The sequence below is a fragment of the Amycolatopsis sp. NBC_00345 genome (assembly GCF_036116635.1).
In the GTDB taxonomy this organism is placed as follows: Bacteria; Actinomycetota; Actinomycetes; order Mycobacteriales; family Pseudonocardiaceae; genus Amycolatopsis.
In genome coordinates, this window is record NZ_CP107995.1 from 6,460,265 (window position 1) to 6,914,100 (window position 453,836).

421 protein-coding genes, 2 tRNA genes, 7 pseudogenes and 2 riboswitches (2 of these 432 running past the window's edge) are annotated in these 453,836 nt (G+C 70.6%); of the genes and pseudogenes, 197 read left to right on the forward strand and 233 right to left on the reverse strand.

All coding sequences use genetic code 11. The features are described from left to right. Positions 1–1,047, reverse strand: partial view of an acyltransferase family protein gene (locus OG943_RS28875; protein ID WP_328604072.1) — the 5' portion only. It extends 84 nt beyond the left edge of the window; only the first 1,047 of its 1,131 coding nucleotides appear in the window; its start codon is at positions 1,045–1,047; the stop codon falls past the left edge of the window. Positions 1,048–1,554: 507 nt separating this feature from the next. Here OG943_RS28875 and OG943_RS28880 point away from each other — a divergent pair. The 4 genes and pseudogenes from OG943_RS28880 to OG943_RS28895 all read left to right on the forward strand — a co-directional run bounded on the left by OG943_RS28880 (position 1,555) and on the right by OG943_RS28895 (position 7,765). Continuing rightward, positions 1,555–2,380: pseudogene (locus tag OG943_RS28880) on the forward strand (hypothetical protein). After that, positions 2,314–2,895, forward strand: a complete 582-nt coding sequence (locus OG943_RS28885; RefSeq protein ID WP_328604073.1) for a hypothetical protein — start codon at positions 2,314–2,316, stop codon at positions 2,893–2,895. Before OG943_RS28880 ends, OG943_RS28885 begins: the two are co-directional and overlap by 67 nt. 60 nt (positions 2,896–2,955) lie before the next feature. After that, positions 2,956–6,711, forward strand: a complete 3,756-nt coding sequence (locus OG943_RS28890; protein ID WP_442874574.1) for an ABC transporter ATP-binding protein — start codon at positions 2,956–2,958, stop codon at positions 6,709–6,711. 445 nt (positions 6,712–7,156) lie between these two features. Beyond that, positions 7,157–7,765: a DUF4291 domain-containing protein gene (locus OG943_RS28895; protein WP_328604074.1), complete on the forward strand. Its 609-nt coding sequence runs from the start codon at positions 7,157–7,159 to the stop codon at positions 7,763–7,765. Between the two features lie 397 nt (positions 7,766–8,162). On the opposite strand, the gene OG943_RS28900 is transcribed toward OG943_RS28895, so the two are convergent. After that, positions 8,163–8,543 carry a hypothetical protein gene (locus tag OG943_RS28900; RefSeq protein WP_328604075.1) on the reverse strand — a complete coding sequence of 127 codons (381 nt, stop codon included), beginning with the start codon at positions 8,541–8,543 and terminating at the stop codon, positions 8,163–8,165. Positions 8,544–8,754: 211 nt separating this feature from the next. Between OG943_RS28900 and OG943_RS28905 the strand changes: the two genes are divergently transcribed. Further along, entirely contained in the window at positions 8,755–12,483 is a 3,729-nt protein-coding gene (locus OG943_RS28905; protein WP_328604076.1) for a multifunctional oxoglutarate decarboxylase/oxoglutarate dehydrogenase thiamine pyrophosphate-binding subunit/dihydrolipoyllysine-residue succinyltransferase subunit, read from the forward strand. A gap of 160 nt (positions 12,484–12,643) precedes the next feature. On the opposite strand, the gene OG943_RS28910 is transcribed toward OG943_RS28905, so the two are convergent. The 4 genes from OG943_RS28910 to OG943_RS28925 are packed head-to-tail and all read right to left on the reverse strand — an operon-like array spanning position 12,644 to position 16,506. Next, positions 12,644–13,246, reverse strand: a complete 603-nt coding sequence (locus tag OG943_RS28910; RefSeq protein ID WP_328604077.1) for a GTP-binding protein — start codon at positions 13,244–13,246, stop codon at positions 12,644–12,646. After that, positions 13,227–13,598 (reverse strand): DUF742 domain-containing protein, encoded by a 372-nt coding sequence (locus OG943_RS28915; protein ID WP_328604078.1) that lies wholly within the window; start codon positions 13,596–13,598, stop codon positions 13,227–13,229. Before OG943_RS28915 ends, OG943_RS28910 begins: the two co-directional genes overlap by 20 nt. Positions 13,599–13,607: 9 nt before the next feature. Further along, positions 13,608–14,021 carry a roadblock/LC7 domain-containing protein gene (locus tag OG943_RS28920; RefSeq protein WP_328604079.1) on the reverse strand — a complete coding sequence of 138 codons (414 nt, stop codon included), beginning with the start codon at positions 14,019–14,021 and terminating at the stop codon, positions 13,608–13,610. A gap of 52 nt (positions 14,022–14,073) precedes the next feature. Then, entirely contained in the window at positions 14,074–16,506 is a 2,433-nt protein-coding gene (locus tag OG943_RS28925) for a sensor histidine kinase (protein WP_328604080.1), read from the reverse strand. A 334-nt stretch (positions 16,507–16,840) separates the two neighbouring features. Between OG943_RS28925 and OG943_RS28930 the strand changes: the two genes are divergently transcribed. Further along, positions 16,841–18,457, forward strand: a complete 1,617-nt coding sequence (locus OG943_RS28930; protein ID WP_328604081.1) for a GMC family oxidoreductase — start codon at positions 16,841–16,843, stop codon at positions 18,455–18,457. Here the strand turns inward: OG943_RS28930 and OG943_RS28935 are convergent. The 5 genes from OG943_RS28935 to OG943_RS28955 all read right to left on the reverse strand — a co-directional run bounded on the left by OG943_RS28935 (position 18,441) and on the right by OG943_RS28955 (position 24,678). Beyond that, the gene (locus tag OG943_RS28935; protein WP_328604082.1) at positions 18,441–19,646 is read right to left on the reverse strand and encodes a cytochrome P450; all 1,206 of its coding nucleotides are present in this window, start codon (positions 19,644–19,646) and stop codon (positions 18,441–18,443) included. The genes OG943_RS28930 and OG943_RS28935 overlap by 17 nt on opposite strands. After that, positions 19,646–20,584, reverse strand: a complete 939-nt coding sequence (locus tag OG943_RS28940) for a terpene synthase family protein (protein WP_328604083.1) — start codon at positions 20,582–20,584, stop codon at positions 19,646–19,648. Before OG943_RS28940 ends, OG943_RS28935 begins: the two co-directional genes overlap by 1 nt. Beyond that, the gene (locus OG943_RS28945; RefSeq protein WP_328604084.1) at positions 20,581–22,050 is read right to left on the reverse strand and encodes a prenyltransferase/squalene oxidase repeat-containing protein; all 1,470 of its coding nucleotides are present in this window, start codon (positions 22,048–22,050) and stop codon (positions 20,581–20,583) included. The genes OG943_RS28940 and OG943_RS28945 overlap by 4 nt, the downstream gene beginning before the upstream one ends. Before the next feature lie 38 nt (positions 22,051–22,088). Beyond that, positions 22,089–23,150, reverse strand: a complete 1,062-nt coding sequence (locus OG943_RS28950) for a polyprenyl synthetase family protein (protein ID WP_328604085.1) — start codon at positions 23,148–23,150, stop codon at positions 22,089–22,091. A 328-nt stretch (positions 23,151–23,478) separates the two neighbouring features. Further along, positions 23,479–24,678 (reverse strand): HNH endonuclease signature motif containing protein, encoded by a 1,200-nt coding sequence (locus OG943_RS28955; protein WP_328604086.1) that lies wholly within the window; start codon positions 24,676–24,678, stop codon positions 23,479–23,481. A 147-nt stretch (positions 24,679–24,825) separates the two neighbouring features. Here OG943_RS28955 and OG943_RS48465 point away from each other — a divergent pair. Together OG943_RS48465 and OG943_RS28960 are read left to right on the forward strand one after the other, a co-directional pair. Beyond that, positions 24,826–25,116 (forward strand): annotated as a pseudogene (locus OG943_RS48465) (transposase family protein); the annotation flags it as partial. 110 nt (positions 25,117–25,226) lie between these two features. After that, entirely contained in the window at positions 25,227–25,754 is a 528-nt protein-coding gene (locus OG943_RS28960) for a GNAT family N-acetyltransferase (protein ID WP_328604087.1), read from the forward strand. Here the strand turns inward: OG943_RS28960 and OG943_RS28965 are convergent. Beyond that, positions 25,727–27,232, reverse strand: coding sequence for an FAD-dependent monooxygenase (locus OG943_RS28965; RefSeq protein ID WP_328604088.1), 1,506 nt, complete (start codon positions 27,230–27,232; stop codon positions 25,727–25,729). The two genes, OG943_RS28960 and OG943_RS28965, sit on opposite strands and share 28 nt — an antisense overlap. 68 nt (positions 27,233–27,300) lie before the next feature. Between OG943_RS28965 and OG943_RS28970 the strand changes: the two genes are divergently transcribed. After that, a complete protein-coding gene (locus OG943_RS28970; RefSeq protein ID WP_328604089.1) occupies positions 27,301–27,945 on the forward strand; it encodes a TetR/AcrR family transcriptional regulator C-terminal domain-containing protein in 645 nt (214 codons plus the stop codon). A 2-nt stretch (positions 27,946–27,947) separates the two neighbouring features. On the opposite strand, the gene OG943_RS28975 is transcribed toward OG943_RS28970, so the two are convergent. From OG943_RS28975 to OG943_RS28990, 4 genes are read right to left on the reverse strand one after another with little or no spacing between them, the layout of a single operon-like run. Continuing rightward, positions 27,948–28,850, reverse strand: coding sequence for an ABC transporter substrate-binding protein (locus OG943_RS28975; RefSeq protein ID WP_328604090.1), 903 nt, complete (start codon positions 28,848–28,850; stop codon positions 27,948–27,950). Continuing rightward, entirely contained in the window at positions 28,847–29,551 is a 705-nt protein-coding gene (locus OG943_RS28980; protein ID WP_328604091.1) for an ABC transporter permease, read from the reverse strand. Before OG943_RS28980 ends, OG943_RS28975 begins: the two co-directional genes overlap by 4 nt. Next, entirely contained in the window at positions 29,548–30,243 is a 696-nt protein-coding gene (locus OG943_RS28985; RefSeq protein WP_328604092.1) for an ABC transporter permease, read from the reverse strand. Before OG943_RS28985 ends, OG943_RS28980 begins: the two co-directional genes overlap by 4 nt. Then, the gene (locus tag OG943_RS28990; protein ID WP_328604093.1) at positions 30,243–31,331 is read right to left on the reverse strand and encodes an ABC transporter ATP-binding protein; all 1,089 of its coding nucleotides are present in this window, start codon (positions 31,329–31,331) and stop codon (positions 30,243–30,245) included. Before OG943_RS28990 ends, OG943_RS28985 begins: the two co-directional genes overlap by 1 nt. Positions 31,332–31,426: 95 nt before the next feature. Between OG943_RS28990 and OG943_RS28995 the strand changes: the two genes are divergently transcribed. Both OG943_RS28995 and OG943_RS29000 read left to right on the forward strand, forming a co-directional pair. After that, entirely contained in the window at positions 31,427–32,851 is a 1,425-nt protein-coding gene (locus OG943_RS28995; protein WP_328604094.1) for a bis-aminopropyl spermidine synthase family protein, read from the forward strand. A gap of 37 nt (positions 32,852–32,888) precedes the next feature. After that, on the forward strand, positions 32,889–34,250 hold the full coding sequence (locus OG943_RS29000; RefSeq protein ID WP_328604095.1) for an ATP-binding protein: 1,362 nt from the start codon (positions 32,889–32,891) through the stop codon (positions 34,248–34,250). 7 nt (positions 34,251–34,257) lie between these two features. Here OG943_RS29000 and OG943_RS29005 read toward each other — a convergent pair whose 3' ends face one another. Together OG943_RS29005 and OG943_RS29010 are read right to left on the reverse strand one after the other, a co-directional pair. Beyond that, the gene (locus OG943_RS29005) at positions 34,258–35,133 is read right to left on the reverse strand and encodes a TIGR03620 family F420-dependent LLM class oxidoreductase (protein WP_328604096.1); all 876 of its coding nucleotides are present in this window, start codon (positions 35,131–35,133) and stop codon (positions 34,258–34,260) included. Positions 35,134–35,243: 110 nt separating this feature from the next. Then, positions 35,244–36,449, reverse strand: a complete 1,206-nt coding sequence (locus OG943_RS29010) for an NAD(P)-dependent malic enzyme (RefSeq protein WP_328604097.1) — start codon at positions 36,447–36,449, stop codon at positions 35,244–35,246. Between the two features lie 473 nt (positions 36,450–36,922). Here OG943_RS29010 and OG943_RS29015 point away from each other — a divergent pair, with 473 nt between their 5' ends. After that, positions 36,923–37,531, forward strand: coding sequence for a dTDP-4-dehydrorhamnose 3,5-epimerase family protein (locus OG943_RS29015; RefSeq protein ID WP_328604098.1), 609 nt, complete (start codon positions 36,923–36,925; stop codon positions 37,529–37,531). A gap of 3 nt (positions 37,532–37,534) precedes the next feature. Here OG943_RS29015 and OG943_RS29020 read toward each other — a convergent pair whose 3' ends face one another. Together OG943_RS29020 and OG943_RS29025 are read right to left on the reverse strand one after the other, a co-directional pair. Further along, the gene (locus OG943_RS29020; RefSeq protein WP_328604099.1) at positions 37,535–39,154 is read right to left on the reverse strand and encodes a GMC oxidoreductase; all 1,620 of its coding nucleotides are present in this window, start codon (positions 39,152–39,154) and stop codon (positions 37,535–37,537) included. A 202-nt stretch (positions 39,155–39,356) separates the two neighbouring features. Further along, a complete protein-coding gene (locus OG943_RS29025) occupies positions 39,357–39,830 on the reverse strand; it encodes a hotdog fold domain-containing protein (RefSeq protein ID WP_328604100.1) in 474 nt (157 codons plus the stop codon). An 86-nt stretch (positions 39,831–39,916) separates the two neighbouring features. Here OG943_RS29025 and OG943_RS29030 point away from each other — a divergent pair, with 86 nt between their 5' ends. After that, on the forward strand, positions 39,917–40,507 hold the full coding sequence (locus OG943_RS29030; protein ID WP_328604101.1) for an acid phosphatase: 591 nt from the start codon (positions 39,917–39,919) through the stop codon (positions 40,505–40,507). A 4-nt stretch (positions 40,508–40,511) separates the two neighbouring features. Beyond that, on the forward strand, positions 40,512–40,994 hold the full coding sequence (locus tag OG943_RS29035) for a GNAT family N-acetyltransferase (protein ID WP_328604102.1): 483 nt from the start codon (positions 40,512–40,514) through the stop codon (positions 40,992–40,994). A 3-nt stretch (positions 40,995–40,997) separates the two neighbouring features. Here the strand turns inward: OG943_RS29035 and OG943_RS29040 are convergent, their stop codons facing one another. Beyond that, a complete protein-coding gene (locus OG943_RS29040) occupies positions 40,998–41,480 on the reverse strand; it encodes a hypothetical protein (RefSeq protein WP_328604103.1) in 483 nt (160 codons plus the stop codon). 405 nt (positions 41,481–41,885) lie between these two features. Here OG943_RS29040 and OG943_RS29045 point away from each other — a divergent pair, with 405 nt between their 5' ends. Together OG943_RS29045 and OG943_RS29050 are read left to right on the forward strand one after the other, a co-directional pair. Continuing rightward, positions 41,886–42,812, forward strand: a complete 927-nt coding sequence (locus OG943_RS29045) for a diacylglycerol/lipid kinase family protein (RefSeq protein WP_328604104.1) — start codon at positions 41,886–41,888, stop codon at positions 42,810–42,812. Between the two features lie 274 nt (positions 42,813–43,086). Further along, a complete protein-coding gene (locus OG943_RS29050; protein WP_091612873.1) occupies positions 43,087–43,341 on the forward strand; it encodes a WhiB family transcriptional regulator in 255 nt (84 codons plus the stop codon). A gap of 385 nt (positions 43,342–43,726) precedes the next feature. On the opposite strand, the gene OG943_RS29055 is transcribed toward OG943_RS29050, so the two are convergent. After that, positions 43,727–45,247, reverse strand: coding sequence for a sensor histidine kinase (locus OG943_RS29055; protein WP_328604105.1), 1,521 nt, complete (start codon positions 45,245–45,247; stop codon positions 43,727–43,729). 237 nt (positions 45,248–45,484) lie between these two features. Between OG943_RS29055 and OG943_RS48470 the strand changes: the two genes are divergently transcribed. After that, on the forward strand, positions 45,485–45,559 hold the full coding sequence (locus tag OG943_RS48470) for a 50S ribosomal protein bL37 (RefSeq protein WP_098515123.1): 75 nt from the start codon (positions 45,485–45,487) through the stop codon (positions 45,557–45,559). An 80-nt stretch (positions 45,560–45,639) separates the two neighbouring features. Here the strand turns inward: OG943_RS48470 and rsrA are convergent, their stop codons facing one another. Both rsrA and OG943_RS29065 read right to left on the reverse strand, forming a co-directional pair. Continuing rightward, positions 45,640–45,969 (reverse strand): mycothiol system anti-sigma-R factor, encoded by a 330-nt coding sequence (gene rsrA / locus OG943_RS29060; protein ID WP_328604106.1) that lies wholly within the window; start codon positions 45,967–45,969, stop codon positions 45,640–45,642. After that, positions 45,966–46,592 (reverse strand): sigma-70 family RNA polymerase sigma factor, encoded by a 627-nt coding sequence (locus OG943_RS29065; protein WP_328604107.1) that lies wholly within the window; start codon positions 46,590–46,592, stop codon positions 45,966–45,968. Before OG943_RS29065 ends, rsrA begins: the two co-directional genes overlap by 4 nt. A 200-nt stretch (positions 46,593–46,792) precedes the next feature. Here OG943_RS29065 and ybaK point away from each other — a divergent pair, with 200 nt between their 5' ends. Then, positions 46,793–47,269, forward strand: coding sequence for a Cys-tRNA(Pro) deacylase (gene ybaK, locus OG943_RS29070; RefSeq protein WP_328604108.1), 477 nt, complete (start codon positions 46,793–46,795; stop codon positions 47,267–47,269). Positions 47,270–47,282: 13 nt separating this feature from the next. Here the strand turns inward: ybaK and OG943_RS29075 are convergent, their stop codons facing one another. From OG943_RS29075 to OG943_RS29085, 3 genes are all read right to left on the reverse strand, one after another. After that, a complete protein-coding gene (locus OG943_RS29075; RefSeq protein WP_328604109.1) occupies positions 47,283–47,990 on the reverse strand; it encodes a DUF6333 family protein in 708 nt (235 codons plus the stop codon). A gap of 118 nt (positions 47,991–48,108) precedes the next feature. Further along, complete coding sequence (locus tag OG943_RS29080) at positions 48,109–48,717, reverse strand: alpha/beta hydrolase family protein (RefSeq protein ID WP_328604110.1); 609 nt, start codon at positions 48,715–48,717, stop codon at positions 48,109–48,111. After that, a complete protein-coding gene (locus OG943_RS29085) occupies positions 48,714–49,475 on the reverse strand; it encodes an SOS response-associated peptidase (protein ID WP_328604111.1) in 762 nt (253 codons plus the stop codon). Before OG943_RS29085 ends, OG943_RS29080 begins: the two co-directional genes overlap by 4 nt. 115 nt (positions 49,476–49,590) lie before the next feature. Here OG943_RS29085 and rsgA point away from each other — a divergent pair, with 115 nt between their 5' ends. The 3 genes from rsgA (at position 49,591) to OG943_RS29100 (ending at position 52,449) form a co-directional block, all read left to right on the forward strand. Continuing rightward, positions 49,591–50,604, forward strand: a complete 1,014-nt coding sequence (rsgA, locus tag OG943_RS29090; protein WP_328604112.1) for a ribosome small subunit-dependent GTPase A — start codon at positions 49,591–49,593, stop codon at positions 50,602–50,604. A gap of 88 nt (positions 50,605–50,692) precedes the next feature. Then, on the forward strand, positions 50,693–51,571 hold the full coding sequence (locus OG943_RS29095; RefSeq protein ID WP_328604113.1) for a hypothetical protein: 879 nt from the start codon (positions 50,693–50,695) through the stop codon (positions 51,569–51,571). 95 nt (positions 51,572–51,666) lie between these two features. Next, a complete protein-coding gene (locus tag OG943_RS29100; protein WP_328604114.1) occupies positions 51,667–52,449 on the forward strand; it encodes a hypothetical protein in 783 nt (260 codons plus the stop codon). Positions 52,450–52,592: 143 nt separating this feature from the next. Here OG943_RS29100 and OG943_RS29105 read toward each other — a convergent pair whose 3' ends face one another. Together OG943_RS29105 and OG943_RS29110 are read right to left on the reverse strand one after the other, a co-directional pair. After that, positions 52,593–53,084 carry a DUF6912 family protein gene (locus OG943_RS29105; RefSeq protein ID WP_328604115.1) on the reverse strand — a complete coding sequence of 164 codons (492 nt, stop codon included), beginning with the start codon at positions 53,082–53,084 and terminating at the stop codon, positions 52,593–52,595. Next, positions 53,081–54,487 carry a WS/DGAT/MGAT family O-acyltransferase gene (locus tag OG943_RS29110; RefSeq protein ID WP_328604116.1) on the reverse strand — a complete coding sequence of 469 codons (1,407 nt, stop codon included), beginning with the start codon at positions 54,485–54,487 and terminating at the stop codon, positions 53,081–53,083. Before OG943_RS29110 ends, OG943_RS29105 begins: the two co-directional genes overlap by 4 nt. On the opposite strand from OG943_RS29110, the gene OG943_RS29115 reads away from it, so the two are divergent. Beyond that, the gene (locus OG943_RS29115; RefSeq protein WP_442874575.1) at positions 54,486–55,286 is read left to right on the forward strand and encodes a TrmH family RNA methyltransferase; all 801 of its coding nucleotides are present in this window, start codon (positions 54,486–54,488) and stop codon (positions 55,284–55,286) included. The two genes, OG943_RS29110 and OG943_RS29115, sit on opposite strands and share 2 nt — an antisense overlap. Here OG943_RS29115 and OG943_RS29120 read toward each other — a convergent pair. Continuing rightward, positions 55,279–55,662 (reverse strand): HAD-IA family hydrolase, encoded by a 384-nt coding sequence (locus OG943_RS29120; RefSeq protein WP_328604118.1) that lies wholly within the window; start codon positions 55,660–55,662, stop codon positions 55,279–55,281. The two genes, OG943_RS29115 and OG943_RS29120, sit on opposite strands and share 8 nt — an antisense overlap. Positions 55,663–55,816: 154 nt before the next feature. On the opposite strand from OG943_RS29120, the gene OG943_RS29125 reads away from it, so the two are divergent. Next, positions 55,817–56,317, forward strand: a complete 501-nt coding sequence (locus OG943_RS29125; protein ID WP_328604119.1) for an Rv3235 family protein — start codon at positions 55,817–55,819, stop codon at positions 56,315–56,317. A 270-nt stretch (positions 56,318–56,587) separates the two neighbouring features. Here the strand turns inward: OG943_RS29125 and OG943_RS29130 are convergent, their stop codons facing one another. The 8 genes from OG943_RS29130 to OG943_RS29165 form a co-directional block, all read right to left on the reverse strand. After that, a complete protein-coding gene (locus OG943_RS29130; RefSeq protein WP_328604120.1) occupies positions 56,588–57,814 on the reverse strand; it encodes a cytochrome P450 in 1,227 nt (408 codons plus the stop codon). A 72-nt stretch (positions 57,815–57,886) separates the two neighbouring features. Then, complete coding sequence (gene secA, locus OG943_RS29135) at positions 57,887–60,823, reverse strand: preprotein translocase subunit SecA (protein ID WP_328604121.1); 2,937 nt, start codon at positions 60,821–60,823, stop codon at positions 57,887–57,889. Between the two features lie 238 nt (positions 60,824–61,061). Beyond that, complete coding sequence (gene hpf / locus OG943_RS29140; protein WP_328604122.1) at positions 61,062–61,751, reverse strand: ribosome hibernation-promoting factor, HPF/YfiA family; 690 nt, start codon at positions 61,749–61,751, stop codon at positions 61,062–61,064. 539 nt (positions 61,752–62,290) lie between these two features. After that, positions 62,291–63,004 carry a ComF family protein gene (locus tag OG943_RS29145; RefSeq protein WP_328604123.1) on the reverse strand — a complete coding sequence of 238 codons (714 nt, stop codon included), beginning with the start codon at positions 63,002–63,004 and terminating at the stop codon, positions 62,291–62,293. A 105-nt stretch (positions 63,005–63,109) separates the two neighbouring features. Next, positions 63,110–64,867: an LpqB family beta-propeller domain-containing protein gene (locus OG943_RS29150; RefSeq protein WP_328604124.1), complete on the reverse strand. Its 1,758-nt coding sequence runs from the start codon at positions 64,865–64,867 to the stop codon at positions 63,110–63,112. Next, entirely contained in the window at positions 64,864–66,660 is a 1,797-nt protein-coding gene (gene mtrB / locus OG943_RS29155) for an MtrAB system histidine kinase MtrB (RefSeq protein WP_328604125.1), read from the reverse strand. Before mtrB ends, OG943_RS29150 begins: the two co-directional genes overlap by 4 nt. 7 nt (positions 66,661–66,667) lie before the next feature. Beyond that, positions 66,668–67,345, reverse strand: coding sequence for an MtrAB system response regulator MtrA (gene mtrA, locus OG943_RS29160; RefSeq protein WP_005150760.1), 678 nt, complete (start codon positions 67,343–67,345; stop codon positions 66,668–66,670). A 203-nt stretch (positions 67,346–67,548) separates the two neighbouring features. Next, positions 67,549–67,881 (reverse strand): bifunctional 3-phenylpropionate/cinnamic acid dioxygenase ferredoxin subunit, encoded by a 333-nt coding sequence (locus OG943_RS29165; protein WP_328604126.1) that lies wholly within the window; start codon positions 67,879–67,881, stop codon positions 67,549–67,551. Positions 67,882–68,048: 167 nt separating this feature from the next. Here OG943_RS29165 and OG943_RS29170 point away from each other — a divergent pair, with 167 nt between their 5' ends. The 3 genes from OG943_RS29170 to solA all read left to right on the forward strand — a co-directional run bounded on the left by OG943_RS29170 (position 68,049) and on the right by solA (position 72,662). Next, the gene (locus tag OG943_RS29170) at positions 68,049–68,843 is read left to right on the forward strand and encodes an IclR family transcriptional regulator (RefSeq protein WP_328604127.1); all 795 of its coding nucleotides are present in this window, start codon (positions 68,049–68,051) and stop codon (positions 68,841–68,843) included. A gap of 238 nt (positions 68,844–69,081) precedes the next feature. Further along, positions 69,082–71,532, forward strand: a complete 2,451-nt coding sequence (locus OG943_RS29175; protein WP_328604128.1) for a GcvT family protein — start codon at positions 69,082–69,084, stop codon at positions 71,530–71,532. Continuing rightward, the gene (solA, locus tag OG943_RS29180; protein ID WP_328604129.1) at positions 71,529–72,662 is read left to right on the forward strand and encodes an N-methyl-L-tryptophan oxidase; all 1,134 of its coding nucleotides are present in this window, start codon (positions 71,529–71,531) and stop codon (positions 72,660–72,662) included. The genes OG943_RS29175 and solA overlap by 4 nt, the downstream gene beginning before the upstream one ends. Here the strand turns inward: solA and OG943_RS29185 are convergent. Both OG943_RS29185 and OG943_RS29190 read right to left on the reverse strand, forming a co-directional pair. Then, a complete protein-coding gene (locus OG943_RS29185) occupies positions 72,659–73,300 on the reverse strand; it encodes a dTMP kinase (protein ID WP_442874576.1) in 642 nt (213 codons plus the stop codon). The genes solA and OG943_RS29185 overlap by 4 nt on opposite strands. Before the next feature lie 231 nt (positions 73,301–73,531). Next, positions 73,532–73,954: a hypothetical protein gene (locus OG943_RS29190; RefSeq protein WP_328604130.1), complete on the reverse strand. Its 423-nt coding sequence runs from the start codon at positions 73,952–73,954 to the stop codon at positions 73,532–73,534. Positions 73,955–74,365: 411 nt separating this feature from the next. On the opposite strand from OG943_RS29190, the gene OG943_RS29195 reads away from it, so the two are divergent. Continuing rightward, positions 74,366–75,355 carry a hypothetical protein gene (locus OG943_RS29195; RefSeq protein WP_442874577.1) on the forward strand — a complete coding sequence of 330 codons (990 nt, stop codon included), beginning with the start codon at positions 74,366–74,368 and terminating at the stop codon, positions 75,353–75,355. A 125-nt stretch (positions 75,356–75,480) separates the two neighbouring features. Here OG943_RS29195 and OG943_RS29200 read toward each other — a convergent pair whose 3' ends face one another. The 3 genes from OG943_RS29200 to ahcY all read right to left on the reverse strand — a co-directional run bounded on the left by OG943_RS29200 (position 75,481) and on the right by ahcY (position 77,769). Next, the gene (locus OG943_RS29200) at positions 75,481–75,927 is read right to left on the reverse strand and encodes a type II toxin-antitoxin system VapC family toxin (RefSeq protein WP_328604132.1); all 447 of its coding nucleotides are present in this window, start codon (positions 75,925–75,927) and stop codon (positions 75,481–75,483) included. Beyond that, positions 75,921–76,208 carry a FitA-like ribbon-helix-helix domain-containing protein gene (locus tag OG943_RS29205; protein WP_328604133.1) on the reverse strand — a complete coding sequence of 96 codons (288 nt, stop codon included), beginning with the start codon at positions 76,206–76,208 and terminating at the stop codon, positions 75,921–75,923. The genes OG943_RS29200 and OG943_RS29205 overlap by 7 nt, the downstream gene beginning before the upstream one ends. Before the next feature lie 88 nt (positions 76,209–76,296). Further along, positions 76,297–77,769, reverse strand: a complete 1,473-nt coding sequence (gene ahcY / locus OG943_RS29210; protein ID WP_328604134.1) for an adenosylhomocysteinase — start codon at positions 77,767–77,769, stop codon at positions 76,297–76,299. A 98-nt stretch (positions 77,770–77,867) separates the two neighbouring features. Between ahcY and OG943_RS29215 the strand changes: the two genes are divergently transcribed. After that, positions 77,868–80,138 carry a hypothetical protein gene (locus OG943_RS29215; RefSeq protein ID WP_328612173.1) on the forward strand — a complete coding sequence of 757 codons (2,271 nt, stop codon included), beginning with the start codon at positions 77,868–77,870 and terminating at the stop codon, positions 80,136–80,138. A gap of 93 nt (positions 80,139–80,231) precedes the next feature. On the opposite strand, the gene OG943_RS29220 is transcribed toward OG943_RS29215, so the two are convergent. The 3 genes from OG943_RS29220 to OG943_RS29230 all read right to left on the reverse strand — a co-directional run bounded on the left by OG943_RS29220 (position 80,232) and on the right by OG943_RS29230 (position 83,822). After that, positions 80,232–80,918 carry an LPXTG cell wall anchor domain-containing protein gene (locus OG943_RS29220; protein WP_328604135.1) on the reverse strand — a complete coding sequence of 229 codons (687 nt, stop codon included), beginning with the start codon at positions 80,916–80,918 and terminating at the stop codon, positions 80,232–80,234. A 346-nt stretch (positions 80,919–81,264) separates the two neighbouring features. Continuing rightward, a complete protein-coding gene (locus tag OG943_RS29225) occupies positions 81,265–82,824 on the reverse strand; it encodes an amino acid permease (protein WP_328604136.1) in 1,560 nt (519 codons plus the stop codon). 83 nt (positions 82,825–82,907) lie between these two features. After that, positions 82,908–83,822 carry a cation diffusion facilitator family transporter gene (locus OG943_RS29230; RefSeq protein WP_328604137.1) on the reverse strand — a complete coding sequence of 305 codons (915 nt, stop codon included), beginning with the start codon at positions 83,820–83,822 and terminating at the stop codon, positions 82,908–82,910. 115 nt (positions 83,823–83,937) lie between these two features. On the opposite strand from OG943_RS29230, the gene OG943_RS29235 reads away from it, so the two are divergent. Beyond that, positions 83,938–84,222 carry a helix-turn-helix transcriptional regulator gene (locus OG943_RS29235; protein WP_328612174.1) on the forward strand — a complete coding sequence of 95 codons (285 nt, stop codon included), beginning with the start codon at positions 83,938–83,940 and terminating at the stop codon, positions 84,220–84,222. Beyond that, on the forward strand, positions 84,123–84,350 hold the full coding sequence (locus OG943_RS29240; RefSeq protein ID WP_328612175.1) for a nucleotidyl transferase AbiEii/AbiGii toxin family protein: 228 nt from the start codon (positions 84,123–84,125) through the stop codon (positions 84,348–84,350). The genes OG943_RS29235 and OG943_RS29240 overlap by 100 nt, the downstream gene beginning before the upstream one ends. Positions 84,351–84,358: 8 nt before the next feature. Here the strand turns inward: OG943_RS29240 and manA are convergent, their stop codons facing one another. From manA to OG943_RS29265, 5 genes are all read right to left on the reverse strand, one after another. Next, entirely contained in the window at positions 84,359–85,591 is a 1,233-nt protein-coding gene (manA, locus tag OG943_RS29245) for a mannose-6-phosphate isomerase, class I (protein WP_328612176.1), read from the reverse strand. 78 nt (positions 85,592–85,669) lie between these two features. Further along, positions 85,670–86,764, reverse strand: coding sequence for a hypothetical protein (locus OG943_RS29250; RefSeq protein ID WP_328604138.1), 1,095 nt, complete (start codon positions 86,762–86,764; stop codon positions 85,670–85,672). Next, positions 86,748–86,996, reverse strand: a complete 249-nt coding sequence (locus OG943_RS29255) for a Trm112 family protein (RefSeq protein WP_328604139.1) — start codon at positions 86,994–86,996, stop codon at positions 86,748–86,750. Before OG943_RS29255 ends, OG943_RS29250 begins: the two co-directional genes overlap by 17 nt. A gap of 86 nt (positions 86,997–87,082) precedes the next feature. Next, complete coding sequence (locus OG943_RS29260; RefSeq protein WP_328604140.1) at positions 87,083–88,438, reverse strand: phosphomannomutase/phosphoglucomutase; 1,356 nt, start codon at positions 88,436–88,438, stop codon at positions 87,083–87,085. 72 nt (positions 88,439–88,510) lie between these two features. Further along, complete coding sequence (locus OG943_RS29265) at positions 88,511–88,864, reverse strand: DUF3499 domain-containing protein (RefSeq protein WP_328604141.1); 354 nt, start codon at positions 88,862–88,864, stop codon at positions 88,511–88,513. A gap of 79 nt (positions 88,865–88,943) precedes the next feature. On the opposite strand from OG943_RS29265, the gene OG943_RS29270 reads away from it, so the two are divergent. Beyond that, positions 88,944–89,408, forward strand: a complete 465-nt coding sequence (locus OG943_RS29270) for a metallopeptidase family protein (protein ID WP_328604142.1) — start codon at positions 88,944–88,946, stop codon at positions 89,406–89,408. A 12-nt stretch (positions 89,409–89,420) separates the two neighbouring features. On the opposite strand, the gene OG943_RS29275 is transcribed toward OG943_RS29270, so the two are convergent. Then, a complete protein-coding gene (locus OG943_RS29275) occupies positions 89,421–92,777 on the reverse strand; it encodes a glycosyltransferase family 2 protein (RefSeq protein WP_328604143.1) in 3,357 nt (1,118 codons plus the stop codon). Positions 92,778–92,983: 206 nt separating this feature from the next. Next, a complete protein-coding gene (locus OG943_RS29280; RefSeq protein WP_328604144.1) occupies positions 92,984–93,151 on the reverse strand; it encodes a hypothetical protein in 168 nt (55 codons plus the stop codon). 145 nt (positions 93,152–93,296) lie between these two features. Between OG943_RS29280 and OG943_RS29285 the strand changes: the two genes are divergently transcribed. Beyond that, positions 93,297–93,830 (forward strand): hypothetical protein, encoded by a 534-nt coding sequence (locus tag OG943_RS29285; protein WP_328604145.1) that lies wholly within the window; start codon positions 93,297–93,299, stop codon positions 93,828–93,830. Positions 93,831–94,017: 187 nt separating this feature from the next. On the opposite strand, the gene OG943_RS29290 is transcribed toward OG943_RS29285, so the two are convergent. After that, a complete protein-coding gene (locus tag OG943_RS29290; protein ID WP_328612177.1) occupies positions 94,018–94,275 on the reverse strand; it encodes a WhiB family transcriptional regulator in 258 nt (85 codons plus the stop codon). Positions 94,276–94,568: 293 nt separating this feature from the next. On the opposite strand from OG943_RS29290, the gene OG943_RS29295 reads away from it, so the two are divergent. Further along, complete coding sequence (locus tag OG943_RS29295) at positions 94,569–95,330, forward strand: site-2 protease family protein (protein WP_328612178.1); 762 nt, start codon at positions 94,569–94,571, stop codon at positions 95,328–95,330. A gap of 1 nt (position 95,331) precedes the next feature. Here the strand turns inward: OG943_RS29295 and OG943_RS29300 are convergent, their stop codons facing one another. Genes OG943_RS29300 through mshB form a run of 3 tightly spaced genes read right to left on the reverse strand, consistent with a single transcriptional unit; the run spans position 95,332 to position 97,379 of the window. Beyond that, complete coding sequence (locus tag OG943_RS29300; protein ID WP_328604146.1) at positions 95,332–96,135, reverse strand: hypothetical protein; 804 nt, start codon at positions 96,133–96,135, stop codon at positions 95,332–95,334. Then, positions 96,128–96,541: a hypothetical protein gene (locus tag OG943_RS29305; RefSeq protein ID WP_328604147.1), complete on the reverse strand. Its 414-nt coding sequence runs from the start codon at positions 96,539–96,541 to the stop codon at positions 96,128–96,130. The genes OG943_RS29300 and OG943_RS29305 overlap by 8 nt, the downstream gene beginning before the upstream one ends. A gap of 1 nt (position 96,542) precedes the next feature. Further along, entirely contained in the window at positions 96,543–97,379 is an 837-nt protein-coding gene (gene mshB / locus OG943_RS29310) for an N-acetyl-1-D-myo-inositol-2-amino-2-deoxy-alpha-D-glucopyranoside deacetylase (RefSeq protein WP_442874814.1), read from the reverse strand. A 378-nt stretch (positions 97,380–97,757) separates the two neighbouring features. Between mshB and OG943_RS29315 the strand changes: the two genes are divergently transcribed. The 5 genes from OG943_RS29315 (at position 97,758) to OG943_RS29335 (ending at position 103,717) form a co-directional block, all read left to right on the forward strand. Next, positions 97,758–99,503 carry an ABC transporter family substrate-binding protein gene (locus tag OG943_RS29315; RefSeq protein WP_328604149.1) on the forward strand — a complete coding sequence of 582 codons (1,746 nt, stop codon included), beginning with the start codon at positions 97,758–97,760 and terminating at the stop codon, positions 99,501–99,503. A gap of 177 nt (positions 99,504–99,680) precedes the next feature. Beyond that, a complete protein-coding gene (locus OG943_RS29320) occupies positions 99,681–100,661 on the forward strand; it encodes an ABC transporter permease (protein WP_328604150.1) in 981 nt (326 codons plus the stop codon). Continuing rightward, the gene (locus OG943_RS29325) at positions 100,654–101,595 is read left to right on the forward strand and encodes an ABC transporter permease (protein ID WP_328604151.1); all 942 of its coding nucleotides are present in this window, start codon (positions 100,654–100,656) and stop codon (positions 101,593–101,595) included. The genes OG943_RS29320 and OG943_RS29325 overlap by 8 nt, the downstream gene beginning before the upstream one ends. Further along, positions 101,592–102,689: an ABC transporter ATP-binding protein gene (locus OG943_RS29330; RefSeq protein WP_328604152.1), complete on the forward strand. Its 1,098-nt coding sequence runs from the start codon at positions 101,592–101,594 to the stop codon at positions 102,687–102,689. Before OG943_RS29325 ends, OG943_RS29330 begins: the two co-directional genes overlap by 4 nt. After that, on the forward strand, positions 102,686–103,717 hold the full coding sequence (locus OG943_RS29335) for an ABC transporter ATP-binding protein (protein ID WP_328604153.1): 1,032 nt from the start codon (positions 102,686–102,688) through the stop codon (positions 103,715–103,717). Before OG943_RS29330 ends, OG943_RS29335 begins: the two co-directional genes overlap by 4 nt. An 87-nt stretch (positions 103,718–103,804) precedes the next feature. Here OG943_RS29335 and OG943_RS29340 read toward each other — a convergent pair whose 3' ends face one another. Beyond that, positions 103,805–105,529, reverse strand: coding sequence for an ABC transporter family substrate-binding protein (locus OG943_RS29340; RefSeq protein WP_328612179.1), 1,725 nt, complete (start codon positions 105,527–105,529; stop codon positions 103,805–103,807). A gap of 249 nt (positions 105,530–105,778) precedes the next feature. Between OG943_RS29340 and OG943_RS29345 the strand changes: the two genes are divergently transcribed. After that, positions 105,779–107,152, forward strand: a complete 1,374-nt coding sequence (locus OG943_RS29345; protein ID WP_328604154.1) for an MFS transporter — start codon at positions 105,779–105,781, stop codon at positions 107,150–107,152. Positions 107,153–107,221: 69 nt separating this feature from the next. On the opposite strand, the gene typA is transcribed toward OG943_RS29345, so the two are convergent. Then, positions 107,222–109,150, reverse strand: coding sequence for a translational GTPase TypA (gene typA / locus OG943_RS29350; RefSeq protein WP_328604155.1), 1,929 nt, complete (start codon positions 109,148–109,150; stop codon positions 107,222–107,224). Positions 109,151–109,364: 214 nt separating this feature from the next. On the opposite strand from typA, the gene OG943_RS29355 reads away from it, so the two are divergent. Further along, entirely contained in the window at positions 109,365–109,523 is a 159-nt protein-coding gene (locus OG943_RS29355) for a hypothetical protein (protein WP_328604156.1), read from the forward strand. A gap of 98 nt (positions 109,524–109,621) precedes the next feature. Here OG943_RS29355 and OG943_RS29360 read toward each other — a convergent pair whose 3' ends face one another. Continuing rightward, positions 109,622–109,921, reverse strand: a complete 300-nt coding sequence (locus OG943_RS29360; protein ID WP_328604157.1) for a YciI family protein — start codon at positions 109,919–109,921, stop codon at positions 109,622–109,624. Between the two features lie 223 nt (positions 109,922–110,144). Here OG943_RS29360 and trpS point away from each other — a divergent pair, with 223 nt between their 5' ends. Beyond that, positions 110,145–111,137, forward strand: a complete 993-nt coding sequence (trpS, locus tag OG943_RS29365; RefSeq protein WP_328604158.1) for a tryptophan--tRNA ligase — start codon at positions 110,145–110,147, stop codon at positions 111,135–111,137. Between the two features lie 67 nt (positions 111,138–111,204). On the opposite strand, the gene OG943_RS29370 is transcribed toward trpS, so the two are convergent. From OG943_RS29370 to OG943_RS29380, 3 genes are all read right to left on the reverse strand, one after another. Next, on the reverse strand, positions 111,205–111,594 hold the full coding sequence (locus tag OG943_RS29370) for a (deoxy)nucleoside triphosphate pyrophosphohydrolase (protein ID WP_328604159.1): 390 nt from the start codon (positions 111,592–111,594) through the stop codon (positions 111,205–111,207). 133 nt (positions 111,595–111,727) lie between these two features. After that, positions 111,728–113,044, reverse strand: a complete 1,317-nt coding sequence (locus OG943_RS29375) for a sensor histidine kinase (RefSeq protein WP_328604160.1) — start codon at positions 113,042–113,044, stop codon at positions 111,728–111,730. After that, positions 113,041–113,751, reverse strand: a complete 711-nt coding sequence (locus OG943_RS29380; RefSeq protein WP_328604161.1) for a response regulator transcription factor — start codon at positions 113,749–113,751, stop codon at positions 113,041–113,043. The genes OG943_RS29375 and OG943_RS29380 overlap by 4 nt, the downstream gene beginning before the upstream one ends. Before the next feature lie 145 nt (positions 113,752–113,896). On the opposite strand from OG943_RS29380, the gene OG943_RS29385 reads away from it, so the two are divergent. The 3 genes from OG943_RS29385 to OG943_RS29395 are packed head-to-tail and all read left to right on the forward strand — an operon-like array spanning position 113,897 to position 116,897. Next, positions 113,897–114,994, forward strand: coding sequence for a LolA family protein (locus tag OG943_RS29385; protein WP_328604162.1), 1,098 nt, complete (start codon positions 113,897–113,899; stop codon positions 114,992–114,994). Between the two features lie 50 nt (positions 114,995–115,044). Further along, positions 115,045–116,022: an ABC transporter ATP-binding protein gene (locus OG943_RS29390; RefSeq protein WP_328604163.1), complete on the forward strand. Its 978-nt coding sequence runs from the start codon at positions 115,045–115,047 to the stop codon at positions 116,020–116,022. Beyond that, a complete protein-coding gene (locus OG943_RS29395) occupies positions 116,019–116,897 on the forward strand; it encodes an ABC transporter permease (RefSeq protein WP_328604164.1) in 879 nt (292 codons plus the stop codon). The genes OG943_RS29390 and OG943_RS29395 overlap by 4 nt, the downstream gene beginning before the upstream one ends. Positions 116,898–116,964: 67 nt before the next feature. Here the strand turns inward: OG943_RS29395 and OG943_RS29400 are convergent, their stop codons facing one another. From OG943_RS29400 to OG943_RS29410, 3 genes are read right to left on the reverse strand one after another with little or no spacing between them, the layout of a single operon-like run. After that, positions 116,965–117,972 carry an ABC transporter ATP-binding protein gene (locus OG943_RS29400; RefSeq protein WP_328604165.1) on the reverse strand — a complete coding sequence of 336 codons (1,008 nt, stop codon included), beginning with the start codon at positions 117,970–117,972 and terminating at the stop codon, positions 116,965–116,967. After that, complete coding sequence (locus tag OG943_RS29405; RefSeq protein WP_328604166.1) at positions 117,972–119,618, reverse strand: ABC transporter permease; 1,647 nt, start codon at positions 119,616–119,618, stop codon at positions 117,972–117,974. Before OG943_RS29405 ends, OG943_RS29400 begins: the two co-directional genes overlap by 1 nt. Next, positions 119,594–120,649, reverse strand: a complete 1,056-nt coding sequence (locus OG943_RS29410; protein WP_328604167.1) for a thiamine ABC transporter substrate-binding protein — start codon at positions 120,647–120,649, stop codon at positions 119,594–119,596. The genes OG943_RS29405 and OG943_RS29410 overlap by 25 nt, the downstream gene beginning before the upstream one ends. Positions 120,650–120,671: 22 nt before the next feature. Further along, positions 120,672–120,785: riboswitch (TPP riboswitch) on the reverse strand. 33 nt (positions 120,786–120,818) lie between these two features. On the opposite strand from OG943_RS29410, the gene OG943_RS29415 reads away from it, so the two are divergent. Together OG943_RS29415 and OG943_RS29420 are read left to right on the forward strand one after the other, a co-directional pair. Next, the gene (locus OG943_RS29415; RefSeq protein ID WP_328604168.1) at positions 120,819–121,109 is read left to right on the forward strand and encodes a 4a-hydroxytetrahydrobiopterin dehydratase; all 291 of its coding nucleotides are present in this window, start codon (positions 120,819–120,821) and stop codon (positions 121,107–121,109) included. Positions 121,110–121,735: 626 nt separating this feature from the next. Next, positions 121,736–122,152 (forward strand): hypothetical protein, encoded by a 417-nt coding sequence (locus tag OG943_RS29420; RefSeq protein WP_328604169.1) that lies wholly within the window; start codon positions 121,736–121,738, stop codon positions 122,150–122,152. On the opposite strand, the gene OG943_RS29425 is transcribed toward OG943_RS29420, so the two are convergent. Together OG943_RS29425 and OG943_RS29430 are read right to left on the reverse strand one after the other, a co-directional pair. Beyond that, on the reverse strand, positions 122,149–122,547 hold the full coding sequence (locus tag OG943_RS29425; RefSeq protein ID WP_328604170.1) for a type II toxin-antitoxin system death-on-curing family toxin: 399 nt from the start codon (positions 122,545–122,547) through the stop codon (positions 122,149–122,151). The genes OG943_RS29420 and OG943_RS29425 overlap by 4 nt on opposite strands. Continuing rightward, entirely contained in the window at positions 122,544–122,747 is a 204-nt protein-coding gene (locus OG943_RS29430; protein WP_328604171.1) for a type II toxin -antitoxin system TacA 1-like antitoxin, read from the reverse strand. Before OG943_RS29430 ends, OG943_RS29425 begins: the two co-directional genes overlap by 4 nt. Positions 122,748–123,119: 372 nt before the next feature. Here OG943_RS29430 and OG943_RS29435 point away from each other — a divergent pair, with 372 nt between their 5' ends. Both OG943_RS29435 and OG943_RS29440 read left to right on the forward strand, forming a co-directional pair. Next, the gene (locus OG943_RS29435) at positions 123,120–123,530 is read left to right on the forward strand and encodes a hypothetical protein (protein WP_328604172.1); all 411 of its coding nucleotides are present in this window, start codon (positions 123,120–123,122) and stop codon (positions 123,528–123,530) included. A gap of 55 nt (positions 123,531–123,585) precedes the next feature. Then, on the forward strand, positions 123,586–124,317 hold the full coding sequence (locus OG943_RS29440) for a M48 family metallopeptidase (protein WP_328604173.1): 732 nt from the start codon (positions 123,586–123,588) through the stop codon (positions 124,315–124,317). A gap of 145 nt (positions 124,318–124,462) precedes the next feature. Here the strand turns inward: OG943_RS29440 and OG943_RS29445 are convergent, their stop codons facing one another. The 3 genes from OG943_RS29445 to ychF all read right to left on the reverse strand — a co-directional run bounded on the left by OG943_RS29445 (position 124,463) and on the right by ychF (position 127,201). Beyond that, positions 124,463–125,389: a hypothetical protein gene (locus tag OG943_RS29445; protein WP_328604174.1), complete on the reverse strand. Its 927-nt coding sequence runs from the start codon at positions 125,387–125,389 to the stop codon at positions 124,463–124,465. 161 nt (positions 125,390–125,550) lie between these two features. Next, positions 125,551–125,973: an SseB family protein gene (locus OG943_RS29450; protein WP_328604175.1), complete on the reverse strand. Its 423-nt coding sequence runs from the start codon at positions 125,971–125,973 to the stop codon at positions 125,551–125,553. 145 nt (positions 125,974–126,118) lie between these two features. After that, a complete protein-coding gene (gene ychF, locus OG943_RS29455) occupies positions 126,119–127,201 on the reverse strand; it encodes a redox-regulated ATPase YchF (RefSeq protein ID WP_328604176.1) in 1,083 nt (360 codons plus the stop codon). 101 nt (positions 127,202–127,302) lie between these two features. Here ychF and OG943_RS29460 point away from each other — a divergent pair, with 101 nt between their 5' ends. Then, complete coding sequence (locus OG943_RS29460) at positions 127,303–128,784, forward strand: DNA-3-methyladenine glycosylase 2 family protein (RefSeq protein WP_328604177.1); 1,482 nt, start codon at positions 127,303–127,305, stop codon at positions 128,782–128,784. Further along, a complete protein-coding gene (locus OG943_RS29465) occupies positions 128,781–129,284 on the forward strand; it encodes a methylated-DNA--[protein]-cysteine S-methyltransferase (protein ID WP_328604178.1) in 504 nt (167 codons plus the stop codon). The genes OG943_RS29460 and OG943_RS29465 overlap by 4 nt, the downstream gene beginning before the upstream one ends. On the opposite strand, the gene OG943_RS29470 is transcribed toward OG943_RS29465, so the two are convergent. Further along, positions 129,281–132,244: an SMC family ATPase gene (locus OG943_RS29470; RefSeq protein ID WP_328604179.1), complete on the reverse strand. Its 2,964-nt coding sequence runs from the start codon at positions 132,242–132,244 to the stop codon at positions 129,281–129,283. The two genes, OG943_RS29465 and OG943_RS29470, sit on opposite strands and share 4 nt — an antisense overlap. Then, complete coding sequence (locus tag OG943_RS29475) at positions 132,241–133,395, reverse strand: exonuclease SbcCD subunit D (RefSeq protein WP_328604180.1); 1,155 nt, start codon at positions 133,393–133,395, stop codon at positions 132,241–132,243. The genes OG943_RS29470 and OG943_RS29475 overlap by 4 nt, the downstream gene beginning before the upstream one ends. A gap of 266 nt (positions 133,396–133,661) precedes the next feature. Here OG943_RS29475 and rmuC point away from each other — a divergent pair, with 266 nt between their 5' ends. Next, positions 133,662–134,576 carry a DNA recombination protein RmuC gene (rmuC, locus tag OG943_RS29480; RefSeq protein WP_328604181.1) on the forward strand — a complete coding sequence of 305 codons (915 nt, stop codon included), beginning with the start codon at positions 133,662–133,664 and terminating at the stop codon, positions 134,574–134,576. A 640-nt stretch (positions 134,577–135,216) separates the two neighbouring features. Then, positions 135,217–136,113 (forward strand): DUF6542 domain-containing protein, encoded by an 897-nt coding sequence (locus OG943_RS29485; protein WP_328604182.1) that lies wholly within the window; start codon positions 135,217–135,219, stop codon positions 136,111–136,113. A gap of 631 nt (positions 136,114–136,744) precedes the next feature. On the opposite strand, the gene OG943_RS29490 is transcribed toward OG943_RS29485, so the two are convergent. After that, positions 136,745–137,812, reverse strand: a complete 1,068-nt coding sequence (locus tag OG943_RS29490; RefSeq protein WP_328604183.1) for a 4-hydroxy-3-methylbut-2-enyl diphosphate reductase — start codon at positions 137,810–137,812, stop codon at positions 136,745–136,747. A gap of 151 nt (positions 137,813–137,963) precedes the next feature. Between OG943_RS29490 and OG943_RS29495 the strand changes: the two genes are divergently transcribed. The 6 genes from OG943_RS29495 to OG943_RS29520 all read left to right on the forward strand — a co-directional run bounded on the left by OG943_RS29495 (position 137,964) and on the right by OG943_RS29520 (position 142,470). Continuing rightward, positions 137,964–138,662, forward strand: coding sequence for a lipid droplet-associated protein (locus OG943_RS29495; RefSeq protein WP_328604184.1), 699 nt, complete (start codon positions 137,964–137,966; stop codon positions 138,660–138,662). After that, positions 138,659–139,912, forward strand: a complete 1,254-nt coding sequence (xseA, locus tag OG943_RS29500; RefSeq protein WP_328604185.1) for an exodeoxyribonuclease VII large subunit — start codon at positions 138,659–138,661, stop codon at positions 139,910–139,912. The genes OG943_RS29495 and xseA overlap by 4 nt, the downstream gene beginning before the upstream one ends. Further along, positions 139,909–140,316 (forward strand): hypothetical protein, encoded by a 408-nt coding sequence (locus tag OG943_RS29505; RefSeq protein WP_328604186.1) that lies wholly within the window; start codon positions 139,909–139,911, stop codon positions 140,314–140,316. The genes xseA and OG943_RS29505 overlap by 4 nt, the downstream gene beginning before the upstream one ends. Further along, on the forward strand, positions 140,313–140,540 hold the full coding sequence (locus OG943_RS29510; RefSeq protein WP_328604187.1) for an exodeoxyribonuclease VII small subunit: 228 nt from the start codon (positions 140,313–140,315) through the stop codon (positions 140,538–140,540). The genes OG943_RS29505 and OG943_RS29510 overlap by 4 nt, the downstream gene beginning before the upstream one ends. An 88-nt stretch (positions 140,541–140,628) precedes the next feature. Continuing rightward, positions 140,629–141,690: a class II fructose-bisphosphatase gene (glpX, locus tag OG943_RS29515; RefSeq protein ID WP_328604188.1), complete on the forward strand. Its 1,062-nt coding sequence runs from the start codon at positions 140,629–140,631 to the stop codon at positions 141,688–141,690. A gap of 24 nt (positions 141,691–141,714) precedes the next feature. Then, positions 141,715–142,470, forward strand: a complete 756-nt coding sequence (locus tag OG943_RS29520; protein WP_328604189.1) for a S1 family peptidase — start codon at positions 141,715–141,717, stop codon at positions 142,468–142,470. 1 nt (position 142,471) lies between these two features. On the opposite strand, the gene OG943_RS29525 is transcribed toward OG943_RS29520, so the two are convergent. Further along, on the reverse strand, positions 142,472–143,449 hold the full coding sequence (locus OG943_RS29525) for an NAD(P)/FAD-dependent oxidoreductase (RefSeq protein WP_328604190.1): 978 nt from the start codon (positions 143,447–143,449) through the stop codon (positions 142,472–142,474). Between the two features lie 192 nt (positions 143,450–143,641). Between OG943_RS29525 and OG943_RS29530 the strand changes: the two genes are divergently transcribed. The 3 genes from OG943_RS29530 to OG943_RS29540 all read left to right on the forward strand — a co-directional run bounded on the left by OG943_RS29530 (position 143,642) and on the right by OG943_RS29540 (position 148,432). After that, positions 143,642–145,039, forward strand: coding sequence for a class II fumarate hydratase (locus OG943_RS29530; protein WP_328604191.1), 1,398 nt, complete (start codon positions 143,642–143,644; stop codon positions 145,037–145,039). Positions 145,040–145,153: 114 nt separating this feature from the next. Beyond that, positions 145,154–146,848 carry a PstS family phosphate ABC transporter substrate-binding protein gene (locus tag OG943_RS29535; protein WP_328604192.1) on the forward strand — a complete coding sequence of 565 codons (1,695 nt, stop codon included), beginning with the start codon at positions 145,154–145,156 and terminating at the stop codon, positions 146,846–146,848. 51 nt (positions 146,849–146,899) lie between these two features. Further along, positions 146,900–148,432, forward strand: a complete 1,533-nt coding sequence (locus OG943_RS29540) for an ATP-dependent DNA ligase (RefSeq protein ID WP_328604193.1) — start codon at positions 146,900–146,902, stop codon at positions 148,430–148,432. A 728-nt stretch (positions 148,433–149,160) separates the two neighbouring features. Here the strand turns inward: OG943_RS29540 and OG943_RS29545 are convergent. Beyond that, complete coding sequence (locus OG943_RS29545; RefSeq protein ID WP_328604194.1) at positions 149,161–150,381, reverse strand: NADH:flavin oxidoreductase/NADH oxidase family protein; 1,221 nt, start codon at positions 150,379–150,381, stop codon at positions 149,161–149,163. A 105-nt stretch (positions 150,382–150,486) separates the two neighbouring features. Here OG943_RS29545 and OG943_RS29550 point away from each other — a divergent pair, with 105 nt between their 5' ends. Continuing rightward, positions 150,487–151,110, forward strand: a complete 624-nt coding sequence (locus OG943_RS29550; protein WP_328604195.1) for an MBL fold metallo-hydrolase — start codon at positions 150,487–150,489, stop codon at positions 151,108–151,110. Between the two features lie 54 nt (positions 151,111–151,164). Here OG943_RS29550 and OG943_RS29555 read toward each other — a convergent pair whose 3' ends face one another. The 3 genes from OG943_RS29555 to OG943_RS29565 form a co-directional block, all read right to left on the reverse strand. Next, positions 151,165–152,031: a hypothetical protein gene (locus OG943_RS29555; protein ID WP_328604196.1), complete on the reverse strand. Its 867-nt coding sequence runs from the start codon at positions 152,029–152,031 to the stop codon at positions 151,165–151,167. Beyond that, positions 152,028–153,053, reverse strand: coding sequence for a hypothetical protein (locus tag OG943_RS29560; protein ID WP_328604197.1), 1,026 nt, complete (start codon positions 153,051–153,053; stop codon positions 152,028–152,030). Before OG943_RS29560 ends, OG943_RS29555 begins: the two co-directional genes overlap by 4 nt. A gap of 97 nt (positions 153,054–153,150) precedes the next feature. Beyond that, positions 153,151–153,618, reverse strand: a complete 468-nt coding sequence (locus OG943_RS29565) for a DUF309 domain-containing protein (protein WP_328604198.1) — start codon at positions 153,616–153,618, stop codon at positions 153,151–153,153. Between the two features lie 67 nt (positions 153,619–153,685). Between OG943_RS29565 and OG943_RS29570 the strand changes: the two genes are divergently transcribed. Next, positions 153,686–155,125 carry a GuaB1 family IMP dehydrogenase-related protein gene (locus OG943_RS29570; protein ID WP_328604199.1) on the forward strand — a complete coding sequence of 480 codons (1,440 nt, stop codon included), beginning with the start codon at positions 153,686–153,688 and terminating at the stop codon, positions 155,123–155,125. A gap of 72 nt (positions 155,126–155,197) precedes the next feature. Here the strand turns inward: OG943_RS29570 and OG943_RS29575 are convergent, their stop codons facing one another. Then, the gene (locus OG943_RS29575) at positions 155,198–156,589 is read right to left on the reverse strand and encodes a PhoH family protein (RefSeq protein ID WP_442874578.1); all 1,392 of its coding nucleotides are present in this window, start codon (positions 156,587–156,589) and stop codon (positions 155,198–155,200) included. A gap of 629 nt (positions 156,590–157,218) precedes the next feature. On the opposite strand from OG943_RS29575, the gene OG943_RS29580 reads away from it, so the two are divergent. After that, complete coding sequence (locus tag OG943_RS29580; protein WP_328604200.1) at positions 157,219–157,458, forward strand: hypothetical protein; 240 nt, start codon at positions 157,219–157,221, stop codon at positions 157,456–157,458. Positions 157,459–157,526: 68 nt separating this feature from the next. Here the strand turns inward: OG943_RS29580 and OG943_RS29585 are convergent, their stop codons facing one another. Then, entirely contained in the window at positions 157,527–158,285 is a 759-nt protein-coding gene (locus tag OG943_RS29585; RefSeq protein ID WP_328612181.1) for an isoprenyl transferase, read from the reverse strand. A gap of 114 nt (positions 158,286–158,399) precedes the next feature. On the opposite strand from OG943_RS29585, the gene trhA reads away from it, so the two are divergent. Then, positions 158,400–159,074: a PAQR family membrane homeostasis protein TrhA gene (gene trhA, locus OG943_RS29590; protein WP_328604201.1), complete on the forward strand. Its 675-nt coding sequence runs from the start codon at positions 158,400–158,402 to the stop codon at positions 159,072–159,074. Between the two features lie 543 nt (positions 159,075–159,617). Here trhA and OG943_RS29595 read toward each other — a convergent pair. The 5 genes from OG943_RS29595 to mca form a co-directional block, all read right to left on the reverse strand. Continuing rightward, a complete protein-coding gene (locus OG943_RS29595) occupies positions 159,618–161,513 on the reverse strand; it encodes an acyl-CoA dehydrogenase family protein (protein ID WP_328604202.1) in 1,896 nt (631 codons plus the stop codon). 231 nt (positions 161,514–161,744) lie between these two features. Continuing rightward, positions 161,745–162,302 (reverse strand): hypothetical protein, encoded by a 558-nt coding sequence (locus OG943_RS29600; RefSeq protein ID WP_328604203.1) that lies wholly within the window; start codon positions 162,300–162,302, stop codon positions 161,745–161,747. 118 nt (positions 162,303–162,420) lie between these two features. Beyond that, a complete protein-coding gene (locus OG943_RS29605) occupies positions 162,421–164,412 on the reverse strand; it encodes a thioredoxin domain-containing protein (RefSeq protein WP_328604204.1) in 1,992 nt (663 codons plus the stop codon). 54 nt (positions 164,413–164,466) lie between these two features. Next, positions 164,467–164,826, reverse strand: a complete 360-nt coding sequence (locus OG943_RS29610; protein WP_328604205.1) for a hypothetical protein — start codon at positions 164,824–164,826, stop codon at positions 164,467–164,469. After that, a complete protein-coding gene (gene mca, locus OG943_RS29615) occupies positions 164,823–165,734 on the reverse strand; it encodes a mycothiol conjugate amidase Mca (RefSeq protein WP_328604206.1) in 912 nt (303 codons plus the stop codon). Before mca ends, OG943_RS29610 begins: the two co-directional genes overlap by 4 nt. Positions 165,735–165,893: 159 nt before the next feature. Here mca and OG943_RS29620 point away from each other — a divergent pair, with 159 nt between their 5' ends. The 3 genes from OG943_RS29620 (at position 165,894) to OG943_RS29630 (ending at position 167,952) form a co-directional block, all read left to right on the forward strand. After that, positions 165,894–166,349, forward strand: a complete 456-nt coding sequence (locus OG943_RS29620; RefSeq protein WP_442874579.1) for a DUF4307 domain-containing protein — start codon at positions 165,894–165,896, stop codon at positions 166,347–166,349. 200 nt (positions 166,350–166,549) lie between these two features. Next, positions 166,550–167,050 carry a transcription elongation factor GreA gene (gene greA, locus OG943_RS29625; RefSeq protein ID WP_328604208.1) on the forward strand — a complete coding sequence of 167 codons (501 nt, stop codon included), beginning with the start codon at positions 166,550–166,552 and terminating at the stop codon, positions 167,048–167,050. Between the two features lie 89 nt (positions 167,051–167,139). Next, on the forward strand, positions 167,140–167,952 hold the full coding sequence (locus tag OG943_RS29630; protein ID WP_328604209.1) for an MBL fold metallo-hydrolase: 813 nt from the start codon (positions 167,140–167,142) through the stop codon (positions 167,950–167,952). A 41-nt stretch (positions 167,953–167,993) separates the two neighbouring features. Here the strand turns inward: OG943_RS29630 and OG943_RS29635 are convergent, their stop codons facing one another. Then, positions 167,994–168,464, reverse strand: coding sequence for an Lrp/AsnC family transcriptional regulator (locus OG943_RS29635; protein ID WP_328604210.1), 471 nt, complete (start codon positions 168,462–168,464; stop codon positions 167,994–167,996). Positions 168,465–168,585: 121 nt separating this feature from the next. Here OG943_RS29635 and hppD point away from each other — a divergent pair, with 121 nt between their 5' ends. The 6 genes from hppD to OG943_RS29665 all read left to right on the forward strand — a co-directional run bounded on the left by hppD (position 168,586) and on the right by OG943_RS29665 (position 178,594). Continuing rightward, positions 168,586–169,785, forward strand: coding sequence for a 4-hydroxyphenylpyruvate dioxygenase (gene hppD / locus OG943_RS29640; RefSeq protein WP_328604211.1), 1,200 nt, complete (start codon positions 168,586–168,588; stop codon positions 169,783–169,785). A gap of 263 nt (positions 169,786–170,048) precedes the next feature. Then, positions 170,049–170,603 carry a YbaB/EbfC family nucleoid-associated protein gene (locus tag OG943_RS29645; RefSeq protein WP_328604212.1) on the forward strand — a complete coding sequence of 185 codons (555 nt, stop codon included), beginning with the start codon at positions 170,049–170,051 and terminating at the stop codon, positions 170,601–170,603. 42 nt (positions 170,604–170,645) lie between these two features. Continuing rightward, positions 170,646–170,951: a type VII secretion target gene (locus tag OG943_RS29650; RefSeq protein ID WP_328604213.1), complete on the forward strand. Its 306-nt coding sequence runs from the start codon at positions 170,646–170,648 to the stop codon at positions 170,949–170,951. Then, positions 170,951–175,990: a DNA/RNA non-specific endonuclease gene (locus OG943_RS29655; protein ID WP_328604214.1), complete on the forward strand. Its 5,040-nt coding sequence runs from the start codon at positions 170,951–170,953 to the stop codon at positions 175,988–175,990. Before OG943_RS29650 ends, OG943_RS29655 begins: the two co-directional genes overlap by 1 nt. Positions 175,991–176,026: 36 nt before the next feature. Beyond that, a complete protein-coding gene (locus tag OG943_RS29660; RefSeq protein WP_328604215.1) occupies positions 176,027–177,592 on the forward strand; it encodes a TNT domain-containing protein in 1,566 nt (521 codons plus the stop codon). A 9-nt stretch (positions 177,593–177,601) separates the two neighbouring features. Next, a complete protein-coding gene (locus OG943_RS29665) occupies positions 177,602–178,594 on the forward strand; it encodes a ferredoxin (RefSeq protein ID WP_328604216.1) in 993 nt (330 codons plus the stop codon). A 7-nt stretch (positions 178,595–178,601) separates the two neighbouring features. On the opposite strand, the gene ilvA is transcribed toward OG943_RS29665, so the two are convergent. Beyond that, on the reverse strand, positions 178,602–179,804 hold the full coding sequence (gene ilvA, locus OG943_RS29670; protein WP_328604217.1) for a threonine ammonia-lyase: 1,203 nt from the start codon (positions 179,802–179,804) through the stop codon (positions 178,602–178,604). Between the two features lie 95 nt (positions 179,805–179,899). On the opposite strand from ilvA, the gene OG943_RS29675 reads away from it, so the two are divergent. After that, entirely contained in the window at positions 179,900–180,202 is a 303-nt protein-coding gene (locus OG943_RS29675; RefSeq protein ID WP_328604218.1) for a hypothetical protein, read from the forward strand. Between the two features lie 114 nt (positions 180,203–180,316). On the opposite strand, the gene OG943_RS29680 is transcribed toward OG943_RS29675, so the two are convergent. The 7 genes from OG943_RS29680 to OG943_RS29710 form a co-directional block, all read right to left on the reverse strand. After that, the gene (locus tag OG943_RS29680) at positions 180,317–181,474 is read right to left on the reverse strand and encodes a cystathionine gamma-synthase (RefSeq protein ID WP_328604219.1); all 1,158 of its coding nucleotides are present in this window, start codon (positions 181,472–181,474) and stop codon (positions 180,317–180,319) included. A 50-nt stretch (positions 181,475–181,524) separates the two neighbouring features. Continuing rightward, a complete protein-coding gene (locus tag OG943_RS29685) occupies positions 181,525–182,583 on the reverse strand; it encodes a proline-rich domain-containing protein (protein WP_328604220.1) in 1,059 nt (352 codons plus the stop codon). 19 nt (positions 182,584–182,602) lie between these two features. After that, positions 182,603–183,418, reverse strand: coding sequence for a hypothetical protein (locus tag OG943_RS29690; protein ID WP_328604221.1), 816 nt, complete (start codon positions 183,416–183,418; stop codon positions 182,603–182,605). Positions 183,419–183,491: 73 nt separating this feature from the next. Beyond that, positions 183,492–184,043, reverse strand: coding sequence for a hypothetical protein (locus OG943_RS29695; RefSeq protein WP_328604222.1), 552 nt, complete (start codon positions 184,041–184,043; stop codon positions 183,492–183,494). A gap of 263 nt (positions 184,044–184,306) precedes the next feature. Next, positions 184,307–185,734, reverse strand: coding sequence for a hypothetical protein (locus OG943_RS29700; protein ID WP_442874815.1), 1,428 nt, complete (start codon positions 185,732–185,734; stop codon positions 184,307–184,309). Between the two features lie 235 nt (positions 185,735–185,969). Further along, positions 185,970–187,340, reverse strand: a complete 1,371-nt coding sequence (locus OG943_RS29705; protein ID WP_328604224.1) for a cystathionine beta-synthase — start codon at positions 187,338–187,340, stop codon at positions 185,970–185,972. Positions 187,341–187,417: 77 nt separating this feature from the next. Beyond that, entirely contained in the window at positions 187,418–187,780 is a 363-nt protein-coding gene (locus OG943_RS29710; protein WP_442874580.1) for a hypothetical protein, read from the reverse strand. Between the two features lie 165 nt (positions 187,781–187,945). Between OG943_RS29710 and OG943_RS29715 the strand changes: the two genes are divergently transcribed. Then, entirely contained in the window at positions 187,946–189,166 is a 1,221-nt protein-coding gene (locus OG943_RS29715) for an acetyl-CoA C-acetyltransferase (RefSeq protein WP_328604225.1), read from the forward strand. 64 nt (positions 189,167–189,230) lie between these two features. Here the strand turns inward: OG943_RS29715 and OG943_RS29720 are convergent, their stop codons facing one another. The 6 genes from OG943_RS29720 to OG943_RS29745 form a co-directional block, all read right to left on the reverse strand. Continuing rightward, a complete protein-coding gene (locus tag OG943_RS29720; protein ID WP_328604226.1) occupies positions 189,231–191,900 on the reverse strand; it encodes a MinD/ParA family ATP-binding protein in 2,670 nt (889 codons plus the stop codon). 47 nt (positions 191,901–191,947) lie between these two features. Then, positions 191,948–192,352, reverse strand: a complete 405-nt coding sequence (locus OG943_RS29725; RefSeq protein WP_328604227.1) for a hypothetical protein — start codon at positions 192,350–192,352, stop codon at positions 191,948–191,950. 105 nt (positions 192,353–192,457) lie between these two features. Beyond that, the gene (locus OG943_RS29730) at positions 192,458–193,996 is read right to left on the reverse strand and encodes a DHA2 family efflux MFS transporter permease subunit (protein ID WP_328604228.1); all 1,539 of its coding nucleotides are present in this window, start codon (positions 193,994–193,996) and stop codon (positions 192,458–192,460) included. Between the two features lie 199 nt (positions 193,997–194,195). Continuing rightward, positions 194,196–195,470 carry a YeeE/YedE family protein gene (locus tag OG943_RS29735; RefSeq protein ID WP_328604229.1) on the reverse strand — a complete coding sequence of 425 codons (1,275 nt, stop codon included), beginning with the start codon at positions 195,468–195,470 and terminating at the stop codon, positions 194,196–194,198. Positions 195,471–195,729: 259 nt separating this feature from the next. Then, positions 195,730–196,605, reverse strand: coding sequence for an LppU/SCO3897 family protein (locus OG943_RS29740; protein ID WP_328604230.1), 876 nt, complete (start codon positions 196,603–196,605; stop codon positions 195,730–195,732). Between the two features lie 192 nt (positions 196,606–196,797). Further along, positions 196,798–197,661 (reverse strand): Bax inhibitor-1/YccA family protein, encoded by an 864-nt coding sequence (locus tag OG943_RS29745; protein WP_328604231.1) that lies wholly within the window; start codon positions 197,659–197,661, stop codon positions 196,798–196,800. A gap of 323 nt (positions 197,662–197,984) precedes the next feature. On the opposite strand from OG943_RS29745, the gene OG943_RS29750 reads away from it, so the two are divergent. The 4 genes from OG943_RS29750 to OG943_RS48475 all read left to right on the forward strand — a co-directional run bounded on the left by OG943_RS29750 (position 197,985) and on the right by OG943_RS48475 (position 204,334). Continuing rightward, on the forward strand, positions 197,985–199,505 hold the full coding sequence (locus OG943_RS29750) for a hypothetical protein (RefSeq protein WP_328604232.1): 1,521 nt from the start codon (positions 197,985–197,987) through the stop codon (positions 199,503–199,505). A 4-nt stretch (positions 199,506–199,509) separates the two neighbouring features. Beyond that, complete coding sequence (locus OG943_RS29755) at positions 199,510–200,214, forward strand: class F sortase (RefSeq protein ID WP_328604233.1); 705 nt, start codon at positions 199,510–199,512, stop codon at positions 200,212–200,214. A 459-nt stretch (positions 200,215–200,673) separates the two neighbouring features. After that, positions 200,674–202,665: an SDR family oxidoreductase gene (locus OG943_RS29760; protein ID WP_328604234.1), complete on the forward strand. Its 1,992-nt coding sequence runs from the start codon at positions 200,674–200,676 to the stop codon at positions 202,663–202,665. A gap of 121 nt (positions 202,666–202,786) precedes the next feature. Next, positions 202,787–204,334, forward strand: coding sequence for a cell division protein DivIVA (locus OG943_RS48475; protein WP_442874582.1), 1,548 nt, complete (start codon positions 202,787–202,789; stop codon positions 204,332–204,334). Positions 204,335–204,491: 157 nt separating this feature from the next. On the opposite strand, the gene OG943_RS29770 is transcribed toward OG943_RS48475, so the two are convergent. From OG943_RS29770 to OG943_RS29780, 3 genes are all read right to left on the reverse strand, one after another. After that, positions 204,492–205,127 carry a helix-turn-helix transcriptional regulator gene (locus OG943_RS29770; protein ID WP_328604235.1) on the reverse strand — a complete coding sequence of 212 codons (636 nt, stop codon included), beginning with the start codon at positions 205,125–205,127 and terminating at the stop codon, positions 204,492–204,494. A 483-nt stretch (positions 205,128–205,610) separates the two neighbouring features. Continuing rightward, a complete protein-coding gene (locus OG943_RS29775) occupies positions 205,611–205,973 on the reverse strand; it encodes a WXG100 family type VII secretion target (RefSeq protein ID WP_328604236.1) in 363 nt (120 codons plus the stop codon). Between the two features lie 2 nt (positions 205,974–205,975). Beyond that, a complete protein-coding gene (locus OG943_RS29780) occupies positions 205,976–206,239 on the reverse strand; it encodes a WXG100 family type VII secretion target (RefSeq protein WP_328604237.1) in 264 nt (87 codons plus the stop codon). Between the two features lie 338 nt (positions 206,240–206,577). On the opposite strand from OG943_RS29780, the gene OG943_RS29785 reads away from it, so the two are divergent. The 3 genes from OG943_RS29785 (at position 206,578) to OG943_RS29795 (ending at position 214,897) form a co-directional block, all read left to right on the forward strand. Then, positions 206,578–209,847, forward strand: a complete 3,270-nt coding sequence (locus tag OG943_RS29785; protein WP_328604238.1) for a BTAD domain-containing putative transcriptional regulator — start codon at positions 206,578–206,580, stop codon at positions 209,845–209,847. A gap of 196 nt (positions 209,848–210,043) precedes the next feature. Further along, positions 210,044–213,739, forward strand: a complete 3,696-nt coding sequence (locus tag OG943_RS29790) for a BTAD domain-containing putative transcriptional regulator (protein ID WP_328604239.1) — start codon at positions 210,044–210,046, stop codon at positions 213,737–213,739. Between the two features lie 81 nt (positions 213,740–213,820). Then, positions 213,821–214,897 (forward strand): alpha/beta hydrolase family protein, encoded by a 1,077-nt coding sequence (locus tag OG943_RS29795; RefSeq protein WP_328604240.1) that lies wholly within the window; start codon positions 213,821–213,823, stop codon positions 214,895–214,897. Positions 214,898–215,341: 444 nt separating this feature from the next. Here the strand turns inward: OG943_RS29795 and OG943_RS29800 are convergent. The 5 genes and pseudogenes from OG943_RS29800 to OG943_RS29820 all read right to left on the reverse strand — a co-directional run. Beyond that, positions 215,342–216,016 (reverse strand): annotated as a pseudogene (locus tag OG943_RS29800) (DUF222 domain-containing protein); the annotation flags it as partial. Between the two features lie 232 nt (positions 216,017–216,248). Further along, positions 216,249–217,076 (reverse strand): carbohydrate ABC transporter permease, encoded by an 828-nt coding sequence (locus OG943_RS29805; RefSeq protein ID WP_328604241.1) that lies wholly within the window; start codon positions 217,074–217,076, stop codon positions 216,249–216,251. After that, positions 217,073–217,969, reverse strand: coding sequence for a carbohydrate ABC transporter permease (locus OG943_RS29810; RefSeq protein ID WP_328612182.1), 897 nt, complete (start codon positions 217,967–217,969; stop codon positions 217,073–217,075). Before OG943_RS29810 ends, OG943_RS29805 begins: the two co-directional genes overlap by 4 nt. Positions 217,970–218,009: 40 nt before the next feature. Beyond that, entirely contained in the window at positions 218,010–219,278 is a 1,269-nt protein-coding gene (locus OG943_RS29815; RefSeq protein WP_328604242.1) for an extracellular solute-binding protein, read from the reverse strand. A gap of 14 nt (positions 219,279–219,292) precedes the next feature. Next, positions 219,293–219,886: a helix-turn-helix transcriptional regulator gene (locus OG943_RS29820; protein ID WP_328604243.1), complete on the reverse strand. Its 594-nt coding sequence runs from the start codon at positions 219,884–219,886 to the stop codon at positions 219,293–219,295. A 166-nt stretch (positions 219,887–220,052) separates the two neighbouring features. Between OG943_RS29820 and OG943_RS29825 the strand changes: the two genes are divergently transcribed. After that, positions 220,053–221,261, forward strand: a complete 1,209-nt coding sequence (locus tag OG943_RS29825) for a glycoside hydrolase family 3 N-terminal domain-containing protein (RefSeq protein ID WP_328604244.1) — start codon at positions 220,053–220,055, stop codon at positions 221,259–221,261. Positions 221,262–221,356: 95 nt separating this feature from the next. Further along, a complete protein-coding gene (locus OG943_RS29830) occupies positions 221,357–222,277 on the forward strand; it encodes an alpha/beta hydrolase family esterase (protein WP_328604245.1) in 921 nt (306 codons plus the stop codon). 58 nt (positions 222,278–222,335) lie between these two features. Here the strand turns inward: OG943_RS29830 and OG943_RS29835 are convergent, their stop codons facing one another. The 4 genes from OG943_RS29835 to OG943_RS29850 all read right to left on the reverse strand — a co-directional run bounded on the left by OG943_RS29835 (position 222,336) and on the right by OG943_RS29850 (position 228,209). Continuing rightward, complete coding sequence (locus OG943_RS29835; protein ID WP_328604246.1) at positions 222,336–223,271, reverse strand: hypothetical protein; 936 nt, start codon at positions 223,269–223,271, stop codon at positions 222,336–222,338. Between the two features lie 374 nt (positions 223,272–223,645). Next, on the reverse strand, positions 223,646–226,138 hold the full coding sequence (locus OG943_RS29840) for an Hsp70 family protein (RefSeq protein WP_328604247.1): 2,493 nt from the start codon (positions 226,136–226,138) through the stop codon (positions 223,646–223,648). Continuing rightward, the gene (locus tag OG943_RS29845) at positions 226,122–226,676 is read right to left on the reverse strand and encodes a hypothetical protein (protein ID WP_328604248.1); all 555 of its coding nucleotides are present in this window, start codon (positions 226,674–226,676) and stop codon (positions 226,122–226,124) included. The genes OG943_RS29840 and OG943_RS29845 overlap by 17 nt, the downstream gene beginning before the upstream one ends. Positions 226,677–226,679: 3 nt before the next feature. Further along, on the reverse strand, positions 226,680–228,209 hold the full coding sequence (locus OG943_RS29850; protein WP_328604249.1) for a hypothetical protein: 1,530 nt from the start codon (positions 228,207–228,209) through the stop codon (positions 226,680–226,682). Positions 228,210–228,313: 104 nt separating this feature from the next. Here OG943_RS29850 and OG943_RS29855 point away from each other — a divergent pair, with 104 nt between their 5' ends. The 5 genes from OG943_RS29855 to OG943_RS29875 all read left to right on the forward strand — a co-directional run bounded on the left by OG943_RS29855 (position 228,314) and on the right by OG943_RS29875 (position 232,950). Further along, the gene (locus OG943_RS29855; RefSeq protein ID WP_328604250.1) at positions 228,314–229,333 is read left to right on the forward strand and encodes a C40 family peptidase; all 1,020 of its coding nucleotides are present in this window, start codon (positions 228,314–228,316) and stop codon (positions 229,331–229,333) included. 14 nt (positions 229,334–229,347) lie between these two features. Beyond that, positions 229,348–229,863 carry an RNA polymerase sigma factor gene (locus OG943_RS29860; RefSeq protein ID WP_328604251.1) on the forward strand — a complete coding sequence of 172 codons (516 nt, stop codon included), beginning with the start codon at positions 229,348–229,350 and terminating at the stop codon, positions 229,861–229,863. Continuing rightward, positions 229,853–230,734, forward strand: a complete 882-nt coding sequence (locus OG943_RS29865) for a hypothetical protein (RefSeq protein WP_328604252.1) — start codon at positions 229,853–229,855, stop codon at positions 230,732–230,734. Before OG943_RS29860 ends, OG943_RS29865 begins: the two co-directional genes overlap by 11 nt. A 108-nt stretch (positions 230,735–230,842) precedes the next feature. Next, complete coding sequence (locus OG943_RS29870; protein WP_328604253.1) at positions 230,843–231,319, forward strand: MarR family winged helix-turn-helix transcriptional regulator; 477 nt, start codon at positions 230,843–230,845, stop codon at positions 231,317–231,319. Between the two features lie 47 nt (positions 231,320–231,366). After that, entirely contained in the window at positions 231,367–232,950 is a 1,584-nt protein-coding gene (locus OG943_RS29875) for an FAD-dependent oxidoreductase (protein ID WP_328604254.1), read from the forward strand. A gap of 42 nt (positions 232,951–232,992) precedes the next feature. On the opposite strand, the gene OG943_RS29880 is transcribed toward OG943_RS29875, so the two are convergent. After that, the gene (locus OG943_RS29880) at positions 232,993–234,021 is read right to left on the reverse strand and encodes a LacI family DNA-binding transcriptional regulator (protein ID WP_328604255.1); all 1,029 of its coding nucleotides are present in this window, start codon (positions 234,019–234,021) and stop codon (positions 232,993–232,995) included. 248 nt (positions 234,022–234,269) lie between these two features. Here OG943_RS29880 and OG943_RS29885 point away from each other — a divergent pair, with 248 nt between their 5' ends. The 6 genes from OG943_RS29885 to OG943_RS29910 all read left to right on the forward strand — a co-directional run bounded on the left by OG943_RS29885 (position 234,270) and on the right by OG943_RS29910 (position 241,192). Then, positions 234,270–235,532: an ABC transporter substrate-binding protein gene (locus OG943_RS29885; RefSeq protein WP_442874816.1), complete on the forward strand. Its 1,263-nt coding sequence runs from the start codon at positions 234,270–234,272 to the stop codon at positions 235,530–235,532. A gap of 2 nt (positions 235,533–235,534) precedes the next feature. Next, a complete protein-coding gene (locus tag OG943_RS29890; RefSeq protein ID WP_328604257.1) occupies positions 235,535–236,521 on the forward strand; it encodes a carbohydrate ABC transporter permease in 987 nt (328 codons plus the stop codon). After that, entirely contained in the window at positions 236,518–237,375 is an 858-nt protein-coding gene (locus OG943_RS29895) for a carbohydrate ABC transporter permease (protein WP_328604258.1), read from the forward strand. The genes OG943_RS29890 and OG943_RS29895 overlap by 4 nt, the downstream gene beginning before the upstream one ends. A 2-nt stretch (positions 237,376–237,377) precedes the next feature. Further along, positions 237,378–238,760, forward strand: a complete 1,383-nt coding sequence (locus OG943_RS29900) for a GH1 family beta-glucosidase (protein ID WP_328612183.1) — start codon at positions 237,378–237,380, stop codon at positions 238,758–238,760. 119 nt (positions 238,761–238,879) lie between these two features. Next, positions 238,880–239,647, forward strand: a complete 768-nt coding sequence (locus OG943_RS29905; RefSeq protein WP_328604259.1) for a MerR family transcriptional regulator — start codon at positions 238,880–238,882, stop codon at positions 239,645–239,647. Between the two features lie 75 nt (positions 239,648–239,722). Beyond that, on the forward strand, positions 239,723–241,192 hold the full coding sequence (locus tag OG943_RS29910; RefSeq protein WP_328604260.1) for an alpha/beta hydrolase: 1,470 nt from the start codon (positions 239,723–239,725) through the stop codon (positions 241,190–241,192). Between the two features lie 85 nt (positions 241,193–241,277). Here the strand turns inward: OG943_RS29910 and OG943_RS29915 are convergent, their stop codons facing one another. After that, complete coding sequence (locus tag OG943_RS29915; protein WP_328604261.1) at positions 241,278–242,027, reverse strand: SDR family NAD(P)-dependent oxidoreductase; 750 nt, start codon at positions 242,025–242,027, stop codon at positions 241,278–241,280. A 113-nt stretch (positions 242,028–242,140) separates the two neighbouring features. On the opposite strand from OG943_RS29915, the gene OG943_RS29920 reads away from it, so the two are divergent. After that, positions 242,141–242,545 carry a winged helix-turn-helix transcriptional regulator gene (locus OG943_RS29920; RefSeq protein ID WP_328604262.1) on the forward strand — a complete coding sequence of 135 codons (405 nt, stop codon included), beginning with the start codon at positions 242,141–242,143 and terminating at the stop codon, positions 242,543–242,545. 68 nt (positions 242,546–242,613) lie between these two features. Here OG943_RS29920 and OG943_RS29925 read toward each other — a convergent pair whose 3' ends face one another. Further along, on the reverse strand, positions 242,614–243,270 hold the full coding sequence (locus OG943_RS29925; protein ID WP_328604263.1) for an NAD(P)-dependent oxidoreductase: 657 nt from the start codon (positions 243,268–243,270) through the stop codon (positions 242,614–242,616). 89 nt (positions 243,271–243,359) lie between these two features. Here OG943_RS29925 and OG943_RS29930 point away from each other — a divergent pair, with 89 nt between their 5' ends. The 3 genes from OG943_RS29930 (at position 243,360) to OG943_RS29940 (ending at position 245,933) form a co-directional block, all read left to right on the forward strand. After that, a complete protein-coding gene (locus OG943_RS29930) occupies positions 243,360–243,755 on the forward strand; it encodes a winged helix-turn-helix transcriptional regulator (RefSeq protein WP_328604264.1) in 396 nt (131 codons plus the stop codon). Between the two features lie 424 nt (positions 243,756–244,179). Beyond that, on the forward strand, positions 244,180–245,526 hold the full coding sequence (locus tag OG943_RS29935; protein ID WP_328604265.1) for a ricin-type beta-trefoil lectin domain protein: 1,347 nt from the start codon (positions 244,180–244,182) through the stop codon (positions 245,524–245,526). Positions 245,527–245,693: 167 nt separating this feature from the next. After that, positions 245,694–245,933, forward strand: coding sequence for a hypothetical protein (locus OG943_RS29940; RefSeq protein WP_328604266.1), 240 nt, complete (start codon positions 245,694–245,696; stop codon positions 245,931–245,933). Between the two features lie 125 nt (positions 245,934–246,058). Here OG943_RS29940 and OG943_RS29945 read toward each other — a convergent pair whose 3' ends face one another. The 3 genes from OG943_RS29945 to OG943_RS29955 all read right to left on the reverse strand — a co-directional run bounded on the left by OG943_RS29945 (position 246,059) and on the right by OG943_RS29955 (position 247,320). Then, complete coding sequence (locus OG943_RS29945; RefSeq protein ID WP_328604267.1) at positions 246,059–246,295, reverse strand: hypothetical protein; 237 nt, start codon at positions 246,293–246,295, stop codon at positions 246,059–246,061. 179 nt (positions 246,296–246,474) lie between these two features. Further along, entirely contained in the window at positions 246,475–246,600 is a 126-nt protein-coding gene (locus OG943_RS29950) for a hypothetical protein (protein ID WP_328604268.1), read from the reverse strand. Between the two features lie 15 nt (positions 246,601–246,615). After that, positions 246,616–247,320, reverse strand: coding sequence for an ANTAR domain-containing protein (locus OG943_RS29955; protein WP_328612184.1), 705 nt, complete (start codon positions 247,318–247,320; stop codon positions 246,616–246,618). A gap of 259 nt (positions 247,321–247,579) precedes the next feature. Here OG943_RS29955 and OG943_RS29960 point away from each other — a divergent pair, with 259 nt between their 5' ends. After that, positions 247,580–248,557 carry a GlxA family transcriptional regulator gene (locus OG943_RS29960; RefSeq protein WP_328604269.1) on the forward strand — a complete coding sequence of 326 codons (978 nt, stop codon included), beginning with the start codon at positions 247,580–247,582 and terminating at the stop codon, positions 248,555–248,557. Here OG943_RS29960 and OG943_RS29965 read toward each other — a convergent pair. Beyond that, positions 248,554–249,009 (reverse strand): winged helix-turn-helix transcriptional regulator, encoded by a 456-nt coding sequence (locus OG943_RS29965; protein ID WP_328604270.1) that lies wholly within the window; start codon positions 249,007–249,009, stop codon positions 248,554–248,556. The genes OG943_RS29960 and OG943_RS29965 overlap by 4 nt on opposite strands. An 81-nt stretch (positions 249,010–249,090) precedes the next feature. Here OG943_RS29965 and OG943_RS29970 point away from each other — a divergent pair, with 81 nt between their 5' ends. Then, on the forward strand, positions 249,091–250,314 hold the full coding sequence (locus OG943_RS29970; RefSeq protein ID WP_328604271.1) for an MFS transporter: 1,224 nt from the start codon (positions 249,091–249,093) through the stop codon (positions 250,312–250,314). On the opposite strand, the gene OG943_RS29975 is transcribed toward OG943_RS29970, so the two are convergent. Then, positions 250,281–251,174 carry an NADP-dependent oxidoreductase gene (locus tag OG943_RS29975; protein WP_328604272.1) on the reverse strand — a complete coding sequence of 298 codons (894 nt, stop codon included), beginning with the start codon at positions 251,172–251,174 and terminating at the stop codon, positions 250,281–250,283. The genes OG943_RS29970 and OG943_RS29975 overlap by 34 nt on opposite strands. A gap of 53 nt (positions 251,175–251,227) precedes the next feature. Between OG943_RS29975 and OG943_RS29980 the strand changes: the two genes are divergently transcribed. Then, complete coding sequence (locus OG943_RS29980) at positions 251,228–251,824, forward strand: TetR/AcrR family transcriptional regulator (protein ID WP_328604273.1); 597 nt, start codon at positions 251,228–251,230, stop codon at positions 251,822–251,824. A gap of 32 nt (positions 251,825–251,856) precedes the next feature. On the opposite strand, the gene OG943_RS29985 is transcribed toward OG943_RS29980, so the two are convergent. Continuing rightward, on the reverse strand, positions 251,857–252,711 hold the full coding sequence (locus OG943_RS29985) for an ion transporter (protein WP_328604274.1): 855 nt from the start codon (positions 252,709–252,711) through the stop codon (positions 251,857–251,859). Between the two features lie 338 nt (positions 252,712–253,049). On the opposite strand from OG943_RS29985, the gene OG943_RS29990 reads away from it, so the two are divergent. Then, positions 253,050–254,246: a glycosyl hydrolase family 8 gene (locus OG943_RS29990; RefSeq protein ID WP_328604275.1), complete on the forward strand. Its 1,197-nt coding sequence runs from the start codon at positions 253,050–253,052 to the stop codon at positions 254,244–254,246. A 52-nt stretch (positions 254,247–254,298) separates the two neighbouring features. On the opposite strand, the gene OG943_RS29995 is transcribed toward OG943_RS29990, so the two are convergent. The 3 genes from OG943_RS29995 to OG943_RS30005 form a co-directional block, all read right to left on the reverse strand. Beyond that, positions 254,299–254,829: a DUF4232 domain-containing protein gene (locus OG943_RS29995; RefSeq protein ID WP_328604276.1), complete on the reverse strand. Its 531-nt coding sequence runs from the start codon at positions 254,827–254,829 to the stop codon at positions 254,299–254,301. Positions 254,830–255,056: 227 nt separating this feature from the next. After that, complete coding sequence (locus tag OG943_RS30000) at positions 255,057–256,544, reverse strand: alpha/beta fold hydrolase (RefSeq protein ID WP_328604277.1); 1,488 nt, start codon at positions 256,542–256,544, stop codon at positions 255,057–255,059. Positions 256,545–256,768: 224 nt separating this feature from the next. Continuing rightward, entirely contained in the window at positions 256,769–257,335 is a 567-nt protein-coding gene (locus OG943_RS30005) for a M15 family metallopeptidase (RefSeq protein WP_328612185.1), read from the reverse strand. Positions 257,336–257,556: 221 nt separating this feature from the next. Between OG943_RS30005 and OG943_RS30010 the strand changes: the two genes are divergently transcribed. Both OG943_RS30010 and OG943_RS30015 read left to right on the forward strand, forming a co-directional pair. Then, positions 257,557–258,969 (forward strand): FAD-dependent oxidoreductase, encoded by a 1,413-nt coding sequence (locus tag OG943_RS30010; protein ID WP_328604278.1) that lies wholly within the window; start codon positions 257,557–257,559, stop codon positions 258,967–258,969. A 79-nt stretch (positions 258,970–259,048) separates the two neighbouring features. Beyond that, the gene (locus OG943_RS30015; protein ID WP_328604279.1) at positions 259,049–259,657 is read left to right on the forward strand and encodes a hypothetical protein; all 609 of its coding nucleotides are present in this window, start codon (positions 259,049–259,051) and stop codon (positions 259,655–259,657) included. Positions 259,658–259,680: 23 nt separating this feature from the next. Here OG943_RS30015 and OG943_RS30020 read toward each other — a convergent pair whose 3' ends face one another. From OG943_RS30020 to OG943_RS30030, 3 genes are all read right to left on the reverse strand, one after another. Then, positions 259,681–260,478 carry a family 1 encapsulin nanocompartment shell protein gene (locus OG943_RS30020; RefSeq protein WP_328604280.1) on the reverse strand — a complete coding sequence of 266 codons (798 nt, stop codon included), beginning with the start codon at positions 260,476–260,478 and terminating at the stop codon, positions 259,681–259,683. Continuing rightward, positions 260,475–261,509, reverse strand: a complete 1,035-nt coding sequence (locus tag OG943_RS30025; protein ID WP_328604281.1) for a Dyp-type peroxidase — start codon at positions 261,507–261,509, stop codon at positions 260,475–260,477. Before OG943_RS30025 ends, OG943_RS30020 begins: the two co-directional genes overlap by 4 nt. Before the next feature lie 213 nt (positions 261,510–261,722). Continuing rightward, positions 261,723–262,358: a TetR/AcrR family transcriptional regulator gene (locus OG943_RS30030; RefSeq protein ID WP_328604282.1), complete on the reverse strand. Its 636-nt coding sequence runs from the start codon at positions 262,356–262,358 to the stop codon at positions 261,723–261,725. Between the two features lie 167 nt (positions 262,359–262,525). Between OG943_RS30030 and OG943_RS30035 the strand changes: the two genes are divergently transcribed. Genes OG943_RS30035 through OG943_RS30060 form a run of 6 tightly spaced genes read left to right on the forward strand, consistent with a single transcriptional unit; the run spans position 262,526 to position 268,328 of the window. Continuing rightward, positions 262,526–263,329 carry an SDR family NAD(P)-dependent oxidoreductase gene (locus OG943_RS30035; protein WP_328604283.1) on the forward strand — a complete coding sequence of 268 codons (804 nt, stop codon included), beginning with the start codon at positions 262,526–262,528 and terminating at the stop codon, positions 263,327–263,329. A 37-nt stretch (positions 263,330–263,366) separates the two neighbouring features. Further along, positions 263,367–264,494, forward strand: a complete 1,128-nt coding sequence (locus OG943_RS30040; protein WP_328604284.1) for a DUF5938 domain-containing protein — start codon at positions 263,367–263,369, stop codon at positions 264,492–264,494. A 16-nt stretch (positions 264,495–264,510) separates the two neighbouring features. Beyond that, the gene (locus tag OG943_RS30045; protein WP_328604285.1) at positions 264,511–266,049 is read left to right on the forward strand and encodes an acyl-CoA synthetase; all 1,539 of its coding nucleotides are present in this window, start codon (positions 264,511–264,513) and stop codon (positions 266,047–266,049) included. Positions 266,050–266,085: 36 nt separating this feature from the next. Beyond that, positions 266,086–266,457, forward strand: coding sequence for a BlaI/MecI/CopY family transcriptional regulator (locus tag OG943_RS30050; RefSeq protein WP_328604286.1), 372 nt, complete (start codon positions 266,086–266,088; stop codon positions 266,455–266,457). 2 nt (positions 266,458–266,459) lie between these two features. Then, positions 266,460–267,377, forward strand: coding sequence for a M56 family metallopeptidase (locus OG943_RS30055; RefSeq protein ID WP_328604287.1), 918 nt, complete (start codon positions 266,460–266,462; stop codon positions 267,375–267,377). A gap of 9 nt (positions 267,378–267,386) precedes the next feature. Then, a complete protein-coding gene (locus OG943_RS30060; RefSeq protein WP_328604288.1) occupies positions 267,387–268,328 on the forward strand; it encodes an aldo/keto reductase in 942 nt (313 codons plus the stop codon). 75 nt (positions 268,329–268,403) lie between these two features. Here OG943_RS30060 and OG943_RS30065 read toward each other — a convergent pair whose 3' ends face one another. Beyond that, complete coding sequence (locus OG943_RS30065; protein ID WP_328604289.1) at positions 268,404–269,549, reverse strand: thioester domain-containing protein; 1,146 nt, start codon at positions 269,547–269,549, stop codon at positions 268,404–268,406. A gap of 470 nt (positions 269,550–270,019) precedes the next feature. Here OG943_RS30065 and OG943_RS30070 point away from each other — a divergent pair, with 470 nt between their 5' ends. Next, a complete protein-coding gene (locus OG943_RS30070; protein ID WP_328604290.1) occupies positions 270,020–270,415 on the forward strand; it encodes a hypothetical protein in 396 nt (131 codons plus the stop codon). Between the two features lie 10 nt (positions 270,416–270,425). Here OG943_RS30070 and OG943_RS30075 read toward each other — a convergent pair whose 3' ends face one another. Then, positions 270,426–271,400: a GlxA family transcriptional regulator gene (locus tag OG943_RS30075; protein WP_328604291.1), complete on the reverse strand. Its 975-nt coding sequence runs from the start codon at positions 271,398–271,400 to the stop codon at positions 270,426–270,428. Between the two features lie 175 nt (positions 271,401–271,575). Between OG943_RS30075 and OG943_RS30080 the strand changes: the two genes are divergently transcribed. Both OG943_RS30080 and OG943_RS30085 read left to right on the forward strand, forming a co-directional pair. Then, positions 271,576–271,698: a hypothetical protein gene (locus tag OG943_RS30080; RefSeq protein WP_328604292.1), complete on the forward strand. Its 123-nt coding sequence runs from the start codon at positions 271,576–271,578 to the stop codon at positions 271,696–271,698. Positions 271,699–271,733: 35 nt separating this feature from the next. Then, on the forward strand, positions 271,734–272,315 hold the full coding sequence (locus tag OG943_RS30085) for a carbonic anhydrase (protein ID WP_328604293.1): 582 nt from the start codon (positions 271,734–271,736) through the stop codon (positions 272,313–272,315). A gap of 22 nt (positions 272,316–272,337) precedes the next feature. Here OG943_RS30085 and OG943_RS30090 read toward each other — a convergent pair whose 3' ends face one another. Further along, a complete protein-coding gene (locus OG943_RS30090) occupies positions 272,338–272,940 on the reverse strand; it encodes a helix-turn-helix domain-containing protein (protein ID WP_328604294.1) in 603 nt (200 codons plus the stop codon). 95 nt (positions 272,941–273,035) lie between these two features. On the opposite strand from OG943_RS30090, the gene OG943_RS30095 reads away from it, so the two are divergent. The 4 genes from OG943_RS30095 (at position 273,036) to OG943_RS30110 (ending at position 276,444) form a co-directional block, all read left to right on the forward strand. Beyond that, positions 273,036–273,656, forward strand: coding sequence for a class I SAM-dependent methyltransferase (locus OG943_RS30095; protein WP_328604295.1), 621 nt, complete (start codon positions 273,036–273,038; stop codon positions 273,654–273,656). Positions 273,657–273,844: 188 nt separating this feature from the next. Then, positions 273,845–274,012: a hypothetical protein gene (locus OG943_RS30100; RefSeq protein WP_328604296.1), complete on the forward strand. Its 168-nt coding sequence runs from the start codon at positions 273,845–273,847 to the stop codon at positions 274,010–274,012. Then, positions 273,990–275,306 carry an MFS transporter gene (locus OG943_RS30105; RefSeq protein WP_328612186.1) on the forward strand — a complete coding sequence of 439 codons (1,317 nt, stop codon included), beginning with the start codon at positions 273,990–273,992 and terminating at the stop codon, positions 275,304–275,306. Before OG943_RS30100 ends, OG943_RS30105 begins: the two co-directional genes overlap by 23 nt. After that, the gene (locus tag OG943_RS30110; protein ID WP_328604297.1) at positions 275,299–276,444 is read left to right on the forward strand and encodes a DUF1684 domain-containing protein; all 1,146 of its coding nucleotides are present in this window, start codon (positions 275,299–275,301) and stop codon (positions 276,442–276,444) included. The genes OG943_RS30105 and OG943_RS30110 overlap by 8 nt, the downstream gene beginning before the upstream one ends. A gap of 12 nt (positions 276,445–276,456) precedes the next feature. On the opposite strand, the gene OG943_RS30115 is transcribed toward OG943_RS30110, so the two are convergent. Continuing rightward, a complete protein-coding gene (locus tag OG943_RS30115) occupies positions 276,457–276,741 on the reverse strand; it encodes a hypothetical protein (RefSeq protein ID WP_328604298.1) in 285 nt (94 codons plus the stop codon). Positions 276,742–276,830: 89 nt separating this feature from the next. Between OG943_RS30115 and OG943_RS48480 the strand changes: the two are divergent. The 3 genes and pseudogenes from OG943_RS48480 to OG943_RS30130 all read left to right on the forward strand — a co-directional run. Next, positions 276,831–276,878 (forward strand): annotated as a pseudogene (locus OG943_RS48480) (hypothetical protein); the annotation flags it as partial. 106 nt (positions 276,879–276,984) lie between these two features. Further along, entirely contained in the window at positions 276,985–277,335 is a 351-nt protein-coding gene (locus OG943_RS30125; protein WP_328604300.1) for a hypothetical protein, read from the forward strand. A 104-nt stretch (positions 277,336–277,439) separates the two neighbouring features. Continuing rightward, positions 277,440–278,549, forward strand: a complete 1,110-nt coding sequence (locus tag OG943_RS30130) for an FAD-dependent oxidoreductase (protein WP_328604301.1) — start codon at positions 277,440–277,442, stop codon at positions 278,547–278,549. A 15-nt stretch (positions 278,550–278,564) separates the two neighbouring features. Here OG943_RS30130 and OG943_RS30135 read toward each other — a convergent pair whose 3' ends face one another. The 3 genes from OG943_RS30135 to OG943_RS30145 are packed head-to-tail and all read right to left on the reverse strand — an operon-like array spanning position 278,565 to position 281,236. Beyond that, entirely contained in the window at positions 278,565–279,155 is a 591-nt protein-coding gene (locus OG943_RS30135) for a TetR/AcrR family transcriptional regulator C-terminal domain-containing protein (protein WP_328604302.1), read from the reverse strand. A gap of 48 nt (positions 279,156–279,203) precedes the next feature. Further along, the gene (locus tag OG943_RS30140) at positions 279,204–280,016 is read right to left on the reverse strand and encodes an SDR family NAD(P)-dependent oxidoreductase (protein WP_442874583.1); all 813 of its coding nucleotides are present in this window, start codon (positions 280,014–280,016) and stop codon (positions 279,204–279,206) included. A 17-nt stretch (positions 280,017–280,033) separates the two neighbouring features. Continuing rightward, entirely contained in the window at positions 280,034–281,236 is a 1,203-nt protein-coding gene (locus OG943_RS30145) for an FAD-dependent monooxygenase (protein WP_328604303.1), read from the reverse strand. Positions 281,237–281,353: 117 nt separating this feature from the next. On the opposite strand from OG943_RS30145, the gene OG943_RS30150 reads away from it, so the two are divergent. From OG943_RS30150 to OG943_RS30160, 3 genes are read left to right on the forward strand one after another with little or no spacing between them, the layout of a single operon-like run. Further along, entirely contained in the window at positions 281,354–281,914 is a 561-nt protein-coding gene (locus OG943_RS30150; protein WP_328604304.1) for a hypothetical protein, read from the forward strand. A gap of 4 nt (positions 281,915–281,918) precedes the next feature. Next, on the forward strand, positions 281,919–282,830 hold the full coding sequence (locus OG943_RS30155; RefSeq protein ID WP_328604305.1) for a pentapeptide repeat-containing protein: 912 nt from the start codon (positions 281,919–281,921) through the stop codon (positions 282,828–282,830). After that, positions 282,827–285,856, forward strand: coding sequence for a glycosyltransferase (locus tag OG943_RS30160; protein ID WP_328604306.1), 3,030 nt, complete (start codon positions 282,827–282,829; stop codon positions 285,854–285,856). The genes OG943_RS30155 and OG943_RS30160 overlap by 4 nt, the downstream gene beginning before the upstream one ends. Here the strand turns inward: OG943_RS30160 and OG943_RS30165 are convergent. From OG943_RS30165 to OG943_RS30175, 3 genes are all read right to left on the reverse strand, one after another. Further along, on the reverse strand, positions 285,830–287,866 hold the full coding sequence (locus OG943_RS30165; protein ID WP_328604307.1) for an NB-ARC domain-containing protein: 2,037 nt from the start codon (positions 287,864–287,866) through the stop codon (positions 285,830–285,832). The two genes, OG943_RS30160 and OG943_RS30165, sit on opposite strands and share 27 nt — an antisense overlap. 64 nt (positions 287,867–287,930) lie before the next feature. Then, the gene (locus OG943_RS30170) at positions 287,931–288,635 is read right to left on the reverse strand and encodes an SDR family NAD(P)-dependent oxidoreductase (RefSeq protein WP_328604308.1); all 705 of its coding nucleotides are present in this window, start codon (positions 288,633–288,635) and stop codon (positions 287,931–287,933) included. Beyond that, positions 288,632–289,621 carry an amidohydrolase family protein gene (locus OG943_RS30175; RefSeq protein WP_328604309.1) on the reverse strand — a complete coding sequence of 330 codons (990 nt, stop codon included), beginning with the start codon at positions 289,619–289,621 and terminating at the stop codon, positions 288,632–288,634. Before OG943_RS30175 ends, OG943_RS30170 begins: the two co-directional genes overlap by 4 nt. A gap of 69 nt (positions 289,622–289,690) precedes the next feature. Here OG943_RS30175 and OG943_RS30180 point away from each other — a divergent pair, with 69 nt between their 5' ends. Beyond that, positions 289,691–290,236 carry a TetR/AcrR family transcriptional regulator gene (locus OG943_RS30180; protein ID WP_328604310.1) on the forward strand — a complete coding sequence of 182 codons (546 nt, stop codon included), beginning with the start codon at positions 289,691–289,693 and terminating at the stop codon, positions 290,234–290,236. On the opposite strand, the gene OG943_RS30185 is transcribed toward OG943_RS30180, so the two are convergent. Next, positions 290,226–290,948, reverse strand: a complete 723-nt coding sequence (locus OG943_RS30185) for an alpha/beta hydrolase (RefSeq protein ID WP_328604311.1) — start codon at positions 290,946–290,948, stop codon at positions 290,226–290,228. The genes OG943_RS30180 and OG943_RS30185 overlap by 11 nt on opposite strands. A gap of 160 nt (positions 290,949–291,108) precedes the next feature. On the opposite strand from OG943_RS30185, the gene OG943_RS30190 reads away from it, so the two are divergent. Beyond that, complete coding sequence (locus OG943_RS30190; RefSeq protein WP_328604312.1) at positions 291,109–291,492, forward strand: winged helix-turn-helix transcriptional regulator; 384 nt, start codon at positions 291,109–291,111, stop codon at positions 291,490–291,492. Here OG943_RS30190 and OG943_RS30195 read toward each other — a convergent pair. Further along, on the reverse strand, positions 291,489–292,382 hold the full coding sequence (locus OG943_RS30195) for an aldo/keto reductase (protein WP_328604313.1): 894 nt from the start codon (positions 292,380–292,382) through the stop codon (positions 291,489–291,491). The genes OG943_RS30190 and OG943_RS30195 overlap by 4 nt on opposite strands. 155 nt (positions 292,383–292,537) lie before the next feature. Here OG943_RS30195 and OG943_RS30200 point away from each other — a divergent pair, with 155 nt between their 5' ends. Then, positions 292,538–293,125, forward strand: a complete 588-nt coding sequence (locus tag OG943_RS30200; protein ID WP_328604314.1) for a TetR/AcrR family transcriptional regulator — start codon at positions 292,538–292,540, stop codon at positions 293,123–293,125. A 320-nt stretch (positions 293,126–293,445) separates the two neighbouring features. On the opposite strand, the pseudogene OG943_RS48485 reads toward OG943_RS30200, so the two are convergent. After that, positions 293,446–293,781 (reverse strand): annotated as a pseudogene (locus OG943_RS48485) (MFS transporter); the annotation flags it as partial. Between the two features lie 343 nt (positions 293,782–294,124). Further along, complete coding sequence (locus OG943_RS30205) at positions 294,125–295,540, reverse strand: M20 family metallopeptidase (protein ID WP_328604315.1); 1,416 nt, start codon at positions 295,538–295,540, stop codon at positions 294,125–294,127. 34 nt (positions 295,541–295,574) lie between these two features. On the opposite strand from OG943_RS30205, the gene OG943_RS30210 reads away from it, so the two are divergent. Beyond that, complete coding sequence (locus OG943_RS30210) at positions 295,575–296,483, forward strand: LysR substrate-binding domain-containing protein (RefSeq protein WP_328612188.1); 909 nt, start codon at positions 295,575–295,577, stop codon at positions 296,481–296,483. 49 nt (positions 296,484–296,532) lie between these two features. Further along, a complete protein-coding gene (locus tag OG943_RS30215) occupies positions 296,533–297,294 on the forward strand; it encodes an SDR family NAD(P)-dependent oxidoreductase (RefSeq protein WP_328604316.1) in 762 nt (253 codons plus the stop codon). Positions 297,295–297,307: 13 nt separating this feature from the next. On the opposite strand, the gene OG943_RS30220 is transcribed toward OG943_RS30215, so the two are convergent. Continuing rightward, positions 297,308–299,086 carry a glycoside hydrolase family 76 protein gene (locus tag OG943_RS30220; protein ID WP_328604317.1) on the reverse strand — a complete coding sequence of 593 codons (1,779 nt, stop codon included), beginning with the start codon at positions 299,084–299,086 and terminating at the stop codon, positions 297,308–297,310. Positions 299,087–299,185: 99 nt separating this feature from the next. Further along, a complete protein-coding gene (locus OG943_RS30225; protein ID WP_328604318.1) occupies positions 299,186–300,142 on the reverse strand; it encodes an NADP-dependent oxidoreductase in 957 nt (318 codons plus the stop codon). Between the two features lie 146 nt (positions 300,143–300,288). Between OG943_RS30225 and OG943_RS30230 the strand changes: the two genes are divergently transcribed. Then, positions 300,289–301,173, forward strand: a complete 885-nt coding sequence (locus OG943_RS30230) for a LysR family transcriptional regulator (RefSeq protein ID WP_328604319.1) — start codon at positions 300,289–300,291, stop codon at positions 301,171–301,173. Positions 301,174–301,181: 8 nt separating this feature from the next. Here OG943_RS30230 and OG943_RS30235 read toward each other — a convergent pair whose 3' ends face one another. Then, positions 301,182–301,721, reverse strand: a complete 540-nt coding sequence (locus OG943_RS30235; RefSeq protein WP_328604320.1) for a TetR family transcriptional regulator — start codon at positions 301,719–301,721, stop codon at positions 301,182–301,184. A 184-nt stretch (positions 301,722–301,905) separates the two neighbouring features. On the opposite strand from OG943_RS30235, the gene OG943_RS30240 reads away from it, so the two are divergent. After that, on the forward strand, positions 301,906–302,859 hold the full coding sequence (locus tag OG943_RS30240; protein WP_328604321.1) for an SDR family oxidoreductase: 954 nt from the start codon (positions 301,906–301,908) through the stop codon (positions 302,857–302,859). A 27-nt stretch (positions 302,860–302,886) separates the two neighbouring features. Next, a complete protein-coding gene (locus OG943_RS30245) occupies positions 302,887–303,726 on the forward strand; it encodes an enoyl-CoA hydratase/isomerase family protein (RefSeq protein ID WP_328604322.1) in 840 nt (279 codons plus the stop codon). Positions 303,727–303,743: 17 nt separating this feature from the next. On the opposite strand, the gene OG943_RS30250 is transcribed toward OG943_RS30245, so the two are convergent. From OG943_RS30250 to OG943_RS30265, 4 genes are all read right to left on the reverse strand, one after another. Beyond that, entirely contained in the window at positions 303,744–305,063 is a 1,320-nt protein-coding gene (locus OG943_RS30250; RefSeq protein WP_328604323.1) for a Gfo/Idh/MocA family protein, read from the reverse strand. Then, positions 305,060–306,244, reverse strand: coding sequence for an ROK family transcriptional regulator (locus OG943_RS30255; protein ID WP_328604324.1), 1,185 nt, complete (start codon positions 306,242–306,244; stop codon positions 305,060–305,062). Before OG943_RS30255 ends, OG943_RS30250 begins: the two co-directional genes overlap by 4 nt. A 76-nt stretch (positions 306,245–306,320) precedes the next feature. After that, entirely contained in the window at positions 306,321–306,707 is a 387-nt protein-coding gene (locus OG943_RS30260; RefSeq protein ID WP_328604325.1) for a hypothetical protein, read from the reverse strand. Positions 306,708–306,762: 55 nt separating this feature from the next. Continuing rightward, on the reverse strand, positions 306,763–307,632 hold the full coding sequence (locus OG943_RS30265; RefSeq protein WP_328604326.1) for an SDR family oxidoreductase: 870 nt from the start codon (positions 307,630–307,632) through the stop codon (positions 306,763–306,765). Positions 307,633–307,766: 134 nt separating this feature from the next. Between OG943_RS30265 and OG943_RS30270 the strand changes: the two genes are divergently transcribed. Further along, positions 307,767–308,459, forward strand: coding sequence for a TetR/AcrR family transcriptional regulator (locus tag OG943_RS30270; RefSeq protein ID WP_328604327.1), 693 nt, complete (start codon positions 307,767–307,769; stop codon positions 308,457–308,459). On the opposite strand, the gene OG943_RS30275 is transcribed toward OG943_RS30270, so the two are convergent. After that, on the reverse strand, positions 308,428–309,192 hold the full coding sequence (locus OG943_RS30275; protein WP_328604328.1) for a TetR/AcrR family transcriptional regulator: 765 nt from the start codon (positions 309,190–309,192) through the stop codon (positions 308,428–308,430). The two genes, OG943_RS30270 and OG943_RS30275, sit on opposite strands and share 32 nt — an antisense overlap. Between OG943_RS30275 and OG943_RS48490 the strand changes: the two genes are divergently transcribed. After that, complete coding sequence (locus OG943_RS48490) at positions 309,158–309,379, forward strand: NAD-dependent epimerase/dehydratase family protein (RefSeq protein WP_442874584.1); 222 nt, start codon at positions 309,158–309,160, stop codon at positions 309,377–309,379. The two genes, OG943_RS30275 and OG943_RS48490, sit on opposite strands and share 35 nt — an antisense overlap. A gap of 88 nt (positions 309,380–309,467) precedes the next feature. After that, entirely contained in the window at positions 309,468–309,869 is a 402-nt protein-coding gene (locus tag OG943_RS48495; RefSeq protein WP_442874585.1) for a hypothetical protein, read from the forward strand. 9 nt (positions 309,870–309,878) lie between these two features. Here the strand turns inward: OG943_RS48495 and OG943_RS30285 are convergent, their stop codons facing one another. Further along, positions 309,879–311,207, reverse strand: a complete 1,329-nt coding sequence (locus OG943_RS30285; RefSeq protein WP_328604329.1) for a flavin monoamine oxidase family protein — start codon at positions 311,205–311,207, stop codon at positions 309,879–309,881. Positions 311,208–311,336: 129 nt separating this feature from the next. On the opposite strand from OG943_RS30285, the gene OG943_RS30290 reads away from it, so the two are divergent. The 3 genes from OG943_RS30290 (at position 311,337) to OG943_RS30300 (ending at position 313,607) form a co-directional block, all read left to right on the forward strand. Then, complete coding sequence (locus tag OG943_RS30290; protein WP_328604330.1) at positions 311,337–311,873, forward strand: TetR/AcrR family transcriptional regulator; 537 nt, start codon at positions 311,337–311,339, stop codon at positions 311,871–311,873. 141 nt (positions 311,874–312,014) lie between these two features. Next, positions 312,015–312,926 (forward strand): alpha/beta hydrolase, encoded by a 912-nt coding sequence (locus OG943_RS30295; protein WP_328604331.1) that lies wholly within the window; start codon positions 312,015–312,017, stop codon positions 312,924–312,926. 189 nt (positions 312,927–313,115) lie between these two features. Beyond that, a complete protein-coding gene (locus OG943_RS30300) occupies positions 313,116–313,607 on the forward strand; it encodes a DinB family protein (protein WP_328612189.1) in 492 nt (163 codons plus the stop codon). Between the two features lie 8 nt (positions 313,608–313,615). On the opposite strand, the gene OG943_RS30305 is transcribed toward OG943_RS30300, so the two are convergent. The 7 genes and pseudogenes from OG943_RS30305 to OG943_RS30335 all read right to left on the reverse strand — a co-directional run bounded on the left by OG943_RS30305 (position 313,616) and on the right by OG943_RS30335 (position 318,812). After that, on the reverse strand, positions 313,616–314,422 hold the full coding sequence (locus tag OG943_RS30305; RefSeq protein WP_328604332.1) for a bestrophin-like domain: 807 nt from the start codon (positions 314,420–314,422) through the stop codon (positions 313,616–313,618). Positions 314,423–314,544: 122 nt separating this feature from the next. Continuing rightward, positions 314,545–314,937 carry a hypothetical protein gene (locus OG943_RS30310; protein WP_328604333.1) on the reverse strand — a complete coding sequence of 131 codons (393 nt, stop codon included), beginning with the start codon at positions 314,935–314,937 and terminating at the stop codon, positions 314,545–314,547. Between the two features lie 114 nt (positions 314,938–315,051). After that, positions 315,052–315,669 carry a response regulator transcription factor gene (locus OG943_RS30315; RefSeq protein WP_328604334.1) on the reverse strand — a complete coding sequence of 206 codons (618 nt, stop codon included), beginning with the start codon at positions 315,667–315,669 and terminating at the stop codon, positions 315,052–315,054. Next, positions 315,666–316,772: a sensor histidine kinase gene (locus tag OG943_RS30320; protein WP_328604335.1), complete on the reverse strand. Its 1,107-nt coding sequence runs from the start codon at positions 316,770–316,772 to the stop codon at positions 315,666–315,668. Before OG943_RS30320 ends, OG943_RS30315 begins: the two co-directional genes overlap by 4 nt. Before the next feature lie 282 nt (positions 316,773–317,054). Then, complete coding sequence (locus tag OG943_RS30325) at positions 317,055–317,837, reverse strand: S1 family peptidase (RefSeq protein ID WP_328604336.1); 783 nt, start codon at positions 317,835–317,837, stop codon at positions 317,055–317,057. A 158-nt stretch (positions 317,838–317,995) separates the two neighbouring features. Next, positions 317,996–318,118 (reverse strand): annotated as a pseudogene (locus OG943_RS30330) (BBE domain-containing protein); the annotation flags it as partial. 61 nt (positions 318,119–318,179) lie between these two features. Continuing rightward, complete coding sequence (locus OG943_RS30335) at positions 318,180–318,812, reverse strand: hypothetical protein (protein ID WP_328604337.1); 633 nt, start codon at positions 318,810–318,812, stop codon at positions 318,180–318,182. A gap of 1,486 nt (positions 318,813–320,298) precedes the next feature. Between OG943_RS30335 and OG943_RS30340 the strand changes: the two genes are divergently transcribed. Further along, positions 320,299–320,640 carry a hypothetical protein gene (locus OG943_RS30340; RefSeq protein ID WP_328604338.1) on the forward strand — a complete coding sequence of 114 codons (342 nt, stop codon included), beginning with the start codon at positions 320,299–320,301 and terminating at the stop codon, positions 320,638–320,640. Between the two features lie 362 nt (positions 320,641–321,002). Here OG943_RS30340 and OG943_RS30345 read toward each other — a convergent pair whose 3' ends face one another. The 6 genes from OG943_RS30345 to OG943_RS30370 form a co-directional block, all read right to left on the reverse strand. Next, positions 321,003–321,464 (reverse strand): hypothetical protein, encoded by a 462-nt coding sequence (locus tag OG943_RS30345; RefSeq protein ID WP_328604339.1) that lies wholly within the window; start codon positions 321,462–321,464, stop codon positions 321,003–321,005. Between the two features lie 544 nt (positions 321,465–322,008). Next, positions 322,009–322,701 carry a barstar family protein gene (locus tag OG943_RS30350; protein ID WP_328604340.1) on the reverse strand — a complete coding sequence of 231 codons (693 nt, stop codon included), beginning with the start codon at positions 322,699–322,701 and terminating at the stop codon, positions 322,009–322,011. Between the two features lie 43 nt (positions 322,702–322,744). Beyond that, positions 322,745–323,890, reverse strand: a complete 1,146-nt coding sequence (locus OG943_RS30355; protein ID WP_328604341.1) for a hypothetical protein — start codon at positions 323,888–323,890, stop codon at positions 322,745–322,747. A 197-nt stretch (positions 323,891–324,087) separates the two neighbouring features. After that, positions 324,088–324,164: transfer RNA gene (locus tag OG943_RS30360), tRNA-Leu, on the reverse strand. 126 nt (positions 324,165–324,290) lie between these two features. Further along, the gene (locus OG943_RS30365) at positions 324,291–325,619 is read right to left on the reverse strand and encodes an NAD(P)/FAD-dependent oxidoreductase (protein WP_328612190.1); all 1,329 of its coding nucleotides are present in this window, start codon (positions 325,617–325,619) and stop codon (positions 324,291–324,293) included. Between the two features lie 84 nt (positions 325,620–325,703). Further along, positions 325,704–326,390, reverse strand: coding sequence for a uracil-DNA glycosylase (locus tag OG943_RS30370; protein WP_328604342.1), 687 nt, complete (start codon positions 326,388–326,390; stop codon positions 325,704–325,706). A gap of 92 nt (positions 326,391–326,482) precedes the next feature. Here OG943_RS30370 and OG943_RS30375 point away from each other — a divergent pair, with 92 nt between their 5' ends. Then, a complete protein-coding gene (locus OG943_RS30375; protein WP_328604343.1) occupies positions 326,483–327,979 on the forward strand; it encodes a S10 family peptidase in 1,497 nt (498 codons plus the stop codon). A gap of 146 nt (positions 327,980–328,125) precedes the next feature. On the opposite strand, the gene OG943_RS30380 is transcribed toward OG943_RS30375, so the two are convergent. The 9 genes from OG943_RS30380 to OG943_RS30420 form a co-directional block, all read right to left on the reverse strand. Further along, positions 328,126–328,911: a hypothetical protein gene (locus OG943_RS30380; RefSeq protein ID WP_328612191.1), complete on the reverse strand. Its 786-nt coding sequence runs from the start codon at positions 328,909–328,911 to the stop codon at positions 328,126–328,128. A gap of 383 nt (positions 328,912–329,294) precedes the next feature. Then, positions 329,295–331,016, reverse strand: a complete 1,722-nt coding sequence (locus tag OG943_RS30385) for a S8 family serine peptidase (protein WP_328604344.1) — start codon at positions 331,014–331,016, stop codon at positions 329,295–329,297. Between the two features lie 84 nt (positions 331,017–331,100). Beyond that, complete coding sequence (locus OG943_RS30390; RefSeq protein ID WP_328604345.1) at positions 331,101–332,099, reverse strand: ABC transporter ATP-binding protein; 999 nt, start codon at positions 332,097–332,099, stop codon at positions 331,101–331,103. Next, entirely contained in the window at positions 332,092–333,093 is a 1,002-nt protein-coding gene (locus tag OG943_RS30395) for an ABC transporter ATP-binding protein (RefSeq protein ID WP_328604346.1), read from the reverse strand. Before OG943_RS30395 ends, OG943_RS30390 begins: the two co-directional genes overlap by 8 nt. A 6-nt stretch (positions 333,094–333,099) precedes the next feature. Beyond that, the gene (locus tag OG943_RS30400; RefSeq protein ID WP_328604347.1) at positions 333,100–334,053 is read right to left on the reverse strand and encodes an ABC transporter permease; all 954 of its coding nucleotides are present in this window, start codon (positions 334,051–334,053) and stop codon (positions 333,100–333,102) included. Next, positions 334,046–334,972, reverse strand: a complete 927-nt coding sequence (locus tag OG943_RS30405; protein WP_328604348.1) for an ABC transporter permease — start codon at positions 334,970–334,972, stop codon at positions 334,046–334,048. The genes OG943_RS30400 and OG943_RS30405 overlap by 8 nt, the downstream gene beginning before the upstream one ends. A 102-nt stretch (positions 334,973–335,074) precedes the next feature. Further along, entirely contained in the window at positions 335,075–336,709 is a 1,635-nt protein-coding gene (locus OG943_RS30410) for a peptide ABC transporter substrate-binding protein (RefSeq protein WP_442874586.1), read from the reverse strand. Between the two features lie 152 nt (positions 336,710–336,861). Next, positions 336,862–337,815, reverse strand: a complete 954-nt coding sequence (locus OG943_RS30415; protein WP_328604350.1) for a Ppx/GppA phosphatase family protein — start codon at positions 337,813–337,815, stop codon at positions 336,862–336,864. 17 nt (positions 337,816–337,832) lie between these two features. Continuing rightward, positions 337,833–338,978: a lytic transglycosylase domain-containing protein gene (locus OG943_RS30420; protein ID WP_442874588.1), complete on the reverse strand. Its 1,146-nt coding sequence runs from the start codon at positions 338,976–338,978 to the stop codon at positions 337,833–337,835. Positions 338,979–339,014: 36 nt separating this feature from the next. Here OG943_RS30420 and OG943_RS30425 point away from each other — a divergent pair, with 36 nt between their 5' ends. Further along, complete coding sequence (locus OG943_RS30425) at positions 339,015–339,488, forward strand: hypothetical protein (protein ID WP_328604352.1); 474 nt, start codon at positions 339,015–339,017, stop codon at positions 339,486–339,488. Between the two features lie 436 nt (positions 339,489–339,924). Here OG943_RS30425 and OG943_RS30430 read toward each other — a convergent pair whose 3' ends face one another. From OG943_RS30430 to OG943_RS30445, 4 genes are all read right to left on the reverse strand, one after another. Next, positions 339,925–340,446 (reverse strand): DUF501 domain-containing protein, encoded by a 522-nt coding sequence (locus OG943_RS30430; protein WP_328612192.1) that lies wholly within the window; start codon positions 340,444–340,446, stop codon positions 339,925–339,927. A 237-nt stretch (positions 340,447–340,683) separates the two neighbouring features. Beyond that, positions 340,684–341,046 (reverse strand): FtsB family cell division protein, encoded by a 363-nt coding sequence (locus tag OG943_RS30435; protein ID WP_328604353.1) that lies wholly within the window; start codon positions 341,044–341,046, stop codon positions 340,684–340,686. A 192-nt stretch (positions 341,047–341,238) separates the two neighbouring features. Continuing rightward, entirely contained in the window at positions 341,239–342,525 is a 1,287-nt protein-coding gene (eno, locus tag OG943_RS30440; protein ID WP_328604354.1) for a phosphopyruvate hydratase, read from the reverse strand. Positions 342,526–342,626: 101 nt separating this feature from the next. Further along, positions 342,627–343,097 (reverse strand): VOC family protein, encoded by a 471-nt coding sequence (locus tag OG943_RS30445; protein WP_328604355.1) that lies wholly within the window; start codon positions 343,095–343,097, stop codon positions 342,627–342,629. A 72-nt stretch (positions 343,098–343,169) separates the two neighbouring features. On the opposite strand from OG943_RS30445, the gene OG943_RS30450 reads away from it, so the two are divergent. Next, on the forward strand, positions 343,170–343,571 hold the full coding sequence (locus OG943_RS30450; protein WP_328604356.1) for a tetratricopeptide repeat protein: 402 nt from the start codon (positions 343,170–343,172) through the stop codon (positions 343,569–343,571). Positions 343,572–343,754: 183 nt separating this feature from the next. Here OG943_RS30450 and OG943_RS30455 read toward each other — a convergent pair whose 3' ends face one another. Continuing rightward, positions 343,755–344,339 (reverse strand): nuclear transport factor 2 family protein, encoded by a 585-nt coding sequence (locus OG943_RS30455; protein WP_328604357.1) that lies wholly within the window; start codon positions 344,337–344,339, stop codon positions 343,755–343,757. A 52-nt stretch (positions 344,340–344,391) separates the two neighbouring features. Continuing rightward, positions 344,392–345,468, reverse strand: a complete 1,077-nt coding sequence (locus OG943_RS30460) for an amidohydrolase family protein (RefSeq protein ID WP_328604358.1) — start codon at positions 345,466–345,468, stop codon at positions 344,392–344,394. A 95-nt stretch (positions 345,469–345,563) separates the two neighbouring features. Here OG943_RS30460 and OG943_RS30465 point away from each other — a divergent pair, with 95 nt between their 5' ends. Beyond that, positions 345,564–346,232 carry a TetR/AcrR family transcriptional regulator gene (locus OG943_RS30465; RefSeq protein WP_328604359.1) on the forward strand — a complete coding sequence of 223 codons (669 nt, stop codon included), beginning with the start codon at positions 345,564–345,566 and terminating at the stop codon, positions 346,230–346,232. Positions 346,233–346,397: 165 nt separating this feature from the next. Further along, positions 346,398–346,655, forward strand: a complete 258-nt coding sequence (locus OG943_RS30470; RefSeq protein WP_328604360.1) for a hypothetical protein — start codon at positions 346,398–346,400, stop codon at positions 346,653–346,655. Between the two features lie 457 nt (positions 346,656–347,112). Here the strand turns inward: OG943_RS30470 and OG943_RS30475 are convergent, their stop codons facing one another. Together OG943_RS30475 and OG943_RS30480 are read right to left on the reverse strand one after the other, a co-directional pair. Further along, complete coding sequence (locus OG943_RS30475) at positions 347,113–347,769, reverse strand: response regulator transcription factor (protein ID WP_328604361.1); 657 nt, start codon at positions 347,767–347,769, stop codon at positions 347,113–347,115. Then, complete coding sequence (locus OG943_RS30480; protein WP_328604362.1) at positions 347,766–348,917, reverse strand: sensor histidine kinase; 1,152 nt, start codon at positions 348,915–348,917, stop codon at positions 347,766–347,768. The genes OG943_RS30475 and OG943_RS30480 overlap by 4 nt, the downstream gene beginning before the upstream one ends. Before the next feature lie 86 nt (positions 348,918–349,003). On the opposite strand from OG943_RS30480, the gene OG943_RS30485 reads away from it, so the two are divergent. Next, entirely contained in the window at positions 349,004–350,476 is a 1,473-nt protein-coding gene (locus OG943_RS30485; protein ID WP_328604363.1) for a hypothetical protein, read from the forward strand. A gap of 1 nt (position 350,477) precedes the next feature. On the opposite strand, the gene OG943_RS30490 is transcribed toward OG943_RS30485, so the two are convergent. Continuing rightward, a complete protein-coding gene (locus OG943_RS30490; RefSeq protein ID WP_328612193.1) occupies positions 350,478–351,188 on the reverse strand; it encodes a murein transglycosylase in 711 nt (236 codons plus the stop codon). Positions 351,189–351,557: 369 nt separating this feature from the next. On the opposite strand from OG943_RS30490, the gene efeU reads away from it, so the two are divergent. From efeU to OG943_RS30515, 5 genes are all read left to right on the forward strand, one after another. After that, positions 351,558–352,400, forward strand: a complete 843-nt coding sequence (gene efeU / locus OG943_RS30495) for an iron uptake transporter permease EfeU (RefSeq protein WP_328604364.1) — start codon at positions 351,558–351,560, stop codon at positions 352,398–352,400. A gap of 2 nt (positions 352,401–352,402) precedes the next feature. After that, positions 352,403–353,542, forward strand: coding sequence for an iron uptake system protein EfeO (gene efeO, locus OG943_RS30500; RefSeq protein ID WP_442874589.1), 1,140 nt, complete (start codon positions 352,403–352,405; stop codon positions 353,540–353,542). Further along, the gene (gene efeB, locus OG943_RS30505) at positions 353,539–354,813 is read left to right on the forward strand and encodes an iron uptake transporter deferrochelatase/peroxidase subunit (RefSeq protein WP_328604366.1); all 1,275 of its coding nucleotides are present in this window, start codon (positions 353,539–353,541) and stop codon (positions 354,811–354,813) included. The genes efeO and efeB overlap by 4 nt, the downstream gene beginning before the upstream one ends. An 81-nt stretch (positions 354,814–354,894) precedes the next feature. Next, positions 354,895–355,959, forward strand: coding sequence for an LLM class flavin-dependent oxidoreductase (locus tag OG943_RS30510; protein ID WP_328604367.1), 1,065 nt, complete (start codon positions 354,895–354,897; stop codon positions 355,957–355,959). A gap of 34 nt (positions 355,960–355,993) precedes the next feature. Beyond that, positions 355,994–356,404 (forward strand): PPOX class F420-dependent oxidoreductase, encoded by a 411-nt coding sequence (locus OG943_RS30515; RefSeq protein ID WP_328604368.1) that lies wholly within the window; start codon positions 355,994–355,996, stop codon positions 356,402–356,404. Positions 356,405–356,458: 54 nt separating this feature from the next. On the opposite strand, the gene OG943_RS30520 is transcribed toward OG943_RS30515, so the two are convergent. From OG943_RS30520 to OG943_RS30550, 7 genes are all read right to left on the reverse strand, one after another. Continuing rightward, positions 356,459–357,025, reverse strand: a complete 567-nt coding sequence (locus tag OG943_RS30520) for a hypothetical protein (protein WP_328604369.1) — start codon at positions 357,023–357,025, stop codon at positions 356,459–356,461. Then, on the reverse strand, positions 357,022–358,395 hold the full coding sequence (locus OG943_RS30525; protein ID WP_328604370.1) for a hypothetical protein: 1,374 nt from the start codon (positions 358,393–358,395) through the stop codon (positions 357,022–357,024). The genes OG943_RS30520 and OG943_RS30525 overlap by 4 nt, the downstream gene beginning before the upstream one ends. Next, complete coding sequence (locus tag OG943_RS30530) at positions 358,392–359,195, reverse strand: ABC transporter ATP-binding protein (protein WP_328604371.1); 804 nt, start codon at positions 359,193–359,195, stop codon at positions 358,392–358,394. The genes OG943_RS30525 and OG943_RS30530 overlap by 4 nt, the downstream gene beginning before the upstream one ends. Positions 359,196–359,215: 20 nt before the next feature. Continuing rightward, a complete protein-coding gene (locus tag OG943_RS30535) occupies positions 359,216–360,004 on the reverse strand; it encodes a zf-HC2 domain-containing protein (RefSeq protein ID WP_328604372.1) in 789 nt (262 codons plus the stop codon). Then, complete coding sequence (locus tag OG943_RS30540) at positions 360,001–360,555, reverse strand: RNA polymerase sigma factor (protein ID WP_328604373.1); 555 nt, start codon at positions 360,553–360,555, stop codon at positions 360,001–360,003. Before OG943_RS30540 ends, OG943_RS30535 begins: the two co-directional genes overlap by 4 nt. A gap of 61 nt (positions 360,556–360,616) precedes the next feature. Further along, positions 360,617–361,546, reverse strand: coding sequence for a MazG family protein (locus OG943_RS30545; RefSeq protein ID WP_328604374.1), 930 nt, complete (start codon positions 361,544–361,546; stop codon positions 360,617–360,619). Beyond that, the gene (locus tag OG943_RS30550) at positions 361,543–362,550 is read right to left on the reverse strand and encodes a hypothetical protein (RefSeq protein ID WP_328604375.1); all 1,008 of its coding nucleotides are present in this window, start codon (positions 362,548–362,550) and stop codon (positions 361,543–361,545) included. Before OG943_RS30550 ends, OG943_RS30545 begins: the two co-directional genes overlap by 4 nt. Before the next feature lie 85 nt (positions 362,551–362,635). Between OG943_RS30550 and OG943_RS30555 the strand changes: the two genes are divergently transcribed. Then, positions 362,636–363,043 (forward strand): hypothetical protein, encoded by a 408-nt coding sequence (locus tag OG943_RS30555; RefSeq protein ID WP_328604376.1) that lies wholly within the window; start codon positions 362,636–362,638, stop codon positions 363,041–363,043. Positions 363,044–363,068: 25 nt separating this feature from the next. Here the strand turns inward: OG943_RS30555 and mfd are convergent, their stop codons facing one another. Continuing rightward, on the reverse strand, positions 363,069–366,632 hold the full coding sequence (mfd, locus tag OG943_RS30560) for a transcription-repair coupling factor (protein ID WP_328612194.1): 3,564 nt from the start codon (positions 366,630–366,632) through the stop codon (positions 363,069–363,071). 677 nt (positions 366,633–367,309) lie between these two features. On the opposite strand from mfd, the gene OG943_RS30565 reads away from it, so the two are divergent. Together OG943_RS30565 and OG943_RS30570 are read left to right on the forward strand one after the other, a co-directional pair. Beyond that, positions 367,310–368,503, forward strand: coding sequence for a PQQ-dependent sugar dehydrogenase (locus OG943_RS30565; protein ID WP_328604377.1), 1,194 nt, complete (start codon positions 367,310–367,312; stop codon positions 368,501–368,503). Positions 368,504–368,571: 68 nt separating this feature from the next. Continuing rightward, the gene (locus OG943_RS30570) at positions 368,572–368,787 is read left to right on the forward strand and encodes a hypothetical protein (protein WP_328604378.1); all 216 of its coding nucleotides are present in this window, start codon (positions 368,572–368,574) and stop codon (positions 368,785–368,787) included. Between the two features lie 107 nt (positions 368,788–368,894). Here the strand turns inward: OG943_RS30570 and OG943_RS30575 are convergent, their stop codons facing one another. Then, positions 368,895–369,614 (reverse strand): SDR family NAD(P)-dependent oxidoreductase, encoded by a 720-nt coding sequence (locus tag OG943_RS30575; protein ID WP_328604379.1) that lies wholly within the window; start codon positions 369,612–369,614, stop codon positions 368,895–368,897. Positions 369,615–369,645: 31 nt separating this feature from the next. Between OG943_RS30575 and OG943_RS30580 the strand changes: the two genes are divergently transcribed. The 3 genes from OG943_RS30580 to OG943_RS30590 are packed head-to-tail and all read left to right on the forward strand — an operon-like array spanning position 369,646 to position 371,095. After that, a complete protein-coding gene (locus OG943_RS30580; protein ID WP_328604380.1) occupies positions 369,646–370,191 on the forward strand; it encodes a MarR family winged helix-turn-helix transcriptional regulator in 546 nt (181 codons plus the stop codon). After that, positions 370,188–370,706 carry an isochorismatase family protein gene (locus tag OG943_RS30585; protein ID WP_328604381.1) on the forward strand — a complete coding sequence of 173 codons (519 nt, stop codon included), beginning with the start codon at positions 370,188–370,190 and terminating at the stop codon, positions 370,704–370,706. Before OG943_RS30580 ends, OG943_RS30585 begins: the two co-directional genes overlap by 4 nt. Next, the gene (locus OG943_RS30590; RefSeq protein ID WP_328604382.1) at positions 370,703–371,095 is read left to right on the forward strand and encodes an NUDIX hydrolase; all 393 of its coding nucleotides are present in this window, start codon (positions 370,703–370,705) and stop codon (positions 371,093–371,095) included. Before OG943_RS30585 ends, OG943_RS30590 begins: the two co-directional genes overlap by 4 nt. Before the next feature lie 19 nt (positions 371,096–371,114). Here the strand turns inward: OG943_RS30590 and OG943_RS30595 are convergent, their stop codons facing one another. Next, positions 371,115–371,705, reverse strand: coding sequence for a TetR/AcrR family transcriptional regulator (locus tag OG943_RS30595; protein ID WP_328612195.1), 591 nt, complete (start codon positions 371,703–371,705; stop codon positions 371,115–371,117). 105 nt (positions 371,706–371,810) lie between these two features. Further along, on the reverse strand, positions 371,811–372,776 hold the full coding sequence (locus tag OG943_RS30600) for an acyl-CoA desaturase (RefSeq protein ID WP_328604383.1): 966 nt from the start codon (positions 372,774–372,776) through the stop codon (positions 371,811–371,813). A gap of 206 nt (positions 372,777–372,982) precedes the next feature. Between OG943_RS30600 and OG943_RS30605 the strand changes: the two genes are divergently transcribed. The 5 genes from OG943_RS30605 (at position 372,983) to OG943_RS30625 (ending at position 378,419) form a co-directional block, all read left to right on the forward strand. Further along, positions 372,983–373,054, forward strand: a tRNA-Gln gene (locus OG943_RS30605). A gap of 37 nt (positions 373,055–373,091) precedes the next feature. Then, positions 373,092–374,846: a GGDEF domain-containing protein gene (locus OG943_RS30610; RefSeq protein ID WP_328604384.1), complete on the forward strand. Its 1,755-nt coding sequence runs from the start codon at positions 373,092–373,094 to the stop codon at positions 374,844–374,846. Positions 374,847–374,893: 47 nt separating this feature from the next. Continuing rightward, positions 374,894–376,387: a bifunctional UDP-N-acetylglucosamine diphosphorylase/glucosamine-1-phosphate N-acetyltransferase GlmU gene (gene glmU / locus OG943_RS30615; protein ID WP_328604385.1), complete on the forward strand. Its 1,494-nt coding sequence runs from the start codon at positions 374,894–374,896 to the stop codon at positions 376,385–376,387. Next, positions 376,384–377,364 carry a ribose-phosphate diphosphokinase gene (locus OG943_RS30620; RefSeq protein WP_328604386.1) on the forward strand — a complete coding sequence of 327 codons (981 nt, stop codon included), beginning with the start codon at positions 376,384–376,386 and terminating at the stop codon, positions 377,362–377,364. The genes glmU and OG943_RS30620 overlap by 4 nt, the downstream gene beginning before the upstream one ends. 182 nt (positions 377,365–377,546) lie before the next feature. Further along, positions 377,547–378,419, forward strand: a complete 873-nt coding sequence (locus tag OG943_RS30625) for a TIGR03621 family F420-dependent LLM class oxidoreductase (RefSeq protein WP_328604387.1) — start codon at positions 377,547–377,549, stop codon at positions 378,417–378,419. A 5-nt stretch (positions 378,420–378,424) separates the two neighbouring features. Here OG943_RS30625 and OG943_RS30630 read toward each other — a convergent pair whose 3' ends face one another. Beyond that, complete coding sequence (locus tag OG943_RS30630) at positions 378,425–379,078, reverse strand: TetR/AcrR family transcriptional regulator (RefSeq protein WP_328604388.1); 654 nt, start codon at positions 379,076–379,078, stop codon at positions 378,425–378,427. Positions 379,079–379,159: 81 nt separating this feature from the next. Between OG943_RS30630 and OG943_RS30635 the strand changes: the two genes are divergently transcribed. Both OG943_RS30635 and OG943_RS30640 read left to right on the forward strand, forming a co-directional pair. Then, positions 379,160–380,893 (forward strand): AMP-dependent synthetase/ligase, encoded by a 1,734-nt coding sequence (locus tag OG943_RS30635; RefSeq protein ID WP_328604389.1) that lies wholly within the window; start codon positions 379,160–379,162, stop codon positions 380,891–380,893. Positions 380,894–380,940: 47 nt separating this feature from the next. After that, a complete protein-coding gene (locus OG943_RS30640) occupies positions 380,941–381,807 on the forward strand; it encodes an esterase/lipase family protein (protein WP_328604390.1) in 867 nt (288 codons plus the stop codon). A gap of 67 nt (positions 381,808–381,874) precedes the next feature. Here OG943_RS30640 and OG943_RS30645 read toward each other — a convergent pair whose 3' ends face one another. Further along, positions 381,875–382,519 carry an NAD(P)-dependent oxidoreductase gene (locus tag OG943_RS30645; RefSeq protein WP_328604391.1) on the reverse strand — a complete coding sequence of 215 codons (645 nt, stop codon included), beginning with the start codon at positions 382,517–382,519 and terminating at the stop codon, positions 381,875–381,877. 113 nt (positions 382,520–382,632) lie between these two features. Continuing rightward, positions 382,633–383,760, reverse strand: a complete 1,128-nt coding sequence (locus tag OG943_RS30650) for a hypothetical protein (RefSeq protein WP_328604392.1) — start codon at positions 383,758–383,760, stop codon at positions 382,633–382,635. A 335-nt stretch (positions 383,761–384,095) separates the two neighbouring features. On the opposite strand from OG943_RS30650, the gene OG943_RS30655 reads away from it, so the two are divergent. The 3 genes from OG943_RS30655 to OG943_RS30665 all read left to right on the forward strand — a co-directional run bounded on the left by OG943_RS30655 (position 384,096) and on the right by OG943_RS30665 (position 385,844). Then, on the forward strand, positions 384,096–384,695 hold the full coding sequence (locus tag OG943_RS30655; RefSeq protein WP_328604393.1) for a 50S ribosomal protein L25/general stress protein Ctc: 600 nt from the start codon (positions 384,096–384,098) through the stop codon (positions 384,693–384,695). Between the two features lie 11 nt (positions 384,696–384,706). Further along, positions 384,707–385,300 (forward strand): aminoacyl-tRNA hydrolase, encoded by a 594-nt coding sequence (pth, locus tag OG943_RS30660; RefSeq protein ID WP_328604394.1) that lies wholly within the window; start codon positions 384,707–384,709, stop codon positions 385,298–385,300. 181 nt (positions 385,301–385,481) lie between these two features. Further along, the gene (locus OG943_RS30665) at positions 385,482–385,844 is read left to right on the forward strand and encodes a DivIVA domain-containing protein (RefSeq protein ID WP_328604395.1); all 363 of its coding nucleotides are present in this window, start codon (positions 385,482–385,484) and stop codon (positions 385,842–385,844) included. A gap of 349 nt (positions 385,845–386,193) precedes the next feature. On the opposite strand, the gene OG943_RS30670 is transcribed toward OG943_RS30665, so the two are convergent. The 5 genes from OG943_RS30670 to OG943_RS30690 all read right to left on the reverse strand — a co-directional run bounded on the left by OG943_RS30670 (position 386,194) and on the right by OG943_RS30690 (position 392,742). Then, entirely contained in the window at positions 386,194–387,882 is a 1,689-nt protein-coding gene (locus OG943_RS30670; RefSeq protein ID WP_328604396.1) for a fatty acyl-AMP ligase, read from the reverse strand. 91 nt (positions 387,883–387,973) lie between these two features. Further along, complete coding sequence (locus OG943_RS30675) at positions 387,974–389,749, reverse strand: ABC-F family ATP-binding cassette domain-containing protein (RefSeq protein ID WP_328604397.1); 1,776 nt, start codon at positions 389,747–389,749, stop codon at positions 387,974–387,976. A 34-nt stretch (positions 389,750–389,783) separates the two neighbouring features. After that, on the reverse strand, positions 389,784–390,740 hold the full coding sequence (locus OG943_RS30680) for a 4-(cytidine 5'-diphospho)-2-C-methyl-D-erythritol kinase (RefSeq protein ID WP_328612196.1): 957 nt from the start codon (positions 390,738–390,740) through the stop codon (positions 389,784–389,786). Between the two features lie 252 nt (positions 390,741–390,992). Further along, positions 390,993–392,006, reverse strand: a complete 1,014-nt coding sequence (locus OG943_RS30685) for a methionine ABC transporter ATP-binding protein (RefSeq protein ID WP_328604398.1) — start codon at positions 392,004–392,006, stop codon at positions 390,993–390,995. 213 nt (positions 392,007–392,219) lie between these two features. Beyond that, a riboswitch (SAM riboswitch) is annotated at positions 392,220–392,310 on the reverse strand. 189 nt (positions 392,311–392,499) lie between these two features. Continuing rightward, positions 392,500–392,742, reverse strand: coding sequence for a hypothetical protein (locus OG943_RS30690; RefSeq protein WP_328604399.1), 243 nt, complete (start codon positions 392,740–392,742; stop codon positions 392,500–392,502). A gap of 60 nt (positions 392,743–392,802) precedes the next feature. Here OG943_RS30690 and OG943_RS30695 point away from each other — a divergent pair, with 60 nt between their 5' ends. After that, positions 392,803–393,390, forward strand: a complete 588-nt coding sequence (locus OG943_RS30695) for a TetR/AcrR family transcriptional regulator (RefSeq protein ID WP_328604400.1) — start codon at positions 392,803–392,805, stop codon at positions 393,388–393,390. 31 nt (positions 393,391–393,421) lie between these two features. Here the strand turns inward: OG943_RS30695 and rsmA are convergent, their stop codons facing one another. From rsmA to metG, 4 genes are all read right to left on the reverse strand, one after another. Further along, entirely contained in the window at positions 393,422–394,264 is an 843-nt protein-coding gene (gene rsmA, locus OG943_RS30700; RefSeq protein WP_328604401.1) for a 16S rRNA (adenine(1518)-N(6)/adenine(1519)-N(6))-dimethyltransferase RsmA, read from the reverse strand. A gap of 38 nt (positions 394,265–394,302) precedes the next feature. Then, on the reverse strand, positions 394,303–395,688 hold the full coding sequence (locus OG943_RS30705) for a transglycosylase family protein (protein ID WP_328612197.1): 1,386 nt from the start codon (positions 395,686–395,688) through the stop codon (positions 394,303–394,305). A gap of 466 nt (positions 395,689–396,154) precedes the next feature. Continuing rightward, positions 396,155–396,982 (reverse strand): TatD family hydrolase, encoded by an 828-nt coding sequence (locus OG943_RS30710; RefSeq protein ID WP_328604402.1) that lies wholly within the window; start codon positions 396,980–396,982, stop codon positions 396,155–396,157. 59 nt (positions 396,983–397,041) lie between these two features. Then, a complete protein-coding gene (metG, locus tag OG943_RS30715; protein WP_328604403.1) occupies positions 397,042–398,835 on the reverse strand; it encodes a methionine--tRNA ligase in 1,794 nt (597 codons plus the stop codon). A 62-nt stretch (positions 398,836–398,897) separates the two neighbouring features. Here metG and OG943_RS30720 point away from each other — a divergent pair, with 62 nt between their 5' ends. From OG943_RS30720 to OG943_RS30740, 5 genes are all read left to right on the forward strand, one after another. Beyond that, positions 398,898–399,491 carry a PadR family transcriptional regulator gene (locus OG943_RS30720; protein WP_328604404.1) on the forward strand — a complete coding sequence of 198 codons (594 nt, stop codon included), beginning with the start codon at positions 398,898–398,900 and terminating at the stop codon, positions 399,489–399,491. Between the two features lie 90 nt (positions 399,492–399,581). After that, complete coding sequence (locus OG943_RS30725) at positions 399,582–400,577, forward strand: ATP-binding cassette domain-containing protein (protein ID WP_328604405.1); 996 nt, start codon at positions 399,582–399,584, stop codon at positions 400,575–400,577. Next, on the forward strand, positions 400,567–401,331 hold the full coding sequence (locus tag OG943_RS30730) for an ABC transporter permease (RefSeq protein WP_328604406.1): 765 nt from the start codon (positions 400,567–400,569) through the stop codon (positions 401,329–401,331). Before OG943_RS30725 ends, OG943_RS30730 begins: the two co-directional genes overlap by 11 nt. 95 nt (positions 401,332–401,426) lie before the next feature. Then, the gene (locus tag OG943_RS30735; protein ID WP_328604407.1) at positions 401,427–402,041 is read left to right on the forward strand and encodes a GH25 family lysozyme; all 615 of its coding nucleotides are present in this window, start codon (positions 401,427–401,429) and stop codon (positions 402,039–402,041) included. Positions 402,042–402,086: 45 nt separating this feature from the next. Next, complete coding sequence (locus OG943_RS30740) at positions 402,087–403,340, forward strand: aminodeoxychorismate synthase component I (protein ID WP_328604408.1); 1,254 nt, start codon at positions 402,087–402,089, stop codon at positions 403,338–403,340. Between the two features lie 77 nt (positions 403,341–403,417). Here the strand turns inward: OG943_RS30740 and OG943_RS30745 are convergent, their stop codons facing one another. Beyond that, positions 403,418–404,377 (reverse strand): quinone oxidoreductase family protein, encoded by a 960-nt coding sequence (locus OG943_RS30745; protein WP_328604409.1) that lies wholly within the window; start codon positions 404,375–404,377, stop codon positions 403,418–403,420. 166 nt (positions 404,378–404,543) lie between these two features. On the opposite strand from OG943_RS30745, the gene OG943_RS30750 reads away from it, so the two are divergent. Beyond that, positions 404,544–405,035 (forward strand): QsdR family transcriptional regulator, encoded by a 492-nt coding sequence (locus OG943_RS30750; RefSeq protein ID WP_442874818.1) that lies wholly within the window; start codon positions 404,544–404,546, stop codon positions 405,033–405,035. A gap of 6 nt (positions 405,036–405,041) precedes the next feature. Here OG943_RS30750 and rsmI read toward each other — a convergent pair whose 3' ends face one another. Then, entirely contained in the window at positions 405,042–405,881 is an 840-nt protein-coding gene (gene rsmI, locus OG943_RS30755) for a 16S rRNA (cytidine(1402)-2'-O)-methyltransferase (protein WP_328604411.1), read from the reverse strand. Between the two features lie 66 nt (positions 405,882–405,947). Here rsmI and OG943_RS30760 point away from each other — a divergent pair, with 66 nt between their 5' ends. Then, entirely contained in the window at positions 405,948–407,516 is a 1,569-nt protein-coding gene (locus OG943_RS30760) for a dolichyl-phosphate-mannose--protein mannosyltransferase (protein WP_328604412.1), read from the forward strand. Positions 407,517–407,540: 24 nt separating this feature from the next. On the opposite strand, the gene OG943_RS30765 is transcribed toward OG943_RS30760, so the two are convergent. After that, positions 407,541–408,254 carry an AraC family transcriptional regulator gene (locus tag OG943_RS30765; RefSeq protein WP_442874819.1) on the reverse strand — a complete coding sequence of 238 codons (714 nt, stop codon included), beginning with the start codon at positions 408,252–408,254 and terminating at the stop codon, positions 407,541–407,543. Between the two features lie 82 nt (positions 408,255–408,336). On the opposite strand from OG943_RS30765, the gene OG943_RS30770 reads away from it, so the two are divergent. Beyond that, the gene (locus tag OG943_RS30770) at positions 408,337–408,918 is read left to right on the forward strand and encodes a class I SAM-dependent methyltransferase (protein WP_328604414.1); all 582 of its coding nucleotides are present in this window, start codon (positions 408,337–408,339) and stop codon (positions 408,916–408,918) included. 73 nt (positions 408,919–408,991) lie between these two features. On the opposite strand, the gene OG943_RS30775 is transcribed toward OG943_RS30770, so the two are convergent. Beyond that, positions 408,992–410,710, reverse strand: a complete 1,719-nt coding sequence (locus OG943_RS30775) for a serine/threonine-protein kinase (protein ID WP_328604415.1) — start codon at positions 410,708–410,710, stop codon at positions 408,992–408,994. Positions 410,711–410,830: 120 nt separating this feature from the next. On the opposite strand from OG943_RS30775, the gene OG943_RS30780 reads away from it, so the two are divergent. Beyond that, positions 410,831–412,774, forward strand: a complete 1,944-nt coding sequence (locus OG943_RS30780) for a propionyl-CoA synthetase (RefSeq protein ID WP_328604416.1) — start codon at positions 410,831–410,833, stop codon at positions 412,772–412,774. A 23-nt stretch (positions 412,775–412,797) separates the two neighbouring features. Here OG943_RS30780 and OG943_RS30785 read toward each other — a convergent pair whose 3' ends face one another. Then, positions 412,798–413,364, reverse strand: coding sequence for a TetR/AcrR family transcriptional regulator (locus tag OG943_RS30785; protein WP_328604417.1), 567 nt, complete (start codon positions 413,362–413,364; stop codon positions 412,798–412,800). Positions 413,365–413,440: 76 nt separating this feature from the next. Between OG943_RS30785 and OG943_RS30790 the strand changes: the two genes are divergently transcribed. Then, on the forward strand, positions 413,441–414,361 hold the full coding sequence (locus OG943_RS30790) for an NADP-dependent oxidoreductase (RefSeq protein ID WP_328604418.1): 921 nt from the start codon (positions 413,441–413,443) through the stop codon (positions 414,359–414,361). 143 nt (positions 414,362–414,504) lie between these two features. Next, positions 414,505–416,097, forward strand: coding sequence for a beta-N-acetylhexosaminidase (locus OG943_RS30795; protein ID WP_328604419.1), 1,593 nt, complete (start codon positions 414,505–414,507; stop codon positions 416,095–416,097). A 53-nt stretch (positions 416,098–416,150) separates the two neighbouring features. Here the strand turns inward: OG943_RS30795 and OG943_RS30800 are convergent. The 3 genes and pseudogenes from OG943_RS30800 to exaC all read right to left on the reverse strand — a co-directional run. Beyond that, a pseudogene (locus OG943_RS30800) lies at positions 416,151–416,696 on the reverse strand (MOSC domain-containing protein); the annotation flags it as partial. Between the two features lie 95 nt (positions 416,697–416,791). Then, the gene (locus OG943_RS30805) at positions 416,792–417,166 is read right to left on the reverse strand and encodes a DUF779 domain-containing protein (RefSeq protein ID WP_328604420.1); all 375 of its coding nucleotides are present in this window, start codon (positions 417,164–417,166) and stop codon (positions 416,792–416,794) included. After that, on the reverse strand, positions 417,166–418,689 hold the full coding sequence (gene exaC, locus OG943_RS30810) for an acetaldehyde dehydrogenase ExaC (protein ID WP_328604421.1): 1,524 nt from the start codon (positions 418,687–418,689) through the stop codon (positions 417,166–417,168). The genes OG943_RS30805 and exaC overlap by 1 nt, the downstream gene beginning before the upstream one ends. Before the next feature lie 105 nt (positions 418,690–418,794). Between exaC and OG943_RS30815 the strand changes: the two genes are divergently transcribed. Further along, on the forward strand, positions 418,795–420,267 hold the full coding sequence (locus tag OG943_RS30815) for a helix-turn-helix domain-containing protein (RefSeq protein ID WP_328604422.1): 1,473 nt from the start codon (positions 418,795–418,797) through the stop codon (positions 420,265–420,267). A gap of 7 nt (positions 420,268–420,274) precedes the next feature. On the opposite strand, the gene OG943_RS30820 is transcribed toward OG943_RS30815, so the two are convergent. Next, the gene (locus OG943_RS30820) at positions 420,275–421,183 is read right to left on the reverse strand and encodes an NAD-dependent epimerase/dehydratase family protein (RefSeq protein WP_328604423.1); all 909 of its coding nucleotides are present in this window, start codon (positions 421,181–421,183) and stop codon (positions 420,275–420,277) included. Between the two features lie 151 nt (positions 421,184–421,334). Between OG943_RS30820 and OG943_RS30825 the strand changes: the two genes are divergently transcribed. The 7 genes from OG943_RS30825 (at position 421,335) to OG943_RS30855 (ending at position 427,450) form a co-directional block, all read left to right on the forward strand. Beyond that, positions 421,335–422,243 carry a HEAT repeat domain-containing protein gene (locus tag OG943_RS30825; protein ID WP_328604424.1) on the forward strand — a complete coding sequence of 303 codons (909 nt, stop codon included), beginning with the start codon at positions 421,335–421,337 and terminating at the stop codon, positions 422,241–422,243. A gap of 108 nt (positions 422,244–422,351) precedes the next feature. Next, complete coding sequence (locus OG943_RS30830; protein ID WP_328604425.1) at positions 422,352–423,137, forward strand: SGNH/GDSL hydrolase family protein; 786 nt, start codon at positions 422,352–422,354, stop codon at positions 423,135–423,137. Then, positions 423,134–423,697 (forward strand): TetR/AcrR family transcriptional regulator, encoded by a 564-nt coding sequence (locus tag OG943_RS30835; protein WP_328604426.1) that lies wholly within the window; start codon positions 423,134–423,136, stop codon positions 423,695–423,697. Before OG943_RS30830 ends, OG943_RS30835 begins: the two co-directional genes overlap by 4 nt. Positions 423,698–423,950: 253 nt before the next feature. Then, positions 423,951–425,120, forward strand: a complete 1,170-nt coding sequence (locus OG943_RS30840; protein ID WP_328604427.1) for a sensor histidine kinase — start codon at positions 423,951–423,953, stop codon at positions 425,118–425,120. Continuing rightward, positions 425,120–425,785 carry a response regulator transcription factor gene (locus tag OG943_RS30845; RefSeq protein ID WP_328604428.1) on the forward strand — a complete coding sequence of 222 codons (666 nt, stop codon included), beginning with the start codon at positions 425,120–425,122 and terminating at the stop codon, positions 425,783–425,785. The genes OG943_RS30840 and OG943_RS30845 overlap by 1 nt, the downstream gene beginning before the upstream one ends. Positions 425,786–426,077: 292 nt before the next feature. Further along, a complete protein-coding gene (locus OG943_RS30850; RefSeq protein ID WP_328604429.1) occupies positions 426,078–426,650 on the forward strand; it encodes a hypothetical protein in 573 nt (190 codons plus the stop codon). Between the two features lie 59 nt (positions 426,651–426,709). Continuing rightward, positions 426,710–427,450 carry a hypothetical protein gene (locus tag OG943_RS30855; protein WP_328604430.1) on the forward strand — a complete coding sequence of 247 codons (741 nt, stop codon included), beginning with the start codon at positions 426,710–426,712 and terminating at the stop codon, positions 427,448–427,450. Positions 427,451–427,540: 90 nt separating this feature from the next. Here the strand turns inward: OG943_RS30855 and OG943_RS30860 are convergent, their stop codons facing one another. Continuing rightward, complete coding sequence (locus tag OG943_RS30860) at positions 427,541–428,977, reverse strand: phytoene desaturase family protein (RefSeq protein WP_328604431.1); 1,437 nt, start codon at positions 428,975–428,977, stop codon at positions 427,541–427,543. Between the two features lie 176 nt (positions 428,978–429,153). On the opposite strand from OG943_RS30860, the gene OG943_RS30865 reads away from it, so the two are divergent. Both OG943_RS30865 and OG943_RS30870 read left to right on the forward strand, forming a co-directional pair. Next, on the forward strand, positions 429,154–429,888 hold the full coding sequence (locus tag OG943_RS30865) for a DUF2786 domain-containing protein (RefSeq protein ID WP_328604432.1): 735 nt from the start codon (positions 429,154–429,156) through the stop codon (positions 429,886–429,888). 212 nt (positions 429,889–430,100) lie between these two features. Then, on the forward strand, positions 430,101–431,282 hold the full coding sequence (locus OG943_RS30870; protein WP_328604433.1) for an adenosylhomocysteinase: 1,182 nt from the start codon (positions 430,101–430,103) through the stop codon (positions 431,280–431,282). A gap of 6 nt (positions 431,283–431,288) precedes the next feature. Here the strand turns inward: OG943_RS30870 and OG943_RS30875 are convergent, their stop codons facing one another. From OG943_RS30875 to OG943_RS30885, 3 genes are read right to left on the reverse strand one after another with little or no spacing between them, the layout of a single operon-like run. Continuing rightward, on the reverse strand, positions 431,289–431,669 hold the full coding sequence (locus tag OG943_RS30875; RefSeq protein WP_328604434.1) for a VOC family protein: 381 nt from the start codon (positions 431,667–431,669) through the stop codon (positions 431,289–431,291). Further along, the gene (locus OG943_RS30880; RefSeq protein ID WP_328604435.1) at positions 431,666–432,046 is read right to left on the reverse strand and encodes an SgcJ/EcaC family oxidoreductase; all 381 of its coding nucleotides are present in this window, start codon (positions 432,044–432,046) and stop codon (positions 431,666–431,668) included. The genes OG943_RS30875 and OG943_RS30880 overlap by 4 nt, the downstream gene beginning before the upstream one ends. Beyond that, entirely contained in the window at positions 432,043–432,654 is a 612-nt protein-coding gene (locus OG943_RS30885) for a hypothetical protein (protein WP_328604436.1), read from the reverse strand. The genes OG943_RS30880 and OG943_RS30885 overlap by 4 nt, the downstream gene beginning before the upstream one ends. Before the next feature lie 86 nt (positions 432,655–432,740). On the opposite strand from OG943_RS30885, the gene OG943_RS30890 reads away from it, so the two are divergent. Together OG943_RS30890 and OG943_RS30895 are read left to right on the forward strand one after the other, a co-directional pair. Further along, positions 432,741–433,703: a LysR family transcriptional regulator gene (locus OG943_RS30890; protein WP_328604437.1), complete on the forward strand. Its 963-nt coding sequence runs from the start codon at positions 432,741–432,743 to the stop codon at positions 433,701–433,703. A gap of 16 nt (positions 433,704–433,719) precedes the next feature. After that, positions 433,720–434,214: a VOC family protein gene (locus OG943_RS30895; RefSeq protein ID WP_328604438.1), complete on the forward strand. Its 495-nt coding sequence runs from the start codon at positions 433,720–433,722 to the stop codon at positions 434,212–434,214. Here OG943_RS30895 and OG943_RS30900 read toward each other — a convergent pair whose 3' ends face one another. Continuing rightward, complete coding sequence (locus OG943_RS30900; protein ID WP_328604439.1) at positions 434,215–435,096, reverse strand: LysR family transcriptional regulator; 882 nt, start codon at positions 435,094–435,096, stop codon at positions 434,215–434,217. It abuts the gene before it with no gap. Positions 435,097–435,198: 102 nt separating this feature from the next. Between OG943_RS30900 and OG943_RS30905 the strand changes: the two genes are divergently transcribed. Genes OG943_RS30905 through OG943_RS30915 form a run of 3 tightly spaced genes read left to right on the forward strand, consistent with a single transcriptional unit; the run spans position 435,199 to position 438,069 of the window. Further along, positions 435,199–436,068 (forward strand): dioxygenase family protein, encoded by an 870-nt coding sequence (locus OG943_RS30905; protein WP_328604440.1) that lies wholly within the window; start codon positions 435,199–435,201, stop codon positions 436,066–436,068. A 22-nt stretch (positions 436,069–436,090) separates the two neighbouring features. Then, positions 436,091–437,098 carry a quinone oxidoreductase family protein gene (locus OG943_RS30910; protein ID WP_328604441.1) on the forward strand — a complete coding sequence of 336 codons (1,008 nt, stop codon included), beginning with the start codon at positions 436,091–436,093 and terminating at the stop codon, positions 437,096–437,098. After that, complete coding sequence (locus OG943_RS30915) at positions 437,095–438,069, forward strand: MBL fold metallo-hydrolase (RefSeq protein ID WP_328604442.1); 975 nt, start codon at positions 437,095–437,097, stop codon at positions 438,067–438,069. The genes OG943_RS30910 and OG943_RS30915 overlap by 4 nt, the downstream gene beginning before the upstream one ends. On the opposite strand, the gene OG943_RS30920 is transcribed toward OG943_RS30915, so the two are convergent. Further along, a complete protein-coding gene (locus OG943_RS30920; RefSeq protein ID WP_328604443.1) occupies positions 438,070–438,969 on the reverse strand; it encodes an oxidoreductase in 900 nt (299 codons plus the stop codon). A 65-nt stretch (positions 438,970–439,034) separates the two neighbouring features. On the opposite strand from OG943_RS30920, the gene OG943_RS30925 reads away from it, so the two are divergent. After that, entirely contained in the window at positions 439,035–439,649 is a 615-nt protein-coding gene (locus OG943_RS30925; RefSeq protein WP_328604444.1) for a TetR/AcrR family transcriptional regulator, read from the forward strand. Between the two features lie 32 nt (positions 439,650–439,681). Here the strand turns inward: OG943_RS30925 and OG943_RS30930 are convergent, their stop codons facing one another. From OG943_RS30930 to OG943_RS30945, 4 genes are all read right to left on the reverse strand, one after another. Continuing rightward, positions 439,682–441,142 carry an MFS transporter gene (locus tag OG943_RS30930; protein ID WP_328604445.1) on the reverse strand — a complete coding sequence of 487 codons (1,461 nt, stop codon included), beginning with the start codon at positions 441,140–441,142 and terminating at the stop codon, positions 439,682–439,684. A gap of 48 nt (positions 441,143–441,190) precedes the next feature. Next, positions 441,191–441,616: a GlcG/HbpS family heme-binding protein gene (locus tag OG943_RS30935; protein ID WP_328604446.1), complete on the reverse strand. Its 426-nt coding sequence runs from the start codon at positions 441,614–441,616 to the stop codon at positions 441,191–441,193. Next, complete coding sequence (locus OG943_RS30940; protein WP_328604447.1) at positions 441,558–443,072, reverse strand: MDR family MFS transporter; 1,515 nt, start codon at positions 443,070–443,072, stop codon at positions 441,558–441,560. The genes OG943_RS30935 and OG943_RS30940 overlap by 59 nt, the downstream gene beginning before the upstream one ends. Before the next feature lie 83 nt (positions 443,073–443,155). Further along, complete coding sequence (locus tag OG943_RS30945) at positions 443,156–444,031, reverse strand: hypothetical protein (RefSeq protein ID WP_328604448.1); 876 nt, start codon at positions 444,029–444,031, stop codon at positions 443,156–443,158. A gap of 236 nt (positions 444,032–444,267) precedes the next feature. Here OG943_RS30945 and OG943_RS30950 point away from each other — a divergent pair, with 236 nt between their 5' ends. Next, positions 444,268–445,086 carry a FadR/GntR family transcriptional regulator gene (locus tag OG943_RS30950; RefSeq protein ID WP_328604449.1) on the forward strand — a complete coding sequence of 273 codons (819 nt, stop codon included), beginning with the start codon at positions 444,268–444,270 and terminating at the stop codon, positions 445,084–445,086. A gap of 62 nt (positions 445,087–445,148) precedes the next feature. Here OG943_RS30950 and OG943_RS30955 read toward each other — a convergent pair whose 3' ends face one another. The 9 genes from OG943_RS30955 to OG943_RS30995 form a co-directional block, all read right to left on the reverse strand. Further along, complete coding sequence (locus OG943_RS30955) at positions 445,149–445,925, reverse strand: hypothetical protein (protein WP_328604450.1); 777 nt, start codon at positions 445,923–445,925, stop codon at positions 445,149–445,151. 127 nt (positions 445,926–446,052) lie between these two features. Further along, the gene (locus OG943_RS30960; RefSeq protein WP_328604451.1) at positions 446,053–446,754 is read right to left on the reverse strand and encodes a class II aldolase/adducin family protein; all 702 of its coding nucleotides are present in this window, start codon (positions 446,752–446,754) and stop codon (positions 446,053–446,055) included. Positions 446,755–446,775: 21 nt separating this feature from the next. Next, a complete protein-coding gene (locus OG943_RS30965; protein ID WP_328604452.1) occupies positions 446,776–447,033 on the reverse strand; it encodes a hypothetical protein in 258 nt (85 codons plus the stop codon). A gap of 27 nt (positions 447,034–447,060) precedes the next feature. Then, positions 447,061–448,152 carry an alcohol dehydrogenase catalytic domain-containing protein gene (locus OG943_RS30970; protein ID WP_328612198.1) on the reverse strand — a complete coding sequence of 364 codons (1,092 nt, stop codon included), beginning with the start codon at positions 448,150–448,152 and terminating at the stop codon, positions 447,061–447,063. Positions 448,153–448,157: 5 nt separating this feature from the next. Further along, positions 448,158–449,150 carry a cupin domain-containing protein gene (locus OG943_RS30975; RefSeq protein WP_328604453.1) on the reverse strand — a complete coding sequence of 331 codons (993 nt, stop codon included), beginning with the start codon at positions 449,148–449,150 and terminating at the stop codon, positions 448,158–448,160. A gap of 23 nt (positions 449,151–449,173) precedes the next feature. After that, positions 449,174–450,133 (reverse strand): TAXI family TRAP transporter solute-binding subunit, encoded by a 960-nt coding sequence (locus OG943_RS30980; RefSeq protein ID WP_328604454.1) that lies wholly within the window; start codon positions 450,131–450,133, stop codon positions 449,174–449,176. After that, positions 450,130–450,975 (reverse strand): fumarylacetoacetate hydrolase family protein, encoded by an 846-nt coding sequence (locus OG943_RS30985; RefSeq protein WP_328604455.1) that lies wholly within the window; start codon positions 450,973–450,975, stop codon positions 450,130–450,132. The genes OG943_RS30980 and OG943_RS30985 overlap by 4 nt, the downstream gene beginning before the upstream one ends. Positions 450,976–450,978: 3 nt before the next feature. Beyond that, a complete protein-coding gene (locus tag OG943_RS30990; RefSeq protein WP_328604456.1) occupies positions 450,979–451,923 on the reverse strand; it encodes a VOC family protein in 945 nt (314 codons plus the stop codon). Further along, positions 451,916–453,526 carry an FAD-dependent monooxygenase gene (locus OG943_RS30995; protein WP_328604457.1) on the reverse strand — a complete coding sequence of 537 codons (1,611 nt, stop codon included), beginning with the start codon at positions 453,524–453,526 and terminating at the stop codon, positions 451,916–451,918. Before OG943_RS30995 ends, OG943_RS30990 begins: the two co-directional genes overlap by 8 nt. Positions 453,527–453,612: 86 nt before the next feature. Between OG943_RS30995 and OG943_RS31000 the strand changes: the two genes are divergently transcribed. Then, positions 453,613–453,836, forward strand: partial view of an IclR family transcriptional regulator gene (locus OG943_RS31000; protein ID WP_328604458.1) — the beginning only. 565 nt of this gene lie beyond the right edge of the window; the window shows 224 of its 789 coding nt (coding positions 1–224); its start codon is at positions 453,613–453,615; the stop codon falls past the right edge of the window.

Sequence of the window (453,836 nt, forward strand, 5' to 3'; positions counted from 1 at the left end):
GGGCAGCTCGACCCAGCGGCGCAGCAGGCACGCGAAAAGCAGCGCGATCGCCGACGTCGCGACGGCCTTGGCGAGGCCAGACGGCAGCAGCAGGCCGGTCACGCCCGCGGCCGCGGTCTGGGTGAGGTAGAGCGCGTATGACCGGTCCCCGATGAAGGTGAGCGGACGGCTCGCCAGCAGCCGCCGGAGCGGGCCGGCCGAAACCACCGCGACGAGCAGCAGCGCCGACCCGGCCGCGTAGATCGGGATGACGAACTGCCACTGGCCGCCCAGCACGTCGCGCAGCGGCTCGATCGACAGCTGCAGCACGCAGAACCCGAGCGCCACCAGTATCGCCGCGGCCGGGCTGGTCAGCGGCCGGAACACGGCGAACCCCCGCGGGTGGTGCAGCGCCAGCCCCAGCAGGCAGCCGACGACCAGCGAGCAGTAGTGCGCGGTGAGGCTCGCCCAGTGCGCCGAGGGCGCCAGCTGCAGGGTGAACAGGACCACGCCGAGCACCGCGCCGACGCCGATCATCAGGCGCAGCACGGTCTTCGCGCTCTTCGCGAACGACGTCAGCACCAGCAGCGCGGGCCAGACGAGGTAGAACTTCTCCTCCACGCCCAGCGACCACGACGTCGGGTACGGCGTGTTGTAGTCGACGATTTCGTTGAGGAAGGTGAGGTAGTACGGCATCGCGTCGGCGAGCCGGCTGCTGTGGTAAACCCCGGCGAGCGCGACCCCCACCGTCGTCAGCGCAAGCAGCAAGAAGTACACCGGCATGATCCGGAAGACCCGGCGGAGGTAGAAGTTGCGCAAGGAGATCCGGCCGGTGCGGTCCTCTTCCCGCAGCGACAGGGTCGTGATGAGGAAGCCGGACAGCACGAAGAACAGCTGGACGCCGATCCAGCCTTGCAGCCGCTCCGTGACCGGCGCCCCGTAGTGAAAGAACACAACAGCGAGCGCCGCAAGCGCCCGCACCCCAGCCAGCCCGGGAAACCAAGACGACGCGCGGTATTCGGCGTAACTGAGCGGCTGCCACCACTTCCGGTGCGGAGAGACGAGCATGCCCCGCAGCCTCAAGCCTCCACCTGAACCCCCGCTGAACCCCCCTTAAGCCCCCTTCAGCTTCGCCCCGCACCCAGCCGCCGTCCGGACGCCGAAATGGTCACCGACCACACCACGAAACCCAAGACCCCAAACTCACCTGTGCTGGGATGGTCACCGATCGCACCGTGGGGGTCCGGGGGCTCGGCCCCCGGGCGACGCTCTCGCCCCTTCCCGCCAGGGAGCGCGCCAGCGCGAACAGGGAAGGCCAAGGAAGGGGCGACCCGCTCAACCAGCCTGGGGGTCACTGGGAGCGGGCCGCCATGGACAAGCTTAGGTAATAACTTCGGAGTTCGCTCCCCGGGGGTCCCAACTAGTGCCCTTACTTCTCCGCCGGGTGCGCTCGCGGCCGGTGAGCGAGCCCACTCGGAATCGTTAAAGGCGTCGTCAGGGGCTTTCGCGCGCCAGCCGGGTCCGGGGCCTGGCGTGACGAAGGTCGCGTCCGTCCGGCTCGCTCGTTCGGCCCGCATGGCGGACACGGGTGTGGTGCAGAACCTCGGCAAGCGGTTCGGCAGCGTGGTCCGTCACCGACCCCGGCTCGACCACGAAACTGAGGTTCTGCACCGCGATGCTGCTCGGCCTGGTCACGCCGACGACGGGCTCGGCGACGATCAACGGCCGTCCGCACGACCGGCTCGGCACGCCGGCGCGGGCGGTGGGGACGGTGCTGGAGAACGAGGGTTTCCACCCGAGCCGCACGGCGCGCGACCATCTGCGGGTGTACACGGCGGCCATCGGCGTGCCGGACCAGCGGGCAGACACGTTGCTCGGCGACCCGCAGATGCTGGTGCTCGACGAGCCCACCAACGGCCTCGACCCCGAAGGCATCCTGTGGCTGCGCAACTTCCTGCGTGCCTACGCCCGTGAGCGGCGCACCGTGCTCGTGTCGAGCCACCTGCTGAACGAGGTCGAGCAGACAGCTGCGCGCGAGCCGGCATTCGCGGGTGCTCGTGCAGCCCGCGGACCCGGGCGCGCTGGTGAAGACGTTGCAGGAGAAAGGGTTCACGCAGGTTCGCCGACGCCGGACGGCCGGGTGGCGGTGGCGGGCGCGTCGGTGCGGCAGATCGGCGACCTCGCGGCCAAGAACGGTATCGCCGTTTACGGCATGCAGGAGGAGACGGCCGACCTGGAGCGGCTGTTCTTCCAGCTCACCCAGCCCCAGTACGGCGGTCAGCCGCAGCCGGGCCACCCGCAGTACCCGCCGCAGAACCGGGGCGGTGGCTGCGGGTGGGGAACCTGGTCAAGGCGGAGTTCCGCAAGACGCTCTCGCTCAACACCTGGTGGGTGCTGCTGATCCCGCTGGTGGCCGTGTCGTTCGGCCTCACCTACGTCTGGGGGAAGATCACCGACGGCTTCGTCGGCTTCATCGGCTCGGACACCGCCCGCGACCTCGCGCGGCCGCTCGGGCTGAACCCGGACGCGTTCCCCGTCGGCCTGCCGGCGATCGCGCACGGCGTGAACATCGCGCAGCTGGTCACGTTGTCCGGGATCGGGTTCGGCGCGGTGCTGCGCAACGTCACGCTCGCCGTGGTGCTGCTGCTCGTGTGGTTCCTGATCATCGAGAACGTGCTGGTGATCGCCACCTGGAACCTCACCTCGGTGCTCGGCGGCATCGCGGCCGACGCGTTCGGCATCAGCACACTGAACCTGCCGGGCGGCGTCGACCGCTGGTCGCAGCTCGGCCTGCAGCTCGCGGCGGGCGCGCCCGGGGTGTTTTCGTGGTGGGCCTCGGCGCTCGTCTTCTTCGGCTGGACCATGGTGTTCTTCGCGTTCGGCCGGGCGGGGAACCAGCGCCGCGACATCACCTGAGCGGCCGTGGGCGGGGGCTGCCGGGAATAAATTGTCGGTCCCCCTCCCTAAGTTTGTTACGTGACCACCACCCCGACGCTTCCGCGTCAAGACCGTCCAACTGCTGAGACCCCGCCCCGTCCCGAAGGCTGGGTGCGCCGGCTGTCCGCCGCGTGCTGGGAGCACCGCGGCGTCGTCGTGCTGGCCATGACGGCGGCGGTCCTCAGCGTCGGCGTTCAGGCGGCGAGCCCGTTGCTCGTGCGGTCGGCGGTGGACGACGCGGTGGCCGGCCAGACCGCGCAGATCGCCGGCATCGCGGTGGCGCTGGTGGCGCTGCAGGTGGTCGCGTTCGGCTCGGCGTTCCTCCGCCGTTACGTCGGCGGCCGGCTGGCCCTCGACGTGCAGCACGACCTGCGCAACCGCGTGTTCAAGGCGCTCTCCCGGCTCGACGGCGGCAAGCAGGACGCACTGCGCACCGGCCAGGTGGTCTCGCGCGCGATCTCCGATCTGCAGCTGGTCACCGGGCTGCTGATGCAGGTGCCGCTGTCGGCGGGGTCGGTGATCTTCGCGGTGCTCGCGCTCGGCGCGATGCTGTGGATGTCGCCGATGCTCACGCTGATCGCGCTGGTCGTCGCGCCCGCCGTCGGGATTGTGGTGGCACTGAGCCGAAAACGGCTCTTCCCGGCCACCTGGTCGGCGCAGCAGCGCGCGGCCGACGTGGCGCAGCGGGTGGAGGAGACCGTCACCGGCGTGCGCGTGGTGAAGGGCTTCGGCCAGGAGGCGCGTGAGGTCTCGCGGCTCGAGCGCACGGCGCGCAAGCTGTTCGCCGAGCGGCTGCGCGCGGCCCGGCTGTCCGCGCTGCCCACGGCCACCACTTCGGCCCTGCCCGCGGCCGGGCAGGTCGCGGTGCTCGCGGTCGGCGGCATCCTCGCGCTGAAGGGCGAGATCAGCCTCGGCACGTTCCTCGCCTTCGCCACCTACCTCGCCGCGCTGATCGGGCCGGCGCGGATGCTGTCCGGGCTCGTGGTGCAGGCGCAGCTGACCCGCGCGGGCGCCGAGCGGGTGTACGAGCTGATCGACGCGCAGCCGGACGTCACGGAGCGCCCGGACCCGCGGCCGCTGCCCGAGGGCGCGCTCGGTATCGAGCTGGAAGACGTCCGCTTCGGCTACACCCGCACCGACCCGGTCCTCGACGGCCTGTCGCTCACCGCGCGGCCGGGCGAGACGCTGGCGCTGGTGGGCACGGCGGGGTCCGGCAAGTCCACCATTTCGCTGCTGCTGCCACGGTTCTACGACGCGCATTCCGGCTCGGTCCGCCTGGGCGGCACCGACGTGCGCGACGTGGCTTTGAAGGAGCTGCGGCAGTCGATCGGCGTGGTGTTCGAGGAAGCGTTCCTGTTCTCCACGTCGGTGCGCGACAACATCGCCTACGGCCGCCCGGACGCGAGCGACGAAGAAGTCTTCGCCGCGGCGCGCGCGGCGGAGGCCGACGAGTTCATCCGCGCGCTGCCGGACGGCTACGACACGGAAGTCGGCGAGCGCGGCCTCACTCTGTCCGGCGGCCAGCGCCAGCGCCTCGGCCTGGCGCGGGCGCTGATGACCGACCCGCGGGTGCTGATCCTGGACGACGCGACATCGGCGATCGACACCGTCACCGAGGCCGCCATCCATGACACGCTGCGCTCGGTCACGGCCACGCGCACCACGCTGCTGGTCGCGCACCGCCGTTCCACGCTTCAGCTGGCCGACCGGATCGCGGTGCTCGACCAGGGCCGGGTCGTCGACGTCGGCACGGAGGCGGAGCTGCAGGCGCGCTGCCCGCTGTTCCGCGAGCTGGTGTCCGGGCCGGACGACAACGCCGAGCAGCCGCTCCGTCACCGAAACCTGGACCGCGACGAAACCGGCGTCACGCCCGCATTGTGGCCGCGTGACGAGAACCAGGACGAGGTCGCCGCGCTCGCCGAAGCGGCGCAGCAGCGCGGCGGGCAGCTGGGCGGCGGCTCCGGATTCGCCGGCGACGGCCCGGACGTGCCGCCGACGCCGGAGCTGCTGGAGGGCGTCCGCAAGCTGCCGCCCGCCACGGACCGGCCACGACTGTCCGAAGTGGACGTCACGGCGGCGGACCCCGGGTTCCGGCTCAGCCGGCTGCTGCGGCCGGTGCGCTGGCCGCTGGTCGCGGTGATCGCGCTGGTGGCGGCCGACGCGCTGGCGTCGCTGGCGCTGCCCGCGCTGTACCAGCGGGGTGTCGACCACGGGGTGCTGCCGGGCGTCGAGAGCGTGGTGTGGCTGATGTCGGCGATCGGCGTGCTGGTGGTCGCGGCCGACTGGATCGTGGTGCGCGGGCAGACGCGGCTCACCGCGCGCGTCGGCGAGACCGTGCTGTACTCGCTGCGCGTCCGCAGCTACGCCCACCTGCAGCGGCTCGGGCTCGACTACTACGAGCACGAGCTGTCCGGGAAGATCATGACGCGGATGACCACGGACGTCGACGCGCTGTCCACCTTCCTGCAGACCGGGCTCGCCACCGCCGTGGTGAGCGCGCTGACGCTGGTGGGCATCACCGTCGCGCTGCTGGTCACGGACGTGTCGCTGGCGCTGTACGCGCTGGCGATGCTGCCGGTGCTGCTCGTCGCGACCATGGTGTTCCGGCGGCTCGCGTCGCGGGCGTACAGCGAGGCGCGCGAGAAGGTCAGCGTGGTCAACGCGGACCTGCAGGAGAACGTGAGCGGCCTGCGCGTCGCCCAGGCGTACACGCGCGAGGAGCGTTCGGCCGAGGTGTTCGCCTCACGCAGCGACGCCTATCGCCGCTCGCGGCTGCGGGCGCAGCGCTACATCGCCACGTACTTCCCGCTGGTGTCGCTGATGTCGGACCTGGCGACCACCACGGTGCTGGTCGCGGGCGCGCACCGGGTGGCGGCGGGGACGCTGGAAGCCGGTGTGCTGCTGGGTTTCCTGCTGTACCTGCAGCAGTTCTTCTCCCCCATCCAGCAGCTTTCGTCGGTGTTCGACGGCTACCAGCAGGCGCGGGTCGGGCTGAGCCGGATCGGCGACCTGCTGCGCACGCCGACGTCGGTGCCGGCGGCGGAACGGCCGGTCGGGCTGCCGGACCGGCTGACCGGCGAGGTGAGCTTCAAGGACGTCGACTTCTCCTACGCCGGCGCCGAGCGGCCGGCGCTGGAGCACCTGTCGCTGGACGTGGCGCCGGGCGAGACCGTCGCGCTGGTCGGCGCGACCGGCGCGGGCAAGTCCACGGCGGTGAAGCTGGTGGCGCGGTACTACGACGTGACCGGCGGCGTGGTGCGGATCGACGGCACCGACGTCCGCGAGTACGACCTGCCCGGCCTGCGCGCGCGGATGGGCGTGGTGCCGCAGGAGGCGCACCTGTTCACCGGCACGGTCGCCGACAACGTGCGCTACGGCCGCCCCGACGCCTCCGACGCGGAGGTCGAGGCCGCAGTCCGGTCGGTCGGCGCGCTAGACGGCGTGGCCGCACTGCCCGCCGGGTTCCTGCAGCCGGTGGGCGAACGCGGACGTTCGCTGTCGGCCGGCCAACGCCAGCTGGTCGCACTGGCCCGCGCCGAACTGGTCGACCCGGACGTCCTCCTCCTGGACGAGGCGACCGCCGCCCTCGACCCGTCGACGGAAGCGGCAGTCCTGCGCGCGACCGAACACCTCTCCCGCCGCCGGACCACCTTCGTCGTCGCCCACCGCCTGGCCACCGCCGCCAAGGCCGACCGCATCGTGGTCCTCGACCACGGCCGCATCATCGAACAGGGCACCCACGAACACCTCCTGACCGCCGACGGCCACTACGCGAAGCTGTGGTCACTGGGCTGACCCGCACCCGCTGGCCGCTCGCTCGCCGGCCGCACATCCGCTGTCCCCTCATCCGCTGTCCCCTCATCCGCTGTCCCCTCATCCGCTGTCCCCTCATCCGCGGCGGCCGGTCACCCGGCGCCTCGCCCGCGGCGGCTGTGGTCAGTCGCCGCCCCTGAAGGCCACCATGAGGGTCGGATATGCCCTCATGGTGGCCTTCAGGGACTCGGCTCCGGGGCCGCTGCCGCGGGCAGGCCACCGCCGCCGCAGGGCAAGCCACCATCGCCAAGCGGGCCACCGCGAGGCAGAGCGCCGCCGCCAGCGAGCCACCGCCACGGGGCAGACTGCCGTCGCCAGGCAGACCGCCATCGCCAGGGAAGGCCGCTAACGCGAGCAGACCGCCGTCGCGGGCCGCCGCGGGCAAAACCGCTCGCCGTGCTCGTCCGGCGCTGCGAGGATCGCCGGCATGTTCGAGGAAAACCGGGCGCCCGCCCACCAGATCCGCGCCCGTCACGATGACCGGACTGTGCGGGTCTACCAGGCGTACGCGCCGGAGATCGCCGGCCCGGCGTTGGCGGCGGGGACGTTCGTGCCGCCGTTCAAGCGGGAGCGGATGACGTGGATCAAGCCGTCGTTCCGGTGGATGGGCTACCGCTGCGGCTGGGCGGCCAAACCCGGCCAGGAGTGCGTGCTGGCGCTGGACATCACCCGCGAGGGCTTCGAGTGGGCGCTCGCGCACTCCGCGCTGAGCCACTTCGACGCCGACGTCCACGCCGACCACGAAGCCTGGCAGGCAGCGGTCCGGGCCAGCCCGGTCCGGATCCAGTGGGACCCGGAGCGCGACGTCCACCACCGCCCGCTGCAGTACCGCTCGATCCAGATCGGGCTGAGCGGCGAGGCCGTCGGGCTCTACGTGGACGAATGGATCACCGCGATCACCGACGTCACGCCGGTCATGCTCGACATCCGGAGCCACCTCGCCGCCGACCGGCTGCCCGAGGCACTGGCCCTCCTACCGGACGAACCGCCGTACCCGCTGCCCGCCGCACTGGCCGAGGCCATCGACGCGCGGTAGCCGGCACACCAGCCGCCGGGGACTGCCCGGGCAATTCCGCCAGGGCCATCGACGGCCCGTCGGCGCGCCAACCGCCAGGGCACCAATCCGCCAGGGGCTGGCAGGGCACCAGCCGCCAGCGCATCAGCGGGCAGGGCATCAGCGAGCAGGGCCGCCGGGGAAGGGCCGCCGGGGTCGGTCAGACGCCGACCGGCACAGCACCAACCGGCAGGGCCGCCAGCCACCAACCAGGCAGGGCACCATCCGGCAGGGCCGTCAGGGCACCGGCCGTCGGCGCATCAACCGTCAGCACCGTCGGGACAGGGCAGTCGGGGCAGAGCTGTCAAGGCAGGGCCGCCGGGGACAGAGCTGTCAGGGCAGCGCGGTCAGGGCAGCGCCGCCAGGACAGCCAGGGTCTTCAGGGCAGTTCTCGCCAAGTCAGCGAGCCCCAGCCCGCCGACGAGACGTCCGCGGGCTCCGCCCAGCGGAACGTCCCCGGCCGGACATGCGCGCCCGCGCCGATGGACCAGTCCGGCTCGCACGGTTCGACGTGCTCGAACTCCTCGATGTCCGCCGGGGTGTGCCACACGGCGGCGCACGAATCGCACATCAGGACGACCTTGCCGCCCTCCACGACCAGCGGGCGGATGAGGCCCTGGTCCCAGAACGACGGACACTCCACCAGCCACATCGCGTCCACCACCTCGTCTGGCTGCCGCGGCGCCCAAGGGCCGCGTCCGGCCAGGTCAGTGCAGCGCAGGGCGGTGAACGGCCGTGGGCAGCGGGGCAAAGCGGGCATCAACGATGCCCGAAAAGACCGTGCCGTCCACCTCTCGGACCAGTACCAGAAACACCCGTCCGACGGCGATCTTGATCGAGTCAGTGATCGATCCCTTAGTGCGCCACGCCTCACACAGGGCAGTTCCATCACACGGCCGTCACGGAGGGGGTTAGCCTGGTAGGCGCATTAGCACAGACAAGATCGAGACGGATAGAGGCGAGCCCAAGCCGTGTCCAGCAGCAGCCCTGCGTCACAGTTCGGCCCCAATGAGTGGCTGGTCGAGGAAATGTACGACCAGTTCCTCGCGGACCCATCCTCAGTCGATGCCGCATGGCACGACTTCTTCGCGGATTTCAAGCCGACGCAGACGGCCCAGGCGAAGGCTGACACCGCCCGGCAGACCGCCGAGACGCAGACCCCGAGCAGCGGGAACGGCCACGTCAGCGCGCCTTCGGCCAAGGCGGTCCAGAACGCGGCTTCGGCCGCGCAGCAGACCGCCACCCCGGCGAAGGCCGCGCCAGCGCCGGCGAAGAGCGCGGCGCCCAGCGCCCCCGCGAAGCCGGCCCCCAGGCCCGCCGCGAAGGAAGCCACTCCGGTCGCGAAGGACGCGAAAGAAGAGCCGGAGTCGAAGCAGTTGCGCGGTGCCGCGGCCGCGATCGCGAAGAACATGGACGCTTCCCTGTCCGTGCCCACCGCGACCAGCGTGCGCGCCGTGCCGGCGAAGCTGATGGCGGACAACCGCATCGTCATCAACAACCACCTCAAGCGCACGCGTGGCGGCAAGATCTCCTTCACGCACCTCATCGGCTACGCCATGGTGCGGGCGCTGAAGGACTACCCGAACATGAACCGGCACTACCAGGTGATCGACGGCAAGCCGTTCTCGATCACGCCGGAGCACGTGAACTTCGGGCTCGCCATCGACATGAAGGGCAAGGACAACTCCCGCACGCTCGTCGTGGCCTCGGTGAAGGGCACCGAGAACATGACGTTCCTGCAGTTCTGGCAGGCGTACGAGGACATCGTCAAGAAGGCCCGCAACAACAAGCTGACCGCCGACGACTTCGCCGGCACCACCATCTCGCTGACCAACCCCGGCGGCATCGGCACCAACCACTCGGTGCCGCGCCTGCAGGCGGGCCAGGGCGCGATCATCGGCGTCGGCGCCATGCAGTACCCGGCGGCGTTCGAGGGCACCAGCGAGAAGACCCTGGTCGACCTCGGCATCAGCAAGATCATGACGCTGACCTCGACCTACGACCACCGCATCATCCAGGGCGCGGAGTCGGGCGAGTTCCTCAAGCGCATCCACCAGCTGCTGCTGGGCGAGGACGGCTTCTACGACGACGTCTTCACCTCGCTGCGCCTGCCGTACGAGCCGATCCGCTGGGTCGCCGACATCCCGGACGGCCCGGTCGACAAGACCGCGCGCGTGATCGAGCTGATCGACGCCTTCCGCATGCGCGGCCACCTGATGGCCGACACCGACCCGCTGAACTACCGCCAGCGCAGCCACGCCGACCTCGACGTGCTGAGCCACGGCCTGACGCTGTGGGACCTCGAGCGCGAGTTCCCGGTCGGCGGCTTCTCCGGCCAGGAGCGGATGAAGCTGCGTGACGTGCTGGGCGTGCTGCGCAACTCCTACTGCCGCACCGTCGGCATCGAGTACACGCACATCCTCGACCCCGAGGAGCGGCGCTGGATCCAGGAGCGGGTCGAGGTCCCGCACGAGAAGCCGGACCCCGCCGTGCAGAAGTACGTGCTCTCGAAGCTCAACGCCGCCGAGGCGTTCGAGACCTTCCTGCAGACCAAGTACGTCGGCCAGAAGCGGTTCTCGCTCGAAGGCGGCGAGACGGCGATCCCGCTGCTCGACACCCTGCTGGACAAGGCCGCCGAGCACGAGCTGGACGAGGTCGTCATCGGCATGCCGCACCGCGGCCGGCTGAACGTGCTGGCGAACATCGTCGGCAAGCCGATCTCGCAGATCTTCCAGGAGTTCGAGGGCAACCTCGACCCGGGCCAGGCGCACGGCTCCGGCGACGTGAAGTACCACCTCGGCGCCGAGGGCAAGTACTTCCGCATGTTCGGCGACGGTGAGACGAAGGTGTCGCTGACCGCGAACCCGTCGCACCTGGAGACCGTCGACCCGGTGCTCGAGGGCATCGTCCGCGCGAAGCAGGACCTGCTCGACAAGGGCGGCGAGGGCTACACCGTGCTGCCGGTGCTGATGCACGGCGACGCCGCCTTCGCGGGCCAGGGCGTTGTCGCGGAGACGCTGAACCTGGCGCTGCTGCGCGGTTACCGCACCGGCGGCACCGTGCACGTGATCGTCAACAACCAGGTCGGCTTCACCACCGCGCCCGAGCACTCCCGCTCGTCGCAGTACGCCACCGACGTCGCGAAGATGATCGGCTCGCCGATCTTCCACGTGAACGGCGACGACCCCGAGGCCGCGCACTGGGTGGCCAAGCTGGCCGTGGAGTACCGTCAGGCGTTCCACAAGGACGTCGTGATCGACCTGATCTGCTACCGCCGCCGCGGCCACAACGAGGGCGACGACCCTTCGATGACGCAGCCGGCGATGTACGACATCATCGACACGAAGCGCTCGGTGCGGAAGACCTACACCGAGTCGCTGATCGGGCGCGGCGACATCTCCGTCGACGAGGCCGAGGCCGCGCTGCGCGACTTCTCCAGCCAGCTGGAGCACGTCTTCAACGAGGTGCGCGAGCTGGAGAAGCGCCCGGCGAAGGCCAGCCCGTCCGTCGAGGGCGAGCAGCAGATCCCGGCCAAGGTCACCACCGCCGTCTCCACCGAGGTCGTGGAGAAGATCGGCGACGCGTTCCTCTACACCCCCGAGGGCTTCACCCCGCACCCGCGCGTCAAGCCGGTGATGGAGCGGCGCCACAAGATGTCGCGCGAGGGCGACGCCGACTGGGCCTTCGGCGAGCTGCTCGCGTTCGGCTCGCTGGCGCTGGAGGGCCGCCTGGTGCGGCTGTCCGGCCAGGACTCGCGACGCGGCACGTTCACCCAGCGGCACTCGGTGTACATCGACCGCAAGACCGGCCAGGAGTACTCGCCGCTGCAGCATCTGGCCGAGGACCAGGGCCGCGTGATGATCTACGACTCGGCGCTGTCGGAGTACGCGGCCGTCGGCTTCGAGTACGGCTACTCGGTGGCGAACTCCGAGGCGCTGGTCATGTGGGAAGCGCAGTTCGGTGACTTCGTCAACGGCGCGCAGACCGTGATCGACGAGTACATCTCCTCCAGCGAGGCCAAGTGGGGCCAGCGCTCGGACGTCGTGCTGCTGCTGCCGCACGGCCACGAGGGCCAGGGCCCGGACCACACCTCCGGCCGTATCGAGCGGTTCCTCTCGCTGTGCGCGGAGGGCTCGATGACGGTTTCGGTGCCGTCCACCCCGGCGAACTACTTCCACCTGCTGCGCCGGCACGCGCTCGACGGCATCCAGCGCCCGCTGGTCGTCTTCACGCCGAAGTCCATGCTGCGCAACAAGGCCGCGACCTCGGCGGTGGAGGACTTCACCGGCCAGAGCCGCTTCATGTCCGTCATCGACGACACCACGCCGGACCCGGCCAAGGTCCGCAAGGTGCTGCTGACCTCGGGCAAGCTGTACTGGGAGCTGGTCGCCGAGCGCACCAAGCGCGAGGCGGACGACGTCGCGATCGTCCGGATCGAGCAGTACTACCCGCTGCCGAAGCGGAAGCTGCTCGCGGCGCTGGCGCGTTACACCAACTCGACACAGGTCGCGTGGGTCCAGGAGGAGCCGGAGAACCAGGGCGCGTGGCCGTTCTTCGGCCTGAACCTGCCGCGGAAGTTCCCGGAGGCGCTGTCGGGCCTGCAGGTCGTCTCGCGACGCCCGATGGCCGCGCCGTCGGCCGGCTCGTCGAAGGTGCACGAGGTCGAGCAGAAGGCGCTGATCGCGAAGGCGTTCGAGTGAGGCTTGGCCTGGTCTGACTGACCACAATGGAGGCCGCTCCGGGTTCGCCCGGGGCGGCCTCCGTCGTTCCCGGCTGGGCCCCGGCTCCCGGTCCTCCAAAGGCCGTCAAGGACTCCTTACCTACCTTGAGGGTAGGCAAGGAGTCCTTGACGGCGTCCCGTCAGCGGCTGACCGGCGTGGCGGCGACCCTGGCGACCAGGTGCTCCAGCAGCGTGGCCAGCACCGCCTTGCTCGACTCCCGCTGGCGGACGTCGCAGAGCATGATCGGCGTTTCGCTGTCCAGGTCGGTCGCGTCCCGCACCTCCTCCGCGGTGTACAGCTGTTCGCCGAAGAAGTTGTTGACCGCGAGGATGAACGGGATCTGCCGCCGTTCGAAGAAGTCGATCGCGGCGAAGCAGCCGTCCAGCCGGCGGGTGTCGGCGAGTACCACGGCGCCCAGCGCGCCGAGCGACAGCTCGTCCCACAGGAACCAGAACCGCTCCTGCCCCGGGGTGCCGAACAAGTAGAGGATGAGCGACTCGTCGATCGTGATGCGGCCGAAGTCGAGCGCGACCGTGGTGGTGCGCTTCTGCTCCACTCCGGACAGATCGTCCTTGGGCCCGCTGATCTCGCTGATCATCTCTTCCGTGCGCAGCGGCGCGATCTCGCTCACCGAGCCGACCATGGTGGTCTTGCCGACGCCGAAACCGCCCGCGATCAAGATCTTCACCGCGGAGGTGCCGAGCGCGGAGCGCGCGGGTGGTTCAGAGCCTACGAATGCCATCGAGTACCGCCTGCAGTAATTTCAAGTCCGGAGTGGTCGTGCTCAACGGCGATGCCGGGGAGCGGAAGATGAGCAGCCTGCCTTCGATCAGGTCGGCGACCAGGATCTTGACGACGACGAGCGGCAATCCCAGTTTCGCGCTGATCTCGGCGATCGAGAGCGGAGTCCGGCACAGCCGCAGGATCTGGACGTACTCGGGGTCGAGGCTCGTGGTCTCCCGTTCCATGCTGACGACCAGGGTGATGATGTTGAGGTCATCGCGGTCGGGCCTGGTACGGCCGCGCGTCACCGAATAGGGCCGTACCAGCGGTCCGGCTTCCTCGTCGTACCAGGACTCCCGGCCGTGTGTCATGGTCGCGCGTCACACGTGGTCGACAGAGCCCGGCGTGCGCGGAGATACGACGAGATGCGCATCGGTTTTCTTGGCCATCAGGTTCATCTCGTAGGCGACCATGCCGATGTCGGCGTCCTCCGCGGCGATCAACGCGAAACAGGTGCCGTTGCCCGCCTCGGTCACCAGGACGAACAAGCGCTCCAGCTCGACCACGGTCTGCCGGACCCGGCCGCCGTCGAAGTGCCGTCCGGCGCCCCGGGCGAGGCTCTGGAACGCCGACGCCATGGCGGCGAGGTGCTCACCGTCGTCCCGGTTCAGGTTGCGGGAACGGCCGATGCACAGGCCGTCCGTCGACAGCACCACCGCGTGCTGCGCGCCGACCGTCCGCGTGATCAAGTCGTCGAGCAACCAGTTCAGGTCGATCGGCTCGGATTCCTGCATGGCACCCCTGTCCTGCTCCGGTTGACGAAATATCCTCTGCCCCGTGCCCGCGTCACACGGGCGCCCCGCGGCCTCGCCGCGTACCGCTCTGCAGTGCCGACATCCGGTCGCGCACGCGCTCGGCGGCCCCGACGGCGTCCTCGCCGGCCGAATCCGCTTGGTACCGCGGGCTTTCCGCAGGTGCCGCGAGCTGAGGCGCGAGGCTGGCCTGACGTCGCCGGCGTGGCAACGAGGGCCGCGAGTCGCCGGCCGACGGTGCCGGCTTCTCCTCGGCGGCCGGCGCCTTCCGCGCCGTTTCCCGGCCGGGCGCGGCCTGCGTGCTCCGCTGAGCGACGCCGGCCCTGCTGCCGGCGGCCGGTGCCTGGTGGCCGTCGCCGGGCCCGGGCCACACCGGGGCGGCCTCCGGTTCTGTTGCCACCACACGGTTTTCGCGCGGGTGCGCACCCGCGGCCGACTCGGGCCCGGCGGCGATGCGCGACATGACCCGGGTCCGGCGGTTGGGCACGACCGCCTGGTGACGTGGCCCCGAATCCGTCGCGGCCGGCGCCGGTCGCGTGCTCGGGCTGTCCTCCTCCACCGGACGCTCCGCGACGAGCGCGGTCCGGATCAGCACGATGGCACGGATGCCGCCGTACGCGGAGTCCACGAGCGAGACGCTGATGCCGTGCCGGGTGGCGAGCTGCGAGATCACGAACAGGCCGAGCCGCGCCTCCTCGGACAGCGCCATGATCCGGAAGTCCGGCGGGTTCCGCAGCGTCGTGTTGACCCGTTCGCGCTCCTCCGACGCCATGCCGAGACCCTGGTCCTCGACCTCGACGACCACACCCTTGCCGACGATGTTGCCGCGAACCTCCACTCGCGAATCCGGCGGGGAGAACGACGTCGCGTTTTCCACCAGCTCCGCCAGCAAGTGGATCAGGTCGGCCACCGCCGCGCCGGAGATCGACAGCTCGGGCAGTTTCCCGGTCTGCACCCGCCGGTAGTTCTCGGTCTCGCCGATGGCACTGCGCACGATTTCCACCAGTGGCACCGGATTCCGCCACTGCCGCCCGGGACGCTCGCCGCCGAGGATGATCAGGTTCTCCGCGTTGCGGCGCGCGCGGATGGCGAGGTGGTCGAGCTGGAAGAGGACCTCCAGCTGTTCCGGGTCCTCCTGGTCGCGCTCGGCCTTGTCCAGCACCTCGAGCTGGCGGCGCACCACGATCTGGCTGCGGTGCGCGATGTTCAGGAAGACCGACCGCACGCCGTCGCGGGTCTCCGCCTCCTGCGCGGCCGCGGCCACCGCGGTGTGCTGCGCCTTGTTGAACGCCTCGGCGACCTGACCGAGTTCGTCACTGCCGTAGTCGAGCGGCGGTACCTCGGCGTCGACATCGATCTTTTCCCCGTCGCGCAACCGATCCACGATCCCGGGCAGCCGGATCTCGCTGAGTTCCAGCGTCTCGGCCCGGAGCCGCTTGAGCCGCCGGACCACCCTGGTGGACAACCGGGTGGCCACGAACACGGCGATCACCGTGATCAGCAGGACGATCGCGCCCGCGATCAGCGATTCGACGAACGTCGCCTGCCCGGCCTGCGCGGCGAAACCCTCGGCGTAGTGGTGCTGTTCGGAGTACATCGCCAGCAGCCTGGTGTTCACCTTGGCCGCCGAGTCCTGCCACTGCGCGATAGTGACCGGCAGCGGCGGGATCCCCGGCGCGGCGCCGTGCGCCAGCAGCACGTTCTCCACCTGCTGCAGCTGCCGCCACTCGGGGCTGGCTGTCAGCTGCTGGTAGAGGTTCTGCACGGAGGAGCTCAGCACCGGCGCCAGCGAAGCCAAAGACGTCCGGTAGAGACCGGCCTGTGCGGCGAACTCCTGGTACTCGTCGGCGGTCAGGCCGCCCTTGGTGGCCCCGGGAACGGCCAGTGCGCTCGCGCGGGACATGCTGTCCGCGATGTCCAGCATCTGCACCGCGGTGGACTCCTCCACCGCGGTCACCGGATCCGGCGCGGTCTTCGCGACGCCCTGCAGGCCCAGCTTGATCACCTGGGTCAGCTGGTTGTAGTAGCCGTAGACGTCGAGTGTCGCCGCCTGGCCGTTGTCGACCCCCTGCCGGATCGTCACCAGTTTGTCGAGCAGCGCGGCGAACGCGGCATTGCCCTGTTCGAGGGCGGCGGGGTTGATCTTGCTCAGTTCGGCGGCCAGCGATTGCAGGCCGGCCAACGCGGTGTTCAGCTGATCGCGTTGTTTCGGCAATGTGGTGGTGGTACTCGAATCACCCGCCAAATGGAGCAGGCTCAGCCTGCGTTCGGCCTCGACCTGCGCGGTGAACTCGGTTCCCGGAGCCACCGTCGCCTGCATCGTGGTCGCCCAGTTCTGCGCGGTGGCCCCCTGATCGACCAGATAGCCGGCCGCGCCGACACCCAGGATCGCGAGTGTCACGCTGGGGATCAGCACGATCGCGAGCATCTGCAGCCGGATACTGTTCAGCCTGCTGCGCAGCCTCACGACCGGGCCTCCTCGGGGAAAACGAGTAGCGCGGCAGCGCCGCCGACACGCGGCGCGGCTCGGCTCCCCAATTGATCAATGGGGTGCACGCTAGCGGTTGCAGCCGGGAAAACAACCCCCGTGGCAGATATCTGCACATTCACTTCCCGTGCTTGGCCCCAAAAGACCCACACCCGGACCGGTGCGCGTCCTGACCGGTGCCCGAGCCACTGTCGGCGGTTGACGCGTGATCTCGTGGGGAGTATTAAACTCCTCTGCCCGGCGCCGTTCCGGTTGTTCGGTGAGTCATGCGATCGTCCCCACCGCGATTGCCCCTGTATGAACGGGAGTTTCCGTGACGCGATCAGCGGCACAGTTCGACTATGTCATCGTCGGCGCCGGCCCCGCCGGCTGCGTGCTGGCCAACCGGCTCTCCGCGGACCCGGCGACCACGGTCCTGTTGGTGGAGGCGGGTGATCAGGACACCGACCCGATGATCGCCATGCCGCGGGGATTCGCCCAGCTGCTCGGGGATCCCGCCACCGCGTGGCATTACCCGGTCCGCCCGTTCGGCCCGGCACAGCAGGTCGAGCACTGGGTGCGCGGCAAGACGCTCGGCGGTTCCAGCTCGGTCAACGGGATGGTCTACAACCGGGGCAGCGCCGCCGACTACGACGAGCTGGAACAACGGGGAAACCCCGGCTGGGGCTGGGACGAGGTCGGCGCCGCTTTCCGGGCACTGGAGGACAATCCGCTGGGCGCGAACGAATCGCGCGGTGCCGGTGGGCCGCTGAAGCTTTCGACCGCGCAGGAGCAGACCGATCCGTTGCTGGAGGATGTGATCGCCGCCGGCGCCGAACTCGGCTGGCGCCGTATGAGCGACCTGAACGAGGCGGACGGGGAACGGGTCGGCTACGCCATGGCCACCATCCGCGACGGCGTGCGTTCCAGTGCTGCCGGCGCGTTCCTGCATCCCGTCGCCGACCGCGCCAACCTGACCGTCGCCGTGCGGACCGTCGTCGACAAGGTCGTCATCGAGGACGGCAAAGCGACCGGCGTACGCGGAAGGCAGGACGGGCAGCCGTTCGAGGCCGTCGCCACGCGCGAGGTCGTGCTCGCCGCCGGCAGCCTGGCCACGCCGAAGATCCTGCAGCTTTCCGGTGTCGGCCCGGCGGAGGTGCTGCGCGCCGCCGGCGTCGACGTGGTGGTGGACAGCCCGAACGTGGGCGCCAGGATGCGCGAGCACCGGGTGTTCACCCTGCAGTTCCGCCTCGCCGAAGACCTCGGCTACAACCGGCTGCTCGCCACCGAAGCCGGGCAGGCCGCGATCGGCGAGCAGTACCAGGCCGACCGGACCGGCGTGCTGGCCGCGCCGTCGTTCGACATCGTGGGATTCCTCAAGACCCGCCCCGAACTGGACCGCCCGGACGCGCAGATCCAGGTGGCCCCCTTCTCCGTGCTACCACTGGAACCCGGTAAGCCGCTGATGGTCGAGCCGGAGCCCGGCATGATGTGCATCGGCTACCTGCTCCGGCCGGACAGCGAAGGCAGCGTGCGCATCACCTCCGCGGACCCGGACGCGCCGTTGGACATCGACGCCAACTACTTCGCCACCGACCACGACCGGACCACCGCGGTGGCCGTGTTCCGCGCGATGCGCCGTCTGTTCGCCACCGAGCCGCTGGCGAAGCGGGTCGAACGCGAGACCATGCCGGGCCCCGCGACCGAGTCCGACCAGGAGATCCTGGACGCCGGCCTGACCATGGGCGGCTGCGGGTACCACGCCATCGGCACCTGCGCGATGGGCCCGGACGACGCCGATGTCGTCGACTCCCGGCTGCGCGTGCGCGGGGTGGCCGGGCTCCGCGTCGTGGACGCCTCGGTGCTGCCGACCATGGTGTCCGGCAACCTCAACGGCCCGGTCTCGGCGCTGGCCTGGCGAGCGGCCGACTTCCTCATCGAGGAGGGCTGACCGGCCAGGTGAGCGGCAAGTTCTCCAGCGAGCACACGGCACCGCCGTCGGCGAGGAGAACCGACCCCGGCGGCACGGAGTAGTCCTGCACGCGGCGATGCCATTCGCGCAGCGCCGCGTGCAGGCCCTGGGTGGCGATCCGCGCGCCGAGGCAACGGTGCGCGCCGAACCCGAACGCGAAATGCGTCGCCCGGTCGGGGCGGTCGAAATCGGCGGTCGCGGGATCGGGATAGCGTTCCGGGTCGCGCCCGGCGAAGTTCAGCGACAACAGCACCCGCTCGCCGGCCTTGATCCGCACACCGGCCGCGTCGACATCGCGCCGGGCCGTACGGGCGACGCTGACCACCGAATGCAGCCGGAGCAGCTCGTCCGCCGCGCGGCCCGCGACCGCCGGATCGGCCAGAACCCGTTGCAGCTCAGGATGTTCGGCCAGATGGCGGAAGCTGAAGCCGATCGAGTTGGTCAGCGTGTCCAGGCTGGCCATGCCCATCAGGAACGCCAGGTCCAGCGCTTCCTCACGGGACAACGGCCGGCCGCGGACCTCGGCGCGGGCCAGTTCCTCCAGCAGCCCGCTGCCCGTGCCGCGCCGAACCCCGCGCGAGCACTCATCAAGGGCGCGCGCGACGTAGGCCATGAAGTCGCGCACGGCGTCGGCCCGCCGGCCGGGGTCGGAGTCCTGCAGCAGGTCCGCCGCCCAGCGCGCGCACGCGTCCGTCTCCTCCGGCGGCACGCCGAACAAGGCGGCGAACAGCGCGTTCTGCAGGGGCCGGGCGAAGTCCAGCACGAGGTCGCAGCCGCCCGTCGGCGCGAGCTGCTCGACCAGTCGCGCGCACTCCGCCTCGATGGCGGCCGAGATCGCGGCCCCGGCCTCCCCGTTGATGCAGCGGGCCAGCAGGGCGCGGTAATCGCCGTGCTCCGGCGGGTCCAGCTCGACCGGCATCAGCGGCCGGGGCCAGCCCGCCGCCGGGATCGACGTGTGCCGGCTGGAGAAGGCGTCCGTGTCACGCAGCACGGCACCGATGTCGGCGTGCCGGGTGAGCACCCAGAAGCCGTCCAGTTCCGGCGTCCAGAAGGTCCGTTCGCCGCGGAACCGGTCGAACGCGGTCAGCGGGTCGATCCGCACCGCGGGGTCGCGGTGGTGGTCGAACTCCCGCACCGGGGCGTCGAGGTCGCTGGGGGTGGCGTTCATCAGATTCGCTCTCCGCTGGTCGATTCGCTGCTGGTCGATTCGCTGCTGGCTGGATCGGGCTGGGCCGCCACGGCCGCGACCCGCATGTCGTGCCCGGTGTAGATGCCGACGCACCAGTCCGCGAGCCGGACGAGCCCGACGGCGGGCCGGAAGTCCCCGGCCGCCAACGGTTCCAGGCGCGTATGGACGGAGGTCAGCCGCCGGCCGATCTCCGCTTGCACCCAATCGGCCGAGACGCCGTACATCAGCACGTTGTTCTGGCCCGGTTCGGCGCGTTCCCGCTCGAAGGTGCTGAGGTCGTTGGCCAGCCGAGTCGCCACCATGACGTCGGTCAGCGCGGGCAGCAGCACGTCCAGCCGGGACGGCAGCTCGGCGCCGCCGTAAACGATCCAGCGCGGCACGTGCACCTGGCCGACCGCGGAACTGTCCGAGTGCTCGAGGTACGCCGCCACATCGGTCGACGGCGGCTCTCCCCGTTCGCGGGCCCAGCCGACAACCCAGTCGTGACGGTGCCCGCTCAGGCAGGCGTCGAAGGCCTGCCGCCACACCGGCGCCAGGGCCGGGTATCCGGGCAAGCTCGTCAATTCCTGTTGCCAGGCGGAAAGAGCGGACAGCAGCGGGTGGCCGTCGTCCGATGCCCCGGTGTGCACGATCGCGCTGCACCGCGCGAAGAACTCGTCGAGTGCGGCCAGGTCGGTGATCTCGCGTTCCACGTGATCGTCGAGGGCGTAGGCCCACACCGCCATCCGCCCGGTCACCCTCAGCTGCTCCGCAGTGGCCCACGGCCCGACCACCGCCTCCCCGAAGGCGATCGCGGGGAGTGGGAGGTATTCGAAGCCAGGCAACCACTTCGAGGTCCAGCGCAGCAGATCGGCGAGTACCGCGGAGCCCAGCCGCACGATCGGGACGCACTGCCCGGCGTGCGGGAATTCGCTCATTCCCCACTCCGTCCACTGAGTTCGCAGGCGGCCAGCACGGCGGCGCGGACGACCGTCGGCGGAGTGTAGAGCCCCTTGCCGATCCACAGTTCGGCGTGCTCGGTCAGGTCGATCCGCTCACGCAGGTACGCGTGCGCCCTGCGGTAGGTGCCGGCGGGCGCGGGGCCGAACAGCGGGACCAGCGCGTCGATCGCGAGCACGGCGTGCGCGGTCTCCTCCGGCAAACCGCCTGCAGCGCCCCAAGATCCATCGTCGTGCTGGCTTTCCAGCAGCCAGCGCCAGGTGCCGGCGAGCACGTCGTCGCCGACGACACCGGCCAGCCCGGCCGCCGCCTGCGCCGTGGCGTAGTAGGGCGAGAGGTGCCACTTGTCGTACCACCAGGCCCCGTCGATACGCGTGTCCAGCAGGAAGTCGCGGGCCTTGCCGATCTGCGCCGTGAACCGGTGCGGATGCGGGCTGAACGCTTCGAGCACCCGGGCGTTGGCGCTGACCGGGGTGCCCCGCTCGTGGGCGAACCCGACGAAGTGATCGTCGTGCTCGAAGCCGAGCAGTGCCTCCAGCAGCGGCATGGCCGGATAACCGTTGGCCTGCGCGATGTTCGCGACCATCGCGGTGTCATCGGAGTCCGGTGCCGGGAACTCCGCGCTGGCGCCGAGCGGCTCACTGCGGCCGTCCGTCAACCCCGCCAGCCGCTCGATGTGCGGCTTGGCCGAGACGGGCAGCAGCTCGGCGCGGCCGAGCAGGTAGAGGACCCAGGCCGGTTCGAACACGTTGATCGGATAGATCTCCGGCAGGCCGCCGTCCCCCGTGCTGCCGGCCGACTCGCCGAGATAGGCCAGGGTGGACCGGTCCTCGGTCGCCGTCCACAGTGCGGCCGTGGCCGCGGGGTTGTTGGCCATCGACCCGTTCGGCGCGGCGAAGCCCGCCAGCTCGGCCACCGGGACCACCTCGTCGAGCGCTTCCAGGGAGTACAGCAGCGCGGTGGGCTGCCGGGTGAGCACCCCGGCGGGCATCCGGGCGAGCTTGTCCGCGCGCAGCCGTTCCAGCTCGGTCAGTGAGCCCAGCGAAATCGAGTACGCGGTCCGCAGCTGCCCGGCCAGATAGGGCGCGACGACCTCGAACCCGATCGGCTCACCGACCTCGTTCCGCCACGCCGATTCGTTGTCCCGCAAGTAATCCAGCCCCGACCGCACCGCGCTCGCCGCGCGGTCGCCGGGTTCGGCGCGCAACGCGAGGGCCGCGGCCATAGTCGACACCAGCCGGTCGTAGGCATTGGGCACGGCGCCGCCCCACGAGCCGTCCGCGTGCTGGCGCTCCAGCAGCCATCGGCGCGCGCGGGGGAACAGCGGAACGCCGGTGTCGGCGGCCAGGCCGGCGACCCGCGCGGTGGAGTAGGCCATCGAAGCGACCGGGCGCGTGCCCAGCTCGCCGATGAGGAGATCGGCTTGGCCGACCGGGTCGTACATGGGTGCCCTTCCGCTAGCGTGCGAGCAGCTGCGCCGGTTCACCGGTCACGGTGTACGGCGATTCGTGCGAGGTTCTCGAGTTCGTGGCGGGCCGGCGCGGACAACCCGGCATCGACCAGGCAGGCCAGGCCCTGCGTCAAGTGCTGCTGGGCCTGTTCTTCGGCCCACGTGCGACCGCCCGCGGACTCGATGAGCGCGGCCGCGTTCTCCAGCTCCGCCTCGCTGAGGACCGCGCCGCCGCGGTAGAGCTCGCGCAGCCGCTGCCCCTGCGGGGTCCCGGAGTTCAACGCGGCCACCACCGGCGCGGACTTCTTGCGCCGGAGGAGATCGGCGTACACCGGCTTGCCGGTCACCGCCGGATCGCCCCAGATCCCGAGCAGGTCGTCCACGAACTGGAACGCCAGCCCGACGTGCCGCCCGAACCCGCTCAACCGGTCGGCCTGGTCCCGGTTTCCGCCCCCGGCAAGGCATCCCAGCCGGCACGCCCCGCCGATCAGCGCGCCGGTCTTGCCCTCCGCCATCCGCACGCACTCGGCCAGGCCGACCTCGTCCCGCTCCTCGAACGACAGGTCCGCGCTCTGCCCGTCGACCAGCTGGTACAGCACCGAAGAAAGCGCTTGCACGGTACCGCCCGGCCCGCCCGGCTGGCTCGCGCCGGCGAGCACGTCGAAGGCCAGGGTCAGCAACGCGTCGCCGGCCAGGATCGCCGGACCGACGCCGAACACGACCCAGCCGGCCGGCCGGTGCCTGCGGGTGAGGTCACCGTCCATCACGTCGTCGTGCAGCAGGCTGAAGTTGTGCACCAGCTCGATCGCGCAAGCGGCCGGCATCGCCTGCGCCGCCGTGCCACCGGCCGCCTGCGCGGACAGCAGCACCAGCGCGGACCGGAACGCCTTGCCCGCACCGCCCCGGCCCGCCTGGTCTGGACCAGTGTCCGGTTCGCCGTGTTCGTCGTGCCAGCCGAAGTGATAGCCGGTGATACGCCGCGCCGGAGCCGGCAACCGGTCAACCGCACCGCGCAGCGCCGGTTCCACCAGCTCCCGGCTCCAGGCCAGCACCTCGGCCCCGGGCCGGCCGACGTCGATCCTCAGCACTGACAATCGCCGGCACCTTCCGTCTCGTCAGCCTGCCCGCCGCGGAAGCTCGGCCGAGCCGTTGCCGGACCCCTCACCGTTTGCACATAGTGGCCTACTGAACGAGTTCAGCCAAGAGGTCGTCCAGGATTGTTCGACCCGATTTATCGGCCCGAAAAACCATGGACAACGCTGGTGAGATCAGCTAAAGACAGTCGGCACGGGTTGCGCCTCGATGAGGGTTTGCGAAGACCAAGTCCGAGAGTCCAGCGGCCCTACGTGATTTCCTCTGACGCCACGCTTGATGTGGCGTGCGACTTGGCCCCTGTTCGTCGCAGGCGACTATAGGCCGGGATCAGGCGGCCGCCTCGCGCCCGGCCCCACCTGCGGCGCCTGTCACCCGGCTTTCGTGCAGTGGTGGCGGTTTCGTCGCGTACACCCGTCCCGTCGGGGTGGTGATCGTGCCGTCGCCGCCGGGCGCCGTGGTGAGGAACCAGCCTGATTCGTCTTTGAGACGGTGGTGCCGCCGACAGTACGGGGCCAGGTTGTCTTCGGCGGTGTGGCCGCCTTGCGCGAAGTCGTGGGTGTGGTCGATGTCGCTGTACTGCGACGGACGGCGACATCCAGGGTGCCGACACACCCGATCCCGCGCCTGAACCAGGTCAGCGAGCGCGGCCGGTGGCCGATAGCGGGTCCGGCCGACACTGAGCACCTGCCCGGTGTCGGGCTCGGTGATGATCCGCCGCCACACCGAGTTCGAGTCCGCCGCGAGTGCCCGCGCCAGCCACGCCGGAACCGTGCCACAGCCGGAGAGTTCAGCGGGATCCTCGTTCAGTCCAGCCAACGTCAGCAAGTCCACATAGACATAGACAACGGGCTTGATGCCACTGTCACCCGGTGACCGGTTCAGCAGCCGATCAACCAGGACATCCGCACGCAACTGCTCCAACGTCCGGGACTCGCCTCCGCGACGCAGCCTCCGCGCCTCCTGATCGAGGGAGATGTAGATCGCCGAGGCGTGTTCCACGGGCAGATCACACAGCAGAGTGGACATCGTCTCGTCCTGATGAATCAAACACACATTACGGTCGCGCCGTCGCGCCCGGGATCTTCGCTCATATCCCTCGGCATCCACTTTCTGCACCACCCGATTCACCGCCGCCCGTAACGACGACGGATTCTTCCCCGCCAACCGCGTCGCAACAATCGCGTCGACCTGACCGGCCATCTCATCAGACAGGGCAATGGTCGGCTCGAATACCATCCGCGCCTTGAAAGCGTCGATCTCTCCACGCCGGAACGCTGCGAACGTCTCCGGCAACCGGGTAGTCAATGCCTGCGCCAACGCGACATCAGCCCCCGCGCGCCGCTCTGTCACCGACAACTCCAACGCCAGCTCCGCCACCACCGACCGGGCAGACCCACCCGCCGCCGCGAACAACGCGACATCAGCGGCCTGCTCGGCCTCCAACTGCGCCACCCGGACGGCCCGTTCATGAATCCGAGACAAAACATCAGCTGCTCCATTTAAAGCAGCATCTTCATAATTGCTCACTCTTCAATTTTACCGACGCCACCCATCAAAAACGTCACCAAATCGAGTGAACAAAACGTCTCCATATCAAATATCAGGCCCGCCCGGAATTCGGCTAACACTGGCGATGGACCTCATTGAGGTTTTCTCCCAGTAGGGCTGGGCGGGGTGCGTATTGTCGCGGAAGCCCGCGACCTCCACATCGGCGGTGCACTCACCGCCGCCGCGGCTCAGGGCCTGACTACCCTTACCGACAAGGCCTGCCACTCCGCTGGCATCGGGATCCTCACCCCGGTCAAGAAAATCGCAGGCCAACCACCCCGCACCACCGACCAGCCGACCTACAACCTGCTCCACACCCGCCTACGCTGCCTCGGCGAACGCGCCGCCTCACTCCTGAAAATCCGCTGGCACACCCTCCACCACATCACCCGCTGCCCCGAACACATCGGCACCACCGTCCAAGCAGCAACTCCACAAAGGACAGAGGTATCGCAATTTTCCCGGCGCCCCACCATCAGCTGGAAAACGGCTTTCGCTCCGGGCCGGCGCCAGGGAGAATTCCGGTCATGTTCATCCGCCAGGCCACCGACGCCGACACCGCGGCGATCCACGCCGTCCACACCGCCGCGTTCCGCGACCACAACCCCGCGGGCACCGTCGAGATCCCGGAAGCCCGGCTGGTCGGCGAACTACGGGCCGACGGCGACCTGATCCCGGCCCTGTCCCTCGTCGCCGAGCGAGACGGCGAGGTGATCGGCCACGCGTGCTCCAGCCGGGCCCGCGTCGCCGACGACGCCGGGGCCGCCGTCGGCTTCGGCCCGCTGGGCGTGCTCCCGGAGTTCCAGCGCAGCGGCGCCGGCTCGGCCCTCGTCCAGGCGACGCTCGGTGCGGCCAACGCTCTGGGCTTCGCCGCCGTGGTCCTCCTCGGCGACCCGAAGTACTACTCCCGCTTCGGTTTTGTCCTGGCCTCGACGCTGGACATCACGCCACCAGTGCCGGAATGGGCACCGCACTTCCAGGCCCGCACGCTCACCGCGTACACCCCGTCGATCCACGGCCCGTTCCGCTATTCCCCGGCGTTCGACCGGCTCTGAACGGCGTCCCCGCTCAGCTCGGGGCCGAACCAGGTGGTCAACGCGGTGCGCAGTTCGACGGCGGCTTCGGGGAGCCACGCGACGTAACCGTCGGGGCGGACCAGCAGCGCCGCGGAGGCCGGGACCTCGCCGACCGCGGGAATCGCCCAGCGGTCAGTGGGGAGGACGGCTTCGATGTGGTCGACGCGATCGGTCCAGCCTTCGAGCGCGGAGCCGAGACGGGCGTCGAAGTCGAGCAGGATCGGCCGGCCGCGGTGCAGGAGTTCGTAGAGGCGCACGGTGCCGTCGGCGGTTTTCAGGTCGAGGTCGGGCACGCGCCGGCCGAGGAGCGGGTGCTCGTCGCCGATCGGGTATTCCAGGTCCAGAGCGGAAAGCATGGTGCCGACGGTGCTGTTGCCGGCCTCGGTCCCGATCAGCGCGGCGACGGTTTCGCGCAGGGCCTCCACATGCGGGCCGGGGCGGCCGAGGAGGGTTTGCGCGCGGGTGTTCCGCAGTACGCGGTCGGCGACCGGGCGGCGTTCCGTTTCGTAGCTGTCCAGCAGGGTTTCCGGCGCGCGGCCGTCGACGACCAGCGCGAGTTTCCAGCCGAGGTTGACCGCGTCCTGCATACCGGTGTTCATCCCCTGCCCGCCGGCCGGGGAATGGATGTGCGCGGCGTCCCCGGCGAGCAGGACCCGGCCGCTCCGGTACCGGTCGGCGAGCCGGGCGGCGTCGCCGAAGTGGGAGATCCAGCGCGGGCTGTGCATGCCGAAGTCGGTGCCGGCGATGCGGACCATGGCCGCCCGCAGGTCTTCGAAGCCGACCTCGGCCTGCCGGTCCAGGACCCGGTCGTAGTCCGAAACGATCACCCGGTACCAGCCGGGCTCGAAGCCGAGCACCGAGAAATTACCCAGCTCGGCGCGCTTCTGGACAAAGGGCTCAGTCGGCGGCTCGGTCAGTTCGACGTCGCCGAGCAGGGAAGTCATCGTCGCCGCGGTACCGGCGAAGCCGACGCCGGCGAGCTTGCGCACCACGCTGCGGCCACCGTCGCAGCCGACCAGGTAGTCGGCGCGAATCTGCTGCGAGCCGTTGATCTGCACGGTGACGCCGTCGTCATCCTGCTCGAAGCCGGTGATCTCGGACGACCACCGCACCCGCCCGCCCAGCTCGACCAAACGCGCTTCGAGCAGCCGCTCGACCTTCGACTGGAGCAGCGTCAGCGTGTACGGGAACCGCGTGTCGAACCGGCTGAAGTTCAACCCGATCCCGGAGAAGTGCCCGGCCTGGATCGGGCGGCCCTGGGCTTGGAACGGCGCGAGCATTCCGCGCTGGTCAAGCACTTCGAGGGTGCGCGGGTGCATGCCCCCGGCCCGCGATTCGTCGCCGCGCCCGGCCAGCCGGTCGACCACCTGCACGTCGACCCCGGCCAGCCGGAGCTCGCAGGCCAGCATCAGTCCGGTCGGGCCGCCGCCGGCGATCAGCACGCTCGTGGTTTCCATCGAAACTCTCCTTAACGTTGTTCATTGAACGATGTTAAGGATGACCCTAACGATGTTAAGCTGTCAAGGTGAAGCTCAACCGCGAAGTGATCGCCAAGACCGCCCTCGGCCTGCTCAACGACGTCGGCCTCGACGGGCTGACCATGCGCCTGCTCGCCAAGGAGCTCGGCGTCCAGGCGGCGGCGCTGTACTGGCACCTGAAGAACAAGCAGCAGCTGCTCGACGCGATGGCGGCGATCATGTTCAACGAGCTCAGCGACGGGCTGGAAGCGCCGAGGAAGGGCGAGGACTGGGCGGACTGGGTCGGCGAACGGGTCCGCGCCATTCGCCGGATGATGCTGAAGTACCGGGACGGCGCCCGGGTGTTCGCCGGCACCTACATCGCCGAATCCGAGCTGCCACGGTCCCTCGAGCTGACGCTGGCGACCATGGTCGACGCCGGATTCTCAGCCCGCGACGCGGCGCGTGGCTTCCCCGTGCTCTACCACTACGCGGTCGGCTTCACCATCGAGGAGCAGGCACGCAGCGGCGCCGACTACGCCGGCGACAACCCGTACCATGCCAACGAGCTGGCGGAAAACGTTGACGCAGAACGGTTTCCCCTCACCGCGCAGGCGGCAGGCGACCTGTTCGACGCCCGTACCGACGACGGGTTCGAGGACGGGCTGCAGGTGATCATCGCCGGGCTCCGGGCCCGCTACCTGCGCACCTGAGCTCAGCCGGGCGTGGCCGCCTTCAGGTTGTTGCGGGCCAGGAAGTCTTCCGCGATGTCGAGCGGATTGCGTTTCTCGTCGGTGAACTGGACGTTCAGCTCGGTCAGCTGATCGGTCGTCAGCACGGCCGAGACGCGGTTCAACGCGGCCACCTCGCTCGGGGACAGCGTGCCCTTCGCGATGAGCGGCACGATGTTCTGCGCCGGGAACATGTGCTTGTCGTCGTCGAGCGGGACGAAGCCGTTGGACTTGATGGTGGACGAGGTGCTGAACAGGTCCGCCACCTGGACCTCCCCCGACTTCAGCGCGGCCACCGTGACCGGGCCGCCGGTGTCGGTCGTGCGGATCTCCTTGAACGTGCACCCGTAGAGCTGCTTGATCCGGTCCTTCCAGCGGCTGCTCCACTGGCCCGGCCCGCCCATCACCAGGTCCTGGCAGCGCGAGCCCAGCTCGGAGAACGTCTTCACGCCCGAGTCGGCCAGCTGCTTGCCCACCACGAGCAGGTCCTTGTCCTCCGCGGGCGCCTGGTCCAGCACCTCGAACCCGGCGGGCAGCTTCTGCTTCAGCTGCGCGTAGACGTCCTCCGACGTCGTCGCCTGCGTGTCCTTGTCGAAGTACCGCAACAGGTTCCCGCTGTAGTCCGGCACCAGCGAGAGCGATTTGTCCTGCAGCGCCTTGACCACGACCTCGCGGCTGCCGACCGGCGGGCGCACGGTGACGTTCTCCGCGCCCGCGTTGCGCAGCGCACCCGCGTAGATCTGGGCGAGCAGCAGGCTTTCCCCGACATCGGACGCGCCGATGATGATGTTGCCGCTGTCGCCGCCCTCACCGCCGCCGGCCAGCGGGTTGCCACAACCCGCTGCCAGCAGGGCGACGGCGGCCGCGAGCACTGCGAAACGCTTCACGCCACACCTCCGGCGGCCGCGGCCCGGCCGGACGTCGCCTGCGCGGCGAGCCGGACCCCCTTCGGGACCAGCGCCCGCTGGACCGCGGAGAGGACGAGGTCGAACACGATGGCCAGCAACGCGGTCAGGATCGCGCCGGCGACCACCTCGGTGTAGTCGAGGATCGCCAGCCCGTCGAGCAGGAACCGGCCAAGACCGCCGAGCCCGACGTACGCGGCGACGGCGGCCGTCGCGATCAACTGCATCACGGCGTTGCGGATCCCGCCCAGCACCAGCGGCAGGGCGATCGGCAGCTCGACCTGCCACAGCTGCTGCCAGCCGGTCATGCCGATGCCCTCCGCGGCGTCGACCACGTCGTGCTCGGCCGCCAGCAGCCCAGCGTACGTGCCGGCGAGGATCGGCGGGATCGCCAGCACCACCAGCCCGATCACCGCCGCCAGCTTGCTGTCGGTGAACAGCAGGAACAGGAAGGTCACCAGGCCCAGCGTCGGCAGCGCGCGGATCGCGTTGCCCGCGCCGACGAGGACGACGGAGCCGCGGCCGGTGTGCCCCACGTACAGGCCCAGCGGCACGGCGATGACCAGCGCGATCACCAGCGCCAGCAGCACGTAGCCGATGTGCGCGAGAAGCTGGGCGCCGATGCCGTCCGGGCCCTGCCAGTTCGCGGCGGTGGTGAACCAGCCGAAGACGTCGCCGATCATCCGGCCGTCACCTCCACGGCGGGCGCCTTGCCCGCGCGTTCCCAGGGTGTGAGGAGATTTCGCAGCAGCACCAGCAGAACGTCGACGACCAGCGCCAGCAGCAGCGTCAGCACGATGCCCACCACGATCGGCGAGAAGTACGTGCGCTGGAAGCCGTCGGTGAACAGCACGCCGAGGCCGCCGGTGCCGATCAGCGCGCCGACGCTGACCAGGCTGATGTTGCTCACCGACGCCACCCGCACCCCGGCGGCCAGCACCGGCACGGAAAGCGGCAGCTCGACGCCGAGGAACCGGCGCGGCGCGCGGTAGCCGATCGCCGTGGCGGCCGCGATGATGTGCGGCGGCACCGCGTCCAGCGCGTCAAGGACCGGGCGCACCAGCAGCGCCGTGGTGTAGATGGTCAGCGCGACGATGACGTTGATGCTGTCCAGGATCTTCGAGCCGATGATGCCCGGGATCACCACGAACAGCGCGAGCGACGGGATCGTGTACAGCAGGTTCGACAGCACCAGCAGCACGCTGCGCACCGGCTGCCACTGGTGCCCGACCCAGCCGAGCAGGATGGCCAGCACGATGCCGATCACCAGCGGCACCAGCGCGAGGTAGATGTGCTCGCCGAGGTCGCCGAGGATCTCGCCGCGGTTGTTGGCGCTGGCCAGGTACCGGCCCAGCTCGCCGAAGAAGCCGCCCATCAGGACGCCTGCGGGGTGGCCTCGATTATTTCCAGGACCTGGCGCGCCACGACCGTGCCGACCACGCGGTGCTCGTCGTCGACGACCACGCCGAGGCTGGCCGGCGACGAAAGCGCGGCGTCCAGCGCGCCGCGGATGGGCGTGCCCCGCACGTACAGCGAGCCGCCGGCGACTAGGTCGTCCTCGGTCAGCGCACCGTCCACAGTGGAGTTCGGTGGCAGCCAGCCCCGTGGCTGCTTGTCGGCGTTCACCACGAGCTGCCAGCCGGTGCTCGGCCCGGTGAACTCGCCGCCCAGCTCGACCAGCGCGACGTCGGAGACCTCGACCCCGTTGGCGGAGAGGAAGGACAGCCCGCGGTAGCCGCGGTCCTTGCCGACGAACGAGGCGACGAAGTCGTCCACCGGGTGCCGCAGCACGTCCGACGGGGTGCCGTACTGCGCGAGCTTGCCGCCGACGCGCATCACCGCCACCTTGTCGCCCAGCCGCACGGCCTCGTCGATGTCGTGGGTGACGAACACGATCGTCTTGCCCAGCTGCGACTGCAGCCGCAGCAGCTCGTCCTGCAGCCCCTCGCGGACGATCGGGTCGACCGCGGAGAACGGCTCGTCCATCAGCAGCACCGGCGAGTCCGCCGCGAGCGCCCTGGCGACGCCGACGCGCTGCTGCTGGCCGCCCGACAGCTGCGCCGGGTACCGCTTGCCCAGCTCGGTCGGCAGGCCGACGGTCTCCAGCAGCTCGCCCGCGCGGGCGCGGGCCTTGCGCTTGTCCCAGCCGGACAGCAGCGGGACGGTGGCGATGTTGTCCAGCACCGTCCGGTGTGGAAAGAGGCCGGCGTGCTGGATGACGTAGCCGATGCCGCGGCGCAGCAGCGCGGGATCGCCGTCGGCGACGTCCTTGCCGTCGAGCAGCACGGCGCCGGACGTCGGCTCCACCATGCGGTTGATCATCCGCAGTGACGTGGTCTTGCCGCAGCCGGACGGGCCGACGAACACCGTGATGGTGCCGTCCTCGACCGTCAGGGAGAGGCCGTCGACGGCCACCGTGCCATCCGGATACCGTTTGGTCACGTCACGGAATTCGATTGTCACAGACTTCTCCCCACGTCAGATGCAGGAACGACGGTAGCCCACTCGACGGCCCTTGGCAGCCTGTCCCGAAGGCTGGCCGGTTAGGCTCGGCCACCGTGAGCGCTCTCGATGACGTCCTCGCCGCGCACGGTGTCGGCGTCCGCCCGCTGTACCAGGTTATCGACCTGCTGCGCACGGGTCCCCACGAGCTGGCCGACCTGGTGCGGCTCAGTGCCGCGCCCCGGCGCAGCGTGGAGGACCTGCTGGCGGCGATGGCGGCCGACTTGGAGCGTTCCGGCGCCGGTGTCCGGATCGCACCGTCCGCGCTGGCGGCGTACGCGAAATATGTGCTGCCGCGCCACCCCGACCCGCTCGACGACGCCGTGGCCGCGCACGGCGAGCTGCTCACGGAGCTGACCGCGCGGATCGCCGCCGTGCCCGCGCCGCTGGCCGCGCTGGACCACGTGCAGGCGACGCCGGAGACGGTGCTGCGCCGGGCGTTGTGGCTGAACGCGCGGTACGACCTGCGCCGCTCGCGCCTGCTGTTCCTCGGCGACCACGACCTGACGTCGCTCGCCGTCCGGGCGCTGTGTCCCGAGGCCGATCTGTCCGTGGTGGACCTCGACGAGCGGGTTCTGTCCTACTTGGACGAGACGAGCGACCGGACCATCACCACCGCGCACACCGACCTGCGCGTGGGCCTGCCGCCCGCCCTGACCGGGCACGCGGACCTGGTGTTCAGCGACCCGCCGTACACGCCGGAGGGCATGGGCCTGTTCGCCGCGCGCGCGGTGCAGGCGCTGCGCGAGCCGAGCGAGGGCAGGATCCTGCTCGCCTACGGCTACAGCCCGCGGCACCCGGCGCTGGGCGCGCAGGTGCAGCGTTCGCTGGCGATGCTGGGGCTCACGTTCGAGGCGATCCTGCCGGACTTCAACCGCTACTTCGGCGCGCAGGCCATCGGCAGCGCGGCCGACCTGTACGTCTGCCAGCCGACGGCGAAGGCCAAGAAATCCCGCGTAGGCAAGGGAAAACCGGCGATCTACACCCACGGCCCGCAGTCTGTGGAGTCGGCTGGAACGAAGCCCGCGCTCCTGTCGGCCCTGCACGAGATCGCCGCGGCCGGCGGCCTGGCCCTGGAAACCCGCCCCGTCGGCTGGTCCACGTCCGGCCCCGAGGGCGACGCGGTCGCCATGGACCTGTCCGCGGACCCCGGCCCGTGGCTGCTGCGCACCCTGCTCGGCACCAACGCCCGCCGGCTGGCCCTGCTGGTCCCGAACAACCACCCGGACCTGGCCGACGCGGTGTCGCAGGCGGCACTGTCCGGCCTGATCGGCCCGAAGTACCGCCTGCGCTTCCTGCGCAGCACCCCCGACAACCGGCACGCCGTCGTGGTCGCCGACCTGGCCGACAACCCGGACGAGGTGCTGTCCCGCGCCCACGCCCGCCTGGCGAACGTCTCCCTCACCGTCCCGCCCGGCCTGGCGGACCTCCGCCTGGTCGACGTCCCCCGGCACCGGCTCCCGGAACTGCTCGGCTCCTGAAAACCGCGGCCGGATTGCAGGCAACCCGGCGGCCAGATTGCAGGCAACCGAGCGGCTAGATTGCGGACACCCCAGCGGCCAGATTGCAGGCAACCCAGCGGCCAGATTGCATCACAGGCGCTTAAGCAGGCATAATGCAGGCATGTCGACGCCCCATTCGAACCCGCTTCTCACTCGGCGGGCTCAAGCGATCGTCTCAGCGGCGATGGCCGACACTCGGGTGATCTTGGTCAACGGCGCCCGCCAGGCGGGCAAGAGCACGCTGGCCGGGTTGATCGCCGGCCACTCCTCGGTCGAAGTGCGGAATCTCGACCGGCCGCAGGACCTCCAGGCGGCACAGACCGACCCCAGTGGCTTCGTCGATTTCGACCATCTCATGGTGATCGATGAGATCCAGCGCGCGCCGGAGCTGTTCCTGGCGATCAAGGCGACCGTCGACGCCGATCCCCGGCCCGGAAGGTTCCTGCTCACCGGCTCCTCGCAGGTGCTCGCGCTCCGCGGGCTGCCGGACACCCTGCCGGGCCGCAGCGAGACCGTCGAACTCTGGCCGCTCTCGCAGGGCGAGATCGACGGCACGGCCGATGCGTTCGTCGACGCGGCGTTCGCACTCGGTCCCGATCTTCACCACCACTCGGCCATCGCACGGTCCGAGTACGCGGAACGCGCCGTCCGTGGCGGCTTTCCCGAAGCAGTGCACCGGACGGATCCCCGCCGTCGCGCGCGCTTCTTCGAGTCCTATTTGGCCGATCTGATCAACCGGGACATCCGGCAGCTGGGCGAGATCGAACGTCTCGCCCAGCTACGGGCCATGCTCAGACTGATCGCCGCGCGCAACGCGGGGCTGCTGGTACCAGCCTCGCTCAGCAACGACGTCGGCCTCAACTACCACACCGTTCAGCGCTATCTCGGCCTGCTGGAAGAGATCTTCCTGATCAAGCGGATCCCAGCGTGGTCGCGCAACATCAGCGCGCGAGCCGTCGACAACCCGAAAGTCGCCTTCGTGGACACGGGAATCGTGGCGAACCTGCTGCAGGCCGACCCGCAGTCACTCCTTCGTCCCGGCGGCGAGTTCGGCCCGCTGCTCGAAGGATTCGTGACGATGGAGCTGGCCCGGCAGCTGACCTGGTCCGACACGCGCGCCGAGCTGTACCACTACCGCACCAAGGACAAGGTGGAAGTCGATGTGGTGCTCGAAAACGCGCGTGGCCACGTGATCGCTATCGAGGTGAAGGCGGCGACGACGGTGACCGCGAAGGACTTCCGCGGCCTCCGCCATCTGGAGGAGCGACTCGGTGAGGACTTCCTCGCCGGATACGTGCTCCACACCGGGCCGGAAACCCTGCCGTTCGGCCCGAAACTGCGCGCGGTGCCGATCAGCGCGCTGTGGCAGGTCTCCTGACCCCGCGTCAGAACAGCGCCGCAGCCAGTTCCCGGTAAACAGAAACCACCTCGTCGTCGTAAACCTGGAGTTCGACGTCCGGCAGGTCGGGGTGTGCGGCGTGCCGGGTGGTGATGACCTGGATCGCCACGTGGTCGGCGCCGGCGGTTTTGTGTTCGGCGAGCCAGCGGGCGATCGTGGGGGCGTCGCCGTGGGCGACGAGGGCGTCGATCAGGCGGTCGCTGCCGTCGCCGGACAGGTCGTCGTCGGTGAAGCCCAGGCGGCGGAGGTTGTTCGTGTAGTTCGTCAGGCCCAGGTACGGGTGCTTGATCCGCGGCCGGCCCGTCGCGCGCGCCCGCTCCGGGTCGGTGTCCAGCACGACCTTCTGCTCAGGCGCCAGCACCGAGCCGGGTCCCAGCGCGGTGCGCGCGAGCCGGGTGTGCTCCGGCGTCACGAGGTACGGCAACGCGCCGCCCGAGCGTGCGGCCGTCAGCTCCAGCATCTTCGGTCCCAGCGCGGCGATCGCCCGCCCCCCGACGGGCACGCCGCCCGTGTCCAGGACGTCGAGGTACTGCTTCAGCGCCGCCAGCGGCTTCGTGAACTCCGACGTCTGCTCGGGGTGGCCCACCCCGATACCGAGCCAGAACCGGCCCGGGAACCGCTGGGTGATCCGCTGGTACGCGGCCGCGGCGACGGCCGGGTCGCCCTGCCAGATGTTGAGGATGCTGCTGCCGACCACCAGTGAGGACGTCGCCTCGAGGAGTTCGCCGATGCCCGCGAGGTCGACCGGCGGGCCCGCTGCCCACAGGGTGGTGAAGCCGAGAGCCTCGATCTCCACAGCCATGGCCGGGGTGGTCAACGCCGCGGGCTGCCAGATGCCGTACGCGCCGAGTTCAATGGTCATACCGGCCAGCGTGGAGAAGCAGGAATGGACCCGCAAGTCCAGAAATGCGGCAGGGGCCTCCCGCCCGGGCGAACCGGGTGAAAGGCCCCTGCACAACGATCCTCAGGAAATCAGGCAGTGACGCCGTCCGCCTCCGCGGCCTTGGCCACGGCCGCCGCCACCTCGGGTGCGACCCGCGGGTCGAGCGGGCTCGGCACGATCCGGTCCGGGCCGAGGTCGTCCGACGCGACGGCCACGATCGCGTCGGCGGCCGCCAGCTTCATGTTCTCCGTGATCGCCCGCGCGCCGGCGTCCAGCGCCCCGCGGAACACCCCGGGGAACGCCAGCACGTTGTTGATCTGGTTGGGGAAGTCACTGCGCCCGGTGGCGACGATGGCCGCGTACCGCGCGGCGTCGTCCGGGTGCACCTCCGGGTCCGGATTGGACAGTGCGAACACGATCGGGTCAGCCGCCATGGTGGCCAGCAGCTCCGGGTCGATGGTCGCGCAGGACAGGCCGAGGAACACGTCAGCCCCGCGCAGCGCCTCGGCGATGCCGCCGCGCAGCCCGGCCTTGTTCGTGGTCTCCGCCAGCTGCGCCTTGATCGGGTTCAGCCCATCGCGGCCGGAGTGGATGATGCCGCGCGAGTCGAGCACCGTGACGTCGGCGACGCCGGCCGCCTGCAGGATCCGCGCGCAGGCCACACCCGCCGCGCCCGCACCCGAGATGACCACCCGCTCGCTCGAGATGGCGCGGTCCAGCACCAGGTTCGCCCCGCGCAGCGCCGCGAGCGTGACGATCGCGGTGCCGTGCTGGTCGTCGTGCATGACCGGGCAGTCGAGCGCTTCCTTGAGCTTGTCCTCGAGCTCGAAGCAGCGCGGCGCCGAGACGTCCTCGAGGTTCACCGCGCCGAACGACGGGCGCAGCCGCACCAGCGTCTCGACGATCTCGTCGACGTCGGTGGTGTCGAGCACCAGCGGGATCGAGTCGAGGCCGCCGAACGTCTTGAACAGGACCGACTTGCCCTCCATCACCGGCAGCGAGGCGCTCGCGCCGATGTCGCCGAGCCCGAGGACGGCGGTGCCGTCGCTCACGACCACCACCAGCCGGTCGGCCCAGGTGTACCGCTTGGCCTTGGTCGCGTCCTCGGCGATCGCCAGGCTGACCTTCGCCACGCCGGGCGTGTACGCGATCGAGAGGTCACGCGGGTCGGTGATCGGCCGCGTGGCCGCCACGGCGAGCTTGCCGCCCTCGTGCCCGGCGAAGATCTCGGCGTCGGTCACCGGCGGCGCGGCGTCCGGCTTGGTGTCCGACGACGTGCCGGCCTGGTCGCTCATCGAGGTTCCTGTCGTCGCTTCCGGCATTCGCCCTGAGGGAACGACGGAACTCGCGGGATGGGTCTGGGTCACTGGAATACTCCTGGGACTGCGAGCGGGGGACCACCGGTGGCGGGCGAAGGCACACCCGGTACCGGTGGAACTTGTCCTCCGTACGGCAGCCCAGCGCGGTAGCGCCGGCCTGTCGGCGAGGCGTCACAGCGGCCATCCAAGTCCGTGGGGTGTGGTGATGGCCGCGGACGCTGCGGTCCGTCAACTATGACAGGCACCCCGGGCCGGGTGACCCCTCGGTGCGGTTCATGTCACAGATTCAGCGCTTTTCCGCGGGAAAACCCCTATTCCCAAGACGTCCGTCCGGTTTCGTAAGCGATCATCCGCACAACGGAACCGATTCAGTGGTTCTTCCGATGACACCTCGCAGCGACGCCACCCGCCCGGCATTCACCCCATCCGCCACTCGATATGGTGATCCCATGCAATTCCGCTCGCTGAAGGTTCACGACGCCTACGCGTACACCCCGCGCGCGTTTCCCGACGAGCGCGGCCTGTTCGTGGCCCCGCTCCAGGAGGAGGCCGTGCTGAACACCGCGGGGCACCCGATGCGCGTGGCCCAGACGAACCACAGCGTGTCGAAGCGGGGCACCATCCGCGGCGTGCACTTCGCCGACACCCCGCCCGGACAGGCGAAGTACATCTACTGCCCGGCGGGCTCGCTGCTCGACGTGGTCGTGGACCTGCGCACCGGCTCACCGACGTACGGCCAGTGGGACTCCGTGGTGCTCGACGCGGTGGACTTCCGCGCGATGTACGTCGCCGAGGGGCTCGGGCACGCGTTCATGGCGCTCGAGGACAACACGGCGATGGCCTACCTGTGCTCGGAGCCGTACAACCCCTCGGGCGAGCACGGGATCAGCCCGCTCGACCCGGCGCTCGGCCTGCCGTGGCCCGCGGACATCACGCCCATCGTGTCCGAAAAGGACCGCAACGCCCCGACGCTGGCCGAGGCCGAGGCGCAGGGCGTCCTGCCGTCGTACGAGGACTGCACGGCCTACTACGAGAAGCTGCGCTCCGCCCACCGCTGAGCCTCAGCGAACGACGTCCTCCGCCAGCACGCGCTCGATGTTGCGCTCGGCCAGCGCGGTGATCGTCACGAACGGGTTCACGCCGGTGCTGCCCGGGATCAGCGAGCCGTCGGTCACGTACAGGTTCTGGTAGCCCTTCACCCGGCCGTAGTCGTCGGTCGCCTGGCCCAGCACGAGGCCGCCGAGCGGGTGGTAGGTGAAGCGGTTCTCGAACGGCCGGGTGTCGCCGAAGAGGTCGTAGCGGTAGATCGTCGCGTTCGCCGAGTTGATCTTGTCGAAGAGCGACTTCGCGGCGTCGATCGAGGGCTGGCCCTGCGCGGACGTCCACTGCAGCTTCGCCGAGTCCGTCACCGGGTCGTAGGTGAAGTGCCCGCGTTCCGGGTTCTTCGTGATCGCGAGGTACAGGCTGACCCACGTCTCCAGCCCGGCCGGCACCGGCGCGATCTCCGCGAAGACCGGGTGCACCGGGTCGTTCCAGTTGTCGATGCCGAGCGACGGCATGCCGGACTGCAGGCTGCCGGTGGTGTCCCAGATGTGGTTGGCCCGCCCCAGCATCACGTTGCCGTTGGTGCCCCAGCCCTGTCCGACCTCCTCGGCCAGCGCGGGCAGCCGGCCGGTCTCGCGGGCGCGCAGCAGCAGTTCCGTCGAGCCGAGGCTGCCGGCGCCGAGGAACAGGTACTTCGTGCTGATGTGCTTGGTGGACAGCACATTGCCGAGCACGTCGATCTCGCGCACGGCCAGCGTGTACGTGCCGTCGGGCTGGTGGATGATCTCGCGCACCTCGTGCATCGTCTGGATCGTGACGTGCCCGGTGCCGAGCGCGGCGGCGAGGTAGGTCTTGTCGAGCGAGCGCTTGCCGTAGTTGTTGCCGTAGATCACCTCGGACGCGAGCGCGGACCGCGGGACCGTGCCCGCTTCCTCCTGCTTCATGTAGTCGAAGTCGTACACGCTGGGCACGAACGTGGTGCTGAAACCGGCCTTCTGCGCGGCTTTCCGCGAGACGCGCGCGAACTGGTACGACTTGCAGGTCTCGAACCACTGCGGGTCGATCTGGTTCATCCCGAGCCCGGTGTTGGCGCGCGGGAAGTACTTGCCGTACATCTCGTCCGCGTCGACGCGCGGCAGGATCTCCTCGAAGTACGAGCGCTTCGGCGTCACGGCCATGGCGCCGTTCACCAGCGAACCGCCGCCGACGCCGCGGCCGAGGTAGACCGACATGTCACCGAAGTTCACGCGGTCGAGCACCCCGGCGTACGGCTTGATGTCGTGGTTGGCGACGTCGAGCCAGAGGAACGACGCGAGCGGCGCCTGCGTGCGGTTCTTGAACCACATCGAGCGCTGGTCGGGGTTGAGCATCTGGCAGAAGACCTTGCCGTCCGGGCCGGGCTCGTTCCACAGCTGCCCCATCTCGAGCATCAGCGTGGAAACGCCGGCCTCGCCGAGCCGCAACGCCGTGGCGGCGGCCCCGTACCCGGTCCCGATCACGATCGCGGGTGCGTAATCCGGGAGCGGGGCCACGGTCGCGCCCCGCGCGGTGGCCGCGGAGATGCTGGTCAGACCGAAGGCCGCGGCGGTGTTCAGCGCGGCGAGGCCGAGGAATCGGCGGCGCGTCAGGGCTGGCATGCCCTGCATCGTGTCGCCGAGTCCGAGCCCTGAAAAGCCCGAACTGAAGACTATTCGCTTTTGCCCAGTAAACGGTGTTAAGTTCCACCCATTCGGGTCAATTTCCGAGTCGCCCGACAACCGGCGAATACGCGCGGCGCCTCCGCCGAACGGCGGCATCCGTTGCCACGCAAGGAATGCAAGATCGGCAGAACGAACCGCCTTAACGCTTCTTGGGCGTCACCCAGATCGTGATCGTGGCCGTCACCACGGTCCGGCCGCGCGCGTCGATGATCGTCACCGGCACGGGCAGGTCGAAGCCGTCTTCGCCGAACTCCGGGAGCTGCGGCAGTTCGGCGATGGCGCGCAGGCCGGTCTCCGCCTTGGCCAGGTACTCGACGCTCATCCCCTTCGGCAGCCAGCGGTGCGAAGGCGGCACGGTGGCCTCCGCGAGCATGCCCATCGCGATCTCCGCGAGGTTGCAGGCGGCGATCGCGTGGAAGGTGTGAATGTGGTTGTGGACACCCCACCACTTCGGCGCGGTCACCGAACAGTGGCCGGGACGCAGCTCCCGGACGGACGGCAGCACCGTCCCGAAGTAGGGCACGCGGAGGCACATCGCGGCGGAAAACAGCTGCTTACCGCCGGGTTTGGCGACCAGCCGGCGCCACAGCGCGTACGTCGGGCTCGAGCCCATCAAGACCTCCCGGTTAAGCTACTCACGAGTAGGTAAGCACATCGGACAGTCAGCCCGCAAACAGGACCCGGGCTATATTCGGCCACGTGGCACATCGGCTCTTCCTTCTCCGCCACGGCCAGACCGAATGGTCGGCCGACGGGCGGCACACCGGACGCACGGACATCCCGCTCACCGCGGCGGGCGAGGAACAGGCGCGCGCGGCGGGCGGCACCCTGCGCACGCTGCTGGGCGGGGCGCAACTCGTCCTGTCCAGCCCCCGCGACCGCGCGAAGCGGACGGCCGAGCTCGCCGGCCTGCGCGTCGACGAGTTCACCGAAGACCTGGCCGAGTGGGATTACGGCGACTACGAGGGCATCACCACGCCACAGATCCGCGAGACCGATCCCGGCTGGACCGTCTGGACTCACGCGAGCCCCGGCGGCGAGAACGCCGAAGAGGTGGGCGCGCGGGCCGACAAGGTCCTCGACCGCGCCCGCCGCGAGGTCGAGAACGGCGACGTCGTGCTGGTCGGGCACGGGCACTTCAGCCGCGTGCTGGTGGCGCGCTGGGTCGGCCTGCCCGCGCCGTCGGGTGTCCACTTCGGACTCGACCCGGCCGGCATCGCGGTGCTCGGCGACGAGCGCGGCGAGCCGCAGGTCGAGCACCTGAACCTGCTGCCGGCACTGGAGGGCTGACGCCGTGGCCGACCCCCGCCTCCGCCGGATCCGGCCCGAGGACGTCGACGCCGTCGTGGAGCTGGTCTACGCGCTGGCCGAGTACGAGCGCGAGCCCGACGCGTGCCACCTCACCGCCGCGCAGCTGCACGCCGCGCTGTTCGGCGAGGCGCCCGCGCTGTTCGGGCACGTCGCCGAAGTGGACGGCGCCGTCGCCGGCTTCACGCTGTGGTTCCTGAACTTCTCGACCTGGCGCGGCACCCACGGCATCTACCTGGAGGACCTGTACGTCCGCGAGGAGTTGCGCGGGTCCGGGCTGGGCAAGGCGCTGCTCGCGGCGCTGGCCGCCGAGTGCGTCGAGCACGGCTACGAGCGGCTGGAGTGGTCGGTGCTGAACTGGAACCCGGCGGTCGGGTTCTACAAGGCACTGGGCGCGTCGCCGCAGGACGAGTGGACCGTCTACCGGCTGGCCGACGACCCGCTGCGGGCACTCGCCGACGACGCCTGAGCGTCAGTCCTCTTCGTTCTTCTCACGCTCTGCGCGGCGGCCGGCGAGGCCGCCGCGCTCGGCGGCCTCCTCCTCCGTTTCGTCCACGTGCTGCCCCAGCGCCCACGCGCGCGACGGGCGGCGGAACAGCAGCACCAGCGCCGCGACGCCGAACACGGCGATCGGCGCGCCCCAGGCCGGCTGGCCGGACGGGCCGAGCACGTACCAGCCGACGCCGACCAGCAGCAGCGCGACGACCACCCCCGGCGAGCGGGCCCACGTGCGGCCCAGCACCAGCCCGGTGGACGCGGCGAGGAAGGCCAGCGCCAGCACGGCGTACGTGGCGAACTCGGCCCAAATGTTGTTGCCCGGCCGCGGCGGCGACTCCAGGCCGCGCACGAGCACCACGACGCCCAGCGCCAGCAGCCCGAGGCCGGGCAGCGCGGTGAGGACACCCGCCAGCCGGACCTCGGCCGGGGCGGACGGCGGCTTCTCGGTGAGCGACACGGGACGGCCTTCCAGACGCTGGGCGGGAATACGGGCGGGGCGGAACGCGCTGTGCTGAGCAGGCAGGGCGGTGCTTTGCGAGAGCACAGTGGACCCGACCTGCACGAGTCACAATGCGTGAGCAGTTTCGATGGTATGCCACCCGGTCGGCCGTTTTCGCGGGACGCCGGGGACGTGAAAATCGAAGTGTCGTCGATGAGCGGGCGGTCGGCCCGGGTGCACTTGTCACGACGAGCGTGAGGATTCGCCGTCCGCAGAGGAGGACCGCCCGCCACAGCGTCATCGGGTGTTGGGTCATCGGCTGTTGGGCCACCGGCCCGGAAACCCGCCGGAGGGGCTGAGCTTCGCGTCACCATGTGACGTCGAAGGTTCTCGCGGCGGCCGAGGGTCACCTACCCTGCGGTAGTGCGCGCGATCCTCGTCGTGAACCCCCAGGCCACCTCGACCACAGCGGGTGGCCGGGATGTACTGGCGCACGCGCTCGCCAGCCAGGTCAAGCTCGACGTCGTCGAAACCGACTACCGCGGCCACGCGATGGCCGTGGCGCGCTCGGCGGCCCGGGACGGCATCGACCTGGTCGTGGCGCACGGCGGCGACGGCACGGTGAACGAGGTCGTCAACGGTCTCCTCGCGGACTCCGGCAGCGACCCCGCCGACATCGGGCCGGTGCCCGCGCTGGGCGTGGTGCCCGGCGGGTCCGCGAACGTCTTCGCGCGCGCCCTCGGCCTCGCCGTGGACCCCGTGGAGGCGACGCACCAGCTGCTGAACGCGCTGGAGTCGGGCCGCAGCCGCAGCGTCGGGCTCGGGCTCGCCGACGGGCACTGGTTCACCTTCAACGCCGGCCTCGGCTGGGACGCCGACGTCGTCGGCCGCGTCGCGAAGCGCCGGGGCAAGGAGACGAGCGCCGGGCTGTACTTGCGGGCCGCGGTGCGCTCCTACTTCCGGCCGCCGCTGGGGCGCCCGGTCCTCACCGTCCGGGTCCCGGGCGAGGAGCCGGTCGAGGTGGTGACCGCTTTCGTGTCGAACACCGATCCGTGGACCTACCTGGGTGAGCGTCCCGTCCACCTGAACTCGGGCTGCTCGTTCGAGACCGGCTTGGGCCTGTTCGCGTTGAACGGTATGCCGTTGCCGACCGTGTTCAAGCATGTACGCCAAGCTTTGCTCACCAAGAGCAACCAGCGCGGACGGCGTCTCGTGCGTCACGACGACGTGCCATTGATCCGCATCGACGCAGCTGAGCCGGTAAACTTCCAGGTGGACGGCGACCTCGTCGGCCAGCGCACGCGGGTCGAGTTTCACAGCGTCCCCGGCGCACTCTCCGTAATCGTGTGACGACTGGGCCACTGATCGCCTGCGGCAAAGTGCCTGTTGCCGCTCGTCGACGCAGAAGCTCCACTCACCGCATCGGCCTTCCCCCGGGCGGTCTGTTTCGGACAGAAACCGCAGGTCAGAGCCGTCGCCCGGCCGGGTGAGCTGACTCACCGATCTTCAAGAAACCCTTGTCGAAAGCGGTGCTTCGTGAAAGCATTCACAAGCACCCAAAAACACGACCGCCATGACGACTGTGGCGCGGCCCTCCCGCGTCGCTATAAAGGAGCTCACGAACATGGACTGGCGCCACGACGCGGCCTGCCGAGACGAGGACCCCGAGCTGTTCTTCCCGGTGGGAACCAGCGGTCCTGCTCTGCTTCAGGTCTCCGAGGCGAAGGCCGTGTGCCACCGCTGCACCGTCGCATCCGACTGCTTGGCCTGGGCTCTGGCCAGTGGTCAGGACGCCGGCGTGTGGGGCGGCATGAGCGAGGACGAGCGACGCGCGCTCAAGCGCCGCCGTACGCACATCGGCACGCGTACCAACGCCTGAGCTTAGGCTCAGAAAAAGCACCACCAGGAACCGGAACTTCCGCCGGCTGGCAGCTCCATCCCACGCCGTCCGGGGCGATACCCATCCGGTTCTAGTTTAACAACTGAGGTGAAATCACCCATAAGCGGGTGTCGCGCCACCTCACTCAGAACGTTGACAGGGCCGGTCCCGCTTCGGCGGACACCGGCCCTTCAACGTGTCCGGGCTCGGCCGGTTCTCCCGCGCCGAGGGGATGCCGCATGCCGCGCCAGTCCAGTTCGGACGGTGCGATGGTCCCTTTCGGACACTGCCGGATCATTTGACGTTCAACAACTTCCGGGCCAGGAACGGCTGCCGCGCACACGTTGACGGCGAGCGGCCAGGAGCCGGCTGCGAAACCCGGAACCTAGAGCCGCCGGGAAAGCGGAATGCGCAGCGCGGCTTCCGTGCCCGACACGCGGGCCCCCGCCTCGGCGCTGCTGACCTTGCGCAGCGAGAGGGACCCCCGCAGCTCCGACTCCACCAGGGTCCGCACGATCTGCAGGCCGAGGCCGTCGCTGCGTTCCAGGGAGAAGCCCGCGGGCAGGCCCCGGCCGTTGTCGCGGATCACCACGTCCAGCCAGCGGGCCGAGCGCTCCACCACCAGCTCCACCTTGCCCGGCCGGCCCTGTGGGAAGGCGTGCTCGATGGCGTTCTGCACCAACTCCGCCAGCACCATCACCAGCGGCGTCGCGATCTCCGCGATCACGATGCCGAACGAACCCTTCCGGGTGAGCCCGACCTGCGACTCCGCCGTGGCGACCTCGCCGACCATGGGCAGCACGTTGTCGAGCAGCTTGTCGAGGTCCACGCGCTCGTCCACGGAGATGGACAGCGCCTCGTGCACCATCGCGATCGACGAGACGCGGCGCACGGACTCGCCGAGGGCCAGCCGCGCCTCCTCGCTCGACGTGCGGCGCGACTGCAGCCGCAGCAGGGCCGCGACGGTCTGCAGGTTGTTCTTCACCCGATGGTGGATCTCGCGGATCGTCGCGTCCTTGGACAGCAGCGCGCGGTCGCGGCGCTTGACCTCGGTGACGTCGCGGACCAGCACCAGCGCGCCGGCCGCCTGGCCGGCCGGGCGCAGCGGCAGGGCGCGGAACAGCACCACGGCGCCGCGGCGGGAGTCGGCCTCCGTGCGGGTCGAGGGCTTCCCGTCGAGGGCCTCGATGATGCGGTGCGAGACCTCGGTGGCGTCGAACGGGTCGCGGATCAGCGAGCGCGTCAACGGCGCCAGCCGCTGCCCGACCAAATCGGACTCGTGGCCCATCCGGTGGTAGGCGGACAGGCCGTTGGGGCTCGCGAACACAACGGTGCCCGTCGGGTCGAGCCGGATCAGCCCGTCGCCGACGCGGGGGCTGGTGTGGGTGTCGGTCTGGTTGCCGTTGTTGGGCGGGAAGGTGCCGTCCACGATCATCTGGCACAGGTCGCCCGCGCTGCCGAGGTACGCGATCTCCAGCGGGCTCGGCACGCGCGGCGCGGCGAGGTTCGTCTCGCGGCTCATCACGCCGACCACCTCGCCGCCGAAGCTCACCGGCACGGCCTCGCGGCGCATCGGCACGTCGCGGTACCAGTGCGGGTCCTCTTCGCGGCAGATCCGCACCTCGCGCACGGCCTTGGCCAGCTGCGGGTGCTCGTCGACGGTGAACCGCGTGCCGACCACGTCCTCGGGGTGCGCAGTCGGCGCCGTGGTCGGGCGGGCGTGCGCGACGCACACGAAGTCGCCGCCGTCGGGCTGCAGGTCCTTCGCGACGGGCACCCAGAGCAGGAAGTCGGCGAACGAGAGGTCGGCCAGCAGCTGCCACTCCGCGACGACGGTCTGCAGGTGGTCGGCCGCTTCGCCGGTGAGGCCGGTGTTTTCGGCGAGCAGATCGGAAAGGGTCGACACGGCGCTACCCGACCGTCCCGGCCGCGGCACCGACCACGTCGGCCCCGGTCACCAGCCCGGTCTTCCCAGCCATCGACCACTTCATGCTTGTCATCCAACCAGAGCGTTCCCCGATCAGCACGGGCGCCGCGGGTGAGCCCGGGCACGCATGACACACTGGAGCGGTTGACCCGAGCCCGGCAGGTGTGCCCGCACCCCCGAACCCGGGCCATCCAGCTCAAGCACGAGGAGTGAAGCATGTCGAAGCGCGCCCGCAAGCGTCGCGACCGTAAGAAGAACGGCGCGAACCACGGCAAGAAGCCCAACGCCTGATTTCCGGCGTACGGACGCGACACGGCCCCCGCACCAGCTGGTACGGGGGCCGTCGTCGTCTCGGGCGATGATGCGGGGGGCTACTCGCCTATCCGCTGCTCGATGGTGACTTCGGTGCGCTCCACGGTCACCCCGCCGCGGGTGGCGACGGTCTGGCGGATCGAGGCGCGCAGCCGGCTCTTCAGGTCGTCCGGGGCGTGGTCGCCGCCGCACTTGCGGGCCAGCAGGTGCTTGAGCTGCTCGTCGATCCCGTACTCCGCGAGGCACGGCGGGCAGTCGTCGATGTGGCGCCGGAGCTCCGCGTCACGACCGGGGCTGCACTCCTTGTCGAGGAGCAGGAAGATCTCCGAAAGCGCCTCTTCGCACCGGACCTTGTCCTTGGCGTCCTTCGAGCCGTCACCCGCGCTCATCGTTTACCCACCTCCTCGCGGTCACCGCGGATGAAGCCGCGCTCGCGCGCTACGTCGGCGAGCAGGTCGCGCAGCTGGGCGCGGCCACGGTGCAGGCGGGACATCACGGTGCCGATCGGCGTGTCCATGATCTCGGCGATCTCCTTGTAGGCGAAGCCCTCGACATCCGCCAGGTAGACGGCCAGCCGGAACTCCTCGGGCAGCTTCTGCAGCGCGGCCTTCACGTCGATGTCGGGGAGGTTGTCCATCGCCTCGACCTCGGCGGAACGCAGGCCGACCGAGGTGTGGCTCTCCGCCTTGGCGATCTGCCAGTCGGAGATCTCCTCGGTGGGCTGCTGCACCGGCTGCCGCTGCCGCTTGCGGTAGCCGTTGATGTAGGTGTTGGTGAGGATGCGGTACATCCACGCCTTCAGGTTGGTGCCGGCCTTGAACGACGCGAACGCGGCGTAGGCCTTCAGGTATGTCTCCTGGACCAGGTCCTCGGCGTCGGCGGGGTTGCGGGTCATCCGCATCGCGGCCGAGTACAGCTGGTCGAGCAGGGGCATGGCGTCCCGCTCGAAGCGTTCGGCCAGCTCCAGCTCGTCGGTCGCCGTCTCCGGCGCGGAGTTGGGGGTGCTCGGCAAACCGTTCCCTTCCCGATCGGCGTCGATGCGCGGGCGCGCATACGGCAGGATCGAGTTTACGCGGGGTCCGGAGATGGCTGAACCCCCCGGGCTCTCGGGCCGGCGCCTGACTGGGCGAGTGGTGGCGAGCGTGCTGTTCACATGGGCTACAACAGGGCGTGGCGGCGGTCCATTCCCGGCCACTCGTAGACTCGTCTGCCATGGCGGGCAAGGGAACTCCGGCGACGGCGCTGCTCACGAAGCAGAAAGTGGCGCACGTCCTGCACGCGTACAACCACGACCCGCGAGCCGATTCGTACGGCCTGGAGGCCGTCGAGGCGCTGGGCCTGGAGCCGGCCCGGGTGTTCAAGACCCTCGTGGCGGAGGTCGACGGCAAGCTGACCGTGGGCGTGGTGCCGGTCACCGGCCAGCTCGACCTGAAGGCACTGGCCATGGCCGCGGGCGGCAAGAAGGCCAAGATGGCCGACCCGGCCGCCGCCCAGCGGGCGACGGGCTACGTGCTGGGCGGGATCTCGCCGCTGGGCCACCGCACCCGCCTCCCGGTGGTGATCGACGCGACCGCCCCGGCCTTCCCGACGGTGTACTGCTCGGCCGGCCGCCGCGGCCTGGAGGTCGAACTCGCCCCGGCCGACCTGGTGCGGCTGACGAACGCGGTAGTCGCCGGAATCGCGGCTTGACCCGATCCCCCGCTCAGCCGATGGTGGTCAGCCAGATCTCTTCCAAGTGGAGTGCGGCGTCTTCGGTGTGGCGGACGCGGAACTCGGACATCCGGAGGTCGCGGTAACCCCACGGGTCGAGCGGATCCAGCAGCTGACGGCCGAAGTGCTCCCAGGGAATGGTCCACGGTTCTTCGTCGAGGTCGATGTAGGCCGCGGCGAGGGCTTCGGCGCTGACGCCGACGGCCCGCGCGATGGCGTGCGGGTCACCGTCCATGGAGAACTGATCGGGTCCGGGCCAGCCTTCGGTGTACAGCTTCAGTCCGCCGGGCAGGTGGACGGCGGTCTGGCTGTGGTTCTCCCCGCGGTCGATGCTCGCCGAGCCGATGATCCTGGCCCCGGGGTGGCGTTCGGCCAGGACGCTGGTCACGTCCCACAGGGTTTTGTCGAAGCTGTCGCCCGCGAGGGCGGGGTCGGAGATGCCGATGACGCCGCCCCAGCAGCCGACCGTGACAAGGTCCAGGTCCGCTCGCGTCTGCGGAGACGCGGGGGCGGTGTCGGTGAGGGGCAGCTCTTCGAGGACGGCCTCGACGGTGGGAAAGGACTCGGCGAAGGCCCGGGCCCGCGCCGGATCGTGCGGCGCGAAGTTGGCGAGCGAGCTGCGCGAGTGCGGGTGGAACGGAGGGAGGACGACGGCGATGGTGAACTCGCCGTAGCCGTTGACTTCCTGGTCGTCGATCACACCGGCACCGTAGTGAAAACCGGCGCTCAGGACTGCGGGTTTCGCTGATCTCGAAAGCGGCCGCGGCCGAGTTGTCCACAGGGTCGAAATGCTGTGGACAAAGCTGGGGAATCACCGCTCACAGGTGCGGCCGCAGCACCCGCTCCAGCCACTCGGCGGCCGCCCGGGACACCGCGTCCAGATCGGCGGAAAGGTTGTGGTCGCCGGGGATCAGCAGGACCTCGTGGTGGGGGCCGGGCGACGGGCGGCCGAACGGGTCCCGCTCGCCCTGGATGACCAGGGCCGGGACTTCCACCGCGTCCAGTTCGGGCTGGCGCGTCTTCTCCGGCCGGCCCGGCGGGTGCTCCGGGAACGCCAGGCACAGCACCGCCACCGCCTGGCCCGCGGACGCCGTGCGGCACGCCACGCGCGCGCCCGAAGAACGGCCGCCGAACACCAGCGGCAGGTCGTCGAAACGGGCCGACAGTTCGTCGGCCACCGTGAGCCACGCCGAGTCCAGCTGGTTCGCCGGTGCGGGGGCACGGCGGCCCGCGACGCGGTACGGCTGCTCCACCAGCGCGACGTGCACGCCGGCGTCCTTCGCGGCGCGCGCCACCACGACGAGGTCCTTCGCGCCGATGCCACCGCCGGCGCCGTGGCCGAGCATCAGCACCGCGACACCGTCCTTCGCGCAGTGCAGCTCGGCCCGCGCGAGGCCGTGGTCGGTGTCGATCTCCAAGGTGGTCATGGCCGCTCGAACAGGCCGTCGTCCAGTGGCTGGACGGGCGCCTCGACGCGGGCCAGCAGCTCGGGGCCGTTGTTGCGCACGTTGTTGACCAGGCTCGAGACGGGTCGCAGCTCCAGCGACTCCACGATGTCCGGCGGCGTCGGCACCATCAGGCCGTCGACGTCGTCACGGTCCGGGTCCAGCCAGCCGTCCCAGTGGTCGCGCGGCACGATCAGCGGCATCCGGTGGTGCACGTCCGTGAGCTGCCCGGCGGCGTCCGTGGTGATGATCGAGAACGTGATCAGCGGCTCGGCGTCCGAGGAGTCCTTCGGCCGCCAGCTCTCCCAGATCCCGCCGAACGCGATCGACGAACCCGCCGGGTCCGTCATGTAGAACGGCTCCTTCTCCTTGCCCGTGCGCCGCCACTCGAACCAGCCGTCGGCGGGCACCAGGCAGCGCCGCGACGCCAGCGCGCGCTTGAACGCGGGCTTTTCACGCGCCGTTTCCGAGCGGGTGTTGATCATCCGCGAGCCCACCGACGGGTCCTTCGCCCAGAACGGCACCAGGCCCCACCGCATGACCCGCAGCGAGCGCTCGGCCGGCTCGTCTTCGAGCACCAGGCCCTCGGCGTCACGGGGATGGCGCTGGACCACGGTGACGACGTTCTTCGTGGGCGCGACATTGTGGTCCACCCGCGCCCGGCCCTCGGTCAGGTCGACCGCGGCGAACTCCTCGATCAGCGCCGCCGGATCCTTCGTCGCGGCGTAACGGCCGCACATGCCAACCTCCTCCGCACCGGGGCCCCAGGACCAATCGTTACACGCAGGCCGGGCCGGGCGCGAGCGGCATGGGATCATTTCGACCAGGCAGGACGACCGGAAGGACGTGGGCGGTTTGGCGCGAGGCGACTGGAGCAAGCTGGACGAATCCGACGTGCGGGTCCGTCCCGGCAAGGGCACCAGGCCGCGCAGCAAGCGCCGCCCCGAGCACGCCGACGCCGTCACCGCCATGGTGGTCGGCAAGGACCGGGGCCGCTGGACCTGCGCGATCGACGCCGATCCGGACCAGCTCGTGACGGCCATGCGCGCCCGCGAGATGGGCCGTGTCTCCGTGGTCGTCGGCGACATGGTGGGCGTGGTCGGCGACGTCTCGGGCAAACCGGACACGCTCGCCCGCATCATCCGGGTCGACGAACGCACCAGCGTCCTGCGCCGTACGGCCGACGACACCGACCCGTACGAGCGGGTGGTGGTCGCGAACGCGGCGCAGCTGCTCATCGTGACGTCGCTGGCCGACCCGCCGCCGCGGACCGGCTTCATCGACCGCTGCCTCGTCGCCTGTTACGCGGGCGGCGTGGAGCCCGTGCTGTGCCTGACCAAAGCCGACCTGGCGAGCCCGGACGAACTGCTCTCCGGCTACGCGGGCCTCGACGTGCCCGCCATCGTCACGCGGCACGACGAGAAGCCCGAAGGCCTGGCGGAACGGCTGGAAGGCCGCGTGACGGCGCTGGTCGGCCACTCCGGCGTCGGCAAGTCCACCCTGGTCAACCGCCTCGTGCCGGACGCCGCACTGGCGACCGGTGACGTGAGCGCGGTCGGCAAGGGGCGGCACACGTCCGTCGCGGCCGTCGCGCTGCCGCTCCCCCTGGCCGGCGGCGGCTGGGTGGTCGACACCCCGGGCATCCGCTCGTTCGGACTGGCCCACGTGACGAGCGACGACATCGTGAAGGCCTTCGAGGAGTTCGCGGAGGCCGCGGAAGAGTGCCCGACGAACTGCGGCCACCTCGGCCCGCCCGAGGACCCGGACTGCGCGCTGGACGACATCGTCAAGGAAGGCCGCGCGGGCGCCGACCGGCTGGGCTCGCTGCGCCGGCTGCTCACCTCACGCGCGGGCACGCTCGAGACGTGACCTTCGTCGTTTTGTGAGAAAACGGCGTAACTGTTCCCCCTGTCCGGCGATACTGCGGGAGGAAGCGACCTTTCACAGGGGGAGAAGCATGCGCAAGACCACTTTCGTCGTCGCCGCGGGCGCCGCACTGGCACTCGTGCTGACGGGCTGTGGGGCCAAGAGCGATTCCGGCACGGCCTCGGCCGGTGGCGCCAAGCCGGAGCTGGGGCTGGCGGCGCCGTTCGGCAACGTGCTGGAGCTCGCGAGCGCGGCCAAGCAGGGCACGGAGAAGTCGAAGACCGCGAAGATGTCCATGGACATGTCGGCCGGCGGCAAGAGCGAGACCATGCAGGGCGCGATGTCCTTCAACGGCGTCAACTCCGCGTTCACCATGACGATGACGGGCGCCGAAGGCCCGACCGAGATGCGCTACGTCGACAAGACGCTGTACATGAAGGTGCCCGCGAGCGAGGCGGCGCTCGGCAACGGCAAGGCGTGGCTGAAGATCTCGCCGGACGCCACGGACCCGCTTTCGCAGGCGTTCAGCAAGGCGATGTCGCAGGCGTCGGACCAGGGTGACCCGTCGCGGGTGCTGGACCAGGTCGCCAAGACCGGCCGGATCGTCAGCTCCGACCAGACGCAGCTGAACGGCGAGCAGGTCAACCACTACGTGGTGGAGCTGGACGTCGACAAGGCCGTCGACCAGTTCACCGGCCAGCTGCCGGCCGAGGTCAAGGCGAAGATGACCGAGCAGCTCAAGGGCAAGAACATCAAGATCCCGGCCGAGCTGTGGATCAACAAGGACCAGCTGCCCGTGCAGGTCACCATGGACCAGGGCCCGATGATGCAGGCGCTGGGCGCCGGTGCCGCCGGCTCGAGCAAGACGACCGTCAAGTACAGCGACTGGGGCTCCCCGGTCGACGTGACCGCCCCGCCGGCCGACCAGGTCGGGGACTTCAGCGAGATCGCGAAGAAGCTGGGTCACTGACCCAGTCCCAGTGGCAGTGGGTCCCCCGAACGGGTTCGGGGGACCCACTGTGCTTTTGTAGGGTCTCTTTCCGCCGGTCAGGACGGGGTTCCCGGATGCGCAGGACGGCCTTGGCCCTCGGTGCCGTGCTCACCGTGACCCTCACCGGCGCGTGCTCCGATGACACGACCGGCTCGGCGCCGCTGTTCTCCGACGCCCGCTCGCTGGCCGACGCGGCCTCGGCCGCCACCGTCGCCGGGCACTCCGCGAAGTTCACCACCGACGTCGCGGCGGGGACTCTCGTGTCGCACGGGCAGGGCCAGGCGAAGTTCGCGGCGGACGGGACCTCGCTGGTGATGACCACCGACTACATCGGCGAGCCGCTGGAACTGCGGCTGGTGGCGAGGCAGCTGTACGCGAAGGTCCCGGACGGCTCGCGCGACCAGGTCACGGACGGGAAGCCGTGGGTGAAGGTGTCCCCCGACGGCAGCGACCCGTTCTCCCAGGTGCTCGGCGGCAGCCTCGCGCAGCTGGCCGAGCAGAACGACCCGGCGCGCACGCTCGCGCAGGTCCGCACGGCGGGGACCCTCAAGTCCGGCGAGCGGACCCAGCTCGACGGCACCGGCGCCGAGCACTACCGCGTGGACGTCGACCTGGCGAAGCTCGGCTCGGAGCTGCCCGCCGGACTGCCGCCGGGCACGGTGACACCCGGTACGAAAGTCCCCCTCGACCTGTGGCTCGACGCGGCGGACCGGCCGCTGCAGCTGGTGCTGGACCTGTCGCCGATCCTCAGCGGGTCCGACGGCGCCCGGATCACCGCGCGCTACAGCGGCTGGGGCTCACCCGTGGACGTCCAGGCCCCCGCCGCCGATCAGGTAGGCGCGCTCGTCGGCGGCTGACCGAACGCCCCAATGTGGCGTTCGGTGCGTCCAACGCACCCAATGTGGCGTTCGGTGCGTCCAACGCACCCAATGTGGCGTTCGGTGCGTCCAACGCAACCAACGCCACATTGGGGCGTTTCAGGCCGACGCTGGGAACGGGGTTACAGCAGCTCCAGGAAGAACGGCAGCTCCTGCGGCGCGTACCAGGCCAGCTCGTGGTCCTCCGCGTCGCCGAGGGTGAACTCGGCGTCCTCGTCGCCGAGGTCGGCGGCGTCGATCACGTCGGCGGCCGCGGCGACGGCCTCCGCGGCCTCCGGCGCGTCCACGTGGAAGGCAGCGATCTGCGACAGCGGCACCGGGCCGTCGAGGCGCACCACGGGCGCGTCCAGGTCCGAGCGCAGCGTCACGTTGTCGATGTCGGCCGACACGACGACGCGGCGCGGCTCCGACTTCTCCTCCGCCGCAATGAGACGGATCGACGCGCGCGCCGCGTCGAGGAGCGCGGCGTACTCCAGCTCTTCGTCGGAGCCGCTGACGTACGCCTCGCGCAGCGCCGGCGTCAGCGCGAATCCCGTGCCGCTGCGGGCGCGGAACTCGCCGTTCGCTTCGAGGTCACGGAGCATCGCGATCGTCGCGGGGAGATAGACCCTCACCAGTGCGCACCCTTCAGTTCTTCCAGCGCTTCCTCGATCATCCCGCCGAGCAGCCCGACGTCGAACACGGCCTTGCGGTCGCCGTTGAGTCCGAAGTAGACACCGCCGTGGTAGGAGGTGACCCCGATCGCCAGCGCCTGGGTGCGCATCAGCGGCATCACGGGGAACATCTCCACCAGTCTCGCCTCCCCCGCGTACATCGGCACCTGCGGCCCCGGCGAGTTGGTGACCATCACGTTGAAGATGCGCCCGGACAGCGAACCCGCGGCCCGCGCGCCGAGCGAGTGCAGCGTCGCCGGCGCGAACCCGCCGACCTTCAGCAGCCCGCGCGCGGCCACCGAGCGGCCGGACTCCAGGTGCTCGGTGATCGCGTGCCCGATGTGCTGCAGCCGCAGCACGGCGTTGGGCTCGCCCACCGGCAGGTCGATCAGGAAGGCCGCCACCTGGTTGCCGACCAGCGCCGGGGTGGAGAACTCGGCCGTTTCGGCGTCGCGGACGGCCATCGGCACCAGCGCTCGGACGGTGGCCGTCGGAGTCAGGCTCGAACCGCGCGAGAGCAGCCACTCGCGCAGCGCGCCGGTGATGGCGGCGAGGACCACGTCGTTCACCGTGCCGCCGTGCTCGGCGCGGACCTTGCGGAAGTCCTCCAGCCGCGTGCGCACCACGGAGAACAGCCGGCCGCCGGACACGCGCACGTTCAGCGGCCCGGAAGGCGCCGGGCTCACCACCGTGCGCAGCGTCGACGCGACGCCACCGAGGGTTTCGGCCACCTTGCCCAGCGTCGCGACGGCGTCGTCCGCGGCTGATCGCACGTTCTCCACCAGCTCGGTCGGGCGCTGCACGGTCTCGGTGACGGCGTCGAACACCAGCTGCGCCCGGCTCGGCTCGCGCCGTGGCGTCCAGGTGTCCTCGAACGGCTCAGGCGCCGCCGGGCGCGCGTCCAGGATGAGCTGGCCGAGGTCGATGGTGCCGACGCCGTCCACAACGGACTGGTGCGTCTTCGTCACCAGTGCCACGCGGTCGCCGGCCAGCCCCTCGACGAAGTACGCCTCCCACAGCGGCCGCTCGGGCGCCAGCCGTCGCGACATCAGGCGCGCGACCAGGTCGAACAGCTGCTCGTCGGTGCCCGGCTGCGGCAGCGCGGAGCGCCGGACGTGGTAGTTGAGGTCGAAGTCGGTGTCGTCCACCCACACCGGGCGCGCGAGGTGGCCGGGCACCGTCAGCACCCGCTGGCGGTAACGCGGCAGGAACGCCAGGCGCGCGCCGATCAGGTCCAGCAGCTGCCCGTAGTCGAAACCGGTGCGCGGCCGTTCGAAGATCGCCACGCTGCCGACGTGCATCGGGGTCGCGTGGTCCTCGACGTACAGGAAGGAGGCGTCCAGCGCGGACAGGCGGTCGGGCATGAGCCGATCCTTACACAGTGCGAGACTTGCCCGCGTGGGTGATGACGAGGCGGTTTCGCCGAAAGACCGGTTCCTGACCGTGTACGGGCGCAAGCCGGTGCTGGAGGCGCTGGCGGACACCGGTCTCGAAGTGGACAAGGTGATCCTCGCCGACACCGCGCGCGGCCCGGGGGCCACGGAGATCCAGCGGGCCGCGAAGGCGGCCGGGGTGCCGGTCCAGCGCGCGAGCGCGCACCGGGTGAAAGTGCTGGCGGGCAACGGAAAACAGGACCAGGGTGTGCTCGCCGACGTCGTCGCGCCGCGGATGCGCTCACTCGCCGCCGCGCTGGAAGACCGCCGCCCGCCCGCCCGGGTGCTGCTGCTCGACGGCATCACCACCCCCGCGAACGTCGGGATGATCCTCCGCACGGCCACCGCGGCCGGGCTGGAGGGCGTGGTCGTGGCGCGGCGGGGCGTCGCGGCGCTGGACCCGCTGGTGGTCAAGGCTTCGGCGGGCGTCGCGTTCCGCGCTCCGGTGCTGCGTTGCGGCAGTGCGCGCGAGGCGGCCGAGCTGCTGACCGAAGCGGGGTACAGCCTGTACGCGCTGGGCGCGTCCGCGAAGACGACGCTGTACGACGCCGACCTGCCTCAGCGCGCGGCCTTCGTCCTGGGCGCCGAGACCGCGGGCGTCGGCCAGGAGGTCGGCGAACTGGTGACGGAATGGCTGTCCATCCCGATGCCCGGCGACGTCGAGTCCCTGAACGTCTCGGCGGCGGCCGCCGTGCTGTCGTTCGAGCTGGTCCGGCGCGCCGTCAGCTGAACAGGGCGGCCAGTTCGCCGAGGGTGGCGGGCACGCTGACGTGGTGGACGCCGACCAGCCCGGCGTCGGCGGCGCCCTTGACGTTGCGCACGGCGTCGTCCACGAAAACACAGGTCGCGGCGGACAGCCCGAGCCGCTCGGCCGCGATGAGGTAGATCTCGCGGTCCGGCTTGGCGACGCCGACCTCACCGGAGAAGACGATGGCGTCGAAGTACTCGGCCAGCTCTTCCTTCACCCCGGGACCGGCGCCGGGCGCGTTGGACACGAGCGCGGTGCGCGTGCCGCGGGCCCGGGCGGCGCGGAGGTAGTCGTAGAGCAGGTGCGCGTCGGGGTCGGTCAGGACACCCGCGTAGTCGACCAGCAACCCTTTGAGCACCCGGCCCACCCTAGCCTCGGCCCGCGGTAACACAGCCCGCGGACCGGTGGGCGGGCTTCTGCGGTTTTCCCCGGATCAGGCGCAGTCTGTCCCGTTTTCCGGCTCCCCTGGCCACTACTGGCGACGGATCGTCCGAGGTTTCGGGGAGGAACACATGACGATCGACCACCGCATCAGCACCCTGGCGCCGTTCGAGCCGACGCCACGGCCACGCCCGGTCCGCAGCCGGCGCGGGGACCGGCCAGAGCGCGACCTGCCACCATCGGACCGGCAGCTCACGACGTTGCTGGCCCCGCCCGGCGAGCACCACCTGGCACAGCGGCTCAACACGATCCTCGAGGTGCTGGGCGGCCGGCGCTCCGCCGCGCAGATCGAGCAACTGGTCGACCCGGCGCTGTTCGCCCGCCTGATCGCCCATCCCCGCCTGCCCGGCACCCGCCACCGCATCGGCCCCCTCCACGTCTGTCATCCGACGGACACCGCGGTCGAAGCCTGCGCCACCATCCGCAGCGGCCCACGGGTGCTCGCGCTGGCGGCCCGCTTCCAGCGGACGCGGTCGGGCTGGGTGTGCACGCGCTTCCACCTGCTCGCACCACGAACCGGCCCGATGCGGGCGGTCCAGCCCGCCCAACCGGTACGGCGGCTGGCCGCTTGAGCAGGCCAACGGCCCGGCCGGTCGTTCGCCTGCGGCCGGGCGCGGGCGACCGGGCGCCACCAGCAGGACCGCCCGTTGCCGGAGTCGGTGATGGACGCCGAAGTGGTGGCTGGCTTAGTGATGGCTGGCAGAGTGGCGGACGGCAGAGTGCAAAAGCTCGGCCACAACCGAGCCGCGCCACTGCCGGGTCCCGCTCGGGTCCGCGTTCACCACCGCCCCATCCCGCGCTCCGGCTCCGCGGCAATCAGGACAGCCGACCTGAAAGCCCGGTCAGCTGGTCGAAACCGGCAGCGTCGCGAGGCCGCGCAAGGTGGTCATCGGGCCCCAGGACGGGGTGCCGGCGAGGCGCAGCGAGGGGATGCGACGCGCGAGCGTGCGCAAAACGATCCGGCCTTCCAGCCGGGCGAGCGGCGCGCCGAGGCAGAAGTGGATGCCCTGGCCGAACGCGAGGTGCCGGCCGGGCTCGCGGGACGGGTCGAAGCGATCCGGGTCCGCGTGCCCGGCGGGATCGCGGTTGGCCGCGCCGATCAGGACGATCGCCTGTGTGCCCGCAGACACGGCGAAGCCGCCGACAGACGTGTCACGCAAGGCGGTCCGCGAAGTGAGCTGCACCGGGGAGTCGTAGCGCAGCACCTCTTCGACCGCCGGCTCCGCCAGCGCGCCGCCGGGGCCCAGTGTCCCAAGCCCGGCGGGTTCGCGCAGCAGCGCCAGCACGCCGTTGCCGATCAGGTTGGTGGTGGTCTCGTGCCCGGCGACCAGTAGCACCGTCAGCGTGACGAGCAGTTCGCCCTCGCTGAGCTTGTCCCCCGCGTCCGACGCCATGACCAGCTCGGACAACAGGTCCTCGCCCGGAGAGCGCCGGCGCTCGGCCGCCAGCTCGCGGAAGTACGCGATGAACTCGCGGCGGGCGCGCGTTGCCGCCGCCCGGTCTTCCTCCGACAGCAGGAATTCCGGGTCGACCGCCCGCGCCATGTCGTGGGACCAGCCGGCGAAACGCTCGCGGTCGGCCAGCGGGACGCCGAGCATCTCGCTGATCACCTCGACCGGAAGCGGCGCCGCGAGCGCGGGCATCAGGTCGGCCTCGCCCGCGTCGAGCAGATCGGTGACCAGCCGGTCGGTGATCGCCTCGATGCGCGGGGCCAGCTGCTCCACGGTGCGCGGCGTGAACGCCTTCGACACCAGCCGCCGCAGGCGGGTGTGGTCCGGCGGGTTCAGGCCGAGGAACGCCCGGACCACCCGCCCGTTCTCGTCCACCGGCTCGTCGACGTCACGCTCGGCCGGGTCCAGCACCTCCGGCTCGGGATGGCCGAACGCCGGGTCGCGCACCAGCTCGGTGGCCTCGGCCAGGCCGCTCACCACGAGCGAGCCCGGCCCCAGCTCGGTGACCGCCGACCGCTCGCGCCACCGCCCGTACAACGGATAGGGATCCGCCTTGTGCGCGGGCGCGAACATCTCCGTGAAAACCTGCGGATCCGCTTGCACGGGCACGGTGGTCACCGGCGTCCCCTCCTCAACCAGTTCACAGACAACCGCGGACCGTCCGATTCGGACGGTCCGCGGTGCCGAGGGTCAGCGACGCGGACCCTTCTTGCCCTTCTTCGCCTGCGCGCGCTCCGCGGCACGACGCTCGCGGCGGGTGTTGCCACCGGCCGCCGCGTCGTCATCGCTCTCGGCACTGTCCGAATGGGACTCGACGCCGCCGCCCTCGGACGGGCCCGACATCGTCAGTCCGGATTGGATACCGCCGCCGATTCCCTTGCCCCGCAAGGCGGACGGCACCGACTCGGTGTCGGTGGCCGGTGCCTGCGGCGGGGTCGGACGCGCGTGCCGGCCGTCGGCCTGACCGTTGCCATCGCCATTGCCGTTGCCGAACGAGGCCGCGGCCGCGGAAGTCGCGGAGGTGACCCCGGCGGGCAGCGACGCGGCGCTTTCGGCCGCGGGCTCCGGCTCGGCGCGCTCGACCTGGAGGTTGAACAGGAAGCCGACGGCCTCCTCCTTCAGCGAGTCGAGCATCGCGCGGAACATGTCGAAGCCCTCGCGCTGGTACTCGATCAGCGGGTCGCGCTGCGCGAGCGCCCGCATGCCGATGCCCTCCTTGAGATAGTCCATCTCGTAGAGGTGCTCACGCCACTTGCGGTCGAGCACGGTCAGCATCACCTGGCGCTCGAGGCGGCGCATCGCGCCCTCTTCGCCGACCAGCTCGTCGATCTCGGCCTCACGCCGGTCGTAGGCGTTGTGCGCGTCCTCGACCAGGGCCTGGCGCAGGCCGTCGGCGTCGAGGTCGCCGTCTTCCTCCATCAGCTCGTCCCAGTTCAGCGCGACCGGGTAGAGCGTCTTCAGCGCGGTCCACAGCTGCTCGTGGTCCCAGTCCTCGGCGTAACCCGAGGCCGTGGCGCCGTCGACGTAGGCGTTCACGACGTCGACCAGCATGTGCTCGATCTGCTCGCGCAGGTCCTCGCCCTCGAGCACGCGGTGGCGCTCGGCGTAGATCACCTTGCGCTGCTCGTTCATCACCTCGTCGTACTTGAGGACGTTCTTGCGGGTCTCCATGTTGAGCTGCTCGACCTGGGTCTGCGCGCTCCGGATCGCCTTGGAGACCATCTTGTGCTCGATCGGCACCTCGTCCGGCAGGCGCATCGTGGTCATCACGCGCTCCACCATCACGGCGTTGAACCGGCGCATGAGGTCGTCGCCGAGCGAGAGGTAGAACCGCGACTCGCCCGGGTCGCCCTGACGACCGGCGCGACCGCGCAGCTGGTTGTCGATGCGGCGCGACTCGTGCCGCTCGGTGCCCAGCACGTACAGGCCGCCGGCCTCGCGGACCTCGTCGGCCTCGTCCTTCGCCGCTTCCTTGATCTCCTCGAGCACCTTCGGCCACTCGGCCTCGTACTCCTCGGAGTTCTCCACCGGGTCCAGGCCGCGCTCACGCAGCTTCTGGTCGGCGATGATGTCCGGGTTGCCGCCCAGCACGATGTCGGTACCGCGGCCGGCCATGTTGGTGGCGACCGTGATCGCGCCCTTCTTGCCGGCCCTGGCGACGATCAGCGCCTCCCGGTCGTGGTGCTTCGCGTTCAGCACCTCGTGCGGGACCTGCAGCTTCAGCAGCAGCTTCGAGAGAAGCTCGGACTTCTCGACGCTGGTGGTGCCGACCAGCACCGGCTGGCCGTTCTCGTACCGTTCGGCGATGTCCTCGGCGACGGCCTCGAACTTGGCCTCCTCGGTCTTGTAGATCAGGTCGGCGCGGTCGTCACGGACCATCGGCCGGTTGGTCGGGATCGGCACCACACCCAGCTTGTAGGTCTGGTGGAACTCCGCCGCCTCGGTCTCGGCGGTACCGGTCATGCCCGCGAGCTTCCCGTACAGCCGGAAGTAGTTCTGCAGGGTGATCGTGGCGAGCGTCTGGTTCTCGGCCTTGATCTCGACCTTTTCCTTGGCCTCGATCGCCTGGTGCATGCCCTCGTTGTAGCGGCGGCCCACCAGGATGCGGCCGGTGAACTCGTCGACGATCATGACCTCGCCGTCGCGGACGATGTAGTCCTTGTCCTTGTGGTACAGCTCCTGCACCTTGAGGGCGTTGTTCAGGTAGCCGACCAGCGGCGTGTTCGCGGCCTCGTACAGGTTCTCGATGCCCAGCTGGTCCTCGACGAACCGGACGCCGGTCTCCGTGACAGCGACCGTGCGCTTCCGGACGTCGACCTCGTAGTGGTACTTCGAGTTGATGAGGTTGGCTTTTTCGGTCCGCTCACGCGTGCCCATGGTGGTGGTGTCGATGCCCTGCATCAGCGGCGCCAGCCGGGCGAACTCCATGTACCACCGCGACGACTGGTCCGCCGGGCCCGAGATGATCAGCGGCGTCCTGGCCTCGTCGATCAGGATCGAGTCGACCTCGTCCACGATCGCGTAGTTGTGCCCACGCTGCACGCACTCGTCGAGCGACCACGTCATGTTGTCGCGCAGGTAGTCGAAGCCGAACTCGTTGTTCGTGCCGTAGGTGATGTCGGCGTTGTACATGCGGTGGCGCTCCTGCGGCGTCTGCTCCGCCAGGATCACCCCGACCTCGAGGCCAAGGAAGCGGTGGATACGGCCCATCCACTCCGAGTCGCGCTTGGCGAGGTAGTCGTTGGTCGTGACGACATGCACGCCCTTGCCGGAAATCGCGTTCAGGTAGGCCGCCAGGACGCAGGTGAGCGTCTTGCCCTCACCGGTCTTCATCTCGGCGACCTGGCCGAGGTGCAGCGCGGCGGCGCCCATCAGCTGGACGTCGAAGGGCCGCTGGGCGAGGACCCGCTTCGAGGCCTCCCGAGCCACGGCGAACGCCTCGGGCAGCAGCTCGTCGAGCGACTCTCCCTTGCCGTTCCGCTCGCGGAACTCGTCGGTCTTGGCCCGCAGCTCGGCGTCCGACAGATCCTTCACGTCGTCTTCGAGGGTGTTGATGTGATCGGCGATGTTGCGCAGCCGCTTAACCATCTTGCCCTCACCCGCGCGGAGCAGGCGGTTCAGCACCATCCGGTCGACCTCACTAGCTGATCTCGATCGCACCCGAGCCGGTCCCGGGCAATCTGGGCACGGCGGCGCCCGAGTGCGTCGCCGTCGTCTGACCCCATCGTAGGGAACACGGCGCGGTCCGTGCACGCACGTGCTCGCCAAAGGACATGAAAAGGCCCGGTGACACCCTACCTTCGACGTGCGGATGGCCCGCACGCGAGCGCGTGCGGGCCATCCGGGACAGGTATTCGGACCGGGCTCAGCCGAGCCGGATCACGCCGTAGTCGAAGCCCTTTCGCCGGTAGACGACACTCGGCCGGCCGGCCTCGGAGTCGTTGAACAGGTAGAAGTCATGGCCGACCAGCTCCATCTCGTAGAGAGCCTGGTCCACCGTCATCGGGTCCGCGTCGTGCTCCTTTTCGCGGACGACGCGGCCGGGCTGGTAGCCCAGTGCCTCGTCTTCCCAGCGCTTCTGCTGGGGTATCTCCCCGGTGCCCGCGAAGCCGTTCGCCATGGGCTCGGCCACTTCGCTCTCGGGGGCGTCCAGCACCGCCGTACCGGCGGCAGGACGGGCGACGGCGTCGGATCCGCCGGCCATCGCCACGGAGGTCGCCTCGGCGACCGACTCCGGGCGGCTGCGTCCGTAGTGCACGCGCCGCCGGTCGTGTGTCCGCCTCAGCCGGTTCTCCAGCTTGGTGACGGCGGAGTCGAGCGCTCCGTAGAAGTCCGCTGCGCACGCTTCAGCGCGTACGGCTGGGCCGCGGCCCTTTCCGGTGATCTCAACGCGCTGGCAGCTCTTGGCCTGCCGGCGGTTGGGCTCATGGAAGAGCTCGACCTCGTAGCGGATGACCTTCTTGTCGTAGCGCTCGAGCCGGGCCAGCTTCTCGCTGACGAGTGCCCGATAGTGCTCGGGCACCTCCACGTTGCGGCCCTTAACGACGATGTCCATACACGACCTCCCTCGCTCAGATGACTGCGAGCTGTTGTGTTCACACGGCGCCGGTACTGCGGGGACGGAGCCCGGATCTGGCGGGCTGAGAAGAACTCGGGAACCGGTCACGACGTCTCGTGGCGGATGCGCGAGCGCGGACTCAGCAGGCCTCCGGCGCCAGGGACATGGGCTGCATACCTCCCTGCCTGCGGGAATTACTGATAGCGGTGCACGTTAGCTTCATCACGCCGCTTGCAACAGCCCCCGAGCCGGGGGATATCCGTACCCGGGAACCCGTTACGGCGCGCAGCGAAACCCCCGTGCCGAGGGCGAAATCCCGTACCGGACGGCCGAGCGCGCGTCGCTCGATTTCACGCGGACGGCCCAATGGCCCGGGACCTCGGAAGCCGAGGGTGACGGCCCCCTCCGCCACAGCCGCCACCCCGGTGGAGTGCTCAGCTGCCGGAGTGATTTGCCGACGAACCCTCATGCCCCGACAACGGCCCGGGACCGCGTCGCGTTCCCGCTTGACATCACTCATGTAGGTGACCCCCGCGTCACCCGGCGGCGAGCAGCGTGAGCACGGCGGCGACGGCGACACCCGAACTTTTCAACGCGGCCACGCACGCGGCCGCCGTGGCCCCGGTCGTGACGATGTCGTCGAGCACCACGACCCGGCACCCCGGCGGCGGCCGCCCATCCGGGACGAACCGCAGCCGCCCGGCCAAATTGGCGACGCGCTCGGCCCGCCCCAGCCCCACGGCGTCACGGGCGCCCTTGAGCTCCAGCGCCGGGGCGACGAACACCTCGGCCCCGACGGCGGCCATCTGCCGCGCGGCCGCCTCGGCGATCCGCAGCATGTGCGGGCCGCCCCGAACCCGTGACGCCGAACGGCGGCTGGGTGCTGGGACCAGGCACAGCGGAGTTGGTGCGAAAGGCAGGGCGGGCGCGAAAGGCAAGGTCGACGCGGCGAGCGCGGGACTCCCGCGGGCAGGACTGAGGCCACCGCCCGGCAACGCCGGCAGGGCGGCAGCGATCGCCTGGCCGAGGAACGGGGCCAGGTCCCGGCGTCCTCGCTCCTTGTACGCGATCAGCATTCGCCTCGCCGCGCCCCGGTGGCGGGCCAGGGCGTACACCGGGGCAAGGCCCGCGAGCAGGGTGCGGATCACCTCCGTGAGTGACCCCCACACCTGCGAACACACCACACAGCACGGGGCACCACGGACACCACAACCGGCGCAGCGGGCCGGGACGAGCAGGTCGAGAACCATGACCCGCAGTGTGCACCCGGGCACCGACAGTTTCCGACGCGCGAAGTGGGCTCGTGAGTGGCTATGACGGTTCTAACCGTCATAGCCACTCACGAGCCCCCAGCATCACCCCGGGTAAAACGGCTCCGCGTCCGGCATCGAGTGAGGCTGGGGACGCCAGACCTCCCCCAGTTCCGTGGCGTTCCACAGACCGCCGGCGTCCGCGACGACGATCGGGCGGCTCGGGGCCGAGGTGACGGCGCGGACGGGGGCTGTGAGGTTCGAGCTGTTGAACGCGTCCATCCGGCGGCCGTCCACCGAGACGCGCTGGACCGGCTGCGAGGTCGAAGATGTCACCACCACCAGCGAGTCCGCGCTCGAGCCCCAGTCGAGGTCCACGACGTCGGACAGGGCGCCCGGCTGGAGGACCCGCGGCTCGCGCAGGGTGACCGTGTCGCCGCTGCGGACGACGGCCGCCACGACGAGCTGGCCGTTCACGATGGCGGCCACGCGGGCGCCGTCGCGGGAGAGGCGCAGGCCGTCGATCTGGCCCATCTGGCCGAGGGCCAGCACGTCGTTCGCGTTCACGCTCTGGCGCAGCCAGTGGCCGGTCGGGTCGAGGACCATGCGGGCGACCGTCGAGCGGTCCACCACCGTCCAGACCTCGCCCGACGGGCCCCCGCCGGTGGGCGCCGGGCGCCAGGTCGGGCGGCTCAGGTCGCCGCCGGAGAGGTCGACGAGCGGCAGGTCGCGGCCCATCTCGCCGATGCGCAGGCGCACCTGGCCGCCGTCGCGGTCCACCACCGCGAGCCGCTTGCCGTCGATGGACTGGGCGGCGTCGACCACGTTGTACGCGCCGTTGCCCGCGGCCCCCGCGACGGGCGCGCCGTCGCCGAGCGAGCGGACGCGGCCACCGGCCGTCATCAGGCCCGTCAGGTCCGAGCTGGGCGACGAAGCGGCGCTGTACGCGGGCACGTCGCTGCTTCGCCAATACTCGTGGTCGCGCACCAGCGGCGTGCCGTCGGCGAGCAGCCGGATGCGAGTGGACGTGACCGTCTGCATCGACAGGACGATCTGCGCGGCGATCAGCGAACGGGTGTCGGGGCTGGCCCCGCCGAGGCCGCTGAGCTGGACCATCAGCGAGCCGTCGTCGTTGTTCTTGACGTTCGTCTCGAGCGTGACCTGGTCGCCGAGCAGGTTCTTCACCGCGCCGGCGAGCCCGGCCGACGGGCCCTGCAGGATCAGGTCCATCACGCGTCCCGGCAGGCCCGACTGGGGCTTCGCCGCGACGTAACGCAGGTCGGGCACGAAGGTCCCCGAGTCCGGCGAGTAGAAGCTCACCGCGACGCGGTTGTAGTTGGCGTCGAAGTCGTCGTCGGTCACCAGCAGCGCCGACGGCGGGGTGGAGATCCGCCACTGCCCGTCCGCCTGCCTGCGGACCTCGACCTTCTGCTCCGTCGGCCCGGAGCCGGGGATGAACGCGCTGTCCGCGCTCATCGTGCCGAGCACGGACCCGCGCAGCACCACCTCGCGCACGTTCGGGTCCGGCGCGGGCCCGGTGGACGGCGGGGCCGCCTGGGTGTCGAAGTTGGTGCCGAAGATGTTGTCGATGATCGTCATCGCGCGGCTGGGCTTCCAGGCGCTGCGCTGCTGGTCGTCGAGGTACGCCCGGGCGGCCGCGTTGCTCGACCTCGGGTCGCCGCCGGCGAGCACGAAGTTCCGCACCAGCGTCAGCGGGTCGATGTCCTTGGGCGGCTCCGGCGCGTCGTTGCCCTGCGGCACGGGGCGGTCGTCGGAGACGGCGACGGGCTGGGACTCGAGCGGGACATTCGCGCAGCCGGCCACGACCAGCACGCAGAGCAGGGCGAGCAGAGCGCGTTTCACCGGCCGGCCTCCTCACGGTCGGCGCCGGAGTCGGCCAGGATCGCGTCGGGCGCGGGCTGGACCTCCAGCACCGCGGGCAGCACCGGCACGGGCGGCACGTAGTCCGGCGGGGGCAGCGGCAGCGGGCTCTCACTGGCCACGACCGGCACGTCCTGCCGGCGTGGCAGCAGCAGGCGGAAACAGGCGCCCTGGCCGGGTTCGCCCCACGCCTGGAGCTCACCGCCGTGCAGGCGGGCGTCCTCCTGGCTGATCGCCAGGCCGAGCCCGGTGCCGCCAGTGCGCCGGTTGCGTGACGGGTCGGCCCGCCAGAAGCGGTTGAACACCAGGCCGGCCTCGCCGGCGCGCAGGCCGACACCGTGGTCCCGGACAGTGATGGCCACCGCCGTCTCGTTCACCCCGACCGTCAGCACCACCGGCTTCCCCTCGCTGTGGTCGACGGCGTTGGCCAGCAGGTTGCGCAGGATGCGCTCCACCCGCCGCGCGTCGACCTCGGCCGCGGCGTCCTCGTCCTCGGGCAGCACCAGCTCGACCGAGCTGCCCGCCGTGCCCGCGATCACGCGGACCTGCTCGACGGCGCGGGTGGCGATCGGCCGGACGTCGATCAGCTCGGCCGACAGCTCCTCGACCCCGGCGTCGAGGCGGCTGATCTCCAGCAGGTCGCCGAGCAGCGCCTCGAACCGGTCCAGCTCGTCCACCAGCAACTCCGTGGAGCGTGCGAGGCCGGCCGGGAACTGCTCACGCGAGGCGTGCAGCACGTCGGCGGCCATCCGGACGGTGGTCAACGGGGTGCGCAGCTCGTGCGAGACGTCGGAGGTGAACCGGCGCTGCAGGCCGCCGAACTCTTCGAGCTGGCGGATCTGGCGCTGGATGCTCGCGGCCATGCCGTTGTAGGACACGGCGAGCTTCGCCAGGTCGTCCTCGCCGACCGCGGCGAGCCGCTGGTCGAGGTCACCGCCCGCGAACTGCTCGGCCGCCGCGGCGGCCTCCCGGACCGGCCGCACCACCTGCCGGACCACCAGGTTCGTGATGCCGGCGAGCAGGATCAGCAGCACCAGGCCGCCGACAAGCAGTGTGTTCTGCACGGTCGAGACGGTGTTCTGCTCGCTCGTCAGCGGGAACAGCAAGTACAGCTGCAGCGGGCTGGCCACCGAGCTGAGTGGCGTGCCGACGATCAGGTAGGTCGTGCGCCCGCCGTTCGTGGAGACGGTGTGCTCCAGCCGGGCCAGGTGGTTGCCCTCCACGAACTGGCGCAGCCCCACCGGCACGTAGTTGAACGGCCCGGCGTACACCGGGTCCGCGTCGGCCTGGCCGGCGTCGGACTGGTCGCGCCCGACGCTGGCCAGCACCGGCTCGAACGTGCCCGCCGTGGAGCCCGCGGGCGAGGCGGACGTGGTGGAGATCTTCTTGAGCGCGTTCTCCAGCCGCGTGTGCAGCGCGTCGGCCGACTCGCCGCCGACACCCACCAGCTCGCGCGCGGCCGTGTCGGCCAGTGCCTGGGCCTGCTCGACCGCCGCGTGCCGCTTGGTGTCCAGCAGCCGCTCGGTGATCTGGTTCTGCAGCACCATGCCCAGCACGAACACCACGGCCGACGACAGCGCGAGCGTCGAGATCGTGACGCGGAACTGCAGCGAGTGGCGCCACAGGTCGTTGAGCCCCACCGCCCGGCGGCGCACGGAAACCACGACGCGCCGGACCAGGCGTGCCGTGGCGCGGGCGGAGGCACGCAGCCGTCCCGCCTTCGGGGCACGCGGGGTGCCCGGTTCCGGTGGTTCGGCGCCGGCTTCCGCCGTCATCGCCCGATCACGGCGGGCCGGCCTTGTAACCGACGCCGCGCACCGTCAACACCACCTCGGGGTGCTCCGGGTCCTTCTCGACCTTCGACCGCAGGCGCTGGACGTGCACGTTGACCAGCCGGGTGTCGGCCGCGTGCCGGTAGCCCCAGACCTGCTCCAGCAGCACCTCGCGGGTGAACACCTGGCGCGGCTTGCGGGCCAGCGCCACCAGCAGGTCGAACTCCAGCGGCGTGAGCGGGATGGCCTTGCCCTCGCGGGTGACCTCGTGGCCGGGCACGTCGATGGCCAGGTCGCCGATGGTCAGCGACTCGGCCGGCTCGGCCTCGGTGCGGCGCATCCGGGCGCGGACCCGGGCGACCAGCTCCTTCGGCTTGAACGGCTTGACCACGTAGTCGTCGGCGCCGGACTCCAGGCCCAGCACGATGTCCACGGTGTCGCTCTTGGCGGTCAGCATGACGATGGGCACGCCGGACTCCGCGCGGATCGCCTTGCAGACGTCGATGCCGTTCATCCCGGGCAGCATGAGGTCGAGCAGGACGAGGTCCGGCTTCAGCTCCCGCAGCGCCGGAAGAGCCCTTGAACCGTCCGCGACCACCGCGGTGTCGAACCCCTCGCCGCGGAGCACGATGGTGAGCATCTCCGCGAGCGCGGGGTCGTCGTCGACCACCAAGACACGTGCCTTCATGAGCACATGTTCGCACTAGTTCACCTGGGCCCGGGCACGACCCGCGCGTTTGACCACCAGAAAGATCAAGATCGGGGCACCCCGTTGCTCCATCCGGACGCGTGCGGCGCACCGGTGGACGGCCCCTGAAGGCCACCTTCAGGGCATACAGGTCCCTGAAGGTGGCCTTCAGGGACTCGCCAACGGACTTTGCGACGGAAGGTTCAGGCGACGTCCTCGACACCGGCCACGGCGGGCACCGGCGCGTCGACGTAGACCACGCCGTCGGTGACGACCACCGTGTAGGTGCGCACGGGGTTCTTCGCGGGCAGGCAGCTCGGCATGCCCGTGCGGAGGTCGAACAGCGCGGCGTGCAGCGGGCACTCCACGAAGCAGCCTTCGAGCCAGCCGTCGGCCAGCGACGCGTCCTGGTGGGTGCAGGTGTCGTCGATGGCGTAGAAGCCGGCTTCGGTGTGGAAGATCGAGATCGGGACGGGACCGTCGAGGCGGAGCGCTTCGCCTTCGGGCAGGTCGGCGGCGGCGCAGGCGCGGATCATCAGGGGCCTCCGGGAACGGGTCACGGGAACCGAAGACGGTTCGGAACTTTGTTGCGCATTGCGAGACATGACGTGCTGTGCGCAACAATCCTGGTCACGCACCCCCGTCGTCAAGGGATTCGCCCGCTCAGCCGAACAGATCCACACCGAGCGGTTAGTGTTGCGCCATGCGGAACCAGGACTCGGGCAACGCAACGGGAAGCCAGGTAAGTCAAGTTCAGTCGGTCGACCGCGCGATCAACGTGCTGGAACTGCTGGCGCGCAACGGCGAGTCGGGCATCACCGAGATCGCCGGCGAGCTGGGGGTGCACAAGTCGACCGCGTCCCGGCTGCTCAGTGTCCTGGAGTCGCACGGCCTGGTCGAGCAGCTGGGCGAACGCGGCAAGTACGCGATCGGCTTCGGCATCGTCCGCCTGGCGGGCGCGGCCACCGGCCGGATGGACATCGCGAAGCTCGGCCGGCAGACCTGCCAGTCGCTCGCGGAGGAGCTCGGCGAGACGGTGAACATCGCGATCGCCGACGACGGCGTGGCCATCAACATCAGCCAGGCCCGCGGCGCGGCCGCCATCACCACCCAGAACTGGACGGGCCAGCGGACCCCGCTGCACGCGACGTCCAGCGGCAAGGTCCTGCTGGCGTACATGGGCGACCAGGACCGCAAGCGCGTGCTGGACCTCGACCTGGAGCCGTACACCCCGCGCACCACGGTGGACGCCGAGGAGCTGGAGCACGAGCTGGAGCGCGTCGCCGAAGACGGTTACGCGGCCTGCTTCGAGGAGTTCGAACTCGGCATGCACGCGGTCGCGGTGCCGATCCACGGACCCGGCGGCGAGGTCGTCGCGGCGATGAGCGCGTCCGGGCCGTCTTATCGGCTTTCGAAGCAGCGCATACGACAGATTGTCCGGCCGATGTCCGAAGCGGCGCAAGAACTTTCGGCCCAGCTCGGCTACTTCGCGATCTGACACGGCCCCATCGCGTTACCGCCGCATTACGCGCGCCACCAGCCTGAGGGCAAGTGCGAAAACCGCTTCCTCGCGCGGTCTTGACAGCGTGCCCGCGATCCCGCACTTTGTTGCAGAAGACGGAACACTATCCCCCATCCGCAACCTGCCCCGCGCCCGGCGGGTCGTTCGGCATGCCTGTCTCACCCCGAGCCGGCGCGTCCGCCGAGGACGCCCCGGCAGGCAGGAGGTACCCGCGATGGCAGCCCGACCGCGAGTGGTCGTCATCGGCGCCGGCCTCGCCGGCTGCGCGCTGGCCGACGAGCTGACCGAGCGCGGCTGGACCGAGGTCACCGTGCTGGAGCAGGGCAGCCTCTTCACCACCTGCGGGTCCACCTCGCACTCGCCGGGGCTGGTGTTCCAGACCGGTGCGGACCGCACGCTGACGGAGTTCGCCAAGTACACCGTCGCGAAGTACAGCTCGCTCACGCTGGCGGGCAAGTGGTGCTTCCAGCCCGTCGGCGGCCTGGAGGTGGCGGCCACGCCGGAGCGGCTCGCGGACCTGAAGCGGCGGCACGGCTGGGCCACGGCGTCCGGTGTGCGGAGCTACCTGCGCGAACCGGGCGAATGCGCCGAGCTGCACCCGCTGCTCGACCCGGCGAAGGTGCTCGGCGGCCTCCACATCCCCGGCGACGGCCTGGCGAAGCCGCTGCGCGCGGCCGAGGCGCAGGCCCGCCGCGCACGCGACCGCGGGGCGAAGTTCCTTTCCGGCCAACGGGTGACGGGCATCGAGCGCCACGCCGGACGGGTCACCGGCGTGGTCACCGAGACCGATCGCTTCCGCGCCGACGTGGTGGTCTCGTGCGCCGGCTCGTGGGCACCGCTGGTCGGACGGCTGGTGGACCTCGCCGTGCCGCTGGTGCCGATGGCGCACCAGTACGCCCGCACCACGCCGCTGCCCGTGCTGGCCGGCGACAACGACGACTTCACCGAGGCGGGCAAACCGATCCTGCGCCACCAGGACGCCGGCCTGTACTTCCGCGAGCATGTCGACCGCCTCGGCATCGGCGCCTACGGGCACCGGGCGATGCCGGTCGACCCCGCGGACCTCGGGCCGCGCGGCGCCGCGGTGTCGCCGGCGCCCGCCTTCACACCGGCCGACTTCGAGGACTCGTGGGCCGCGGCCGTGGACCTGCTGCCGGTGCTGGGCGAGGCCAAGGTGGAAGACGGCGTTCACGGCCTGTTCCCCGTCACCCCGGACGGTTTGCCGCTGCTCGGCGAGCACCCGGACCTCGACGGCTTCTGGGTGGCCGAAGCCGCGGCGGTCACGCACTCCGCGGGCGTCGCCAGGGAGATGGCGCGCTGGCTCGTCGACGGACAGCCGCAGCTCGACCTGCACGCGAGCGACCTCGCGCGGTTCGAACAGGTGCAGCTGGCGCCGGACCACGTGCACGAGCGCAGCCGCCGCAGCTTCGTGGAGGTCTACGACATCGTCCATCCGCTGCAGCCGGTGAAGGAGCCGCGGCCACTGCGCACGTCGCCGTTCTACGAGCGGCACGCCGGGCTGGGCGCGTACTTCCTGGAGTCCGGCGGCTGGGAGCGGCCGCAGTGGTTCGCCGCGAACGAGAACCTGCCGGAGGTGGCGCAGGTGCCGGCGCGGGACGGCTGGGCCGCCCGGTACTGGTCCCCGGTCGGCGGCGCCGAGGCACTGGTGGCGCGCAAGCGGGTGGCGATGTTCGACCTGACGTCGTTGAAACGGCTGGAGGTGACCGGCCCCGGCGCGTTGCCGTTCCTGCAGGCGATGACCACGAACCAGCTGGACAAGGCGCCCGGCACGGTGACGTACACGCTGCTGCTGGGCGAGCACGGCGGCGTGCGCAGCGACCTCACCGTCGCGCGGCTCGGCGCCGAGCGGTTCCAGGTGGGGGTGAACGGGAACCTCGACGTCGACTGGCTGCGCCGCCACCTGCCCGGCGACGGCGCGGTGCAGGTCCACGAGACCACCGCGGGCACGTGCTGCGTCGGCCTGTGGGGCCCGCTCGCGCGGCAGGTCCTGCAGCCACTGTCCACAACGGACTTCTCGCACGCCGGGATGGGCTACTTCCGGGCCCGGCGCGCGTATGTCGGCAACGTCCCGGTGGTCGCGCTGCGACTGTCCTCTGTGGGCGAACTGGGCTGGGAGCTGTACACCACCGCGGACCTCGGCCGCCGGCTGTGGGACACGCTGTGGGAGGCCGGGGAGCCGCACGGGATCATCGCCGCCGGGCGCGAGGCGGTCTCGAGCATGCGGCTGGAGAAGGGCTACCGCGCGTGGGGCACGGACGTCACCGCCGAACACGACCCGTTCGAGGCCGGGCTGGGCTTCGCGGTGCGGATGGACAAGGGCTACTTCCTCGGCCGTGACGCGCTGCGAGACCGATCCGAGGCGACAGTGAGCCGGAAGCTGACCTGCCTGACCGTCGACGATCCGCACGCCGTGGTGCTGGGCAAGGAACCCGTGTACGCCGAGGGCCGGCCCGCGGGTTACGTCACCAGCGCCGCGTACGGGTACACGGTCGGCAAGAACATCGCGTACGCCTGGCTTCCGGTGGAGTACACGAGGCCCGGGACGCCCGTGGAGATCGAGTACTTCGGCACGAAAGTCCCCGCCGTGGTGGCCGTCGAGCCGCAGTTCGACGTGGGCATGACCCGGTTGAGGAGCGCCTCGTGACGCACTACGACGTGATCGTGGCCGGGCTCGGCGGCATGGGCAGCGCCGCGGCGTACCGGCTGGCGCGACGGGGACAGCGGGTGCTCGGCCTCGACCAGTTCGCCCCCGTGCACAACCTCGGCTCCAGCCACGGCGGCTCGCGGATCACGCGTCAGGCCTACCTCGAAGGCCCGGACTACGTGCCGCTGCTGCTGCGCGCGCACGAGCTGTGGGACGAAATCGAGCGCGACACCGGGCGGGACATCTTCACCCGCTGCGGCGGGCTGATGGTCGGGGCGCCGGACTCGCAGACGGTCGCGGGCAGCCGGCTGTCGGCGGAGAAGTTCGACATCCCGCACGAGTTGCTCGACGCCGCCGACATTCGCCGCCGCTTCCCGACAATGGCCCCGCTCGACGACGAAGTGGCGCTGTACGAGCCGGGCGCCGGCTTCGTCTCGCCCGAAGGCAGCGTCGCGGCGCACTTGCAGCTCGCGGCCCGCTTCGGCGCGGAGCTGCACCACGAAGAGCAGGTGTTCACGTGGAGCACCTCGGAAACCGGTGTACGCGTCGGCACGGAGTCGAGCTATTACACGGCTTCGCGGCTCGTGCTCTGCCCGGGCGCGTGGGCGCCGTCGCTGCTCTCGGGGCTCGGCGTGGAGTTCGAGGTGCAGCGTCAGGTGCAGTACTGGTTCACGCCCTCGGGCGACGCGTCGGCATACGCGCCTTCGCGGCAACCGGTCTACCTCTGGGAGACGGACGAGGACACGCAGTTCTACGGCTTCCCGGCGAGCCCCGGCCAGGGCGTGAAGGTGGCTTCGCACCTGGGCGGGACGCCGTGCACGCCCGAGACGATCGACCGCCGGGTGGACGAAACCGAGGTCCGCCGGATGGCCGACCTCGCCGGCTCCCGCCTCCCGACGCTGCCGGGCGAGTTCCGCCGCGCGGCGACCTGCCTGTACACGAACACGCCCGACGAGCACTTCGTCATCGCCCCGCACCCGGAGCACCCGCGCGCCGTCGTGGCGTGCGGATTCTCGGGCCACGGCTTCAAGTTCACCCCGGTGGTCGGCGAAATCCTGGCCGACCTCGTCCTCGACGGGACGACGGAGCACCCGGTCGCGCTGTTCGACCCGGCGCGGTTCCGGGGTTAGGCGAGCAGGGACTTCGCCAGCGTCGGCAGGTCCACCCCGGCGACGCCGTCGAGGACGTGCCACGGCGCGAGCCAGCCGGCCGCGGCCAGCTCGTCGTACACGGCGGCGCAGCGTTGCTGCAGGGCGTCGTCGGACTCGAAGGCGTCGCGCGCGCGGTCGGCCTCCGTCGCGGCGCGGCGGACCGCGCGTTCGGCGGCGACTTCGGGGGCCACGCGCAGCAGCAGGTGCGCGTCCGGGCGCGGCAGCGCGAACCGGCCGACCTCCAGGTCCCACACCCACTGCACCACTTCGCCGTCCGCAGACTGGCGCAGGCGCGCGGCGGCGTACGCGGCGTTCGAGGCGACGTAACGGTCGAGCAGCACCACGTCGTGCTCCGCCTGCAACGCCCGGATCTCGTCGGCGGCGCCGCTGCGGTCCAGCGCGTAGAGCATGGCCATGCCGTACACCGAGTCGGCGAGGTCGCCGTGGCCTCGATGCAGGGCCTCACGTACGAGGTCGGCGTGGACGCTGCGGCCGTAACGCGGGAAGGCGAGAGTCGCGACGCTCGCCCCGTCCTCGCCAAGGGCAGCGGTGAGCCCGTCCGCCAGGGTGCGCTTGCCCGCACCGTCCAGACCTTCGATCACGACCAGTCGCCCCACACCGTCCAGCCTACTGTGCCGTTCGTTGCTAATCCGACGGCAGCCACGGCGGAAACGGGTTTCGACGAGCAGTTCGGCTGCAGCCCGTGTCCGCCTGCTTTCGGTCGGATTAGCAACGGGACGGGCTTGGCCGGCCGTTCCCGACCGGACCCGACCGGACCCGGCTTGATCCGGAGGTGGTCGACCGGCGGCCCGGCGGGAGGGACGGCACCGCCGGGCCGGCCGGTCCGTCTAGGCGGCCTCTCGGCGCGCGTACAGCAGGTAACCGGCGCCGCTCGCCAGCAGCAGGCCGGCGAGGATGACCAGCGCGATCCACGCGTCGTCGTGGCTGGGGGGAGGCTGGCCGCTGCTGTCTCCGTCGCGGGGCAGGACGTTGCTCACGAGGCTGTAGCTGTCCGCGGCCGAGGTGCCCGTCAGCCTGTCGGCGTCCTGGCCGGAGACCGTGCGCCGATAGTCGGTGAGCGTGGCGCGGCCGGCGCGGGGCCCGCGCATCAGCAGGGCGCCGGACGACAACGCGAGGCCCGCGGCCGCGGTGCGTGCCGCGGCGAGGTCGGCGTTGCTGACGCCGGCGGGCTGCGCCGCGCCCGCGCCCGGTGCCGTCGTCAGCAACGCCAAGCCCGCGAGCACCAGGAGCACCAGGAGGCGGCGGCTCATCGGGCTGTCCCGGTGAGTGTGCGCGTCCAGGTGAAGCCGGGTGCTCTCCGACCGGGGGCGGCCGCGTCCTGATAGGACGTCGGAACGGCCACCGCGGCCGGCCGCGACGTGCCGCGAACAGCACCAGCGAAACGAACCCGCATCGACATCACCGCCACGGACCCCTTTCGCCGCAAGTCACGAACCACCGGCCATCGGTCGTCACAACGGTGAACAGTGCCGTGACCGAGAGCAAGGTGCTCTTCCGGTGATCGGGGTGTTCCGGGGTTGTTGTGGAACACGGAACGGGCACCCTTCCGTGGCCAACCACCCCAAACGGGGGTCGGACCGACTACCGTGCGCTGCTAACGTGAACGTTCCGCGGTGTTCACGCCCAGCGCAGACACTGGTCGGGTGAAGGGACAAGCGGTGGTGAAAGACAGGGAAGGTCCACTGATCATCGAACCTGCCCGGCGGGGCGCGAACGACCTGCCGACCGAGCTGGCCGACGCGCTGCGGACCGGTGAATTCCACCAGGTGCTGCGGCTCGCCATCGGCCACCGCGGCCTGTCACTGGCCCGGCTGCGGGCCCACCTGGCACTACGGGGTGTCCAAATCGGACAGTCGACGCTGAGCTACTGGCAGCGTGGGCTGCGGCAGCCGGAGGTGCCCAAGGCGCTGCCGGCCGTCCGCGCGCTGGAGTCGGTGCTGCAGCTGCCCGCCGACTCGCTCGTGGTGCTGATCGGCCCGCGCTCGGCGCGCCCGCGCGGGCACCAGGCCGCGGTGTCCTTCTACGACCTGCGCTCGGGCGACGTCGGCTCGATCGTCGACAAGCTGCTCACCGACCTGGGCGTGCTGCCGTCGGCCAGCCACTCGAACGCCGACCTCGAACTACTCTCGGTACACGACCGCATCACGCTCGACGCCGAACGGCGGCAGGTGAGCATCCGGACGCGCTTGGTCGTGCGCGCGCGTCGGCACGGACCGGACCGCTACGTGACCGTGTACAGCGGCGATCCGGGCTGCCGCATCGACGACGTCCAGATGATCACGGCGGAGGGCTGCCGCGTCGGCCGGATCCGACGGCAGCCCGGCGGCGAGATCATGGCGACCGAACTGCTCTTCGACCGCAAGCTCGGCGAGGGCGACATCCACGTCTTCTGCTTCGAGATGCGCGACGACTCGGGCGCGGTGTGCCCCGGCTACTACCGCATGCTGCGCGACCAGTGCTCCAGCTACCTGCTGCAGATGCAGTTCGCGGCCGCCGCGCTGCCCGCCCGCTGCACCCGCGAGATCCGCGCCCGTGACGACGCCATCCCCGTCGAAACCGAGGAACTCCCCTGCGACACGGGCGGCGTGACGAGCGGCTACTTCCGCGACCCCGGGCCGGGACTGGCCGGGATCGCCGTGGAGTGGAACTGAGGCGGCTGTCTGCCGCGAAGGTGCGGGCCTGACCCGACGGCGCGCGCGGGATTGGGCGGGCCTGGCCCGGCGCCGAGTCCTGGCTTCACCAGCCGAGGTGCGGCTTCACCGGCTGAGGTGCGGCGTCACAGGAGGTCGAAGCCGTTGGCCTTCGCCGCCTCCGCCTGCCGCTGGTCGCGCGTCACCATCGTGACCGGCTCACCACCGGTCAGCTCGGCGGTCTCGTGCATCGCGACGGCCAGGTGGACGGCGTCCAGCGTGCGCAGCGGGTAGTTCTCCATCACGAGCCGCTTCGCCGCGGGGAAGACCCGGCGCGGCTCGAAGGGGATGAGCCCGATGACCGACCTCTCGCTGTCCTCGTCGAACTGCTGCATGAACTCGCGCGCGTCGGGGATGCGCCCGTTCCGCTTGGCCGCGGTGATCGCGCTCGCGAACTCGATCCGGGTCAGCTCACTGGTCAGGACCAGGTGCTCACCGCCGAGCAGGAGCTGGCGCAGCTCGCCATGATCGAGCTCGTCCGCGAGGTAGAGGCCGACGACCGCGCTGGTGTCCGCGTGGAGAATCGTCACCATTCCCCCCTGGCCCAGTCGAGGGCTTCACTGACCGCCGTGCCCCAGCCGCGCGAGCACCTCTCGAGTTCGTCGTGGCCCGGCGGGTCACCGTCGGGCTTGAAGGACACCAGCTTGCCCTCGGCGAGCAGGCGGGCCTTCCGCTGCCGCGGTGTCTCCGGCCGGCGGACGATGCCCAGCAGCACCTCGACGACCAAGGCGTTCATGCTGCGCCCATCGGCCTTGGCCCGCGCCTTCAACTGCGCGTGCAGGTCGTCGTCGATCCGGGTCGTCAGCCGCTTCATGCCGCCATGATCACTGTCGGCAAACGCAAGCGAAAGGCCGCCCCGGACATCGTCCGAAGCGGCCTTCACCTGCTAAAACGCAAAAAACTCAGTACCGGTAGTGCTCCGACTTGAACGGGCCCTCGACGTCCACGTCGATGTACTCCGCCTGCTCCTTGCTGAGCTTGGTCAGCTCGCCGCCGAGGGCGTCGAGGTGGATGCGGGCGACCTTCTCGTCCAGCTTCTTCGGGAGGCGGAAGACCTCCTTGTCGTACTCCTCGTGCTTGGTGAAGAGCTCGACCTGGGCGATGACCTGGTTGGAGAAGCTGTTCGACATCACGAACGACGGGTGGCCGGTCGCGTTGCCGAGGTTGAGCAGGCGGCCCTCGGACAGCACGATGATCGTGTTGCCGTTCGGGAAGACCCACTCGTCGACCTGCGGCTTGATGTTCACGCGCCGGATGCCCGGGTAGCGCTGCAGGCCGGCCATGTCCAGCTCGTTGTCGAAGTGGCCGATGTTGCCCAGGATCGCCTGGTGCTTCATCCGCGCCATGTCCTCGACCATCACCACGTTCTTGTTGCCGGTGGTGGTGATCAGGATGTCGGCCTCGCCGAGCACGTTCTCCAGCCGCTTGACCTGGTAGCCGTCCATCGCGGCCTGCAGGGCGCAGATCGGGTCGATCTCGGTGATGATCACGCGCGCGCCCTGGCCGCGCAGCGACTCCGCGGCGCCCTTGCCGACGTCGCCGTAGCCACAGACCACGGCGACCTTGCCGCCGATCAGCACGTCGGTGCCGCGGTTGATGCCGTCGATCAGGGAGTGGCGGATGCCGTAGCGGTTGTCGAACTTCGACTTGGTCACCGCGTCGTTGACGTTGATCGCCGGGAAGAGCAGCTCACCCGCGGCCGCGAGCTGGTACAGCCGCAGCACGCCGGTGGTGGTCTCCTCGGTGACCCCGCGGATCCCCGCGCCGATGGTGGTCCACTTCGAGTTGTCGGCGGCGGTGGACGCGCGCAGCACCTCCAGGAAGACCTTGAACTCGTCGGGGTCGTTGTCGTCGGTGGCCGGCACCGCGCCGGCCTTCTCGAACTCCGTGCCCTTGTGCACGAGCATGGTGGCGTCGCCGCCGTCGTCGAGGATCATGTTGGGGCCCTCGCCGTCCCAGGTGAGCATCTTCTCGGTGCACCACCAGTACTCCTCCAGCGACTCGCCCTTCCAGGCGAACACCGGCACGCCCTTGGGCTCCTCGGCGGTGCCGTGCGGGCCGAGGACGACGGCGGCGGCCGCGTGGTCCTGGGTGGAGAAGATGTTGCACGAGGCCCAGCGGACCTCGGCGCCGAGCGCGACGAGCGTCTCGATCAGCACGGCCGTCTGGACGGTCATGTGCAGCGATCCGGAGATCCGCGCGCCCCGCAGCGGGTAGACCTCGGCGTACTCCCGGCGGAACGCCATCAGGCCCGGCATCTCGTGCTCGGCCAGACGGATCTCCTTGCGGCCGAACTCGGCGGCATCGAGGTCGGCGACGGCGAACTCGATGCCGCCCCGGGTGTCGTGCCGCTTGGCAACGCTTTCGGGGGTCATAGTGCGGTTCCTCCAAGGATTGATGGCACCTGAACAGTACCGTTGTCGGCTCGACACCCACTCGATCGGATTAGGAGACCCTTACCGTGCCCGCCCCACTGCCCGGCCCTGACACCCGCATCGTCGAGCTCAGGGTGGCCGGACTCGCGGGCACGCCGGGCGAAACCCTGCTCGACGCGGTCTCCACGGTGGATGTCGCCGGTGACGGGATCGGCCGGGTGGTCCGCCCGGCGGACCGGCTGCGGCGCCCGGCCCCGGGGCCGGTGGTGCCCGCACTGGGCCGGTCCATCCCGCGCACGCTCGAAGGATACCTGTGGAGCCGGATGACCTCCGGGACCGCCGCGAAGGCCACCTGGGCGCTGCTCTTCCCGTTCTCACTGGCCAACGTCGCGTTCTGGATGCTGCCGCCGGCGCAACGCGCCCGGTGGCTCGGCGGCCTGTGCCGCGGGCTGCTGCGCGTGGCGTCCGTGCTGCTCACGATGCTGCTGCTCGGCCAGATCGCGGCGACCGCGCTCGACCTGTTCGCGACGCAGTGCCTGGCGCCGGACACCGGCTGCCTGCCGTGGATCCCTTCAGGGCTGCGGAGTTCGGCGCCGCGGCTGGCCGTCGGCGGGGTGCCGCTGCTCGTGGTCATCTTCGTCCTGCACCGGATCTCGTCGGCGAACTGGCAGGTGCACGCCCCCGAGGCACGCAAACGCTCGTCGCCGATGCAGCTGCACGCGGACCCGGAGGCCCCGGGCATGTCGGCGACGCACACCGTCGCGGCGCTCGCGTGCTTCTCGCTGCTGCTGCTCGGCGGTCCGTTCCGGGTGCCGTCCGGGACGGCCGAGCTGATCGCGTGGATCTGTGTGCTGGCGCTGGTGCTCACGGTGATCGTCGGCGCCGGAGTCGGCAGCGACCCCGGGAAGATCGCGCGGCGCGGCCTGATCGCCTTCGCCACGTTGCTGGTCATCGTGGCCGCGGTGCTGGCCGCGCCGCTCCCGGACCGGGGCGGGCTGCCGGGCACGGACGCGACCGTCGAAGGCCTCGGCGGTGCTCTCCTCGTCGTCACGGTGCTGTTCGCGCTCGCGCTGGTGCCGGCCGCGCTGCTGGCCCGGCCGCTGTGGAAGAAGCGGCCGCGCCGGCTGCGCCCGTGGCTCGGCGGCTGGGCCGCGGCGCCGGTGCTCGCGCTCGCCGGGCTGCTGGGCGGCGGCTTCGGCGCGGGGCTGGCGGTCGCCGTCCGGCGCCTGCTCGGCACCGAAGGGCTGCGGCTGCCCACGACGTACGACCTGATCACGGTCCTCTGGGGCGCCGGGCTCGCGCTGATCGTGGTGCTGGGCGTGGCCGGGTACGCGATCGCGGTGCCGCTGCGGAGGCGACGGCGCGGCATCCCGGCGATCGTCGAGCTGATGGAGCACGACCTCAAGCAGGAGACCGACGCCGCCCGGGCCTGGGCGCGCTCGGCGTGGGAGCGGCGGCACCTGCACCACCTGGCGATGATCGTGGCGCTGGCCCTGTCCGTCGGCGGCGCGGCACTGCTCGTGGTGCGGTTCGGCTTCAACACACGGCCGGACTGGTTCACGCCGGTCGCGGCGGTCGGCGTCTTCGCGCTCGGCGGCCTCGCCGCGGGCCTGGTGCGCGTCGTCTACTCCGCCGCGCGGGCGCCGGAACGCGGCCGCCACCTCGGCACGCTGTCGGACCTCGTCTCGTTCTGGCCGCGCGCCGCTCACCCGACCGTGCCGCCGTGTTACGCGCTGAAGGTCGTGCCGGAGCTGGCCGAACGCGTCAAGGAGCACCTCGCCGAACCGGGCACGCGGGTGGTGCTGGCCGGGCTGAACCTGGGCAGCCTGCTCACCGTGCTCACGGCCGCGCGGCTGATGGCGGAGCTGCCGGAGGACGAGCGCGAGCGCGTCGGGCTGGTGACCGCGGGCTCGCCGCTGCAGTGGGGCTACCAGCGGGCGTTCCCGGCGATGCTGCCGGAGGAGTCGCTGGCCGGGCTGTTCGGCGACCTCGACGGCCGCTGGCGCGCGCTGTGCCGGGGCACGGACATCTTCGGCGGCGGCGTGACCACCTGGCGGCACAAGGTGTCCGGCCGTCACCTGATCGGCGACGGCTACCTGCCGGACGGCGGTTCGGGCCCGCTCGAGACGACGTCGGAGCCGTCCGGTGTGCTCGTGCTGGGCGGCGACCACTGGCTGCCCGACCCCTTACGCCGGCCGGACGGCCGGACCCGCTGGGCGCCGGGCGTGCTCAAGCACGCGGACTACGTCGCCGACGCCGAGTGGGACCACGCCGTCGCGATGGCCGCGGGCCTCGGCCGGCCCGGCGCGCGGGCGTCCCGGCTCGGCGAGCAGGGGTCGCTGTTCGGCGACCTGCCGCGGCCGCGCTGAAACCCTTGTCCCAGAACAGAAAAGACTGAAGGGGACCTCCGCTCGTGGGCAAACGAGCGGAGATCCCCTTCAGCGGGAACCCGAAAACTGACGTCAGTTGGTGCCGCGGCGACGCAGCTTCAGCAGCACCAGCAGGCCGCCACCGGCGATCAGCAGCAGGCCGCCGATCCAGACCAGCCACATGTTGTCGAAACCGGTGTTGGCCAGGCCGCCACCGGTGCCGCTCTCGTTACCGGCAGGCACGGCCGCCGGGGCGGTGCTGCTGCTGGTCGGCGCCGCGGTCTCGGCCGGAGCCGAAGTCGGGGCCGCAGTCGGCGTTTCGGACGGCTTCGACGGCTTGGTCGGCTCGGTCGTCGGCGCCTTCTCGGTGCCACAGGCGAACCAGTGGTCGACCTTCGGCTGGCTGTGGTCGAAGCTGAACGGCGCGATCAGGTCGTTCCAGGGCAGGTCCTTGTTCAGGCCCTTCTTGCCCGGCACGTAGACCGCGTGGCCGTCGTCGCCGCCGACGACGACGATCGCCTCGACCGTCACGCCCTCCTTGACGGCGGTGATGTTGACCGACTTGCTCTTGGGGCCACCGGTGAAGGTGAAGGCACCCTGGTCGAGCGTCTTGCCGCTGACGCCCTTGATGTCGGAGCACTTGGTGACGTCGGTGCCCGGGGTGGGGTTCGCGCGGCCGTCGCCCGACGTGCACGCGAGGGCGGACGTCGCCGACCCGAGCAGGGCGAGACCGGCCACGGCGGCGATCGTCAGGCCGGCACGAATGGGTCGTCTGGACATGGTGGGCATGTAGAACTCTCCTGTACCGAACGGGGGACATCGAGCAAGATCGGTGCACCCTCTGTGGATTCCCCTGCCACTCACCGCGTGAATTACACCGGAGTGATTAACCCGTCAGAGGGAGTCAAGGCTCGGAAGGTATCGCATATGGGTCATACGGTCACCCAGCGTTCGAGATGCGATCCAAAGCGAGACGCGTCAGTGATCTTCCCGTGATAAATCTGCGCTTAGGTCCCAACTCGGCCACATCGGGCAACCTCGCCGCCCCCTGGTGAATCCGCAGGTCAGGACACGAAACGGCCCGCCGCCCCCAGGGGACGACGGGCCGTGACAAGAGTGGTTCCGGTCAGTCTTCGGAAGCCCTCGGAGCCCCCTCGGGCTCACCAGCGTGTGAGGCCGACGGCGGCTCGCCCGCGGCCTGGCGCTTGCCCAGCAGCGAATGCCGGCGGCTGTAGGCGAAGTAGATCACCACGCCCACGATCATCCACACGATGAACCGCAGCCAGGTCAGCACGGTCAGGTTCAGCATCAGCCACAGGCAGGCCACGATCGCCAGTATCGGGATCACCGGCATCCACGGCACCCGGAACGCCCGCGGCAGGTCCGGGCGCGTCCGGCGCAGCACCATCACGCCCGCCGACACCAGGATGAACGCGAACAGCGTGCCGACGTTGACCATCTCTTCCAGCTTGTCGGCCGGGAAGAACGTCGCCGCGAGGGCGACCAGGCCGCCGACCACCAGCGTCGCGCGCTTGGGCGTGCCGGTGCCGCCGGTCTTCGCCATCCCGCGCGGCATCAGGCCGTCACGCGACATCGCGAAGATGATCCGGACCTGGCCGAGCATCAGCACCATGACCACGGTGGTGAGGCCGGCCAGCGCGCCGAAGGAGATGACGTTCGCGGCCCAGTCGACGCCGTTGGCGGAGAACGCCGTGGCGAGGGTCTTGTGGCTGCCGTCGCCCGCCGAGGTCGCCAAGTCTTTGTAGGACACCATTCCCACGACCACGAGCGACACCGCGACGTACAGGATCGTGACGATCGCCAGCGAGCCGAAGATGCCGCGGGGCACGGACTTCTGCGGGTTGCGCGTCTCCTCGGCGGTGGTGGCGACGATGTCGAAGCCGATGAACGCGAAGAACACCAGCGAGGCGCCGGCCAGCAGGCCGAACACACCGAACGAGCTGCTCGCGCCGCCCGCGATGAGCGAGAACAGCGACTGGTCGACGCCGGTCTCGGAGGAGGCGGAGGCGCCCTGGCCGGGCGGGATGAACGGCGTGTAGTTCGCGCCCTTGATGTAGAAGATGCCGAGCACGATCACGAACAGCACCACGGCGACCTTGATGCCGGTGATCACCATCGAGAACCGCGAGGACAGCTTGGTCCCGATCACCAGCAGCGTGGTCAGCACGGCGACGAGGATGAACGCGCCCCAGTCGACGGTCACGCCGCCGAGGTCGAACGTCGTCTTGGCGCCCTTGCCGAAGAGGTAGGAGAGCACCGTCTCGAGGTAGACCGACCAGCCCTTGGCCACCGCGGCGGCGCCGACGGCGAGCTCCAGGATCAGGTCCCAGCCGATGATCCACGCCACGAACTCGCCGAACGTGGCGTAGGAGAACGTGTACGCGCTGCCCGCGACCGGAACGGTGGAGGCGAACTCGGCGTAACACAGCGCGGCGAGCGCGCAGGCGATCGCCGCGAACACGAACGCGAGCGACACCGACGGGCCCGCGTAGTCACCGGCCGTGCGCGCGGTGAGCGTGAAGATGCCCGCGCCGATGACCACCGCGACGCCGAACACGGTCAGGTCCCAGGCGCTCAGGTTTCTTCGGAGTTTGGTGTCCGGTTCATCAGTGTCCGCCATGGACTGCTCGATGGATTTCGTGCGCCACAAACCCGTCCCGGGCAACGTTGACCTCCTGCGGTGACCTGCGTGAATCGGGGTAAATCACCCTATCGCGTCAACCCCGGCGCGGCGCAGGAGAGTCACCGTCATGCCAGGGCGCGGTCGAGGTCCGGCTCCAGGTAGATCAGCGACGCGACGGGCACCTTCGCGCGCACGCGGGCCTCGGCGTCGTCGATGGCCTCGGCGACCTGCCCGGTGTCGAGGCCGGGCACCAGCGCCAGTTTGGCGGCCACGAGCAGCTCGTCCGGGCCGAGGTACTGGGTGCGGATGTGGATGACCCGCTCGACCTTGCCCGCGGCCAGCTCGTCGATGATCGTCGCGAGGTCGGTTTCGGTGGCGCCCTCGCCGATCAGCAGGCTCTTCATCTCGACGATCAGGATCACCGCGATGATGCCGAGCAGCACGCCGATCATCACGGTGCCGATGCCGTCCCACACCGGGTCGCCGGTCAGCACGGACAGGCCGACCCCCAGCAGCGCGAACACCAGGCCGATCAGCGCGCCGCTGTCCTCCAGCAGCACCACCGGCAGCTCCGGCTCCTTGGCCTGGCGGATGAACCGCCACCAGCTCGCGGTGCCCTTGATCTTCCTCGACTCGCCGACCGCGGTGTAGAAGCTGTAGCCCTCCAGCCCGATCGCCACCACGAGGATGATCACCGCGACGATCGGCGAGGCCAGCGGCTCCGGCTCGATGACCTTGTGGATGCCCTCGTACAGCGCGAACGCGGAGCCGAGCGTGAACAGCATCAGCGCGACGATGAACGAGTAGAAGTACCGCTCCCGCCCGAAGCCGAACGGGTGCTCCCGCGTGGCCTGCCGCTTCGACGTCTTCTGCCCGAGCAGCAGCAGGCCCTGGTTCGACGTGTCGGCCAGCGAGTGCACCGACTCCGCCAGCATCGAGGAAGACCCCGTCACCAGGAACCCGGCGAACTTGGCCACCGCGATCCCGGCATTGGCCGCGAGCGCCGCGACGATCGCCTTCGTACCGCCACCAGCTGACACTGTCTGCTCCCTGTTTCCGCGGACGGGTTCCCACCGCGCCGGAATACCACTGCGCCGGATTCCCGAATTGCCCGATCGGAGCCTAGAGGACCAGCCGGTCCGGCCGACGGCGGACTTGGGCGCCGGCCCCCGTGAGCTCCTGATCGAAGCAAGACACGCGGCCGAGCTGAGCCGGCAGGAACTGGCCGCCCGCGCACGGACGTCGCGACCGACGCTGTCCGCCTACGAGCACGGACGGAAGTCTCCGACTCTGGACACGACGGCCCGGCTGCCGGCCGAGACCGGATTCGAGCTGGCGTCCTGGGACCGACCTTCGACCCCGAGGAACTGGCCGGCCGCAAAGTCGTGGCCCTGTTCGATCGGGCCGAAGCACGAGACTTCACGGACGTGTACGCACTGACAACCAGGTACCCGAAGGACGTCCTCCTCGCCAGAGCTGCCGATCTGGACCCGGGCTTCACGTCCGCAGTGTTCAGCGAAATGCTGAACACCCTGAAGCGATTCACCGACACGGAACTGGCCGTCTGAAGCCGCGGCTACTCCTCGCAGGTACCCGCCGTCGCGCGGAACAGCTGGGCCCGAGCCCCGTCCAGGGGGCGGACTTTGACGGCCGGGTCGGCGGCCGGGAGCCAGACCGACTGGCCTCGGCGCAGCTCGATCCGCTCGCCGTCGTCGGCGGTCACCAGGAGGTCGCCGGCGGTGCAGAGCAGGATCTGCGGGCCGGCGGAGTCGACCTCGATCTCCGCGGTGTCGTCGGCGTTCCACTCCACGCGCGAGAGCTCGAACTCCGGGGCGTCCGTGTGATAAACGGCCATCCGGTGGTCCGCGCGCTCGCCGGGCTGCACCGGCATCTCGCCGCCCCCGAAGTCGACCACGCGCAGCAGTTCGGGCACGTCCACGTGCTTCGGCGTGAGGCCGCAGCGCAGGATGTTGTCCGAGTTGGCCAGGATCTCCACGGCGGTGCCGCTGAGGTACAGGTGCAGGTTGCCGGCCGGCAGGTAGATCGCCTCGCCCGCGCGCAGCGTCAAGCGGTTCAGCAGCAGCGCGGCGAGCACGCCGGCGTCACGCGGGTGCGCCTCGCCCAGCCCCAGGATCGTGCGGCACTCAGCAGCGAACTCGCCGTGGTCCTTGACGTGCCGGACACACGCGTCGAGCACCTCCGGCAGCAGCCCGTCCAGCGACGGCTGCGGCAGCGTGATCCACGTGGTGAACAGCGCGCGCAGACCGGACGGGTCCGGCTGCGCCTCGAGCAGGCCGGTGTACTTCCCCAGCCCCGGCGTCTCGATCGCCTTCAGCAGCTTCACGGTGCGGTCCGGGTCGCGGAACCCGGCCAGCGCGTGGAACTCCGTGAGCGCGCAGACCAGCTCCGGCTTCGCCGTCGGGTCCGGGTAGTTGCGGTTCGAGGCGTCCCGCGGGATCCCCAGCCGCTCCTCGCGCGCGTGCCCTTCGGCGGCCTGCGCGGCCGACGGGTGCGCCTGCATCGACAGCGGCTCCTCCGCCGCCAGGATCTTCAGCAGGAACGGCAGCCGGCCGCCCCAGCGTTTCGCGCAGCGTTCGCCGAGCTGGCCGACCGGATCGGCGTCGACCAGCTCCAGCAGGCTCCGTTCGGTACCGTCCGGGCCGATCACGTGGGACGGGTCGCCCGGGTGGGCGCCCATCCACAGCTCGGCCTCGGGGTGCGGCGCGGGCACCGGACGGCCCAGCAGCTCCGGGATCGCGGTCCGCGATCCCCAGGCGTACGGCCGTACGGCGTTGCGCAACAGCTCCACTGTCACCTCAACTCCCAATCCTTCCCATCGGCCGAAGCCGACGTGGTGCGCCGCGGCACCGTCGCGCGCTCGCTCCCGTTACGCCGTGGCCGGCTCGTATCGGCCGGCACCACCGATGCTGCCCGCTGCGAGACCGAGATAAACGGCAGAAAGTTCGAATCTCAGCGCGAGTACGGCCGCGCGGACGATCTCGTCCGACTCGAACTCTTCCGCCGGCGCGATCACGTCCACGCCGGGCAGCAGTTCCTCGGCCTCGAACCGCGCCGCCTCGGCGGCCTGTCCGGTCCGCACCGAGAGCAGCAGCACCCTGGTCGCGGTGCCATCGGATGAGTCGTCCGGATCGGCGAAGATGTCACGCTCCCCGCCGCCCGACTGCGCCCGGATGCGAAGGGCCGGCCGCGCGAGCGCCTGCCGGTAGTCCTCCACGTCGCACACCATCGCCGCGTGGGCCGCGAACGCGTGCGCCGCGTGCTCCCCGACGGCGACCGCCACCGGGTCCAGCCCCCACAGCAGCGGGACCCGGTCCGCGACGCGCAACGCGAGGGCCTTGGCCGGGTTCTCGAACGAGTCCCGCGCCAGATAGTCCTTCCCGGCCTCGAGGTCCAGCTGGTCGGCCAGCGCGTGGACGTCGGCGACGAGCAGCCCCAGCGCGTTCGCCGTGAGCAGCCCGGCGGCGAGCCCGCGCGGGAACGCCAGCTCCGGCGGCACCGGCACACGCGGGGCGAGCACCAGGCCCTTGCCCGCGACCGCGGCGGCGACGGGGCCGTCCGGCGGCGCGGACAGCACCACGGACGCGCCGAACCGGGCCGCCCGCTCCAGCGAAGCGGCCAGCTCGCGGTCGCCCGCGTCGTCGGTGTGCGCGAAGACCACGTCGAGCGCGCCGATCCACGACGGCACGGCCTCGGCCACGACGACCGGCACCGGGCACGACGGCGCGAGCAGCGCCGCCAGCAAGCGGGTCAGCGTCCGGCTGACCCCCGGCCGGTCGATCAGCACGACCGCGCGCGGCCGCCCGAGGTCGAGCCGGTCGCTCAGCCCGACTTCGGCCGCGGCCTCGGCGGCGGCCCGGACCTGCGCGCCCGCCATCGCGGCGGCGCGCAGCAGCCCCGCGCTGTCGGCCTCGGCCAGCCGCGCGGGGTCGTCGAGCAGGGAATCGTCAAGCACTGTCGGCATGGCTGTCATCCGGGTCTCCCGTGGCCTCGGCCTGGCCGGCCGCCGCATCGAGCACTGCCTCGTCGAGCAGCAGGACGGGGATCCCGTCGCGGACCGGGTACACCCGGCCGCACTCGGTGCAGGTCAGTGCTTCGGCATCCGCGTCGGCCGGTGTGCCGGGGCGCAGTGGCGCGTGATCCGGCGACGGGCACGCGAGGATCTCCAGCAGCTGTGCGTCAAGCGTGATGGCCATGGTTCCTCCTTACCACGCGTAGGTGGGTGGTGACGGGCGTTTCCGGGACACGGTTCGGCCCGGCGGACGTCCTCGGCATGGCCGCTTCAGGCCCGGACAATGGACAGCACGTCGTCGGTCAGCGCCTCGACCGCGGCGCGGTCGGCGGCCTCCACGTTCAGCCGCAGCAGCGGCTCGGTGTTGGACGGGCGCAGGTTGAACCACGCGCCGCCCGGCAGCTGCACGGTCAAGCCGTCCAGCTCGTCGATCTCGACGCCGGACTTGCCCGCGTACGCGTCCTTGACCGCGATCATGCGCGCGACCTGGTCGGTGACCGTCGAGTTGATCTCGCCGGACGCGGCGTAGCGGGAGAAGTCCTGGGTGAGCGCGGACAGCGGGCCGTCCTGCTCGCCCAGCGCCGCCAGCACGTGCAGCGCGGCCAGCATGCCGGTGTCGGCGCGCCAGAAGTCGCGGAAGTAGTAGTGCGCGGAGTGCTCGCCGCCGAAGATCGCGCCGGTCCGCGCCATCTCGGCCTTGATGAACGAGTGCCCCACGCGCGTGCGCACCGGCTTGCCGCCGTGCTCGGCGACGATCTCCGGCACGCCCTTCGACGTGATCAGGTTGTGGATGACCGTGCCGCCCGGCTCCTTGACCAGCTCGCGCACGGCCACCAGCGCCGTGATCGCGCTGGGCGAAACCGGCTCGCCGCGCTCGTCGACCACGAAGCAGCGGTCGGCGTCGCCGTCGAAGGCCACACCCGCGTCGGCGCCGACCTCGCGGACCTTGGCCTGCAGGTCGACGATGTTGGCCGGGTCGAGCGGGTTGGCCTCGTGGTTCGGGAAGTTGCCGTCGAGTTCGAAGTACATCGGGACGACCTCGATCGGCAGCCCGTCGAAGACCGTCGGCACGGTGTGCCCGCCCATGCCGTTGCCGGCGTCGACCACGATCTTCAACGGCCGCGAGCCGGACAGGTCGACGAGGTTGCGCAGGTAGGCGGCGTAGTCGTTGAGCACGTCCTGCTCGGAGACGCTGCCGCGCCGGCCCTCGAACGACGGCACGCCCTGCTCGACGGTGTCGCGGATCTCGGCGAGGCCGGTGTCCTGCCCGACCGGGGCGGCGCCGGCGCGGCACATCTTGATGCCGTTGTACTTGGCCGGGTTGTGGCTCGCGGTGAACATCGCGCCGGGCAGGTTCAGCGAGCCGGACGCGAAGTACAGCTCGTCCGTGCTGGCCAGGCCGATCGAGACCACGTCGATGCCCTGCGAGGTCACGCCGTCGGCGAACGCGGCGGACAGCTCCGGCGAGGAGTCGCGCATGTCGTGGCCGATCACCACGGCCGGCGCCTCCGGCTTGATGAGCAGGGCGAACGCGGCACCGAAGTCACGTACGAGGGCCGCGTCGAGCTGCTCGCCGACCACGCCGCGAATGTCGTAGGCCTTCACGATGCCCGAAAGGTCTGGCACGCCGTCTCCCCGCCGATAGTCCGTCCCGGCGCCGGACGCGCCGCGCGGAAAGCCTACCGGCGGGAGCCTGGTTCAGGCGCGCCCGGGGAGCACGCGGAGATGGCCGCGCCTACCGGACGGGCCGTCGGGCTCCGGCGGCGGCGCCGGGCGGTCCGAGCGGCCGGCCTCGCGAACGGCCTCGGCCAGCGCCGTCAGCTCGTCGTTGGAGGGGTCGGGCGCGGCGAACGCGCCTTCGTGGCGCACGACCTCCCAGCCCTTGGGCACGGTCAGCCGCAGTGCGTGCGCTTCGCAGAGGTCGTAGGAGTGCGGTTCGGACGCGGTGGCGAGGGGGCCGACGACAGCGGTCGAATCGCTGTAGGCATACGTGAGCGTGGCGACAGCGGGCTCGGGGCAACCCGTTCGCGAACATTTCCGTACGCTCCGCACGATCGAGAACGATAGCGCGTCGTGGCAAGGGGGCACCGGCGACACGCGCGTGGGGCTGGTGACCGCATAGACTTACCCGGTGGCGACGGCTCGTGATTACCGACAGCGGCGGCGTCTTCGCAGGGACCGGCACGGCCGGGGCCTGCGCGGAACGCTCTATCCGGCGTCCCTGCCCGCGGCCGCGAGCCGGGCGGAACGGTTCGACGCGCTGGTGCTCGACGCGCTCGAGCCGATCGAGGCGCGCTGGCGCCACGAGCTGACCACGCTGGACGTGGCGGTCGACGACGTCCCCGAGGTCAACGCGGACAGCCGCGCGCCGGTCGACGGCGTCCTGCACGACGGCGCCGTGCCGCTGTCCCGCCTGGTCCCGGCGGGGGTCGACCGGGCCGGCCTGCCGACGCGCGCCCGGATCGTGCTCTACCGGCGCCCGCTCGAAGCCCGCGCCAAGGACCCCGGTGAGCTGGCCGACCTCGTGCACGACGTGCTCGTGGAACAGGTCGCGGGCTACCTGGGCGTCGAGCCGGACGTCATCGAAGGCGATTGACACCGCGGCATTTCAGGCCCGCTGGCGACGCCGGGGCGGCACCGCCGTCAGCGCCGTGAACAGCACCGCGGCGAGCTGAACGAGCAGCAGCAGTCCCCGTTCGGTACCCGGGAACGTCACCGAGACCTCCGACGGTGACGGCGGGATCGAGACCGCCACCTGGTGGCCCCAGGCGGGCACGATCGGCACCGCCTTGCCGTTCACCGTCGCCTGCCAGCCCGCCTCCTGCTCGGCGGCGAGGACCAGCAGACGACCGGTCGGGCCGTCCGAGGCGCGGACGCGGACGGCCGGCAGCCGGGCGTCCACCGGTGACACGCCGGGAGCCGCGCCGGGCGCGCCGCCTCCCGTCACGGCCTGCTTGGCCAGCTCCGGGGAGATCAGCTCGACCCCGCCGGACTTCGCCACGAGCTTGAGCACCGGGCGGCCGTCGGACATCGGGGCGGCGGTGGCCACCAGGTCGCCGGCCATGGCGACGAACGCCCGCGGGTCCGTGCCCCGCGGGAGCACCACGTACTGCACGCCGGACGCCGCGGCGGCGGCGAAGACGCGCTTCACCGCGTTCGCGTCGCCCTGCCCGAGGTCCCGGCGCCAGCCGGCGAGCCGGTCCGGAGTGCCGGGAGTCGGCGCGAGCTCGTCGTCGCCGAACAGCGCCAGCCTTCCGCCGGTCTGACGCACCGGCTCCCCCGCCGTGCTCAGGTCGAGCACCGCGCGTCCCGAAGCGGCGACGTCGGCCGCCACCTCCGGCGCGAGCTGTGCCCGCGGCTGCGCGGAAAGCGGACCCTCGTGGCCGGTCACGACGGCGCCCGTGCCGAGCGCGGCCAGCACCACGACCCCGGCTATCCCGGCCGCCTTCGGCAGCCACGCCGCGGGCACGCCGGACGAGCCGCCGCGCTGCCAAGTGGCGAGCACCGCCCACAGCAGCCCGGCGCCGACCACCAGCAGCGGCACGCCGGTGTAGCCGGTCGTGGCCGCACCGCCCTGCAGGGGCGTCACCGGGATCTGCCGCACGAGCACCACGCCGAGCACGCCCAGCACGGCGAGCGCGAGCCCGCCGGCCACCTGCTTCGTCGGCCGGACCACCAGCGCGACGAGCGTCGCCGCCAGCACCACGACGCCGATCGGCCACGCGCCGGGCCCGCCCGGGGTGAGCCCGGCCAGGTCGGTGCCGGACGCGGGCGCGGCCGGTCCGCCGAGGCCGTGCAGCAGCAGTTCGGGGTGCTTCAGCAGCACCGTCGGCCACGGCAGCAGCAGTACCAGCGGCAGGATCACCACGATGCCGACCGACGCCACGCGGCGCGCGAGCCCGGTCGGGGCGGGCAGCACCACGAAGCCGATCAGCAGACCGGCCAGCGCCAGCGCGTGCGCGAGCGGCGAGAACGCGCCGAGCAGCGCGACGCCGAACGCCGACAGCGCCGAGACATGCAGCCACCGGGTGCCCGGCCGCGTCAGCAGGCGCGTGATCCCGGCGACCACCAGCGGCAGCACGAGATGGACCACCACCACGTCGAGCCGGCCCTGCGCGACGGACGCCGTGGCCGCGGGCAGCAGCGCATACGTCGCCGCGACGACCGCGCGCACCCAGCGGCGCACGGGAAGCTTGCGCGTGGCCGCGTACGCGCTTAGCCCGGCCAGCGGGATGTCGCCGATGAGCAGGATCGCCACCAGCGCGGCAGGCCCGCCGATCGGCGTGAAGACGGCGCCGATGGTGCCGAGCACCGGCAGCGTGGCCGGCGCCGGCGCACCCGTGCCGCCCGCGATCGCGTGCCACGGCGAGAGGTAGGCCGACCAGATCTCGCCCAGCCCGCCGACCGGCAGCAGCCCGCCGCCGGACAGGTCGAGCCCGAGCCGTCCGGCGTTGACCGCCAGCGCGAGCGCGGTCAGCACCACGGCGAGGACAAACGGCGGCGCGAAAACCGTCGCGGCGAGCACGCGCCGGCGGTTCACCTCCACGAAGACCAGTTCCGGCTCGGGCGCGGGCGGTGCCGGGCGCGGCACCGGCGACGGCAGGGTGGCGTCCGCCTCCACCGGCTCGGCGCTCGCGGCGTCCTCAGTGTCCGGTGCCTCGTCCCGCGTCGGCGCCTCCGGCAGCGCGACGGCGACAACGGTGCCGGGCCGCCGCAGCCCGGAGCCGCGGGCGCTCAGCCCGCGCAGCGCCCCGGCGGGCAGCGCGTCGGGTCCGACCGGGCTTGAAGCCCTCGACGCGGCGAGCGCCTCCGGCGGGATCCACACCGAGTCCTGTTGGACGCCCTCGGGGACCGTGCCGAGCGCCATGTCGCTCTCCACGCCCTTGCGCACGAGGCCGACCACGCCGGCGCGAACGGCGTTGCGCAGCCGCGTGAACCGTCCGGTGAAGAGCCCGCGCACGGTGCCGGGACGCGGGGTTTTCCGCCGCCGCGCCCGCGCCGCACGCAGGTTTCCGCGGCCACGGCACAGATATCCGAGGGCCGAAAGCTCCGCGCCGGCCTCGGGTGTCCGGCGCAGCACGAAGAACACGAGCGCGCGCAGCACCAGCAGCACCGGCAGCCGGACGAGCCCGAACCAGAACGAAAACGGCGAGCAGTTCACCAGGAACACCCGCAGCCCGTGGGCACGGTTCAGCGCGGCGAGCGACGAGGACACCGCGTCGGGCGAGCGCTGCCCCGTCGTGAGGGCGCGCGCGTGCCGCAGCCGCGCGTCGGGCACGGACAGCACGAGCGACCCGGCGGCGTTGGCGCGCCAGCCGAAGTCGAGATCCTCGCGCAGCAACGGGAACTCCTCGTCGAAGCCGCCGAGGTCCTCCCAGAGTTCCCGCCGCACCAACGATCCCGCGCTGGGGACCGCGAGCACCTCGCTCGGCCCGCCGTCGGCCGCGGCCATCTGCTGGCGGCGCCCGGAAGCGTCCGTGGACAGCCCGGCCTCGACGACGAGCCGCGGGTCGGCCCAGTCGAGCCCGAGCGGGCCGAGCACCTTCGCCGACGGCGTGACCTCCGCGGCGTGCAGCAGTTGTTCCAGGCAGTCGGGCTCCGGCGCGCAGTCGTCGTGCAGGATCCACAGCCACGCGCCCGGGTCGCCCCAGCGCTCGACGGCGTGCTCGACGGCGGCCGCGATCGCCGCAGCGAAGCCGGTTTCACTCGATAGAGTGACGACGCCGGACAGCACCGGCGGCGAGTCGGGACCCGTCGCGACGCCGTGGGGGTCGGCCGCCTCGGCCAGCAGCCGGGCGGTCCGGTCGGTCGACCCGGTGTCGACCGCGAGCACGTGCCGCGGCCGGACGGTGCTGCGGCGCAAGGAAGAAAGCGCCAGCGGCAGCCATTCTTCGCCGTCGTGACAGACCACAATGGCCAGAACGGGCAGCGTCCGCACGGCGGACGGAGCGACGGTGCGGGTCAACAACCACTCCTGGACAGGGGGCGGACGGGTTCGGCCACCCTACGGCCTCACTCCGTCGCCCGGCGTCGAACCCACGCCGTTCACTTGAACCGGTTCCACGACGTGGACCCGGCTTTGTCCGCCGGCCCCACCGCCAAGTCCGGCCGACTGCACCACGGTTGCCCCGCGGAGACGGCCTTCAAACCCCGACTTGATCACACTGACGTCTACGCCACACCCCGGCGCCGACCCACTTCTGCCGGCCGGTCGCCGACCACGCTGCCGGCGACGTAGTCCTTGCGCTCCCACCGGGTTCTGCCGCCGGCGGGGTCGAGCGCGACCGTGACGTGCTCTTCGTCCGAGCGTCCGTAACTCGCGATGACGGCCTTGTGCACTTTCCCCCGCGTGGCAGTTCACGCGAAAGTGTCACTCTTGCCTGGTCAAGGCGCTACGCTCGGCCCGTATTTTGCCGGTTTCGCCGCTCCGCGCGGCCGCTGCTCCCTATGCTTCGGCCGTTCTGACCGACCTGAAAGGTGTCCCATGTCCACTCGCGCGCTCCCCCTGTTCGTCACGGGTTTCGCCCTGCTGGTCGCCGGCTGTTCGGGCGGGGGCGCCACTTCGGCGGCGCCGACGTCCTCGAACAGCGCCCTGCCGCCCCCGGCCACGACGTCCGCCGCGCCGACCTCCACGAAGCCGGTCACGACCACGCAGGCCGCCCCGTCGACGAAGAAGTCGGACGCCGGCGCGGTCGAGCGCTACGAGAGCTTTCTGCACGCGGTGGGCAGCCAAGACGTCACCACGGCCTGCGAAATCGCCGGGCCCGCCGCCAAGAAGGCGCAGGACGAGGGCTTCGGGCCATGCGAGGCGACGCTGCCGGTCACCTTCGCGATGTTCTCCCCTTCGCAGCGGAAAGCCTTGCAGGGCGCCAGCGTGGACCGGGCCCGCATCACCGAGTCCTCGAAGAAGGTCGACATCCCGGCCAAGGCGGTCAAGGCCGACGCCAAGTTCACCGACGGCGACCTGGGCGACGCCGTTCTGGAGCTGCGCAACGGAAAGTGGTACGTCACCGACTAAGTGACCCGCCCACACAAGAGATTTCCTGCCGCGGACCGCACTTCACAGCGCGGGGCGACCACCCCGGGGGGGTCCGGGGGCGCGCCCCCGGGCGGGGTCTGGGGGTTGCACCCCCAGAAGACACGGCCGCGGCGAGAGTGTTCACGCACTCCGTGAACACACCTCACCCCTCGCCGCGCGCACCCCCTCAGATGACGCGTTTCTTCAGCTTTCGCCGCTCTCGCTCGGACAGGCCGCCCCAGATGCCGAAGCGCTCGTCATGCGCGAGTGCGTACTCCAGGCACTCGTCCTTGACCTCGCAGCCCAGGCAGATCCGTTTGGCTTCACGGGTGGAGCCGCCCTTCTCAGGGAAGAACGCCTCCGGGTCCGTCTGCGCGCACAGGGCGCGCTCCTGCCAGTCCTGCTCCTCTTCACCGGCATCGAAGAGGTCGGTCAGATCCCCCAGCTGCTGCTCCGGGTTCTCTCCCCAACCCACGACGTGCCCCCACTCCTTGTTATCCGCTTCCAACCGCACGTCCGCCTCCTCGCTCCTACGCACTCCCCAGGCTGGCGGTGGTGAAACGACACCCGCTGTCCCCTCTCGACAACGAATGACATCTCTGTGATTACACCCGTGTAGTGCGATCTGGTCAAGCGGAGTAGCGAGTTCGGGGGATACCTCTCGCCCGGTGCGCAAGGGGACACGCCGGAGACTTCACACCGGGCATACGGAAGACTGGTGGGGTGCAGAGATCAGCAGTGCGCCCGAGCCCGGTCTTCCTCGGCATCCTCGCCGTGTCCGTCGTGGGTGGCTTCCTGGCCGCCTACGGCAATTCCTCCTCCCTGCTCGGGAGCAAGGACCCGATGTTCATCGCCGGGGTGGTGCTGCTGGTGGCGGGGGGCTGGATCGCGTCGCTGACGCTGCACGAGTTCGGCCACGCCATCGTCGCCTACCGCGGCGGCGACGGCGGCATCGCCGACAAGGGCTACCTCACGCTGGACGTCCGCAAGTACACCGACCCGGTGCTGTCGATCGTGCTGCCGCTGGTCTTCCTGCTGATCGGCGGCATCCCGCTGCCGGGTGGCGCGGTGTGGATCAACCGGGGCGCGCTGCGCACCCGGGCCACGTCGATGTGGGTCTCGCTGGCCGGGCCGCTGAGCAACCTCGGCGTCGGCGCCGCGCTCTGCCTGGTGATCGCGCTGGTGCCGATGGCCCAGGGCCTGTTCTACGGGCTGTCCTACCTCGCGCTGCTGCAGGTGATGACGTTCCTGATCAACATCCTGCCGATCCCGGGCCTGGACGGCTGGGGCGCGATCGAGCCGTACCTCTCGCCGCAGGCGCGGGCGTTCGGCGCGCGGGTGCGGCCGTGGGCGCCGCTGGTGCTGTTCGCGCTGCTGTTCGCCTTCCAGGCGGTGTCGAACCTGCTCTGGGACGTGGCCCGCGCGATCTTCGGCACGCTCGGCGGCAGCGACATCGCCGCGTCGATCGGCCAGATCGCCTTCCTGTTCTGGCGGAACTGACTCACGAGCGGTCCGCCCAGCGCGAGTTGGCCATGAGCCACGCGTGCGCGCGCTTCCACACCTTCTTGAGGCCGTGGCGCTCGCCGAAGTAGTCACCGGCGGCGCCGACGACCGGCAGCAGCCCGAGGGCGCGGTGGTAGAAGCGGCCTCGCGGACGCTTCTCCAGTTCTTCGGTGATGCCCCAGAGCGAACGCCCGAGCCGCCAGAGCGTGCCGGCGACGGCCTTCACCGTCACACGGCCGTGCTCGCGCTTGGAATCCGCCAGCTCCTCGGTGAGCTTCTCCGCCTCACTGTCCTCTGCGGACTTGTCGTGCGCGGCGTGCTTGCCCTCGGCCAGCACCGGGTCGATGTCGCGCTCGAAGAGCACCGCGGCGATCAGCCGGACCCGGCTGCCGACGTCGGTCACGCCGTACTCGCCCGCGATCGCGCACAGCAGCAGCCCCTGCGACGCGGCGCCGAGCGTGTCCTGCACCGGGAGCCGGTCGGCGAGCGCGCCGCCGAGGCCGGGGATCGAGGTGAGCAGCGCGGTGAACCGGCCGACGCGGTTGACCCACCAGCCGGCGCGCTGGTCGATGTCCATCCGCGCCCACGCCGCGGTGCCGGGCACCTTCACCGACGTCAACGCGTCGAGCACCTTCTTCTTGAAGCCCGCGTCGCCGAACTCCTCGTCGTGCCCGGCACTGCGGGCGCGCGCCTGGAGGCCGAACGGGTCGGACTCGCGCAGCGCGTCGAGCATCGGCGCCGACGCCCGGACGAACGGGCGCAGCACGGCGACGACCTGGCTGTCGGAGATCGAGTCAGCCACGGGCCACCGTCCGATCCGGGGCCGCCCGATCCGCGGCGGCCCGGCCGAGGCCGCCGCCCAGCACCAGCGCCGCCGGCAGCGCGCTCGCGCCGAGCAGCAGCAGCGCACGCCAGTCCTGCACCAGCACCAGGTCGCCGCCCGGGCCGAACAGCCCGAGTCCCAGCACCGTCACCACCCAGACGACCAGCGGCACCCAGGAAAGCCCCGGCCGCACGAGCTTGCCGGTGGTCAGCACCAGCCACGGCGTGCTGACCGCGCCGACGAGCACGGTCAGCGGCAACGGCACCACGTCGAGCGGGCCGACGCGCAGCGGGAGGAAGAACAACTCGAGCACGCCCAGCACCACGGCGTCGAGGCAGAGCAGGACCAGCAGCAGCCGCCGGCCACCGGAGAGCGGAGTCGTCATGTCACAGGCCGCCGAACAGGTCGGTCTCGGCGCCCGCCGGGTCCCCGTGCGCGAGCACGAAGTACTCGGCGCGCGGGATCGGCTGGGCGATGTCGTTGGTCAGTGCGAAGTGGACGACGTCGCCGTCGACGACCGTCAGCTGCGTCTCGTGGGCGCGCAGGGCCGCCAGCTTCGCCGGGAGGTGGGCCGAGATGTCGAGCACGGTGCTGACCTTCTCATCCGGCGTGCCGGGAAGCTCATCGCCCGCCGGTACCCGGAAGGGTGACGAGCCGTGCGCGCGCAGTTCCGCCAGCCCGGCGTCGACCGCCGTGCGCGAAGGGACCACGTGGAAGACGCGCTCGACCGACTCCGCCCCGGGCGCCGCGGCCATCGTGACGTCGTGGGCCCGGATGTGGTCGGGGTGGCCGTACCCGCCGAAGGCGTCGTAGGTGACGACGACCTGTGGCCGCAGCTCGTCGATGAGCGCGCGCAGCTGCACGGCCTGCTCGTCGATGAGGCCGCCGGCGAAGGCCCGCGGGTGGCCGGCGGCCGCGGTGCCCGCCATGCCGGAGTCGCGCCAGCGGCCGATGCCGCCGAGGTACTCGTGGCGAGTAAGGCCGAGCGCGGCGCCCGCGGCGGCCAGTTCGCCCGACCGGTACCCGCCGAGCTGGTCGGCGGCGCCGGCGGCCAGCTCGGCCAGCCGCGGCGGGACGATCTCGCCCTCTTCGCCGAGGGTGCAGGTGACCAGGAAGACCTCCGCGCCCTCCGCGGCGTAGCGCGCCATCGCGCCGCCAGTGGTGATGCTCTCGTCATCGGGGTGGGCATGGACCAGCAGCAACTTTCGGATCACACCGATCAGGTTAATTCCTTGTCACTTCGGGTTCCGTCACGGCTGTGTGACTACTCCTTTCGCAGGGTCCACAAATGCGAAGACGTCCGTTATTGTCCCCCGAGCGAATGACCCACCCGAACAGTGGACAAGTCGCCACGTTCATCCGTTTAACCACACGATCGACTACTCAACGTAGTCGATCAACGGCAGAAACCGTGGTGGGGCTAGGCAAGACGAGATTGCTGTTCCATCACAATCTCACTGAGAGTGTCCGGATCGATAGTTTTGACGGCTGTCCACTGCCTAGGTTGCACGACTACGGTGAGCAAACTCGATTACATCGAAGCTTGCGGTCAGGAAGAGGTCGCCTCGCAAACCCGCGACGGCGTCGAGCAAGGAGAATCAATGTTAGTGACGACAAGGTCGCGCGCCGTGAGGCTCGGTGCGTTCGTCGCGGGCGCGGCCCTTCTGCTCTCCGCCTGTGGCGGCGGGGGTGGCAACAGCGCTGTGCAGACCGGGCAGGCATTCGCCGACTGCGACGCGAACGCGAACACCTGCAACTCGGCCGCGGCCGACCAGCTGCAGGACGGCGGCGACGTCACCTACGCCATCGAGAAGAACATCCCGAACTGGAACGTCGTTTCGGCCGAGGGCAACGTCTTCGAGACCGGTGAGGTCACCAAGGGCATCCTGCCCTACACCTTCTACGCGACGCCGGACCTCAAGCCGGCTCTGGCCAAGGACTTCGTCGAGTCCGCGGACGTCACCAGCACCAACCCGCAGGTGGTCACGTACAAGCTGAACCCGAAGGCGGTCTGGTCGGACGGCACGCCGTTCTCGGCCGACGACTTCGTCTACAACTGGAAGACCCAGAACGGCAAGGACTGCGCCGACTGCGCCGCGGCCAGCACCTCGGGCTACGACCAGGTCTCCTCGGTCGTCGGCTCCGACGGCGGCAAGACGGTCACCGCGACCTTCTCCAAGCCGTTCACCGACTGGCGTCAGCTGTGGAGCTCCTCGGGCGCGATGTACCCGGCGCACCTGGCCGCCCAGCACGGTGACACCACCACCCCGGCCGGCCTCGCCGCTTCGTTCAAGTGGTTCGGCACGACTGTCCCGACCTGGTCGGGCGGCCCGTGGAAGATCTCGAAGTTCGTCAACAACCAGTCGGTCACGATGGTCCCGAACGACAAGTTCTGGGGCACCAAGCCGAAGCTGGCCAGCGTGGTCTTCCGCATCATCACCGATGCCACGCAGGAGCCGACCGCGCTGCAGAACAACGAGGTCCAGGCCATCTACCCGCAGCCTCAGGTCGACCTGGTCAACCAGGTCAAGAACATGCCGAACATCTCCTCCTACATCGGCCTCGGCCTGCAGTGGGAGCACTTCGACCTCAACCTGAAGAGCAAAGCGCTCGGCGACAAGGCGCTTCGGCAGGCCCTGTTCACCGCGGTCAACCGCAAGGACATGATCGCCAAGACCGTCGGCCAGTTCACCGACAAGGTCCAGCCGCTCAACAACCACAACTTCATGCCGCAGCAGGCCGGCTACAAGGACGTCATCTCCTCGACCGGCCAGGGCACGGGTGACATCGACAAGGCCAAGAAGATCCTGACCGACGCGGGCTACAAGATCAACGGCACGCAGCTGACGGACCCGTCCGGCGCGGCTGTGGCGCCCCTGCGGATCCGCTACACCGTCGGCAACCAGATCCGCCAGAACGAGTGCGAGCTGTTCGCGCAGGCGGCGGCCCAGCTCGGCGTCAAGGTCAACGTCGCCTCGACCGACGACCTCGGCACCACCACGACGACCGGCGACTACGACATCATCGTCTTCGCGTGGGTCTCCTCGCCGTACGTCTTCGGCGGCGCGGTGCAGAACTGGACCACCAACCAGGGCAACAACTACGGCAAGTACAGCAACCCGCAGGTCGACAACCTGATCGGCGAGGCCAACGCCGAGACCGACCAGACCAAGGCCGCGGACCTGCTCAACCAGGCGGACCAGCTGATGGCGAACGACGCGTACGTGCTTCCGCTCTACCAGAAGCCGACCTTCCTCGCGGTGTCGGACAAGATCGCGAACCTGCGTAACAACTCCACTCTGGACGGCCCCGTCTACAACATGGCGGAGTGGGGCATCCGCAAGTGATCACCACCCGGTAGATTCCCGCAATACCGGTGAGGGGCCGGCACACGCCGGCCCCTCACCGTTTGCCCGTTTCCTACCGTTCCCGAACCGTACGCCCGATGCCCCCGCCACCGCCCCGGCCCTGCCACCACAAGCGGCGGTCGCCGGCAGAACACCGTCCAGAGCAGGAAGACCTCCATGCTTGCCTTCGCATTGCGCCGGCTCTTCGTCTCGGTGCCGATTCTGATCGTTTCGACATTTGTCGTATTCGTAATGGTTTCTCTGTCGGCGAACCCCCTGAGCCCCCTGATCCAGAGAAGCCCACCTCCGCCGCCGCGCACGATCGAGCTGGAGCGCATCCGGCTGCACCTCGACCAGCCGATCCTGGAACGCTACTGGCACTGGATCACCGGTGTGCTGAGCGGTGACTTCGGCCCTTCCGTGCAGTCGAACATGAACATCGGCCACGAGGTGATCAGCCGGTTCGGCGTGACCCTGCGGCTGATCGTGCTGGCGATGGTGGTCGCCCTGATCCTGGCGGTGATCATCGGCGTCGTCAGCGCCGCCCGCCAGTACTCGAAGTTCGACTACACGGCGACCTTCTTCGGCTTCCTGTTCCTTTCGATGCCTTCGTTCTGGTTCGCGATCGTGCTCAAGCAGATCGGCATCTCGATCAACACGAGCGTCGGCGACCAGATCTTCTACACCATCGGCTCCTCGTCGATCATCGTCACCGGCGGCGCCTGGGCCCATTTCACGGACGTCCTCGGCCACCTCGTGCTGCCGACGATTTCGCTGGCCCTGACCAGCTACGCCGCCTGGAGCCGGTTCCAGCGCGCCTCGATGCTCGAAGTGCTCAACAGCGACTACGTCCGGCTCGCCCGCGCGAAGGGCCTGCCCCGCTGGACGGTGACCCGCAAGCACGCGCTGCGCAACGCGCTGATCCCGCTCACCACGGTGACCGCGCTCGACATCGGCTCCATCCTCGGCGGCGCCGTCGTGACCGAGACCGTGTTCCAGTGGCAGGGCGCGGGAACGTTCCTGCTCGACGCGATCAAGGGAAGCGACGTGTACGCGGTCGAAGCCTGGCTGCTCATCGCGGCGACGTTCATCATCCTGCTCAACCTCATCGCCGACCTGCTCTACGGCCTGCTCGACCCGAGGATCCGCTATGCCTGACAACTCCGGTGCCCAGACACCCACCGCACAAGGCGGCTCCCCGCTCCCCCCGGACGGCGCGCCCGAACGCGAGTTCACCGTCGAGGAACGCAGCCAGGCCCAGCTGGTCTTCAAGCGGTTCCTGCAGCACCGGCTGGCGATGATCAGCCTGATCGTGTTCGTGCTGATCGTGCTGTTCGCCTACCTCGGCGCGCTGTTCTGGAAGTACGGCCCCGCCGACATCACCGCGGACAACTCGGCGCCGCCCTCGGGCGAGCACCCGTTCGGGACCGACGCGATCGGCCACGACCAGCTCGCGCAGGTGATGCGCGGGACCCAGATCTCGCTGCAGATCTCGGTGCTGGTCGCCATCTTCGCGACGGTCGTCGGCACCATCTGGGGCGCCGTGGCCGGCTACTACCGCGGCTGGCTCGACACGATCCTGATGCGCATCGCCGACCTGGTGCTCACCCTGCCGCTGCTCGCCGTCGCCGCGGTGCTGGCGCACCAGTCGGGCGGCAGCTGGTGGCTGATCGCCGTGGTCATCGGCGGGCTGTACTGGGCGTACGTCTCGCGTGTCGCCCGCGGTGTGGTGCTTTCGTTGCGGGAGAAGGAGTTCATCGAGGCGTCCAAGGCGCTCGGCGCCAGCGACGCGCGGATCATCTTCCGGCACCTGGTGCCCAACGCGCTCGGCTCGATCATCGTGAACCTGACGATCCTGGTGTCGATCGCGATCCTCCTGGAGACCGCGCTGTCGTTCCTGGGCTTCGGCGTCCAGCTGCCCGACACCTCGCTCGGCCTGCTGGTCAGCACCGCGCAGACCGCGGTCGACACTCGCCCGTGGCTGTTCTACTTCCCGGGCGTTTTCATCATCCTGATCGCGCTGACGATCAACTTCATCGGGGACGGCCTGCGGGACGCGTTCGACCCCCAGCAGACGAAGGTGCGCGCATGACCGAGTACGACTCCCAAGCGGGGAGCGGCGATCCCGTCCTCGTGGTGGAGGACCTGACGGTCCAGTTCCCGACCGGCGAAGGCCTGGTCAAAGCCGTCCGCGGGGTGAACTACCAGCTGCGCCGCGGCGAGGTGCTGGGCATCGTCGGCGAGTCCGGCTCCGGCAAGTCGGTCACCTCGCTGGCCGTGATGGGGCTGCTGCCCCGTACCGCCCAGGTCTCCGGCTCCATCCGCTTCGGCGGCGTCGAGCTGCTGAACTCCAGCGAGAAGGAGCTGAACAAGGTCCGCGGCAAGGGCATCTCGATGGTCTTCCAGGACCCGATGACCTCGCTCAACCCGGTGTACACCGTGGGCGACCAGATCGCCGAGGCGATCACCGCGCACAACAACGTCCGCAAGGACGTGGCGCGCAAGCAGGCGGTCGAGCTGCTCGAGCTGGTGCGCATCCCGAACCCGGCGCAGCGCGCGAACGAGTACCCGCACCAGCTCTCGGGCGGTATGCGCCAGCGCGTGGTGATCGCGATCGCCATGGCCAACAACCCGGACGTGATCATCGCGGACGAGCCGACCACCGCCCTCGACGTCACCGTGCAGGCCCAGATCCTCGAAGCGCTGAAGGCGGCGCAGCAGGAGACGGGCGCGGCGATGGTGCTGATCACCCACGACCTCGGGGTGATCGCGGGCTCGGCCGACCGGGTGCACGTGATGTACGCGGGCAAGGTGGTAGAGTCCGGCACCGTCGACGAGATCTTCTACACGCCGCGGATGCCCTACACCCTTGGCCTGCTGGGCAGCCTGCCCCGCCTCGACGTGAAGACCGAGCGGCTCACCCCGATCACCGGCTCGCCGCCCGCCACCACGAACATGCCGCCGGGCTGCCCGTTCAGCCCGCGCTGCCCGCTGTCGCAGCCGGTCTGCGACGAGGAGGAGCCGCAGCTGGTCGCCGGCCCCGGGGACCAGCACGCGGCCTGCCACTTCACCGACCAGGTGGTCGGCCGGGACCCGGCCGAGCTGTTCAGCGCCACCTCGGCCGACACGGCGGCCGTCCCGGTCGTCGTCGAGGCCACCGCGAGCGACACGGAGACGAACTCATGAGCGAGGCAACGGCGGCCCGGACGCCCGTCCTGTCCGCGAAGAACCTGGTCAAGCACTTCCCGATCCGCGGCGGGGGCCTCCTGCGCCGGGCTTCGGGCGCGGTGCAGGCGGTGTCGGACGTGTCGTTCGACATCTACGACCACGAGACGCTGGCGCTGGTCGGCGAATCCGGTTGCGGCAAGTCGACCACCGCCCGCGTGGCGCTGGCCCTGCAGCCGCTCACCTCGGGCGAGGTGACCTACGAGGGCCGCAGCCTGGGCAAGATGCACAACCGCGAACTGCAGAAGCTGCGGCGCAGCATGCAGATCGTGTTCCAGGACCCGTACGCGTCGGTGGACCCGCGGCTGCCGGTGAACGAGATCATCGCCGAGCCGTTGCGCATCCACGGGATGTACAACGACGGCGGCCGTCAGCAGGTCCGTGACCTGATGAAGACGGTGGGCCTGCGGCCGGAGCACGGCAACCGGTTCCCGCACGAGTTCTCCGGCGGCCAGCGCCAGCGCATCGGCATCGCCCGCGCGCTCGCGCTGAAGCCCAAGGTGCTGGTGCTGGACGAGCCGGTGTCCGCATTGGACGTGTCCATTCAGGCCGGTGTGCTTAACCTGCTGAAGGACCTGCAGGCGGAGTTCGGGCTGTCCTACCTGTTCGTGTCGCACGACCTCTCGGTGGTCCGGCACGTGGCGGACCGCATCGCGGTGATGTACCTCGGCAAGATCGTGGAGACCGCGGCGGCCGAGGACCTGTTCCTCCACCCGACGCACCCGTACACGCAGGCCCTGATCTCGGCGATCCCGGTGCCGGACCCGCGCAAGGAGCGGACCCGCCAGCGCATCGTGATCACCGGCGACGTGCCGAGCCCGGCGAACCCGCCGTCCGGCTGCCGGTTCCGCACCCGCTGCCCGAAGTACGCCAACGAGATCGACGACGCGGGCCGCAAGAAGTGCTCCACGGAGGAGCCCGCCCTCGTCGACCGCGGCCAGGGCCATCCGACGGCGTGCCACTTCGCCGAGAGCCTGCAGCTGATCTGAGTTCTGTTTGTCCGTCAAGGCCTCCTTACCCGCGTCGGACGCGGGTAAGGAGGCCTTGACGGCGTTTCGGCCAGCCAGCGGCGGGGGCTAGTTGCTGCCGCGAGTCCAGTTCACCGCGGAACCGAAGGGGCCCTCCATCGGCGGCCCCGGGGTGAGGCCCGAGATGCCCTTGCCGATGGCGAGGGTGTCGGCCTCCTGGAAGAGCGGGATCACGACGTTGGTGGCCCACAGCGCGGGCTCCAGCGTCTTCAGCGCCTCGGCGACGGTGGTGGAGCCGGTGAGCGCGGAGTCGATCGTGGCCTGGAGGCTTTCGTCGCACAGGCCGGCGGCGTTCGCGGGGACCACGGGCTTGGTCTTGTCCGCCGTGGCCTGCTCCGGGGCGCAGCCGAAGTTCGACGCGAGCACCGACGCCGGGTCGCCGCCCACGGACTGCGGGACCACGGCGATGTCGACGCCGACGTTGCCGTTCGCGTCCGGGCCCGCCTGCTGCTGGCCGTTCACCACCGGCATCGCCAGCAGCGAGGAGAACAGGTCGCGCGGCGGCGGCGTGATGGCGGTGACCTGCACACCGCCCGCGATCAGCTCGGCCGACAGCTCCTTGACGATCGAGGCGTACGGCTCGGCCAGCCCAGGTGACGCGACGACCAGCGACAGCGTCTTGGTGCCCTTGCGCCAGACCCCGGCGTCCTTGGTGTAGCCCGCGGCCTTGAAGTGCTCCTCGGCCTTCGCCGTGTCCGGGGCGGCGGGCGGGCCGGCCGGGATGGTGGCCGCGTAACCCTTGTCCGCCGGCGGCATCACCTGCGCGTCGGCCTTCAGCGTCGCCGACGGGCCGCCCTTGGCGCCCGCGGCGATCAGCTTCGAGCGGTCGAGCAGCGCCGCGACCCCGGCCCGTACGTCGGCATTGGACAGCGCCGCGCTCACCGGCCGCAGCAGCACGCTCGCCTCGGACGGCCGCGCCAGCGTGTGCAGCTGCACCGCCGGCCCGAGCTCGTTGAGCAGCTGCAGCCCGGTGGAATCGGTGCGGGTGACGGAGAACTGGTCGTTGCCGCTGCGCAGCGCGGTCGCGATGCCCGACGGGTCGGAACGGCGCAGCACCAGCGTGTCGACGGCCGCGGGCTTCTCCCAGTAGCGGTCGTTGCGCTGCAGGATCACCTCGCCGCGCGCGGTGTCGATGGACTTGATCGCGAACGGCCCCGCCACGGCCGGGAAGCTGGACGCGAGCGCGGTCGGCCAGCCGCCCGGCGCGTCCTTGAGCAGGTGCTGCGGCAGCAGGCCGTCGAACAGCGTCTGCCAGGCCGGGTACGGCTTGCTGAACGTCACCTCGACGCCCTTGCCGCCGTCGCGCTGGTCGATGTTGGAGATCAGCCGGTAGCCGGCGGGCGCGATCACGCCGGGCTCGGACTTCATCGCGTTGTACAGGTAGATGAAGTCCTCGGTGGCGACCGGCGCGCCGTCGGACCAGGAGGCGTCGGGCCGGATCTCGTACTTCACCGTGAACGGCATCTGGGAGACGACCTCGGCCGAGGTCATCAGCGTCTTGTCCAGCGTGCGGGTGCCGTCGTCGGCGGTGCGGAACACCGAGGGCAGCAGCAGCTGCGAGAGCGCGGACGTGACCGTGGAGGAGTCCGCGAGGTTGTGCGGGTTGTAGCCGCCGACCACGTCGTCGACCCCGACCACGATCTGTGACGGCGTCGGCAGCAGCGGCGTGCTCGACGCGGCGGGCGAGGTCACCACCGGCGGCGGCGGGGTGTTCGAGCACGCGGCGAGGAGCGCTCCCGCGAGCGCCAGCACCGGCGCCGCCTTGCGTCCCATCCGCACGGTTTCAGTCCCTCCGCGTTCCGCTGCCCGAGCCCGACATGCTGCCATGCCAGGCCACCACCCGGCACCGAGATTCCCACATCCGGCACGGCCTCGTGACACCGGAGTGGATACCGCCATCTGGTGGACGGGCGGGAGGGGCCCGGGGTTCCCCTCATCAGGACCCGGACCCGGCCCGGCGCGGGCGGCGGCACAGCCGAAATCGGCTACGGCCCCACGGCCGTCCCCATTAGGGTCCGGGCAGTGAACAAACGCGTCCTGGTGCTGGCCGTGGTCCTGCTTTCGACGGTGACCTTCCCGCTGACGATCACCGGGGCCTCGGTCGCGCTGCCGGACATCCGCGAGCAGCTCGGCGCCGGGATCTCCGCGACGCAGTGGGTGGTGAACGGCTACAACGCCGCGTTCGCCGGGTTCCTCGTGGTCACCGGCTCGCTCGCCGACATCCTCGGCCGCCGGCGGGTGTTCGCGGCCGGGGTGGCGCTGTTCTGCGCGGCCAACGCCGTCAGCGCGCTGGCCGGCGGGATCGTCATGCTGAACGTCGTGCGCGCGCTGGGCGGGATCGGCGCCGCGGCCGCGGTGGCCGGCGGCGGGGCCGTGCTGGCCGAGGCGTTCCCCGGCGCCTCGCGGGCCCGCGCGTTCGGCCTGCTGGGCACCACGCTCGGCGCCGGGCTGGCGTTCGGCCCGACCGTCGGCGGCCTGCTGGTGGACGCGCTGGGCTGGCGCGCGGTGTTCGGCCTGCCCGCGGTCGTGTCGGCACTGGTGCTCATGTGCGCGCCGCTACTGCCCCGCAGCACGCCCACACCCGGGCGGCGCCTCGACGTGCCCGGCGCGGCGGTCTTCACCGGGGCGTTGCTGCTGCTCATCTTCGCGCTGGTGGAGGTGCCCGAGCTGGGCTTCGGCAGCTGGGTGATCATCGCGTCGCTGGTGCTGGTGGTAGTGCTCACGGCGGTGTTCCCGGCCGTCGAACGCCGCAGCGCGGACCCGATGTTCGACCTGGCGGTGCTCGCGAACCGGTGGTTCCTGGCGCTGGCGGTGGCGGCCGGGTCGATCGTGTTCGTGCTGATCCCGCTGCTGGTGTACCTGCCGTCGTACCTGATCTCGGTCGCCGGGCTGAGCCCGGGCGCGGCGGGCACGTGGCTGCTGATGCTCACCGGCCCGGCCGTCCTGCTGCCGACGGCCGGCGCGGCGCTGGCCCGGCGCCTGCCCCCGGTGGTCATGGTGGCCGGCTCGGTCGCGCTGACCGCCGCCGGCGCGTTCTGGCTGACCACCATCGGCCCGGCCAGCACCCCGTGGACGCTGCTCGGCCCGCTGGTGCTCACCGGCGCGGGCATGGGCCTGTCCACCGGCCTGCTCGACGGCCTCGCGATCGGCAGCGTGCGGCCCGACCAGGCGGGCGTGGCCGCGGGGATGTTCAACGCCTCCCGCCTGGCCACGGAGACCGTCGGCATCGCCGTGGTGGGTGCCGTGCTGGCCGCCCTCACCCACGACGCGCTGGCCGGCCCGGACTACACGACGGCGCTGCGCTGGGTCTGTTGTGGACTGGGCGTCTTCGCGACGCTGGCGACGGCCGGTGTCGCGGTGCTGCACCGGCGCGGCAGCGCGGTCCCCGTGGCATAAGAAAAGGCCGTCAAGGACTCCTTACCTACCTTGAAGGTAGGTAAGGAGTCCTTGACGGCCAGCGAAACGTCAGCCCTGGTCGCGGCTCTTGGCCCGCGAACGCTCCTTGGCGCGGGTCGTGATCTCCAGCGTGACCTTGCGGACGCGGACGACCTCCGGCGCGACCTCGACGCACTCGTCGACCGAGCAGAACTCCAGCGCCTCTTCCAGGCCCATCTTGCGCGGGCGGGCCAGCGTCTCCATCACGTCGGCGGAGGACTGACGCATGTTGGTCAGCTTCTTCTCCTTGGTGATGTTGATGTCGAGGTCCTCGAAGCGCGGGTTCTCGCCCACGACCATGCCCTCGTACACGTCGGCGCCCGGCTCCACGAAGAAGGTGCCGCGGTCGGCCAGCTGGATCATCGCGTACGCGGTGACCGGGCCGGTGCGGTCGGCGACCAGCGAGCCGCTGTGACGGGTGCGGATCTCGCCCGCCCACGGGAAGTAGCCCTCGAACACGTGGTTCGCGATGCCGGTGCCGCGGGTCTCGGTGAGGAAGTCGGTGCGGAAGCCGATCAGGCCGCGGGCCGGCAGCACGTAGTCGAGCTTGAGCCGGCCGGAGCCGTGCCCGCCCATGTGCTCCATGCGGCCCTTGCGCGAGGCCAGCAGCTGGGTGATCGCGCCGAGGTGCTCCTCCGGCGAGTCGATCGACAGGCGCTCGAACGGCTCGTGCACCTTGCCGTCGATGATCCGGGTGACCACCTGCGGCTTGCCGACGGTCAGCTCGAAGCCCTCGCGGCGCATCTGCTCGACCAGGATCGCCAGCGCCAGCTCGCCACGGCCCTGGACCTCCCAGGTGTCGGGGCGCTCGGTCGGGATCACCCGGATCGAGACGTTACCGATCAGCTCCTGGTCCAGGCGGGCCTTGACCAGCCGCGCGGTGACCTTGTCGCCGCCGTTGCGCCCGGCCAGCGGCGAGGTGTTGACGCCGATGGTCATCGAGATGGCGGGCTGGTCGACGGTGATCCGGGGCAGCGCCACCGGGTTCTCCAGGTCGGCCAGGGTGTCGCCGATGGTGATGTCCGGGATGCCCGCGATGGCGACGAGCTCGCCCGCGCTGGCCTCGGTCGCCGGGACGCGGGTGAGCGCCTCGGTGACCAGCAGCTCGGAGATGCGCACGTTCTGCACCGTGCCGTCCTCGCGCATCCAGGCCACGGTCTGGCCCTTGCGCAGCTTGCCGGCGTGGATGCGGATCAGCGCGATGCGGCCGAGGAAGTTGGACGCGTCGAGGTTGGTGACCAGCGCCTGCAGCGGCGCGTCGAGGTCCGCGGCGGGCGGCGGGACGTGGCGGAGCAGGGTGTCGAACAGCGGGTCGAGGTTCTCGCTGTCGGGCACCTCGCCGTCGGCGGGCTGCTCCAGCCCGGCCTTGCCGGCGCGCGCGGAGGCGTAGACGACCGGGAGGTCGAGGATCGCGTCGTGATCGGCGTCCTCGATGTCGCTGGCCAGCTCGAGCAGCAGGTCGTGGGTCTCCTCGACGACCTCGGAGATCCGGGCGTCGGGCCGGTCGGTCTTGTTGACCACCAGGATCACCGGCAGGCCGGCCTCGAGGGTCTTGCGCAGCACGAAGCGGGTCTGCGGCAGCGGGCCCTCGCTCGCGTCGACCAGCAGCACGACGCCGTCGACCATGGCCAGGCCGCGCTCGACCTCGCCGCCGAAGTCGGCGTGGCCGGGGGTGTCGATGACGTTGATGGTCACCCGGCCCTCGGGCGTCTGGCGGTGGATCGAGGTGTTCTTGGCGAGGATGGTGATGCCCTTTTCACGTTCGAGCTCACCGGAGTCCATCACGCGGTCGACCATCTCGGCGCGTTCGGCGAACGCGCCGGACTGCCGGAGCATGGCGTCGACCAGGGTGGTCTTGCCATGGTCGACGTGTGCGACGATGGCGACGTTGCGCAGGTCGGGCCGGGTCTTGCCGGACGCGCGGCCGGGTTCGACGGCGGTGGCGCTGGCTGCGGGCACGCGAAGACTCCTGAACTTCAAAGGCGGGTGGGCGGCCGCGTCGCGGGCGGAATCCGTGCATGCGCGCACGTCCCCGAGCAGCATGGCCGGCTTTGGCCACACGCGGACCCCACAATCATACCTCCCGCCGAACTGTGAGTACCCCCACGCCCCTGGATCGGTTAGGCTCACCTAAGCTGAAAACCCGGACGTCACCGGCGACAAGGGAGCCTTTGTGGGCAAGAAACAGCCTGCCGACCCGCGAGCGGTCGTGCGCAAGCTGATGAAGGCCGGCAAGGTCAAGAAGAAGTGCTGCCGGTCGAAGCCGCGCTGCAAGAAGTGCCCGGTGCTGGCGTTGAAAAAAGCCAAGAACGACCTGGCCAAGGCCGCCTGAGCCCCGCTTCCGGCCCCGGAATCCGCCGGTCCGCGCGAGCAGTGGCGGCGGCGACAGTGCGAGCCTGCTCACACCGCCGCTCAAACGGGCCCTGGAGGTCAGTGCGGGACGGCCTCGTTGACCAGCCGCAGCTCCGGCGCCGTCTTCGTCGGGGAGAACTCGATCACCTCGTACTGCGCGAGGTGCTGCACCGAGAACGGGTCGGTCGCCAGGATCGCGTCGAGCTTCCCCCTGGCCATCGGGCGGGTGATGATCACGCCGCCGATCCGCGGGTTCCGCCGGCCCGAGGCGAGGAAGTGCCCGTGTTCGTACTGCTTCGCGAGCCACTCCGCGTGGTCCGGCAGCACGTAGTCGATCTCCTCGACGGGAGCGGTGTAGTTGAGCAGCACGACGAACATGTCCCGACGGTAGACCCGGCACCGGCCGACGGCATCCGGATGTGCCCTAGACTGTGACCCATGCTCGCGCCGAACAACCAGTGGTGGCCGCCCTCGGCGGCCCCCGTGTTCTGCGCTGACGCACCAGTTCCGCGCTGACAACCAGCGAAGGCCGCCCCGGTGGGCGGCCTTCTCGCTTTCTGCGGGTCTCCTCCCGGGGCACATCCAGGGAGAGGAAAGACCCATGGTCCAGCTGTCCGGCATCACCCCGTCCGGCCACGCCCAGCTCGGCAACCACCTCGGCGCGGTGCGCCGCTGGGCGGCCGACGGCGGGCCCGAAGACCTGTACTTCGTCTCGGACCTGCACGCCATGACGACCCCGCACAATCCGGCCAGGCTCCGCTCGCTCGCCACCGAGCAGCTCGCGGTGCTGGTGGCCACGGGCATCTCGCCGGACCGCGTGTTCGTGCAGTCCGACATCGCGAAGGACCTGGGCGCGCTGACCTGGGTGCTCGAGTGCACCTGCGCGTACGGCGAGGCCGCGCGGATGATCCAGTTCAAGGAGAAGTCGGCCCGCGGTGAGGTGGACGGGAAGCCCGGCGGCCAGGCCGGCGTCCGGCTCAGCCTGCTGACCTACCCGGTGCTGATGGCCGCCGACATCCTGCTGCAGGGCGCCGACGAGGTGCCCGTCGGCGAGGACCAGCGCCAGCACGTGGAGCTGGCGCGGACGCTGGCGAAGCGGTTCAACACCACGTACGGCGAGGTGTTCACCGTCCCGACGGCCGTGCTCCCGCTGACGGGCGCGCGGGTGAAGGACTTCGCCGACCCGACGCGGAAGATGTCGAAGTCCGCGCACGACTCGGCGGGGGTGGTGTTCGTCCTCGACGAGCCGGAGCAGGTGCGCCGCAAGATCCGCCGCGCGCGCACCGACGGCGGCTCCGTGCCCGCGTACGCCCCGGAAACCCGGCCGGGGATCGCGAACCTGCTGGAGGTGCTCGCCGCGTGCACCGGCGGTGACCCGGCCGCGCTGGCCGACGAGTACCCGTCCTACGGCGTGCTCAAGGACGCCGTCGCCGACGCCGTGATCGAGGAGCTCCGGCCGATCCGTGAGCGCACGAAGGCGTTGCTCGACGACGTCGCGGAGCTGGAACGGGTGCGCAAAGCGGGCGCCGCGCGGGCGGCCGACCGGGGCGCGCACCGGGTTTCGGCGGCGCTGCGCCTGATCGGCGCCGGCTGAAGGGCCGGCGTCCAACCGGAGGATGACGCTTTCGCCCACGCGGAGCGCGGAAGCGTCATCCCGGGCGTCAGACGAGCAGTGCGCGCAGGTCCGGGATCAGGCCGCGGTCCGCGGGCAGCCATTCGACGTCGTCGAGGTCGTCCGGGCCGACCCAGCGCAGCGCGGTGTGCTCGACGGCGCGCGGCTCCTCCCCCGGCGAGATCAGCGCGGCGGTGTAAACCCGCAGCACCTTGCCGCCGGGCAACGGCACCTCGGTGCCGACGCGCTGCCCGATCGTGACGGTGACGTCCAGCTCTTCCTGGCACTCACGCGCCAGCGCGAACGCCTCGGTCTCGCCCTCTTCGACGCGCCCGCCGGGCAGTTCCCACTGACCCGCGTGGTGCGGCGGCCACGCCCGCTGCTGGGCGAGCAGCTTTCCGTCGCGCACCAGCGCGGCCCCGACGATGACCCCGTCCATCCGCACAGTCTCCCGCACCCGCCGGGCCGGCGGGTGCTCAGCCCTCGTCACGTACCCGTCGTGCCCTGAAGGCCACCATCAGGGACCTATCCGCCCTCAAGGCCACCTTCAGGGCATGCGCCGGCAACCGGGTCTAACGCGCCGGCCGCCAGGACACCTCGAACCGCGCCCCGCCGTCCGGAGACTCCCCGACGCGGACGCGCCCGCCCCGCCGTCGCACGGCTTCGGCGACCATCGCCAGCCCCAGGCCCGTGCCACCGGACGCGCGCGCCCGGTCGTCGGCCACGCGGTAGAAGCGGTCGAAGACCTTGGTCCGGTGTTCGGGCGCGATGCCCGGCCCGTCGTCGTCCACGACCACCCGCACGGCGCTGCGCGAGGCGAGCACCGACACGACGATTTGCCCGGTGGCGTAACGACAAGCGTTACGCAGCAGGTTGTCCAGCACCAGCTGCACCTCCGCGTGCGCCGCCGAAGCCCAGGCCTGCGGAACGGCGGTGCTCACGCGCGTTTCCGGCGCGCCGGCGGGCAGCCGTTCGACGGCCGCGCGAACCTCCGTCACCACCTCGACCGGCTCCGCGGGCGGCGCCTCACCCGCGTCCGAGCGGGCCAGTGACAGCAGACCGTCCAAAAGGGACGACAGCCGTTCGGCTTCGGTGAGGATGTCCGACAGCGTCTCCTGCGCCAGCTCGGGATCCGGGTTCGTGACGGCGACCTCGGCCTGCACCCGGATCGAGGCGACCGGCGAACGCAGCTCGTGCGCGGCGTCGCCGGTGAAGCGGCGCAGCCGGTCGCTCACCTCTTCCTGCCGGACGAGCAGCGCGTTGAACTCCTGCGCCAGCGCGCGCAGTTCGTCGTGCGACGTCGGCAGCGGCAGCCGTGAGCCCGGCGGCAGCGCCCGCACCAGCCCGCGCATCCGCGCCACCGGCCGCAGCGCGAACCGCACCACCAGCCACGTCGCGAGCCCCGCCACCACCGCGCCCACCAGCGCGACGACCACCAGCCAGAGCGCGCCGTACTGCACGGCCGCGCCGAACCCGACCAGCCCGGCGCCCGCGAGCACCAGCCGCTGCGCGCCGTCCGGCACGGTGACGACCTGGCCGCGCCAGCGAGAGCCGCCGGTCTGCACGGGCTGCCCGGCCTTGAGCTGCATGACCTGCCCGGCGTCCAGCGGCGGCGCGGGGCGGCCGTCGACGGGCCCGCCCGCGATGTCCAGCACCCGCACGGCGACCGGGTCCCGCGCGGCCAGTGGCTGCCCGGCCGAGACCTCCGCCGTCGCCGGGCCGAGCGCGGCCGTCAGCTCGTGGTCGACGGAGTCCACCAGCAGCGGCTCCAGCCGGTTCGCCGCCAACGTGGCCAGCCCGAGCAGGCAGGCCAGGGTGATCGTGGTGGCGAGCACCGTGATGCGCACCTGCAGTGAACGGCCGCGCCACCAGGACGGTGAGCCGATCACAAAACCTCGTCCAGCTGCGCGTCGGAAGCCAGATAGCCGTGCCCGCGGACGGTCCGCAGCAGCGAACCCGCGCCCACGGCGTCGAGCTTGCGCCGCACGTAACCGATGTAGACCTCCACCAGGTTGCGCGTCACAGCCTGCTCCTCGCCCCACACCGCGCGCAGCAGCTCGTCCTTCGTCACCACCGTGCCCGCGCGGCCGACCAGCACCTCCAGCAGCGCGAACTCCCGCGGGCTGAGCGGCACCTCGGCGCCGTCCCAGCGCACCTGCCGCAACGCGCGGTCGACCTCCAGCGCACCGAGCTTCAACGCGCCGCGCGAGGCGTCCGGCCCGGCGCGGCGAAGCGTCGCGCGCACCTGCGCGACCAGCACGACAAACGAGAACGGCTTCACCAGGTAGCCGTCGGCGCCGAGGTCGAGGCCGTCGGCCTGGTCGACCTCGCCGTCCTTGGCCGAAACGAGCAGCACGGGTGTGGCCACGTTCTCCGCGCGCAGCCGTTCCAGCACGCGGTACCCGGACAGCCCGGGCAGCATGATGTCGAGCAGCACCACGTCGAACGTGCCGGTGCGCGCGAGCTGCAGCCCGGTCGGCCCGTCGGCGGCTGTGACCACGTCCATGCCCTCCGCGCGCAGCCCGCGCTGAAGCGCCTTCCGCACGCCCGGCTCGTCGTCCACCACCAGCACTCGAGGGTTCACGAGCCTCATCATGGCCGGTTTCCGCTGCTCCTGCGCGAGCTCTCAGCGCGATCTCAGCCGCGACGGCCCAGCATTCAGGGGTATCTCAGCCTCGGGAGGGAAGCCTCTGACCCGGGAGCCGGGCACACTGGGGCCCGGAGACACAGGGAGAGACACCATGGATCCGAAGAAGAAAGCGATCACCGCCGCGGTCGTCGGCACCGCGCTCGGCGTCGGCGGGCTCGTTGTCGTGGCCATGCCGGCCTCGGCGGGCGCCGCGCCGACGCTGCCGCAGGTCAGCGCCGAAAACCTGGTCCAGTCCGTGATGACCGCGAAGCCGGGGGCGTTCGACGGCACGGTGAGTGTCAGCAACAACCTCGGGCTGCCGAGCCTGGGGAACGCGATCCCGGGGGCGAGCGCGCTGAACGTCGACTCCGCGCACGTCTTCAGCGACGGCGCGGGCAAGTCGAAGCTCGCGCTCGCGCAGGGCAGCTCGCAGGAGACGATCATCCACGACGGCGCCACCGTCTGGGACTACAACTCGAAGAACAACACCGTCACGAAGACGACGGTGCCGGCGGACGTCGCCGCGAAGCCCGGTGCGGGCGCCGGCGCGGACAAGATGTCGGACCCGGCGTCGGCGGCCACGGAGCTGCTGGCCAAGGTCCGCGAGAGCAGCACCGTCTCCGTCGACGGCACGGCCACGGTGGCCGACCGGCCGGCCTACGAGCTGGTCCTGACCCCGAAGCCGACCGAGCGCACGCTGCTGCGCGAGATCCGCGTCGCGGTCGACTCGCAGACCCGGATGCCGCTGCGGCTTTCCGTGCTGAGCAACGGAACCACCACTCCGGCGCTCGAGCTGGCGTTCTCCGACATCGAGTTCACGCCGCAGGCGGCGAGCGAGTTCGCCTTCACCCCGCCGCAGGGCGCGAAGGTGACTGAGAAGACTGCCAAGGTCGATGACAAGACCAAGGCGGACGCCGAAAAGGCCCAGCAGGACACCAAGATCGTCGGCGACGGCTGGGACACCGTGATCACGGGCAAGCTGCCGGCCGGCACGCTCGCGCCGAAGCAGGGGTCGTCCGATTCGGCCAAGGGCCAGGGCGTCGACCCGCAGAAGCTGCTCAGCCGCGTGGCCAAGCGCGTGAGCGGCACCTGGGGCAGCGGCTACCTGTTCACCACCAAGGTGGGCGGCGCGGTACTGACCGACGACGGCCGTTTCGCCGCCGGCGCGGTGCCGGAGCAGGTCCTCTACGAAGCGCTGGGCACCAGGTGACGGACACAGCGACCAGCTCGCTTGAAACCGGGGCGGGTACCTCCCAGGAGGTGTCCGCCCCGGCGGTCCCGCTCGCCGCGCGGACCCGGGGCCTGCGCAAGGTCTACCGCGGCACGGTCGCGGTGGACCACGTCGACCTCGACGTGCCCGAAGGCGCGGTGCTCGGCATGCTCGGGCCGAACGGCTCGGGCAAGACCACCACGATCCGGATGCTGCTCGGGCTCGTGCGCCCGACCGAGGGCGAGGTGGAGCTGCTCGGCCGGCCGATGCCGGACGGGGCGGCCCACGCGCTGCCCGACGTCGGCGCGCTGGTCGAGGGGCCGGGCTTCCACCCGTTCCTTTCCGGGCGGGACAACCTGATCCGGTTCGCGGCGGCCGAGCCGCGGCTGGCCTCGGCGGGCATCCCGTCCGCGGTCGACACGGCGCTGGAGCGCGTCGGCCTCACCGACGCCTCGCGGCGCCGGTACAAGGGCTACTCACTCGGCATGAAGCAGCGGCTGGGGCTCGCGGGGGCGTTGCTCGTGCCGCGCAAGATGATCGTGCTCGACGAGCCGACGAACGGCCTCGACCCCGCTGGTACCAGGGAGATCCGCAGGATCGTGGCCGAACTGCACGCGGACGGCGTGACGGTGCTCGTCTCGTCGCACCTGCTCGCCGAAGTCGAGGCGACGTGCACGCATGTCGCGGTGCTGCAGTCCGGCAACGTCGTCGCGCAGGGGGAGCTGTCCGAGCTGCTGGAGTCGGGGAACGCGGCGCTGCTCGTGCGCACGCCCGACGCCGAGCTCGCGGTGGAGACGTTGCGGGAGAACCGGATCGGCGCCCGGCTGACGCCGGACGGGGTCCGCGCCGACCTCACCGCCACGGCCGCACCACGGGTGCTGGAGGTGCTCGTGGGCGCGGGGGTCGCGGTCCACGAGGCCACCCGGGCGCGCACGGGCCTGGAGGACCTGTTCGCCCGGCTCACCGAAGGCGGCCCGGCGGCCGGTTCTTCCGAACCCGCCGAGAGTTTCACCGAGGGGGACGCATGACCACGCAGGCACTCGCGGCTCCCGCGCCGCGCACGGGCCACGACACGGTGCCGTTGCCCAGGCTGGTCACGGCCGAGCTGCGCTGGATCTTCCGGCGGCCGCGCACGCTGGCCGTGCTCGGGCTGCTGGCGCTGGTCCCGATCGTCATCGGCATCGGGCTCACCCTGGTGGGCCAGGGCGATGCCGGCGGCGGCCCGGACAACAGCGGCGGCGCGCTGCTGGGGGCCGCGGTCAACAACGCGCTGGTGCTGCCCATCGCCGCGATGGTGATGACGCTGACGCTGCTCCTGCCGCTGGCCTCGGCCATGGCCGGCGCGGACGCCATCGCGGGCGAAGCGGCCCACGGCACGCTGCGCGGCTGGCTGATCGCCCCGGTCAGCCGGGGCCGGCTGCTGGTGGTCAAGTCCTTCGGCGTCGCGACGGTCTCGCTGGTCGCCGTGCTGTCCATGTGCGTGACCGGCGTGGTCACCGGCTTGATCATCAACGGCACCGGCTCGCTGTTCACCCTGTCCGGCAACACACTGTCCCTTGTGGACGCCCTGGGCCGCATCCTGCTGGCGGCGGCCTGGATCGTGCTGCAGCTGTGGGCGGTGGGCGCGGTGGCGCTGGCCGTGTCCAGCTTCACCGAGCACCCGATGCTCGTCGTGGTGTCGGTGCTGGCCGGGAACATCGTGTTCACCATCCTCGGCTTCCTGACCTCGCTGGACTGGCTGCACCCGTTCCTGCTCACGCAGAACTGGACACTGGCCCCGGCCGAGGTGCTCCAGGATCCGATGACGTCCACGATGCTGGGCGAAGGCGCCCTGCGCGCGGTCTGCTACATCGTGGTGGGCCTCTCCATCGCCTACGCCCGCCTCACCACCCGCGACGGCTGAGTCCCTCGTTGTCCGTTAAGGCCTCCTTACCCGCGTCGGACGCGGGTAAGGAGGCCTTAACGGCGTTTCAGCCGACGATCGCGATCCCGTCCGGGTCCAGTGCGAGCCGGACGGGATCGCCCGCGCGCAGGTCCGCCGTCACCGGCGCGACGGCGTCCACAGTGGACCCACCGGCGGAGACCACCAGCCGCACGTGCTCGCGGCGGTGGACGGAGGCCGTCACCTCACCAGCGAGACCATCTTCCGCGACGCGCAACGCGTGTGGGCGCAGGCCCAGCCGCACCGGGCCGTCCGGGATCGCGGCGAGCGCGACATCGCCGAGCGCCGTGTGCGCCACGCCGCCCGCCGCGACGCCGTCGGCGAACGTGGTCACGCCCAGGAACCGCGCCACACCGTCGTCCACCGGCCGCTGCCACACGGACCGGACCGCGCCCTCCTGGCGGATCTCCCCGGTGTCGAGCACGGCGACGCGGTCGGCGAGCGTGAACGCCTCCTCCTGGTCGTGCGTCACCAGCAGTGCGGTGATCTTGTTGCGCCGCAACAGGTCTGCCAGGTCGATGGCGAGCTGCTCACGCAGTCCCGCGTCCAATCCGGACAGTGGCTCGTCCAGCAGGAGCAGCCGCGGCTCCGGCGCCAGCGCGCGGGCGAGCGCGACGCGCTGGGCCTGGCCGCCGGACAGCTCCGTCACGCGCCGTCGTTCGAAGCCGGTGAGCCCGACGAGTTCCAGCAGCGCCGTCACGCGCGCGGCGTGCTCGCGCCGCGGGACGCCGTGCATCCGCAGCCCGAACGCGATGTTCGCGGCGACGTCTCGGTGCGGGAACAGCTGCCCGTCCTGGAACACCAGGCCGAAGCCGCGGCGGTGCACCGGGACCGGCGCGAGGTCGGTGCCGTCCCAGCTCACCGAGCCCGACGTCGACGGCTCCAGGCCGGTGATCGCGCGCAGCAGCGTGGACTTCCCCGAGCCGGACGGGCCGAGCAGCGCCAGCACCTCGCCGTCGGCGATGTCGAGGCGCGCGTCGCGCACCGCCGTGAATGATCCATAGTGGACGGTCAAGTCCCGTACCGACAGTGCCACTAGAACTCCCCTACCGAGCCGTGCCCGCGGACCGAGCCGAAGCGGTCGATCAGCGCGACGGCCGCCACGGTCACCACCATCAGCAGCGCGCACGCGGCGTACGCCATCTGGTTGTTCAGCTCGCCCGGCCGCCCCATCAGCGTCGCGACGGCCACCGGCAGGGTCGGCGCGTCCGGGCGGGCGAGGAAGCTCGTCGCCCCGAACTCGCCCAGCGCCACGACAAAACCGAACCCCGCCGCCGCTACCAGCGAGCGGGCCGTGAGCGGCAGGTCGATCTCGCGCCACACCCGCGCCGGGCTCGCCCCGAGCGTCGACGCGGCCTGGCGCAGCCGGACGTCCACCGCGCGCAGCACCGGCAGCACCATCCGCACCACCAGCGGGATGATCACCAGCGCCTGCGCGAGCGGCACGAGCATCGGCGACGTCCGCAGGTCGCCGGGCAGTGCGTCGAGCGTCACGAGGTAACCGAAGCCGACCGTCACGGCGGAGACGCCCAGAGGCAGCATCAGCGCGGCGTCCATCGTCTCGCCCATACCACGGGCGAGGCGGCCGGGCGCGCGGCGCAACGCGACCAGGACCACGCTGGCCAGCACGCCGACGGCCATCGCGAGCAGCGTGGCGTCGGTGGCCGCGGCCAGCGAGTTCTTCGCCGCCGTCCAGCCGGAGACCTGCAGCGCGTCGTTCGCACCGGTGCCGGAAAGCGCGCGGTACCCGGCGAGGCTCCAACCGTCCGAGCCGGAGACCGACTCGACCAGCAGCGCGACGATCGGCGTCATCAGCAGCGCGAGCACCACCACGGCGGCGCCGATCGTCCACCACTCCCCGCCGCGCGGACGACGCGCCGTGACCAGCGCGGACCGCAGCCGGACGGCGTTCTCCCGCCGTCGTCGCGCCATCGCGCCGAGCGCCAATGCCGCCAGCACGGCCGCGAACTGGATCAGCGACAGCGCGGCCGCGCCCGAGAGGTCCAGCAGGTCGACGGTGCGCAGGTAGATCTCGGTCTCGAGCGTGCGGTAGTGCCCGCCGCCGAGGATCAGGACCACGCCGAAACTGGTGGCGCAGAACAGGAACACCACCGCGGCCGCGGACGCGACGGCCGGGCCGAGCGCGGGCAGCGTCACCGTGCGGAACGCCCGCCACGGCGACGCGCCCAGGGCACGGGCCGCCTCCGTCGCGCGCGGGTCGAGGTGCGACCACAGCCCGGCGACGGTCCGCGCGACCACGGCGACGTTGAAAAACGCGTTGGCCAGCACCAGCGGCAGCACGCCGCCGTCCGGCCAGATCGCGCGGAACGCGAGGCCGACCACCACCGTCGGCAGCACGAACGGCACCAGCACCAGCGTGCGCGCGAGCCCGACGCCGGGCAGCCGCACGCGCGCGAGCAGGTACGCGACCGGCAGGCCGGCCAGCACCGCGACCACCGTGGACGCCGCCGCGCTGGCCAGCGTGAACCCGGCGAGCCGCCACGTCTGCGGGTCGCCGAGCACGGTGTCGACGCCACCCGCGGAGAAGCCGCGGCCGACGATCGCCACCACCGGCCACGCGAAGAACACCACCAGGAACGCGACGGGCAGCAGCCCGAGCAGAGCGAGCCCGGCGGTGCGGACGGTGCGCGCCGGGGTCAGGCCCCCATGAGCGAGCGCCATGCACCGATCCACTTCTCCCGGCCGGCCTGCACCTGGTCGGCGGGCAGCGTGGCCGGGCTCGTCGGCAGCGGTGCCACCTGCGCCCAGCCCGCGGGCAGGTCGACGCCCTGGCGCGCCGGGTAGACGTACATGTTCGCCGCCACCGTGGTCTGGAACTGCTGCGAGAGCAGGAAGTCGACCACCTTCTGCGCCTCCGGGGCCTGCTTGCTCCCCGTCAGCACCCCCGCGTACTCGACCTGGCGATAACACGTGTCGAGCAGCGCCTTGGTCCGCGGCTTGCCGTCGTCGCCCACCTCGGCGGCGGGCGACGACGCGTACGAGACAACGATCGGCCGCGGTCCCTTGCCCGACGAGCCGGAGAAGTCCTTGGTGTAGGCCTCTTCCCAGCCGCTGTCGACCTTCAGGCCGTTGGCCTTCAGCTTGGTCCAGTACCCCTGCCAGCCCTGCTCGCCGAACTTCGCGATGGTGCCCAGCAGGAAGGCCAGGCCCGGCGACGCGGTGGCCGGGTCCTCGGCCACGGTCAGGTCCTTGTACTTCGGGTCGGCCAGGTCGTCGTACGTCTTCGGCTCCGGGAGGCTCTTGCCGGCGAAGTAGCCGGAGTCGACGTTCACGCAGACGTCGCCGAGGTCCACGGCGGAAAGCCGGTGCTCGGGGTCCACGGCGTAACGCTGCGACCCCCGGTCGGCCTCCGGGCTGGTGTAGGGCTGGAAGACGCCCTCACCGAGCGCGCGGGACGCGAACGTCGAGTCGACGCCGTAAGCCACGTCGCCGATCGGGTTCGCCTTCGTGAGCACCAGCTTGTTGGTCAGCTCGCCGGCGTCGCCGTACTTGACGACCTTCAGCTTGATGCCGGCGCGGCGCTGGAAGGCGTCGAGCACGTCCTGGGGCGCGACGAACGAGTTGTGCGTGACCAGCGTGACCTCGGGGGTCTGCTGGGCGTCGCCGCCCGAGCCACTGGACAACGAGCAGGCACTCGCCAGCACGGCGACCGTGGCCACCGCCAGCGCGGTGCGTGCGGTCCGCGGGTTCATCTGCCCTCCTGCACTGGCCGGTAGCAGGAGAGTCGGGCCTCCCTGCGCCGGCATGATCCGGATTCAGGTGCGAACGGTCGCGGGTCTCGGGCACCCGCCTCTCAGCCCGGCGTACCGGACTCCCGTGGCAACCGTGCAGCGTAGCCGAGAGAGGACCACCATTGGGTACATGGCGAAAATCATGAACGATTCGCAGGCCGACGAAGCCCTGGCCGGACTGACCGACTGGCACCGCTCGGAGGTGACGATCATCCGCACAGCTGAGCTGGAGAGCTTCCCGCAGGCCATCGAGGCGGTGGACCGCGTCGCGGTACTGGCGGAGGCCGCCGACCACCACCCGGACATGGACATCCGCTGGCGGACGCTCACTTTCCGGCTCAGCACCCACTCCGAAGGCGGCCTGACGGCGAAGGACTTCGCACTGGCCCGGCAGATCGACGAGGTGCTCGCAGCCCTCTGACCAGGTGTGATCTCCGATACGACGGCAACACCAACGGCCCTCTCGCGCGTCCTCCCTATGAGGTTTCACCAACGCAGGGAGGACTACGGGATGACTCAGGCAATCGTGGTGGGAGCCATCTCATTCGGCTTGATGGTGGCGGCCGCGGGCGGTGTGCTCTGGCACACCGCGCGTAACCGACGTGATCTCAGCCACAGGCGGTAACACAGTCCATGATCGAGGCGCTAATCCAGCGGAATATCCGGCACTCGCCCCGCTAGGACACGTCATGAACAGCACCTCGATCGCCCTCTCCAGCACTCAGCGCGCGTGGGTCACCACGTTCGCCACGGCCGTCACCCTGCTCGCGGTTCTGGTGCTCGGCCTGATCGGCTGAGCTCCACCGCGTCTTCGTCGGTCCGGCATCCACCGGACCGACGCTCGCGGCGCCACCCCCGATTCACGCAGGGCCTGTTCAGTCCCTGGTGGCGCAAGACGAACGGGCTGATACCGCTATGCCGATAGTTGAAGTGGAACGGCACGGACTCGTCACGATCAGCGAAGGCGACCACCCAGCTGCCTACCAGGCCGCTGGCTGGTTGCGCGCATCCCGCCCGGCCACTCGTGTCCCGTCAAGCGCCGTGCGCATGCACGTCGAAGTCCTGCGACGGCTAAGCAGCATTACTCCGCGCGCACTTCTCGGCGGACAGTTCGTGCCTGGTCCGGGCAGCCAAACCCAGTTCGCTGTCGCCGTGGCGCCCTTCGGATTGTTCGACGCCGACGAAGAGCCGACGTGCCCGAGTGCGCTGTGGAGGCAGCCGTTCACCATCGGCCTGCCTGACCCGTTCGCCCAAACGGTCGCCAATACACTCGCCGAGGGGCCAGATCTCCCCGCAGGGACTCTCACGATCGACCGCGCCGGCTTCGACCTGGTCAACTCGTCCGAAATGATCTTCGGGCAGACCGCGGCCCTACTGAAGACCGCCATCGCCGCCTGGCTTTCAGGCCAAGATGCCGACACCGCAGCCAGATCTCTCGTCAGTACCTGGTGGACCGGGACCTAGACCGGCTTCCGTGGCGAGGTAACCCCAGCACGGGTCCACCCCGAAAGACGCTCGGCGACTTCGCCGTAGTCGGTCGACCCGGTTGCGACCGCGATCACCAACTCGTACGCGTCGTCCTCCGGTGCGTCCAAGTCGACGTCATTAAGACCGTAGAAGACAAAAGTCGCCATCCAGCCCAGCCGCTTGTTGCCGTCGATGAGGGGGTGATTGCGCACAATCGACTCCAAGAGCACAGCCGCTTTCTCGTCAAGAGTCGGATAGGCGTCCTGCCCCATCAGCGAGGACTGCGGCCGGTGCGCCGCCGCGTCAAGCAACCCCAGATCTCGAATCCGGGAAACACCCAGGTCTGCCGCAAGAGCCAGCAAGTCGTCCAGGGTCAGGTATTCAAGGCTCACTGCGCCAGGCGATCAAGCAACGAGGCATAGCGCGTGCGCCCCTCGTCCGACAGAGCACGAACCCGATCGTCGCGCACAGACCGGGCAGCGGCCTCGGTGATCGCCCGCACAACGGCCTCCTGCTTGCTCACGCCCTTGGCCTCGGCGAGCATGGTCAGCGCGCGTTCCTGCTCCTCGCTCAACCTCAACGTCATCGCCATGAGCCAGATGATACCACTTCGGTATCATGATCGATCAGACGTCGCACCGAAACTCGACCACCTCACGACGCACTCACAGTCAAGCGATCGTGCTGTACGACGGGAGTCGCGTGGCGCGGTCGCGACCCGCGCCGCTACGGAACGGGCTGAGACGACCGGCTAGCCGGAGCAGCGAGAGCCCTGCTCCCGAAGGTAGGTTCGGGCCGGCCACCGATCAGCCGCCGTCATAGGCTCCGTTCGGATCGTCCGCAAACCGTTCAGATATCAAGATGGGGCTATCTCTCCGTCCTCTGGGAGGTTGAGAGTGCTCCTCCGCTTTCGAGTGGCCAATCACCGCTCGATTCGTGGTGAGTGCGAGCTGTCGTCGAGCGGATGCGCCAGGACTTCGAGCAGGCCGCGACCGACCTCGCCCGGCCCGTCAGCGACGTCACCGAGAACGTTGAGGACTCCGGGCCAAGCCTCGACCCGTTGACCGAGGCACCGGTGTATCAGGCGCTGCTGCGGGAGTTGGAGCGGCCTGATGCGGTCCCAGCGCTGGGGAAGGTCGACCTGCAGTGGGCGGCGCGCCGAATCGCCGTGGAGACAGCGGACCTCGTGCGGCAGCCGCGCTTTCCCGCACAGGCCGATGCGCGCAACGACGTGCGCAAGGCACTCCGCTTCAAGGTGGAAGAACATCTTCACGTGGAATGGGGCGACACCGCGGACATGGCGGCGGGGCTTCTGGAACTCGCCGTCGAGCGATGCGACGACTTCCTGCGTTATGGAGCGCGGCCGCCTCGATAGGAGGGGCGTGGACGGTGGTGGCCACTTTGCTGGTGCCAGGTGGTACGAATGCCGGGTGAGCCTCACCGTCCAGTCCGCCTTCGCGTCACCTCCCATGCCAAGGGAGTGGACGTGGCAGGTCGTCGTGCGACCACAACGCCAGACACTGGGGATCGATATCCAGGAGGACGGCAGTCTGTTCTTCGCTGTTCCATCGGACGCCGATCCGCAGGCCGTCGCCAAGACTGCACCCTCCCGGCTGCCCCGCCTCGCCGATGAGGTCGAACGCCGCCGACGCGGCGGAGGAGAGCCCGTCAAGGAACTGGTGGGCGGGGCGAGCTTCGCCTACCTTGGGCGTCGTCATCGGTTGAAAGTCGTGCCCGCCGAGGCCGACGGGCGAGTGCGATTGCACCAAGGCTGGCTGGAGCTACCGGACACCGGATCCTCACGGCGGGGTGCTCGGCTGATCGCCGAGTGGTATGCCGCACGAGGCAGCCGATGGGCGGCCGCCCGAGCGGCACCCCTGGCCGAGCGCACCGGCGTTACGCCGGGTGGAGTAACTGTTCGGGATCTCGGGGAGCACTGGGGGGCCTGCGAGCCAGACGGTTCCATCGCTCTGCATTGGGCGTTGATGCAGTTGCCGACGAGCCTGGTGGATCTGGTCCTCGTCCATGAACTGACCCACCTGAAGATCTCCGCTCACAGTGCGGCTTTCCGGCACAGGATGCGCATGGTGCTTGGAGACCTGGAGTCGTTGGAGCGCCGCTTCGCAGCAGCCGAGCCAGAGCTGTGGCGAGGAGCCGTCTGAACTGGCGTTTCACCGAAAAGATCGCGGTGCGCAACGGGACTTGGTTGATGGCGGCCTGAGCCGCCGTCGGCCCTGGACCGCCTCATGGTCATCAGCGGCTGCGTTCTGCTGCCCGCAAACGCGAGCGCAAGGAGCAGATGCGCTGTTACAGGTAGCGGAAGACCGTAACTGGCGCAGAGAGTTGTGGTTCCCGGATCCGCTGAAGTTCGTTGATCGCTTCCGCCTTGGCCTGTTCGGAAAGGTCAACCAAATCAACACCGACGGTCCGGCCCGCTCGACCAGCGGCATCAATCTGCGGGAGCAGCGCGGCCAGCAGCCGAACCGCAAAAGAACGCTGCCTGGACCACAACTGCTCAAATGCCGTCAGCGCGAGGTGACGATCCGTCTGATTGACCAGAAAGTCAGCGATCTTGGCTTCGACACCAGCGAAGTCAGGCTGTCCCTCGCTGGCGAGGACACTCCGCAGATCAATCTCCTCGACGAGCCGGCGCCCGGCCAGCTCGTCGAGGAGCGGACGGGGAAAGTCGACATGGATACCGTGAGCAGTGACGTCCGCGGACTCCTGTCGCACGTCATAGACGACAACTGGCGCCTGCCTGGCACGGGGCGGCTTTGAGCAGAAAGTCACCTGTGGCCCATAGGAACCGTCTCCGTCGAGCACCGCAAAGGTGAATTCTCGATCTGGAAACTGATCCTTCAGCTGTAAGAGCCACAAACGCTCCAACGTCCGAGCCAGCTGAACCAGGTCGTCATCGTGCGCGTCAGCCTCGGAGAACAAGTCCCAGAGAATGAGCAGGTTTCCCTTTTCTTCAACCTTCGACACGTCGCCCGAGAAATGCACGAACCAATCATCGAGCACTTTGTGCCCCTTGTCGCCAAGCCCCCTGGGCAGCTCAGTCCGGAAGACGCCACCACGATACTCGACGAAATCCGGAGCAAAAAGCCACTGGGCAGCAACAACGAAGCTCAGGCCATCCGGACTACTGTCCAAATAGCTCAGCGGCGTATAGTCCTCGCCATTAGCGTCACGCCACTCGTCAAGAAACTCAGGAAACCGCTCAGGTCGTGTCACCGGCTAACCTCACTGTGACCGTAGATCTCTGCCTCGCCGCAAAGACCGCGAAGCTCGAAACCGTCTTGGTCATGAACGATCTGGGCCATGTTCTTGGATGCGGCTTCCAGGAGTTCGATCTCCACATGGAAGCCTGGTCCATCTAGCGGCATGGCACCCCCTCAGCGACCAGGTTCTTCGACGGCGAGCCAACGATGGTTCCGCTCGCGCGCGAATCGATCCCAGGCCACCTCCAGCTCGGCGGCGGAGGCAACCTGAGTCAAAACCGGAATGTGGTGCTCGTCGTCCGGATCGACCATCACTCCCACGCCGGTCGGCACCATCTGCATGAAGTCCGCACCCGTGGTGGACAGGTACTCACATTCACCAGCGTGCGCGGCAAGTCTCTCGATGCTGGAAAACACCTGGGTCCAGCGCCCGTGATCGAGGGTATCGGTTACCAGAATGCCAGGGCGCTCAGGCCGCTCAGCGAAGATTCGTTCGCGGCTGAAAGCATCGAAGAACTCGCCCGGGCGACGATGACCGGCCCACACCTGCCTGGCGACGGAGGCCAGTGGCACGTCTTCAGAGTCGAGCGGCTCCACCGGAGGGACTCTAGCGATCTGGCCGACGAACGAGCAAAGTGAACAAGTCTGACAACATTGTCGCCCTGGCGGGGCCGACCTGAATCGGGTCGCTCGACGCCCTGCCCACTAGGGCAGGAAGCCCGCCCACACACACGGTCAAGTACTAAACGTTGAACCGAAACTCGACCACGTCCCCATCAGCCATCAGATAATCCTTGCCCTCCATACGCACCTTGCCCGCCGCCCGGGCGACGGACATCGAGCCCGCCTCCATCAGGTCGGCGTACGAGACGATCTCCGCCTTGATGAAGCCGCGCTCGAAGTCCGTGTGGATGACGCCCGCGGCCTGGGGGGCGGTGGCGCCGTGGGGGATCGTCCAGGCGCGGGACTCCTTCGGGCCCGCCGTGAGGTAGGTCTGCAGGCCCAGGGTGTGGAAGCCGGCGCGCGCGAGGGCGTGCAGGCCCGGCTCCGGCTGGCCCACGGACTCCAGCAGCTCGCGCACGGACTCCTCGTCGTCCAGTTCCAGCAGCTCCGCCTCGACCTTCGCGTCGAGGAACACCGCGTCGGCCGGGGCGACGAGCTTCGTCAGCTCCTCGCGGCGCGCCTCGTCGGTCAGGATCGCCTCGTCCGCGTTGAAGACGTACAGGAAGGGCTTCGTGGTCAGCAGGCTCAGCTCCCGCAACGCCTCGAAGTCCACCTCCTTCTGCGCCTGGAACAGCGTGCGCCCGGCGTCGAGGATCTCCTTCGCCTTCTGCGCGTTGTCCAGCGCCGGCTTGTTCTCCTTCTTCGTCCGGGCTTCCTTCTCCAGCCGCGGCAGCGCCTTGTCCAGGGTCTGCAGGTCGGCGAGGATCAGCTCGGTGTTGATCGTCTCGATGTCGCTGGACGGGTCGATCCGGCCGTCCACGTGGATCACGTCCGGGTCGTCGAACACCCGGATGACCTGGCAGATCGCGTTGGCCTCACGGATGTTCGCCAGGAACTTGTTGCCCAGCCCGGCCCCCTCGGACGCGCCCTTCACGATGCCCGCGATGTCCACAAAGGACACCACCGCCGGCACCGTCTTCTCCGAGCTGTACAGCTTCGCCAGCTCGTCCAGCCGCGGGTCCGGCAGCGGGACGACGCCGACGTTGGGCTCGATCGTCGCGAACGGGTAGTTCGCCGCGAGCACATCGTTGCGGGTCAGCGCGTTGAACAGGGTGGACTTGCCGACGTTGGGCAGGCCGACGATACCGAGGGTCAGACTCACGACCGGTAAGTCTACGTGCCCGCCCGAGGCCGGGCCGACCCGGTAACGCGCTGTCGGATTTCCGCCAGTCGGGCTCTCGACCTGCTGGCATCATCGACCGCATGGCCACCACGACCGCCGCGATCTGGCGCGACACCGAGCGCTGCTACCGCGCCGTCACCGCCCGCGACCCGCGGTTCGACGGCCAGTTCATCATGGCCGTCCGCACCACCGGCATCTACTGCCGCCCGTCCTGCCCGGCGCTCACGCCGAAGGCCCAGAACGTGCGCTTCTACCCGACATCGGCCGCCGCCCAGGCCAACGGCTACCGCGCGTGCCGCCGCTGCCTGCCGGACGCCGTGCCCGGCTCGCCCGACTGGAACGTCCGCGCCGACCTCGCCGCGCGCGCCATGCGCCTGATCTCCGACGGCCTCGTCGAGCGGGAAGGCGTCCCCGGCCTGGCAAAACGGCTCGGCTACTCGGAACGCCAGCTCGGGCGCGTCCTCACCACCGAACTCGGCGCCGGGCCGCTCGCGCTCGCCCGCGCCCACCGCGCGCACTCCGCGCGGCTGCTGATCGAGATGTCGGGGCTGCCGCTCACCGACGTCGCGTTCGCCGCCGGCTTCTCCAGCGTCCGGCAGTTCAACGAGACGATCCGCGAGGTGTTCGCGACGACGCCTTCGCAGCTTCGCGCCGCGAGCCTGCGTCGCGGACGGCGTAAGGGCGACGAGCCCGGAGGCGCGACACGGCTCAGCCTGCGCCTACCGTTCCGCGCACCGTTCGACGCCCAGGGAGTGCTTCGTTACCACGCCTCGCAGGCGATCCCGGGCGTCGAGGCCCTCACGGAGGATGGCAGCGGCATCACCGGTTACGGCCGCACGCTGCGGCTCCCGCACGGCGGCGGCGCGGCGTGGCTCGCCCCGCGGCCGGACCACGTCCGCTGCGACCTGGGCCTGGCCGACCTGCGGGACCTGAGCAGCGCGGTCACGCGGGTCCGGCGCCTGCTGGACCTCGACGCCGACCCCGAGGCCGTCACCCGGACGCTCGGCGCGGACCCGGCGCTCGCACCGCTGGTCGCCGCGGTGCCCGGCATCCGCGTGCCCGGCGCCGTCGACGGCCCCGAACTGCTGCTGCGGACCCTGCTCGGGCCGGCCGCCGCGGCACTGGCCGCCGAACTGGGCGAGCCGGTGCCGCCGGCCGACCCGCCGCTGGACCCGCTGACCACGCTGTTCCCGACGGCCGCCCAGATCGCCGACGCCGGCCTTACCGACGGCAGCCTTACCAAGGTCACCGTGAAACCGCAGGTCAAGGCCATCGCCGCGGCGATCGCGCACGGCAGCCTCGACCCGCACGTCGGCCGCGACCCCGCCGAGCTGCGGGCCGAGCTGCTCGCGCACAGCGTCGACGCACCGACCGCCGACTACGTGCTGATGCGCGTCCTCGGCGCACCGGACATGCTGTTGACCGCCGACACCGCGGTGCGCCGCGGGGCAACGGCACTGGGCATCGACCTGTCCGAATCGGCTCGCGGCTGGCAGCCGTGGAGTTCGTACGCCGGGATGTACCTGGCGCGCGCTGGAGAGTCTGGAGAGAAACACCCGTGAGCACCGCCTTCTGGTCCACTTCGGACACCAGGATCGGCCCGTTCACCGCCGTGGTGGCGGGTGACGGCGCGGTCCTCGCCTCGGGCTGGACCGGCGACGTGGGCGAGCTGACGCCGTTGATCTCGCCTTCGCTGACCCCGGGCTCGCTGACGCAGCGCCGCGACCTGGGCCCCGTGACCTCCGCCGTCCGCCGCTACCACGCGGGCGAGCTGGACGCGGTCGACGACATCGAGGTCCGCCAACGCTCGGGCGCCTTCCGCGAGAACGCGTGGGACACGCTGCGCAAGGTCCCCGCGGGCCGCCCGGTCAGCTACGCCGAGTACGCCACGCTGTCAGGTAACCCGTCGGCCGTCCGCGCCGCCGCGTCCGCCTGCGCCCGCAACGCCGCGGCGCTGTTCGTCCCGTGCCACCGCGTGGTGCGCACCGGCGGCGCGATCGGCAACTTCCGCTGGGGCACCGATGCCAAGCGCTGGCTGCTCAGCCACGAAGAGGTCCGCTAGGCCGTCCGCATCTCCACCTTCGATCCGGTGCGGGCCTTGCGGACCCGCAGCCGCGTCGGGATCCGCTGGCGAAGCTCCTCGACGTGGGAGACCAGACCGACCACCCGGCCCCCGGCACGCAGCTCGTCCAGGATGTTCATCACGACGTCCAGCGTCTCCGCGTCGAGAGTGCCGAAGCCCTCGTCGACGAACAGTGTGTCGAGCAGCGCGCCGCCGGTCTCGGCCGCGACCACGTCGGCCAGCCCGAGCGCCAGGGACAGCGAAGCTAGGAAGGACTCGCCGCCGGACAGCGTTTTGGCCGGGCGGACCGCCCCCGAGTAGTCGTCCAGCACGTCGAGGCCCAGCCCGCCCCGGGTGCCGCGCGCGCCCGCCGCGTCGGAGTGCACAAACGAGTAGCGGCCCTGGCTCATCGTGCGCAGCCGGGCGGTCGCCGCGAGCGCGACCTCCTCCAGCCGCGCCGCCAGCACGTACGACCGCAGCGACATCTTCCGCGCGTTCTGCCCGCGCCCGTTGACCACTTCGGACAGTGCGCGCAGCTCCGCGTACTCCTCCTCGACCGGCGCGAGCCCGGCCAGCACCTTGCCCATGCGCCCGGCCAGCCGGGTCAGCTCACGGTGCTGCGCGGTGACGGCCTGCAGCGTCGAGAACGCCGCCTCCGCCGTGGCCCGCGCGGACTTCGCAGCCTCGCTGACGGGCCCGACCTCCACGACGTCGTCGGGCGAGATGCCGAACAGCTCGGGCTGGGCCAGCAGCTCCCGCGCGCCCGCGGCCATGGCCTCCGCCTCCGCGAGGCCCTGCTCCAGCTTCGTCACCTGCTCGTCCGACCGCGCGGCGCCGCGCATCTCCTCCAGCGACAGGAATCCCTTGGCGTGCAAGGAGATCTCGACGAGGCCCTGTTGCTCGGAGAGCCGGCTCACCGAGCCCGCGACGGCCGTGCGCGCCTCGGCCACGGCGTCCAGCGCCCCGGCCAACGTGAGCAGATGCCGGCGGCGCGTGGTCACGTCACGGAACTGGCCGCGGCCGGCGACCAGCCGGCGTTCCCGCTCGTCCAGCCGGTCCTGCAACGAGCGGACCTCGGCCGTCGCCTCGGTGGCGGCGGTCTCGGCGAGCCGCCGCTGCTCCCCGAGCTTCTCCGCGTCCTGCTCCAGCGTGACGACCTGCTTCGCCAGCCGGTCCTTCCGCGCGGCCTGCTCGGACAGCGCGCGGACGATCGCCCGCGCCTCGGCCAGCTCGGCCGTCACGGACTCCGCCGTGCGCTCGCCCAGCCGCTCCCGCAACGCCTCCAGCCGGGCCTTCGCCTCCTCCAACGCCGAAACGACGCGCTGCCGCAAGGCCTCCGCCTGTTGCTCGGCCTCCTCCGCCGCGCGTTCCTCCGCCGGATCGACGAGCCGGGCGCCGTGGCTCGCGGGCGCCGGGTGCTCCGCCGATCCACAGACCGGGCACGCCGAGCCGTCCGCCAGGCTCGCGGCCAACTCGGCCGCCATGCCCTCGAGCCGCCGCTCCCGCAGGTCCAGCCGATGCTGCCGGGCGGATTGGTGGCTGTCGACGACCTCACGCAGCTTCGCCTCACCACGCCCGACGCGCTCCGCCGCCGGTGGCAGGTCGGCCGCGGCACGCGCGATCACCGTCAGCTCCTCGACATGTGCCTGCGCACCATCGAGCTTCGCCGCGGCTTCGGCGGCCGAAGCCGCTTCGCCGCGCAACGCCGTCAACCGCTCGGGCAGCTCCCCAAGCCGGGTCGCCAACTTGACGACCTTGTCCTTGGCCGCTTCGGCCGCCGTCTTGCGCTCGTCACGGCGCTTCGTCTCGACCTGCTGCTGCTCGGCCTCGGCGACCAGCTCGGCGAGTGCACCCGCGTCCTCCCGCAGCGAGCCGGCGCGCTCCCGCAGGTCGGCGGGATCCAGCCCAGCCGAGTCGACACCCAGCTCGGCCAGGGCCCGCGTGTGATCGGCCTCGGTGGCGCGCGCCTCGTCCAGCTCGGTGGTCCGCCGTTCGAGCAGCTCGGCCTCGGGCGCCACGGCCTCCGCCCGCCGTGCCGCCGCGATCTCCTCGGTCCATCCCGCGCGCTCGTCGGCCTGCTCGGCGATCTGCGCGAGCCGGGTGTGCGCGGTGCGGACGCGCCGGACCTTCTCCGCGTCCTCCTGCGCCTCGCGCAACGCGGCCTCGGCCTTGGTCGCGACCGAACGTGCTTGCGCCGCTTCGGTTTCCGCGACGCCGACCCGCGCCGCGACGTCCTGGAGCACGGCGTCGACCCACTCCGCCTGGTTGTCCTCCGGCGAGTCCTGCTGCGCCTCCTGGGCGTACCGCGCGACCAGCTCGCGCACGTCCTGCTGACGCTCCTGCAGCGCCCGCCCGCGCTCGGCCCGCAGGTCCGCGAACCAGCGTTCGACGTCGGAGAACCGCTCCGTGCCGAACAGCCGCTCCAGCAGCTCCTCGCGCTCGCGGGTGTCCGCGCGCAGGAACCGGGCGAACTCCCCCTGCGGCAGCAGCACTACCTGGAAGAACTGGTGCGCCGTCATGCCGAGCAGCCGCACCACCGTGCGCGCCACCTCGTCGATCCGGATGACGCCCTCGGGCGGCAGCCCCGCCGGTGGCTTCCCGACCCAGCTCAGCGACACCTTCGCCTGCTGCGTGGTGAACCCGTCGCCGCGCTTCTTCGGGCGCTGGTACTCGGGGCTGCGCACGATCCGCAGCCGCTGGCCCTGCACGGTCAGCTCCAGCACGACCTCGGTGACCTGATCGGGCTCCGCGAGGTCGCAGCGCAGCCGCTTGACCTCACCACGCGCGCCCGGGACCTCGCCGAACAACGCGAAAGCGATGGCGTCGAGCAGCGTTGTCTTGCCCGCGCCGGTGTCGCCGTGCAGCAGGAAGAGGCCGTCGGCGCCGAGGACGTCGAAGTCGACCACCTCGCGGCCCGCGTACGGGCCGAACGCCTGGACCTCCAGCAGGTGCAGCCTCACAGCTTCGCCACCGCCGCCCGGTCGGCCGCCTCGAGCGCGAGGAAGACGAGCCGCTCCTCGCGTTCGGAGGGCGCGGCGCCACGGCAGTCGTCGAGGAAACTGCGGGCGATCTCGATGTCGCTGCGCCCGCGCACGGCCTCGGCGTACTTCAGCTCCGTGCCCGCGAACCCGCCTTCGGGCTGCCAATCCATGTGCACGGCGTGCGGGAAACGGTCGCGCAGCTTGCGCATGGCGTCGACGGGCCGCACGCGGTCGGTGAGCGTGACGGACAGGAAGTGGCCCACCCACTCGTCGTGCTCCGGCGCGGACAGCAGCTCGGCCAGCTCGCCGCGCAGCGTGGCCAGTGGCCGCGGCACGGGCAGCTCGTGCCGCCGGACCTCGGCCAGCCCGGCGGCGTCGAGGTCGAGGAGCCAGACCGATTTCCGTTGCCGCGCCTCGGAAAACGAGTACGCGAGCGGGCTGCCGGAGTAACGCAGGTGCTCGGCGAGGGTCTGCGGGCCGTGCAGATGGCCGAGCGCGACGTAGTCCACGCCGTCGAACACCGAGCCGGGCACCTGCTCGACCCCGCCGACGGCGATCGTGCGCTCGGACTCGCTGGCGTTGCCACCGGTGACAAACGCGTGCGCCAGCACCACGGACCGCGTGCCAGGGCGAGTGGCGAGGTCTTCGCGGACGCGGCGCATGGCCTCGGTGAGGACTCCGGTGTGGCCGCGCGCCTCCGGGACGCCCAGCGCGTGCCGGGACGGCTCCGGCTCCAGATACGGCAGGCCGTAGAACGCGACCTCGCCGTGCTCGTCCGAGAGCAGCACGGGCTCGGCGAGGCCCGCGACCGTGGCGCGCACGTGCAGGCCGCCGGCCGCGGCGAACTCGGCGAAGGCGCCGAGGCGTGGCCCGGAGTCGTGGTTTCCGGGCGTGATGACGAGCTGGGCACCGGCCCTGCGGATGCGGGCGAGCGCGGCCGTGGCGACCCGGACCGCCTCGGCCGAAGGGACCGCGCGGTCGTAGATGTCGCCGGCCACGACGACCACGTCGACCGCCTCGCTGGTGACGAGGTCGGCCAAGTGCCCGAGGACGGCTTCCTGCTCGGCGAGCAGATCGGCGCCGTGGAACGTGCGGCCGATGTGCCAGTCGGAGGTGTGCAGGACTTTCACGGCGACCACGTTAAGAGGGGACCCCGACGAAACGCGGGAGACTCGCCGACGAGCCACTCGAACGTGTGTACGAAGCCTATCAGGGGGCTGTCGGACACGCCGAGGGCCGAACCGGTGAACCCGCTGGTCAGCTACGGAGTGCGACCGGGCGAACCCGTTTTTGTCGGTGCTGTCCGCCATGATGTCCCCGTCGATCCGCACGGCGTCGGGACGGCACCGGAGACGGCATCAGAGGCAGCATCGGCATCGGAGGAGGGGAGGACCGGGTGGAGACAGTGATCACCACGGCGGCCGTCGTGCTCGCGCTGCTCCTGTGCGTCGCGGTCGCGGTCCTGTGGCGGCTCTACAACGACGGCATGCGGCGCGCCGACGCGGCGGCGCGGCTCGTGGCGGCGGAGCGTGCGAAGGGTGACGAGCAGCAGCTCGCGCTGCGCCGGTACGAGGTCGCGTTCGCCTCGATCCACGGCCGCGGCGAGCTGGGCGAGCAGGTGCTGGTGGAGACGGCGCGGGCGCTCGGGCTGCGCGAGGAGCTGCACTTCACGCTGCAGACCGACCTGGCGGGCGGCGGCGCGGCGAAACCGGACATGGTGCTGCGCGTCGGCGGCGGGCGCGCGGTCCCGGTGGACGCCAAGGCGAGCATGGCGATCTGGGCCGAGGCCGTGGAGACCGACGACCCGGAGGAACGGCTCGACGCGTTGCGCGCGCACGTCCGGCAACTGCGCTCGCGCGCCGCGGAGCTGGCCGGCAAGGGCTACCAGCGCTGGGCCGACGCGATCTACGGCACGATCATGTTCGTGCCGTCCGACGCCGCCGTGGTCGCCGCGCTCGACACCGACCCGGAGCTGCTGCGCTGGCTCATCGACCGCCGCGTATTCCTGTGCGGCCCGACGGGCTTCGGCGTCCTGGCCTCCGCGGCCCTGTTCGCGGCCAGCGACCGCGCGCTGGTGGAGGACGTCGAGCAGGTCCGCGCGGGCGCCGCGTCGGCCCACCGCGCGGCGGGCAACGCCGTCGACGCGCTCAACCTCTCCAGCACCCACCTGCAACGGTTCATCTCCGCCCGCCGCCGTGAGCTGGAAGCCCTGGAGAGCTTCCGCGCGACGGTGGCCCCCTTGACGGACGCCTCGGGCAGCCCCGCGCCGGTCCCAGAGGTGAGGAAGGGGGACGAGCTGGCGGCGAGCTGATCGGGCCCTGAGGGGCACCTGCGAGTGGGGCACCTGTGCGTGGAGCGGCAGCGCTGGGAAGGCACGCGCGCGGAAGGCTTCTGTGTCCTGACACCTGAGCTACTCGGCCTTTGCCCGGGCGGTGCCAGAGCTGCCTCGCGGTCGCCGGAGCGCCTCAGACTCACCGGGGTTGCCACTGGGCCCACCGGCTCACTGTTCAGTCGCCGGATCGCCAGACGGTGACCAACCGTGTCTCCTCTGGCCGGGTCGTCGCCCAGCGAGCGCCGTGCTTCATGACCCACAGTGGTCGGCCGATCCGGTGTTGTCATCGCGGCCGTGCAGGTACCAGTCAATGGGACGGCCGTTCCGCGAAGCCGAACGTTCCGGAACAGCCCGCCCTCACGCGGGCAGGTAAAAAGCTCGGAAACGATCCACCGCGGGCACCGGAGTCCTCCCAGCTCGGCGGGCGGGACCGCCACGACCGGATATGGGCTGGTCAGCGGCGGATAACGGCTGGTCGGCGAGGTCCGAAGCTCCTCGTCACCCGGGCAGCACGTGCACCGTCCGCCGGCAACCCGCGTCACGCTGGCGGGTGGCTGGTCAGGGCAGTCTCCGGCCGTGCTGGCAAGATCGTGACAAGTACGGGCTACGGTGTTGCCTCGTGACCGCGATACGCGATCGCCAGAGCGATCCTGATGCCGATGACGCCCCCGTGCCCTGGGACGAGCGTCTTGTCCTCGGCGCGAGGCGCGGGTTGCCCTGGTGGGCGGTCGTCCTCGTGGGCTTCGGCCTTGCCGTGCTCGGCGCCATCATCGATGAAAAGACCAAGGGCAGCCTCGACTTCGTCTTCAAGGCCGGCTACTTCGTCGGGGCCGTGATCGCGGTCGGCGCGGTGCAGAGACGGGCGCTGTTCGGCCCGATGGTGCAGCCGCCGCTGGTGCTGGCCGTCACGGTGCCCGGTGTGGTGCTGCTGACCGGCGGCTCCGGCTCGGGCGGAGACACGCTCTCCAAGCTGCTGGACGTGGGCAGGCCGCTGATCAACGGCTTCCCGACGATGGCGGTCGTCACCGGCGTGACCCTCCTCTTCGGCTTCTTCCGCATCTACCGTGAGCGCGATCCCGATGCCCCGGTGAAGCTGAAGGGCAAGAAGGCGCCCGCCAGGGACGGCGAGCCGTCGGCCGCCCGGCCGCGGACCCGGCCCCCGGGTGCCAACCGCACGGGCCAGACGCCGCTGCCGGCGAGCGGACGCCGGGGTGCGCCGAGGGATCGAGACCTCGATGCCCCGCCGCCGCGACGACCCCGTCCGCCGGCCGACCCGGGCGCCCGCCCGCGCCGCGACCCGGCCGACCCCGGCGCACGCGGCACGCGTAAGCCTCCGCCGGAGGGCCGCCGCCCGCGGCCACCGGAAGCGGACCCCCGCCGTCGCGGCGAGCCCCGTGGCGACACCCCGCCGCCGCGTCGCCGCCCCCGGGCCGACGAGCCGCCACCAGCCGGCCGCCCCCGCCCGCCACGCCGCGAGCCCCCGCGCCGCTCCCGCCCGTGGGACGACGAGTCCTGACAACCCGACAACGTTGACATCCCGCGGGAACGCCCCGCGGAGCCCGAAACCCGAGAAGGGCCGCCGATCCACACAGGATCGGCGGCCCTTCTCTTTTCGTACGGCACAAATGGAACAGGACCGAGAAGGCCGAATCCCCGCGCTGCGGGTCAGGCTCACAGAGCTGCGGGTCAGCCTTCACAGACCGGACAGGTCACTGGACGGGCAACACCGAGCCGAGCCGAGCGGCGACGACGGCCGCCACCGCCCCTGGAGTCAGGAGCCCGGCAAGCGCCGCCGTGACCGGGCACAGGCCTTCGCGACCGCCGAAGTCAGCTCGCACCCCAACCGGCAAGGACAGGCGGACGCACAAGCCCCGCCGCCTCACAAACCGACCTGCACAAACTGACGCCTGGCCCGAAGCCCGAGACCAGCGCGCTCAACCCCGCCTCACCAGGCCGGAAACCAGCGCACAGCCTGGCCCGTCCGGCCTGAAACCAAGCTCGCACAAAGCCCGAACCCAGCGCGCGACCAGCGCCCAGTCCGACCCAAAACCAGCGCCCAGTCCGGCCCAAAGCCAAGCTCAGTCCGGACTCCCACTAAGCCCGAAACCAGCGCGCAGCCCGGTCCCCGTCCGGCCCAAAACCAGTGCTCAGGACTCCGGCTGCGCCACAACCTCCGACTTAGCCGCAGCCGCATCCGCAGCCTCCGACTTAACAGCCTTCCGCAGCTCCTTCGGCAAAGCGAAGGCGATCTTCTCGTTGGCCGTGGTCACCTCGTCGACCTGGCCCCAGCCGCGGTCGGCGAGCCAGGTGAGGAGGTCCATGACCAGGTTGTCCGGCACCGAGGCGCCCGACGTGACGCCGACCGTGGTGACGCCCTCCAGCCAGGACTCGTCGACCTCGCTGGCGAAGTCGATCAGGTGGGAGTCGCGGGCGCCGGCCTTCAGGGCGACCTCCACGAGGCGCTTGGAGTTCGACGAGTTCGTCGAACCGACCACCAGCACCAGGTCGCACTCGGGGGCCATCGCCTTGACCGCGACCTGACGGTTCGTGGTGGCGTAACAGATGTCGTCGCTGGGCGGGTCGGCCAAGCCGGGGAAACGCTCGCGCAGCTGGTCGACGCGCTCCATCGTCTCGTCGACCGACAGCGTGGTCTGGGAGAGCCAGATCACCTTCGACGGGTCGCGCACGTCGACCTTGTCGACGTCCTCCGCCTTGTCCACGAGCTGCACCTTGTCCGGCGCCTCACCCGCGGTGCCCTCCACCTCCTCGTGGCCCTCGTGGCCGATCAGGAGGATGTCGTAGTCGTCCTTGGCGAAGCGGTTGACCTCCTTGTGCACCTTCGTCACGAGGGGGCAGGTCGCGTCGATGGTGCGGAGGTTCCGCTCCTCGGCCTGGGCGTGCACCATCGGCGAGACGCCGTGCGCGGAGAACACCACCAGCGCGCCCTCGGGCACCTCGGAGGTCTCCTCGACGAAGATCGCGCCACGCTCGCGCAGCGTCTCGACGACGTGCCGGTTGTGCACGATCTCCTTGCGCACGTACACCGGGGCGCCATACAGCTCCAGGGCCTTTTCCACGGCGATCACGGCGCGGTCCACGCCCGCGCAGTAGCCACGCGGCTTCGCGAGCAGGACTCGCTTGCCGGTGGCCGGCCCGCCGGAGCCGGCGATCGTCGGAGTGCCGGCGGGGTCGATTCCGGGGCTCGCTGAACTCATGCCCCCAGCGTACGGGCTGCCCCACACCGAACTCGAAGTCCTCTTTAGGATGACCTGACTCCGCCATCCGGGCTGTGCCGGGAGTCACGTCCGGTACCCCAACCCACCCGTTCGGTTGGGCAGGATGGCCCCTATACGGCAGGCTGGACGCATGAAGCCACTCCCGCTCCCCGTCCGGGTCGCCGCGGGCCTCGCCGTCATAACCGCCGAACGGGTTCGCGAGCTCCCCCGGCAGCTCACCGGGCTTCCCGTCACCGTGGTCAGCCAGGTACTGCAGTTCTCCATGCGTGTGCAGCAGCACGTCACCGAGCTGGCCATCAAGGGTGACGACGCCCTATCCGGCCTGCGCCCGGTCGAGGACACCCCCAGCTGGGCGACGTTCGACGAGGACGCCGCGCCCGACCTGGCGCCCTCGCGGCCGACGCTGGTCTCGGTCGACAACATCCCCGAGCCGCGCGCGCAGACCAACGGCCACCGCCCCTCCTTCACCGAGCCCGAATCCGAGATCGAGCCCGAGATCGAGATCCTGCTGGAGCCCCTGCCCGGAAGCGCGGCCGAGGACGAGCCCGGCGACCCGTGGGCCCAGGAGGAGCGCGCGCTGGCCGAGGAGCACGCGGACGGTGAGAACGACAGCGCCGCCGGCCCCGCGAGCCTGCCGAACTACGACGAGCTCACCCTGCCCCAGCTGCGCGCCCGCCTGCGCCGCCTGACCGTGCCTCAGCTCGAAGAGATCCTGGAGTACGAGAAGGCGAACGAGGACCGCGCGTCCTTCGTCGGCATGCTCGCGCGCCGGATCGGCAACGCGCGCAAGGCGGAAGAGGAACAGGACGACAGCGCGGAAGGCAAGTGACCGGCGAACCCGCCACCAGCGCGGAAAACCCCTGGCCGGTCCGCACGGTCACGCGCAAGATCGGCGACTGGGTGCACCGGCTCGGCGCCGTGTGGGTAGAGGGCCAGGTCACGCAGATCAGCGCACGGCCCGGCACGCAGACCGCGTTCCTCACGCTGCGAGACCCGTCGGCGGACGTCTCGATGTCCGTCACCTGCCCGATGTGGCTGGTGCGCGAGCTGGCGACGCCGCTGCGTGAGGGCGACCGCGTGATCGTGCACGCGAAGCCGTCGTTCTTCTTCGGCCGCGGCACGCTCAGCCTGCGCGCCGACGAGATCCGCGCGGTCGGCATCGGCGAGCTGCTGGCCCGGATCGAGCGGCTGCGTAAGCTGCTGGCCGCCGAAGGCCTGTTCTCGCCCGAGCGGAAACGGCCGATTCCCTTTCTGCCGCAAGGCATCGGCCTGATCACCGGACGCGCTTCGGCGGCGGAGCGCGACGTGCTGGTGAACGCGCAGGCGCGCTGGCCGCACGTGCTGTTCAAGGTGCTGAACACCGCCGTGCAGGGCTCGCAGGCCGTGCCGCAGATGCTCCGCGCACTGTCCACACTGGACAAGGACCCCGACGTCGACGTCATCGTGATCGCCCGCGGCGGCGGCAGCGTGGAGGACCTGCTGCCGTTCTCCGACGAGGCGCTGTGCCGGGCCGTCGCGGCGGCGGGCACGCCGGTGGTCAGCGCGATCGGGCACGAGCCGGACACCCCGCTGCTCGACCACGTCGCCGACCTGCGCTGCTCCACGCCCACGGACGCGAGCAAGCGGATCGTGCCGGACGTGCGCGAGGAGTCCGCCCGCGTCCGCCAGATGCGCGACCGCGGCCGTCGCGCGCTGCACGGCTGGGTCGACACCCAGACGCGGCTGCTGACCCAGCTGCGCAGCCGCCCGTCGCTGGCCGACCCGCTCGGCCCCGTCCAGCGCCGTCTCGACGACATCGGGCTGCACCGCGAACGCGGCCGCCGCGCCATGCTCGGCCTGCTCGCGCGTGACCAGGCCGAAGTCGCCAACGCGCGCGGCCGGCTGACCGCGCTGGGCCCGGCCGCCACGATGTCCCGCGGTTATGCCGTCGTGCAGTTCACCGACTCCAAAGGCAACCTCCAGGTACTGCGCTCCGTCTCCCAGATCGAGGACGGTGCACGCCTGCGCGTGCGGGTCGCCGACGGGGCGGTCCACGCCGTCACCGAGCCGACCGAGACCGCGGAAGGAGACGGGCCGTGACTTACCGGGCACCGGCGTTCCTCCCGCTCACTGTGGACGCCGCCGCCCGGCTCGACGCCGGCCCCCTGTTACGCCAGGCGCTCGCCACCGAGCGCGCCGCCGCCGAGTGCTGGACGGCACTGCTCGCGGGCTGCGGCTCGCCCGCCCGCCGCGACCTGGCGCCGCAGCTGCGGCGGCTGTCCGAGGCGACGTCCGTGCACGTCGGCACGCGCTGGTGGTTCGCCGAAGGCGCCGAGCACCGGCGGCGCGTCGCGGGCGCGCAGGAGCACCTCGAAGACGCGGTCGCGGACGGTGACGGGCAGGAGTTCGCCCTCGCGTTCGTCGGCTACGACCACGCGATGGCCAGCGCGGTAGTGTGCGCGCACAGCCCGGTGCATCGGAAGGTCGGAGAACGTCGAGCGTGAGCGAAGCAGCCAGCGAAACCGCCGGACTCGGCTACGAGCAGGCCCGCGACCGGCTCGTCGAGGTGGTCAAGGAGCTTGAAGCGGGCGGCCTGTCCCTGGAGCAGTCGCTCTCGCTGTGGGAAAAGGGCGAGCAGCTCTCGAAGGTCTGCGAGCGGCACCTCGAGGGCGCGCGCGAGCGGATCGAGGCCGCGCTGGCGTCCGTGGAGACCGACGACTCAGAGTGACGTGCACCATGCGCGACTGAATCGGTCAGGTGGACTGGTGGTCTGAGAGACTGGGCACCCGCCGAGTTCAGCGATCCGGGAGGCCCGCATGACTACCGCCAGTGACCCACGACGCCGTGAAGCGCCGGATCGCAACCTCGCCATGGAGCTGGTACGGGTGACCGAGGCCGCCGCGATGGCCGCGGGCCGCTGGGTCGGCAAGGGCGACAAGATCGGCGGCGACGGCGCGGCCGTCGACGCGATGCGCCAGCTCGTCTCCACCGTCTCGATGCGCGGGGTAGTCGTGATCGGCGAGGGCGAGAAGGACGAGGCGCCCATGCTGTTCAACGGCGAAGAGGTGGGCAACGGCGACGGCCCGGACTGCGACGTCGCGGTCGACCCCGTCGACGGCACCACGCTGATGGCCAAGGGCATGCCCAACGCGCTGGCCGTGCTCGCGGTGGCCGAGCGCGGGGCGATGTTCGACCCGTCGGCCGTGTTCTACATGGAGAAGCTCGCCGTCGGCCCCGACGCCGCGGGCAAGGTGGACCTGGCCGCGCCGGTCGCGGAGAACATCCGCCGTGTCGCGAAGGCCAAGAACTCCAGCGTCAGCGACGTGACCGTGTGCATCCTCGACCGGCCGCGGCACGAGCAGATCATCAAGGAGGTCCGCGAGGCGGGCGCCCGCATCCGGTTCATCTCCGACGGCGACGTGGCGGGCGCGATCGCCGCGGCCCGGCCGACCACCGGTGTCGACATGTTGCTCGGGATCGGCGGCACGCCCGAGGGCATCATCGCGGCCTGCGCGATGAAGTGCCTCGGCGGCGAGCTGCAGGGCCGGCTGTGGCCGAAGGACGAGGCCGAGCGGGAGAAGGCGCTGGCCGCGGGCCACGACCTCGACCGCGTGCTCGGCAACGACGACCTGGTGCGCGGCGACAACACCTTCTTCTGCGCCACCGGCGTGACCGACGGCGACCTGCTGCGCGGCGTGCACTACCGGTCGGGCGGCGCCACGACGCAGTCCATCGTGATGCGGTCCAAGTCCGGCACCGTCAGAATGATCGACGGCTACCACCGGCTGAACAAGCTCCGGGCGTATTCGTCCGTGAACTTCGACGGCAACCTGGACACGCCCGAGGACGGCTCCGACGCCGTCCCGCCCCTGCCCTGAATTTCCCGATCAAGGAGTCGCCCGGTGCCCAAGCGGTTGTTCGCGCTGCTGTTGACGATCCTCGCCGGAACGGCGCTCGCCACCGGCAGCGCGACCGCTGGGCCGTCGATCGTCGGCGGCACCGCCGCGGACCAGCCTTACCCGTTCGTGGTGTCGCTGCACTCCTCGTCGGGCAAGGTCTTCTGCGCCGGTTCGCTGATCGCGCCGACGTGGGTCGCCACGGCCGCGCACTGCGTGTACGGAAAGGACCCGGCGACGGTCGCGCTTCGGCTGGGCAGCAACGAAAGCGACCAGGGCGGCGAGACCGCGCAGGCCGCGGAGTTCATCGTGCACCCGCACTTCAACGTCAAAACGCAGACCGGCGACCTCGCCCTCATCCGGCTCGCCGCGGCGGCGCAGACGGCCCCGATCGCCCTCGGCGACACCGCGGCGCCCGGCGCGGCGGCCCGCATCCTCGGCTGGGGCCAGACCTGCCCGGCCCCGAACTGCGGTCCCCTCGCGCCTTCGCTGCAACAGCTCGACACGCACCTGGTCGAGGGCTCGAAATGCACCGCCGCGTTCGACGGCACCGCCGAGCTGTGCACCGACAACCCGGACGGCGAGAACGGCTCCTGCTACGGCGACTCCGGCGGCCCGGAGCTGGCCCGCGACGGCGACCACTGGACGTTGATCGGCCTGACCAGCCGCCCCGGCAACGGCTCCGCGACCTGCGCGACGGCGCCGTCGATCTATACGTCCGTGGTCGCCTACGAACCGTGGATCGCGGAGAAGACCGGCTGAGTCACTCGGCGTTGCTGGAGTGGCCCGGGAACAAGTGCGCGTCCGGATCCAGTGCCACGGCGATGTTGTTCACCGCGGTGGCGGCCTCGCCGAAGCCGGTGGCGATGAGCTTCACCTTCCCCGGATACGCCGCGACGTCGCCGGCCGCGTAGACCCGGGGCCGCGCCGTCGCCATGGTCGAGTCCACCGAGATGGCGCGGTGGTCGATCTCCAGCCCCCAGCTTTCGATCGGCCCGAGGTCGGCCGTGAAGCCCAGCGCGGCGACCACGGCGTTGGCCGGAAGCTGCTCGTCCTCACCGTTCTTCACCGTCACCTCCACCGCCGCGAGTTCGCCGTCCGACGCCTCGACGAAGCGCGTCACCTCGGCGTCGGTGATCATCCGGACGCCCAGGCCACGCACCTCGCGCACGATGGACTCCGCGGCGCGGAACTTCGCGCGGCGGTGCACGAGGGTGACACTCGCGGCGATCGGGTGCAGGGCCAGGCACCAGTCGAACGCCGAGTCGCCGCCGCCGACCACGACCACGTGCTGGCCCGCGTGCGCCTGCAGTGACGGGACGAAGTGGACCATGCCGCGGCCGAGCCAGCCGTCGCCCGCGGGCAGTGGACGCGGGGTGAACTCGCCGATGCCCGCGGTGACCAGCACGGCGCCCGCGCGCAGCACCTCACCGCCGTCGAGGGTCAGCTCGACCCCGCCGTCGACGCTCTCCAGCTTCTCCGCCTTGCGGCCCAGCAGGTACGCCGGCCGCCACGGCTCGACCTGGTCCACCAGGCCCTGCACCAGGTCACGGCCGCGGATCGCGGCGAACCCGCCCACGTCGAAGATCATCTTCTCCGGGTACATGGCGGTGACCTGCCCGCCCGGCTCGGGCAGCGAATCGACCACGGCCATCGACAGGCCGCGGAACCCCGCGTAGTAGGCCGCGAACAGCCCAGTGGGCCCGGCTCCGATGATGACGAGGTCGTACGACGAATCCATGAGGCTCGCTCCAGCCAGTGGTGGGTGGCGGTGATCGAGAACACTTGAAGGATATCCAGTGTGGCTAGCCACTCGGTTGAGGGCGGCGGTGGGGAGGAAGGCGGAGCTAGCCCGACCGACTGGGTGATTTCTGCGAACCGCGTGGGCGACGCCACCCCGCGAACACCGCCGAACAGGGCCAGAATCGGGTGTATGGCTGAACAGGAATACCGGATCGAACACGACACGATGGGTGAGGTCCGCGTCCCGGTCGACGCGCTCTACCGCGCGCAGACGCAGCGTGCCGTGGAGAACTTCCCCATCTCCGGCCGCGGTCTCGAGCGCGCCCAGATCCGCGCGCTGGGCCTGTTGAAGGCGGCCGCCGCGCACGTGAACGCGAAGCTCGGCGTGCTGGAGCCCGACGTCGCGGACGCGATCGCCACCGCCGCCGACGAGGTCGCCGCCGGCCGGCACGACGAGCACTTCCCGATCGACGTCTTCCAGACCGGCTCCGGCACCTCGTCCAACATGAACGCGAACGAGGTCATCGCGACGCTCGCCACCCGCGCGCTGGGCCGCGAAGTGCACCCGAACGACCACGTCAACGCCTCGCAGTCGTCGAACGACACGTTCCCGACGACCATCCACGTCGCCGCCACGGAGGCCGTGCTCACCGACGTCGTCCCGGCGCTGGAGCACCTCGCGGGCGCGATCGAGGCGCGCGCCGCCGAGTGGGCGGACGTCGTGAAGTCCGGCCGCACGCACCTGATGGACGCCGTGCCCATCACGCTCGGCCAGGAGGCGGGCGCGTGGGCCGCGCAGGTCCGCTTCGGCGTCGAACGGCTCCGGTCCGGCCTGCCGCGGCTGGGCGAGCTGCCGATCGGCGGCACCGCCGTGGGCTCCGGGCTGAACGCGCCGGACGGCTTCGGCGCCGCCGTCGCCGCCGAGCTCGCGGAGCTGACCGGCCTGCCGCTGACCGAGGCGCGCAACCACTTCGAGGCGCAGGCGACGCAGGACAGCGTCGTCGAGACCTCGGGCCATCTGCGCACGATCGCGGTGTCGCTGAACAAGATCGCGAACGACCTGCGCTGGCTGGGCTCCGGCCCGCGCACCGGGCTGGGCGAGCTGGCGCTGCCGGACCTGCAGCCGGGCTCGTCGATCATGCCGGGCAAGGTCAACCCGGTGATCCCGGAGGCGACGCTGCAGGTGGTGGCGCAGGTGATCGGCAACGACGCGGCGGTGGCGTTCGCGGGCGCGGCGGGCAACTTCCAGCTCAACGTGAACCTGCCCGTGATCGCGCGCAACGTGCTCGAGTCCGCGCGGCTGCTCGCGGCCGTCTCACGGCTGCTGGCGGACAAGGTGTTCGACGGCGTCACCGCGAACGTCGAGCGGACGCGCCAGTACGCCGAGGGCTCGCCTTCGATCGTCACGCCGCTCAACAAATACATCGGCTACGAAGCGGCGGCAGCGGTCGCGAAGCAGGCGCTCAAGGAGCTGAAGACGATCCGCGAAGTCGTCATCGAACGCGGTTTCGTCAAGGACGGCAAGCTCACCGAGGCCCAGCTCGACGAGGCCCTCGACGTGCTCCGCATGGCCCGCGGCGGCAAGTAGCCGGGCTCCGGGATCCTCCCGCTGAACCGCCGGTGAATTCCTGGTTCACGCGGGAGGGGTCCCAGCGCGTCGCCCTAATGTGGTTGTTCTCGAACAGCCGAGGGGGACAACGCTGTGGGCTTCGGGGAAATCGTGCGATCCGTCGCGGAGGTACTCACCTCCGGCCGCGGCATCGTGCCGATCGCGGTCGTCGCCGGCGCCACGATCGCCGCGCCGGTGATCGACCGCTACGTGATCCGCCGCCGCCGGCTGATCTACCGCGTGCTCTACAACTCGAAGATCGGCCTGAACCCGATCCCCTTGCACGACCGGAAGAACGGCGCCGCGCAGGCCGACCCCGAGCTGGTCCGGACCGTGCGGCTGCTGGAGCCGCTGAGCGTCGTGGTGATCCGCATCCGCAACACCGGCAGCTTCGACATCGGCCCCGGCGACTTCGAGCACCCGCTCCAGTTCACCTTCGGCAGCCGGGTGGTCTGGGACGCCCGGGTTTCCGAAGCGCGCGACGGCCTCCGCGACGTCGTGCGCGACGGGCTCGAGTTCTTCACCCGCGACACCGTCGACCCGCAGCCGGTCGCGGAAACCGCGAAGCTGTCCGGTGTCCGGGCCCTGCTGCCGCAGCGGCTGAGCGGTTTCCTGCGCCAGCCCGGACCCGACGTGGATCCGCGCGCGCCGCAGTGGCACGGCGTCCGCCTCGGGCAGCTTTCCTTGAAGCGACGGGAAAAGTTCAAGCTCGTGGTGGTCCTGCACGAGGCCGACGGGTGGCAGGGCGGGCCGTTGTCGAAGGAACTCGACGTCACCGGGCGGCTCACCGGCGGGCGGATCAAGGACGAGCGCAAACAGCGACGGCTGTCCTGGCCAGTGGTGACCGTGGCGATCGGTGTGCTGCTGACGGGCGCGCTGCTGTCCACGCTGATCGTCGCCGCTTCCCGCACCGCCGCGACGCCCGGCTGCGCGAACGGGACTCTCGCGGTGCACGGCTCAAGCGCGTTCGTGCCGATCATGGCCAGCGTCGCGAAGGAATACCACGCGCTGTGCGGCGACTCGAACATCACGACGCAGGCCAGCGGCAGCGTCGCGGCGGTCCGCGAGTTCGGCCCGCTCGCCACGGCGGGCAAGGACGGCCTCGCCGTGCTGTCGGACGGCAAGGCGGCCGAAGCCGGGCCGGAGCTGGTGCCCCAGGCCGTGGCCGTGCTGATGTACAGCGTGGTGGTGAACAGCTCCGTCGGGCTCGACCGGTTGACCACCGACCAGGTGCGGGGCATCTTCACCGGCCGGTACCGCGACTGGGCGCAGCTGCGGCCGGGCCCGTCGCTGCCTATCCGGATCGCCGGGCGCGGGCAGGAGTCCGGCACCCGCCGGACGTTCGAGCAGAAAGTGCTGGGCACCGTCGAGCCCGGGCTGTCTTCGGACGACTGCCTGAGCCCCGGCCGCGACCCCGGCGCGGCGGTCATCCGCTGCGAACGCGGCACGACGGCCGAGCTGATCCAGGCCGTCGGCGGCACCCTGGGCGCGATCGGCTACGCCGACGTGCCGGCGGCCAAGATCGCGTCCGCGCAGGGCGGCAAGGTGACGGTGGCCCAGCTCGACGGGCACTACCCGGACGTCACGAGCATCGACGCCGGCTACCGGTTCTGGACCGTCGAATACCTGTACACCAAGGGTGTTCCGGCGAACGACTCGCTGCTCAAGGCGTTCATGGACTACCTGCGCAGCGGCACCGCGCGGGCCGAGCTGCAGGACGCGGGCTACACCCCGTGCGTCACGAAAGAGGGACTGCTCGACCGCTATTGCACCAGGCCGGACGCCTGACCGGGCGACGGACGGACGGAAATTGTCGGTGCCGCGGGTCATGATGTCGGGGTGCTGCTGACCGAGATCGTCACCGCGTCCGCCGAGCTGGCGGCCACCCGGTCCAGGAAGGCGAAGACCGCCACCCTGGCCGCGGTGCTGCGCGCCGCCGAGCCCGCCGAGCTGCCCGCCGTGATCGCGTACCTCACGGGGCAGACGGCGCAGGACCGGCTCGGCGCGGGCTGGCGCACGCTCGCGGAGCTGGCCGCCTCCCCCGCGGCGGCGCCTGAGGTGAGTGTCGCCGAAGTGGACGAGGCGCTGACCGAGGTCGCCGCCGCGTCCGGGGCGGGTTCGGTGAAGCGGCGGGCCGACGTGCTCACCGCGTTGTTCAGCCGGCTCACCAAGGCCGAGCAGGAGTTCCTGTTCCGGCTGGTCACCGGCGAGCTGCGGCAGGGCGCGCTGGAGGGCGTGATGGTCGACGCGATCGCGGCGGCGGCCGAGCTGCCGGCGGCGGACGTGCGGCGCGCGTTCATGCTGTCCGGCCGGCTGCCGGTCACCGGCCACGCGGCCCTGACCGGGGGCGCGGCGCGGCTCGCCGAGTTCCGCCTGGCGCTCGGGCGGCCGATCCGGCCGATGCTGGCCTCCCCCGCGGAATCGCTCGACGAGGCGGCGGCCGAGCACGCGCACGCGATCGTCGAGTACAAAATGGACGGTGCGCGGATCCAGGTGCACCGTCAGGGCGACGAGGTGCACGTGTACACCCGCACGCTGCGGGAGATCACCTCGAGCGTGCAGGAGCTGGTCGACCTCGTGCGGGCGCTGCCGTGCGAATCCGTGGTGCTGGACGGCGAAACGCTGGCGCTCGCCGACGACGGCAGGCCACGCCCGTTCCAGGAGACGATGAGCCGCTTCGGCAGCACGCGCGAGGAGCAGGTGCGCGCGCTGCTGCTGCGGCCGTACTTCTTCGACTGCCTGCACCTCGACGGCGCCGACCTGCTGGACGCGCCGCTGTCGGAGCGCAATGCGGCGCTGCGCCGGGTCGCGGGCGAGCACGTGATCCCGGGTGAGGTGGCGCCCGCGGACCCGGCCGCGGTGCTGGAGGCGGCGATGGCCGCGGGCCACGAGGGCGTGATGGTGAAGGACCTCGCCTCGCCGTACGCGGCGGGCCGGCGCGGGCGGGCCTGGCTGAAGGTGAAACCGGTGCACACCATCGACCTGGTGGTGCTCGCGGCGGAGTGGGGCCACGGGCGGCGCACCGGCACGCTGTCCAACCTGCACCTCGGCGCCCGCGACCCGGACGGCGGCCCGCCGATCATGGTGGGCAAGACGTTCAAGGGCATGACCGACGAACTACTGGCCTGGCAAACGAAACGGTTCCAGGAGATCGAAACCCACCGCGACGACTGGACAGTCCACGTGCGACCGGAGGTAGTGGTCGAGATCGAGCTGGACGGCGCGCAGGTCAGTCCCCGCTACCCGGGCGGCCTGGCGCTGCGGTTCGCCCGCGTCGTGCGCTACCGCCCGGACAAGGACCCCGCCGACGCGGACACGATCGACACAGTCCGGGGCCTGCTCCGCGGCGACCGGACGGGACAGGAGGGCTGACTTCTGGGGGTATTTTCCGGTTGAGCGGTGTGGTGCCGCATCGGGTTGCTTCGGGCTGCTTCGACGTCGCCGAGGGAGGGGACACGGTCGACGCCTCGCCTCGGGCACTCGGGGCACTCGGGGCGAGGCCGGGCTGGCGGGCTGGCGGGCTGGCGGGCTGGCGGGCTGGCGGGCTGGCGGGCTGGCGGGCTGGCGGGCTGGCGGGCTGGCGGGCTGGCGGGCTGGCGACCGATTCTCACCCGGGCGAGCCACCGGCCACGGTCACGTCCAGCGTCGGGAACGGCTGGCTCACATCACCGGCGAGGCGGCGCGCCCACCTGCACGCGGAGCATGCCCTACGCCAGTCAACCCCGCCCGGGATCCCGGCGCGCTCCGCGAACAGGAGCCGGACCAGAACAGGAGCCACCATCAGCCTGCCCGGCCACCCGGGCCCCGACTCGCTCACGCAACAGAAGCCAAGCCAGCACCCTGCCCGACCGCCAGGCGCCCAGCCCGCTGCGCAAACAGGGCCCGCGCCATCGGCATGCCCGCCCACCCGGCGTCCCAGCCTGCCCGCGAACAGGAGCCAAGCCAGCACCGCGCCCAGCAGCCCGGCGCCCGGCCCGGCCCGCGAACAGGAGCCAGGCCACCACCGCACCCGGCCGTCCGGCCCACTCACGCGAGCCGGAACCAGCCCACCACCCCGCCCAGCCACCCGACCTCAACCGCGGACGCTCAGCCACCCGGCCTCACCCGCGGACGCGACGAAACGCGTTGAGCGGGTCGTTGATCCCAGCCTGAGCCAACGCCCGCCAGGCGCTCCGGCCACGGGCGACGGGTTTGCCGGCCGCGACGCGGTGGAGTTGCTGGGTGTGCCACTGGACTTCGAGCAGGCTGTCGGCGAGCCGGATGCCGGTGCGCGGGCAGAGCCGCTCCGCGCGGGCGTCCTCGCCGGCGAGCAGGCGTGCGGGCAGGCCCGGGTCGACGGTCAGGGGGCGGCCGAGGCCGATCACGTCGAGGGCGCCCGAGCGCAGGGCCTCGGCCATGCCCTCCGCGGTGGTGAAGCCGCCGGTGACCATGAGGGCGACGTCGGAGACCTCGCGCGCTTTGGCCGCGTAGTCCAGAAAATACGCCTCCCGGCGCGCGGTGCTCTCGCGGCCGGAGCCCATCATCGCGGCCTTCTCGTACGTGCCGCCGGAGATCTCCAGGAGGTCGAGGCCCGCGTCGCCGAGGGCGCGGACGACCTGTAGCGACTCGTCCTCGCCGAAGCCGCCGCGCTGGAAGTCCGCGCTGTTCAGCTTCACCGACACCGGCACCGAATCGCCCACCGCCGCCCGCACGCGGCGGACCACCTCAAGCAGGAAACGGCTGCGGTCGCGGCCCCACTCGTCGTCACGGAGGTTCGTCAGCGGCGAGAGGAACTGCGAGATCAGGTACCCGTGCGCGCCGTGGAGCTGCACCCCGGCGAACCCGGCGTCGACGAACGTCCTCGCCGCCAGCGCGAACCGGTCGACGATCGCCTCGATCTCGTCGCCCGTCAGGGCTCGCGGCGCGGCGAACGCGGTCCGCACGCCGCGATCACCGAACGGCACCGCGGACGGCGCGACCGGCTGCCGCGAAAGGTACCGGGGGCTCTGCCGACCGGGATGGTTGAGCTGCACCCACAGCCGGGCGCCGGTCCCGTCGACGCTGCGCGCCCACGGCCGGAAGACGGCGGGGTCCGGCGCGGCAGGCAGCGCGACGTTGCGCGGCTCGCCGATCGCCGCCGGGTCGACCATCACGTTGCCGGTCACCAGCAGGCCCGCGCCGCCGTGCGCCCAGGTCCGGTACAGCTCGGCCAGCTCCGGCGTCGGCCGGTTGCGGCGGTCGCCGAGCTGCTCGCTCAGCGCCGACTTCGCGAGCCGGTGCGGCAGCACCTCCCCGCAGCGCAGCTTGAGCGGCTCGGCCAGCAGTTCCCGGGTGGCTGTCATCGCGGTCCCGTCGTCGCAGCGAACTTACCGGCAGTAGGCTACCCGAAAGTAGATACCAGCGGTATGTCAACTGGGCGGCACTGCGGGCACTAGGGTCTGCAGACCATGACGGCGATAGTGCAGAACCTGGTCACGTCGGGCGTTTTCGAGCTCGACGGCGGCAGCTGGGACGTGGACAACAACGTCTGGATCGTGGGCGACGACGCCGAGGTCATCGTGATCGACGCGGCGCACGACGCCGCCGCGATCGCCGACGTCGTCGGGGACCGGGAACTGCGCGCGATCGTCTGCACCCACGGCCACAACGACCACGTCAACGCCGCGCCCGCGCTGGCCGAGCGCACCGGCGCGCCGATCCTGCTGCACCCGGACGACCGCGTCGTCTGGGACCTCACGCACCCCGGCCGCGCGCCGGACGGCGAGCTGGCCGACGGCCAGGTCATCACCATCGCCGGCACCGAACTCACCGTGCTCCACACGCCGGGCCACGCGCCGGGCGCCGTCTGCCTCTACGCGGCGGACCTCGGCGTGGTCTTCACCGGCGACACGCTCTTCCACGGCGGCCCCGGCGCCACCGGACGGTCCTATTCGGACTATCCGACCATCGTGAAGTCCATCCACGATCGGCTTTTCGCCCTCCCCGACGCGACGGAAGTCCGCACCGGGCACGGTGAAGGCACCACGATCGCCGAGGAGAAGGCGGGCGCCCCGGAGTGGCCCGAGGCCTGAACACAGCACGAGCGGAACCAGCTGAACACCGGGCCGGCCCCACCACAGAACCCGCTACCGAGGCACCACGCGGCAGGCGGCGGGCTGCGCGACGCAGTCGTAGCGTGCCGGCGCCGCGCCGTCCGCGGTGTTCATGTTGTATTCGACGCGGTGGAAGGCCCACGCGGTCGTCTTGAACGGAGGCGACTCCGGCGGCGGCAACGTCACCGTCCGCCGGTCTCCGCGGTACGAGTACTCGATCCGCACCCGCCACGTACAGAAGCACTTCCGCGTCGAGGCCCGGACGATCAGGTGCTCGGTCTGCCCTTTCTCCAGGAAGAGCACCTTGCCGTCGGAGAGGTACGGCCGGGTGGCCTTGCCGGGGTCCCCCGACTCGTCGGCCACCAGCGCCGGCACCTCCGGTCCCGAGTCGAGGTGGAAGTCGACGATCGGCGCATCGGAGCTCCCCTGCGGATCGGCGATGAACGCGGTGCCGTCGAGCGGTGGCAGCCGCTTCTCGACGACGGCGGTGATGCGCACGAGGTCGATCCGGCCGGACCGGTTGCTGTCCAGCGTGATCTGGTGCCCGGAGACCCCCATCTGCGCGCCGTTGCGCTGGACGGCGTCGAAGCTGTCGCCCGGGGCCGCGACGGTGACCTGGTCGCCGGTTGCCCAGTAGAGCCCGGCGACCACCTCGCGGAAGTTCTCGCTCGAGACCGTGACCGGCTGCTCGCCGTAGACGTCACGCGCCTTGTCGACGACCCAGGGCGCGATGCCGGGCACCGCCGCGGTGAGCAGCAGCGGGGTCAGGGTCACGATGAGCCACTTGGGCCCCTTGCCCAGCGCACGCCACCGCGCACGCCATCGCGGCGACGCGGCGCGCCGGGGCTCCGGTTTCTTCGGCGGGGAAAGACGACCGGCGACGCGCGGCCTCCGGTTCACGGGGTCACCTCGGCCGCGGCGTCAGGTTCGTCCACAGCGGCGGCCTCGGGTTCGTCCGCCGCGGCATCGGCGAGTCCGTGCTCCGGCCCGAGGAACTGCGAGATCAGCGCCACGAGCAGCAGCGGCACCGCGACCAGGGCCGCGAGGTAACCCGATCCGAGCCGGACGGTGCCGAGTTCCATGCCGGCCTGGTCGGCCAGCCCCAGCGGGTCCCACAGCAGCAGCGCGCAGACGACGAGCACGCCCCAATTCCCGTAACAGAGGTAGAGCGCCGCCGAACGGAGGATCCGCCGGAGCCCGTCGGCCGCGACCGCGGCGCCCACCATCAGGGCCAGCACGCCGAACAGGGCGATCCGGTAGACCAGCGTCCAGCTCTCGAACGGCCGAAGCGCGGACTCCCCGACGGTCACCTCGGTTTCGAACCAGGGCAACGAAAGCGACAGGACCACCGGGACCACGGCGAGCACGAGCCCCACCACCACGACTGCCGTCGACCGGCGCCGCGCCGGCCTGCCGTCCCCCTCGGCGCGGAAGGCCAGCGCCGGGCCAGTCGCCCAGCTCGCGAGAACCGGGCCGAACCCGAGCAGCAGCAGGCCCGCGGCGAAGAGCAGCAGCCCCTGCGCGGGCTCGACCGACATACCCTGGGCGTTCTGGCCGAGCACCTCCGCCAAGGCCGCTCGCGGGGGCTGCAGTCCCAGCAGGATCACCGCCACCGCGGGCAGGGGCCCGATTCCCGCGGTGAGGAGCCGGACGCCCGCGGTCGGGCGCCGGCTCGCCGAGAGCAGGATCGCCGAAACCACCACTATGACGACCATCAGCAGCGAGAGCGTCTGTCCCTGTGAGCGCAACGCGCTAAGCGGGATCCCGCCGCTTCGCGCACCAGCGCCGGTTTTGGCGACGATCCACGGCATCGTCAGCCCGACCAGCGCCAGCCCACCGCCGATCCCCGAGAGAACGACCCCGCCGAGCCAGGCCACCGTGACTTCGCGTACCGGCGTCGAAACACACCCAGGTTGTTCCATCCAGCTTCTCCCCCGTCAGCCGCCAGCAGCATAGCGATTACGGCGAATGACCAGGAATGGTTCGCCCGGAATCTTCCGGACACTCCGGCGAGCCGGGCTAAGGCGCCAGCCGGGGTGGCACCGGTTCGACGCGCGCCTTCACCTTGGCCTCGGCCGCAAGCGTTTGCGCCCAGGTCTGGAGGCCCTCGACGTCAACGCCGTGCGGCGGCCGCGCGCGGAACGGCTCGATGTTCACCGCGCCGCGCTCCAGCAGCGAGGCCGCGCCCGCGCCGTTGCCGCGGGCGGCGTGGGTGAGGCCCACCGCGAGCTGCGCCAGGCCCCGCCACAGCTCGCGCTCGGGGCCGTCGGTCGACTTCCACGCGTCCTCGAAGACCTCGTGGGCGTGGAAGGGCTTGCCCTCGTCCAGCAGCCGCTGGGCCAAGGTCAGTGTCTCCTCCGGGGTGCGCACGATGCCCTCGGGCTGACGCTCGACGCCGTCGGCGCCGTAGGGCAGCGGCCGTCCGAGGCCGTCGCGGGGGCGTGCGTTGCGCGCACGCCCGGTGTCGTCGCGGTCACGGCCGTTCATAACGGCATTGTTCCACGGGCCACGCCTGGTTCGCGTCCCGCGCGCGAGCCACGTACCGTGGGAACACGTGCGCTTTCTGGATGGGCATATGCCCGCTCACGACCTGACCTACGACGACGTGTTCCTGCTGCCGAACCGTTCCGACGTGGAGTCCCGCTTCGACGTAGACCTGTCCACTGTGGACGGCAGCGGCGCGACGATCCCCTTGGTGGTGGCCAATATGACCGCCGTCGCCGGGCGCCGGATGGCCGAGACGGTGGCCCGCCGCGGCGGGCTCGTGGTGCTGCCACAGGACGTCGACACCGCCGCGGTCACGGAGATCGTGGCCTGGGTGAAGAGCCGCCACACAGTGTGGGACACCCCGCTCGTGCTGACCGGCGGCGACGCCGTGGCCGACGCGCTGAACCTCGTGCACAAGCGCGCTCACGGCGCCGTGGTGATCGTCGACGGTGACGGCAAGCCCGTCGGCATCGTCGACGAAGCGGCCTGCGCGGGTGTCGACCGCTTCGCGCGCCTCGCCGACGTCGCGCAGCCCGCGGCCGTCGCCGTTCCGCTGGACACGCCGCCGCGTGAGGTCTTCGAGCAGCTGCACGCCCACGGCGCCCGGCTCGCGCTCGGCCTCGACGCCGAAGGCCGCCTCGCGGGCGTGCTGACCAGCGTCGCCGCCCTGCGCGCGGGCATCTACACACCGGCCGCGGACGCCGACGGCAACCTGCGCGTGGCCGCGGCTGTGGGAGTGAACGGCGACGTGGCCGCGAAGGCCCAGGCGGTGCTGGCCGCGGGCGTCGACACGCTGGTGGTCGACACCGCGCACGGGCACCAGGAGAAGATGATCGCCGCGCTCAAGGCGGTCCGCTCGGTGTCGCCGCGGGTGCCGGTGGTGGCCGGCAACGTCGTCACCGCCGAGGGCACGCGCGACCTGATCCACGCGGGCGCGGACATCGTGAAGGTCGGCGTCGGCCCCGGCGCCATGTGCACCACGCGGATGATGACCGGCGTCGGGCGGCCGCAGTTCTCGGCCGTCGCGGAGTGCGCGGCCGCCGCGCGCGAGCTGGGCAAGCACGTGTGGGCCGACGGCGGCGTGCGGCACCCGCGCGACGTCGCGCTGGCCACGGCCGCGGGCGCGTCCGCCGCGATGGTCGGCTCGTGGTTCGCCGGCACCCACGAATCACCCGGCGACCTGCGGTTCGACGAGCAGGGGCGGCCGTACAAGGAGTCGTTCGGCATGGCGTCCAAGCGGGCCGTCGGCGCCCGGACGCGCACGGACAACGTCTTCGACCGCGCCCGCAAGGCCCTGTTCGAGGAGGGCATCTCGTCCTCGCGCATGGCGCTGGACCCGAACCGGCCCGGCGTGGAGGACCTGATCGACTCGATCTGCTCGGGCGTCCGCTCGTCCTGCACGTACGCGGGCGCGCGCACGCTGGAGCAGTTCCACGAGCGCGCGCTGCTGGGCGTGCAGTCCGCCGCCGGCTTCGCCGAGGGCCGCCCGCTCCCGTCCGGCTGGTGAGGACGAAAAGCCGTTAAGGCCTCCTTACCCGCGTCCGACGCGGGTAAGGAGGCCTTAACGGACTTCAGGGGCTCAGCCGTGGTCCTCCAGCATCTCGGTGACCAGCGCGGCGATCGGCGAGCGCTCCGACCGGGTCAGCGTCACGTGCGCGAACAGCGGGTGGCCCTTCAGCTTCTCGATCACCGCCGAGACGCCGTCGTGCCGTCCGACGCGCAGGTTGTCACGCTGGGCGACGTCGTGCGTGAGCACCACCCGCGACGCCGTGCCGAGGCGGGAGAGCACCGTGAGCAGCACGTTGCGTTCCAGTGACTGCGCCTCGTCCACGATCACGAAGGTGTCGTGCAGCGACCGGCCGCGGATGTGGGTCAGCGGGAGCACCTCGAGCATGCCGCGGTCGAACACCTCGTCCAGCACGTCCTGGCTGACCAGCGCGCCGAGGGTGTCGAACACCGCCTGCGCCCACGGCTGCATCTTCTCGCTCTCGGAGCCCGGCAGGTAGCCCAGGTCCTGGCCGCCGACGGCGTAGACCGGGCGGAACACCACGACCTTGCGGTGCTGGCGGCGCTCCATCACCGCCTCGAGCCCGGCGCACAGCGCCAGCGCGGACTTGCCGGTGCCGGCGCGGCCGCCGAGGGAGACGATGCCGACGTCGGAGTCGAGCAGCAGGTCCAGCGCCACGCGCTGCTCGGCCGAGCGGCCGTGCAGCCCGAACGCCTCGCGGTCGCCCCGCACCAGCCGGATCCGCTTGTCCGCGGTGACCCGGCCCAGCGCGCCGGTGCTGCCGGCGAGCAGCCGCAGCCCGGTGTGGCAGGGCAGCTCGCCCACCTCGGCGAGGCCGAACTCCACCGGGTCCACCGAGTTGCCCGCGAACAGGCCGTCGACCAGCTCCTGCGGCACGTCCACGTCGGTCATGCCGGTCCAGCCCGACGGCGTGACCTCCTGCGCGCGGTACTCGTCGGCGGCGAGGCCGACGGCCCCGGCCTTGACCCGCAGCGGGATGTCCTTCGTCACCAGCGTCACCGGCACCTTCTCCACGGCCAGGTTCAGCGCGCAGGCGAGGATGCGGTGGTCGTTGGAGTCGGTCCGGAAGCCGACCGGCAGCACCGAGGGGTCGGTGTGGTTGAGCTCCACCTGCAGGGTGCCGCCGTGGTCCCCGATCGGGATCGGCGCGTCGAGCCTGCCGTACTGCCGGCGCAGGTCGTCGAGCAGCCGGAGCGACTCGCGGGCGAACCAGCCGAGCTCGGGGTGGTGACGCTTCGCCTCCAGTTCACTGATGACGACCAGCGGGAGGACGACCGCGTGTTCGGCGAACCGCGTCACCGCCCACGGGTCGGAAAGCAGGACCGACGTGTCCAGCACGTACGTGGACACTTCGTGGTCGGGCGAGATCGAGGCTTTCTCCGGGCCAGAGGCACCGGTCGAAGAACGGCCAGAGGCCTTGCGGGGTGAACGCTGCGCAGTCACGACGGCATCTCCCTCGAGGGCGTGTGCACCCCACGCCCGCACTCGCTGGGCCGGGCACCTCCCTGGCTGGGTCCGCTCCTCCTGACGCCGGCTGCGTCAGGCGATGCGGCCACGAGGGCCGGGTGCCGGCCCCCTCGTGCATCTCGTGGGCGGCTGAGCCGCCCCCTCGATCAACGCCACGACCAGGGCCTCCCGCGAGGGCCCGCACGGAACGCGTGCCCTCACTTCCGGAAGGTACCTACGTCCGGGCGATCGTGCAGGCAGCCACACAGGTGATTCGCCAATTCGTCATCTCACCGTGGGTCGCCCGACATCAACAGCCTGTGACGTCACGCTGAGTGATCGCCCGGGCATTCGGGGGATCACGCGTCGGCATGATCTTCGAGAAATTGTCACCGAACGAGGTCGAAAGCGCCGGGGAAAAGCTTGTACCACGGGCCTAGTTGAAATGCATTTCGCGTACTGGACACTGACCCGGACCGGGTGAACCCGGCCATTTCCGGCTCACACAATGGGAGTACCGGGCATTCATTACGGGCCGGACGGGGGTAATTTTCTCACTGCGGGACACACCACCAGACCCATCGGTGCCCGAGATCCCAGAATATCCCTACCTAGGAGTGTGCGAAGTGCTGAAGAAGGCTGGAATTGTCGCCGGTGCGGCCGCGGGCCTGATGATGCTCGGCGGTACGGCGTTCGCCGCGCCGGCCCACACCCCGGACCCGACGTTCGGTGACGCCGTCACGATGTTCACCGACGGTGGCGGCGCGCTGGGCTACGGCGCGGCCGCCCTGGTCGCGGGTGCCTACACAGGCATCGCCACCACCCCGGCGCTGGTCCTTCACTCGCTGGAGCACCACGGCCACTGATCGTGGTGCGTGGTAAGGGCCCCGGAGTTCGCTCCGGGGCCCTTACCCATGTCCGGGGTCCCCCGGCGTCAAGAGCCGAAGCGGCGGTGCCGCCAGGCGTAATCGCGAAGTGCGCGAAGGAAGTCGACGCGGCGGAATGCCGGCCAATACGCCTCGGTGAACCAGAATTCCGAATGCGCGGACTGCCAGAGCAGGAATCCGGAAAGCCGCTGCTCACCGGAGGTCCGGATAATGAGGTCCGGATCCGGTTGTCCCGAGGTGTACAGGTGCTCGGAGATGTGGTCGACGTCGAGTATTTTCGCCAGCTCGCGGATCGTGGTGCCCTCGTCGGCGTGCTGGAGCAGCAGCTTGCGCACGGCGTCGGCGATCTCCTGCCGCCCGCCGTAGCCGACGGCGACGTTCACCTCCATGCCCGGCCGGTCCCCGGTGCGGGCCACGGCGGCGGTGAGCTTCTGCGCCACCTCGATCGGCAGCAGGTCCAGCGCCCCGACGATCCGCAGCCGCCACGGCGCCTCGGGGGCCGCGAGCTCGTCGGTGACGTCGGTGATGATCTTCAGCAGCGGGGTGAGCTCGTCCGGGTCGCGGTTGAGGTTGTCGGTGGAGAGCAGCCACATGGTGACCACCTCGACCTCGGCCTCCTGGCACCAGCTGAGGAAGTCGGCGATCTTCTTGGCCCCGGCGCGGTGCCCGTCGGCCACGTCGGTGAAGCCGGCTTCGCGCGCCCACCTGCGGTTGCCGTCGAGCATGATGGCGACGTGCCGCGGATGGCTGTCCGCGGCCTGCTGGATCAGGCGGCGGCCATAGACGCTGTAAACGACGTCGGACATGAAGGACCTGATGCTCACGTCAGCTGAGCGTACGCACCCCTGAGACGGACGTGTGACGCGCCACGAGTGGTGGCGAAAAACCTACGGTCCCGTAACCTTGCTGGGGTGAGCGTGATGACCGAACCACCACCGTCCGGCCCTGCTCCCGTCGACACCCGCCCGCGCCTGCGCGGGCACATCCACTTCTGGTCCTTCTTCGGCGCCGTCGCCGGCGCCGCGGCGCTGATCAGCCTCGCCGCGTCGACCGTTTCCCCGCTCGCGGCACTGGCCACGTCGGTCTACGGGCTGACCGTGCTGGGCCTGTTCGGCGTGAGCGCCCTGTACCACCGCCGGCTCTGGAGCCCGCGCGCGTACAAGTGGATGAAGCGCGCCGACCACTCGATGATCTTCCTCTTCATCGCCGGCACCTACACCCCGTTCGCCCTGCTGGCCATGTCCCAGCCCACGGGCTACATCGTCCTCGCGGTCGTCTGGGGCGGCGCGGTACTGGGCGTGGGCATGAAGATGCTGTGGCCGCACGCCCCCCGCTGGCTCGGCGTCCCGATCTACATCGCGCTGGGCTGGGTGGCGGTCTTCGTGATGCCCGAGCTGGGCCACCACGCCGGCGTCGCCGCCCTCGTCCTGCTCTGCGTCGGCGGCCTCTTCTACACCATGGGCGCGGTCTTCTACGCCGTGAAGTGGCCCAACCACTGGCCGAACACGTTTGGCTACCACGAGTTCTTCCACGCTTGCACGGTGCTGGCCGCGGTTTCGCATTACATCGCGATCTGGTTGGCGATGTACGCCTAGCTGGGGTTTTCGTCGACGTTCGGTAACAGACCAGCCAGCAACCGTCGGCGGCGGCAAGCTCACCGCCGGCTTCCTCACCGCAGGCACGTCGCTGCTCGCGACCGGCGTCCGCTCGGGCAAGGCCACAGTGAGGCACTGGGCCTATCAAGGGCCTGCTCACCGAGCTCGTCCTCGGCCGCCACCCGGAATTCGCCGCGCAAAAATCCCGTCTTCTCGGCATGTAGCGGGATTCCACCCCGCTCTGCACCCCGGCACCGTTTCAGAGTTCGGGGGTGGTCACCGCAGCAGAAGAAGCACCGCCGCACCCACCGTCCCCCTGGTGACGAGCAGCAGGAGTGCGTAGCGGAGTGTCGTCGGCCAGCCTGCGGATGAGGCGGCGAGCAGAGAGTCGTGCGTGGTCCCCCGGGTGACGTTCACAGTCGGACCTTCCGGTGGCGGGCAGAAACGAACCCCCCGGGACGGCAGAAACCCGTCGCCGACAAAGAGGCTAGCGGCGGGGCGCGGTCGGTGTCGAGGGGCCGTTCAGGGGCACCAGTGCCGGGGTCAGCCCCGCAGCATCGGCGCGGCGAGGAACTGCTCCGGGATCGCGAACGCGTCCACCAGCTCACGCGCGTGCGGGCGCAGCTCGGCGCATAGGCCGTTCACCGCGGCCGTCACGGCCTTCGAGCGCGAAGCCGTGAGACGGCCGTGCTCCAGGAACCACGCGCGGTCCTCCTCGATGGCGGACAAGGCGTACAGGTCGCAGACGCGCTCCAGCAAGACCTTCGCCTCCGGGTCCGCGCAGGACTCGGCCGCGCGGGCGAGAGCGTCCAGCACCAGGCTGTCGACGTGCACACGGCCGGCGCGCAGCACGTGGTCCTGCGCCGCGTTGAATACGCCGAACGGGTCGTCCGCCGCCTTGCGCAGCCGGTTCGCGACGCCCTCCAGGACGTGTTGCTCGCGGTCCTCGAACATCTTCTGCTGCCACTCGCGGTCGAACAGCACGTCGCCGTCGTCGGACTCGGTGAGGCGCTCCACCACCTTGCGGGCGGCGGTGCGCTCGATCACCGCGCCCACCAGCTGTTCCGCGACGAAACGCGCCGTCGCCAGCGGGCTGAGGTCCTCGAAGTGCTCCTTGTACTGCGTCAGTAGGCCCTTCGCGACCAGCTGCAGCAACACGGTGTTGTCACCCTCGAACGTGGTGAACACGTCGGTGTCGGCCTTCAGCCCGGCGAGCAGGTTCTCCGACAGGTAACCGGCACCGCCGCAAGCCTCGCGCGCGGCCTGGATCGTCTGCGTCGCGTGCCAGGTGTTGAGGGCCTTCAGCCCCGCGGCGCGCGCCTCCAGCTCACGCTGCTCCTCCTCCGGCGCGTCCGACGCGATGTCGTGCAGCTTGGAGACAAGCTCCTCCTGCGCGAAGTGCAGCGCGTACGTCTTCGCGAGCGCGGGCAGCAGTTTCCTTTGGTGGCCGAGGTAATCGAGGATGACAACCTCGTCGCCGTCCGGGCGCTTGAACTGGCGGCGCTGCTCGCCGTAGCGAATCGCCAGCGCGAGCGCGCGCTTCGTGGCGTTGCCCGCACTGCCGCCGACGCTGACCCGGCCACGGATGAGCGTGCCGAGCATGGTGAAGAAGCGCCGTCCGTCGCTCTCGATCGGGCTGGAGTAGGTGCCGTCTTCCGCGACGTCACCGAAGCGGTTCAGCAGCGCCTCACGCGGGACGCGGACGTGGTCGAAGGCCAACCGTCCATTGTCGACACCGTTGAGGCCCGCCTTGCGGCCGCAGTCCTCGATCGTGACGCCGGGCGCGCGATCGCCGTCGTCGTCGCGGATCGGCACCAGGAAGGCATGCACACCACGGGATTCGCCGCCGGTCACGAGCTGCGCGAAGACGACGGCCAGGTGCCCGTCGCGCGCCGCGTTGCCGATGTACTCCTTGGTGGCGCCCGGATCCGGGCTGTGCACAACGAATTCGCGCGTCGCCGGGTCGTAGGTCGCGGTGGTGTGCAGGTTCTGGACGTCGGAGCCGTGGCCGTGCTCCGTCATCGCGAAGCAGCCGAGGATGTCGAGGTCCATGATGCCGCGCAAGCACTTCTCGTGGTGCCGCTCGGTGCCGAGCAACTGCACCGCGCCGCCGAACAGGCCCCACTGGACACCGGCCTTGACCATCAGCGAGAGGTCGCCGAAGCCGAGCATTTCGAACGACGTCACCGAGCCGCCGACGTCATCCCCGCCGCCGTACGCCGCGTCGAAGCCGAGCGCCGGCCGGTCGGTTCGCGCCAGCCGGCGGAGATTTTCCAGTACCTGCGCGCGATGCGCCTCGATGTCGAGGTCCACCGGGTCCCTGAAGTCCTCGGCCGTCATCTGCGCGCGCACGCCGCGCCGGAGCCCGGCCCAGCGGCCGTCGAGGACGGCGGTCAGCGCGTCCGGGTCCACTTTGGTCGGAACGGCAGGGATGTCCACGGCTCCTCCGATGCGGCTGCGTTGCTACTCAAGAGGAAGACTGCCCCAGCGCGACGGCCCGCGCAGGTCGAGGTGAGAAGGAAGACTCGATCGTTTAGCGGGCGTTCGGCCGGGGAAACCGGCGGCAAAGAAGAGGTCGCGCGGGACCGGCGCGGGCGACTGGCTGCGGACGGCTGCCTGGACGCCGAAAGGGGACCCTCGCCGCGCGCGAGAGTCCCCTTCGATACCGGCTCAGCCCAGGTCGGGCCCCTTCGCCCGCAGGTCGTCGACCTTGGTCATCGCCTCGCGCAGGTCGGCCAGCCAGGTGTCGGCGTGCTGGCCGAGCAGGCGGACGGCCCACACCAGTGCCTCCGAGCGGGATCGGGCGACCCCCGCGTCGACGAGCGTGTCGAGGATCAGCCGCTCCGGCTGCCGCAGCCGGGTCATCACCGGCGCGGACAGAGTCGTGAAGAGGACCTCCGTGCCGCCGAGCTTCGCGCCCCAGGCCACCTTCCGCTGGTAGCGGTGCTCGGCCTGGCGGGCGATCTCGATGCGCTCGTCGCGGGTCTCCTCGCGGAACCGGCTGATCCGCCCGTCCTCGGCGGCCGCGCGGGCCGCGTCGTCGGCGAATTCGCCGGTCAGCGCGGGCAGTTCGCCCACGATGACGATCTCCTCGCGGTCCACCGTGACCTCCGGCGCGCCCGTGAACCATTCGTCCGGGAGCCGCCCGCCCAGCCAGGCGGCCGCGTCGTCGGCCGACGGCACCTCGCCCTGTGACCAGCCGCCGCGGCCCTTCCAGCCTCGTCCCATGTGTCCCACCACCCTGAAGTACGTGTCCATGTTCGCCTCCGCGATTACATGATTACAACGTCACCGACGCTACGCCGGATACAGGCGTGGCAGGGAGGTGTTCACCAGGGGCGGAAACTCAGAGCTGGGCCAGCAGGTCTTCCGCCGAGGTCACCGGGCGGTCGCAGACGTAGCCACGGCAGACGTACGCCGCCGGCTTGCCCGAGACCAGCGGGCGGTCCGCCAGCAGCGGTACTCCCGCCGCGTCCGGCGCGCCGCCGAGCACAACGCCGCCGCCGTGGATGTTGCGCGCGGCGGTGATGACCAGCTCAGGCGCCGAGCCGACGACGGCGACCTGCACCGGGCCCGACTGCGCGGCCTCCGCGACCGAGAGCCAGTGCCCGGCGAATCGCGGCACCCGCGCGGCCAGCAACCCGACGCGGCGCAGCGCCAGCTCGGCGGCGTCCCGGTAGCGAGCGGCCCGCTCGTGGCCGGCCAGCGCGGACGCCGTCAGCAGGGCGCCCGCCAGCGCGGACGCACCCGCGGGGCTCGCGTTGTCCGTGGGGTCGGAGGGACGCTGGACCAGGGATTCGGCGTCGTCCGCGGTGTCGTAGTACGCGCCGGGCGCGGTCTCGGACGCGAAGTGCGTCAGCGCGAGGTCGAGCAGCCGCGTCGCCTCTGTGAGCCACCGCGGCTCGCCCGTGGCCTGGTGCAGCGCTAGCAGGCCGTCGGCGAGGCAGGCGTAGTCCTCCAGCACCCCGGCGGAGCCGCCGACGACGCCGTCACGCGAACTGCGCCGCAGCCGGCCGTCGACCACGTGCACGTCGAGCAGCAGCGAGGCCGCGTCCCGCGCCAGTTCGATCCACTGTGGACGGTCCAGCGCGACGCCAGCCTCGGCCAGCGCCGTGATCGCGAGCCCGTTCCACGCGGCGACGACCTTGTCGTCCCGCCCCGGCTGCGGGCGTGTGGCCCGCTCGGCCAGCAGCGTCCGCCGGACCCGCTCGTAACGCTCGGCGTCGTCGGGGTCGCTGAGCAGGCGCAGCGTGGAGGCGCCCTCCTCGAAGGTGCCGGACTCGGTGACGCCGAACAGCTCGGCCGCCCACGCGCCGTCTTCGTCGCCGAGCACGGACCGCAGCTGCTCCGGCGTCCAGACGTAGGTGAGGCCCTCGACGCCGTCCGTGTCCGCGTCGAGCGAAGCCGCGAACCCGCCCTGCGGCGTACGCAGGTCCGTGGCCAGGAACTCCGCGACCCCCTCGGCGACGCGCTGGGCGAAGGCCGAGCCGCGACGGGCCAGGTGCGCGTAGAGACGCAGCAGCAAAGCGTTGTCGTACAACATCTTCTCGAAGTGCGGCACGATCCACTCGGCGTCCACGGAGTACCGCGCGAAGCCCCCGGCCAGCTGGTCGTGGATGCCGCCGCGGGCCATCGCGTCAGCCGCCGACTCCGCCAGCGAAAGCGCCTCGGCCGAGCCGGTGCGCTCGTGGTGGCGCACCAGGAACTCCAGCACCATCGACGGCGGGAACTTGGGCGCGGTGCCGAAGCCGCCGTTCACCGCGTCGGCCTCCTCGCCGAGCTTCTTCACGGCGGCGGCCAGCACCTCGGCGTCCACCACCGACTCCTGCATCGGGCCGCCCTGCTCGGCGAGGTGCCCGATGATCTGCTTCGCGCTCGTGCGCAGGTCCTCCGGCCGCTCCGTCCACGCCTCGGTGACGGCGACCAGCAGCTGGCTGAACGACGGCATACCGGGCCGCGGGGACGGCGGGTAATAGGTGCCGCAGTGGAACGGCTCGCCCTCGGGCGTGAGGAAACACGTCATCGGCCAGCCGCCCTGGCCGGTCATCGCCTGCGTGGCAGCCATGTAGACGGCGTCGATGTCCGGCCGCTCCTCGCGGTCGACCTTGATGTTCACGAAGTTCGCGTTCATCAGCGCCGCGGTGCCGTCGTGCTCGAACGACTCGTGCGCCATCACGTGACACCAGTGGCAGGCCGCGTAGCCGACCGACAGCAGGATCGGCACGTTCCGCCGGCGCGCCTCGGCCAGCGCTTCGGCACCCCACTGCCACCAGTCCACGGGGTTGTCCGCGTGCTGCAGGAGGTACGGGCTGGTGGCGTCCGCCAGTCGGTTGGGCATGGTGACCAGGGTGTCACCCACGCGGCCCGGCGCCATCGCCGGACCGCGCCAGGGTCAGTCGGACTTCGACGGGCTCGCGCTCGACGTATCGACCGGCTTCGCCTCGGCCTTCTCGGTCTTCTCGCCTTCCGGAGGCTGGCCGGCATCCGGCTCCGCGCCGGCCTCCCCGGCCGCGGTGGCTTCCTTGTCGTCGGCGTCGAAGCTCGCCGGCACCTTCTTCAGGTGCTTGCTCATCGACCGCACCAGGAACACGACGGCGATCAGGAACAGGATCAGCACCAGCAGGCCGACGGGGGACGACTTGCCGAAGTCCTCACCCTGGCCGCCGTTGTCCCCGCTGTCCGGCTGCTGCGCCAGGACCAGGGCCGACGCCGTCAGCGGGAGCACCGCGACGGCCGGCACACCGAAACTCATGTGCTCACCTTCTCCTTGATGCCGGCGAACAGGTCGTCCTCCGGCAGCGTGCTGTCCACCAGGGAGCGGTTCAGCTCGTACTCCTCGGTCGGCCACGTCTCGCGCTGCATCTCGAGCGGGACCGCGAACCAGCGGCTGGTCGGGTCGATCTGCGTGGCGTGCGCCTTCAGCGCCTCGTCCCGCACCTCGAAGTATTCACCGCACTCGACCCGCGTCGTCACCCGCTCCATGATGTCGGGCCGGTCCGGGTCCCAGGACTTCAGCCACTCCTCGTACGGCGAGGGCAGGCCGGCCGCCTTCAGCGCGGTGTCGAAGGCGATCATCCGGGCCCGGGAGAAGCCGTGCCCGTAGTACAGCTTGAGGGGCTGCCACGGCTCGCCGGCCTCGGGGAACTTCTCCGGGTCGCCGGCCGCGTCGAAGGCCGCCATCGACACCTCGTGGGTGCGGATGTGGTCCGGGTGCGGGTAGCCGCCGTTCTCGTCGTACGTGGTGATCACGTGCGGCCGGAACTCGCGGATCACGCGGACCAGCGCCTCGGTGGGCTCCTCCAGCGGGACCACGGCGAACGAGCCCTCGGGCACCGGGGGCAGCGGGTCGCCCTCGGGCAGGCCGGAGTCGATGAAGCCGAGCCAGCGGTGGCTGACCCCGAGGATCTTCGCGGCGCGCGCCATCTCCTCGCGCCGGATCTCCGACATGTTCGCGAGCACCTCCGGCCGGTCCATCGCCGGGTTCAGGATGCTGCCCGCCTCGCCGCCGGTGCAGGTCACCACCATCACCTCGTGGCCCTCGGCCACGTATTTGGCCATGGTGGCGGCGCCCTTGCTCGATTCGTCGTCGGGGTGCGCGTGCACCGCCATGAGACGCAGGTTCCGGTTGCCGTCGTTCGTCAGCTCGTCAGCTCGCACCATGCTCGGAACGACCCCTTCATGTGCCTTTATTCCGTCGTACCCCGCCCCGGCTCCGCGGCGCCGGAGGGGCTCGCGGATACTCGACTGCGGGTGGTGCCCGCGTCGGCTCCGCCCCCCATTGTCCCCGCGGGTACGACAGGAACGACCGGAGGCCCGGATTTGCAGACCGGAGACGTCGTGACGACCGAGGGTGGCGCCCGTCCGGCACCGCCGGCGGACCGGTACGGCTCGGTCGGCCGGACCAGGTCCCGGCGCTGGCGGCGGTGGCTGTTCACCGTCGTCGCGGTGGTCGTGAGCTGCGTGATCGCCTGGGTGGCGTACGTGAACCTCGGTGACGCCCCGATCGACGCCGAGCGCGTCGCGTTCGAGGACCGCCCGGGCAACGCGATGGAGATCACGATCAACGTCACGCGCGACGATCCCGGCAAAGCCGGGGTCTGCGTCGTCCGCGTGCGGGACCGGGCGGGCGCGGAAAGCGGCCGCCGGGAAGTCCTGGTCCCCGCCGGGGCCGGGCACAGCACCGTGAGCACGGTGGTGAAGAGCATCGGGCCACCGGTGACCGCCGACGTGTACGGTTGCTCGTACGAGATACCACGGTATATGTCAACCCCATAAGCGGCCAACGGGGTGATGTACGCGGCGAGCGACCTCGCCACGTGGGAATTGACCGGCGTCGCGCAGTCATGCCGTGATACGCTGATTCACCAGCACGGCCCGAGGCGGGCCGTGTTTTTCCTTTATCTCAGCCGCGCGGGCAATCCTTGTTCGCGCGGTGGCCGGCTTGTACACCCAAGCCTGGCAGGCCCGACGAGGAGATGGTGACCGTGAGCGACACCAAGGTGACCTGGCTGACCCAGGATGCCTACGACAGGCTCAAGCACGAGCTCGACGAAATGATCGAGAATCGTCCGGTCATCGCAACGCGCATCAACGACAGCCGCGAAGAGGGAGACCTCAAGGAAAACGGCGGCTACCACGCGGCGCGCGAGGAGCAGAGTCAAGCCGAGGCGCGCATCCGCTACCTCCAGGAGCTGCTGCGCTCGGCCAAGGTCGGCGAGGCGCCCGCGGACGACGGCACCGCCGGTCCGGGCAAGGTGCTGACCGTGCGTTACGACGGGGACGACGACGAGGAGAACTTCCTGCTCGCCACCCGTGAAGAGGGCGCCGAGGGCGGGATCGACGTGTACTCCCCGGAGTCGCCGCTGGGCAAGGCCCTGCTCGGCGCCAAGGAGGGCGAGGCCCGCCAGTACGAGCTGCCCAACGGCAAGACCCAGAAGGTCACCCTGGTCAAGGCCGTGCCCTACATCAAAGCCTGATCCACCCGGCGCGCGCCCGGCCTTCGCGGCCGGGTGCGCTCGCCGCGGTCTAGCGTGGCTCCCGGTAACAAAACTGGGAGGAAACCACCATGAGCACCGAACCGATGTGCCTCGCCTGCGGCATGCAGTACGCCGGGCCGAGGGACAACTGCCCGGTCTGCGAGGACGAGCGCCAGTACGTCCCGGCCGCCGGCCAGCAGTGGACCGACCTGGCCACGCTGCGTGACGGCGGGACGTACCGCCCGCGGGTCGAGGAGCAGGGGCCGGGCATCGTCGGCGTCGGGTCGGACCCGAAGTTCGCGATCGGCCAGCGCGCCCTGCTCGTGCGCGCGGAGTCCGGCAACTTCCTGTGGGATTGCGCGGCTTACCTCGACGACGCGCTGATCGCGAAGATCACCGAACTCGGCGGCCTCACCGGCATCGCGATCAGCCACCCGCACTACTACACGACGATGGTGGAGTGGGCGCACGCCTTCGACGTGCCGGTCTACCTGCACGAGGACGACCAGCAGTGGATCGGGCGGCCCGACCCGTCGATCAAGCTGTGGTCCGGCACCACCCTCGACCTGGCCGACGACCTGCGGCTGCTCAACCTGGGCGTGCACTTCGACGGCGGCACCGTGCTGCACTGGCCGGCCGGCGAGAACGGGCTCGGCGCGCTGCTCACGGGCGACATCGTGCAGGTCGTGCCGGACCGCACGCACGTCGGCTTCATGTACAGCTACCCGAACCTGATCCCGGAGCGGCCGAGCGTCGTGCGCCGCGCCGCGGAGCTGCTGGAGCCGTACCGCTTCGAGGCGATCTACGGCGCGTGGTGGGACGCGGTCGTGCGCTCCGACGGGCACGAGGTCGTCCAGCGCTCGGCCCGGCGGTACCTCGCCCACGCGCTGGAAGCGTTCTAGGGCTCGTGAGTGTTTATGACGGTTCTAACCGTCATAAACACTCACGAGTCTTTTCGCGCGGTGCGCTCCAGCAGCGGGCGCACGCGCGGCGGCACCGGCGTCGACAGGGCGATCGAGGTCGACGTGCGCAGGACGTCGGTCACGCCGACCACGTCGTCGATCACCCGCTGCAGGTCGTCGTTGTCCCGCGCGACCAGGCGGACGAAGAGGTCGCCCTGCCCGGTCGTCGCGTGCACCTCGCACACCTCGTCGATGGCCGCGAGCGCCTCGGCGACACCGGCGCGCTTGCCCTGCGCGATCTCCAGCACGGCGAACGCGGTGAGGTTGTAGCCCATCGCCGCGAGATCCAGTTCCGGCGGGAAGCCACCGAGGACGCCGCGCTCGGTCAGCCGGTCGAGCCGCGCCTGCACCGTGCCCCTGGCCACGCCGAGCCGGCGCGCGCACTCCAGCACGCCCAGCCGCGGCGAGTCGGTGAGCAGCAACAGAAGCCGGGCGTCGAGCGAGTCCAGCATCGTCATCTCCCTGCGCAGGTTGTCCAGGATGACGTTCGACTATGGAGTCCTACTAGTCAGCCTGTCCAGCATAATCGGTGACCATTGCTCATCTTGCCCTTCACGACGGATGCTTCCTGACATGACCAACACCATGGATCCGCAGAGCGCGCTCGACGACGTCAGCTACGACCAGCTCCGCCAGCTCGTCGGCCTGGTCGACCACGACGCGACCGCCGACCCGTTCCCGGTCAAGTCCCTCGACGCGGTGGTGTTCGTCGCCGGCAACGCGACGCAGACCGCCTGGTTCTACCAAGTCGCGTTCGGGATGCGCCTGGTCGCGTACTCGGGCCCGGAGACGGGGCACTTCGACCGCAAGTCGTTCGTGCTGAAGTCCGGCTCGGCGCGGTTCGTCATCACCGGCGGCGTGCAGCCCGATTCCCCGCTGCTCGACCACCACCGCCGGCACGGCGACGGCGTCACCGACCTGGCGCTGGAGACCACCGACGTCGACAAGTGCGTGGCGCACGCCCGCGCGGAGGGCGCGACGATCCTCGAGGAGCCGCACGACGTCTCCGACGAGCACGGCACCGTGCGGATGGCCGCGATCGCCACGTACGGCGAGACCCGCCACTCGCTGATCGACCGGTCCCGGTACACCGGCGTCTACCTGCCCGGCTACGAGCCGCGCGAGAGCGCCGTCAAGCGTCCCGAGGGCGCGCCGAAGCGGCTGTTCCAGGCCGTGGACCACTGCGTGGGCAACGTCGAACTCGGCAAGATGGACTACTGGGTCGACTGGTACCACCGCGTGATGGGCTTCGTGAACATGGCGGAGTTCATCGGCGACGACATCGCCACCGACTACTCGGCGCTGATGAGCAAGGTGGTGTCGAACGGCAACCACCGCGTCAAGTTCCCGCTCAACGAGCCGGCCGTGGCGAAGAAGAAGTCGCAGATCGACGAGTACCTGGAGTTCTACGAGGGCGCGGGCTGCCAGCACATCGCGCTCGCCACCAACGACATCATCCAGACGATCACCGCCATGCGCGCCGCGGGCGTCGAGTTCCTCGACACGCCGGACTCCTACTACGAGGACCCGGAGCTGCGCGCGCGGATCGGCGAGGTGCGGGTGCCGATCGAAACGCTGAAGGAGCACAAGATCCTCGTCGACCGCGACGAGGACGGCTACCTGCTGCAGATCTTCACCCAGCCGATCGGCGACCGCCCGACGGTGTTCTACGAGCTCATCGAACGGCACGGCTCGCTCGGCTTCGGCAAGGGCAACTTCAAGGCCCTGTTCCAGGCGATCGAACGTGAGCAGGAGCGCCGCGGGAACCTCTGACCCCAGCCTGGGACAGCATCGTCCCGGCCGCCGGGACACGGCTCCCCAGCAGCGAACGGCCCGTTCGTGACGAATTCGTCGCGAGCGGGCCGTTCGCTACTTTGCGCTACTTCCGGCCACCCAAGGTGCACAGTTATGGTCTGTTTGAGCCGATTGACCGAGATGGGAAACTGGACCGATCGGCGCAATTCAGGCTCAAACGGAACCGGCGGCGCGCCGGGGCCGTCACTGTGGGGAAGTCAGCGAATCAGACAGGGGGGCCGATGCCGGACAGCATCGACGCCAGCCAGCAGATGGTGGACGGCTGGACGCGGCAGCTCAAGGAGACCGCCGCGCGCTACCAGGCGATGGCCGAGCGCGTGCAGGGCCAGACCGTCACGGAGCGGTCGAAGGACGGCCTGGTCGAGGTGACCGTGGATGCCAAGGGGCTGCTCAAGAACCTGGTGATCGCGGAGTCCGCGAACGGCAAGCGGATGGCCGAGGTGTCCGCGCAGGTGATGCAGCTCGTGCAGAAGGCGCAGTCGCGGATTCCCGAGCTGCTGCAGCAGGCCGCGGCGGAAACCGTGGGTGACGACGGCACCACGGACGCGTTGGTGGAGAAGGCGAAGAGCTCGTTCCCCGCCCCGCCGGAGGAGCCCTCGACCCCGGAGCCCGACCGCGTACGCCGCTTCCTGCCCGACGACACGGAGCAGCCGCCACCACCGCCTCCGCCCGCGCCGCCTCGGCAGCAGGCCCCGCCGCCTCCGCCGCCACCGCGTCGCCGCCGGGCCCAGCCGGACGACGATGACGACAGCTTCGGCGGACCGATCCTTTCCTGACGTTCGCGGCCACTCAGCGGCCATTCAAGGGGGACGAAACTCATGGCACCGAAGGGATTCGAGGTCGGCACCGACCTCGAGGCGCACGCCCGCCAGCTCGACGCGCTCGGCGACGCGCTGAAGCAGGCCGTCGACGCCGCGAACCAGGTCAGCATGCCCACGGACGCGTACGGCATCCTCTGCCAGCCGTTCCGGATGTTGCTCGACCCGGTGGAGGAGTACGGCATCAACGCGCTGAAGGACACCGTCACCGCGATGGACGCGCAGGCGCAGAAGGTGCGTGACGCGGCGAAGGCCTATCAGACCTACGAAGGTGACGTCGCGGGCTCGATGAAGGCGAGTGACTGATGGCGGACGCGAACCCGCTGGTCGTCCAGCCGGAGCAGGACGGCGACGGCCCCGGCCCGCTGACCGCCGGCAACGGGGACTACGGCTACGCCACGGGCATCGGCGTCGCCGAGTCCGCGATGGACGCGTTCAACGGCATCAAGGACGGCGACTGGGTCTCCGGCGGCCTCGGCGTGCTGAGCCTCGCCGGCGAGATCGCGGGCGCGGCGATCGACCCGTTCGGCTACCTGCTGTCGTCCGTGGCGTCGTTCCTGATGGAGCACGTGCAGCCGCTGAAGGACATGCTCGACTCGGTGGCGGGCGACCCGCCGGTGATCCAGTCGTACTCCGAGAGCTGGGGCAACGTCGCGAAGTCGTTGCAGGAACAGCAAACCGAGCTGACGAACGCCGTGAAGACCGGCACCGCCGAGTGGACCGGCGACGCCGCCGACGCGTACCGCAAGTCCTCCGCGGAGGCAGCCGAGGCGATCGGCGGTGCGGCGACGGTGGCCGGCGCCATCGGCACCGTCACGATGATCATGGGCGAGGTCGTCGCGTTCGTGCGGGAGACCGTGCGGCAGCTGATCGCCGACCTGGTGGGCAAGCTGATCGCGTGGGTGCTGGAGGAGGTCTTCTCCCTCGGCTTCGGCACCCCGGTGGTGATCGCGCAGGCCGTCGCGGCGATCGCCAAGTGGGGCGAGAAGATCAGCGAACTGCTCACCAAGCTGTGCGACACGATGCGCCGGGTGTCGCCGCTGCTGGGCAAGCTCGCGGACGTTTTCACCAAGATCATCAAGATCCTCGGCAAGCTGGCCGGCAAGGTCACCGGGCTGGACGTGATCAGCACCAAGAACATCAAGGCCGGCGGCTTTTTGCAGCGCGGCGGTTCCGGCGGGGGCGGCGGCGGGCACCACGGCGGCGGGGACGGGGATTCGGAGGGTTCCGGGTCCGGGTCTGGTGGGGCCGACGGTGAAGGCTCGGGCTCTGGTTCGGGTGGATCCGACGGTGAAGGTTCCGGCGGCGGCTCTGGCTCCGGCGGCGGCTCGGGTTCGGGTTCGGGCTCTGGCGACGGCTCCGGTTCGGGCGGCTCTGGCTCGGGTTCAGGCTCGGGCGGCTCTAGCGGCTCCGGCTCGGGCGGCTCGGACTCCGGTGGTTCCGGTTCGGGCGGCTCGAACTCCCACCGCTCAGGCTCCGACGGCGATTCCCCTTCCTCGGGCGGCAGTTCCCGCAGCTCGGACGGCGACGGCGGCTCTTCGTCCACAGGGGACAGTTCCTCTTCGGGTGACAGCTCGCCCCGCCGCTCCACGGGAAACGGCACCCACGGCGACAACGGCCCATCGGGTAGCGGCGACAACGGCCCGTCCGGCGGCGGCAACACCCCGTCCCACACCACCGGCGGCGCCTCTTCCCACTCGGCAGGCGGCGACTCCTCCGCCCCGTCCGGAGGCTCCTCTTCTCACGCCGCCAACGGAAACGGCTCCCCGTCACACGGCGGCGGCTCCCCCTCGCACGCCAACAGTGGGGGCTCCTCGGCATCGTCCGGCGGCGGTTCCACACCGCACTCGGGCGGTGGCAGCTCTGCGTTACATTCCGGTGGCGATTCCGCACCGTCCGGCGGGGGTTCCGCGCCGCATTCCGGGGGCGGCTCCGCGCCGTCGGGCGGCGGCTCCGCACCCCACGCAGGCGGCGGCGGTGCGTCATCCCATTCCGGTGGTGGCGGCGGTTCCGCGACCCACGCGAGCGGGGACGGCCCGAGTGGTGCTTCGCGTCCGGGTGACAGCTCGACGTCGGCTAGTGGTTACGCGCCGTCCCGCGCGAACGAGCCCACGACCGGCGCCCCGGCCCCGCCCAGTGGTGACTCACCGGGTGGATCCACGCCACAGCAAGGACAACCGCCGGCCGGAGGCTCGATGCCGCCCGGTGGCGGTACTCCGGGCGGCTCCCCGTCCGGCACTCCTGGCGGCGTTACCCCCAGCGCCCGCCCCGGCTCCGGCGGCGGTTGGACCGGCACGCCCGGCAGCCCCGGCGCGCGCACTCCGCACACCCCGGACTCGTCCACCGGACGCCCGGGTCCCGACCGCTCCGTCCCCAGCCAACGCCGCCCCGGCGACACCGACCCCAACGCCCGCGGACCCCAGCGCCCCAGCGGCCCCGACACCCGCGGACCACAACGCCCCGGCGACCCCAACTCCAGCAACCCTCAGCGCGCGGGAGACCCCGCCGCCAACAACCCGCAACGTCCCGGCACCACTGATCCCCAAGCCGCCGGGCCCCAACGACCCGGTGACACCACCCGCAGTCCCCAGCAGGCGGGCGATGCCAACGGTCCTGGGCCGCGGCGGCCGGGCGACGCGCCGGAACCCGTGGCGCGCGGGTCGCAGGGCACCGCGACCCAGCCGGGCACCCAGCGGCCCGGCACGCATCCCGGCGGTGGCAACGGTCCCGGCAATACCCGTCCTGGGCACTCCGGCCCCGAAGGTCCACATCGGACACCCGATGGTGGCACTCCCCGTCGTGACACCACAGGCACGCCTCACCGTGATGCCGCAACCACCCCACGCCATGACGCCTCGGGCGCGCCACACCGTGACACCCCCGATCACGACAGTCCCCATCACGACACCCCGCGCCAAGACAACCCGCAGCACGACAACCCACCGGCCGACCACCACAACGACCCAAGCCACGACACCCCTAACCACGACAACCCAAACCAAGACACCCCGGCCCACCACAACGACCCCCTGACCCCCGACGAGGTCAACCAGCACCACTCCGAGAGCACCCCCGCCGGCAGCTCCTACCACCGCGGCGACGCGGACATGGGCGACCTGCCCCACCGCGTCCAGCCGGATCCGGACGGGCGGTTCACCGCGGACGTGCACGTGACGCCGGACGGGCACGCGCGCATCGGCGATCGGCTCTACACGCCGGAGGAATTCGCGGACGTCCTGCGCCGCAACGCGGACTACGACGGCAGGCCCATTCGCCTGATCGGGTGCGACGCCGGGTCCAACGACTTCGCCCACCGGCTCTCGCGCGAGCTGGACACCGAGGTGATGGCGCCGAGCAAACCGGCGTGGACCGACTCGAACGGCCGCGTCTTCTCGTCCGACTACGAGATCGGCCCGGACGGACGGATGCGGCCGCGGATCCCGCCGGACGGCGAGTGGTCCGTGCACCGTCCGGACGGCACGTCGCACCACGTCGGCGACGACGGCTTCGCGCCGGAGACCCGCCACGGCGATCAACCCCACAGCGACCCGCACGAGGTCGACGCAGACAGCTCGCGCCACCGCGGCGACGGGACCGACGGGGCCGACAGCGCCGACCGGGCCGACGGGTCGGACGAGCCGTCCGTGGACGCCGACCACGACAGCGCCGACACACAACAGCACCAACCACAACAGCAACAGCACCACTCGGGCGACGACACCCACAACGAGCCGTCTCCCGAAGCCGACCCGGACGATCGCCCCGTCCCGAAGGACAACAACCCCGACTCCCGGCAGCAGGAGGCGGAGCTGCTCGACCCCGTCCGGCAGGCCGAGGTGCGGCAGCACCCGCAGGACGTCACCGACTTCGCCCCGTCCTCGCACGGCAGCCCGACGGACGTGGGCGGCCCGAACCCCCACCCCGACAGCCCCACCCCGCCGCGAGCGGGCGAGCGGTTCCCCGGCGACCAGAAGCTGGAAGCCAACCACGAATACCGCGTGCACGACGCCGACGGGAACCCGCGCGGCAGCTACCACACCGACGAGCACGGCCGGGTGACGCACATCGACACGTCGCACCCGAACGAACCGCCCCGCGTCCGCAACGCGCCGAATCCCGGCTACCACCCGAATCCCGACGTCACCCACCCGCACCCCGACACCACCTACCGGGTGGAGATCGACGGCCACCACCAGACGTTCACCACCGATGCCGACGGCGTGCCGCATCCGTCCGCGGAGTACCACCGCCCGGACTTCGAGGGCGACCCCGTGACCATCGGCCACGACCACCCGCACGCGCCCAAGGCCGGGGACTCCTTCCAGAGCGGTGGCCCGTACGAACCGCACCGGGAGTACGACGTCACCGACGCGGCCGGCGTGCATCGCGGCACGTTCCACACCGACGCCGACGGCAACGTCCGCTGGGCGTCGGTCGAATCGGGCCGCGTCGGGCGCACCAACCCCGACCTGCCCGAGCCCGGCAGCAGCCACCTGCCGCCCGACGTCAAGGTGCACGCGCAGCAGAAGATCAACCCGGACGGCAAAGCGCCGCCCAACGTCGACCATCCGGAGCGCTTCAAGGACGCCCAGCGGCACGATGTCAAGCGGCCCACGAACAAACCGTTCCTCGACGACACCGTGCCGAGGCACCCCGAGGGTCACCCGTACGCGGGTGAGCCGAAGCTCGAGCCGAATTCCAAGTACGTCGTCAGCAGCGATTTCAAGGACGGCGGCAAAACCACCACCCACCCGCGCACGATGGTCTGGACCGACGAGAACGGGCGCATCGCGGCCATCGAGACCTACCGGCCGCACCACCCGGACCTCATCAACCCGGGCCCGAACATGGTCTACGACGTGGACCACGGCCGGTTCACCTACCAGACCGGCGTGACCGAGCACGGCGGCGTGGACACCGTGCAGGGGCGTGCCGACGACCTGACCCGCGCCGACGAGAGCGAACTGTCCCGGCGCGACGGCCCCTCGCAGGACAAGTCCAATTCCCTGGCCACCACCGGCAAGTACGACGGTGGGCACATCGCGGGCAACCAGTTCACCGGCCCGGGTGAACTGGTGAACATGATGACCCAGTGGCGCCCGCAGAACCAGGGCTGGAAGGGCCAGGCCGGCACGGAGGCCCACTGGAAGGCGTTCGAAACCGACCTCGCGAACCACCTCAAGGCGGGCGGCAAGATCCAGGGCATGGACGTGTTCCCGCTGCGCAATCCGGGCGAGCGGGTGCCGCACACCATCCAGGTACGCTGGGTCGAGACCGATCAGGCGGGCAACATCACCGGCGTGCACATGCGCAGCTTCGGCAACGGGCCGGCGGGCCAGTCATGAACCTGGAAAAGCCTGCGGTAGAAGGGAAAAGCTCCGATGGCACGTGACCACGACCAGTGGCGAGACCTCACTCAAGAGGTGGGTTACGCACTCGTCGACGCGGCCCCGGAGGGATGGCGGCGAATCGAGTTGTTCAGCCGCGTCACCGCCGAAGTGCAGGACTTCACGCTCACCGTGCTGATGGCCGACGGCAGCCAGGCCGTCGTCGAGATCCCGGAAGCGGCGACGCGGGCGGTGCTCGGCATCCGCGAGGCCTATTACGTCGAGGGCGAAGGCACCTGGTTCTCGATGCGGTACCTGCTCGACGCGCCGGGCAAGATCCGCTCGCTGTACAACCTGGACTGGGACCCGGACTGGAACCCGGGCATCGACGTCTCCGCCTGGCCGCGCGACCTTGAGCGGTACCCCCGCGACGCGTTCCACATTCCGCCTTGGCTGCGGGAAAAGCTCGCCGAGGCGGGAGCGGAGGTCCCGCCGGCGCCGCCCGAGGTGGTGGAGCTGCCGCTCGGCCCCGAGGCGCAGAACCAGATCTGGATGGACCTCGCGAACCGCGTCGTGATGACCGTGCCGGCCGACTGGCAGCAGGTGCTCCTGACCTACCGCGCCGTCGGGGACCACGTCGAGCTGCCCGTGATGGTGCGGCGGGCCACCGACGGCGGCCTCTACCTGTGGGAGCCGCCCGCCGAGGTCGCCGAGCTGCTGGCGAAGCTGCGCGCCGGGATGTACCGGGAGGGCCGCGGCACCTGGCTGCAAGCCGGCGCGACGATCGACACCGGCTCCCACGCGGAGTTCGCCTACGTGTGGGACTCCGAGCCGTCCTGGGACGCGGCTCCGCCGGCCGCGGCGTTCGCGCGCGAGCTGGAGCTGTTCCCCCGGACGGGCGGGAACCTGCCGGAGTGGTTCGCCGAGCGCGTCGGCGCGGTGGGCGCGGCGACGCTGAGCGGCTCGGCCGACCCGAAAACGGCCGAGACCGAGGCGCTGCGCGCGGCCGAGGACGCGGCCGCGGAGCTGGGACTCGACCCCGCCCGTTACCGGATCGGCGAGGTCGCCGACGGGGCCTGGTGCCTGGTGTCCGAAGAGGACAGCTGGGCGGTCTTCCTCGCAGTGGGCGAGGAACGCTTCGAGGGCGCGGAATTCGCCACCGTGCAGCAGGCGGTGCGGTACTTCGTCGGGCACCTGTACCTGAACCGGTCCGCGTTCCGGGACGAGCTGGCGCCGGACGCCAAGCGGCCCACCGACGCGTGGCCGATCCAGCCGCTCGGCGGCGACGCGGGGCTGCAGATCTACGGCGGCAAGCGGATCGTCACCCTGCCGCCGGGCACCGAGATGGACCGTTACGGCGACCCGGATGGCAACACGCTGTACGCCGCGGGTACCGAGTGGACATACCGTTCGCAGCCGTCGAACGTCCGCGATCGCGAGTACCACGTGTACCGGCTGCGCCGCCCGGTCCGCGGGATCGTCGGCTCGCCGATCGCCTGGTACGACGAGGCGGGCGGCGGCACCGCGTACGTGCTGGAGCGCTCGGTGGCCGACCTGCTCGCCGACGGCTCGCTCGAGCCGGTCGAACGGCCGACCACCAGCCCGCCCGCGCAGGGCTAGGGGGACGGGATGACCACACCACCGGCACCGCTGGGGCCGGAGCAGCAGCAGGCGATCGTCGCCGGGATCGGGCGCGGGCTGGCGGGGCTGGTCCCGCCGGGCTGGCGCCTGCTCCGGGTCGACTATCGCGCCGCGGGCCGCCACGTCGAGTGCGACGTGCACGTCACGACGCCGGACGGCGCGGTGCGGCCGGTGCCGACACCGCCGGAGGTCGTCGCCCGGCTGGGCGAGCTGCGGTCGGGCATGTACCGGCCCGGCACCGGCACCTGGCTCGCCGCGTCGCTGGCCTTCGACCCCGCGCGCGGCGCCCAGGCCGACTTCGTGCTCGACCGCGAGCCGTCCTGGCGGCGCCCGCCCCCGCCGATCGGTTTCCAGGACGAGCTGCGGTTCTTCCCCCGGGCCGACCAGCACGTGCCGGCCTGGCTGCGGGCGCGGGCCGGGCTGCCACCGCTGGGCGCGACGCCTGCGGTTACCGGGGCGGCTCCCCCTGCCGATGGCGGGGCGACGCCGCCGGCTGCTGGAGCGCCCGGAGATGCCGTGCCACCGCCGGCCAGTTCACCGCAGCCGGCGTCAGGAGCCGTGAGCCCGCCCCCGGCAGTGGCGAGCCCACCGGCCGAAACCGCCGCCGGCATCCGGACACCGCGGGTTTACGACGGGCTCGACGAGGCCGGACGGCCCGTGGTCTCGCGCGAGCGCCTTTCGGCCGAGGAGCGCGAACGCGTGCTCGCATACCTGGAGACGGCGCCCGCGGTGCTGGCGTCGCGCAGTTACGGCGCCGACGCGTTCGACCCGTCGCGCGCCGACGTCGTGCCGCTGACCTTCCGGACCGACGGCAGCTGGGCCTGGCCCGGCGCCGTCGCGTATTACCTGCGCGAGCACGAAATCGCGCCGGATCCCGAGCTGCTGACCCACATTCGCGGGCACCGCTTCGCCGTCCCGGAAGTCGGCGAGCCGGCGCGGGAACTGGCGCTGGCCTCGGTCACCGGGCAACCATCCACTTAGGACGAAGTCAGACGATGGTGAACCCCGCGTCCGCGAGGGCGGCTTCCACGTCCTTGCAGTGCTCGGGGCCGCGGGTTTCCAGCGCCAGCGCGACGTCGACCTCACCCAGGGCGAGGCTGCCCGAGATGCGGGAGTGCTCGACGTCGAGCACGTTCGCGCCCATGTCCTTCACACAGCTGAGCACGGAGACGAGCGAGCCCGGCCGGTCCGGCACGCGCAGGTGCAGCTTGAGGTAACGGCCGCCGGCCGTCATGCCGTGCTGGATGATCTGCTGGAGCAGTACGGGGTCGACGTTGCCGCCGGACAGGATCGCGACCACCGGCGGCTCGAAGGCGCCCGGGTGCTGCAGCAGCGCGGCCACCGTCGCGGCGCCGGCCGGCTCGACCACCAGCTTCCGCCGCTCCAGGCACAGCAGCACAGCGCGTGACAGCGACTCCTCGGTGACCGTGACGATGTCGTCCACCAGCGAGGAGACATGCGCGTAGCTGACCGGCCCCGGCTGGCCGACGGCGATCCCGTCGGCCATCGTGTGCAGCTCGCTCAGCCGCACGGGCGCCCCGGCGGCCAGCGACGGCGGGAACGCGGCGGCGTCCTCGGCCTGCACGCCGACCACGCGTACGTCCGGGCGCAGCGCCTTCACCGCGGACGCGACGCCGCCCACCAGGCCGCCACCGCCCGTCGCGACGAGGATCGTCTTCGCGCCGGGCACCTGCTCCAGGATCTCCAGGCCGACGGTGCCCTGCCCGGCGATCACGTCGGCGTGGTCGAACGGATGAATGAACACCGCGCCGGTGCGCTCGGAGAAGGCGATCGCCTCGGCGAGCGTCTCCTCCAGCACGGCGCCGAACAGGTGCACGTCGGCGCCATAACTGCGGGTCGCGGCCAGCTTCGGCAGCGGCGCGCGCAGCGGCATGAAGACCGTCGAGGAGATCCCCAGCAGCGAAGACGCCAGCGCGACGCCCTGGGCGTGGTTGCCGGCGCTGGCCGCGACGACGCCGCGGGCGCGCTCCTCCGCACTCAGGCCGTGAATGCGCGTGTACGCGCCGCGGATCTTGAACGAGCCGGTGCGCTGCAAGTTCTCGCACTTGAGGTACACCGGGCCGCCGTGGAGCCGCCGCAGGTCGCGCGCGTGTTCCATCGGGGTGAGGCGCGTGATGCCCTCCAGGAGCTTGCGGGCCTCCTGGACGCGCTCGAGGCTGACCAGTTCCATGGTCGCGATGATGCCACCCACCTATGGCCGGGGTGCACCAGACGGGGGACCGGTACGCTGATAACAGCAACCACACGTGATCAGGGAGTGCGACTATGGCCGCCGAGAGCGACGCGCCGAACGTCCGGCGTCTGGGCGCGACCCGTTCGGCCAGTCTGCTGCCCCTCGTGATCGGCGTCGTCTCCGCGGTCGCCCTCACCGGCGCGGCCTTCTTCACCGTGGACGCGGCCGGCTGCGGCGGCCCGGCGCAGTACATCCGCCACGACAACCACGTCGAGCTGGTCGGCGGCTGCGTGGACGGCTCCGAGCTGTCCCCGGCCTCACCCGACCAGGAGGCGGCCGCGCACCACTCCTCGGTGCGCAACGCCCACCCGCTGCCCAGCAGCTACCGTCCCTGAGCCCCCTCGTGAGTGTCTAGGACGGTTCTAACCGGCATAGCCACTCACGAGTCCCAGTCAGCAGAAACCCCGCGCCTCCACCGGAGACGCGGGGTTCTTCGTTGGCGGCAGGGCTCAGCCCAGTGCGGCGTTGAGGTCCGCGACCAGGTCGCGGCCGTCCTCGATGCCGACGGAGAGGCGGAGCAGGTCGGCCGGGACCTGGAGGGTGGAGCCGGCCGTGCTGGCGTGGGTCATCCGGCCCGGATGCTCGATCAGCGACTCGATGCCGCCGAGGGACTCGGCCAGGATGAACAGCTTGGTGCGCGACGCGACCTCCAGGGCCGCCTCCTCGCCGTCCGCGTGGCGGAACGACACCATGCCGCCGAAGCGGCGCATCTGCTTGGCCGCCGCCTCGTGGCCCGGGTGCTCGTGCAGGCCCGGGTAGTAGACCTTGGAGACCTTCGGATGCTTCGCGAGCGTCTGCGTGATCAGCTCGGCGTTGTCGCTGTGACGCTCCATCCGCAGGGCGAGCGTCTTGATCCCGCGCAGGGTCAGCCAGGCGTCGAACGGGCCGGGCACCGCGCCGGCCGCGTTGCGCAGGTAGAACAGCTGCTCACGCAGGTCGTCCTCGTTGGTGACGACCGCGCCGCCGACGACGTCGGAGTGGCCGCCCAGGTACTTGGTGGTGGAGTGCACGACGATGTCCGCGCCCAGGGCCAGCGGAGTCTGCAGGTACGGCGTCGCGAACGTGTTGTCGACGACCAGCCGCGCGCCCGCGTCGTGCGCCACGCCGGCCAGCGCCGCGATGTCGGCGACGCCCAGCAGCGGGTTCGTGGGCGACTCGCACCAGATCAGCTTGGTCTCGGGGCGGATCGCGGCGCGCACCTCGTCGACCTTCGACAGGTCGGCCACGGTGTGCTCGATGCCCCACAGGCTCAGCACCTTGTCGATCAGCCGGAACGTGCCGCCGTACGCGTCGTTGCCCAGCACCAGGTGGTCACCCGGGCGCAGCACGGTGCGCAGCACCGCGTCGGACGCCGCCATGCCGGAGGCGAACGCGAGCGTGTGGCGCGCGCCCTCCAGGGCCGCGAGCGCCTGCTCCAGCGCGGTGCGCGTGGGGTTCGCCGTGCGGGAGTACTCGTAGTCGCCCTCACGCGTGCCGCCGACGCCGTCCTGCGCGTAAGTCGAAGTCTGGTAAATCGGCACGATGACCGCGCCGGTGCGCGGATCGGGCTCCTGCCCCGCGTGGATCGCACGTGTTTCGAAGCCCAGAACGGAGTAGTCGTCGACCATGCCACCAGGGTACGGCCCACCCCTGACAATCCCGCCAGGTGGGACTGAACTCACCAGCGGCCGGGAGGTCCGCCCTGGTACGGAGGGGCGGAGGGGTCGCTCTGGTGCGGAAAAGCGGGAGGCGCGCCTTGATACGGAGGGGCGGGCGGTCCGCCTTGGTACGGAGCCGCCGCGGGTCCGCCTTGGTACGGAAGTGCGGGAGGCCCGCCCTGATACGACGGCGGCCCAGCGAAGCCCGGCGACGCCGCGCCCGCGGCCCGCTTCGGCCGCACCAGCAGCCCGCCGACGACGCCGGTGACCAGTGCGGCCGCCAGCTCCGGCCAGACGTCCCAGCCGTGGCCCAGCGCCTCGATCGCCGCGTTCACGAACGCCAGCGTCGCCGCCCCGATCGCCAGCCAGCCGCCGAAGCGCTGCCCGCCGAGCAGCGCCACCCCCGCCCCGGCCACGAACAGCCAGCAGGCGAACTCGACGACCAGCGCGACCATCCCGTTGCCGTCGCGCCAATCGCTCATCGAGAAGAGCGTGATCAGGATCCCGGTGACGCCGAGCGCCACCAGCACCACGGTGGTGAGCAAGCGGTTCAGCGCAGGGTTGGCAGCAATCACCATCCGCAGCCGGGACTGGCGCGGCGCGCGTTGCCCCGCAGCCACGGCCCGGTCGTGTTTGCCGTGGACGGCCCGGACGATCAGCCCCACCACGGCCAGCAACAGCACCAGCGGCGCCAGCGTGAGGCAGCCGACCGTGCCGTACGCGCCGTCGAGGCGGAACTCGAAGGACCGTTCGACGAACCTCCCGAACGGCACCCGGAGCAGTACCGGTTCCAGAAGCCCCAGCGCCACCGCGAGCACTCCGCCGACGATCAGCAGGACCAGCCCGCCCGCCGGCCGGAGGAACGTCGTCACGGCCCCGGCGAGGAATACCAGGCCGGCCAAGGCGAACAGCACGAGCACGGTCACCGCGCCGCCGGGCAGCGCGGCGCCGGACCGGAGCTTCGCGAGCAGCACGATCGGCACCGACACCGCGACCCCGCCCATGCCGAAGCCGAGCAACGCCGTCATGGTCCCGGTCGCGCCCGCGCCACGACGGCGCGGCTGATAGCCGTACGTCAAAGAATCCCCCTCGCAGCGATCACCAGCCCTGCGGGCCGCCTCCCTGCTGCGGAGAGTACCCACCCGGGTACTGCTGGATCCCCTGGTTCGGGCTGCCGAGGCCGACCCACAGCGCGGTCGGCTTCACGATCACCAGGATCAAAGTGGCCACCGGCGGCACGATCGAGAGGATCGAGCCGAACGAGCCGTAGGTCACGGCGACCGTGCCCGAGCTGAAGCCCCTGGTGCCGACCAAGGTGAGGATCAACGAGATCGCGGTGTACGCGATCGCCAGACCACAGCCGATCATCACGCACATCCGGCCGATGGGCTTGTGCATGATCAGCGTGATCGCGCCGAAGAGCAGCAGCCCGGCCAGCGCCAGGTTCACCACCAGCGACACGATGCCGAGGATGAGGAACTGGCCGGAGACGCTGACGATGATCGTGACGGAGGCGATCACGCTGATCAGCGAGACGATGCCGCCGAGGATCGCCAGCACGGCGGCGGTGATGGCGGTGCCGCCGCCCGGCTTGGGCGGCTGGATCGAGCCGGGGCCGCCCGGGTAGGCCGGGAACGGCTGGCCGTAGGGCTGCGGCTGCTGCGCGCCGAACGGCTGGCTCGGCTGGCCGTACGACTGCTGCTGCGGCTGCCCGTACGGTTGCTGCTGCTGCGCGGGGAAAGGCTGACTCGGCTGTCCCGGATACGGCTGCTGTTGCTGCGCAGGGAAAGGCTGGCTCGACTGGCCCGGGTACGGCTGCTGTTGCTGCGCCGGATACGGCTGTCCCGGATACGGCTGCTGCCCCGGGTTCTGGGGTCCAGGGTTCTGCGGTCCTGGGTTCTGGGGGTAGGTCACGGGGAGTCCTCGGGATCCGGCGGGCGGTGTCGGGGATCATCGTGCCAGGTCGGGGCCCGCTTCGGGGCGAAAATCACCACTGTCCCGGCGAGTGCGCCCCGTACGGCCGCGCCACCGGTGTCCGATAACGGAGGTAGGAGAAGGTCGGCGGCAGCGCCGAGAGGACCAGCACGAGCGGCGCGAGCACCACCAGCGCGGCCCGGCCCGTGCCGGCCGCGCCGTGCAGCCCGAACACCGTCCGGAAATAGGCCTCGAACCCGCCGCCACTCACCAGCGACGACTCGACGAGGAGCGCGCCGATCGCGAGCAGTGCGCCGAGGATCAGCAGAACCGCGCCCGCGGTCGCGCGGAAGATCGTCCCAAGCGCGCCGAGCAGGAGGACCAGTCCGGCGCCGAGGTACGCGCCGAGGTCCACGAGTGTCCACATAGGAAGGTCGCCGAGGCTGAAGCCGGACGGGATGCCGATGAACACCGTGACGGGGATGTAGCCGGCGACAGCGGCAGCGGCCAGCCCGAGCAACGCGGCGATGACGGCCGTGGCCCCGGACGGACGGCGGATCGGGCCGTCCGTCGCCGGGTCGCTGGGCTCCGGCGGCTGCGCTGGGTATCCGTACGGGCCACCCACTCCTGCTCCCCCATCAGCTCGCACCGGAACGACGGCGCCCACCATAGCCCGGAAAACGCGCGCATGTACCGGAAATGGAGAAGGAATGAAGAAGCCCTGCCCGTACCTGCCCGCCGCCGGAATGGTTCAAGATCGATATCCCGGAACGTTACCGAAAAACCGCATTTCTCAATTCCTCGCGAATAATGGCTGCGAACGGCGAAGGGCCCCTTCGGCGCGTTATCTGCGCTGAAGGGGCCCTTCGGCCACGGAATGTCAGCCACTCACCACTGCTGCTGCGGCGGCTGGCCGTACCCGCCCGGCTGACCGGGCGGCGGGCCGTAACCCGGCGGCGGCTGCTGTCCCGGGGGCGGACCGTAGCCCGGCGGCGGGCCGTAGCCCGGCGGGGGCTGCTGGCCGTAACCGCCCGGCTGCGGCGGCTGGCCCGGCTGCGGGAACCCGCCGCTGCCCGGCTGGCCGTACCCCGGCGGGGGCTGCTGCGGCTGACCGAAGCCGGGCTGGCCGAAGCCGCCGCTGTTCGGGTTCGGGCCGCCAGGCTGGCCGAACTGACCCGGCTGACCCGGCTGCTGGCCCGGCTGGCCGAAACCCTGCTGACCCGGGTCGCCGAACGCACCGGGCTGGCCGAACTGGCCCGGCTGCGGCTGGCCGAAACCGCCCTGGCCCGGGCCGCCGAAGCCGCCCGGCTGCTGCGGGCCGGCGTCGCCGCCGAGGCCGACGAACTTGGCGGTCACCGGGATGAGGCCGAGCACGCCGACCACGAGGATCACGATGCCGAAGATGAGCGTCGGCAGGCCCGCGGTGCTGGTGGGACCGCTGCTACCGCTCCCGGCCGCCTGCATCTGCTTGAGGTAGGAGCTGCTCACCGTGGTCCCGTTGAGCAGCAGGACCGAGAACACCCCGAGGATCAGACCGCCGGCCGCGACCACGATGGGCACGATCTTCTTGAGGCCGCCGAGCTTGCCCGCGAGGGCGAGGCCGACGCCGCCGACAAGGCCGATGACCGAGGCGACCAGGATCAGGATGACGTAGAGCATCACGGTGCCCGGGCTGGCGAGCCCCGCGGCGTCCAGTGCCTTGTTGACGGTGTCCTGCGGCACGCCGTCGAGGGCCTTCGAGTAGTCGCTGGCGTCGCCGAGGTAGCTGAACGAGATGATCAGCGCCACCAGCGCGAGGACGGCCGTGACCCCGCCGGCGATGTAGCCGAACAGGCCGGCGCCGCCGGCACCGCCCGCCGGGGCACCGCCGAACGCGGGCGGCTGGCCGAAGCCCGGGGGCTGCTGGCCGAACGCACCCTGCGGCGGCTGGCCGAAGCCGCCCGGGGCGCCGAAGCCCTGGGGCTGCTGACCGGGCTGGCCGAACGCACCCTGCGGGTCACCGGGCTGACCCGGCTGACCCGGCTGACCGAACGGCTGGCCAGGCTGGCCGTACCCGCCCGGCTGGCCGTAACCGCCGACCGCGGCGGGGTTGTCGGCCGCGCTCGGCGGCGGGGCGTACGGAATGGCCGGCGGCTGCTGGCTGGGCGCGACCATCTGCGTCGCCTCGGCACCGCCGTCGGCCATGGGGTTGACCATCTGCGTCGCGTTCGCGTCACCCGGCTGGCCACCGCCCGGCTGCACGACCTGGGTCGGCTCCGGCGTCTCGCCGAAAGCACCCCCGCCGTAGGAGGGCTGCGGCTGGCCCGGCTGGACCACCTGCGTCGGCTCCGACGTGCCGAACGGACTGTCCTGCTGAGGTGTGGGACCACTCGGTGGGCCCTGCGGCGGCTGCTGGCCGCCGTCCCAGGGCTGGTTCGGTGGCTGCGGAGCACTCATGTGGGTCTTGAACCCCCTTGACGAGGACGCGAAAAAGTTCTATCGCGACCACGCTATCGGATCGCGGGGCAGGGCGCTCGTAACGCCCCGGCCCGCTCCGCCGATTTACTCCGCTCTACCGTCCGGCGAGGAAGCCCAGCAGGTCGTGCCTGGTGACGACGCCCGCGGGCTTGCCGTCGATCAGCACCAGCGCGCCGTCCGCGGCTTCGAGCGCCTTCATCGCCGAACTGACCTGCTCACCGGCGCCGATGGTGGGCAGCGGGGGCGACATGTGCGTGTCCAGCCGGTCGGCCAGCTGCGCCTTTCCGGTGAACAGGGCGTCGAGCAGGTCGCGCTCGTTCACCGCGCCCACCACCTCGGCCGCCATCACCGGCGGCTCGGCGCTGACCACCGGCATCTGGCTGACGCCGAACTCGGACAGGATCGCGATGGCCTCGGCGACCGTCTCGTTCGGGTGCGTGTGCACGAGGCTGGGCAGCGAGCCGCTCTTCTTCGTCAGCACGTCGCCGACCGTGGCGCCCGAGGAGTCGGGCGGGAGGAAGCCGTAGGACGACATCCAGTCGTCGTTGAAGACCTTGGTGAGGTAGCCGCGGCCGCCGTCGGGCAGCAGGACCACGATCACGTCGTCCTCGGTCAGCCGCTCGGCCAGCTTCAGCGCGGCGGCCACGGCCATGCCGCAGGACCCGCCGACGAGCAGGCCCTCCTCCACCGCGAGGCGGCGGGTGATGTCGAACGAGTGCGCGTCGGAGATCGGGATGATCTCGTCGGCGACGCCGCGGTCGTAGGTCTCCGGCCAGAAGTCCTCGCCGACGCCCTCGACGAGGTACGGCCGTCCGCTGCCGCCGGAGTAGACGGAGCCCTCGGGGTCGGCGCCGACGACCTGGACGCGGCCGTCGCTGGCCTCCTTGAGGAAACGGCCGGTGCCGGAGATGGTGCCGCCGGTGCCGACGCCGGCGACGAAGTGCGTCACCTTGCCGTCGGTCTGGCGCCAGATCTCGGGGCCGGTGGAGTGGTAGTGGCTGGCCGGGTTCTCCGGGTTGGCGTACTGGTTGGGCTTCCAGGCGCCGTCGATCTCGCGGACCAGGCGGTCGGAGACGTTGTAGTAGGAGTCCGGGTGCTCGGGCGCGACCGCGGTGGGGCAGACCACCACGCGGGCGCCGTACGCGCGGAGCACGTTGCGCTTGTCCTCGCTGACCTTGTCCGGGCAGACGAACACGCACTTGTAACCCTTGCGCTGCGCGACCATGGCGAGCCCGACGCCGGTGTTGCCCGAAGTCGGCTCGACGATCGTGCCGCCCGGCCGCAGCTCGCCGGAGCGCTCGGCGGCCTCGATCATGCGCAGCGCGATGCGGTCCTTGACGCTGCCGCCCGGGTTCACGTACTCGACCTTCGCGAGCACCAGCGGCTTCAACCCCTCGGTCAGCGTGTTCAGCTTGACCAGCGGGGTGTTGCCCACCAGATCCACGATGTGCTCGGCGTACTCCACGACTGCGCTCCTGCCCTTCCGCGCCGGATCTCGGCGGTCGCACCCAGCCTAAACGCTTGACCTGCGCGGCTGTCCACTCAGCCGGGTGCGCAGACCCCGGGCGGGAGCACAGCCCCCGCGGCCGCACGCAGGTGCAGGGTCAGGATCCGCTGGGCGGCCTTGCGGACCTGCAGTTCCTCCTCTCCTTCAGTGAACGGCATCCGCAGGTACGCGCACAGCAGGTTGACGATGGTCTGGCGCTGGAGCGGGTGCTCCTGAGCCAGCCGTTCCAGCGCGTAGAGCCCGGCCAGGCGCACCGGCGCCTTGTCGGCACCGAGCTGGTCCGCGGCTTTGCCGTACATGTCGGTGATACGGCGCTGGGTCGCGTCGTGGTCCTTCGGCTCGAGGTCGGGTTCGGCGGACCGCCGGCGGCGCGCGGCGAGCAACAGGGCGGCTCCCACCACAGGATCGTGCCCGTGCGCAGTGCCCGGCTCCGGTTCGTCACGGCGGAGATCCGGCCAGTGCCGGGAGTGGCCCACGTCGCCTTCGGCTTTGCCGACGGCGTGACAGGCGGCACTATGGTGAGCAACCGCTTAGTGCCGCCGACCCGAGGAAGTGTCCAAGCCATGCCCGAAGCCGTCATCGTCTCCACCGCCCGCTCCCCGATCGGCCGCGCCGGCAAGGGTTCGCTGGTCAGCATGCGACCCGACGACCTGGCCGTGCAGATGATCAGGGCGGCACTCGACAAGGTCCCGCAGCTCGACCCGGCCGACATCGACGACCTGCTGCTCGGCTGCGGCCTGCCCGGCGGCGAGTCCGGGTTCAACATGGGCCGCGCGGTCGCCGTCGAACTCGGGTACGACCACCTGCCCGGCTGCACGATCACCCGGTACTGCTCCTCCAGCCTCCAGACCACCCGCATGGCGATGCACGCGATCAAGGCCGGCGAGGGCGACGTCTTCATCTCCGCCGGCGTCGAGACCGTCTCGCGGTTCGGGAAGGGCAGCTCCGACTCCTGGCCGGACACGCACAACCCGCTGTTCGCCGAAGCCGAGGCCCGCACCAAGGCGACCTCCGAGTCGGGCACGGACAGCTGGACCGACCCGCGCGGCGAGGGCAACGTGCCCGACGTCTACATCACGATGGGCGAGACGGCGGAGAACCTCGCGCGGCTGAAGGGCGTCACGCGCGAGGACATGGACGAGTTCGGCGTGCGGTCGCAGAACCTCGCCGAGAAGGCCATCGCCGACGGCTTCTGGGCCAAGGACATCACGCCCGTCACGCTGCCGGACGGCACCGTGGTGTCGAAGGACGACGGCCCGCGCGCGGGTGTCACGATCGAGGGCGTCTCGGGCCTGAAGCCGGTGTTCCGCCCCGACGGCCGCGTGACCGCCGGCAACTGCTGCCCGCTGAACGACGGCGCGGCGGCCGTGGTCGTCATGTCCGACACCAAGGCGAAGCAGCTGGGCCTGACGCCGTTGGCGCGCGTCGTGTCGACGGGCGTCACGGGCCTTTCGCCGGAGATCATGGGCTACGGCCCGGTCGAGGCGTCGAAGCAGGCGCTCTCGCGCGCCGGTCTGTCCATTTCGGACATCGACCTGGTGGAGATCAACGAGGCGTTCGCCGCGCAGGTCATCCCGTCCTACCGCGACCTTGGCATCGACCTGGACCGGCTGAACGTCAACGGCGGCGCGATCGCGGTCGGCCACCCGTTCGGCATGACGGGCGCCCGGATCACCTCGACGCTGATCAACTCCCTGCAGCACCACGACAAGCAGTTCGGCCTCGAGACCATGTGCGTCGGCGGTGGCCAGGGCATGGCGATGGTGCTGGAGCGCCTTTCCTGACAGTCTTCACCGCAGCAAAAGGGGCCGCCCTCGGATTTCGCGAGGGCGGCCCCGTTTGCGTGGATCAGCGAGAATCACTCATCCGTGCAACCCGCTTAGCTATCGCTAGAACGCGCGACTTTCCACGGACAGGCTTGAAACCAAGTCCTATGCGATAGATTTCAGGCATCCAGTACTTGCCCTCGTCTTCGAATATAACTCCATTAGCTTTCAAAAGATCGACATCGGATTGCCCCAGCCCCACTTGCTTACCGTCAAAAGGAACAATTCTTTCGTCGACCGGTATGCTGCGAAGTTTCTGAAATACATCGCCGACTTGGAGATTCTCTTCTTCAATCTCCGATATTTTACTCGAACTACACTTGGGCAGGGCCGCCTTCATCGAATTCGGTGTTAGCAAACGATCCGGCCAACGGCCCGGCTCCCCGCTCGCCAGGCCAGCCGCCTCCGCCACAAAAGTCGCGACATCCCGAGCCTGAATCTGCCCAGCGAAGTCCGTCAACGCCGCTAGGAACCAGGCCTCAGATCGAGGCTCCCTCGACTTCTCTGACCCCAATTGGCGCCCCCACACGGACAGGAGCAACTTGGAGAGCTCGTCCCTCCCAAGCATACTGACGCGATCCGTCCGCAGGCCGAGAATTACACCCGCCCCTGCAACCAGCCATGCCACAAGCCGTAGCACCTCAGTACTGTCCCACTTGAGCTGATATGACTGATAGCGCGCCAGAAACTGGGCCGAATTCTGAGATATAGCCTTGCGCACAAGGTCTCGGCGCACAAATATGACAAGACCCAAAGGCCTGCCACGAAGCGACCTGAACCAGTCCGGGACACTGGTAAGCAAAACACGGAGCGCTTGTTGTTGACGCTCGTCCGTCACGAAGTTTCGGAAAAGGTCCTCGAGGCCATCGATAACAAATACTGCACGCTTGACCCGCGCAATCCGGGCAAGCTCCCCCTCGGCGCTGCCAGGATCAGAAGTCAATCCTGCCGCGCCAGCAAGACAGGAAAGCCAAATTCTACGCCAGTCAGAATCGCTGCGATCTTCAGCCGCAGCGTCAGTAATAATCTCTCGAATTTCCTGGAAGGCCGGCGGCGATCCGGTACCCAGTTCCTCCGCTGCCGCGTTCCGAACATCCACCAGCAATTCAGGGGAAGAAAAATTCTCTGATGACAGAACTGGAATTACCGGAGCGGAGAATTCGACATCGGAGACACCCGCGTCGCGGGCAAATATTGACCAGTCGCGACGACTGCAAATCGCATGATAAGTAAAAGTCTTACCAGATCCTTTCGCACCAATTATCACCTCAATAGGCAAGTCGGTACGATGCGCCGAAACAAGATTCTCAAGCGACTCTGTAGTCAAAAAATCAGGACTATCTTGCGCAGTCTCAGCATACATGAGCCGTTGTGTGTGCTCGTGAAGAACACCACGCACCTCCGAGAAATCTGGCTTCGCTTCCTCTACTTCCTCTGGTTCATCAGAACCACCCGTACGCCGAAGATCGTCAGCCAGTACTTCCAGTAGGTCGCCAAGACCCACAGAACGAACCACTTCAGCAACCTCATCCCAAGAAGATGGGAGGGCAAGAAGTCTGGGATCAAACCCGCTGAGTATCGGCTGAGTTCTAACTTCAAGCGACGTCACATCGGACGATTGACTGGAATCCTCCGGTTGCTCCAGCAACATCGCGTCCGCAATACACTGACTGAACCTGCTTATTGCTTCTTCAACATGGTTCGCATGACGCTTCTCATCAAACTGCGTGACAAGCACCGTACAGAAAGGATCATCAAGACTCCGTCCTGGCGCCCGCCTCGCGACCTCGGTAAGTACCTGGACGGTACCTCGCACCGACTGATCGCTGATCGTCGTGACAAAAACCCTACTCACTCGAGGATCCAGAAGCAACGGTGCATTGAGTTCACTGAATCCGGCACGGAGGTCAACCAAGACGACATCAACACCAATCGCCTTAGCCAGAGCGGCCAAAGATTCAGTCAGAAAATACTGGGATCTTCCAGGGATCAGAAGGTCAACAGGGTCAACTCGAGGAACAAGATTAGCCGCAGGAGAACGGCGAGCAGGCAGGACGAAAACGCCTCCTAGGGATTGATTCAGTAGAAATTTTCGAGCTATAGCAATCGCTTCACTAATATCATCATTCTCACTACCGTGCAGAAGAGACAGGAAATCTTCAAACGAGAAATCAAGCCGCGCACCCTGAGCGGCCGCCATCCACGTTACTCCTGGCGCCTCAAGGTCCGCATCGACCAGCAAGACTCGCCGACCAGATGAAACGAGATTGTGAGCCAACGCCACACAGTGCAACGTTCTCCCAGATCCACCCTTATAAGAGTGAAATGAGCAAATAGAAACACCGCTTACAAAGGCCGCGTTTTGAGGATAAGGAATCGGATCAGCGACAGCAGGAGTGATCCTGCGCTGAGACCACCGCAATTTATGCGAAAAGTATACTTCGCCGCTTTCTCGAATCAAGCGAACATCAAGCATTCTTTCACGGTCGGCTCGCTCAAGGAATATTAAACGCTGTTCGCGGTCGACGGTAATAGGACCAAAAATCTCAGCTAACCAGTCCCAGACGTCGTTCTCAGAAACTTGTTTGTCGACCAGAAGGTCGACCCCGTCCCAGAATGCCCCCGTTTCACGAAGCCAGGAGGGCCACTTTGCCCGACTCGCAAGTTCCGCAAAGTATTCGTCGATATCCATCCACGTGAAGAATCTGAGAGGCACTGACACTATTCGTTCATCCGTCATCAGCCACGCTCCTGATCACACCACGCACCGAGGGCTTGGAGAGCAGCCACGGCCAGTCCCTCTTGTTCGCGGTCGAGATTCGCTCCGTAGCGCCAAGCTTCATGCAGCTCATGGTGGTGAACCTGTCCAGTCTCTCGAGACCGGCATGGTGTCAAACGCCGCGCCAGACCACCGTCGATCTTGAGTTCCCTGGCCAACTTGCGGAGATCATGTGTACGCAACGAAGGGTCCAGATCTGCGGTGCTGCGTCCACTGGTCCTCCGCAGCAAGGCTGCTTTCAACCCGCACTCGATGGCATAGAAGAGCAGCAGGTTGGCCCCTGCGCCATCACCCAATTCCTTCGCCTTGCTCCGATGTAGCTGGAGACTTCGCTCCAAGCTTCGGACTCCGACTTCGACTCCCACCTGCCCAAGCCTAGCCACATGGACTGGACACTATCCATGTGCAATCCTCCGACACGCCGGTTAGACGACCATAAGGCCTGGCCAACGTGCGTAGACCAGGTCAGGTCAGTGCATCGGCACCGGCGGGGCGACCGGCTCGGCCGAGTCCGGCGCGGTCTCCGGGACCGAGCTCTTCTTCGGCAGGAAGAACGCCGGCACCAGGCACAGCGCCAGCAGGATCGACGCCCACAGGAACGTGGTCGCGAACGAGTCGGCGGTCAGCGCGGCCGCGGCGGAGTGCGTGGCCGGGTTCAGCGTGGCGGCGGTGGCCGCGAGCTGGCTCTGGCTCGTCGGGACGCCGAACTTCGACGCCAGCAGCGCCGCCAGGATGATCGACATGACCGCGGAGCCGATGGCGCCGGCGGTCTGCTGCACGATGTTCGTCGCCGTGGACGCCTTGGCCATGTCCTTCGGCTGCAACGTCTTCAGCGCGGCCGAGGTGATCGGCATCATCGTGCAGCCCATGCCGATGCCCATCACGAACAGCGAGGACAGCAGCAGCACGTACGACGTGGTCGCGCCGACCTGCGTGAAGACCACCATGCCGAGCACGATCAGCACCAGGCCGGGCAGCACGATGCGGCGCGCGGCGATCTTGTCGGCCAGCTTGCCGGTGATCGGCATCGCGAGCATCGCGCCGAGGCCCTGCGGCGCCAGCAGCAGCCCGGCGTGCAGCGCGGATTCGCCGCGCACCAGCGTGAAGTACGTCGGCAGCAGCAGCATCGCGCCGAAGAAGCCGACGCAGAACACCGACATCGTGATCATCGCGACGGAGAACGACCGGTTGCGGAACAGCTTCAGGTCGATCAGCGGGTGGTCCACCCGCAGCGCCCGCAGCACGAACGCGACCAGCAGCACCAGCCCGGCCAGCGCGGGCAGCCACACCTCGGCCGCGCCGACGGTGCCGGTGGACGGGATCCGCGAGACGCCGAAGATCAGCGCCGCCAGGCCCGGCGACACCATCAGCATGCCCACGAAGTCGAACCGGCCCGAGGGCTCCGGGTCGTCCTTCGGCAGCAGGCGCAGCGCGAGGATGAAGGCGATCACGCCGATCGGCACGTTGATGTAGAAGATCCAGCGCCAGCTGACCGCGTCGACGAGCCAGCCGCCGAGGATCGGCCCGCAGATCGGGCCCAGCAGCATCGGCACGCCCAGCACCGACATCACGCGGCCGATCCGCTGCGGGCCCGCCGCGCGCGTCAGGATCGTCATGCCCGCCGGCATCAGCATGCCGCCGCCGAGGCCCTGCAGGACGCGGAAGATGATCAGCGACTCGACGTTCCAGGCGAGCCCGGCCAGCATCGAGCCGACCAGGAACGTGCCGATCGCCAGCAGGTACAGCCGTTTCGTGCCGAACCGGTCGGACGCCCAGCCGGTGACCGGGATGACCGTGGCGAGCGCCAGCATGTAACCGGTGGCGACCCACTGGATCGTGTCGAACGAGGTGCTGAACTCGATGGTCAGCTTCTGCAGCGCCACGTTGACGACCGTGGTGTCCAGGATCGCCATGATCGCGCCGAGCACCACCACCGAGGCGACCTTCAGCACGCCCCGGTCGAGCTTGTCCTCGAGCCCGGTGGCAGCTGGACTCCCTTGAGCAGACATGCGGAACCCCATCTTCGATTCAGGAGAGGCGCAAGCCCGATGGCGGTGCCGACCGGTCCCCCTTGCGCGACCCGGCCGAGGGTAGTTGATCCGTGCAAGGAAGTGCCAACGATTTCGCCGAAAGGCGACAGGTAACTCAGCAGGGGATTTTTCACCGTCCTCCGTGGAACGGCGAAAAATCCCCTCGGAGTGGGAAGTTTCAGCAGATGCTGTCGGTGGGCACCGGGTTGCCGAGGCCGAACAACGGCCGCAGCTTGATCCCGATCCAGGTGCCGCCGAGCGCGAAGATCCCCCAGAGCCAGCCGTGCAGGCTGCCGACGGAAATGCCGCCGAGGTACGCGCCGATGTTGCAGCCGCCGGCCAGCCGCGCGCCGATGCCCATCAGGATCCCGCCGAGGATCGCGGCGACCGCGGTGCGCCACGGGATCGAGCTGTGGATCTTCCACGCGCCCGCCGCCGCGGCCGCCACCGCCGCGCCGATCATGATGCCGATGTCGGTGAGGCTGTTCTTGTCCTTCCAGATCGGACCGTTCAGCGAAGTCGCGTTCGCCTTGAGCTGCCAGAACTCCCAGTGCTCCGGGTGCAGCCCGAACACCTGCAGGATCTTCGCGCCCCACAGGCTGAACGCGCTGGTCACGCCCCAGATCCCACCCGAGACCAGGTAAACGGCGCCGGCCAGCACACCGAGCACCACGGCGCCGACGAGCACCGGCCAGGCCCCGCGGTAGACCCGCGCGAAACCGCGGGCGGTGGGCACGACGTCGACCGGCGGCGGCAGGCGCCGCTTCTGCACCGTGCGCGTCACCAGCACGATGGCGGCGAGCACCGCGATCGTGATCGCCCACGAGCCGAACCAGCCGACGTGGTCGGAGAGCAGGAAGCCCGAAACCTGGGGCCAGCCGTCGAACAGCGGGTAACCCCAGGTGTAGAGCACCGAGCCGGTGATGAACCCGCCGAGCGTGAGCACGATCGTCGACTGCCCGGAGCCGACCGCGAACAGCGTGCCGGACGCGCAGGCGCCGCCCAGCTGCATGCCGATCGCGAACAGCGTGGCGCCGACGAAGAGCGCCACCCCGATCGGCCCGACGTTCGCCACCGGCACCGGTTTGCTGCCGAACAGTCCGGCGCCGGTGCCGCAGATCAGCGCGATCAGCGTGGCGGCCGTGCCGAGCAACAGCGTGTGGGCGCGCAGGCCCTGGCCGTTGCCGACGGCGATCAGCTGCCGCCAGGCGGAGGTGAAGCCGAACCGCGAGTGGAACAGGGCCAGCCCGAGCAACAGCCCGAGCACGAGCAGGACGCCGAACTTGGCTCCGTAGCTCGCCCACACGAACCACGTCAGGCCGATCGCGAGCGCGCCGGCGACCACGAGCGGGACGACCCGGACCGGGTCTTCGGGCTGTGGCACGGGCGCGGCGCAGGAGGTGGGGAAATCGAGGAGCTTGTTGTCACCGGCTGGGGATTCAGTGGTCGCCACCAGAACTCCTGGTCTTCTCGGTGGAGCAGGGCGCCACAGGTTAGGGCGGGTGACCGGCCGGTCGCAGCCTGTCCCACAGAGTGCGACGAACGGACGCTGCGCCATTGTTGTCAATCCGACCACAGTCACGGCGAAATCGGCTGTGCCCGAGAAGGTCACCAGTGACTTGTGTTCGCCTACTTTTGGTCGGATTGACAAGGGGCGTCCGGATGGAGTCCGGACGCCCCTTTGTTACAAACCCGTCAGCCGTGACCCCGCGTCAGGACTTGATGCAGAGCGTCAGCTTCGGCTGGGAGTACGACCGGTACTCGGTCGCGTCGGTGCCCTGGCAGACGGCCTCGCCCTCCTGGCCGTCGACGACCTTCACCAGCTCGGCGTCCTTGCCCGGGTCCGAGCACGGCACCTTCTGATAGCCGGCGGTCTGCGACTGGTAGCCCTTCAGGCAGTCGCCCTGCTTGGCGTTGATCACCAGGCAGAGGCGGTAGTCCGAACGGCCGGTGACCTCGTACTCGTCGTACATGCCCTCGGGGCACTTGTCGGAGGCGTTGGCCAGGCGCGCGCCGATCTTGACGTTCGCGGCGGCGTCGTTGCAGTCGACCTTGTCCGGCGTGACGCCGTCGGTGAACTCGGCGACCTTGAGGCAGTCGCCGACACTCGAGCTCTCCGGCGAGCTCGAGTAGCTGACGATGCCGATCACCACGGCCGCCACGACGACGACCAGGACGATGCCGAGCCGCAGGAACCGGAACTTCGACTTCGGCGCCACCGGCGCGGGCGGGAACTGCCCCGGCTGGCCGTACGGCGCGCCGGGCGGCGGACCGTACGGGCCGGGCACCGGCTGGCCGTACTGACCGGGGACTTGCTGGCCGTACTGACCCGGCACGCCGGGTGCCGGCTGGGCGTACTGGCCGGGTGCTTGCTGGGCGTACTGCTGCTCAGCGCCGGGCTGGCCGTAAGGCTGCTGCTGCCCGTACTGCTCGGCCCCAGGCTGGACATTGGGCTGCTGGCCGTAGGGCGCCTGGCCGGGCGGCGGGTACTGACCGGGCTGGCCGGGCTGGAACTGGCTGGGTTGATCGGGCTGGCCGGGCGGCGGGAACCCACCGGACGGCCGGCCGTAGGGATCGGGCGGACCCACCGGCGATTGGCCCCCAGGGGCCGGAGGGGTGACGCTCAACGTCGACCTCACATGTGTGAAGGGAAATCGGACTTCGCCATCCAACACGCAGGGTGATCAACATCGCGCACCGGCACCCTCGATCAGGGGAAAGCGCACAGAAAAGGCGCCCCGTTGGTCACGGAGCGCCTTCTCGGGAGACCTGTACGAGCGTTACTCGCGCAGGTAAGACAGCAGTCGCAGGATCTCCAGGTACAGCCAGACCATCGTGGTCAGCAGGCCGAACGCGGCGTACCAGGCCCACTTGGACGGCATGCCCTCGCGGATCATGCGGTCGGCCTGGTCGAAGTCGAGCAGGAAGCTGAACGCGGCGATGCCGATGACCACCAGGCTGAAGATGATCGCGATCGGGCCGCCGTCGCGCAGCGGGTTGAAGCCGAAGAACATGGCACTCACCAGGTTCACCAGCATCAGGATCGCGGCGCCGGCGACGGCCCCGATGATCCACTTGGTGAGCTTGGGCGTGACCTTGACCGCGCCGGTCTTGTAGACCACCAGCATCGTGATGAACACACCCGCGGTGCCGATCAGCGCCTGCAGCGCGATACCGCGGTACAGCACCTCGAACAGCCCGCTCAGCGCACCGAGGAACACGCCTTCGGCAGCGGCGTAGGCCAGCGTGAGCGGCCCGCTCGGCTTGCGCCGGAAGATGATCACCAGCGAGATGACCAGCCCGACGATCATGCCGCCGACCAGCGCGCCGATCAGCGCGCCGCTGATCCCGGCGACCCGGCCGAGGGAGTCGATGACCAGCTGGGTCTGCGCCCAGAGCGCGGTGATCACGCCGAAGACCAGCGCGACCCCCAGCGAGAGGCCGGTCTTGATGACGACGTCGTCGACCGTCATCGGCCGATCGGCGGCGCCGGTGGACATCCGGCCCGGCCCGTAACCGGGCACGCCGCCCTGGCCCTGCGGGGCGCCGTAAGGCTGGTTGAAGCCGACATTCGGCCCGTACTGCCCGCCCGCGGCCGAGCCGCGCGGCAGGTTGCGGAACGCCGGGTTGCTACTGGAACGCACCTGATCCTCCTGGATCTGCTGGCACCTTGCATCGGGTTCAACGACCGGTCGGGCCGACTGGTTCCCGTCGAGTAAAGAGAACTTTACCCTCTTCCTCGATCGTGGCCGCTCAGCCGAGCCGGGCTACACCGTATGCGACTGAGATCACGACCGTTCACCGCAGGTCACCCGATGGACTCTAGACATCCGGGGTGGCCTGACGGGACTCTTCACTTCGCGTGTTCGAGATGTAACCGAAGGCGTGTCGGGGAGCTATTCGATCGTGTGACCTGCGACGACGTAAAAGGCGTCGTCGGGGAGCGCGAATAAGGAGTCAACACACCATGGGGTGGACCTCACGCCCGCGTGCGGGGATGCGCGCGGTCACCGGCCTGGTCGCCGTGGGCCTGCTTGGCGCACTCTCCGTCACCGCCGTGGGCACCACGCCCGCGCTCGCGGCGACGCAGGAGGGCGTCGGGCACGCTGTCACGCCCGGCCAGCCGATGTCACCGCACACACCGAGCCGCAACTGGCTCGGGTCCTACATCGTCGGCGGCAAGCAGGTCTTCTGCGTCAGCTTCCAGCTGAAGGCGCCGGACACCGACGAGCAGTACAAACCGGGCGACGAGCTGCTGACCAAGTGGGGCGACAAGATCCCCGCCGACCAGGCGGCCAACATCTCCTACCTGCTGCTGCGCTACGGCGACACCAAGGACGCCGACCAGGCCGCCGCGCTGGCGCACCTGCTGCACTCATGGACCTCCGCCCCGCGACCGGACCACGACGACCTGAACCCGAATCTCACCGCGGACAAGATCGGCTACGACGCACCGTTCCACCTGGCGAAGCTGCAGAGCCAGGCGCCGGGTGCGGCGGCGGACGTCGACAAGCTGACCACCGACGCGGAGACCAACCGCGGCCCGTGGACCACGTCCGTCACACCGCCGAAGACCGACCAGCACCTCGGCCAGGCGGCCACCTGGACGATCAGTGTCAAGAACGCCAAGGGCACCGGCATCGCGGACGTCCCGGTGAAGATCACCGCGGCCGACGGCACGCTGGCCACCGGCGACAGCGCCAAAGCATCGGACACCTCCGCCAGCACCGACGCCAAGGGCAGCTCGGCCAGTCAGGGCGCGCCGACCGAGACCACCTTGAACACCGGCGCGGACGGCACGATCTCGGTCAAGGTGACACCGACCGGCGACCAGCCGAAGCTGTCAACCTCGCTCACCGCGCCGGCCGACCGGCCGTACGTGCAGGCACCGACGGTGAACACCGGCGCCCAGAAGGTGGTGTCCACCGGCGGCGAGAAGACGCTGACCGCGACCGGCGCCGTCGCCGTCGCGAAGCCGGGCAAGGTGGCCGTCACCAAGACGGACGCGAACACCGGCAAGGGCATCGGCGGCACCGCGCTGCGGATCACCGGCGCGGACAAGAAGGCCGCGGCCACCGGGCAGGACGGCAAGGCGCTGAACGGGCCCGACGGGCAGCCGGTGGTGGTCACCACCAGCGGTGACACCGGTGCGGTGACCGTCGACAACCTGCTGGCGCCCCAGGACGTCTGTGTGGTCGAGGTGAGCCCGCCGCCGGGTTACGAGAACGCGTTCGACGCGAAGAACCCGCCCTCGGTGTGCGGCTCGCTGAAGCCGGGAGACACACTGGCGCTCACTTTGGTCAATAAGCCGAACGAGGTGCCCCACGCGATCCCGGCCGGTGACAAGCCGGTGGCGATGGCGAAGGGTGCCGTCGAGACGAACTACTCCCTGCCGGGCCTGATCGGCCTCGGGGTGCTCGCGCTCGTCGGCTCGGCACTGGTCGGCTTCGCCGCCCGGCGGGCTTCCGGCGGTAAACGAGAGCGGTAGGGGTATGGCAGCGAAGGGCCGGCTGATCGCCGGTTTCGTCCTCGGCGCGGCGAGTGTCCTGGTGGTGGAACTCGTCACCGTCGTGGTCAGCGCACCCCCGACGGCGGTGGTGGCCGGCAACGCACAGCCGGCCGCCGCCGCCCTCGCACCGCGCGCGGGCTCTCCGGCGCCGCCCGCGGTGCCGTCGCCGAGTTCGGCGCCGCCGTCTTCCGCAGCCGCACCGCCGCCGGCCGCGCCCGCGGAAAACCGGCAGCCCCCGTCACCCGGCCCGCAGAAGCCGGGCACGCTCCGGCTGCCCGGCGGCGGCACGGCGACGATGGTGCGCCAGGGCCTCGGCCCCGGCAACACCCTGCCGGTGCCGTCGAACATCGGCCAGGCCGCCTGGTGGGGCGCCGCGCTGGACGCGGTGAGCGGGTCGAGTGTGTTCGCCGGGCACGTGAACTGGCGCGGGGCGACCGGGCCGTTCGCCGAGCTGTGGAACGAGCGCATCGGCGGCGTGGTGACCATAATGGACAGTGCGGGAAAGACGGCGGAGTACCGGATCTCCCAGCTGGTCACGGTGCACAAGAACGACCTCGCCACCCGTGCCGACGACCTCTTCGGCCAGGCCGGCCCCCACCGCGTCGTCCTGGTCACCTGCGGCGGCCGCTGGGTCGGCGGCAGCGACGGCTACGAAGAGAACCGGGTCGTCATCGCCGATCCGGCTTGATCCTTGGGTTTGATCTCTTCGGCGGCCTCGGGTCGGGGTTGCTTCGCCGGGCGGCTTGATCTTGGCGCTGCCCGAGTTTGCCCCTCGGGCTGGTGCTTTCGGCAACCCCGGGCCGGGCTGCTTCGCCAGGCAGTTGGATCTTCGCGCCGCCCCAGTTTGATCCCCTCACCAGCCCCGCCGCTGCCCGTTCAGGCCCCCGCGGCGGCACCCCCGCGCACACCTACCCCCTCGCCCCGTGCCGCGAGGGGGACTTTCGCACCCTCCCCCGCTGTCGCGAACGGCCCGTTCGTACCGCTCACCGGGACCCGCCGACGCGAAAAAACAGGCCCCGACCTGCAGACCCTCCGTCAAGCCATAAGTTACCCGCGAGTAATATCGCTCGGGCACGCTGTGGTCAGCACGGCGTCCATGCAGCAGAATGCGCAAGGGTCCAGCGGTGCACGGCGGAGGGTGAGACAGATGGCGACGTTCTTGGTGACAGGCGCGACCGGGTTGATCGGCCGCCAGTTCACCCGGCTGCTGCTCGCGCGGCCGGACGCCGAACGCGTCGCGCTCGTCGTGCGCGCGGGGTCCCGGGAGCGGCTCTCCGCGCTCGTCGACGGGTGGCCGCACGCCGAGCGCGTGAGCCTGGTGACCGGCGACCTGTCCGAGCCGATGCTCGGCGTCTCCGAGGCGGACCGCGAAAGCCTGCGCGGGGTCGACCACGTTGTGCACCTGGCCGCGCTCTACGACCTCACCGCCGACGACGACGCCAGCATCAAGGCCAATGTGGACGGTACGCAGCACGTCGTCGACCTGGCCGCGGACCTGCGCGCCGGCTGCCTGCACCACGTTTCGTCGGTCGCTGTCGCCGGTGACCACGCGGGCCTGTTCACCGAGGACATGTTCGACGTCGGGCAGCGGCTGGTCACGCCGTACCACCGCACCAAGTTCGAGGCCGAGAAGCTGGTGCGGGAGCAGCACGAAGTGCCGTGGCGGGTGTACCGGCCCGCCGTGGTCGTCGGCAACTCCGAGACCGGCGAGATGGACAAGATCGACGGCCCGTACTACCTGTTCCCCGCGATCAGCAGGCTCGCCGGGCTGCCGGACGTGCCGATCGTCGGCCCGGACCTCGGCGACACCAACGTCGTGCCGGTCGACTACGTCGCCAAGGCGCTGCTGCAGCTGGTCACCACCGACGGCCTCGACAGGCGCGCCTTCCACCTGGTGAACCCGGAGCCGCAGCCGCTCGTCTCCGTCTACAACGCCTTCGCCAGGTCCGCGGGCGCGCCGACGATCACCGCGCAGCTGGGCGACCGCGTGTCCAAGGGCATCGTCGGGCTGGTGAAGCTCAGCGAGCACATCCCCGGCTTCACCATCGCGCGCGACGCGGTGATGGAGCGCCTCGGCATCCCGCCGGTGCTGCTGGAGACGATGGCCTTCCCGTCGGTGTTCGCGTCGGCCGAGACGCGCAAGGCGCTGGCCGGCACCGGCATCGAGGTGCCGCGGCTCGAGGACTACGCCGCGACGCTGTGGCGGTACTGGCGCGAGCACCTCGACCCGTTCCGCGCACGCAAGCACGGCCCGCGCGGCGAACTCGACGGGCGGCGCGTGATCATCACCGGCGCGTCTTCGGGCATCGGGCGCGCGACGGCGCTGAAGGTCGCGGAGGCGGGCGGTGTGCCGCTGCTCGTGGCGCGGCGGCAGCATGAGCTGGAAGAGGTGCGCGACGAGATCATCGCCGCCGGCGGCACGGCGTCGGTGTACCCGGCGGACCTGACCGACGAGGACTCGGTGCACAAGGCCGTGGACGCGATGCTGGCCGAGCACGGCCGGATCGACATGCTGGTGAACAACGCGGGCCGCTCGATCCGCCGGTCGATCAAGCTGTCGTACGACCGTATGCACGACTACGAGCGCGCGATGGCGATCAACTACTTCGGCGCGGTGCGGCTGATCCTCGCGGTGCTGCCACACATGTCCGAGCGGAAGTTCGGGCACATCGTGAACGTGTCGTCGATCGGCGTGCAGGGCATCGCGCCGCGGTTCTCCGCGTACGCCGCGTCGAAGGCCGCGCTGGACTACTTCTCCCGCATCGCGGCCACCGAGACCCACGGTGACGGGATCACGTTCACCACGATCCACATGCCGCTGGTGCGCACGCCGATGATCCGGCCGACAAAGATCTACGACGCCTTCCCCACGAAGTCGCCGGAGCAGGCGGCCGGCATGGTGATGAAGGCGCTGCTGGAGCGCCCGAAGCACATCGGGACCCCGGCGGGACAGGCGATCGGGCTCGCGTACACGCTCACGCCGGGGCTCACCGACGCGATCGCGTACCAGGGTTTCCGGATCTTCCCGGACTCCACGGCGGCCGGTGGCTCGGGGCAGCTCAAGATCGGCCGTGGCGAGAAACACCTCTCGAAGGCCGCGATGACGCTGGCGCGGCTGTCGCGCGGCTTCCACTGGTAGTCACGGAGTGTCTGCGGGGTGAGGCCGTTCAGGGGACGATCACCAGGTAGGGCCCGACACGTGGCGGTGAATCACCAGTCCTGACGGCGGCGACACAATGTGCGCGGGTACGGTCGGGCGCATGGTTCCCGAGCGAGACAACGGCCTCCTGCCCGTGCGGCGTGAGTACACCGAAGCCTGGCGCGGCTTCGATCGCAACGAGGTGCGTCAGTACCTCGATCATCTGGAGGCGCAGCTGCGCCGGCTGATGAGCGATCGCGACGCGGCGGCGGCGCAGGTAAACACGCTCGCGCGTGAACTGGAGTCCGCCCGCGGCGAGGCGACGAAGCTGCAGGGCCGCGTCGAGGAGCTGATGAAGCCGCCGGAGCGGCTCGAGGACCTGGACGAGCGGATGCAGCGCACCGTCCAGCTCGCGCAGGCGCGCGCGGAAGAGATCACGAAGCGTGCGCAGGTGGCGGCGGAGAAGCATTGGGCTTCGTCCACCGAGGCGTCGACGAAGCTGCGCGAGCGCTACACGCGACTTGTGGCCGAGCTGGACAAGCAGGCCGAGGCGCTGCACTCCGAGCACGAAGAGGCGCTGAAAGAGACGCGCGCGGAGGTGCACCGTCTGACCGTCGAGGCGGCGCAGCGCCGGGAACTGCTCGACAACGAGGCTGAGCGCAAGCGCCGCAAGATCGAGCGCGACTTCGAAAACAAGATCACCGCGGAGCGCAGCGCGCACGAGAAGCTCATCGCCGACCAGCGCACGGCGAGCAAGAACCAGGCCGAGCGCCGGATCACGGAGGCGACGGCCGAGGCCAAGCGCCGCGTCGACGAGGCCACCACAGAGGCCAAGCGCCGGCTGGACGAGGCGACCACGCAGGCCGCGCAGCGCACCACCGCGGCCACGCGCAAGGTCGAACGCCTCGCCGAGATCCGCGAGCAGGCCCGCAAGAACCTCGCGATGGCCGACGAGGTGCTCGGCCGCAGCGAAGGCTTGCTGACCGCGCTGCCGGCGGAGTCCGTGATCCCGTCAGCGTCCAAACTGGTCGGCGGCGACGAGCCCGCCGCGGCCAACGGCACCCCGTCCGGCTCCACCGGCGCCGGTGGCCCTGCCCCGGTCCGCACTTCCCCGGCGGCAGCGCCTTCCGCACCGAAGCCCGGTGCCGCGTCCAACGGCGGTGCTCCGGCTAACCGCGGTGCGGCCAACGGCGGTGCTGCCGCTAACGGCGGCGCTTCGGCCAACCGCGGTGCCGCTAATGGCGGCGGCGCTGCCGGTGCCAACAGCAGTGCCGGTGCCAACAGCGGCGCTTCGGCCAACCGCGGCGCGGCCAGCGGCGGTGCCGCTGCCGGTGCAGCCGCCAATGGCGGTGCCACCAAGGCCAGTGCCCCGGCCGGTGCGGCTGGTTCGGGCACGGCTGTTCCCCCGTCCCCGGCGCCTTCGACGGCACCGAAGCCCAAGCCGGAAACGGGATCGGTCGACTCGCCGACCACACCGGCCGCGGCGGTCGTCAAGCCTGCGGCGGGCAACCCCCTCGTCAAGCCCAGCGGCCCCAAGCCGAAGCCGTCCCCCGGCAACGGCAAGACTTCCGCCACCGGCAACGGCGGCAACTCGGGCACCGAGACCGGCTCCGGCAGTGACAATTCCGGCAAGCCGCTCTCCCCGACCGCGGGCAAGCCCGCGTCCTGATCGCCCGATCAAGCTCAGCGTGAGAATGCGCCGACGGGCCGGGCCCAGCAGGCCACGCCACCAGAGCAACCTGGCGAATGACGCCGCCCGGCGAAGGGGGCGGCGGCTCCGCGCCTGCCGCCGCCCCGGCAGGGAAGACTCGGGCGGACAGGAAGACTCAGATGGCGCCGGCGCGCAGGGCGTACGCCACCGCGTGGGCGCGGTTGTTCAGGCCGCAACGGGTCATCAGGCCGTAGAGCACGTTCTTCACGGTGCGCTCGGAGTAGCAGAGCTTCGAGGCGATCTCCTCGGTGCCGAAACCCTCGGCGACGAGGCGGAGGACGTCGCACTCACGGGCGGCCAGGCCGGACAGCGTGAGGCCGTTGGGCTCCAGCACGTCGCGGCGCATGCGCTGCACCTGGCCGAGCAGGGCGCCCTGCAGCCGCGGCGGCAGGGTGGCGGTGCCGTCGCCCGCGGCGAGCACCGCGGCGACCAGCTCGGCGCCGCCGGTCTCGCGGCGCGGCAGGATCGCCACGATGCCGCACTCGATGGCCGTCATGAGGTCGCTCTCGCGGAAGTGGTCGGCGACGATCACCAGGTCGGGGCCCGCCAGGTGCTCGGACTCGCGGCCGAGCTCCTTCACCCGCGTCAGCACGCGGTCGGTGACGTGCTCCTCCATCACGAGGACGACGTCGGCCTGCGCGGCCGAGTCCTCGGGCAGTACCTGCAGCTCGGTGCGGGTGCCCAGCAGACTCGCGGCGCCGGCCTTGGTGATCGGGTCCGAGGCGAGAACAGCGACTTTGACGAGCTTCACGAGTACTCCTACCACCACTCCACGTTGACGGCAGTCAGTCTCGCGTGCGCGACTTCACGTTTTCTCCCCGCGAATCTCCACGGGCCGTGGAGATAGTGAAGAACGTGGCCGTCGGCCCAGGTCAGCGGACTTCACGAGGACTTCCGGGCAACCTTCACCGGCCCGCCGAGCCACCCGGTGCAGTGCCAGGCCGCCCAACGTCCGGCCGACCAGTGCCCGGCCGCCCGCCACCCGTGGCGCGGCACAGCGCTCGGCCGCCCAGGCTCAGTGTCCGGGCGCGCGCGGTCTCCGGCCCAGTGCCCGGACCCGCTGCAGCATCCGGCCGACCGCGGCCCGGGGACCCAGTCCGGTGTCCGGCCGCCCGGCCCCGTCGCCCGGCCCCGGCGCAGCGCCAGGCCGCCCGTTACCCACGGCCCAGCCCAGTGCCCCGTCGCCCGGCCCCGACATCAGGCCCCGGCCCCGGCCCCGACATCAGGCCACCCGCTACCCGCGGCCCAGACCAGTGTCCGGCCGCCCAGGCTCACCCCCCGACCGCTCAAGACCCGGCGTCCCCGTGCCCGGCTGCCCAGGACCCAACCCAGTGCCCGGCCCCGTCCCGGAGCTGCCCGCGATCTCCTCGAACGCGTCGCGGGCGCGGTCCAGGCACTCCGGCATCCGGGCGAGCGCGGCGGTCCACTCCTGCTTCGCGGCGCGGTAGCGCTCCTGCGCCTCGGGCGGCCAGCCGGCCACGTCTTGCTCCACAGTGGACTCCAGCTCGGCCATCACGGCGCGGAGGCCTCCGGTCGTCTCCCCCATCCGGTCCAGGATGTCGTCGGCGTGGCTGAAATCGGAACCGCCGTCCGTCACGCTCAGATCCCGTTCAGGCCGCCGGTCCAGGACCCCGTCCGGTCCCCGCCGCCCGACCTCGCGCCGCCGGTGGCCGCCATCAGGTCCTCGAGCCGGCGCACGATCACGTCGAACTGCTGTTCCCATTCGTTCATCGCCTGGCCGAACCGGACCGAGGCCTCGCCCCGCCACGACGTCTGCAGGACCGCCATCTCGGTATTGACCTGACGCAAGTGCGCGTTGGCTGATTCGATCGCCCGGGCGAACTGCCCCGCTGTGTCCAGCATGCCTCTCCTCGCCACTTCCCCAGCCCGCGTGCGAGGGGCACGCGGGGCACCACCGAGAGTGATCCAACGACCGGCTCTGGTGGTACTCCGGGCCCAGGTGCTATGCCCGATTTTCGGTGATCCTTGCCTGCCGGGCCCCTGCCTTGCCGCTGCCGTGGTCCAGGGGAGTTTTCCTGCCGTTCGCCGCTAGGCCGGATGGCTGAAACGCGGGGATCGGACAATCGGGAAATCGGGCCGGGCGCGCAACCCTCCCCGAGGCCGCCGCGTCACCGTTTCGGGCGTAAGCTCACCACTGGCATCCGGCGTGTGACGATCCGTCAGCGCGTGAAGGGAGACCCATGTCGGCAGCGGACGGCGCGGGGCCAGGCTTCACCGCGCCGAGGGTCCAGCTGCTCGGTCCGGTCAAGGCCTGGCGCGGGGACACGGAACTCGATCTCGGCTCCGCTCATCGCCGCACGGTCTTCGCCGTGCTGGCCATGTCGCCGAACCGCACGGTGTCGCGCGAGGAGCTGATCGACGCGGTGTGGGGCGACGCTCCCCCGGCCAGCGCCCAGGGCAGCATCTACACCTACATCTCCGGCCTGCGTCGCGTGCTCGAGCCCGGCCGCGCCCGGGGCACCGGGCCGCAGCTGCTCGCGTCCATCGGCTCGGGCTACTCGCTGTGCGTCGAGCCCGAGACCATCGACGTGCACCACTTCGAGGCGCTGCGCGAAAAAGCCCATCGCCACCTCACCGCCGACGAGCTCCGGCCGGCCCGCCAGGTGCTCGACGAGGCACTCGGCCTGTGGCACGGCACCCCGCTGTCCGGGCTGCCCGGCCCGTTCGCGGACGCGCAGCGCGCCCGGCTGGAGGAGCTGCGGCTGGCGACCGTGGAGCGGCGGGCGCTGGCCGTGCTCAACGACGGCGGCCACGGCGAGCTGGTCGCCGGGCTGGCCGCGCTCACCCAGGAGCACCCGTTCCGGGAGACGCTGCGCGGCCTGCTGATGCGGGCGCTGGACGCCGGCGACCGCCGCACCGAGGCGCTCGCCGTCTACACCGACGTGCGGGACCGGCTGATCGAGGCGTCCGGCACCGAGCCCGGCCCGGCGCTGCGCGAGCTGTACGAGCGCATCCTGACCGGCGAGTCCCAGCCCGCGGCCCCGCCGTCCGCGCCCCGGCCGTCGCCGGCGCCCGCCCGCGTGCCGCGGTTCCCGGTGCCCGTGCTGCCGCAGCGCCCGGACGTGTTCCTCGACCGGGCCGACGAGACGCTGCTGGTGCGCGAGGCCGTCGCCGGGCTGGCGAGCGGGCTCGGCCGGTCGGTCTGGGTGGAGGGCGAGCCGGGCATCGGGAAGACCGCGCTGCTGGCCGAAACACTGGCCATGGCCCAGGAAGCCGGCTGCAAGCCGTTGTTCGCCGCGGCCGACGCGCTGGACCAGCGGTTCGCGCTGCGCCCGCTGCTCGACGCGCTGGGCGTGCACCCGCGGGCGTCGGACCTGCGGCGCGCCGAGCTGGCCGTGGCGCTTGCGGAGAACCCGGACCAGGACCCGGCCGACGGCCTGCTCGGGCTGGTCCGCGAGCTGTGCGCGGACGAGCCGCTGGTGCTCGTGCTCGACGACCTGCAGTGGGCCGACGAGACCACGCTGCGCGTCTGGCACTACCTGAGCCGTGAGACGCGACGGCTGCCGCTGCTGCTGATCGGCGCGTGCCGGCCGATCCCGCGGCCCGCCGCACTGGACAACCTGCGCGCGGAGCTGGCGTCCGAGGGCGCCGACGTGCTCGCGCTCGGACCGCTGCCGGAGAGCGCCGTACGCGACCTCTCGGCCGACCTCACCGGCGCCCCGCCCGGCCAGGTGCTGCGGATCCTGATCTCCTACGCCGCGGGAAACCCGCGCTATGCCAAGGAAACCGTCGAGACTCTGCTGTCGAACTCGATGATCCTGCTGGACGGCGCGCACGCCATCGTCGACGGCAACAGCTGCCGCAGCATCCCGTCCCCGCTGGGCTCCCGCATCACGCTCTACCTCAGCTTCCTCTCCAGCGGCACGCGCGACGTGCTGCGCTGGGCGGCGTTGCTGGGCAAGGAGTTCTCGCTCGCCGACATCGCGATCGCCACCGAGCGCCAGGCGACGGCACTGGTCGGCGCCGTCGAAGAGGCGCTCGCGGCCGGGGTGCTCGTCGAGTCCGACGACCGGCTGAAGTTCCGGCATCCGCTGCTGCGCCGGGTGCTCTGCGAGAAGACGCCGGCCGCGATGCGCGTCGCGCTGCACCGCCAGCTGGCCGAGGCGTTCCAGGGCGCGGGCGCGTCGCCGGAGCGGGTGGCCGAGCAGCTCGCGGCGGCGCCCGTGCAGATCGACGCGTGGGTGACCGGCTGGCTGCTGGAGCACATCGGCGCGGTCGCCACCGGCTCGCCGCGGATGGCGGTCGACCTGCTGCGTCACGTCGTCACGCAGGGCACGCTCCCCGCCGACGCGCGTGAGCCGCTCACCGCCACCCTGGCGCGGCTGCTGTTCTGGCTCGGCCGCGAGCCCGAAGCCGAGGCACGGTCCGTGGTGGCGCGCACCGAGGACAGCAGGCAGGCCGCGGAGATGCGCTGGATCCTGGCCTACATCTACTACCGGCGGGGCGAGTTCGCCGAGGCCGCGGAAGAGGTCCGGCGCACGCTGGCCGACCCGAACGTGCCGGAGATGTGGCGCGGCCGCCACGAAACCCTGCGCGTGACGATCGAGCGGCTGGCCGCCGACGAGACGTCCCAGCCGGACCTGTCCGAGCTGGGTGTCCTCGACGGCCTCGACGACGTGGCCGAGCCGCTGAACACCGCCCGCCGGCTCGCCGCGACGCGCGCCGTGCCCGGCGAAATGCACCTGGCCGGCGCCGTGCACTACTACTGGCGCGGGCGCTGGCCCGAAGCACTGGCCGAGCTGGACACGGTGATCAAGGGCGGCGCGGAGACGGCGTCGTACGTGCTGCGCAGCCCGGGCTCGGCGCTGCTGGTGCACGGCGTCGGCGCGCTGATCGCCGGGCACCGCGACGAGCCGGAGGAAGCGCGCGCCCACCTGGACGCGGCTTCCCGGCAGCACTGGCCCAACGACCTGGAGCCCAACGGCGGCGACTACCTGCTGGCAGCCGAGGCACAGCTCGCGGAGCTGGAGGGACAGCCGGAGGCGGCATTGGCGGCGCTCTCGCCGCTGCTGGACCCCGGGTACCCGCCGTCGGCCCGCCAGCAGTGGCTGCCGGACCTGGCCCGGCTGGCCGTGCAGCTCGGCGACCAGCGGGCGCACCAGGCGCTGCGGATGATGGGCACCGGGGACACGGCCGACATGCCGCCCGCGCACGCGGCCGCGGCGGCGCACTGCCGTGGCCTGGTCACGGCGGACCCGGACGCGATCCTCGGGGCGGCCGCGCACTACGAGCTCGCCGGGCGGGTGCTGAAGCACGCGCGGGCGAACGAGGACGCGGCGATCCTGCTCGCCGAGTGCGGCCGGCTGGACGAGGCGCGGACGGCGTTCCGGACGGCGCTGACGAGCTACACGTCGCTGGGCGCGGCGTGGGACGTGCGGCGGGCCGAGGGGCGGATGCTGCCGTTCGGGATCCGCCGGGCCAACCCCGTGCGGCGGGCCGCGGGCGAATAAACCGGCGGGTAAACCGGCCGATTCAATGGGGAAAACCGGCCACTGCACACCAATCCCGCTCATGTGAGCGCCTTGGTCGCCCCTATCGGGAAACTGTCCGCAGGACACAGTGGATCGACGGGGTCGCGCGGTGCCGCAACGTGATCCGCTCCCGGTAGGCTCGCCGAAGTCAGACCGGTACGTCGAATGGAACGACATGCCAGGGGATGGGCACAACGTATTGCGGGTGGACGTGCTCGGCCCTTTGCGGGCGTGGCGCGGTCGAGCCGAAGTGAGGCTCGGGCCCGCTCGTCAGCGTGCCATCTTCGCGATGCTGGCGGTCAACGCCGGGCGTTCCGTGCCGCGCGGGGAACTCATCGCGGGGGTGTGGGGCGACTCGCCGCCGGCGAGCGTCGAAGGCAGCGTGCACACGTACGTCTCCGGGCTTCGGCGCGCGCTGGAGCCGGAGCGGACGCGGTGGGCGGCGGCCAGCGTGCTGGTGTCCGAGGCCGCGGGCTACTCGCTCGACCTCGATCCGCAGGAGCTCGACGCGGCGGTGTTCGAGCAGCACCGCGAACAGGCCCAGCAGTACGCGGCCGACGGCGACCACGAGAAGGCGGCGGCCTCGCTCGACGCCGCTCTCGCGCTCTGGCAAGGGGAAGCGCTCTCCGGCGTCCCCGGCGAATTCGCCGAGCGGCACCGCAAGCACCTCGCCGAGCTGAGGCTGGACACGCTCAAACGCCGGGCCGAAGCCGTTCTCGCGCTGGGCGGGCACCAGGACCTCATCGCGGAGCTGACCGTGCTCGTCGGCGAGCACCCGCTGCACGAGCCGCTGCACGAGTCCCTGATGCTCGCGCTCTACCGCAGCGGGCGGCCCTCCGACGCGCTGGACGTCTTCCGCGAAGCCCGCGCCACGCTGCGCGCCGAGCTGGGCGTCGAGCCGGGCGCCGAGCTGCGTGAGCTGCAGCGGCGGATCCTCGCGCAGGACCCCGCCCTCGAACTGCCCCGCCAGGCCGCGCCGCCGGAGCCGGCGCCGGTGTCCGTGCTGCCGACCCGGATCAGCCGCGCGATGCACGGCGGCGCCGACGGCCCGCTGTTCGGCCGCGAGGTCGAGGCCCGGCGGCTGGCCGAGCTGCTCGACGAGGTCCGCGACGGGCGCGGGCGCGCCGTCTGGATCGAGGGCGAGCCCGGCATCGGCAAGTCCGAGCTGCTCGCCAGCGGGTTCGGCCACGCGGCCGACACCGGCCTGCAGGTCGCCTGGGTGGCCGCGGACGAGCTGAGCATCCGGTTCCCGCTGCAGGTGATGATGGAGTGCCTGGCCATCGACACCTCGTCGCCGGACCCGCGCCGGGCGCGCGTGGCCAAGGAGCTGACCGGCGACCAGCCGGCGCGCCGCACCTGGGGTACCAGCGATCCGGTGCTCGGCGCCGTGGACCGGCTGCTCTCCCTGGTCGACGAGCTGTGCGCGAACGCCCCGCTGGTGCTGATCATCGACGACCTCCAGTGGGCCGACGAGTCGAGTGTGCTGGTGTGGCACCGGCTTTGCGCCGCGACGCGGCAGCTGCCCCTGCTGCTGGTCGCCGCCACCCGGCCCGCCCCCGACCGCGCCGAGCTCGCCCAGCTGCGCCGCGGGGTCGAGCAGCGCGACGGCGTGGTACTGGACCTGGCCCCGCTCGTCACCGACGACGTGGCCCGGCTGATCGAAGAGCTGCTCGGCGCCGACCCCGGCCCCGGGCTGCGCGAGCTGGCCGCGCGTGCTGCCGGAAACCCGTTGTACGTCAAGGAAATGGTGGACGTCCTGGTCCGCGCGGGCGCCGTCGAGGTCGACCACGGGCACGCCGACGTGGACGACCCGGCGGAGTTCGAGACCCCGCGCTCGCTCGTCGCGGCGGTCAACCGGCGGCTCGACTTCCTGCCGGCGGAGACGCAGGACGTGCTGCGCTGGGGCGCGCTGCTGGGCATGGAGTTCGCGGTCGGCGACATCGCCGCCGTGCTCGGCATCCGGCCGTCGGACCTGTTGGGCCCGTTGGAAGAGGGCGTGGCCGCGAACGTGCTGATCGACACCGGCACCCAGCTCGCGTTCCGCCATCCCCTGCTGCGCCAGGCCCTCTACAGCCGGCTGCTCTCGGGCACTCGCGCCGCGCTGCACCGGCAGGCGGCCGAGGCGCTGGCGCGGATCGGCGCGCCGGTGAAGCGGGTCGCGGAGCAGCTGGTGGCCGCGCCGTCCACAGTGGACCCCTGGGTGCTCGACTGGCTGGCGGAGAACCAGTCCGCCGTGTCGAACCGCGCGCCGTTGATCGCCGTCGAGCTGCTCGAACGAGCGCTGGCCGCGTGCGCCCCCGCCGATCCGCGGCGCGAGGTGCTGATCACCGCGCTGGTGAAGGTGCTGTTCCGGCTGGAGCGCAGCCCGGAGACGCTGGCCGAGCAGGCTCTCTTACTGTGCCAGGACCCGGAAAACGTCGCCGAGATGCGACACCTCCTCGCCGCCATCCGGTTCCGGCAGGGCAAAGGGGCGCTCGCCGTCGAGACGCTCGGCCACGCGGCCGAGGACCCGGCGGTGCCGGAGATCTGGCGCGTCCGGCACCGGCACCTGCTGGCCAACTTCCGCCGCGGCGGGCTGGACGACCTCGACGTCGCCGAGTCCAACGCGTACGCCGCCCGCGCCGACGCCCACGGCGACCGCTACCTGACCGCGCACGCGCTGCAAACGCTGTGGCTGGTGGATTCCGTGCGGCGCCACCACGCGAGCGCGCTGGTGCACATCGACGAGGCGATCGCCGCCGTCGGCGACGAGCACGAGCTGGCCGACCAGCACCTGGACCTGCTGGACAACCGCGTGTTCACGCTGCAGAACCTGGACCGGCTCGGCGAGGCCGACCGGACGCTGCGCGCCGCGGGCGAGATCGCGCTGCGGCACTCGATGCCGATCGGGCTGCAGGTCTCGGTCGCCGTCCACCGGTACTGGGAGGGCCGGTGGGACGAGGCGCTGGTGGAGCTGGACACCGTCACCGAGGACGGGCCGGCGATCACCTTCTACGGCCTGCGCGAGCCGGGCGCGGCGGCGCTGCTGCTGCACGGCGTCGCTTCGCTGATCGCGGCGCGCCGTGGTGAGCGGGGCCAGGCCGCGGCGCACCTCGACGCGGCCGAGGAGTACGCGCCGGCGACGGGCGCCGAGCGGGAGAGCTTCGACTTCCTGCTGGTGGCGCACTCCCTCGTGGCACTCCAGCGCGGCGACGTCGAGCAGGCGCTGACGATCCTCGAGCCGATCCTGAACCCGACGTACGCGCAGATGATGCTGCGCCACCAGTGGTTGCCGATGTTCGTGCGGCTTTCACTCGACGCGGGCGACCTCGACCGCGCGCAGCGTGCGCTCGCCGTCTGCGAGGAGGAGTCGGCGAAGGAGCGTGAGCCGGCCCGCGCGGCCGCCGCCACGTTGTGGTGCCGCGGGCTCATCGACGGCGACCCCGGGCCGGTGCTGGAGACCGTTGAGCACTTCCGCACGGTGGGCCGGAAACCGGAGCTGGCGAGCGCGCTGGAAGACGCCGCGGTGCTGCTCGCGCAGACCGGTGACATGGTCGGCGCGCACGCGGCGTTCGACGAGGCGGCCGAGCTGTACACGTCGCTTTCGGCGCGGTGGGACCTGCAGCGGGCGGAGAAGCGCCTGCTGGACCTGGGCGTCCGGCAGGGCTCGCGGTTCTCCGTGGTCCGCCCGGGCTTCGGCTGGGACGCGCTTTCGCCGATCGAGGTCCGCATCGCGACGCTCGTCGCGGCCGGCCGCTCGAACCCGGACATCGCGACGGAGCTGGCCCTGCCGCGTCGCACCGTGCAGGCGCACGTGGCGCGGCTGCTCGGGAAGCTGGAGTCGCCTTCGCGCAGCGGGGTGGCGAACGCCGTGGCGCGCCGCACGAGCTGACCGCGCCCTCGACGAAAGTCGGGGGCGGCCGGTGACCGGCGGCGGAAGCGGCTGGTGTGGGCTGCGCGGCAGAGTCCCGGCATGCGAAAAACACTGACCGCGCTGATGGCGCTGGGCTTGCTGGCCGTCCCTGCCGCGGCTCACGCGACGCCGCGACCGCACGCCCAGGAGACGTTCCGGCTGCCCGCGCCGACCGGTCCGCACGCCATCGGTGAGCGCGACATCCGGCTCGTCGACCCTGTGCGTGACCGGGAGCTGATGATCAGCGTCTGGTACCCGGCGCGGCCCGCCGGGGAGCCGTTGACGCCGTACCTGTCGGAGAAGTCCGCGGCCGTGTTCGACCAGGGCGCGGCCGCGATGGGCGTGCAGCGCGGGCAGGTCGACTGGACCGGTGTCCGCACGCACGCCCACGCGGGGGCGCGGCCCGAGGGCCGTTGGCCGGTGGTGCTTTACTCACCGGGCTGGGGCTCGCTGCGCACTCTCGGAACGTCCACAGTGGAGGATCTGGCCAGCCGCGGCTACGTCGTGGTGACCATGGACCACACCGGCGAGGCCCCGTTCGTCGAGTTCCCCGGCGGCCGGATCGTGCTGGGCCAGTCCGGCGACGACCTCCCCGCCGGACTGCGGACGCGCGTGGCGGACGCGCGGTTCGTGCTCGACCGGCTGCCCACGCTCGCGGGCTTGGCCCCGGCGATGGACCTCTCACGCGTCGGCATGTTCGGCCACTCCTTCGGCGGCGACACGTCCGCGGAGATCACCACCGAGGACCCCAGAGTGGACGCCGCCGCCGACCTGGACGGCTGGCTCGCCTACGACGTCAACGGCCACCAGCCGACCCGCGCCGGCGCCGACGGCGTCACGCGGCCGGTGCTGCTGATGGGCTCCGCGGGCAGCACCAGCGATGGGCAGGCGCGCAGCCACTTGACGTCGGCTTCTTGGGAGTCCTTGTGGGAGCACACTTCTGGTTACAAGCGCGACGTCACGTTGCCGGGTGCGATGCATTACAGCTATACCGACTTGCAGTCGATCGTACCTCAGCTGGATGCGCTGCCGGATGTGCGGAAGCTCCGGATCGGGACTATCGATCCGGCGCGTAGTACGGCGATTCAGCGGGTTGTGATCGCTGGGTTCTTTGATCGGATTCTGAAGTGGCGGTGAGCTGGGTGGGGTGGATGTGAGGTTGCCGGAGCGACTGGAGTGGCTGGACTTCGAGGACAGGCCCCGCCTAGCCGGTTTTGGAGGTTCCGCACTGTTTGCCAGGTCAGGCGGCTGCCTCATGCCCGGCCCCGGTGTCCTTCGCCCGGTTTTCGTGCAGTGGTGGTGGTTTTGTCGCGTACACCCGGCCGGTCGGGGTGGTGATCGTGCCGTCACCGCCGGGCGCCGTGGTGCAGGACCAGCCTGGTTCGTCTTTGAGGCGGTGATGGCGCCGACAGCGCGGGCCAAGGTTGTCTTCAGCGGTCTGGCCGCCCTTTGCGAAGTCGCGGGTGTGGTCGATATCGCTGTACTGCGACGGGCGGTGGCATCCGGGTGCTGGCACACCCGATCCCGCACCTGCACCAGGTCCGCAAGGGAGGCTGGTGGGCGGTAGCGGGTGCGGCCGACGCTGAGGACCTGCCCGGTGTCGGGTTCGGTGATGATCCGCCGCCACACCGAATTCGGGTCGGTGGCGAGTTCCCGCGCCAGCCACGCCGGGACGGTGCCGCAGCCGGATAGTTCGGCGGGGTCTTCGTTCAGTCCGGCCAGCGTCGCCAGGTCCACATACAGGTAGACAACGGATTTGATGCCGCTGTCGCCCGGTGTCCGGTTCAGCAGCCGGTCGACCAGGACATCCGCACGCAACTGGTCCAACGTCCTGGACTCGCCTCCGCGACGCAGCCTTCGTGCTTGGTGGTCGAGGGAAGTGTAGATCGCGGAGGCTTGTTCCACGGGCAGATCACACAGCAACGTGGACATCGTCTCGTCCTGATGAATCAGGCAGACATTACGGTCGCGCCGTCGCGCGCGGGATCTTCGCTCGTATCCTTCGGCATCCACCTTTTGCACCACCCGATTCACCGCGGCCCGCAACGACGACGGATTCTTCCCCGCCAACCGGGTCGCGACAATCGCGTCGACCTGACCGGCCATCTCGTCAGACAGGGCAATGGTCGGCTCGAAAACCATCCGCGCCTTGAAAGCATCGATCTCCCCACGCCGGAAAGCCGCGAACGTCGCCGGTAGCCGGGTTGTCAATGCTTGCGCCAACGCGACATCGGCCCCAGCACGCCGTTCTGTCATCGACAGCTCCAACGCCAGCTCGGCCGTCACCGACCGGGCAGACCCACCCGTCGCCGCGAACAACGCGACATCAGCGGCCTGCTCGGCCTCCAACTGCGCCACCCGGACAGCCCGTTCATGAATCCGAGACAAAACATCGGAAGCAGCATCTCTATAACAACTCACCCCACAATTTTACCGACGCCACCCACCAAAAACGTCACCAAATCGAGTGAACAAAAGCCGGTCGCACTCAGCCGTACACAGTGCCTTTCAAAATCCCCCGAACAACATATCTCCCCAACAATAAAAACAGCACAATAACCGGCAGCACACCCAACGTAGCGCCAGTCAACATCAGCGCGTAGTCCGTGTAATACCCACTAGCCAGCCGAGAAAGCACCACCTGCACAGTAGGCGTCTGGTTCGGATCGAGCACCACGAGCGGCCAGAAGTAGTCGTTCCAGGTGGCCATGAAGGTCAGCATCGCGAGTACCGCCGCCTGTGGCCGCAGCGCCGGGACGGCCACGTGCCAGAACGTCCGCACCACCGAGGCACCGTCCACAGTGGCCGCGTCCACCAGTTCGCGCGTCACCGCGCCCTCGCAGGCCTGGCGCATCCAGAATACGCCGAACGCGCTCACCAGCGCGGGCACGATCACCGCCTCCAGCCGGCCGTACCAGCCGAGGTCGCCGACCACCAGGTACAGCGGGATCACGCCGAGTTGCGCGGGGACCATCGCCGAGCCCACCACGAACAGGAACAGGCTGTTGCGGCCCGGGAACCTCAGCCGCGCGAAGGCGAACCCGGCCAGGCTCGAGAGGACCACATTGGACACCATCACCGTGGTCGACACGATCAGCGAGTTGCCGATGGCCTGCCAGAAGTCGACGGTGTCGAACACCCGCCGCACGTTCTCGAAGAAGTGGCCGCCCGGCAGCATCACCGGCGAGGTGTCGCCGATCGCCGAGTCGTCGCGGGTGGACACCACGAACGACCAGTACAGCGGGAACACCGAGGCGCCGACCACGGCCACCAGCACCACGTAGACCCAGCCGCCCGCCCGGCCGCGGGTCCTCACGACGCGCTCACGAACCGGCGCACCAGCCGGTAGTTGACCACCGCGAACCCCGCGCAGAACACGAACATCACCCAGGACAGCGCGGACGCGTAGCCGGCGTCGAACTTGCCGAAGCCCTGCTCGTACAGGTACATCGTGAGCGTCTGGAACTGCCGGTCGTTACCGCCGGTGCCGGCCGAGCCGGTGGGGTCGAACAGCTGCGGCTCGGCGAACAGCTGCAGGCCGTTCACGGTGCCGGCCACGGCGGTGAACGCGATCGTCGGCCGGATGCCGGGCACGGTGACCGACCAGAACGAGCGCCAGCGCGACGCGCCGTCCAGCTCCGCCGCCTCGTACAGCTCCTGCGGCACCGCCTGCATCGCGGCCAGGTAGATCAGCGCGTTGTACCCGGTCCAGCGCCACATCACCATCGTGGCCACGGCCAGGTGCGAGGACCACTGCCGGGCCTGCCACGAGATCGGGTCGACGCCGAACCAGCCGAGCACCTCGTTGACCACGCCGTAGTCGCGGCTGAACAGCTGCGCGAACACCAGCCCCACGGCCACCACCGACACCACGTTCGGCAGCAGCACCCCGGTGCGCCACCAGGTCGCGCCGCGCAGCGGCCGGTTCAGCAGCGCCGCGATGCCGAGCGCGAGGAAGAACTCCGGGACCGCGGAGAGCAGGAAGATGCTGGTGGTGTTGAAAAGCGCGTTGTAGAAGCGCGAATCGGCGAGCAGCTCGCCGTAGTTGGCCAAGCCGAAGCCGCCCTCGTCGCCCGCGAGCAGGTCCCAGCGGTGCAGCGAGACCCACGCCGTGTAGAGCAGGGGAAACGCGCCGAAAACCACGAAAACGGCGAAAAACGGGGCGATGAACAGGAAGGGCGTGCCCTTCCGATCGAACCTCGCCAGCAGGGCCGACCTCGCCGGCCGGCGTTCACGCAGCACCGTGGGGCTACTTGATCGCCGCGCGGCCCATTCTGACCGCGTCGTCCCAGGCCTGCTGCACGTTCTCGGACTTGTCCTCGATCCGCCCGAGGGCGCGCCCGAACTCGGGGCGCACGTCGGCGTCGTGGAGGCCGCGATAGTTGGGGCGCAGCGTGTCCGCCGAGGAGGCGTAGAGCTGCCCGACCGGCGCGTTCGAGAAGTACGGGTCGGTGTGGGCGACGACCTGCGGGTCCTTGTAGGCCGGCGGTTCACTCGGCAGGATCCCGTCGGACAGGAAGAGCCGTTTCTCCTGCTCCGGCGCGGTCAGCCAGCGCGCGAGGTCGTACGCCTCTTGCGGGTGCGCGCTCTGCTTCGGGATCGTCAGGAACGAGCCGCCCTGGTTGCCGCTGGCACCCGGAACCGTGGTGACGTCCCACTTCCCGGTGTTGCCGTCGCCGCCCGCCTCCTTGATCTGGGTGAGCATCCACGCGGGGCAGGCGATGGTGGCGAACGAGCCCTGCTTGATCGCGACGTTCCACGCCTGCGTGTACGTGGTGGCGGCCGCGGTCTCGCCCTTCTGCGCGATGCCGCCGGCGAGGAAGAAAGCGTTGCGGACGGCGGGGTTCGTGTCCGCGATGTAGGAATCGTCCTTGGCGGAGAAGTAGTTCTGCGGCGACTGGTTGAGCATCGCGGTGTAGACGGTGCCCGCGGAGTCCGCGAACTTCACCTTCGGCAGCTTCTCGGTGAACCGGTCGGCGACGTCGGCGTAGGCCTGCCAGGTCGGCATCAGCTGCGCGACGGCCGCGCGGTCGGTCGGCAGGCCGGCCTGGCCGAACAGGTCACGGCGGTAGCACATGGCGAGGCTGCCCATGTCCGTGCCGAGGCCGATTACGTAGTTCCCGTCCGTGCCCTGGGCCCACTTCCACGGGGACCACTGGTTCTTCAGCTGGTCCGCGCCGTAGTCGGCGAGGTTGACGAACTTGTCCTTCGCCCGGATGTACTGCGGGATGTACTGCTCCTCGACCGCGACGACGTCGGCCGCGCCGCGGCCCGCCGCCAGCTGGGTGGCGAGGGTCTTGAAGTGCGTGTCGAAGTCGGTGACCCGGCTCTGGATCTCGATGTTCGGATGCTGCTTCTGGTACTCCGCGAACAGCGGCCCGTAGCCGAACTCGCCGAACGTGGCGACGGTCAGCTTGATCTTGCCGGCTGTGGCGTCGGAGCCACCACAGGCGGACGCGAGCAGGAGGAGCGCGGTCGTCAGGACAGCGACGGCCGGGCGTCGGGTCAGCGTTCGCACGGGGTGAGCTTCCCTCAGATAACACCTGCGCGCAGGGCGTAGGCGACGGCATGCGGTCGGTTGCGCAGCTTCAGCCTATTGGTCATGCCGTAGATGACGTTCTTCACGGTCCGCTCCGAGTAGCAGAGCTTGCCCGCGATCTCCGCGGTGTCCCAGCCCTCGGCCATCAGCCGCAGCACGTCGACCTCGCGCGGCGACAGCGCGGCGCCGCCCGCGGCGTGCTGCAGGCTCTGTGCCTGTCCCAGCAGGTCGCGCAGCGAACTCTCCCGGCCGGTCGCGGCCGCGACGATGCTTTTGACCAGCTTGTCGCCCGCGATGGCCTCGCGCGGCAGCACTGCGGCGACGTGGCACGCGGCCAGCTCCGGCAGCTCCTCGGCCTCGACGTGGCCGGCCACCAGAACGATGGCGGCGGGCGTCTCGGACGCGGCGGCCCGCAGGGCGGCCTTCACATCGGGCGTCACGCGGCTCGCGGCGAACACCAGCACGGCGGCTTCACCGCGGCGCTGCCCCGGGACCACCTGGACCTCGTCGCACGACCGGAGGTGCTCGATGAGCCCCGCCAGCGCGATCGGGTCCGAAGCCCACGCCGCCACCCTGACCTGATCCATCGTTACCTCCCTGAAGGAACACCTATCCCGTGGCACCAGTGTGCGGAGGGAGCCTTCACGAATTCTCTAGCGGTCGTGAAGCCATTCTTCACGACGCGAAGCCAGGGACGACCTGGGCTTCGGATACCGTCGACAGGCACACCGCAGGCGGACTCGTAAGGAATTCATGAAGGCGCACGCACGGAAGCGGCTACCAGTGGGAATCCTCGCGGCCCTGCTGCTCTCCGGCATTCTGTCCGGGTGTGCATCGCCCACGATATCCGGTACCGCGATGGCGCGGCCCGGCGCGGCCGCGCCCTCCGCCGGCGGCTCCTCGGTGACGTCTCCACCTGCGGCGACTTCGTTACCGCCACCCGCGACGACGTCGTCTCCACCGGCTTCGGCGTGCGCTTCACTGATCTCCTCGATGGACGTGCGCGCGCAGGTCGCCCAGCTCGTCGTGCCGGGGGTCGACGCCGGAAATCCGGCCGCCGCGGTGAGCCTGGTGAAGTCCCAGCAGATCGGCGGAATCTTCGTAGGTGGTAATAACACCACGCTGTTGCAGAATGGGGCTTTGAACGCCGTCCAAGCGGCCGCGAAGATCCCGGTGTCGGTCGCCGTCGACGAAGAGGGCGGACGCGTTCAGCGCATCGACGATCTCGACGGCTCGCTGCCGAGCGCCCGCGAACTCGCCGCCACCAAAACGCCCGACGAGGTGCGCGCGCTCGGCGTCCAGCGCGGGCAGCAGCTGCGCGCCCGCGGGGTCACCGTCGACTACGCGCCCGACGCGGACGTCAGCGACGAACCGGCCGACGCGGTGATCGGCGACCGTTCGTACAGCCCGGACCCGGCGAAGGTGCGGGCGTACGCGATGGCTTTCGCGAACGGGCTGCGCCAGAGCGGCGTCACGCCGGTGCTCAAGCACTTCCCCGGGCACGGCCACGGCTCCGGCGACTCGCACAAGGGCACCGTCACCACGCCGCCGCTGGACCGGCTGCGGCAGGTGGACCTCCAGCCGTACCGCAACATCGCCGAGTACGGGAAGGTCGAGGTGATGGTCGGCCACCTCGACGTGCCGGGCCTGACCGACGGCGTGCCCGCGTCCATCTCCCCCGCGGCGTACCAGCTCCTGCGCGGCGAGTACCACTTCACCGGCCCGGTGATCACCGACGACCTCGGCGGCATGAAGGCGATCACCGACCAGTACTCCCTGCCCGACGCGGTGCTCAAGGCCCTGCAGTCGGGCGCGGACGAGGCCCTGTTCTCCTCGGGCTCGGGCGACGTCGGCCAGGTGCTCGACCGGCTGACGAGGGCGGTCGCCGACGGGGACCTGCCCGCGGACCGCGTGGCCGCCTCGGTGCAGCGGGTGCTGACGTCGAAGGGCGTCTGCGGCTGAGCCCAAACGGGGTGAACTCTATGAACGCAACGCCGCTTTCCTCGGTCTTCGGTGTGATCCTGGTCCCGCTTGCCGGGTCGATCAAGGAGGATCGAGTGTCGTGTAAACGTCTTCTCGCCGGAGCCGCTGTCGCGCTCGGGCTGAGCTGTCTGATCGCCGCTCCGGCCGCCGCGGCCCCGACGGGGATCGTCGACCGCCCGGTGGCCACCACCGGCTGCGGCAAACCGGCGCCGTCCGACGGCACGGGTCATCTGACGTCCGGCGGCATCGCCCGCGAATACCTGATCCACGTGCCGGACGGCTACGACGCGCGGCGGCCGTACCCGCTTGTGCTGTCGTTCCACGGGCACGGGCGCACCTCGGCGTATCAGGAGGAGCTGTCGGGCTTCTCGAAGACGGACGCCATCGCGGTATACCCCCAGGGGGTGACCGGCACGGACGGCGAGTCGGCCTGGACCGGCGCGCCGTACTCCGCCCCGGTGGACGACGTGCTGTTCACCAGCGACCTGCTCACGGCGCTGCAGCGGCAGCTGTGCGTGGACCCGGCCCGGATCTACGCCGCGGGCAAGTCCAACGGCGGCGGTTTCGTCGGGGTGCTCGCCTGCCGGCTCCCGAGCCGGATCGCGGCGTTCGCCCCGGTTTCGGGCGCGTTCTACCCGCAGGGCGGCGCGTGCGAGCCGTCGCGCAAGGCACCGCTGATCGACTTCCACGGCACGGCCGACACCACCATCCCGTACGGCGGCAACCCGGCGAAGGGCCTGCCGTCCATTCCGGACTGGCTGGCCGGCTGGGCCTCCCGCGACGGCTGCTTCCCGCGTCCGCTGGAGTTCTCACCGGTGCGCGACGTCGTGACGCGGTGGTGGCTCGGCTGCTCGCTGGTGCACTTCCAGGTCCAGCACGCCGGGCACGTCTGGCCGAGCACCAAGCCGAACCTGGACTCCGCGACGCCGACGACGATTGACGCCACGCCGGTGATTTGGCAGTTCTTCCGCACGCATCCGCTGCCGGTGCGGTAGCCGGCCGGCTCGTGAGTGTTTATGACGGTTCTAACCGTCATAAACACTCACGAGCAGGTCAGGCGGGGGTGACCAGCAGCGTCACGGTGCGGTTGGCGCCCGGGTCGCCGTCCGGGTGGGCGGAGGTGGACTGGTCGGCGCTGCCCATCGCGAACGCGGTCAGCGGGAGGCCGCTCGCGGTGGCCAGGACGCGGGCCGCGGAGGCCGCCCGCGCGAGGGCGATCGTCGAGCCGCCGGTGGCCGGGCCGCCCGCGACTGTGACACCGTGACCCAGCACTGTCACGCGCACTGACTGTCCTTTGAGGACTTCAGCCCACTGCTGAAGCGCCCGGCGGCCCTCGGTGCTCGGCGACGTCGCGTTCGGGCCGAAGAGGCCGGCGTCGAAAGACACCGAGACGTCCGTTTCGCCGGGTGACGTGTGGACGCCCGGTGCGCCCAGTGCCTTGGCGAGCGCGGCGAGCTGGTCCTGGCGCGCGGCGGCCGCGGCGGCGTCGCGGGACTTAGCGGCGTTCAGCCGGTCCAGCTCGGACTGCAGGCTCGACGCGGCGGCTCCCGCGGGCGCCGCGCCGGCGGCCGACCCCGAGACGACCGCCGGCGCCGCCCCGAACGGCACCGTCAACACCACCACACCTCCCGCCACCACGATCACGGCCGCGCCCGCCGCGAGCGCCCGCCAGGGCAACCGCCGCCGACGGCCCCACGCCGACCGCACCCGCGCCACCCGCCGCCGCCCCGCCACAGCCGACGGCTCGTCCGGCACCAGCTCCAGCAGCCGCGCCCAGGCCGCGTCGGCCGCGTCGAGGTTCCCGGACTGGGCGTGGACCCGGGCTAGCAGGTTCAGTCGCGCCGGTTCGGCACCGCTGGGCCACGGGGTGCCGCCGCTTGGCCAGGGGTTGCTGCCGCCTGACGACGGGTTGCTGCCGCCTGACGACGGGTTGCCGCTATGTGGCCACGGGTTGCCGCCGCCTGGTGCCGCCTCGGCACCGCTGGGCACCGAGGCGGTCGCGCTGTCCCCCTCAGGACCACCGCGACCGCCCCGCCCGGCACCGCCGGAACGGCCCCCCTCCTGGGCACCGCTGCCGCTCTGGCCAGCGCCGCCGGAGCTATCCCCCGCCGAACCGCCAGCGCCACCTCGCCCGGCACCGCCAGAGGAATCCCCCACCGCGCCGCGCCCACCGCGCCCACCGCCACCAGAGTCATCCCCCACCGACCCGCCGCGACCACCCCGCGCCAAGCCACCACCGCCACCACCGCCCCGGCCACCGGCCTGCTCCAGCAGCCGCACCGCCCCCGCGAAATCCCCGCGCCGTGCAGCCTCCGCCGCCTCGGCAAGAGTCAGTTCACCGCCGAGAGTTTCCAGTGACCCGGTCATTTCCGCTCCTGCTGGATGCCGCTGTTCGGCGTTCCGCTGCCGTCGTCCGGCATCAGGGCGCGCAGGCGGCGGTTGAGGCTCGGCAGTGCGGGCCAGTTGCTCGTCGCGATGAGGCGTTCGCCTTCGCGGACCAGCTCGCGGGCCTGGGCCGGTGAGGACATTCGTTCCTGGGACGCGCGGAGGGCGTTGAAGATCTCGACGTCGAGCGAGCCGTCGCGGCGTAGCAGGCGGACCTGGAGGTCCAGTGCCTGCTCGGAAAGCTGCTCGGCGGCCGGCACGTCCGGGGTGTCCTGGAGCGCGGCGTAACCGCGTTCGATGTCCGCCAGTTCCGTGCGGTCCTCCTCGGCGCCGACGCGGTCGACCAAATCCCGGCAGTGCTCGATCTGGTCGCGCACCCGCTCCAGCACCTCCGGGACGCGCAGCTCCTCCTCGATGTCGTCCAGCTCGGCCTGGACGCCGCGGATCCGCGCCTCCGCGGAGACGGCCGCGCTCTCGTCGGTGGTCGCGGAGGCGACCTCCTCGCGGACGGACGGCACCACACCCTGGTCGTCGAGCCGCATCAGCAGGCCGCGGGCGCGGTCCGACCGCGTCACCTCGACCTGGGTGCGCAGCTGCTCGTGCCGCGCCTCCACCTCGTTCATCAGCCGGCGCAGCGTCGGCGGGTCCGGCACGGTCCGGGTGTTCAGGTCGACCACGGCGTCGAACTCCTCGGCCAGCAGCGGCACCTCGGCGACCACCGAGACCAGCCGGGACTCGTTCATCTCGAAGTACATCTGCACCTCGCTGCCCCGCGGCAGGTCCCGGCGCAGGTCCTCGGCCCTGATCTCGATCAGGCCGACGGCGAGGTTGCGCTCACCGCGCTTGCGCTCGCCCTCGACGATCGGGATCCGGATCGCCGCGCCCGTGTCGGTGCGCCGCAACGTGACCGTGGTGTGGAAGGCCTGCCGGGTCTTCGCGGGCAACGCCGTGTTCTTCAGCAGCATCGGGGTGAACGTGCCGTCGGCCTCGGTCAGGCCCACGGAGTTCACCACCGTCTGCCCGGTCATCTCGTTGACCCACTGGGTGATCGTGATCGAGTCCGGGCTGACCGGCACCCGCGCGCCCGACGCGTCCATCAGCTCCACGTCGAACCGGTTGCGCGCCAGGTCGGCCAGCAGCGCGTCGACGGTGAAGGTGCCGTCGGCGGCCAGCGAGACCTCCGCGGTCCGGTACGAGGGCCGCCGGGCCGGGTCGTTCAGCGCGATCCGGAACCGGCTCCAGTCGGCGCCGCCCGGCGTCGAGCACCGGCCGGAGACCGGCACGCAGGTCAGGCTCGTGGTCGGCGGGTACGACAGCTCGAGGGTGAACTGGCCGCGCTTCGGCGCGGCGGCGGTGCGTGGCAGCGCGACCGTGCCGGCGTAGACCGCGGCGCCGCGCGCGACCACCGTGCTCGGGTCCTGGCTGTGGTCCAGCTGGATGCCGAGCCCCTCGGCAGGATCCGCGAGCAGCTCACGCAGGCTCGGCGACAGCGTCGGGCCGCCGACCAGCAGCAGCCGGTCGATGTCCGACGGCCCCAGGTTCGCCTTCGCCAGCGCTTCCCGGCACAGCTCGATCGCCCGCCGGTAGAGCGGCCACGCGAGCCGGTCGACGTCCTCGCGCCGCAGCGTGTACTCGAACAGCTCCTGCTGCCCGTCACCACGCTGGAGGTCCAGCATGATCTGCGTCTGGCCGGACTGCGACAACGCGATCTTGCCCGCCTCCGCGCCGACGCGAAGGAACGCGAAGTTCCGCCGCCAGGCCGGGTTGTCCCGCCGGAAGTCCGCCAGCCCCAGCTCTTTCGCCGCGGCCGGGGCGAGCAGCCGGTCGACGATCGCGGCGTCGATGTTCTTGCCGCCGAGGCTCGTGTCGCCCGCGTGGTCCAGTACCTTCAGCTCGCCGTCGACCGTGCTGACCACGGCCGAGTCGAAGGTGCCGCCGCCGAGGTCGAACACCATCCAGTACGCGCTGCTGGTCACGTTCTGGAAGCCGTAGGCGAAGGCCGCCGCGGTCGGCTCCTGCACCAGCGGGCACGGCGCGGTGAAGCCGGCCAGCTTCGCGGCCTCGCTGGTCGCGTTGGTCTGGTTGAGCAGGAAGGCCGCGGGCACGGTGATCACCGCGGCGGCGGGCGCCTCGCCGAACCGGCGGGCGGCGTCACCGCGCAACGTCTTGAGCACCTCGGCCGAAAGCTCCACCGGGGTCATCGAAAGCCCGGAGCGGGCGAATTCGCGGCGGACGTCCGCGAAGCCCATGGCCTGTTTGAACTCGATCTGCACGTTTTCCGGGTCGCGCTCGAGCCGGTCGCGGGCGGCGGCGCCGACCTGGACCACCCCCGCCTTCGGGATCCAGACCGCCGACGGCGTGTAGTCGCTCTGTGCGTTGTTCTTGACCATCGCGACGCCGCCGTCGTCCAGCACCGCCATGGCGCTGTTCGTCGTGCCGAGGTCGATGCCGAAGTCAATGGTGTCGCGCATTCCTGTCCTCCGTGTTGCCGGGGGCGACCGGGCACCCCACGATGACCTGCCCCATCTGGATCCGGTGGTCGGCCAGGTACACCGACGGCCGCACCGTCTCCACCACCCGCTCGGCGGTGAAGCCGGGCTCGTCCTGGAACACCAGGACCTCAAGCGCGAGGCCGGAGTCGTAAAGCGTCCCGTCGTGGTCCTGGACCGCCACCCCGGCGGCTTCGAGCGCGTCCTGGCTCATCGCGAGCAGCCGGCCGGCCTGGCGCGCGGCCCGGTCGTCCGCGCCGTCGAGCCGCTTGCGCGCCCGCCACAGCGCCGTCGCGGCGGTCGCGAGGTCCGATTCGGACAGTCCGGAACCGTTGTCCTCCAACGCCTCCGCCGGTCGTTGTCCGGCCACCGCGAGCGCGGTCGAGACCTGGGTGACCAGCTCGCGCAGCCGCGTCCGCTCTTCCCCGCCCCACAACGGCTCTTCGATGCGGAATTCCCGGTGCTGCCGGCGTTGCCGGGCTTCGACGCGCCACCGCGCGTACCTCGCTCCGATGGTCACGGGTCAACCCCTCTCTCGTCCGGCCAGCGACACCGGCACCACCACCAACAGGACCACCGCGGTGCACACGGTCAGCCAGCCCGCGATCGCCACCCCGTTCGCGTGCAGCACCCAGAACAAACCGGCCACCACCGCTCCGGTGACCGCCAGCAACGGCATCGAGGCGCGGCCGACGTTCTCACTGCCCGCCGCGCCGAGGCAGCACAGCAGCCCCAGGCCGCCGATCACCAGGCACGGCACCAGCGGCGAGGTCAGCAGCGTCGCCAGGAACACCATTCCGAGCGCGACGTGCAGCAGGCCCAGCAGCACCCGCGACGTGGTGGACGGCGGGGACGGCCGCGCCACCGGCCCGCCCTCCTGCAACTGGCGCATCGTGGCGATCATGCCGCGGGCCTGCTGCTGGTCCCCCGGCCGCCGCGAATGGGCGAGGATCTGCTCCAGCGCCTGCTCGGCCTCGGCGTACCGCCGCTGCCGGATCAGCATGGTGACGCGATTCCACAGGTGGCCGACGTCGAGGGGCGGGACCGGCGCCATGGTCGCGGACTGCTCGTTGCGCCCGATGGTCACGAGCGTCTCGGAGTCGGTGCTCAGCCGGCGCGCGAGCGCGAACACGTCGCGCACCAGCTGGCGCGACGAGGCGGGCACCTCCGAGAGGGCGACGCCGACGTTGTTCACCGCGATCGCGGCGCCCTCGCGCAGCCGCCCGGCGCGCCGGTACTCCTGGTGCGGCATCACTTGTTCGAGCCGGTCCAGCATCGGGGCCAGCTCGTTGAGCGAGCGTTCCGCCGCCTCTCGCGCGCCACGGTTGTCGATGAGCTTTCGCAGCTCCTTCACCAGGTCTTCCACGCGGCTGAAGGTGTCGCCCGCGGCTTCGGTGCGCGCGGCGGACTCGGTGGCCTTGTCCACGCCCCACATCGAGAGGAAGCCGAGCAGCCGCTCGGGCTCCGGCGAGGTGATGGCCAGCGCGACGAGCGGGGCCACCAGCGCGCTCGGCAGCGCGGCCCGCAGACCATCCACTGTGGACTCGTCGAGCCGCCGGTCGCCGATCTTCCCGACGCGGTGGCGCAGGTGCTGCCAGAACGCCTCGCTGCGCTGGGTGAACGCCCAGTTGCGCGCGGCGTCGTTCCACAGCGGCATCGGGTGGTCTTCGGTCCGGTCGGCCTCGGCGTCGAGGGCCGCGGCGTGGGCCGTCACGGCGGCGTCGTGCTTGTCGTGCAGCTGGGGCGGGCAGTCGCAGTCCTCGGGCGCGCCCCAGGGCCCGAACAGCTCGTCGACGAGCCGGTGCTCGGTGTTGCCCAGCGCGTCGAACGCCGAGCGGACCTCGTCCGGCGTCACGTCCTCCGGGACACCCGGCGGACGGGCTCCGACCTCGAGCGCGCCCAGCACCCGCAGCCGCCGTTCGCGGACGGCCCGGCCGGTGGCCGTGGCCGGGAGGCCGGTGATCCGGAACGGGTTGCGGCGGTACAGCTCCGGAGTCGCGACGGCCTTCAGCCGTGTCGCGGCCGTCCGGCTCCGGCCCTCGTTCGCACCCATGCCGCAGAAGTTAAGGCGGGAGGTCCGGGACCGGTCCCACACCGGAGTGACCGGCGTCACTCCGGCCGGGTGGAACCGCGGGCGGCCGAGCGCGTATACCCGGCATGAACAGCAGAAAGCGCGGGATCCGCCGGCACTGGGGGTGGCCGCTGGTACTGGCCGTGGTCGTCGCGGGGGCGGCAGGGACCACGGCGTCGGCGGCGCCGGAGCCGACTCCCTTGGAGAAGTACCGCGACCTCTCGCAGCAGGCCGAGAAGCTCAGCCAGGACCTGCTCGGCGCGCAGGCCGACCTCGACGCGAAACAGGCCGACCTCGGACGCGCTGGGCAAGACCTGGCGGCGGCGAAGGACGCCGGGATTAAGGCCGCGGGTGACCAGCAGCGTTACCAGGTCGACGTGGACCGGTTCGCCGGCGCCGCCTTCACCGGCAATGCCAAGCTGAACCGGCTGTCCGCGCTGTTGAGCGGCGACTCCATCGCCGACTACCTGCGACGCTCGTCCGCGCTGGACCTGGTGGCCGCCGACCAGCAGACGGCGCTCGACACCCTGGCCGACGCCACCCACGCGGCGGACGACGCCACCGCGAAAGCCGCCGACGCCGAGCACCGCGCCCAGACCGCCCGCGACGCCGCGGCCAAGCTGAAGTCCGACATCCAGACCCGGCAGCAATCCCTCGACGACCAGATGCACCGGCTCGAAGCCGCGGCGGGCGACCTGACCTCCGTCGATCGCAAGGCGCAGCACGACAAGGGCGGCGACCCGCCGGCCGTCCACGCCACCGGGGAGGCCGCGCAGACCGCCGTCGACGCGGCGCTGAGCCGGCTGGGCAAGCCGTACGTGACGGCCGCGACCGGGCCGGACTCGTTCGACTGCTCCGGGCTGATGCTCTGGGCCTACGCCAAGGCGGGGGTGTCCCTGCCGCGCACCAGCCGGGCGCAGTCGACGTTCGGCACCGCGGTCCCGCGCGACCAGCTCCAGCCCGGTGACCTGGTGTTCTACTATTCGCCGGTCTCCCACGTCGGGATGTACCTCGGCGACGGCAAGATGGTCCACGCGCCGGACACCGGGGACGTCGTCAAGATCTCCCCGCTGCAGAGCCAGTACGCCGGAGCCCGCCGCCCGTAGCCGAGGAAGCCCCGATGCCCGTTCCCGCCGTCACGGCCGACGAGGTGCTGACGGTGCTGCACGCCCAGTGGACCCCGCTCGTCCGGCTGGCGACGCTGCTGGTCGACGATCAGGAAAGCGCGCGGGACGTCGTCCAGGACTGCTACGAGGCCGTGCTGCGCCTGCGCCCGGAGGTCGACGACGAGGCCCACCTCGTCGCCTACCTCCGGCGGGCGGTGGTCAACCGAGCGCGCTCGGCGCTGCGGCGCCGCGGCACGGTGCTGCGGTACCTGGCGAAGCTCCGCCCGCATTCCGCCCCGCCTGCCGACAGCGACCTGCTAACGGCCGAAGCCCACCGTGAGCTGCTCGGCGCGCTGGACCGTCTGCCACCGCGCCAACGGGAGGTGCTCGTGCTGCGTTACTACAGCGAGCTGGGAGAGGCCGAGATCGCCCGCACCCTCGGCATTCCGCCGGGCACCGTCAAGTCGACGGCTCACCGCGCGCTGGCCGCCCTCCGCCGCCGGATGAAGGACGGCACGCATGAACTCTGAGCACCCCGGCCTGGAAGACGACCTCGCCGACGCCCTGCGCGCACGGGCCGCATCGGTGCCCGACACCCCGTGGCAGCCGCGCGCGGCGCCGAAGCCGTCCTCGACCGGCGCAGCGTCCCCAATCCCTTGGCGGGCCAGGAAACCACGCCGTGCCGGGGCCTTGCTCGTGGCGGCGGCCGCGGCGGCGCTGGCGGTCGTGGTGGTCGTCGTCTCGCACGGGCCCGCCGCGGCGCCGCCCGCAGTGTCCATTTCGGACACTCCGGAACACCTTGCGCCGGGCCACTTCTACTACTCGCTGTCGGTCTCGGCCGACGATTCCGGGGAGCGGGTGCGGAGCGAGACCTGGCAGCCGCAGCCGTCGACGGGGGTGTGGCTGCGCCGCAGCCAGGTCGGGAACGGGGCGCCCGCGACGGCGAGCGGCCGCTGCCTGTCGTTCAACACCCTCTCGGCGGCCGAGGCCTGCACCCTCGCCCCGGGCTGGGCCAACCCGACGCCGGAGTTCCTCGCGCATGCCCCGCGCGACCCGGCCGTGATCGCGGCGCAGCTGGCGGCGGCCGTCCCCGGCGGCGACGGGTCGCACCCGAGCGCGTACGCCACGCTCACCGTCCTCCGCCTCGCCGCACGCGCGAACGGGCTGCCCGCCGACCTCTCGCGCGCACTGCAGCTCACGGCCGCCCGGCTGGTGCCCGCCTCCGCGGCCCGGAACCTCGACGGGGTCCCGGGCACCGCTTACACCGCCCCGGCCACGAACGGCGCCAGCGTGGTCGTGGTCTTCGACGCGGACGGCACGTACATCGGCAGCCCGGCCGAGTCCTTCACCCGCGGCGTCGCGGCCGAAGCCGGGGCCCCGCCCGTGAAACTGTTCCCCTGAGGGATTTACATACAAATATTATGTATATGAGCCGGAGCGTGGGGCAAGAATGCCGCAACCAGCCCACTTCCTCTGGTAAGTTACATAGGCACGTGATATAAATGGTGGATGGGCGAGGTGGAGCACGGCAAGGGGCAGGACGACGTCGCGGAGGCTGTCGACGAGGTCATGCGCCTGGTGATCCGGCACCTGACCGACCACGGGGGCCTGACGTTCGCCGCGATCATGTGCCTGGGCCGGCTCAACCGGGACGGCCCGGTCCGGCTGACGACGCTGGGCGCGGCGGAGGGGGTCAGCCAGCCCTCGATGAGTCAGCTGGTGCAGCGCCTGGAACGGCAGGGATTGGTGGTCCGGATCAAGGATCCCCAAGACGGGAGGGCGTCGCTGATCGCGATCAGCGACGCCGGCCGTGTGCTGGTGGCGGACCGTCTTCGTGATCGCCATGACCGCCTGGCCGAGCTGCTGGCAACGCTCTCACCCGAAGACGACGCGTCGCTGCGGCTGGCGATGCGTGTCGCCGGGCCGATCGTCCGGCGGCTGATCGAGAGCGCCCACCGGCCGGGCACTGATGCCACCGAGTCCTGACAGTTCCCTCACGCTTGCCGCCAGTGTCCAGAAAGGACGGAGCCACGATGACCACACCAGTCGAAACCGCCACCGCTGCGGCCTGCCCGCGACCCCGAGCAGCCGAACGCCCCCTCGATTACGACGTGGTGGTCGCCGGGGGCGGGCCCGCGGGGCTGATGCTGGCCGGTGAACTGCGGGCCGGCGGTGCCTCGGTGATCGTGCTGGAACGGCTGGCCGAGATCGCCCCGATCCTCAAGGCGGGGACCCTGAACCGGCCCAGTGTCGAGGCGCTCTACCGGCGCGGCCTGCTGCCCGCGCTGCGGCAGGCCCAGAACGAGGAGGAGTGGTCCGTCTCGTTCATGTCCGCCCGGCGTCCGGACGGCACCAGTGCGCGGCCCAGGTTCGCCGGCCATTTCGCGGCGATCATGCTCAGCGACGAGATGCTGGACGAGTCCGACCCCGGCCTCGCCGGGCTCCACCCCCCGGACCTGGTCGACCTGGTCCACCAGAGGCAGGTCGAGGCGCTCCTCGCCGAACACGTCGCCGACCTCGGCGTGGAAGTACGCCGCGGGGTGGAGGTGACCGGGTTCGAGGAGGACGCCGAGGGGGTGACGGTCGCGACCGGCCGGGAACCGATCCGGTGCCGGTGGCTCGTCGGCTGCGACGGCGGCCGGAGCACGGTCCGCAAACTCGCCGGGTTCGACTTCCCCGGCACCGACCCGGAAATCACCGCCTACCACGCCGTCGCCGACATAGCCGGCATGGAGGATCTGGACGTCGGCTGGCACGCGACCGCCACCGGTGTCTACGTCAACGACCCGCCGCGCAGGCGGATCACCACCATCGCGTTCGGCGGCGCACCGGGCGACCGCGACACCCCCGCGACCGCCGAGGAGCTACGGGCCTCGATCCGCCACGTGACCGGCACCGACGTCACGATCACCGGGATCACGAGCCTGACCCGGTTCACCGACAACGCCCGTCAGGCCACGACCTACCGGCGAGGCCGGGTGCTGCTGGCGGGCGACGCGGCCCACGTGCATTCGCCGTTCGGCGGACAGGGGCTCAACCTGAGCCTGGGCGACGCGATGAACCTCGGCTGGAAACTCGCCGCCACCGTACGCGGGACAGCACCGGACGGGCTGCTCGACACCTACACCGCCGAGCGGCATCCCCTCGGCGCCTGGGTGCTGGACTGGACGCGGGCCCAGATCGCGCTGATGCGCCCTGACCCCTACGCGCGGGCGCTGCGCGAGGTCGTCGGCGACCTGGCGCGGACCGTCGACGGTGCCACGTACTTCGCGAAGAAGATCTCCGGCCTCTGGCAGCGCTACGACCTCCCCGGCGACCACCGGCTGGTCGGCGCCAGCACCCCCGACTACGAGCTGGCCGACGGATCCCGGCTCGCCGATCACACGCACGACGGGCGGGCACTCCTGCTGGACCCGTCCGGCTCGCTGCGGGACCTCAGTGCCCGATATCGCGATCGCCTGCGCACGGTCACCACGGCCTCGCTCGACGACAACGCTCCAGCGGCCCTCTTCGTACGGCCCGACGGTTACGTCGCCTGGGCCGGCGAACCGGACCAGGACGCGCTGGACCAGGCACTGAGGACCTGGCTCGGCGCACCCCTGTCCCAGGAAGCGTGAGCCCGGATCTCGATGGTCCAGGTTCAGACCGCCGAACCGGAGTCAGCTCGACTCGCGCACCGTCAGTGACACCGGCAGAACCTGGTGGGCCGGCTTGGTTTCCTCGCCCTCCAGCAGCCGCATCAGGGTCACGACCATCGCGTGCACCTGCTCACGCGGGTCCTGGTGGACCGACGTCAGCGGCGGGGTCATGGCCGGCGCCAGGGTGGCGTTGTCGTCGAAGCTGACCACGGCCACGTCGTCCGGGATGCGGCGGCCCGCGGCGGACAGGGTGCGCAGCGCGCCGACCGCCATCATGTCGCTCGCCACGAACACCGAGTCCAGGTCCGGGGCCCGCTCCAGCAGCGCCGACATCGCCTGCGCGCCGCCGGCCAGCGTGAAGTCCGACTCCTCGGCCAGCCCGGCCGGGTCGAGGCCCGCGTCCACGAGGGTCTTGCGCCAGCCCGCGAGCCGGTCGATCGGGGCGCCCTGGTCCTGCGGCCCGGCGATCGTCGCGACGCGGCGGCGGCCCGACTCCACCAGGTGCGAGACGGCCAGGCGCGCGCCGTTCTCGTTGTCGAAGTCGACCACGTGCACCCCACGGCGGAGGTCGGCCGCCTGGCCGCCGAAGACCACCGGGATCCGCAGCAGCCGCAGCGCGCGCGGCAGCGGGTCGGCGCGGTGGGGCGCGAACACCAGCACACCGTCGACGTGCCCGCCCTCGAGGAACCGCACCGTGCGGGTCAGGTCCTCGCGGGTGTCGCTGAAGATCAGCACCATCTGGCAGCCGATGTCGGCCAGCTCGCGGTAGCCGGCGCGCATCACGGCGGTGCGGTACGGGTCGTCGAGCAGCCGCGCCTCTGGCTCGGACAGCACCACGGCGATCGCGCCCGTCCGCCGCGTGACCAGCGACCGCGCGGCCTGGTTCGGCGAGTAGCCCAGGTCCCGCGCGGCGGCCAGCACCTTCTCCCGCGAGCGCGCGCTGACGTACGTGTCGTCGTTCAACGCCCGCGACGCCGTCGACCGGGAAACCCCGGCGAACGCCGCCACGTCTTCCAGCGTCGGCCGCTCGTCTTCTGCTCGAGGCGCCACTGGTCACCACCCTGCCCTGTCGATGGCGCGGCCCTGTAGCTGGCGCTGCCCTGATGATCGCGCCAGCTTAGCGGGACCGTTCCGGGAGCGCTCCCGGACAACAACGCTCTGGTAACCGACCTTGACATGCCCAGTGGCCTGCCACAGACTCGGCTTCCATCTGGGAGCGCTCCCAGAATCCGACCTTCAAGGGGTTGACGACGGTGACAACGTTCCGGAAGGGCCTGGTCCTCGCACTGGGCATCACGATGACGGCGCTGACAGTGGCGGCCTGCGGCGGTGACAGCGGCGGCGACGGGGTCCCCGCGGCCGCCGGGCCGAACGAGCACGTGGACCTGACGCTGGCCACGTTCACGGAGTTCGGCTACGAGGCGCTCATCCCGGAGTACGAACGGCTGCACCCGAACATCACGATCACCCACCGCAAGACCGGCCAGGGCGGCCCGTACGCGCAGGACATGATGACCAAGCTCGCCGCCGGCTCCGGGCTGGCCGACGTGCAGGCCGTGGAAGAGGGCCACCTCTCCGACATCCTCGACAAGTCCTCGAAGTTCAACGACCTCACCAAGATCGGCCCGGCCGACGCGGGCGCGGACCGCTGGCTGCCGTGGAAGTACGACGCGGGCAAGGACAAGAACGGCAAGCTGATCGGCTACGGCACGGACATCGGGCCGGACGCGATGTGCTACCGCAAGGACCTGTTCGCCGCGGCCGGGCTGCCGACCGACCCGGACGCCGTGAAGTCGCTCTTCGCCGGCTGGGACAGCTATTTCGACGCGGGCGCCCAGTACGTCACGAAAACCGGCGGCAAGGCGTGGTTCGACTCCGCGGCGCAGAACTTCAACGCCATCGTCAACCAGCTGCCCGTCGGCTACCTCGACACCGGCGACAAGCTGACCGTCGAGACCAACCAGGGCATCAAGGACGCCTGGACGAAGGTGACCGGCGCCGTCGCGAAGGGCGAGTCGGCGAAGCTCACCGCGTTCAGCAACGAGTGGAACTCCGGGTTCAAGCAGAACGCCTTCGCCACCAAGGTCTGCCCCGCGTGGATGCTCGGCGTGATCAAGGAGCAGGCCGGCCCGGAGAACGCCGGCAAGTGGGCGGTCACCGCGGCGTTCCCCGGTGGCGGCGGCAACTGGGGCGGCTCGTACCTGACCGTGCCGACGCAGAGCAAGCACCCGCGTGAAGCCGCCGAGCTGGCCGCCTGGCTGACCGCGCCCGAGCAGCAGATCAAGGCGTTCGAGGCCAAGGGCAACTTCCCGAGCCAGGTCAAGGCGCTGCAGAGCCCCACGCTGCTGAACTCGACCGACGCCTACTTCGGCGGCGCGAAGGTCGGGGAGCTGTTCGCCGAGCAGGCCAAGAAGGTGACCAAGGCGCAGTACAAGGGCCCGAACGACGGCCAGATCCAGGAGAACGTCGCCGCGCCGGCGCTGCAGGCCGTCGAGCAGGGCACCTCCGCCGCGGACGGCTGGTCGCAGTTCGTGGCCGGCGCGAAGAAGCTCACCCGCTGACGATGACTGTCGCCGGCAAGATCGCTCCGGAACACCCGGCCGAGGTGCGGCGCCCCGCGCCCCGGCCGGGGTTTCGCGACCGCCTGGCCCGGTGGGACGTCAAGGTCTCGCCCTACCTGTACGTGGCGCCGTTCTTCATCGTCTTCGGCATCGTCGGGCTGTTCCCGCTGCTCTACACCGCGTACGTGTCGCTCTTCCACTGGAAGGCCGGGGACGACGACCCGGACTTCATCGGCCTCGACAACTTCAAGGAGCTCTTCGCCGACGCGCAGTTCTGGCACGCGCTGGAGAACACCGTCAGCATCTTCCTGCTCTCCAGCGTCCCGCAGCTGATCATCGCCGTCGGCCTCGCCGCACTGCTCACCACCGGGATCCGCGGCGCCACCGGCTGGCGCGTCGGGGTCCTGCTGCCCTACGCGGCGAGCCTGGTGGCGCTCGGGATCATCTTCGCGAACCTGTTCGGCCCGAAGTACGGCCTGGTCAACGGCCTGCTCCAGACCGTCGGACTGTCCCCTGTGGACTGGCAGGCGAACCGGCTGGCCAGCCACGTGGCCATCGCCATCATGGTGAACTGGCGCTGGACCGGCTACAACGCGTTGATCGTGCTCGCGGCCATGCAGGCGATCCCGAGGGAGCTGCACGAGGCGGCGCTGATCGACGGCGCGGGCCCGGCGCGGCGGTTCCGGCACATCACCCTGCCGCTGCTCAAGCCGACGCTGATCTTCGTCACTATCACCTCGACCATCGGCGGCCTGCAGATCTTCACCGAGCCCAAGCTGTTCGACGCCATGCCCGGCTCGAACAACGGCGGCTCCACCCACCAGTTCCAGACCGTGACGCTGTACCTGTACCAGACCGCGTTCGAGAACTTCGACCTCGGCTACGCGTCCGCGATCGCCTGGCTGCTGTTCCTGATCATCGTGCTGATCGCGCTGGTGAACTACCTGCTCACCGGCCGGCTCGCGCGCACGCCGGGGAGGAAGAAATGACCGCGCTCACCGGAAATCCGCGAGCCCTCGCCGGCCGGCTCGGCAAGCCGCGCAAGGCCACCTACTGGGTGCTGGCCGTGTTCGTGCTCGGCTCGCTGTTCCCGTTCTACTGGTCGTTCCTGGTGGCCAGCCGGGACAACGGGATGCTGACCGAGCGCGTGCCGCCGCTGCTGCCGGGTGGCAACTTCTTCGCCAACGCCGCGCGGGTGTTCGACACCGTGCCGTTCTGGAAGGCGCTGGCCAACAGCGTGATCGTGTCCGGCACGGTCACGCTGACCACGGTGCTGTTCTCGTCGCTGGCCGGGTTCGCCTTCGCCAAACTGCGTTTCCGCGGCCGCAACGGCCTGTTCGTGTTCATCGTGGTGACGCTCGCGGTGCCCACACAGCTGGGCATCATCCCGCTGTTCATCGCGATGTCGAAGCTCGGCTGGGCCGGCGGGCTGCAGGCGGTGATCGTGCCGAACCTGGTCACCGCGTTCGGCGTGTTCTGGATGCGGCAGTACACAGTGGACGCCGTCCCGCACGAGCTGATCGAGGCCGCGCGCGTGGACGGCTGCAGCATGATCCGGATCTTCTGGAACGTGTGCCTGCCCGCGGTCCGCCCGGCCGCGGCGATACTGGCGATGTTCACGTTCATGATGTCCTGGAACGACTTCCTCTGGCCGCTGGTGGTGCTGGACGTCGGGAACCCGACCGTCCAGGTGGCGCTGGAGAAGCTGCAGAGCGGGTACTACGTCGACTACTCGCTGGTGCTCGCGGGCACCACGCTCGCGGCCATCCCGATCCTCATCGTCTTCCTCCTGCTCGGCCGCCAGATCGTGGCCGGGATCATGCAAGGTGCCGTGAAAGGGTGACCATGTCCGCACAGCCGCTGCCGGTACCGGCCTTTCCCCCGGGGTTCGTCTGGGGCGCCGCCACCGCGGCGTTCCAGGTGGAGGGTTCGACCACCGCCGACGGCCGGGAGCCGTCGGTGTGGGACGCCTTCGCCGCGCGGCCCGGCGCGGTGGCCGGCGGCGACACGGGCGAGCCTGCCGCCGACCACTACCGGCGCTCGGGCGAGGACGTCGAGCTGATGCGCTCGCTCGGCCTCGGCGCGTACCGGTTCTCCTTGTCCTGGCCCCGGATCCGGCCCGGCGGGGTGGATAACGAGCGTGGGATCGGGTTCTACGACCGGCTCGTCGACCGGCTGCTGGCGGCCGGGATCCAGCCGTGGGCCACGCTGTACCACTGGGACCTGCCGCAGTCGCTGGAGGACGCCGGTGGCTGGACCTCGCGGGACACGGCGTTCCGTTTCGCGGAGTACGCCGAGACGATCGTGCGCCGGCTGGGTGACCGTGTAGCCGGCTGGGCGACGCTCAACGAGCCGTGGTGCGCCGCGATGCTGGGCTACGCCAAGGGTGTCCACGCGCCGGGCCGCACGTCTCCCGCGGCCGCCGTCGCCGCCACCCACCACCTGCTGCTCGGGCACGGGCTGGCGATGGACGTGCTGCGGCGGCACGCGCCGGGCGTGCCCTCCGGGGTGACGCTGAACCTGTATCCGGTCACGGCGTTTTCGGAGAACGACGCGGACGCCGAGGCCGCGCGGCGGGTGGACGGGCAGCAGAACCGGCTGTTCCTGGACCCGGTGCTGCGCGGGGGCTACCCGGACGATGTGGCGGCGGACCTCGCGCCGTTCGGCTTCGACGCCGTGGTGCGGGACGGCGACACCGCCGTGATCGCCGCGCCCGTCGACTGGCTCGGCGTGAACTACTACCGCGGCTACCGCGTGGCCGGGACGCCACAGCCGGGCAGCACCGCGGCCGGGGCAGAGTGGATCGGCGCGGACGACGTGTTCTTCCTGCCCGACCCGGCCGCCCCGCGGACCGACTCGGGCTGGGAGGTCCAGCCGGCCGGTCTGACCGAGTCGCTGCTGCAGGTCCACCGCGATTACCGCCCGATCCCGCTGTACATCACGGAGAACGGAGCGTCCTATCCGGACATCCTGCGAGACGGTGCGGTGGCGGACGCCGACCGCGTCACGTTCCTCGACGCGCACCTGCGCGCGGCGCACGCGGCGCTGGCCCACGGCGTGGATCTGCGCGGCTACTTCTACTGGTCGCTGCTCGACAACTTCGAGTGGGCCGAGGGCTACGCCAAGCGTTTCGGACTGGTCCACGTCGACTACGCGACCCAGCGCCGTACGCCGAAGCAGAGCGCCCACTGGTACTCCGGCGTGATCAGCCGCAATGCCCTGTCCTGAGCGGCTTCTGACCCCCGGCGGATGAGCCGGGGTCAGACCTCAGGCTGATCTTGCCTCCCCCTTCCGGCGAAAACCGCCGGTTCGGCTTGACCACGACGTAGCGTCAGGGTTTCCACTGGGTGAGCCGGCGCATCCGCGTCGTCGCGAAACCAGGGCAGGGGGACGGCGTGGGGTGGTGGAGCACCAATCAGCTCGCCGAGCTGGCCGGCACGACCGAGCGCGCGATCCGGCATTACCACCACGTGGGCCTGCTCGCCCAGCCCGAGCGCCGGGCCAACGGCTACAAGCGTTACGGCGTGGCCCACCTCGTCCGGGTGCTGCGGATCAAGCGCCTGACCGGGCTCGGGCTCTCGCTGGCGCAGATCGCCGAGCTGGGCGACGCCGACGAACACCCCGAGAAAGCGTTGCGCGCGCTGGACGCCGAGCTGGCCGAGGGCATCGAACGGATGCAACGGGCGCGCGCCGACCTCGCCGTGATCCTGGACCGGTCCGCGCCGACCGACCTCCCGCCCGAGCTAGGACGGGCGCTGGCCGACGCGGGCGCCTCGGCGACCGAGCGCTCGCTGAGCGCCGTGCTGAGCCAGGTGCTCGGCCCGGCGCCGCTCGGCGTCTACACGGAAACGCTGCGGACGTGCGATCCGGACCCGGCCCTCACCGAGTTCGACAATCTGCCCGCCGACGCCGACGAGCAGACCCGCAAGGACTTGGCCGAGCGGATGCTCGAAGCGCCCGCGATCCGGAAGATGCTCACCCGGTTCCCGAGCTTCCGGGAGACGAGCGCCGACTCGCCGCGCGGGGCAGAGTTCGCCATGAACGCGCTCGTCCTGGCCGTGGCCGAGCTGTACAACCCCGCCCAGATCGACGTGCTGGCGCGGATGAACTGCTAGCGGATTCCCTTTTCCCGCAAGCCTTTTAACCGGTAGTCCCGGCGCTTTGCCGCGCCTTCGAGAAGGAAGTCACAGATGCGCAAAACCCTGTCCATAACCCTCGCCGTCGCCGCGATGGCGGCGGCGGTGGTCCCGGCGGCTTCGGCCTCACCGTCGTCGGCGGACTCAATGAACACGGTGCAGTGGGGCCCGTGCCCGGCCGACGTCACCGCACCCGAGCTGCAGTGCTCGACCATCAAGGTCCCGCTGGACTACCGGAAGCCGGACGGGCCGAAGATCGACCTCGCGATCTCCCGCCTGCCGAGCACGAACCCGGCGCACCGCCGCGGCGTGCTGCTGACCAATCCGGGCGGCCCCGGCGGCGAAGGGCTGGACTACCCGCAGATCCTCAGCTGGGTCAAGCTGCCCGCGAGCGTGCGCGACGCGTACGACGTGATCGGGTTCGACCCGCGCGGCGTGGGCCACAGCGCGCCGGTGACGTGCGACCTCACAGCCGCGCAGAAGGCGTTCGGCAACTTCCCGCGGTACGCGAACGACCAGGCCGACATCACGAAGGCGGCCGAGGAGGCGAAGACGCTCGCCAAGCAGTGCGCGACGTCGAAAACGGCGTCGATGCTGCCGTACATCACCACCGCGAACTCCGCCCGCGACATGGACCAGATCCGGGTGGCGCTGGGTGAGCGGAAGCTGTCGTACCTCGGTTATTCGTACGGCACCTACCTCGGCGCGGTGTACACCACGATGTTCCCGCAACGCAGCGACCGGATCGTGCTCGACAGCAACATGGGCCCCGGCGGTTACGACTTCACGGCCATGCGCAACTTCGCCCTCGGCCTCCAGGACCGGTTCCCGGACTTCGCCAAGTTCGCCGCGGCCAACCCCAAGTACGGCCTGGGCAGTACCCCGGAGCAGGTGAGCGCGAAGTTCTACGAACTCGCAGCCCGGCTGAAGAAGACCCCGGTTGACGGAGTCGACGACAACGGGTTCCGCGGGCTCACCTTCGCCAGCCTCTACGGCAGTGATTACGCCTACCTGGCCGGGGCCTGGCACGACCTCGACACGAACCAGCCCGTGCCCCCGCCGTCCGGCGCGCCCGCCAACCCGCCGGACCCGGACAACCTGAGCTCCAGCCGGCTCTACACGATCTGCGGTGACTCGCGCTGGCCGAGGACGATCCCGGCGTACCAGGCCGCGGTGGCGGTCGACCGGGTCCGCTACCCGATGCTGGGCGCGTCCACGGCCAACGTCAGCCCGTGCGCGTACTGGCCGTCCGACCCGGTCGAGCCGCCGGTGCGGATCGGGGACCACGGGCCGTCGAACGTCTTGATGGTGCAGAACCTCCGCGACCCGGGAACGCCGTTGGCCGGCGCGCTGAAGACGCGGCAGGCGTTGGGCGACCGGGCCCGGATGGTGACCGTCGACCAGGGCGGCCACGGGGTCTACCTGGTCACGCACAACCAGTGCGCGAACGACACCGTGACGGCGTTCCTGGCCACCGGCGGGCGTCCGGCGCACGACCTCGCCTGCGCGGCCCAGCCCAGCTGACGCTGTTCCCGAAACCGGCGGCACCACCTCGTGGCCCGGGGTGGTGCCGCCGGTTTTTTGGCTCAGTGCCAAGGAGAAGTGCGGCTCAGCGCAGTCCGCCGGAGGCGTAGAGGACGTCGCCGGTGACCCAGCCGGCGTCCGCGGAGGCGAGGAAGGCGACCACGGGGCCGATGTCGTCGGGCCGGCCGAGGCGTCCGAGCGGGGTGATGGCGGCGACCCGGGCGACGTTGTCGTCGGTGATCAGCCCGAGGCCCCGGGAGCCCTCGGTGTCGGTGGCGCCGGGCGCGACGGCGTTGACCCGGATGCGCTGGGAGCCCAGTTCCTTGGCCAGGCTCCTGGTCAGCGTGGCGACCGCGCCCTTGGTGGAGGTGTAGAGCGCCGAGCCGGGCTGGTTGGCGGTGATGTCGGAGGTGGCGATGGTGATGATCGACCCGCCGGTGCCGGGCGCTTGGGCGACGAAGGCCCGGCAGGCGAGGAACACGCCCAGCACGTTCGTCCGGTAGTGCCGGTCGAACTCCTCGGGGGTGATGTCGGACAGCGGTGCGTAGGCGAACACGGCGGCGTTGTTGACCAGCGTGTCGACGGGTCCGAAGGCGGCGTGGGCCTGGGTGAACAGGTGGTCGATGCCGTCAGGAGCGCCGACGTCGCCGGCCACGGCCACGGCCCGGCCGCCCTTGGCGAGGATGCCGGCGACGGTCTGCTCCGCGCTCGTACGGTCAGTGGCGTAGTTGACCACCACCGCCGCCCCGGCGGCGGCGAGGCAGGCGGAAATGCCTCGGCCGATGCCCTTTCCGCCGCCGGTCACGACCGCGACACGGCCCTGTAGATCCACCACTGGCTGACTCCTTGCTCACGGGCTGGGTGCCGGACCGGGCGACGCTAACCGAGGGGACTCACTGCCGGTAAGTACATACCTGGCGGTAAGTCCCCACCGGTAAGCTCGCCACCATGGGCGAACCGGTCACCGACCCGAGCGACGTCTTCGCCCCCGACTGCCCGGTCCGGCCGATCTACGGCGACATCACCAGCCGGTGGGCCATGCTGGCGCTCGCCGCGCTGGACGAACGGCCGCACCGCTTCTCCCAGCTGGCCGGGCGCGTCGGCGGGGTCAGCGAGAAGATGCTGTCCCAGACTCTGCGGGCACTGACCCGCGACGGCCTCGTCACCCGCATCGTGACCCCCACCGTGCCGATCCAGGTCACCTACGAGCTGACCGCCCTGGGTACCGAGCTGACCCCGCGGCTGCGCAGCCTCGTCACCTGGGTCGCGGACCACACCCCGGTCATCCAGGCGGCCCAGACCGCCTACGACGCCGACCCACCGGTCCCGCCCGCGACGGCCAATCGCCGCTGACCCGTGCGCGCCTCGGCCGGGCATACGGCAGGTGCGGCTCTCCGCGGTCGAGGTTCAGTGGGCGAGATTCAGTGGCTGAGGTTGACCTGTTCCCGGTGGCGCTCGCCCTTTTCGATCAGGTCGACGAACCCGAGGGCGTAGTCCGCGGCGGAGATCGCGCCGCCGTCCTCAGGCGCGACCGAGACGTCGTCGCCGAGCCGGTAGCGGCCGAGTCGTTCGCCGGGCGCATGGGCGCCGAACTTGAGCGGCGGGCTGACGTAGACCCAGTCGAGCGTCGCGGGCGTGGCCGGGAGGTCCTCGACGATGAACGCCGCTCCGTCGCGGATCTCGTCGTGGAGCTCCGCGGGGATGGGGCTGAGGTGGCTGGGGTCGGTGACGAAGCGGCCCGCCCCGGGCGCCGGGCGCAGCGACGAGGCGCCGCCGACGATGAACAGGCGCACGCCCGCGGCATCGGCCAGGCGCGCGATGGTGCGGTGGACTTCGCGGGCGTGGCCGGCCAGCGGGCCGCGCGGGGCGATCGCGTCCGCCACGGCTTCCGCGCCCTCGATGGCTGCCGAAAGTGCTGCTTCGTCGGTGGCGTCGCCTTGGACGTAGGTGACGTTCGGGATCGGCGCGTCGGGCAGCGAGCGGCTCAGTGCGGTGACCTGGTGACCGCGGGCAGCGGCCTCCGTGACGATGGCCGAGCCGGCATAACCGGTGCCGCCGATGACGGTGAAACGAGACACAAGATGCCCTTTCTGGGTGACGGGTGGCGTCGGGCGACGCACTGCGCTTACCGTATGAGTGCAACTCTCTAACGGGAAGAAGGCACTTTGTGGTAACCACTCAGCCCTGGTCGGTGCTCGGCGGCAGCCCCTACCGCGCGGACTGCCCCACCCGCCAGATCCTGGACCGCATCGGCGACCGGTGGACCGTGCTCATCGTGGGCGCCCTCTGGGACGGCAGCGCCCGCTTCTCCGAGTTGCGCCGACGCATCGAGGGCGTCTCACAGAAGATGCTCACCCAGACCCTCCGCGGACTCGAACGGGACGGGCTCGTGCACCGCACCGTCTACCCCGAAGTCCCGATCCGCGTCGAGTACAAGCTCACCGAAGCAGGCCGCACCCTGCGTGAGCCACTGCGCGCACTGGAAGAATGGTCGATCACCCACCTCGGCGGCGTGTCAGCGTCACAGGAAACCTACGACCACGCGAATCAAAATACCCCCTGAATAGGCACGCCCCATTCAGCGGGACACGCCGATTCAGCTTATCGGACAAAGCGGGCACGGCCGGTTGACCAGCGCGAACAAACCTCCTGACGGTGGTCTGGACCAGCAGGGTGAATCCGTTGCCCCGGCCGGGACGAGCGGGTATAACTTTCTTCACAACACAGAATAAGTCGGCAAGATAACTCCCCTCCCCATCGCCCCCGAAATTGCCGGCTCGCTTTTTCGGCCATGCCGTTTTCGATTCGGCCATGGGCGCGATGCCCCACGCGTACGCGACGACGAAGCCGCCACCGCGGGGTTGAACTCCGGCCCCGGGTCTGTTCGGCATGCCCTCGGCTGACCCGGCGGCCGGGCCGCGAACCGGACCCGGCCGCCGCGGCCCGCCGTGCTCTCCCCTCCCCGACTTCCCCTGGAGATCACGGACATGCGTATCTCGAAGCTCAGAGCGCTCGCCGTCGCGGCCCTGCCGGTCGTGGCCGGCGTCGCGCTCACCCTCACCCCCAGCGCGAGCGAGGCCGCGCCCCAGGCCGGCGGCGCCTTCCCCGCCCACTACTCGGCGCCGTACCTGCAGGTCAGCGACTCGGACATCGGTGACATGGCCGCCGACCAGAGCGCCACCGGCACGAAGTTCTACACGCTGGCGTTCCTCACCCCGTCGTCCGGCTGCAACCAGCTGTGGGAGGCGAACGGCACCGGCGTCGGCTCGTTCAAGTCGCAGATCAGCTCACTGCAGGCCGCCGGCGGCAACGTGATCCCGTCGTTCGGCGGCGCGCAGGGCGGCGAGATCGCCCAGACCTGCACGGACACGGGCAGTCTGACCGCCGCGTACGCCAACGTGGTCAACACCTACGGCACGCCGCGGCTGGACTTCGACATCGAAGAGGACACGATCAAGGACACCGCGGCGAACCAGCGCCGCAACTCCGCGCTCGCCGCGCTGCAGCAGCAGAACTCGAGCGTCCAGGTCGACTACACCCTCGCCGTCGCCCCGGACGGCCTGCCAGGCACACAGCTGGACATCCTGCGCGACGCCAAGAACAAGGGTCTCAAGGTCAGCGTCGTCAACCTGATGGTGATGGACTTCTACGACGGCCAGCCGGTGCTCGGCGACGCGCTTTCGGCCGCGCGGGCCACCGCCGGCCAGCTGGCGAGCCTGTACGGGATCTCGACCTCGGCGGCGTACGGGATGATGGGCCTCACGCCGATCGCCGGCAACAACGACGACGGCGCGCCGTTCAGCCAGTCCGACGCCCAGCAGCTGGAGACTTTCGCCGCGCAGAACGGCGTCCAGGAGCTGTCGTTCTGGGAGGTCCAGGACTACGACAAGGCCACCGGCTACGCGTACTCGCGGATCTTCAACGCCATCTCCGGCGGCGGCACCACGCCCCCGCCGACCGGCGGCAAGCAGATCACCGGCTACGGCGGCAAGTGCGTCGACGTCGCGGGCGCGAGCAGCGCGAACAGCACCAAGGTTGACCTCTACACCTGCAACGCCACGAGCGCGCAGTCGTGGACTTCGACCGGCGGCACACTGCAGGCGCTCGGAAAGTGCCTGGACGTCGCCTCGGCCGGCACCGCGAACGGCGCCAAGGTGCAGATCTACGACTGCAACGGCACCGCCGCGCAGCAGTGGACCCACAACGGCAGCAACGAGCTGGTGAACGCCGGCTCCGGCAAGTGCCTCGACGCCACCGGCCCCAGCTCGGCCGACGGCACGCCGTTGCAGATCTGGACCTGCACCGCGGCCTCGAACCAACAGTGGACGTTGTGAGCCGGTAAGTAACCCACCGGAAAGGCTTGATCGGTGGGGAGTTTTTTCCTTGCTCCCCACCGGTTTTTCCTCGTTTTCCCCGTCATGAGCCGCGACGCGGGCCGTCGGACCCAAGTCAGGGCCGGCTTCCCCGGCCCTGCACCCGGCGAGGAGAAGCGAGGAGCGCGATGACCGTCATGAGCCACCACCCTGTGGAGGACACGGTCGGCGAGGTCGGCCTCTGGCTGACCGGCGAGTTTTCCGGACGGCTGCCCGCGTCGGCCGTCGCCGAAGTGGTGCGGGTGACCCGGCGTGATCTCGAAGGCCGGATCGCACCGGAAGACCTCGGCGAGATGCTGCACCGGATGAGCCGCACCCGGCTGCAGCGGATGCTGGCGAACGACGTCCGGATCCCCCGGACCCGCTGAGCCCGGCTTGGCCCCGAGCGCCCCAATGTGGCATTGGTTGCGCCTAACGCACCCAATGTGGCGTTCGGTGCGTCCAACGCACCGAACGCCACATTGGGGCGCAAACCAGCCGGAGACAGAAGGCGCTAGGCCCCGGTGCCGCCCGAGTTCGGCAGCACGCGGCTGCTCAACGGCAGGCTGTGCGGCCGTTCCGGCGGCCACCACACCTGGGCCGGCGGCGGGGGCACGTCGTCGTCGGGGAGTTCGAGGGCGTCGAGGCCGCGTTGCCAGCGGCTCCAGTGCGCGGGGCACAGCCCGCGCCACAACGGCGGCTCCGCGCATTCCAGCCGTCGGCACGGCTGCACCTGCTGCCTGCTGTCCATCACGTTCGCGACTCCCACTGTGACTCGGCTCCCGGCCCTGCCCAGTCTGCCTCGGGAGCGGCCCGGACACCCCGTCCCCGCCGGGAACACAACCCTTGCGCACCAACGGAACGAGGAGGCCAGCCTACTCCTGCCGGATGCCCCCGTGTCGACCTCCCGTCGCCCCGCCGTGCACCCGTTCAGCGGTTGACGGCCGGGACCATCACGGCCACGAGTACGCGGGCCACACTGCCGACCACCAGCCCGCCGTTCGCGGCGCCGGACCCGGCGGCACTCGCGCGGAGCACGGCGAGGACCCGGCCCACGACCGTCCACAATGGCTACCCCGCGGTGAGATCGCGGACGAAGCGGGCCGCGACCTCACGCAGCTTCACGTTCGTGTTCTGCGACTCGGCGATGAGCCGGCGCATGGCCTGCTCCTCGTCGATCCGGTGCACAGCCATCAGAATTCCCTTGGCCTGCTCGATCACGGCGCGGTTGCGCATCGCGGCGTCGAGGCTCTCGGCGAGTTGCTGGGCCCGCTGGTATCGCCGCGCGGTGCGCAGCACGGACACCACGACCACCGTGTACAGCCGGAGCACCTTGGTGTCGAGTTCCTCGAACCCGTGGGCGCCGTAGCCGAACAGGTTGACCGCGCCGGAAAGCTGCTCGTCGACCCACAACGGGGCCGCGAGGTAGCTGCCGACGCCCTTTTCCTTCGCCGACGCGGTGAACGCCGGCCACTGCTCGCTCGCGGTGCTCACGCTCACGCGCACCACCTCGCCGGTCGCCGCGGCGCGCAGGCAGGGGCCGTCACCGGCGGCGTACTGCGCCTGGTCCAGTACGTAGGCCGTGTCGTGGGTCCACGCGGCGGTCTCCGGACCGCTCGCGCGCACCAGGGTGATGCTGGCGAGGTCGGCCCCCTCGATCACCGTGGCCGCCTCACCGCAGATCGCCTCGAACACCTCGGCGTTTTCGGGAGTGGCCTCCAGGGTGCCGGTCAGGTCCGCCATCGCCGCGGTCAGCTCGTCCAGCCGCTCGGCCATGTGGTCTCCGCTCGTCGCCACGCCGATTCCTCCCGCGCCTCTTCCGCGGCACGGTGCCCCGGTCTCACAGGGCCGCTGCTTCGCTCAACGGATCCAGCCGGGATCCTACCGTCCCCCGAGCGCCATCGGAGGTGACGTTTCGACGGTGGACGCCTGGCCCGACTGCCATTCTTCAACGGATTCTCGCCAGCCACTCTGACCAGGTATTTTACGATCTGACTAGCTTGGCGAGAACCCGTTGTGTGGGTAAATTACGGCCATGCACACAGTCGCCGTACTCGCGCTGGACGGGTTCATCGCCTTCGACCTGGCCACCCCGCTGGAGGTGTTCGCCCGCACCCGGCTGCCCGACGGGCGCACGCCGTACCGGGTGCGGGTCTGCGCGGTGACGCCGACCGTCGAGTCCGAGGCGTTCACCCTCACCCCGCGCCACGGCCTGGCCGCGCTCGCCGAGGCGGACACGATCATCCTGCCGGGCTGCGCGGACCCGGCCGCGCCCGTGCCCGGCGAAGTCGTCGACGCCCTGCGCACGGCGGCCGCCCGCGGCACGCGCCTCGCGTCCATCTGCACGGGCGCTTTTGTCTTGGCCGCAACGGGATTGCTCGACGGCAGGCGCGCGACCACCCACTGGCTCGCCGCCCCGGCGCTGGCGGCGGGCCACCCGGAGATCGAGGTCGACCCGGACGTGCTCTACGTCGACAACGGCCAGTTCCTGACTTCGGCGGGCGCCGCGGCCGGGCTGGACCTGTGCCTGCACCTGATCCGGCGCGACCACGGCTCGGCCGTCGCCGCCGACTGCGCGCGCCTTTCGGTGATGCCGCTGGAGCGCGAAGGCGGCCAGGCGCAGTTCATCGTCCACGAGCAGCCGCCGGCCCCGCAGGGTTCGGTGCTGGAGCCGCTGTTGTTGTGGCTGGAGGACAACACCGCGCGTGACCTGACACTGGAGGACATCGCGATGCAGGCCCGGATGTCGACGCGGACGCTGAACCGCCGTTTCCGCGAGCAGGTCGGGACCACGCCGCTGCAGTGGCTGCACCGCGCCCGCGTCCGCCAGGCCCAGTACCTGCTGGAGGCGACGGGCCACTCCGTCGACCGCATCGCCGACCAGGTGGGCTTCGGCTCGGTCACCGCGTTCCGGGAACGGTTCAAACGCGTGGTGGGCACCAGTCCGCAGGCCTACCGGACGGCCTTCCGCAACCCGGAGCACCAGGAACTGGTCCGATCAGGACAGTCCTAAATGGTCGTTGACGGCACGCGCTCGACGTGCGTGGCGGCGCTGTCGAGGGTGGCCCCGTCACGATCGAGCACCCGCACGGCCGGCACGGCCTGACCGGTGGAGTCGTCGATCAGCGTGGAATGAGCCTCGCCGTCGGCGAAGGCGTTGCGCTCGGCCCACTGGCGCAGGCTGACGATGACGCCGAACAGGTCGCGGCCGCGCTCGGTGAGCCGGTACTCGGCCCGGGTGCCGGCCGCGTTGGGCACCGAGGCCAGGATCCCCGAGTCCACCAGGGTCCGGAGCCGGTCGCTGAGGATGTTGCGCGCCATCCCGAGACTGCGCTGGAACTCCGTGAACCGGCGCGCGCCGTCGAAGGCGTCACGCACGATCAGCAGCGACCACCGGTCGCCGATCAGGTCCGCCGCCCTGGCCACGGGGCACTGCGGGTCGGTCCAGTCCCGTCGTTGGCTCACTCACCGCTCCAATCGGTTGCATTTCGAAACCAAATGCCCTAACTTCGGTTTCAATCTACAACCAAGACGAGGGGGACGGCCATGGATCGGTCGCTGAAAGTGCTGCTGGCGACGATGTGCGCGGTCGCGGTGGCCAACGTCTACTACGCCCAGCCCCTGCTCGGTCGGCTGGGCACCGAGCTGTCCATCCCCACCCCCGAGCTCGGCCTCGTGGTCGGCGCCGGGCAAGCCGGTTACCTGCTCGGGCTCGTCGTCCTGCTTCCCTTGGGGGACCTGGTTTCCCGGCGGACGCTGACCGTGAGCCTGCTGACCGCGACCGCGGCCGGGACCGGGCTGGCCGGGTTCTCCGCCAACCGCGCCCTGCTGCTGACCGGACTGCTGGTCGCCGGGTTCTTCTCCGTCGTCGTGCAGGTCGTGGTCGCCTACACCGCCGCCATCAGCGACCCGGCCGAGCGCGGCCGCAACATCGGCGCCGTGACCAGCGGGGTGGTCATCGGGATCATCCTGGCCCGCACCGTCTCGGGGACCGTCGCGGACCTGGCCGGCTGGCGCGCCGTCTACCTCGGCACCGCGGTGCTCTCCCTCGCGCTGGCCGCACTGGCCTTCACCAGGCTCCCGGCCGAGAAGCGAACGGTGGCCGACCCGGCGCGAACCTATGTCACAGCACTGGCTTCGGTCGGCGTGCTCACCCTGACCAACCGGGTCTTCCGGGTCCGCGCGGTGCTGACCCTGTTCCTGTTCGCCTCGTTCGGCGTGCTCTGGAGCGGGATTTCGCTGCCACTGAGCGGATCGCCGTGGCACCTCTCGACCACCCAGATCGGCCTGTTCGGAATCGCGGGCCTCGCCGGAACACTCGGCGCGGCCCGCGCCGGCGCCTGGTCCGACCGTGGCCACGGCGGCGCGGTGACCGCCGTGGCCCTGGTCGTGCTGATCGGATCATGGGCGGCGACCGGGCAGGCGCAGTACTCCCTGGCCCTGCTGGTGTTCGGCGTCGTCCTGCTCGACGCCGCCGTCCAAGCCGTCCACGTCACCAGCCAGAACCAGATCACCGCCACCCAGCCGGCCGCGAGCAGCCGCCTGATCGGCAGCTACATGGTGTTCTACTCGGTCGGCAGCGCACTCGGCGCCATCACCGCGACCACCGTTTACGCCACCGGCGGCTGGGCGGCGGTCAGCATCGCCGGTGGCCTCTACGCGGTGGCCGCGCTCGCTGTCTGGACGATCGACCGCGTCATCCCAACGCCGAACCGTGTAGCCGCAAGGGAAACGGCTCAGACGACGATGACCCGGCGCCCGCGCGTGTGACCGGCGTGACTGTCGACGTGCGCCTGCGCGGCGTCGGCGAGCGTGTACGACTTCTCAACCGGGATGTGGAGCTTTCCCTGTGAGATAAGGACAGCGGCCTCGGCGAGCGCATCCGGCACGCTCCCGGCGACGCCGGAGAATCGGACGCCGAACTCCGGCGCACCGAGGTCGGCGATGGAGATCACCTTCCGCGGATCCCCGGTCAGCTCGACGAGCTCGCGGATCACACCCGAGCCGGCCAGGTCGAGAGCCGCGTCGACCGGCCCGAGCCGGCGCACCCGCTCGACCCAGCCCTCGCCGTACGTCGTGGCGACGGCACCCAGGTCGCGCAGGTAGTCCTGATTCGAGGCCCCGGCCGTGCCGATCACCGTGATGCCGCGGTCGCGGGCGATCTGCAGCACCGCCGAGCCGACGCCCCCGGACGCACCGCTGACCAGCAGCGTCTGCCCGGGCCGCACACCGGCCTCGCGGATGAGGCGCAGCGCGGTCTCCACCACGGAGGGGTACCCGGCCGCCTCTTCGAACGTCAGGCCCTCGGGCATCCGGGCCCAGGCCGTCAGCACGGCGAATTCGGCGTACGTGCTCAGCCCTTCACCGAACACGTGGTCGCCGACCTCGATCCCTTCGACGCCCTCACCGACCTCGTCTGCCACCCCGGCCGCGTCGATTCCGACCCCGGAGGGCAGCACGGTCGGATGGGCGCCAAGGACCTGGCCTTCACGGACCCGCCAGTCGACGGGGTTCACGCCCGCCGCCCGCACGGCGATGCGTACCTGGCCGGGGCCCGCGTGGGGCTCCTCGGCATCGAGCAGTTGCAGGACTTCCGGTCCGCCGAACTCGGCGAAGCTCACTCTCTTCATGCCTTCGAACGTAGCACTAACCGTTAGCGTTTTGCATCTGGTAGTGTCAACGCATGACCACGCCGCCCGGACGCCGTGAGCGCAAGAAGGCCGCGACCCGGCAGAAGATCGCCGACACCGCCCTGCGGCTCTTCGCGGAACGCGGGTACGACGCGGTGGGCATCCGTGACGTGGCCGCCGAGGCCGACGTCGCCGTCACCACGCTCTTCTCCCACTTCGCCTCGAAAGAGGCCCTGGTGTTCGAGCAGGACGAAGACTTCGAGCTGGGCCTCACGCAGGCGGTCACCGACCGAGCGCCGGACGAGCCGCTGATCCCCGCGCTGCGCCGCGAAATCCACGCCCTGGTGCGACATTGCGCGGCGGACGACGCCGACCCGGTGTGGCGCATGATCGACGGGTCACCGGCCCTGCGGAAGTACGAGGAGTCGATGCGGCTGCGTCACGCGGAGTCGCTGGCAGCGGCCATGGCCGCCGACCCCGGCCTGTCACTGACCACCACGGCCGCCCAGACCATCGCCCGGTTCGTGATCGACGCCTATTCACTGGCCCGCGATGCGGCCGACCCGCAGGCCGCGGTGGACGAGATCTTCCGGATGATCGAGGCGGCCTGGGCGGTCGCCTGCCCGGCTCGACCGGCAAAGGTCTCGTGAGTGTTTAGGACGGTTCTAACCGTCCTAAACACTCACGAGTCCTTCTTCGGGTGGTTCACGTCGTACTCGTGGACCGCCGAGCGTTGGGTGCGGGTGCGGAGGAGGGCCTCGTCCGGCTCGTCGTCCACGTCGTTCAGGCCGAGTTCCACCGCGCGGCGGATCTGCTCCCGGTTTTCGCGGACGACCGAAGAGAAGAAGTCGTCGATGCGGGGGTCCAGCAGGACTTCCAGCAGCACCCGGAAGGACGTGTCCACGGCGGCGCGCACGATCTCGTCGTGGAAGGGCAGCCGCTTGAGCCGGCCCAGCTGCGGGTCCTCCGACAGCTTCTCGGTGATGATGGACCGCAGCTCGACCTTGTTCTCGTTCAAGGACTTCGCCAGGTTCTCCGGGTAGTTGCCCGTCTCCAGCACCTTCACGACCTCGTCCAGCACGGCGACGGTGATCGGCTTCTTGATGGCGCGCACGATCGGCTCGGACAGCTTGTCGACAAGCCGGTAAGTGAACTGCTCGCCCACGGCGCGGTCCGCGCCCCGGCCGATCCGGATGAGCAGCAGGACCACCACGAGCACGTGGTGCTGCGCGACGAAGGTCGGGTGCGCGATCGGGATCATCGCGAACACCTCGTACCAGTTGCGCATGATGAACGCGCCCCGCCAGCCGACCTTGCGCCAGCGCCAGAGGAAGTGCAGCAGGAAGATCCCGCACACCACGCAGTCGACGGTGAACAGCCATCGCCCGACGTCCCAGGTCTGCGGGGTGAGCAGCATGTACACCGGCACCCCGACCGAGACGAGGGCGAGCGCGAACATCACCCAGTCGTCCACGTGCACGTTGCCGGGGAGGATCCCGCTGTTGAGCTCGTGCTCCCGCCGGCGGGTGGTGGTCATGCCTTCTCCAGTGATCAACGGGGATCGACGCGGTGCCGGCCCGATCATGGCACGTCACGGTGGCGCCAGCCGCGCGACACGGCGCCCGGCCCGGCCCCGTCACGGCCCTCTCGCGGCCCGGTCGCGGCGCTCTAGCAGCCAGGCCACAGCCCGGTCGCGGCCCTGTCGCCACCCGGCCGCAGCCCTCTCGCAGCCCGGCCGCGGCCCCGAATGTCCGTTAACCGGCGGTCTTCGGGCGCCGCCGCGGGAAACCCGTACTTGACAGCGCAGGGCGACCGGCCACATTCTTTTCGTCACGCCGCCTCGTTAGGAATCTTTACTAACAAGGAGACCACCGCATGCGCTCTCCCCGGAAGGCGGCCCTGCTGGCCGCCACCGCCGTGTCCCTGTCCGTGGTGGCGAGCCCCGCACAGGCCGCCACGCTCGCCCACCCGTTCCCGGCCCACGTCACCTACAAGACCGGCGTGCTGCCGTCCGCGAGCGCGGACAGCCGCGACGCCGCCGTCAAGAAGCAGTACGACTCCTGGAAAAAGGCCTACCTGCGCCAGGCCTGCGGCGGCTATCTGGTCTACGCCACCGACGACGCGCCCAACAAGGGCACCGTCTCCGAGGCACAGGGCTACGGCATGAACATCGTGCCACTGATGGCGGGCTACGACGCCGACGCCAAGGCGGAGTTCGACGGGTTCTGGAAGGTCGTCCAGGACCACCGCGACGGTCAGGGCATGATGCAGTGGAAGATCGACGGCAAGTCCTGCAAGTACGCCGACGGCGGCACCCCGGACTCGGCCACCGACGGCGACCTCGACGTCGGCTACGGCCTCGTACTGGCCGACAAGCAGTGGGGCGGCTACACCGCCGCGGCCAAGGACTGGCTGGCCAAGCTGTACGCCGCCGACATCGCCCCGGACGGCCACCTCAAGTGCGAGGACGACGGCCCGGACACCGACACCCGCCCGTCCGACTTCATGCTCGACCACCTGCGCGCGTTCGCGAAGTACGACACCGCGCACGACTGGGCCAAGGTCCTCACCCGCACCGAAGCCGTGATCACCGAGTTCTCCGCGAAGTACTCGCCGGACGCGAACCTGCTGTCGGACTTCGTGGTGAACGCCGACAAGACCAGCCCCAAGCCCGCGCCCCCGGACTACATGGAGAACCAGCCGGACAACATCGTCGGCTACAACTCCGTGCGCGTGCCGTGGCACATGGGCACCGACGCGCTGGTGTACGGCGGCGCTGTGGCCACGAACGTCGCGAAGAAGGAGTCCGCGAGCTACAAGAGCCACGCGGGCGGCGACCCGGCGAAGATCTACCCGCACACCAAGCTGGACGGCACGCCGACGCAGACCGACGACCAGTCCGAGGTCGCGAACGACCCGGTCGGCGTCGCGGCGATGGCGGCGGGCGACCAGGCCTGGACCGACGCGCTGTGGAACTACCTCGCCAAGAACCCGTACGGCGACACGTATTACGGCGAAACCGTGAAGATGCTGGTGTACGTGGTGATGTCCGGGAACTACTGGACCCCGTGAAACGCGCGTGGGGCCCGCTCGCCCGATCGGCGGCGGGCCCCACGGCCGATCATCAGCGAACGGGAGCGGCGCCCGCCGTCACGGCGCCGACGTCCAGGCTGTGCGTGTCGACGGAGGCGTCGAGCGGGCCCTGGTTCCACGGCAGCGTGATCTGCGGGTCGGAGTCCACGCCACGCGGGTCGGTGGTGCCGGGCGCGGTGACGGTGACGCTCGAGGGCGTCACCTGGTTCTCCGGCGCCTCGATCCCGGTCCAGTGCAACAACATCGTGGCCGACTGGCCCGCGTCGATGGTCACCAGCGGCGCGTCCTCGGTCGAGGGCGTCACGGTGATGGCGTCGGCACCGGCGAGCGTGAGGGGCAGCGCGCCCTGGAAGTTGCAGCTCACCCCGGGCTTGGCGGTGAACTGCACGTACGCGTACCGCTGGCCGGCACCCGGGTCACCGGGCACCAGCGTGGTGTCCACCTGCCCGGCGGTGCAGCGGTAGTCGGTCGGCATCGCGGACGCCGTCCCGGCGCCCGCGAAAACCGCGGTGGCACCGGCGATCGCGGCCACGGCGGCGAGGTGGCGAAGTCCGATGGTCATGGTCAGTGTTCCTCCTGTTCGGCGAGCGGACGATCCGCCCGCCGCGCGACCGGCGGTGATTCTTTCAGCACGCGGCGCGCTCTTCCGTGAATATGCCCCGCCCCTGATCGGATTACCGCCATAAGTGGGATTAGCCCCACGGAAGCAACCCTGAGTGTCCGCGGACGTCTTGATCCTGCAGGGGTCTTTCGGGCACACCGGCACGGGACCGCCTTGACGAACCCGCGTCACGGCACGGGCTTGGGCTCCGGAATCGGTGCGCCGTCACAGCTGTCCGTGATCGGCCGCCCGTTTTCGAAGAACGTGACCAGCTTGCTGGCGCACGGAATCTGGGCCAGCGAGGTATGCACGTCGTCCCCGACCGACAGGACCGAGCCGCCGATCCGCTGCTGCATTTCCAACGCGCCTTCATACGGCGTCACGGATTCGTAGCGGTGCCCGATGATCTGCAACGGGCTGCGGCCGGGCCGGTAGTCGATGTTCTTCCCGGTATACGGCCAGTCCACGCAACTGCCGGCGTAGATCGGCGCGTCGCCGACGGCCAGCGGGTAGCGCGCCTGCAGCGCTTCGAAGTTGCGCCACACCTGGTCCAGATCACGGCTGCTCGTGGTGTCGGCGCAGTTGACCGCGTGCTGGACGTACCGGTTCATCGTGTACGGACGCTTCTCCTCCCAGCCGAGCATGTCCGCGGCCGGCTTCCCGGCCTGCGCCGACGGCGCGGGGTCCTTCCCGGCGTGCACCGCGGCCAGAGCCGAGGCGGCCGCTCCCCAGCCCGGCGAGGTGGACCCCGCCTGGTTCTGCGCCCAGGTCCCGTTCAGCGTGCCCCCGTCGACCACGCGGGGATGGGCCGTCAGCTCGTCGATGATCGCGTGCTCGGTGGCCACCACCTGCTCCTCCGTCGCGCCCAGGTGGAGCACGGCGTCGCGCTGGGCCATCCAGCCGGCGAACCGGTGCGCGTTCGCGTCGAGCGCCTTCGTCTCCTGACCTTCGAACTGATCGAGGTCCATCTCCGGCGGCAGCACCGAATCGATGGCCATCTTGTCCACGTGCTCGTCGAACAGGCTGCGGTAGGCGGCGCCGAGCGCGGTGCCCCAGGAGACGCCGAAGTAGCTGATCTTCGGCTCGCCCAGCGCCTCCCGGATCCGGTCGACGTCCCGCGCCATCGTGACCGCGCCGAGACTGCTGGCGAGCCCCGGGTCCTGCTCCTCGCAGCCGGCGTACTTGGTGGCCCGCCAGTGGATCACCTCGAACGCATAGTCCTTTTCGGACTGACCCGGTCGCTGCTCCGGCTGGCCGCCCAGCGCCTGGCAGTCGACCTGCGCGCTGTACCCGGTGCCGCGCGGGTCGAAGCCGACCAGGTCGTAGTACTTGGCCAGTTCGGCGAGCTTGCTGGTCCGGATCAGCTCGGGCATCCAGACGCCGGTGCCGCCCGGCCCGCCCGGGTTCAGCACCAGCACCCCGCGCCGGTGCGCCGGGTCGGACGCGGGAATCCGGTCCACCGCGATCTGCATGGTCCGCCCGTCCGGCTGGGCGTAGTCGACCGGCACGGTCACCATGGCGCACTCCGCGCTGGTACCGGCTTGTTTGGGCCACGACGCCGCCAGCTGCGTGCACGGAGTCCAGGTCAACGGCGATGCCGCCGCGTCGGCCGGCGTGGCGAGCCCGAGGGCCACCAACGCCACGCTCACCACCGCCGCCACCTTGTGAAGGGACATGCCACACTCCTCGAATGAACCCGCGCGCCGACGACTCGGCCACGGGAAATGGCCTGCGCGCCAACGGATCCCGGGGAAACCCCGCAGCCGGTCCGGCCCGCGGTGTACTCGTCCGGAAAGTCGGCGGGGAACGGCGCCAGGTTCTCGTCCGGTCGACTTGTGACCACGGTCACAGTCGATTCGCGTCGAGTCGGCGGCGGTTTCGCTCTCGGCGCGTAGCCCCGTTAGCCCGCCGCGTCGGGCAGCTTGGCGGGACAGTCGCCACCCGGGGTGGTGAGCAGCTCGAAGTGCCACATCTCGTTGGAATAGACCTGGCAGAGGCCGTAGCGGGCGCCGTGCTGGATCAGCCAGTCATCCGCGCGGGTGGGACCGATGTCCACCGCCTTGCCGGACACATGCTCCGACTTCTCCGGGGTGCTGACGAACCGCCGCGCCTTCTCGAGGCTGCCGTACTTCTCCACGCCCTCGTCGAGCAGGCGCTGCTGGTACGCCTGGCTGCGCCAGCCCGAGCTGATCAGGAATTCGACGCGGTCGCGGGCGTCCGCCGCCGCCTGCTGGACCGCGTGCAGCAGCGCGGGATCCAGCTTCCCGACCGCCGGGTACTGCGTGTCGAACGGCGTCAGCTCACGGCCGTCCGGCGCGCCCCCATCCTCGACGGCGGGGTCACCGGACACTGAGGCAGAGCTGTCGGAGCTGTCGGAGCACCCCGCCAGCGCTACCACGGCGAGCACTCCCGCGAGCCCGGAAAGCACTACCCGGTAACGCTTTCTCGACAACCCCGCGTTGATCATCACCCCGGCCAGAGTGCCGCCGCCGTATCCCCGGACCGTCAGGTGACCGTCCTCGCCTGGTAACAGCTCAAGCGCCGAGCAGCGCCTCGCTCAGTGGCGTCCGAGAGCTGACCGGATCGGGCGGCCGACGGTTACCCTGGAGTGGGAATGTCTTTCACGTTTTGCGCTCGTCTTGACTACCGGTAGGCGAGTGCCGCCTCGACTGGCAAGGGGGTCACGACGTGGCGGGTACCGCGGCACGCAGATTCGTCGAGCTCAGCACCGGAGAACCGCCCGGGCCCGGCCGTGTGTTCATCCGGCAGGCGGTGGTGCTGGGCGGGAGCGTGGCCGGGCTGATGGCTGCGCGGGTGCTGAGCGAGCACGCCGACGAAGTCCTTATCGTGGAGCGCGACGGGGACAGCGCGGACGGCGAGCCACGGCCGGGTGTGCCCCAGGGCGGCCATGTGCACGCCCTGCTGCCGGCCGGGGCGGTGCAGCTGGAGCGGTGGTACCCCGGGTTCACCGCGGAGGCGGTCGCGGGCGGCGCGCTCATCCCGCCGTCCGACGGCTCACTGACCCGGAGGTTCATGAGCGGCGCCGCCCGGCCGCAGGCGCGGGAGCCGCTGTTCCTGCTCAGCACCCGGCCGTTCCTGGAGGAGCAGGTGCGCCGCCGGACGCTCGCCATCAAGAACGTCCGCCAGGTGACCGGCCGCGTGGACGGGCTGGTCTTCGACGGGGACCGGGTGAGCGGCGTGAGCTACCAGCCGGAGGGGACCGGCGAGCCGGTCACGGTGGAGGCCGAGCTCGTGGTCGACGCGATGGGCCGGTCCAGCCGGCTCGGCGACTGGCTGGAAGGCGCCGGCTGGGAGCGCCCGCCGATGCGCCGGATGCCGATCAAACTCAACTACGCCACCGCGTTGTTCCGCTACGACGAGAGCATCACCGACTTCTACAGCGTCACCTCGCAGGCCGGCGCCGACGTCACCCCGGACGGGGCGGCCCGGATCGGCGGCGTCCTGCGGGTGGAGGGCGACCGCTGGATCATGCTGGTGTCCGGCTACGGCGACGACCGCCCGGGCCGCGACCGGCAGGACTTCGTCACCCGGTGCCGCCGGGACTTCCCGCCGGTGTTCGGCGACATCGCCGAGCGCGCGGACATGATCGGCGAAGTGCTGACCTACCACCAGGCCGACAGCCGGCGGCGGGACTTCCACAAGCTGCGCCGGTTCCCCGCGGGCCTGATCGCCACGGGTGACGCGGTCGCCTCGTTCAACCCGGTCTACGGGCAGGGCCTGACCTCGGCCGCCCTGCACGCCTCCTGCCTGTCGGCCTACCTGCGGGCCGAGCCGTCGCTGCGCGAGCCGGCCAAGGCGTACTTCGACCGGGTGCGGATCATCGTCGACGCCGCCTGGCAGATCTCCACCTTCGCCGACCTCGAACTCCCCCACGTGGACGGGCCCTACCCGCCCGGCTACCGGCTCATCCGCTGGCTCACCGGCCGGCTGTTCACGGCGTCGCTGACCGACGCCCGGACCGACGAGCGCCTGAGCCGGGTCATCACCATGCTGGCTCATCCGAACTCACTGGCCCGCCCGGCCACGGTGGCCCGGGCGCTGTGGATCACGTGGACCCGCCGTCCCGAACCCGCGGCATGATCCGGACAGCCGGGGCCGATCCCCGCTCGCGCCGCTTAGGATCCGGGCACACTGACGCCTTCGAATCGGGAGAACGGCCATGCGCGGCAAATCGATGGTCGCCGGATCGTGCCTGGTCACCCTCGCCCTGCTGAGTGGCTGCGGGAGCGGGAGCACGCCGGCGGCGGACGCGCCGTCGACGCCGCCGGTGTCCTCGGTCGCGCCGCCGCAGGTGTCTTCCGTTTCCGCGCCGCCGGTGTCCGCGGCCGAGGCAAGCCCCGACCCGCGTGGCTGGGCCCTCCTGATGTGCCTGACCACCACCTCGATCTCCACGGCCCCGCTGGTCTTCGCCGGCTCGCCGCACGATGACCCCAGCGGGTTCGCCTCGCGGGTGCAGAGTTCGGCACAGCTCGTCCGCAGCGCGGTGACCTCCGTCGACTCGATCCCGCACACCGGCTTGGCCGACGTCGACGACATCGCCACCCGCCTGCGCCAGTCCGTCGACTCGGCCGCGCCGAAGATCACCGCGCTGTTCGACCAGGGCGCGGCGGGCTCGGACGCCGACGTCACCGCCCGCCTCGACCAGGCCAACGCGCTGCTCGCCGGCATCCATCCGGACGGCGGCGAGCTCTACGACGCGGCCCAGTCCTCCGAGACCATCGGCGCGGCGTACCGGAGCGCCACGAGCTGCCCGGTCCAGCGCCCGTAAGCCCCGCTCAGGCGGTCAGACGGTCAGACGGTCAGGCCGACCGCGGCCTCGGCGGTGTTCACCAGGAAGGTGAGCGTCTCGTGGAAGTAAAGCTCCACAGTGGACGAATCGTGGCCGAGGTAGCCGATCGACAGGTCCTGGCCCAGGTGCAGCTCGTAGTCGCCGCCGCGGGTCGAGAGCACACAGGCGCCTTCGATGGCGGGGGTCCAGATGATGTCGCCGTCGATGATCTGCTTCAGGTGGTCGATCACGGGATAACCGTGGCTGGCCGCCTCGATCGCGGCGGTGTAGGCGGCCTTGCTCAGCAGCACCGCGTACGGGCCGACGACGCCCGCCGCACGCAGCTCGGCCAGCGCGTCGCCGATCGCGCGCGGGTACGCGCTCGCCTCGGCGGGCAGGGCGACCGGGCTCAGCGACGAAGCCGGGCGGATGCCGTCGATGCCGGCGTCGGCGAAACCGTCGAACACGACGCGGTCCTCGGCGTACGCGATGTTCTGCGCGGCGTCCTTCACCGGCTGCCAGTCGGCGTCCTTCGCGCCCCACTCCACCGAATCGACGGCGTCGCGGCTGACCGTGAACGGCACCCGCAGGTCGACGATCCGCTGGGCCGTGCGCAGCCGCGCCTGAACCCCCGACAACGGCGACTCGATCTGGTCCAGGTGCCCGGTGCCGACGGCGGACAGCGACAGGTCACCGGCCACCACCACGTCGACGACCCGGCGCGCGGAGGCCAGCTCGCGGAACGTGCGGCGGGCCTCTTCCTCGATCTCCGACCAAGCGGCCGAGGAGACCGGGGCGAGTTCGCGATGCAGGTTGTTCATGACCGGGCACTCCTTCGCAGACTGCCGATGCCGAGTGACGCATCGGTTTCGGATAGCGGCTCGTTTTCGGGCTCCGGCGGGGAAGACGGGGACGGCGGGTCTTCCAGGAACCCGGCGGTCGGCACGTAGAACAGCGCTCCGGTGACGGGCGTCGAGAAGTCGAGGATGCGGTCGTGGTTGCCGGGCGGCGACCCGACGAACATGTTCTCCAGCATCCGCTCGATCACCGCGGGCGACTTGGCGTAGCCGATGAAGTAGGTGCCGAACTCGCCGTACGCCGGGCGCCCGAACGGCATGTTGTCGCGCAGGATGTCCAGCTCGTTGCCGTCCTCGTCGGTGATCACGTTCAGCGCGATGTGCGAGTCGGTGGGCTTCTCCTCGTCCGAAAGCTCCACATCGGACAGTTTGCGCCGCCCGATCACCAGCTCCTGCTGCTCGGTGGACAGCGCGTTCCACGCCGTCATGTCGTGCAGGTACTTCTGGACGACGACGTAGCTGCCGCCGTCGAAGTCCCCGTCGTCATCGACGAGCACGGCCTCGCTCGCGCCGCGGCCGGTCGGGTTCTCCGTGCCGTCGACGAAGCCCAGCACGTCGCGCGCGTCGAAGTAGCGGAAGCCCTGCACCTCGTCGACCACGGTCACCGCGCCGTCGAGGCGCGCCATGATCAGCGTCTCCAGCTCGAAGCACAGGTCCATCCGGTCGGCCCGCAGGTGAAACAGCAGGTCGGCGCGGCTGACCACACTCTCGTGCCGCTCACCCTTGAACACGGGCAGCTCGTGCAGCTCGGCCGGGCGCGGCCCGCCGTAGAGCCGGTCCCACGCCGCGGAGCCGATGCCGGTCACGCAGGACAGGCCGCCGGTCAGCGACCGGAACCCGACGGAGCGCTGCAGCCCGGGCAGGTCCGTCAGCAGGTCCTTGACCGTGTCCTCGGCGCCGTCATTCACCCGCACCACCAGGAAGATCGCCGCCCGGGTGAGCGGCCCGACGACGTCCTGCGGCTCGGGCGGCAGGTCCGCCGACGCCGCGGTCACCGTGAACCCCGCAACGCCGTCACACCGCGCGCCATCAGCCCCACACGCCCCTTCTGTCACCTCAACACTGGATCCGCATCGTACTGCGCCGTCAGTTGCTAATCCGACGGCAGCCACGGCGGAAAGGGTTTCGTCGAGCATGTCGGCTGCGGACCGTATCCGCCTACTTTCGGTCGGATTAGCAACCGGGTACCCGGTTTCGGCCCGGCTCACTCACACGGCCGGGGAACCCGGGCAGACCAGCAGTTCCAGCAGGCGCGACACGCTCTGCTCGAGGTCTTCGGCGACGCCCTCCTGGCCCGCCAGGTGCTGGAGCAGGGCCCGCTGGAACAGGCCGTCGAAGGTGGCGTACGCGACCGGCGGGGCGACTTTCGCGGGCACGCCGGCGAACTCGGCGTAGCGCTCCACCACCCGCCAGACCATGGCCTCGCGCTGCTCGTCGATGTCCAGCACGTCGGCGCGGAAGGACTCCTCGAACAGGCTCTGGTTGCGCAGGTCGTACCAGAGCCGGTGCATCACGGCGTCGGCGCGCAGGGTGCCGGCCATCGCGGCGCCGAAGCCCCGCTTGAGGTCGGCGGCGGAGTGCGAGGCGGCCACGACGTCGTCGTAACGGGTGACGCAGACTTCCTCGAACTGGCGGACCGCGTAGGTCAGCAGCTCGACCTTGTCGGCGAAGTAGTAGTGCAGCACGCCGTGGGAGAAGTCGGACTTCTGCGCGATCTCCCGCAGGCTTGTCCGGGCATAACCCAGCTCGGAGAGCGCCTGGAGCGCCGACTCCGCCAGCTGTGCGCGCCGCTGGGCGAACTTGTCCACGCTGCGGCGCGAGATCCGTTCTCTCGCCTCGGTCACCACGGATTCCTGTCGGCTCGGGGAGTCCACGCACTCCGCGGACCCCTCGCAGTCTAGCGTCGCACAAAATCTTGACGACTGTCCAAGAAAATCTTGACGATCGTCCAAATTTCGCTGATGATGTGAGCCACGCCGCAATCGGGGCCTGTCTCAAGGAGGAGATGTTGATGGTTTCGTACGACCTGACCGGGCGGAAAGCGCTGGTCACCGGTGGAGCGCAGGGCCTCGGGGCCGGAATGGCCGAAGCCCTCGCGGCGGCCGGTGCCGCCGTTGTCATCGGCGACGTGCAGGAAGACCTGGGCCGCGCGACGGCCGACGCGATCAAGCAGACCGGCGCCACCGCGGGCTTCGTCCGGCTCGACGTCACCGACGACGAGAACTGGGAACGGGCCGTCACCGAGGTCGTCGCCGAACTGGGCGGGCTGGACATCGTGGTGAACAACGCCGGCGTCGAGATCACCGGGCTGGTCGCCGACCTCGACCCGGCCGGCGTGCGGAAGATGCTCGAGGTCAACGTGCTCGGCACTTCGCTCGGCGTGAAGCACGCCTTCCGCGCCATGCGCCCGGGCGGCGCGGCGGGGGCCGGCGGCGCGGTGGTGAACATTTCGTCGGTCGCGGCGATCATCGCCTTCCCCGGTATCGCGGGCTATTCCGCCACCAAGTCGGCCGTCGACCGGCTCACCCGGGTGGCCGCGATGGAGTCCGGGAAGCTCGGTTACGGCGTGCGCGTGAACTGCGTCTACCCCGGCCTCGTGCCCACGCAGATGGGCAGCCAGCTGGCGCAGGACGTGGTCGACGTCGGGCTGTTCCCCAGCGTCGAGGACGCGATCGGCGCCGTCGTCTCGCAGACGCCGGCCGGGCGACTGGGCGAGGTCTCCGACATGGCCGACGCGGTGGTGTTCCTCGCCTCCGACGCCGCCCGCTTCATCACCGGCGCCGGCCTGCCGGTCGACGGCGGCATGGGCATGTGACCGGGCTCCTCGAACACCACTACCGAAAGGCCGATTCATGAGCAGCGCCAAGCCCGTTGTCGTCTACGGGGCCTCCGGCTACACCGGCAGGCTGATCTGCGAGTACCTCCGCGAGTACAACGTCCCCTTCATCGCCGCGGGCCGCGACAAGGCCCGGCTGCAGGAAACGCTCGACCACATCCCCGGCCTCGACACCGTGGACCACGAGGTGGTCGAGGTCGCGCACGAAGTCGAGCCGTTGAGCGAGCTGTTCGCCGACGCCAAGGTCGTCTGCAACACCGTGGGCCCGTTCAGCGAGTACGGCCACGAGGTCGTCGAGGCCTGCGCCCGCACCGGCACGCACTACCTCGACACCACCGGCGAGCAGGACTGGCTGATCACCGCCGAGGAGCAGTACGGCGCGCGGATGGCCGAGCAGGGCCTGCTGCTCTCGCCCGGCGTCGCGCAGATGTACACCACCGGCGAGATCGCGGCGAACCTCTGCCTCGAGACGCCCGGACTGGACACTTTGGACATCCTGGTGTTCTGGAAGGGTTACCCCACCGTCGCTTCGACGAGGACGATCCTGGTCAACGCCGCGCTTTCCTCGGCGTACTACCTGGAGCAGAACGAGTACCAGCCGTGGCCCGCGGACGGCGGCCCGCAGGACGTCGTCGTGCCCGGCTATCACGAAGTCGGGCTGGCGCTGCCCTGGGGCGGCACCTCGCACCCGGTGTGGTTCAAGCGCGACCCGCGGGTGGCGAACGTCAAGGCCCTCGGCGGCGTCTTCGACCGCGCGCTGATGCAGGGCGTGCCGCAGATCGTCGCGGCCGTGCTGGAGCAGGTGAAGGACCTGCCCGAGGCGGAGAAGATCAAGGTGCTGCACGAGCAGGCCGCCGCGGTGCGCGACGAGATGCCGCCGCGGGAGAACCAGCGGCTCAACACGTCGCTGGACTCGGTGCACGCGTCCGGTCCGCTGGGCCGCGCGCACTGCGTCATCCACGGCACCTGCAACTACAAGCAGACCGGGCTGATGCAGGCCTACGCCGCGTATTCGCTGCTGCAGCAGCCGCCGAAGCAGGCCGGGTTCGCCTCCGCCTGCCAGGCGTTCGGGCACCGGGAGCTGCTCGGCGTGCTCCGGAGTTTCGGCCTGGTGTCGAACCCGGTCCTGACCGTGCACGCCTGAGGCGGGAGGACGAGCGGTGCGACTGAGCGACTATCTGGACAAGGGCGCCTCCCTGGACCCCGGAGCGCCCTGCCTCACCATGGCCGGCACGTCCTTCAGCTACGGCGACGTGCGGGAGCTGTCCTGGCGGGTCGCGCGGGCGCTGGCGCGCTCGGGTGTCCGGCCGGGCGACAAGGTCGCGATCCTGTCCGGGAACGACCCCGTCTCGTTCGGCTGTGTGTTCGGCATCAGCCGGGCGGGCGCGGTGTGGTGCCCGGTCAACCCGCGCAACGAGGCGGCCGAGAACTCGGAGCTGCTGGACCTGTTCGACTGCACCTGCCTGCTCGTGCAGGAGTCGTTCGCACCGCTCGTCTCCCGGATCCGGCCACTGCTGCCGAAGCTGGCCACGGTGGTCTGCCTCGACGGCTCGATCCCCGGCACCGTCTCGATGCCGGACTGGCTCGACGGGCTCGAAGACGGGCCGTGGGAAGCCGAACCGCCGGACGACGTGGTGATGCTCGTCGGCACCGGCGGTACCACCGGGCGGCCCAAGGGCGTGGTGCTCACCGGGCACAACGTCGAGACGATGTCCGCGCTCACGCTGATGAGCTACCCGTTCTCCGGGCGGCCGCGGTACCTGGCGCTGGCGCCGCTGACACACGCGGCGGGAGTGCTGTGCTTCCCGGTGATGGCGCTGGGCGGCGAGATCGTGGTGATGCCGGCGCCGGACCTCGGCGAGTTCCTCACGCTGGTCGAGCGGCACCGCGTCACGCACAGCTTCCTGCCGCCGACGCTGATCTACCTGCTGCTGGACAAACCGGAGCTGGCGAAGACGGACCTGTCGTCGCTGCAGTGCCTCTGGTACGGCGCCGCGCCGATGTCGGCCACCAAGCTGGAGGAGGCGATCACGCGGATCGGGCCGGTGCTGGGCCAGCTGTTCGGGCAGAGCGAGGCGCCGATGATGATCTCGACCCTGGCGCCGTCCGAGCACTTCCACGCCGACGGCTCGCTCGCCCGCGAGCGGTTCACCTCCGCCGGACGGCCGACGCCGCTGACGCAGGTCGCGATCATGGCCGAGTCCGGCGCGCTGCTGCCGCCCGGCGAACGCGGCGAGATCGTGGTCCGCGGCCCGCTCGTGATGCCGGGTTACTACCGGGATCCCGACGCCACCAAGGCCGTGAGCGAGCACGGCTGGCACCACACGGGCGACATCGGCTACCTGGACGCCGGGCACTACCTGTACATCGTGGACCGGGCGAAGGACATGATCATCACCGGTGGTTTCAACGTCTACTCCGCCGAAGTCGAGCAGGCCCTGATGACTCACCCGGCGGTGCAGGACTGCGCCGTGGTCGGGCTGCCGCACGAGAAGTGGGGCGAGCAGGTGACCGCCGTGGTCAAGCTCCACAGTGGACAGACGGTGTCGCCGGACGAGCTGCGCGCACTGGTGAAGGAGCGGCTGGGCAGCGTCAAGTCGCCGAAGACGGTGCTCGTCTGGCCGGACCTGCCGCGGTCGAAGGTCGGGAAGGTGCTGAAGACGGACGTCAAGGCGCGGCTGCTGGAGCAGTTCCGCTGACCGTCGCCGCCTACGACAGCCGTGTAGATTCGAGGTATGCGTGAAGAGCGGGGCAGTAGGCGGGCACCCGGCGAGCTGGAGGCCGAGGTGCTCGCCGTGCTGTGGGAGGCGGGCGAGCCGGTGTCGGCCACGGACGTGCAGCAGCGCCTCGGCGGCGGGCTGGCTTACACGACCGTGGTGACGATCCTTTCGCGGCTGTTCGAGAAGGGCGTGGCCACCAGGGAGAAGCAGGGGCGCTCGTTCGCCTACCGCCCGGTAGACGACGAGCCCGGCCTCGCCGCGCGGCGGATGACCAAGGTGCTCGACGCGGAGGCCGACCGCACCAGCGTGCTCGCCCGGTTCGTCTCGAACCTCTCCGCCGACGATGAACGGCTCCTGCGCGATCTGCTCGACGCGGAGGGGGCCTGAGGGTGAACTCCGACTTCCTCGTCCCGCTCCTGTTGCCCCTGGCCGCCTGGCCGGTGGCGCGCTGGATGGCGCCGAGGCTGTCGCCGCGGGCCGGGAGCTGGTTGTTGACCGGCGGTGCGCTCGTGCTCGCACTCGGGAGCACGGCGGCGCTCGCCGTGCAGGCTGCGGCCGGGCTCTCACTCATACCCGCGATCGCCGCGCTGGGGCGGTTCTCCCCGGCTGCGTTCCGCGGGTCGGACGAAGTCGACGTGCCGCTCTCCATCGCCTGCGGGCTCGTCCTGACCGGCGTCGCCTTCGCGTTGGTCCGCGCGGCGCTGCGGTACCGGCGCTGGCACCGGCGGGTCCACGCCGAGCTGGACACGCACCGTCGCGGGGCCGGCGTGATCCTGTTGCCCGGCGCGGAGCCCGTGGCGTTCGCCGTCGCGGGCGGCGGCGGGCGGATCGCCGTGTCCAGCGGCATGCTGGCCGCGCTCGAGCCCCGCGAGCGCCGGGCGTTGCTGGCCCACGAACGCGCGCACCTCAGCCTGCGCCACCACTACTTCGCGGCCGCCGTCACCTTCGCCGCGGCGCTCAGCCCGTTGGTCCGCCCACTCGCCACCGCGGCCCGATTCTCCTTGGAGCGATGGGCGGACGAAGCCGCCGCGAACCACGTCGGCGACCGTCGGCTCGTGGCCACCGCCGTCGCCAAAGCGGCGCTGGCGAGCGCCCCGAATTCGTCGTACGCGCTCGCGGCGACGGGCGGCCCGGTGCCGCGGCGCGTGCTCGCCCTGCTGTCCCCGAAGTCCGGCCGGCGGTCACTGGCCGCGCTCGCCGCCGCGGCCGTCCTGGCCGTGTGCGCCTGGTCGGCCGGCACCGCGCTGGACGCGGCCGCCGACTTCCACTCGGGCATCGAGATCGCCCAGCACAGCGACCGACCGTAAGGACAAGACATGACAACCACCGTCCCCGCGCCCGTGGCGTGGTACGGCTGCATGGGCCTCGGCGGCGGCTGGGACACCGAGCCGTACCGGCCCGCCGACGTCGACGCGGCGGAGGCGGCCGTGCAAGCCGCGCTGGACATCGGGATCACCGCGTTCGACCACGCCGACATCTACCGCCACGGCAAGGCGGAGGCGGTGTTCGGCGAGGTGCTGGCGCGCACCCCCGGCCTGCGCGAGCGGATCCTGCTGCAGTCGAAGTGCGGCATCCGGCTGGGCTCGCCCGGCTACTACGACCTGCGCGGGCCAAGCATCGCCGAACGCGTCGAGCAGAGCCTGACACGGCTGCGCACCGACCACCTCGACGTGCTCCTGCTGCACCGCCCCGACCCGCTGGCCGACCCGGCCGGGATCGCGGCCGCCCTGCACCGGCTGCACGAGCAGGGACTGGTGCGGAGCTTCGGCGTGTCCAACATGAGCGGCGCGCAGATCACGAGCCTGCAGGCCGAGCTGGACCAGCCGCTGGTCGCGAACCAGCTGGAGATGAGCCTCGCGCGGCGCAACTGGGTCGAGGCGGGAGTGCTGGTGAACACCCCGGAGGCGGCGGCCGTCGGCTTCCCGCACGGCACGCTCGAGCACTGCCGCGCGCACGGGATCCGGCTGCAGGCCTGGGGCGCGCTCGCGCAGGGCGCTTACACCGGACGGCAGCAAACGCCGGAAGAGGTCGCGACCGCGGAGCTGGTCATCGAGCTGGCGAAGGCGAAGGACACCACGCCGGAAGCCGTTGTGCTGTGGTGGCTGCGCCGTCACCCGGCCGGTATCGCGCCCGTCATCGGCAGCTCCACCCCGTCCCGCATCCAGGCCTGCCACGACGCCGTGGCGCGCGAACCGGAGCTCACCCACGAGGAGTGGTACACCCTCTGGACCACGGCGCGGGGTGCCGCGCTGCCGTAACTTCCCCAGCGTGCAAGCAGAAGCGGGGCCGGTCCACAGTGGACCGGCCCCGCTTCTGGTTCAGCTCAGGTTAAATCACGCGCTGCGACGGCGGCGCACCAGCAGCAGCATCACGCCGCCACCGATGACCAGCGCGGCGCCGATCCCGATGGGCAGCGAGGCGTCGACACCGGTGTTCGCCAGCGGGGCCTGGCCCGAGTTGTTGCCGGCCGGGGTGGTCGGCGCGGTGGTCGGGGCCGTGCCCGCGACGGTCCAGCTGACCGCGGCGTTGGCGCTGACCTGCGTCTTCTCCGACTGGGCCACGATCAGCGACTGCGCCGGGTGCTTGTCGTAGTCCTGGCCGACGAACAGGCGGCCGGTGTCCAGGTGCCCGACGGCCTTCAGCGCGAACTCGCCCGTGCCGGCCTTGGCGTCCTTCGGGATGTCGACGTACAGCTTGGAGCCGTCCTTGACGTCGCCGGTCTTCAGCGCTTCGCCGTTGGCGTCGGTGAGCTTGACGCCCTCGGGCAGCTGGCTCGCGAGGTCGGTGACGTCACCGGTCGAGGTCACGGTGAACGGGCCGATCCGGGTGCCCGCCGCGCCGTCGGCCTTGGCCGGGGTGACGCTCAGGGTCGGCTTCGGCTGCTGCCCGATGCCGGTGTTCGCGCTGCCGGTCAGGTAGTCGTAGAGCGCGAGCACGTCGGCGGTGGTGTCGGCGTCCTCGTAGGGCAGCGGCTTCGTGCGGTCGAGGTCCTTGCCGTCACTGAAGTGCCACACCGCGGCCTGCGTCGCGGTGATGGCCTCGTCCACGGCCAGGCCGTCGTGAAGCGTGACGCCCTTCTTGCCCAGCGTGCTCTGCAGCGCGCTGACCCCGTTGGCCGGGTAGCCCTCGTGCAGCACCCAGTTGAGCTTGTCGTTGTTCTTGGTGAACGGCGACTTCGGGTTGGGGTACTTGTCCCACGGGCGCTCGATCATCGTCTGCGAGTAGCTGAGATCGGTGTCGATCTCCACGCAGTACATCTTGAGCATGCTGCCGTCGGAAAGCTTCAGCCCGAACAGCTCAGTGACGGGCTGCTTGCCGTCGTTGAAGTTGACGCTGAAGCCCCTGGTGCCGGCTTCCTTGACCACCTTGCCCTGAGCCGCACCGTCGTCGGCGTTGGCGGCCGGAGCCGCCACCAGCACCGCCGCGGCCGCGGCGAGCACCGCGATCCCGCCCTTGACCAGCCCTGACCTGCCGTGCATAAGTCTCCTATTCCGAAGCCCTGAACCCACCAGACCGTCACGAGCCGCGTGAGACCACAATCCCCGATCACCCGGCCACCCATTTGGGCGAAGTTCCACCCATTCAAGCGATACGGGAGCATACACGCGCCACACACACGCTCACTCGGGGTATGCCTTTAGCCTTCTCTTCGTCCGTCCGGGCAGGTTGGGACCGTTGCCCGGGGGCTCGAGACGTCCATTCCAGACGGACATTCACCGCCGCGCCACACCGCGTTCACCGGCCTTTTCACGAAGAAAAACGGTGGGGCTGCGGCCATTCAGCCGCGGGAACTGCGCCGGTCGGCGGACGCGTTCACGACAGACTCGCCAGTGGCGGAGATATGTGCGGAAATGTCCGAATCAATGCGGATTCGGCGCCGGGACCCCTCCCACGCTCGCGGCCTTAACCTCGCTGCGGCCCCACACCGCCGACAGTAAGGGGAGACGTGATGAAGTGGTTCGCCGTCCTGCTGCTGAGCGTGGGTGAGCTGCTGATGACCACGACCGGCGGCACCGGGGCCCTGATCGGCCTCGGCGTCTGGGCGTTCGGCGCGTTGGTGGTGCTGGACCTCCTGATCGGCGGCGGGCGGCGGGCGCAGTACCTCTGGGGCGCCGGGACCGGGGCGGCGGTGTGGGTGTCCATGTCCACCGAGCTGCCCCAGGCCGCCGTCGCGCCGGCCGGGCAGGCCGTCATCGGGGTGGTGACCTCCGTGCTGGCCCTGGCTTTACTGGTGCACGCCACGCTGCGCCGCCCGGCGACACCCACTGGCGGCCCAGGACCGAAGCCCGCGGCCGGGCTCACCTCCAAACCACCGGCCGAGCCCCCGGACCGGCCCGGGTGGTGACCCGGCCGCGTCAGGAAGCCGCCTCGTTGCCGGGAAAGGCCTGGGCGCCGGGAAAGAGCTGGCGGTAGCGCATCGGGGAAAGGCTCGTCGCGCGCCGGAAGTGCTGCCGCAGATTGGCCGGGGTGCCGAGCCCGACGCGGGCGGCGATCTCCTCGACGGTCAGGCCCGTGGTCTCCAGCAGCTCCTTGGCCCGGCCGATGCGCTGCTGGTGCAGCCAGGTCAACGGCGTCACCGACGTCCGCTCCAGGAACAGGCGGTGGAAGTGCCGCGGTGACAGGTGCGCCTTCGCCGCCATCCGGGCCACCGTGACGGGTTCGTCCAAATGGGACAGCATCCACTGCTGCGCGGCGGCCAGCGCGTCGTCGCCCGGTGGCACCGGCGGGGTCTCGATGAACTGCGCCTGCTCGCCCTCGCGGTGGGGCGTCGCCAGGATCCGGCGGGCGACGTGGTTGGCGACCGAAGCCCCGAGGTCCTTGCGGAGAATGTGCAACGCCAGGTCCACGCCCGCGGTCACGCCCCCGGAGGTCAGCACGGAACCGTTGTCCACGAACAACGCCGCGGGGTCCACCGTCACGCTCGGGTACTGGCGGGCGAGTTCGTCGCAGAGGGACCAGTGCGTGGTCACCTTCAGGCCGTCGAGCAGGCCCGCCTGCGCGAGGGCGAACGTGCCGGAGCAGATCGACACCATCCGCGCGCCCCGGTCCGCCGCCGCCTTCAGCGCGCCGAGGGTCATCCGGTCCAGTCCACCGGCCGCCGCCCCGCCGTAGCCGGGCACGATCACCGTCTGTGCCTTGCGCAGCAGGTCGAGGCCACCGTCGGGGACCAGGCTGAGCCCACCGGCGACGCCGGCCGGGCCGCCGTCCACCGTCGCGGTCGTGACGTCGTAGAACTCGGGCGCCTCGCGCGCGAAGACGTGCATGGGGATGGCGAAGTCCAGCGGCAGCACCTGCTCCAGCAGCACCACCGCGAGCCGATGGCGGCTCATGCGCCCGCCCCACTGACACCCAGCGTGCCGTCAGAAGGCGCGATGCCGGATGACTCACTCGTCAGCTCACGCATGGCAGCATCCTATCGCCGGTTGTCAGTACCGCCACTGTCCGGCCACGCCCGCTCGCGGCCATGCTCGGGGACAGTCCCTGCTGGCGAAGGAAAACATCTCCGTGCCCGAAAGTCTCCCGACGATCGTGCTCGGCCACGGCGGCCTCACCGACGCCTCCGTCTGGCACGGCGTCACCGCCGGACTCGAGCGGCATGGACACCACGTCCTCGCGGCCGCAGCCTGAAAACCCCGGAAAGGCAGACCTTGTCCAACAACACCGTGTCCACCAACGCTGTCTCCACCAGCGCTGTCTCCACTGACAGCGCGACCAACCTCGACCGGCTCCGCGACCGCAACCGCGCGTTCGCCGCGACCGGCGTCCGGCTCGAAGTGCCCGCGCTCCCGTTCCTCCCGCGGCAGGAGCTGTACCTCATCACGTGCCTCGACTGCCGCGTCGACCCCGCGCAGGTGCTCGGGATCGGGATGGGCGACGCGCTGGTGCAGCGCAACATCGGCGGCCGCGTCACGCCGTCCGTCATCGGCGACATCGCTTACGCCGCTTACCTCGTCGGGGCCAAGGCGCCCGAAGGCCCGTGGTTCGAGGTCGCGATCATCCACCACACCGGCTGTGGCTCGGCCCTGCTCGCCGACGATTCGATCCGCCGCGGTTACGCCGAACGAATGGGCGTCGACGAACAGTCTCTGGTGGACACCGCCGTCCTGGACCCGGCGCACACCGTCGCCACGGACGTCGAGCGCGTGCGGCAGGCGCCGCAGATCCCGGACCAGGTAAGGGTTTCGGGCCACGTGTACGACCTCGAAACCGGCCTCGTCACCACGGTCGTGCCCGCCGGACGCTGACCCCCGCGCGCGCGGCAGGCGGCTACTCGGTCGCGTCCGGCTTCACCGCCGGTGCCGCGCGCACGTGGGCGCGCTCCCCCTGCCGTCCGATCAGGCTGAGGAACTCGACCGGGCCGGAACCGGTGGCGCCGAACCAATGCGGCGTGCGCGTGTCGAACTCCGCGGCCTCGCCCGGTTTGAGGATGAGGTCGTGTTCGCCGAGGACGAGGCGGAGCGTTCCGTTCAGCACGTAGACCCAGTCGTACCCCTCGTGGGTGCGCAGGCTGGGTTCCGCGTCGTCGGTGCCGGTGGGCAGGACGAACTTGTAGGCCTGGATGCCGCCCGGCCGCCGGGTCAGGGGCAGGATCGTCGAGCCGTCCTGACAGGCGACCGGGCGCAGGTTGATGCGGGGGTCACCCGTGGCCGGCGCGTCGACGAGCTCGTCGAGAGTGACCCCGTACGCACGCGCGAGGGGTAACAGCTGCTCCAGCGTGGGGCGCCGCAGGCCCGCCTCGAGCCGGGAGAGGGTGCTGGCCGAAATGCCGGTCTGCTCGGCCAACGCCGTGAGTGTGGTCTCGCCCTGCGTCCGGAGGCGCTTCAGCCTCGGCCCGACTGCGTCCAGTGCCCGATCGATCGTTTCGTCCACGCCGACAGTTTGCCATTTGGCAAGATGCTTTGCCAACATCCCCGACGCCGGTGCACGGTGGTACTCGAACCGCGAGAACCACCAGGAGGACACCGGTGAACGAGCACACCGAGACCCACGACTTCGACCGGCCCTACTGGGAACAGCACTGGCAGCAGGCCCACCGAAGCGAGCCCGGCGCGGCCAAGGCGATGGGCCCGAACCCGCACCTGGTCCGCGAGACCAGCGGCCTGACCCCGGGCACGGCGCTGGACGCCGGATGCGGTGAAGGCGGCGAGGCCCGCTGGCTGGCCTCCCACGGCTGGGACGTCACGGCCGCGGACATCTCTTCCGAAGCCCTCGCCCGAGCCGCCGAGGCCTCGAAGAACGTGAACTGGGTCCAGGCGGACTTGACCACCTGGACGCCCGCCACCGAGTTCGACCTGGTCATGACGCACTACGCCCACCCGTCGATCCCGCAGCTGGCGTTCTACGACCGCATCTCCGAATGGGTCGCGCCCGGCGGCACGCTGCTCATCGTCGGGCACCTCCACGGAGCGGGGCACGGCCATCACCCCGCCGAAGCGTCCGCCACCGCCGCGACCATCACCGCGCGCCTGGACGCCGCGACGTGGGACGTCGTCACCGCCGAAGAGCAGGCCCGCACGCTGACCGCCCCGGACGGCCGGACCGTCCCGCTGCACGACGTCATCGTGCGCGCCACCCGGCACCCCTGACCGCCCCCGCCCAGACCAACGCCGTTAAGGCCTCCTTACCTGCGTCCTACGCGGGTAAGGAGGCCTTAACGGCCAATCCGAGCCCGCGAGAGAGAGTCATGCGCACAGAACACATGCCCATCCAAAGAAAGGGCGCCACCACAACGACAATCGATGACCCACGCCGGCGTCGCGCGATCCTGGTCGCGGTGAACATCGCGCTGATGGCCGTGATCGCGTCCGTCTCCGGGCTCAACGTCGCCCAGCCGGAGATCGCGCTGCAGTTCGGCGCGTCGCAGAGCACCGCCGGAGTGGATCATCAACATCTACACCGTCACCCTGGCCGCGCTGCTCCTGCCGCTCGGCGCGGCCGGTGACCGGTGGGGCCGGAAACCCGTGCTGCTGACCGGTTTGGCCCTCTTCGGAGTGGCGAACGTCGTGGCCGGTCTCGCCCCGTCCGCCGGGATCCTGATGGCAGCGCGGCTGCTGAGCGGGGTGGGCGCCGCGATGATCATGCCGGTCACCCTGGCCGTGATCACCTCGACCTTCCCGGACAGCGAACGGTCCAAGGCGATCGGGGTGTGGACCGCCGTCGCGGGTGGTGGCGGCATCCTCGGGATGTTCCTGTCCGCCGTCCTGGTCGACCTGGCGAGCTGGCGGTGGCTGTTCGTCCTGCCGGTGGTCCTCGTCCTGGCGGCCATCACCGTGACGCTGCGGTCGGTGCCGAACTCCCGCGAGCCGTCACGACACGGCTTCGACGCCGTCGGCTCGCTCTTGTCCATGGTCACCGTGGTCGGGCTCATCTTCGTCCTCCAAGAAGGACCCGAACGCGGGTGGACCGCGCCGGTGACCCTCCTGAGCCTGCTCGCCGGTGTCGTCGGCGGGATCGGTTTTGTCGCTTGGGAACTACGGCAGCAGGCTCCACTGCTCGACGTCCGTCTCTTCCGTACCCGGGGCCTCGCCGGCGGATCCGTGGCCCTGCTGGTCGTCTTCGGTGTCCAAGCGGGAATCTTCGTGGTGCTCTTCCCCTACTTCCAGGCGGTGCTCGGCTGGTCCGGCCTCCACGCCACCCTCGCGCTCATGCCCACCGCGCTGCTGATGATGGCCGCGTCCGGCCTCGCCCCGCGAGTCGCCGCCCGCATCGGAAGCCGCCCGACGATGGTGACCGGGATCGTCGTGGGCACCGCGGGCCTGGCCCTGATGGCCGGCCTCGTCTCCGTCGACGGCGGTTACCTCTCCGTCCTACCCGGAATGCTCGCCATGGGACTGGGCATGGGTTTGACCATGACGCCCTCCACCGAAGCCATCACCAGCTCGCTGCCACGCGATCGTCAAGGCGTGGCCTCCGCGCTCAACGACGTCACCCGCGAACTCGGCACCGCGCTCGGCGTCGCGCTGCTCGGCACCATCCTCGCCGCCGGATACCGCGGCGCCATCAACTCCCGCCTCGCCGGAGTCCCGGCCGACCTCGCCGACACCGTCCGGCAAGGCATCGCCAACGCCGTCGCGGCCGGCACCCGGTCACCGTCGCTGGTCCACGCCGCCAAGCAGTCCTTTGTGGATGGCTGGCAGCAGGCGATGTGGGTCGGGGCCGCCGTGATGGCCGCCGTCGGGGTCTACGTCCTCCTGTGGGGCCCCGAAATCACAACCGAAAGGATTTCTCATGAGTGACACCGTCGAGTACGAAGCCTGGCGCCAGGCCCGGTGGGAAGAAATGGCCGGGCCCGAGGGCAAGGCGAACGTCGTCGCCAGGGGCATGATCTCCGGCCCCTCACTCCAAACCCTGCCGGACATCCCGGGGCAGTGGAGTACCACCGAAGCAGGCGGCCTGACGGTGACGGCCACCGCCTCCGACGGAGTGGTGGTCGAAGGCAAGCCCGTGGACGGCACGGTGGACGTCCTCCCCGGCGGCCGCCTGGAATTCCACTCAGGACGGACAGGCTCGATCGGCGGCGGGGACGGCGCGTACGGCCTCATCGTCATGGACCACACCGCCGTGGCGCGTTCGGGCCTCAGCGACATCCTGGCCTACCCCTACGATCCGGCGTGGGTCCTCGAAGGCGAGTACCGGGCCGCTCCTCCCGAGCGCGCCATCGAGGTCGACCGGCTGACGGTCCCGCGGACCCAGGACACCATCCCGGCGCCCGTGGACCTCGTCGTCACGATCAACGGCGAGGAGCACGTGCTCGCCGTGCTCGAAGACCTGCCCGGTCGCCGTCTGGTGATCTTCACCGACGGCACCAGCGGCAGCAGCACCCCGGAAATCGGCCGTTGGCTCCTGCTGCCGCCGCTCGAACCCGGAAGCACCGTGCCCGTCGAATTCAACCGGACAACCCTTTCCCAGAACCACTTCTCGCCGCCCGTGTACACCTGCCCGCTCTCGCCTCCCGGCAACCACCTGCCGATGCGCATCGAGGCTGGCGAACGCGCGCTGGCCTACCAGTCCACTAAGGACAAGGCGATCCAGTACCTCCGCCATCTGGAGAACCGTGACTTCGCGGGCGCGCGGGCGATGTGCTCCGCCGCGGCCACCGTCTGGCACAACGACGGCAAGGGCGACGAGACGATCGACGAGAACATCAACGGCATGAAGGCCCAGATCCACACCATGGAATCGATGCGCTACGACGTCCTCCGCCAACTCTCCGACGGCGACGAAGTCCTTCAACAGCACGTAGTCCACGTGGCCACGACAAGCGGCATGCGCGGCGAAGTGCATGCGGCGGTGTACTTCCGCTTCGACGGCGGTCTTATCTCCAGGATCGAGGAGTACGCCAACTTCGTGCCCGTCGGGCAGGAAACCAGCTGATGGACGGGACCATCATCGGCTGACCCGGCGCTGGAACCGATGGTCAATCCCCGGGCTGCGGGACCTGGTCCGAGGCCGCCAGCGAAGCCAGCGTCGCCAGTGCCTCGGCCGGCCGGGTTCGGCGTGCAGGAACAGCGCTTCCAGCCCGCCGGGCCCGGCCGCGGTGCCCGGGTCGGTCAACAGCATCCGCAGCCGGTTCACGCCCGGCGCCATGTCCGGTGCCAGTGCGTTGGCGGCCAGCACGTCGCCGTACTGGTCGAACACGAGGGCGAACACGTTGACCGTGTTCAGCAGCATGGCGAGGCCTGGCGCACCTATTCCAGGCGCACGTCAGCGCGACCGAGGAACTCACCGACGAGCAGGTCCAGCACCAGATCACCACCAACCTGCTCGGCTCGATCCAGACCGCCCGGGCCGCGCTGCCCCATCTGCGGGCCCAGGGCGGTGGCCGGCTGATCCAGCTCTCCTCGGTCGCCGGCCTCTCGGCGCACGCGGGCCGCTTCGCTCTGCCACGCGAGCAAGTGGGGCATCGAGCGCTTCATGGAGGCCCTCGCGCAGGAAGTCGCCCCGTTCGGCGTCGAGGTGACGCTGGTCGAGCCGGGCGGCGCGAACACCGCGTTCGCCGGCGGCAGCCTGCAGCTCAGCGCGCCGCTTTCCGCCTACGACGGGACGCCGGCCGCGTTCGTGCGCCAGCTCAAGGACGCGTCCCCTTCGCGGCGACCCGGCGAAGATCGCGGCCCGCATCATCACCAGCGCGACGCAGCGGCCCGCCCCGCTGAGGCTGGTGCTGGGGCAGCGAAGGCGGTCACCGCCGCTTTGCGAGACCGTCTCGCGCAGGTCGAGCCCCAGCCGGCCACCGCCGCCGAGACGGACGCCGATCCCCAGCCGTGAGCTTGAGCCGACACGATGGTTGCCTCCATCGCTAAGTTGACTCATTGCACTTTTTTATCGAGTCTGCTTTCATGGGGACCAACAGCGTCCCGAGAGGAGCAACCATGAACTCACCAGCACCCACCCAAGCCAGAATCACCGTCATCGGCGCCGGGCCCAGCGGCCTGACCTGCGCCCGCATCCTCCAGCAGCACGGCATCGCGGTGACCGTCTACGACCGCGACCCGGGTCCCGACACCCGCAACCAGGGCGGCAGCCTCGACCTGCACGCCGACAACGGCCAGATCGCCCTGCGCGAAGCCGGCCTGCTCGACGAGTTCTTCGAGCTGGCCCGCCCCGAGGGGCAGGAGATGCGCCAGCTCAGCCTGGCCGGCGAGGTCGCCGCCCAGGACCTCCCGGAGGCCGGCGACCTCTTCAAACCGGAGATCGACCGCGGCCAGCTGCGTACCCTGCTGCTCGACTCGCTGCAGCCGGGAACCGTGCGCTGGGGCCAGGGCCTCGACTGGATCAGCGGCCCCGACGACGGTCCGCGCGAGCTGCACTTCACCGACGGCACCACTGCGGAGGCCGATCTGGTCATCGGTGCCGACGGCGCCTTCTCCCGGGTGCGCCCGGCCGTGTCCCCCGCCGTCCCCGGGTACACCGGGCTGAGCTTCACGGAGGCGTGGTTCTCCGACGTCGAGAACCGGCACCCGGAAATCGCCGAGCTGGTCGGCCAGGGCGGCGCCGCCGCGGCCGACGGCGAGCGGGGATTGTTCGCCCAGCGCAACAGCGGAGACCACATCCGCGTCTACCTCATCCGGCGGGTCCCGCTCGACTGGATGAGCGCGAACGGCCTGACCGCCGAGGACACCGACGGCATCCGTGCCCTGCTGCTCGGCGAGTACGCCGGCTGGTCGCCGAGCCTGCACCGGATGATCACCGAAAACGAGGGCGCCTACATCGACCGCCCGATCCTCGCCCTGCCGGTCCCGCACACCTGGGAGCACAGCCCGACGGTGGCCCTGCTCGGCGACGCCGCCCACCTCATGCCGCCGGTCGGCGTCGGCGTCAACCTCGCCATGCTCGACGCCTCGGAACTCGCGCTCGCCCTCGCGAACGCCGCCACCGTCGACGACGCCGTCCGCGTCTACGAGAAGACGATGCTCCCCCGTTCCGTCGAGATGGCCACGGCCCTCGACGGCGCCGCCGAAGGCCTGCTCGAGGCCGACTGAGGCGAATCCCGAGCGTCACGCCAGGTGCAGCAGCCGGTCGATCCCGTACCCGAAACGCGAGTCGAACGAGTCGTGCGCGAGCAGCTGCTCCCCGACCTTCGCCAGGGCCGGGAAACCGCCGGGCTCCAACGCTTCCGCCAGTCCCGGCGCCGCGTCGGCCGGGCTGGTCTGCTGTTCCTGGGTGAGCCCCAGTGCGAAGTAGACGATCGCCCAGCACAACCGGGCCGCCTCCACCTCCGGGAACCCGGCGGCGAGCAGGGCGGCGACGATCACCTCGGCCACGCGCAACGTCTTGCCGCCGCCGGTGAAGGTCCCGGCGACGAGCCGTCCGCCGTCGCGCCGGCCGAGCAGGGCGGCGCGGTAGCGGTGCGCCATCAGCCGCACCCGCGCGATCGGCTCGTCGGGAAGGTCGCCGGTGGGCACCGTGCCGACGATGGCGTCGGCCATGAGGTCGACCAGGCTCTGCTTGCTCTTGACGTACCAGGTCACCGAGTTGAGGTGGGCGCCGAGCCTGCGAGCCACGGCCCGCAGCGACAGCCCCTCCAGCCCTTCTTGTTCCAGGGTGGCGAAAGCGGCGGCGATCACGTCGTCACGAGTCCAGCGCATGCCCGCGAACGGTCCCTTCCCCGGGTGCGGTGTCCCGGCCGGCCCGGCTCACTCGCCGAACGCCGCCCGGGACACTTCGTCCCACTGCTCCCATTCCGCGATCCGGTTCGCGTACTCCTGACGGATCACCGGCAGCGGCCCGTCCCCGAAGAAGATCCGCAGCGGCGGCTCTTCGGCGTCGACCACGGCGAGGATCGCCTCGCGGGTGGCGCGGGGATCGCCTCGACGCGACGACGGGCGCGCGGTGGCGTTGGCCCGGAAATCCTCGTACGCCGGGGATCGCTTGGCGTGCACCGCCGACGGCCCCGCCCAATCGGTCGCGTAACCGGCGGGCTCGACGAGGGTCACGTGGACGCCGAATCCCTTGGCCTCCGCGGCCAGGCTGGAGGTGAAGCCCTCGAGCCCGAACTTGGAGGCGTGATACAGCCCGAGCCCGGGCAACGCGAACACCCCGGCGATCGAGGACACCTGCACGATGTGGCCGGATTTCTGCGCGCGCAGGTGGGGCAGCGCGGCCTGGGTGACCCAGAGCGGGCCGAACAGGTTGACGTCGACCTGCGCCCTGGCCTGTTCCGCGGTGACCTCCTCGACCATGCCGAACAGGCCGTAGCCCGCGTTGTTCACAACCACGTCGAGCGCGCCGAAGTGGTTGTGGGCAAGGTCGACAGCGGCGAACACCGCGTCGCGATCGGTCACGTCGAGCTGCAACGGCAGCACCGCCGCGCCGTACCGTTCCACCAGCCCGCCGAACGCGCCCGAACCCCGGCTCGTGACGGCGACGCGGTCACCACGTCCGAGGGCCGCTTCCGCCCACTCCCGGCCGAATCCCTTGGCGGCACCGGTGATGAACCAAGTCTTCATGATTTCTCCTTTTCGTGTCAGTGGGTTTGCGCGCTCTCGTAACGCGAGTAGTCGGGCAGCACGAATCGGTTGGACATCCGGATCTCGCCGGCGAACAGGCCGCGCGGGAGGAACCGCCGGAGCCGGGAAACGTTGTTGCGGAGCCAAACCCCCAGTGCGGTCTCCGGGGTCATGGCCTTGCCGTTGCCCGCGCCGAACTCCTGGATCTCGTCGATCCACGGCTTCAGCGTGCGCTCGTACGCCGCGAGGCCGGCCTGGTGATCGGCGCCGGCCTTGGCCAGTTCACCGGCGAGCACGTACGCGCCGACCAGCGCGATCGTGGTGCCGTGCCCGGACAGCGGGGAGGCGCAGTACGCCGCGTCGCCGACCAGCCCGACGTTGCCCACCGACCAGCGCGGCAGGCGGACCTGGCTGCAGGAGTCGAAGTAGAAGTCGGGTGCCTGGTCGATCTGCTCGATCAGCCGGTCGCACTCCCAGCCCATCCCGGCCGCCCGCGCGCGGAGCACGGCCTTGAGGCTTTCCAGCTCGCGGTAGTCGTACCGGAATTCGGCGGAGGTGAAGCTCATGAACGCCATCACCGCGCTGTTGCCGTGGATGGTCCGCATGCCCATCGTGCGCCCCGGCTCGGAGTACGCCTCCGTCCAGTCCCGGAGCCCGAGGTGGTTTTCCGCGGTCCAGAAAGACAAGTACGCGCCCAAGTGCCGCAACGGTGGCGCGTCCGGCCCGAAAGCCAGCTTCCGGACTCCCGAGTGGAGGCCGTCCGCCCCGATCACCACGTCGTACGTGCGCGCCGCGGCCTTCTCGAACGTGACCCGCACTCCGCCGGGCCCGTCGGCCAGTCCGGCGATCCGGTCCCCGAAGAGGTATTCGGCCGAGTCCCTGGTCTCCTCGTGGAAGATCTCCGACAACCGGCCGCGCAGGATCTCGGTGTCGGTCACCGGCCCGTCGCCGCCGAAGTCGGCCACGCTCAGCGTGGCCAGCCGGCGGCCGCCCGAATCCACGAACGACAGGCCGTCGGACGCCGTGCACGCCGCGGCCACCGTCTCGGCCAGCCCCGCTCGGGCCAGCACTCCGCGCGCCGAACCCCGGACGTCGACCAGCTGGCCGCCTTTCCGCAGTTCAGCCGCCTGTTCGAGCACGGTGACCTCGGCGCCGTACCGCGCCAGCCAGAAGGCCAGCGACGGGCCGGCGACGCTCGCACCCGCGATGAGCACCTTCATGTTTTCGCCCCTTTCCCTGCCCTTGACGGCCTTGGTCACTGACCAACTACCTCAGTAGACTTGGTCACTGACCAAGTTGTCAACCCGCCGGGACAAGGTGATTCGGAGGCAGGCCCAGTGCAGATCGTCGGCCGCCGCGCGGAGCGTCGCGAGATCGGCAAGTCGACTCTCATCGACGCCGCGGTGGAGGCCCTGGAAGGCTTCACGGTGTTGCGGGCCGCGGGCACAGAGTTCGAGCAGGATCTTCTTTACGCGGCCCGGCACCAGTTGTGCGGCCCGACACTGGACCAGCGCGCCCGGCTTCCGGTGGTGCGGCAGCGCGCGCTGGAGGCGGTGTTCGGCCTCGGCCGGCAGACCTCACCCGATCCGGTGTGCTGCGTGGTGGACGACGCCCAGTGGATCGACGACGCGTCACGTCAGGCGCTGGTCTTCGTGGCGCGCCGGCGGGGACGGCGACGGGCGCCGGGCACGACGGCGAGGTGTTCGACCGGATCGTGGCCGAAGCGCGCGGAAACACCTTGGCGTTACTGGAATTCGCCCACCACAGCGGCCCGTTCGGCGCGCCCGGGGCCGGAGCGGGACCGGGCCAGTGTGGCGGAGGTGCCGGAAGCGGAAGCTGTGCCGGTGACCGCCCGGCGCACCCTCCGTCACCACGTCGACCGGTGCGTAGTGAGATGAGGGGATGACGCGAACCCGGACCCGCCGCCTCACCGTCGGAGGCGTCCTGCTCGGCGCCGTCGTGCTGCTCTGGCTGTTGTTCTGGCCGGTGACGTACTGGCTGGGCGGCGCCGACCTCGATCACCTCGGCGCACAGGACCGGCTGGCCGCGATCAGCACGATCAGGGGGCAGGTCGCCACGGTGCTCAGCGCGGCGTTTGTCGGCGGCGGCCTGTACTACACCGGCCGGAAGTTCTTCCTCGACCGCGACAAGCAGTTCACCGACCGGTTCAACTCCGCCATCGACCACCTCGGGTCGGGCGAGGAAACCGTGCGGGCGGGCGGGGTCCGCGCACTCGACCGGATCCTGCACGACTCCCCCGGCGACCGGAACCGGGTGCTGGAAAGCCTCACCGGCTTCCTGCGCCACCGGACTTCCGGCTCGGGCCGGTCCGGCGATGACGACATCAACGCCGCCGTCGCCGCTCTCCGTGACCGGGGCACGCCGTCGAAGCGGCTCACCGAGAACGCGCTCGACCTGCGCAAGGTACGGCTGTCCGACGCCAATCTCCGCGGGATCTCGTTGCACCGGGCCGATCTCGGCCAAGCCGACCTTGCCGGGGCGGCGCTGGCCGGTGCCGATCTCCACGCGGCGCGGCTGCACCAGGCGACGCTGATCAACACCGACCTGACCGGTGCCGACCTCACCGGGGCCGATCTCCGCAGTGTGCGGTTCGTCCGTGCCGACCTGTCCGGCGCCGTACTCACCGGGGCCGACCTCGCCGAAGCGGACCTCAGCGGCGCGAACCTGACCGGTGCCGACCTCCGCGCCACCGACCTGACCCGCGCCGGCGGCCTGACCGCCGAACAGATCGGGTCCGCCACGACGGACCCGGCGACCATCCTGCCTCCCCACCTCGGGACCACAACGGCATGAAAACCCGGCCGACGATCGCGGTCGCCCTGCACGACGGCTGGTACGGCTGCGGAACCGGAGCCGGGTACGCCAATTACGGGTTCCTCGAAGCACTGGTCGACTCGCTGCCGGAACAGGCGCGGCTGGTCCTGTTACCCGTACGGCTGAGCCCGGAGAGCTGGGAGCACCAAGCGGCGTGGCACGACCGGGCCCGCCTGCTCGTGGAGCGCGTGGACGCGGAGATCCTGCCGGTGGACAACGGCACCGGCGGCCACGATCGCTGGGGCGGGCTGGGCAACTTCGAGCGGCTCTGCGAGCACACCGCCGAACGGATCCGGCGCGAAGTCCTGCCCGGTTCCGGCCCGCTGCTCCTCATCGCCTTCGACGTGCCCTTCTTCGGGCTGCCCGCCCTGCTGCCCCGGCCGGTCCGGGCGCGGACGGTGCTGGTGCCGAGATCAAGCGGGCTGATCCACACCCCGGGTGATGCCGCCCGCATCGCCTGGGAACGAGCCGGCCTGCACGCCGGGCTGGCGGACGGGACCCGGATCGGCGCCATTTCCCGGTACCTGGGCCGGCATTTGCGCGAGGACTACGGGATTCCCCCGTCGAGCCTGATTTCCCTTCGTGACGGACTGTCCCCGTCCGAATGGACGGCCGCCCGGTCCCGGCGCCCGGATTCCGGTATCCCCGGTGAATTCCTGCTCGCCATGGGCCGGGCCCAGCCGTACAAGGGTTTCGACGACCTTCTCGACGCCATGACAATTCTTCGGCGTGGCGGCCGCGACCTTCCCCACCTGGTCTTCGCCGCCACCGGCGAGTCACCGCACCCGAGCCGGTACCAACGGTCCCTGATGGCCCGCGCAGACCGCCTCGGCGTCGAATGCACCACGCTGACCCGGTTCACCCCGCAGGTCGCGGGCCTGCTCACGGACCCCGGCCTGCGTGGCGTGGTCATCCCCTCACGGGCTGAACCGTTCGGGCGGATCCCGATGGAGGCCTTCGCCGCGGGCGCCGCGCCGGTGATCGCGACCACGGCCGGCGGACTGGCCGAGCAGGTCGTCGACGGCCACACCGGCTTCACCTGCCCGCCGAACTCGCCGTCCGCGCTCGCCGAAGCACTGGGCCGCGCGCTGGACACGGACCAGCGCGAACGCGCCAGGATGCGCACGCGGGCCTTCCACCAGGCGTTACGAACCTACGACCAGCTCGGCACCGTGCGGCGCTTCCTCGGCGAAACAGCCCCCTGGCTGGATCTGCCCGGCGCCGATGATCGGCTACGGTGGCTGAGCAGCACCGAACCAGCCGTCCTCGCAGGGAGCCCCGTGTCCGCCGTGCCTCCGGTCAAGGTCCCGATCGGCCGCCAGGCCGGGCACTGGAACACCGTGGTCCCCGAACGGCTGGTCCTCGTCGTCGTGCACCACGCGACCTCACTGGACCGGCTGCTCGACGTGATCACCGTGTTCGACTCCGACCACCGGGTCCAGGTGGTGTTCAGCTTGAACGGCTCCGACCCGTTCCAGCACGGCCTCCAGCCCCTGCTCGACCGCCTGGGTGCGGTCCTCATTCCCTGGCACCAGGCCATCGAAACCGAATTCGACCTGGTCATCGCCGCGAATCACGGCGGGCTCACGGAAATATCCACCCCACTGGTCATTATCCCGCATGGGGCAGGGTACAATAAGAATTCTCCCGGAAACCGGAAACCGGAAACCGGAAACCGGAAACCGGAAACCGGAAACCGGTCCGTGTTCGGGCTCGCGCCGGAATGGCTGCTCTACAACGGCCGGCCGATCGCCGATTCGCTGGTCCTGTCGCACGAAGAGCAGCTGAGCCGGCTGGCCGCGGCCACGCCTGAAGCTCTCGGCACCGCTGTGGTCGCCGGTGATCCCTGTTTCGACCGGATACTCCGCAGCCTCCACCTTCGCGACCAGTACCGCCGCGCGCTCGGCGTCGAGCCCGGGCAGAAACTCGTCACGGTCTCCACGACGTGGTCGAGGCGATCCCTGATGGGCTCCTGGCCGTCGCTGTTCCGGGAACTGCTCGCCTCTCTGCCCGCCGACGACTACCGGGTCGCCGCCTCGATGCACCCCAACATCTGGCACGGCCACGGCCCCTGGCAGGTCCACACCTGGCTCGCGGACTGCGTTCGCGCCGGACTCCTGCTGGCGCCGCCCGAAGAAGGCTGGCAGGCGCTGCTCATCGCCTCCGACGTCGTCGTCGGCGATCACGGGGCCACCACTTGCTATTCCGCGGTTTCAGGCGGCCCAGTGCTGCTGGCCGCGTTCCCGGACGAGGACGTCGCGACCGGGTCCGCCGCCGACCTGCTCGGCACCCTCGCCCCGCGCCTGCATCGGCACACGCCGCTGCGCGACCAGCTCGACGCGGCGATGCGCGACCACAAGACGACCACGTTCGCCCCGATTCGCGACGCGCTCACCTCTTGCCCCGGGGAGTCCGCGGCCCGGCTGCGCACCCTGTTCTACGGCCATCTTGATCTGCCCGAGCCCGCGACGCCCGCGCTTGTCCCCGTCATCACCCTGGACACCACCACGATCCCGCCCCGGCCGAGTGCCCTCGCCGACCACGTTGTCCTTTCGCTGGGCGAAAACGACGCCCCCACGACGATCAGCCGGTATCCCGCCGACGTGTCCACCGGCGAGCGGGACGACAGCCATCTCGACAACGCGTTCCTTGTGGCCCATGAGAATCACCCGCAGCGCGACCTGCTCGACCGGGCCGCGGTCATCCTGGTCGACCCGGCGCCCGATCCGCAGGAGCGCAAAGCCGCGCTCGACGACGCGCTGCGCCGAAACCCCGGAGCAGCACTGGCCGCGGTGGCGGTCGGAGAACTCTCCGTGGTGCAGTCCCGCGAGGGCGTTCTGGTCACACTCAAGGCGCCGGACCCGGTCGTGGCGGCCGCGCTGGTGCACGAGTGGCAGCTCGCGGGACAACCGCTCGACACCCTGCCGCCCGTGACCACCATCGTCGCCGGGCCGCGGCTGGTCACCGCGCAGGTCGTGTCAGTGCTCGCCGAGCCGGTCGCGTAGCGTCTCCGCCCGGCGGTCGTCGAGGATCGTGTACAGCTCGGTGGCCCGCTGCAGCAGCGGAACAGCCTCGGCGGCGCGTCCGGTCCCCTCCAGCAGGTCGGCGAGAACCGTGCTGCTGTGGGCCTCCCAGGATTGCATGCCGAGGTCCGCGAGCAGGCCCACGGCCTCGCGCAGGACCTGTTCCGCCTCGTCCTGGAACCCCGTGCCCGCCAGGGAAAGCGACTCGCCGAGGTTGGCGGTCGCCTTCGCGATGTTGTGCCGTTCCTTCCCGGCCGAGAAGAACGCGACGGCTCGGCGGCCGGCTTCCAGCGCGTCGTCGTGCCGGCCGACCGCGGACAGCATCGGACCACCGTTCAGGTCCAGCAACGCGAGTTCCCGCGCGCGGTCCTTCGCGGGGAACCGGTGATCGTCCACAAGGGAGCGCGCGGCGGTGATGGCCTCGACCGCCTTCGGCCAAGCGCCCATCCGCTGGTCGACAAAGGACTTCCACTGGAACATCTTCGCGCGGGTGAACAGCACCGCGTCGTCGTCCGGGAGCCCTTCCGCGAGCGCGACGGCCGCATCGAACTGCTCGGACGCCAGCTGGTCGTCCCGGAAGGAGAACTGGGCCGTGCCCAGCTCGGTGTGCATCCGCAGCAGCGGGCGCGCGTCACCGGTTTCCCGGTAGACCACGCGGGCGGAGGCCAAGCCGACCGAGTGCACGGCGATGGCGTCGGCGAACAGGTCCCGCTGGAAGTAGAAGGTCACCAGTGCCTCACACAGCTGCCAGGCCAGCGAGTGCAGGCCTTCCTCCGCGGCCGCGCCCACGGCCCGGCGCAGGTTCGCCCGTTCCAGCTCCAGGTCGTCGACCGACTGCTGCCAGGCTTGCTCACCCTGGTAGGCGGGGGCGACCCGGTCATCGAAGTACTCGCCGAACCGCGGCCGATCGCTGATCGACCGCTCCCGCGCGACCGCGAACCGCAGGTACCACTCGACGACCCGCGCCACCGCCGCCTGACAGTCTTCCGCCTTGTCCTTCAACGCGACCAGTCCGGCGGCGTGCTCCTGCACCAGGCTGTGGAATTCGTAACGGTCCACGCCCACCGGGCTCAGAAGATTGGCCGCCACAAGGGCTTCCAGCGAATCCGTCGGCTCCTCCCCGAGCAGTGCCGCCGCCGCGCCGGTGGAAAACCGCCGGCCGGGATGCAGGCTCAGCAGCCGGTACGCGCGCTGCTCCGGGGCGGACAGATCCTGGTACGACACCTCGAACACCGCCGAGACCAGGCGATCGGAGTCCACGGTGAGCTTCTCGATCACCGACCGCGCGCCGCGCAGCTGGCGCACGTAGTCCGCCACCGGACCACGATGACGCGTGCTGAGCTGGGCGCCGGCGATGCTCAACGCCAGCGGCAGCCGGCCGCACAACTCGGCGAGTGCCTCGATTTCGGCGCCCGCCGTGGCGATCCGCGCGGAATCGAGGTCCGCGGAGATCAGCTCGACCGCGCTGGGCACGGTGAAGGGCGCCACGTCGATCACCGGGAAACGCTCGCGGACGAACCCCGCCGAACGCCGGCGGCTGGTGGCCAGCACCGCGCTGCGAGACGAGGACGGCAGCAGCTTCACCAGCTGCGCCGCGGACTCGACGTCGTCGAGGACCAGCAGCAGGGCCTTGTCCGCGGTGACGGTCTGAAAGGCCAGCCGCAGCCCCTGCGAAGTCGCCGGCGGGGACCCCATCCCGAGCTGGGTGAGGAAGAGGAACAGGACGTCGTCGACCGACACCGCTTCGGACGACGTGCCGAGCGTGGCCCACAACCACCCGTCGCGGAACAGGTCCTTGACCTGCTCGGCGCACTGCGCGGCCACCGTCGTCTTCCCGACCCCGGGTAAACCGGTCAGCACCACCACGGTCTGACGGCCCGAGGCCACCCCGTCCGTGATCTCGCGCCCCACCCGCTCGACCTCGTCAGTCCGGTTGATGAACAGGCGCGGGGCCCCGGGCAATGCCTTCGGAATCGGACTAGCTGCCGTCACCCGCGTATCTCCCTCACCACCGCCGTGTGCCCTCGGTCACGAACCTTACCGAGAACTCCTGGCTTCACCAGGCGACGGTCTCGCCGCGGTAGTCGAGGTACTGCAGACCCGCGCGACCGTGCTGAGCATCGATGGTCGTGACGAGGCCAGGAATGCTTTCGCCGATGGTCAGCCGGGCGTTGGGGCCACCGAGGTCGGTCTGGACCCAGCCGGGTGCCATCAGGAGCAGCGTCCGGCTGTCGCCGGCGTGGCGGGCGGCGTGGCGGGCGGCGTAGCTGCGCATCAGTTGGTTGAGGGCGGATTTGCTGGCCCGGTAGATCTCGAAGCCGCCGCGTTCGTTGTTGGCGATGCTGCCCTGGCCCGACGACATGATCGCGACGGTGCCGTGCGGGTCGACGAGTTCGCCGAGCGTTTCGACGACCCGCATCGGGCTCAGCGCGTTGGTGACCATGAGGCGGGCGAAGTCCTCGGTCGAGACGTCCGCGCTGGTCTCCTCCTGAGGATTGGTGATGCCCGCGTTGACGAAGAGCAGGTCGAACCGGCGGGCGTCGAGCCGATCGTGCAGCGCCTGGACCTGCTCGGGCTCGGTGATGTCCACGTGCTCGATCTCCAGCCGCCCGTCGGCGGTGTCCTGCAGCTCGTGCAGGGCGGTGCGCGCGGAACTGCGGACAGTCGCCACGACATGCGCGCCGCGGTCGAGGTACTCCGCGGCGATCGCGTGGCCCAGGCCGCGCGAGGCGCCGATGAGGAGGACGGTTTTGGTGCTCATGCTTTCTCCAGCCGGTAGAGCGATTCGGCGTTGGCGTGGGCGATCTTCTCTTGGTCGTCACGGTCGGGAAGGGTGTGCAGGAAGTCCGTGACGGCCCCGGCTTCCAAGCGGTGGAAGGGATAGTCCCCGGAGAGCAGAATCCGGTCGACGCTGGTGTAGTCCAGCGCGTGACGGAGCAGCCGCGGGGTCAGCATGCCGCTGGTCGCGATGTGGATGTTGGTCGCGAAGTAGTCGGCGACCCGCCGCTCGAGGTGGGTGGCGATATTGGACAGGCTGTCGACCCGGTCGAGCGCGAACAGCAGCATTTCGCCCCAGTGGCCCAGGACGATCTGCAGGTCCGGGTGGCGGTCGAAGGTGCCGCGCACGATCAGGCGGAGCGCCGCGAGCCCGGCCTCGATGTGCCAGCCCCAGCCGAAAGTGGCCAGCGCGAGGTCGAGCGGCGGTTCGAGCCCGCGGTAGGACGCCTCCCGCACCGCGTTCGGGGGAATCTGCGGGTGGACGAACACGGGCCGCCCCAAGCCGGCGGCGGTCGCGAGCAGCTCGTCGTACGCGGGGTCGTCCAGCGGGCGATCCCCGCTGCGGCCGTAGGACATGATCCCGACGTGGCCGGGCAGGTCCGCGGTGCGCAGGAGCTCGGCCACCGCCGCGTCCGGGTCAGGCATCGGCAACGTGGTCATCGCCCTCAGCCGGGCCGGATGACGGCTGACCGCCTCGGCGGCCCGGTCGTTCGCGTCGCGGCTCAGCGCCACCGCCTCGGCGGCCGGGAGCCCGTGCGCCCCCGGCGGGGCGATCGAGAGGATCTGGACGTCGACGCCCGCCGCGTCCATCGCTTCGATCCGCTGGTCGCCGATGTCGAACAGACGCGCCGGGATGTCACCCCGGTCGTTCAGGACCACGCTCGGGTCCCGCACCTGCGCGGGCTGCGCTCGTAGCGCCTGGTCGATTTCCGGGGTGGTCCAGTGCTCTTCGATGGCGACGACTCTCATCAAGCTCCTTTGGCTCATCTTCTGTTGAGTGAATCTACAGGTTCGCTCAACACCTGTAAAGTCAACTGAGTGGATGAACCGAAGACGCGCGCGGCCAAGCGGGCCGCCACCGCGCAACGCATTCTCGAAGCCGCACAAGCCGAATTCGGCGAACACGGCCGCGAGGGGACGACCGTGCGCGCGATCGCGCAGCGCGCCCAGGTCGACCCCTCGCTGGTCATTCAGCACTACGGCACGAAAAACGACCTCTTCGCCATCGCGACCCAGCTGCCCAGCGAAAGCACGGACGACAACGTCGCCGAGCACCTCAGCGACGTCCTCGACGTCCGCCTGAGCGAGCTACCGCCGGAAACCCGCGCGCTCGTGCGGTCGATGCTCACCACGCCGGAAGCAACCCAGGCGATGCGGGACTTCCTCAACGAGCGGGTCACCAATCTCGCCCGCACCAGCAAGCACGACGACGCCGACCTCCAAGCCGCGCTGACCGTCAGCAGCATCCTGGGCCTCACGATCGCGCGGCACTTCCTCAAGCTCGACGCGCTCGCGGAGATCTCCGAGGCACAGCTCGAAACAACCGTCCGGCCCTGGCTGACCCCCCGGCGGCCTACAGCTTGAGCAGCAGCTCGCTGAGCTCGGCCGGCATGGTGATCATGCAGTCGTGGCCGGTCGGCAGCTCCCGCACCTGGGCCGGGGAGCCGTTGGGCTGGATCGCGGGCACGGGCCGTCGGACGACACCCGCCGGCTTCGCGCCGACACAGTGGATGTGCGTGCGCGGGATGGCGTTCGCGGCCGGGTTGTCCAGCCGGACCGGCTGCTGCAGGCAGAGCACCGGCTGATCGGAGAGCATCCCGCGCAGCCAGGCCACGTCCGCCGGGTCGGTCACCCCGAACAGGCCGAACGGCGCCGGCTGCTCCGGCAGCGGCGGAATCCGCCAGCCGGTGCCGGACTCGGCGGAGCGGTCGATCATGATCTGGGACACGGGCTGGACGTCGACCGCGGTCTCGCCGTCCTCCGGGACCATCGCGTCGAGGTACACCAGGTGCGCGATCCGGTCCGGAACCCGGTTGACGACCGAGGAGATGACCAGGCCCGCGTAGCTGTGACCGACGAGGATCACGTCGGTCAGGTCTTCGTCCTCGATCAGCGTGACGACGTCGTCGACGTGGGTGTCGAGCCCCACCTCGGGGCTGAGCAGATGCGCCTTCTCGCCGTAGCCGGTCAGCGACGGCGTGAGCACCCGATGCCCGGTCGACTCCAGCAGCGGCGCCACCCGCTCCCAGGCCCGGCCACTGTGCCAAGCGCCGTGGACCAGCAGAAATGTAGACATGGTTGGCACGATCTTCCTGTTCGAGGCGCGGTAGCGCACGGAAAACTAGCGGTTCCCATTAGAAACTCGGTACTCTTTGGGAACCACAACCATGGTGGCCGCCCGGTGCCGCCTGGGGCAATACGGCACATTCCCGTGCCTCGGTTCCTTGGAGGTAACCATGACCACGCCGCAGGCCGACCAGGGAACCGAGTGCCGGTCACGGGTCGTGCTCGGCATCGTCGGGGACAAGTGGTCGCTACTGGTCGTGCGCACCCTCAGGCTGGGGCCGCGCCGTTTCACCGAGCTGAAGCGCGAAATCGACGGCATCAGCCAGCGCATGCTCACCGTCACGCTGCGCAGCCTGGAACGTGACGGCATCCTGACGCGGACCGTCCACAATGTCATGCCGCCCCACGTCAGCTACGAGCTCACACCCATGGGCAGGACCCTCCGCGAAGCCACCGCGCCCCTGCTGGAATGGAGCATCGCCCACCTGGAACGCATCGACGCCGCCCGCACCGAATACGACGCGCGCGCGGATACCTTGCCCAATAGCCCCTAACCGAGCGGGACTTCGCTGGAACGGGACTCGATAGCGTCGAGCGTGGCCAGAACCGCGTCGTCAAAAGCGATCTCGCCGACGGCCATATTGGCTTCCAGGTGAGTGGCATCGGCGGTGCCGGGAATGAGCAGCACGTTCGGGGCGTGGTGCAGCAGCCAGGCGAGGCCGACCTGGGACGGCGTGACGCCCAGCGACCCGGCCACAGCGTGCACCGCCGGCTCGTCGGTCGCCTTGGGCACTCCCGGGAAACCGCCGCCGAGTGGGAAAAACGGCACCCAGGCGATTTCTTCGGCGACGCACAGCCGCAGCAGTTCCTCGTCGTCGCGGGAGACGATGCTGTAGGCGTTCTGCACGCAGGCGATACCGGCCGGGCGGGCGCGGCGCAGGCCGTCGAGGGTGACGCAGCTCAGCCCGATCGCGCCGATCTTGCCCTCGTCGCGCAGGGCGGTCATCACCGCGAGCTGATCGTCGAGGTCGACCACCTGGTCGCCTTCGGGACGCAGGCCGGGACCGGAGTCGAGGCGGCGGAGGTTCACCACCGGAAGCCGGTCGACGCCGAGGCTGCGCAGGTTGGCCTCGACGCTGGCCCGCAGCTGCTCGGGCCGCTGCGCCACGCGTAACGGCAGCCGTCCGCCCGGGTTGGGGTCGGCGCCGACCTTCGTGACGACCAGAACGTCGTCCTCGGGGCGCAGCGTTTCGCGGATCACCTCGTTGGCGAAGCCAAAACCGTAGAACTCCGCGGTGTCCACGTGATTCACGCCCAGCTCGACCGCGCGGCGCAGCAACGCGACGGCCTCGTCGCGACGGTCGGACAGGCGGCCGAACTGAGCCGCGCCATAACCGACCCGGGACACGGTGCGGCCGGCGAACGAAGCAGTAGCAGTGGTCATGAGGCCAACGTACGGCCATGAACTGACAGATGTCAACTTCTGTCATTCGTACACAGCTGACGGTCTGACAGAGTTTGACATCTGTCATACTGTCGACCTACGTTCGTCCCGAGGGGATCCGGCCTGGTAGCCAGCCGTCCCGAGAAGGAGGCCTCATGCGCCGGGAGCCACTCGACCCGGAGACGATCGTGTCGGCCACCGAGGACGTGCTGCGCCGCCACGGCCCGGAAAAGGCCACGGTGCTCGACGTCGCGCGGGTCCTCGGCGTGAGCCACGGGAGTGTGTACCGGCATTTTCCGTCCAAGGCCGCCCTGCGCGAGGCCGTGATCCAGCGCTGGCTCGACCGGTCGCGAGAGGACTTCGCCGCGCCGGTCCAGGACGCCGAGCTGCCCCCGCCCGACCGGTTGCGCGGCCTGCTCACCACCATGTTCACCACGAAATGGGCCAAGGCGCAGGAAGACCCGGAGCTGTTCGCGACCTTCCAGGTGCTGGCGACGGAGCACAGCGCCGTGTCGTCCGCCCACGTCGGCGCGCTGCTCGCCCGGCTCCGCGCCGTCGTCGTCGACGGCATCAGCAGTGGCGACTTCGCCGACGGCGACCCGGACGTGCTCGCGCGAGCCATTTTTGACGCCACCGGCCGTTTCCACAGTCCGTCGCACGCCGCGGAGTGGCGCTCCCCCGAGATCAAGGCGGAGTCCGAAGCGGTCGTCGCGCTCATCCTCGACGGCCTCCGGGCCCGGTAGTCACCGAAGCTTGAGGCGATCACGATCACGATCAGGCTGGCCACGCTGACCGCCGCCGCGAACATCACCCAGAACGCGGGCGACTTCGGGTCACCGGTGGTGCCGACCAGCCAGGCCGAGGCCAGCGGGGTCAGGCCGCCGAAGATCGCGACGCCGATGTTGTAGCCCAAGGACATCCCGGTAGCGCGTGTTTCCGTGGGGAAGAGGTCACCCATCAACGAAGCCATCGGCCCGTAGTACGCGGCCTTCAGGATGGACAGGAAACCCACCGCGGCAAGCAGAACTCCCAGCGCCGGGGCGACCACGATCGCCGCGAACCCGGTGGAACCCGGCAGTCCCAGGGTTTTGATGGTGTAGGTCGGGATGTAGGTGATGAGGTAGACGATGCAGGTGGAAACGGCGAGGGTGCCCATGGTGAGCACCACCCGGGTCTTCTGCGTTTTCATGATCGTCCGCACCGGTTTGACCACCACGCCGGTCTCCTGCCAGGCGGCGAATTCCGGCGATTCCGGGACGTGGCGCCGGATGTAGAGGCCGGCCGGGCCGATCAGCAGGCCGACGAGGAAGGGAATCCGGAATCCCCAGGAGTCCAGCTGCTGGTCGGTGAGCGTGCTGGTCAACACCGTTCCCACGGCCGCCGCCAGCAGCGTTGACACCGATTGGGTGGTGAACTGCCAGCTCGCCGCGAAACCCCGCCGGTGCGGGAGGTGCCAGCAAACCGATGGACGACGCGGGTGGCATCACCGCGATCAGCAACGTGCCGAAGAACATCAGCCCGATCGACAGCGTGAGCGCGGGCTTGCGGCCGGCCCGGTCCGAGTACGGCCCGATGACCAGGGCGCCGAGCGGGCGTACGAGAAAGGAGACCGCGAAAGTTCCCAAGGGCAGAAGCAAGGAAACACCTGCGTTCCCGGGCTCGTCCGGCGAGGCTCCCCGGTGCCGCTTGATGCGATGACTTGGTGTTCCTCGCTCATGAGTCAAGCCTTCCCGGAGAGCCCGTCAATGGTGGTTCGGTGCCCAGACAGCGCGAGCGTCGGCGAGATCGCTGTACAAACCGGCCATGATCTGCAGGCCCTCCCGCGAAATCGAAAGCAGGGCGTGTTCGTTCGGCGCGTGCTGGGCGCAGGCGGGATAGGAGTGCGGGACCCACACCGTGGGCAGGCCGAGGGTGTCGGCGAAAACGTTGTTCGGGATCGAGCCGCCGAGATTCGGGAGCAGCGCGGGTTTCTTGCCGAGAGTCCGTTCGATGGACCGCAGAACCAGCCCCACCGCCGGGTGATCGGGATCCAGCCGGGTGGCCTGCATGACGTGCTCGACCTCGACGTCGATGAACGGATAACCGAGGCCGGTCAGGTGTTCTCGCACTTTCCCGGCGAAATCGGTGACGTCGGTGCCGACGACGAACCGGAGTTGCAGGTGGGCGACCGCGGTGGCGGGGATGGCGTTGACCGGTGCGGCGGGATCACCGGTTCGCATGGCCAGGACCTCGATCGTGTTCCAGGCGATCAGCCGCTCGATCGGCGTCAGACCGGGCTCGCCCCAGCCCTCGTCGACGGCGGGGCTGTCGGGCCCCTGATCAACGGTGATGTCTTCCAGCGCCGTGCGAACGGCCGCGGGAATCGGGCCGGGCACAAACGCCTCGATCTTGATCCGGCCGGCCCCATCGACCAGCGAGGAAATCGCCGCGGCGAGCACGGTTCCCGGGTTACGCAGCACCCCGCCCCAGTTTCCGGAGTGGTGCGAGGATTCACGGAGATCGACGCGGAGCGTGAAGTTCAGTGTCCCCCGTGAGCCGAGGAAGACCGTCGGGCGCTCGGCGGAGATCCGTGGCCCGTCCGAGCCGAGGAACAGGTCGGCCGCGAGGAGTTCCCGGTTCGCCGCGGCGAATTCGAGCAGTCCGGGGGATCCGGTCTCTTCACCGCTCTCCAGCAGGAATTTGACGTTGTAACCGAGCCGGCCCCGCGCCGCCAGAGTCTGCTCCAGCGCGGTGATGCAGATGCTGTGCTGGCCCTTGTTGTCCGCCGTTCCCCGGCCGTAGATCTTGTCGCCCTCGACCTTGAGGGACCACGGATCCAGCCCGGACCGCCACTGGCCGGGATGGGCGTGCTGGACGTCGCCGTGCCCATAGAGGAGCACTGCCGGCCCGAGCGGGTCTTCGATCCTGGACGCGACGAGGAACGGGTGCATCGGCGAAACGGGGTTCTCCTTCAACTCCACCTCGAATCCCATGTTCGTGAAGACGGGGCCGATCTCGTCCGTGAAATAGCGGACGATGTCACTCGCCCGGTCCGGGTTCTGGCTTTCCGTCGGAATCGCGACGCGGCGGGCCAGCGACTCTAGGTACGCACCACTGTCGAGCTGCTCGACGGCTTTTGTTACCGCCAAGTTACGGATTTCGTCCTGTGTTTCCGACATCGGTTCTCCTTGGTGCTCACACCGGCGAACTCGGCTGTTCCGACGATTCCACGAGCCGCCGGAACCTCACAAGACAGCTCCCCGACTTGGTGCTGCCGCGGCCCGCAGTCTTTTCGTGTCACCATCGGCGGTGAGCCGCCAGGTCGCCCGGCTCGAGAAGGAGGCCGGGGCGACGTTCTTCGAGCGGGCCCACGCGGGCGTGCTGCCCACTCCCGCCGGCACCGCGTTCGCCGGCTACGTGCGCCGGGTGCTCCGCGAAACGGCCGCGTGCCTGGACGCGCTGAGCTCGCTGAAGGGCGAGGTCAAGGTGCTGTCGGTGGCGACCACGAGCGGGCTCATCCACCACCTGGTGCCGAGCGTGTTACGCCGGTTCCGCGCCGGTCATCCGAACGTGAGCTTCCGGATCGAGATGACCGGCCCGCGCCATGCGAGCCAGCGCGTCCGGCAGGGATCGGTGGACGTGGCGGTCACTTTCACCCTGGCCGACGAGCCGGGCGTCGAGGTGAATTTCACGGCACCGGCCGAAACCCGGGCCGTGATGAGTCCCGGGCACCCCTTGGCGGCGCGGTCGTCGGTTTCGATCAGGGAGGTCGCCCGATATCCGCTCGCCCTGCTGCCGCACGGAAATACCAACCGGATTCTGTTCGAGGCATTCTGCCAGCGAAATGAAATACACGTCATGCCGAGCCTCGAATGCGACAGTCCGGCGGGAACGCTCGAATACCTCCAAGACAGCGACACGATAGCGCTGCTTTCGGAGATAGCCGTGCTCAAGGACCTTTCCGCGGGCACGGTGGTGGCCGTCAGCCTGGACGAACCGGATCTCGGCTCCCGGTCCCTGCAGGTCCAGACCCGGCAGGCACACGAGCTCGACCCGGTCACCCGGGAATTCGTCGGCTTCCTGTCCGGTCAGCTCGCTTCTCTGTCCCCCACGGCAAGCTGATCTTGCGGTACAAAGGAGCGGATACCAGCCAGGGAAAGGATCTCCCGCCATGAGCCGTTTTGCCGACCAAGTGGTTGTGGTCACCGGAGGCGGGTCGGGCATCGGCGCCGGGATCGCGCACCGGTTCGCGGCCGAGGGCGCGACCGTGGTCATCGCCGGGCGGACGCAGGAGAAGCTGGACAAGGTCGTGGCGGGCAACCCGGCCATCCGCGCCCACGTCGCCGACCTCACCGTGCCGGACGAGATCAACGCCCTGATCGCCTCCGTCGTCGACGAGCTGGGGCGCCTCGACGTCCTGGTCAACAACGCGGGAGTGCCGTCGCTCGGCACGGTGGAAGCCGTCACCCCCGACCAGTGGCGCGCGGCGATGGCGATCAACCTCGACGCCGTCTACCACACGAGCCGGGCGTCGATGCCGCATCTGCGCGAGCGCAAGGGATGCATCGTCAACATCGGCTCGATGGGCGGCCTTGGCGCCGACTACGGCATGGTCGCCTACAACACGGCCAAGGGCGGGCTGGTGAACCTCACCCGGGCGATGGCGGCGGACCACGCCCCCGATGTCCGGGTCAACGCCGTCCACCCCGGCTTCATCCGCGACACCGGGATAACCGGGGGCGTCACCCCCGACATGCCGATCATGCAGGCCTATGTGCAACGCATCCCGTTCGGCCGCGTCGGCGAAATCGACGAGGTCGCCGGAGTGGTCGCCTTCCTCGCCGGCGAGGACGCGCGTTACCTGACCGGCTTGCAGATCCCGGTCGACGGCGGCCTCGACGCCACGAACGGCCAGCCCCGCCTCTTCTTCTGACCAACGGGCCGGCCTATCCCGCCGCGAGCACGGCTTCGAGGCCGGACGCCTGTGTGCGCCAGTCCGTCACGTTCGGTGTGGTCCCGGCCCAGCGCTGGCCGATGCGGTTCTGCGCGTCCCGATCACCCGCCCAGAGCGTGTCGGCCTGCTTCTGGGCGAAGGCGCGGTAGGTGGCCGAGCCGGTCGCATTCGCCAGATCGCCGAAGTAGCGCATGAAAACACCCTTGAACTGTTTCTGGTTGTCGTCGCAGGAGTTCGTGCCGGTGTCGCAGGATTCGACGAGCACCCCACCGGAGGTGAGCCCGCTCATCGCCGCGTCGCCCAGCCGCCGAGCGGCGTCCAAATAGGACGTTTCGCCGGTGGCGCGCCACAGCTCGACCAGGCCGCCGATGCCGAGCCCCTGGTTGTACGTCCAGACGGTCTGGCCGTTGTTCGCACACGAACCGGTCAGGCCGTCGTTCACCAGGCCCGAAGCGTTGATCAGCCCGCTGTTCAGATACCAGTCCCCGGCGGTCTTCGCGCGCTGCCCCCATACCGTGTCCCCGGCGACCCGCAGGTGCAGGGACGCGGCCAGCCGCAGGTACAGCCCGCTGGAGACGGCGTTTTTGTACGTCCGCTCGCGGTCCCACCACACCCCGCCGCCGCAGGTCCCGGTGTCCCAGAACCCGTAGACGTAGTCCGCGATCGTCGTCGCCTCGGTGAGGTAACGCGCGTCGTGGGTGCGGTCGTAGGCGGCGATCCAGGCCAGGCCCCACCACTCGGTGTCGTCGATCGCGCGGCTGATGAAGTGGCCGTCGATCGGGTCGGAACTCCTTGCCCCGGCGGGGAAAGCGACCCGGTTGACGTCGAAGGTCCGGGCCAGTTCGGCGTCGTGGCCGCCCGCGTCCGCCATCGCCGTGACCGCGACGGCCGAGTTCCACCAGCTCGACGGCCACCACGCGGTGTAGGGCTCGTAGGACCACATCAGCGCGTCGGCCGCGCCGGCCGCCCGGGTTGTCGCCGGACGCGCCCAGGCCGTGCAGCTGCCCTGGTCGTGGGTGGCTTCCCGGCCGCACGCGCGCACGGATCCGCCGTACAGCCGACCGCGTGGGTCCCTCGTGGCGAACGCCGTGGTCTGCGTGCCGGTCGCGCCGGATGGCACACTGGTGCGGCCCAGCGACGAGCCGTCCGGCCAGCTCGCCCCGGCGTCCCAGGACCGGTCGAGCCAGATCTCGTCACCGGCGCCGCCCGCCTCGATCCCGGCCCACGCCAGGCCGCTGCCGTCGAAGTGCAGCCGGACGGTGCGGCCGAAAATGGTCGTCGGCGCCACCGGCTGGCTGTCCCCGGCACCCGGCGCGGTCCCGTCACACGCGGTGTCGCAGACGGCCGGGTAGATCCACGCGGTGCAGTCGACCCCCTGCGCGTCCCCGCAGGCCCGGACCAGGCCGCGGCGGTGGTTCGCCGGATCGGTGAGGTTGTACATCAGTGTGCGGGTGCCGGTCCACGAGCCGGGGACGGTCGCCTTGCCGAGCAGGCCGTCCCAGGTCGCGCCGCCGTCCCACGACCGGTCGAGCCAGACCGCGTCGCCCGGGACGGCGGTGTCGATACTCGCCCACGCCATGTCGTCCGGGTCGGAGGCGTGCAGCCGCAGGACGCGGCCGTTGATCACCTTGTCGGGCAGGGGAAAGCTCTCCCGCGCGGCCTGTGACGGATCAAGCGTGTCGCAGGACGTCACGCACACCGCGGCCGCCGCCGCGGCGGGCATCGGGGTCAGGGAACCGAGGACGAGCAGGAGCACGAGCAATGTCCGCATCGACATCCCTCTCCACGCGCCGGAGTTCCGCTCAGGATAGGAAACCCGCGGCCCGCGTTGAAGGAATCCGCCCGGTTCTGGCTCGTTCCGGACAAGGGTTCACACACTTGCCCCAATTTGCAGCACGGTCTTGCCGCGCAGCCCGGTGACCTCGACCTGGCCGGCGAGGGCTCGTGGCGCCTCTTCGAGCGGGAGCGTCGCGCCGATGACGGGCCGGATCGTGCCCGCCGTGACCAGCTCGGCGAGTTCGGCGAGCAGCTCGGGTTTGCGCTCCAGCTCGTAGTTCGCGGTGCGGATGCGCTCGTCGGCGAGGAGCGGCTCGTCAAGACCGTAGGCGATCGAGAACAGTGCGCCGCCGTCCTTCACCGCACCGGCCACGCTCCGGGTGATGGAGCGGTCGCCAACGGCGTCGAGGACCGCGTCGACGCTCCCGCCCAGCGCGTCGCCAAGGGGTTTCCCGCCACGGACGGCGATCTCGGCGGCACCGAGTTCTCGCACCGGCTCGGCGAGCTGGGCGGACGCCGTCGCGATGACGTGGATCCCGCGGGCCGCGGCGGCCTGCACGGCGAAGGTGCCGACGCCGCCGGTCCCGCCGATGACCAGCAGTGTGCCGCCCTCGGGTACCTGCAGGCGGTCGAGCACGCCGAGCGCGGTCATGCCCGCGGTCGGCAGCGCGGCGGCCAGGTGGCTGGGCACCGCGCCGGGGATGGCCATCAGCGCGCCGAACGCGGGTGCCGCCGCGACGACGCAGACCTCCGCGAAAGTGCCGGACTGCAGCGGCCGTCCCCAGAACTGCCCGAAAACCCGGTCCCCCACCCGGAATTCCGTGACGCCGGCACCGAGCGCGGTCACGGTGCCGGCCCCGTCCATGCCGAGCGTGAGCGGGAACCGGTACTCCCCGACCGCCGCCAGCCCGCCGGCGGCGATGACCACGTCCAGCGGGTTGGTCGACGCCGCGTCGACGGCGATCTGCACCTCGCCGGGACCGGGCTCGGGGACGGGCCGCTCCATCAGCCCCGGGGTATCGCCGAAACGCTCGATGCCGATCGCTCGCATGCTCTTCTCTCCGTTCCGCCGCAGGGTCTTCCGCCCGGCGACCCCACCAGCCTGCGGTCACGGCGTGGCCCGGGGAATGATCAATCCGGCACCGACTAGGAACAAAAAGGCATCAATCACGCTGCCGGACAGGTAATAATGGCGGGATGACAGCGGAGTCCCGGCCCTTGCGCTACTTCGTCGCGGTCGCGGAGGAACGCAGCTTCACGCGCGCCGCGGCCCGGCTCGGTATCGCCGGCCCCGCGCTGTCCCGCGCTATCCGCAACCTCGAGACCGAACTCGGCGTGCGCCTGTTCGAGCGCTCCACGCGCGTGGTGGAGCTGACCGAGCCCGGCACGGTCCTGCTGACTCATGCGCGGCCCGCCCTCGAAGCCCTCGACGCGGCCGCCCGCCGTGCCGTGCGGGCCTCGGCGCCACATCGCAGCCTGCTGCTCGCCGTGAAAGCGGACAACGACGGCGGCCTGCTGGAAGACATCCTCGCCGCGACGGCCGCGGAGCCCGACGCAGAGCCTGTCGCCGTGCGGCTGTGCAGTTGGCGGGAGCACACGCAACTGCTGCGGGCGGGCGAAGCCGATGCCGCGCTGATGTTCGAGCCTTACGACCCGGCCGGCATCGACGCGGACGTCGTCGCCGTCGAGCCGCGCGTGGTGGCGCTGCCCGCCGGTCACGCCCTTGCCGGAGCGTCCCGGGTGCGGCTGGCCGACCTCGGCCTCGCCCCCGAAGACCTCGGCGAACGGGCGGAGCGGGACATCGGCGCGCTGGGCGTGCGCGACCTCGCGCAACTGCTCGCGCTCGTCGGCCTCGGCACGACGACAACCGTGCTGCCGAGGTCGGTCGCGGCCCGGTATCCCCGGGAGGCGGTGGTTTACGTGCCCCTCGAAGACTGCCCGCCCGCCGCGCTGGTCATCGCCTGGCCGGAACGCTCCCGCAGCCGCGGCGTGGCCGCGCTGGTGCGCGCGGCCGCCGCCGTCGCCGAATCGCGGGGCATGAGCGCGGACGTCGAGGCGCCACAACGGATCCCTGGACGGTGACCGCCGGGTCAGCTTTCCGGGAACGCGCCCGTGAGTGCGGGCGCGGAGAGGGCGCGCAGGTCGTCGAAAGCCCGAGCGAGGTACACGTCCAAGGACCGTGAGGGGTCGTCGATCCAGGCTTGGGCGGCTTGGTGGTAGGTGGCCCAGCCGGTGTGGGCGGCCAGGCCGGCCAGCCGATCGGCGACGCCGCGCTGCCGCAGCGCCTCGGCCAGCGCTTCGGCGAGCGACTCGGCCTTGGCCAGATTGCGTTCGCGCAGCGCCGGTGTCGCGGCGATGATGGCCAAGCGCGGCTCGGAAAACGGGCGGTTGCGCTCGAGGATCCGTCCGGCCTGCCGGAAGGCGCGGACCAGCATTTCGAACGGCGGCAAGCCATCCGGAGCTTCGGCCACTGCTTCCGTCATCGTCGTGCGAAGCTCGGCTTCGCTGCCGAAGAGGACTTCGCGCTTGTCCGGGAAGTGCCGGAAGAACGTGCGCTCGTTGACACCGGCCCGTGCGGCGATCTCAGCCGTGGTGGTCTGGTCGAAACCGTGTTCCCGGTACAACTCCATCGCCGCCTCTTGAAGGCGGCGGCGCGCGTCTGCTCCGCTCCGTGGCACCCCCTGACACTACCCGCACGGGCATCGCGTAGTGCCAGTGACTGGCATCACGTTGCGCCAGTCACTGGCGCTACGCGTAGAGTCAGCGACTGGCGCTACTTAGTGCCATTCACTGGCGTTAACGGGGAGAGTTTCCATGCACGTTTTTGTCACCGGTGGTTCCGGCCAGACCGGCCCCGCCATCGTCGCCGGGCTCGTCGCGGCCGGCCACACCGTCACCGGCCTGGCGCGCTCGGACGCCGCCGCCTCCCGGCTGGAGTCGCTGGGCGCCACCCCGCACCGCGGTTCCGTGGAAGACCTCGACAGCCTGCGCCGCGGCGCCGAAGCCGCCGACGGCGTCGTGCACATGGCCTACGGCGGCGACTACGCCGATCCGGACGCGCTCATCCGCCGCGACTGCGCCGCGATCGAGGCAATCGGGCAGGCGCTCGCCGGGTCCGGCAGGCCGTTTGTCGTCACGTCGGGCACGTTGGTGACGAGGGCGGGCCGGGTCAGCACCGAGCAGGACGCGCCGGATTCCGATTCGGTCGCCGCCTTCCGGATCCGGAGCGAGCAGGTCTGTCTCGGCTTGGCCGATCGGGGGATCCGATCCAGCGTCGTGCGGCTCGCGCCGACCGTGCACGGCCCGGGCGACTACGGGTTCGTCCCGGCGCTCATCGCCGGCGCGCGCCGGGCGGGCGTCTCGGCCTACATCGGTGACGGCGCCAATCGCTGGCCCGCCATCCACCGCTTCGACGCCGCCAGCCTTTTCCGGCTGGCACTGGAGAAGGCTCCCGCCGGGAGCGTGCTGCACGGCGCCGGGGAGGGCGCCGTCACGATCAAGAGCGTCGCGGAGCAGATCGGGCGGATCCTCGATCTCCCCACCGTTTCGCTGACCCTCGAGCAGGCCGCCGAGCATCTCGGAAACCCGTTCCTGGCCAAGTACTTCTCCCTCGACGTGCCTGTCTCCAGCGAGCACACCCAGTCGCTGCTGGGCTGGACGCCGGAGCACGCGACGTTGCTGGAGGACCTCAGGACCGGCGACTACTTCACCCCGGAGGCCAGCCGCCGCGCCGAGGAGATCTGGTTGCGGCCGCACACCCAGAGCTGACGCGCACACCCGAAAGAAAGGTCAGTCATGCCCATCAACCTGCGCCCGGCCATCGACTGGGACAAGTACCGGACCCTCACCCTCGAACGGCGCGACAACGGGGTCTTGCTGATCACGATCGCCGAGCCCGACGGAGCCCCGGCCCCCACCCTCACCCGCCGCCACACCGAAATCAGCCATATCTGGCGCGATTTCGCGGACGACCCCGATCTGCGGGTCGCGGTCATCACCGGCCGCGGCGACAAGTTCTGGACGGTCGAGGGAACCGACGGCATCGACGAGATGCTGGCGAACCCCGGCAACTACGACAACACCGTCAACCTCATCCGGGAAGGCCTGACCAACGCGCACGGCATCGTCGATTGCGACAAGCCGATCGTCTCCGCCATCAACGGGGAGGCCATGGGATCGGGACTCGCGACCGCCCTGCTCGCGGACATCAGCGTCGCCTCGACCGAGGCGCGCCTGATCGACGGGCATCTCCGGCAGGGGATCGCCGCGGGCGACCACTCGGTGCTGATCTGGCCCCTGCTGTGCGGGCTGGCCAAGGCCAAGCTGTACCTGCTCGCCTCGGAAGAACTCACGGGTGAAACCGCCGAGCGCCTCGGCCTGGTGAGCCTCGCGGTCCCGCCCGGCGAGGTGCTCGAAACCGCGCTCGCCATCGCCGGGCGGATGGCGGCCGGACCACAGCATGCCTTGCGCTGGACCAAACGCTCGCTCAACCACTGGCTGCGGACCGCCACCCCGGCGTTCGAGGCGTCGATCGCGTTCGAGGCGATGAGCTTCTTCGGACCGGATCTCGTCGAAGCGCTCCAGGCACAGCTCGAAAACCGCGCACCGGATTTCGCCAAACCGCGGCCCTGGTAACGGAGCCGGGTCGGGCGTCATCCACTAACTGCGGCAGCCGCTTCCGGAGTGCTCGGCCGGTCTTCGAAGCGAACCGTCGTCTGGGTGCGCCGAGCGTGTTCGGCGGCCCAGACGACGCGGTGGCTGTCGAGGGATTCACGCGGGCCCGAACGGATGTGGCCGGTGTCCCCGGTGGCGACTGCGGTGAGGAACGCGGCGATCGCGGCGCGGTCGCCGTCACCGTGGTCTGCGATGCCATGGCCAGTAAGGGTTTCCCCGTCATGACCGGTGACGTCGATGGTGGTCGCGGTGACGGCCGGATGGCCGCGGAAGTCGTGCAGGATCACCTGCCGGCCGTCGCATTCGATGCTGCCATGGGTGCCCGAGATCCTGGTGACGCGGTTGCTCATCTCGGTGAACGCGGTGACCGTGTGGGTGGCGGTCACGCCGTTGCCGTACTCGAGCGCGACGACCTGGTGGTCAACGACGTCGTTGTCGCAGGCGTAAACACAGCGGCCGTACGGCCCGGTTGCGAGCGCTTCGGTGAGCGCTTCCTCGGTCGCGGTCGGCGTGACCGCGCTCAGCGGCCAGTTTTCCCGGTCACGGTGGCCGAAACAGGAGCGGTACAGGCGGGGCGCCGAGAACGGGCAGTCGGCTTCGACCGCGCAGTCCAGGCATCGGTCGGCCGCGCCGGCCGGCTGGTTGTCCTTCGTGAAATGGCTCAGCCCGCCGAAGGAGGCGATGCGCACCGGCTGGGCCTCGATCAGGTAAGCCAGCCAGTCCAGGTCATGGCAGCACTTGGCCATCAGCAGCGAGCTGGACTCGTCCTCGCGACGCCAGCTGCCGCGCACGTAGGAATGGGCGAAGTGCCAGGCCCCCACGGGTTCCAGATGCTGCACGTTGACGATGCGGCCGATCCGTCCCTCTCTCACGAGCCGTTTGACGAGGTCGGTGTAGGGCATGTACCGAAGCGGGTGCAGCACGGCGAAAATCACGCCGGCGCGTTCCACCGCGGCGATCATGCGCGCGGCGTCCGGTTCGGCCGGGGCCATCGGCTTCTCGCACAGGATGTGCAGTCCGAGTTCGGCGAACCGCACACACGGCTCGGCGTGCTCGGCGTCCTGGGTGGTGATGAGCACCGCGTCGGCCAGGCCCGCGGCGTGCCCGGCGAGGTCGCGCCAGTCGGTGAAACAGGCCTCGGGCGGCAGATCGTGCTCGGCGGCCAGTCGCTCCCGCCGCCGGTCGTCCGGCTCCGCGACGGCGGTGATCACCCCTCCGCTGCGGCGAATGCGGTTGCTGTGGTCGTGGCCACGCACTCCCGCGCCGAGTACCGCGACCCGGACCGGTCCGGCAGTCATGACCGCCTCCTTGGTGACGCGCTGGGCAATTGCGGCCGGGCGTCGTCGAGCAGGTGCTCGAACGCCTGCCGCCGGGCGCTTTCGGCCGCGCCGAGCAGAACGGGGCGGCGGCCGAGGGTGGACAGCCGCAGGTCGGGTTCGACCATGCCGCGGCAGGCTTGTTTGAACCGTTCGGCCAGCGGGCCGCCGATCGTCGCCCCGGCCAGGGAAAGCGCGCCGCTCAGCACGATCAGCTCGGGGTCGATGGTCTGCACGACCTCGGCGCACGCGTCGCCGAGCAGCTCGGCGAGTTCGGCGACGTCGTCGACAGCCACCTGCTGCCCGGCCTCGGCCGACGCGAACAACGCGGGCACGTCGGCCTGGCGCCCGTACAGCCAGCTGCTCGCGCGTCCCCACCGGGAATCGCGGATGTTCGCCGCCTCACCGGCCTGGTGGTGCGCGCCCCGGTGCAGTTCGCCGCGGTGCACGATGCCGAGCCCGACGCGGCGGCCGGCGAAGACCACCACAACGTCCTCGGCGGAACCGGCGACGCCGAACCGCTGCTCGGCGAGCACGGCGAGATTGGCGTCGTTCTCCACGGTCACCGTCGCGGCGGGAAACCGGTCCCGGACCCACGCGCGGAGCCGGTCCCCGGTCCAGTCGCCGGAGCGGATGACCCAGCAGAGCATGATCACCCCGTCGGAGTCGACGATGCCCGGCGTGCCGACCGCGACCGCGCGCACCTGCTCCCGGCCGATCCCGGCGCCGGCCAGCGCCTGATCGGTCACGCGGGCCACGGCGGACAGCCGGACCTCCGCCGAATCGGACGGATCGACGGTGGCCTGCTCAGGCTCGGCCGCCCCGGCGTCCAGCCCGGCCTTCGGGCCCGCGAGGTCGTCGACCCTGGCTCGCACCGTGTGCGCGCCGACGTCGATCGCCAGCAGGTAGCCGAATTCGGGACGGAGCTGGTAAAGCACCGCCGGCCGCCCGCTGACCAGCGCCACCGGCTCGGACTTGCCGACCACGCCCTGCTCCACCAGCAGGTCGAGCGCACGCTCCACTGTGGACCGTGACAGCCCGGTCTCGCGCGCCAGCTCGGCGTTGGTGCGCGGCTCCCGGTCGTAGAGGACGTCGAGCACCGCCTCGGCGTTCCACCGCCCCAGGTCGGTCGTGGTGGTCAGGCGACGGCGTCCGGTGCTCACACCCTGCTCCCTTCGTTACGTTCAGACTTACGATAGGTCTGAACGTAACGGAGGTCAAGGCTGCTCACGCCGGGAGTCAAGCCGTGCGAGTGAACCCGCCGAAGTGCTCGGGCAGGACGGTCACGGGGACCCCGGCCCCCGCGGCCTCCTTGAGCATGTCGAGAATCGCCTCGGTGGGTTGCCCGTAGATGCGGATGTCGGTGGTTCCCTCGAGCGTCTCCTGGTACGACCGGTCGGACTTCTCGGCCAGCACACGCATGTGATGCTCGAACGAATCGGTGTCGGGGTGGATCTGGATGTACTCAACCTCGGTGCCGTCCGCGCTGCGGTATTCATGGAAGCCGATGGTGCGCGGCTCGTTGTCGTGGATGAACTGCACCCAGCCGGGCACCCGGTTCTTCTCGTCCGCGAGCTTGCCGTCACGAACCTTGTTGGTGGCGATGAAGATGAATGGGCCGGTCATGAGAACTCCTTGCGGTGAAACGTGAATGCGATGAACTGGATGCGATGACGCGGGGTCAGACGTCCCGCTGCAGTGGCTCCGAACCCGGCGCCGGGACCAGCGCGCTCCACAACGCGCTCGGCCGCCCGGCCGCGGCCTCCCGGAACTCCTCCCAGTACAGCTGCGGGCCGAGGATCCGTTTCGCGGTCGGAATGGCCGTCGAGTCCGGACCCGAGTAGTACCGGACGCGGGTGCCCTGCGGGTCGAGCACGGCCTGGTAGATCACGTCCGCGGTGACCGTCGGCGAGGACCCGGTCATCGGCGTGGCCGAGAAGAACGACTCGATGCCGGCCTGGTAGTCCTCGGCGACGTCGGTGGCCGCGTCGATCTTGGTGAAGATCCTGGTCGCGTGCTGGCCGGGCATGATGGACCGCACGACAACGCCGAACTCGGCCATCTCCATGCTCAGGCCCTCGCTGAGCGTGGCAACGGCCGCCTTGGAGGCGGCGTAGACCGCGCTGTACGGATATCCCTGCTCGGCGGTCAGCGACGAGATGTTGACGATCACGCCCGACCGCTGGCTGCGGAAGAACGGCAGAAACGCCTTGGTGACCGCGACCAGGCCGAAGACGTTGGTCTGGAACTGCCGGTGCACCTGGGCCATGCTCGTGGACTCCACCGGCCCCATCTGGTAATAGCCGGCGTTGTTGACCAGCGCGTCCACGCGGCCGAATTGCTGTACGGCCTGCTGCGCGAAGTCCGGGATGGCCTGCTCGTCGTCAACGTCGAGCAGGAGGGTCTTCACCTGCGGATGTCCTTCGTGCACCGCCAGGTCCGCCGTTTTGCGCACCGTGGCGACCACGTTCCAGCCCGCGGTGGCGAACTTGTCCACAGTGGCCTTGCCCAGCCCCGTCGCCGTGCCGGTCACCACGATCACCTTGCTCATGGGTCGCCCCCTTCTCTCATGTATGGGTCCAGTGGACCCTTAAACCCACAATAGCAGCCCACTGGACGCATAATAAGAGTCCGGCGGACTGATATCGTGGATGTGGCCCATCAGACAGTCGGAGAGGAGACGCCGTGGCGTCCGCACCTGAACCCGCGAACTTTCAGCGGGCCCGCAGGCCGGAGCAACGCGAGGTCCGTCGTCAGGCGATCCTCGATGCGGCACAAGAGCTTCTGGCACAACAGCCGGCGTCGGAAATCAGCCTGCGCGAGATCGCCCGGCAGCTGGGCGGTTCGAAGTCCGGGATCGTGCGGTACTACGAGACCCGCGAAGCGCTCTTCCTGGAGCTGCTGCACCGCGCCCGGCACGAGTGGCTCGACGAGCTGGAACGCCGGCTTCCCGCGCCCCGGCCCGTACCGTCCGATGTGGACGCGCTGGTGACCCGGATCGCCGACACGTGGGCCGGGTCATTGGCCGAACACCGGGTGTTGTGCGAGCTGTGGAGCATGCTGGCCGCGGTCCTGGAGCGCAACGTGTCGCCGGCGGTCATCCGCGACTTCAAACTCGGCAACCGCGAGCACCTGCTCCGCCTCGCCCACCTGATCGCCGAGCGCTTGCCCGGCCTCGACGACGCGGCCGCCCTCGAACTCGTCAACACCTCGGTTGTGGTCACCGCCGGCCTCTGGCCGTTCGCGAACCCCGGCCCCGCCGTGGTCGAGGCGACCGATGATCCGCGCCTGACCTCCGCGCGCGTCGACTTCGCGGATACCTTCAGCCGCAGCCTGCGGGTACTGATCACCGGCCTGCTCCAGCTGGGCCCAGCCTGATCCCACGGGCGGTGGCCGTCAAGGACTCCTTACCTACCTTCAAGGTAGGCAAGGAGTCCTTGACGGCTAACGAGAACCGGGATCGGCACCGCCCGCGGTCACAGCCTTGAGTTCGTCCAGGGATTCCCGCAGCAGCAACGACAATTCGCGTTCCTCGCCGTCGGCGATCCAACGCGCGAAGGCGACTTTGAAGACGGCGACCCCCGCCTCGGCGGCCAGGCTCGCGGCCGGCTCCGCGACACCGTGCTGACGCAGGGTGTCGGCGAGCGCGGCCGCGTTCGCGGCGAGCTTGATCAGGTCGCTCCCGAAGCTCGGCGTTCGCCATGATCACGGCATGCCGAGCCCGCACGAAGTCGCGCTGGGGAGCGAGCATCTCGGAGATCGCGGCAAGGCCCGCCCCCAACGCGTCGATCGGCGCCGCGGACTCGGCCGCTTCGGCGACCACTCGGACGAACAGCTCCTGAAACTCGCCGGAGGTGGCGAACAGCACCTCGCGCTTGTCGGCGTAGTGACGGAAGAAGGCCCGCTCCGTGAGCCCGGCGCTACTGGCGATCTCCGCCACGGTCGTCTGCTCGTACCCGCGCTCGCTGTAGAGCGCCAGCGCCGCTGCCTCCAGGCGCTCGCGCGCGTTCGGCTCCCATCTGGCCATGCGCAGATCGTCCGTGATGACAGCCACGACATCGACAGCAAGGTTTCTCATGCGCATCTTCGTGACCGGCGCGTCCGGCTTCATCGGCTCCGCCGTCGTTCCCGAGCTCTTGGACGCGGGGCACCAGGTCGTCGGGCTCGCCCGGTCGGACAGCTCCGCCGCCGCGCTCACCGCCGCCGGCGTCGAGGTCGTCCGCGGCAGCATCGACGTCCTGCGGGACGCGGCCGGGCTCCGTCGAGGCCGATCGCCGTGCTGCGGACACCTTCGGTGACGCACTCGCAGGCACCGGCCGCCCGTTCGTCCTCGCTTCCGGCCTGATCGGCCTCCCGACCTGCCACGGCGAGGGAGACCCCGCCTGGGTGGCGGGCTTGATCGCCACGGCTCGCGCCAAGGGCGTCTCCAGCTACGTCGGCGACGGCGCCCGGCACTGGCCGGCAGTCCGCCGCCTCGACCTCGCCCGGGTGTTCCGCCTGGCCGTCGAGAAGGCACCGGCCGGATCGGTGCTGCACGGCATCGCGGAAGAGGGCGTCGCGATGCGCGGCATCGCCGAGGTGATCGGCCGCCACCTCGACGTGCCGGTGACCTCCGTGCCTCCCGAGCCCCAGCCCGAGCACCCCACCTGGCAAGCCGCCTACGCCACCTTCGACATGGTGGTGTCGAGCGCCCTGACCCGCGAACTGCCGGGCTGGCAACCGATCCACCCCGGCCTCCTCGAAGACCTCGGCCAGGGCCACTACTTCGCCGCCCCCGTCACCGCCTGACCCGGCCGCTCAGGCATACATCCGGCGCAGGGCGTCCATCCCGCTCTTCAGAACCTCCTGATCGGAGGCGTGCGCCAGCTCGTGGGCGGGGCGTCCGGCGTTGAAGCCGATCAGGAACGGCTTCCCGAAGACCTTGTGGCCGTTGACCCACCAATCCCAGCGCCCCGGATGGTCGTGATCGAAGTACTCGATGACATCGGCGTCGCGGTCCCAGAACACCTCGGGGAATTCCAGCCACAGCTTGTCCATCAGCCCGGCACCCACGGCGTCGATCGCCTGCTGCTTGGCCGGGGGCAGCGGCGGGTCGAAGGTGATCGACTTGGCTTTGAGCACCCCGATCGGGACCGTGACCACGACGTGGCCCGCCTGGACGGTCTCCCCGGAAGCGAGGGTGAGCGTGACGCCGTCCGGGCGGTGCGCCACGGTGGTCACGACCGCGCCGGTGCGGACGGCGACGTTGCCGCGCAGGTGGGCCAGCAGCTTGTCGTAGCCGTCCGGCAGCAGCAGGTCGTTGCCCCGCATGGGGCGGCCTTCTTCGTCGGCGCTGACCGCGATCTGGTCGATGTCGGCCGCGTATTCCTGCGAATAGACCACGTTGGCCGCGTAGCTCAGGTCCGGCGTCAGCGGGTTGGGGAACACCGACGACATCGGGGTGGCGTCCGGATTCTCGACCGTGGCCAGCTTTTCCTGATAGCGGGCCAGCTCCTTGAACGCGGCCTCGTCGCGCCCGGCGACGTTGTCGTCGTCCCAGTTGTAGCGACGCCCGCCGGTCGCGTCCAGCAGGTCGGTCATCGGATTGCGCCGGTAGCCGTGGATCCAGCCCGCGCCCATCTCGGCGGGCGTTTCGCCGAGACGGGCGGTCCAGGTCCGGCCACCCACGCGGTCGCGGCCTTCCAGCACGGTCACGGCCACACCGCGGTCGGCCAGCGCGCGGGCGCAGGCGATCCCGGAGAACCCGGACCCGACGACCACAACGGAATCCCCCGCGCCGGCGGTGATCTCGCGCGCGGCGCGCTGGCCGCTCTCCAACGCGCCATGTGTGGTGGCCGGCGCTTCCGCGGAGGTGGCCTCGCCGGCGAAGTGCAGCCGGCCGACGGGTTCGGCCAGCAGCGGGCGCACCCGCGTGCCCAGCTCGTTCGGCGCGAGGTACGAGTAGGAGCACAACGCGAACGGGTCGGTCGACCACGACGTCCTCAGGAACCGGACCGGATCGGGAATCGCCCCGCCTCGCGGCGGCACGTTCCCCGCGCTCGCCGAGCAGGCCGTCCCCGTGGTCCACAACGCCGCCAGCGCCAGACCGTTGGTCAGGATCCGCCGGCGGCTGTGCTCGCTCCCCATGCCGCTCACCCTCGCTTCTCGTTCGCGTCTCTACTGAGACAATATCATCTCAATTGACGTGATTATGTCCAGAGGTGGCCGACCTGACACAATCCTGCGTCTGACGAGACCGGCATCGAGGAGCTGAGCGTGCGGACGGACCGGACCGAGGTACTGACGGCGGTCGCGCCGATCCTGGCCAAGGACCGGTCGGCGTCCATGCAGGTCATCGCCGACCGCGCCGGGGTCAGCCGGGCCACGCTGACCCGGCTGTTCCCGACCAGGCAGGCCCTGATCGGCGCCGCGGCCGAGAAGATCCTCGACGACTGCGCCCGCGCGCTCGACCAGATCCCGGACAAGGCGTCCGCCGACGAAGCCTTCGGCGCGCTCGTCCGCGACCACGTGGCGTTCGCCCAGCTGTGGAACGTCGTCTACATCGAAGCCGACTCGCTCGGCGCACCCGGCCTGTCCGACCGCGCCGACACGGTCTTCGATCGCATCGTGGGCATCTTCGGCCGCGGCCAGCGGGACGGCTTCTTCCGCGAGGACCTGCCGGCGACCTGGCTTGCCGCCACCTTCTGCGGGCTGGCCGAAACCGCGTGGGAACTCGTCCTCGAAGAGTGGATGGGCGCGCGCCAGGCACCCGCCTTCCTCGAAACCATGCTGCTGCGCGGCGGCAAGGCCTGAACGGGGCCGGTCCCGGTTGATACCGGCAGGGCATCACAGGAACGGGAACAGGTCTTGGACCTGACGTGCCCAGCTCCGGCACAGTCGAAACCGGCAGGACGTCCGCCGTAGCGATTCCCTTTCCCGTTCGAGGAGACACCCATGCGTCATGACATCGAGTTCGACGCCGAAGGCGCTTTGCTGCGCGGCTGGTTCTACGAGGCCGAGGGGGTGAACGGCCCCGCTCCCTGCGTGGTCATGGCCCATGGCTGGACCTCGACGAAGCGCATGTTCCTCGACCGGTTCGCGGAGGTGTTCGCCGCCGCCGGGCTCTCCGTTCTCGTCTTCGACAACCGCGGCTGGGGCGAATCCGGGACAGCGCCGGGAAAACCGCGTCACGAGATCGACCCGTGGGAGCAGATCAGGGACTACCAGCACGCGATCACCTGCGCACAGAACCGATCCGAGGTCGATCCGGACCGGATCGGCGTGTGGGGCACGAGCTTCTCGGCCGCGCACGCGTACGTGGTCGCCGCCATCGACCGCCGGGTCAAGGCGGTCAGCGGGCAAGCGCCCTTCGTCAGCGGACGGGCGACGTACGCGAACCTCGTCCGGGTCGACAATCACGTCGTCGGCCCGGAGCAGTTCACCGCGGACCGCCGGGCCCGTGCCCTGGGTGAGCCGGCCGCGACCATACCGGTCATCGGCAACGACCCCGGCGAACTGGTCGGGCTGCCGACACCGGACTCCCACGAGTGGTTCACCCACGCGCGCAAGGAGCTCGACCCCGGCTGGCCGAACGAGGTGACGCTGCGCAGCCTGGACCTCATGTACGGCTACGAGCCGGCGAAGTACCTGCCCGGCATCACCCCGACCCCGCTGTTGATGATCGTCGGCAGCGAGGACGGGCTCACCGGCGGAAACCTGGCGGCCTCGGCCTACCGGACGGCGTCCGAGCCGAAGAAGATCGTGTTCCTGCCCGGTGGGCACTTCGACGCCTACACCGGCGCCGGTTTCACCACGGCTTCCCAGGCCGCCCGCGACTGGTTCCTGGAGCACCTCACCGCGCGATGACCGGTTCGGCTCCGTCCTGGCAGCACGTCGAGGATGCGGTAGGGTGACCACGTCGGCGCCTTCACCGGATCTGCCCGGTGACCCATCTTGGCTGCGGTGCTCCAGTTTCCGCCCGCATCGGCCGCGCTCCCCGCACATCAAAGCAGTGAGCACCTCGACGTCCCCAGCAAACGAACGGAGCAAAAACCCATGAGTACCACCAGAATCACCGACGGCAGCGAACGAGCGGTCCTCGAGAACACGCTCGATCGCAACCGCGAGGCCCTGATCGAGACCGCACGCGGCCTCTCCGAAGCCGACGCCCGCCGCCGGCTCGTCGCGTCACTGACCACACCGATCTCCTTGATCAAGCACGCCGCGGCCGCCGAACGGATCTGGTTCCAGCGATTCTGGGCGGGCCTCGACGAATCCGAATGCGACGGATACTCGAAGCGCGACGAGGGCACCTTCACCGTCACCGACGACGAGTCCTTGGCCGACGTGATCGCCGAGTTCGAACGCGCCAGCCGGCGATCGCGGGAGATCGCCGCCCGCTTCACCCTGGACGACACCAAGGACTTCCCCCGTGAAGGCATGGTCAGCATGCGATGGACCCTGCTCGCCATGATCCAGGAATTCGCCCGGCACGCCGGCCACGGCGACATCCTTCGCGAACAGATCACTGATGGCCCGGCCTCCTGACCGACGCCTCAGAAACGGTTCATGAGCTGGTCCCGGATCACCTCGTAGGAGGACGGGTCGATGCTGAAATCTCCGCGAAAGGAGTTGTCCATGGTCGCGATCAAGAAGATCACCACGCCGATCAGGGACGCGAATATCCCGGAGAACAGAACGTGGGAGGCGAGCTTGATCCCGGTGGGAGTGACGATGAGGAGCAGGTTGACCAGCGCGCCGAGGATGAGGGTCCACCACAATGCGCCGGGCAGGCTGGTGCTCACCGCGGTGAGGCGTTGCCGGTGGTACTCGACGAAACTGGAGAACTGGGTCAACGTCTCGTTGTGCAGCGCCACCTTGCCGGTCGACGGCGGATCGTAGGAGGACAGCAGGCCGTACATCGCGGTGATCCGGTCCACGCCACCGCCGGGTACCTCGCCGCGCTGCTGTTGCGGCCAGGCCTCGTTGACCACGTAATGCACGTACTCCTTGATATCGCCCTGCAGCTGGCCGCGCAGTGGTTGCGGATAGGAGGAAGCGTCACGGTAGAGCCCGCCGAGCGCGTTCGCCTCGTTGTCCACGATCTTCTGGTTGTCGCTGTAGGTGGTGTACGTCGCGACCGCGATCAATCCGAGCAAGAGGCCGTACAGTAGGCCTGCTCCGGCTGATACGAGGTCCACCATGTGATTGTGCCGTTCTTCGCTGCTCTCGCCGCCCTCGCGAGCCCACCGGATCATCACCGGCCGCAACATGAACAGAAACGCCCAGCACAGCCCGACCGAAACGGCGACGAGCAGGACGCAGAGCAGCCAGTTCGGCAGATCGTAAATCCAGAGGAACATGACTGTTCTTTTTACGCCTGACGTACCGCAGTTGGATACCGGCTGTCGGGGCGAACCCGGAACTCGAACCGGTGGCGCGAGCCCCGCACCGAACACCCTCCGTGTGTCCGGCGCGGGTGTTGTCAGGGTCTAAGAGGATCCTTACGGGCTCGTTGACTGAAGCAGGCGAACACGGCCAGCGCCGCGCTCGCGGCGAGGAGAACGATGATGGTGGGGTTCACAAAGGACGGCACCAGGTCGAAATTCGCGTTGCACCGCTTGCTCAGCGGGAAGTAGCTCTCCCCGGCGAAGGCCGGATCCCAGATCTCGCCGTGCTGCAGGCCGCAAGTCTCCTCGATGTCCCAGGCGAACATCTTCCAGCCGCCCCAGGCGTACACGACCGCCGCGGCGGCCAGGCCGCACACCGCGGCGTCAGCACACCAACGCACTCGTTTGGTGAAGCTTCGCCTGCGGAAGCAGGCAACGCACACGGCGACCAGCGCCCCCATCAGCAGCACAACCGGAATGACGAACAAATTCGGCCCTTTCCCCCACGCCCCGCCGCTACCGTCCCCATACTCAATAGGCGGTTCCGAAGCTTACCTATGATTCGTCGGAAATGCCGCTCATCGGCCGTTTTGTAATGATCCTCAGAGCCAGCCGGCTTCTTGCGCGACGCGGATGGCTTCGACTCTGTTGCGGGCGCCGAGTTTGTGCAGGATGCGGGTCATGTGGTTGCGGGCGGTGCCGACGGCCATGTGCAGTTCGCGGCTGATGTCCTTGGCGGTCTTCCCGGCGGCGACCCGGTGCAGCACGGCCTGTTCGCGTTCGGTCAGCGGGTTGCGCCCGCCTCGCATGGCCGTGGCCAGCAGCGTCGGTGAGATCACCAGGCCGCCTTGGTCGACCTGGCGGATCGCGCTGATCAGGGTGTCGACGGAGACGCCCTTGGGCAGGAATCCCCGCACCCCGGCGTCCAGCGCCTCGCGGACCACCCCGGGCCGGTCGAGCGCGCTGAGCACCAGGATCCGGGTGTCCGCGGCGGTGAGCTTGATCTGCCTGGCCAAGGTCAGCCCGTCGACGCCGGGGAGGTCGATGTCGAGCACCACGACGTCCGGGGTGCGGCTCCGCAACAGGGTGAGGACCTCGTCGCCGCGTTCGGCCTCGCCGACGACGTCGAGGTCGTCCTCCAGCGCGAGCAGCGCGGTCAACGCGTCGCGCAGCACCCGCATGTCCTCGGCCACCAGGACCCTGATCGGCTGCCGGGTCATCGGTGTTGCCCGTCGGGTATCTCGACCGCGAGCCGGAACCGGCCGCCGGCGGCCGGTCCGAACCGGACGGTCCCGCCGAGCTTGGTCACCCGCTCGGTGATGCCGGTGAGGCCGCAGCCCGCTTCCCGGGCCCGGTCGCGGACGCCGTCGTTCTCGACCAGCAGCCGGAAGACCCCGTCCCGGAGTTCGGCGTTGAGCACGCAGGTGCGCGCGGAGCTGTGCTTGAGCACGTTCGTGATCCCTTCGCGCAGTGCCCACGCCGCGGCCCGCGCGGTCGGTTCGGCCGGGTCCGCGCCGGCGCTCACCCGGCACCGCACGCCCGCCGACTCCAGCAGCGCGGTCCCGGTGGTCAGCTCGTCCTCGAAGACCGGCTGCCAGGAACCGCGGGCGACCCGGCGGACGTCGGCCAGGGACTCCTCGGTCATCTGCTGGACGGCTCGCAGCTCCCCGGCGGCCCGGCCGGGCGCGGCCGTCATCAGCCGGGCGGCGAGTTCGGCGCGCAGGCCGATCGCGGTGAGCTGCTGGCCGAGGGTGTCGTGCAGGTCCCGGGAGACCCTCGTGCGTTCCTGGACCACGGCGAAGCCGGCCAGCTGGTCCTGCGCCCGGCGCAGGGCGATGGCGAACTCCCCCATCCGCACGACCGTGTAGATCACGGCGCCGATCATCAGGTTGTGCAGCAGCAGCCCCAGCATCGACAACCACGGCAGCTGCCAGTTCAGCACGACGCCCACGGCGATGGTGACGCCGGCCAGCGGCCAGGAGTACGGCGCGGGCACCGTGACCAGGATCGTGCAGCCGAGCAAGAGCATCAGGATCGTGGTGCCGACCCCGTGTTGCGAGGCGACGGTGACGGCGAGCTGGACCGCGAGCACCGCCACGGTCCACCGCCACGACGGCAGGCCCCGGCGCAGACGTCGCAGCGATGCCCAGACCAGGATCACCAGCGGGATCACCAGGAACGGCAGGATGTGGGTGACGGGGTCGAGATGGGCCGCCAGCTCGGGAGATTCCTGGCGCAGTGAGAACCGCCACGCCAGCAGGCTCAGCGGAAAACCGACCTCGACGGCGGCCACGAAGTAGCCGGCCCGTTCGACAGTCCGCAAATACCCGCCCCTCCTGTGGATTTCATGACCGTCGATGAGGACTGACACCCACCGTCCCGCTGACGCCGATCCGCGATTTTGAGACCGACGGCACATCGGCGGAACCGGGAATGCCGCGGGATGTGCTACCCCGCTTTTCCCTCGCGCGCCGGAATCCGGCACGACCCCCTTTGCGGAGGGCAGCACATCCCGCAACAACGACCATTCTCACCAGCCCGGCCGGCCTCCGACAGTGCAAAACGTCACGGAAAGCTGCCCCTCGACGCCTCGGGCTGCCTAACGCTACCGAGACTGCGATTGCTGCTTGATGTCGTCCACGAACGCCGACACGCGGGTGTAGACGCCGGGCTTGCCCGCCTTCGCGCAACCGTCGCCGAACGAGATGATGCCGATGAGCGTGTCGCCCACCATCAGGGGGCCGCCCGAGTCGCCCTGGCAGGCGTCGGTGCCGCCCTGCGGGTACCCGGCGCAGGTCATGATGTCCGGGTTGTAGGTGCCGTAGCTCGACGCGCAGGAGTCGCCGACGATCGGGACCACGGCCTTGCGCAGGACATCCGAACGGGTGCCGCCCTCCTCGACCCGGCCCCAGCCCAGCACGGTCGCCTTGGTGCCCTTGCTGTACAGATCGCTGTCACTGTCATCGGCAAGCTTGGCCGGGCGATAAGGCAACTGGCCGCGCACGGTCAGCACCGCGAGGTCGTCGCCTTTGGTGTAGTCGGTGTAATTGGGGTTCACCCAGGCCTTCGTCACGCGAAACTCGGCACCGTCGTTCGTGCGTTTGTCCTCGCGCCCGGTCACGACCCTGGCCTCGGTGGCCTTCACGGCGAGCGCGCAGTGAGCCGCCGTCGCCACCGCCGAGGAACTGACGATCACCGCACCGCAGTACTGGCCACCTTCCTTGTCCACCAGGTACGCCGCGTAGGGGTAGTCGGCCAGCGACGCCTGGTTGCCGCCGATGATGCGCGGCTGGGCCACGGCCGTGCCCACCAATGCGGAAGTGAGTGCGGTGACCGCGAACAGCACGGCGGATACGGCCAAAACCGGGCGGCGGGACATGGTGGGCATGAGTTCCCCTCTTTTTGCGACGTAACGGAAAGCAGGAACGTCGAAGATAGGGCTCCGACGCGTGACACAAACCGACCCAGCCACTTTAAGCCACGACGAGGAACCTCGATGTCACCAAAACGGGTGCCTTCATCACTCCGGCTGTACCGACAACGGAAAACGTTCCTGGGGTCCCCAGCGGATTTCACGCGCTGCAGCCGGGGGTAGTTGTCCTTGTAGTACAGCGTGTGCCACGGCAAGCCCGAGGTGTTTTGTGCCGGATCGGCGAGGTCGGCGTACATCTCGCGGTAGAAACACCGGAGCCAGTCGAGGTTCGTTGTGTCCTGAGTGGACAATGGCGGCTCAGGCCAGGTCACCGAGTAGGTCACCTTGAAGATCGAGTCCCGTTGGGGAAGCGCGGTCGCGGCCGGATCCACGGCGTTGACCTCGCCGCCGTAGGCGCCCAGCCACCATCACCGGGCCGAACGTGAAATCGATGCCGCTGCGGGCCGTCACTGAACCGCTGAGGTCCGGGTCGATGAATGCTCCCGAGATGGTTTCCATGTGGTGGGCGATAGCCATTTCGGGAGCCTCGCGTACGGTCGGCACGAGCCGGACGATCGCCGGGCCGTCCAGATCGCGGAAGATGTTCTCGTGGGCGTTGACGAGTACAGACCGGGTCATGAGTTCCAGGCCGCGTGGGGTGCAGAGGCTCTGCCCGCGGGCCTGCCCGGTGGTGCCGCTGGTGGAGAACCGCTTGACCTGCCCCACTTCCGGGAAGAAGTACAGCAGGTCCGTCTTGAAGGCGGTATCCGGTATTCCGACCCGATCGCGGCACAGCCGCCGGCACCGGGCGACCGGCGGGCAGTTCACCCGCGCGAGTTCCTTCGGGCGTTCCGCGATGGAGTCCGTATCACCGGTGGCATCGGCGACCAGCCTCCCGATGTCGTCGTACCGTTCGCCGACGAACCGATCGCGATAACCGATCTTGGTCATCGAATCCCTCCTTCCGGTGGTCAAGTCGGCTCTTTGCACAGATCGAGCACGCTCGCGCGACTCCGTTGCCGGCAGGGCCGAGGTTACTTGTGAAGACCCGGAAAAGCGCGCAGTCATCCGCGAGATCCACGCGAGGCCAGCCGTGCGACACTCGAAGGCCCTGCAGCTCCACGGACTTTCCCGACGATCCTGCAGCAGCGACAGTGGCTGCAGGTCGAGTTCCTCGATTGAATCGTGCAGAGATGCAATCGGCGAAGTAGTTTCCTACCGTATCATGCTCTATTCTTCTTGTAATTCTCGCTCATGCCTGCATATCCCGGAACCGTTGTACTGATGTGGGCGGCTGTGCGCCTTGGCGCATCGGGTGGTGATCCGGACTTCGGCGCCGATGACGACCGGTCCGAGTGCCGGAGTTGCCGACCGTTGCCCAGCGAGCAGTGGCCGGGCGGCGTCACGGGCAGTAGTGCCTGCGTGCAGACCTGCCCGCAGAGCCGGATGATCGCCGCGGACGTGACCACCGGCGGTTTGCCTGACCATTCCCGGCCGGGGCCGGACTCCTGGACGCGTCGCCGGGCTTGGTGAGATGGGAAATGGTTTGCGTGGTCCCGATTCCGGCGAGTGGCAGACGCTGTGGCCCCCGCTTTCCGAGCCAGGAAAGACGCGGTCCGCGAATCCGTTTGATGCTCATGTCCGTACCTCGGCCGAAGCCGGGCGGGGCCCGCATTCGGCGGCTGTCAGCATGACCCGGAGACGAAGATCGGCCGCGGTGGCGAAGTAGCCTCGGACTATCCCCACCTTGACCCCGGCGACGGCCGCGACCTCGTCAAGGTCGGCATCCGATCGATTCTCGTAGACATCACGTGCTGTTTCCAGAATGTATGAGAGCATGACGCGTCCACCTCTCGGCGAAGTAGCCGGCAGATAATCTTGAAAACGATGAAGCGATACTTGCGTGAAAGCGCCGGTTTAAACCGCCGACGCTGGCGTCAGGTAAATGCCTACGACCACCTAGCCGAACGATAAGGTCGCGCCTTCGGCCACGTCAAGTGTTAAGTCGATCACCGCGTGCCACAACCGCTTCTCGTCGACACGCCTTGTTTCGGCCGGCCCCGAAGTCCGTGCCCGACGATCAGGAGCGCCGTCAACCTAACGCGGACGTGGCCCGGCCAGCACATCCGTCGGGCGAAGGGCCCGGGCAAACGGGGGCCCTTCACCCGCTCCGGTCAGTAAAAGGGGCAGACCCCGGCGCGATCAACGCAGCTCTGGGTCACTCTCTGTTAAATTCGCGGGCGAGTCCAGTGTCCGGGCCGGGATCCCGTTGTCGTGTGTGAGAAGGGCCGAGCGTGTCGAATCCGTTGGTTGCCGATAAGAAGGTTTCGACGTCGGCTATTTCGGGGATCTCGATTCTCGAGGCCGGCCAGGGCTGAAGGAGGGGATCGAATCCGGGGACTGGGCCTCGACCGCGATGGGGGCGGTCAGGGTCGACATGGAGGCGCTGGCGGTGGTGGCGGACCTGTTCGGCGCGATCCTGGCCGCGGGCGTGGGCTGGCTGATCGAGCACGTCGGGCCGTTGAAGGAGGCGCTGGACAAGCTGGCCGGCGACCCGAATCAGATCACCGCGCATGCGGGGTGCAGCATGGCCGTCACCGCGCACGACGGCCTGGTCGGCGGAACATCCCCGAGTGCGCGGGAAGCACACCTTCCGCGAGCACGTGGACACCGAATTCAGCGGATCATCCCCGCGGGCGCGGGGAGCACATGGGTTCTACCTCCGGTTGAGTGGGTGGAACTGGATCATCCCTGCGGGCGCGGGGAGCACACTTCTTGACCTGGGACTTTACGTGCCACCCTACCGGTTTGCTTCACTTTCCTCGCACTCACGGCGCATCCAACATTCATCGGGCAGGACCTCTGCCTCGTTGAAGTCACCAATGACCAGCCGCATCTACCGGCGCGTTCTCAGGTCGCACCACCGCCACGAGACTCCGCGACGTCACCGCGCCGACCCGAAGCTGCTTCCGCAGAGTCTCCGCAGAAATGGGTCGCCGGTACTGTCGCCAATGTTCAGCATCCGCCCGACGAGCGCGCTCCACGAGTTCCTCGTCAAGGCCCGCGGCCTCGCCAGTCGCTACTCCCACCCGCCCGTCTCCCTCCAGGCCTGCCAGTTCCGCTGCGTCCTGCCCCAAGCTGTCACACACCAGTTCCACAGACGAAGACCCGGGGCGGCGGCCCCGACCCTAGATCGGTGCTCGCGGCGCTCAACGCCCGAAGGAGGCCGGGGCCCGCTTCGCAAACCCCGATAAGCAGGAGTGGGCCGACCGATTCGAACGCGGCCTTCCCCCACTGACCAGCGAAAACCGAATCGGCGACGTTCAACAGCAGGGTCACCACGCTCGCCGCTAACAGCAAACGTCGCGCCGGCCGCAGCACCTCCTCGCTGGCCCCGGACAGCGCCAGGTGCCGCGTACCGACGAGCAACCCCAGCACCGTCAGGTCAACAGCTGGCGCCACCAGCGGCGCCACGAACGCCGGCACTTGTAGCTTCAACGCCAGGTTGAGGACGTTCCCAAACCCAAACAGGAATGTCAGCCCGATGACCAGCCCCATCGTGACCGTGACAAACCGGGCAACTGTCTGCGAGTTGGCGCTCATGACGGGCTCCTACCCGGGCCCGGCAGCTCGAAGCTCGCCTCGACCACCAACGTTCCGACGAAAAGTCCCTGGTCAGACCCGTTCCCATCCTTGTGGTGCCCTGCCAAGGATTCGAACCTGCGACACGCTCGCACCGTTGAAACACGCGAGATCATCGGGCATCACTGCCCTTGCGGCGGCGTCGGGCGATCCAGACGTTCGCCGAAAGCTGTAGTTCGCGGGGAGCCCGGCCTCGTGCGGATGCTGTACGTGCCCCCGAACCGGCACAGAGCGCGACGACCTGCCCGAACGGGTGCCGCACCAGGTCAAGTGTCGGAACCCAGTCACCTTGGGGCCGATTCCGGAATCTCCATTCCACAACACGCGATCCGGGTACCACCGTCCGAGCGGGGCGCCGGTAGACAACCAGCGTACCCACAGGCCAACGAAGACCAACTCCTCATGCCCGGCGATACGCTGCGCCAGTGGATTCTCGGCCGCCGCAGCGGCGGTCCCCGTTAGTCCCATCTGAGCGACGAGACTAACGGGGACCATAAGCGCTAGTTCAGTCGAACTGTATGGTAAATCTGTCGTCCGGATCTTTTAACACGTCTTCTTCCATAACTCTGATCATCAGTTCAGCTATCTTGTTGAATAGCTCCACGCCGAGCGCACCCTTGCTCGCTTCGGAGTCCTTCCAGATTAGCTCAACCGGCCGTTCAACGTTACGATAAAGGAAATCCCACAGGGCGTCGAGATTACCTCCGTAGTATGGGCCAAAATTCAACTTCTCAGAAAGCTGTTTATGCAGGTCTTTTTCGACATCTATTTGCGACCCGTCAATATTGACGCGCAATGACTTACTTCCAATTCGGTAGTTGATAGAAGAGTTTATAGTGGTCGAATGTAACATAGGCCAGACCGTCACTGGAGTACACGAGGCGCCATCCTGGCTGCTTGGCCCTGGACATCGCAGGGCTGACCCCCACATCCGCTTCCCACCACGTGGGACCAGGAGCGGGGGCAGCAGGTTGTTCGAGTTCTGATATACATCCCCGCCGATTTGCCCGTTGGGAATGTGATTGCCAAGCGCTTCTCCTGGCTTCCAGCCAGCCGCCTCCGCCTGCGCCTTCGTGAAGAAATTTGACGGGAGTTTTCCGAGATTTCGAAGGCTATCCATCAATTGGTTGGCAGCCTCTGCGACCGTCGGTGCGCCACCTAGGAGAATACAGGTCGAGTTGCGTACAAGTACTGGCACCTCGCCCGCGAATACATAGTAGGTGTGCAGTCCGCCGTCGCGATCACGTGCCGCGAGCCGCCGGCGAGAAGTACGCCAGCGCAGCGTCGTTTAGGAACCCCGCCGACAGAGAGGACTTCCAGCCAAGCCTGCGCGCGTCCATCGCGGCATGCAAAATTGCTTGTGCCGCAGGGTCCGCTGTTAGATAGCGTTCGACCTGAGCTGGGCCACCCGCCAGGTATTGGGTGACGTGGCCTTCCTCAGCGTTGGCTTCGGCTTCCGCGAGCCGAGGATCACGTTCAGCCGCCTCGGCAAGTAGGCGTAGTTCGACCTCGGCGAAGGTCTCTGGTACCGGAATGAAGTGTCCAGTAACAAGTTTGCGCACCTGTGGCCGAGTATCGTTTGTAATCTCTGCCGGAGCGAGCCGAAGGCGATACTCGTGCCACAACGTGCCCAGCACCAGAACCGGAGCCCGGTCAAGATTCTGGAGTGCCTCGATGAGCCACGAGGCGATCGCTTCGTCACGCCGTACGTCGTCGGTATACAGGTATCGATGCAACTCATTGAGCCACAGCACCGTACGCGGGCCAACTGTGGGGAGCTCCGCCAGCAACTCATCCGCAGATGTCGGGTGCCACAACCGCCACGGTTCAGGTAGGCGCTGAACCTGTTCCCAGGCCGAGCGCGTCTTGCCGGTTGAAGAATTTCCCAACAGCACGGCAAGGCCACTCTCGCCAGCCAGTGCCCGATCGATGACCTTTTCAAAATCACCGTCATGTTGGCGCCGGACATATAAGAGTGCCTCCGGAACGCGCCCAGCCACTGCTTGCTCACTACCTCGCTGCGAGACGTCGTCGAGTTCGAGCTGTGTCTCCGGCGAACGGTCATGTGAGTCCGCATAGACGGCCGGCTCGGACTGATCGGCCTTACGCGCGGCTTGCGAGCGATTCGTCAAGCCGATCGCTTGCAGGAGGCCGGGGCCGATTTCAGCCCGTCCTATGAGCAGCAAAGGCCCGACTGTATCAAATGCAGCCTTGCCCCACTGATTCGCAAAGACGGGATCAGCGGCGTTCAAAGCAAGCGTCGCCGCGCTGGCCGCGAGCAGCAGACGCCGTGCTGGCTGCACCACGTGACCCGGTGAGCCGTTGAGGGCAAGGTGCCGTGTTCTCACCAGTAACCCCAGGACCGTCAGGTCGACCGCCAGAGCCACGAGCGGAGCGACGTAAGGGGGACTCCGATCCGCAGCGCCAACGCTAGGACGTTCCCGAAACCGAACAGGAGGTCAGACCGATGACGATGCCCATCGCCGTCGTCACGAACCTGGCCATGCCCGACGAGAGGTCGTAGGGGCCCTCGATGACCAGCGTGCCGGTCGGGTGGGGCTGATCGGGGTGATGACGGTCTGCGTGGTGCCCCCGACGGGGTTCGAACCCGCACTGGGTCGATTTTAAGTCGACTGCCTCTGCCAGTTGGGCTACGGGGGCACCGCACACCTTAGCGGTGCCCGAAAGCCCGCCATCAGACGTGCCGGGGGGTAACGAAAAAGCCGGGCCGCCGCAGGAAACGCGGCAGCCCGGCCAGCACCGGCGCCAAAGCGCCGGCGGAGAGACTCAGCCCTTGGAAACCCGGTCGAACTCTTCCTTCGGGTTGTTGATCTGCCCGAGCGAGATGACCTCGCGGCGGAAGAGGCCGCCCAGCATCCAGTCGAAGAGGATGCGGGTCTTGCGGTTCCACGTGGGCATCGCCTTGAGGTGGTAGGCGCGGTGGAACAGCCAGGCCGGGAAGCCCTTGATCTTGAGGTTCAGCGCGTCGGCGACGCCCTTGTGCAGGCCGAGGCTGGCGACGGCGCCGAGGTTCTTGTGGTAGTAGTCCTTCGGCTGGCCGCCGCGGATCACCCGGATGATGTTCTTGGCCAGCACGCGCGCCTGGCGCACCGCGTGCTGCGCGTTCGGCGGGCAGGTGGCCGTCGGGTCCTGCTCGGTGCGGGAGAGGTCCGGCACGGCGGCGTTGTCGCCCGCGGTCCACACGTCCGGGTGACCGACGACCTGCAGCCCGGCGGTGGCCTCGAGCCGGCCGCGCTTGTCCAGCGGCAGGTCCGAGTCGCCGAGCACCGGGTTGGCCTTCACGCCGGCCGTCCAGATGATCGTCTCGGTGTCGAACTCGGTGCCGTCCGAGAGCACCACGTGACCGTTCTCGAACGACTTCGCCGCGGTCGACAGGTACACCTCGATGCCGCGCTTCTCCAGCTGCTGCACGGTGTACACGCCCAGGGTCTCGCGGACCTCGGGCAGGATCCGCCCGGCGGCCTCGACGAGCACCCAGCGGATGTCGTCGGGCTTGATGTTCGGGTAGTAGTTCTCCACCGCGAACCGGGTCATGTCCTCGAGCTCGGCCAGCGCCTCGATGCCGGCGAAGCCGCCGCCCACCACGGTGAACGTGAGCAGGCGCTTGCGCAGCTCGGGGTCGAGCGTGCTGGCCGCCTCGTCGAGCTTGGTCATGATGTGGTTACGCAGGTAGATGGCCTCGCCGATGGTCTTGAAGGCGATGCCCTGCTCCACCAGGCCCGGGATCGGGAGGATGCGCGCGACGGCACCGAGGGCGACCACGAGCACGTCGTACTTCAGCGCCTCGATGTGGCCGTCGGCGGCCTCGACCGTGACGGACTTGCGGTCGTTCTCGATCTTGGTGACCCGCGCCGTGAGCACGTGGCAGCGCTTCAGCACGCGGCGCAGCGGCACGACCACGTGCCGCGGCTCGATCGCGCCCGCCGCCGCCTCGGGCAGGAACGGGGCGTAGGTCATGTGCGGCTGGGGGTCAACGACGGTCACGGAGGCCTCGTTGGCGCGCAGCATCTTCTGAAGCCCGTACGCGGTGTACAGGCCGACGTATCCACCACCCAGGACCAGGATCCGAGTCGGTTCCGACTTCGCAGCAGCCATGCTCATATAGTCCCACCTCCCAGCCGGTGTCGCTCGGGTACCCCGCCCCGCTGTGACCAGCGTCGCCACGCAGGCCAAAACGATTCAGATGAGCCCTGAGGCGGCGGCCGCGGCGGTGAAAACGTCACCCACCATGGCGTGACTCACACGCCGTGTCTGGACATTGCGCGGGGACACGTGGTAGCAGCCGAACAGGCGCAGCTCGCCGAGCCGGACGTCGGCGCCGTGCGCGAACGCCGGGCGCGGCGCGGGGACGGGCCAGCCCGTCTCGGCGAGCACCGGCAGCAGCGCCTGCCAGCCGAACGCGCCGAGGACGACCACGGCGCGCAGCGTCGGGCGCAGCAGTGCCAGCTCGTCCGCGAGCCAGTGCCGGCAGGTGTCCCGCTCGGCCGGCGTGGGCTTGTTCCCCGGCGGCGCGCAGCGCACCGGCGAGACGAGCCGCGTGCCGCGCAGTGTGAGCCCGTCGCCGCGGCCGGTGGACGTCGGCTGCGAGGCCAGGCCCACCTCGTGCAGCACCCGGAACAGAAAGTCCCCCGACGGGTCGCCGGTGAACATCCGCCCGGTCCGGTTCGCGCCGTGCGCCGACGGCGCCAGCCCGACCACGGCGAGCGCGGCGTCCGCCGCCCCGAACCCGGGCACCGGCCGCGCCCAGTACTCCTCGTCCGCGAACGCGGCGCGCTTCGTGACGGCGACTTCCTCCCGCCACGTCACCAGCCGCGGACACGCGCGGCACCCGGTCACGGCGGCGTCCAGCTCCGCCAGCGTGTCCATCACTTCAACACCCCGCGGTGAACGCTTCGCCGACCAATGCAGGCCAGTGCATTCCGCCACCTTTCCACAACACGACGGCTAGGTTGGGGACCATGTCGGACACCACCCCCGAAGCCCCCGAAGAGAAGATCGAGAAGCCGGCGGCCGCGGATTCCGCCCCGGAGCCCGTCGACGATCTCGTCACCACCCATCACACCCTCACGGTCAAGCGCCGCAAACTGGCCTATACCGCCCAGGCCGGGCGCGTGGTGCTGCGCCAGGAGGTCGTCAAAGACGGCAAGTCCGCCGGCCACAAGCCCAAGGCCGAGGTCTTCCTCACCGCCTACACGCTCGACGACGCCGACCCGGGCACGCGGCCGGTGACGTTCGCCTTCAACGGCGGCCCCGGCTCGTCCAGCGTCTGGCTGCACATGGGCCTGCTCGGCCCGCGGCGCGTGCTCTCCGGCGACGTCGACGACCTCGTGCCGCCGCCGTACGGGCTCGAGGACAACGCCGAAAGCCTGCTGGCGCACAGCGACCTGGTGTTCATCGACCCCGTCGCCACGGGCTACTCGCGCACCGTCGACGGCGGGGAATCGAAGGACTATCTGGGGTTCAAGGGCGACATCGAGTCGGTCGCCGAGATCATCCGGCTGTGGGTCTCGCGCAACGAGCGCTGGCTGTCGCCGAAGTTCCTGGCCGGCGAGTCGTACGGCACGCTGCGCGCGGCCGGGCTGGCCGGGCACCTGCAGGACCGCTACGGCCTGTACCTCAACGGCCTGCTGCTCATTTCGTCCGTATTGGACATGGGCACGCTGCGCTTCCACGAGGGCAACGACCTGCCGTACTCGCTGTTCGTGCCGACGTACGCGGCCATCGCGCACTACCACGGCCTGCACGGCGACCGCCCGCTCGACGACGTGCTGGCCGACGCTGAGGACTTCGCGTCGAAGGAGCTGCCGTGGGCGCTCGCGCGCGGGGCCCGGCTGTCCACTCAGGACCGGGCCGAGGCCGTGGCCACGCTGGCGTCGCTGACCGGGCTGAGCGAGTCCTATGTGGACCGGGTCAACCTGCGGATCGAGCACGTGCGCTTCTTCACGGAGCTGCTGCGCGACCGCGGCCTGACCGTCGGCCGGATGGACGGCCGCTTCACCACGTGGGAGGTCGACGGCGGGCGCGAGCACACGAGCGACGACCCGTCGATCTCACGCATCATCGGCGCGTACTCGGCGGCGTTCAACCACTACATCCGCTCCGAGCTGGGCTACCAGAACGACCTGCCGTACGAGATCCTGTCGGGCGAGACGTTCCAGGCGTGGTCGTACAAGGAGTTCGAGGGCCGTTCGGTGTCCGTTGTGGAGTCGGTGAGCGCGGCGATGCGGGCCAACCCGCACCTGAAGGTCCACGTCGCCTTCGGCCACTACGACGGCGCGACGGCGTACTTCGCCTCCGAGCACGTGCTGGCCCAGCTGCAGATCCCCGACGAGCTGCGCGACAACATCGACACGGCCTACTACCCGGCCGGCCACATGATGTACGTCCACGAGCCGACGCGGCTGCAGCAGGCGAAGGACCTCGGGGACTTCGTGAAGAAGGCGTCGAACCGCTAACGAGCAGGCGGTTGTCCGGTCGGCTTCGTCCAGCGGCCGGCCCCGATGCGCCCCAATGTGGCGTTCGGTGCGTCCAACGCACCGAACGCCACATTGGGTGCGTCCAACGCAACCAACGCCGCATTGGGGCGCTTCGGGAGCACCGATCAGGGACCGCAGCGGACCGACGGGCGAGGGCGGCGCTGCGCCGCCGCGTACGCAGCACGAAGTTCGCCCATTACACGATCGGGTTCAGTTCGCAAGCGGATCGGCAATGTCTGCAGGACGACGACCCCCGCAGCGGCGTAGCGCGCATTCCGCGCGAGCGTGTTCGAATAGTCGTCCCATTCCTCATGCCACGTGCGAGAGTCGATCTCCCAGGCGAACGCGACATCGTCGCACCAAGCATCGGGCTTGGCGACGTACTCGCCCTGTTCGTCGAACACTGTGACGTTCCACTCCGCGTCCGGCAGACCGGCGAGCTTCCACAGCTCCCAAGCATCTGCCTCGGCTACGGACTGGGCACCGCCGATGAGAGCAGTCAAAGCGCGTCGGGGAAGAGCTGAACCGCGCTGGCTCCCACGACTCAGCTCGCGGTTCAACTGCTCCAAAGTGCACCTTCTCCGCTGCACAGCTTCAGCCAGCAAGGCCTGGATGGAGTCGTAGTCCCGCATCCTGCGCGCCGCGTCGAGTACAGCTCGATATGCAGGCGCTACGGGGACACCGCTCAGCGTGACGGGACGAGGGAGCCTCGTGGTGCGTTCGATGACAGTGAAACCCACGCTCGTGATCTCCCGTTGGTCCGGAACGAGAACGTGGACATCACCCGGCTCCGGCAGTTGCTTGAGCCCGTGACGCCTGGCCGCCCAAAGGCCGGTGACCATCGCGCCCACACCGCCACGGAGGAGAGCCGCGCGGATGCGTTGGTCGTCAGTCGCTTCCGTGGGCAGCAGCAAGACGATTCCCGGCAGCAGCCGTCGCCAGGGCCCGCCGGGGAGGCACCGCCGATAGACGCTGCTTCGGGACATTCCCAGCTCTTCGAGCACGCCGACACGAACAACCACCGGGCTGTTCTGATGACCGGCGACCAACGGGTGCCGATTCCAATTTCCTCGCCGCATGGGGCCAGGTTGACGCGCGCCTTCCAGGACGGCCAGCTTCGTGCGTCGCGAACGGTCCTCTCGCAGCGTTTTCCGGCCGTTTCTCCCCCGTTCAGGTGGCGCGGGCTGATGCGCCCCAATGTGGCGTTCGGTGCGTCCAACGCACCGAACGCCACATTGGGTGCGCTCAACGCAACCAACGCCACATTGGGGCGCTTCGGGCCAACGCGGCAAACCTAGTGCAGGTAAGCAGCCCCGTGCGTCACCGCTGAGTAAGCGTCGACGCCGCCGTGGCCGTAGAAGCCGTTGAACGAAGAGTCGCCCGCGCAGGTGGCGGTGAACGAGGCGTCACGGCCTTCATCGAGGTAGTCGACCGTGCGGGGAACCGGGCAGGCGATCGGGGACGCCGTGCCTTCGATGACCCGCTGCACCGCGTCCGGGTCCATCCCGAAGTCGCCGCCGGTGCGCTTTCCGTACTGCGAAACGATCAGCGCGGCCACCCCCGTGGCGTGCGGCGCGGCCATCGACGTGCCCTGCAGCCACTGGTAGTAGCCGACGCGCCCGTCCGCCGCCGTCGCCTTCTGCACGCCGAGTGTGACCCCGGCGGGCGTCACGTTGCCCGCCGCGTCGATGTTGCCCGCGGCCACACCGACGTTCTTCGGGTACGCCGACAGGATCTCGTTCTCCAGCGTCCGGAACCACGGCGTGCCGAAGCCGTCGCGGAAGTAGCCGCCGGGCGCCGAGACGGAGATCTGCTCGGTGCCGTAGTTGGAGTAGTCGGCCTTCGCCTGCGACGGGCCGAAAGCGCCGACGCCGATCGTGTGCGGGCCCTCGACGGGCAGCGAGAAGCACGAAGCGTTGTCGACCGGGCGCGGGTGCGTCGAGTTCGCCGGGTAGTCCGGGCTGGTGACGTCGTCGTGCGGCGCGGCCAGCTCGTCGTGCTGGTTGCCGAGCGCGACGACCATCGAAACGCCCTTGCGGTGCGCGTAGTTCAGCGCGCGCTTGGTGGCCTCGATGATGGTCCGCTGCTCGGCCTGTTCCGCCGGGGAGTCGGCCGCGTTCGCGGAACAGTTGTACAGCCAGGGATCCACGTAGAAGCTCATGTTGACGACGTCGATGCCCGCGTCGCCGGCGTAGGTCAGCGCGTCGACGGTCGGCTGGAGGAAGAAGAAACCGGAGTCCTGGCCCGCGCGGATGTTCACCAGCGAAACGTTCGGGGCGACGCCGGAGACCCCGAAACCGTTTGCCGCCGCGCCGATCGTGGCGGCGACGTGGGTGCCGTGGCCGTTGTCGTCGTGGTCGACCGGGTCCACGCAGCCGCGGTACTCACACGGCCCGTCCACCACGGTCCCGTTGACGTCGGCGACGATGTCCTTGGTGAAGTTGCGCGAATCGGCCTTGTCGAAGTTCGGCGCGATGTCCGGGTGGCTGCCGTCGACGCCGGTGTCGATCACGCCGACCTTGACCCGCTTGTCGCCGGGCTGCACCGTGCGCGCGAGGTCGGAGCGGACGGACTTGAGGCCCCAGAGCTGGTCGTCCAGCGGATCGGTGCCGACGGGCTGCTTCTTGGCCGAAGCACCGGCCGAAGCGCGGCCCTCCTTCTCGACGGCGTCCGGCTTCACCTTCTTCCCGCCGCGGGGCGCGGAGCCGATCGACTTCGCTTTCGCCGCTCCGAACACCGCGCGGTTCGCCGAAATCCGCTCAGTGAAGCCGGATGCGGGCGCGGTGGCCGTGATCAGCCCGACCGCGGTGTTCGTCTCGACGACGGTGCCGCCCGCGTCGCGCACCGCCTGCTGGACGGCGGCCACGCCCTGGGCGTCGCGCGCCAGCACGGTGAACTCCGTCGTGGGTCCGGACAGGGCCGACGGCTGGGCCGACGCCGCCGGTACGGCGACGCCGGACACCGCGCCGATCAGGGGCACCGCGAGCACCGCGGCGAGCAGTCTGGGTCTTTTCACTGGTCCTCCTCAGGAAAAACCGATACCGCAACGTACATAGCGGACACACGTCGCAGCAACGGCCATGAGGAGGAAACCGGAAAATCACGGCACGACGGACTTGGCCTCCGCGAAGTGGCAGGCCGAAAGGTGCCCGTCGGTGCGCGGGACCAGCTCCGGCACCTCGGTCGCGCACACGTCCTGCGCCTTCCAGCAACGCGTGCGGAACCGGCAGCCCGACGGCGGGTCCAGCGGGCTGGGCACGTCACCCTCCAGCCGGATGACCTGCCGTTGCCCGCGCACCTCCGGGTCCGGCACCGGGACGGCCGAAAGCAACGCCTGCGTGTACGGGTGCGACGGCCGTTCGTAGATCTCGTCCTCGGTGCCGACCTCGACGATCTTTCCCAGGTACATCACGGCAACCCGGGTGGAAAGGTGACGAACCACGGACAGGTCGTGGGCGATGAAAACGTACGACAGCCCGAACTCGCCCTGCAGGTCGCCGAGCAGGTTCATCACCTGCGCCTGGATCGAGACGTCCAAAGCGGACACCGGCTCGTCGCAGATGATCACCTTCGGCCGCAACGCGAGCGCCCGCGCGATGCCGATGCGCTGGCGCTGCCCGCCGGAGAACTGGTGCGGGTAACGGTTCAGGTGCTCGGGGTTGAGCCCGACGACGTCCAGCAGCTCCCGCACCTTCTGCGCCCGCGAGCCCTTCGGCGCCACCTCGGTGTGGATCTCGAACGGCTCGCCGACGATGTCGCCGACCGTCATCCGCGGATTCAGCGAGGTGTACGGGTCCTGCAGCACGATCTGGATCTCCCGGCGCAGCCGCCGCAGCTCCGCGCCGCGCACCGCGAACAGGTCCTTGCCCTCGAAGGTCGCCGACCCCGCGGTCGGCTCCTCCAGCCGCATCAGCACCTGCGCGAGCGTGGACTTGCCACAGCCGGACTCGCCGACCACACCGAGCGTCTCACCCGGCATCAGGTCGAACGAGACGCCGTCGACGGCCTTGACCTGCCCGACCGTGCGCTTGAACAGCACCCCCTGGCGCACCGGGAAGTGCTTCACCAGGTCGCGGACGCTGAGAATCGGCTCAACCACGGCTTTCCACCACCTCTTCGGCGAAGTGACACGCACTGACCCGGCCGAAGCCCAAGCCGTGCAACGAAGGACGCTCGTCCGTGCAGCGCTGTTCGGCCCGCTTGCAGCGCGGGTGGAACGGGCAGCCCGACGGGATGTCGAGCAGGCTCGGCGGCAGTCCCTTGATCGTCTCGAGCGTCTGTCCCTTCAGGTCCAGCCGGGGCAGCGAATCCATCAACGCCGCGGTGTACGGGTGCCCCGGCGAGCGGAACAGCTCGCGCACGTCGGCCTGCTCCACGATCCGGCCGGCGTACATCACGGCGATCCGGTCGGCCGTCTCCGCGACGACGCCGAGGTCGTGCGTGATGAGGATGAGCCCCATCCGCCGTTCCCGCTGGATCTCCGCGAGCAGGTCCATGATCTGGGCCTGCACGGTGACGTCCAGCGCGGTGGTCGGCTCGTCGGCGATCAGCAGGTCCGGGTCGAGCGCCAGCGACATCGCGATCATCGCGCGCTGGCGCATGCCGCCGGAGAACTGGTGCGGGTAGTCCTTGATCCGCCGCTCCGCCGCCGGGATGCGGACGATGTCGAGCAGCTCGATCGCGCGTTTGCGGGCGTCCTTCTTGGACATTCCCTGCCGGACGCGCAGCTGCTCCTCGATCTGGAACCCGATGGTGAACACCGGGTTCAGCGCCGAGAGCGCGTCCTGGAAGATCATCGCGATCTCCGCGCCGCGCAGTTCGCGCCGCCGCTCTTCGGTGGCCGTGAGCAGGTCCTCGCCGCGGTAACGGATCGCGCCGCCGGTGATCACGCCGGGCGGCACGTCGAGGATGCCCATCACCGTCTGCGCGGTGACGCTCTTGCCGGAGCCGGACTCGCCGAGCACGGCCAGCGTCTCGCCGGCGTGCACGGAATAGCTGACGCCGTTGAGCACGTTGGCGACGCCGTCGGAGGTGCGGAACTCGACGTGCAGGTCTTCGACCTCGAGCAAGAGCTCGTTCTCTGTTTCGGACATCGGCTGCTACCTCGACTTCGGGTCGAGCGCGTCGCGGATACCGTCACCGAGCATCACGAACGCGAGCACGGTGATGGTGACGAACGCACCGGGGAACAGGAGCATGTGCGGGTCGGCCCGGAAGTAGTCGCGTGAGTCGCTGATCATCACGCCCCACGAGACCACCGGCGGCCGCACGCCGATGCCGAGGTACGCCAGCGTCGCCTCGGCGCCGATCGCCGCGCCGAGCGCGATCGTGCCGTAGACGAGCACCGGGGCGAGCGTGTTCGGCAGCAGGTGCCGGAACACGATCCGCGGGGTGCTCGCACCGAGCGCCCGCGCGGCCTTGACGTAGTCGAGCTGCTTCGCGACCAGCGTCGCCGAGCGCATGATGCGCATCGCCACCGGCCAGGTCAGCACGGCGATCGAGCACACCACCTGCGCGATGATCGTCACGGCGCCGGGGTTCGAGCCGGGCGCGTTGAACGTCGTGAGGATGACGATCGCGCCCAGCACGAACGGCAGGCCGGCGAAGATGTCGCCCAGCCGCGAGAGCAGGCTGTCGATCAGGCGGCCGTAGTAGCCCGCGATGATGCCGACCAGCGATCCGAAGAGGACGGTCAGGATCGTCGCGAACACCCCGACCAGCAGCGACGCGCGGGCGCCGTAGATGGTGCGGGCGTAGACGTCGTAACCCTGGTTGTCGTAACCGAACCAGGCGTCGGCCGACGGGGTCTCGTTGGCCTTGGTCAGGTCGCTGAAACCGGCTTCCCGGTGGGAGAACAGGCCAGGCGCGATCGCGATCGCCACGATCAGCAGGATGATCACCGCGGAGATCACGAAGGCGGGCTTGCGGCGCAGCTGGCGCCAGGCGTCGCCCCACAGGCTGCGGGGCTTCTTGGCCGCGTTGGCCGAATCGTCGATGCGCGAAAGCTGCGCCGCGTCGACTCCGCCGCCACCGACGAGGTTGGGGTCAGTCATAACGGATCCTCGGGTCGAGAACGGCGTAGAGCAGGTCCACGATCAGGCTCATCAGCAGGTACACCAGCACCAGCAGCACCACGACGCCGGTGACGGTGGCGCTCTCGCGGTTCTGGATGCCGCGGAAGATGAGCCCGCCGAGGCCGTTGATGTTGAACACGCCCTCGGTGACGATCGCGCCGCCCATCAGCGCGCCCAGGTCGGTGCCCAGGAAGGTGAGCACCGGGATCACCGAGTTGCGCAGCAGGTGGACGCCGACCACGCGGCTGCGCGGCTGGCCCTTCGCGATCGCGGTGCGGATGTAGTCGGCGTGCCGGTTCTCGGCGATCGACGTTCTCGTCAGCCGCGCGATGTAGGCCATCGAAAGGCTGCCGAGCGCGATGCCGGGCACGATCAGCTCGCCGAACCCGGGATTGTCCGACACGCTCGTGTCGATGATGCCGAGCTCGGTGCCCAGCACGATCTGCAGCACGATCGCGGTGACGAACACCGGGAGCGAGATCAGGAACGTGGTGGAGACCAGCACCAGGTTGTCGAGGAAGCCCTTGCCGCGCAGGCCGGTGAGCACGCCGGCGGTCAGGCCGATCACGGCCTCGATGAGCACCGCGATCAGCGCCAGCCGCAACGTGATGGGGTAGGCGTTGCCGATCAGCTCGCCGACCGAGTTGCCGTTGAAGGTCTCGCCCCAGTCACCGGTGAGCAGGCTGCCCAGGTACTTGAAGTACTGGACGATCAGGTTGTCGTTGAGGTGGAACTTCTGCGTCATCAGGTCGATGTAGGCCTGGGGGCAGGCGGTCTGGCCGCATTTGCCGGAGAACGGGTCCCCGGGGACGGCCCACACCAGCGTGTAGATCAGGAAGGTGGCTCCGAAGAACACCGGGATCAGCTGGAGCAGGCGTCGCAGGACGTAGCGAATCATGCGTCAGTTCCTAGGAGTGCGCGCCGGGCTCGTGAGTGGCGATGACGGTTCTAACCGTCATCGCCACTCACGAGCCGTGGTGGTGGGACGACGATCAGCGCGTCACTTGGTGACCTCGACCGACGAGTAGTCGGCTCGGCGGCGGAAGTCGAGCCCGACGGTCTTGGTGTGCTTCGACTTGGCGGCAACGCCCTTCTCGTCCCACACCGGGATCGACGGCAGGTCCTTGGCGACGAGGTCCTCGGCCTGCTGGTAGATCTTGACCGCGGCGTCCTTGTCCGCCGTCGCGTCGGCCTGCTCGAGCAGCTTGTCGACGGCCGGGTTGGAGTAGACCGAGTCGTTCGACGAGGCACCGGTCTTGTAGATCGGGTTCAGGAAGTCCTCGATCGACGGGTAGTCCGCGGACCAGTCGGAGCGGCCCATGCCGGTCAGCTTGTGCCCGGTCACGATGCTGCGCCACTGCCCGAAGTCCGTGGCCGGCACGAAGTCGCACTCGACGCCGAGCACGTTCTTGATGCTGTTGCACGCGGCCACCAGCGGCTCCTTGCGGCCGCCGTCGGCGTTCGAGGCGATGGTGAGCTTGCCCTTGAAGCCGGACTGCGCGAACAGCGTCTTGGCCTGCGCCGGGTCGAACTTGCAGAACTCGCAGACGCCGGGGCGGTAACCCGGGATGCCCTGCGAGATGTAACCGTCGGCCGGCACGTAGGTGTCGTTCATGACGGTCTTGGTGATCTGCGTCCGGTCGATCGCCATCGAGATGGCCTTGCGCAGGTTGAGGTTGTCGTAGCCCGGCACGTAGTACGGGATCGCGATCGTGCTGATGCCGAGCAGATGGCCGGTGACCAGGTTGTCCTTCAGGTCGGTCTTGTACTTGCTGCCGGCCAGCGCGGACGGCGGGAGCGTCTCGATGAAGTCGAGCTTGTTGCTCAGCAGGTCCTGGTAGGCGGTCTCCTGGCTGGCGTAGATCTTGATGTTCAGGTCCTTGAACTTGACCTTGTCCTGGCCCTTGTAGTCGTCGAAGCGGGTCAGCTTGATGTCCGTGTTCGGCGTCCGGCTGACGAACTTCATCGGGCCGTTGCCGATCGGGTGATCCGCGAACGCCTTGGGGTCCTTGAAGAACACGTCGGGCAGCGGCGCGAAGGCCGTGTAGCCGATCTTGGTCTCGAAGACGGAGAACGGGGCGTTGAGCGTCACCTGGAACTCGTAGTCGCCCTTGACGACCAGGCCGGACATCTTGTCCGTGGCCGGCTTGGCGTTCTTGTCCTCGGGGTGGACGTCGGAGTAGCCCTGGATGTTGGAGTAGAAGTCGGTGTTGATCTGGCCGTTGGGGGCGTAGGCGCCGTAGTTCCAGGCGTCGACGAAGTTCTTCGCCTTGACCTCGGTGCCGTCGTGGAACTTCCAGCCCTGCTTGATCTTGATGTCGTAGACCTTGGAGTCGGGCGTGGTGATCGACTCGGCCATCTCGTTGAAGGGCTGGGCGTTGTCGCCCTTGAAGCCGACCAGCTCGGCGAACATCGCGTCGACGGCCTTGGAGCCGCCGAGCTCGTTCGTGTTCGAGGGGATCAGCGTGTTCTGCGGCTCGGTGCCGTAAACGGTGAAGGTCCCGTTCGGATCCACCTCACCGGCCGAGCCACTGCTGCTCGAGCCACCCCCGCACGCAGTGAGCACCAATGACAAGGTTGTCACCACCGCAGCGGCTCCCCAGAGCCTGCGTGAACGCCGCATGTTCCACTCCATTTCGTGCTCCCGAAAAGTGAGACGCACGTTAGCCGGAGTGCAGGGTTTGTAACCGGGTCGGCGTGTTGCAAATGAGTGACAACCCTTTTACTCACCCAGAAAGAGCACAACCAAGGTAGTGATGATCACCGAGCGTGCCCGCACTGCTCCGCTCAGGTCAACGCGAGGGCGATTCCGTCCAGGATGTCGTGCTCGCTCACGATCAGCTGGTCCGGACCACCGCGGGCGGCGAGTCCGTCGGCGAGCGCCTGCACGATCACCGCACCCCCGCCGATCACGTCCACCCGGCCCGGATGGATCACCGGGTTGGCCGCGCGGGTGGCGTGGTCGGCCGCCAGCAGCTCGCCGGCGAGGCGGTTGATGTCCGCGTGGGAGAGCTTCGACAGGTGCGTGCGCTCGGAGTCGTACTCCGGCAGCCCCTGGGCGACGGCTGACAACGTGGTCACCGTGCCGGCCACCCCGATCCAGGTACGGGCCTTGGCCACGTCGACGACGTCGAAGGCCTCGGCGAGCACGCCCTCGGCGAGTTCGCGGGCCTGGGCGATCTCCGCCGCGGTGGGCGGGTCGCCCTTCAGCGCGCGCTCGGTGATGCGCACGCAGCCGATGTCCACGGACTTCGCGGCGAGCACCTCGGCGGTGCGCCCGTCCCAGGTGCCGAGCACCAGCTCGGTGGAACCGCCGCCGACATCGACGACCACGAACGGGCCGTCGTCCGGGTCCTGCTCGCCGACGGCGCCGGTGAAGGACAGCCGCGCTTCCTCGTCGCCGCTGATCACCTCGGCCTCGACGCCGAGCGTCTCGCGCGTCATCGCGAAGAATTCATCGCGGTTGCTCGCGTCACGCGTCGCCGACGTGGCGACCATGCGCACCTTCTCCACCCCCTTGCGCCGCGCGGCGATCGTGTAGTCCGCGAGGGCGGCGCGGGTGCGCTCCAGCGCCTCGGGCGCGAGCCGCCCGGTGGCGTCGACGCCCTGCCCAAGCCGGACGATGCGCATTTCCCGGTGCAGGTCGCGCAGGTCCACCGTGCCGTCGTGGCGCGGCGTCAGCTCGGCGACGAGCAGGCGGATGGAGTTGGTCCCACAGTCGATCGCGGCTACACGAGGCATGGGTGCGACTTTACTGGTCAGCTCCCCGGCGCGTTGGCGGTCGTGCCGGGCGCGGAACTGTTGCCGCTGGGCGGCGTGGTGGTCGGCTGGCCGCACGGCGGCAGACTGGTGGTCGTCGTGGTTGTAGTTGTCGTGGTGGTTGTTGTTGTGGTGCTGCTGACGCAGGTCGGCGTCGTGCTGGTGCTGGTTCCCGGCGCCGTCGGCGAACTGCTGTTCCCGGGGTTCCCGGACGGCGGCAGCGAAGTCGACGGCGGAGTGACCGGAGTGGACGGCGGCACAGGTGGCGGTGGCACGCCCGGCGGGGCCGGGACGGCGGCCGCGTTGGGCGCGCCCACGGGGATCTGGCTGTCCGGGGTGGGCGCGACGCCGTTGCGGTAGGCCTCGGCCCACAGGATCACGGTGTTCACGTAGGCGTCGGAGTTGTTGTAGCGGTAGATCGCGGTGCGGAGCTGGTCCGGGTTGGCGAGGTCGAGGCCGCCGGAGCAGAGGTACCGGCCGGTGGCGAGGGAGGAGTCGAAGAGGTTGTTGGGGTCGGCGATGCCGTCGCCGTTGCCGTCGGAGGCGTACGCGCGCCAGGTGGCGGGGATGAACTGGGCGGGCCCGACGGCGCGGTCCCACACCGTGTCGTGGTCGAGGAGGCCGTGGTCGGTGTCGGGGATGGCGGCGTAGGGCCCGGTGCCGTTGAGCTCGGGCCCGAGGATCGGCTCGAGCGTGGTCCCGGCCGCGTCGACATACCCGCCCCGCGCGTGGTTCGACTCGATCCGCCCGATGCTGGCGATCAGCGCCCAGTCGATGTGGCAGCCAGGCTGTTCCTTGCCGAGCACGTCGGCGGCGTTCTTGTACGCGGCGAGCGCGGTGACCGGAATCCCCAACGGCCCGTTCGGCAGGTCATAAGCGGGCAACGGCAGCGGCACCGGCGAATCCGGCAAACTCCCGTCAACGGCGACGTGCTCGACCTCGGGATTCTCCGGGTCATACCCCTCGGTGAGCGCCGCGTCCTGCGTGTGGACGGTCGGCATCCGCCCCACCCACGCGGCCACCGCCCCGACCCCCACAGCAGCCGGCCCCACCGCCAGCACCCCCACCACCACCGCGACCAACGTCCGGTGCTTGGCACCGAGTCTCCGCCCCCGAACCCGCGCCTTCCGCCGGGTAACCCGCACCCACCGACGCGCCCCTGCCCCAGCGGTACGACGGGGGTGGCTCAGCTTGCTTCTCTGCTCACGCTGTTCGCGCTTCTGATCCCGCTGGTCACGTCTCTGTTCCCGCTGGTCACGTCTCTGCTCACGCGTCTGTCCACGCTGGTCACGTCTCAGCCCACTTGCCTGCTCGCGCTCGGGCTGGTCCAGCTCCCGCCGCACACCGGTCCCGACGGCCTCTGGCTCAACCACGTCGCTCGCCGACACGGCCTCCGCCCCGTCACCAGCAGGAGCACTCCCGGACTCAGCATCCGTCGGCGCCACGGCCGCGTCCACGGCCGCGTCCACATCCGTGACTTCGGCCTCCGAAGCGCCGGTCTCTACCGTGTGCGTCGCCTCGATCTCCACCGCGCCCGGGACTTCAGCCTCCGCAGCACTCTCGAGCCCGGTCTCGGCCAAATCCGCATCCGCGACCTCGGCCGCCGCAGCACCCGTGACCTCGATATTCGCCGCATCCACAGCCGCTGCATCTAAGACCTCGGCCGCATCCGCATCCGCGACTTCGGCCACCTCATCTGAGACTTCGGCCGCATTCAGATCCGCAACCTCGGCCGCCGCAGCCCCGGTCTCCACCTCGGCCCCAGCCCCAGCCTCATCCGCGACTTCGGCCGCCACAGCATCCACAGCCGCCGCAGCATCTGCGGCCCCGGACTCCGCAGCGCCAGCCTCCACCAAGGCCTCGCCGTCCCGGGGTTTCCGGCCGATCGCGCGGGCTCGCCGGGCGACGTGCCTGGTCCCGCGTGGCGCCCGCATGTGCCGAACCCTCCTCGGATCACCCGATGGTGGTCCGATGCTCGCCTAGCTCGTGTGAAGACTCCGTACTCAGCTTGACCCGCGGTCACCCATACGGGAACCCGCGGAGGCGGTAACCGCCCGCTTGTCGGAACTATCTGCGCACGAGAGTGCGGCGTTACTCGGCGCAGTCGCCCGATGGCCACCCGTTGGCGTGGAGCCATTCCAGCGTCTCGTCACCGAACGGGTTCACCCCCGGGCCGGCCGCGAGAGTGTGCGCGAGGTGGACGTGCAGGCACTTCACCCGTCCCGGCATGCCGCCCGCGGTCACCTGGGTGCCGAGCGACTCGATGGCGTCGCGCTCGGCCAGGTAGGTGTCATGCGTGCGCTGGTAGGCGGCCGCGAGCTCCGGGTCCGTGGTGAGCCGCTCGGTCATCTCCTTCATGATCCCGGACGCTTCGAGCGTGCCGACCAGCGAGCTGAGCCGCGGGCAGGTCAAGTAGTACAGCGTGGGGAACGGTGTGCCGTTCTCCAGCCGTGGGCTCGTCTGCACCACCGACGGATGCCCGCTCGGGCACCGCGCCGCGACGGCGCGCAAGGCCCGCGGCGGCCGCCCGAGCTGCTCCGCGATGACCGCCCGGTCGACCTCGGTGACGGGCTCGAAGCGGGGTGTTTCCGTGCTGCTGTTCACGAGTCCCAGGCTAATGCCGCCAGGTGACCGGCCCGCCGGGACCTCCACCGTTCGGCCGGAGTTGTCCACAACTGACCACCCCTGTGGACAACTCGGCCGACGCCGCCCGGCCACCCGCCGGCTCGACTTAGCCTCGGACGCATGGGAATCCACGACACGAAACGGCGGACCGCCCGCGACATCGATCTGTCGCGCGGGCCGGCCCGTCGTCCACCGAACCTGAGACAACAAACGCCCAGGAAGAGCTCAACCGCCCGAAACCTGGTCCCAGAGCTTCTCGTACCAGGAGCCCTGCGGAACCTGCTGCGGTCCCGTCGGCGGCGCCTGCGCCGCGGCCTGGTCCTCGGGCAGCTGCACCATGTACGGCGTCTCGCCGGGCTTCACATACCGAAGCCGCGTGCGGGCCTCGGCTTCGATCTGGGCCGGGTCGCTCAGCTGGGCCTTGCGGTCCTGCAGCTGCGCGACCTGCTGCTGCAGCTGCGACTGCTGCGCCTCCTGGTCACGCACCTCCGAGCGCTGGCTGAGGTAGGTGCGCAGCGGCACGGCCACGGTGAACGCGAGCGCGCACACCACGATCGCCACCACGGCCGCACGGCGCGTGGTGGACATGCCGAGCACCTTCGCGGCACCGGACGCGCGTTTGGCGGCCAGCCCGCGGCGAAGCCGGGACCTGGTCGTCTCCGCGGCGTCCGTGCCCGTGCGGCGCCGGGCCGAAGCGGGACGACGGGCCCTGGTGGACCTGCCCCCGTCGGCCCGGCCGCCGCGGCGGCTACGCGCCCTCCCCCGGTCGGCCATGCGCGATCAGGCCTCCGCGGTGAACCGCGGGAAGGCGAGGTCGCCGGCGTAGCGAGCCGCGTCCGCGAGGGTCTCCTCGATGCGGAGCAGCTGGTTGTACTTCGCGATCCGCTCGCCGCGAGCCGGGGCACCCGTCTTGATCTGGCCGACGCCGGTGGCGACAGCCAGGTCCGCGATGAACGTGTCCTCGGTCTCGCCCGAGCGGTGGCTCATCATCGACTTGTAGCCGTAGGAGGTGGCCAGCGAAACCGCGTCCAGGGTCTCCGACAGGGTGCCGATCTGGTTGACCTTCACCAGCAGCGCGTTGGCGGCGCGGCGGGTGATGCCTTCCTCGAGCCGGTCCGGGTTGGTGACGAACAGGTCGTCGCCCACGAGCTGGACCTTGTCGCCGACGTCGGCGGTGAGCTGCACCCAGCCGTCCCAGTCGTCCTCGCTCAGTGGGTCCTCGATCGACACCAGCGGGTAGTCGCGGAGCAGTTCGGCGTAGTACGCGGACATCTGCTCGGCGCTGCGCTTGGAGCCCTCGAAGGTGTAGGCGCCGTCGGAGAAGAACTCGGTGGCGGCGACGTCCAGCGCGAGCGCGATGTCGCGGCCCGCGGTGTAGCCGGCCTTCTCGATGGCCTGGAGGATCAGGTCGAGCGCCTCGCGGTTGTTGGCGAGGCTCGGCGCGAAGCCGCCCTCGTCGCCGAGGCCGGTGGCCAGGCCGCGGCCCTTCAGCACCGACTTCAGCGAGTGGTAGACCTCGGTGCCCCAGCGCAGGGCCTCGCGGAACGACTCGGCGCCGATCGGCGCGATCATGAACTCCTGGATGTCCACGTCGGTGTCCGCGTGTGCGCCACCGTTGAGGATGTTCAGCATCGGCACCGGCAGCACGTGCGCGTTCGGGCCGCCCAGGTAGCGGAAGAGCTCCAGCTCGGCCGAGTCGGCCGCGGCCTTGGCGACGGCCAGCGAGACGCCGAGGATCGCGTTCGCGCCGAGGCGCGACTTCGCCGGCGTGCCGTCGAGGTCCACCAGCTTCTGGTCGACGATCCGCTGGTCGACGGCCTCGATGCCGACCATCTCCGGGCCGATCTCGTCGAGCACCGCGGCGACCGCGCGCTCGACGCCCTTGCCGTTGTAGCGGCCGGTGTCCCCATCCCGCAGCTCGACGGCTTCGTGTTCGCCGGTGGACGCCCCCGACGGGACGGCGGCCCGCGCCAGGGTTCCGTCGTCGAGTGCCACCTCCACCTCGACGGTCGGGTTGCCGCGCGAGTCGAGAATCTCGCGCGCGCCTACCTGCTCGATGAGAGCCACGCCATGCTCCTCAATGGGGTCGTGCCTGCGGTGACGCCGCCCAGAGTAGCCGTCCGCCACGTTCACCCGTTGGAGGCACGGCCGGTCCGGAGCGGTTCCGCTCAGTGTTCCGCGCGGTCTTCGGGCCGCACTTCACGCCAGCCTGACGGCAGCTCGACGGTGTCGGACGTCTGCTGCCAGAACGTCCAGCTGTTGCCGCCGAGGTCCGCGACGGTGAACACGCGCGCGCCGTAGGGCTGGTCCTGAGGCGGTTCGGGCTCGAGCTCGTCGCCGAGCGCGGTGCGGACGCGCTCGTACTGGCTGTCGACGTCGGTGACGTAGACGATGTTGAGCTGCCCGACGGGGCCCTCGACGCCCTTGGCCGCCCAGTATTCGGGACCGACGCCCGCCAGCTGGACACGTCCGTTGCCCGCGCGCAACGTCGCCTGGAACACCTCGCCGGAGGCGTCCTCGAACCGCACTTCCTCGGTGAAGCCGAAGACCCTGGTCAGCCAGGCCAAGGCGGCTGTCGCGTCGGCGTAGTAGAGGTACGGCGCCAGCCCCAGGTAGCCGGGCTCCTGTTCGCTGCTCATGGCGGAACAGTCCATCACGAGCCCTCCAACGGTCGTGGAACCCCCTCGGTTCAGGGTAAAGTGGGAGTGACCATGACGGACGCCGCACCCGCACCCGAGCCCGACGGCGAGGCCCGGTTCCATGCCTTCCGGCGGGCCGAGGATCTGGTCGAACGCCGCCGTCCCCTGGACGCGTTGAAGGCCCTCGAACCCCTGCTGGACGAGCAGGACAAACCGAGCGTGCAGCTGCTGGCCGGCCGCGCCTACTTCCACTCGGCGCAGCTCCGCCGGGCGGAGCGCGCGTTCACCCGCGTCCTCGAACTCGACCCGACGGACCACTACGCGCGCTTCGTGCTCGGCCGCACGCTCCAACGGCTCGGCCGCTTCGCCGAGGCGCTCGCGCAACTCCGCATGGCCTCCGCGATGAACCCCGTCCCGGAATATCTGGAAGCCATCAGCGAAGTCAATGCCCGCATAACCCTCGGCGACAGCTGAACCCCTTCGCCCGGCCGCCAATCATCCCACTCGATGCCGCACGCTCCCAGCCGCGGACCAGCTCAATCGCACCCTCATCTCGAACCGAAACCCTGTCGCCCCAACGGAATCCGAGGTCATCCACACCCGGTCTCGTTGTGCCGCATAGGCAGCGCGGTCGGTTGTGGACGGACCCGAGGTGTGTCAGGCGTTGAGCCAGGTGCGGGCGTCGTCGTAGAAGCGGGTGGCCTGGTCGGGGCGATCGTCTCCGTAGAGGTCGTCGCCGATGGTGTAGCCGCGGCTGGACAACACGTAGGAGAGAAATCGGTAGGACGGCCGGTAGGCGGCGATGTCCTGCGGGCCGACAGCCAGTTGGACGCCGGGGTGGGCGGCGGCAAGGGAATCGCGTTCGTAGACGGGGTCGAGGGAGGCCAGCAGCCAGCGGCCGTCACGGCGTTCGACGCGGTAGCAGAGACGGGCGGCCGAGGCGAGGTCCACTTGGGTGCCGTCGAGGTCGGTGCGCATCTCGATGACCGCGGGCAGTTCGACCAGTGCGCGGTCGCCGTGGCAGTGGACCACGGGAGGGCTGAGCCGGTGGGCTGCGGTGTCCCCGCGGGCCGCCATTTTCTCGGACTCGGCGACGAAGCCGGCGCCGCTGCCGCGGAACCAGCTCAGGCGCACGGTCGCGTCGTCGGTGAAGCAGGACCGCATCTGGTCCCACCAGCCGCGGTCACGGCCCTGCCGTTCGTGGAGGACGAGCTGGGTGATCTGGGTGATGTCGCTGCTCACGTCTTCCCTTTCGGTGTACGGATCGTCGGCGCGGTGAGTGCGGCCCCGGAGGTCAAGCGCTAACCGCTGGAGTGACCTGGTGGCCGGCGCACCAGACGGCGCGGATCTTGCGGGTGGCGGTGATGTCGGTGGTGGGGTCGCCGTCGACGAGGACGAGGTCGGCGCGCAGGCCCGGTTCGACGGCGCCGCGGTCGGTCAGGCCGAAAGCTCGGGCCGGCCGGACGGTCGCCGAGCGCAGGATGTCCACGGGGCGGAACCCGGCGCCGGCCATCAGCTCGAATTCGCGGTGGAGGCTTTCGCCGTGCGCGACGGTGTGGGGCGAGCCGGGCTGGGTGTTGGCGTCCGTACCGGCCAGGACCTCGATGCCGGCCCGATGCAGGTCGGCCACGCCGGCGAGCAGGCCGGTCAGAGGCGCCCGGCCCGCCAGGATGCCCTCCATCATGGTGAGGGTGGGAACGACGACCTGGTGGCCGGCCTGCATCGTGGCGATGTCCTCGGGCCGGATGGCGCCGTTCAGCGGAACGTGGGTGATGAAATCCGCGCCCGAGCCGACGGCGACGGTATAGGCGCCGACGGTGACCGCGTGGACGACGGTCTTCAGGCCGTGCGCGTGGGCGGCGGTGACCAGGGCCTGGAGCGCCTCGGCGGTGGGTCCGCCGTCGCCGGGGGCCTCCGCGACCCCCTTGATGTAGTCGACGCCTTCGGCGACACGGGCCGCGACGTGCCGGCGGGCGTCTTCGGGAGTGAGGATGACCGCTTCGGCCGGCATACCCGGCATGCGGGCGTGGTTTCCGGTGGGACCGATCGCGGGCAGGCCGGCAGTGCGGAAGTCCGCGGTACCAGTGGCTTTACGCAGGGACGTGACCAGCTCGTCGGGCCAGCACGCCATGTCCAGCCCAGTGGTTACGCCCCAGCGAGCCAGCGCGTCGAGCGTCTGCGGGCCGTGCAGGTGGACGTGGGCGTCGATCAGGCCGGGCAACAGCACCGCCCCGGCGGCGTCGATCTCCCGCGCGCCGGCGGGGTCGGTGCCGATGACCGTGCCGTCGATGACAACGGTGCGGGGATCGGTGAGCTGGTGGCCGTCGAAGACCCGGACACCGGTCAGTGCGGTCTTGGTGGGTGCGGTCAAGGGGAAACCCCTCCTCAAATAGAGGACAGTTTTGTCCACTAACGTGACTGTACCTCCACTCGACGCCCCTCCGCGTGGCGGCTATAACCGGAGACGTGCCCGCCACCTCCCGCGCTTCCGCTGCCCGCGCCACGGCGGCCCGGCCGCCCGGGGCCGCCGCCCCCAGCGCCGGCCGACGGCGCGGCGAGGCGCTGACTCGCGCGATCTACCAGGCCACCCTGGAAGAACTGGCCCGCACCAGCTTCGAAGAACTCGCCTTCGACAAGATCGCACCCCTCGCGGGCACCGGGAAATCCGCCCTCTACCGCCGCTGGTCCACGCCCAAGCAGCTGGTCCTCGCCGCCTTGACGGACGCGTCCACCGGCTTCGGCGAGCCCGTCACCCCCGGCACCGGCTCTCTGCGCGGGGACCTGACCGCGCTCCTCGGCCGGTTCGCCCGCGTCCTGGACGAACCGCGCGGCCGCGCCCTGCGCCCCCTGGTGACCCAGCGCGCCCGCCATCCCGAGCTCTTCGACGAAGTCCGGCGCCTGGTCGTCCTTCCACACCAACGCATCCTGCTGGCGATTTTGCAGGCCGCGGCCGACCGAGGCGAGGCCGACGCCCGGTGCGTCACCCTGCGTGTGGCCTCCGTCGGCCCTCGCCTGATCATCGCCGAGTCCCTGGAGAAGGGAACCGTCAGCCAGTCCGAAGTGGACGCGATCGTGGACGAGGTGCTGATGCCCCTGACCGCGCCACGGCCCGACGCCGATCAAGGCGTTGTCTGACGATCTCGGGTCGATGCCGCGGGGACGCGGAGCCGGGTCCGGCCGATGGCCTTCGCGGGGTCGGCCATTTGGCCATCCGGCCGCTCGGGTCGGCCGGATGACCGATCCGGCGGTGGGGGTCCACAAGCGAACCTGGTGTTACCGAGTTCGTTCTAGGAGGCGGAAATGACGATCCTCGCCACGGTTGGGGCCTGCGTGGGCCTGCTGGTTCTCGTACTGATGTCGCTGGCACCGGCGATTGTGGAGCTTGATGCGCGGTTCCCCGTCGGGCGGCGCGAGCAGGGACCGGCGGCGAGGGCCGTGCGCGCCGCTCGTGCGGTCAAGACCGCTCGGTCGGCACAGGCCGCGGGGGTGGCTGGTGCGGCTCACGCGGTCAAGGCGGCGCGTGGGGCCGCTGGGACTCGGATCACGGCTCACGCCTGAGCTGGGATCTCGAGGCGGGAAAGGCCCCGGCCCCGCAGGCGGGAGCCCAGGGTCGCGGACCAGGGGCAAGGTCCGCGGGCAGGAACCGGAGTTGCCGGCAGACAGCAGGGCGAGCGGATGCGAGCCGGAAGCCGCGACAGGCCGGCAGGCGCCGGTGCGCGCGCCGGTGCGGGCCGAGCAGGTCAGCATGAGCCGCTACAGGCCGGCGGGCCTCAGCACGAACCGAGCAGGTCAGCGCAAGCCGAAGTGAGATGGCGCGAACCGATATGGATCCGCGCGAACCAGAGCGAACCAAACAGACCAGCACCAGCCGAAACAGGCCAGCGCGAACCAAACAGGTCGACGCAAACCGGAGCAGGTCAGAACCAGCCGAAGCAGGCCAACACAAACCGGCGCGAACCAAGCAGGTCAGCACGCCCCCGAGCAGCTCGATCCAGATCAACACGAGCCAGTCGGATCAGGCGATCCGGTAGCCGATTCCCGGCGTCGTCGCGATGGCCGATGGGTTGCCGAGTTTGCGTCTCAAGCGGCCCACCGTCACGGTGACCGTGTTGGTGAAGGGATCCGCGTTCTCGTCCCAGACCTGTTCGAGCAGGGCCTCGGTGCTCAGGAAGCCCGGGCTGGCTCGCAGCAGAGCCTCCAGCACGGCGAACTCCTTCACCGAGAGGGTGAGTTGCCGCCCGTCGCGGGTGGCGGTTCGGCGTAGCGGGTCCAGTTCGATTCCGGCCGCGTGCAGGACTCGCGGCCGCGCGTGTGGTTTGCGGCGGGCCAGCGCCTGGATGCGCAGGATCAGCTCCGGGAAGTGGAAGGGCTTGGGCAGGTAGTCGTCGGCGCCGAGGGTGAGCCCGCTGACCCGGTCGCCGGGGGCGCTCGCCGCGGTCAGCATCAGGACCATCGGCCGATCGGCCCGTTCGGTGATCATCTGGCACAGCGTGTCGCCGTGGAGGCCGGGCAGGTCCCGGTCCAGGACGACCACGTCGTGCGCGGTGAGTTCGAGCTTGGCGGCCGCGACCAGCCCGTCGCGGGCGAGGTCGACGGCCATGCCCTGGTCGCGTAATCCTTCGGCGACGACCTCGGCCAGGGCCGGGTCGTCTTCGACGACGAGGATCCTCATGCCGGGACCGGTGTCTTCGCGGCCGGAAGCGTGATCGACACCCGCAGGCCGCCTTCGGGCCGGGCGTGCAGGGCGAGCCGTCCGCCGTGGGCCGCGGCGACGGCGGCCACAATGGACAGTCCTAGTCCCGAGGAGCCGGTGCGCTCGCCACCGAGCCGTTCGAAGGGCCGCGCCAGCCGGTCGACCTCCCGCTGGTCGAGGTGCCGCCCGCCGGTCTCGACCGTGAACGCCGCCTCCTCCTCGTTCGCGGACCCGGTGACCTCGATCCAGCCGCCGTCCTCGTTGTGTGTGACGGCGTTGTCGATGACGTTGTCCACCAGCCGGGCCAGCAGCGCCGGGCTGCCCTGGGCCGCCGTCGCCGGTGGCAGGCCCACCGTCACGGTCAGCCCCTTCTCCTGTGCGTCGGCGGACCGGTCGCGCAGTGCCGCGCCGACCAGGTCACCGAGGTCGACCGGGGCGGAGTCGGCCAGCGCGCCGTGTTGCGCTCTGGCCAGCACGAGGAACCCGTCGAGCAGGTGATCGACCCGGTCCAGCTGGGTCCGCAACCGGTCCGCGAGCGCGACCGTCGAGACGGCCGGGTCCGGTTTGGCGACCGCGACATCCAACGTGGCCAGCATCGTCGCCAGCGGGGTGCGCAGCTCGTGCGAAGCGTTGGCGACAAAACGGCGCTGCGCGGTGAACGACGCTTCAAGCCGTTCGAGCAGCTCGTCGATGGTGTCGGCGAGGTCCTTCACCTCGTCGGCCGGGCCGACGACGGCCAGCCGCCGGTCCAGACTGTCGGCGGAGATGCGCCGCGTGGCGCTGGTGATCAGCCGCAAGGGCCGCAGCACACGCTTGGCCAGCGCCCGGCCCAGCAGCAGTGAGACGACCGCCATCACGACCAGCGCGATCAGCGAGCCGGCCAGCAGCTGACGGGACTGCTGCGTGTGCACCGCGTCCAGCTGGCCCGCCAGCTCCTGGATCCGCTGCTGTGCCGCGGCGAGACCGCCCGGGGCCGAGGGATTCCCTTCCGGGGCAACACTTTCCCGGCCGCCGCCGTCGGCGAGCAGGAAGGTCAGGACCAGCAGCCCGGCCCCGGACAGGAGGAACCCGGCGGCGTACAAGATGGTGAACCTCGACCCGACGGTCCCGCTCCGCAGCCTGATCACGCCCCCAGTTTGCTCCGGCCGGCCTAACAACGGCATAACAACGCCGGTTCGGGCCGTGTTACGCGCCGCTCCGTAGAAACGCCGGCATGTCGACCACCGAACTCCTGCGGCGGGAATGGATCACCTTCCGCCGCCCGGCCCGCCTGATCGCCCTTGGCGCCGCGGCCCTCGCCGTCATCGCGGTGGGCCTGTTGTCCGCCGTCCGGAACCAGTCGTCCTGCGACGGGCCCTGCCCGGCCGTTCCCGTCGCCGCTGACGGCTCCGTCGTCGGCGACCAGTTCTGGTTCCGGCATCGGGACCTGGGCCCTGAAGGCAGCATCACGGTTCGGCTGACCGCCATGACCGGGACGATCACCTACCCGCCGCCGAACCACGACCGGATCGTGCCCGGTCTGGTGCCGTGGGCGAAGGCCGGGATCATCGTCAAGGACGGGGTACGGCCGGGCTCGCGGTACGCGGCGCTCACGATGACCGGCGCCCACGGCGTGCACTTTCAGTACGACTACAAGCACGACGTCGCCGGCAGCGCGGCCGCCGTCTCGCAGCAGTCCCCGCGCTGGCTGCGCCTGACCCGCTCGGGCGACACCATCACGGGCTCCGAGTCCGCCGACGGCCGGCAGTGGCACACCGTCGCGACAGCGGAGCTCGACCGGCTGCCGGACACCGTGCAGGTCGGCCTCTTCGCCACGTCGCCCGGCGATCTCACCCTCAGCAGGACCGGGCTCGGCGGCGCGACCGAGCAGGTCCGGTTCACCCAGGCCGTCGGCGTTTTCGACCACGTCGCAGTCAGCGGCACCGGCACGTGGATCAGTCAGCCCATCGGCGAGATGAACAACACCGACTGGGAGAAGTACCACCACGCGTCCGGAGCCGTGGACGACAACGGTGTCGTCACGGTCAGCGGCGCCGGTGACATCGGCCCGCTCAGCGACCAAGGCGCGCGCACCGTCGAGAACACCTTGTCGGGCCTCGTGGTCGCGCTGATCATCGTGCTCGTCGCCGCGACCCGCTACGGTGCCCGCACGGCTCGCGAGGCGCCGGCCCGGCCGGTGGTCGCCGCGCGGGCGGCCGTCGTCGGAGCAGCCACCTTCGTCAGCGGCCTGGTCGCCACCGGCATCGTCGTCCCGGCCGGCCTGGCGGTCATCAAGGCCAACGGCATCCCGGTGCAGCCGAGCCCGGTGCTGACCGAGCTGCGGGTGATCGTCGGCGTCGCGGCGGTGCTGGCACTCTGCGCTGTCCTCGCTTACGGGCTCGGCGTCTGGCTGCGGCACGGCTGGGCCGCTGTCCTCATCGGACTGTCCGTGGTCGCCGTTCCCCAAGCCATCACGGCGTTTCCGCTCCTGCCCGACCCGGTCTCCGAGTGGCTGCTGCGGCTCACCCCGGCCGCCGGCTTCGCCGTTCAGCAGACGCTCGTGGAGTATCCGCAGGTGACCGCGCACTACGCGCCGTCCGCCGGGTACTTCCCGCTCCCCGGTTGGACCGGTCTCGCCGTGCTCTGCGCGTACACGATCGTCACGGTGCGATTGGCTCTCGGCGCCAAGCCGGCCGATTGGCGGTAGCTCAAACCGACACACTGGCCGCCGCGAAAGCGTCCGCTGCGCTGAAGACGGTTTGGGCGTAGTCGACGGCCGGGTTGTAGAACAGCGCGGCGCGCCACCAGCCGGACGGGGTGCCCAGGTCGTCGCCGCCGGAGCAGAGGTAGCGGGCGGCCGTGAAGGCGGCGTCGTCGATGTTCTGGGGGTTCGCGGGCTTGCCGTCGCTGGTCGCGCGTTCCGCGTATTTCGACCAGGTCGACGGCAGGAACTGCAGGGGGCCGAGCTTGTGGTCGGCCTCGCGGTCGCCGTCGAGCTTGCCGTCGTCGGTGTCCGGGGGTGTCGGGGGGCCGACGATCGGGCTGCTGACGACGCCGTCGGGGGTGATCGCCACCGTGCCGAACGTCGCGTGGCCGATGCCCGCCAGCGTCGCCCACGACAGGTGACAGGTCGGCTTCTGCCGGCTCATCCACATCTCCGCCCGGCCGTACGCGGCGAGGACCCGCGCCGGGATCTCCGTCTTCCCCGCGACACGCGTGGCCCACGCGTCCAGCTCCGCCTTGTCCGACATCGTCGGCCGGTCCGGCGGTGCCGCCAGGCCCGCGCGCGGCGCCTGCGCACCCGGCTGGGGGCGCTGCTCCTGGACCACAAACGTCGGCGACGGCGGCGCGGCGGCCGGCGCTTCACCGGACGGGTTGCGGACCCCGATCGTCACCACGAGCACCACCCCCGCGACCACCAGGCTCAGCGTGAACACGATCCGGCTGACGTAACGACGGGGCGGGCCGGCGGGCGCGGGAGACGCCGGCGCGTCAACGGTCGGCTGAGTGGTATCGGCCACCCGGACAGGTTACTGCCCCACCCTTCGCGGGACACCGGATCGAGCGAATGGCAAGCGGACGGTTAACCCGTGCTCCATCCAGCGGACATCACATATTTTGTTACCGAGTCGCAGCCCAGCGCGCTGACCTGCGGTTACCCTAACCTAATCCCCTCCCATCAACGGCCTTGACGGACAAATCGGGCACCTCTCGGCGGGCACCCCCTGGACTTAAAGGCAAGGCTTACCTAAAAACATCAGGTCAGGGAATACGAGGAGGGCTGAACTGTGGTGTTTTCGAGCGCGCTCATCGGGCTGCGCGAGGGCCTGGAGGCCGCACTCGTCGTCAGCATCCTGGTCGCGTTCCTGGTGAAGACGGACCGCCGGCACGCGCTGCGTTACGTGTGGCCCGGTGTCGCCGCCGCCGTCCTGCTCTCGATCGCCTTCGGCGCGGTCCTCACCTACAGCACCGCGCAGCTGAGCTTCGAGCACCAGGAACTGCTCGGCGGCAGTCTTTCCATCGTGGCCGTCGGCTTCGTGACGGCGATGATCTTCTGGATGCGCAAGGCGTCGCGGCACATCGCCGCCGAGCTGCGCGGCAAGATGGAGAACGCGCTGAACGTCGGCCCCGCGGCCGTGCTGCTGCTGTCCTTCCTCGCGGTCGGCCGGGAAGGCCTCGAGACCGCCGTCTTCTTCTACTCCGCCGTGCAGACCGCGCAGTCGGACACCGTCCAGCCGCTGATCGGCTTCGTCGTCGGCATCGTGCTCGCCGTGGCGCTCGCCTACCTGCTCTATCGCGGCGCCGTCCGGTTCAACCTGGCGAAGTTCTTCACGGTCACCGGCGTGCTGCTGGTGTTCGTCGCCGCCGGCGTGCTCGGCTACGGCCTGCACGACCTGCAGGAGGCCGGTTTCCTCCCGGGCCTGACCACACTCGCCTTCGACGCCTCCAACGTCCTGCCGGAGACCTCCTGGTACGGCGCGCTGCTCAAGGGCGTCCTCAACTACTCGCAGCAGACGACGGTGGTGCAGGCCGTCGCGTGGGTCGCCTACGTCGTGATCGTGCTGCCCCTGTTCCTCAAGCCCACCAAGAAAACCGTCCCGGCGCCCGCCGCTGCCGCTGTCAAGGAGTGACCGTGCCCCAGTCCCCCAAAGCCCCGCTGGCCGTGCTGGCCGGCGTCGGCGCCCTCGTCGCGCTGGCCGCCTGCGACAGCACGGGCTCCACGACCAGTGCCGCGGGCGGGCCGATCAAGGTCGAAGCCTCCGACACCTCCTGCGCCGTCGCGGCGAGCACGGCGAACGCGGGCAACGTGACGTTCGAGATCACGAACAAGGGCAGCAAGGTCACCGAGTTCTACCTCTACGCCGAGGGCGACCGGATCATGGGCGAGGTCGAGAACATCGCGCCCGGGCTGAACCGGCGGCTGATCGTCGAGGTCCCCGACGCCGGCAAGTACCAGACCGCGTGCAAGCCGGGCATGGTCGGCGACGGCATCCGCGGCGACTTCACCGTCACCGGCGGCGCGGCGAAGCAGAACGACGTGAACGCGCAGAAGTCCGAGGCCACGAAGAGCTACGCGACCTACGTCGCCAACAACACGAGCGCACTCGAGACTGAGACGGCGAAGTTCGTCGACACCGTGAAGGCCGGGAAGGTCGACGAGGCCAAGGCGCAGTACGCCACCACCCGCGCGTACTACGAGCGCATCGAGCCCGTCGCGGAGAAGTTCGGCGACCTCGACCCGCTGATCGACGTCCGCGAGGCCGATCTGCAGGCGGGCCAGCAGTTCACCGGCTTCCACCGGCTGGAGAAGGACCTGTGGGTCACCGGGCTCAAGCCCGACAGCGGCCAGGTCGCCGACAAGCTGCTCACCGACGTCAAGGACCTGGTCACCAAGACCAAGACGCTGCAGCTGACCGCGCTCGACCTCGCCAACGGCGCCAAGGGCCTGCTCGACGAGGTCGCCACCGGCAAGATCACCGGCGAGGAGGAGACCTTCTCGCACACTGACCTGTGGGACTTCCAGGCCAATGTGGACGGCTCCAAGGGCGCGATCGCCGCACTGCGGCCGATCCTGCAGGAACGCGACCCCGCGCTGGTGTCCACTCTGGACAAGCAGTTCGCGAACGTGCAGACACTGCTGGACAAGAACCGCAACGGCGACGGCTTCAAGTACTACAACGAGCTGTCGCAGGACCAGATCAAGGAATTCGCCTCGGCGGTCGACGCACTGAGCGAGCCGCTGAGCAAGGTCGCGGAGGTCGTGTCGAAGTGACATCCCAAGCCGGGAACGACGAAGGCGCCCGAGTCTCCCGCCGGAAGCTGTTCGGCCTGGCGGGGGCGGGAGTCGCGCTGGCCGGTGCCGGGGCGGCGGCCGGGGTCGGCTTCGACCGGCTGGGCGAGGGGTCCACGGCGCAGGCCGCGGTGTCCACCGTGGACTTCCACGGCGAGCACCAGGCCGGCATCGTCACGTCGACCCAGCAGAACCTGCACTTCGCGGCGCTGGACGTGACCACGAAGGACGTCGGCGAGCTGCGGCAGCTGCTGCGCACGTGGACCGCCGCGGCGCGCCGGATGACCACGGGCCAGGAGGTCGTGCCGAACGGCGCCGTCGGCGGCGCGGCCGAGGCACCGCCCGGTGACACGGGTGAGGCGCTGGACCTGCCGGCTTCGGAGCTGACGCTGACGATCGGCTTCGGGCCCTCGCTGTTCGACGGGCGGTTCGGCCTCGCGGCGAAGCGCCCGGCGCAGCTGGTGGACCTGCCGCTGTTCCCGAAGGACAAGCTCGACCCGACGCGCAGCGGCGGCGACCTGTGCATCCAGGCGTGCGCGAACGACCCGCAGGTCGCCGTGCACGCGGTGCGCAACCTGGTGCGCCTCGGCTTCGGCGTCACGGAGGTGCGCTGGTCGCAGCTCGGGTTCGGGCGCAGCTCGTCGACGTCGCGGGCGCAGGCCACGCCGCGGAACCTGTTCGGCTTCAAGGACGGCACGAACAACATCAAGTCCGAGGACACCGACCTGCTGCGCGACCAGGTGTGGGCGCAGGCCGCTGACGGGCAGGCCTGGATGGCGGGCGGCACGTACCTGGTGGCGCGCCGGATCCGGATGCACATCGAGACCTGGGACCGCGAGACGCTCGACGGCCAGGAGCAGATCATCGGGCGCACCAAGGGCTCCGGCGCGGCGCTCGGGCAGGCGGGCGAGTTCGACCAGGTCGACCTGAACGTCGGCGGCGCGGGTGGCGTCCCCCTGATCGCCGACGACGCGCACATCCGCCTGGCCTCGCACGAAACGCTGAAGGGCGCGCGCATCCTCCGCCGCGGCTACAACTTCGTCGACGGCTCCGACGGCGTCGGCCACCTGGAGGCGGGCCTGTTCTTCCTGGCCTTCAACCGCGACACGCGCACGCAGTACGTCCCCATGCAGCAGGCGTTGTCCGCGAAGGACGCGATGATGGAGTACGTGCAGCACACCGGCTCGGCCCACTTCGCCGTCCCGCCGGGCCTCACCCCGACGTCCACCTGGGGCGACGGATTGTTCGGCTGATCCACCCACCTTGTGAGACCGATTGCCGGGGAGACCGTACCCGACCCACGCTGACGTCTTCCGAGGCAAGGGAGTCCCGTCGTGGCCGGTGTGGCGCATCCGCGGTTCGGTGTCTGGGCGGTCGTCTACGGGTCGTGGGGGCCGTTCGACCACCCGGACGACCCGGTGGACGCGAGCTGGGAGCGGAACAAGCGGCTGATCCTCGAAGCGGACCGGCTCGGCTTCGACTCCACGCTGATCGCGCAGCACCTGGTGAACCCGTTCGGCGACGAGCTGGACCAGCTGGAGACCTGGACGTCGGCGGCGGCGCTCGCCGCGCTGACCGAGCGGATCGAGATCATCGCCGCCATCAAGCCGTACCTGGTGCACCCCGTGGTGCTCGCGAAGCAGGCGCTGCAGATCGAGCAGATCAGCGGCGGGCGCTTCGGCCTGAACCTGGTCAACGCGTGGTTCAAGCCCGAGCTGGAACGCGCCGGCATCCCGTTCGCCGAGCACGACGAGCGTTACGCCTACGGCCGTGAGTGGATCACCGTCGTGCGCGGGCTGCTGAACGGCGAGCGCGTTTCCTTCCAGGGCAAGTACTTCCACGTCGAGGACTACCAGCTGCGCCCGATCGACGCGACGCGCACGCGCCCCACGGTGTACGTCGGCGGCGAGTCGGACCCGGCCCGCGCGCTGGTCGCGGACAAGGCCGACGTGTGGTTCATCAACGGCCAGCCCCGCGCCGAGGTCGAGCGGCTGATCACCGACGTCGCCGCGCGGCCGAGGGAGGGCGACCCGGTCCGGTTCGGGCTGTCCGCCTTCGTGGTCGCGCGCGAGACGGACGCCGAGGCCGAGGCGGAACTGGCCGCGCTGTGGGAACTCGCGGAAGCCGGCAAGGCACGCTGGGAAGCCCTCGTCGCCGACGCCGACCCGAAGGCCGTGATGTTCCAGACCTTCGCGAAGTACCCCCACATCGGCACCAACGGCGGCACCGCGGCCGGCCTCGTCGGCAGCTACGACACGGTCGCGCGCCGCATCCGCGAGTGGGCCGACCTCGGCATCGAGACGTTCATGCTGCAGTTCCAGCCGTTCGAGGCGGAGATGCGCCGGTTCGCCGAGCACGTCGTCCCGCGGGTCCGGCAACTCGCTCCAAACGCGGGTTGACTTCAAGTGCCCTTGAACTTGCAAGCTGGGTGACATGTTCACCGAAGCCGAAATCGCCTACCTGGCCGAGCAGGGCCTTGGCCGGATCGCCACCCAGCAGCCGGGCGGGACCCTGCAGGTCAGCCCCGTCGCGTTCACCTACAACGCCGAAGCCAAGGCCATCGACGTCACCGGCTACAACCTGACGCGGAGCCGGAAGTACCGCAACGTCGCGGCCAACGGCCGGGTCGCGTTTGTCATCGACGACCGGCCGTCGCTGGAGCCGATGCGCGTGCGCTGCCTGGAGATCAGGGGCCACGCCGAGGTGATCACCGACGTCTTCGAGACCGACGGCCACCTCGACGGCGCCGTGATCCGCATCCACCCCGAACGGATCATCAGCATGGGCATCGACGACCCGGACCGCGAGCCCCTCGAGATGAAGCCGAACAACCGGAACGTCTGACGCGCGTCGGCCGCCGCACCGGCCCGGGGGCGGTACGGCGGCCGGGGCGTGCCCTCATCGGCGGGCGCCCACCAGTGTGTAAGCAGCGGTGCCGACGCCGAACAGGATCCCCGCCATCCACCAGCCGAGCGGGGCTTCTGTGGACAGCAGCGGCCACGCGACCGCGCCCGAAACCGCCGTGGGGTCGGGGTCCGGCACGAACAGGGCCACCACGGTCCACAGGAGCGGGAACGTCCAGCCGAACTGGCCGCCGAACAGGGTCGCGGCCAGACCGGCGAGGCCGAGCAGGCCCGCGCCGTCGCGCAGCACCGCCGACGTGGCCACCTGTGTGTCACCCGGCGCCTGCACCAGCAGCAGCACCCCGCCCGCGAGCACCCCGATCAGCAGGATGTGCCCGAGCCGCCGGGGCAGCCAGTTGAACGCGGCGGTCCGGTCCAGCTCGATGTCCTGGCCGCTGAGCCCGGTGGCCGACACCGCGACGGCCGCGGCGAGCGTGAGCGTGACGAAGAAGAGGGACCACTGGTTCCCGACCGCCAGCCGGATCCCGACCGTGCAGACCACCAGCGCCAGCAGCGAAGCGGGCATCTGCCGCGACCGCGCGTACAGCGTCATCCATCTCATCGCCCGGCCTCCTGGGTAAGAGCGGTCAGCGCGTCACCCTGGCAGCTCAGCTCGGCCTGCCTGGAGGCGACGACCCGGGCCACCTGTTCCTGCGGCGGCAAGGCCTGCAGGCCCGCCCACGTCTGCTTCGCCAGCTCCGGCCACTGCAGGTAAGCGTCGGTCGGAGGAGGCTTGAGGTCGCCGACCACCCATCCGGCGACCACCCAGCGAGCGGCATCCTCCCGGTTCTCCCGGTCGCCGCCGTAGCTCGGGCCACCGCAGGCCTGGGTCCCGCCGCCGGCGACGAGCTGGTAGACGAAGTCCTTGCCCTGCTTGTGGTAGTAGCTGAAGTCGTCGAAGTTCACGATGATCTTCGACGGGTCCTGCGGGCCGACGAGCCGGGCGGTCGTCCGGTACGCGTCGGTCGACTCCATCAGACTGGTCGGCGCGCCGGGGATCTTCGCCAGCAACTGCAGGGCTTCCTTGCCCAGTCCGGCCACAGTGGACAGTCGATCCGCGTGCATCTTCGTGACGCACACCGGGCCGTCGCACACCGGGGCGGCGGTCGCCTGGTCGACGGTCAGGTTGCCGGCCGGCGACGAAGGGAACAGCGGGAGGGCGATCGCCAGGCCGGCCACCACCGGCAGCAGCGCGAGCAGCCGCCGCCGCACCGTCGACGCGGAGAACAGCAGGAACCCCGTGGCGGCCAGACCGGCCAGCCAGCACAGCTGTCCGACGCTGATGGTCACCGTCGGCACGAGGAATGGGCTGCGCGGTTCCTGCGGCGCGACCCCCAGCTGGGTCAGCCGGTTCGGCAGCAGCCCGCCGATGCTGCTCTGGTCGCTCGAAATCTGCAACAGCACGCAGGCCACCAGTGCCAGCACGGCGAGCGCGGGAGCGGTGACCGGGTTCGGCAGCATCCGCCCGACGCCGAGGCCCAGCCCGACCCCGGCGATCACCGCCACCAGCCCGACCAGCGCGGGCAGCACCCAGCTGAAGGTGAACAGCCCGTCGTGCGCCACCACTTGCACCAGCCCGGTCAGCAAGATGACGACGTACGCCAGCACGGCCGCGATGCCCAGCGCGAGGCTCAGCTTCGTCATGCGGTGCCGGGCCGGGCGCGGCATCGTTTCGAGCAGCTCCCCGGTGCCGGACCGGCTGTCGCGCATGCCCTGGATCGCCGAGGCGCCGACGATGATCGGCCACAGCAGCATCAGCAGGTAACGCGTCCACAGCACCGAGGACGTCCATTGCCCGTCCCAGGCCGCCGGTTCCTTGAACCACGGGCCCTTGTGGACGAAGGCGAAGAAGAACCCCAGCCCGACGACCAGCACCGCCAGGGTCAGCCACGGCGCGATCGTGCGCCGCAGCTCGGTCCGCAAGACGTTCACCACGCCTCCCGGCCACGCTCGTGGTTCAGCAGGGCGGAGTAGCCGCGCTCGATCGGGCTGTCGCCGACGTGCTGCGGCCCGCCCGCCGCGGCCAGCTGGTCGGGCGTGCCCTGGAAGACCAGCTTGCCCTCGGCGAACAGGACCACGTCGGTGCAGGCCGTGGCCACGTCCTCCACGAGGTGCGTCGAGACGACCACGCACGCGTCCTGGCCGATCTGCTGCATCAGCTCGCGGAACCGCACGCGCTGCGCCGGGTCGAGCCCGGCGGTGGGCTCGTCGAGCAGCAGGACCTGCGGGTCGTTGACGATCGCCTGGGCGATCCCGACCCGGCGGACCATGCCGCCCGAAAGCGTCTTCAGCTTGTCGTCCGCGCGGTCGGCGAGGCCGACGCGCTCGATCGCCCGCTGCACCGCTCCCGGGATGTCCTTTTTGGACATCTCCTTGAGCCACGCCAGGTACTCGACGAACTCGCGCACGGTGAAGCGCTTGTAGTAGCCGAACGTCTGCGGCAGGTAGCCGATCCGCCGGCGCAGGCCGCGCTGGTCGATGTGTCCCCCGACGGACTCACCGAGCAGCGTCAGATCGCCTTCGGTCGGCCGGAGCACCGTCGCCAGCGTCCGGATCAGCGTGGTCTTGCCGGCCCCGTTGGGCCCGAGCAGCCCGTGCACGCCCGTTCCCAGTGAGAGGTCGAGGCCGTCGACGGCCATTTTCTTCCGGCCCACTCGTACTTTCAGCGCCTTGGCTTGGATTTCCCAGGCATAGGTCGACGGAGCGACCTCAGCGGCTTCGACTGCCCGCATGTCCATTGTCCCCTCATTCCCTATTGATAAGCGATGAGCCGCGTGAAGGAGCTACGGCGGAGCACCAGCACCAGCACAGTCAGCGCGAAGATCCCGCCCCAGACGGGGACGGCCCCGGCCTGCAGGGCGAACGAAGCACCCGTCGCCAGCGTGGGCACCACGAGCACGGCCATCCACACCACCACCAGCGACACGGCGGCGCGCTCCACTCCGATCAGCACCCCGAGCGCGAGCGTCCCCGCGGTGAACGCGAGGCTCGGCAGCAGCCACAGCCCCACCGACGACCCGGTGAGCCGGCCCGCGATCAGCAGCACCGGCAGCACGGCCACCAGCACCGCGGTGGTCCGGCGCAGCACCAGGTCCAGCCCGGCCCGCGGGGTCGCGGTGACCAGCTCGTAGGCCGGGTCCAGCCCGCCCGACCACGAAGCGGCCACGCCCAGCACCGGCAGCACCGGCGCGAACAGCTGCACGAACGACCCGTGCCAGAAGTTCCCCCAGTCCAGCCACACCGAGATGAGCGAGACCAGCAGCACCATCAGGAGCCACGGCAGCATCACCGGCGTCGTCCAGCTGTGCAGCAGTGCCCGGAACCGGCTGGGTGCCGGCTGCGGACGCGACGCGAGCCTCGGTTCGAGGTCCGCCCACACGCCATCGACCAGCGCCGAGACGTCCGGTGTGGACAGTGCGGAGAGCCGGCCGCGGCAGGCGCCGCACAGCTCCAGGTGGGCTTCGACCGCCCAGGCCTGGTCGGCGGGCAGGTCGTGCCCGTGGAGGTAGCCGGTGAGCAGCTGTTCGGAGACGTGGTTCATGACAGTGCCTCTCGCATGGCGATCCGCGCACGGCGCGCCCGTGTTTTCACAGTTCCTTCCGGGAGCCCGAGCAGGACGGACGTCTCGCGGACGGACAGCCCGTCGAGCACCATCGCCTGCAGAACCTGACGCAGCTCGGGTGCCAGCGCGCGCAGGGCGTCACCGACGTAGTCGCCGACCGTTCCGGCCAGCGCCTCCTCCTCGGCGGCGGGGGCCACCGTCGCGACGTTCACAGCCGGTGGCAGCTGCGCGTGGTGCGCCCGGCGGCGGAACGCGTCGACCAGTCTCCGGGCGGCGATCGTCCACACCCACCCGACGGCCGTCCCGCCGGCCGCGGCGCCCGAGAACGAGCCCGCGGCCCGCCAGACGGCCAGATAGGTCTCCTGCATGACCTCCGCGACGACCTGTTCGTCGGCGCATCGGCGGCGCAGGCGCACGGCGAGCCAGGGCGACGTACGGCGGTAGAACTCTTCGAACGCCGCCCGGTCACCCCGCGCCGTCCGGCGGACGAGTTGCTCCTCGTCCGCCTCCGCTGGTGGCTTGTGCTTCACACCAGGCAAGACGCCGGTGACCGCGATCCGGTTCTCACCCGGATGTGTGCTGTGTCACAGCTCAGGTGACGTCGGGCCAGAACTTGCGCCAGCCGTCGGCCTCGAGGGTGGTGGGCTCGACGCCCTCGGCGCGCGCGGCGTCCTCGGCCGCGCGGAGGTCGCGCGCGAACTGCTTCGCGACCGCCCGGAGCTCGCTCTCGGGGTCGATGCCCGCGCGGCGCGCCGTGGCCGCCGTGCGGAACAGCTGGGACGCGGGGTCGGTGCCGTCGGGGAACAGGTCCAGCGGGATGCCGGCGCGGCCGCTGCGCTGGCCGAGCTTCCCGGCGAGCGCCACCGCGGGCTGGCCGAGCGCCACGCCGTCCACAATGGACTTACGCTGCTTCTCGGCCTGCTTGAGCTCTTCCCACTTCAGTTCCTGGTGCTCGGCCGTGGACACCTTGGCGGCGTCGGCGAAGACGTTGGGGTGACGGCCGACGAGCTTGGCGACGAGCTCACTCGCCACGTCGTCGATCGTGAACGGGTCCCGCGGGTCTTCGGCGGCCACGCGCGCGTGGAAGAGCACCTGCAGCAGGACGTCGCCGAGTTCCTCGCGCAGGGCCGCGCGGTCGTTCTCCTCGATGGCCTCAAGCAGCTCGTAGGTCTCCTCGACGAGGTACGTGCGCATCGAGTCGTGCGTCTGCACGGCGTCCCACGGGCAGCCGCCGGGCGAGCGCAACCGGTCCATCACCAGCACGGCCTCGACGAGCGGGTCGGCCGGCGCCTGCAGCACCCGCGCCCCGGCCGCCGTCAGCGCGGCAGCCGTCGGCTCGGCGAGCGAGCCCACGACGAGCACCATGTCGCGCCCGGGCGGCGCTTCGGTGACCGGCGGCAGGCCGAACGCGGCGGCGTCCACGTCCGACCCCGCGTACACCGCCGCCGCGGTGCGCAGGAGCGGAACCGCGGCGGCCGGGAGCGTCGCCCCTCGGGCGACTACGACTACGGAGCCGGTCACTGCTGGGCCGGGGCGGCGCCCGGCAGCGGCAGCACGAGCCCCTGGGTCGCGTTGGCGTTCGGCGCGAGGTCCATGCCCACGGCGTCCCACACGCCGTAACGCGGGTTGATGCGGTAGTCGACGTCGCCGACGTACGGCTGCAGCAGACGGACGCCGATGCCGCCGAGCTGGTCCGGCGTCGGCTGCTGCGCCTGGTCGGTGGCGACGGGCTTGCCGGTGGTGCGCTGGCGCACGACCGCGACGACCCACGTCGGGTTGCTGGCCGGGTTCGGCTGGAACGCGATCACGGTGTTGGCCGGCACGCCGAACAGCACCGTCGTGGCGTCCTGCGGCGACGACAGCGCGGGCACCTGCGTGCCGACGTTGCCCTCGACCCCGCCCTGCGCGCCGCTCTGGATCTCGCCCGTCACGGCCTTCGGGTTGGCGGCGAACTGCCGCGCCTTGGCGATGGCGTCGGTGCGCGCGGTGGCGGGGTCGGCCGAGGACGCCGTGCCGTCGGCGCTCGGCGCGCCGACGGTGGTGTAGTCGAAGTTGACCGTCAGCGTCGGCAGGTACTTGATCGCGAGCTTCTGCTCGAGGTACTGGTCGGTCAGCGCCTCGCGGTGGTCGCGCACACGCCAGACGAGCTGCATGACGGCGGCGTCCTGGTTCTGCGTGATGGACTGCGGCAGCGGCCCGGCCAGCGGGTCCTGGAGCATGGCCGCGCCGATGGCGTCCTGGTCGGCGGAGAGGTTCTCCTTCTGCGCCGCCTTGGTGACCGCCGCGTGCAGCAGCGCCTGGCGCACGATCTCCCGGCCGACGAGGTCGAGCTTGTGCTGCGCCGCGAGCTGCTTGGCGTACGGCTGCTCCTGGACCGCTTTGTCCAGCAGGTCCTGCACCTGGTCGATGGAGGTGACCTTGCCGTCGATGATCGCCGCGGCGCTCACCTGGCTGGGCCCGGCACCACACCCGGCGAGCAGGAACACACCGGCCACAACGGCAATCAACGCGCGAGGGCGCCCCATGATCCGCATCACAGGCCATACCCTCTCACATGCCCGCCCCCGAAACGCAACACCATGTTGGCACCCTGCGCGGTATTGTCGATAAATGGACTCTTGGTTGTCGATTGAGGTCCTCGACGGCACGTTCCCGGCCGAAGCCTGGAAGCGCGCACACGGCGACGACCTGACCGAAGCGGCACTGACGAACGGCGCCGGGCACTGGACGTGGCACGGGCACCGCTGGGGCGTGACGCTGGAGATCGAGTTCGCCAACGAGCATCAGCGCGACCGCTTCCGCGCCCTCCCGGCCGTGACGGCCGCCCTCGACGCGGTCCCCGACCCGGACCGCGGCCTGCTGGTCTACCCGGGCCGCGGCGGCGGCTCAGGCGCCCGGGTGCCGCGCGTCCCCCGGCCCCAGCCGCTGGCGGACGCGGGCGCGCTGCCGACCCCTGAGGTCGAGCACCGCATGCGGCTGGCCACCACGGAACTGCTTGTGAGTGTTTATGACGGTTAGAACCGTCATAAACACTCACAAGCAGTCAGACGGCGGCCGGGGTTTTGGTCAGGTGGGTCAGGAGTTTGGCGCACCACTCCAGCAGGTGTTCGTCGCGGAGGGTGGGGGTGCCCATGCGGCCGCCGGCGGGGCCTTCGGTCGGCTTGGGGACCGAGACGGTGTTCGTGATGGCCTTGTAGGTCGCCTTGGGGTAGAGGCGCTTGAGGCGGACCAGTTGTGAGTCGGCCAGCGGCAGGGGGGCGAAGCGGATCGTATTGCCCTGCACCGCGACCTCCGTGACGCCCGCCGCGCGGCAGGTGTGGCGGAAGGCCGCCACGGCGAGCAGGCGGGTGACCGGCGCGGGCGGCTGGCCGTAGCGGTCGACGAGTTCCTCGCGGACCGCGTCGAGGCCCGCGGTGTCCGGGGCCGCCGCGATCTTGCGGTAGGCCTCCAGGCGCAGCCGCTCCCCCGGCACGTAGTCGTGCGGGATGTGAGCGTCCACCGGGAGGTCGACGCGGACCTCGGCCAGCTCGTCGTCCTCCGCGGGCTCGGCGCCGGCGTGCCGGCGGAACGCGTCCACGGCCTCGCCGACGAGCCGCACGTACAGGTCGAACCCGACGCCCGCGATGTGGCCGGACTGCTCCGCGCCCAGGATGTTGCCCGCGCCGCGGATCTCCAGGTCCTTCATCGCGACGGCCATGCCCGCGCCCAGCTCGGTGTTCTGCGCGATGGTGGCGAGCCGGTCGTGCGCCGTCTCGGTCAGCGGCGCTTCCGGCGGGTACAGGAAGTACGCGTACCCGCGCTCGCGGCCACGCCCGACGCGGCCACGCAGCTGGTGCAGCTGCGCGAGCCCGAGCAGGTCACCACGCTCGACGATCAGCGTGTTGGCGTTGGAGATGTCCAGCCCGGTCTCGACGATGGTGGTGCACACCAGCACGTCGTACTCGTTCTCCCAGAAGCCCTGGATGATCTTCTCGAGCTTGTCCTCGTTCATCTGCCCGTGCGCGGTCACCACCCGCGCCTCCGGCACCAGCTCGCGGATGCGCCGCGCGGCCTTCTCGATCGACGAAACCCGGTTGTGCACGTAGAACACCTGGCCGTCGCGCAGCAGCTCGCGGCGGACGGCGGCGCCGACCTGCTTGTCGTCGTACGAGCCGACGTAGGTGAGGATCGGGTGCCGGTCCTCCGGCGGCGTCAGGATGGTGGACATCTCGCGGATGCCCGCCAGCGACATCTCCAGCGTGCGCGGGATGGGCGTGGCGGACATCGTGAGCACGTCGACGTGCGTGCGCAGCGCCTTGATGTGCTCCTTGTGCTCGACGCCGAACCGCTGCTCCTCGTCGACGATCACGAGGCCGAGGTCCTTGTAGCGGATCCCGGTCTGCAGCAGGCGGTGCGTGCCGATCACGATGTCGACCTCACCCTCGGCCAGCTGCTCCAGGACGATGTCGGACTCGGCCTTGTTGGTGAACCGCGAGAGCCCCTTGATGGTCACCGGGAACGACTGCATGCGCTCGGCGAACGTGTTCAGGTGCTGCTGCGCGAGCAGCGTGGTGGGCACGAGCACGGCGACCTGCTTGCCGTCCTGCACCGCCTTGAACGCCGCGCGCACGGCGATCTCGGTCTTGCCGTAGCCGACGTCGCCGCAGATCACGCGGTCCATCGGGACGCCGCGCTCCATGTCGGACTTGACCTCGTCGATGGCGGCCAGCTGGTCGTTGGTCTCGACGAACGGGAACGCGTCCTCCAGCTCGCCCTGCCACGGCGTGTCCGGGCCGAACGGGTGACCGGGCGCGGCCTGGCGCGCGGCGTAGAGCTGGACCAGCTCGGCGGCGATCTCCTTGACCGCCTTCTTGGCCCTGGCCTTGGTGTTCTTCCAGTCGGAGCCGCCCAGCTTGTTCAGCGCGGGCAGCTCGCCGCCGACGTAGCGGGAGACCTCGTCGAGCTGGTCGGTGGGCACGAAGAGCCGGTCGCCCGGCTGGCCGCGCTTCGACGACCCGTACTCCAGCAGCAGGTACTCGCGCGTGGCACCGGCGACGGTGCGCTGCACCATCTCCACGAACCGGCCGATGCCGTGCTGCTCGTGCACCACGTAGTCGCCGGCCCGCAGCGCGAGCGGGTCGACGGCGTTGCGCCGCCGCGACGGCATCTTGGCGTTGAGGTCCTTTGTGGACACCCCGGCGTTCGCGCCGCGGCCGGTGAGGTCGGTCTCCGACAGCACGACGAGCGCCCGCTCCGGCGACACGAAGCCGTCGGAGAGGCCGCCGCAGGTGACCGTGACGACGCCGGGCGGCGGGACCGCCGTGAGGCCGTCGCCCGCCAGCGTGGCCGGGACCTCGGCGCCCGTCAGCTGCTCGACGGCGCGGCTCGCGGTGCCCTGCCCGGCGACCACGAGCACCCCGGTGCCGCCCGACGCGACGTGTGCGCGCAGGTCCGCCATCGCACGCTCCAGCTCGCCCCGGTACGCGGGCGCGGGCTCGACGGCGACGCGGAAGACGTCCGGGTCCTCGGTGGTCAGCTGGGTGATGGTCCACCAGGAGCGCCGGGTCTCCTGTGCGTGCTTGGCGATCCCGGCCAGGTCGCGGTAGGCCGACGCGCCGAGGTCGATCGGCGCCTGGCCGCCCGCCGCGGCGGTGGTCCAGGACGCCTCCAGGAACTCCTGGCCGGTGCGCACCAGGTCGGCGGCGCGGGCGCGGATCTTCTCCGGGTCGGCCAGCAGCACGTGGCTGCCCCGCGGCATCGCGTCGGTGAGCAGCTCCAGCTCGTCCTCGCAGAGCACCGGGATGAGCGCCTCCATGCCCTCCACCGGGATGCCGTCGGCGAGCTTGGTGAGCATCTCGGCCAGGTGCGCGTCGGCCTCGTAGGTGCCCGCCAACTCGGCGGCCTTCGCCTTGACCGCGCCGGTGAGCAGCAGCTCACGGCACGGCGGCGCGGTGACGTGCCGGATCTCGCCGGGCAGCGAGCGCTGGTCGGACACCGCGAACGCGCGGATCTCGCTGACCTCGTCGCCCCAGAACTCGATCCGGACCGGGTGCTGCGCGGTGGGCCCGAACAGGTCGAGGATGCCGCCGCGCACGGCGAACTCGCCGCGCTTCTCGACCATGTCGACCCGGCTGTAGGCCAGCTCGACGAGCCGCTCCAGCAGGCCTTCGAAGCTCTGCTCCTCGCCCACCACGAGGTCGACCGGTGCCAGTGAGCCGAGCCCCGGCGCCATCGGCTGGATCAGGCTGCGCACGGTCGAGACGACGACCTTCAGCTCGTCTTCGCCCGTGTGCAGGCGGTGCAGCACCTCCAGCCGCCTGCCGACGGTGTCGGCGCGCGGCGAGAGGCGTTCGTGGGGCAGCGTCTCCCACGACGGGAAGTCGGCGACCCGGTCGCGGCCGAGCAGCGCCGACAGCGACGTGGTCAGCTCATCGGCCTCCCGCCCGGTGGCGGTGACCACGAGGACGGGACGGCCGGCGCCGCCCGCGCCGGGTTCTTCGGCAAGGGCCGCGGCGACCAGCTGGCGCGCGGCGACGGGGCCCTGCAGCTCGAGCAACGGGGCGCCCGCCCGCTCGACGACCCCGCGAAGGGCCGGGTCGGGAAGGATGGCTTGGAGGAGTCCGGACAGTGGAGCGTCGGTCACTGTCCCAGACTACGTGCCGGCACCGACAAGATGCCGCTCACCGCACGAGTGGGCCACTCGCGACATCGGCGGCCGCCGGCGCTCACGCAGCGGAACCGGGTGACCAGCCGTGGTGGCCGCGAAACTCCCCTCGCGGGGCTCCGGCTGGTCGGTGGCGACCGAGCGTGAACACGCGGCGGAAATGCGGCGGAACTGGTGCGGACGCGGGTGGGGACGATGGCCGCGATCAGCGGCAGCCGGGCGTCCATGGTCGCCCGGCGCAACGGCTCGACGGCTCGACAGCGCAACGGCTCCACGGCTCCACGGCTCCGATGCGGAATCGCCGAGCGGGGCCAGCGGCTTCGCGGAGTTGAGCCGGGCCGGACCGGACAGCGGAGCTGAGCCGGAGCAGGCCAACCCGCGTAGCGAAGCAGAACCGGAGCAGGCCGGACCGGATAGCGGAGCTGAGCCGGGTCAGACCGGACCGCATAGCGAAGCTGAACCGGGGCAGGCCAACCCGCGTAGCGAAGCTGGGCCAAGGGGGCTCAGCGAGGCCGAACCTGTCGACTTTCCTGCCCGCGAACGGAAACCAGCCCACAGCGCGGCCCAGCCCGTGAGCAGACCGGCCGTCCGCGCAGCGAACAAACCAGCGATCTTTCCGGTTTGTCCGGCATGCTGGACCCATGCGCCTGTCCGGACCGGCCCTGCTCGTGACGCTCGTGGTGTTCGCTTCCGCCTGTTCCAGCCCGCCCGGGGCCGCCCAGCCGCCCCCGGCCAGCGCCCCAGTGCCGCCGGCCACCACGCAGGCAGCCGGCGGCTTCCGCGTCGAGGAGGTGGCCGGCGGGCTGGAGCACGGCTGGGACATCGGCTTCCTGCCCGGCGGCGCCATGCTCGTGACGCAACGCCCGGGCCGGCTGGCGCTGGTGCGCGGCGGCCGGACGACCGAGGTCCGCGCCGACTTCTCCGACGTCCTCGTGCAAGGCGAAGGCGGTCTGATGGGGCTGGCGCTCGCCGCGGACTTCGCGTCGTCGCGGGAGTTCACCACCTGCCAGACGCATCAGGAGAACGGCAAGGCCGTCGACATCCGGCTGGTCACCTGGCGGCTGGCCGACGACGACGCGAGCGCGGCGAAGGTGCGCGACCTGCTCACCGGCCTGCCGGTGAACCCGAGCGGACGGCACTCCGGCTGTCGCCCGACGCTCGCCCCGGACGGCGCGCTGCTCGTCGGCACCGGCGACACCGCGAACCCGGCGGTCTCGCAGGACCGGCACCGCCTCGGCGGCAAGGTGCTGCGGATCAACGCCAAGACCGGGGAACCGTTGCCGGACAACCCGTTCTTCTCCTCGGCCGACGAGAACGAGCGGCGGGTCTGGACCTACGGCCACCGCAACATCCAGGGCGTCGCCATCCGCCCCGGCACCGGGCAGGTGGTCACCTCGGAGCACGGGCCGACGTTCGACGACGAGGTCAACCTGATCAAGCGCGGCGGGAACTACGGCTGGGACCCGTCCAAGGGCGGCACCGACACGACCTATGACGAGAGCGTGCCGATGACGGACAAGAAGCGCTTCCCGGACGCCGTGGATCCACTGTGGACCACCGGCTCGATCACCGAGGCGACGAGCGGCGACGCGTTCCTCACCGGTGAGCAGTGGGGCGTGAACAACGGCGCGCTGGCCGTCGCCGCGCTGAAGGGCCAGAAGCTCCTGCTGCTGCACCTCGACGCCGCCGCGAACGTCACGAGCGTGACCCTGCCGAAGGAGTTCGACGACAAGTTCGGCCGCCTGCGCGGCGTGCGCAGCGGCCCGGACGGCGCGCTGTACGTGACGACTTCCAACGGCGACAACGACAAACTGCTGCGCGTAACGCCTTCCTGATCAGCATTCCTGACAACAGATATCAGGGAAGCCGCGTCTACCTGGCCTTCTCCCGCGACGAGACGACCATGGGTTTCGCGTTCCCGAGGGAGCAGCGGGACGCGCTCGTCGCGGGCGAGCCGGAGAAGTTCCTGCCGCCCGAGCCGTCCGACGAGCGCTACCAATGGGTCCGCGTGCGGCTCGCCGCGCTGGAGGCCGGCGAAATGGCCGAGCTGGTCCTCGACGCGTGGCGGATGTGCGTGCCGAAGCGCGTCGCCGCCGCGCACTGCGCCATTCGGTACTGATCCGACTGCAGCCACGGCGGAAAGGGTTCCTGCGAGCAGATCGGCCGCAGACCGTGTCCGCCTGCTTTCGGTCGGATTAGTACCGGGACGGCTCAGCCACCTGAGGCTCAGCGACCTAAGTGGGCGCCGCCGTTGACGTGCACCACCTGCCCGGTCACGTGGCCGGCGGCGGGGCTCGCGAGGAACGCGACCACGTCGGCGACGTCCTCCGGGACGCCGGCGCGCTTGGTCATCGTATTGCCGACCAGCCGGGCACGGCGCTCGCCGGTGAGCTTGCCGTGGAAGAACTCCGTGTCGACGATCAGGCCGGGCGCCACCACGTTCGCGGTGATGCCGCGCGGGCCGAGCATGCGCCCGACGTCGGTGTTCCACGCCTCGACGGCGGCCTTCGCCCAGCCGTACGAGCCGCCGCCGGTGTGCGCGGCGATGGAGCCGATGGTGATCACACGGCCGTGGTCGGCGAACCGGTCGCGCAGGCCCGAGGTGATCAGCGCGGCGGTGAACACGTTGGCCCGGAAGTTCGCGGTCCAGGCGACGTCGAGCGCGGCCAGGTCGGCATCGTCGTCACGGAGGAAATCGGTGTTCCCCCCGGCGTTGTTGACCAGCACGTCGACGGTTTCGGGCAGTTCCCCCAGCGCGTTCGCGACCGCCGTGGGATCGGCCGCGTCGAAGACCACTGCCCTGGCCCCGAGCAGGGCCGCGGCCTCGGTGAGCACGCCCTCCCGGCGGCCGGTGATCGTGACGCGGTCGCCGTCCCGCGCGAACCGGGCAGCCACCGCGTACCCGATTCCCGTGCCCCCGCCGGTCACCACGACGTCTCGACTCATCAAATGCATCCTTTACTGTTAAAGTATCTCCATGGACGACCGTACCCGCGAGCCGGAAAACGCGTCAAGCGACGAGGTCGACGAGATCCAGCGCGCGTGGCAGCGCGAGCAGCCGGGCGCGCCCGTGGCGTCGATCGGCGTCATCACGCGGATCTGGCACATCGCGAAGCTGCTGGAGGACGACCGGCGCGCGACCATGCTGCGGCTCGGCGTGGACGCGACGACGCGGACGCTGCTGAGCACGCTGCGCCGCGCGGGGCCGCCGTACCGGCTGACGGCGGGCGAGCTGGCGAAGCGCTGCCGCGTCAGCCCCGGCGCCATTTCCCAGCAGACGGCCCGCGCCGAGCGCGAAGGCCACGTCCGCCGCGTCAAGTCCACAGAGGACCGTCGCACGGTGCACGTCGAGCTGACGGCGGCCGGGCACGAGCTGATCGAACGCACTGTCACGGATCTGCTGGAACACGAGGAGACGCTGGTCTCGGCCCTCACCCCGGCCCAGCGCGACCAGCTGGCGGACCTGTTGCGCGTCGTCCTCGCCGACCTCGACCACCGGGCGGGCCTAGGATCGGCGTCATGACCGAGATCGACCCCGGCTCCTCCGCCCTCCTGCTCATCGACCTGCAGGAGCGGATCGTGGCCCTGCCGACGACCCCGCTGTCCGGCCCGGAGGTCGTGGCGAACGCCGTGCGCCTGCGCGACGCGTTCGCCGAGGCCGGCGGCCAGGTGGTGATCATCCAGGCGGTGCGGCCGGGCAGCGAGCTGGCCGAGGGCAACGACGTGCTGCCCGAGATCAAGCCGCGCGTCGGCGAGAAGCTGGTGGTCAAGCAGACCATCGGCGGCTTCTACGGCACCGACCTGCACGCCCACCTGCGCGACGCCGGCGTGCGCACGGTGGTGTTCGGCGGGATCGCCACGGAGTTCGGGGTGGAGTCGACGCTGCGCGCCGCCGCGGACCACGGTTACACGACCATCGCGGTGTCCGACGCGATGACCGGGCTTTCGGACATCTCGCACGAGTCGTCGCTGACGAAGATCTTCCCGCGGCTCGGCACGGTGGCGACCACCGACGAGGTACTGGCGGCGCTCGCGTGATCGACAAGATCGCCTGGCTGCACCTCGTCGACGGCCGGGTCCTCAGCACACTGTCGAAGGGCAAGGACACCTGGTACTTCCCCGGCGGCAAGCGCGAGCCGGGCGAGTCGGACGTCGAGACGCTGGTGCGCGAAATCGCCGAGGAGCTGACCGTGGCGCTGGTGCCCGCGTCCATTTCCCCGGCCGGCGCGTGGGAGGCGCAGGCGCACGGCCGCGCGTCCGGCACGGTGGTGCGGATGACCTGCTACACCGCCGAATACACCGGCACGCTCACGCCGAGCAGCGAAATAGCGGAACTCGCGTGGCTCGGTTATGCCGACCGCCCCCGCGTTTCCGCGGTCGACCAACTGATCTTCGACGACCTGCACTCACAAGGCCTGCTGCACTGAGCCGCCCTGCTGCGCTGAGTCAGCCCAGCAGTTTGGGCTTGTGTTCCAAGTGGGACAACCCGTTCCAGGCCAGGTTCACCAGGTGCGCCGCCACTTCGTCGCGCTTCGGCTTGCGGGCGTCGAGCCACCATTGGCCGGTCAGGGCGACCATGCCGACCAAGGCCTGGGCGTAGACGGCCGACAGCTTCTCCTCGTACCCGCGCGCCGCGAACTGCTGCGCGAGGATGTGCTCCACCTGGCTGGCGATGTCGTTCAGCACAGTGGAAAACGTGCCGGTGGAGCTGGCCACCGGGGAGTCGCGGACCAGGATGCGGAAGCCGTCGTGGGAGTCCTCGACGTAGCCGAGCAGCGCGCAGGCCGCCTGTTCCAGCATCACGCGCGGGTGGCCGCCGTGCAGCGTGGAGACCATGCGGTCGAGCAGGACGCGCGTCTCGCGGTCGACGACCACCGCGTAGATGCCTTCCTTGCCACCGAAATGCTCGTACACCACCGGCTTGGAGACGTTGGCGCGAGCCGCGATCTCCTCCACCGAAGTGCCGTCGAAGCCCTTTTCCGCGAACAGCGCCATCGCCACGTTCAGCAATTGCTGCCGGCGCTCGCTGCCCGTCATGCGGACCCGGGTCACCGGAGCGGTCGGACGCGCTCCGGTGACGGCCGCCTCACGCTTGGCCCGTCGTCTCCCCGCCACCGGGGCAGACTACGCCGAACCGGGGAGCTACTTCGCTTCGGCGGCGATCCGCGCCAGCCGCTGCGGGGTCGGCCAGCGCACGTCGTGCACCCAGCCGAACTTCTCGAAGATCCAGATCAGCCGGGCGGACATGTCGATCTGGCCGCGCTTCACGCCGTGCCGCGCGGACGTCGGGTCGGCGTGGTGCAGGTTGTGCCAGGACTCGCCGAAGGAGAAGATCGCCAGCGGCCAGAAGTTGGCCGACTTGTCCCGCGCGTTGAACGGGCGCTCGCCGATCATGTGGCAGATCGAGTTGACCGACCAGGTCACGTGGTGCAGCACGCAGATGCGCACCAGGCCGGCCCAGAAGAACGCGGTGACCGCGCCCCACAGCGACCACGAGATCAGGCCGCCCAGCAGCGCCGGCAGCATCAGGCTGACCAGTGCCCAGAGCCAGAACAGGTCGTCCACCTTGCGGATGGCGGTGTCCTTGACCAGATCGGGCGCGAACCGCCCCTGGTTGCTCGTGTCGCGCTCGAACAGCCAGCCCATGTGCGCGTGCCAGAAGCCCTTGGCGATGGCCATCGGCGAGGTGCCGAACGCCCACGGGGAGTGCGGGTCGCCGTCACGGTCGGAGAACGCGTGGTGCCGACGGTGGTCCGCCACCCAGGTGATCACCGGGCCCTGCAGGGCGATGCTGCCCGCGATGGCCAGCACGACGCGCAGCCACTTCTGGGCCTTGAACGAGCCGTGCGTGAAGTACCGGTGGTAGGCGACGGTGATGCCGAGCCCGCTGATCCCGTAGAACACCACGAACAGCCCGACGTCGACCCAGCTCAGGCCCCAGCCCCAGGCGAACGGGACGGCGACCAGCAGCGCCACCAGCGGCGCGATCACGCCGAAGTACACCGAGAACTGGACCCCGATCGACCGGTGGCCGTCGATGATCGGTTTTGGCCCCTTCGGGGCCGGTGGCTCTCCAGCGGGCTGGGAACGGTCAAGGGTGGCCGTCATACAGTTCACTTCTTCCTACGAGCCCTTACGAAGGGTCACCTTACCTACGATGCCGTAAGTTACGGTACAGGAGGTTTCACGCCCTGGGGAGGCCCGATTTGCCCGTTCCCCGAGCGGTCAAGTGCTTTTCCCGCGTACCCAGGGCGGGAAGGCCTCACCCTCCCGCGACCCGGGTCTTCGATCATCGCTATCCTGACCAGGATCGATCCGCCGTAGTGTAATCGGCAGCACTTCAGATTTTGGTTCTGACGGTTCAGGTTCGAATCCTGGCGGCGGAGCAGCGGAACGACCTGGCGGCCATGGCGATGGGGGTGGGTGCGGCTGACCGACGAAGCGAGCGACGACACTGGAGCCAGGCGCCCGACTCTCGCCGAGATGTCCGACGCCTGGCTGGTCGGCCGCGGCCGTGAGCTGATCGCGGCGGTCCAGCGGCAGCCACACGAGCAGCAGCTCGAAATCGTCGCGATCATGGACGAGCTGCTCGAAGAGACCCTGCGCCGCGGCGAGCCGACGCTGGTCGCGCAGCTGCTGCGCGCGTCCGCCTTCGCCCGCTTGGTCACGCGCGGCCTGGCCGCCGAGGCCGAGCCGCGGCTCGACGAGATGCTCGCGCACACCCGCCGCCACGGCCTTTCGCTGCTGCGCGCCGACGCGCACGCCCTGCGCGGGCGCCGTCTGGTGCTGGCCGCGCAGGAGGACGCGGCGCTCACCGAGATCGCCCGCGCGCTGGCGATCCTCGACGATTCCACCATCCCGGACCGCCAGATCGGTGTCCGCAACTGGAACCGCATGCTGTCCAACGCACTGCTCGACTGCTGGATCGTGCTCAACCAGCTCGGCGTCTACGAGGCCGCCGAGGAGGTTCTCGGCCGCGCGCACCAGGCGATCCGCGAGAGTGCGAGCCCGCACGAGATCACCCTGCAGCTGCTGAACCGGGTGCGGTTGATGCTGGGCTGGGGCCTGCGGCTGGAGCGCATCGAGCAGTACGACGAAGCCAGTGAGAAGTTCCGCACGGCCGCGTCGATGGCGGTGGCGGCCGAGGGCCCGTTCGCCGAGTCGCTGTTCCCGCGCAAGGCCGGCGTCGCGGCCGTCGACCAGGTCGGTGTGCTCGCGTCCGCGCTCGCGCTGCACAACCCCAGTGAAGACCACGTGGCGCGCCTGCGGGAGCTGAACAGCGGCCAGCAGTTCCCGCACGAGCAGGAGATCGTCGCCATCGCGCTGGCCCGCTGCCTGGACCGGTCCGACCGCCGGGACGAGGCGCTGCAGGTACTGCGCGACGTCCGCGCCGCGATGACCGAGGACCTGTCGCAGCCGTCGATGCGGCTCAACGTGGCCCGCGAGCTCGCGCGCCTGGACACCGCGCGGGACTTCCCTTCGGGCTCCAGCCAGTCGATGATCGACTACGCCACCACGCTCGAAGCCGAGATGTGGACGCTGCGCGAGTCGCAGATCGCCACGCTGAACGCCCGCCGCGAGCACGAGCGCCTCTCCGCCGAGCACGGCGCGATCACCCAGCAGGCGCTGCAGGACCCGCTCACCGGGCTGCCGAACCGCCGCGCGCTGGACGAGCGCCTGCGCACGCTGGCGTCCTCGGCCGACGCGCAGCCGCTGGCCGTCGGGCTGGTCGACCTCGACGGTTTCAAGGGAGTCAACGACAAGCAGTCGCACGCCGAGGGCGACAACGTGCTCCGTGTTGTCGCGAGCACGCTTCGTGACGCGCTGCGCGGTGACGACGTGGTGGCGCGCTACGGCGGCGACGAGTTCGTCGTGCTGCTCCCGGGCGCACCGGCCTCGGCGGCGAAGATGGCGCTGGGCCGCGCAGTGAACTCCGTCGCACATCTGCCGCATCACCTTTCGCACGGCGTCACGCTGTCGATCGGGCTGGTGTCGCTGCGGCCGCAGGAACGGGCCGAGCAGGTGCTCGCGCGCGCGGATGCCGCTATGTACCAGGCGAAACGCGGCGGCGGCAACCAGGTGGCCTCGGCCAACTCGATGGCCACCGACGCGGGCGCCGGCTGGCCCGACGGGACCAGCCCGACCGACCCCGCGTGGGACGCCGAAGACCCCACGTAGGATCGTTGGCCGAGAAGAACCCCACCGGTGAATCATTGGGAGTGTCGTTGAGCGGCCCGCTGAGCACGCTGATCCTCGCCGCGGGTGAAGGCACCCGCATGCGCTCGTCCGTCCCCAAGGTCCTGCACCCGATCGCCGGGCGGCCCTTGGTGGAGCACGCTGTCCGCGCCGCGGCCGGACTGGACCCGGAACACCTCGTCGTGGTGATCGGCCACGGCCGCGAAGCCGTCGGCGCCGAGCTGGCGCGCGTCGGCGGGGTGCTGGGCCGCGAAGTCACCACCGCCGTGCAGGCCGAGCAGAAGGGCACCGGGCACGCCGTTTCGTGCGCGCTGCGCGAGCTGCCGGACGGACTGACCGGCACCGTGCTCGTCAGCTACGGCGACGTGCCGCTGCTGGACACGGAGACGCTGTCCGCGCTGCTGGCCGAGCACACCGGCTCCGGCAACGCGGTCACCGTGCTCACCGCCGTGGTCGCCGACCCGTCCGGCTACGGCCGGATCGTGCGCGACGACGCGGGCGGCGTGAGCGCGATCGTCGAGCACAAGGACGCGACGCCGGCGCAGCGCGAGATCGGGGAGATCAACTCGGGCGTCTACGCGTTCGACGCCGCGGTGCTGACCGACGGCCTCTCCCGGCTCTCGACCGACAACGCGCAGGGCGAGCTCTACCTCACCGACGTGCTCGGCATCGCCCGCGAGGACGGCAAGGGCGTCGGCGCGCTGGTGGTCGACGACCCGTGGGTCACCGAGGGCGTGAACGACCGCGTGCAGCTCTCGGTGCTGGGCGCGGAGTACAACCGCCGGATCGTGCGCCGCTGGCAGCGCGAGGGCGTGACCGTGACCGACCCGGACACCACCTGGATCGAGGCGGACGTGACGCTCTCGCGTGACGTCCTGATCGAGCCGAACACCCAGCTCAAGGGCGCCACCTCGGTCGGCGAGGGCTCGCTGGTGGGCCCGGACACCACGCTCACCGACGTGGTCATCGGCGCGCACGCGTCGGTCGTGCGCGTGCACGGCTCCGGCTCGGAGCTGGGCGACGGCGTGAACGTCGGCCCGTACACCTACCTGCGGCCGGGCACGAAGCTCGGCGCCAAGGGCAAGCTGGGCGCGTTCGTCGAGACGAAAAACGCGGAAATCGGCACCGGCACGAAGGTGCCGCACCTGACCTACGTCGGCGACGCGAAGATCGGCGACCACAGCAACATCGGCTGCTCCAGCGTGTTCGTGAACTACGACGGAGTGGGCAAGCACCACACCGTCGTCGGCTCCCACGTGCGCCTCGGAGCGGACAACACGCTGGTAGCGCCGGTGCGGATCGGCGACGGCGCTTACAGTGGGGCGGGTGCGGTCATCCGCGACGACGTCCCGCCAGGCTCACTGGCGCTGTCGGCGGGTCCGCAGCGCACCATCGAAGGCTGGGCGAGCCGGCGCAGGCCGGGCACGCCCGCGGCGGAGGCGGCGGAAGCCGCACTCGCCGCCCAGCAGGACACCGCCGTGTCCGTGTCAGAAGCAGGAACCGACGGGGAGTCGCCAGCATGAGTCCGAAGTCAGGTACGCCGAAGAAGAATCTGATGCTCTTCTCCGGCCGTGCGCACCGGGAGCTCGCGGAAGAGGTGGCCGCGCACCTCGACGTGACGATCACCCCGCAGACCGCGCACACGTTCGCCAACGGTGAGCTGTTCGTCCGGTTCGAGGAGTCGGTGCGCGGCACCGACGCCTTCGTGATCCAGGCGCACACCACGCCCATCAACGAGTACGTGATGGAGCAGCTGATCATGGTGGACGCGCTCAAGCGGGCGAGCGCGAAGCGGATCACCGTGGTGATGCCGTTCTACCCGTACGCGCGGCAGGACAAGAAGCACAAGGGCCGCGAGCCGATCTCGGCCCGGCTGATCGCGGACCTGTTCAAGACCGCGGGCGCGGACCGGATCATGACGGTCGACCTGCACACCGCGCAGATCCAGGGCTTCTTCGACGGCCCGGTCGACCACCTGATGGCGCAGTCGGTGCTCGCCGACCACATCAAGGCCACCTACGGCGACGCGGACATCACGGTCGTCTCCCCGGACTCGGGCCGGGTTCGCCTGGCCGAGAAGTGGGCGCAGCAGCTCGGCGACCGGCCGATCGCGTTCATCCACAAGACGCGCGACCCGGACAAGCCCAACCAGGCCGTGGCCAACCGCGTGGTCGGCAAGGTGCAGGGCAAGCTCTGCGTGCTGATCGACGACATGATCGACACCGGCGGCACGATCGTGAAGGCCACCGAGGCGCTGATCCAGGAGGGCGCGGCGGACGTGGTCATCGCGACCACGCACGGCATCCTCTCCGACCCGGCGACCGAGCGGCTCTCGCAGTGCAAGGCCCGCGAGGTCATCGTCACCAACACCCTGCCGATCCCGGAGGAGAAGCGCTTCCCGGGGCTGACGGTGCTCTCCATCGCGCCGATGCTCGCGGAGGCCATCCAGCAGGTCTTCGAGGACGGCTCGGTCACCTCGCTGTTCGACGGCGCCGCCTGACCCTGGGCCGGGGCCCGATGCGCCCCAATGTGGCGTTCGGTGCGTCCAACGCACCGAACGCCACATTGGGTGCGCTCAACGCAACCAACGCCACATTGGGGCAGTTTTCGCCGCCGGTGAACCTCGGTCCGCCGGCGGCGAAATCGTCTCCGCCGCCGGCGGCGGTCGATTAGCTTCGCCGCATGGGGAAATTCAAGTTCGGCGTCAGCTTCCGCGGTGTCACCGACCAGGCCGAGTGGACCGCCAAGTGCCGCCGGGCCGAGGAGCTCGGGTACGACGCCATCACGGTGCCCGACCACCTCGGACCAGGGCGGCCCGCGCCGTTCCCGGCGCTGGTGGCCGCGGCCGCCGTGACCGAGCGGCCGCGGGTGGGCACGCTGGTGTCCAACGTGCCGTTCTACAACCTGGCGCTCTTCGCGCGTGACGTCGCGAGCACCCACGCACTGACCGGCGGCCGGCTCGACCTCGGTCTTGGGTCCGGCCATATGAAGTCCGAATTCGACGACGCCGGGCTGCCGTGGCGCAAGGCGTCCGAGCGGATCGATTACCTGGTCGGCGGGCTCGCCGAGCTGAAGACCCGGCTGGCGGACGAGGGCGGCCTGCCGCGCCTGCTGATCGCGGGCAACAGCGACGGTGTGCTGCGCCTCGCCGCGGAGCACGCAGACATCGCGGGCTTCGCGGGGCTGCGGCAGGACCGCGGAAAGCCGCCGGGCACCTTCGTGCTCGACAACGCCGAGGCGCTGGACGAGCGCGTCCGGTTCTTCCGCTCGCTCGCCGGCGACCGCGAGGTCGAGTACAACATGCTGGTCCAGCGCGTGGTCGTGACCGAAGACCGCCGCGCCGCCGCGGCCGAGTGGCACGCGGAAACCGACGGCCGCACGGCGGCAGGCGTCGACGAGCTGCTCAACGCGCCGCAACTGCTCCTCGGCACGGTCGACGAGATCGTCGAGCAGCTCGTGGCCCGCCGTGAGCGCTACGGCTTCTCGTACGTCACCGTGTTCGAGGCGATGCTGGAGACGTTCGCCCCGGTGGTCGCCGAGCTACGCGGGCGGTAGCGTTTTCATTGCCCCGTAACGCTTTCCGCCGCTGACCGGACCTTCGCGACGGCCTCGCCGGCGATCAGGGTCAGCACGCGGCCGAGCAGGTCGTCCGGCACGGCCTCGTCATCGATGTCCGATTCGACGGCGAGGCCGTTGCTGAGCGCCAGCATGATCACGGCCAGCTCCTGCGGCGGCAGTGGGAACTCCAGGTCCAGCCCTTCGGCCAGCCGTTCGAGCGCCCGCGTGATGGTCGCGCGGACCTCGCGGCGGCGGAGCTTCAACGCGTCGCGCCGGTGCTCGTCGTGGTGGGCCAGCGCGAAGAACTCCGCGAGCAGCCGGTGCCAGACGGCGTCCGTGCGCATCTCGTGCATCAGCACCGCGGCGACGTTCGCCAGGCCCGCGCCGCCGTCACCGGCCTCCGCGAAGCCGGCCAGGCTCGCCTCCAGCCGGTGCGCGGCGTGCTCCTCCATCAGCGCCAGCACCAGCTCGTCCTTCGACGCGAAGCTCGAGTACACCGCCCCCTTGGTCAGTCCCGCGGCCGCGGCGACCTCGGTCAGCTTCGACGCCGCGATCCCGCGCTCGCCGAAGACGGTGAACGCCGCGTCGAGGATGCGACGGCGAGTCTCGGACCGTGTCGGCCGCGTCCGGCCGGGTCCGGGTTCCAACGCGGCCATCGGCCGGTCCTCCCGATCTGGGTCTTGACTTCTGTGAGCCCAACTCAATACCTTCAGGTATCCAATACCCGGAGGTATCCAATGTCAACCGAGCGTGGCCTGTGCGGTCTGGCTGCCGAGGCGGCGGCCGCGTTCGGCACGGCGGTCGCGCAGCGCTTCCCGGACGGCGGCCGCTGGCGGGAGCGCACCTTCACCGAGCTGGACCACGCGGCGAGCCGGGTGGCCGCGTTGCTGTGCGAAGGCGGCGTACAACCCGGTGACCGGGTGGCATTGCTGAGCCGGACCCGTCCTGAGTGGACGGTCTGCGACCTCGCGATCGCCCGGCTCGGCGCGATCTGCGTGCCGGTGTACCCCACCAGTTCGCGCGACCAGATCCGCTGGGTCCTGCACGACTCCGGCGCCGTGGCGGTGCTCGCGGAAACCGCCGGGCACCTGGCGGACGTCGACGCGTTGCGCGGCGAACTGCCCGCGCTCGACCTGGTGCTGGGCATCGACACGACCGACCGCCCGCTCACCGCGGTGATCAACTCCGGCACCGGGCCGGCCGACCCCGGCCCGTGGCCGGAACCCGCGCCGGACGACCCGTTCACCATCGTCTACACCTCCGGCACCACCGGCGAGCCCAAGGGCTGCGTGCTGACCCATCGTAACTTCGCCGCCGTGATCGCGTCCCTGCGCGAGATCAACGAGGTCGGCCCCGGCGACGTGCTGTTCGCCTACCTCCCGCTGGCCCACCTGCTGACCCGGATGCTGCAGGTCTACTGCCTGCGCACCGGCGCCACGATCGCGTACTCCGGCGGCGACATCCGCGCCGTGCTCGGCGAGCTGGCCGAGGTCGCGCCGACCTACCTGCCCTCGGCGCCGATGATGTTCGAGAAGATCTACTCCGTGGTCAGCGGCCTGGCGCCGGACCTCGGGCCGACGGTCGAGCTGGGCCTGCGCGCGCGTCGCGGCGAGCAGCTGGACGAGGCGGACACGCGCCGGTTCGCCGCCGCGGAAGAGCAGCTGTTCGGCCGTGTCCGCGCCGCGTTCGGCGGCCGGCTCGTCCGCGCGCTCACCGGCTCCGCGCCGATCGCCCCGGAGATCCTCGAATTCTTCTTCGCCTGCGGCGTTCCGGTGTTCGAGGCGTACGGGATGACCGAGTCGACCGCCTTGCTCACCGCGAACACCCCGGAGGCCTGGCGCGTCGGCACCGTCGGGCGCGCGGCACCCGGCGTGGAGCTGATGATCGCCGAAGACGGCGAGGTGCTCGGCCGTTCGACGGGGGTCTTCGCGGGCTACTGGAACAACCCCGCCGCGACCGCGGAGTCCGTTGTGGACGGTTGGCTGCACACGGGCGACCTCGGCTCGCTCGACGCGGACGGGTACCTCACCATCACCGGGCGCAAGAAGGACATCGTGATCACCTCGGCGGGCAAGAACCTGTCCCCCGCCGCGATCGAGACCGACCTGCGCCGGACGCCGTGGATCGCCGAGGCCGTGCTGCTCGGCGACCGCCGCCCGTACCCGGTCGCGCTGCTCGCCCTCGACCAGGACCGGCTGCCCGAGCTGGCGACCGAGACCGGCATCGACCCCGGTGCCGACGGCTGGTCCGGAGACGAGCGGCTGCGCGCCCGGATCGCCCGGGAGGTCGAGGCCGTCAACTCCCGCTATTCTCCGCCCGAACGAATCCGGGACTTCGCGATCGTGCCGGACCCGTTCTCCGTGGCCGCCGGCGAGCTGACGCCGACGCTCAAGATCCGCCGCGACGTCGTCGCCCGCCGCCACGCCGCACTGGTCGAAACGCTCTACCCCGCCCCGCGACGGGCCACCTGATCCACCGGCAACGCCGCCGGTGTGCCCCTGAGGAAGGAAGCTTCTCGATGAGGATGCGATTGCGGACCAAAGCGGCTGTGCTGGCCGCCGCGGCGCTCGTGACGGCGGCGTTCACCGCCGCCCCGGCGCAGGCGGCGACCGGCGGCAACAACGACCCGTCCTGCCGGCCGAGCGCCGCGCACCCCAACCCGGTGGTCTTCCTCCACGGGCTGGGCGCCACCTACTACGAGGACCTGAACTTCATGCAGGCGGCCGTCGCGGCCAAGGGGTACTGCACGTTCAGCCAGACCTACGGCGCCTACCCGGGCTTCCCGGTGGTCGGCGGGCTGCGCCCGATCGCCGACTCCGCGGGCGAGATCAAGACGTTCATCGGCCAGGTGCTGGCCGAGACCGGCGCGTCGAAGGTGGACATCGTCGGGCACTCCGAGGGCGGCTTCCAGTCCCTCTACGTGACCAAGACCCAGGGCATCGCCGACAAGATCGGCACCGTGGTGGCCATCGCCCCGCCCGCGCACGGCACCACCTTCGGCGGGCTGACCAAGCTCGCCTACCTGCTGGGCCAGGGCGAGCGCGACGCCGTCGGCAAGGCGCTGTCCACTCTCGGCTGCCCGGCCTGCGACAACCTGATCACCGACGGCTCGGCCGTCACCACACTGAACAACGGCCCGATCGCCCAGTCCGGCGTGCGCTACACGGTCATCACCTCGCGCGCCGACGAGCTGGTCACGCCCACCGACACGGCCTTCGTCCGCGAGCCGGGCGTGGACAACCAGTACGTCCAGGACACCTGCCCGTTCGACCCGGTGGGCCACATCGGCGAGGCCTACGACCTCAACGTCTGGAACCTGGTCACCAACGCGCTCGACCCCGCGCACGCCACGAAGTTCCTTTGTGTGGTCGGCTCGCCTGGCTGACCGGTCAAAGGCCGTTAAGGCCTCCTTACCCGCGTCCTACGCGGGTAAGGAGGCCTTAACGGACAGATCAGTAGGCGACGGTGAAGCGCGCCCGTGAGTGCTTCGGCTCGTCGATCTCGTCGACGAAGGCGATCGCGTAGTCCGCGCCGCTGATGCTCGAGTGACCGGCCGCGTCGGAGAGCAGGACGTCGCCGCCCACGCGGAACTCGCCGGTGCGCTCGCCGGCGTTCCAGGCGCCGAACTCGGCGGCCGGGCTGACGTAGAACCAGTCGACATCCTCGGGGAGCGCGCGCAACGCGGCGAGCACGTCGGCGTGGCTGCCCGCCTCCGGCTTGTACTCGTCCGGGAATTCCGGGGTGTCGATCAGCCGCGGGCCGCCCTCGGCGACGTGCAGGGAGCCCGCCCCGCCGACGAACGACAGGCGCGCGCCGGCCGCTCGGGCCGCGTCCACCAGCGTCGGCACGGCGTCCAGCAGGCGGCGGCCCTCGTCGTCCGCGCGGCCCGGCGTCGCGACCACGATCACGTCGGCGCCTCGGGTCACGTCCGCGACAAAGCCGGCGTCGTGCATCGAGCCCGCGCGCGCCTCGACGCTCTCGGGCAGGCCCTCGGCCTTACGCGCCACGCCGACCACCGAATGGCCACGCCGCAGCGCCTCGTCCGTGATCCGGCCGCCGGCGTACCCCGTCGCGCCGAACACCACCAGCTTGGTCATGACCGCTCCTCATCAAGGGAAATCAAGGGAAATCAGTGCTTACGGCGCCGATGGTAAGGACGGATGATCGGCTACTTCAACGAAACCAACGCACCCCCGGGTAGGCGTGCAGGTCAGCCGCCGAGCGCGGCGAACGACGTCGCCAGCTTCTGCTTCACCGCGTTCGCGTCGAACGGCACCCGCACCTCGCCGACGGCGGTCGGCTTCGCCAGCACCTGGTAGCTGGCCGTGCGGTTCGGCAGCGAGAACTTGACCGAGCAGGACATCGTGATCGTCGCGTCCGCCGCCGCGTCGCCCTGCGTGGTGCAGCTCTGCGAGCCGAGCGCCTCGGCGCTCATCTCGACGGTCAGCGTCACGTGCACCACGGGCTTCGGGTCCTGGGCGCCGCCCACGACGCTGGTCGAGACGTCCACCGAGGTGGTGCAGGAGCCGACGAAGTCCTGGCAGTCGAGCTTGTCGTTCAGCACCGCGACGCTCGCCTGCGCGAGTCCCTCGAACGGCTGGCCCAGCCCGGCCACAGCGCTGTCGAAGTCGGTGTGGAACTTCTTCAGCTCGTCGCCGGTGATCGGGCGGACCTGGAACCCGGTGCCGAGCTTCGCCCCGCCCAACGGGTCGATCAGCGCCGGCGCGAAGCCCACCACGCGGTTCGGCTGCGCAGTGGTCACCTGCAGGGCGCCGAGGCCGCCACCGAGCTGGTAGGCCTCCGTGCCGTCGGGCAGCTTCCGGCGCACCGGGTCGGCCGTCTGGTTCAGCGTGGCCAGCGACTTGCGCAGCCCGTCCGCGAGCTTGCCCGGCGCGAGCCGGGCGCCCGGGTCCACGGGCAGCTCGGTGCCGACGGTGTGCACCCATCCGGTGCCGAACTGGGTGCTGTTCTCCTCCAGCCCGTGCGACTTCCAGTAGTCCGCGTTCGCGGAGACGTACAGCTCGCCGCCGACCTGCACGATCTGCACGGCCTGGCCCTCGAACGGCAGCGTGCCGATCCCGTCGCCGTCGCGCGTGACGCGGAAGGTCAGGTCCGCGGGCTTGCCGGAGGCGTCCTTGACCGTGGTGTCGAACTGCAGTGCCGGCGCCTGCCGCAGCGCGTCCAGCGCCGTGTCGACGGCCGTCTTCTGCGCCGCGAGCCGGTCGGCCTTCTGCTGGTCAGCGGCCGAAACGCCCGCCGAACCGGACACCGCCACCTGGCAGCCCGCGAGCAGCCCACCCACCAGCACGACCGCCACGGCGGCCCATCGAGCCCGCATTCCGCCCCTCTTTCCGCCGGGATCATCTCACCCCCGCGGCCTGCGCCGGGAGCACCTCAATTGTGTCGTCACCCACCGGCCGGCCCAAGGCCCGTCTCACGCGAGCCCACCCGTGGTTACCGCACCGGCCCAGGCTGGTCTACACTTCTTGAGTTGTCTCGGCGAGGCGGGTGCACCCTTCGGTGCCCAGCGTGATCGACGCGGCGGTTTGAGAAGCCTCCGTGGACAGATCACGCCCGGATACTCGCCGCCGTGCACGACCGCCCCGAACGCCAGGCCGACGATCCCCGCCGCCACCTGCTGCACCGCATCGTGATTTGAAGGAGTACTACACCGTGTCCGAGGTACGTCTTTCCGTCGAGCCGCGCAACGAGTTCGGCAAGGGTGCCGCGCGGCGCACCCGTCGTGCCGGCAAGATCCCCGCGGTCCTGTACGGGCACGGCTCGGACCCGCGGCACTTCGCGCTGCCGGCCCTCGAGTTCGCCCGCGTGGTCCGCGAGAACGGCAGCAACGCCGTCATCACCCTCGACCTCGAGGGCTCCGACGAGCTGGCGCTGACGAAGACCATCGTCGTGCACCCGCTGAAGAACTACATCGAGCATGTCGACCTGCTGGTCGTCAAGCGTGGCGAGAAGATCACCGTCGACGTCCCCGTGGTCGTCACCGGTGCCGCCGCCCCGGGCACCCTGGTCGCCCAGGACCTCGACACCATCCAGATCGAGGTCGAGGCCCTGCACATCCCGGAGCAGGTCGAGGTCTCCGTCGAGGGGCTCGAGGCCGGCGTTCAGATCAACGCCTCGCAGGTCACCCTGCCCGCGGGCGCGGAGCTGGTCACCGACGCCGAGGCGCTGGTCGTGGCCATCAACGAGCAGCGTGAGTCGACCGAGGACGAGGACGCCGAAGGTGGCGCCGCCACCGCCGAGGCCGCCGAATAAACTCACCTCTCGTGAGTGAAGACCTGCCCGGGGCCGGCGAGCTGATCGTGCTCGCCGGCCTCGGCAATCCCGGGCCCCAGTACGCCGGCAACCGGCACAACGTCGGCTTCATAGTGCTCGACGAGCTGGCCAGCCGCATCGGCGGCAAGTTCAAGGCGCACAAGAGCGGCGCCGAAGTGCTCGAGGGACGGCTGTCCGGCCGCCGCGTGGTGCTGGTGAAGCCCCGCTCGTTCATGAACCTCTCCGGCGGCCCCGTGGTCGGCGCCGCCCGGTTCTTCAAGGTCCCGCCGTCCGGTGTCGTCGTGGTGCACGACGAGCTGGACGTGCCGTTCGGCGCGCTGAAGCTGAAGCTCGGCGGCGGCGACAACGGCCACAACGGCCTCCGCTCCATCACGAAGTCGCTCGGCACGCGTGACTACTACCGCGTGCGGTTCGGCATCGGCCGCCCGCCGGGCCGCCAGGACCCGGCCGACTTCGTGCTCAAGGACTTCTCGACGGTCGAGCGCAAGGAGCTCCCGTTCGAGGTCGACCGCTGCGCGGACGCCACCGAGGCGCTGGTCGCCAAGGGGCTCACGGACGCGCAGAACGAGTTCCACGCGGGTTGACCCGCCGGCTGCTCTCAGTGAGTGATCTTCCGTGGCGCTGAGTGATATCCGCTCACTCGATGGGCGGCTTCTGCTTCCCTGATCGAGTCGACCCGGGGTGCTTTCCCTTCCGGGTGCCCCGATGACCGGTTAGGACGGAGAACGGGAGTTCGCACACCGACCTTGAATCGGAGAATCTTTCATGTCGTTCACCGCCGAGGACCTCACCGAGGTCGCTTTCGGTAACGCCCCGATCGGCCGCCGCGGATACGCGAAGAACGAGGTCGACGAGTACGTGCGGCGCATCGCCAAGACGATCACCGACGAGGACGACCTGACCGCCGCGGAAGTCCACCACGTGATGTTCAACAAGCCGCTGATCGGCAAGCGCGGCTACGACGAGCGCGAGGTGGACCAGTTCCTCGACGAGGTCGAGGACCAGCTGGCCGACCTCTCCGGACGGCGCGCCCCAGGCGTCCCGGGCGCCCGCGACGAGCACGAGGCCACCACCCAGCGCGCCCCACGCCCGGCCGGGGAAGCGGCCGAACACCTCCAGGACCGGTAAACCGAGCCGGTGCCGGGGGACGCCCGTCCCCCGCGGTAACCCGCGCCCGCCAGTCCGCCTTCCGGCCCGGATCCGCCGCGCCGTTCTCCGGAACGCAGCCGGATCCGAGCCCGCCGGACGTTCCCCAGAACGCACCCGGCGGATCCGGCCACCCGTGCCGTTCCCCGGAACGGCACGGGACCGGCGGACCCACGGCGCGAACGTCCCTTCCGGCACCCGAACCCGGCGCCGTTCCCCCGCGGCGCTCACCCGCAGTTGTTCCCCCGCCCTCCGGACTCCCAGCCCCGACAACGAAAACGCCCCCGCCCGCGACTCCATCCTCGTCGCGGGCGGGGGCGTTTCTCGTGGGTCAGGAGCCGGCGTTGCGGGAGATCTTCTCGGCGTACTGGACGGCCGTCGCGGCGCGCTTGACCTTGCCCGACGGCGTCTTCGGCAGGCTGCCGGCCGGCAGCACGACCACGGCGAACGGCCGCATGTCGACCGCGGCCCGCACCCGCGAAGCGACCTCTTTGGACAGTGCCCGCTCGGCCTCGGCGTCACCGGCCAGTTTGGACTCCAGCACCACGGCGAAGCGCTCGCGGCGGCTGCCGGCGTCGATGCGCACGGCCACGGCGTTGCCCGCGCGCACGCCCTCCACCGAGGTGGCCGCGCGCTCGATGTCCGTCGGGTAGAGGTTGCGGCCGCCCATGATGATGACGTCCTTGCGCCGCCCGCAGATGACGATCTGGCCGTCCACCAGGTAACCGAGGTCGCCGGTGTCAAGCCAGCCGTCGGCGTCCTGGGTGTCGACCGGGCCGTTGACGGTCAGGTAGCCGGGTGTCACGGCCGGGCCGCGCAGCCGGATCGCGCCGACCTCGCGGTCGCCGAGCCGGTTGCCCTTGTCATCGACGATCTCCGCTTCGAGGCCGTCGAGCGGGCGGCCGAGCACCGCGAACGAGCGCACCGAGTCGGTCCCGCGCCGCGGGTCGTCCCCGGGCACCGGCACCGCGCGGTTGTCGGCCTCCAGCGCGTCGGCCTCCACCACGTCGAGCGTGAGCCCGGTGAACAGCGGCGCGAACGAAACGGCCAGCGTCGCCTCCGCCATGCCGTAGGCGGGGAACACGCACTCGGCCGGCATCTTGAAGCGGGCGCCCGCTTCGACGAACGTCTGCACGGCGGTCTCGTCGATCGGCTCCGCGCCGTTGAGCGCGATGCGCAGCGTGGACAGGTCGTAGGCCCCCTCGTCGTCCACCCGCGCCATGCGGCGGCCGACGATGGCGTACGCGAAGTTCGGCGCCGCCGTGGTGGTGCCGCGGTACTTCGTGATCAGCTCGGGCCAGATCAGCGGCCCGGACAGGAACTCCACCGGCGTGATCTTGACCAGCTCGACGCCGAACGTCATCGGGACGGTCAGGAAGCCGACCATGCCCATGTCGTGGAAGGTCGGCAGCCAGGACACCATCACGTCGGTGTCGAAGTCGAACTCGGCGCGCTCCACCATCGCCTTGACGTTGGTGTAGAGGTTCCCGTAGGTGATCCGGACGGCCTTCGGCTCGGCCGTGGACCCGCTGGTGAGCTGCAGGAGCGCGGTGTCGCCCTCGGCGGTGGGCACGACTTCGGCCAGCGGCTCGCCGTCGAACAGGTCGGTGATCAGCCGGTAGTTGATGCCCTTCTCCGCGAGCACCGGCGCGAGCTGGTCGAACGGCTCGCCGAGCACCACCAGCTCCGCGCCGATCATGCCGAGCACCTTGACCGTGTCGTCGGCCCATTCGGCGAGGTCCGTGCGCTGGGTGGGCTGGTGCAGCATCGTCACGCTGCCGCCGGCCAGCCAGACGGCCTGCACGGTGGGCGCGATCAGCGACGGCGCCGCGGCCAGCACCGCCACCGCGCTGCCCGGCGCCAGGCCGCCCGCCACCAGGCCCCCGGCGACTCGCAGCGCCTGCTCGTGGACCTCGGCCCACGTCCGCCGCACCGGCTCCTTGGGCTCCCCGGTGACCATGCCCCGCCGCTGACCTCGCCCGGCCGCCGTGCCGAGCAGCGTGTCCACAAACCGACTCATGAGCGTCAGATTACTGTCTGGTTGTCAACGCCCGCCGCCCGTGGGCTCGTGAGTGGCGATGACGGTTCTAACCGTCATAAACACTCACGAGTCACTCGGCCGCTTCGGAGGTCTCCAGCCAGCGCGCCTCGACGTCGTCCTTCTCCGCCTGCAGCGACTTCAGCTCGGTGTTCAGCTCGATCAGCTTCGCCGGGTCCGTGGCCGCTTCGGCCAGCGCCACATGGATCTTCTCCTCGCGTGAGGAGAGCTGGTCGAGCTTGCGCTCCAGCCGGCCCAGCTCCTTGCGCGCGGCCCGCACCTCCGCGGCGTCGCGCTTGGCCTCCGCCCTCGCCGGGGCGGCCCCGGCCGCTTCACGGCGTGGCGCGGCCTCGCGGATCTTCAGCCGGCGGTTCAGGTACTCCTCGATGCCGCCGGGCAGGTCCGTCACCGCTCCGTCGCCGAAGAGCGCGACCGTGGTGTCGCAGACCCGCTCGACCAGGTACCGGTCGTGCGAGACCACGACCATCGTGCCGGGCCAGCCGTCGAGCAGGTCTTCCAGCTGCTGCAGGGTGTCGATGTCCAGGTCGTTCGTCGGCTCGTCGAGCAGCAGCACGTTCGGCTCCGCCATCAGCAGCCGGCACAGCTGCAGCCGCCGCCGTTCACCGCCGGAGAGGTCGCCGACCGGCGTCCACTGGCGGGCCTGCGGGAAGCCGAGCTTCTCGCCGAGCTGCGACGCGGTCATCTCCTGCTTGCCGAACACCACACGCCCCGCGACCTGCTCGATCGCCTGCAGCACCCGCAGGTCCTTCGGCAGGTCGTCCAGCTCCTGGCGCAGGTGCGCGAGCGCGACGGTCTTGCCCTGTTTCCGCCGCCCGGTCGAGGATTCGATCTCCCCGCCGAGCAGTTTGAGCAGCGTGGTCTTGCCGGAGCCGTTCACACCGACGAGGCCGATCCGGTCACCGGGGCCGATCCGCCAGGTGACGTGGTCGAGCAGCGTGCGATCGCCGACCCCGACCGTCACGTCCTCCAGCTCCAGCACCGTCTTGCCGAGCCGCCGCTTCGCGAACGCGGTCAGCTCGACGGTGTCGCGCAGTGGCGGCACGTCGGCGATCAGCGCCTCGGCGGCCTCCACGCGGTACCGCGGCTTCGACGAGCGGGCCTGCGGGCCGCGGCGCAGCCACGCCAGCTCCTTGCGCGCCAGGTTCTGCCGCTTCTCCTCCGCGGTCGCGGACAGCCGCGCCCGCTCGGCGCGCGCGAAGATCCAGTCCGCGTAACCGCCTTCGTACTGCTCGACGCGGCCGTTCGCGACCTCCCAGGTGACACCCGCGACCGTGTCCAGGAACCACCGGTCGTGAGTCACGACCACCACTGCGGTCCGGCGGGCCAGCAGGTGGTCGGCCAGCCACCGGACGCCTTCGACGTCCAGGTGGTTGGTGGGCTCGTCGAGCACCACCAGGTCCAGCTCGCCGGTCAGCGCGGCCGCGAGCGCGACGCGGCGGCGCTCGCCGCCCGACAGCGTGGAGGTCGGCTTGTCCAGTCCGATCGCGGTGATCCCGAGACCGTCCACAATGGATCGAACGCGGGCGTCGGCGGCCCACTCGTGCTCGGCGCCGTAGCGGGCCAGCACGACGTCGCCGACCGTGCTGCCCTCCGGCAGCTCGGTGCGCTGCGTGACCACGGCCATCCGCAGGCCGCGCACGTGGCTCACGCGCCCGTCGTCCGGCTCGCTCAGTCCGGAGAGGACCTCCAGCAGCGTGGTCTTGCCACCGCCGTTGAGGCCGACCACGCCGATGCGCTGTCCTTCGGCGACACCGAGGGAAACCTTGTCCAGCAGCGGCTTCACCCCGTAGGACTTGCTCACCGACTCCAGGTTGACCAGGTTGGCCATCCGATCCCTTCCACAGTGGACAGTTCAGTAAAGATCAGGCGTGCACGCGCGGCGGCGTGTTGCGGGGCGCGTCGTCCCCGCCGGCCAGCCGTGCGCCGGGCACCGGCCCGTGCGCGACGCGCACCGTGCGGCACACCCCGGCGCCGGACAGCTCGGCGGCCACCTCCACGGCCGCCTGCGCGTCCGCGCAGAGGAAGGCGCACGTCGGGCCCGAGCCGGAGACACAGCCGGCCAGCGCGCCCGCGTTGACGCCCGCGCGCAGCGTGCGCCGCAGGCCCGGCCGCAGCGAGACGGCCGCGGCCTGAAGATCGTTGCCCAGCAGCAGCGCGAGCTGCCGCGGGTCACCGGAGGCGAGCGCCTCGACCACCGGCGTGTGCGACCCGATGCGCGGCGGGTTGCCCTCGGCGCGCAGCCGGTCGAGCTCGCCGAACACCTTCGGCGTGGAGAGGCCCTTGTGGTCGAACGCGAGCACCCAGTGGAACGTGTGCCGCGACAGCACCGGCACGAGCTGCTCACCGCGGCCGGTGCCGAGCGCCGTGCCGCCGTACAGCGCGAAAGGCACGTCGCTGCCCAGCTTGCCGGCGATCGCGGCCAGCTCGTCGCGGGTGATGTCGAGCTTCCACAGCGAGGCGAGGCCGACGAGCGTCGCCGCCGCGTCCGCGCTGCCGCCCGCCATGCCGCCCGCGACCGGGATCCCCTTGCGCAGCACGATGCGCACCTTGGGGTCGTCGTCGGGACGCCCGGCGTACGCGGCCAGCTCCTGCGCCGCGCGCCAGGCCAGGTTCGTGGCGTCGGTGGGCACCGCGCCCTCCCCCTCGCCGTAGACCTCGAGCCCGGGCTCGTCGGTGGCCGCGACGGTGACCTCGTCCGTCAGCGACAACGCCTGGAACACGGTGACCAGCTCATGGAAACCGTCCGCACGCTGGTCGCCGATCGCCAGGTGCAGGTTGACCTTGGCCGGGACCCGGACGGTGACTGGGGGAGGAACCACTGCGAGCACCCAGCCAGCCTACGTGGCCGGGCCGATCGGCTTCCCACCAGGAGAAAGCACGGTCAGCCGGACGGATTCGCGCACTCCCGCCCGACCGGGCCCAGGACGCCCGTCCCAAACTCTCGGACGCGCGATCCCTTTGCCCGGACGACGGTCCCTGAAGGCCACCATGAGGGCGTAGTGGTCCCTCATGGTGGCCTTCAGGGGCGTCAATGTCCCTGAAGGTGGCCTTCAGGGACATTGTCGGAACGGTCAGGCGGCGGCGACACCCTGCGGGCCGCGCGCCGTGTGGGTCACGTAAGCACCGCGGTCGGCGATCCACGCCAGCGCGGCGTCGGCGCGCTCACCGCGGACGCCGAGGCGGAAACGGCCGATCGGGGTGTCGCCGATGCGGGTCAGGCCGCCGCCGATGGTGGCGAGCTCGACGTCGAACCGGCCGGCCGCCTCGGGCAGCAGCGCGCCCACGGAGGCGAAGCCGATCAGCACGACGTCGGCCGCGCGGTCGTACTTCGCGGCCTGCGCCCGGGTCGTCTCGATCGCGGGCAGCACCGCCTGCGCGGTCCAGCTGCCCGGCGACGCGATCAGGTCGAGCACCGTGCCGCGCTCGACGATGGCGCCTTCTTCCAGCACCGCGACGTCGTCGCAGACCCGGCGGACGACACCCGCGTCCTGCGTGGTCACCAGCACGGTCACGCCCAGCTCGGCGCGCGCCCGGTCGAGCACGGCCAGCACGGCGCCGGCCTCCTCCGGGGCGACGCCCGCGGTCGGGTCGTCGGCGAGCAGCACGGCAGGGCCGGCCGCCAGCGCCTTGGCGACGGCGACGCGGCGCAGCTGGCCCTCGGTCAGCTCACCCGGGTGCTGACCGGCCCGGGCGGTCAGGCCGACCAGGTCGAGCAGCGAGCCGACGCGGCTGCGGCGTTGCGGGCCGTCGACGCCCAGCTGCTCCAGCGGGGTCGCGATGTTGCCGGCCACGGTGCGCTCGGCGAGCAGCTCCGGCTTGGTGCCGACCACACCGAGCTGGCGGCGGACCTCACGCAGCCGACGGCCGTCGAGGGTGCCGGTGTTGAGGCCGTCGAGCCGCACGACCCCGCGGTCGGGGCGCTCCTGCAGCGCGATGCAACGGGCGAGGGTCGACTTGCCGGAGCCGGCCGGGCCGACCACGCCGAAGAGCGAGCCTGCCTGCACGTCGACGCTCACGTCACGCAGCGCGGCAACCGGATTTCCGTTGTGGGGGAAGGATTTGGACACGTTTTCGACAGTGATCACAAAGGGCTCCAAGGAGGGGCGCAGCACCGTTCACGGGCGCGCCGGGCGTCACCGATAGACCGTCCATAAAGGACGGCGCTCAAGAAGAAGCGGAAGAGAGGATCAGGCGATGACCATGGAGCGTCGACACGCACATACCGAGCGGCGACCTTCGTCGACTACGCGCCGCTTGGTGAGCAGGAGCGGGCGGGCTACCCTCTTCATCGGAAACAGCCTCCATCGGTCCTGGCGGTAGCACCTGCCCTGTGGAGGGTGGTTGCTGCGACTTCGGCGAGCCAGGTCTCTCAGTCGCTCGGGATGGACGTACCGAGTAAAGCCGATCCCATTGGGTGAACGCAAGCGCGTTGGTGCAGATCACACGAGTGGTGGCGTCCGCATACCGGAACACGGCCTCCTGCATCGCGGACCGTGAGGGCGGTTCACCGGTCGGGCCGCTTGACAGGATCGGCCGCGCCCCGATACCGGAGCCGCCGGGAGATTCCCCTGTGGACGGTCAGGAACCCTGCATGGACGGCGCCTTCTTACGCCGCTCGTCGAGCACCACGAGCAGCGCGAACGCCACGACGATCACGCCGGCGGCCACCACGTAGCACCAGGGCGCGTCCAGATAGTTCGAGAACGCCAGCCAGCTCGGCTTACCCTCCCCGAACGCCTTGGACAAAATCGGCACGACGCCCGCGCGGACCCCCACCACGCCGACGACGACCTCCCACAGCCGGTACCAGCCCTCGTTCATGTCCCCTCCTAATGATACGTCTGTATCAGATACACTCGTACCATACCAAGAGGGAGCACCATGGCCAAGCGGGTGGACCACGACCAGCGCCGGCGTCAGATCGCCGAAGCGGTCTGGCGGATCGCGGCCGCGCGTGGCCTGGATTCGGTGAGCATGCGCGAGGTGGCCGCCGAGGCCGGCGTCTCGCTGCGGCTGGTGCAGTACTACTTCGAGACGAAGCACAACCTGCTCGTGCTCGCCCTGCGATACCTCCACGAGCGCGGCGAGCAACGGGCGCAGGCCCGCATCGCGGAGCTGCCGGAGGACAGCGTGCGCGGTGTCCTGCGCTCCGTGCTCACGGAGCTGCTGCCGCTGGACGAAGAGCGCGCACAGTCCCTACGCGTCCACGCCGCGTACTTCAGCCGCACCCACAGCGATCCCGAACTGGCGAAGGTCTTCCTCGGTGAGGGGACGCCGATCGAAGACCTGGTGACCGGGCTGCTGTCCGCGGCGGCGCTCGGGCCCGGCGCGGACCCCCGGCACGAGGCGAACCTGCTCGTCTCGGGCATCACCGGACTCGGGCTGGACCTGTTGTACGACCGCTACCGGCCCGACGAGGTCATCGCGACGCTCGACTACCACCTCGACCGGCTGTTCGGCACGGCCTGACGCGGGTCAGGCCGGACCGCGACGGCCCGGTTCAGACCTGGGCGGCGAGCCGCGCGAAGGCGTGGACGTCCAGCTGCTCGCCGCGGGTCCGCGGGTCGATGCCCGCGGCCGTCAGCAGCTCGCCCGCGCGGTCGGCGGACCCGGCCCAGCCCGCCAGCGCGGCGCGCAAGGTCTTGCGGCGCTGGGAGAACGCGGCGTCCACGAGGTCGAACAGGGTCTTGCGGTCGATGTCGGTCACCGGCGTCGCGGCCCGTTCGAAGGAGACCAGGGCCGAATCGACGTTCGGCACCGGCCAGAAGACGTTGCGGGGCACGGCGGCCACCTTGCGGGCCGGGCCGTACCAGGCGAGCTTCACGCTCGGCACGCCGTAGATGCGGCTGCCGGGGCCGGCGGCCATCCGGTCGGCCACCTCGGTCTGGACCATCACCAGCCCCCGCTGCAGCGAAGGCAGCTCGGCCAGCAGGTGCAGCACCACGGGCACCGCGACGTTGTACGGCAGGTTCGCGACCAGCGACACGGGCGCGGCCGGCAGATCGGCGGCCCGCAGGCGCAGAGCGTCGGCGCCGAGGACGGAAAGACGTTCGGCGGCCTCGGGCGCCCGCTCCGCCGCGGTCCGCGGGAGGCGCGCGGCCAGCACGGGATCGATCTCGACGGCGACCACGTCCGCGCCCGAGCCCAGCAACCCGAGGGTCAGGGAGCCCAGCCCGGGCCCGACTTCGAGGACGACGTCACCCGCGCCGACTCCGGCCAGGTCGACGATGCGGCGAACCGTGTTGGGGTCGTGCACGAAGTTCTGCCCGAGCTTCTTCGTCGGACGGACGTCGAGCTCGGCCGCCATTCCGCGGATCTCGGCAGGCCCCAGCAGTTCAACCACCGGGAGAGCCTACCGAGCCGTCGGTACGGAGGTGGAACTCAGGCCTTCTTGCCGCAGACCGGCCAAGCGCCGTAGCCACCGCGCGAGTCGCGGACCTTCTCGGCGACCGCGATCTGCTGGGCGCGGCTGGCCTGGTACGGGTAGGCCGCGTACTGGTCGCCGCCGTAGGCGTCCCAGGTCCCCTTGTCGAACTGGAGGCCGCCGTAGTACTTGTTGCCGGTGTTGGCGGCCCAGTTGCCGGTCGACTCGCACTGCGCGATGCGGTCCCAGGCGGAGCCGTCGCCGATGTCCGGGTCGGCGGGCTTCATGGTGCCCACCTTGATGATCTTCGGCTTGGCCTGCACCAGGATCTGCTCGGAGACCTGCTCGCGCGAAACCTCTTCGCCGTTCTTCTTGGTGACCTTGTAGGTCACCATCTTCTGGCCCGGCGTGCCCGGGTCGTCGACGTTCTGCTGGCCCTTGGGCAGCGTCGGGTCGTCGACCTTCTGGACCTCGGGGTCGATGGTCTCCTGCTGGTTGACCATCGAGACGCCCATGCGCGCGACGTGCACCTCGGCGCCGTCCTTCAGCGACACGTCCAGACCACCGTCGACCGAGTCGTCCGGGCCGAGGTTCATCTTGAGGTCGGAGACGAACTCCTTGGTGGTCACCGCGTTGGTGGTGACCTGCTTCGGGGCGTTCGTGCCGTCGTAGAGCGTGATGTGCTTGAGGGTCTTGACCTGGACGGTCGAGCCCTCCAGCGGCAGCTGGCCGCTGGCCGGCATCGAGGTCCAGGCGCCCTTGGCGACCATGTCGGCCATGCCCAGCTGGGTCATCGCGTCGCCGAGGCTGCTCGCGCGGACCCAGGAGGGGCGCGAAACGCCGTCGACGACCAGGTTCAGCTGGCGGCCGCGCTCGAGCTTGATGACGCCGCCGTCGCCGACCGCGGCCTGCGGGGAGGGCGAGAGCGAGTCGTGCGCGCCGACCGACAGGCCGGCGTCCTCGAGGACCTCGCCCACGGTGTCGCCGTAGCTGTGCACCGTGCGCTGCTGGCCGTCGACGTCGACCGTGACGCTCTTGTTCATCGCCAGCGCGGCGGCGCCGCCACCGCCGACGCTGATCAGCACGGCCAGCACGGCGCCCTTGAGGAAACGGCGCTTCCAGGTGCGGGTGGCCTCGATGAGGCCTTCCTCGACGGCGACCTTCTGGGTCTGCGGCGCCGCAGTGCGGTCCTCGGCCACCTCGTCCGACAGGACGAGCGGCGGGAGCATGGTGGTCTCGGCGTTGATCAGCCGGATCAGCTCGTCGACGTCGACGTCGATCTCGGCCATCAGCGTGTCGGCGTCGGGGCCCAGCGCGGCCAGCACGTCCTGCTGGGTCACGTACAGCTCGTCAGAGAAGTCCAGGTGCCCGTACGCGGTGTCTTCGAGCTCGCGGTCGAGCACGGCCACCGAACCAGCGGAAGTGAAGAAGGTGTCCTCGGCCCTATGGCGCGAGCCACCCTGCCTACTACCAGTCACTTGGGTCGTTCCCTTTCCCAGGACGGTCGCGTTTCCGCAGCCATCCTTCGTCGCGACGCGCCATGCGGCGCGCCTCTCAAGTCCGACACCCCCAGTCAGCGCCATCGTCACGGGTCCGAGTCGTACCAACCTCGGTCCCGCTTCCCCGACGTGCACTGACGTGACTGTGGGCGTATCAGCCGATTCCGCTTCGACGGCACCGACCGGCACGATCACGGGACAGTAACGGAGGTCGGCGGGTTGCGCAAACACCCCCCGGAGTGTCGTGACCCTCGTCACTCATCAGGTGGACGAACGGGAGAACCCGAACGTCGCAATGCGTTCAACCCGTTGTCACGCTGGGGAATCGGCGGCTGTGGAATCAGTGGAATCGACGGGGGAATCAGCGGAATCACGCTCCGGGGAGCCGGAAGACCCGCTCGGCAGTGGTCCGGACCGCTTCGGCGACCTCGTGGACGCCTTCGCCCCTCAGTGCCGCGAGGTGCCGGACGGTGTACGCGGCGCAGTAGGGCTCGTTCGGCCGCCCACGGAACGGGTGGGGCGTCAGGAACGGCGCGTCCGTCTCGGCGAGGTACTGGCCCGCCGGGCAGATCCGCGCCGCCTCGTGCAGGCCGCGCGCGTTCTTGAACGTGACGGTGCCGGCGAAGGACAACACGTAGCCGGCGTCGATGCAGCGGCGCGCGATGCCCTCGTCGCCGGAGAAGCAGTGGAAGACGACGTCGTCCGGCGCGCCCTCCTCGTCCAGGATGCGCAGGACGTCCTCGTGCGCTTCGCGGTCGTGGATCATCAGCGGCTTGCCCACGCGCTTGGCGAGGTCGATGTGCCAGCGGAACGCGTCCTGCTGGGCGTCGTGCGGCGAGTAGTCCCAGTAGTAGTCGAGGCCGGTCTCGCCGACCGCGACGACCCGCGCGGCCACCGCGAGACGCTCCACTTCGGACCGTTCCGCCTCGCCGAAGTCCTTGGTGCGCGTGGGATGCACGGCGACGGCGGCGAACACCCTGGCGTCCCAGGTGGACGCGTCGACGGCCCACCGGGCCGACGCGAGGTCGTCGGCGACCGTGACCACGCGCGCGACCCCGGCCCGCTCGGCCCGGTCGACCATGGCCGTCACGTCGGCCGGTGTGACGGCGCCGCACGCGTCGAGGTGGGTGTGGGCGTCCACGACCGACGCGGGCAGGCGGTCCGGGATCGGCGGCAGTGCACGCTTCTCGTCACCCATGCCGCGAAGATACTCGTGAGTGTTTATGCCGGTTCTAACCGGCATAAACACTCACGAGGTCACTTGACGATCGGGGCCCACTCCGGGCCGGTCTCGCCGAGTTCCGGGTCCAGCTTGGTGAACAGCGGGCTCGGCTTCCGCAGGGGCCGCCCGACCTCGATCGGCGTCGACTCCCACTTGGCCTGCTCGCCCGCGTAGTCGCCGGTGAGGATCGGGTTGACGCGGCCGGGGATGTCGAGGTCCTCGACCTCCTGCAGCTCCGGCTGCGCGGCCCAGACACCGGTGCCGCCGAGCGCCTCGTGCACCTTCTGCGCGGAGTGCGGCAGGAACGGCGTCAGCAGCGTGTTCGCGTCGCTGACCACCTGCAACGCGGTGTGCAGCACGCTGTCGCGCCGGGCCGGATCGTCCTTGAGCTTCCACGGCTCCTGGTCCGACAGGTACCGGTTCGCGGCCGTGACCACGCGCATCGCCTCGCTCGACGCGGCCTTGAAGCGCGAGCGCTGCAGGTGCGCGCCGGCGGTCTCGAAAGCCTTGCGCGACAACGCCTTCAGCTCCTCGTCGGCCGCCGTCGGCGCGTCCGGGCGAGGGATGGCGCCCACGTTCTTGTGCGCCATCGAGATCGACCGGTTGACCAGGTTGCCCCACTCGTTGGCCAGCTCGAAGTTGGTGCGGCGCACGAACTCGTCCCAGGTGAAGTCGGTGTCCTGGGTCTCCGGGCCGGCCGCCGAGATGAAGTAGCGCAGCGCGTCCGGGCCGTACTCGCGCAGGAAGTCGTGCACGTAGATGACCGTGCCGCGCGAGGTGGAGAACTTCGAGCCGCTCATGGTGAGGAACTCGCTGGACACGATCTCGTCCGGCAGGCGCAGCTTGCCGTACTGGCCGGCCTCGCCGCCGCGGTCGCCGTCGCCGTTGTGGCCGAGCAGCAGCGCGGGCCAGATCTGGGCGTGGAAGGTGATGTTGTCCTTGCCCATGAAGTAGTACGAGCGCGCGTCCGGGTTGAGCCACCACTCCTGCCACGCGTCCGGGTTGCCCGAGCGCCGGGCCCACTCGACGCTGGCCGAGAAGTAGCCGATCACCGCGTCGAACCAGACGTAGAACCGCTTCATCGGCTGGTCGCTCCAGCCGTCCAGCGGGATCTTCACGCCCCAGTCGAGGTCACGCGTGATCGGGCGCGGCCGCATGTCGTCGATCAGGTTGCGGGTGAAGTTGAGGACGTTCGGGCGCCATTCCGTCTTGGTGGACAGCCAGTCGCCGAGGGTCTTGGTGAACGCGGGCAGGTCGAGGAAGTAGTGCTCGGTCTCGACGAACTTCGGCGTCTCGCCGTTGATCCGCGACTTCGGGTTGATCAGCTCCGCGGCGTCGAGCTGGTTGCCGCAGTTGTCGCACTGGTCGCCGCGCGCGCCGTCGTAGCCGCAGATCGGGCAGGTGCCCTCGACGTAGCGGTCCGGCAGCGTCCGGCCCGTGGACGGGCTGATCGCGCCGCGCGTGGTCTTCGGGACCACGTAGCCGTTGCGGTTGAGCGCCAGGAAGATCTGCTGCGTCACCTCGGCGTGGTTGCCGGTCGAGGTGCGGGTGAACAGGTCGTAGGACAGGCCGAGGCCGCGCAGGTCCTCGTCGATCTGACGGGTGTACTTGTCCGCGGTCTGCTGGGGGGTCATCCCCTCCTTGTCGGCCTGGACGGTGATCGGGGTGCCGTGCTCGTCGGTCCCGGACACCATGAGCACCCGGTTGCCGGCCATTCGCTGGTAGCGGGAGAAGACGTCGGACGGGACGCCGAATCCGGACACGTGGCCAATGTGGCGGGGGCCGTTGGCATAGGGCCAGGCCACCGCTGTCAACACAGGGGTGCTCATACCTGTTTAGCCTACGGATGCGGTCCACGGCGTTTCGTGGCCGGTCGGTGAAGGGAGAACGAGTGTCGGCGACGCGTCTGCTCGTGCTCGGGGTCGTGCGGATGTACGGCCGGGCCCACGGCTACCAGGTGCGGCGGGAGCTGCTGTCCTGGTCCGCGGACAAGTGGGCGAACGTGCAGCCCGGTTCGATCTACCACGCGCTGAAGAAGATGACCGCGGAGCAGCTGCTGGAAAAGGTCGACGTGGAGCCGGGCGACGCCGGCCCGGACCGGGTGGCCTACCGGCTCACCGCCGACGGCGACCACGAGTTCCAGGTACTGCTGAAGCGGGCGCTGGCCGAAGCGCCGTTGAGCCGTCCGGAAATGGGCGCCGCGATCGGCCTGATGCCCGCGCTGCCCCGCCAGCAGGCCATTTCCCTGCTGCGGAAACGGCTGGTGGACTTCGAGGCCGAAGCGCGGCAGTCCCGGCTGCTCGTCGACAACGGGTCCGACTGGGGCAAGGCCGCGCACGTGACCGAGCTGTTCCGGCTGTGGTCCGGGATCGCCGAGACCAGCCACGAGTGGCTGATCGGCGTGATCACCCGGCTCGAAGCGGGCGAGTACGTGATGGCTGACGACCCGGGCTCGGCGTTCGGGGACCCGCCGAAACCCCAGTAATCAAGTTTGACTAGTGCCCACCTCCTCGGGCAGAGTGTGCTCACCAATTGGTCAAACTTGACTAGTTGATCTTGGGGAGGAGGGGTTCACATGATCACGGCACGCGGCCTCGAGCGGCGGTTCCGCCGCAAGGGCCGGGGCGGTGGCGAGGTGCACGCGGTCAAGGGGGTCGACCTCGATGTCGAGGCCGGCGAGCTGGTGGGGTTCCTCGGCCCGAACGGGGCGGGCAAGACCACCACGCTGCGCATGCTCACCACCTTGTTGAAGCCGTCCGCGGGGACGGCGACCGTCGGCGGGCACGACCTGCTCGCCGACCCGCTGGGGGTCCGGCGCAACATCGGCTACGTCGCGCAGGGCGGCGGCTCGGCGCCGGAAAGCCGCGTCGGCGAGGAAATCGAGCTACAGGGCCGGTTGTACGGCATGAGCAAGGCCGCCGTCGCCGAGCGCGGGGCCCTGCTCAGCGAGCAGCTCGACCTGGCCAGCCTCGGCGGGCGGCTGACCAAAACGCTGTCCGGGGGCCAGCGCCGCCGGCTCGACATCGCGCTCGGGCTGGTGCACAGCCCCGGGCTGGTCTTCCTCGACGAGCCGTCCACCGGGCTCGACCCGCAGAGCCGGGCGAACCTGTGGGAGCACATCCGCCGGCTGCGCGCCGAGCACGGCGTCACGATCTTCCTGACCACGCACTACCTCGACGAGGCCGACGCGCTGGCCGACCGGCTGATCGTGATCGACGACGGCCGCATCGTCGCCGAGGGCACCCCGGACTCGCTCAAGGCGCGCGTTTCCGGAGACGGCGTCGTGGTCGGCGTCGAGCCCGAGGTGACGACGGCGGCCGCGGACACCGCCCGGCAGCTCACCGGCGCGCACGACTTCGACGTCGAGGACGGCCTGGTCCGCTTCCGCGTGCCCCGCGGCGACACGGCCATGCCGGAGCTGCTGCGCGCGCTCGACGCGAAGGGCATCGTGATGTCGTCGATCCAGGTCACCCGGCCGACGCTCGACGACGTGTTCCTCACGCTCACCGGGCGCTCGCTGCGCGACGCCGAGCAGGGCGCGCCCCAGCCGGAGGTGACCCATGTTGCGTGACACCTGGCTGATCTTCCGGCGGGACATGGTCGCCGCGATGCGGAACCCGGCCTGGCTGCTGATCGGCATCATGCAGCCGCTGCTGTACCTCTTCTTCTTCGGGCCCCTGCTGGTGAAAACCCTCAACGCGCAGGGAATGTCCGACGTGGACGGCTGGATGGTGCTGACCCCGGCGCTGATCGCGCAGCTCGCGCTGTTCGGCAGCTCGTTCGTCGGGTTCTCGCTGCTGGCCGATTTCCGCTCCGGCGTGGTCGAGCGGCTGCGCGTGACGCCGGTCAGCCGCGCGGCCCTGCTGCTGGGGAAGGTGCTGGCCAACGCGTTGCAGGCGGTGGTGCAGTCGATCCTCATCATCGTGCTCGCCTACCTGGTGTTCGACCTGAACGCCCCGGTCGGCGGCGTGCTGCTGAGCCTGCTCATCGTGTTCCTGCTGGCGGTGACGCTGGCTTCGTGCTCGTACGCGCTGGCGCTCACGTTGAAGAGCGAGCAGTCGTTCCCCGCACTGCTCAACGCGGTGCTGATGCCACTGCTCCTGCTGTCCGGGATCCTCATCCCGATCACGGCCGGGCTGGCGCCGAAGTGGCTGTACACGATCTCGCAGATCAACCCGTTCCGGCACGTGGTCGACGTGGAGCGCAACAGCTTCCGCGGCGACTTCTCCATGGACGCGCTGTTCACCGGGAGTGTTGTGGTGCTGGTGATGGCGGTGCTGGCGATCTGGTGGGGCACCCGCACGTTCCAGCGGGAAAACGCCTGACCGCAGGCCGGACACGCCGGGTCGAGGTCACCCTGCGCCCTTGACAGGGACGTAGGGTGGCCTTTCACCCGACGTGGGGCTTGTAGGGGCGCAGAGTGACCGAACCGGAGATCGAGCGAGGGCTCACCCTCACCCATCGTGAGCAGGTACTCGACTGGGCGGCGGTCCGGGACGCCGAGATCCGGTTCGCGTCGGTGACCGTCAGCGAGAACGTGAACTGGAGCGACGCGGGCGCCGAGCGCACGCTGGCCGCCGCGCAGCGGGCCGGCCTCCACACCGGCGCGCGGCACTACGCGCGGCCCGGCGCCGTGCACGACCAGGCCGAGCACTTCGTCCGGACGGCCAGCAAGCTGGGCGCGTTCGCCCCGGGCTCGCTGGCGCCCGCGCTGGAAGTGGACGCCCAGAGCGTCGACGACCGGTTCGTGAAGGCGTGGATCAAACACGTGCGGCACGCGGCGCGGGTCGAGCGGGTGCTCGTCTACGCCGACCACGAGTGCTGGGCGCACCGGCTGCACCCCGACCGCTGGACCGATCCCGAGGTCGTGCTCTGGCTCGTGCGGCACAACGGCATCGCGGGCCGGGCCGGCTGGTTCCACTCCCGGCTGGGGCTGCACCAGTACGCGTGCGCCGAGGACGTGCCGGGGATCAGCGGGCCGGTCGCGCAGGACGCGGTGGTGTACCCGTTCAAGCTGTCCGACGTGCTGCTCTGATCACGTTCCCGCTGGCCAGCCGGTTCTTGCGGGCACAATGTCCGGATGCGGTTCCAGCGGCAGCGCCTGTCCACGCCCGTGACCCCGTCGCGTGCCGTCGAACTGCTGTCCGCGTACGCGCTCATGCACGGCCTGCCGCAGCCCGCGGCGCTGTGCGGCTCGTGGTTCGGCTCGGCGGCGATCGTCGCGCCGTTCCCCGAGATCACCGCGGCGCCCTTCCCCACCGTCCTGCCTGAGGTCGAGGGCGCCGTGCCCGGCTGCGTGGGCGGCGGCTGGTTCGGCTACCTGTCCTACGACCTGGCGGACCCGTCCGGGCGCCGCGGGGCGCTGCCCGCCGCGGCGTGGGGATGGGCGGACCACGTGCTGCGCTGGGATTCCGACGGGGTGTGCTGGTTCGAGTCGCTCGCCGCCGACCCCGGGCCACGGTTGTCCACTGTGGAGCGTGCACTGGCCTCTCCCGCGAGGCTGTCTTGGTCGGCTTCCCGGTTGCACCGCCCCTCTGCCGCCTCGCACCAGCAGTCCGTGAAGGCGTGTGTGCACGAGATCGAGGCCGGCGAGTTGTTCCAGGCCAACGTCTGCTGCCGGTTCACCGGTGACTTCGCCGGGGAGCCGGCCGGGCTGTTCGCTGAAGGAGTGCGACGGCTGGCGCCGCAGCGGGCCGCGTACGTGTCCGGCCCGTGGGGGTCGATCGTGTCGCTGTCGCCGGAGCTGTTCCTGGAGCGCCACGGCCGCTACGTGCGGTCGAGGCCGATCAAGGGCACGCTCCCCCGGCGCGGCCCCGGGGACGACGGGAACGCGGCGCTGCTGCGGGACTCCGCCAAGGACGTCGCCGAGAACGTGATGATCACCGACCTGGTGCGCAACGACCTCGGCCGGGTGTGCGCGGTCGGCAGCGTGGTGGTGCCGGAGCTGCTCACGGTCCACCCGGCGCCGGGCGTCTGGCACCTGGCGTCCACTGTGGAGGGACGGCTGGCGGACGGCGTGGACGACGCCGCGCTGCTGGCCGCGACGTTCCCGCCGGGCTCGGTGACGGGCGCGCCCAAGATCCGCGCGCTCGACCTGATCGCCGCGCTGGAGCCGGTGGCGCGGGGCGTCTACACGGGGGCCGTCGGGCTGGCTTCGCCGCTGGCGGGGCTGGAGCTGAACGTCGCGATCCGGACGTTCGAGATCCACGGCGGCACCGTCGAGCTGGGCGTGGGCGGTGGCATCACGGCCGATTCGGACAGCGCGGCGGAGTGGCAGGAGTGCCTGCACAAGGCGGCTCCGCTGGAACGGCTGCTGGCCACCCCGCCGGACTGAGCCGTCGTCAGCCCGCAGCGTGCCCTGAAGGCCACCATGAGGGACCTATATGCCCTGATGGTGGCCTTCAGGGCACATCACCGGCGCGTGGGGTCGAGCAGGAGCTTGCCGACGGTGCCGCGCGAGCGGAGGGCCTCGTGCGCGCTGCGGGCGTCGGCCAGCGCGTACTCGCCGCCGGGGATCGCGCGGATGACGCCACGGCCGGCCAGGTCGAACAGCTCGGTGAGCGCGGTGCCGTAGACGTTGCCGGGCAGGCGGAAGACGTGCGGCAGCCACATGCCCGCGACCGTGGTGCTGTGGCCGAGCAGGTTGCGCAGCTCGACCGGCTTGGGCTGTTTCCGCCCCGCCATGCCGTAGAAGGCGAGGCGGCCGAACGGCGCGAGGGCCGCGATGCTCTGGTCGGTGGTCGTCCCGCCGACCATGTCGAGCACGACGTCGACCCGCTTGCCGCCGTTGGCCTCCAGCAGGGTCTCGGTCATGTTCTCCGCGCGGGAGTCCACGGCGACGTCGGCACCGAGTTCGAGGGCCAGCGCGCGCTTTTCCTCGCTGCTGGCGGTCGCGATCACGCGGCCCGCGCCCCACGCCTTGGCGAGCTGCACCGCGATCGTGCCCACCCCGCCGGCCGCCGCGTGCACGACAACCGACTCGCCGGCGTCGAGGTGGGCGTTCTTGCGCAGCAGGATCCAGGCGGTGGTGCCCTGGACCAGCATGGACAGCGCGGTGAGGTCGTCGATGCCGTCGGGCAGCGGGAAGGCCATGGCCTCGGGGGCCACCGCGCGCTCCGCGTAGCCACCGCCGTCGACCAGCGCGACGACGCGCCGTCCGTCCGGCGTGCGCCCGGCCACCTCACCGCCGGGGACGAGCGGCAGCTTGCTGGGCGAGAGGTAGGAATTCTCCGCCTGGTGCGTGTCGGCGTAGTTCACGCCGACCCGCTCGACGTCGATCAGCACCTGGCCGGGCCCGGCGACGGGGTCCGGCAGCTCAACGGGCTTGAGTACCTCGGGACCACCGAACTCGGTCACCTGAACAGCACGCATCTTCGTCATCCTCCTCGGGCACGGGTGGTGAGACACTTTGCCAGATGTCTCACTAATGCGACAGTACGTGATAACGTCTCGGACCATCGACACCCCACTCTCGCGCTCGCTCGCCTCACCACGGCCCGACGCCGTGGCCGCCTTCCGCCTGGCGCGGACCTGGTTCATGGCCGGCCGCCGCGTGGACATGCGTGAGCTGGCCGCGTCGCTGGGCGTCAGCCGCGCGACGCTGCACCGCTGGGTCGGCGGGCGCGACCAGCTGCTGGCGGAGATCCTGTGGGCGGAAACGGCTTCGGCGCTGGACAACGTCTCGTTCACCGGCCGTGGCGCGGCGGGCATCGCGGACGCCATCGGCGCGTTCGTGCGCACGGTGAACGCTTCCGACGCGTTCCGCTCGTTCCTGCGGCGGGAGCCGGAGCGGGCCCTGCGCCTGCTGACGACGAAGGCGAGCGTGGTGCAGTCGCGGACCATCGGGAAGCTGGCGGACCTGCTGTCGACGGAGGCCTCGGCGGGCCGCCTGGCGACCCCGTTACCGGTCGCGGACCTGGCGTACCTGCTGGTCCGCATCGGCGAGTCGTTCATCTACACGGACGTGATCACCGGCGAGGAGCCGGACGCGTCGAAGGCCCACGCCGCGGTGACCGCGCTGCTCTCGTAACCCGGCTTACTTCCGCGAAGCGAGCACCGCGTCGTAAAGCTCCTTTTTGGACACTCCCGCCGCCTCGGCGACCTCCGCCGCCGCGGACTTCAGGCGTTCGCCCGCGGCGACGCGGGACGAGACCTCGCCGACGAGGTCCGAGACGCTCACCGCGCGGGGCGGCGCGCCCTCCAGCACCACGGTGATCTCGCCGCGCACGCCGTCGGCGGCCCACTCCGCCAGCGAAGCCAGCGTGCCCCGCTTGATCTCTTCGTACGTTTTGGTCAGCTCGCGGCACACGGCGGCCCGGCGCGTGCCGCCGAGCGCGGCGGCGGCGTCGGCCAGCGTCGAGGCCACGCGGTGGGGCGACTCGAAGAACACGACGGTCCGCGGCTCCGAAGCCAGCGAGGCCAGCCACTTCCCGCGTTCACCCGGCTTCCGCGGCGCGAACCCCTCGAAGCAGAACCGGTCGCACGGCAGGCCCGAGAGCGCCAGCGCCGTCGTCACCGCCGAGGGGCCGGGAAGACAGGTGACAGGCAGGTCCTCGGCAACACAGGCGGCCACCAGGCGGAAGCCCGGGTCGGACACACTCGGCATTCCGGCATCGGTCACCAAAAGCACCGTTTCGCCCGCACGCAAGGATTCCAGCAGCTTCGGCAGGCGCGCGGTCTCGACGTCTTCGTAAAAGCTCACCACGCGGCCGGACGGCGTCACGTCCAGCGCCGAGGTCAACGTCCGCAGCCGGCGCGTGTCCTCGGCCGCGATGACGTCCGCGGTGGCCAGCGCCGTAACCAGGCGCGAGGACGCGTCGCCGGTGTCGCCCAGCGGGGTCGCGGCGAGGACGAGCCGTCCGGGCGAAGTGGTCATACCGCCAGCCTAACGACATCAATACCCACCATGCCCGCCGCAGCCGAGCCACTAGTATCAGGCCCCGTGACCGCACTGCTGACCCGTCCCGACGACGAGAGCGTGCGGCCGGACCCGGTCGACGCGCTCCGGCCGCCGACCGACCGCGAGGCCACCCTCCTCGGCCGCGGCATGCCAACCGACCGCCTGCGCAGCTGGATCGTCACGCTGGTGCTGACGCTGATCGGCGGGTACGTCCGGCTGCAGAACCTCGGCGTCCCCACGGACCACGGCACCCCGGTCTTCGACGAAAAGCACTACGTGCCCCAGGCCGCGCAGATGCTGCGCAACGGCGGCTACGAGGACAACGCCGGCTACGAGCTGATCGTGCACCCGCCGCTGGCCAAGGACTTCATCGCGATCGGCCAGTGGCTGTTCGGCTACAACGGCTGGGGCTGGCGGATCATGCCCGCGCTGGCCGGGACGCTGATCATCCTGCTCACCATCCGCATCGCGCGGCGGCTCACGCGCTCGACACTGCTCGGCGGCATCGCCGGCGTGCTGGTGATCAGCGACGGCGTGCTGCACCTGCAGTCCCGCATGGGCATGCTCGACATCTTCATCGCACTGTTCGTGCTCGCCGCGTTCGCCTGCCTGCTCTGTGACCGCGACCAGGTGCGCCGGCGGCTCGCCGTCGCCGTGCGCGAGGGCTGGGCGACCGAGTCACCGTGGGGCCCGAAGCTCGGCTTCCGCTGGTGGCGGTTCGGCACCGGCCTGATGATCGGCCTGACCTTCGGCGTCAAGTGGTCCGCGCTCTACTACATCGCCGCGTTCGGCCTGCTGACCGTGTTCTTCGACGTCGCGGCGCGGCGCGCGGCGGGGGTCGAGCGGCCGTGGGCCGGCACGATCCGGCGTGACGTCGCCCCGGCGCTCTGGGCGATCCTGGTCATCCCGCTGCTGATGTACTTGGCCGCGTTCTGGGCCTGGTTCGCCAGCGAGACGGCCACCGACCGGCACTACACCGAGATCAAGGACATCGCGCCCGGCCTGTTCGCCTGGGTGCCGCCCGCGCTGCGCTCGCTCGGCGACTACACGATGAACGTCCTGCACTTCCACGAAACCCTGCTGACGCCCAAGGACAACCCGCACCCGTGGGAGTCCAAGCCGTGGACGTGGCCGATGGGCCTGCGCCCGATGCTCTACTACTACGACGGCAACGTCACCGGCTGCGGCGAGTCCCGCTGCCTCGGCGCGACGATGCTGATCGGCACCCCGGCGATGTGGTGGGTCTCGCTGCCGATGCTCGGCTGGGGTATGTGGCGCTGGTTCTTCCGCGCCGACTGGCGGTTCGCCGCCGTGCTCGTCGGCTACTTCGCCGGCCTGCTGCCCTGGTTCACGAACATCGACCGGCAGATGTACTTCTTCTACGCGACACCGATGGCGCCGTTCCTGATCCTCGGGCTCGTGCTCGTGCTGGGGCAGATCCTCGGCAGCGCGAAGCTCGGGTTCGAACGGCGGGGCACCGGTCTGCTCGTCGTCGCGCTGTACACCGGGCTGGTGGTGGCCAACTTCGTCTGGCTGTGGCCGATCCTGAACGGCGTGCCGATCACGAACGCGCAGTGGCAGGCCGAAATGTGGCTGCCGTCCTGGCGCTGATCAGATGCCATGGCCCGGGCCGGCTCAGCCCGCGAAGTACGCACCCGGCGTGACCCCGACGGAGCGCCGGAACGCGGCCACGAACGCGCTCGCCGTCGCGTAACCGACCCGGTGCGCGACGGTCTCCATCGGCTGTCCCGCGGCCAGCAGCGGCAGCGACGCGCGCAGCCGCACCTGCGTGCGCCAGGTCCCGAACGTCATCCGGCAGTCGCGGGTGAACGCGCGCGCCAGCGTCCGCTCGCTGGCCCCGACGGCGCGGCCCAGCTCGGCGAGCCCGCGCCGGTCCGCGGGATCGGCGAGCACCGCGGCCTGGACGTCACGGGCACGCGGGTCGAGCGGCGACGGCACCACGATCGGCGCGACGTCAAGGGGTTCCAGCAGGTCGAAGGCCACGGCCTCGGCGCGGCGGCGCGCCGCCTCCGTCAACCCGTCGGCCGACAGGTGATCCAGCAGCTCCCGCAGCAACGCACCGACGGCGACGATCCGCGGCTCCGGCCAGCTGACCGGGCACAGTTTCGGCGCGGCGTAGATGCCGCGCAGCACCGCGTTGCCGACCGCGCCGGTGCGGTGCCACACCCCGGCCGGCATCCACAGCGCGCGGGTCGTCGGCAGCACCCAGTGCGCGTCGCCCACGGTCACCGCGACGACCCCGCGCGCCGACCAGACCAACTGGTGCACGGGGTGCTCGTGCCAGGGGAACCAGGTGCCGGCGGGCAGGTCGAGGTCCCCCAGCAGCATCGCGCCCACTTGACCGTCCAGCGACATGGCTTGGCAGCCTATCGCCTTACGGTCACGCGCGCGGCCTCCTAACGTGGGGGCCATGCCGATGAACCTGGTCCACCGCAAGCTCTGCAGCTCGGACAAGTGGGCCGCGATGATCGCCGAAGTGCTGCCGGCGTGGCTCGCGCGCTTCGACCTCGGCGACGACGTCCTCGAGATCGGCCCCGGCTTCGGCGCGACTACCACCGTGCTGCTGGACGTCGTGCCGAAGCTGACGGTGCTGGAGATCGACCACGCGTCCACCGAACTGCTGCGCGGCAAGTTCGGCGACCGGGCCGAGGTGGTGGAGGGCAGCGGCGCGGAGATGCCGTTCGACGCCGGGCGCTTCTCGGCCGTCGTGTGCTTCACGATGCTGCACCACGTGCCGACGGGCGCGCTGCAGGACGCGATCTTCGGCGAGGCCGCCCGGGTCCTGCGCCCCGGCGGCACCTACTGCGGCACGGACAGCCAGCTCGGTTTCCGCTTCCGCCTGCTGCACCTCGGCGACACGATGAACGTCATCGACCCGGCCGGCCTGCCGCAACGCCTGCGCACGGCGGGTTTCGAGCAGGTGGACGTCCAGCACAAGCCGAAGGAGCGGCTCGAGTTCTCGGCCGTCAAACCGGCAATTCAGGTCTTGTGAGCGGGCCGGAAGTCCGTCAAGGCCTCCTTACCCGCGTCCCACGCGGGTAAGGAGGCCTTGACGGCAAACTGGGTTAACGGTGTGGCTGGCGCGGCACGATCCGCGTGACCGGGCCGTCCGCGGACTTGCCCGCGCGGCTCAGCCAGCCCTCGACCTCAAGCCGGACCGCGGCGAGTGTCGGACGGCGGCGCGGCTCCGGGTCGAGTGACGCGCCGAGGATGCGGGCGTGCGCGGAACGCCGCGGCAGGTGCGTGACGGGATCGGCGCGCGCGGCGGCCATCAGCGCCGCCATCGGCGTCTCGCGGGTGCCGCGCGGGGGCTGGCCGGCCAGCGCGTAGCTGACCGTGGCGGCGAGCTGCCAGGCGTCCGAGGCCGGGCTGGCCGGCGCGCCCATCGCCTGTTCCGGCGCGACGAAGTCGGGCGTGCCGATCATCATGCCGGTGGCCGTCATCTTCGAGTCGCCCTGGCTGCGGGCGATGCCGAAGTCGATCAGGTGCGCCAGCCCGGCCGGGTCGAGGATCACGTTGGACGGCTTGATGTCGCGGTGCAGCACACCCTTCTCGTGGGCGGCGACGAGCGCGCCCGCCATCGTGGCCCACAGCCGTCCGGCGGCGACGTCGTCGAGCGGGCCCTGGCCGTCGACCACCTCGGCGAGCGGGCGGCCCTCCAGGTACTCCATCACCAGCGCGAGCCCGTCCGGCTCCTCGGCCAGGTCGTACACCTTCACGCAGTTCGGGTGGTTCACCACGGCGAGCGCGCGGGCCTCGCGCTGCATGCGCTCTTCCGTGTCGCGGTCCGGCGCGTGCGCGATTTTCAGCGCGACGGTGCGGTTCAGCTGGGTGTCCACGGCCTCCCAGACGGTGCCGAAGCCACCGTGGCCGAGCCGCCGGACGCGCCGGTAACGACTGCCGCCGGCGCCGCGCGAACCGGGCGGCGGCGGGACCGGGCCCGGCATCGCGGCCAGCCCCATCGCATCGGGCGCCGACGCGAGCGCCGTGGCCGGGTACTGCCGGTTCATCGGCGGCGGGGGCTTCGGGGGCAGCTGCTGAGGCGGCGGCTGCTGGGCGACCGGCGGCCGCTCGGGCTCGTGCCGCGGCTCCGGCCGGTTGATCACCGACCAAGGCGGCGGGCCGACCAGGCCCACCGGGATCAGGCCGAGCACGCTGAACGGCAGGAACCCGAGCCAGAAGTGCACGGCCGTGTTCGCCGACATCCCGACGCTCGCCAGCGCCATCACGACGAACGGGATCCAGAAGAACCGCGACGGCCACTTCGGCCCGCGCCGGAACGCGGTGCGCGCCTGCAGCATCACGAACAGCAGCGAGCCGACGGGCAGCACGGTGAACGCGAGCACGTACAGGCCGTAGGAAAGCTTGAGGCCCTTCGAGTAGAAGAGCGTCTCGAAGACGTTGCTGCCGCCGCCCAGGTACTTCCCCTGCGAGCCGTCGATGAAGCAGAACGACTTGCTCATCGTGGAGACCTCGGCGGGCGAAAGGCCGCCGGAGCCGCCCTGGCTGACCGAGCGGAAGGTCTCGGAGATGCCGTTCGACAGCAGCCACGGCAGCAGGAGCACGGTCACGAAGCCGATCACGCCGAAGACCGTCAGCGTGGTCGCGTCGTACCGGTTGCCGGTGCCCTTCCGGATGATGGCCACCACCAGCGCGCCGAGCGCGGGGAACAGCGCGACGAGCGCACCGGCTGTAGTCGTCGCCCAAACCCAGTCGCCCGGGCAGAAATCCGGGCCGAACAGGGTGTGCGCGAGCGAGAGCAGCGCGCTCGCGAATCCGGTCACCGCCTGGTTCCCCTCACTGTCGGTGTTGCCGTGGTACCGCTGTGCGGCCGTTCCCCGCCGTCCAGCTTAGGACGCGCACGGGTTCCCCGGGGTTGCCGGGTCCATTCGCCACGACCAGCGGTGAAACCTGCGTCACGCTGCCGACGGGGCCATGATTGGAGCAGATCCGCCGACGAGGAGAGACCGAGCATGGGCGCTTACTCCGAGACCTACCGGCGCAGCCTGGCCGACCCCGAGGGTTTCTGGCTCGACGCGGCCAGGGCGATCGATTGGACGAGGCCGCCGACGCGGGCGCTGGACGCCTCCGCCGAGCCCTTCTACCGGTGGTTTCCCGACGGTGAGCTGAACACCGCGTACAACGCGCTCGACCGGCACGCCGACGGCGGCCGCGGCGCGCAGCCCGCGCTGATCTGGGATTCACCCGTCACCGGGCAGAAGCGGCGCTACACCTACAGCGAGCTGCGCGACGAGGTGGCGGTGTTCGCGGGCGCGCTCGCCTCGCTCGGTGTGACGCGCGGCGACCGCGTGATCCTCTACCTGCCGATGATCCCGGAGGCGGTGATCGCGATGCTCGCCTGCGCACGCATCGGCGCCGTGCACTCCGTCGTCTTCGGGGGCTTCGCGCCGAAGGAGCTGGCCGCGCGCATCGAGGACGCGAAGCCGAAGCTCGTGATCGCCGCTTCGTGCGGCATCGAGCCGACGCGCGTCGTCGAGTACAAGCCGATCATCGACGCCGCGCTCGCGATCACCGAGCACCAGCCCGAGCACGTCGTGGTGCTGCAGCGCGAGCAGGCGGGCGCCGAGCTGTCCGGCACCGACCTGGATTGGGACGACCTGGTCGAGAGCGCCCAGCCCGTGGACCCGGTGCCGGTGAAGGCGACGGATCCGCTGTACATCCTCTACACGTCCGGCACCACGGGAAAGCCGAAGGGCGTGGTGCGCGACGCGGGCGGCCACGCCGTCGCGCTGGCCTGGTCGATGGGCGCGCTCTACGACGTCCACGCCGGCGACGTGTGGTGGACGGCGTCCGACGTCGGCTGGGTCGTCGGGCACTCATACATCGTGTACGCGCCACTGCTGGTCGGGGCGACAACGGTGCTCTACGAAGGAAAACCGGTCGGCACGCCGGACGCGGGCGCGTTCTGGCGGGTGATCTCCGAGCACGGCGTCCAGGCGCTGTTCACCGCGCCCACGGCGTTGCGCGCGGTGAAGAAGCTCGACCCGGACGCGGCGGAGCTGAAGAAGTACGACCTGACGGAGTTCCGCGCGCTTTTCCTCGCGGGCGAGCGGCTCGATCCGGAGACCTACCACTGGGCCCACGACATCCTCGGCACGCCGGTGCTCGACCACTGGTGGCAGACCGAAACCGGCTGGCCGATCGCCGCGAACCCGCGCGGCCTGGAGCCGATGCCCGTGAAGCCCGGCTCGGCGACGAAGCCCGTGCCCGGCTGGGATGTCCACGTCCTCGACCAGGACGGCGCGGACCTGCCCGCCGGCCAAGAGGGCGCCATCACGCTGAAACTGCCGCTGCCACCCGGCTCCCTGACCACCCTGTGGGGCGCCGACGAGCGTTACCGCGAGGGCTACCTGTCCCGCTATCCCGGCCACTACCTGACCGGCGACTCCGGTTACCTGGACGAGGACGGCTACCTCTTTGTCATGGGCCGCACGGACGACGTCATCAACGTGGCCGGCCACCGCCTGTCGACGGGCTCGATGGAGGCCGTGCTGGCTTCGCATCCGGCGGTCGCAGAGTGCGCGGTGATCGGCGTGGCCGACCAGTTGAAGGGGCAGGTGCCGCGGGGTTTCGTGGTGCTGAAGGCGAGGGTGGACATCTCGGAGGAGCAGCTGCGGGAGGAACTGGTCGCCTTGGTCCGCCGGGATATCGGTCCGGTGGCGGCGTTCCGGGAGGTGTCGGTCGTCGAGGCGCTGCCGAAGACCCGGTCGGGGAAGATCCTGCGGAAGACGATGCGGGGTATCGCGGACGGGCGGGAGGAGCCGGTTCCGTCGACCATCGAGGATCCGGCGGTGCTGGACGCGCTGCGGGCCGTTCTGCGCGGTTGATTTCTCAGCGCGGCCCGGTTCAGTCAGCAGAGGGCAACGGCTGCTTGTACTTCGCCGAGTGCTTGCCGTGCGACCGCGCCGAAGTCGTCGTCGGCCGTGTCGAGCCAGCGGTCGAAGGCGATCTTCGAGGCGAGCCCGCCCAGCTCCGCGGCCGCGCGCGAGGTCAGGTCGGGAACGCCGCGGCGCTTGAGCGCTTCGATCATCGCCGTGGTGAGGCCGAGCCCCTTCAACGCTTCGCGTTCCTGTAGTTCCGGGTTGACGGCGATCACCGCCCGCCTCCTGGCGGTGAATTCGCGACGGGCGGCGGTGAAGACCTCCCGGCCGAGCGCGTCCATGGCATGCGCCACCGCTTCGAGCGGGGTGGCTTCGGCCGGCGCCGCGGCGATCCCTTCGGCCAGCAGCCCGGCCACGGCGTTCCCGCCGAAGAGCACCTCCCGCTTGTCCGGGAAGTGGCGGAAGAACGTGCTCTTCGTCAGCCCGGCGCGCTCCGCGATCTCGATCACCGTCGTGTCCTCGTAACCCCGCTCCGCGAACAGTTCGAGGGCGGCGACAGCGAGTCGCCCTGGTGCGTCGGGTAACCAGCGGGCCATGAGACCAGTGTACGGGACTTGGTCCCGTAACTTGTGTATGGTGACAGGACCAAGTCTCATCACTAGGAGGTTCCCCATGAGTCGAGCGGTGGTCTACGAGAAGTTCGGTGGTCCCGAAGTGCTGGAGCTGCGGGAGGTTCCGGAGCCGCACGCCGGTCCGGGCGAGGTCCGGATCCGGGTGGCGGCGGCCGGGCTGAATCCGATGGACTGGGTTCTGGCCTCGCAGCCCGAGGCGGCGGCGCGGTTCGGGATCACCGTGCCGTCCGGTTTCGGATACGACCTCGCCGGCGTGGTGGACGAGGTCGGCGACGGCGCCACGGGTTTTGCCGTGGGCGACCGGGTCCTCGGTGGCGCGCTGGGCCGGGCCGTCGCCGATTTCGTGGTGGTCAAGACGCCCGCCGAGGGGTTCTGGCCCACGCCCGACGGCATCAGCAACGAGGTGGCGTCCACACTTCCCGTAGCCGGCATGACCGCCGCCGCCGCGCTGGCGGCGATCGACCTGCAGTCCGGTGACACCGTCCTGATCGGCGGCGCCGCGGGCGGTGTCGGCGTGTTCGCCATGCAGCTCGCGAAAATCGCCGGCGCCCGGGTGATCGGGACCGCCTCGGAAGGCACGTTCGAGTTCCTGCGCCAGTTCGGCGCCGAGCCCGTGGCCTATGGCCCCGGACTGGCCGACCGGGTACGGGCACTGGCGCCCGGCGGCGTGACCGCGGCAACCGACCTGTTCGGCACCGAAACCGCCGAGGCCGCGCTCGCCCTCGGTGTCCCGCCCGAGCGGATCTCCACCATCGCCGCCGGACCCAACGCGCCCGGCGGCGTGCGCGCGACCGGCGGCTTCGACGCGGACCCGGCCGCCATGAAGCACATCACCGACGCGATCCTCACCGGCGATCTCACCGTGCCGATCGCCGCGATCTTCCCCGTCGAGCAGGTCCGCGAGGCCGTGGAGCTGCAGGCCGGACGCCACGTCCACGGCAAGATCCTGATCACGCTGTGAGTCAGCGCGCAGAGAAACCGATGTGCGACGGCCGGAGCCGTTAACCACCAGCCGGTCCCCACCAGCCGTTTGGGCGTTGTCCCCACCACTCCAATGGTCTATACCTCTTACTGTCCGCTTTCTCCCCCCAACGGAGGTAGCCCGTGAGGAAGACCCTGTCCAGGGCCGTGCTCGGCGTGACCGTTCTGAGCCTCGCGGCGCTCGGGCTTCCCGCGCTGGCCGGGTCCGCCGCCGCGGTGCCCGCGCCGCGGGACGTCGAGCGCAGCGTCACCGACATCGTGCCGGTGCCCGTGGAGGCCAAGGCCGACCCGAAGGCGAACTTCACACTGACGCCGCTCACCGTGATCCGCGCGGGGCAGGGGGCGGGTGACGTCGCCGGTTACCTGCGCGGGCTGCTGCGGACCGCGACCGGTTACCCGCTGCCCGTGGTGCCGCGCTCGGCCGGGCTGCCCGCCATCTCGCTGGAGGTCGGCCACGCCGACCCGCGCGTGGGCGCCGAGGGCTACCAGCTGGACGTCGCGAAGTCCGGGGTCACGCTCAAGGCCAACACCGCCGCCGGGCTGTTCGAAGGCGTGCAGTCGGTGCGGCAGCTGCTGCCGTCCACGATCGACGCGAAGTCCGTGCAGTTCCGCGCCAGCTGGACGGTCTCGGGCGGCAGCGTGCTGGACTACCCGCGCTTCGGCTACCGGGGCGCGATGCTCGACGTCGCGCGGCACTTCTTCACGCCGTCGCAAGTGAAGCTGTACATCGACCAGATCGCGCAGTACAAGATCAACACCCTGCACCTGCACCTGGCCGACGACCAGGGCTGGCGCATCGAGATCAAGAGCTGGCCGCGGCTGGCGACCGAGGGCGGCAAGGGCGCGGTGAACGGCGACCCGGGCGGCTACTACACGCAGGCGGAGTACAAGGACATCGTCGCGTACGCCGCTTCGCGCCACATCACGATCGTCCCGGAGATCGACATGCCGGGGCACACCAACGCGGCGCAGGCCACGTACGCGGAGCTGAACTGCGACGGCATCGCGGTGCCGCCGCGCACCGACACCGAGGTGGGCTACAGCTCGCTGTGCATCAGCTCGCCCACGACGTACAAGTTCGTCGAGGACGTGATCCGCGAGCTGGCCGCCATCACGCCCGGCAAGTACCTCGGCATCGGCGGCGACGAAGCGCACTCCACCTCCGACGCCGACTACAAGACCTTCTACCAGAAGGTGAGCCCGCTCGTCGCCAAGTACGGCAAGCTGATCACCGGCTGGCACGAGATCTCGAAGACCCAGCCGCCGGCCTCGGCCATCCCGCAGTACTGGGACCAGGGCGGCGCGAACGCCGACGTCGCGGCCGCCGCCGCGCGTGGCAACAAGATCCTGATGTCGCCGTCGAACCACGCGTACCTCGACATGAAGTACAACGCGCAGACGCCGCTCGGCCAGGACTGGGCCGGCCTCGTCGAGGTCAAGGACGCCTACAACTGGGATCCTGCCACCCTCGTGGACGGCGTCGGCGAAAGCTCCGTCGCCGGCGTCGAGGCTCCACTGTGGACGGAGACCCTCCGCACCAGCGACAACCTCGAGTACATGGCCTTCCCGCGGCTGCCGGGCATCGCGGAGATCGGCTGGTCGCCGCAGGCCTCCCACAACTGGGACACCTACCGCGAGCGGCTGGCGAAGCAGGCCCCGCGCTGGCAGGCGCAGGGCATCGACTTCTACCGCTCCCCGCAGGTCGACTGGAAGTGAACTCGTGAGTGTTTATGACGGTTCTAACCGTCATAAACACTCACGAGTCAGCCCGCGATGACGTGGACCTCGCTGATCGTCGGGGCGTCCGCGGCGGTCTCCACGACGGTGAGCGCACCGCTGGTCGGCACGGTCCCGGGCCGCAGCACCCGCAGGTACCAGCCGCAGCGGCCGGAGTCGATCATGCCCGGCACCACGTCCTTGCGCCCGGTCCGCATGGCCAGCTTGAAACACGGCTGCCGCGGCTGGGAGACCTGCAACCGCGCGTCGCCCCACGCCCAGACGTCGCCGATCCGCACGGTCGTCTCGTCCGCGCCCGACACGGTGAGGTTCTCGCCGAAGTGACCGAGCTCGACGTCGAAGCCGTCGGCCACCCACGCGTCGTAGTGCGCGGACGGGTAGACGTAAACCGCCTTGTCGACCCCGCCGTGCACGGTGAGGTCGGCCTGCTCGTCGCCGTCGAGGTTGAGCTGCGTGAGCGTGAGTTCCGGCGCGGTCACCGGGTCCTTCACGATGGCGCTGAGGATCGGCTGGTCGCGACGGTGGCCGAGCACGCTGGGGCGGCCGACGAAGACGCCGGCGAGTCGGAGGTCGGTCATGCCCCGGAAGCTAACACGTCTCGTGAGGTCTTGGGCGGGGGTCCGTCAAGGCCTCCTTACCCGCGTGGGACGCGGGTAAGGAGGCCTTGACGGCACTAGCCGTTCAGCTCCGCCGACTCCGCGTCGCTGAACAACCGCGAGCGGATCAGGAAGCGCACGCCTTCGGGAGCCTCCAGGGAGAACCCGCTGCCGCGCCCGGTGACGACGTCGATCGTCAGGTGCGTGTGCTTCCAGTACTCGAACTGCGGACCGGACATCCACACCGGCACGGCGTCGATGCCGTCGACCGCCAGGTCGCCCAGGTGCACGTCCCGCTGGCCGATCTTGAACTCGCCGAGCGGGTAGCACATCGGGGCGCTGCCGTCGCAGCACCCGCCGGACTGGTGGAACATCACCGGGCCGTGGACGGCCACCAGCTTGCGCAGGAGGTCGCCCGCGGACTCGGTGAGGTCCACCCGCCGGGTGCCCATCAGAAGAACCCGAGCGCCTGGTCCGAGTAGGAGACCAGCATGTTCTTCGTCTGCTGGTAGTGGTCCAGCATCATCTTGTGGTTCTCGCGGCCGATGCCCGAGGCCTTGTACCCGCCGAACGCGGCGTGCGCCGGGTACGCGTGGTAGTTGTTCACCCACACGCGACCGGCCTGGATGTCGCGGCCGGCACGGTAGGCGGTGTTGCCGTCCCGCGACCAGACGCCGGCGCCGAGGCCGTACAGGGTGTCGTTGGCGATCTTCATCGCGTCGGCGTAGTCGTCGAACTTCGCCACGGACACGACCGGGCCGAAGATCTCCTCCTGGAAGATCCGCATCTTGTTGTCGCCCTCGAACACCGTCGGCTGCACGTAGTAGCCGCCGCTGAACTCGCCGCCGACGTCCGCCTTTTCGCCACCGGTGAGGATCTTCGCGCCCTCCTGCTTGCCGATGTCGATGTAGGACATGATCTTTTCGTACTGGTCGTTCGACGCCTGGGCACCGACCTGCGTGTCGGTGTCGAGCGGGTTGCCCTGCTTGATCTTCTTGACGCGCTCCACGGCGTCGCCGAGGAACGAGTCGTAGATGCCGGTCTGGATCAGCGCGCGCGAAGGACACGTGCAGACTTCGCCCTGGTTGAGCGCGAAGAGCGTGAAGCCCTCCTGCGCCTTGTCGTAGAAGGCGTCGTTCGCGGCGGCGACGTCGTCGAAGAAGATGTTCGGGCTCTTGCCACCCAGCTCCACCGTCACCGGGATGATGTTTTCGCTGGCGTACTGGAGAATCAGCCGTCCGGTGGTGGTTTCACCGGTGAACGCGACCTTGCGCACGCGGTTGCTCGACGCGAGCGGCTTGCCCGCCTCGACGCCGAAGCCGTTGACGATGTTCAGCACACCGGGCGGGATCAGGTCGCCGATGAGCGACATCAGCAGGTGGATCGACGCCGGCGTCTGCTCGGCCGGCTTGAGCACGATCGCGTTGCCCGCGGCCAGTGCGGGCGCGAGCTTCCAGACCGCCATCAGGATCGGGAAGTTCCACGGGATGATCTGCCCGACCACGCCGAGCGGCTCGTGGAAGTGGTACGCGACGGTGTTCTCGTCGATCTGCGAGATGCCACCTTCCTGCGCGCGCAGGGCGCCGGCGAAGTAGCGGAAGTGGTCGATGGCGAGCGGGATGTCGGCGGCGAGCGTCTCGCGCACCGGCTTGCCGTTCTCCCACGCCTCGGCGACCGCGATCTTCTCGAGGTTCTGCTCCATCCGGTCCGCGATCTTGAGCAGGATGCCCGAACGCGCTTCCACGGACGTGCGACCCCACGCCGGCGCGGCGCCCTCCGCCGCGTCGAGGGCCCGGTCGATGTCGGCCGCGGTTCCGCGCGCGATCTCGGTGAACGTCTTGCCGGTGATCGGGGTGGGGTTTTCGAAGTACTGCCCACTGGCCGGGGCGACGTATTCGCCGCCGATGTAGTGGTCGTAGCGGGTTTCGTAGTCGACGACACTGCCGTCGGTATTCGGTGCGGCGTAAACGGCCATCTTTCCTGCCTCGTTGCCGGGAGTGACGGACAGCCGCGAACGTTAGGCCGGGCTACGTTGCACGGACGTTGCGCGGCTGTGAGCTGGGTCTCTAGGCTGGGAGGCGTGGCGGAGCTGCCCGAGCCGGAATTGCTGCGCGATCCGGAGTCGTACGCGCGGCTGCTCAAACACGTCCGCGAGGCCGTGCTGTCCGGTGTCCCGGCCCCGCGTTCGCCGCGCTCCGTCGTTTCCGATTCCTGGCAGCGTTCCCTGGCCGCGCACGTCGACCCGGACTCGGGTGAGGCCCCGCTGGTGTACGAGCCGGCCGAGATGACCGATCTGCGCGAAGAACACCCCCTCGCGCCGGTGCTGCCGTTGCTGCGCCAGACCTTGGTGAGCATCGCCGACGACGCCGAGCACATGATGATCGTGACCGACGCCGAGGGCCTGATCCTCTGGCGCGAAGGCGCTTCCGGCGTCCTGCTGCGCGCGGACCGCGTGGCGCTCACGGAGGGCACGCGCTGGAGCGAGGAGGCGATCGGCACCAACGCGATGGGCACCACGCTGGCGACCGGTGAGCCGGTGCAGATCTACTCGGCCGAGCACCTGGTCCGCCGCTATCACGCGTGGACCTGCGCGGCGGCGCCCGTGCGGGACCCGGAGACCGGGATGCTGCTGGGGTCGATCGACGTCAGCGGGCCGCTGCGCACCGTGCACCCGGCGATGCTCGCGCTGGTCACCGCCACGGCCCAGCTCGCGGAGGGCCAGCTGCGCGCTCACCTGGCGGTGCGCGACGAGAAGGTGCGGCGCACGAACATGCGTCATCTGGACGCGTTGCGAGGCCGTCCCGGCGCGCTGCTTTCGGCGGGCGGGCGGGTGCTGGCCGCGGAGTCCTGCACCCTTCCGTCCACTGTGGAGGTACGCCGCGGCGGCGGCACGGTGACGCTGCCGGACGGCCGCATCGCCGTCGTCGACCCCCTCGACGACGGTTTCCTGCTGCGCCTGGCCACCTCCGGCCCGGCCCACCGCCGCCGGCTGCGGCTGGAATTCCTCACCGACGGCGCCGGATCGACCACTGTGGACGGTCGCGAGGTCCCGTTCACGCTGCGGCACGCGGAAATCCTCACCCTGCTCGCACTGCACCCGCGCGGGTTGTCCGCGGAGCGCCTGGCCCTGCAGCTCTACGGCGAGAACGGCAACCCGGTCACCGTCCGCGCGGAGATCCACCGCCTGCGCACGCAGCTCGGCACGGGCGTCGTGCAGACCCGCCCGTACCGGCTGGCCGCCGACGTCGACGCAGATTTCCTACGCATCCGCGCGGCGCTGCGGCGCGGCGCGGCGGCCGACGCCGTCGAGGCCTTCCACGGCCCGCTCCTGTCGGAATCGGAGGCCCCGGCGATCCTCGAGGAACGCGAGGCCCTGACCGCCCAGGTCCGCCAGCTGGCCCTGAACAGCCCGGACCCGGCCGTGCTGTGGTCGTTCTGGGAGACCTCCTGCGGCGCGGACGACCGGGAGATCCTGGAAGCCCTGTGCGCCCGCCTCCCCGCCGACGACCCGCGCCTGGCCGCGGCGCGGACGCACCGGAACCGGCTGCGCTGAGTCGAAATCAGGCCTTCACGGTCTCGCGGATGGCCTCGTCGACCGAGCGGGGCACCGGCGGTTCCACGAACAGCTCACGCAGGAGCAGGCCGTCCAGGTGCTCGGCGGTGAGCCCGAGCTGGGTGCCGTTCCACCCGTTCACGAGGCCGCGGAGGCGGAGCATCGCCTTGACGACAACGGCGGGGATCGTGCGCACCGGGCGAGGACGGCCCGCCGCGCCGGCCAACCGCGTGAACATCTCCTTCCAGCGCAGGTTTTCCTCCACCACGGGAATGTCGGCGCCCGACGCGCCCTCCAGCGCCTCGACGGTCACGATGCCGACGCCGCTCGCGCTCGTCGCCGCGCTGCCGCCCACGGGCGCGAACAGCGGCGACGACGACCGGACCCACTTCACCAGCGGCACGGACCATTCCGGCACCCGCCCGGGCGCGACCCCGAACACGAACGGCACCTCGATGACCGCCACCGGCAGGTCCGGGCCCGCCGCCTCGCGCCCGAGCCGCGCCTGCTCGTTGCGGCTGTGCACGTACGGATGCTTCGCGGCCAGCCCCCACTCCGGGTGCACGCGGTCGAAGTACGTGTAATACGACGCCAGCACCGCGGCCCGCGTACAGCCCGCCGCACGGGCCGCGCTCAGCAGCGCCACCACCGGCGCGACGTTGCCCGCGTGCAGCCGTGGCGCGACCGGCCCCTTGCCCACCGCACGGTCGTCCATACCGCCCGCGAACACGACGCCGTCGTGGCCCGCGAGCAGCTCGCGCAGGTCTTCGTCGGAGACTGTCGTGACGTCGAGGACATGGTCGACGCCTTCACGGGGCGTACGCGCCACCGTGGTCGCCTCGTGCCCGCGCAACCGCAGCTGCTCCAGCACGTGGTGCCCCAGCAGCCCGCTTCCGCCTACCACCAAGATCTTCATGCCGGTGATCCTTCCGGACACCCGGCCGGTCCGGTGTTCCGGGACCAGTCCCGCAACCCGGCGTTTACCATTGCCGTCCACTGTGTTCCCACCGTCTGGAGGTGCGATGGCCCGCTGGGGGCAACGCCGGCGACAGCGCCGCGTCCGGAACGTGACCGCGGCCGTCGTCGGATTCGGCAGCAGGCCGCCGACGCGGGGCGAGCAGAGCGCGCAGGAACTGCGGGCCGACGACGGCAGCCTGACGCCCACGGAGATCGCCGGCCACCTGCGTGAGATCGCCGCGTGGATGCAGGCATTCGCCGAGAAGACGGCCCGCCGGGCCCGGGCCATCGAAACCCAGTACGGCCACCATTTCCGCACCGCCAGCCTGATCTACGGCGAGTACTACACGCCGTACCTCGACTATTTGGCCGCGCCGAAGAAGATCACCGCGGCCAACTCGGTGCGCCGGAACGCTCTCGCACTGGCGGCCGTGTACGACCGCGTGGCCCGGAAGCCGCCGCGGGGACGTCGTCCGGACCTGGCGCAGTGCTACGAGCACAAGGACACGCCCAGGTTGCTCGCGGCGCTCGGTGACCGCGATCCCGGCGCCCGGCTGCAGGCCGTTCGTTTTCTGGGCCGGTTGCAGGCGACCGGCGCCGTGGATCCGTTGCTGGGCCTGCTCGATGACCCCGCAGCCGCCGAGGAGGCCGCGAGGGCGCTGGGCCGGATCGGTGACGCCCGGGCGGTGGACCCGCTGATCGGCTTCGTCCGCCGGAATCCCGATCTGAAGGAAGCCGCCACGGCCGTGGTCGCGCTCGGGGAGCTCGGCGACCCGCGGGCGGTCGGCTTCTTGCTGGAGTGCCTGGACGAGCGCCGCAACCGCGGCCTGATCGGCAACCTCGCGGCGCACGCGCTGGCGAAGATCGGCGACCCGCGGGCCGTGGCGCCGATGCGCGAGGTCCTGGCCCGCCGCCGGGCCGAAACGGCCGAGTCCGACGTCGGCAAACGTTTGCGCGACCTCGACTGCCGGCTCATCGAGGAGGCGATCAACACCCTCACCGGCGCACGCGACAGCTGACCCGGACCCGGACCCGGGCCCCTACGGGACGCAGGCCACGTAGACACCGTCTACACAAGTTTGATAGACAGTGTCCACAAGGTGAACCAGGGGTTACGGAGATTCGACATGGGCTTCCAGAGATTCGTCGCCGTCGGCGACAGCTGCGCCGAGGGGCTCGACGACCCGTACCCCGACCACAGCCAGTACCGCGGCTGGGCCGACTTCGTCGCCGGCCGGCTCGCCCGCCACGAGCCCGGGTTCCGCTACGCCAACCTCGCCGTGCGCGGACGGCGCCTCGACCAGATCACCGCCGAGCAGCTGCCCACCGCCGAGCGGCTCGAGCCCGACCTGGTCGCGCTGTTCGGCGGCGGCAACGACGTGATGAGCCGCGGCTGGGACGCGCGCACGGTCGCCCGCCGCGTCGACGCCGCCATCCGCCACTGCACCCGCATCGCGCCCACCGTCGTCACGTTCACCCTCAGCGACATCTCCCACCGCATGCCGCTCGGCGCCCGCATGCGCCCCCGCGTCACCGCGCTCAACGACGCCATCCGCGAGGCCTCCGTCAGCTACGGCGCCAAGCTCGTGGACCTGTGGCCCGACCAGGCCGCGCACGACGCCCGCTACTTCGGCCCGGACCGCCTGCACCTGTCCGAGACCGGCCACCTCCGCGTCGCCGGCCACGTGCTCACCAGTCTCGGCATCGGCCACGACGGTGGCTGGCTCCGCCCACTGCCCGGGGTGCCGGCGCGGTCGAGCGTCCGCGCCGACCTGCTCTGGTTGTGCCGGGAGGTGCTGCCGGTCGGCGTCACGCGGCTGCGCAACCGCCTCACCGGGCGCTCCCCCGGCGACGGGTTCCTGCCCAAGCGCCCCGATCTGCTGCCCGTGGCCTTCAGCGAGGCGCAGCTGTGAGACAGCGGCTGATCAGCACCGCCACCGCCCTGCTCACCGACGCCGGCGTGGAAGCGGTGACGCTGCGCGGCATCGCGAAGGCGGCCGGCGTCTCCCACGGCGCGCCACTCCGGCACTTCTCCGGACGCGCCGAGCTGCTGTCCGTCGTCGCGACGCGGGGCTTCACCCAGCTACTCGACCGCGGTTCCCATCTCCCCGACGGCACGCCGCGAGAGCGCCTCACAGCCGCCTGCCACGCGTACGTCGACTTCGCGCTGAGCAACCCGGCGATGTTCGAGCTGATGTTCCGCCGCGACCTGACCGACCCGGGCGAGCCCGGCCTGGCCAGCGCGAGCAGCATCGTCTTCGACTTCTTCGCCAAGCTGGTCCACGAAGACCGCGAAGCAGCGAAGGACGGGCGCCTCCGCGAAGGAACCGACTCGCGGCTGGTCGCGGCTTCGCTCTGGGCGGCGTTGCACGGGCTGGCGCAACTGTGGCTGTGGGGCGGGCTGGCCGGGGCGAGCTTCGCGCCTTCGCCGGAATCAGCTCTCGCCGTGACGCTGGACGCGTACTTGGGCTGACGCTCGGCGAAGAGCGGCCAGGGTTCCTCCCCAGGCCCTGGACGCGCTCTCCGCCGAGCAACGGGAATGGGTGACCATTCGCTGGAAGACGTTATCCGGGCGGGGCGCCCGCCGAATCCCACTGAAGCCGCAGACGCGGGTAAACCTTGGCGGTACGCCGTGCGGTGACCTACCACCACGGTGGTAGAGGATTGGGTTTTCCCTGCACTGGCCGGGTAACTTCGCGGATGTGCTGGGGTTCGGGGAACAAGTGATGCGTGGCGTACGGGCACGGCCGGTGCTTCTGGACAGCGCGCTCGCGCTGGCGGTCGCCGCCCTGATGGTGGCGGGCGCGGCCGTCCGCGGCGGCGACCTGGGCGACCGGCCGGGCGCGGCGGGCCTCGCGCTGGCCGCCGCCGGCGCGGTGCCGTTGCTGGTGCGCCGCCGCTACCCGATCGGCTCACTGCTGGTCATCGTCGCCCTGACCTGCGCCTTCTATCTGTACGGCTTCCGCACCACGCTCGGCGCGCCGGGCATCCTCATCGCCGCGTACACGGTGTGGGCGCGCTACCCGGTCCGGCAGGCGTGGCCGCCGACCGTGATCGCGGTGGTCGCTTACGAGACCGCGATGATCGCCGGCCGTGCCTCCCACCCGATCCCCGACACGGTGCTCGCTCTGCTGCAGGCGTCCGCGACTGTCCTCATCGGACACTCCGTGTACATCCGCGCGAACCGCCTGCGCGAGACGGCGGAGCGCGCCGAGCGGGCCGAGCGCGAGATCGAGCTGGAAGCCCAGCAGGCCGTGGTCGAGGAGCGCATCCGGATCGCGCGGGAGCTGCACGACGTGGTGTCGCACCACCTCGCGGTGATCTCGGTCCAGGCGAACCTCGCGCGGTACGTCTTCGAGTCGGCGCCGGACACCGCGCGCGGCGCGCTCGACACCATCACCGGCACCACCACCGAAGCCCTCGACGAGCTTCGCCGCCTGCTCAGCGTGCTGCGGCCGCCGCGGCACGAGCCGGGTGAGTACCGTCCGCAGCCCGGCCTCGCGGACCTGCCCGCGCTGGTCGGCCGGCTGAGCGACGCGGGCCTCACCGCGCACCTGCGCGTCACGGGCACACCGCGGCCGTTGCCGCCCGGCCAGCAGCTCTGCGCGTACCGGGTGGCACAGGAGGCGCTCACGAACGTCATCAAGCACGCCGGCGACGCCTCGGCCGAGCTGACGCTGGACTACGGCGACGACGGCCTGCGACTGCTGGTCATCGACTCCGGCGGCGGTGCCCCGCCGCGGGCGAACCACGCCGGGCACGGGCTGGTCGGCATGCGCGAGCGCGCGCGTATGTACGGTGGCGTGATCGAGATCGGACCGCGCGAGCCCGCGGGGTTCGGGATCGAGCTGACCCTGCCGTACCCCAACCCCGGCCGGAGCGCGGGAGAGCCGTAGTGACCAGTGTGCTCGTGGTGGACGACCAGGACATGGTCCGAGCCGGCTTCGCCGCGCTGCTGGCCGCCGTCCCGGGCATCGACGTCGCCGGCGACGCGAGAGACGGGCTCGAGGCCGTCGAGAAGGCGCTGCGGCTCAAGCCCGACGTGATCCTGATGGACATCCGCCTGCCGGGCATCGACGGCGTCACGGCCACCGCTCGGATCCTGGCCGCGGCCGGCCCCGAGAAGCCGCGAGTGCTGATCCTGACCGTCTTCGACCTCGACGAGTACGTCTACACGGCGCTGCGCGCGGGCGCGTCCGGCTTCCTGCTCAAGGACAGCCCGCCGGAGACGCTGATCGCGGGCATCCACGCCGTCGCGCGCGGCGACATGCTCTTCAGCCCGACCGTCACCCGACGGCTCGTCGAGGCGTTCACGCGCACGCCGCCGGACGATCCCGGGCCCGCGCTGGCCGGCCTGACCGAGCGCGAGATGGAGGTGCTGCGTTTCGTCGGCACCGGCGCGACGAACACCGACATCGCCGCCCAGCTGCTGGTCAGCGAGGCGACGGTGAAAACCCACCTCAACCGGCTGATGACCAAGCTCGGCATCTCCAGCCGCGCCCAGGCCGTGGTCGTGGCCTACGAGACCGGCCTGGTGCGGCCCCGACGGCCCCGCCCCTGACCCCCTCCCGCCGTAGTAACCGGGAAATTTCGGGCGGACAGGCCTGACCAGCAGTGATCAGGCTTCCGCCGCGGGGTGTGGTTCGGCGCGGAGCCACACGTCGAGGTGGGCGAGCGGTATCGAGTTGACGAAGACACCGGCGGACCCTGGAAGCGGAACTGCCCGGGACTTCTTCATCCACTTGGTGGTTCAAACCCATCGACAACACCTTCATGATCGAGAGGTTCACAATCCGGGGGGGCGTGACATTCGTTGTGAACATTGCGCCTCCCGCAGGTATGGGGAGGACCGAATGTCAGGTGACCTGAAGAAATACATAGTCCGTATCGCCATCGTTGCCGCAGTGTCCGCGCCTTTGGGGCTGCTGGCACCCGTGGCGAACGCCGCACAGCTGGTGGCGCCGCAGAAGGTGTCGTATGAGGACGCCGTCCCCGGGATCGCGCCGCCGAACGCGCCGCCCGCCAGCACACCGCCCGATGCAGCCCAGACGAATCAGCCGGCGTTGAGCTGCACACCGGAAACCTTCGGCGACAACCCGCATCTGTCCTCAACCCCGGGTGTCATCTCCGCTCACGGCTGGTGGAAGCAGGGCAACTGCAGCAACAATAAGGCAACCGTGGAAAACTGCTTGTACGAGTTCTACACGGACGGAACATGGCGGCGGAAAGCGTGCAACACCGCATCAGGTATCTTTCCCGGTGGCGGTAGCGCCAATCGGTCCGCAGCGAACCGAGCGTGCGACTCCACGCAGACGATATCCTGGCGCAACCGAGTCGATGTCGATGTGGATGGCGAGTTGGACACCTCCGAGACGATCGATCGCCAGGCCGACGTGAACTGCGCGATCAACGGAGACGACCAGTAACGAGGAATTTGTTGGCAAAGGACACAGCCGGACCGGGGCTGGTACAGGGTTCCCGCGGCATGGCGGGAACCCTGTACGCCGCGATCTACGGTGAGCTGACGCCCCGTCCCGATCGGGAACCTGTCACCGATCGCGACGCCTACATCCAGTTCCATGACCGGGCGCAGGCTATGGGCTGGCTCGACAATCTCTGGGACATGAACGACGCCGGCCGGGAACATCCCCTGTCCGCGCCAGGGTCGTCGCTGGTCACCTGGTTTCAGGTCGGGGTCGGTCCGATTCCCGGTTCCAGGTCACTGCCGGTGCGGCCGTTCCTGAGCTGCGCCGGTGACGTCACGGCCCGGCTGGGTACGCTGCGATTGCAGGCCGCACAGGTACTGCTGCCGGCACAAAGCCTGGACATCTCGGCGCGCCCCGACCACGCCCGGATGCCGTCATTGCCGGCTGCGGCGTGGTTTGACGACGTGCGGTCCTGGACGACGGTGGACATCACCGTGGACAGCGGACAGGACCCGGTCGTTCACCAGGCAGCGCAACGACTGCACCGATCCGTGGGCGACTTCGCCCACGACGTCTTTCGATGCGAGTCCCGGATCGAGCAGGACCCGGTGCCACCACCTCTGCCCGACGGAGTCTGGTCCGGCCCGCCACGGTACCGCGTGAGTTTTCGGGGAACGCTGATCGAATGGTCGCTGGACGCCATCGGCTGGCTCGGTGAGTTCATCGCCGACCTGGCCGCCCGCGAAGGTGCCGGTGTCCCGCTGCTGCTCACGGTCAGCCGTCCGACACCCGCCCCGTAGAGCATCACCCCGCAAACGCTCTCCTGGCTCAGCACTGGACTGGCTGGTGCGGTCGCGTATTTGACTGTCGCCTCTCAACGTCCCCAACACTCACAAGCCCGCCCAGCCCGGCGGCAGCTCGCGGATGCCGAACTCCCGGCGCAGCGCGGCTTTCGCGGCGTGCAGGCCCGACATGCCGTGGACACCGGGCCCCGGCGGCGTCGCACCGGAGCAGAGGTAAACGCCGCTGAGCGGAGTGCGGTAGGTGTTCCAGCGCGGGACCGGGCGCCCGAGCACCTGGCGGAGCGTGACGGCGGCCGCGGCGATGTCACCGCCGACGTAATTCGCGTTGTAGGCCTGAAGCTCACTCGCCGGGACAGCCCGCGACGCGATGACCGTGTCGCCGAAACCGGGCGCGAACCGCTCGATCCGGCGACGGACGACGTCGGTCGCGTCGAGCGGATCCCCGTTCGGCACGTGGGCGTACGCCCAGATCGGCTGCTTGTGTGGCAGCCCGCGGGAGGGGTCGGCGGCCATCGGCTGGGCGACTAGGATAAACGGCTCGGCGGCGCGGCGCCCGGCCGCGACGGCGTTCTCCGCGGCGTGGACCTCGGCCCGCGTGCCGCCGACGTGGACGACGCCCGCCTTCGCGAGTTCCCTTTCCCGCCAAGGGATCCGCTCCGAAATGAGGAAGTCGACCTTCGCCGCGCCCGGGCCGTAACGCACCTTCTCCAGCGCACGCCGGTAGCCCGCCGGCGCGTACGCACCCGCGATGCCGAGCAGGCCGCGCGGGGCGACGTCGAGCAGTACCGCGCGCGCGTGGGCGAGCTGGCGGAGGTCGGTGACGCGGCTGGTGGTGTGGATGCGGCCGCCGTGCGCGCGGAGGTCCGCGGCGAGCGCGTCGGTGAGCACCTGCGTGCCGCCACGCGGGAGCGGCCAGCCGGTGGCGTGCGCGAGGTGCCCGAGCATCACCGCGATACCGCCGCCGACGAGCGAGGGCAGCCGTCCGATCGTGTGCGCCGCGACGCCGGCGATCAGCGCGGACGCCTCCGGGCCGCGGAACGGGTCGGCCATCAGCGCCAGGACCCGCGGGGGCAGCAGCATCGCCGGACCGGGCGACGGCAGGTGGCGGAGGTCGCCGAGGAGGAGGCCGGTGACCTCGCGGCTGTGCTCGACGAGCGGGGCCATCAGCCTTCGCCAGCGCCCGCCGTCCGGGCCGAGGCGCTCGCAGGTGCGATCGAGGTCCGCGTACGCGATCCCGGTGCGGCGCTCGTCGACGGGATGGCCGTACGCGACTTCGGGGTGGCACATCTCGACACCGTGCGCCGCGAGGTCGAAGCCGCGAAAGAACGGTGAGGCGACGGCCATCGGGTGCACGGCGGAGCAGAGGTCGTGCACGACGTCGGCGTCGAACAGCCGGGCCGACCGCGCGCCCCCGCCGAGGTCGGCCGCGGCCTCGTACAGCTCGACAGACAGCCCGGACCGGGCCAGGAGCACGGCGGCGGCCAGCCCGTTCGGCCCGGACCCGACTACGGCGGCGTCGGTCATGACTTGCCTGGCTCGGCCACCGTTCGACCCTACCGTCCGGCGCGCTCGCGGAATCGCGGCCGACACGCGGCCGCCCCGGGCACCGTCCGAACATCTGATCGAATATTGTCGTACCCCGCGCCTACCTTGGACCCCACGCCGGCCGCCCAGGCCCGGCCCCGCAGGAGAGGGGGATCATGCCCGACCACGACACGCAGCTGGAGCGCATCCGCAAGCTGCTCGCCAAGGCGGAGGACCCGGCCGTCACCGAGGCCGAAGCCGAGCTGTACAACACCAAGGCCGCCGAGCTGATCGCCCGGTACGGGATCGACAACGCGATGCTCGCCGCCTCGGGCCGCGGCGCCGACGACCTCACCGTGCTCAAGATCCCGATCGACAACCCGTACAGCCGCGACAAGGCGAGCCTGCTCACGAACGTCGCGTACCCGCTGCGCTGCCGCACACTGCTGCACCGGGAAGGCCAGAGCGTCGTCGCCGTCACCGTGTTCGGGTTCCGCTCCGACCTCGGCCGGGTCGAGCTGCTGTTCACCAGCCTGCTGCTGCAGGCGAGCACCCAGCTGACCCGGGTCCGGCCGGACGGCCGGGTGTTCCGCGAGTCCCTCGCCGCCTACCGCCGCACCTGGCTGCACGGCTTCGCCCGCGCCGTCCACGAGCGCCTGATCCGCGCGGAGGAGAACGCGGCCCGCGACCACCAGTCATCGGGCCCCGGCCAACGCTCGGCGGAGCTGGTGGTCCGCGACCGCACGGCACTGGTGCAGACCGCCTTCGACCAGGAATACGGCGACCTGCGCTCAGCCGCCCCGCGCCGCCTGTCGGGCTCCGGCTACCGCGACGGTCACCAGGCCGGCACCCGCGCCAACCTCGACCCGTCCGCCCTCGGCCGGAGGAGGCAGGCCTTGCCCGTGCGCTGACCGGAACTCCTGGCATTCCAGGCTTTTCTGCCTTCCCACGGTGAACGGTCAGTGCCGGGCCGCGGTCGGGGTATCCTGCCAGCGTGTGCTTCCCCCGGCAGGAACTCGTGACGCCGATCTTCGGCGACCATTCCTTCCGGTGTGACTTCTACGGCTGACGGCGGCCACGCCCCTCCCGTTCGCCCGTCATCCCGTGGAAAAGGAATCCTGTCATGCCCGAAAGCTCTGCCCTGCCCAAAAACCTTGCCCTGCCCGGAAATCCCGCCACCGCCTGGGCACTGAAGCACATGCCCCTCACCGCCCAGGCGGTCAGCGAGCTGACCCCGGTGCTCGCCGGGCGGCGGCTGGCCATGTGCCTGCACGTCGAGCCGAAGACCGCCGCGCTGGTGACGCTGCTGGCGCGCGCGGGCGTCGAGGTCAGTCTCACCGGCTCGCCCGGCACGACGCACGACGACGTCGCCGACCACCTGCGGGAGCTGGGCGTCGCCGTCTTCACCCGGCGGGCCGACGGTGAGGCGGAGCACCGGCGCAATGTCGAGCGCGTGCTCGAGTGCGAGCCGGACCTCACGCTCGACAACGGCGGCGACCTCACGCTGTCTCTGCTCGAATCGGGCGCCCCCGCCGGTTACCTCGGCGGCACCGAGGAAACCACCACCGGCGGGATCCGCCTCCGTGAAGCGTCCGAGAAGGCGCCACAGGCGACCACGCCGGTGGTCGTGATCAACGATTCGCGGCTGAAACTGTTGGTGGAGAACGAGTTCGGCGTCGGCCAGAGTGTGGTGCAGGGATTCCTCAACGCCACCAACCTGATGGTGCCCGGGCTTCGCGCCGCCGTGCTCGGCTACGGCCCGTGTGGCAAGGGCGTCGCCGACACGTTGAGCCGGCTCGGTGCGCGGGTGTCGGTCTGCGACACCGACCCGATGCGCGCGCTGGAGGCGATCCTGAACGGCCACCGTGTCGGCACCGCCGCCGAGATCGTGGCCGACGCGCGGCTGGTCTTCACCGCCACCGGTCACGCGAACGTGCTCGGCGCCGACGAGCTGGCCGCCCTGCCCGACGGCGCCGTCCTGGCCGGTGTCGGCCACTTCGCGTGGGAGATCGACCGCGCGGCACTGGCCGCGCGCACCGTCCGCACGGTCGAGTACGGCGCCCCGTCCCGCCGCACCGGCCACGTCCTCGACGACGGCCGCGAGCTGGTGCTGCTCGACCAGGGCCGGATGCTCAACCTGACGGCCGCCAACGGCAACTCGATCCAGGCCATGGACCTCGGCCTGACGCTCCAGGCCCGCTGCCTGGCGGCCGTCGCCGCGGGCGGGCTGGCGCCCACCGTCCAGCCCGTGCCGGCCACGGTCGAGCACCGCATCGCCACCGACCTGGTCGAATTGCTGAAATAACCGGCTTCAGCCCTGCTCCGCCCCCGGCGGCAGGAACCCGTGTTCCGACAGGTCGAACCAGTTGCCCTCCGGGTCGATCGCGCGGTACTCGGCGAACGGCCGGTCGCCGCCGCGGACGACGGGGCGCGGGAGGCCCGCGGCGGCCAGCCGGTCGGCGATCGGCGGCACCTCGGGCACCTGGAAGCCGAAGTGGTTGAAGCCCGTGGCCACGTCACCGTCCAGCTGCTGCTGGATCAGCGCGAGGTTCAGGTACCCGTCGGTGACGAAGTGGCTGCCGTCGGGGTCGGTGTGGAACAGGTCCATACCGAACTGCGAGCAGTAGAACTCGGCCATGCGCTTGGCGTCCTGGACGACAAACGCGAGGTGGCGCAGCCGGGGGCGGGTCATGCGGGGTTTCCCTTCGGGATCATGTTGTGGAAAGCGGCGATCGAAGCCGAGCCGTCGAAGCTGTCGATCCGGACCACGGCTTGGGCGTGAGTCGTGACGCCGGTGGGGGCGACGGTGGACGTCGCGTGCACCATCAAAAGCCCAGGGGCGAGCGGGCGGATCAGGCCGACTGTCGCGCGCAACGTCGTGTCGCGATAGGCGGTCGCGAAGAGCCGCGCGTGCCCCGCTTCGACGGCGTCGCGGCCGAAAAGCTCTTCGCCCCGCACCGTCACGAAGTCGACGTCTTTGGTGAAGACGGAAGCGAACAGTGAAGCGTCGCCTTCCGCCCAGCCGAGTGTCATCGTCCGCCACAGGTCGCGGATCTGCTCGTCGCTCATGCGATTTCCTTTCCGGCCGGGGTGTGCACGCGCAGCGGCAACGGCGAGCAGTCGCCGTCCCACGCGGCGAGCGTGTAGTAGAAGCTGCCGTGCCGGCGTTCCAGGTAGCAGACGGCGTTGAGCGGCCAGCCCGTGCTGCGGAAGACGTAGGAGTCCATCGGCGTCGGCCGCTCGCTCAGCGGCCGCCCGCGCTCGCACTCCGGGCCGAGCCGGTGCCAGTCCGGGTGCAGGTGGATCGAGCCGAGCACGTCGAGGCCGCGCGCGTCCGCCTCGCGCGTGATGCGCAACAGGTCCGCCGGCGCCAGCCACCACGCGCGCACCTCGTTCTCATACGCCGAGCCGAACCGCGGGACGATCGTGTCCGCGAACTCGGCGCGCGCGGCGGGGTCGGTGCCGCGCACGTTGCGGCCGAATGCGATGTCCGTGACCAGCAGCTCGTCCTCGGCGACAACACCGAGCAGCACGCCGAAACAGGGTCTGGGCTCTTCCGGCGTGATGAACGCGTATTCGACGGCCGCGGCGTCGAGGAACTGCCGCAGGACATCGTCGGAGAACAGCACCGGAAGTGCGGTCTTCCCGATCAGCGGGACAGGCGCGGTGGTCGTCACGCGGGGGAACGTATCCGCGCCCCACGCGCCGGTGCCATGATCGTCACGGGAACGGCCCTATTGCATTCGGCGATAATGTTCCGCGTATGCGCCTGGAGATCCGGCATCTCGAACTGGTCATCGCGATCGCCGAAGCGGGCAGCATCCGCCGGGCCGCCGCGCGGCTGCACCTGACGCAGCCGGCGGTGACCACGCAGCTCAAACGCATCGAACAGCTGCTCGGCGGCCCCCTGTTCGTCCGCTCCGCAGAGGGCGTGCTCCCCACGCACACGGGCACCGAGCTGGTCCGCGACGCGCAGAGCCTGTTACGCCATTTCGATTCCCTGCAACGGTCGGCGCGGCTCAACGCGCAGCACGAGGCGGGCGCGCCGGTCAAGGTCGGCGGCATCCCGGCGCAGCAGTTCAGCCTGCTCGTCAACACGCTCACCGCCACGCTGCCGCGGCGCGAGGTGACCAGCCGGACGATCCGCGAGACCAGCGCGTTGACGACCCTGCTGCGCTCGGGCGAGCTGGACGTCGCCGTGCTGCGCCAGTTCCCGGGGTTCCCGGTGACGCCGCCGCCGGGCGTCGAGCACCGGCTGCTGCTGCGCGAGCCGTTTTTCATCGGCGTCGCCGAGCACCACGATTTGGCTCCACGCGGGGAAATCCCGCTCGCGGAGCTGGCCGGGGAGAAGTGGGTGATGCCGGACCCGGACGACAGCGGGATGAACGAGTACTTCGCCCGCACCTGCGCGGCCGCCGGTTTCGACCAGCGCATCACGCACCTGACCAACGAGGCGCACGTCGCGTTCTCCCTCACCGCCGAGGGCCGCGGGATCTGCCTGCTCTACCCCATCGGCACCGCGCGCACCGGCCTCACCACCCTCTCGCTCACCGGGACGCCGCTGTATCGCGAGCTGATTCTCGCCTGGCGCACGGATTCCCCGGTGGCCTCGCTGGTGGACGAGCTGTGTGTCAAGATCGAGGCGGGGTACCTCGCCCTGGTGGAGGACTCGGGGTTCTACCGGAACTGGTGGCACCACGAGGGGTCCTCGTTCGCCCTGCCGTGACACCGAAGGAGCGCCTGTGCCGATCCGCGGAATGAACCACGCCGTCCTCTGGGTCCGGGACGCGGCCCGCAGCACGGATTTCTACGTCGACGTGCTCGGTTTCCGCGTGGTGCACCGCACCCCCGAGTCGGCCTTCCTGCAGGCCCCGGAGTCGGCGAACGACCACGACCTGGGCCTGTTCCAGATCGGCGAGGCCGCGGACAGCCGCGCGGGCCACGGCGAGGTCGGCCTGTACCACCTGGCCTGGGAGGTCCCCACCCTCGGCGACCTCCGCACGTACGCGAAATCCCTTACCGCCGCCGGCGCACTGGTCGGCTCCAGCGACCACGGCACCACGAAGGCCCTCTACGCCAAGGACCCGGACGGCCTCGAGTTCGAGGTCTGCTGGCTGCTCCCCCACGACCGGATCACCCCGGAGGCCCGCGCCCACAACGGTCCCCTGGACCTGGACGCCGACATCGCCGTCTACGGCGAACAGACCCTGGGCGCCTGCGCCCGCATCCCCGGCTGATCAACCCCGGGCCGCCTCCAGAAGCACGTCCGCCAACGCCACCGCGGCCGGCGACCCCGGGCCCCGCCCCGAGGCCGCAAGCGCGAGCGTCCATATGACCCCCTGCACCAGCGGCACCGCACGAAGATCCGCATACCGCCCGGCCGGTGTGAACGGCATCAACGCCACCCCGAGCCGATTGCGCACCAGCCCGGCCGCGGTGTCGTAATCGGCCACCTCATACGGCGAGTCCGGCGTGATTCCCGCGGTGGCAAAGGCTTCGTCGACCTGACGCCGGATCCCCCACCCGGCCGCGAACCGCACGATGGTCTCGCCGGCGAGGTCGCCCACCCGCGCCTGGCTCCGGGACCCGAGCCGATGCTCCGGCCGGCACAGCAGCACCAGCGGTTCGCGGGCGATCGTGCGAAGGGTGACGTTCGTCGGCGGGGTCGTGGATGCGACGAGGGCCAGGTCGAGCGAGCCGTCCGCCACGGCGCCGAGATGGCCGGTGGTGCCCGCGACGCTCTGCCGCAGCCGCACTGACACCAGCGGATACCGCTCGTGGAACCGGCTCAGCGCGGCCGGCAGGTCGAGCGGGCCGGAGGACAGCAGCGTCCCGAGGTCGACGCCGCCGCTGACCTGCTCGCGATAGGGCGCGACCGAGTTCCGCGCGTGCCGGACCGCGGCGAGCGCGGCCCGTGCTTCGGTGAGGAAAGCCGTGCCGGCCGGGGTGAGGGCGATCGGGTACGCGGCTCGGTCGAGGAGCTGGATGTCGAGCTCTCGCTCCAGCTTCGCGACCGCCGTCGAGACCGCGGACTGCACGACGTGCGCCCGTTCGGCGCCCCGGGAAAAGCTGCGTTCCTCGGCCACGGAAACGAAATACTCCAGCTGACGGAGATCCATTTCCCGACTATCTCATACAGAGATAAAGAATATCGAATCTCTTCGTTGGACGAGATGGTGTTCCCGGCGCGATGCTGGTCAGGAGAGGAAGGGAGCCGAACGATGTCGATCGACCTGACCGAGGAGACCATCACCGCCGAGGTGCAGAAGACCTTCGACGGGGCCGTGGACGAGCGGACCCGCGAGATCTTCGTGAAGCTGGTGCAGCACCTGCAAGATTTCACCCGCGAAGTCCGGCTGACGGGCGAGGAGTGGTTCACCGCGGTGGACTTCCTGGAACGGGTGGGCCGCCTCAGCAGCCCGACCCGGCAGGAATTCGTGCTGCTGTCGGACATCCTGGGGCTGAGCGTGCTCGTCGACCAGATCAACCACGGCGAGGGCTCCGCCACCGACTCGACCCTGCTCGGGCCGTTCTACGTGGAAGGGCGGCCGCACGCGGAGAACGGCGCCGACATCTCCGGCGGCGTGCCCGGGATGCCGCTGTTCTTCACCGGCCGGGTGCTGGATTCGGCCGGTGAGCCGGTGGCCGGGGCGCACGTGGACACCTGGCACAGCGACGGCGAGGGGTTCTACAACGTCCAGCAGGCGGACAAGCTGCACGGCGAGCTGGCCATGCGCGCCCTGCTGAGCACCGGCGGCGACGGCCGGTTCTCGTTCCGCTCGATCGTGCCGCGGTACTACCCGGTGCCCACCGACGGCCCCTGCGGGGAGATCCTCCGGGCGGCGCGGCGGTCGCCGATGCGGCCCGAGCACATCCACTTCCGGTTCCACGCGCCCGGCCACGAGCCGCTGGTGACCATGCTGTTCCGGCGCGGCGACCCGTACCTGGAGCGCGACGCGGTGTTCGGCGTCAAGCGCTCCCTGGTCGCCGATTTCGTGCCGCACGAGGCCGGCGAGACCGCGCCGGACGGCACCCCGATGACCGAGCCGTTCCAGACCGTCTCGTGGGTTTTCACCCTCGAGCGCGGCTGACGGCCGGAGAAAGGACAACCCTGTGCGCGCGCTTCGTTTCGACCGGTTCGGCGGTCCGGACGTCCTGCGGGTCGCCGAGCTGCCCGACCCGGTCGCGGACGGTGGCACCGCCGTGATCGCCGTCCGGGCCGCCTCGGTCAACCCGTCCGATCTGAAGAACATCGCCGGCGCCATGGAGGGAACGGTGCTGCCCCGGGTGCCGGGCCGGGACTTCGCGGGGGTCGTCGTCGACGGTCCGCCGGAGTGGCGCGGCACGGAAGTCTGGGGCACCGGGGGCGACGTCGGTTTCACCCTCGACGGCTCCCACGCGGAATACCTCCGCGTCCCGGTCGGCGCGCTGGCCCGCAAACCCGCGCGGCTGAGCTTCGAGGAGGCTTCGGCGGTCGGGGTCAACTTCGTGATCGGGTGGCTCGGCGCCGTCGAGATCGCGCAGCTGGGCCCGGGCGAGAACGTCGCGGTCTTCGGGGTTTCCGGCGGCGTCGGCGGCGCGGTCGCCCAGATCGCCCGCGCCCTCGGCGCCCGGGTGCTGGGGGTCGACCGGGTCGCCCCGGCCGACGGCACGCCGGCGGCGGGGATCGTCGACGAGTTCGTGCCCTTCACCGAGGACCCGGCGGAAGTCGCCGAAGCCCTGCTGGGGCACACCGGCGGACGGGGCGCCGAGGTCGTTTACGACGCCGTCGGCGGGGTCACCACCGCGGCCGCCCTCGCGGGCCTGGCCCAGCGCGGCCGGCTGGTGGTGATCAGCGCGGTCGGCACCCCGACCGTGGAGATCAACCTGCCGGACTTCTACCACCGGGAGGCGCGGCTGCTGGGCGCGGACAGCCGCAAGCTCGACGTCACCGAGTCGGCCGAGCGGCTGACCCGGCTCACCCCGTACTTCGAACGCGGGGAGTTCCGGCCGCTGCCGGTCGCGCACCGGTTCGGCCTCGACGACGGCGCCGGGGCGTACGCCGCGGTGGCCGACGGCGTCCCCGGCCGCGTTGTCATCCTCCCGGATTCCCAGCCACTGAACGGAAAGGCGAAATCATGACCAGGTGCGCCGGCGCCCGCATCACCGTCCTCGACGAGAACTTCATCGACATCCTGCTGCCTTCGAGCCCCCGCGTGCGCCGGTACAACATGGACCAGCACTTCAGCTCCCGTTACGGCGAACTGCTGGCGGAGAACGGTTTGTGCTTCCTCGTGGAGACGTTCACCGAGGGCGGGGACCGGACGGGGATCCTCTTCGACGCCGGGCTGACCGCGCCGGTGGTGCTGCACAACGCGCGGCACCTCGGGGTCGATCTGTCCGAAGTGGACGCGGTGGTGCTCAGCCACGGCCATCCCGACCACTTCGGCGGGATCACCGGGGTGCTCGAAGCGATCGGCCACCCGACCCCGGTCCTCGCGCACCCGGACGCGTTCGACCCGCGGATGATCGTCAAGCCGCACACCACGCTCCCGATGATCAACATCGGGCTGACCCGGGCCGGGATCCAGGGTGCGGGCGGGCACCTGGTGGAGGCGCGGGACCCCGTCCCGCTCGGGCCGGGCCTGCTCACCTCCGGTGAGATGAAGACCAGCGCCGAGTTCGAGTTCGAAGCGCCGGCCGGGCGGCTCTGCGTGCACGCGGACGGCCGCGTCGAAGCCGACGAGATCAACGATCACCAGGTGCTCGGCATCGACGTCGAGGGCCACGGCCTGGTCGTCATCGACCCGTGCGGGCACCGCGGGGTGATCAGCTCGGTCGAGCACATGCGGGCCCTCACCGGGACCGAAACGCTGTACGGCGTCCTCGGCGGTTTCCACACCGGGCACCCCGGGATCAGCGCGAACCGGATCGGCAGCACGGCGAAAGCCCTGGCCGCGTACGAGCCGAAGCTGGTCGCGCCCATGCACTGCAGCGGGTTCCCGCTCAAGAAGGCCGTCGCCGAGCTGATCCCGGACGCCTTCGAGATCGTCACCGCGGGGACCGTGCTGACCGTCGGCGAAGTCCCCCCGGACACGCGCACCTGGCGGTAGTCAGGCGGATTGAAGGGCTTTCCGGGGGAAGCCGACTCCCGTCAGCTCTTCGGAGACCTCCCACAGGCGGCGTGCCACCTCGGCGTCCTGCGCGCGCTTCGAGCGGCCGACCAGTTCCGGTGTGCCCCGTGCTTCCATGAAGCCCTTCGGGCCGGCGTAACTGTTGCCGGGGATGTCCGCCACGGCCGCGTACAGCGTCGGCAGCGCGCCGTCGTTGTCGCTCTGCGCGAAGAAGCCGATCACCGTCTTCTCCACGGCGTGCCACACGCGTCGCCGGCCGTCGGACCGCAGCAGGTTCGTGGCGGCCATGCCGGGGTGCGCGGCGGTCGCGATCACCGATGAGCCGGCTTCGGCGAGCCGTCGCTGAAGTTCCGCGGTGAACAGCAGATTGGCCAGTTTGGACTGCCCGTAAGCGGAGATCGCGCGGTACGGCTTGTGTTCCCAGTTGAGGTCGTCGAAGTCGACCGCGCCCATCTTGTGCCCGCTGGACGAGACCGTGACGACCCTCCCCCGGATCTGCGGCAGGAGCAGGTTCGTGAGCGCGAAGTGGCCGAGGTGGTTGGTCCCGAACTGCAGCTCGAAGCCGTCGGCCGTACGGGAGAAGGGCGGGATCATGACGCCCGCGTTGTTGATCAGCAGGTCGATCGGCTCGGTGAAGTCCTCGGCGAACGAGCGCACCGAGGAGAGGTCGGCGAGGTCGAGCTGCCTGACCTCGACGCGGCCGGTCATCGTCGACGCCGCCTCGCGACCCTTTTCGGGATCGCGCACGGCCAGCACGACGCGGGCGTCCTTGGCCGCGAGGACACGGGCGGCGACGCGGCCGATCCCACTGTTCGCGCCGGTGACGACGACAGTGCGGCCGGTCAGGGAAGGGAGGTCCGAAACGCTGAATGTAGTCACAATCAACAAAGTAGCCACCGGCAACTAAGTTGTCAACGTAAACATAGTCCGCTAGGGTCGGTTCCGTGCCACCACCGATCGACGACCGGCCCTATCACCACGGAAACCTCCGCACCGCACTGCTCGACGCGGCCGAGCGCGGCCTGCGGGAGAACGGCGCGGACCAGCTGTCGCTGCGCGATCTGGCCCGGGAGATCGGCGTCAGCCACGCCGCGCCGCGCCGGCACTTCCCCGACCGTCAGGCGCTGCTCGACGCGCTCGCCGAAGCCGGCTTCGGCCGGCTGGACACCACGCTGCGCACCGCGTTGGCGAGCGCGGGCGAAGACTTCCCCTCGCGCGTGCGAACCACCATGACGGCCTACACCCGCTTCGCCACCGAGAACGCCGCGCTCCTCGAGCTGATGTACACCAGCAAGCACCGTCCGGGGGCGACGCGGATCGCCGAGGCGGCCGAAGCGCCGTTCAAGCTGATGAGCGAGCTGATCCTTCAGGGGCAGGAGGAAGGCGCGCTCGAGACCTGCGCCCCCGAGCAGATCGGGATCGTGCTGTTCGCGACCCTCCAGGGCATCGCCTCGATGATCAACGGCAACTTCGTCAAGCCGGAACTACTGGACGGCCTCGTGGAAACCGCGGTCGAGCAATTCCTCCGCGGCGCTCGCCCGCCTGCCAAGGACTCGTGAGTGTTTATGACGGTTAGAACCGTCATAAACACTCACAAGCACTGAGACACCGCGCGGGTGGCACGCACCGGCCTCAAGAGATCCGTCAGCCCGATCAGAAAAGCAAGCCCCACCAACGCCGCAGGGCTGACCAGACCGACGGCAACAGCAGCATGGTAATCCCCATGCGTGCTCGTCAACGTGCCGAAAAACAGCGCGCCCGCGATCGCGGTGCCCAGCGCCGTGCCGATGCGCACCCCGGTTTCGTAGACGCCCGCGGCGACGCCGGCCGTGCCGCGGGTGATGTCGACGAGAGTGAGCGTCTGGTTCGCGGAGATGACCAGGCCGCAGCCCGCGCCGGCGATCAGCAGCGGAACGGCGAGGACCAGTGGGGCACCTGCGACGGTCGAGACGCGCGCCACCAGTGCCGTCACGATCAGTCCGACCGTGGCGATCCCCGTGCCCAGCACCACCAGCCGACGGCCGAACCGGTGCACCAGCCGTCCACTGAGGACGGCCGTGCCCGCCGACGAGATCGTGAAGATCAGGGTGGTCAGTGCCGCGTGCAGCGGCGAGTACTTCAAACCCTGCTGCAGGAACAGCGTGAGAACCAGGAAAATACTGGTGAAACCGGTGTAGAAAGCAGTGGCGATCGCGGTACCGACCGCGTAGCTGCGGATGCGCAGCACCTTCAGATGCACCAACGGCCGGGCTTCCCGCGCGGCGAGGCGACGCTGCCAGAGCACGAACAGCACCAGGAACACGGCGCCCACGGCGAACAACCAGAACCGCGGATGCGCGTCGGGCCCGGTTTCCTGCAGCAGCGGCAGCATGACCGCGACCATGCCGAGCGCCAGCAGCGCAACACCCACGAAGTCGAGCCGATGGGCGCGGCCACGCTGGTCGGCCGGCAGCACCCTGAAGCCGATGACAAGCGCGACGAGCAGGATGGGGATCGAGAGAAAGAAGATCCACCGCCAGCCCAGTGCCGGACCGAAAGCCTGCAGGATCACGCCGCCGAGCAGCGGGCCGAGCGCGGTGGACAAGCCGGTCGTCGCGCCGTAGTAGCCGAACGCCCGGCCGCGGGTCTTCTTGGGGTACATCTGTTGCAGCAACGCGATCACCTGCGGAGCGAGGATGCCCGCCGAGACGCCCCGCAGCAGCCGGCCGATGATCAGGACCACGGCGTTCGGCGCCACCCCGCAGATCACCCCGGTCACCACGAACAGCGCGAGACCGATCAGGAACAGCGTGCGGCGACCGTGTTCGTCACCGAGCCGGCCGGCCGGGATCAGGGTCAGGCCGAACGCCAGTGCGTAGCCGGCGAGGACCCAGGTGACCTCGGCCGGGGTCAGGTGCAGGGAGCGCTCCATCGAAGGCAGCGCGATGGTGACGACACTGACGTCGAACAGCGTCATGAAGCTGGCCACGAGGCAGATCACCAGGGCGGGCCATCGCCGGGCCGGGGAGTCGGATCGGGCTTCGGTCGGGTTCTCCACGTCTTTCATGGTCATACCAGCGCTTCTCGCGTCGAATGCGGCAGTGAATTCGTGGCGGGTGGTTCAGCCGGCGTCGGCGGCCAGACCGGCCTTCTCCACCCCGGCGACGGCGACCGTCTCGTCGTTTTCCGGGCGATCGCCGCTCACCCCGACCGCGCCCAGCAGGGTGCCCTGGGCGTCCCGGATCAGCACGCCGCCGCGTGAGGACGCGATCCGCCCCTCCGAAATCGTGGCCAGCGCGGAGAAGAACGCCGGGTCGCGGGTGGCGTGCCGGGCCCCGGCCGCACCGCCCTGTCCGGTGCCGAGGCAGCCCCACGCCTTCGCGTGCGCGATCTGCGGGCGCAGGATGCCGGCGCCGTCCTCCCGCTTGACCACGACGGGGTGACCGCCGGTGTCGAGCACGGTGACGGTCAACGGGCGCAGGCCGAGTTCACGCGCTTTGCCCAGTGCCGCGTCGACGATCTCCGACGCTTGGTTCAAGGACAGCATGGTGCTGGTTTCCCTTCTTCTTGGTGCGTGGTGGGGGAATGGTGTTCGCCGCGTCGCCCTTGCGTACCGCCCGGGCGGACAGCAGGCCGAGCAGGTTGATCGCAGCGGCTACGAAAAAGGCCAGGTGATAGGCCGACGGCGCGATCCGGCCCTCGGTCGGCGCGCCGGCCAGCACGATGACAGTGGTGGTCACGGCGACACCGATCGCGCCGCCGAGCCGACGGCCGACGTTGAACAAAGTGGACGCGCGGCCGGAGTCGGCCGGCGAGATGCCGGCGAACGCGACGGCCTGCCCGGCCACGAAGACCTGCCCGACGGACAAGCCCATGCCGAACAGCACGACCCGCACCGCCCAGAGGTTCGTGTCGGTGCCGAGCAGCCCGAGCACCGCGATGAACAGGCTCGTCCCGGCGATCCCGGCCATCAGGTGCCGGCGCGGCCCGAGTCCGCGGTACAGCAACCGGCTGCCCAGCTGCGAACCCGTGATCACACCGAGCGCCTCCGGGAAGGTGCTCAGGCCGGAGTCGAGCGCGGACATCCCGCGACCGTCCTGAAAGTACAGTGACACCGTATAGAGCGTGCCGAGAAACGTCACGGACTCGATCGCCATGATGGCGGTGGCGTTGCCGAACAACCGGTCGAGGAGCAGCCGGACGTCCACGATCGGCGCGGACCGGCGAAGTTCCAGCACCACCAACGCGATCAGCAGCACCACCCCGGCGGCCACGGAAGCGAGCACTTCGGGCGACGTCCAGCCGTCACGCGGTCCCATCGACACGCCGTACATCGCCAGCCCCAGCCCGGATGCGGCGAGCAGGAAACCGGCGGTGTCGAACTCGGCGGGCAGATGCTGGTCGTCGCGGCGCAGGAACACCGCGCCGAACACCAGCGCGGCGACGCCGATCGGCACGTTGACCGAGAACACCGCGCGCCAGGACAGGTCGGTGACCAGCAGCCCGCCGAGCACCGGGCCCACGGCCGGCGAGACGCCGGTCGCCAGCGTGATCATGGCGGACACCCGAACCCGTGACCGCGGCGGGTAAGCCCGCATCAGCATGGCCATCCCGACCGAGGTGAGCAGACCACCACCGGCGCCCTGCACCACCCGGAACAGGACCAGCTCGCCGAGGCTCGACGCGATACCGCACAGCTCCGAGGCGATGGTGAATACCGCGATCGCGGTGAGCAGGGTCCGCTTGCCGCCGAACCGGTCGCCGAGCCAGCCCGACGCCGGGACGAACACCGCCAGGCTGACCAGGTAGGCGATGGACACCGAGTCGACCGCCGTGGACGGGACGGAGAAGGCCCGCCCGATGGTCGGCAGCGCCACGTTGACGATGGTTGAGTCCATAGTGGACAGGAACATCACCGCGACGTAGACCACGGCCACCGCGGCCGGCCGGCTGACGGTTTCGCGGATGCCGCCGACGACGCCCTGCCGGTGCGGTTCGGTCATGGGTAACCTCCGGACTGATCACGCACCGGGCGAGCCCGGGGAACGCGCCCCCGCGATCGGCCCGCCGGACGACGAGTTCCCGGTCAGACCGTGGTCTTCTCGGCCGCTTCCCGAGCCGCTCGCTTACGCGGGTTCTCGAACTCGATCCCGCCGTCACTGGTGACGATGTCGAACTGATCCGAAGGGACCGTCGGCACCTGCACCGGCGGGAGGCCCACGATGAAGAACACCATCTCCTCGGTGGCGTCGACCTTCAGCGTCTCGCCGGCCTCGACCTGCAGGGCGGCCAACCGGCCGATCGCCGTTCCGTCCACAGTGGCCGTGCCGGACAGCGCGACGATCAGCCGCCGCCCCTCGTCGGTGGCGGAGGTCCACTGGGCGCCGGAACCGACCTTGACGTGCTCGATCCAGAACGCGCGCTCGGTGAACGAACCGAAGAACTTGCGCTCGACGCCCGGGGCGCCGGCCACGGGCAGCCAGTTGAAGTGGACCGGGTTCATGATGAGCACGCTCTGGTAACGCGGCCGCGGGAACTTGATCTCGCGACGTTCGCGCCGCGGGGCCTCACCGTCCCGCTGCGCGGCCGGCCCACGACCTCGCGCGGCGGCCATGCCCAGGCCGGCCGCTCCGCCGAACTGCAGCACCAGCTGCAACTGCTTCGGGGTGCCCAGCGGGTCGTCCTGCGGGCCGTAGGTCTGGCCCTCCGGGAAATAGCCGATTTCACCCTCGTGCAGGACGCCCTGCTCGCCCAGGTTCATGTCGCCGACCAGCGGCAGCCGGATCTGCTCGAAGGTGTGCCGGTGCCGCGGCATGCGGAAGTCGCCTTCCTGGCGCCCCAGGATGTAGCGGAAGTTCTCCAGCTTCTCCGGTTCGCCGCCCATCAGCAGGTAGTTGAAGGACACCGTGCCCCTCGGGTGGTCCATGTGGTAGCCGTCTTCGTCATAAGGCGCGATTTTCATCTTGATCCTCCTCTGTGTCTGTCGTACCAAAAACGCTACCTACTTGGTAGGTTGAGAGCAAGGCGCGAGCGGCTGTGAACCTGCTGTGGGTTCCGCCCGGCACCGGCGCGGCACCGGCGCGGGGCTGGACTGGGCGGGGCGGAGCTGGACTGGGCGGGGCGGGGCCGGCCGCCGAGCAAACTCGACACTGGGTACCAAGTAGGTAGGATCGGTAGCAGAACTGCCGAGGAGAGCCCATGTCACAATCGTCAGCACGCCTGTACCGCGGCCGGGTCGCCGACCAGATCGTGGACGACCTGCGCGCCCAGATCCTCAGCGGCGCGCTGGCGGACGGCGCGCGGCTGCCCTCCGAGCGGGAGCTGGCCGCCCAGTACGACGTCAGCGCGCCGACCATCCGCGAAGCCGTCCGGGTGCTGACCGCGATGGGCCTGCTCAGCACCCGCAACGGCAGCCGGACCACCGTCACCGCGAGCGGGGACACCCTGCTCGCGATGTCCATCGCCTCGGTCGTCCAGTTCGAGAAGGTGTCCGCTCCCGACGTGTTCGGACTACTGGGAGCGCTGAACGCCTACGCCGTCGAGCAAGCTGTCGAACGGGCGTCCGACGAGGACATCGCCGGGCTGCGGGCCGCCGCCGAGCAGGCCGCGAAGGTGGCCGACGCGGAGTCCTCCGCCGCGGCCCTGCTGCACTTCTTCGTGACCCTCTCCGCGATCTCGCACAACCCGTTGCTCGCCGCGCTCTGCCGGTTCATCACCCAGATGCAGATCGGCCTGGCCCTCGAACTGTCGAAGGAATCCGCCGAGGAATGGGGGCGTGTCCCCCGATCGCTGAGCAAGGCGCGGATGGACATCGTGGACGCCCTCGCGAGGCGGGACGGCCCCGCCGCCGTCCAGCTCGTCCGCGAATACCACTACAAGGCGGTCAAACGGGTCCAGACCTCCCCCGGCGCGAAGCGTCTCCGGGAGACCGATCCAGGGCTCGCCGGCCTGCTGTCTTCCTGGCTGGGAACGCACGTGGGGCTGGGCGGCAGCGCGGACCGGCGAACCCGGCCCTGACGCTTCGCGGGCAACAGAGGGGTGGCCCCGGCGACAAGCCGCCAGGGCCACCCGTCCGGCCATCACTCGTAGCCGACGACCTTGAAGTCCTTGCTGACGAAGACGTGGTGCGGCCAGTTGATGCTGATGTTGTGGACCTCGTACTCGCCGTCACTCAGCTGCACAACCCGGTCGACGACACCGCCGGGGACAACGGCCTGCGCGGCCACCGTGGCCTTGTCCGCCACCGTCCCGCTGACGATAGTCCCTTCCCCTTCGGTGTAGTCCGGGATCTGGCCGACCGACTGCGTCGGCGAAGGCACGCCCTGCTGGAAGGCGATCACTCCGGCCTTCTGGGCCGCGGCGGCGCCGCCATCACCGAAGGGCTGCACGTCGACCTGCGACGCCGTGATCGTCGCGCTGTCGACGAGCCCCAGGACGAGGACGCTTTCGCCCGTCTTCACGACACTCGCCGGGGCCGGGAGGATGCCCAGCCGGTACGTCGTGGCGGAGTCCTCGTTGACGGTCACCTCCACCCCCGTCGCCGTCGCCAGCGTGAAGCTCGACGCGGACTTGGAGTCGACGATCCCGGTCGCTCCCCCGTCCGCCGGCGGGGCCGCGGGCCCACCGCCGGGCGGCGTGGACGCGGCCGGAACGGGCTGCGAGACCGCCGCGGAGGCGGTACCGGCGCCGGCGAGCCCGACCATCGCCACCGTCAGCCCCGCGGCCGTGATCCAGGCCCCCCGTTTCCCCCACCGCGACCGCCGCGCACGCGGCTCGCCCGGCCCGCGTTCCTGATCGGCCACGGTCGTCGGGGATGCCCCGGCGGGCGGGCGGCTTGTCGGTTCGTAGTCATTCATGACGGCGTTCCTCTCCTCGGCCTGATACCTGGTTGCCTACCTACCAAGTAGGCGACCTCTCAGAGAGTGCTCACCGTTCATGTGAGCTTCTTATGGCCGGCCTGTGCTGAAGCTGTACGCCGCGTTCTCAACGAGGGGCGTCCGGGGCGTTGCCTTGGCGAACCAGGTACGCCCAGCCGGCATGCAGCTGGCCCGGATTCCACACCTGCTCGCGTTTGAACCGCGTCTCCGCCTCGTCCGACCACCGCGCCGGTCCGCCCGCGGCCATGGCCATGAGCTGGGTGCGGCAGGCGCGTTCGAGCAGTACCGCGTACATGACCGCGGATTCGATGTCCGGGCCCGCGGTGGCCGCGCCGTGGTTCGGAATCAGGACACCGTTGGCCTCGCCGAGGCGCTCGGCGAGTGACTGGCCGAGCTCCGGCGTGGCGATGAGGGCGCCGGTTTCGGTGAAGCGCGGCAGTTGCGGATGGGCGAACGGAACCGCGTCGTGCGAGAGCGGCTTCAGGTCGACGTCGAGCGAGGCGAACGCGGCCAGCGCCGGGGCATGGGTGTGCACGACGGCACCGACCTCCGGGCGAGCCGCCATGATCTCGGTGTGAATCGGGTATTCCAGGTGGCGTTTGCCGGTGCCCTCCAGCACCGTTCCGTCCGGGGCGACCAGGAGCACCCGGTCGTCGCCGGTCTCTTCGAACCCCCAGCCGGACGCCTTCAGCCAGGCGCCGCGCCCGTCGGGATCGCGGACCGAGGCGTGGCCCCAGACCATGTCGCCGAGCCCGGCCGCGGCCAGCGCCCGGCCGGCCCTGATCACCAGCTGCCTCGAGTGGGGCACGGAGTTCTCCTCGCGTCGGGTTCAGACGGCCTGCGGCGTGGCGTGTTCGGCGACGATCACCCCGGTGCCGGCCGGTGCCAGGTCACGCGGCAACTGATGGTGCGTTTGCCGGTGCGCTGGGGCAAGCCCGGCCTGGTGGATGGGGACAGTGGCGGCGCCGGGGCCGTGCACGGTCCTCGCGTCCGGGTTCCGTTCGGCCAGGGCACACAGGCAGTCGGCGTCCAGGCGGTCGGCGTCCAGGCGGCCGGGGTGGGCGTGGCCGGAGTGGGTGAGGCGCATGGTGCTCGGTGGTCCTTCGGCGTCGGGTCAGGGGTTGACGACCGTCATCCACATGGGTTCGGTGCGGCGCTGCATGGCGTCGACGGCCTGCAGGGCGTCCTCGAGCGGGAACCGATGGGTGATCAGTTCGTCCGCGGTGAGCGTGCCGCTCGCCAGCAGGCCCAGGATCTCCCTGGCGTCATTGCGGGTGCAGGCCCGGGTACCGACGAAGCGCCAGCAGTTGACCATCATCGCGGCCGGTGGCAGCGAAAGCGGGGTCGCGTTGGATCCCATGTGGACCAAGGCGCCACCGGTGGCCAGCGCGGCCATGGCCTGCGCGGTCCCCGGCCCGCCGGGGAGGTAGTCGAGGACGGCGTGCGCGCCCTCGGGGGCCAGCTCGCGCAGCCGCCGGGTGAGCCCGCCGGTGCCGGCCCAGTCCCCGGCCAGCTCGTCGAACGCGACGGTGGTGGCCGGGATGCCGCCGGCGAGCGGGGTGACCGCGCGGACGCGCTCGCGCTCGCGGCCGACGAGGATGAGGTTGGCGATGCCGAAATGCGCGGCGAGTTTGACGGTCGCGGTGCCCATGGTGCCGGTCGCGGCGGTGACGATCACGGTGGCGCCCATGGGCAGGTCGGCCAATTTCAGCGCCCGCAGCGCATTCGCCAGGTCGTGCGCCTTGGCCGCCACGTCGAAGCCGACGGTGTCGGGCAGTGGGTCGATCAGCCAGTGCGGCACGCGGACGTACTCGGCCAGGCCGCCGTCGTGGTACTGCTCGTAGAGCGGCGGCACGGCGTCGCTGAACACGGCGTGGCCGATGATGGACTGCTGGGCGCACATCATGTCGCGGTCGGTGCGGCAGTAGTCGCAGTCGCGGCAGTTCAGGTTCGGGTGCACCCGGACGCGGTCGCCGACCGCGATCTCGGTGACGTCGCCGCCGACCGCCGCTATCGTGCCGGCGGCCTCGTGGCCGAGAGTGGTGGGCAGCCGCTTGAACCGGCCCATCTCCAGCAGCCGGATCAGGCCCGGGGCCAGACCGGCCGAGGCGACCTTGACCACCACGTCGAGGGCGCCGGGCTCCGGGACGGGGATCTTCTGCAACGTCAACGGGTCGGGCCCTCGGCCGGCCCGAACGGCGAGCATGGTCGTCACTGGTGGACCTCCACGTCGAAGGATTGAAGTCGTTCGGGCGCATAGGCTTGCGACTCACGGGTGGTCTCGGCCACCTGCGGAAGCTCACGATGCGAGAGCAGGCTGAGGTAGTGGCCGGGCTCGGTCGTGACGCCGGCGTGGGCCACGCCCAACGGCACCCGGACGAAGTCGCCGGGTTCCAGGTCGACCAGCCCGCGTTGGCTGATCAGTGTGCGCCGGCCGCTGACCTGGTACTGGATCTCGTCGGCGTCAAGCCGTCGCCGGTAGCGGCGCGCGGCGCCCGGTGTGGTGCTGACGAAGCCGATACGGATGCGTTCGGTGCCGTACAACCAGGTGGTGGCGCGGTCCGGGTCGGCCCGCACCACCGTCATACGGCGGTCCTCCAGGTGCACCTGCTGGAGCAACTGCTCTTCGTCCACACCGAATACGGCGATGTCGTGGCCGGGTGTACCCATGCACTGGGTGATGGCTTCGTTCACCTCCCCGGGCTGCCAGCCGGGAAACGGCGGGAACACCGGGACGGAGACCCGCTGCGCCGGTGCCAGTTCGGCGACCGGCGCGGGCAGGTAGAACAGCAGATGGCTCTCTTCACGCCCGTAGTTGTCGTGCGCGACACCGCGCGGGATGCGGGAGAACTCACCCGGCCGGTGCTCGATCACGCCGAGTTCGGTCATGAGCGTCCGCTCGCCCGCGATCTGGTAGGAGATCTCGTCCACATCGCAGTTGCGGTGGTAGAAGGGCTGGCGGCCCTTCATGGTCTGCCACTCGACCCGGATCTCGTCGTTCTCGTAGACACCGCGCGGCGGGGCGAAGGGCTGGTGGACGTACTCCGGTGGGTAGTGCACCACGCTCAGCGGCGGGTACTCGCGCCACGACCGGCCCGGTGCTTTCGGCGGATACGGCGGCGCCAGCAACCGGTGCTCGTCCCGCGTGATGCTGCGCAGCGGCAGCTCCGACCCGATGACCAAGACGTCCTCGACGACCTCCATGGCGAACTCCTTGTCCTGGTGGATCAACTCGTGGGGAGGGCTTGGTAGTAGCGGGCCGCGCCCGGGTGCAAGGGGATGGGGGTCCGGCCCATCGTCACGGGATCCAGCGGATAGGTGACCGGGCTGCGCTCGGGGGCCAGGTGCCGGTACTGGTTCTCCAGGATCTGACGGGTCTCGCCGAGGATCCAGGCCACCGCGTAGGCGATGTCCTCGTCGAGGTCGGTCGTGGTGATCATGAGGAAGTCCGAGAAGTCGAGAGTCCGGAAGTCGCCCGCGCCCGCGAAGTAGCCGTCGGCGACGGTCGCGGCCGGCCACCCGTAGTCGGCCTCGATCCCGGCCAGCACGTCGTCCTCGACCGGCAGGAAGTGGTAGTCGGGCGCGAGTTGCTGCCAGTGCGGCAGCATCACGGCCTCGTGGATGATCGCGTCCGCTCGGCCGGCCAAGGCGTGGCCGAGGGATTCGAAGGGCCGCTCGTCCTCCAGGAAGCGTCCGCCCCACGCGGGCAGATCGATCCCGGCCCGGTCCAGGACCGTGTGCGCGGCCAGTCCGACGTGGTTGATGCCGTCGTGGACGGAGGTGGCCAGCCGTAGTGGCGGTGCCTTCTCGCGCAGCTCGCCGAAGGTGGTGACGTTGTGCGAGCGGTGGACGGCCAGCACCAGCCGGTCGCGTTGCGGGATGACGCCGAGCGCGCGCAGCCGCGGGAACTTCTCCTCGGCGTAGACGCCGCGCCCGTCCAGCGCGGCGATGGCGAACGCGGCGGGGGTGGCCAAGGCGATGTCGACCTCGTGGTCGCCGACCGCGCGAACGGCGTCGACGAAACCGCGGCTGTTCCAGGTCGCGATCCGGGTGCCCGGACCGGACCGGTCACCCAGTTCCTGGGCGACCCAGCCGCAGACCCGGTGCAGGTTGGCCGTGCCCCAGTCGCCGCGCAGGTGCAGGGTGAAGCCGCGGTCGATCTTCGGCTCTGGTGGACGATCGCTCATCGGGCACCGCCTTCGCTGGTCAGGCCGGCCCGCACGAGATTGTGGATGGCGCCGACGCCGTCGACCTCGACCGTGATCTCGTCACCGTGGCGCAGGAACACCTGTGGGTCACGGCGAAAGCCGACGCCGCCCGGAGTCCCGGTCAGAATCAGGTCGCCGGGCGCCAGCTCGGTGAAGGTGGAGATGGTCGCGATCAAGGTGGGGATGGTGAACATCAGGTGGGACAGGTCGGATTCCTGCAGCTTCCGGCCGTTGAGCACCGTGCGGATGCCGGCGTTGCCGATGTCGACGTCCTCGGGCGGGACCAGGTACGGGCCGACCGGGGTGCTGGCGTCCCAGGCCTTGCCCTGCAGCCACTGGTGGGTTCTGTACTGATAGTCGCGCATGGTGACGTCGTTGGCCACCGTGTAGCCCAGCACGTGGTCGACGGCGTCGGACTCGGCGATCCGACGGCCCGGGCGGCCGATCACCACGACGAGTTCGCCCTCGTAGTCGACCTGGGTGGATTCCGGTGGCAGGACGATGTCGTCGTGGGGGCCGATGAGGCTGGAGGCGAACTTCGGGAACAGCACCGGGTAGCCGGGGACGTCCCGGTTGGTTTCGGTGACGTGGTCGCGGTAATTGAGGCCGACGCAGAAGACCTTCGACGGCCGCGGCACCACCGGCAGCAATCGCACCTCCCCGACCGGCACGGCCCCGGCTTCGTCGCGAGGCGCGGCCGAAAGAACCTCCGGCGTGGTCGCCGGGCCGAGTTCAGTGAGCCCGGACAAGGGGATCACCGTCGTGCCCCGCACCTCTCCGGCCTGGCGCCGGCCGCGGTGTTCGTAGGTCGCGTAACGCACCGCTCACTTCCCTTCGCTGGTGCGGCGCCAGGACGCGAGCTGGCCACCCCACAGGTTCACGGTGTTGGGGACGGGCTTCCACCGCCGCGGCACGTAGGTGACCCGGTCGTCATGGAACTTCTCCATCTCGGCCGACAGCTCGACGTGGTTGCCGGCCGGATCGTCGAAGAACACGAACAGGTTGTTGCCGGGACCGTGGCGGCCCGGTCCCCAGGTGACGTCGACGTCCTCGTCGGTCAGCCGGTCGCACCAGGCCTTGAAGTCCGCCCACCCGGCCAGGTCATAGGAGTAGTGGTCGAGACCGCCGCCGCGGCCGACGTCGACCACCGCGAGGGTGTGGTGATCGCGGTCGCTGCGCAGCCAGGCGAACCGGCCGTCGTCGAGCTGGTCGGAGATCCGGAAACCCACGACGCCGGTGAAGAAGCCGACCATGGTCTCGACGTCGTCGGTGCCCAGGGTGATGTGCTGGTACTTGATCGGCCGGCGACCGGTGTCCGCCGCCGTTTCGCCGTCTCGCTCCACGGTGGTGTGGAACTGGACCTCGGTGCCGTGCGGATCGATCGTGGTGATGCCCCGCGCCGGGCCGGCCACTGCGTTGAGTTGGCCCGCGTCGAGTTGACCAGCGTCGAGTTCGCCGACCGGGTGGCCGGCGGCCGCGAGCCGCGCGGCGATCCCGTCGACGCCGTTACCGTCCCGGACCTCGAACGCGTAAAACCGCAGTCCCGCCTCGCCTTCGACCAGGTCGAGCACATGGTGCCCACGCCCCCAGCCCAGCCGCAGGCCACCGCCGGGAAGTGCGCGGTGCACGACCATGCCGAGCACCCGCCGATAGAACTGCGCGGTCGACGCCAGGTCCGGCACCGACAAGCCGATGTGCGACACCGCGGTCCGGGTCAGGGTGCCCGCCGCGTCGCGCTCGCGCAGCACGACCCGTTGCGGTTTATCCATGGGTGAGTGCCCCTTCCGATGAGGCGGTTGTTGTCCGGGGGGTCCAGGCCAGCACGCGGTCGGCGAACGCGGCGCTGTCCGCCGGTCGCCAGCACGCGGCGACGACGTGGTCCGGCCGCAGCAGCACGAAGGATCCGCGGTACGCCGAGAATTCCCGGCCCAGCCCGCCGTCGATGTCGAGCACGAGGCGACGTGTCGTACGCGGCAGATACTCGTTCTGTCCGATCTCGACGGTCGTCGCGGCCAGGGCCGCCGTGACGGGTTCGGTCTCCGCCCACGAGCTGTCGCCGAGTTCCACGCCCACCAGCGCCCAGCCCGGTCCCAGCACGTCGTCCAGCCGGCGGAAGCGGTGATCGGCGGTGTCGAACACCCATGGCTGCCCGACGACGACACCGGTCGGCCCGCAACTTTCCGGGATGACAAGGCCGTCGGTGTAGCACTGCGGCGGCCGATACCGCATCTCCTCCAGATAGGCCCGTCCGGCCGGCGTGGCCAGCGCACGGGTCACGGCCTCGTCGCGGGCCCGCGCCAGGCCGGGCTTGGTCGTCATCACCCATCGGCCCAGCCGCTCGGACATGCGCACCGTGGCCAGTGCGTGCGGCAGTCGCTCGCGCTGATAACTGGACAACGCGGCCGGAGCCAGCCGGCCGGCCAGCACGTCGGCGATCTTCCAGGTCAGGTTGATCGCGTCCCGCACGCCCGAGTTCAGCCCCTGCCCGGCGAACGGCGGCATCATGTGCGCGGCGTCGCCGAGCAGGAACGACCGGCCGATCATCCACTCGTCGGCGACGACGGCGTTGAAGCAGTAGTTCACCGCGCGTTCCACCTGGGCCGGGGTGATCGTCCGATAACGGGACACCAGCTTCTCGATGAGCGAGAACGGCGGCGGCTCCTGCGGAGTGCCCTCGTCGCCGAACAGCCGGAATTCGTAACGGCACCGGCCGTCCCGTCCGGGCACGATCACATGTGGACGGTCGGGATCGCCGTGGTGCATAGCGAATCGTTCGGTGTGCGCGTCGTCGAGGGTGTCGACGACCAGCCAGGCATCGTCGTAGCTGCGCCCGGTCAGGTCGACGCCCTGCAACAGCCGGGTGGCCGACCGGCCGCCGTCACAACCGAGCACGTACGCGGCCTCGATGGTGATCTCGCCGTCCTGGGTGACGGCATGGACATCAACGTGCTCGGGTCGCTGGCCGAAGCCGACCACGCGGGTGTCGAATGCGAGCCGCACGGTCGGCATGCCGACCAGCGCGCCGACGAGGACACGTTCGAGATCGGGCTGGGCGAACGGGTTCTTGAACGGGTACCCGAGCCGGAGCGATTCCGGGCCACGGGCGTGGAACAGCTCTTGGCCGTGCCGGTCGTAGTAGCGGGTGCCGGTGCCGGGCAGCACCACCGGCAGCACCCGGTCGACGATCCCGGCCTGCTGGAATCCGCGCAGCGCTTCGTCGTCGATGCTGATCGCCTTCGGTTCGTCACTGGTGCCCGAATGCTGCTCGAGTACCGCGACCGTGACGCCCCGGGCGGCCAGCAGGGCGGCGGCGGTCAGGCCCACCGGGCCGGCCCCGCAGACCACCACGTCGAAGCTGCCGCTGAGCGTCATGACTGCCAGCCTAGGCACGTATTCCTGTTTTCCGTCAGCAAAGTCCTGACAAACAGGACCACGGAAAATCGCTTATGCTGCTGGACATGCCTGGACGAAGCCGTAACACCAGCACCTACCGCGAACGCAACTCGACCGCCGATCGGGCGCTGGACATTCTGCTGCTCTACTGCTCCGACAAACCGGTGTGGACCGGCGCCGAGATCGCCGCGCGGCTCGGCGTCGCCCGCTCCACCGGTTACCGCTATCTGCAGAGCCTGGTCACGACCGGCTTCGTCGAGGAGACGACCGGCGGATTCCGGCTGGGGCC

Bases quoted from the DNA above. Each gene is read 5' to 3' on its own strand.
- OG943_RS28895 (WP_328604074.1), top strand. From the start codon at position 7,157: ATGTTCGAGGAAAACCGGGCGCCCGCCCACCAGATCCGCGCCCGTCAC.
- OG943_RS28900 (WP_328604075.1), bottom strand. From the start codon at position 8,543: ATGCCCGCTTTGCCCCGCTGCCCACGGCCGTTCACCGCCCTGCGCTGC.
- OG943_RS28910 (WP_328604077.1), bottom strand. From the start codon at position 13,246: ATGGCATTCGTAGGCTCTGAACCACCCGCGCGCTCCGCGCTCGGCACC.
- OG943_RS28915 (WP_328604078.1), bottom strand. From the start codon at position 13,598: ATGACACACGGCCGGGAGTCCTGGTACGACGAGGAAGCCGGACCGCTG.
- OG943_RS28920 (WP_328604079.1), bottom strand. From the start codon at position 14,021: ATGCAGGAATCCGAGCCGATCGACCTGAACTGGTTGCTCGACGACTTG.
- OG943_RS28935 (WP_328604082.1), bottom strand. From the start codon at position 19,646: ATGAACGCCACCCCCAGCGACCTCGACGCCCCGGTGCGGGAGTTCGAC.
- OG943_RS28940 (WP_328604083.1), bottom strand. From the start codon at position 20,584: ATGAGCGAATTCCCGCACGCCGGGCAGTGCGTCCCGATCGTGCGGCTG.
- OG943_RS28945 (WP_328604084.1), bottom strand. From the start codon at position 22,050: ATGTACGACCCGGTCGGCCAAGCCGATCTCCTCATCGGCGAGCTGGGC.
- OG943_RS28960 (WP_328604087.1), top strand. From the start codon at position 25,227: ATGTTCATCCGCCAGGCCACCGACGCCGACACCGCGGCGATCCACGCC.
- OG943_RS28965 (WP_328604088.1), bottom strand. From the start codon at position 27,232: ATGGAAACCACGAGCGTGCTGATCGCCGGCGGCGGCCCGACCGGACTG.
- OG943_RS28980 (WP_328604091.1), bottom strand. From the start codon at position 29,551: ATGATCGGCGACGTCTTCGGCTGGTTCACCACCGCCGCGAACTGGCAG.
- OG943_RS28985 (WP_328604092.1), bottom strand. From the start codon at position 30,243: ATGGGCGGCTTCTTCGGCGAGCTGGGCCGGTACCTGGCCAGCGCCAAC.
- OG943_RS29005 (WP_328604096.1), bottom strand. From the start codon at position 35,133: ATGACCATTGAACTCGGCGCGTACGGCATCTGGCAGCCCGCGGCGTTG.
- OG943_RS29010 (WP_328604097.1), bottom strand. From the start codon at position 36,449: ATGAGCGACCAGGCCGGCACGTCGTCGGACACCAAGCCGGACGCCGCG.
- OG943_RS29015 (WP_328604098.1), top strand. From the start codon at position 36,923: ATGCAATTCCGCTCGCTGAAGGTTCACGACGCCTACGCGTACACCCCG.
- OG943_RS29020 (WP_328604099.1), bottom strand. From the start codon at position 39,154: ATGCCAGCCCTGACGCGCCGCCGATTCCTCGGCCTCGCCGCGCTGAAC.
- OG943_RS29025 (WP_328604100.1), bottom strand. From the start codon at position 39,830: ATGGGCTCGAGCCCGACGTACGCGCTGTGGCGCCGGCTGGTCGCCAAA.
- OG943_RS29050 (WP_091612873.1), top strand. From the start codon at position 43,087: ATGGACTGGCGCCACGACGCGGCCTGCCGAGACGAGGACCCCGAGCTG.
- rsrA (WP_328604106.1), bottom strand. From the start codon at position 45,969: ATGAGCGCGGGTGACGGCTCGAAGGACGCCAAGGACAAGGTCCGGTGC.
- ybaK (WP_328604108.1), top strand. From the start codon at position 46,793: ATGGCGGGCAAGGGAACTCCGGCGACGGCGCTGCTCACGAAGCAGAAA.
- OG943_RS29080 (WP_328604110.1), bottom strand. From the start codon at position 48,717: ATGACCACCTTGGAGATCGACACCGACCACGGCCTCGCGCGGGCCGAG.
- OG943_RS29085 (WP_328604111.1), bottom strand. From the start codon at position 49,475: ATGTGCGGCCGTTACGCCGCGACGAAGGATCCGGCGGCGCTGATCGAG.
- OG943_RS29095 (WP_328604113.1), top strand. From the start codon at position 50,693: ATGCGCAAGACCACTTTCGTCGTCGCCGCGGGCGCCGCACTGGCACTC.
- OG943_RS29100 (WP_328604114.1), top strand. From the start codon at position 51,667: ATGCGCAGGACGGCCTTGGCCCTCGGTGCCGTGCTCACCGTGACCCTC.
- OG943_RS29115 (WP_442874575.1), top strand. From the start codon at position 54,486: ATGAGCCGATCCTTACACAGTGCGAGACTTGCCCGCGTGGGTGATGAC.
- OG943_RS29110 (WP_328604116.1), bottom strand. From the start codon at position 54,487: ATGCCCGACCGCCTGTCCGCGCTGGACGCCTCCTTCCTGTACGTCGAG.
- OG943_RS29125 (WP_328604119.1), top strand. From the start codon at position 55,817: ATGACGATCGACCACCGCATCAGCACCCTGGCGCCGTTCGAGCCGACG.
- secA (WP_328604121.1), bottom strand. From the start codon at position 60,823: ATGGTGCTGAACCGCCTGCTCCGCGCGGGTGAGGGCAAGATGGTTAAG.
- hpf (WP_328604122.1), bottom strand. From the start codon at position 61,751: ATGGACATCGTCGTTAAGGGCCGCAACGTGGAGGTGCCCGAGCACTAT.
- OG943_RS29145 (WP_328604123.1), bottom strand. From the start codon at position 63,004: ATGGTTCTCGACCTGCTCGTCCCGGCCCGCTGCGCCGGTTGTGGTGTC.
- mtrB (WP_328604125.1), bottom strand. From the start codon at position 66,660: ATGACGGCGGAAGCCGGCGCCGAACCACCGGAACCGGGCACCCCGCGT.
- mtrA (WP_005150760.1), bottom strand. From the start codon at position 67,345: ATGAAGGCACGTGTCTTGGTGGTCGACGACGACCCCGCGCTCGCGGAG.
- OG943_RS29165 (WP_328604126.1), bottom strand. From the start codon at position 67,881: ATGATCCGCGCCTGCGCCGCCGCCGACCTGCCCGAAGGCGAAGCGCTC.
- OG943_RS29170 (WP_328604127.1), top strand. From the start codon at position 68,049: ATGCGGAACCAGGACTCGGGCAACGCAACGGGAAGCCAGGTAAGTCAA.
- OG943_RS29175 (WP_328604128.1), top strand. From the start codon at position 69,082: ATGGCAGCCCGACCGCGAGTGGTCGTCATCGGCGCCGGCCTCGCCGGC.
- OG943_RS29190 (WP_328604130.1), bottom strand. From the start codon at position 73,954: ATGAGCCGCCGCCTCCTGGTGCTCCTGGTGCTCGCGGGCTTGGCGTTG.
- OG943_RS29200 (WP_328604132.1), bottom strand. From the start codon at position 75,927: ATGGTGACGATTCTCCACGCGGACACCAGCGCGGTCGTCGGCCTCTAC.
- OG943_RS29205 (WP_328604133.1), bottom strand. From the start codon at position 76,208: ATGAAGCGGCTGACGACCCGGATCGACGACGACCTGCACGCGCAGTTG.
- ahcY (WP_328604134.1), bottom strand. From the start codon at position 77,769: ATGACCCCCGAAAGCGTTGCCAAGCGGCACGACACCCGGGGCGGCATC.
- OG943_RS29220 (WP_328604135.1), bottom strand. From the start codon at position 80,918: ATGTCCAGACGACCCATTCGTGCCGGCCTGACGATCGCCGCCGTGGCC.
- OG943_RS29250 (WP_328604138.1), bottom strand. From the start codon at position 86,764: ATGCCGACAGTGCTTGACGATTCCCTGCTCGACGACCCCGCGCGGCTG.
- OG943_RS29255 (WP_328604139.1), bottom strand. From the start codon at position 86,996: ATGGCCATCACGCTTGACGCACAGCTGCTGGAGATCCTCGCGTGCCCG.
- OG943_RS29285 (WP_328604145.1), top strand. From the start codon at position 93,297: ATGTCCACTCGCGCGCTCCCCCTGTTCGTCACGGGTTTCGCCCTGCTG.
- OG943_RS29305 (WP_328604147.1), bottom strand. From the start codon at position 96,541: ATGACGACTCCGCTCTCCGGTGGCCGGCGGCTGCTGCTGGTCCTGCTC.
- OG943_RS29315 (WP_328604149.1), top strand. From the start codon at position 97,758: ATGTTAGTGACGACAAGGTCGCGCGCCGTGAGGCTCGGTGCGTTCGTC.
- OG943_RS29320 (WP_328604150.1), top strand. From the start codon at position 99,681: ATGCTTGCCTTCGCATTGCGCCGGCTCTTCGTCTCGGTGCCGATTCTG.
- OG943_RS29325 (WP_328604151.1), top strand. From the start codon at position 100,654: ATGCCTGACAACTCCGGTGCCCAGACACCCACCGCACAAGGCGGCTCC.
- OG943_RS29330 (WP_328604152.1), top strand. From the start codon at position 101,592: ATGACCGAGTACGACTCCCAAGCGGGGAGCGGCGATCCCGTCCTCGTG.
- OG943_RS29335 (WP_328604153.1), top strand. From the start codon at position 102,686: ATGAGCGAGGCAACGGCGGCCCGGACGCCCGTCCTGTCCGCGAAGAAC.
- OG943_RS29340 (WP_328612179.1), bottom strand. From the start codon at position 105,529: ATGGGACGCAAGGCGGCGCCGGTGCTGGCGCTCGCGGGAGCGCTCCTC.
- OG943_RS29360 (WP_328604157.1), bottom strand. From the start codon at position 109,921: ATGTTCGTCGTGCTGCTCAACTACACCGCTCCCGTCGAGGAGATCGAC.
- trpS (WP_328604158.1), top strand. From the start codon at position 110,145: ATGGTCCAGCTGTCCGGCATCACCCCGTCCGGCCACGCCCAGCTCGGC.
- OG943_RS29370 (WP_328604159.1), bottom strand. From the start codon at position 111,594: ATGGACGGGGTCATCGTCGGGGCCGCGCTGGTGCGCGACGGAAAGCTG.
- OG943_RS29380 (WP_328604161.1), bottom strand. From the start codon at position 113,751: ATGATGAGGCTCGTGAACCCTCGAGTGCTGGTGGTGGACGACGAGCCG.
- OG943_RS29385 (WP_328604162.1), top strand. From the start codon at position 113,897: ATGGATCCGAAGAAGAAAGCGATCACCGCCGCGGTCGTCGGCACCGCG.
- OG943_RS29395 (WP_328604164.1), top strand. From the start codon at position 116,019: ATGACCACGCAGGCACTCGCGGCTCCCGCGCCGCGCACGGGCCACGAC.
- OG943_RS29405 (WP_328604166.1), bottom strand. From the start codon at position 119,618: ATGGCGCTCGCTCATGGGGGCCTGACCCCGGCGCGCACCGTCCGCACC.
- OG943_RS29410 (WP_328604167.1), bottom strand. From the start codon at position 120,649: ATGAACCCGCGGACCGCACGCACCGCGCTGGCGGTGGCCACGGTCGCC.
- OG943_RS29415 (WP_328604168.1), top strand. From the start codon at position 120,819: ATGGCGAAAATCATGAACGATTCGCAGGCCGACGAAGCCCTGGCCGGA.
- OG943_RS29420 (WP_328604169.1), top strand. From the start codon at position 121,736: ATGCACGTCGAAGTCCTGCGACGGCTAAGCAGCATTACTCCGCGCGCA.
- OG943_RS29430 (WP_328604171.1), bottom strand. From the start codon at position 122,747: ATGGCGATGACGTTGAGGTTGAGCGAGGAGCAGGAACGCGCGCTGACC.
- OG943_RS29435 (WP_328604172.1), top strand. From the start codon at position 123,120: ATGCGCCAGGACTTCGAGCAGGCCGCGACCGACCTCGCCCGGCCCGTC.
- OG943_RS29460 (WP_328604177.1), top strand. From the start codon at position 127,303: ATGGCCACCACGACCGCCGCGATCTGGCGCGACACCGAGCGCTGCTAC.
- OG943_RS29490 (WP_328604183.1), bottom strand. From the start codon at position 137,812: ATGAGTTCAGCGAGCCCCGGAATCGACCCCGCCGGCACTCCGACGATC.
- OG943_RS29495 (WP_328604184.1), top strand. From the start codon at position 137,964: ATGAAGCCACTCCCGCTCCCCGTCCGGGTCGCCGCGGGCCTCGCCGTC.
- glpX (WP_328604188.1), top strand. From the start codon at position 140,629: ATGACTACCGCCAGTGACCCACGACGCCGTGAAGCGCCGGATCGCAAC.
- OG943_RS29525 (WP_328604190.1), bottom strand. From the start codon at position 143,449: ATGGATTCGTCGTACGACCTCGTCATCATCGGAGCCGGGCCCACTGGG.
- OG943_RS29530 (WP_328604191.1), top strand. From the start codon at position 143,642: ATGGCTGAACAGGAATACCGGATCGAACACGACACGATGGGTGAGGTC.
- OG943_RS29545 (WP_328604194.1), bottom strand. From the start codon at position 150,381: ATGACAGCCACCCGGGAACTGCTGGCCGAGCCGCTCAAGCTGCGCTGC.
- OG943_RS29550 (WP_328604195.1), top strand. From the start codon at position 150,487: ATGACGGCGATAGTGCAGAACCTGGTCACGTCGGGCGTTTTCGAGCTC.
- OG943_RS29560 (WP_328604197.1), bottom strand. From the start codon at position 153,053: ATGGAACAACCTGGGTGTGTTTCGACGCCGGTACGCGAAGTCACGGTG.
- OG943_RS29565 (WP_328604198.1), bottom strand. From the start codon at position 153,618: ATGAACGGCCGTGACCGCGACGACACCGGGCGTGCGCGCAACGCACGC.
- OG943_RS29585 (WP_328612181.1), bottom strand. From the start codon at position 158,285: ATGTCCGACGTCGTTTACAGCGTCTATGGCCGCCGCCTGATCCAGCAG.
- trhA (WP_328604201.1), top strand. From the start codon at position 158,400: ATGACCGAACCACCACCGTCCGGCCCTGCTCCCGTCGACACCCGCCCG.
- OG943_RS29600 (WP_328604203.1), bottom strand. From the start codon at position 162,302: ATGGGACGAGGCTGGAAGGGCCGCGGCGGCTGGTCACAGGGCGAGGTG.
- OG943_RS29605 (WP_328604204.1), bottom strand. From the start codon at position 164,412: ATGCCCAACCGACTGGCGGACGCCACCAGCCCGTACCTCCTGCAGCAC.
- OG943_RS29610 (WP_328604205.1), bottom strand. From the start codon at position 164,826: ATGAGTTTCGGTGTGCCGGCCGTCGCGGTGCTCCCGCTGACGGCGTCG.
- mca (WP_328604206.1), bottom strand. From the start codon at position 165,734: ATGGTGCGAGCTGACGAGCTGACGAACGACGGCAACCGGAACCTGCGT.
- greA (WP_328604208.1), top strand. From the start codon at position 166,550: ATGGTGACCGTGAGCGACACCAAGGTGACCTGGCTGACCCAGGATGCC.
- OG943_RS29630 (WP_328604209.1), top strand. From the start codon at position 167,140: ATGAGCACCGAACCGATGTGCCTCGCCTGCGGCATGCAGTACGCCGGG.
- OG943_RS29635 (WP_328604210.1), bottom strand. From the start codon at position 168,464: ATGCTGGACTCGCTCGACGCCCGGCTTCTGTTGCTGCTCACCGACTCG.
- hppD (WP_328604211.1), top strand. From the start codon at position 168,586: ATGACCAACACCATGGATCCGCAGAGCGCGCTCGACGACGTCAGCTAC.
- OG943_RS29645 (WP_328604212.1), top strand. From the start codon at position 170,049: ATGCCGGACAGCATCGACGCCAGCCAGCAGATGGTGGACGGCTGGACG.
- OG943_RS29650 (WP_328604213.1), top strand. From the start codon at position 170,646: ATGGCACCGAAGGGATTCGAGGTCGGCACCGACCTCGAGGCGCACGCC.
- OG943_RS29655 (WP_328604214.1), top strand. From the start codon at position 170,951: ATGGCGGACGCGAACCCGCTGGTCGTCCAGCCGGAGCAGGACGGCGAC.
- OG943_RS29660 (WP_328604215.1), top strand. From the start codon at position 176,027: ATGGCACGTGACCACGACCAGTGGCGAGACCTCACTCAAGAGGTGGGT.
- OG943_RS29665 (WP_328604216.1), top strand. From the start codon at position 177,602: ATGACCACACCACCGGCACCGCTGGGGCCGGAGCAGCAGCAGGCGATC.
- ilvA (WP_328604217.1), bottom strand. From the start codon at position 179,804: ATGGAACTGGTCAGCCTCGAGCGCGTCCAGGAGGCCCGCAAGCTCCTG.
- OG943_RS29675 (WP_328604218.1), top strand. From the start codon at position 179,900: ATGGCCGCCGAGAGCGACGCGCCGAACGTCCGGCGTCTGGGCGCGACC.
- OG943_RS29680 (WP_328604219.1), bottom strand. From the start codon at position 181,474: ATGGTCGACGACTACTCCGTTCTGGGCTTCGAAACACGTGCGATCCAC.
- OG943_RS29715 (WP_328604225.1), top strand. From the start codon at position 187,946: ATGCCCGAAGCCGTCATCGTCTCCACCGCCCGCTCCCCGATCGGCCGC.
- OG943_RS29720 (WP_328604226.1), bottom strand. From the start codon at position 191,900: ATGGATATCGACGAATACTTTGCGGAACTTGCGAGTCGGGCAAAGTGG.
- OG943_RS29730 (WP_328604228.1), bottom strand. From the start codon at position 193,996: ATGTCTGCTCAAGGGAGTCCAGCTGCCACCGGGCTCGAGGACAAGCTC.
- OG943_RS29750 (WP_328604232.1), top strand. From the start codon at position 197,985: ATGGGGTGGACCTCACGCCCGCGTGCGGGGATGCGCGCGGTCACCGGC.
- OG943_RS29755 (WP_328604233.1), top strand. From the start codon at position 199,510: ATGGCAGCGAAGGGCCGGCTGATCGCCGGTTTCGTCCTCGGCGCGGCG.
- OG943_RS29760 (WP_328604234.1), top strand. From the start codon at position 200,674: ATGGCGACGTTCTTGGTGACAGGCGCGACCGGGTTGATCGGCCGCCAG.
- OG943_RS48475 (WP_442874582.1), top strand. From the start codon at position 202,787: ATGGTTCCCGAGCGAGACAACGGCCTCCTGCCCGTGCGGCGTGAGTAC.
- OG943_RS29780 (WP_328604237.1), bottom strand. From the start codon at position 206,239: ATGCTGGACACAGCGGGGCAGTTCGCCCGGGCGATCGAATCAGCCAAC.
- OG943_RS29785 (WP_328604238.1), top strand. From the start codon at position 206,578: ATGTCGGCAGCGGACGGCGCGGGGCCAGGCTTCACCGCGCCGAGGGTC.
- OG943_RS29790 (WP_328604239.1), top strand. From the start codon at position 210,044: ATGCCAGGGGATGGGCACAACGTATTGCGGGTGGACGTGCTCGGCCCT.
- OG943_RS29795 (WP_328604240.1), top strand. From the start codon at position 213,821: ATGCGAAAAACACTGACCGCGCTGATGGCGCTGGGCTTGCTGGCCGTC.
- OG943_RS29820 (WP_328604243.1), bottom strand. From the start codon at position 219,886: ATGGATCAGGTCAGGGTGGCGGCGTGGGCTTCGGACCCGATCGCGCTG.
- OG943_RS29825 (WP_328604244.1), top strand. From the start codon at position 220,053: ATGAAGGCGCACGCACGGAAGCGGCTACCAGTGGGAATCCTCGCGGCC.
- OG943_RS29840 (WP_328604247.1), bottom strand. From the start codon at position 226,138: ATGCGCGACACCATTGACTTCGGCATCGACCTCGGCACGACGAACAGC.
- OG943_RS29850 (WP_328604249.1), bottom strand. From the start codon at position 228,209: ATGGGTGCGAACGAGGGCCGGAGCCGGACGGCCGCGACACGGCTGAAG.
- OG943_RS29855 (WP_328604250.1), top strand. From the start codon at position 228,314: ATGAACAGCAGAAAGCGCGGGATCCGCCGGCACTGGGGGTGGCCGCTG.
- OG943_RS29860 (WP_328604251.1), top strand. From the start codon at position 229,348: ATGCCCGTTCCCGCCGTCACGGCCGACGAGGTGCTGACGGTGCTGCAC.
- OG943_RS29865 (WP_328604252.1), top strand. From the start codon at position 229,853: ATGAACTCTGAGCACCCCGGCCTGGAAGACGACCTCGCCGACGCCCTG.
- OG943_RS29870 (WP_328604253.1), top strand. From the start codon at position 230,843: ATGGGCGAGGTGGAGCACGGCAAGGGGCAGGACGACGTCGCGGAGGCT.
- OG943_RS29875 (WP_328604254.1), top strand. From the start codon at position 231,367: ATGACCACACCAGTCGAAACCGCCACCGCTGCGGCCTGCCCGCGACCC.
- OG943_RS29885 (WP_442874816.1), top strand. From the start codon at position 234,270: ATGACGGCGCTGACAGTGGCGGCCTGCGGCGGTGACAGCGGCGGCGAC.
- OG943_RS29890 (WP_328604257.1), top strand. From the start codon at position 235,535: ATGACTGTCGCCGGCAAGATCGCTCCGGAACACCCGGCCGAGGTGCGG.
- OG943_RS29895 (WP_328604258.1), top strand. From the start codon at position 236,518: ATGACCGCGCTCACCGGAAATCCGCGAGCCCTCGCCGGCCGGCTCGGC.
- OG943_RS29900 (WP_328612183.1), top strand. From the start codon at position 237,378: ATGTCCGCACAGCCGCTGCCGGTACCGGCCTTTCCCCCGGGGTTCGTC.
- OG943_RS29910 (WP_328604260.1), top strand. From the start codon at position 239,723: ATGCGCAAAACCCTGTCCATAACCCTCGCCGTCGCCGCGATGGCGGCG.
- OG943_RS29920 (WP_328604262.1), top strand. From the start codon at position 242,141: ATGGGCGAACCGGTCACCGACCCGAGCGACGTCTTCGCCCCCGACTGC.
- OG943_RS29935 (WP_328604265.1), top strand. From the start codon at position 244,180: ATGCGTATCTCGAAGCTCAGAGCGCTCGCCGTCGCGGCCCTGCCGGTC.
- OG943_RS29940 (WP_328604266.1), top strand. From the start codon at position 245,694: ATGACCGTCATGAGCCACCACCCTGTGGAGGACACGGTCGGCGAGGTC.
- OG943_RS29945 (WP_328604267.1), bottom strand. From the start codon at position 246,295: ATGGACAGCAGGCAGCAGGTGCAGCCGTGCCGACGGCTGGAATGCGCG.
- OG943_RS29955 (WP_328612184.1), bottom strand. From the start codon at position 247,320: ATGGCCGAGCGGCTGGACGAGCTGACCGCGGCGATGGCGGACCTGACC.
- OG943_RS29960 (WP_328604269.1), top strand. From the start codon at position 247,580: ATGCACACAGTCGCCGTACTCGCGCTGGACGGGTTCATCGCCTTCGAC.
- OG943_RS29970 (WP_328604271.1), top strand. From the start codon at position 249,091: ATGGATCGGTCGCTGAAAGTGCTGCTGGCGACGATGTGCGCGGTCGCG.
- OG943_RS29975 (WP_328604272.1), bottom strand. From the start codon at position 251,174: ATGAAGAGAGTGAGCTTCGCCGAGTTCGGCGGACCGGAAGTCCTGCAA.
- OG943_RS29980 (WP_328604273.1), top strand. From the start codon at position 251,228: ATGACCACGCCGCCCGGACGCCGTGAGCGCAAGAAGGCCGCGACCCGG.
- OG943_RS29985 (WP_328604274.1), bottom strand. From the start codon at position 252,711: ATGACCACCACCCGCCGGCGGGAGCACGAGCTCAACAGCGGGATCCTC.
- OG943_RS29990 (WP_328604275.1), top strand. From the start codon at position 253,050: ATGCGCTCTCCCCGGAAGGCGGCCCTGCTGGCCGCCACCGCCGTGTCC.
- OG943_RS29995 (WP_328604276.1), bottom strand. From the start codon at position 254,829: ATGACCATCGGACTTCGCCACCTCGCCGCCGTGGCCGCGATCGCCGGT.
- OG943_RS30000 (WP_328604277.1), bottom strand. From the start codon at position 256,544: ATGTCCCTTCACAAGGTGGCGGCGGTGGTGAGCGTGGCGTTGGTGGCC.
- OG943_RS30005 (WP_328612185.1), bottom strand. From the start codon at position 257,335: ATGATCAACGCGGGGTTGTCGAGAAAGCGTTACCGGGTAGTGCTTTCC.
- OG943_RS30015 (WP_328604279.1), top strand. From the start codon at position 259,049: ATGCGCGGCAAATCGATGGTCGCCGGATCGTGCCTGGTCACCCTCGCC.
- OG943_RS30020 (WP_328604280.1), bottom strand. From the start codon at position 260,478: ATGAACAACCTGCATCGCGAACTCGCCCCGGTCTCCTCGGCCGCTTGG.
- OG943_RS30035 (WP_328604283.1), top strand. From the start codon at position 262,526: ATGGTTTCGTACGACCTGACCGGGCGGAAAGCGCTGGTCACCGGTGGA.
- OG943_RS30040 (WP_328604284.1), top strand. From the start codon at position 263,367: ATGAGCAGCGCCAAGCCCGTTGTCGTCTACGGGGCCTCCGGCTACACC.
- OG943_RS30050 (WP_328604286.1), top strand. From the start codon at position 266,086: ATGCGTGAAGAGCGGGGCAGTAGGCGGGCACCCGGCGAGCTGGAGGCC.
- OG943_RS30060 (WP_328604288.1), top strand. From the start codon at position 267,387: ATGACAACCACCGTCCCCGCGCCCGTGGCGTGGTACGGCTGCATGGGC.
- OG943_RS30065 (WP_328604289.1), bottom strand. From the start codon at position 269,549: ATGCACGGCAGGTCAGGGCTGGTCAAGGGCGGGATCGCGGTGCTCGCC.
- OG943_RS30070 (WP_328604290.1), top strand. From the start codon at position 270,020: ATGAAGTGGTTCGCCGTCCTGCTGCTGAGCGTGGGTGAGCTGCTGATG.
- OG943_RS30075 (WP_328604291.1), bottom strand. From the start codon at position 271,400: ATGAGCCGCCATCGGCTCGCGGTGGTGCTGCTGGAGCAGGTGCTGCCG.
- OG943_RS30110 (WP_328604297.1), top strand. From the start codon at position 275,299: ATGAGTGACACCGTCGAGTACGAAGCCTGGCGCCAGGCCCGGTGGGAA.
- OG943_RS30115 (WP_328604298.1), bottom strand. From the start codon at position 276,741: ATGCTGCTGAACACGGTCAACGTGTTCGCCCTCGTGTTCGACCAGTAC.
- OG943_RS30125 (WP_328604300.1), top strand. From the start codon at position 276,985: ATGGAGGCCCTCGCGCAGGAAGTCGCCCCGTTCGGCGTCGAGGTGACG.
- OG943_RS30130 (WP_328604301.1), top strand. From the start codon at position 277,440: ATGAACTCACCAGCACCCACCCAAGCCAGAATCACCGTCATCGGCGCC.
- OG943_RS30135 (WP_328604302.1), bottom strand. From the start codon at position 279,155: ATGCGCTGGACTCGTGACGACGTGATCGCCGCCGCTTTCGCCACCCTG.
- OG943_RS30140 (WP_442874583.1), bottom strand. From the start codon at position 280,016: ATGAAGACTTGGTTCATCACCGGTGCCGCCAAGGGATTCGGCCGGGAG.
- OG943_RS30145 (WP_328604303.1), bottom strand. From the start codon at position 281,236: ATGAAGGTGCTCATCGCGGGTGCGAGCGTCGCCGGCCCGTCGCTGGCC.
- OG943_RS30155 (WP_328604305.1), top strand. From the start codon at position 281,919: ATGACGCGAACCCGGACCCGCCGCCTCACCGTCGGAGGCGTCCTGCTC.
- OG943_RS30160 (WP_328604306.1), top strand. From the start codon at position 282,827: ATGAAAACCCGGCCGACGATCGCGGTCGCCCTGCACGACGGCTGGTAC.
- OG943_RS30170 (WP_328604308.1), bottom strand. From the start codon at position 288,635: ATGAGCACCAAAACCGTCCTCCTCATCGGCGCCTCGCGCGGCCTGGGC.
- OG943_RS30175 (WP_328604309.1), bottom strand. From the start codon at position 289,621: ATGAGAGTCGTCGCCATCGAAGAGCACTGGACCACCCCGGAAATCGAC.
- OG943_RS30185 (WP_328604311.1), bottom strand. From the start codon at position 290,948: ATGTCTACATTTCTGCTGGTCCACGGCGCTTGGCACAGTGGCCGGGCC.
- OG943_RS30190 (WP_328604312.1), top strand. From the start codon at position 291,109: ATGACCACGCCGCAGGCCGACCAGGGAACCGAGTGCCGGTCACGGGTC.
- OG943_RS30195 (WP_328604313.1), bottom strand. From the start codon at position 292,382: ATGACCACTGCTACTGCTTCGTTCGCCGGCCGCACCGTGTCCCGGGTC.
- OG943_RS30200 (WP_328604314.1), top strand. From the start codon at position 292,538: ATGCGCCGGGAGCCACTCGACCCGGAGACGATCGTGTCGGCCACCGAG.
- OG943_RS30205 (WP_328604315.1), bottom strand. From the start codon at position 295,540: ATGTCGGAAACACAGGACGAAATCCGTAACTTGGCGGTAACAAAAGCC.
- OG943_RS30215 (WP_328604316.1), top strand. From the start codon at position 296,533: ATGAGCCGTTTTGCCGACCAAGTGGTTGTGGTCACCGGAGGCGGGTCG.
- OG943_RS30220 (WP_328604317.1), bottom strand. From the start codon at position 299,086: ATGCGGACATTGCTCGTGCTCCTGCTCGTCCTCGGTTCCCTGACCCCG.
- OG943_RS30225 (WP_328604318.1), bottom strand. From the start codon at position 300,142: ATGCGAGCGATCGGCATCGAGCGTTTCGGCGATACCCCGGGGCTGATG.
- OG943_RS30230 (WP_328604319.1), top strand. From the start codon at position 300,289: ATGACAGCGGAGTCCCGGCCCTTGCGCTACTTCGTCGCGGTCGCGGAG.
- OG943_RS30235 (WP_328604320.1), bottom strand. From the start codon at position 301,721: ATGGAGTTGTACCGGGAACACGGTTTCGACCAGACCACCACGGCTGAG.
- OG943_RS30240 (WP_328604321.1), top strand. From the start codon at position 301,906: ATGCACGTTTTTGTCACCGGTGGTTCCGGCCAGACCGGCCCCGCCATC.
- OG943_RS30245 (WP_328604322.1), top strand. From the start codon at position 302,887: ATGCCCATCAACCTGCGCCCGGCCATCGACTGGGACAAGTACCGGACC.
- OG943_RS30250 (WP_328604323.1), bottom strand. From the start codon at position 305,063: ATGACTGCCGGACCGGTCCGGGTCGCGGTACTCGGCGCGGGAGTGCGT.
- OG943_RS30260 (WP_328604325.1), bottom strand. From the start codon at position 306,707: ATGACCGGCCCATTCATCTTCATCGCCACCAACAAGGTTCGTGACGGC.
- OG943_RS30265 (WP_328604326.1), bottom strand. From the start codon at position 307,632: ATGAGCAAGGTGATCGTGGTGACCGGCACGGCGACGGGGCTGGGCAAG.
- OG943_RS48490 (WP_442874584.1), top strand. From the start codon at position 309,158: ATGCGCATCTTCGTGACCGGCGCGTCCGGCTTCATCGGCTCCGCCGTC.
- OG943_RS30275 (WP_328604328.1), bottom strand. From the start codon at position 309,192: ATGAAGCCGGACGCGCCGGTCACGAAGATGCGCATGAGAAACCTTGCT.
- OG943_RS30285 (WP_328604329.1), bottom strand. From the start codon at position 311,207: ATGGGGAGCGAGCACAGCCGCCGGCGGATCCTGACCAACGGTCTGGCG.
- OG943_RS30295 (WP_328604331.1), top strand. From the start codon at position 312,015: ATGCGTCATGACATCGAGTTCGACGCCGAAGGCGCTTTGCTGCGCGGC.
- OG943_RS30300 (WP_328612189.1), top strand. From the start codon at position 313,116: ATGAGTACCACCAGAATCACCGACGGCAGCGAACGAGCGGTCCTCGAG.
- OG943_RS30305 (WP_328604332.1), bottom strand. From the start codon at position 314,422: ATGTTCCTCTGGATTTACGATCTGCCGAACTGGCTGCTCTGCGTCCTG.
- OG943_RS30315 (WP_328604334.1), bottom strand. From the start codon at position 315,669: ATGACCCGGCAGCCGATCAGGGTCCTGGTGGCCGAGGACATGCGGGTG.
- OG943_RS30325 (WP_328604336.1), bottom strand. From the start codon at position 317,837: ATGCCCACCATGTCCCGCCGCCCGGTTTTGGCCGTATCCGCCGTGCTG.
- OG943_RS30335 (WP_328604337.1), bottom strand. From the start codon at position 318,812: ATGACCAAGATCGGTTATCGCGATCGGTTCGTCGGCGAACGGTACGAC.
- OG943_RS30340 (WP_328604338.1), top strand. From the start codon at position 320,299: ATGGAGGCGCTGGCGGTGGTGGCGGACCTGTTCGGCGCGATCCTGGCC.
- OG943_RS30345 (WP_328604339.1), bottom strand. From the start codon at position 321,464: ATGAGCGCCAACTCGCAGACAGTTGCCCGGTTTGTCACGGTCACGATG.
- OG943_RS30365 (WP_328612190.1), bottom strand. From the start codon at position 325,619: ATGGCTGCTGCGAAGTCGGAACCGACTCGGATCCTGGTCCTGGGTGGT.
- OG943_RS30370 (WP_328604342.1), bottom strand. From the start codon at position 326,390: ATGGACACGCTGGCGGAGCTGGACGCCGCCGTGACCGGGTGCCGCGCG.
- OG943_RS30375 (WP_328604343.1), top strand. From the start codon at position 326,483: ATGTCGGACACCACCCCCGAAGCCCCCGAAGAGAAGATCGAGAAGCCG.
- OG943_RS30395 (WP_328604346.1), bottom strand. From the start codon at position 333,093: ATGTCCGAAACAGAGAACGAGCTCTTGCTCGAGGTCGAAGACCTGCAC.
- OG943_RS30400 (WP_328604347.1), bottom strand. From the start codon at position 334,053: ATGACTGACCCCAACCTCGTCGGTGGCGGCGGAGTCGACGCGGCGCAG.
- OG943_RS30405 (WP_328604348.1), bottom strand. From the start codon at position 334,972: ATGATTCGCTACGTCCTGCGACGCCTGCTCCAGCTGATCCCGGTGTTC.
- OG943_RS30410 (WP_442874586.1), bottom strand. From the start codon at position 336,709: ATGGAGTGGAACATGCGGCGTTCACGCAGGCTCTGGGGAGCCGCTGCG.
- OG943_RS30415 (WP_328604350.1), bottom strand. From the start codon at position 337,815: ATGCCTCGTGTAGCCGCGATCGACTGTGGGACCAACTCCATCCGCCTG.
- OG943_RS30435 (WP_328604353.1), bottom strand. From the start codon at position 341,046: ATGTCCACCACGCGCCGTGCGGCCGTGGTGGCGATCGTGGTGTGCGCG.
- OG943_RS30445 (WP_328604355.1), bottom strand. From the start codon at position 343,097: ATGAGCAGCGAACAGGAGCCCGGCTACCTGGGGCTGGCGCCGTACCTC.
- OG943_RS30450 (WP_328604356.1), top strand. From the start codon at position 343,170: ATGACGGACGCCGCACCCGCACCCGAGCCCGACGGCGAGGCCCGGTTC.
- OG943_RS30470 (WP_328604360.1), top strand. From the start codon at position 346,398: ATGACGATCCTCGCCACGGTTGGGGCCTGCGTGGGCCTGCTGGTTCTC.
- OG943_RS30475 (WP_328604361.1), bottom strand. From the start codon at position 347,769: ATGAGGATCCTCGTCGTCGAAGACGACCCGGCCCTGGCCGAGGTCGTC.
- OG943_RS30485 (WP_328604363.1), top strand. From the start codon at position 349,004: ATGTCGACCACCGAACTCCTGCGGCGGGAATGGATCACCTTCCGCCGC.
- OG943_RS30515 (WP_328604368.1), top strand. From the start codon at position 355,994: ATGTTCACCGAAGCCGAAATCGCCTACCTGGCCGAGCAGGGCCTTGGC.
- OG943_RS30520 (WP_328604369.1), bottom strand. From the start codon at position 357,025: ATGAGATGGATGACGCTGTACGCGCGGTCGCGGCAGATGCCCGCTTCG.
- OG943_RS30530 (WP_328604371.1), bottom strand. From the start codon at position 359,195: ATGCGGGCAGTCGAAGCCGCTGAGGTCGCTCCGTCGACCTATGCCTGG.
- OG943_RS30535 (WP_328604372.1), bottom strand. From the start codon at position 360,004: ATGAACCACGTCTCCGAACAGCTGCTCACCGGCTACCTCCACGGGCAC.
- OG943_RS30550 (WP_328604375.1), bottom strand. From the start codon at position 362,550: ATGGGGCGCCCTCGCGCGTTGATTGCCGTTGTGGCCGGTGTGTTCCTG.
- OG943_RS30555 (WP_328604376.1), top strand. From the start codon at position 362,636: ATGGACTCTTGGTTGTCGATTGAGGTCCTCGACGGCACGTTCCCGGCC.
- OG943_RS30565 (WP_328604377.1), top strand. From the start codon at position 367,310: ATGCGCCTGTCCGGACCGGCCCTGCTCGTGACGCTCGTGGTGTTCGCT.
- OG943_RS30570 (WP_328604378.1), top strand. From the start codon at position 368,572: ATGGGTTTCGCGTTCCCGAGGGAGCAGCGGGACGCGCTCGTCGCGGGC.
- OG943_RS30575 (WP_328604379.1), bottom strand. From the start codon at position 369,614: ATGAGTCGAGACGTCGTGGTGACCGGCGGGGGCACGGGAATCGGGTAC.
- OG943_RS30580 (WP_328604380.1), top strand. From the start codon at position 369,646: ATGGACGACCGTACCCGCGAGCCGGAAAACGCGTCAAGCGACGAGGTC.
- OG943_RS30585 (WP_328604381.1), top strand. From the start codon at position 370,188: ATGACCGAGATCGACCCCGGCTCCTCCGCCCTCCTGCTCATCGACCTG.
- OG943_RS30595 (WP_328612195.1), bottom strand. From the start codon at position 371,705: ATGACGGGCAGCGAGCGCCGGCAGCAATTGCTGAACGTGGCGATGGCG.
- OG943_RS30600 (WP_328604383.1), bottom strand. From the start codon at position 372,776: ATGACGGCCACCCTTGACCGTTCCCAGCCCGCTGGAGAGCCACCGGCC.
- OG943_RS30620 (WP_328604386.1), top strand. From the start codon at position 376,384: ATGAGTCCGAAGTCAGGTACGCCGAAGAAGAATCTGATGCTCTTCTCC.
- OG943_RS30625 (WP_328604387.1), top strand. From the start codon at position 377,547: ATGGGGAAATTCAAGTTCGGCGTCAGCTTCCGCGGTGTCACCGACCAG.
- OG943_RS30630 (WP_328604388.1), bottom strand. From the start codon at position 379,078: ATGGCCGCGTTGGAACCCGGACCCGGCCGGACGCGGCCGACACGGTCC.
- OG943_RS30635 (WP_328604389.1), top strand. From the start codon at position 379,160: ATGTCAACCGAGCGTGGCCTGTGCGGTCTGGCTGCCGAGGCGGCGGCC.
- OG943_RS30640 (WP_328604390.1), top strand. From the start codon at position 380,941: ATGAGGATGCGATTGCGGACCAAAGCGGCTGTGCTGGCCGCCGCGGCG.
- OG943_RS30645 (WP_328604391.1), bottom strand. From the start codon at position 382,519: ATGACCAAGCTGGTGGTGTTCGGCGCGACGGGGTACGCCGGCGGCCGG.
- OG943_RS30650 (WP_328604392.1), bottom strand. From the start codon at position 383,760: ATGCGGGCTCGATGGGCCGCCGTGGCGGTCGTGCTGGTGGGTGGGCTG.
- OG943_RS30665 (WP_328604395.1), top strand. From the start codon at position 385,482: ATGTCGTTCACCGCCGAGGACCTCACCGAGGTCGCTTTCGGTAACGCC.
- OG943_RS30670 (WP_328604396.1), bottom strand. From the start codon at position 387,882: ATGAGTCGGTTTGTGGACACGCTGCTCGGCACGGCGGCCGGGCGAGGT.
- OG943_RS30675 (WP_328604397.1), bottom strand. From the start codon at position 389,749: ATGGCCAACCTGGTCAACCTGGAGTCGGTGAGCAAGTCCTACGGGGTG.
- OG943_RS30690 (WP_328604399.1), bottom strand. From the start codon at position 392,742: ATGAACGAGGGCTGGTACCGGCTGTGGGAGGTCGTCGTCGGCGTGGTG.
- OG943_RS30695 (WP_328604400.1), top strand. From the start codon at position 392,803: ATGGCCAAGCGGGTGGACCACGACCAGCGCCGGCGTCAGATCGCCGAA.
- OG943_RS30710 (WP_328604402.1), bottom strand. From the start codon at position 396,982: ATGGGTGACGAGAAGCGTGCACTGCCGCCGATCCCGGACCGCCTGCCC.
- metG (WP_328604403.1), bottom strand. From the start codon at position 398,835: ATGAGCACCCCTGTGTTGACAGCGGTGGCCTGGCCCTATGCCAACGGC.
- OG943_RS30725 (WP_328604405.1), top strand. From the start codon at position 399,582: ATGATCACGGCACGCGGCCTCGAGCGGCGGTTCCGCCGCAAGGGCCGG.
- OG943_RS30730 (WP_328604406.1), top strand. From the start codon at position 400,567: ATGTTGCGTGACACCTGGCTGATCTTCCGGCGGGACATGGTCGCCGCG.
- OG943_RS30740 (WP_328604408.1), top strand. From the start codon at position 402,087: ATGCGGTTCCAGCGGCAGCGCCTGTCCACGCCCGTGACCCCGTCGCGT.
- OG943_RS30745 (WP_328604409.1), bottom strand. From the start codon at position 404,377: ATGCGTGCTGTTCAGGTGACCGAGTTCGGTGGTCCCGAGGTACTCAAG.
- OG943_RS30750 (WP_442874818.1), top strand. From the start codon at position 404,544: ATGGCCGGCCGCCGCGTGGACATGCGTGAGCTGGCCGCGTCGCTGGGC.
- rsmI (WP_328604411.1), bottom strand. From the start codon at position 405,881: ATGACCACTTCGCCCGGACGGCTCGTCCTCGCCGCGACCCCGCTGGGC.
- OG943_RS30765 (WP_442874819.1), bottom strand. From the start codon at position 408,254: ATGCTGCTGGGGGACCTCGACCTGCCCGCCGGCACCTGGTTCCCCTGG.
- OG943_RS30770 (WP_328604414.1), top strand. From the start codon at position 408,337: ATGCCGATGAACCTGGTCCACCGCAAGCTCTGCAGCTCGGACAAGTGG.
- OG943_RS30785 (WP_328604417.1), bottom strand. From the start codon at position 413,364: ATGGCCCGCTGGTTACCCGACGCACCAGGGCGACTCGCTGTCGCCGCC.
- OG943_RS30790 (WP_328604418.1), top strand. From the start codon at position 413,441: ATGAGTCGAGCGGTGGTCTACGAGAAGTTCGGTGGTCCCGAAGTGCTG.
- OG943_RS30805 (WP_328604420.1), bottom strand. From the start codon at position 417,166: ATGGGCACCCGGCGGGTGGACCTCACCGAGTCCGCGGGCGACCTCCTG.
- exaC (WP_328604421.1), bottom strand. From the start codon at position 418,689: ATGGCCGTTTACGCCGCACCGAATACCGACGGCAGTGTCGTCGACTAC.
- OG943_RS30820 (WP_328604423.1), bottom strand. From the start codon at position 421,183: ATGAAGATCTTGGTGGTAGGCGGAAGCGGGCTGCTGGGGCACCACGTG.
- OG943_RS30830 (WP_328604425.1), top strand. From the start codon at position 422,352: ATGGGCTTCCAGAGATTCGTCGCCGTCGGCGACAGCTGCGCCGAGGGG.
- OG943_RS30840 (WP_328604427.1), top strand. From the start codon at position 423,951: ATGCGTGGCGTACGGGCACGGCCGGTGCTTCTGGACAGCGCGCTCGCG.
- OG943_RS30850 (WP_328604429.1), top strand. From the start codon at position 426,078: ATGTCAGGTGACCTGAAGAAATACATAGTCCGTATCGCCATCGTTGCC.
- OG943_RS30855 (WP_328604430.1), top strand. From the start codon at position 426,710: ATGGCGGGAACCCTGTACGCCGCGATCTACGGTGAGCTGACGCCCCGT.
- OG943_RS30860 (WP_328604431.1), bottom strand. From the start codon at position 428,977: ATGACCGACGCCGCCGTAGTCGGGTCCGGGCCGAACGGGCTGGCCGCC.
- OG943_RS30865 (WP_328604432.1), top strand. From the start codon at position 429,154: ATGCCCGACCACGACACGCAGCTGGAGCGCATCCGCAAGCTGCTCGCC.
- OG943_RS30870 (WP_328604433.1), top strand. From the start codon at position 430,101: ATGCCCGAAAGCTCTGCCCTGCCCAAAAACCTTGCCCTGCCCGGAAAT.
- OG943_RS30875 (WP_328604434.1), bottom strand. From the start codon at position 431,669: ATGACCCGCCCCCGGCTGCGCCACCTCGCGTTTGTCGTCCAGGACGCC.
- OG943_RS30880 (WP_328604435.1), bottom strand. From the start codon at position 432,046: ATGAGCGACGAGCAGATCCGCGACCTGTGGCGGACGATGACACTCGGC.
- OG943_RS30890 (WP_328604437.1), top strand. From the start codon at position 432,741: ATGCGCCTGGAGATCCGGCATCTCGAACTGGTCATCGCGATCGCCGAA.
- OG943_RS30900 (WP_328604439.1), bottom strand. From the start codon at position 435,096: ATGGATCTCCGTCAGCTGGAGTATTTCGTTTCCGTGGCCGAGGAACGC.
- OG943_RS30905 (WP_328604440.1), top strand. From the start codon at position 435,199: ATGTCGATCGACCTGACCGAGGAGACCATCACCGCCGAGGTGCAGAAG.
- OG943_RS30915 (WP_328604442.1), top strand. From the start codon at position 437,095: ATGACCAGGTGCGCCGGCGCCCGCATCACCGTCCTCGACGAGAACTTC.
- OG943_RS30930 (WP_328604445.1), bottom strand. From the start codon at position 441,142: ATGACCATGAAAGACGTGGAGAACCCGACCGAAGCCCGATCCGACTCC.
- OG943_RS30935 (WP_328604446.1), bottom strand. From the start codon at position 441,616: ATGCTGTCCTTGAACCAAGCGTCGGAGATCGTCGACGCGGCACTGGGC.
- OG943_RS30940 (WP_328604447.1), bottom strand. From the start codon at position 443,072: ATGACCGAACCGCACCGGCAGGGCGTCGTCGGCGGCATCCGCGAAACC.
- OG943_RS30945 (WP_328604448.1), bottom strand. From the start codon at position 444,031: ATGAAAATCGCGCCTTATGACGAAGACGGCTACCACATGGACCACCCG.
- OG943_RS30950 (WP_328604449.1), top strand. From the start codon at position 444,268: ATGTCACAATCGTCAGCACGCCTGTACCGCGGCCGGGTCGCCGACCAG.
- OG943_RS30955 (WP_328604450.1), bottom strand. From the start codon at position 445,925: ATGAATGACTACGAACCGACAAGCCGCCCGCCCGCCGGGGCATCCCCG.
- OG943_RS30965 (WP_328604452.1), bottom strand. From the start codon at position 447,033: ATGCGCCTCACCCACTCCGGCCACGCCCACCCCGGCCGCCTGGACGCC.
- OG943_RS30970 (WP_328612198.1), bottom strand. From the start codon at position 448,152: ATGCTCGCCGTTCGGGCCGGCCGAGGGCCCGACCCGTTGACGTTGCAG.
- OG943_RS30975 (WP_328604453.1), bottom strand. From the start codon at position 449,150: ATGGAGGTCGTCGAGGACGTCTTGGTCATCGGGTCGGAGCTGCCGCTG.
- OG943_RS30980 (WP_328604454.1), bottom strand. From the start codon at position 450,133: ATGAGCGATCGTCCACCAGAGCCGAAGATCGACCGCGGCTTCACCCTG.
- OG943_RS30990 (WP_328604456.1), bottom strand. From the start codon at position 451,923: ATGGATAAACCGCAACGGGTCGTGCTGCGCGAGCGCGACGCGGCGGGC.
- OG943_RS30995 (WP_328604457.1), bottom strand. From the start codon at position 453,526: ATGACGCTCAGCGGCAGCTTCGACGTGGTGGTCTGCGGGGCCGGCCCG.